The organism is Comamonas sp. 14P8.1.4 (assembly GCF_057799285.1).
This window is the reverse complement of sequence record NZ_JBYOKN010000002.1, coordinates 1-457,275: the sequence shown is the minus strand read 5'-3', so window position 1 is coordinate 457,275 and position 457,275 is coordinate 1. Positions and strand designations below refer to the sequence as shown.

The 457,275-nt window shown below is 60.9% G+C and carries 418 protein-coding genes, 6 tRNA genes, 6 pseudogenes and 2 riboswitches (1 of these 432 only partly in view); of the genes and pseudogenes, 234 read left to right on the top strand and 196 right to left on the bottom strand.

Going from position 1 to position 457,275, the window contains the following annotated elements:
* Positions 1-125: the start of a DNA topoisomerase III gene (locus tag AC27VO_RS06770; RefSeq protein WP_488665946.1), read on the bottom strand. The gene continues 2,797 nt to the left of window position 1, outside the view; 125 of the gene's 2,922 nt are visible here — the first part of the coding sequence; the start codon lies at positions 123-125; its stop codon lies off the left edge, out of view.
* Between the two features lie 150 nt (positions 126-275).
* Here AC27VO_RS06770 and AC27VO_RS06765 point away from each other — a divergent pair, with 150 nt between their 5' ends.
* The 3 genes from AC27VO_RS06765 to AC27VO_RS06755 are packed head-to-tail and all read left to right on the top strand — an operon-like array spanning position 276 to position 2,368.
* On the top strand, positions 276-800 hold the full coding sequence (locus tag AC27VO_RS06765) for an SET domain-containing protein (protein WP_488665945.1): 525 nt from the start codon (positions 276-278) through the stop codon (positions 798-800).
* On the top strand, positions 797-1,657 hold the full coding sequence (locus AC27VO_RS06760; protein ID WP_488665944.1) for a biotin--[acetyl-CoA-carboxylase] ligase: 861 nt from the start codon (positions 797-799) through the stop codon (positions 1,655-1,657). Before AC27VO_RS06765 ends, AC27VO_RS06760 begins: the two co-directional genes overlap by 4 nt.
* Positions 1,658-1,675: 18 nt before the next feature.
* Positions 1,676-2,368, top strand: a complete 693-nt coding sequence (locus AC27VO_RS06755) for an SPOR domain-containing protein (RefSeq protein ID WP_488665943.1) — start codon at positions 1,676-1,678, stop codon at positions 2,366-2,368.
* Positions 2,369-2,468: 100 nt separating this feature from the next.
* Here the strand turns inward: AC27VO_RS06755 and AC27VO_RS06750 are convergent, their stop codons facing one another.
* Positions 2,469-3,440: a Bug family tripartite tricarboxylate transporter substrate binding protein gene (locus AC27VO_RS06750; RefSeq protein WP_488665942.1), complete on the bottom strand. Its 972-nt coding sequence runs from the start codon at positions 3,438-3,440 to the stop codon at positions 2,469-2,471.
* Between the two features lie 151 nt (positions 3,441-3,591).
* Positions 3,592-4,560 carry a tripartite tricarboxylate transporter substrate binding protein BugE gene (locus tag AC27VO_RS06745; protein WP_488665941.1) on the bottom strand — a complete coding sequence of 323 codons (969 nt, stop codon included), beginning with the start codon at positions 4,558-4,560 and terminating at the stop codon, positions 3,592-3,594.
* Between the two features lie 123 nt (positions 4,561-4,683).
* Between AC27VO_RS06745 and AC27VO_RS06740 the strand changes: the two genes are divergently transcribed.
* The gene (locus AC27VO_RS06740) at positions 4,684-5,670 is read left to right on the top strand and encodes a LysR substrate-binding domain-containing protein (RefSeq protein ID WP_488665940.1); all 987 of its coding nucleotides are present in this window, start codon (positions 4,684-4,686) and stop codon (positions 5,668-5,670) included.
* A 27-nt stretch (positions 5,671-5,697) separates the two neighbouring features.
* Here AC27VO_RS06740 and AC27VO_RS06735 read toward each other — a convergent pair whose 3' ends face one another.
* From AC27VO_RS06735 to AC27VO_RS06725, 3 genes are all read right to left on the bottom strand, one after another.
* Positions 5,698-7,173, bottom strand: a complete 1,476-nt coding sequence (locus tag AC27VO_RS06735) for a sensor histidine kinase (protein WP_488665939.1) — start codon at positions 7,171-7,173, stop codon at positions 5,698-5,700.
* A gap of 70 nt (positions 7,174-7,243) precedes the next feature.
* Positions 7,244-7,921, bottom strand: coding sequence for a response regulator (locus AC27VO_RS06730; protein ID WP_488665938.1), 678 nt, complete (start codon positions 7,919-7,921; stop codon positions 7,244-7,246).
* Positions 7,922-8,113: 192 nt separating this feature from the next.
* A complete protein-coding gene (locus tag AC27VO_RS06725) occupies positions 8,114-8,614 on the bottom strand; it encodes a MarR family winged helix-turn-helix transcriptional regulator (protein WP_488665937.1) in 501 nt (166 codons plus the stop codon).
* A 145-nt stretch (positions 8,615-8,759) separates the two neighbouring features.
* Here AC27VO_RS06725 and recA point away from each other — a divergent pair, with 145 nt between their 5' ends.
* The 3 genes from recA (at position 8,760) to AC27VO_RS06710 (ending at position 11,255) form a co-directional block, all read left to right on the top strand.
* Complete coding sequence (recA, locus tag AC27VO_RS06720; protein WP_488665936.1) at positions 8,760-9,878, top strand: recombinase RecA; 1,119 nt, start codon at positions 8,760-8,762, stop codon at positions 9,876-9,878.
* A 77-nt stretch (positions 9,879-9,955) separates the two neighbouring features.
* Positions 9,956-10,408 (top strand): recombination regulator RecX, encoded by a 453-nt coding sequence (gene recX, locus AC27VO_RS06715; protein WP_488665935.1) that lies wholly within the window; start codon positions 9,956-9,958, stop codon positions 10,406-10,408.
* A 100-nt stretch (positions 10,409-10,508) separates the two neighbouring features.
* Positions 10,509-11,255, top strand: a complete 747-nt coding sequence (locus AC27VO_RS06710) for an SDR family NAD(P)-dependent oxidoreductase (protein ID WP_488665934.1) — start codon at positions 10,509-10,511, stop codon at positions 11,253-11,255.
* A 23-nt stretch (positions 11,256-11,278) separates the two neighbouring features.
* Here the strand turns inward: AC27VO_RS06710 and yddG are convergent, their stop codons facing one another.
* Both yddG and argC read right to left on the bottom strand, forming a co-directional pair.
* A complete protein-coding gene (gene yddG / locus AC27VO_RS06705; RefSeq protein WP_488665933.1) occupies positions 11,279-12,202 on the bottom strand; it encodes an aromatic amino acid DMT transporter YddG in 924 nt (307 codons plus the stop codon).
* Between the two features lie 169 nt (positions 12,203-12,371).
* Positions 12,372-13,304: an N-acetyl-gamma-glutamyl-phosphate reductase gene (gene argC, locus AC27VO_RS06700; protein ID WP_488665932.1), complete on the bottom strand. Its 933-nt coding sequence runs from the start codon at positions 13,302-13,304 to the stop codon at positions 12,372-12,374.
* A gap of 334 nt (positions 13,305-13,638) precedes the next feature.
* Here argC and sucC point away from each other — a divergent pair, with 334 nt between their 5' ends.
* From sucC to tfpZ, 5 genes are all read left to right on the top strand, one after another.
* The gene (gene sucC, locus AC27VO_RS06695) at positions 13,639-14,799 is read left to right on the top strand and encodes an ADP-forming succinate--CoA ligase subunit beta (RefSeq protein WP_488665931.1); all 1,161 of its coding nucleotides are present in this window, start codon (positions 13,639-13,641) and stop codon (positions 14,797-14,799) included.
* A gap of 21 nt (positions 14,800-14,820) precedes the next feature.
* Positions 14,821-15,720 carry a succinate--CoA ligase subunit alpha gene (gene sucD / locus AC27VO_RS06690; RefSeq protein WP_488665930.1) on the top strand — a complete coding sequence of 300 codons (900 nt, stop codon included), beginning with the start codon at positions 14,821-14,823 and terminating at the stop codon, positions 15,718-15,720.
* A 211-nt stretch (positions 15,721-15,931) separates the two neighbouring features.
* The gene (locus AC27VO_RS06685) at positions 15,932-16,618 is read left to right on the top strand and encodes a TerC family protein (RefSeq protein ID WP_488665929.1); all 687 of its coding nucleotides are present in this window, start codon (positions 15,932-15,934) and stop codon (positions 16,616-16,618) included.
* 528 nt (positions 16,619-17,146) lie between these two features.
* The gene (locus AC27VO_RS06680) at positions 17,147-17,725 is read left to right on the top strand and encodes a pilin (RefSeq protein ID WP_488665928.1); all 579 of its coding nucleotides are present in this window, start codon (positions 17,147-17,149) and stop codon (positions 17,723-17,725) included.
* A 57-nt stretch (positions 17,726-17,782) separates the two neighbouring features.
* Positions 17,783-18,577 carry a TfpX/TfpZ family type IV pilin accessory protein gene (gene tfpZ, locus AC27VO_RS06675; protein WP_488665927.1) on the top strand — a complete coding sequence of 265 codons (795 nt, stop codon included), beginning with the start codon at positions 17,783-17,785 and terminating at the stop codon, positions 18,575-18,577.
* A gap of 7 nt (positions 18,578-18,584) precedes the next feature.
* Here tfpZ and moaC read toward each other — a convergent pair whose 3' ends face one another.
* Positions 18,585-19,082 (bottom strand): cyclic pyranopterin monophosphate synthase MoaC, encoded by a 498-nt coding sequence (moaC, locus tag AC27VO_RS06670; protein ID WP_488665926.1) that lies wholly within the window; start codon positions 19,080-19,082, stop codon positions 18,585-18,587.
* 144 nt (positions 19,083-19,226) lie between these two features.
* Between moaC and AC27VO_RS06665 the strand changes: the two genes are divergently transcribed.
* Positions 19,227-20,765: a M48 family metalloprotease gene (locus AC27VO_RS06665; protein WP_488665925.1), complete on the top strand. Its 1,539-nt coding sequence runs from the start codon at positions 19,227-19,229 to the stop codon at positions 20,763-20,765.
* On the opposite strand, the gene AC27VO_RS06660 is transcribed toward AC27VO_RS06665, so the two are convergent.
* From AC27VO_RS06660 to AC27VO_RS06650, 3 genes are all read right to left on the bottom strand, one after another.
* Complete coding sequence (locus AC27VO_RS06660) at positions 20,736-21,086, bottom strand: phage holin family protein (protein ID WP_488665997.1); 351 nt, start codon at positions 21,084-21,086, stop codon at positions 20,736-20,738. The genes AC27VO_RS06665 and AC27VO_RS06660 overlap by 30 nt on opposite strands.
* Before the next feature lie 110 nt (positions 21,087-21,196).
* Complete coding sequence (locus AC27VO_RS06655; protein ID WP_488665924.1) at positions 21,197-21,655, bottom strand: hypothetical protein; 459 nt, start codon at positions 21,653-21,655, stop codon at positions 21,197-21,199.
* 150 nt (positions 21,656-21,805) lie between these two features.
* A complete protein-coding gene (locus tag AC27VO_RS06650; protein WP_488665923.1) occupies positions 21,806-22,573 on the bottom strand; it encodes a TerC family protein in 768 nt (255 codons plus the stop codon).
* 391 nt (positions 22,574-22,964) lie between these two features.
* Between AC27VO_RS06650 and AC27VO_RS06645 the strand changes: the two genes are divergently transcribed.
* A complete protein-coding gene (locus tag AC27VO_RS06645) occupies positions 22,965-23,378 on the top strand; it encodes a DUF3717 domain-containing protein (RefSeq protein ID WP_488665922.1) in 414 nt (137 codons plus the stop codon).
* A gap of 88 nt (positions 23,379-23,466) precedes the next feature.
* Here AC27VO_RS06645 and AC27VO_RS06640 read toward each other — a convergent pair whose 3' ends face one another.
* From AC27VO_RS06640 to def, 5 genes are all read right to left on the bottom strand, one after another.
* Positions 23,467-23,808: an AzlD domain-containing protein gene (locus AC27VO_RS06640; protein WP_488665921.1), complete on the bottom strand. Its 342-nt coding sequence runs from the start codon at positions 23,806-23,808 to the stop codon at positions 23,467-23,469.
* Complete coding sequence (locus AC27VO_RS06635; RefSeq protein ID WP_488665920.1) at positions 23,805-24,635, bottom strand: AzlC family ABC transporter permease; 831 nt, start codon at positions 24,633-24,635, stop codon at positions 23,805-23,807. The genes AC27VO_RS06640 and AC27VO_RS06635 overlap by 4 nt, the downstream gene beginning before the upstream one ends.
* A 4-nt stretch (positions 24,636-24,639) precedes the next feature.
* A complete protein-coding gene (gene fmt, locus AC27VO_RS06630; RefSeq protein ID WP_488665919.1) occupies positions 24,640-25,608 on the bottom strand; it encodes a methionyl-tRNA formyltransferase in 969 nt (322 codons plus the stop codon).
* Positions 25,609-25,699: 91 nt separating this feature from the next.
* The gene (locus AC27VO_RS06625) at positions 25,700-26,206 is read right to left on the bottom strand and encodes a hypothetical protein (RefSeq protein WP_488665918.1); all 507 of its coding nucleotides are present in this window, start codon (positions 26,204-26,206) and stop codon (positions 25,700-25,702) included.
* A complete protein-coding gene (gene def / locus AC27VO_RS06620; protein WP_488665917.1) occupies positions 26,206-26,715 on the bottom strand; it encodes a peptide deformylase in 510 nt (169 codons plus the stop codon). Before def ends, AC27VO_RS06625 begins: the two co-directional genes overlap by 1 nt.
* 160 nt (positions 26,716-26,875) lie before the next feature.
* On the opposite strand from def, the gene AC27VO_RS06615 reads away from it, so the two are divergent.
* Positions 26,876-28,060, top strand: a complete 1,185-nt coding sequence (locus tag AC27VO_RS06615) for a LysM peptidoglycan-binding domain-containing protein (protein ID WP_488665916.1) — start codon at positions 26,876-26,878, stop codon at positions 28,058-28,060.
* Between the two features lie 8 nt (positions 28,061-28,068).
* Positions 28,069-29,229 (top strand): DNA-processing protein DprA, encoded by a 1,161-nt coding sequence (gene dprA / locus AC27VO_RS06610; protein ID WP_488665915.1) that lies wholly within the window; start codon positions 28,069-28,071, stop codon positions 29,227-29,229.
* Positions 29,230-29,287: 58 nt separating this feature from the next.
* On the opposite strand, the gene secF is transcribed toward dprA, so the two are convergent.
* From secF to AC27VO_RS06590, 4 genes are all read right to left on the bottom strand, one after another.
* Complete coding sequence (gene secF, locus AC27VO_RS06605) at positions 29,288-30,241, bottom strand: protein translocase subunit SecF (RefSeq protein WP_488665914.1); 954 nt, start codon at positions 30,239-30,241, stop codon at positions 29,288-29,290.
* An 11-nt stretch (positions 30,242-30,252) separates the two neighbouring features.
* Complete coding sequence (gene secD, locus AC27VO_RS06600) at positions 30,253-32,133, bottom strand: protein translocase subunit SecD (RefSeq protein ID WP_488665913.1); 1,881 nt, start codon at positions 32,131-32,133, stop codon at positions 30,253-30,255.
* Between the two features lie 88 nt (positions 32,134-32,221).
* A complete protein-coding gene (gene yajC, locus AC27VO_RS06595; RefSeq protein ID WP_488665912.1) occupies positions 32,222-32,557 on the bottom strand; it encodes a preprotein translocase subunit YajC in 336 nt (111 codons plus the stop codon).
* Positions 32,558-32,835: 278 nt separating this feature from the next.
* Positions 32,836-36,447 (bottom strand): indolepyruvate ferredoxin oxidoreductase family protein, encoded by a 3,612-nt coding sequence (locus tag AC27VO_RS06590; protein ID WP_488665911.1) that lies wholly within the window; start codon positions 36,445-36,447, stop codon positions 32,836-32,838.
* A 157-nt stretch (positions 36,448-36,604) separates the two neighbouring features.
* Between AC27VO_RS06590 and AC27VO_RS06585 the strand changes: the two genes are divergently transcribed.
* Both AC27VO_RS06585 and AC27VO_RS06580 read left to right on the top strand, forming a co-directional pair.
* Complete coding sequence (locus tag AC27VO_RS06585; protein ID WP_488665910.1) at positions 36,605-37,075, top strand: Lrp/AsnC family transcriptional regulator; 471 nt, start codon at positions 36,605-36,607, stop codon at positions 37,073-37,075.
* 73 nt (positions 37,076-37,148) lie between these two features.
* Positions 37,149-38,810, top strand: a complete 1,662-nt coding sequence (locus AC27VO_RS06580) for an MFS transporter (protein WP_488665909.1) — start codon at positions 37,149-37,151, stop codon at positions 38,808-38,810.
* A 173-nt stretch (positions 38,811-38,983) separates the two neighbouring features.
* Here the strand turns inward: AC27VO_RS06580 and mltA are convergent, their stop codons facing one another.
* Positions 38,984-40,189: a murein transglycosylase A gene (mltA, locus tag AC27VO_RS06575; RefSeq protein ID WP_488665908.1), complete on the bottom strand. Its 1,206-nt coding sequence runs from the start codon at positions 40,187-40,189 to the stop codon at positions 38,984-38,986.
* Between mltA and AC27VO_RS06570 the strand changes: the two genes are divergently transcribed.
* Together AC27VO_RS06570 and AC27VO_RS06565 are read left to right on the top strand one after the other, a co-directional pair.
* A complete protein-coding gene (locus AC27VO_RS06570) occupies positions 40,149-40,277 on the top strand; it encodes a hypothetical protein (protein ID WP_488665907.1) in 129 nt (42 codons plus the stop codon). The genes mltA and AC27VO_RS06570 overlap by 41 nt on opposite strands.
* Before the next feature lie 126 nt (positions 40,278-40,403).
* Entirely contained in the window at positions 40,404-41,060 is a 657-nt protein-coding gene (locus AC27VO_RS06565) for a YiaD family glycine zipper/OmpA-like lipoprotein (protein ID WP_488665906.1), read from the top strand.
* Between the two features lie 94 nt (positions 41,061-41,154).
* On the opposite strand, the gene AC27VO_RS06560 is transcribed toward AC27VO_RS06565, so the two are convergent.
* From AC27VO_RS06560 to AC27VO_RS06545, 4 genes are all read right to left on the bottom strand, one after another.
* The gene (locus tag AC27VO_RS06560; protein WP_488665905.1) at positions 41,155-41,793 is read right to left on the bottom strand and encodes a response regulator transcription factor; all 639 of its coding nucleotides are present in this window, start codon (positions 41,791-41,793) and stop codon (positions 41,155-41,157) included.
* Between the two features lie 4 nt (positions 41,794-41,797).
* Entirely contained in the window at positions 41,798-43,750 is a 1,953-nt protein-coding gene (locus AC27VO_RS06555; protein WP_488665904.1) for a two-component system sensor histidine kinase NtrB, read from the bottom strand.
* Between the two features lie 89 nt (positions 43,751-43,839).
* Positions 43,840-44,658 (bottom strand): carbon-nitrogen hydrolase family protein, encoded by an 819-nt coding sequence (locus tag AC27VO_RS06550; RefSeq protein WP_488665903.1) that lies wholly within the window; start codon positions 44,656-44,658, stop codon positions 43,840-43,842.
* Complete coding sequence (locus AC27VO_RS06545) at positions 44,655-48,620, bottom strand: YhdP family protein (RefSeq protein ID WP_488665902.1); 3,966 nt, start codon at positions 48,618-48,620, stop codon at positions 44,655-44,657. Before AC27VO_RS06545 ends, AC27VO_RS06550 begins: the two co-directional genes overlap by 4 nt.
* Positions 48,621-48,729: 109 nt before the next feature.
* Here AC27VO_RS06545 and glnE point away from each other — a divergent pair, with 109 nt between their 5' ends.
* From glnE to AC27VO_RS06520, 5 genes are all read left to right on the top strand, one after another.
* Complete coding sequence (gene glnE / locus AC27VO_RS06540) at positions 48,730-51,480, top strand: bifunctional [glutamate--ammonia ligase]-adenylyl-L-tyrosine phosphorylase/[glutamate--ammonia-ligase] adenylyltransferase (RefSeq protein WP_488665901.1); 2,751 nt, start codon at positions 48,730-48,732, stop codon at positions 51,478-51,480.
* An 84-nt stretch (positions 51,481-51,564) separates the two neighbouring features.
* Entirely contained in the window at positions 51,565-52,764 is a 1,200-nt protein-coding gene (locus tag AC27VO_RS06535; RefSeq protein WP_488665900.1) for an HD-GYP domain-containing protein, read from the top strand.
* Between the two features lie 304 nt (positions 52,765-53,068).
* Positions 53,069-54,448 carry an adenylosuccinate lyase gene (gene purB / locus AC27VO_RS06530; RefSeq protein WP_488665899.1) on the top strand — a complete coding sequence of 460 codons (1,380 nt, stop codon included), beginning with the start codon at positions 53,069-53,071 and terminating at the stop codon, positions 54,446-54,448.
* Between the two features lie 149 nt (positions 54,449-54,597).
* The gene (locus tag AC27VO_RS06525; RefSeq protein WP_488665898.1) at positions 54,598-55,158 is read left to right on the top strand and encodes a YaeQ family protein; all 561 of its coding nucleotides are present in this window, start codon (positions 54,598-54,600) and stop codon (positions 55,156-55,158) included.
* 72 nt (positions 55,159-55,230) lie between these two features.
* Complete coding sequence (locus AC27VO_RS06520; RefSeq protein WP_488665897.1) at positions 55,231-56,424, top strand: phosphoglycerate kinase; 1,194 nt, start codon at positions 55,231-55,233, stop codon at positions 56,422-56,424.
* Between the two features lie 112 nt (positions 56,425-56,536).
* Here AC27VO_RS06520 and AC27VO_RS06515 read toward each other — a convergent pair whose 3' ends face one another.
* Both AC27VO_RS06515 and AC27VO_RS06510 read right to left on the bottom strand, forming a co-directional pair.
* On the bottom strand, positions 56,537-57,130 hold the full coding sequence (locus tag AC27VO_RS06515) for an exopolysaccharide biosynthesis protein (RefSeq protein ID WP_488665896.1): 594 nt from the start codon (positions 57,128-57,130) through the stop codon (positions 56,537-56,539).
* Positions 57,131-57,204: 74 nt separating this feature from the next.
* On the bottom strand, positions 57,205-58,089 hold the full coding sequence (locus tag AC27VO_RS06510) for a DMT family transporter (protein ID WP_488665895.1): 885 nt from the start codon (positions 58,087-58,089) through the stop codon (positions 57,205-57,207).
* A gap of 39 nt (positions 58,090-58,128) precedes the next feature.
* Here AC27VO_RS06510 and pyrF point away from each other — a divergent pair, with 39 nt between their 5' ends.
* From pyrF to AC27VO_RS06490, 4 genes are all read left to right on the top strand, one after another.
* Positions 58,129-58,959, top strand: coding sequence for an orotidine-5'-phosphate decarboxylase (gene pyrF, locus AC27VO_RS06505; protein ID WP_488665894.1), 831 nt, complete (start codon positions 58,129-58,131; stop codon positions 58,957-58,959).
* A 292-nt stretch (positions 58,960-59,251) separates the two neighbouring features.
* Complete coding sequence (locus AC27VO_RS06500; RefSeq protein WP_488665893.1) at positions 59,252-60,925, top strand: long-chain-fatty-acid--CoA ligase; 1,674 nt, start codon at positions 59,252-59,254, stop codon at positions 60,923-60,925.
* Positions 60,926-61,012: 87 nt separating this feature from the next.
* Positions 61,013-61,768 (top strand): 5'-methylthioadenosine/adenosylhomocysteine nucleosidase, encoded by a 756-nt coding sequence (locus AC27VO_RS06495; RefSeq protein ID WP_488665892.1) that lies wholly within the window; start codon positions 61,013-61,015, stop codon positions 61,766-61,768.
* Between the two features lie 198 nt (positions 61,769-61,966).
* A complete protein-coding gene (locus AC27VO_RS06490; protein ID WP_488665891.1) occupies positions 61,967-63,448 on the top strand; it encodes a M20 family metallopeptidase in 1,482 nt (493 codons plus the stop codon).
* Between the two features lie 106 nt (positions 63,449-63,554).
* Here the strand turns inward: AC27VO_RS06490 and AC27VO_RS06485 are convergent, their stop codons facing one another.
* The 3 genes from AC27VO_RS06485 to AC27VO_RS06475 all read right to left on the bottom strand — a co-directional run bounded on the left by AC27VO_RS06485 (position 63,555) and on the right by AC27VO_RS06475 (position 66,857).
* Positions 63,555-64,670, bottom strand: a complete 1,116-nt coding sequence (locus tag AC27VO_RS06485; protein WP_488665890.1) for a diguanylate cyclase — start codon at positions 64,668-64,670, stop codon at positions 63,555-63,557.
* Between the two features lie 257 nt (positions 64,671-64,927).
* The gene (locus AC27VO_RS06480; protein ID WP_488665889.1) at positions 64,928-65,659 is read right to left on the bottom strand and encodes a 16S rRNA (uracil(1498)-N(3))-methyltransferase; all 732 of its coding nucleotides are present in this window, start codon (positions 65,657-65,659) and stop codon (positions 64,928-64,930) included.
* 100 nt (positions 65,660-65,759) lie between these two features.
* Positions 65,760-66,857: an aminoglycoside phosphotransferase family protein gene (locus AC27VO_RS06475; RefSeq protein WP_488665888.1), complete on the bottom strand. Its 1,098-nt coding sequence runs from the start codon at positions 66,855-66,857 to the stop codon at positions 65,760-65,762.
* Between the two features lie 151 nt (positions 66,858-67,008).
* On the opposite strand from AC27VO_RS06475, the gene AC27VO_RS06470 reads away from it, so the two are divergent.
* From AC27VO_RS06470 to rsmA, 3 genes are read left to right on the top strand one after another with little or no spacing between them, the layout of a single operon-like run.
* The gene (locus AC27VO_RS06470; RefSeq protein WP_488665996.1) at positions 67,009-69,375 is read left to right on the top strand and encodes an LPS-assembly protein LptD; all 2,367 of its coding nucleotides are present in this window, start codon (positions 67,009-67,011) and stop codon (positions 69,373-69,375) included.
* Between the two features lie 8 nt (positions 69,376-69,383).
* Positions 69,384-70,787: a peptidylprolyl isomerase gene (locus AC27VO_RS06465; RefSeq protein WP_488665887.1), complete on the top strand. Its 1,404-nt coding sequence runs from the start codon at positions 69,384-69,386 to the stop codon at positions 70,785-70,787.
* A gap of 9 nt (positions 70,788-70,796) precedes the next feature.
* The gene (gene rsmA, locus AC27VO_RS06460; protein WP_488665886.1) at positions 70,797-71,570 is read left to right on the top strand and encodes a 16S rRNA (adenine(1518)-N(6)/adenine(1519)-N(6))-dimethyltransferase RsmA; all 774 of its coding nucleotides are present in this window, start codon (positions 70,797-70,799) and stop codon (positions 71,568-71,570) included.
* 85 nt (positions 71,571-71,655) lie between these two features.
* Here the strand turns inward: rsmA and AC27VO_RS06455 are convergent, their stop codons facing one another.
* From AC27VO_RS06455 to AC27VO_RS06445, 3 genes are all read right to left on the bottom strand, one after another.
* The gene (locus tag AC27VO_RS06455) at positions 71,656-72,081 is read right to left on the bottom strand and encodes a barstar family protein (protein WP_488665995.1); all 426 of its coding nucleotides are present in this window, start codon (positions 72,079-72,081) and stop codon (positions 71,656-71,658) included.
* 125 nt (positions 72,082-72,206) lie between these two features.
* A complete protein-coding gene (locus AC27VO_RS06450) occupies positions 72,207-72,614 on the bottom strand; it encodes a guanyl-specific ribonuclease (RefSeq protein WP_488665885.1) in 408 nt (135 codons plus the stop codon).
* A 138-nt stretch (positions 72,615-72,752) separates the two neighbouring features.
* Complete coding sequence (locus AC27VO_RS06445) at positions 72,753-75,062, bottom strand: NADP-dependent malic enzyme (protein WP_488665884.1); 2,310 nt, start codon at positions 75,060-75,062, stop codon at positions 72,753-72,755.
* 268 nt (positions 75,063-75,330) lie between these two features.
* Between AC27VO_RS06445 and AC27VO_RS06440 the strand changes: the two genes are divergently transcribed.
* Positions 75,331-76,332 (top strand): Bug family tripartite tricarboxylate transporter substrate binding protein, encoded by a 1,002-nt coding sequence (locus AC27VO_RS06440; RefSeq protein WP_488665883.1) that lies wholly within the window; start codon positions 75,331-75,333, stop codon positions 76,330-76,332.
* Between the two features lie 248 nt (positions 76,333-76,580).
* Here the strand turns inward: AC27VO_RS06440 and AC27VO_RS06435 are convergent, their stop codons facing one another.
* A complete protein-coding gene (locus tag AC27VO_RS06435; RefSeq protein ID WP_488665994.1) occupies positions 76,581-76,871 on the bottom strand; it encodes a DUF2061 domain-containing protein in 291 nt (96 codons plus the stop codon).
* A pseudogene (locus AC27VO_RS06430) lies at positions 76,863-77,078 on the bottom strand (DUF2061 domain-containing protein); the annotation flags it as partial. The pseudogene AC27VO_RS06430 and the gene AC27VO_RS06435, both read right to left, overlap by 9 nt.
* 220 nt (positions 77,079-77,298) lie before the next feature.
* Here AC27VO_RS06430 and AC27VO_RS06425 point away from each other — a divergent pair.
* The 4 genes from AC27VO_RS06425 to AC27VO_RS06410 are packed head-to-tail and all read left to right on the top strand — an operon-like array spanning position 77,299 to position 83,177.
* The gene (locus tag AC27VO_RS06425) at positions 77,299-81,027 is read left to right on the top strand and encodes a PAS domain S-box protein (RefSeq protein WP_488665882.1); all 3,729 of its coding nucleotides are present in this window, start codon (positions 77,299-77,301) and stop codon (positions 81,025-81,027) included.
* Positions 81,011-82,039 carry a response regulator gene (locus AC27VO_RS06420; protein WP_488665881.1) on the top strand — a complete coding sequence of 343 codons (1,029 nt, stop codon included), beginning with the start codon at positions 81,011-81,013 and terminating at the stop codon, positions 82,037-82,039. The genes AC27VO_RS06425 and AC27VO_RS06420 overlap by 17 nt, the downstream gene beginning before the upstream one ends.
* Positions 82,040-82,061: 22 nt before the next feature.
* Positions 82,062-82,592 carry a GNAT family N-acetyltransferase gene (locus tag AC27VO_RS06415; RefSeq protein WP_488665880.1) on the top strand — a complete coding sequence of 177 codons (531 nt, stop codon included), beginning with the start codon at positions 82,062-82,064 and terminating at the stop codon, positions 82,590-82,592.
* A 60-nt stretch (positions 82,593-82,652) separates the two neighbouring features.
* A complete protein-coding gene (locus AC27VO_RS06410) occupies positions 82,653-83,177 on the top strand; it encodes an NUDIX hydrolase (protein ID WP_488665879.1) in 525 nt (174 codons plus the stop codon).
* Positions 83,178-83,372: 195 nt separating this feature from the next.
* On the opposite strand, the gene trxA is transcribed toward AC27VO_RS06410, so the two are convergent.
* Positions 83,373-84,329 carry a thioredoxin gene (gene trxA / locus AC27VO_RS06405; RefSeq protein ID WP_488665993.1) on the bottom strand — a complete coding sequence of 319 codons (957 nt, stop codon included), beginning with the start codon at positions 84,327-84,329 and terminating at the stop codon, positions 83,373-83,375.
* Between the two features lie 231 nt (positions 84,330-84,560).
* Here trxA and purE point away from each other — a divergent pair, with 231 nt between their 5' ends.
* Genes purE through AC27VO_RS06390 form a run of 3 tightly spaced genes read left to right on the top strand, consistent with a single transcriptional unit; the run spans position 84,561 to position 87,235 of the window.
* A complete protein-coding gene (gene purE / locus AC27VO_RS06400; protein ID WP_488665878.1) occupies positions 84,561-85,058 on the top strand; it encodes a 5-(carboxyamino)imidazole ribonucleotide mutase in 498 nt (165 codons plus the stop codon).
* On the top strand, positions 85,055-86,227 hold the full coding sequence (locus AC27VO_RS06395; protein ID WP_488665877.1) for a 5-(carboxyamino)imidazole ribonucleotide synthase: 1,173 nt from the start codon (positions 85,055-85,057) through the stop codon (positions 86,225-86,227). The genes purE and AC27VO_RS06395 overlap by 4 nt, the downstream gene beginning before the upstream one ends.
* A 9-nt stretch (positions 86,228-86,236) precedes the next feature.
* Positions 86,237-87,235, top strand: coding sequence for an L-threonylcarbamoyladenylate synthase (locus AC27VO_RS06390; RefSeq protein ID WP_488665876.1), 999 nt, complete (start codon positions 86,237-86,239; stop codon positions 87,233-87,235).
* A 60-nt stretch (positions 87,236-87,295) separates the two neighbouring features.
* Here the strand turns inward: AC27VO_RS06390 and AC27VO_RS06385 are convergent, their stop codons facing one another.
* Together AC27VO_RS06385 and dacB are read right to left on the bottom strand one after the other, a co-directional pair.
* On the bottom strand, positions 87,296-87,625 hold the full coding sequence (locus AC27VO_RS06385; RefSeq protein WP_488665875.1) for a DHCW motif cupin fold protein: 330 nt from the start codon (positions 87,623-87,625) through the stop codon (positions 87,296-87,298).
* A 132-nt stretch (positions 87,626-87,757) separates the two neighbouring features.
* A complete protein-coding gene (gene dacB / locus AC27VO_RS06380) occupies positions 87,758-89,176 on the bottom strand; it encodes a D-alanyl-D-alanine carboxypeptidase/D-alanyl-D-alanine endopeptidase (RefSeq protein WP_488665874.1) in 1,419 nt (472 codons plus the stop codon).
* Between the two features lie 124 nt (positions 89,177-89,300).
* Between dacB and tsaB the strand changes: the two genes are divergently transcribed.
* From tsaB to corA, 4 genes are all read left to right on the top strand, one after another.
* Positions 89,301-89,999: a tRNA (adenosine(37)-N6)-threonylcarbamoyltransferase complex dimerization subunit type 1 TsaB gene (tsaB, locus tag AC27VO_RS06375; RefSeq protein WP_488665873.1), complete on the top strand. Its 699-nt coding sequence runs from the start codon at positions 89,301-89,303 to the stop codon at positions 89,997-89,999.
* Positions 89,996-90,526, top strand: a complete 531-nt coding sequence (rimI, locus tag AC27VO_RS06370) for a ribosomal protein S18-alanine N-acetyltransferase (protein WP_488665872.1) — start codon at positions 89,996-89,998, stop codon at positions 90,524-90,526. The genes tsaB and rimI overlap by 4 nt, the downstream gene beginning before the upstream one ends.
* Positions 90,517-91,317: a uracil-DNA glycosylase family protein gene (locus AC27VO_RS06365; RefSeq protein ID WP_488665871.1), complete on the top strand. Its 801-nt coding sequence runs from the start codon at positions 90,517-90,519 to the stop codon at positions 91,315-91,317. The genes rimI and AC27VO_RS06365 overlap by 10 nt, the downstream gene beginning before the upstream one ends.
* A 214-nt stretch (positions 91,318-91,531) precedes the next feature.
* The gene (gene corA / locus AC27VO_RS06360) at positions 91,532-92,518 is read left to right on the top strand and encodes a magnesium/cobalt transporter CorA (RefSeq protein ID WP_488665870.1); all 987 of its coding nucleotides are present in this window, start codon (positions 91,532-91,534) and stop codon (positions 92,516-92,518) included.
* Positions 92,519-92,626: 108 nt separating this feature from the next.
* Here the strand turns inward: corA and otnI are convergent, their stop codons facing one another.
* The 4 genes from otnI to AC27VO_RS06340 form a co-directional block, all read right to left on the bottom strand.
* Positions 92,627-93,433 carry a 2-oxo-tetronate isomerase gene (gene otnI, locus AC27VO_RS06355; RefSeq protein WP_488665869.1) on the bottom strand — a complete coding sequence of 269 codons (807 nt, stop codon included), beginning with the start codon at positions 93,431-93,433 and terminating at the stop codon, positions 92,627-92,629.
* A gap of 149 nt (positions 93,434-93,582) precedes the next feature.
* On the bottom strand, positions 93,583-94,167 hold the full coding sequence (gene metW / locus AC27VO_RS06350) for a methionine biosynthesis protein MetW (RefSeq protein ID WP_488665868.1): 585 nt from the start codon (positions 94,165-94,167) through the stop codon (positions 93,583-93,585).
* Entirely contained in the window at positions 94,164-95,294 is a 1,131-nt protein-coding gene (metX, locus tag AC27VO_RS06345; RefSeq protein ID WP_488665867.1) for a homoserine O-succinyltransferase MetX, read from the bottom strand. The genes metW and metX overlap by 4 nt, the downstream gene beginning before the upstream one ends.
* 110 nt (positions 95,295-95,404) lie before the next feature.
* Positions 95,405-95,983 carry a TMEM165/GDT1 family protein gene (locus AC27VO_RS06340; RefSeq protein WP_488665866.1) on the bottom strand — a complete coding sequence of 193 codons (579 nt, stop codon included), beginning with the start codon at positions 95,981-95,983 and terminating at the stop codon, positions 95,405-95,407.
* 24 nt (positions 95,984-96,007) lie between these two features.
* Positions 96,008-96,182: riboswitch (yybP-ykoY riboswitch) on the bottom strand.
* Positions 96,183-96,421: 239 nt separating this feature from the next.
* Here AC27VO_RS06340 and rbp (AC27VO_RS06335) point away from each other — a divergent pair.
* Together rbp (AC27VO_RS06335) and rbp (AC27VO_RS06330) are read left to right on the top strand one after the other, a co-directional pair.
* Complete coding sequence (gene rbp, locus AC27VO_RS06335; RefSeq protein WP_286998672.1) at positions 96,422-96,775, top strand: RNA-binding regulator; 354 nt, start codon at positions 96,422-96,424, stop codon at positions 96,773-96,775.
* A 212-nt stretch (positions 96,776-96,987) separates the two neighbouring features.
* The gene (rbp, locus tag AC27VO_RS06330) at positions 96,988-97,398 is read left to right on the top strand and encodes an RNA-binding regulator (protein WP_488665865.1); all 411 of its coding nucleotides are present in this window, start codon (positions 96,988-96,990) and stop codon (positions 97,396-97,398) included.
* Between the two features lie 78 nt (positions 97,399-97,476).
* On the opposite strand, the gene lptC is transcribed toward rbp (AC27VO_RS06330), so the two are convergent.
* From lptC to AC27VO_RS06310, 4 genes are read right to left on the bottom strand one after another with little or no spacing between them, the layout of a single operon-like run.
* Complete coding sequence (lptC, locus tag AC27VO_RS06325; RefSeq protein WP_488665864.1) at positions 97,477-98,082, bottom strand: LPS export ABC transporter periplasmic protein LptC; 606 nt, start codon at positions 98,080-98,082, stop codon at positions 97,477-97,479.
* Positions 98,079-98,639: a KdsC family phosphatase gene (locus tag AC27VO_RS06320; protein ID WP_488665863.1), complete on the bottom strand. Its 561-nt coding sequence runs from the start codon at positions 98,637-98,639 to the stop codon at positions 98,079-98,081. Before AC27VO_RS06320 ends, lptC begins: the two co-directional genes overlap by 4 nt.
* Positions 98,639-99,640, bottom strand: a complete 1,002-nt coding sequence (locus AC27VO_RS06315) for a KpsF/GutQ family sugar-phosphate isomerase (RefSeq protein WP_488665862.1) — start codon at positions 99,638-99,640, stop codon at positions 98,639-98,641. Before AC27VO_RS06315 ends, AC27VO_RS06320 begins: the two co-directional genes overlap by 1 nt.
* Complete coding sequence (locus tag AC27VO_RS06310; protein ID WP_488665861.1) at positions 99,637-99,792, bottom strand: hypothetical protein; 156 nt, start codon at positions 99,790-99,792, stop codon at positions 99,637-99,639. Before AC27VO_RS06310 ends, AC27VO_RS06315 begins: the two co-directional genes overlap by 4 nt.
* Positions 99,793-99,952: 160 nt before the next feature.
* On the opposite strand from AC27VO_RS06310, the gene AC27VO_RS06305 reads away from it, so the two are divergent.
* The 3 genes from AC27VO_RS06305 (at position 99,953) to AC27VO_RS06295 (ending at position 103,795) form a co-directional block, all read left to right on the top strand.
* Positions 99,953-100,510 (top strand): adenine phosphoribosyltransferase, encoded by a 558-nt coding sequence (locus AC27VO_RS06305; protein ID WP_219163345.1) that lies wholly within the window; start codon positions 99,953-99,955, stop codon positions 100,508-100,510.
* Positions 100,511-100,666: 156 nt separating this feature from the next.
* A complete protein-coding gene (locus tag AC27VO_RS06300) occupies positions 100,667-101,740 on the top strand; it encodes an Lnb N-terminal periplasmic domain-containing protein (RefSeq protein WP_488665860.1) in 1,074 nt (357 codons plus the stop codon).
* 198 nt (positions 101,741-101,938) lie between these two features.
* Positions 101,939-103,795, top strand: a complete 1,857-nt coding sequence (locus tag AC27VO_RS06295; RefSeq protein WP_488665859.1) for an esterase/lipase family protein — start codon at positions 101,939-101,941, stop codon at positions 103,793-103,795.
* Positions 103,796-103,890: 95 nt separating this feature from the next.
* Here AC27VO_RS06295 and mnmE read toward each other — a convergent pair whose 3' ends face one another.
* From mnmE to rpmH, 5 genes are all read right to left on the bottom strand, one after another.
* On the bottom strand, positions 103,891-105,318 hold the full coding sequence (mnmE, locus tag AC27VO_RS06290) for a tRNA uridine-5-carboxymethylaminomethyl(34) synthesis GTPase MnmE (protein ID WP_488665858.1): 1,428 nt from the start codon (positions 105,316-105,318) through the stop codon (positions 103,891-103,893).
* Between the two features lie 228 nt (positions 105,319-105,546).
* Entirely contained in the window at positions 105,547-107,271 is a 1,725-nt protein-coding gene (gene yidC, locus AC27VO_RS06285) for a membrane protein insertase YidC (protein WP_488665857.1), read from the bottom strand.
* A complete protein-coding gene (gene yidD / locus AC27VO_RS06280) occupies positions 107,268-107,540 on the bottom strand; it encodes a membrane protein insertion efficiency factor YidD (RefSeq protein ID WP_488665856.1) in 273 nt (90 codons plus the stop codon). The genes yidC and yidD overlap by 4 nt, the downstream gene beginning before the upstream one ends.
* Before the next feature lie 4 nt (positions 107,541-107,544).
* On the bottom strand, positions 107,545-108,069 hold the full coding sequence (locus tag AC27VO_RS06275; protein WP_488665855.1) for a ribonuclease P protein component: 525 nt from the start codon (positions 108,067-108,069) through the stop codon (positions 107,545-107,547).
* Positions 108,070-108,130: 61 nt separating this feature from the next.
* Positions 108,131-108,265 carry a 50S ribosomal protein L34 gene (rpmH, locus tag AC27VO_RS06270; protein WP_042412105.1) on the bottom strand — a complete coding sequence of 45 codons (135 nt, stop codon included), beginning with the start codon at positions 108,263-108,265 and terminating at the stop codon, positions 108,131-108,133.
* A 347-nt stretch (positions 108,266-108,612) separates the two neighbouring features.
* Between rpmH and dnaA the strand changes: the two genes are divergently transcribed.
* The 5 genes from dnaA to AC27VO_RS06245 all read left to right on the top strand — a co-directional run bounded on the left by dnaA (position 108,613) and on the right by AC27VO_RS06245 (position 116,730).
* Entirely contained in the window at positions 108,613-110,019 is a 1,407-nt protein-coding gene (dnaA, locus tag AC27VO_RS06265) for a chromosomal replication initiator protein DnaA (RefSeq protein WP_488665854.1), read from the top strand.
* A 128-nt stretch (positions 110,020-110,147) separates the two neighbouring features.
* Complete coding sequence (gene dnaN, locus AC27VO_RS06260; protein WP_488665853.1) at positions 110,148-111,269, top strand: DNA polymerase III subunit beta; 1,122 nt, start codon at positions 110,148-110,150, stop codon at positions 111,267-111,269.
* Positions 111,270-111,417: 148 nt separating this feature from the next.
* Positions 111,418-113,988, top strand: coding sequence for a DNA topoisomerase (ATP-hydrolyzing) subunit B (gene gyrB / locus AC27VO_RS06255; RefSeq protein WP_488665852.1), 2,571 nt, complete (start codon positions 111,418-111,420; stop codon positions 113,986-113,988).
* Positions 113,989-114,177: 189 nt separating this feature from the next.
* Positions 114,178-115,965, top strand: coding sequence for an allophanate hydrolase (gene atzF, locus AC27VO_RS06250; RefSeq protein WP_488665851.1), 1,788 nt, complete (start codon positions 114,178-114,180; stop codon positions 115,963-115,965).
* A 69-nt stretch (positions 115,966-116,034) separates the two neighbouring features.
* A complete protein-coding gene (locus tag AC27VO_RS06245) occupies positions 116,035-116,730 on the top strand; it encodes a GntR family transcriptional regulator (RefSeq protein WP_488665850.1) in 696 nt (231 codons plus the stop codon).
* 52 nt (positions 116,731-116,782) lie between these two features.
* Here the strand turns inward: AC27VO_RS06245 and AC27VO_RS06240 are convergent, their stop codons facing one another.
* The 4 genes from AC27VO_RS06240 to AC27VO_RS06225 all read right to left on the bottom strand — a co-directional run bounded on the left by AC27VO_RS06240 (position 116,783) and on the right by AC27VO_RS06225 (position 120,280).
* Positions 116,783-117,595 carry an alpha/beta hydrolase gene (locus AC27VO_RS06240; RefSeq protein ID WP_488665849.1) on the bottom strand — a complete coding sequence of 271 codons (813 nt, stop codon included), beginning with the start codon at positions 117,593-117,595 and terminating at the stop codon, positions 116,783-116,785.
* Positions 117,595-118,395 carry an ABC transporter ATP-binding protein gene (locus AC27VO_RS06235; RefSeq protein WP_488665848.1) on the bottom strand — a complete coding sequence of 267 codons (801 nt, stop codon included), beginning with the start codon at positions 118,393-118,395 and terminating at the stop codon, positions 117,595-117,597. Before AC27VO_RS06235 ends, AC27VO_RS06240 begins: the two co-directional genes overlap by 1 nt.
* Positions 118,388-119,275 (bottom strand): ABC transporter permease, encoded by an 888-nt coding sequence (locus AC27VO_RS06230; RefSeq protein WP_488665847.1) that lies wholly within the window; start codon positions 119,273-119,275, stop codon positions 118,388-118,390. The genes AC27VO_RS06235 and AC27VO_RS06230 overlap by 8 nt, the downstream gene beginning before the upstream one ends.
* 63 nt (positions 119,276-119,338) lie before the next feature.
* Positions 119,339-120,280, bottom strand: coding sequence for an ABC transporter substrate-binding protein (locus AC27VO_RS06225; RefSeq protein ID WP_488665846.1), 942 nt, complete (start codon positions 120,278-120,280; stop codon positions 119,339-119,341).
* Positions 120,281-120,612: 332 nt separating this feature from the next.
* Between AC27VO_RS06225 and AC27VO_RS06220 the strand changes: the two genes are divergently transcribed.
* From AC27VO_RS06220 to AC27VO_RS06205, 4 genes are all read left to right on the top strand, one after another.
* On the top strand, positions 120,613-120,930 hold the full coding sequence (locus tag AC27VO_RS06220; RefSeq protein ID WP_488665845.1) for a hypothetical protein: 318 nt from the start codon (positions 120,613-120,615) through the stop codon (positions 120,928-120,930).
* A gap of 174 nt (positions 120,931-121,104) precedes the next feature.
* Positions 121,105-121,884 carry a hypothetical protein gene (locus tag AC27VO_RS06215; protein ID WP_488665844.1) on the top strand — a complete coding sequence of 260 codons (780 nt, stop codon included), beginning with the start codon at positions 121,105-121,107 and terminating at the stop codon, positions 121,882-121,884.
* A 315-nt stretch (positions 121,885-122,199) separates the two neighbouring features.
* Entirely contained in the window at positions 122,200-122,601 is a 402-nt protein-coding gene (locus tag AC27VO_RS06210) for a YkgJ family cysteine cluster protein (protein ID WP_488665843.1), read from the top strand.
* 47 nt (positions 122,602-122,648) lie between these two features.
* A complete protein-coding gene (locus AC27VO_RS06205; RefSeq protein WP_488665842.1) occupies positions 122,649-123,506 on the top strand; it encodes a protein NO VEIN domain-containing protein in 858 nt (285 codons plus the stop codon).
* A gap of 52 nt (positions 123,507-123,558) precedes the next feature.
* On the opposite strand, the gene AC27VO_RS06200 is transcribed toward AC27VO_RS06205, so the two are convergent.
* Together AC27VO_RS06200 and AC27VO_RS06195 are read right to left on the bottom strand one after the other, a co-directional pair.
* Positions 123,559-124,875: a hemolysin family protein gene (locus AC27VO_RS06200; protein WP_488665841.1), complete on the bottom strand. Its 1,317-nt coding sequence runs from the start codon at positions 124,873-124,875 to the stop codon at positions 123,559-123,561.
* Between the two features lie 55 nt (positions 124,876-124,930).
* Complete coding sequence (locus AC27VO_RS06195) at positions 124,931-125,779, bottom strand: undecaprenyl-diphosphate phosphatase (RefSeq protein ID WP_488665840.1); 849 nt, start codon at positions 125,777-125,779, stop codon at positions 124,931-124,933.
* An 867-nt stretch (positions 125,780-126,646) separates the two neighbouring features.
* Here AC27VO_RS06195 and dinG point away from each other — a divergent pair.
* The 4 genes from dinG to AC27VO_RS06175 all read left to right on the top strand — a co-directional run bounded on the left by dinG (position 126,647) and on the right by AC27VO_RS06175 (position 131,807).
* Positions 126,647-128,812, top strand: coding sequence for an ATP-dependent DNA helicase DinG (dinG, locus tag AC27VO_RS06190; protein ID WP_488665839.1), 2,166 nt, complete (start codon positions 126,647-126,649; stop codon positions 128,810-128,812).
* A 121-nt stretch (positions 128,813-128,933) separates the two neighbouring features.
* On the top strand, positions 128,934-129,293 hold the full coding sequence (locus tag AC27VO_RS06185; RefSeq protein ID WP_488665838.1) for a zinc ribbon domain-containing protein YjdM: 360 nt from the start codon (positions 128,934-128,936) through the stop codon (positions 129,291-129,293).
* 250 nt (positions 129,294-129,543) lie between these two features.
* Entirely contained in the window at positions 129,544-130,833 is a 1,290-nt protein-coding gene (locus tag AC27VO_RS06180; RefSeq protein ID WP_488665837.1) for a putative DNA modification/repair radical SAM protein, read from the top strand.
* An 11-nt stretch (positions 130,834-130,844) separates the two neighbouring features.
* On the top strand, positions 130,845-131,807 hold the full coding sequence (locus AC27VO_RS06175; protein WP_488665836.1) for a TIGR03915 family putative DNA repair protein: 963 nt from the start codon (positions 130,845-130,847) through the stop codon (positions 131,805-131,807).
* Positions 131,808-133,279: 1,472 nt separating this feature from the next.
* Here AC27VO_RS06175 and AC27VO_RS06170 read toward each other — a convergent pair.
* Complete coding sequence (locus AC27VO_RS06170; protein ID WP_488665835.1) at positions 133,280-133,825, bottom strand: Spy/CpxP family protein refolding chaperone; 546 nt, start codon at positions 133,823-133,825, stop codon at positions 133,280-133,282.
* Between the two features lie 280 nt (positions 133,826-134,105).
* Between AC27VO_RS06170 and AC27VO_RS06165 the strand changes: the two genes are divergently transcribed.
* Positions 134,106-135,110 carry a recombination-associated protein RdgC gene (locus AC27VO_RS06165; protein WP_488665834.1) on the top strand — a complete coding sequence of 335 codons (1,005 nt, stop codon included), beginning with the start codon at positions 134,106-134,108 and terminating at the stop codon, positions 135,108-135,110.
* A gap of 74 nt (positions 135,111-135,184) precedes the next feature.
* Here AC27VO_RS06165 and AC27VO_RS06160 read toward each other — a convergent pair whose 3' ends face one another.
* From AC27VO_RS06160 to AC27VO_RS06150, 3 genes are all read right to left on the bottom strand, one after another.
* Positions 135,185-136,222, bottom strand: coding sequence for a sensor domain-containing diguanylate cyclase (locus tag AC27VO_RS06160; RefSeq protein ID WP_488665833.1), 1,038 nt, complete (start codon positions 136,220-136,222; stop codon positions 135,185-135,187).
* Positions 136,223-136,556: 334 nt separating this feature from the next.
* On the bottom strand, positions 136,557-137,744 hold the full coding sequence (locus tag AC27VO_RS06155; protein WP_488665832.1) for an acetyl-CoA C-acyltransferase family protein: 1,188 nt from the start codon (positions 137,742-137,744) through the stop codon (positions 136,557-136,559).
* A 180-nt stretch (positions 137,745-137,924) separates the two neighbouring features.
* Positions 137,925-138,119, bottom strand: coding sequence for a heavy-metal-associated domain-containing protein (locus AC27VO_RS06150; protein ID WP_488665831.1), 195 nt, complete (start codon positions 138,117-138,119; stop codon positions 137,925-137,927).
* 284 nt (positions 138,120-138,403) lie between these two features.
* On the opposite strand from AC27VO_RS06150, the gene AC27VO_RS06145 reads away from it, so the two are divergent.
* A complete protein-coding gene (locus AC27VO_RS06145) occupies positions 138,404-140,056 on the top strand; it encodes a methyl-accepting chemotaxis protein (protein WP_488665830.1) in 1,653 nt (550 codons plus the stop codon).
* A gap of 156 nt (positions 140,057-140,212) precedes the next feature.
* Here AC27VO_RS06145 and gstA read toward each other — a convergent pair whose 3' ends face one another.
* A complete protein-coding gene (gene gstA, locus AC27VO_RS06140) occupies positions 140,213-140,824 on the bottom strand; it encodes a glutathione transferase GstA (protein WP_488665829.1) in 612 nt (203 codons plus the stop codon).
* Between the two features lie 268 nt (positions 140,825-141,092).
* Between gstA and mnmG the strand changes: the two genes are divergently transcribed.
* The 5 genes from mnmG to AC27VO_RS06115 all read left to right on the top strand — a co-directional run bounded on the left by mnmG (position 141,093) and on the right by AC27VO_RS06115 (position 146,258).
* Positions 141,093-143,057: a tRNA uridine-5-carboxymethylaminomethyl(34) synthesis enzyme MnmG gene (mnmG, locus tag AC27VO_RS06135; RefSeq protein WP_488665828.1), complete on the top strand. Its 1,965-nt coding sequence runs from the start codon at positions 141,093-141,095 to the stop codon at positions 143,055-143,057.
* Entirely contained in the window at positions 143,054-143,722 is a 669-nt protein-coding gene (rsmG, locus tag AC27VO_RS06130; protein WP_488665827.1) for a 16S rRNA (guanine(527)-N(7))-methyltransferase RsmG, read from the top strand. The genes mnmG and rsmG overlap by 4 nt, the downstream gene beginning before the upstream one ends.
* Positions 143,723-143,950: 228 nt before the next feature.
* Complete coding sequence (locus AC27VO_RS06125) at positions 143,951-144,721, top strand: ParA family protein (protein ID WP_488665826.1); 771 nt, start codon at positions 143,951-143,953, stop codon at positions 144,719-144,721.
* 63 nt (positions 144,722-144,784) lie between these two features.
* Entirely contained in the window at positions 144,785-145,339 is a 555-nt protein-coding gene (locus AC27VO_RS06120) for an RBBP9/YdeN family alpha/beta hydrolase (RefSeq protein WP_488665825.1), read from the top strand.
* A gap of 4 nt (positions 145,340-145,343) precedes the next feature.
* Complete coding sequence (locus tag AC27VO_RS06115; RefSeq protein WP_488665824.1) at positions 145,344-146,258, top strand: ParB/RepB/Spo0J family partition protein; 915 nt, start codon at positions 145,344-145,346, stop codon at positions 146,256-146,258.
* A gap of 62 nt (positions 146,259-146,320) precedes the next feature.
* On the opposite strand, the gene AC27VO_RS06110 is transcribed toward AC27VO_RS06115, so the two are convergent.
* Positions 146,321-147,145 (bottom strand): hypothetical protein, encoded by an 825-nt coding sequence (locus AC27VO_RS06110; RefSeq protein ID WP_488665823.1) that lies wholly within the window; start codon positions 147,143-147,145, stop codon positions 146,321-146,323.
* A 63-nt stretch (positions 147,146-147,208) separates the two neighbouring features.
* Positions 147,209-147,805, bottom strand: a complete 597-nt coding sequence (locus AC27VO_RS06105; protein ID WP_488665992.1) for a tetratricopeptide repeat protein — start codon at positions 147,803-147,805, stop codon at positions 147,209-147,211.
* Between the two features lie 195 nt (positions 147,806-148,000).
* On the opposite strand from AC27VO_RS06105, the gene AC27VO_RS06100 reads away from it, so the two are divergent.
* Positions 148,001-148,867, top strand: coding sequence for a class I SAM-dependent methyltransferase (locus AC27VO_RS06100; RefSeq protein WP_488665822.1), 867 nt, complete (start codon positions 148,001-148,003; stop codon positions 148,865-148,867).
* On the opposite strand, the gene AC27VO_RS06095 is transcribed toward AC27VO_RS06100, so the two are convergent.
* Positions 148,864-149,772: a helix-turn-helix domain-containing protein gene (locus AC27VO_RS06095; protein ID WP_488665821.1), complete on the bottom strand. Its 909-nt coding sequence runs from the start codon at positions 149,770-149,772 to the stop codon at positions 148,864-148,866. The genes AC27VO_RS06100 and AC27VO_RS06095 overlap by 4 nt on opposite strands.
* Positions 149,773-149,845: 73 nt before the next feature.
* Here AC27VO_RS06095 and AC27VO_RS06090 point away from each other — a divergent pair, with 73 nt between their 5' ends.
* Positions 149,846-151,126, top strand: coding sequence for an MFS transporter (locus AC27VO_RS06090; protein WP_488665820.1), 1,281 nt, complete (start codon positions 149,846-149,848; stop codon positions 151,124-151,126).
* Positions 151,127-151,185: 59 nt separating this feature from the next.
* On the opposite strand, the gene AC27VO_RS06085 is transcribed toward AC27VO_RS06090, so the two are convergent.
* On the bottom strand, positions 151,186-152,094 hold the full coding sequence (locus AC27VO_RS06085; RefSeq protein ID WP_488665819.1) for a LysR substrate-binding domain-containing protein: 909 nt from the start codon (positions 152,092-152,094) through the stop codon (positions 151,186-151,188).
* A 195-nt stretch (positions 152,095-152,289) separates the two neighbouring features.
* Here AC27VO_RS06085 and AC27VO_RS06080 point away from each other — a divergent pair, with 195 nt between their 5' ends.
* Both AC27VO_RS06080 and AC27VO_RS06075 read left to right on the top strand, forming a co-directional pair.
* On the top strand, positions 152,290-153,603 hold the full coding sequence (locus AC27VO_RS06080) for a gallate dioxygenase (protein ID WP_488665818.1): 1,314 nt from the start codon (positions 152,290-152,292) through the stop codon (positions 153,601-153,603).
* Between the two features lie 48 nt (positions 153,604-153,651).
* Positions 153,652-154,767: a porin gene (locus AC27VO_RS06075; protein ID WP_488665817.1), complete on the top strand. Its 1,116-nt coding sequence runs from the start codon at positions 153,652-153,654 to the stop codon at positions 154,765-154,767.
* Between the two features lie 170 nt (positions 154,768-154,937).
* Here AC27VO_RS06075 and AC27VO_RS06070 read toward each other — a convergent pair whose 3' ends face one another.
* Both AC27VO_RS06070 and AC27VO_RS06065 read right to left on the bottom strand, forming a co-directional pair.
* Positions 154,938-156,350 (bottom strand): FAD-binding oxidoreductase, encoded by a 1,413-nt coding sequence (locus AC27VO_RS06070; protein ID WP_488665816.1) that lies wholly within the window; start codon positions 156,348-156,350, stop codon positions 154,938-154,940.
* Between the two features lie 111 nt (positions 156,351-156,461).
* Positions 156,462-156,797, bottom strand: a complete 336-nt coding sequence (locus AC27VO_RS06065) for an EF-hand domain-containing protein (protein WP_488665815.1) — start codon at positions 156,795-156,797, stop codon at positions 156,462-156,464.
* Between the two features lie 164 nt (positions 156,798-156,961).
* Between AC27VO_RS06065 and AC27VO_RS06060 the strand changes: the two genes are divergently transcribed.
* Positions 156,962-157,531 carry a cob(I)yrinic acid a,c-diamide adenosyltransferase gene (locus AC27VO_RS06060; RefSeq protein ID WP_488665991.1) on the top strand — a complete coding sequence of 190 codons (570 nt, stop codon included), beginning with the start codon at positions 156,962-156,964 and terminating at the stop codon, positions 157,529-157,531.
* Between the two features lie 192 nt (positions 157,532-157,723).
* On the top strand, positions 157,724-158,623 hold the full coding sequence (locus tag AC27VO_RS06055) for a LysR substrate-binding domain-containing protein (RefSeq protein ID WP_488665814.1): 900 nt from the start codon (positions 157,724-157,726) through the stop codon (positions 158,621-158,623).
* Here AC27VO_RS06055 and AC27VO_RS06050 read toward each other — a convergent pair whose 3' ends face one another.
* Positions 158,624-159,847 (bottom strand): D-amino acid dehydrogenase, encoded by a 1,224-nt coding sequence (locus AC27VO_RS06050; RefSeq protein WP_488665813.1) that lies wholly within the window; start codon positions 159,845-159,847, stop codon positions 158,624-158,626.
* A gap of 291 nt (positions 159,848-160,138) precedes the next feature.
* Between AC27VO_RS06050 and AC27VO_RS06045 the strand changes: the two genes are divergently transcribed.
* Together AC27VO_RS06045 and AC27VO_RS06040 are read left to right on the top strand one after the other, a co-directional pair.
* A complete protein-coding gene (locus AC27VO_RS06045; protein WP_488665812.1) occupies positions 160,139-161,020 on the top strand; it encodes an amino acid ABC transporter substrate-binding protein in 882 nt (293 codons plus the stop codon).
* A gap of 2 nt (positions 161,021-161,022) precedes the next feature.
* Complete coding sequence (locus tag AC27VO_RS06040; protein ID WP_488665811.1) at positions 161,023-161,775, top strand: aspartate/glutamate racemase family protein; 753 nt, start codon at positions 161,023-161,025, stop codon at positions 161,773-161,775.
* Between the two features lie 51 nt (positions 161,776-161,826).
* Here AC27VO_RS06040 and AC27VO_RS06035 read toward each other — a convergent pair whose 3' ends face one another.
* Together AC27VO_RS06035 and AC27VO_RS06030 are read right to left on the bottom strand one after the other, a co-directional pair.
* On the bottom strand, positions 161,827-162,252 hold the full coding sequence (locus AC27VO_RS06035; protein ID WP_488665810.1) for a hotdog fold thioesterase: 426 nt from the start codon (positions 162,250-162,252) through the stop codon (positions 161,827-161,829).
* Between the two features lie 77 nt (positions 162,253-162,329).
* Positions 162,330-162,884 carry an acyloxyacyl hydrolase gene (locus tag AC27VO_RS06030; RefSeq protein ID WP_488665809.1) on the bottom strand — a complete coding sequence of 185 codons (555 nt, stop codon included), beginning with the start codon at positions 162,882-162,884 and terminating at the stop codon, positions 162,330-162,332.
* Positions 162,885-163,066: 182 nt separating this feature from the next.
* Between AC27VO_RS06030 and recQ the strand changes: the two genes are divergently transcribed.
* From recQ to AC27VO_RS06010, 4 genes are all read left to right on the top strand, one after another.
* Entirely contained in the window at positions 163,067-164,932 is a 1,866-nt protein-coding gene (gene recQ, locus AC27VO_RS06025) for a DNA helicase RecQ (RefSeq protein WP_488665808.1), read from the top strand.
* Between the two features lie 97 nt (positions 164,933-165,029).
* Positions 165,030-166,688: an acyl-CoA dehydrogenase family protein gene (locus AC27VO_RS06020; RefSeq protein WP_488665807.1), complete on the top strand. Its 1,659-nt coding sequence runs from the start codon at positions 165,030-165,032 to the stop codon at positions 166,686-166,688.
* A 147-nt stretch (positions 166,689-166,835) separates the two neighbouring features.
* A complete protein-coding gene (locus AC27VO_RS06015; RefSeq protein ID WP_488665806.1) occupies positions 166,836-168,044 on the top strand; it encodes a threonine ammonia-lyase in 1,209 nt (402 codons plus the stop codon).
* A gap of 124 nt (positions 168,045-168,168) precedes the next feature.
* A complete protein-coding gene (locus AC27VO_RS06010) occupies positions 168,169-168,312 on the top strand; it encodes a hypothetical protein (RefSeq protein ID WP_488665805.1) in 144 nt (47 codons plus the stop codon).
* Between the two features lie 142 nt (positions 168,313-168,454).
* Here AC27VO_RS06010 and scpC (AC27VO_RS06005) read toward each other — a convergent pair whose 3' ends face one another.
* The 3 genes from scpC (AC27VO_RS06005) to ubiM all read right to left on the bottom strand — a co-directional run bounded on the left by scpC (AC27VO_RS06005) (position 168,455) and on the right by ubiM (position 173,186).
* Positions 168,455-169,969, bottom strand: a complete 1,515-nt coding sequence (scpC, locus tag AC27VO_RS06005; protein ID WP_488665804.1) for a succinyl-CoA:acetate CoA-transferase ScpC — start codon at positions 169,967-169,969, stop codon at positions 168,455-168,457.
* 390 nt (positions 169,970-170,359) lie between these two features.
* Positions 170,360-171,655 (bottom strand): solute carrier family 23 protein, encoded by a 1,296-nt coding sequence (locus AC27VO_RS06000; RefSeq protein ID WP_488665803.1) that lies wholly within the window; start codon positions 171,653-171,655, stop codon positions 170,360-170,362.
* 244 nt (positions 171,656-171,899) lie between these two features.
* On the bottom strand, positions 171,900-173,186 hold the full coding sequence (gene ubiM / locus AC27VO_RS05995; protein WP_488665802.1) for a 5-demethoxyubiquinol-8 5-hydroxylase UbiM: 1,287 nt from the start codon (positions 173,184-173,186) through the stop codon (positions 171,900-171,902).
* Between the two features lie 231 nt (positions 173,187-173,417).
* On the opposite strand from ubiM, the gene AC27VO_RS05990 reads away from it, so the two are divergent.
* The 4 genes from AC27VO_RS05990 to minE all read left to right on the top strand — a co-directional run bounded on the left by AC27VO_RS05990 (position 173,418) and on the right by minE (position 177,525).
* Positions 173,418-175,499, top strand: a complete 2,082-nt coding sequence (locus AC27VO_RS05990; protein ID WP_488665801.1) for an acetoacetate--CoA ligase — start codon at positions 173,418-173,420, stop codon at positions 175,497-175,499.
* Between the two features lie 120 nt (positions 175,500-175,619).
* On the top strand, positions 175,620-176,378 hold the full coding sequence (gene minC, locus AC27VO_RS05985) for a septum site-determining protein MinC (protein ID WP_488665800.1): 759 nt from the start codon (positions 175,620-175,622) through the stop codon (positions 176,376-176,378).
* 67 nt (positions 176,379-176,445) lie between these two features.
* Entirely contained in the window at positions 176,446-177,258 is an 813-nt protein-coding gene (gene minD, locus AC27VO_RS05980) for a septum site-determining protein MinD (protein ID WP_488665799.1), read from the top strand.
* Positions 177,259-177,264: 6 nt separating this feature from the next.
* Positions 177,265-177,525, top strand: coding sequence for a cell division topological specificity factor MinE (minE, locus tag AC27VO_RS05975; RefSeq protein WP_488665798.1), 261 nt, complete (start codon positions 177,265-177,267; stop codon positions 177,523-177,525).
* A gap of 92 nt (positions 177,526-177,617) precedes the next feature.
* Here minE and AC27VO_RS05970 read toward each other — a convergent pair whose 3' ends face one another.
* Positions 177,618-178,121, bottom strand: coding sequence for a flavin reductase family protein (locus tag AC27VO_RS05970; protein ID WP_488665797.1), 504 nt, complete (start codon positions 178,119-178,121; stop codon positions 177,618-177,620).
* Positions 178,122-178,581: 460 nt separating this feature from the next.
* Between AC27VO_RS05970 and AC27VO_RS05965 the strand changes: the two genes are divergently transcribed.
* Both AC27VO_RS05965 and AC27VO_RS05960 read left to right on the top strand, forming a co-directional pair.
* A complete protein-coding gene (locus tag AC27VO_RS05965) occupies positions 178,582-179,220 on the top strand; it encodes an MBL fold metallo-hydrolase (RefSeq protein ID WP_488665796.1) in 639 nt (212 codons plus the stop codon).
* Positions 179,221-179,402: 182 nt separating this feature from the next.
* Positions 179,403-180,350, top strand: coding sequence for a lactate/malate family dehydrogenase (locus tag AC27VO_RS05960; protein WP_488665795.1), 948 nt, complete (start codon positions 179,403-179,405; stop codon positions 180,348-180,350).
* A gap of 46 nt (positions 180,351-180,396) precedes the next feature.
* On the opposite strand, the gene AC27VO_RS05955 is transcribed toward AC27VO_RS05960, so the two are convergent.
* From AC27VO_RS05955 to AC27VO_RS05945, 3 genes are all read right to left on the bottom strand, one after another.
* Positions 180,397-181,305: a M48 family metallopeptidase gene (locus AC27VO_RS05955; protein WP_488665794.1), complete on the bottom strand. Its 909-nt coding sequence runs from the start codon at positions 181,303-181,305 to the stop codon at positions 180,397-180,399.
* Positions 181,306-181,352: 47 nt separating this feature from the next.
* Complete coding sequence (locus tag AC27VO_RS05950) at positions 181,353-182,252, bottom strand: DMT family transporter (RefSeq protein WP_488665793.1); 900 nt, start codon at positions 182,250-182,252, stop codon at positions 181,353-181,355.
* 82 nt (positions 182,253-182,334) lie between these two features.
* Positions 182,335-183,024 (bottom strand): helix-turn-helix domain-containing protein, encoded by a 690-nt coding sequence (locus AC27VO_RS05945; protein WP_488665792.1) that lies wholly within the window; start codon positions 183,022-183,024, stop codon positions 182,335-182,337.
* Between the two features lie 59 nt (positions 183,025-183,083).
* Here AC27VO_RS05945 and AC27VO_RS05940 point away from each other — a divergent pair, with 59 nt between their 5' ends.
* The 3 genes from AC27VO_RS05940 to AC27VO_RS05930 all read left to right on the top strand — a co-directional run bounded on the left by AC27VO_RS05940 (position 183,084) and on the right by AC27VO_RS05930 (position 186,545).
* Complete coding sequence (locus tag AC27VO_RS05940) at positions 183,084-184,415, top strand: AmpG family muropeptide MFS transporter (protein WP_488665791.1); 1,332 nt, start codon at positions 183,084-183,086, stop codon at positions 184,413-184,415.
* A gap of 157 nt (positions 184,416-184,572) precedes the next feature.
* Positions 184,573-185,301, top strand: a complete 729-nt coding sequence (locus AC27VO_RS05935; protein ID WP_488665790.1) for a response regulator transcription factor — start codon at positions 184,573-184,575, stop codon at positions 185,299-185,301.
* On the top strand, positions 185,301-186,545 hold the full coding sequence (locus tag AC27VO_RS05930) for an ATP-binding protein (RefSeq protein ID WP_488665789.1): 1,245 nt from the start codon (positions 185,301-185,303) through the stop codon (positions 186,543-186,545). The genes AC27VO_RS05935 and AC27VO_RS05930 overlap by 1 nt, the downstream gene beginning before the upstream one ends.
* 98 nt (positions 186,546-186,643) lie before the next feature.
* Here the strand turns inward: AC27VO_RS05930 and AC27VO_RS05925 are convergent, their stop codons facing one another.
* From AC27VO_RS05925 to AC27VO_RS05915, 3 genes are all read right to left on the bottom strand, one after another.
* Positions 186,644-187,069, bottom strand: a complete 426-nt coding sequence (locus AC27VO_RS05925; RefSeq protein WP_488665788.1) for a universal stress protein — start codon at positions 187,067-187,069, stop codon at positions 186,644-186,646.
* Between the two features lie 105 nt (positions 187,070-187,174).
* Positions 187,175-188,029 carry a metallophosphoesterase gene (locus tag AC27VO_RS05920; RefSeq protein ID WP_488665787.1) on the bottom strand — a complete coding sequence of 285 codons (855 nt, stop codon included), beginning with the start codon at positions 188,027-188,029 and terminating at the stop codon, positions 187,175-187,177.
* 48 nt (positions 188,030-188,077) lie between these two features.
* Complete coding sequence (locus AC27VO_RS05915; RefSeq protein WP_488665786.1) at positions 188,078-189,034, bottom strand: LysR family transcriptional regulator; 957 nt, start codon at positions 189,032-189,034, stop codon at positions 188,078-188,080.
* Between the two features lie 145 nt (positions 189,035-189,179).
* On the opposite strand from AC27VO_RS05915, the gene AC27VO_RS05910 reads away from it, so the two are divergent.
* Complete coding sequence (locus tag AC27VO_RS05910) at positions 189,180-189,392, top strand: hypothetical protein (RefSeq protein WP_488665785.1); 213 nt, start codon at positions 189,180-189,182, stop codon at positions 189,390-189,392.
* Between the two features lie 159 nt (positions 189,393-189,551).
* Here the strand turns inward: AC27VO_RS05910 and AC27VO_RS05905 are convergent, their stop codons facing one another.
* Positions 189,552-191,420, bottom strand: a complete 1,869-nt coding sequence (locus tag AC27VO_RS05905) for a phosphoenolpyruvate carboxykinase (GTP) (protein ID WP_488665784.1) — start codon at positions 191,418-191,420, stop codon at positions 189,552-189,554.
* Between the two features lie 300 nt (positions 191,421-191,720).
* On the opposite strand from AC27VO_RS05905, the gene AC27VO_RS05900 reads away from it, so the two are divergent.
* The 4 genes and pseudogenes from AC27VO_RS05900 to AC27VO_RS05885 all read left to right on the top strand — a co-directional run bounded on the left by AC27VO_RS05900 (position 191,721) and on the right by AC27VO_RS05885 (position 195,809).
* Positions 191,721-193,103, top strand: a complete 1,383-nt coding sequence (locus AC27VO_RS05900) for an FAD-binding oxidoreductase (RefSeq protein ID WP_488665783.1) — start codon at positions 191,721-191,723, stop codon at positions 193,101-193,103.
* A gap of 73 nt (positions 193,104-193,176) precedes the next feature.
* A complete protein-coding gene (gene hutG / locus AC27VO_RS05895) occupies positions 193,177-193,983 on the top strand; it encodes an N-formylglutamate deformylase (protein WP_488665782.1) in 807 nt (268 codons plus the stop codon).
* Positions 193,980-194,635, top strand: a pseudogene (gene alkB, locus AC27VO_RS05890) (DNA oxidative demethylase AlkB). The gene hutG and the pseudogene alkB overlap by 4 nt, the downstream one beginning before the upstream one ends.
* A gap of 109 nt (positions 194,636-194,744) precedes the next feature.
* Positions 194,745-195,809: a homocysteine S-methyltransferase family protein gene (locus AC27VO_RS05885; RefSeq protein WP_488665781.1), complete on the top strand. Its 1,065-nt coding sequence runs from the start codon at positions 194,745-194,747 to the stop codon at positions 195,807-195,809.
* Positions 195,810-196,027: 218 nt separating this feature from the next.
* Here AC27VO_RS05885 and AC27VO_RS05880 read toward each other — a convergent pair whose 3' ends face one another.
* The 4 genes from AC27VO_RS05880 to nirK all read right to left on the bottom strand — a co-directional run bounded on the left by AC27VO_RS05880 (position 196,028) and on the right by nirK (position 201,067).
* Positions 196,028-196,450, bottom strand: a complete 423-nt coding sequence (locus AC27VO_RS05880) for a hemerythrin domain-containing protein (protein ID WP_488665780.1) — start codon at positions 196,448-196,450, stop codon at positions 196,028-196,030.
* 59 nt (positions 196,451-196,509) lie between these two features.
* Positions 196,510-198,798, bottom strand: coding sequence for a nitric-oxide reductase large subunit (locus AC27VO_RS05875; RefSeq protein ID WP_488665779.1), 2,289 nt, complete (start codon positions 198,796-198,798; stop codon positions 196,510-196,512).
* A gap of 23 nt (positions 198,799-198,821) precedes the next feature.
* Complete coding sequence (gene ytfE, locus AC27VO_RS05870; protein ID WP_488665778.1) at positions 198,822-199,499, bottom strand: iron-sulfur cluster repair protein YtfE; 678 nt, start codon at positions 199,497-199,499, stop codon at positions 198,822-198,824.
* Positions 199,500-199,624: 125 nt separating this feature from the next.
* Positions 199,625-201,067 carry a copper-containing nitrite reductase gene (gene nirK / locus AC27VO_RS05865; RefSeq protein ID WP_488665777.1) on the bottom strand — a complete coding sequence of 481 codons (1,443 nt, stop codon included), beginning with the start codon at positions 201,065-201,067 and terminating at the stop codon, positions 199,625-199,627.
* A gap of 161 nt (positions 201,068-201,228) precedes the next feature.
* Between nirK and norR the strand changes: the two genes are divergently transcribed.
* On the top strand, positions 201,229-202,782 hold the full coding sequence (gene norR / locus AC27VO_RS05860; protein ID WP_488665776.1) for a nitric oxide reductase transcriptional regulator NorR: 1,554 nt from the start codon (positions 201,229-201,231) through the stop codon (positions 202,780-202,782).
* Positions 202,783-202,831: 49 nt separating this feature from the next.
* Here norR and AC27VO_RS05855 read toward each other — a convergent pair whose 3' ends face one another.
* A complete protein-coding gene (locus AC27VO_RS05855) occupies positions 202,832-203,776 on the bottom strand; it encodes a fumarylacetoacetate hydrolase family protein (RefSeq protein ID WP_488665775.1) in 945 nt (314 codons plus the stop codon).
* 10 nt (positions 203,777-203,786) lie between these two features.
* Between AC27VO_RS05855 and AC27VO_RS05850 the strand changes: the two genes are divergently transcribed.
* Both AC27VO_RS05850 and AC27VO_RS05845 read left to right on the top strand, forming a co-directional pair.
* The gene (locus tag AC27VO_RS05850) at positions 203,787-204,047 is read left to right on the top strand and encodes a hypothetical protein (RefSeq protein ID WP_488665774.1); all 261 of its coding nucleotides are present in this window, start codon (positions 203,787-203,789) and stop codon (positions 204,045-204,047) included.
* A 47-nt stretch (positions 204,048-204,094) separates the two neighbouring features.
* On the top strand, positions 204,095-205,387 hold the full coding sequence (locus AC27VO_RS05845; RefSeq protein ID WP_488665773.1) for a Glu/Leu/Phe/Val family dehydrogenase: 1,293 nt from the start codon (positions 204,095-204,097) through the stop codon (positions 205,385-205,387).
* A 49-nt stretch (positions 205,388-205,436) separates the two neighbouring features.
* On the opposite strand, the gene AC27VO_RS05840 is transcribed toward AC27VO_RS05845, so the two are convergent.
* The 8 genes and pseudogenes from AC27VO_RS05840 to AC27VO_RS05805 form a co-directional block, all read right to left on the bottom strand.
* Positions 205,437-206,297: an HpcH/HpaI aldolase/citrate lyase family protein gene (locus tag AC27VO_RS05840; protein WP_488665772.1), complete on the bottom strand. Its 861-nt coding sequence runs from the start codon at positions 206,295-206,297 to the stop codon at positions 205,437-205,439.
* A gap of 23 nt (positions 206,298-206,320) precedes the next feature.
* Positions 206,321-206,707 (bottom strand): annotated as a pseudogene (locus AC27VO_RS05835) (VOC family protein).
* Between the two features lie 58 nt (positions 206,708-206,765).
* Complete coding sequence (locus AC27VO_RS05830) at positions 206,766-207,764, bottom strand: tripartite tricarboxylate transporter substrate binding protein BugD (RefSeq protein ID WP_488665771.1); 999 nt, start codon at positions 207,762-207,764, stop codon at positions 206,766-206,768.
* A gap of 111 nt (positions 207,765-207,875) precedes the next feature.
* Entirely contained in the window at positions 207,876-209,240 is a 1,365-nt protein-coding gene (locus tag AC27VO_RS05825; RefSeq protein WP_488665770.1) for an MmgE/PrpD family protein, read from the bottom strand.
* Positions 209,241-209,284: 44 nt separating this feature from the next.
* Positions 209,285-210,466, bottom strand: coding sequence for a CaiB/BaiF CoA transferase family protein (locus AC27VO_RS05820; protein ID WP_488665769.1), 1,182 nt, complete (start codon positions 210,464-210,466; stop codon positions 209,285-209,287).
* A gap of 149 nt (positions 210,467-210,615) precedes the next feature.
* A complete protein-coding gene (locus AC27VO_RS05815; RefSeq protein ID WP_488665768.1) occupies positions 210,616-211,782 on the bottom strand; it encodes an acyl-CoA dehydrogenase family protein in 1,167 nt (388 codons plus the stop codon).
* Positions 211,783-211,853: 71 nt separating this feature from the next.
* Positions 211,854-212,750: an HTD2 family dehydratase gene (locus AC27VO_RS05810; protein WP_488665767.1), complete on the bottom strand. Its 897-nt coding sequence runs from the start codon at positions 212,748-212,750 to the stop codon at positions 211,854-211,856.
* Between the two features lie 109 nt (positions 212,751-212,859).
* The gene (locus AC27VO_RS05805) at positions 212,860-213,129 is read right to left on the bottom strand and encodes a hypothetical protein (RefSeq protein ID WP_488666002.1); all 270 of its coding nucleotides are present in this window, start codon (positions 213,127-213,129) and stop codon (positions 212,860-212,862) included.
* On the opposite strand from AC27VO_RS05805, the gene AC27VO_RS05800 reads away from it, so the two are divergent.
* On the top strand, positions 213,029-213,883 hold the full coding sequence (locus AC27VO_RS05800) for a LysR family transcriptional regulator (RefSeq protein WP_488665990.1): 855 nt from the start codon (positions 213,029-213,031) through the stop codon (positions 213,881-213,883). The genes AC27VO_RS05805 and AC27VO_RS05800 overlap by 101 nt on opposite strands.
* A gap of 27 nt (positions 213,884-213,910) precedes the next feature.
* Here AC27VO_RS05800 and AC27VO_RS05795 read toward each other — a convergent pair whose 3' ends face one another.
* Both AC27VO_RS05795 and AC27VO_RS05790 read right to left on the bottom strand, forming a co-directional pair.
* Complete coding sequence (locus AC27VO_RS05795) at positions 213,911-215,284, bottom strand: hypothetical protein (protein ID WP_488665766.1); 1,374 nt, start codon at positions 215,282-215,284, stop codon at positions 213,911-213,913.
* Positions 215,285-215,369: 85 nt separating this feature from the next.
* Positions 215,370-216,296: a LysR family transcriptional regulator gene (locus AC27VO_RS05790; protein WP_488665765.1), complete on the bottom strand. Its 927-nt coding sequence runs from the start codon at positions 216,294-216,296 to the stop codon at positions 215,370-215,372.
* 75 nt (positions 216,297-216,371) lie between these two features.
* On the opposite strand from AC27VO_RS05790, the gene AC27VO_RS05785 reads away from it, so the two are divergent.
* The 5 genes from AC27VO_RS05785 (at position 216,372) to AC27VO_RS05765 (ending at position 222,552) form a co-directional block, all read left to right on the top strand.
* Entirely contained in the window at positions 216,372-216,836 is a 465-nt protein-coding gene (locus AC27VO_RS05785; RefSeq protein WP_488665764.1) for a PACE efflux transporter, read from the top strand.
* 100 nt (positions 216,837-216,936) lie between these two features.
* On the top strand, positions 216,937-217,878 hold the full coding sequence (locus tag AC27VO_RS05780; protein ID WP_488665763.1) for an SdiA-regulated domain-containing protein: 942 nt from the start codon (positions 216,937-216,939) through the stop codon (positions 217,876-217,878).
* Positions 217,879-217,930: 52 nt separating this feature from the next.
* Positions 217,931-218,038, top strand: a riboswitch (S-adenosyl-L-homocysteine riboswitch).
* A gap of 33 nt (positions 218,039-218,071) precedes the next feature.
* Complete coding sequence (metH, locus tag AC27VO_RS05775) at positions 218,072-220,810, top strand: methionine synthase (protein ID WP_488665762.1); 2,739 nt, start codon at positions 218,072-218,074, stop codon at positions 220,808-220,810.
* 135 nt (positions 220,811-220,945) lie between these two features.
* A complete protein-coding gene (locus tag AC27VO_RS05770; protein WP_488665761.1) occupies positions 220,946-221,215 on the top strand; it encodes a helix-turn-helix domain-containing protein in 270 nt (89 codons plus the stop codon).
* A gap of 5 nt (positions 221,216-221,220) precedes the next feature.
* Entirely contained in the window at positions 221,221-222,552 is a 1,332-nt protein-coding gene (locus tag AC27VO_RS05765) for a type II toxin-antitoxin system HipA family toxin (protein WP_488665760.1), read from the top strand.
* Positions 222,553-222,561: 9 nt separating this feature from the next.
* On the opposite strand, the gene AC27VO_RS05760 is transcribed toward AC27VO_RS05765, so the two are convergent.
* The 3 genes from AC27VO_RS05760 to AC27VO_RS05750 form a co-directional block, all read right to left on the bottom strand.
* A complete protein-coding gene (locus tag AC27VO_RS05760) occupies positions 222,562-223,233 on the bottom strand; it encodes a hypothetical protein (RefSeq protein ID WP_488665759.1) in 672 nt (223 codons plus the stop codon).
* Between the two features lie 350 nt (positions 223,234-223,583).
* On the bottom strand, positions 223,584-223,976 hold the full coding sequence (locus tag AC27VO_RS05755) for a hypothetical protein (protein WP_488665758.1): 393 nt from the start codon (positions 223,974-223,976) through the stop codon (positions 223,584-223,586).
* Positions 223,977-224,131: 155 nt separating this feature from the next.
* On the bottom strand, positions 224,132-224,638 hold the full coding sequence (locus tag AC27VO_RS05750) for a copper resistance protein NlpE N-terminal domain-containing protein (RefSeq protein ID WP_488665757.1): 507 nt from the start codon (positions 224,636-224,638) through the stop codon (positions 224,132-224,134).
* A gap of 133 nt (positions 224,639-224,771) precedes the next feature.
* Here AC27VO_RS05750 and AC27VO_RS05745 point away from each other — a divergent pair, with 133 nt between their 5' ends.
* Positions 224,772-225,833 carry an NAD(P)-dependent alcohol dehydrogenase gene (locus AC27VO_RS05745; protein ID WP_488665756.1) on the top strand — a complete coding sequence of 354 codons (1,062 nt, stop codon included), beginning with the start codon at positions 224,772-224,774 and terminating at the stop codon, positions 225,831-225,833.
* A gap of 126 nt (positions 225,834-225,959) precedes the next feature.
* Here AC27VO_RS05745 and AC27VO_RS05740 read toward each other — a convergent pair whose 3' ends face one another.
* On the bottom strand, positions 225,960-228,002 hold the full coding sequence (locus tag AC27VO_RS05740) for an acetate--CoA ligase family protein (RefSeq protein WP_488665755.1): 2,043 nt from the start codon (positions 228,000-228,002) through the stop codon (positions 225,960-225,962).
* A gap of 593 nt (positions 228,003-228,595) precedes the next feature.
* On the opposite strand from AC27VO_RS05740, the gene argE reads away from it, so the two are divergent.
* A complete protein-coding gene (gene argE, locus AC27VO_RS05735) occupies positions 228,596-229,756 on the top strand; it encodes an acetylornithine deacetylase (protein ID WP_488665754.1) in 1,161 nt (386 codons plus the stop codon).
* Positions 229,757-229,805: 49 nt separating this feature from the next.
* Here the strand turns inward: argE and AC27VO_RS05730 are convergent, their stop codons facing one another.
* Positions 229,806-230,723 carry a LysR family transcriptional regulator gene (locus AC27VO_RS05730; protein ID WP_488665753.1) on the bottom strand — a complete coding sequence of 306 codons (918 nt, stop codon included), beginning with the start codon at positions 230,721-230,723 and terminating at the stop codon, positions 229,806-229,808.
* Between the two features lie 77 nt (positions 230,724-230,800).
* Here AC27VO_RS05730 and AC27VO_RS05725 point away from each other — a divergent pair, with 77 nt between their 5' ends.
* Both AC27VO_RS05725 and AC27VO_RS05720 read left to right on the top strand, forming a co-directional pair.
* Complete coding sequence (locus AC27VO_RS05725) at positions 230,801-231,274, top strand: CidA/LrgA family protein (RefSeq protein WP_488665752.1); 474 nt, start codon at positions 230,801-230,803, stop codon at positions 231,272-231,274.
* Between the two features lie 5 nt (positions 231,275-231,279).
* Positions 231,280-231,972 (top strand): LrgB family protein, encoded by a 693-nt coding sequence (locus AC27VO_RS05720; RefSeq protein ID WP_488665751.1) that lies wholly within the window; start codon positions 231,280-231,282, stop codon positions 231,970-231,972.
* Positions 231,973-232,055: 83 nt separating this feature from the next.
* On the opposite strand, the gene scpC (AC27VO_RS05715) is transcribed toward AC27VO_RS05720, so the two are convergent.
* Positions 232,056-233,624, bottom strand: coding sequence for a succinyl-CoA:acetate CoA-transferase ScpC (gene scpC, locus AC27VO_RS05715; protein WP_488665750.1), 1,569 nt, complete (start codon positions 233,622-233,624; stop codon positions 232,056-232,058).
* A gap of 247 nt (positions 233,625-233,871) precedes the next feature.
* Between scpC (AC27VO_RS05715) and AC27VO_RS05710 the strand changes: the two genes are divergently transcribed.
* Complete coding sequence (locus AC27VO_RS05710; protein ID WP_488665749.1) at positions 233,872-234,861, top strand: YihY/virulence factor BrkB family protein; 990 nt, start codon at positions 233,872-233,874, stop codon at positions 234,859-234,861.
* A 61-nt stretch (positions 234,862-234,922) separates the two neighbouring features.
* Here AC27VO_RS05710 and cynS read toward each other — a convergent pair whose 3' ends face one another.
* From cynS to AC27VO_RS05675, 7 genes are all read right to left on the bottom strand, one after another.
* Complete coding sequence (gene cynS / locus AC27VO_RS05705; protein WP_488665748.1) at positions 234,923-235,366, bottom strand: cyanase; 444 nt, start codon at positions 235,364-235,366, stop codon at positions 234,923-234,925.
* Positions 235,367-235,413: 47 nt separating this feature from the next.
* Complete coding sequence (locus AC27VO_RS05700; RefSeq protein ID WP_488665747.1) at positions 235,414-236,283, bottom strand: ABC transporter ATP-binding protein; 870 nt, start codon at positions 236,281-236,283, stop codon at positions 235,414-235,416.
* On the bottom strand, positions 236,273-237,142 hold the full coding sequence (ntrB, locus tag AC27VO_RS05695; protein ID WP_488665746.1) for a nitrate ABC transporter permease: 870 nt from the start codon (positions 237,140-237,142) through the stop codon (positions 236,273-236,275). Before ntrB ends, AC27VO_RS05700 begins: the two co-directional genes overlap by 11 nt.
* Positions 237,143-237,160: 18 nt before the next feature.
* Positions 237,161-238,534: a CmpA/NrtA family ABC transporter substrate-binding protein gene (locus AC27VO_RS05690; protein WP_488665745.1), complete on the bottom strand. Its 1,374-nt coding sequence runs from the start codon at positions 238,532-238,534 to the stop codon at positions 237,161-237,163.
* Between the two features lie 137 nt (positions 238,535-238,671).
* A complete protein-coding gene (locus AC27VO_RS05685) occupies positions 238,672-239,307 on the bottom strand; it encodes a response regulator (RefSeq protein WP_488665744.1) in 636 nt (211 codons plus the stop codon).
* A 5-nt stretch (positions 239,308-239,312) separates the two neighbouring features.
* The gene (locus AC27VO_RS05680) at positions 239,313-240,548 is read right to left on the bottom strand and encodes a PAS domain-containing sensor histidine kinase (protein ID WP_488665743.1); all 1,236 of its coding nucleotides are present in this window, start codon (positions 240,546-240,548) and stop codon (positions 239,313-239,315) included.
* A 183-nt stretch (positions 240,549-240,731) separates the two neighbouring features.
* Entirely contained in the window at positions 240,732-241,064 is a 333-nt protein-coding gene (locus AC27VO_RS05675) for a YqcC family protein (RefSeq protein ID WP_488665742.1), read from the bottom strand.
* 300 nt (positions 241,065-241,364) lie between these two features.
* Between AC27VO_RS05675 and AC27VO_RS05670 the strand changes: the two genes are divergently transcribed.
* Genes AC27VO_RS05670 through AC27VO_RS05650 form a run of 5 tightly spaced genes read left to right on the top strand, consistent with a single transcriptional unit; the run spans position 241,365 to position 245,874 of the window.
* The gene (locus AC27VO_RS05670) at positions 241,365-242,228 is read left to right on the top strand and encodes a branched-chain amino acid ABC transporter permease (RefSeq protein WP_488665741.1); all 864 of its coding nucleotides are present in this window, start codon (positions 241,365-241,367) and stop codon (positions 242,226-242,228) included.
* A gap of 1 nt (position 242,229) precedes the next feature.
* Positions 242,230-243,204 (top strand): branched-chain amino acid ABC transporter permease, encoded by a 975-nt coding sequence (locus AC27VO_RS05665; RefSeq protein ID WP_488665740.1) that lies wholly within the window; start codon positions 242,230-242,232, stop codon positions 243,202-243,204.
* Entirely contained in the window at positions 243,191-243,955 is a 765-nt protein-coding gene (locus AC27VO_RS05660; protein ID WP_488665739.1) for an ABC transporter ATP-binding protein, read from the top strand. Before AC27VO_RS05665 ends, AC27VO_RS05660 begins: the two co-directional genes overlap by 14 nt.
* A complete protein-coding gene (locus AC27VO_RS05655) occupies positions 243,942-244,649 on the top strand; it encodes an ABC transporter ATP-binding protein (protein WP_488665738.1) in 708 nt (235 codons plus the stop codon). The genes AC27VO_RS05660 and AC27VO_RS05655 overlap by 14 nt, the downstream gene beginning before the upstream one ends.
* A 58-nt stretch (positions 244,650-244,707) precedes the next feature.
* A complete protein-coding gene (locus tag AC27VO_RS05650) occupies positions 244,708-245,874 on the top strand; it encodes an ABC transporter substrate-binding protein (RefSeq protein WP_488665737.1) in 1,167 nt (388 codons plus the stop codon).
* A gap of 176 nt (positions 245,875-246,050) precedes the next feature.
* On the opposite strand, the gene AC27VO_RS05645 is transcribed toward AC27VO_RS05650, so the two are convergent.
* The 3 genes from AC27VO_RS05645 to AC27VO_RS05635 form a co-directional block, all read right to left on the bottom strand.
* Positions 246,051-246,824, bottom strand: a complete 774-nt coding sequence (locus AC27VO_RS05645; RefSeq protein WP_488665736.1) for an SDR family oxidoreductase — start codon at positions 246,822-246,824, stop codon at positions 246,051-246,053.
* A 118-nt stretch (positions 246,825-246,942) separates the two neighbouring features.
* Complete coding sequence (locus AC27VO_RS05640; RefSeq protein WP_488665735.1) at positions 246,943-247,749, bottom strand: IclR family transcriptional regulator; 807 nt, start codon at positions 247,747-247,749, stop codon at positions 246,943-246,945.
* 108 nt (positions 247,750-247,857) lie between these two features.
* Complete coding sequence (locus AC27VO_RS05635) at positions 247,858-248,628, bottom strand: ferredoxin--NADP reductase (protein WP_488665734.1); 771 nt, start codon at positions 248,626-248,628, stop codon at positions 247,858-247,860.
* 376 nt (positions 248,629-249,004) lie between these two features.
* Here AC27VO_RS05635 and AC27VO_RS05630 point away from each other — a divergent pair, with 376 nt between their 5' ends.
* From AC27VO_RS05630 to AC27VO_RS05615, 4 genes are all read left to right on the top strand, one after another.
* Positions 249,005-250,210: an ABC transporter substrate-binding protein gene (locus tag AC27VO_RS05630; RefSeq protein WP_488665733.1), complete on the top strand. Its 1,206-nt coding sequence runs from the start codon at positions 249,005-249,007 to the stop codon at positions 250,208-250,210.
* A gap of 93 nt (positions 250,211-250,303) precedes the next feature.
* Positions 250,304-252,208 carry an ABC transporter permease gene (locus AC27VO_RS05625; RefSeq protein ID WP_488665732.1) on the top strand — a complete coding sequence of 635 codons (1,905 nt, stop codon included), beginning with the start codon at positions 250,304-250,306 and terminating at the stop codon, positions 252,206-252,208.
* Positions 252,205-252,972, top strand: coding sequence for an ABC transporter ATP-binding protein (locus AC27VO_RS05620; RefSeq protein WP_488665731.1), 768 nt, complete (start codon positions 252,205-252,207; stop codon positions 252,970-252,972). Before AC27VO_RS05625 ends, AC27VO_RS05620 begins: the two co-directional genes overlap by 4 nt.
* A complete protein-coding gene (locus AC27VO_RS05615; RefSeq protein WP_488665730.1) occupies positions 252,965-253,750 on the top strand; it encodes an ABC transporter ATP-binding protein in 786 nt (261 codons plus the stop codon). Before AC27VO_RS05620 ends, AC27VO_RS05615 begins: the two co-directional genes overlap by 8 nt.
* Before the next feature lie 81 nt (positions 253,751-253,831).
* Here the strand turns inward: AC27VO_RS05615 and AC27VO_RS05610 are convergent, their stop codons facing one another.
* Positions 253,832-254,434, bottom strand: a complete 603-nt coding sequence (locus tag AC27VO_RS05610; RefSeq protein ID WP_488665729.1) for a glutathione S-transferase N-terminal domain-containing protein — start codon at positions 254,432-254,434, stop codon at positions 253,832-253,834.
* Between the two features lie 34 nt (positions 254,435-254,468).
* On the bottom strand, positions 254,469-255,659 hold the full coding sequence (locus tag AC27VO_RS05605) for a YbfB/YjiJ family MFS transporter (RefSeq protein WP_488665728.1): 1,191 nt from the start codon (positions 255,657-255,659) through the stop codon (positions 254,469-254,471).
* 99 nt (positions 255,660-255,758) lie between these two features.
* Here AC27VO_RS05605 and AC27VO_RS05600 point away from each other — a divergent pair, with 99 nt between their 5' ends.
* Positions 255,759-256,655, top strand: a complete 897-nt coding sequence (locus tag AC27VO_RS05600) for a LysR family transcriptional regulator (protein ID WP_488665727.1) — start codon at positions 255,759-255,761, stop codon at positions 256,653-256,655.
* Between the two features lie 17 nt (positions 256,656-256,672).
* Here the strand turns inward: AC27VO_RS05600 and AC27VO_RS05595 are convergent, their stop codons facing one another.
* Entirely contained in the window at positions 256,673-258,211 is a 1,539-nt protein-coding gene (locus AC27VO_RS05595) for a YifB family Mg chelatase-like AAA ATPase (RefSeq protein ID WP_488665726.1), read from the bottom strand.
* 205 nt (positions 258,212-258,416) lie between these two features.
* Here AC27VO_RS05595 and AC27VO_RS05590 point away from each other — a divergent pair, with 205 nt between their 5' ends.
* From AC27VO_RS05590 to AC27VO_RS05565, 6 genes and pseudogenes are all read left to right on the top strand, one after another.
* Positions 258,417-258,755 (top strand): P-II family nitrogen regulator, encoded by a 339-nt coding sequence (locus AC27VO_RS05590; protein WP_488665725.1) that lies wholly within the window; start codon positions 258,417-258,419, stop codon positions 258,753-258,755.
* Between the two features lie 26 nt (positions 258,756-258,781).
* Positions 258,782-260,137, top strand: coding sequence for an ammonium transporter (locus AC27VO_RS05585; RefSeq protein ID WP_488665724.1), 1,356 nt, complete (start codon positions 258,782-258,784; stop codon positions 260,135-260,137).
* A gap of 182 nt (positions 260,138-260,319) precedes the next feature.
* The gene (glcE, locus tag AC27VO_RS05580) at positions 260,320-261,435 is read left to right on the top strand and encodes a glycolate oxidase subunit GlcE (RefSeq protein ID WP_488665723.1); all 1,116 of its coding nucleotides are present in this window, start codon (positions 260,320-260,322) and stop codon (positions 261,433-261,435) included.
* Positions 261,436-261,446: 11 nt separating this feature from the next.
* Positions 261,447-262,216 (top strand): annotated as a pseudogene (locus tag AC27VO_RS05575) (YoaK family protein).
* Between the two features lie 18 nt (positions 262,217-262,234).
* Positions 262,235-263,479, top strand: a complete 1,245-nt coding sequence (gene glcF, locus AC27VO_RS05570) for a glycolate oxidase subunit GlcF (RefSeq protein ID WP_488665722.1) — start codon at positions 262,235-262,237, stop codon at positions 263,477-263,479.
* Between the two features lie 92 nt (positions 263,480-263,571).
* Positions 263,572-264,312: a ProQ/FINO family protein gene (locus AC27VO_RS05565; protein WP_488665721.1), complete on the top strand. Its 741-nt coding sequence runs from the start codon at positions 263,572-263,574 to the stop codon at positions 264,310-264,312.
* Between the two features lie 50 nt (positions 264,313-264,362).
* On the opposite strand, the gene AC27VO_RS05560 is transcribed toward AC27VO_RS05565, so the two are convergent.
* Positions 264,363-264,863, bottom strand: coding sequence for a glutathione peroxidase (locus tag AC27VO_RS05560; protein WP_488665720.1), 501 nt, complete (start codon positions 264,861-264,863; stop codon positions 264,363-264,365).
* A gap of 158 nt (positions 264,864-265,021) precedes the next feature.
* Between AC27VO_RS05560 and AC27VO_RS05555 the strand changes: the two genes are divergently transcribed.
* Positions 265,022-265,258: a hypothetical protein gene (locus tag AC27VO_RS05555; RefSeq protein WP_488665719.1), complete on the top strand. Its 237-nt coding sequence runs from the start codon at positions 265,022-265,024 to the stop codon at positions 265,256-265,258.
* A 127-nt stretch (positions 265,259-265,385) separates the two neighbouring features.
* Here AC27VO_RS05555 and AC27VO_RS05550 read toward each other — a convergent pair whose 3' ends face one another.
* A complete protein-coding gene (locus AC27VO_RS05550; protein WP_488665718.1) occupies positions 265,386-266,267 on the bottom strand; it encodes a DMT family transporter in 882 nt (293 codons plus the stop codon).
* 57 nt (positions 266,268-266,324) lie between these two features.
* The gene (gene lplT / locus AC27VO_RS05545; RefSeq protein WP_488665717.1) at positions 266,325-267,617 is read right to left on the bottom strand and encodes a lysophospholipid transporter LplT; all 1,293 of its coding nucleotides are present in this window, start codon (positions 267,615-267,617) and stop codon (positions 266,325-266,327) included.
* Positions 267,618-267,760: 143 nt separating this feature from the next.
* On the opposite strand from lplT, the gene alr reads away from it, so the two are divergent.
* The 6 genes from alr to AC27VO_RS05515 all read left to right on the top strand — a co-directional run bounded on the left by alr (position 267,761) and on the right by AC27VO_RS05515 (position 273,391).
* On the top strand, positions 267,761-268,876 hold the full coding sequence (gene alr, locus AC27VO_RS05540; protein WP_488665716.1) for an alanine racemase: 1,116 nt from the start codon (positions 267,761-267,763) through the stop codon (positions 268,874-268,876).
* A 157-nt stretch (positions 268,877-269,033) separates the two neighbouring features.
* Entirely contained in the window at positions 269,034-270,419 is a 1,386-nt protein-coding gene (gene radA, locus AC27VO_RS05535; protein WP_488665715.1) for a DNA repair protein RadA, read from the top strand.
* 61 nt (positions 270,420-270,480) lie between these two features.
* Positions 270,481-270,912: a glycerate kinase gene (locus tag AC27VO_RS05530; protein ID WP_488665714.1), complete on the top strand. Its 432-nt coding sequence runs from the start codon at positions 270,481-270,483 to the stop codon at positions 270,910-270,912.
* Positions 270,913-271,022: 110 nt separating this feature from the next.
* Complete coding sequence (locus AC27VO_RS05525; protein WP_488665713.1) at positions 271,023-271,232, top strand: zinc-finger domain-containing protein; 210 nt, start codon at positions 271,023-271,025, stop codon at positions 271,230-271,232.
* 82 nt (positions 271,233-271,314) lie between these two features.
* Positions 271,315-272,103: a glycosyltransferase family 2 protein gene (locus AC27VO_RS05520; RefSeq protein WP_488665712.1), complete on the top strand. Its 789-nt coding sequence runs from the start codon at positions 271,315-271,317 to the stop codon at positions 272,101-272,103.
* Positions 272,104-272,140: 37 nt separating this feature from the next.
* Entirely contained in the window at positions 272,141-273,391 is a 1,251-nt protein-coding gene (locus AC27VO_RS05515) for an O-antigen ligase family protein (RefSeq protein ID WP_488665711.1), read from the top strand.
* 42 nt (positions 273,392-273,433) lie between these two features.
* Here the strand turns inward: AC27VO_RS05515 and AC27VO_RS05510 are convergent, their stop codons facing one another.
* Complete coding sequence (locus AC27VO_RS05510) at positions 273,434-274,246, bottom strand: exodeoxyribonuclease III (RefSeq protein ID WP_488665710.1); 813 nt, start codon at positions 274,244-274,246, stop codon at positions 273,434-273,436.
* Between AC27VO_RS05510 and pyrE the strand changes: the two genes are divergently transcribed.
* Positions 274,245-274,943, top strand: a complete 699-nt coding sequence (gene pyrE / locus AC27VO_RS05505; RefSeq protein WP_488665709.1) for an orotate phosphoribosyltransferase — start codon at positions 274,245-274,247, stop codon at positions 274,941-274,943. The two genes, AC27VO_RS05510 and pyrE, sit on opposite strands and share 2 nt — an antisense overlap.
* A gap of 186 nt (positions 274,944-275,129) precedes the next feature.
* Complete coding sequence (locus AC27VO_RS05500) at positions 275,130-275,630, top strand: DUF4124 domain-containing protein (protein WP_488665708.1); 501 nt, start codon at positions 275,130-275,132, stop codon at positions 275,628-275,630.
* Positions 275,631-275,668: 38 nt separating this feature from the next.
* Here the strand turns inward: AC27VO_RS05500 and AC27VO_RS05495 are convergent, their stop codons facing one another.
* Positions 275,669-275,896: a hypothetical protein gene (locus AC27VO_RS05495; protein WP_488665707.1), complete on the bottom strand. Its 228-nt coding sequence runs from the start codon at positions 275,894-275,896 to the stop codon at positions 275,669-275,671.
* A gap of 642 nt (positions 275,897-276,538) precedes the next feature.
* On the opposite strand from AC27VO_RS05495, the gene AC27VO_RS05490 reads away from it, so the two are divergent.
* Together AC27VO_RS05490 and AC27VO_RS05485 are read left to right on the top strand one after the other, a co-directional pair.
* On the top strand, positions 276,539-277,528 hold the full coding sequence (locus AC27VO_RS05490; RefSeq protein WP_488665706.1) for a GGDEF domain-containing protein: 990 nt from the start codon (positions 276,539-276,541) through the stop codon (positions 277,526-277,528).
* Between the two features lie 400 nt (positions 277,529-277,928).
* Entirely contained in the window at positions 277,929-280,082 is a 2,154-nt protein-coding gene (locus tag AC27VO_RS05485) for a methyl-accepting chemotaxis protein (protein ID WP_488665705.1), read from the top strand.
* Positions 280,083-280,205: 123 nt separating this feature from the next.
* Here AC27VO_RS05485 and AC27VO_RS05480 read toward each other — a convergent pair whose 3' ends face one another.
* The 9 genes from AC27VO_RS05480 to gatC all read right to left on the bottom strand — a co-directional run bounded on the left by AC27VO_RS05480 (position 280,206) and on the right by gatC (position 289,680).
* The gene (locus AC27VO_RS05480) at positions 280,206-280,769 is read right to left on the bottom strand and encodes a GNAT family N-acetyltransferase (RefSeq protein ID WP_488665704.1); all 564 of its coding nucleotides are present in this window, start codon (positions 280,767-280,769) and stop codon (positions 280,206-280,208) included.
* A gap of 205 nt (positions 280,770-280,974) precedes the next feature.
* Positions 280,975-281,934: a hypothetical protein gene (locus tag AC27VO_RS05475; RefSeq protein ID WP_488665703.1), complete on the bottom strand. Its 960-nt coding sequence runs from the start codon at positions 281,932-281,934 to the stop codon at positions 280,975-280,977.
* Positions 281,935-282,142: 208 nt separating this feature from the next.
* Positions 282,143-283,006, bottom strand: a complete 864-nt coding sequence (gene pdxY, locus AC27VO_RS05470; RefSeq protein ID WP_488665702.1) for a pyridoxal kinase PdxY — start codon at positions 283,004-283,006, stop codon at positions 282,143-282,145.
* A 230-nt stretch (positions 283,007-283,236) separates the two neighbouring features.
* Positions 283,237-284,094 (bottom strand): putative phage abortive infection protein, encoded by an 858-nt coding sequence (locus AC27VO_RS05465; RefSeq protein WP_488665701.1) that lies wholly within the window; start codon positions 284,092-284,094, stop codon positions 283,237-283,239.
* 1,044 nt (positions 284,095-285,138) lie between these two features.
* Positions 285,139-285,528 (bottom strand): hypothetical protein, encoded by a 390-nt coding sequence (locus AC27VO_RS05460; protein WP_488665700.1) that lies wholly within the window; start codon positions 285,526-285,528, stop codon positions 285,139-285,141.
* Positions 285,529-285,557: 29 nt separating this feature from the next.
* A complete protein-coding gene (locus AC27VO_RS05455) occupies positions 285,558-285,842 on the bottom strand; it encodes a hypothetical protein (RefSeq protein WP_488665699.1) in 285 nt (94 codons plus the stop codon).
* A 464-nt stretch (positions 285,843-286,306) separates the two neighbouring features.
* Positions 286,307-287,752: an Asp-tRNA(Asn)/Glu-tRNA(Gln) amidotransferase subunit GatB gene (gene gatB / locus AC27VO_RS05450; RefSeq protein ID WP_488665698.1), complete on the bottom strand. Its 1,446-nt coding sequence runs from the start codon at positions 287,750-287,752 to the stop codon at positions 286,307-286,309.
* A 117-nt stretch (positions 287,753-287,869) separates the two neighbouring features.
* Positions 287,870-289,360, bottom strand: a complete 1,491-nt coding sequence (gene gatA / locus AC27VO_RS05445; RefSeq protein WP_488665697.1) for an Asp-tRNA(Asn)/Glu-tRNA(Gln) amidotransferase subunit GatA — start codon at positions 289,358-289,360, stop codon at positions 287,870-287,872.
* A gap of 20 nt (positions 289,361-289,380) precedes the next feature.
* Entirely contained in the window at positions 289,381-289,680 is a 300-nt protein-coding gene (gatC, locus tag AC27VO_RS05440; protein WP_488665696.1) for an Asp-tRNA(Asn)/Glu-tRNA(Gln) amidotransferase subunit GatC, read from the bottom strand.
* A 223-nt stretch (positions 289,681-289,903) separates the two neighbouring features.
* Between gatC and AC27VO_RS05435 the strand changes: the two genes are divergently transcribed.
* The 4 genes from AC27VO_RS05435 (at position 289,904) to mrdA (ending at position 294,721) form a co-directional block, all read left to right on the top strand.
* Complete coding sequence (locus AC27VO_RS05435; protein ID WP_488665695.1) at positions 289,904-290,947, top strand: rod shape-determining protein; 1,044 nt, start codon at positions 289,904-289,906, stop codon at positions 290,945-290,947.
* Between the two features lie 152 nt (positions 290,948-291,099).
* A complete protein-coding gene (gene mreC / locus AC27VO_RS05430) occupies positions 291,100-292,095 on the top strand; it encodes a rod shape-determining protein MreC (protein ID WP_488665694.1) in 996 nt (331 codons plus the stop codon).
* Positions 292,092-292,610 carry a rod shape-determining protein MreD gene (gene mreD, locus AC27VO_RS05425; protein WP_488665693.1) on the top strand — a complete coding sequence of 173 codons (519 nt, stop codon included), beginning with the start codon at positions 292,092-292,094 and terminating at the stop codon, positions 292,608-292,610. Before mreC ends, mreD begins: the two co-directional genes overlap by 4 nt.
* 47 nt (positions 292,611-292,657) lie before the next feature.
* Positions 292,658-294,721, top strand: coding sequence for a penicillin-binding protein 2 (gene mrdA, locus AC27VO_RS05420; protein WP_488665692.1), 2,064 nt, complete (start codon positions 292,658-292,660; stop codon positions 294,719-294,721).
* Between the two features lie 54 nt (positions 294,722-294,775).
* Here mrdA and AC27VO_RS05415 read toward each other — a convergent pair whose 3' ends face one another.
* The 5 genes from AC27VO_RS05415 to AC27VO_RS05395 form a co-directional block, all read right to left on the bottom strand.
* Positions 294,776-295,696: a DMT family transporter gene (locus AC27VO_RS05415; RefSeq protein ID WP_488665691.1), complete on the bottom strand. Its 921-nt coding sequence runs from the start codon at positions 295,694-295,696 to the stop codon at positions 294,776-294,778.
* A 141-nt stretch (positions 295,697-295,837) separates the two neighbouring features.
* Positions 295,838-296,593 carry an amino acid ABC transporter ATP-binding protein gene (locus AC27VO_RS05410; RefSeq protein WP_488665690.1) on the bottom strand — a complete coding sequence of 252 codons (756 nt, stop codon included), beginning with the start codon at positions 296,591-296,593 and terminating at the stop codon, positions 295,838-295,840.
* Entirely contained in the window at positions 296,590-297,372 is a 783-nt protein-coding gene (locus AC27VO_RS05405; RefSeq protein ID WP_488665689.1) for an amino acid ABC transporter permease, read from the bottom strand. The genes AC27VO_RS05410 and AC27VO_RS05405 overlap by 4 nt, the downstream gene beginning before the upstream one ends.
* A 107-nt stretch (positions 297,373-297,479) precedes the next feature.
* Complete coding sequence (locus AC27VO_RS05400) at positions 297,480-298,250, bottom strand: ABC transporter substrate-binding protein (RefSeq protein ID WP_488665688.1); 771 nt, start codon at positions 298,248-298,250, stop codon at positions 297,480-297,482.
* Between the two features lie 264 nt (positions 298,251-298,514).
* Positions 298,515-299,273, bottom strand: coding sequence for a sulfite exporter TauE/SafE family protein (locus tag AC27VO_RS05395; protein WP_488665687.1), 759 nt, complete (start codon positions 299,271-299,273; stop codon positions 298,515-298,517).
* Between the two features lie 341 nt (positions 299,274-299,614).
* Here AC27VO_RS05395 and AC27VO_RS05390 point away from each other — a divergent pair, with 341 nt between their 5' ends.
* Positions 299,615-300,928, top strand: coding sequence for an ammonium transporter (locus AC27VO_RS05390; protein ID WP_488665686.1), 1,314 nt, complete (start codon positions 299,615-299,617; stop codon positions 300,926-300,928).
* 33 nt (positions 300,929-300,961) lie between these two features.
* Positions 300,962-301,285 (top strand): hypothetical protein, encoded by a 324-nt coding sequence (locus AC27VO_RS05385; protein ID WP_488665685.1) that lies wholly within the window; start codon positions 300,962-300,964, stop codon positions 301,283-301,285.
* Between the two features lie 137 nt (positions 301,286-301,422).
* On the opposite strand, the gene AC27VO_RS05380 is transcribed toward AC27VO_RS05385, so the two are convergent.
* Positions 301,423-303,159: a GMC family oxidoreductase gene (locus AC27VO_RS05380; protein ID WP_488665684.1), complete on the bottom strand. Its 1,737-nt coding sequence runs from the start codon at positions 303,157-303,159 to the stop codon at positions 301,423-301,425.
* Between the two features lie 225 nt (positions 303,160-303,384).
* Here AC27VO_RS05380 and AC27VO_RS05375 point away from each other — a divergent pair, with 225 nt between their 5' ends.
* From AC27VO_RS05375 to AC27VO_RS05345, 7 genes are all read left to right on the top strand, one after another.
* Positions 303,385-304,512, top strand: a complete 1,128-nt coding sequence (locus AC27VO_RS05375; RefSeq protein WP_488665683.1) for an MlaE family ABC transporter permease — start codon at positions 303,385-303,387, stop codon at positions 304,510-304,512.
* A 3-nt stretch (positions 304,513-304,515) separates the two neighbouring features.
* Positions 304,516-305,322 carry an ABC transporter ATP-binding protein gene (locus tag AC27VO_RS05370; RefSeq protein WP_488665682.1) on the top strand — a complete coding sequence of 269 codons (807 nt, stop codon included), beginning with the start codon at positions 304,516-304,518 and terminating at the stop codon, positions 305,320-305,322.
* A gap of 2 nt (positions 305,323-305,324) precedes the next feature.
* Entirely contained in the window at positions 305,325-306,302 is a 978-nt protein-coding gene (locus AC27VO_RS05365; protein ID WP_488665681.1) for an MlaD family protein, read from the top strand.
* Between the two features lie 11 nt (positions 306,303-306,313).
* Positions 306,314-306,973, top strand: coding sequence for an ABC-type transport auxiliary lipoprotein family protein (locus AC27VO_RS05360; RefSeq protein WP_488665680.1), 660 nt, complete (start codon positions 306,314-306,316; stop codon positions 306,971-306,973).
* Between the two features lie 172 nt (positions 306,974-307,145).
* A complete protein-coding gene (locus AC27VO_RS05355; protein ID WP_488665679.1) occupies positions 307,146-307,364 on the top strand; it encodes a CsbD family protein in 219 nt (72 codons plus the stop codon).
* A 76-nt stretch (positions 307,365-307,440) separates the two neighbouring features.
* Positions 307,441-308,019, top strand: coding sequence for a hypothetical protein (locus AC27VO_RS05350; RefSeq protein WP_488665678.1), 579 nt, complete (start codon positions 307,441-307,443; stop codon positions 308,017-308,019).
* Between the two features lie 191 nt (positions 308,020-308,210).
* Positions 308,211-308,738, top strand: coding sequence for a hemerythrin domain-containing protein (locus AC27VO_RS05345; protein WP_488665677.1), 528 nt, complete (start codon positions 308,211-308,213; stop codon positions 308,736-308,738).
* Positions 308,739-308,755: 17 nt separating this feature from the next.
* Here AC27VO_RS05345 and AC27VO_RS05340 read toward each other — a convergent pair whose 3' ends face one another.
* On the bottom strand, positions 308,756-309,388 hold the full coding sequence (locus tag AC27VO_RS05340; RefSeq protein ID WP_488665676.1) for a MarC family protein: 633 nt from the start codon (positions 309,386-309,388) through the stop codon (positions 308,756-308,758).
* A gap of 150 nt (positions 309,389-309,538) precedes the next feature.
* On the opposite strand from AC27VO_RS05340, the gene AC27VO_RS05335 reads away from it, so the two are divergent.
* A complete protein-coding gene (locus tag AC27VO_RS05335) occupies positions 309,539-310,231 on the top strand; it encodes a dienelactone hydrolase family protein (RefSeq protein ID WP_488665675.1) in 693 nt (230 codons plus the stop codon).
* A gap of 95 nt (positions 310,232-310,326) precedes the next feature.
* Here AC27VO_RS05335 and AC27VO_RS05330 read toward each other — a convergent pair whose 3' ends face one another.
* Both AC27VO_RS05330 and hemB read right to left on the bottom strand, forming a co-directional pair.
* Positions 310,327-311,439: a magnesium transporter CorA family protein gene (locus tag AC27VO_RS05330; RefSeq protein ID WP_488665674.1), complete on the bottom strand. Its 1,113-nt coding sequence runs from the start codon at positions 311,437-311,439 to the stop codon at positions 310,327-310,329.
* A 119-nt stretch (positions 311,440-311,558) separates the two neighbouring features.
* Positions 311,559-312,569, bottom strand: a complete 1,011-nt coding sequence (gene hemB / locus AC27VO_RS05325; RefSeq protein WP_488665673.1) for a porphobilinogen synthase — start codon at positions 312,567-312,569, stop codon at positions 311,559-311,561.
* Between the two features lie 250 nt (positions 312,570-312,819).
* On the opposite strand from hemB, the gene AC27VO_RS05320 reads away from it, so the two are divergent.
* The 21 genes from AC27VO_RS05320 to AC27VO_RS05220 all read left to right on the top strand — a co-directional run bounded on the left by AC27VO_RS05320 (position 312,820) and on the right by AC27VO_RS05220 (position 327,493).
* Positions 312,820-313,236, top strand: coding sequence for a CopD family protein (locus tag AC27VO_RS05320; RefSeq protein WP_488665672.1), 417 nt, complete (start codon positions 312,820-312,822; stop codon positions 313,234-313,236).
* Positions 313,237-313,269: 33 nt separating this feature from the next.
* A complete protein-coding gene (locus AC27VO_RS05315) occupies positions 313,270-314,367 on the top strand; it encodes a VanZ family protein (protein WP_488665671.1) in 1,098 nt (365 codons plus the stop codon).
* Positions 314,368-314,379: 12 nt separating this feature from the next.
* On the top strand, positions 314,380-314,724 hold the full coding sequence (locus tag AC27VO_RS05310) for a (2Fe-2S) ferredoxin domain-containing protein (protein ID WP_488665670.1): 345 nt from the start codon (positions 314,380-314,382) through the stop codon (positions 314,722-314,724).
* 99 nt (positions 314,725-314,823) lie between these two features.
* Positions 314,824-315,456 (top strand): alpha/beta hydrolase, encoded by a 633-nt coding sequence (locus AC27VO_RS05305; protein ID WP_488665669.1) that lies wholly within the window; start codon positions 314,824-314,826, stop codon positions 315,454-315,456.
* 40 nt (positions 315,457-315,496) lie between these two features.
* Positions 315,497-316,666, top strand: a complete 1,170-nt coding sequence (locus AC27VO_RS05300; RefSeq protein ID WP_488665668.1) for a D-alanyl-D-alanine carboxypeptidase family protein — start codon at positions 315,497-315,499, stop codon at positions 316,664-316,666.
* Positions 316,667-316,826: 160 nt separating this feature from the next.
* Positions 316,827-317,204 carry a 30S ribosomal protein S12 gene (rpsL, locus tag AC27VO_RS05295; RefSeq protein WP_012202325.1) on the top strand — a complete coding sequence of 126 codons (378 nt, stop codon included), beginning with the start codon at positions 316,827-316,829 and terminating at the stop codon, positions 317,202-317,204.
* Positions 317,205-317,368: 164 nt separating this feature from the next.
* Positions 317,369-317,842 carry a 30S ribosomal protein S7 gene (rpsG, locus tag AC27VO_RS05290; protein ID WP_488665667.1) on the top strand — a complete coding sequence of 158 codons (474 nt, stop codon included), beginning with the start codon at positions 317,369-317,371 and terminating at the stop codon, positions 317,840-317,842.
* Between the two features lie 151 nt (positions 317,843-317,993).
* Positions 317,994-320,102, top strand: a complete 2,109-nt coding sequence (gene fusA / locus AC27VO_RS05285; RefSeq protein WP_488665666.1) for an elongation factor G — start codon at positions 317,994-317,996, stop codon at positions 320,100-320,102.
* Positions 320,103-320,276: 174 nt separating this feature from the next.
* On the top strand, positions 320,277-321,467 hold the full coding sequence (gene tuf, locus AC27VO_RS05280; RefSeq protein ID WP_488665629.1) for an elongation factor Tu: 1,191 nt from the start codon (positions 320,277-320,279) through the stop codon (positions 321,465-321,467).
* Positions 321,468-321,492: 25 nt separating this feature from the next.
* A complete protein-coding gene (rpsJ, locus tag AC27VO_RS05275; RefSeq protein ID WP_005796953.1) occupies positions 321,493-321,804 on the top strand; it encodes a 30S ribosomal protein S10 in 312 nt (103 codons plus the stop codon).
* 203 nt (positions 321,805-322,007) lie between these two features.
* On the top strand, positions 322,008-322,682 hold the full coding sequence (gene rplC / locus AC27VO_RS05270) for a 50S ribosomal protein L3 (RefSeq protein WP_488665665.1): 675 nt from the start codon (positions 322,008-322,010) through the stop codon (positions 322,680-322,682).
* Positions 322,682-323,305, top strand: a complete 624-nt coding sequence (rplD, locus tag AC27VO_RS05265) for a 50S ribosomal protein L4 (protein ID WP_488665664.1) — start codon at positions 322,682-322,684, stop codon at positions 323,303-323,305. The genes rplC and rplD overlap by 1 nt, the downstream gene beginning before the upstream one ends.
* The gene (rplW, locus tag AC27VO_RS05260) at positions 323,302-323,616 is read left to right on the top strand and encodes a 50S ribosomal protein L23 (RefSeq protein WP_219163514.1); all 315 of its coding nucleotides are present in this window, start codon (positions 323,302-323,304) and stop codon (positions 323,614-323,616) included. The genes rplD and rplW overlap by 4 nt, the downstream gene beginning before the upstream one ends.
* A 2-nt stretch (positions 323,617-323,618) precedes the next feature.
* The gene (gene rplB / locus AC27VO_RS05255) at positions 323,619-324,443 is read left to right on the top strand and encodes a 50S ribosomal protein L2 (protein ID WP_488665663.1); all 825 of its coding nucleotides are present in this window, start codon (positions 323,619-323,621) and stop codon (positions 324,441-324,443) included.
* 10 nt (positions 324,444-324,453) lie between these two features.
* The gene (gene rpsS / locus AC27VO_RS05250) at positions 324,454-324,729 is read left to right on the top strand and encodes a 30S ribosomal protein S19 (RefSeq protein ID WP_042418928.1); all 276 of its coding nucleotides are present in this window, start codon (positions 324,454-324,456) and stop codon (positions 324,727-324,729) included.
* A gap of 9 nt (positions 324,730-324,738) precedes the next feature.
* Entirely contained in the window at positions 324,739-325,071 is a 333-nt protein-coding gene (rplV, locus tag AC27VO_RS05245; protein ID WP_042418925.1) for a 50S ribosomal protein L22, read from the top strand.
* Between the two features lie 16 nt (positions 325,072-325,087).
* Positions 325,088-325,948, top strand: coding sequence for a 30S ribosomal protein S3 (rpsC, locus tag AC27VO_RS05240; RefSeq protein ID WP_488665662.1), 861 nt, complete (start codon positions 325,088-325,090; stop codon positions 325,946-325,948).
* A 2-nt stretch (positions 325,949-325,950) separates the two neighbouring features.
* Entirely contained in the window at positions 325,951-326,367 is a 417-nt protein-coding gene (rplP, locus tag AC27VO_RS05235; protein ID WP_191722133.1) for a 50S ribosomal protein L16, read from the top strand.
* A gap of 11 nt (positions 326,368-326,378) precedes the next feature.
* Entirely contained in the window at positions 326,379-326,576 is a 198-nt protein-coding gene (gene rpmC, locus AC27VO_RS05230) for a 50S ribosomal protein L29 (protein WP_488665661.1), read from the top strand.
* A gap of 9 nt (positions 326,577-326,585) precedes the next feature.
* A complete protein-coding gene (rpsQ, locus tag AC27VO_RS05225; RefSeq protein ID WP_488665660.1) occupies positions 326,586-326,855 on the top strand; it encodes a 30S ribosomal protein S17 in 270 nt (89 codons plus the stop codon).
* 131 nt (positions 326,856-326,986) lie between these two features.
* A complete protein-coding gene (locus AC27VO_RS05220) occupies positions 326,987-327,493 on the top strand; it encodes a peroxiredoxin (protein WP_488665659.1) in 507 nt (168 codons plus the stop codon).
* Positions 327,494-327,559: 66 nt separating this feature from the next.
* On the opposite strand, the gene AC27VO_RS05215 is transcribed toward AC27VO_RS05220, so the two are convergent.
* Together AC27VO_RS05215 and AC27VO_RS05210 are read right to left on the bottom strand one after the other, a co-directional pair.
* Positions 327,560-328,051 (bottom strand): GNAT family N-acetyltransferase, encoded by a 492-nt coding sequence (locus AC27VO_RS05215; protein WP_488665658.1) that lies wholly within the window; start codon positions 328,049-328,051, stop codon positions 327,560-327,562.
* A gap of 75 nt (positions 328,052-328,126) precedes the next feature.
* Entirely contained in the window at positions 328,127-328,813 is a 687-nt protein-coding gene (locus tag AC27VO_RS05210) for a cytochrome b/b6 domain-containing protein (RefSeq protein WP_488665657.1), read from the bottom strand.
* A 144-nt stretch (positions 328,814-328,957) separates the two neighbouring features.
* Here AC27VO_RS05210 and AC27VO_RS05205 point away from each other — a divergent pair, with 144 nt between their 5' ends.
* Complete coding sequence (locus AC27VO_RS05205; protein WP_488665656.1) at positions 328,958-329,419, top strand: c-type cytochrome; 462 nt, start codon at positions 328,958-328,960, stop codon at positions 329,417-329,419.
* A 150-nt stretch (positions 329,420-329,569) separates the two neighbouring features.
* Here AC27VO_RS05205 and AC27VO_RS05200 read toward each other — a convergent pair whose 3' ends face one another.
* Positions 329,570-330,073, bottom strand: a complete 504-nt coding sequence (locus AC27VO_RS05200) for a TlpA disulfide reductase family protein (RefSeq protein ID WP_488665655.1) — start codon at positions 330,071-330,073, stop codon at positions 329,570-329,572.
* 128 nt (positions 330,074-330,201) lie between these two features.
* On the opposite strand from AC27VO_RS05200, the gene AC27VO_RS05195 reads away from it, so the two are divergent.
* The 4 genes from AC27VO_RS05195 (at position 330,202) to ptsP (ending at position 333,407) form a co-directional block, all read left to right on the top strand.
* Entirely contained in the window at positions 330,202-330,774 is a 573-nt protein-coding gene (locus AC27VO_RS05195; protein WP_488665654.1) for a hypothetical protein, read from the top strand.
* 92 nt (positions 330,775-330,866) lie between these two features.
* Positions 330,867-331,328 carry a PTS sugar transporter subunit IIA gene (locus tag AC27VO_RS05190; protein WP_488665653.1) on the top strand — a complete coding sequence of 154 codons (462 nt, stop codon included), beginning with the start codon at positions 330,867-330,869 and terminating at the stop codon, positions 331,326-331,328.
* Positions 331,297-331,566, top strand: coding sequence for an HPr family phosphocarrier protein (locus AC27VO_RS05185; protein WP_488665652.1), 270 nt, complete (start codon positions 331,297-331,299; stop codon positions 331,564-331,566). Before AC27VO_RS05190 ends, AC27VO_RS05185 begins: the two co-directional genes overlap by 32 nt.
* An 83-nt stretch (positions 331,567-331,649) precedes the next feature.
* The gene (ptsP, locus tag AC27VO_RS05180; RefSeq protein WP_488665651.1) at positions 331,650-333,407 is read left to right on the top strand and encodes a phosphoenolpyruvate--protein phosphotransferase; all 1,758 of its coding nucleotides are present in this window, start codon (positions 331,650-331,652) and stop codon (positions 333,405-333,407) included.
* A 381-nt stretch (positions 333,408-333,788) separates the two neighbouring features.
* Here the strand turns inward: ptsP and lipA are convergent, their stop codons facing one another.
* The 3 genes from lipA to AC27VO_RS05165 all read right to left on the bottom strand — a co-directional run bounded on the left by lipA (position 333,789) and on the right by AC27VO_RS05165 (position 335,789).
* Positions 333,789-334,769: a lipoyl synthase gene (gene lipA, locus AC27VO_RS05175; protein ID WP_488665650.1), complete on the bottom strand. Its 981-nt coding sequence runs from the start codon at positions 334,767-334,769 to the stop codon at positions 333,789-333,791.
* 10 nt (positions 334,770-334,779) lie between these two features.
* The gene (gene lipB / locus AC27VO_RS05170; RefSeq protein ID WP_488665989.1) at positions 334,780-335,421 is read right to left on the bottom strand and encodes a lipoyl(octanoyl) transferase LipB; all 642 of its coding nucleotides are present in this window, start codon (positions 335,419-335,421) and stop codon (positions 334,780-334,782) included.
* Positions 335,422-335,492: 71 nt separating this feature from the next.
* The gene (locus tag AC27VO_RS05165) at positions 335,493-335,789 is read right to left on the bottom strand and encodes a DUF493 family protein (RefSeq protein ID WP_488665649.1); all 297 of its coding nucleotides are present in this window, start codon (positions 335,787-335,789) and stop codon (positions 335,493-335,495) included.
* Positions 335,790-336,069: 280 nt separating this feature from the next.
* On the opposite strand from AC27VO_RS05165, the gene AC27VO_RS05160 reads away from it, so the two are divergent.
* From AC27VO_RS05160 to AC27VO_RS05110, 11 genes are all read left to right on the top strand, one after another.
* A complete protein-coding gene (locus AC27VO_RS05160) occupies positions 336,070-336,546 on the top strand; it encodes an ATP synthase subunit I (RefSeq protein WP_488665648.1) in 477 nt (158 codons plus the stop codon).
* Between the two features lie 21 nt (positions 336,547-336,567).
* Complete coding sequence (atpB, locus tag AC27VO_RS05155) at positions 336,568-337,431, top strand: F0F1 ATP synthase subunit A (protein ID WP_488665647.1); 864 nt, start codon at positions 336,568-336,570, stop codon at positions 337,429-337,431.
* Between the two features lie 46 nt (positions 337,432-337,477).
* Positions 337,478-337,726 (top strand): F0F1 ATP synthase subunit C, encoded by a 249-nt coding sequence (gene atpE / locus AC27VO_RS05150; RefSeq protein WP_011803767.1) that lies wholly within the window; start codon positions 337,478-337,480, stop codon positions 337,724-337,726.
* 35 nt (positions 337,727-337,761) lie between these two features.
* Positions 337,762-338,232, top strand: coding sequence for a F0F1 ATP synthase subunit B (locus AC27VO_RS05145; RefSeq protein ID WP_488665646.1), 471 nt, complete (start codon positions 337,762-337,764; stop codon positions 338,230-338,232).
* A 10-nt stretch (positions 338,233-338,242) separates the two neighbouring features.
* Positions 338,243-338,779 (top strand): F0F1 ATP synthase subunit delta, encoded by a 537-nt coding sequence (locus AC27VO_RS05140; protein WP_488665645.1) that lies wholly within the window; start codon positions 338,243-338,245, stop codon positions 338,777-338,779.
* A gap of 42 nt (positions 338,780-338,821) precedes the next feature.
* Entirely contained in the window at positions 338,822-340,381 is a 1,560-nt protein-coding gene (gene atpA / locus AC27VO_RS05135) for a F0F1 ATP synthase subunit alpha (protein ID WP_488665644.1), read from the top strand.
* Between the two features lie 18 nt (positions 340,382-340,399).
* Positions 340,400-341,269, top strand: a complete 870-nt coding sequence (atpG, locus tag AC27VO_RS05130) for a F0F1 ATP synthase subunit gamma (RefSeq protein ID WP_488665643.1) — start codon at positions 340,400-340,402, stop codon at positions 341,267-341,269.
* A gap of 34 nt (positions 341,270-341,303) precedes the next feature.
* Positions 341,304-342,713, top strand: a complete 1,410-nt coding sequence (atpD, locus tag AC27VO_RS05125) for a F0F1 ATP synthase subunit beta (protein ID WP_488665642.1) — start codon at positions 341,304-341,306, stop codon at positions 342,711-342,713.
* A 75-nt stretch (positions 342,714-342,788) separates the two neighbouring features.
* Complete coding sequence (locus AC27VO_RS05120) at positions 342,789-343,205, top strand: F0F1 ATP synthase subunit epsilon (protein ID WP_488665641.1); 417 nt, start codon at positions 342,789-342,791, stop codon at positions 343,203-343,205.
* Positions 343,206-343,320: 115 nt separating this feature from the next.
* A complete protein-coding gene (locus tag AC27VO_RS05115; protein WP_488665640.1) occupies positions 343,321-343,557 on the top strand; it encodes a cold shock domain-containing protein in 237 nt (78 codons plus the stop codon).
* 171 nt (positions 343,558-343,728) lie between these two features.
* Positions 343,729-344,016, top strand: a complete 288-nt coding sequence (locus AC27VO_RS05110; protein ID WP_488665639.1) for a DUF1294 domain-containing protein — start codon at positions 343,729-343,731, stop codon at positions 344,014-344,016.
* Positions 344,017-344,110: 94 nt separating this feature from the next.
* Here AC27VO_RS05110 and AC27VO_RS05105 read toward each other — a convergent pair whose 3' ends face one another.
* Genes AC27VO_RS05105 through AC27VO_RS05095 form a run of 3 tightly spaced genes read right to left on the bottom strand, consistent with a single transcriptional unit; the run spans position 344,111 to position 346,185 of the window.
* A complete protein-coding gene (locus AC27VO_RS05105; protein WP_488665638.1) occupies positions 344,111-344,653 on the bottom strand; it encodes a TPM domain-containing protein in 543 nt (180 codons plus the stop codon).
* Between the two features lie 3 nt (positions 344,654-344,656).
* Positions 344,657-345,553, bottom strand: coding sequence for a TPM domain-containing protein (locus tag AC27VO_RS05100; protein WP_488665637.1), 897 nt, complete (start codon positions 345,551-345,553; stop codon positions 344,657-344,659).
* Positions 345,554-345,597: 44 nt separating this feature from the next.
* Positions 345,598-346,185 (bottom strand): LemA family protein, encoded by a 588-nt coding sequence (locus tag AC27VO_RS05095; protein WP_488665636.1) that lies wholly within the window; start codon positions 346,183-346,185, stop codon positions 345,598-345,600.
* Positions 346,186-346,334: 149 nt separating this feature from the next.
* On the opposite strand from AC27VO_RS05095, the gene AC27VO_RS05090 reads away from it, so the two are divergent.
* Complete coding sequence (locus AC27VO_RS05090; RefSeq protein ID WP_488665635.1) at positions 346,335-346,868, top strand: DUF2946 family protein; 534 nt, start codon at positions 346,335-346,337, stop codon at positions 346,866-346,868.
* A gap of 92 nt (positions 346,869-346,960) precedes the next feature.
* Here AC27VO_RS05090 and AC27VO_RS05085 read toward each other — a convergent pair whose 3' ends face one another.
* From AC27VO_RS05085 to AC27VO_RS05070, 4 genes are all read right to left on the bottom strand, one after another.
* A complete protein-coding gene (locus AC27VO_RS05085; protein WP_488665634.1) occupies positions 346,961-347,482 on the bottom strand; it encodes a c-type cytochrome in 522 nt (173 codons plus the stop codon).
* A gap of 120 nt (positions 347,483-347,602) precedes the next feature.
* Positions 347,603-349,018 (bottom strand): efflux transporter outer membrane subunit, encoded by a 1,416-nt coding sequence (locus AC27VO_RS05080; RefSeq protein ID WP_488665633.1) that lies wholly within the window; start codon positions 349,016-349,018, stop codon positions 347,603-347,605.
* Positions 349,011-352,166, bottom strand: coding sequence for an efflux RND transporter permease subunit (locus AC27VO_RS05075; RefSeq protein ID WP_488665632.1), 3,156 nt, complete (start codon positions 352,164-352,166; stop codon positions 349,011-349,013). Before AC27VO_RS05075 ends, AC27VO_RS05080 begins: the two co-directional genes overlap by 8 nt.
* 16 nt (positions 352,167-352,182) lie before the next feature.
* The gene (locus AC27VO_RS05070) at positions 352,183-353,445 is read right to left on the bottom strand and encodes an efflux RND transporter periplasmic adaptor subunit (RefSeq protein WP_488665631.1); all 1,263 of its coding nucleotides are present in this window, start codon (positions 353,443-353,445) and stop codon (positions 352,183-352,185) included.
* A gap of 189 nt (positions 353,446-353,634) precedes the next feature.
* On the opposite strand from AC27VO_RS05070, the gene AC27VO_RS05065 reads away from it, so the two are divergent.
* The 33 genes and pseudogenes from AC27VO_RS05065 to AC27VO_RS04905 all read left to right on the top strand — a co-directional run bounded on the left by AC27VO_RS05065 (position 353,635) and on the right by AC27VO_RS04905 (position 392,269).
* Complete coding sequence (locus AC27VO_RS05065; protein WP_488665630.1) at positions 353,635-354,276, top strand: TetR family transcriptional regulator; 642 nt, start codon at positions 353,635-353,637, stop codon at positions 354,274-354,276.
* Between the two features lie 80 nt (positions 354,277-354,356).
* Positions 354,357-354,432: transfer RNA gene (locus AC27VO_RS05060), tRNA-Arg, on the top strand.
* A gap of 68 nt (positions 354,433-354,500) precedes the next feature.
* A tRNA-Tyr gene (locus tag AC27VO_RS05055) sits at positions 354,501-354,586 on the top strand.
* Positions 354,587-354,643: 57 nt separating this feature from the next.
* Positions 354,644-354,717: transfer RNA gene (locus AC27VO_RS05050), tRNA-Gly, on the top strand.
* Positions 354,718-354,748: 31 nt separating this feature from the next.
* Positions 354,749-354,823, top strand: a tRNA-Thr gene (locus AC27VO_RS05045).
* A gap of 75 nt (positions 354,824-354,898) precedes the next feature.
* Positions 354,899-356,089 (top strand): elongation factor Tu, encoded by a 1,191-nt coding sequence (gene tuf, locus AC27VO_RS05040; protein ID WP_488665629.1) that lies wholly within the window; start codon positions 354,899-354,901, stop codon positions 356,087-356,089.
* 13 nt (positions 356,090-356,102) lie between these two features.
* Positions 356,103-356,178: transfer RNA gene (locus AC27VO_RS05035), tRNA-Trp, on the top strand.
* Between the two features lie 88 nt (positions 356,179-356,266).
* On the top strand, positions 356,267-356,650 hold the full coding sequence (gene secE, locus AC27VO_RS05030) for a preprotein translocase subunit SecE (RefSeq protein ID WP_488665628.1): 384 nt from the start codon (positions 356,267-356,269) through the stop codon (positions 356,648-356,650).
* Positions 356,650-357,240: a transcription termination/antitermination protein NusG gene (gene nusG / locus AC27VO_RS05025; protein WP_488665627.1), complete on the top strand. Its 591-nt coding sequence runs from the start codon at positions 356,650-356,652 to the stop codon at positions 357,238-357,240. Before secE ends, nusG begins: the two co-directional genes overlap by 1 nt.
* A gap of 95 nt (positions 357,241-357,335) precedes the next feature.
* Positions 357,336-357,767 carry a 50S ribosomal protein L11 gene (rplK, locus tag AC27VO_RS05020; protein WP_488665626.1) on the top strand — a complete coding sequence of 144 codons (432 nt, stop codon included), beginning with the start codon at positions 357,336-357,338 and terminating at the stop codon, positions 357,765-357,767.
* A 1-nt stretch (position 357,768) separates the two neighbouring features.
* Complete coding sequence (rplA, locus tag AC27VO_RS05015; protein WP_488665625.1) at positions 357,769-358,464, top strand: 50S ribosomal protein L1; 696 nt, start codon at positions 357,769-357,771, stop codon at positions 358,462-358,464.
* 230 nt (positions 358,465-358,694) lie between these two features.
* Positions 358,695-359,219 (top strand): 50S ribosomal protein L10, encoded by a 525-nt coding sequence (gene rplJ, locus AC27VO_RS05010; RefSeq protein WP_488665624.1) that lies wholly within the window; start codon positions 358,695-358,697, stop codon positions 359,217-359,219.
* A 38-nt stretch (positions 359,220-359,257) separates the two neighbouring features.
* On the top strand, positions 359,258-359,635 hold the full coding sequence (gene rplL, locus AC27VO_RS05005; protein WP_488665623.1) for a 50S ribosomal protein L7/L12: 378 nt from the start codon (positions 359,258-359,260) through the stop codon (positions 359,633-359,635).
* A gap of 284 nt (positions 359,636-359,919) precedes the next feature.
* Positions 359,920-364,032 (top strand): DNA-directed RNA polymerase subunit beta, encoded by a 4,113-nt coding sequence (gene rpoB, locus AC27VO_RS05000; protein WP_488665622.1) that lies wholly within the window; start codon positions 359,920-359,922, stop codon positions 364,030-364,032.
* 121 nt (positions 364,033-364,153) lie between these two features.
* Positions 364,154-368,359: a DNA-directed RNA polymerase subunit beta' gene (rpoC, locus tag AC27VO_RS04995; RefSeq protein ID WP_488665621.1), complete on the top strand. Its 4,206-nt coding sequence runs from the start codon at positions 364,154-364,156 to the stop codon at positions 368,357-368,359.
* 92 nt (positions 368,360-368,451) lie between these two features.
* Complete coding sequence (locus AC27VO_RS04990) at positions 368,452-369,042, top strand: LemA family protein (RefSeq protein WP_488665620.1); 591 nt, start codon at positions 368,452-368,454, stop codon at positions 369,040-369,042.
* Positions 369,039-370,424: a 16S rRNA (cytosine(967)-C(5))-methyltransferase RsmB gene (rsmB, locus tag AC27VO_RS04985; RefSeq protein WP_488665619.1), complete on the top strand. Its 1,386-nt coding sequence runs from the start codon at positions 369,039-369,041 to the stop codon at positions 370,422-370,424. The genes AC27VO_RS04990 and rsmB overlap by 4 nt, the downstream gene beginning before the upstream one ends.
* Positions 370,425-370,470: 46 nt before the next feature.
* The gene (locus tag AC27VO_RS04980; protein WP_488665618.1) at positions 370,471-371,079 is read left to right on the top strand and encodes a DUF4390 domain-containing protein; all 609 of its coding nucleotides are present in this window, start codon (positions 370,471-370,473) and stop codon (positions 371,077-371,079) included.
* Entirely contained in the window at positions 371,076-373,379 is a 2,304-nt protein-coding gene (locus AC27VO_RS04975) for a sensor histidine kinase (protein ID WP_488665617.1), read from the top strand. Before AC27VO_RS04980 ends, AC27VO_RS04975 begins: the two co-directional genes overlap by 4 nt.
* A 46-nt stretch (positions 373,380-373,425) precedes the next feature.
* Positions 373,426-374,133 carry a response regulator gene (locus AC27VO_RS04970; RefSeq protein WP_488665616.1) on the top strand — a complete coding sequence of 236 codons (708 nt, stop codon included), beginning with the start codon at positions 373,426-373,428 and terminating at the stop codon, positions 374,131-374,133.
* 104 nt (positions 374,134-374,237) lie between these two features.
* A tRNA-Phe gene (locus AC27VO_RS04965) sits at positions 374,238-374,313 on the top strand.
* A 256-nt stretch (positions 374,314-374,569) separates the two neighbouring features.
* Positions 374,570-374,896, top strand: a complete 327-nt coding sequence (locus AC27VO_RS04960; RefSeq protein WP_488665615.1) for a DUF3649 domain-containing protein — start codon at positions 374,570-374,572, stop codon at positions 374,894-374,896.
* Positions 374,893-376,587, top strand: coding sequence for a PepSY-associated TM helix domain-containing protein (locus AC27VO_RS04955; RefSeq protein WP_488665614.1), 1,695 nt, complete (start codon positions 374,893-374,895; stop codon positions 376,585-376,587). Before AC27VO_RS04960 ends, AC27VO_RS04955 begins: the two co-directional genes overlap by 4 nt.
* A complete protein-coding gene (locus AC27VO_RS04950; RefSeq protein WP_488665613.1) occupies positions 376,584-376,913 on the top strand; it encodes a DUF3325 domain-containing protein in 330 nt (109 codons plus the stop codon). Before AC27VO_RS04955 ends, AC27VO_RS04950 begins: the two co-directional genes overlap by 4 nt.
* Before the next feature lie 203 nt (positions 376,914-377,116).
* The gene (gene recC, locus AC27VO_RS04945) at positions 377,117-380,638 is read left to right on the top strand and encodes an exodeoxyribonuclease V subunit gamma (RefSeq protein WP_488665612.1); all 3,522 of its coding nucleotides are present in this window, start codon (positions 377,117-377,119) and stop codon (positions 380,636-380,638) included.
* Entirely contained in the window at positions 380,635-384,336 is a 3,702-nt protein-coding gene (recB, locus tag AC27VO_RS04940) for an exodeoxyribonuclease V subunit beta (protein ID WP_488665611.1), read from the top strand. The genes recC and recB overlap by 4 nt, the downstream gene beginning before the upstream one ends.
* Positions 384,333-386,423: an exodeoxyribonuclease V subunit alpha gene (gene recD, locus AC27VO_RS04935; protein WP_488665610.1), complete on the top strand. Its 2,091-nt coding sequence runs from the start codon at positions 384,333-384,335 to the stop codon at positions 386,421-386,423. Before recB ends, recD begins: the two co-directional genes overlap by 4 nt.
* Before the next feature lie 106 nt (positions 386,424-386,529).
* On the top strand, positions 386,530-386,925 hold the full coding sequence (locus tag AC27VO_RS04930; protein WP_488665609.1) for a DUF2946 family protein: 396 nt from the start codon (positions 386,530-386,532) through the stop codon (positions 386,923-386,925).
* 66 nt (positions 386,926-386,991) lie between these two features.
* Positions 386,992-387,501: a copper chaperone PCu(A)C gene (locus AC27VO_RS04925; protein WP_488665608.1), complete on the top strand. Its 510-nt coding sequence runs from the start codon at positions 386,992-386,994 to the stop codon at positions 387,499-387,501.
* A 127-nt stretch (positions 387,502-387,628) separates the two neighbouring features.
* Complete coding sequence (locus tag AC27VO_RS04920; RefSeq protein ID WP_488665607.1) at positions 387,629-388,498, top strand: PhaM family polyhydroxyalkanoate granule multifunctional regulatory protein; 870 nt, start codon at positions 387,629-387,631, stop codon at positions 388,496-388,498.
* Positions 388,499-388,559: 61 nt separating this feature from the next.
* Positions 388,560-389,837, top strand: a complete 1,278-nt coding sequence (locus AC27VO_RS04915) for an FIST N-terminal domain-containing protein (protein ID WP_488665606.1) — start codon at positions 388,560-388,562, stop codon at positions 389,835-389,837.
* Positions 389,834-391,144: pseudogene (locus tag AC27VO_RS04910) on the top strand (MFS transporter); the annotation flags it as partial. The gene AC27VO_RS04915 and the pseudogene AC27VO_RS04910, both read left to right, overlap by 4 nt.
* Positions 391,145-391,210: 66 nt before the next feature.
* Positions 391,211-392,269, top strand: coding sequence for a serine endopeptidase (locus AC27VO_RS04905; protein ID WP_488665605.1), 1,059 nt, complete (start codon positions 391,211-391,213; stop codon positions 392,267-392,269).
* An 82-nt stretch (positions 392,270-392,351) separates the two neighbouring features.
* Here AC27VO_RS04905 and AC27VO_RS04900 read toward each other — a convergent pair whose 3' ends face one another.
* The 3 genes from AC27VO_RS04900 to tgt all read right to left on the bottom strand — a co-directional run bounded on the left by AC27VO_RS04900 (position 392,352) and on the right by tgt (position 396,710).
* Positions 392,352-393,788, bottom strand: a complete 1,437-nt coding sequence (locus AC27VO_RS04900; RefSeq protein ID WP_488665604.1) for a GGDEF domain-containing protein — start codon at positions 393,786-393,788, stop codon at positions 392,352-392,354.
* A 118-nt stretch (positions 393,789-393,906) separates the two neighbouring features.
* Positions 393,907-395,343, bottom strand: a complete 1,437-nt coding sequence (locus AC27VO_RS04895; protein WP_488665603.1) for a GGDEF domain-containing protein — start codon at positions 395,341-395,343, stop codon at positions 393,907-393,909.
* Positions 395,344-395,537: 194 nt separating this feature from the next.
* Complete coding sequence (gene tgt, locus AC27VO_RS04890; RefSeq protein ID WP_488665602.1) at positions 395,538-396,710, bottom strand: tRNA guanosine(34) transglycosylase Tgt; 1,173 nt, start codon at positions 396,708-396,710, stop codon at positions 395,538-395,540.
* A gap of 106 nt (positions 396,711-396,816) precedes the next feature.
* Between tgt and AC27VO_RS04885 the strand changes: the two genes are divergently transcribed.
* Positions 396,817-397,287: a universal stress protein gene (locus AC27VO_RS04885; RefSeq protein WP_488665601.1), complete on the top strand. Its 471-nt coding sequence runs from the start codon at positions 396,817-396,819 to the stop codon at positions 397,285-397,287.
* Between the two features lie 18 nt (positions 397,288-397,305).
* Here AC27VO_RS04885 and AC27VO_RS04880 read toward each other — a convergent pair whose 3' ends face one another.
* The 3 genes from AC27VO_RS04880 to AC27VO_RS04870 form a co-directional block, all read right to left on the bottom strand.
* Entirely contained in the window at positions 397,306-397,743 is a 438-nt protein-coding gene (locus tag AC27VO_RS04880) for a hypothetical protein (protein WP_488665600.1), read from the bottom strand.
* Positions 397,744-397,991: 248 nt separating this feature from the next.
* Positions 397,992-399,176 (bottom strand): phospholipase A, encoded by a 1,185-nt coding sequence (locus AC27VO_RS04875; protein WP_488665599.1) that lies wholly within the window; start codon positions 399,174-399,176, stop codon positions 397,992-397,994.
* A 180-nt stretch (positions 399,177-399,356) separates the two neighbouring features.
* A complete protein-coding gene (locus tag AC27VO_RS04870) occupies positions 399,357-401,423 on the bottom strand; it encodes an ATP-dependent helicase (protein WP_488665598.1) in 2,067 nt (688 codons plus the stop codon).
* A gap of 215 nt (positions 401,424-401,638) precedes the next feature.
* Here AC27VO_RS04870 and AC27VO_RS04865 point away from each other — a divergent pair, with 215 nt between their 5' ends.
* The 5 genes from AC27VO_RS04865 (at position 401,639) to AC27VO_RS04845 (ending at position 406,527) form a co-directional block, all read left to right on the top strand.
* Positions 401,639-402,586, top strand: a complete 948-nt coding sequence (locus tag AC27VO_RS04865; RefSeq protein WP_488665597.1) for an AEC family transporter — start codon at positions 401,639-401,641, stop codon at positions 402,584-402,586.
* 68 nt (positions 402,587-402,654) lie between these two features.
* Complete coding sequence (locus tag AC27VO_RS04860) at positions 402,655-404,265, top strand: glycosyltransferase family 39 protein (protein ID WP_488665596.1); 1,611 nt, start codon at positions 402,655-402,657, stop codon at positions 404,263-404,265.
* 5 nt (positions 404,266-404,270) lie between these two features.
* Positions 404,271-405,275, top strand: coding sequence for a glycosyltransferase family 2 protein (locus tag AC27VO_RS04855; RefSeq protein WP_488665595.1), 1,005 nt, complete (start codon positions 404,271-404,273; stop codon positions 405,273-405,275).
* Complete coding sequence (locus AC27VO_RS04850) at positions 405,272-405,691, top strand: GtrA family protein (protein WP_488665594.1); 420 nt, start codon at positions 405,272-405,274, stop codon at positions 405,689-405,691. The genes AC27VO_RS04855 and AC27VO_RS04850 overlap by 4 nt, the downstream gene beginning before the upstream one ends.
* A complete protein-coding gene (locus tag AC27VO_RS04845; RefSeq protein ID WP_488665593.1) occupies positions 405,688-406,527 on the top strand; it encodes a ChbG/HpnK family deacetylase in 840 nt (279 codons plus the stop codon). The genes AC27VO_RS04850 and AC27VO_RS04845 overlap by 4 nt, the downstream gene beginning before the upstream one ends.
* A 58-nt stretch (positions 406,528-406,585) precedes the next feature.
* Here AC27VO_RS04845 and AC27VO_RS04840 read toward each other — a convergent pair whose 3' ends face one another.
* The 5 genes from AC27VO_RS04840 to AC27VO_RS04820 form a co-directional block, all read right to left on the bottom strand.
* The gene (locus AC27VO_RS04840; RefSeq protein ID WP_488665592.1) at positions 406,586-407,707 is read right to left on the bottom strand and encodes a type II asparaginase; all 1,122 of its coding nucleotides are present in this window, start codon (positions 407,705-407,707) and stop codon (positions 406,586-406,588) included.
* A gap of 184 nt (positions 407,708-407,891) precedes the next feature.
* Complete coding sequence (gene priA, locus AC27VO_RS04835) at positions 407,892-410,072, bottom strand: replication restart helicase PriA (protein WP_488665591.1); 2,181 nt, start codon at positions 410,070-410,072, stop codon at positions 407,892-407,894.
* Between the two features lie 416 nt (positions 410,073-410,488).
* On the bottom strand, positions 410,489-411,604 hold the full coding sequence (gene hemE, locus AC27VO_RS04830) for a uroporphyrinogen decarboxylase (RefSeq protein ID WP_488665590.1): 1,116 nt from the start codon (positions 411,602-411,604) through the stop codon (positions 410,489-410,491).
* A 383-nt stretch (positions 411,605-411,987) separates the two neighbouring features.
* The gene (locus AC27VO_RS04825; RefSeq protein WP_488665589.1) at positions 411,988-414,264 is read right to left on the bottom strand and encodes a protein-disulfide reductase DsbD family protein; all 2,277 of its coding nucleotides are present in this window, start codon (positions 414,262-414,264) and stop codon (positions 411,988-411,990) included.
* A 60-nt stretch (positions 414,265-414,324) separates the two neighbouring features.
* Positions 414,325-415,818, bottom strand: coding sequence for an MATE family efflux transporter (locus AC27VO_RS04820; protein WP_488665588.1), 1,494 nt, complete (start codon positions 415,816-415,818; stop codon positions 414,325-414,327).
* 58 nt (positions 415,819-415,876) lie between these two features.
* Between AC27VO_RS04820 and AC27VO_RS04815 the strand changes: the two genes are divergently transcribed.
* Positions 415,877-416,773, top strand: coding sequence for a creatininase family protein (locus tag AC27VO_RS04815; RefSeq protein ID WP_488665587.1), 897 nt, complete (start codon positions 415,877-415,879; stop codon positions 416,771-416,773).
* On the opposite strand, the gene AC27VO_RS04810 is transcribed toward AC27VO_RS04815, so the two are convergent.
* Together AC27VO_RS04810 and AC27VO_RS04805 are read right to left on the bottom strand one after the other, a co-directional pair.
* On the bottom strand, positions 416,755-417,384 hold the full coding sequence (locus tag AC27VO_RS04810; protein WP_488665586.1) for a hypothetical protein: 630 nt from the start codon (positions 417,382-417,384) through the stop codon (positions 416,755-416,757). The genes AC27VO_RS04815 and AC27VO_RS04810 overlap by 19 nt on opposite strands.
* A 134-nt stretch (positions 417,385-417,518) precedes the next feature.
* On the bottom strand, positions 417,519-418,190 hold the full coding sequence (locus AC27VO_RS04805; protein WP_488665585.1) for a histidine phosphatase family protein: 672 nt from the start codon (positions 418,188-418,190) through the stop codon (positions 417,519-417,521).
* A 143-nt stretch (positions 418,191-418,333) separates the two neighbouring features.
* On the opposite strand from AC27VO_RS04805, the gene AC27VO_RS04800 reads away from it, so the two are divergent.
* Both AC27VO_RS04800 and AC27VO_RS04795 read left to right on the top strand, forming a co-directional pair.
* Entirely contained in the window at positions 418,334-420,871 is a 2,538-nt protein-coding gene (locus AC27VO_RS04800; protein ID WP_488665584.1) for a hypothetical protein, read from the top strand.
* A 173-nt stretch (positions 420,872-421,044) separates the two neighbouring features.
* A complete protein-coding gene (locus AC27VO_RS04795; RefSeq protein ID WP_488665583.1) occupies positions 421,045-422,187 on the top strand; it encodes a cytochrome-c peroxidase in 1,143 nt (380 codons plus the stop codon).
* Between the two features lie 90 nt (positions 422,188-422,277).
* Here the strand turns inward: AC27VO_RS04795 and AC27VO_RS04790 are convergent, their stop codons facing one another.
* The 20 genes and pseudogenes from AC27VO_RS04790 to flgB form a co-directional block, all read right to left on the bottom strand.
* Positions 422,278-423,408: a DUF1513 domain-containing protein gene (locus tag AC27VO_RS04790; RefSeq protein WP_488665582.1), complete on the bottom strand. Its 1,131-nt coding sequence runs from the start codon at positions 423,406-423,408 to the stop codon at positions 422,278-422,280.
* A 4-nt stretch (positions 423,409-423,412) separates the two neighbouring features.
* Positions 423,413-424,414, bottom strand: coding sequence for an imelysin family protein (locus AC27VO_RS04785; protein ID WP_488665581.1), 1,002 nt, complete (start codon positions 424,412-424,414; stop codon positions 423,413-423,415).
* Positions 424,414-425,892, bottom strand: coding sequence for a di-heme oxidoreductase family protein (locus tag AC27VO_RS04780; protein WP_488665580.1), 1,479 nt, complete (start codon positions 425,890-425,892; stop codon positions 424,414-424,416). The genes AC27VO_RS04785 and AC27VO_RS04780 overlap by 1 nt, the downstream gene beginning before the upstream one ends.
* Before the next feature lie 92 nt (positions 425,893-425,984).
* A complete protein-coding gene (locus tag AC27VO_RS04775) occupies positions 425,985-427,175 on the bottom strand; it encodes an imelysin family protein (RefSeq protein WP_488665579.1) in 1,191 nt (396 codons plus the stop codon).
* Between the two features lie 238 nt (positions 427,176-427,413).
* A pseudogene (locus tag AC27VO_RS04770) lies at positions 427,414-428,079 on the bottom strand (PhzF family phenazine biosynthesis protein); the annotation flags it as partial.
* Between the two features lie 29 nt (positions 428,080-428,108).
* The gene (locus tag AC27VO_RS04765) at positions 428,109-429,047 is read right to left on the bottom strand and encodes a PhzF family phenazine biosynthesis protein (protein ID WP_488665578.1); all 939 of its coding nucleotides are present in this window, start codon (positions 429,045-429,047) and stop codon (positions 428,109-428,111) included.
* A 103-nt stretch (positions 429,048-429,150) separates the two neighbouring features.
* Entirely contained in the window at positions 429,151-430,335 is a 1,185-nt protein-coding gene (locus tag AC27VO_RS04760) for an aminotransferase-like domain-containing protein (protein WP_488665577.1), read from the bottom strand.
* A 226-nt stretch (positions 430,336-430,561) separates the two neighbouring features.
* The gene (locus AC27VO_RS04755; protein ID WP_488665576.1) at positions 430,562-431,161 is read right to left on the bottom strand and encodes a LysE family translocator; all 600 of its coding nucleotides are present in this window, start codon (positions 431,159-431,161) and stop codon (positions 430,562-430,564) included.
* Between the two features lie 177 nt (positions 431,162-431,338).
* A complete protein-coding gene (locus AC27VO_RS04750) occupies positions 431,339-432,565 on the bottom strand; it encodes an HDOD domain-containing protein (RefSeq protein ID WP_488665575.1) in 1,227 nt (408 codons plus the stop codon).
* Between the two features lie 39 nt (positions 432,566-432,604).
* On the bottom strand, positions 432,605-433,801 hold the full coding sequence (flgL, locus tag AC27VO_RS04745) for a flagellar hook-associated protein FlgL (protein WP_488665574.1): 1,197 nt from the start codon (positions 433,799-433,801) through the stop codon (positions 432,605-432,607).
* A 26-nt stretch (positions 433,802-433,827) separates the two neighbouring features.
* On the bottom strand, positions 433,828-435,846 hold the full coding sequence (gene flgK, locus AC27VO_RS04740) for a flagellar hook-associated protein FlgK (RefSeq protein ID WP_488665573.1): 2,019 nt from the start codon (positions 435,844-435,846) through the stop codon (positions 433,828-433,830).
* Between the two features lie 20 nt (positions 435,847-435,866).
* The gene (flgJ, locus tag AC27VO_RS04735; RefSeq protein WP_488665572.1) at positions 435,867-436,823 is read right to left on the bottom strand and encodes a flagellar assembly peptidoglycan hydrolase FlgJ; all 957 of its coding nucleotides are present in this window, start codon (positions 436,821-436,823) and stop codon (positions 435,867-435,869) included.
* The gene (locus AC27VO_RS04730) at positions 436,820-437,965 is read right to left on the bottom strand and encodes a flagellar basal body P-ring protein FlgI (protein ID WP_488665571.1); all 1,146 of its coding nucleotides are present in this window, start codon (positions 437,963-437,965) and stop codon (positions 436,820-436,822) included. Before AC27VO_RS04730 ends, flgJ begins: the two co-directional genes overlap by 4 nt.
* 21 nt (positions 437,966-437,986) lie before the next feature.
* A complete protein-coding gene (locus AC27VO_RS04725) occupies positions 437,987-438,727 on the bottom strand; it encodes a flagellar basal body L-ring protein FlgH (protein WP_488665570.1) in 741 nt (246 codons plus the stop codon).
* A gap of 121 nt (positions 438,728-438,848) precedes the next feature.
* Positions 438,849-439,631, bottom strand: coding sequence for a flagellar basal-body rod protein FlgG (flgG, locus tag AC27VO_RS04720; protein ID WP_488665569.1), 783 nt, complete (start codon positions 439,629-439,631; stop codon positions 438,849-438,851).
* Between the two features lie 35 nt (positions 439,632-439,666).
* Entirely contained in the window at positions 439,667-440,404 is a 738-nt protein-coding gene (flgF, locus tag AC27VO_RS04715; RefSeq protein WP_488665568.1) for a flagellar basal-body rod protein FlgF, read from the bottom strand.
* Positions 440,405-440,441: 37 nt separating this feature from the next.
* The gene (gene flgE, locus AC27VO_RS04710; protein WP_488665567.1) at positions 440,442-441,731 is read right to left on the bottom strand and encodes a flagellar hook protein FlgE; all 1,290 of its coding nucleotides are present in this window, start codon (positions 441,729-441,731) and stop codon (positions 440,442-440,444) included.
* Between the two features lie 17 nt (positions 441,732-441,748).
* Positions 441,749-442,420 (bottom strand): flagellar hook assembly protein FlgD, encoded by a 672-nt coding sequence (locus AC27VO_RS04705; RefSeq protein WP_488665566.1) that lies wholly within the window; start codon positions 442,418-442,420, stop codon positions 441,749-441,751.
* Between the two features lie 24 nt (positions 442,421-442,444).
* Positions 442,445-442,849, bottom strand: coding sequence for a flagellar basal body rod protein FlgC (flgC, locus tag AC27VO_RS04700; protein ID WP_219163593.1), 405 nt, complete (start codon positions 442,847-442,849; stop codon positions 442,445-442,447).
* A gap of 28 nt (positions 442,850-442,877) precedes the next feature.
* Positions 442,878-443,303, bottom strand: a complete 426-nt coding sequence (gene flgB / locus AC27VO_RS04695; protein ID WP_488665565.1) for a flagellar basal body rod protein FlgB — start codon at positions 443,301-443,303, stop codon at positions 442,878-442,880.
* Between the two features lie 170 nt (positions 443,304-443,473).
* Here flgB and flgA point away from each other — a divergent pair, with 170 nt between their 5' ends.
* From flgA to AC27VO_RS04680, 3 genes are all read left to right on the top strand, one after another.
* Complete coding sequence (gene flgA / locus AC27VO_RS04690) at positions 443,474-444,214, top strand: flagellar basal body P-ring formation chaperone FlgA (protein WP_488665564.1); 741 nt, start codon at positions 443,474-443,476, stop codon at positions 444,212-444,214.
* A gap of 90 nt (positions 444,215-444,304) precedes the next feature.
* Entirely contained in the window at positions 444,305-444,631 is a 327-nt protein-coding gene (gene flgM / locus AC27VO_RS04685) for a flagellar biosynthesis anti-sigma factor FlgM (protein WP_488665563.1), read from the top strand.
* Between the two features lie 107 nt (positions 444,632-444,738).
* Positions 444,739-445,104: a hypothetical protein gene (locus AC27VO_RS04680; protein WP_488665562.1), complete on the top strand. Its 366-nt coding sequence runs from the start codon at positions 444,739-444,741 to the stop codon at positions 445,102-445,104.
* Between the two features lie 147 nt (positions 445,105-445,251).
* On the opposite strand, the gene AC27VO_RS04675 is transcribed toward AC27VO_RS04680, so the two are convergent.
* From AC27VO_RS04675 to AC27VO_RS04630, 10 genes are all read right to left on the bottom strand, one after another.
* The gene (locus AC27VO_RS04675; RefSeq protein ID WP_488665561.1) at positions 445,252-445,968 is read right to left on the bottom strand and encodes an RNA polymerase sigma factor FliA; all 717 of its coding nucleotides are present in this window, start codon (positions 445,966-445,968) and stop codon (positions 445,252-445,254) included.
* 4 nt (positions 445,969-445,972) lie between these two features.
* Positions 445,973-446,758: a hypothetical protein gene (locus AC27VO_RS04670; protein ID WP_488665560.1), complete on the bottom strand. Its 786-nt coding sequence runs from the start codon at positions 446,756-446,758 to the stop codon at positions 445,973-445,975.
* Positions 446,751-448,286, bottom strand: coding sequence for a flagellar biosynthesis GTPase FlhF (gene flhF, locus AC27VO_RS04665; RefSeq protein WP_488665559.1), 1,536 nt, complete (start codon positions 448,284-448,286; stop codon positions 446,751-446,753). Before flhF ends, AC27VO_RS04670 begins: the two co-directional genes overlap by 8 nt.
* The gene (gene flhA / locus AC27VO_RS04660) at positions 448,283-450,400 is read right to left on the bottom strand and encodes a flagellar biosynthesis protein FlhA (protein ID WP_488665558.1); all 2,118 of its coding nucleotides are present in this window, start codon (positions 450,398-450,400) and stop codon (positions 448,283-448,285) included. The genes flhF and flhA overlap by 4 nt, the downstream gene beginning before the upstream one ends.
* Positions 450,401-450,421: 21 nt before the next feature.
* Positions 450,422-451,573, bottom strand: a complete 1,152-nt coding sequence (locus AC27VO_RS04655) for an EscU/YscU/HrcU family type III secretion system export apparatus switch protein (protein ID WP_488665557.1) — start codon at positions 451,571-451,573, stop codon at positions 450,422-450,424.
* Between the two features lie 237 nt (positions 451,574-451,810).
* Positions 451,811-452,581 carry a protein phosphatase CheZ gene (locus tag AC27VO_RS04650; RefSeq protein ID WP_488665556.1) on the bottom strand — a complete coding sequence of 257 codons (771 nt, stop codon included), beginning with the start codon at positions 452,579-452,581 and terminating at the stop codon, positions 451,811-451,813.
* 4 nt (positions 452,582-452,585) lie between these two features.
* Positions 452,586-452,978: a chemotaxis response regulator CheY gene (cheY, locus tag AC27VO_RS04645; RefSeq protein ID WP_488665555.1), complete on the bottom strand. Its 393-nt coding sequence runs from the start codon at positions 452,976-452,978 to the stop codon at positions 452,586-452,588.
* A gap of 78 nt (positions 452,979-453,056) precedes the next feature.
* Positions 453,057-454,034 (bottom strand): flagellar motor protein MotB, encoded by a 978-nt coding sequence (gene motB / locus AC27VO_RS04640; protein ID WP_488665554.1) that lies wholly within the window; start codon positions 454,032-454,034, stop codon positions 453,057-453,059.
* A 3-nt stretch (positions 454,035-454,037) separates the two neighbouring features.
* A complete protein-coding gene (gene motA, locus AC27VO_RS04635; protein ID WP_488665553.1) occupies positions 454,038-454,895 on the bottom strand; it encodes a flagellar motor stator protein MotA in 858 nt (285 codons plus the stop codon).
* A 212-nt stretch (positions 454,896-455,107) separates the two neighbouring features.
* Entirely contained in the window at positions 455,108-456,739 is a 1,632-nt protein-coding gene (locus AC27VO_RS04630; protein WP_488665552.1) for a flagellin N-terminal helical domain-containing protein, read from the bottom strand.
* Between the two features lie 344 nt (positions 456,740-457,083).
* On the opposite strand from AC27VO_RS04630, the gene AC27VO_RS04625 reads away from it, so the two are divergent.
* Positions 457,084-457,275 (top strand): flagellin N-terminal helical domain-containing protein (locus AC27VO_RS04625; RefSeq protein ID WP_488665551.1); only part of this gene is annotated, 192 nt, incomplete at its 3' end.

The window sequence follows — 457,275 nt, the reverse complement described above, 5'->3', positions numbered from 1 at the left end:
ACCACGAACTGCTCGTTCTCGAAATGGTCTTCGTGCTTGTCAAACTTGCCATAGGCGGGCGTAAGGGCGCGCACGATGTCCTGTGCCACCGACGGTTTTTCCGCTATCACCAAGGTCTTTGTCATTGAGTGCTCTCGTCATTTGTAACGGTGATCCAGACATTCCCGGGTCACCGCTTCTACAATTCGTCTTCACGCACGCGTGCGTGCGCATATGTACATGTACGCATGTGCGCGCACGTGCATGTGTGCATATTTAAGTTATCAGAGATTTCAATGCCCAGCATATCCCGCCCTTCTTCCCTTGGAAAACGCATCCAAACGCGTCGCTCCGGTGTACACGGCAAGGGCGTGTTTGCAGTGCAGGACATTGCCGCTGGAGAGACCCTCATCGAGTACACGGGCGAGGTGATCAATTGGGAGGAAGCCCAGCGCCGCCACCCCCACGACCCGAGCCAGCCCAACCACACGTTCTACTTTCACGTGGACAACGATGTGGTGATCGATGCCACCTACCACGGCAATTCGGCACGCTGGATCAACCACAGCTGTGCACCCAACTGCTACACCGATGAGCGTCAGGGCCGCATCTACATCGTGGCACTGCGCAATATCCGCGCCGGTGAAGAACTGAACTACGACTACGGCCTGATGGTGGAAGAGCGCTACACCAAGGCCCTCAAGGCCGAGTACGCCTGCTTTTGCGGCGCTGCGTCGTGCCGCGGCACCATGCTGGCGCCCAAGCGCGGCTGGCGCCCGCCCCTGCCGGAAGACTTTGCCGAAGATGGGAGCTGGTTGTGAACCACCTGCCCACCCGCTGGCCCGCCGAAGACCTGTGGCTGACCATCGCCCCCAAGCTGCCGGGCTTTACCGTGGAGGTGCTGCCCGAGATCGACTCCAGCAACACCGAGCTGATGCGCCGTGCGCGCGCTGGCCGGGCCGAGCCCATCGTGCTGGTGGCCGAGTCGCAAACCGCAGGCCGGGGCCGCCAGGGCCGCGCCTGGCTTAACCAGCCCGGCGACTGCCTGATGTATTCGCTGGGCCTTGTGCTCAACCCGCTGGACTGGTCTGGCCTGTCCCTGGTCGTCGGGCTGAGCATTGCCGAGTCGCTGCAGGCCGCCGCGCCTGCAGGCCAGCCGCAGATTGGCGTGAAATGGCCCAACGACTTGTGGCTGCACGACGGTCGCAAGCTGGGCGGCACTTTGATTGAGACCGCCAACCTACCGCCCCAGACCGATGCTGCCTGTTTTGGGGCCGGAACTGGCACGCCACGCTTTGTCATCATTGGCACCGGCATCAATGTGCGCACGCCCCAAACCAGCGCCAGCGCACTGTCCACGCCCGCGGCCTGCCTGCAGGATGTGGACAGCGCCTGGCGCGCCCCCCAAGCCCTGCAACAGCTGCTGCCGCGCCTGGTGGATGATGTCTTGCTGTTTGCCGAACAGGGCTTTGCGCCATTTCTGACACGTTTTGCCGCACGGGATGTGCTGCGTGGCCAGCAGGTGCACCTCAGCGATGGCAGCAGCGGCACCGCACTGGGCGTACTGGCTGATGGCACCTTGCAGCTGCGCACCGATGCGGGCGTGCTGCGCAGTGTGATCAGCGGTGATGTCAGCGTGCGCCCCAGCCACATGGCTTTGCCGCCTGCGGCGGTTTAACTTCGAGGAATTGCTTTCATGTTGCGTTTTGCATTGCTCGTGCTGCTGATTGCCAATGCGGGCTACCTGGCATGGACCCAGGGATGGATGTCGACCCTGGGTTGGGTGCCTGACGTGCAGTCAGAACCCTACCGCCTCAAGCAGCAGGTACGCCCGGATGTGCTGAGCATCGTGCCGCCTGAAACGGCAGCCCCCCCTGCCACCACGGCTGCCGCCGCGCCCAATGAGCCGCGCGAGGAAATCCTGCCGGAAGAAACCGTCTGCCTGCAAAGCGAAAGCATGGAGGAAGCGCAGTCCAAAAAACTGCAGCGCAGCCTGCAAAACAGCGATCTGCCGCCCGACAGCTGGGCCATGCTGCCCACCCCTGTTGCGGGCCGCTGGATGGTCTATCTGGGCAAGTTCCCCAACGAGATGGCGCTGGAAAAACGCCGCGCCGAGTTGCGCACCCGCAAGATTGGCTTTGATCGTGCGGGCGGCAACCTCGAGCCAGGTCTGTCACTGGGCCGTTTCTCGTCCGAAGAGGCAGCCACGCGCGAGGTCAGCAATATGCTGAACCAGGGCGTGCGCGGCGCACGGGTGGTCCAGGAGCGCGCGCCGCAAACTCTGTATGCCCTGCGCTTGAACCAGGCCACCGTAGCGCAACGCAACATCTTGCAAGGCATGACAGCCGCACTGGAGGGCAAGGCCCTGCGCGTCTGCACGGACAGCTAAGCCCTCACCGCACAGCCACAGACAGTGGCGTGCCACACCCCAAAAAAAAGGGCTGTAGCGATGAACGCTACAGCCCTTTTTGCATGCACATGCTTGTGTCTTATTCGATGCTGATCTGGGCCGCTGCGGCCACCGACTTCATCTTCGTCACTTCGCTGGCAATTTGCTGCGTGAAGGCTTCGCTGCTGGTGCCGGAGACATACAGGCCCTGTGCATCCATGCGCTTTTTCACAGCGGGGTCTTGCAGCGCCTGGGCCACGGCTTTCTGCACACGGGCGACCTGGGCGGCAGACGTGCTCTTGGGCGCCACCAGTCCGAACCAGGAGGGATCATTCAGCTCGGGGTGACCGGCTTCCTTGTAGGTAGGTACATCGGGCAGCACGGGCAGACGCTCGCTCCAGGACACGGCAATCGCGCGCAACTTGCCGGACTGCACATGCGGCAGCGACGAGGCCACCTGATCGAAGTACACAGGCACCTGGCCGCCCAGCACATCGTTGACCGCCGGGCCCGCACCGCGGTAAGGAATGTGCACCATGTCCACGCCGGTGGCCTTGGCAAACTGTGCGCCCCACATGTGGCCGATCGTGCCGTTGCCAGGGGTGGCATAGCTCACCTTGCCAGGGTTGGCCTTCAGGTAGGCCACCAGCTCGGTAAAGTTCTTGGCCGGAATGACGGCGGGGTTGATCACGATGACACCCGGGGCCTTCACCACCTCGCTCACCCCGACGAAGTCTTTCACCGCGTCGTAAGGCAGCTTTTTGTACACCGCCGGGTTCACGCCATGGGTGGACAATGTGGCCACACCAAAGGTGTTGCCATCGGTGGCACGCGCCACTTCGGCCATGCCGATGGAGCCGCCCGCACCGGCCTTGTTTTCAATCACCACTGGCTGGCCCAGCAATTTGCTCAAGGCATCTTGCAGATTGCGCGGCACCATGTCGGTAGCGCCTCCGGGTGGGAAGGGCACCACGATGCGCAATGCCGCGCCCTCTTGTGCAGCTGCACCCAACGGCAAACTGGCTGCCAACGCGACGGCTGACACTGAAGCAAAAAAGAAACGACGCTGCATTCCACTGACCTTTCAAGCAATAAAACCGGCGCACCTGCGCGGTATTTCGGTTTTTGTATGCAAGCAACATGCCAGTTGCACCTGATTTCAGGCCATAAAAAAACCCGCAGGCTTGCGCACTGCGGGTGGTGTGGGCACCAGAGGCCGGAAATCAGTCCACGCTGATCTTGGCTGCCACGGCCACGGTCTTCATCTTGGCCACTTCGCTGGCGATCTGCTTGGTGAAGTCGGCGCTGGAAGTGCCGGACACATACATGCCCTGGCTGTCCATGCGCTTCTTCACCGCGGGGTCCTTCAAGGCATCCGCCACGGCCTTTTGCACGCGGGCCACCATCGCTGCAGGGGTGCTCTTGGGCGCCACCAGACCGAACCACGAAGGATCGTTCAGCTCAGGATGGCCAGCTTCCTTGTAGGTGGGCACATCGGGCAGCACGTCCAGGCGTTCATTCCAGGACACGGCGATCGCGCGCAGCTTGCCGCTCTTGATGTGGGGCAGCGACGATGCCACCTGGTCAAAGTACACGGGCACTTGGCCACCCAGAACGTCGTTGATAGCCGGGCCGGCACCACGGTAAGGAATGTGCAGCATTTCAACGCCGGTGGCATTGATGAACTGGGCACCCCACATGTGGCCAATCGTGCCGTTGCCCGGTGTGGCGTAGCTCACCTTGCCGGGGTTGGCCTTCAGGTAGGCCACCAGTTCGGCAAAATTCTTGGCAGGAATCAGCTTGGGGTTGATCACGATGACGCCAGGCGCCTTCACGATCTCTGTCACGCCCACGAAATCTTCGGTGGCGTTGTAAGGCAACTTGGCGTAGACCGCAGGGTTCACACCGTGGGTCGACAGCGTGGCGATACCAAAGGTCAGGCCATCATTGGCGCGTGCCACTTCGGCCATGCCGATGGAGCCACCTGCACCAGCCTTGTTTTCGATGACCACGGGCTGACCCAGCAATTTGGTCAACACGTCTTGCATGTTACGGGGCACCATATCGGTCGAGCCACCAGCTGGGAAAGGCACGATGATGCGCAGAGGGCGTGTCTCTTGGGCCAGCGCCATACCGGATACAGATACTGCTGCAGCGGCGGCAACAGCGGAGATGAAGTGACGACGTTGCATCGTGGTGCTCCTATGTCGAGAAAGCGGGTTATCTATAAGACCAATGCATAAGGTTAGGGTAAATCCTGCTTGCAACCAAACAAATAGTCCTATTGTTATGATTCCAGTAAGGAATATCGAACAGTGTCTACTAGCTTACTTCCCCTGCGCCGACTCACTCCGCCCGTACATTTGCTGCGTGCCTTCTCCACCGTGGCACGTTTTGGCGGCGTCTCTCGCGCGGCCGAAGCGCTGCACCTGACGCAAAGTGCCGTGAGCAAACAGATCCAGGAGCTGGAGAAATGGGTGGGCGTGGATTTGTTCGAGCGCAGCCGCAAGCGCCTGACCTTGACCCCGGCTGGTGAGCGCTACGAAAAGGCCGTACGCGCGCTGCTGTCCCAGCTGGAATCAGCCACGCTGGAGCTAATCACCAGCACCGATGGTGGCGGTGCCCTGCACCTGTCCAGCCTGCCCACTTTTGGTGCAAGCTGGCTGATTCCGCGCCTGCCGCAGTTCCAGCAGCAGCACCCGCAGGTCACGCTGCATTTTGTGCCCTATGTGCAAAGCTACGACTTCGAAAGCCCCAACCTCGACTGCTCCATCCTGTTTGGCGAAGGCCACTGGCCCGGTGCCCGCGCCCACTACCTCGATGGCCAGGATGTCGCGCTGATTGCACCACCTGCCAGCCTGGGCGGCCCCGCCATTCGCAGCCCAACCGATGTGGCGCAATACACACGCCTGCGCCACATCACCATTCCGCACGCATGGATGACCTGGGCTCAGGCCTGGGATGTGCACACCCTCGACCCGCTGGCGGGCCTGCAGTTCGACCAGTTCCAGACCATCATCCAGGCCGTGATGGCCGGCATGGGCGTGGCCCTGGTGCCGCGTTGCCTGGTGGAGGCGCAGATTGCCCAGGGCATGGTCAGCGAGCCGTTGCCCCAGCACGGGCTGGTCAGCAACCTGGGCTACTGGCTGTGCTACCCCGACTCGCGGGCCAATATTGCGCCGCTGGTGGCCTTTCGCAACTGGCTGCTGCTGCAAGCCCGCCCGCAGCAAGAGCCCACCGCCAGCAGCCTGGCCACGCAGCAAAAAAGCAGGAGCAAGCTGCGCACCAGCAGCAACGAATAGCGCCTCTAATCACTCGGAAGCGAAGACTTAATCAGCGCTACCCGCTTCCAAAGGCATAGCAGACTGCAGCGCACGGAAGCGCACCGTGAACAGCGCGCCCGGCGGATTGCGCTGGGGCTGGGCATCGTCCAGCAGCACCTCGGCGCCGTGCTGGCGCGCAATCTCCTGCACGATGGGCAGGCCCAGGCCCGAGCCATCGGCCTCCGAGCCCAGCACCCGGTAGAAGGGCTGAAAAATCAGCTCGCGCTCTTCCTTGGGCACGCCGGGGCCCGTGTCCTCTACCTGCAGCAGCACCACGTGCGCCAGGGCATCGGGCAAAACACGCACCGTCACCACGGCGGGTTGGTCGGCGCTGGAGGGGCTGTAATTGATCGCATTGCTCAGCAGATTGCGGGCCATCTCCTGCAGCAGCGTGGCATTGCCCTGCAGCCACACACCATCGCTGCCGGGCTCGGCCCCCTCGTAGCCCAGGTCCACATGGCGCTGCAGTGTCAGCGGCAGCAGGTCTTGCACTACCTCAATCACCAGCGCCGCCAGATCGCAGGGCGCGCGCTGCAGGCCCGTGCCCGCGCCTTCGGCACGCGCCAGCGACAGCAGCTGGTTGACGGTGTGCGTGGCGCGCATGCTGGAGCGGCCAATCTGCTCCAGCGAGCGTTTGAGCTCGCCCGTGCTGGTGCCCTCGCGCTGCGCCAGGTCGGCCTGCATGCGCAAGCCCGCCAGCGGGGTTTTGAGCTGGTGCGCCGCATCGGCCAAAAAGCGTTTTTGCGTGGCGATGGAGTCGTTGAGGCGGAGCAGCAAATCGTTGACCGCATCGACCAGCGGCGCCACCTCCTGCGGCACAGCCTTGTGGTTCAGCGGGGACAGATCGTCAGGCTTGCGCGCGCGGATACGCGCCTCCAGCCGGTGCAGCGGCGTGATGCCACGCGCCAGCGCCAGCCACACCAGCAGCACCGACAGCGGCAAGATGACGAACTGCGGCAGCATCACGCCCTTGATGATTTCCGCCGCCAGCACGCTGCGCTTTTCGCGCGTTTCAGCCACCTGCACCAGAACCATGCCGTCTTTGCTGCTGAGCGGCGGGCGCACCCACATGGCCGCCACCCGGATGTCGATGCCGCGCAGCTCATCGTCACGCAGCACCACCTGGCCGGTGCCCAGCTCATCGGGGGGTTGCGCCGCTGGAAACTCGCGCTCGCCCGCCAGAAACGCGCCTTGCGGATCCAGCACCTGAAAGAACACCATGTCGGATTCATCGGCCCGCAGAATTTCCGATGCCGGCAGCGGCAGGTTGAACTGAATGCGCCCGTCCGGCTCCACCATGATCAGCTGCGCCAGCGCGTGCACGTTGTATTCCAGCGCCCGGTCAAACGGCTTGTTGGCCAGTGACTGCGCCACCAGCCAGGTCAGCGCCAGACTGACCGGCCACAGCAGCAGCAGCGGCGTGAGCATCCAGTCCAGAATTTCTCCGAACAAGGAACGCTGTTCACGCTGAAAAATCTTCACGGCGGCGGCCTGAAAAATACAAGTGTTTTTGGCCTCTAGCGCTGATGCAGCAAGCGCTAGCAGCTATGTTTTATTCAGATGCAATCTTTTCCAGGCAATAGCCCAGGCCGCGCACGGTGGCAATGCGGATGGGGCCACGCTCAATCTTTTTGCGCAGGCGGTGGATGTAGACCTCGATGGCGTTGTTGCTCACCTCTTCGCCCCACTCGCACAGGCGCTCCACCAGCTGGTCTTTGCTGACCAGGCGGCCAGCGCGCTGCAGCAGCACCTCCAGCAGGCCCAGCTCACGGGCAGACAGCTCCACCATCTTGCCGTCGATGGTGGCCACGCGCCCGGCCTGGTCGTAGACCAGCGGCCCGTGCTTGATGGAGCTGGTCGTGCCGCCCATGCCCCGGCGCGTGAGCGCACGCACGCGCGCTTCCAGCTCCTGCAGGCTGAAGGGCTTGGCCATGTAGTCGTCAGCGCCAAAATCAAGGCCCTGCACACGTTCATCCACGCTGTCGGCGGCGGTGAGGATCAGCACGGGCAGCGCATCCCCGCGCCCGCGCATGCGCTTGAGCACTTCCAGCCCGTGCATGCGCGGCAGGCCCAGGTCCAGAATCAGCAAATCGAAATGGTGACTGGTCACCAGCGCCGTGTCGGCATCGGTGCCGTTGGCCACATGGTCCACCACCGCCCCCGCGCCGCGCAGGCTGCGCAGCAGGCCGTCGGCCAGTACTTGATCGTCTTCTGCAATGAGGATGCGCATCGCTTGGTCTCCTTGCTGCGCCACGATCTCGGGTCGCGGCTGCAGCGGGCATGCCCCGTCAGGGCCAGTTCACGCCGGGTGCCCGCTCAGAGGCACCATGGCTCAGCCCATTCTAGAAGTCACCCTGCACCGCACCCCACAGTGTTTACGCGGGTGCTGCACTGCAATAAAGCCCGCAGCGCTTGATGCGCATCAAGCCACATCCCCCGCATCGCTGCCATAGGCCTCCAGCCCCATGCGCGTGACCACGGCAATGTCAGCGCCCACGGCCTCGACAAACTCGGCCTCGGCCTGCTGCACCGCCCGCTGAAAAGCCCAGTGCCATTCGCGCCCCGCATCGGTGTACACCACGCGCTTGGCGCGGCGGTCGTGCGGGTCGGCCTCGCGCTGCACCAGGCCCCAGGCCTCGCACTGGTCCACCACATCCAGCATGGCCTGCTTGCTCATGCCCGCACGCTCGGCCAGATCGGTGATGCGGTCCCCCTGCAGCGACAAATGCCGCGTGATGTGGATGTGCGCCGCACCCACCTTGTCGCGCAGCGCTAGGTTGGACAGGGCCAGCGGCGTTTCATCGTCCTGCGCCATCAGGCTGCGCACCCGGGCATCGAACTTGCGCATGGCGTGGCCCAGCAGGCGGCCAAAGTGCGTCTGGCGCCAGGCTTCATCGACGGGAGCAATAGTGGGAATTTGCATAAAAGTCAGTTTAACGAATAGTCAAACAACTTGACTAATAAATTTTCAAAACCCACATACACTACTGTTCAAGCATCCAGCCTGTGGGCAATTACAGGGGATGCACTTGTGAAAGTCATCCCCTTTTTTCTTCAAGGAACACACCATGAACGCCATCGCACGCAACACCGACGCCAACAGCGAAAAAGCCAAGGCACTGGCCGCCGCCCTGGCCCAAATTGAAAAGCAGTTTGGCAAGGGCACCATCATGAAGCTGGGCGAAGGCGAAGCGGTGGAAGACATCCAGGTGGTGTCCACCGGCTCGCTGGGCCTGGACGTGGCACTGGGCGTGGGCGGCCTGCCCCGCGGCCGTGTGATCGAAATCTACGGTCCTGAGTCGTCCGGTAAAACCACGCTGACCCTGCAAGTGGTGGCCGAGATGCAAAAGATCGGCGGCACCTGCGCCTTCATCGACGCGGAACACGCGCTGGACACCTCCTACGCTCAAAAGCTGGGTGTGAACCTCAACGAAGTGCTGATCAGCCAGCCCGACACCGGTGAGCAAGCGCTGGAAATTGTGGACTCGCTGGTGCGCTCCGGTGCGGTGGACTTGATCGTCATCGACTCGGTGGCCGCCTTGGTGCCCAAGGCCGAAATCGAAGGCGAAATGGGTGACCAGTTGCCCGGCCTGCAAGCCCGTTTGATGAGCCAGGCGCTGCGCAAGCTGACTGCCACCATCAAGAAGACCAATTGCACGGTCATCTTCATCAACCAGATCCGCATGAAGATTGGCGTGATGTTCGGCTCGCCCGAAACCACCACCGGCGGTAATGCGCTGAAGTTCTACGCCTCCGTGCGCCTGGACATTCGCCGCACCGGCACCATCAAGAAGGGCGACAACGCCATTGGTAACGAAACCAAGGTCAAGGTCGTCAAGAACAAGGTCTCGCCCCCCTTCAAGGTGGCCGAGTTCGACATTCTGTTCGGCGAAGGCATCAGCCGCGAAGGCGAGATTCTGGACATGGCCGTGGAAGCCAAGCTGCTGGAAAAATCCGGCGCCTGGTATGCCTACAACGGTGAAAAAATCGGCCAAGGCCGTGACAACGCCCGCGAATTCCTGAAAGAAAACGCCGCCCTGGCCGTGGAAATTGAAAACAAGGTGCGTGAGAGCCTGGGCATCAGCCTGATCCCCGTGGCCGAAGGCGAAACCGCTGCCAAGCCCGCCAAGGGCAAAAAGGGTGACAAGGGTGCTGCAGCAGCCGACGAAGACGGTGTGATCGGCTAATTCACCCCGCTCTTTCAATGACCAAATAGGCTGCCAGCGCTGACTGCACAAGCGCTGGCAGCTATTTTTTTTAGACCATGGGTTTTCAGAAAATCTCACTCACCGGCCGCGCCATCAAACTGCTGGGCCAGCGCGAACACTCGCGCCTGGAGCTGGAGCGCAAGCTCGCCCCCCATGTGGAAGAAGGCGAGGATCTGGCCGCTGTGCTGGATGCGCTGGAGGCCAAAAACTTCATCAACCCCGAGCGCGTGGCGCAATCCGTGCTCTACCGGCGCAGCAGCAAGCTGGGCACTTCGCGGGTGTTGCACGAGTTGCGCAGCAAGGGCCTGGATGACGAGGTGGTGCGCGCTGCGGCCGAACAACTCAAAGACAGCGAACACGCGCGCGCCTACGACGTATGGCTGCGCAAATTTGGCGAAGTGGCCGACACCCCCCAGGCGCGCATGAAGCAGATGCGCTTTCTGGCCAGCCGCGGCTTTGGCGGCGATGTGGTGAGCAAGGTGCTGCGCGGGCAAGCACCCGAGGTGTAAGCCCGCCGCCAGCGCACATGGGTGACGGCCTTGCCCACATGCACTGACCATAATCCGGCACCATCCACCACCACGCCGCAGCGGTCGCTGCACGTTAACTATGTCTGTTGTACACCCTGTCGCTTTGGTCACTGGTTCCACATCGGGCATAGGTCAAGCCATTGCACGCAGACTGGCCAGTGAGGGCTATGCCGTCATCGTGCATTCCCGCAGTTCGAGGGCCGCAGGGGCTGCCATGGTGCAGGAGCTGGGCAATGCCACCTATATTCAGGCGGACTTGGCGCTCGACGCGGATCGCGTACGGCTGGTGCAAAAAGCCGTTGCTGTCTGGGGGCGCCTGGATGTACTGGTCAACAACGCCGGTATCAGCCAGATCATTGCCCACGACGATCTGAGCGCCGCCACCCCCGAGGTCTGGCACGCCATGCACGAAGTGAATGTCGTGGCGCCGTTTCGTTTGGTAGCGCTGGCACAGCCTGCCTTGCTGGCTTCGGCCCAGCTGCGCGGCACCCCCAGTTGCGTGGTGAATGTCAGCTCCCACGCGGGTGTCCGGCCCAAGGGGGCATCGATTCCATACGCAGCCAGCAAAGCCGCGCTCAATCACACGACACGTTTGCTGGCGCGCTCACTGGCGCCCCATATCCGCGTGAACGCCGTAGCCCCTGGCCTGGTCGATACCCCGTTGACCGCCAGTTGGACGCAAGCTCAAGCCACATGGCGCAACCAATCACCCATGCAACGTGCCGCCACGCCCGACGACATTGCACAGGCCGTGTCGCTGCTAGCCGCATCAGACTATGTGACCGGTGAAATATTGCTGTGCGACGGTGGCTTGAACCTGACCTAGACCCAGCCCTCAGCGCCAGACGCTCAGTCCCGTGTGGCCCACCAGCACACCAGCGAGCCGCCGGTAATCAGCACCACGCCCTGCCAGAACGGCAGCCCGGGCTGCACCGCCAGCCAAGCGCTGGCCCACAGGGCAGACAGCACCGGCGTGAAGTACGACCCCGCCGCCAGCACGGCCAGATTGCCGCGCTGAATGCCATGCTCCCAGCAGCCATAACCCAAGGCCGTGCACGCACCAATGGCCAGCACTTGCAGCCCCACGCTCAAACTCCATTGCATGGGCGGTGTGGCCACCGCCAGCCATTGCAGCCACAGCAATACGGCGGTGAGCGACAAAAACAGCCCCACCCCATTGAAGCCACCGCCAAACATGCGCGCCAGCACGGAATAGGTTGGCCACATCACGGCGGCGCCAAAGGCCAGCGCGTAGGCCAGCGGGTTGGCCGCCATGTGGGCGGTCAAGCTGTGCCACCACGGGCCTTCCCCGGTCGCTGCGCCCTCACCCACCACCAGCATCAGGCCCCACAGACACAGCGTCACACCGGGCCACAGCCACCAGCGCGCCCGCTGCTGGCGGCAAGCCACGGCCAGCACAATCGTCAGGCAGGGCCAGAGGTAGTTGATCATGCCCAGCTCCAGCGATTGCGGGCGGTCATGCGCCAGGCCGATGGCCACGGACAGGCAGATTTCATAGAGCGCAAACAGCAGGCCGCAGACGATCAAATACACGCGGGAGACCTTGCGCAGCTGCGCGCGCGTGGGCCGCCCTTTGACCAGCAGCACCATGGCCGCGCTGACGGTGTAGAGCATGGCGGCACCACCGAGCGCGCCCAGCGCTTCGGCCACCGAGCGCATCAGTCCGACGGTGCAGCTCCAGCACAGCACGGCCACCAGGCCAATCAGGGTGGCGCGGCGCACCTGCGCTGCATGCATTTGCGAGGAAGTCATGCCATCTCAAAAAAATGAGCTGCTAGCGCTTGCTACACCTGCGCTAGCAACGGTTTTTATTCATATTTTGGCCACCTGTGCGCCGCGCAGCCACCAAAAAAAGCGGCCCGCAGGCCGCTGTGTGTCAGTGCCATGCCCGCCGTGCCGCAGCCCGGGCGAGCGCCAGCGCTTAGAGGCCGAGCATCAGCTGCAGATTCTGCACTGCTGCGCCGCTGGCACCCTTGCCCAGGTTGTCCAGGCGTGCAATCAGCACGGCTTGGCGGTGCTGTTCATTGGCAAACACGCGCAGCTCCAGCTGGTTGGTATTGGCCAGCGTATCGGCAGCCAGCTTGTTGTCGTCGGTCGGGGGCAACACCTTCACCCATTGCACGGGGGTGTTGGTCTTCGCGTAGTGGCTGGCCAGCGCATCGTGCAGATCTTGTGCCTTGGGTGCGCCAGGCAGCAGGTCCAGATGCAGGGGCAGCTGCACCAGCATGCCCTGGGCAAAGTTGCTCACGGCAGGAATGAACACGGGACGGCGGGTCATGCCGGTGTACTGCAGGATTTCCGGGATGTGCTTGTGCGCCAGACCCAGGCCGTAGGCTTCATAGGGCGCGGCCGTGCCGGCTTCGTAGGTTTCAATCATGGGGCGGCCACCGCCGGTGTAGCCCGAGATAGAAGGCAGTGCCACGGGGTAGTCCGCGGGCAGCAGGCCCGCATCGACCAGCGGGCGCAACAGCGCAATCGCGCCGGTGGCGTAGCAACCGGGGTTGGAGACGCGCGTCGCGGTCTTCACCGCATCCAGCTGGCCTGCGCACAGCTCTGGAAAGCCATAGACCCAGCCGGGGGCCACACGGTGCGCGGTGGAAGCGTCGATGATCTTGATGGCGCGACCGGTTTCGGCCGTGATGCCGTCGACCATGGCCGTGGTCTCCTTGGCGGCGTCGTCATGCAGGCACAGGATCACCAGATCCACGCCAGCGATTAGCGCACGCTTGGCCGCCGGGTCTTTGCGCAGCTCTGGCGCAATGCTGACCAGCTCCACACCAGCCATCCCCTGCAAGCGGTCACGGATCTGTAGACCCGTGGTGCCAGCTTCGCCATCAATAAAGACTTTGGACATCTCAACGCTCCCGCGCCCCTCGGCGCATATCTGTATCTGTGCCGCAGCACCATCAAAAAAAACGGATTGTCGCTGCTGCAGCCGAACTGCATGTGAAAAAGTGATTTAGCACCGCACGCCCATGGGTAAACCCGTGGATTTCTCTCTTGTCCGACGCTGCAATCTACGTATTGACTTACGTATAGACATACGTAGATCCCACTGGACAAAGCACTTTTTGGTTGCAATGCAACATGGTACATTCTTTGATTGCCATGTCATACGAGCCCGGCTCCGCATGTTTAGGCAGCAGGAAAACGGGCAATTTCCCCTCCGTTTCAGAGAGACAAGACTCATGAAGATTCATGAATACCAAGGCAAGGAAATCTTGCGTCAATTCGGCGTGCCAGTACCCCGTGGCATTCCGGCATTCACCGTCCAAGAAGCTGTAGAGGCAGCACAAAAGCTTGGCGGCCCAGTTTGGGTGGTGAAGGCGCAGATCCATGCTGGTGGCCGCGGCAAGGGCGGCGGCGTGAAGGTGGCTAAGTCCATCGACGACGTGAAGGCACTGTCCGAGCAAATCCTCGGCATGCAGCTGATTACCCACCAAACTGGCGCGGAAGGCCAGAAGGTGCGTCGCCTGTACATCGAAGACGGCGCCGACATCAAGAACGAGCTGTATGTGTCGCTGGTGACTGACCGCGCGACCCAGAAGGTGGCCCTGATCGCTTCGAGCGAAGGCGGCATGGACATTGAAGAAGTGGCCCATTCCACCCCCGAGAAGATCATCACCGAGATGATTGACCCACAGACTGGCATCACCGAAGCGCAATCGCGCAAGGTGGCTGCTGCCATCGGTCTGGAAGGCAAGTCCATCGACCAAGCCGTAGACATCTTCGCCAAGATCTACAAGTGCTACATGGACACCGACGCGTCGCTAGTGGAAATCAACCCCCTGAACTGCGACTCCAAGGGCGACCTGATGGCCCTGGATGCCAAGTTCAACTTTGATCCCAACGCCCTGTTCCGTCACCCAGAAATCGTGGCTTACCGCGATCTGGACGAAGAAGACGCTGCAGAAATCGAAGCTTCCAAGTTCGATCTGGCCTACATCTCCCTGGACGGCAACATCGGCTGCCTGGTGAACGGCGCTGGCCTGGCCATGGCCACCATGGACACCATCAAGCTGTTCGGCGGCGAGCCTGCCAACTTCCTGGACGTGGGCGGCGGCGCAACGGCCGAGAAGGTCACTGAAGCCTTCAAGATCATGCTCAAGAACCCTGAAGTCAAGGGCATCTTGGTCAACATCTTCGGCGGCATCATGAAGTGCGACACCATCGCCAACGGCGTGGTCACCGCTTGCAAGGCCGTGAACCTGAGCGTGCCACTGGTGGTGCGCATGAAGGGCACCAACGAAGAGCTGGGCAAACAAATTCTCAAGGATTCCGGTCTGCCCATCATCGCTGCCGACACCATGGCTGAAGCTGCGACCAAGATCGTTGCTGCCGTTAAGTAATACGCCCCGGAGATACACAACATGTCGATCTTTATCAACAAAGACACCAAAGTCATCACCCAGGGCATTACTGGTAAGACTGGCCAATTCCACACTGAAAAGTGCCAGGAATACGCAAACGGCAAGAACTGCTTCGTCGCTGGCGTGAACCCCAAGAAGGCCGGCGAGCGCATTTTTGACATCCCAATCTACGGCTCCGTGCGCGATGCCGCCAAAGACACGGGCGCGACCGTGTCCGTGATCTACGTGCCACCAGCAGGCGCAGCTGCCGCCATCTGGGAAGCTGTGGAAGCCGATCTGGACCTGGCCATCTGTATCACCGAAGGCATCCCAGTGCGCGACATGCTGGAAGTGCGCAACAAGATGAAGGCCAAGGAAGCGGCTGGCGGCAAGAAGACCCTGCTGCTGGGCCCCAACTGCCCCGGTCTGATCACGCCTGACGAAATCAAGATCGGCATCATGCCCGGTCACATCCACAAAAAGGGCCGCGTGGGCGTGGTGAGCCGTTCCGGCACACTGACTTACGAAGCCGTGGCACAGCTGACCGAACTGGGCATTGGCCAGTCGTCGGCCGTCGGTATCGGTGGTGACCCCATCAACGGTCTGAAGCACATCGACGTGATGCGTGCTTTCAATGAAGACCCAGACACCGACGCCGTGATCATGATTGGTGAAATCGGTGGTCCGGACGAAGCCGAAGCAGCCATGTGGTGCAAGGCCAATATGAAGAAGCCTATCGTGGGCTTCATCGCTGGTGTGACTGCCCCTCCCGGCAAGCGCATGGGGCACGCTGGCGCGCTGATCTCCGGCGGCGCTGACACAGCCGATGCCAAGCTGGCCATCATGGAAGAGTGCGGTTTCACCATCACCCGCAACCCTTCCGAAATGGGTCGCCTGCTGCAAGGCCTGCTCAAGAAGTAAGCCAGCAACCGCACGCTGACCACCATGCCGCCCCGATGCACGTCGGGGCGGCATTTTTTTCGTGCCCCACCCTCGGTGGTGTGCCACGCTTTTACGCAGAATTACGCACGCTTCACCAAAAACTGCCGCTTACACTGCCCATTCCCCAAAAAAGGAAGCGCCAGCCAGTGCAAACCGGCTGGCGTTTTCCATTCATAACAGTGGAGTAAATATGGAGTTTTTGAACAGTGCCGATTTCTGGATCGGCTTGGTGAAGATCGTCTGGATCAACATCATTCTTTCGGGCGACAACGCCGTCGTCATCGCCCTTGCAGCCCGTTCGCTGCCCCCCGCACAGCAAAAGCAAGCCATCATGTTTGGCTCTGGCGCTGCCGTGGTGCTGCGCATTGTGCTGACCATTGTGGCGGCCAAGCTGCTGGAGCTGTCCTTCCTGCAAGTGGTGGGCGGCTGCCTGCTGCTGTGGATTGGCTACCAGCTGCTGACCGGCGAAGAAGACGGTGAAGGCGAATCCAAGGGCAACGGCTCCATGATGGCAGCCATTCGCACCATTCTGATTGCCGACCTGGTGATGAGCCTGGACAACGTAATCGCCGTCGCCGCTACCGCGCAAGGCAATATGGTGCTGCTGATCTTGGGTCTGGCCATCTCCATCCCGCTGGTGATTTTTGGCTCGACGCTGATGATCAAGCTGATGGAACGCTTCCCCGTCATCATCACCCTGGGCGCAGCCCTGATTGGCTGGGTTGGTGGCGAAACCATCGTCAATGACAACCTGCTGCACGGCTACACCATGGCCCACCCCTGGCTGCACTATGTCGCCGCAGCTGCAGGCGCCGTGCTGGTCGTCGGCCTGGGCAAATGGATGCAAAACCGCCAGCAAGCACCTGCCAAGGTGTAAGCACAACCGCTGCATACAAAAAAAGGACGCCTCAGGCGTCCTTTTTTATTGGTCCATATTTCTTGCGCGGGCCTAGCCTTACTTAAATAGCGACTGCTATGCGCACGCTGTGGGTAAAGGTGGGTAATGGCGCTGCTACAACGCACTCCAACCACGCTCTCCGGGCCCACTATGGCGAAATGCGCACTCGGAACGGGATACTCTTTTCAAGCCGTCACACTCAGCCACCCAGCACTTCAAAAACAGAAGCGGTGAGCTTTGATCGTTCAATAAATTCTTACCGTTTTCCATGCCAAAGACAAGAAACACAAGCGCTTGCCGCTATGAATTTCAAGGCATGCGATCTACTGCATCAATTTGACAAAAACGTCAGCTCAATGACGTTCGTTGCTGCTGCGATGTGACATTCATTGTCATTCAACAAGAAATTCTTTCTTTTCCTTACAAAATCACTGTAGGACAACGCTGGCACGCCGTTTGCTCACCCATGGAGGTACTTTCTTTTTTCTTCACTCCAAGGAGCTTTTCATGAAGCGTACGATGCAAAAGGGTTTCACCCTGATCGAACTGATGATCGTGGTGGCGATTATTGGTATTTTGGCTGCGGTGGCACTGCCTGCTTATCAAGACTACACCGTGCGTGCACGTGTGACTGAAGGGTTAGGTATCGCCCAAGGCGCCAAAGCGATGGTTGCAAGCGATGTCTCAACCGAAGCAGACCTAATTGTCGCAAGTACAACATGGAATGCTCAAGCCGCAAATACTGGTGCCAATAGCAAAATGGTAACTTCTGTTTGCTTCGCAGCTACCAGTGCTCCTGCTACCACTTGCGAGCCAACCGCAGCAGGCGTGAGCGGTGAAGTTGTAATTTCATATAACAACGCAGCCGTCGGTATTGCCGCCGCTGAAAGCACCTTGGTGTTGTCCCCATGGGTACGCGATACTGCAGGTGCTCCTCAAACCTTGGCAGCTGCGTTAGCAGCGGGCGCCACTGGCTCCTTGGACTGGTCTTGCCAATCCGTTACAACCGCTACAGCCACTGCACGAAATATGGTAGGAACAGCAGGCACTTTGCTCGCTCGTTTCGCTCCTGCTGAGTGCCGTTAATTCAGTTACTTAGCTGATCGAAAAAGGATTCCCAATGGAATCCTTTTTCTTTTCCCCTTGTCTCTTACCGTTATGTTCAGTGAGAAAAAACGCCTGTCCTTTGCCTGCAAAGCATTGGGCATTCATTTGGCAGCCAGCTGCGCCGTAGCCTTGGCCGTTGCATGGCTGGTATTCACTGTCTGGGTACCTGCGCCCTACCAAGGGTTGGTGCAAGCACCCCAGCTATTCATCGTGTTATTGCTGGTGGATGTGGTGTGTGGACCCCTATTGACGGCCATACTGGCCAACCCTGCCAAACCCCGCAAAGAGCTGCGACTGGATTTCGCTATGGTGGTACTCATACAGCTGGGTGCTTTGGCCTACGGCTTGCACACGATTGCCAACGCCCGCCCTGTCGCCCTAGTCTTTGAAGTCGATCGCTTCGCCGTAGTGTCTGCCTCGCAGGTCCATACAAAGGAATTAACGCAGGCTACAGCCGAGTTGCAAAAACTCTCATGGAACGGTCCACAATTACTAGGCACCCGTGCACCTCATAGCCCCGATGAAAAGCTACAGAGCATTGAGCTGTCATTGCAAGGCCTAGAGCCCAGCGCCCGACCCAACTGGTGGCAAAGCTACGAACTCAGTAGGCCACAAGTGGTTGCACGTATGCAGCCCTTGCAAGCCTTGCACCAGCGCGCACCTGCCGCACAGCGCACGTTGATAGATGCCGAACTGCACAAAATTCAACGATCCATAGCCCAAACTTTTTATTTGCCCTTGGTCTCCAGCCACCAGCTCGACAGCTGGATCGTCATGCTCGACGCGCAGGCTTACATCGTGGGGCACGTAGCGGTAGACGGATTCCAGTAAGCCTTTATCAAGCGGCCACAAAGCTGCCCGACTTGCCCCCGTGCTTCTCCAGCACTCGCACGCCCTCCATCACCATGCCTTTGTCCACCGCCTTGCACATGTCATAAATGGTCAGAAGGCTGATCTGGACTGCGGTGAGTGCTTCCATTTCTACACCGGTCTTGCCATGCAGCTCCACGGTGGCTTCACAGCGCACGGCGTTGTCTGCGGGTAGCAGTTCAAAATCCACGGCGACACGGGTGAGTGCCAAGGGGTGGCACAGCGGAATCAGGTTGCTGGTTTGCTTGGCTGCCATAATGCCGGCAATGCGTGCCACGCCCAGCACGTCGCCTTTTTTGGCGGAGCCTTTTTGAATAATTTCCAGCGTTTCGGGACGCATCACAATCCGGCCTTCGGCCACGGCCACGCGGTGCGTGGGCGCCTTGCCGCCCACATCCACCATATGGGCTTGGCCGTGGGCGTCAAAGTGGGTCAGGCCGTCATTGGGGGCAAGGGTGTCGCTCATGGTCTTTGCAATATTCGGGGATACAGGGCTGCCGTGTTCAGGCCTTTGCCTTGGCAGGCATGTAAAGCTGGGAACACGGGCGCAATGCAGGCATCATAAGAGGCTGTTGTTGCCTCAGACGGCCTTGTGCCTTTTTGCCTGCCCATGACTTCTGCACTGCTACGCCTTTCGGCCCCTGTTCTTCGCACCAGCGTGCTGGCGCTGGCCTTGGGTGTGCCCATGTGGCACGGGGCGGCTGCGCATGCGCAAATTGCGCTGCCCAGCATGGGCGACGGGGCAGACCTAACCACCAGCGAAGAGCGCCGCCTGGGCGACCGCATCATTCGCTCGCTCTACCGCGATCCCGACTACATCGATGACCCTCAACTGCACGCCTATGTGATGGGTATCTGGCAGCCGCTGGTACAGGCCTCCAAAGCGCGCGGTGATTTGTCGCCAGAGCTGCAAGAGCGTTTTGCCTGGCAGGTGCTGCTGGGGCGCGATAAAAGCATCAACGCATTTGCGCTGCCCGGTGGCTATCTGGGCGTGCACCTGGGGCTGATTGGCGCAGTCTCCAGCAGTGATGAGCTGGCCACGGTGATGGCCCACGAATTGACCCACGTGACGCAGCGCCACATTGCGCGCATGTTTGGCGAAGAGAAAAAGAACCTGCCCTTCATGATCGCGGGCATGGTGCTGGGTGCGCTGGCGGCCAGCAAAAGCCCCGATGCAGCCAATGCGCTGATTGTGGGCGGGCAAGCGGCGGCCATCCAGAACCAGCTGGGGTTTTCACGCAGCATGGAGCGCGAGGCCGACCGTATTGGCTACAGCCTGCTGGCGCCTGCGGGGTTCGCGCCCCAGGGGGCCGTGAGCATGTTTGAGAAGCTGCAGCACGCCAGCCGCCTGAATGACAACGGCAGCTGGCCTTACCTGCGCAGCCACCCCTTGACCACGGAACGCATGGCCGACATGCAAACCCGTGTGCCCCACGGCCAGACCCAGCCCCCTGTCCCTACGATGGAGCACGCCATGATGGCAGGGCGCGCACGGGTGCTGAGCCGCCCGGGCATTGATACGCTGCGCCAATGGACACAGATGCCCGATGCACCAGGTTTTGCACAGCTCAGCGCCAATGATCAGGCAGCCCAGTGGTATGTGGCCACGTTAAGCCAGATGGAGCTAAAGAACCTCAGTGAAGCGCGCAAGATGTGGCAGCAGCTGTCAGCGCATGTGCAGGCACAGGGCAATGCGGCTGCCAAACAGCAGGTGCGCTGGCTGGGTGCAGAGCTGGAGCTGGCAGCCCAGCAGCCACAGGCTGCGCTGCAGTTGCTGGATCACACCGATCTGCGCGGCCCGCAGCCACGGCCTGCGCTGGTGCTGGGCAGCCAAGCGCTGATGGCCACAGGGCAGGCCAGCAAAGTCTCTGACCGCCTGCAGTCGTGGGTGGTCGATCACCCCAACGATGCGACCGCATGGCGGTTGCTGGCCCAGGCCTGGCACGCACAGAACCAGAGTTTGCGTGCCGTGCGCGCAGAGGCAGAAGCCCATGTGGCGCATTACGACTATCCCGCGGCCGTGGATCGCTTCAAAGCCGCGCAAGACTTGGCACGCCGTGGCCAAGGCGACCACATTGAGGCATCCATTGTGGATACGCGCTTACGTGCGGTCGAGGCCTTATTGCGGGAACAGGCGCGCGAGAAGTGATTCGATCGCCATGCCCAGCAGCGAGTAAAGGATGGCACCCCACACGGCGGCCCAAAAACCCGTCACGTGCAAGCCGCCCAGCAGCCCCGAGGCCGCCCACAGCATCAGGCCGTTGATCACGAAAAGGAACAATCCCACCGTGATCAGCGTGACCGGCAGCGTCAGCACAATCAGAAGCGGGCGTACCAGAGTGTTGAGCAGGCTGATGATGATCACCGCCAGCAATGCAGAACCATAGTTTTGCACCTGCACGCCGCTGAACACCGCAGCCACCAGCAAAAGCGCTCCCGCGCTCAGCAACCATTTCAGCAAAAGTTTCATGCACACCAGCATAGCAGGCGGTGCAGCGGCTGTGCGGCAGACCGCGCAGGCCCAAATTTTCGACCATGAAAAAAGGGGCCGAAGCCCCTGGTGTGCAGCGATGGAGAACTTCAGGCCGCCAGCGTCTCGCCCACCAGCACCGTCCACAGCGCACCCACGCTGGCCAGCGTTCCTGCGAGCTTGCGCAGCGGCGACTCGGTCTGGTGCACCACAGCTTCCGATGCCTGCTGCTTGGGGCGGCGCATATCAATCACTTGCGATTGGGCACCGTGCTCGGCTTGCAGGGCTTCCAGGAGCTCCTGCAGGGGGCCGCGCGCCAGTACCGTGGTTACTTGAATGCCTTGCTCACTGAGCACAGGCACACAGTCCTGGAACAAACGCTCTGCCCATTTGTTGCGCCAGTTCTCCCGCGAACGGTTGCTGACGAAGCGACTCACCCGATGGGTGATGCGCGGTGCACAGCCCACCAGCACCCAGCGGGCATTGCGGGCCTGGGGCGTACGCCCCGCCGTTTGCAGCAGCAGCTTGGCGTAATCGGCGTCATCCACGTACACGATGATAGTTTCCACGGCATTTTTCCTCATCAACCAAGAAGGTGAGTGCAACTGGTGCACCCAACTGCAATTAAAAAGCCCTGCTGAGACCCGCCAGGACACACAAAGTTCCTGGGCATTGCCACCCGCAGGGCTTGCAATGGCACTCAAGGTGCCATGACACGGTTAGTGCGCAGCTTCTTCTGGCTTGCTCTTCTTGGAGGCCACCAGCTTACCCAGTGCCAGCACCAGCAGCGCACCACCGACGTGGGCCAGCCAGTAGATAGGCATCGAGGCATTGAAGACCGCCATACCTTGCTCGTCAGCTGCCAGCAACTTGGGCGCCCAAGTCCACTTGTCAGGATTCACGAACAGTGGATCGGTCACCAGCATGCCACCAGCAATCCAACCCAGCAGCATGCCGCCGGCCACAATGATCATGGGGTAGCGTTCCATCAGCTTGATCACCAGCTGCGAGCCCCAAACGATGATCGGGATGGAAATCAGCAGGCCCAGCACGATCAGCAGCATCTGGTGCTCACCGGAGCTTTGGGCCGCACCCGCGATGGCGATCACGTTGTCCACCGACATGACCAAGTCGGCCACGATGATGGTCTTGACGGCCGCCAGCAGCTTGTCGCTGCCCTGGATGTTGTCGTGGCTCTCTTCGTCCGGAGCGATCAGTTTGATACCGATCCACACCAGCAGCAGGGCGCCCACCAGCTTCAGCGCAGGCAGAGCCAGCAGCACCATGGCGAAGGCGATCAAGATCACGCGCAAGACAATGGCACCGGCCGTGCCGTAGATGATGCCCTTGCGACGCTGCTCAGGCGGCAGCTTGCGGCAGGCCAGCGCGATCACAACCGCGTTGTCGCCACCCAGCAAGATGTCGATGATGATGATTTGCCCCAGCGCAATCCAGAACGGGGCATGGGTCAGGAAGTCCAAATCCATAGTAAACCTCAGTTGGAAACCTGCATGCGCGACAAAGCACGCCTGCAGTGGTTACTTACGCATGATCACCCGGGGGAAAGTCTTTTCGTGGGGCAAAGCAAGGCCTTGCTCACTATGGGAGCTTCTTTGGGGACCACGTGTAATCAGTCACCCAAAGGTCTTGCCCGCAAGATCCTGTTGGACCTCACCTGACAAGCCGGAAACCGCAGTTTCGTATTGACGACTTGCCAATCCGCCGGGTTGCAGCTGCAATTGCGCAGACCCAGCGGGGAGCTACTCCCCTTTGAAGCCCGTAGTTTAACCACAAGTTAATGCCTGATGCGCGCTAATGTGCTTACGTTTTTTACGAAATCCATTTTTTACGGGCTCCAGCGCTTAGGCTGACACCGATATGGACTGCATTCACATCACCGACCTCGAAGCTGCCATCAACCACTGGCGCGCCCGCAGCGCGCAGGGGCCGGGCCAGGCACTGGCCGCCCCCGTGAGCGCCCTGGCAGAGGTGTACGCCGCAATGATTGTGCGCCGCAGCACGCAGATTGCACCGCAGGCCCTGCCGGATGCAGCGCTGCAAGCCTGGCTGGCCTGGTATGACACCCAGCCCGACACACCGTGCATCGCCATCTGCTCCACCAGCCAGGGGGACGCGCAGTGCAAGGGCTGCGGGCGCAGTTTTGAAGAGGTGCAGCAGTGGCTGAGCCTGTCACCCTATGCCAAACGCGCGGTCTGGCAGCGCATTACGGTGGAGGGCAAAGCCTTGCGCTTTACCCGCTATGCGGAGCGGGCCGCTGAGCAAAAATCATAAAAAAGTAGCTGCTTGCGCCCGTTATCTCTAGATTTCCTGGTGTTTTATGCCTAAAACCCATAAAAACCAAGCGCTGGCAGCTATATTTTTACCAACCCAGGCCAATGTGCAGCGGCAAGTACACCGCCATGCCCACCACGATGGTGCCCAGAATGCCGCGCTTGAAGAAGAAGTACAGCGTGGCGCACACGGCAGCTGGCAGGCGCGCATCAGCCAAAGAAGTGATCAGTGCGCCCTGGCTCATCAGCAGCTCCGGGGCGATGACGGCGGCCAGCGCTGCCAAGGGGGCGTATTTCAGCCCGCGCTTGAACCACTCCGGCATGGGAACTTCACGCTCAGGGATCATGAAGAAGGCACGGGTCACCACCGTCACCACGGCCAGTCCCAACGTGGTAATCCAGGGCCAGATACCGGAAATTTCAGCACTCATGGCTGCTCCTTGTCATGGGCGCGCTCGGGCAGCGGTAACACCTGGTGCTGCTCGCCCTTGGCCGGATCCGGCGGGCGTATGGCGGGCGCAGGCCGCAGGCGGGCCGCGCGGCGCTCGGCCGCTTCCATCAGCAGACCTGCCGTGATGGCTGCCGCAATCGCCACCAAGATATTCATCTTCAGCGGCAGGGCAAAAGTGGCAATCGCCGCACCACTGGCCATCACGCAGGCCACCCAGGTGGCACTGTCTTTCAACATGGAATACAGCACGCCCAGCAAGGCCAACACGCCGGCAAAGCCCAGGCCCCACTCCAGCGGAATCACATTGGCCAGCAAAATACCGGCAATCGACGAGACCTGCCAGAACACCCAATTGGCCACAGCTGCGCCCCAGAAAAAGGGCAGCTGCTCTGGTTTTTTCTCTGCTGTGGGGTAGCGCTGGGTAAAGGCCACAAAGATGATGTCGCCGCTGAAGTACCCCAGCGTCATGCGGTGGGCCAGGCGCAGGTGGCCAAAGTAAGTGCGCCACATGCTGCTCAAAATCACAAAGCGCAGGTTCACGCAGGTGGCGGTAAACCACACCACCCACAGCGGCGCACCCACCACCATCAGCGGCAAGATGGCCAGCTGCGCACTGCCGGCGTACACGGTGAGCGACATGAAAATGGCCAATGGCACCGACATGCCGGCCTTGACCATGGCCACCCCTGTGACCAGCCCCCAGGCGCCAATGCCCAGCATGGTGGCCAGCACGGCGTGAATGCCCTGGTTGAAGGCCGGATCTTGCGCAATACCTGTGGCACGGCGCTGCAAAGCACGGGCGTTCATGGCATCAGGCCTGTGCAGGGGTAAACAGCTGCGCACCCACTGGCAGCTCAAAGCCACGCAGGAAATCGGCCGCAGCCAAACGCTTGCCGCCGGCGCGCTGCAGCTGGGTCAGGCACAAAGCGCCGCTACCGCATGCCACCACCACGCCCTGCGCATCGGCAGACAACACGGTGCCAGGCTGCGCTGCACCCGCATAGGCCTGCGGCGTGGCTGTCCACAGTTTGATGACTTCTTCACCCAGCTGGGTAGCGCCCCCGGGGAAGGGGTTGAAGGCGCGCAGGCGGCGATCCAGCTCTGCCGCAGACAGGTGCCAGTCCATCCAGCTCTCGGCCTTTTCAATCTTGTGCGCGTAGGTCACACCTTCCGCGGGCTGCGGCGTGCGGGGCAAGCCACCGCAGGCGCTCATCTCCAGCGCTTCCACAATCATGCTGCCACCCAGGTCGGCCAGCTTGTCGTGCAGGCTCGCGGTGGTGTCCGCTGTGGTGATCGGCACGTGCTCCATCAGGCACATGTCGCCGGTATCCAGACCAATGTCCATCTGCATGATGGTCACACCCGTCGTGGCATCTCCGGCCTCAATCGCGCGGTGGATGGGCGCTGCACCGCGCCAGCGGGGCAACAGCGAGGCATGGATGTTCAAACAGCCCTTGGACGGCAGATCCAGCACCCATTGCGGCAGGATCAGCCCATAGGCAGCAACCACCATCACGTCGGCCTTGGCATCCAGCAGGGCCTGGCGGGCAGCGGCGGCATCTTCGGGGTATTTGCCATCCAGGCGCAGGCTCAGGGGCTGCTCCACCCGAATGCCATGCTCCAGCGCACATTGCTTGACGGGCGACGCCTGCAGCTTCATGCCACGGCCTGCCGGGCGATCAGGCTGGGTCAACACCAGCGGCACTTCAAAGCCGGCCTGCAGCAAACGTTCCAAGGCCACGCGTGCAAAGTCGGGCGTGCCTGCAAAAATGATTTTCATGCGTCCATCCAGGGAACACTGCCATTGGCTGGGCAGTTACAGCGTTGACCGTGACACGGGCCTCTCGCTGCGTTGCAAGAGGCGGGTGCCTTCAGCGGTGCGGGTCGTCGTCGTTGCGCGCTTCATCCGTGAACATGATGCGCTGCACGACACCTTGCGGATCAATGAAGACGTGGGCTTGGCGGTCGATGCTATTTTCGCGGATCCGGTAGGTCCAGATATCGCCGTTGAAGTTGCCCACACGCTCCACCAGCGCAGGCTTGGCAAAGTAGTTGAACACGCTGCGGCGATCGTCGACACCCGGCTTCAACGCCTGAAAGTGCGCTTCTTGCAACACCTGCTCGACCCGCAGCAAGCGCTGCTGCGCATCAAACACCATGTGGTAGACCTGTTGCCCCGCAGGCTGGCGGCTGTACACCCAGCGTTCGCTGCCATCGGGCAGCGGCACACGCACCTGCGGCTGGCCCATGTCCTGACCAATTTGTGCGGCAGATGTGCCTGGCTTTTGCCACTCCGGCACCGCGCAAGCGCTGAGTGCGAACACGCACACAGCAGCAGCCCAGAGCCACCCCGAAGGAATCACTGGGCCGCGCAGCATCAGCGTGCCGCCTCTTTTTGCATCTTGACCATCTTGGTCTTGATGCGGTTGCGCTTAAGCGGAGAGAGGTATTCCACGAACACCTTGCCCATCAGGTGGTCCATCTCGTGCTGGATGCACACGGCGAGCAGGCCTTCGGCCTCGACCTCACGAGACTGGCCGTTTTCGTCCAGCGCGCGCACCTTGACCGACGTCGAGCGCTCCACGCCGTCATAAATACCGGGCACAGACAGGCAACCCTCTTCACCCACGCGCTTTTCGTCGCTGGCCCAGGTGATTTCGGGGTTGATCAGGACCAGCTTCTGGTCGTGATCCTGCGACACATCGATGACGATCAAACGCTCATGAAAATCCACTTGCGTCGCCGCCAGGCCAATGCCTTGGGCGTCGTACATGGTCTCGAACATATCCTCAATCTGCTTGCGAATGCGGTCATCCACCTGTTCCACAGGCTTGGCCACCTTGTGCAGGCGAGGGTCGGGAAAGCAAAGAATAGGAAGTAAGGCCATGGCAAATTTTGGGAAATGTGTCGCTATTTTCGCCACTTTCGCTAATTGGCGCAGCGCAAGTTGCTGATACGCATTGCCCAATCAAGGCCTTGGAATCAGAATCAAGCCAGCTTTATCTACACAAAACGGCGCACGAGGCCTGTACCAGAGAGGGAAAAACATGAAGGGAAATGCCACCACTTGTGTCTTAGCCATGAGCGCTGCGCTTTGCGGCAGCATCGGTCTTGCACAAGCACAGTCTTTTCCTGTCACCGAAGGGCAGCGCGCAACTGCCCAGCAAGTGGCCCAACAAGGCGTGCCGCTGTCCGCCTTGAGCCCGCAAGCTCCTGACAGTTACACCGTGCGTCGCGGTGACACGCTGTGGCGCATTGCCGGGCTGTTTCTGCGCCAGCCATGGCGCTGGCCCGAGCTGTGGGGCATGAATCTGCAAGCCATTGCCAACCCCCACCTGATTTACCCAGGCCAGGTACTGTACCTGGAGAAAAACGGCGGTTTTGCACGACTGAGCACCGCACGCAACGGCGACACCCCCAACGTCAAGCTCTCTCCACAAGTGCGCAGCGAAAGCCTGTCCGACCTGGCGCTGCCCACGTTACAGATGCACATCATTGAGGCGTTTCTGAGCGAACCCCTGGTGATTGACGACAACACCTTGGTCAACGCCCCGCGCATCATTGCAGGCGACGACGACCGCATGATGCGTGCGCCTGGCGACCGTGCCTATGTGCGCGGCCCCGCTTCAGCCCCGCTGCTGCGCGAAGCGGCAACGCCGTCCAACTACCGCGTGTTCCGCCAGGCCGTGCCGCTGCACGACCCGATCACCCGCGAACTGCTGGGCTACGAGGCCCAATACCTGGGCCGTGCCGAGCTAGAGCGCGGCGAAACACCGCAAGCGCCTACCGCCGAAGGTGCTGCCCCCTCTCACCTGCCAGCCACCGTCATCATCACCCGGACCAAGGAAGAGCTCATGCCAGGCGACCGTCTGCTGCCTGAGCCGCCACGCCAGTACGTGAACTTTGTTCCCCATGCGCCCCAAAACGCCGTGACAGCCCATGTGGTCTCGCTCTATGGCAGCACGGCCATGCGCTATGGCACCCAGCACCAGATCGTGGCCATCAACCAAGGCAGCCGCGACGGCATGGCGCCTGGCATGGTGCTGTCTTTGATGACCAAGGGCCAGAAGATCGTCGATAAGACCGATCCCCTGCGCCCTACGGTGCAGCTGCCTGACGAGGAAAATGGCCTGGCCATGGTCTTCCGCAGCTTTGACCGCGTGTCCTATGTGCTGATCATGGACATCCAGCGCGGCGTACAAGTGGGCGACCGCCTGAGCAATCCACGCTAATCGCGCGCATGCACACAGCCATACCGCCCTGGGAGCGTGCAGAGCTTGAGGCATGGCTGCGTTTGGCTCTCACCCCCGGGGTGGGCAATGCTGCAGCGCGCCGCTTGCTGGCGCGCTTTGGCTCTGCCACCGCCATTTTTCAAGAATCTGTGGCAGAGCTGCAAGCCTGTGTCAGCCTGGCCCAGGCGTCCCAGCTGCGCCATCCGCCCGAAGGCTTTGCCCAGGCCAGCGAACACACCTGGCAATGGCTGCACCAGGACAACGCCGACTTTGCCCATGCACTCATTACGCTGGGCGACCCGCGCTACCCCGAGAGCCTGCTGCACACCGCCGACCCACCCTTGATGCTGTATGCCGCCGGAGCCGCGCAATGGCTGCAGCGCGCTGCACCCTTGGTGGACTGGCAGCGCAGCCTGGCCATCGTCGGCTCGCGCAATCCCACGCCACAGGGCGCTGACAATGCCCTGCACTTTGCCCAGCACCTGGGCCACCAAGGCTGGTGCGTTGTCTCTGGCATGGCGCTTGGTATTGATGCTGCAGCACACGAAGGCGCCCTAAGTGCAGGCAACACCACGGCCCCACCCACCATTGCCGTTGTGGGCACCGGGGTAGACCGGGTCTATCCGCGCCAGCACAAGCCTCTGGCGCACCGCATTGCCCACCACGGAGTGGTGATCAGCGAATTCCCGCTGGGCACGCCACCGATTGCCAGCAATTTCCCCAAGCGCAACCGCATCATCTCCGGGCTCACGCGCGGCACTTTGGTGGTGGAAGCGGCGCTGGCATCCGGCTCGTTGATTACGGCACGCACAGCCTCCGAGCAGGGGCGCGAGGTGTTTGCCATTCCCGGCTCCATCCACAGCCCGCAGGCCCGGGGTTGCCATGCCCTGATTCGCCAGGGCGCCAAGTTGGTAGAACGGGCGCAGGACATTCTGGAAGAGTTCAGCGATTACACGCCTGCAACTGCCGACAGCACAGCCGCACCAGCCAGCGCAGATGCGCACCCCTTGCTGCAGGCCATGGGCTATGACCCGTTGCACCTGGACACCCTGTCTGACCGCACAGGCTGGAGTGCCGCAGACTTGCAAGCCCAATTGCTGGAACTGGAGCTGGAAGGCTATGTCAGCCGCCTGCCAGGCGGCCTGTACCAGCGCACAGGCCTCGGATAAGGCCCTTTCGCCCATAAAAAAGGCACCTTGCGGTGCCTTTTTTTGATGACAGCGGTCGTTACACCACAGCACCCGAGTTCGGGTCGTTAGGGTCGTTTTCCGTCTTGGTTGAGGCCTTGACCAGATCCTCGCGCTTGACGCCCAGCCACATCACAATGGCGGCGCCCACAAAGATGGACGAGTAAATACCAAACACGATACCAATCGTCAGCGCCAGCGAGAAGTAATGCAGGCTAGGGCCACCGAAGAAGAACATGGCCAGCACCATGGCTTCCGTCGACGCATGGGTAATCACGGTACGGCTCATGGTCGAAGTGATCGCGTGGTTGATCACTTCCTTGGTATCCATCTTGCGCTGCTTGCGGAAGGTTTCACGGATACGGTCAAACACCACCACCGACTCGTTCACCGAGTAGCCCAGCACCGCCAGCACACCGGCCAGCACGGGCAGCGAGAACTCCCACTGGAAGAACGCGAAGAAGCCCAGAATGATCACCACGTCGTGGAAGTTGGCAAACGCCGCCGCCACGCCGAACTTCCACTCAAAGCGGAATGCCAAGTAGATGATGATGCCGGCCATCACCACGGCCAGAGCCAGCAGACCATTGGTCACCAGCTCTTCCCCCACGGAAGGACCGACAAACTCGGTACGGCGCAGGGTCACTTCGGGATCCTGTGCCTTCAGTGCCGTCAGCACCTGCTCGCTTTGCTGTGCCGATGTCACGCCTTGCTGTACCGGCATGCGGATCATCACATCGCGTGCGGTACCGAAGTTCTGCACGGTCACATCGTTGTAACCCTTGTCCTGGATGGTTTTACGCACCTTTTCCAGGTCGGCCGGCTGGCTGTAGGCCACTTCCATGACCGTACCGCCGGTGAACTCCACCGACAGGTGCAAGCCCTTGGTAGTCAGGAAAAACACGGCCAGCACAAAAGTGATGATGGAAATCGCGTTGAGCACCAACGCGTATTTCATGAACGGAATGTCTTTACGGATGCGGAAGAGTTCCATGTCTTCCTCCTTTACTTCGCTTCATCGACGGAGGTACCGTCGGGGCGCCAGATGTGACCGATGGACACGCTCTTGAGCTTCTTTTGACGGCCGTACCAGAGGTTCACCAAACCGCGCGAGAAGAACACGGCCGAGAACATGCTGGTGGCAATACCAATGCAGTGCACCACCGCAAAGCCACGCACTGCGCCAGAGCCGAAGGCCAGCAAGGCCAGACCCACGATCAGCGTCGTCAGGTTCGAGTCCAAAATGGTGGCCCACGCACGGTCGTAACCCGCATGGATGGCCGCTTGCGGCGACAGTCCCGCGCGCAGCTCTTCACGAATACGCTCGTTGATCAGCACGTTGGAGTCAATGGCCACACCAATGGCCAGCGCCATCGCCGCGATACCAGGCAAAGTCAGCGTGGCCTGCAGCATGGACAAAATGGCCATCAGCAGCAACACATTCACGCCCAGCGCCACGGTGGAGAACACACCGAACAGGTGGTAGTAAATGCACATGAAGATGGCAATGACGACGAAGCCCCACACCACCGAGTGAATACCACGGTCGATGTTGTCGGCACCCAAGCTAGGGCCGATGGTGTATTCCTCGATGATTTCCATGGGTGCGGCCAGCGAACCAGCGCGCAGCAGCAGCGAGGTATCGTTGGCTTCCACCGTGCTCATGCGGCCAGAAATCTGCACGCGACCGCCACCAATTTCGGAGCGAATCACCGGCGCAGTCACCACCTCACCCTTGCCCTTTTCGAACAGGATGATGGCCATGCGCTTGTTGATGTTCTCGCGCGTGATGTCCTTGAACACGCGTGCACCCTTGGCGTCCAGTACCAGGTTCACGGTCGGTTCCTGGGTCTGGCTGTCAAAACCAGGCTGGGCATCGGTCAGGTTCTCGCCCGTCAGGATGACCTGCTTCTTGACGATCACGGCGCTACCGTTGCGATCCAGATAGCGTTCCGAGCCAAAGGGCACATTGCCCGAACCCATTTCCGCAGCGCGGCCTTCCGTGGATTCATCCACCAGGCGCAACTCCAGCGTCGCAGTACGGCCCAGGATGTCCTTGGCCTTGGCGGTATCTTGCACGCCAGGCAGCTGCACCACGATGCGATCCAGACCTTGCTGCTGAATCACGGGCTCTGCCACACCCAACTCATTGATACGGTTGTGCAGCGTGGTGATGTTTTGCTTGAGCGCCTGCTCTTGCACCTTGCGCAGCGCTTCAGGCTTGATGGAGGCACGCAAACGGCCGTCGGCACCTTCACCCACCACGGTAGCGACCAGATCCGGGAACTGGTCCGCAATCAGGTTGCGGGCCGCTGTCAGGCTGGCTTCGTCGCGCAGGCGAATTTCGATCGACTGGCCATCGCGGTTGATACCGCCGTGGCGAATGCTCTTGTCGCGCATCATGGAGCGCAGATCACCCGCCAGCGAATCGGCACGCTTGGTCAGCGCGGCCTGCATATCCACTTGCAGCATGAAGTGCACACCACCACGCAAGTCCAAGCCCAGGTACATGGGGTTGGCACCCAGCGACGAAAGCCACTGCGGTGAGCGCGACACCAGGTTCAGCGCCACGATGTAACCAGGGTCAGCAGGGTCGCTGACCAAGGCGCGCTCGATCACGTCCTTGGCTTTGAGCTGCTCGTCGGGCGTATTGAAACGCGCACGCACCGAGCTGCCTTCCAGACTCAGAACGTCGGGTGACAGCGATGCGGACTGCAGCGCACTCTCCACACGGGCGAGCACACCTTCGTCGACCTTGATCGAGGATTTGGCCGAGGACACTTGCACCGCAGGTGCCTCGCCGAAGAAATTGGGCAGGGTGTAAATCACCCCAATGAGTAGCGCGACCACAAGGATCGCGTACTTCCAGACCGGGTATCGGTTCATGATCGCGCTCTATCTCTCACGCTAGAAACAGGGCGCGGCATGCCTACAAAATGCCCACCGGCCCGCTCAACCAGAAGAAAGTCTGGTCTTACTTGACAGTGCCCTTGGGCAGCACTTGCACCACGGCAGAACGCTGGATCTGCACCTTCACGCCTGCGGCGATTTCGACGAACAGGAATTGCTCATCCAAGTCCACCACGCGACCCAGGATGCCACCGGCTGTCGCCACGTCGTCACCCTTGCCCAGCGCTTCCACCATGGCGCGGTGCTCTTTCTGGCGCTTCATCTGGGGACGAATCATCACAAAGTACAACACCACAAACATCAGCACCAGAGGCAGCATGCCGGTCAGGGAGGACATCATGCCGCCTTCAGCAGCAGCGGCGGCAGGAGCGGTTTGGGCAAAAGCAGAAGAAATAAACACGGACGAACTCCACAATGGAATGGGTCAAAAAAGAACAGGCCGAGCGGCCTGCAAGCACTACAGCATAGCCGAGCGCAAGTCAACGAAGCATTGTATGCGTGTGCTTGAACCCAGGCTGCGGCTAAACCCGAGTACCTACCAGTGTTTGCCGCAGTTTTTTTTACGCATAAAATTGGCTTGTAGCGCTTATGCACCAAGCGCTACAAGCTACTTTTTCAGAAGCAACCCTCCATCCAGCCATGAACATCTGCGCAGGCCCTGCGGGGCTGGCGCGTCAATTACGCCTGCTCCGGCAGGCTCTGCCACTGCTGCACCAGGGCCTGCCATTTGCTGCGGGCTGCCTGCACATGGCGCTCTTTGACATGGCCGTAGCCACGAATGTCTTCTGGAATGCGGGCGATCTGCACGGCCAGTGGCAAATTGGCTGCTGACAGCCCCGCCAGCAACATGTCAACGCTGGTGCGGTACTCCGTAATCAGCGCGCGCTCCATCTGGCGCTCTGCCGTTTTGCCAAACGGATCCAGCGCTGTACCGCGCAAGCCCTTGAGCTTGGCCAGCACACCAAACGCGCTGCGAATCCAGGGCTGGTAAGACTTTTTCACCAAGTGGCCCTTGTCGTCCTTGCTGGCCGACAGCGGTGGTGCCAAGTGGTGCACCAGCTTGAAGTCACCCTCAAACATGTCGGTGATCTTGCGGGTGAAGGCCGGGTCGGTGTGCAAGCGCGCCACCTCGTATTCATCCTTGTAGGCCATCAGTTTGAACAGATAGCGCGCTACGGCTTCGCTCAGCTGCGTACCTTGTGCCAAGACACCTTCGGCGGCATGCACCCGGTCCACCACGGACTGGTATTGGGCCGCATAGGCCGCGTTCTGGTAGCCCGTGAGGAACTCCACCCGCTTGGCAACCAGCTCTTGCAGCGAAGGCTTTTTGACGATGCGAATCACCTGCGCCGCCTGGTACAGCGCCTGCACCTCGGCCAGGTTGTGGGCGCAGCGGCGGCCCCATTCAAATGCGGCCTGGTTGTTGGCCACCTGCACGCCATTGAGCTCCATGGCGCGCATCAGCGCTGCATGACTCAGCGGCACCCGGCCCTTTTGCCAGGCGTAGCCCAGCATCAGCGGGTTGGTGTAGATGCTGTCGCCCAGCAGCTGCACGGCCGCCTGCTCGGCATCAAAGCTGCCCACCAGCTCACTGCCCACAGCACTGGCCAGCACCGCTTCACAGCTGCCACCAGGAAACTGCCAGTCTGGGTTGTGCACAAAGGCCGCCGTAGGCGTGCCGTGGGTGTTGAGGGCCACAAAGGTGCGGCCACTTTGCATCACGGCGAGCGAGGCCTTGTTCGCGGCCACGATGGGGTCGCAACCAATCACCAGATCGGCCTTGGCCATGTCCACCTTGGTGGTGTAGATGGCCTCAGGGCGGTTCGCGATCTGGATGTGACTCCAGGTAGCACCACCCTTTTGGGCCAGACCGCCGGCGTCCTGCGTGACCACACCCTTGCCTTCCAGGTGGGCCGCCATGCCCAGCAACGAGCCAATGGTGATCACCCCGGTGCCGCCCACGCCCCCCACCACAATGCCCCAGGCGGTTTCAGCCACAGGCAGCATGGGTTCGGGAATCGCGGGCAGGGCTGACAAATCGCCTTTTTTCTCTTTCTTGGGCTTCTTCAAAGCGCCACCTTCGACAGTGACAAAGCTGGGGCAGAAACCTTTGACGCAGGAATAGTCCTTGTTACAGGTGTTTTGGTTGATGCGACGCTTGCGACCGAAGTCGGTTTCCACCGGCTCCACCGACAGGCAGTTGGATTGCACCGAGCAGTCCCCACAGCCCTCGCATACCAGCTCGTTGATGACCACGGTTTTGTTCGGTGTGGCCATCGTGCCGCGTTTGCGGCGGCGGCGCTTTTCGGTGGCGCAGGTCTGGTCGTAGATGATGGCTGTGCAGCCCTTGATCTCGCGGAACTCGCGCTGGATGCGGTCCAGCTCATCGCGGTGAAACACTTCTATGCCTGGCGGCAGGTCGTTGACCAGCTCGTGGTGCTGGGCGCGCGCAGGGTTGGCATCCAGCGTGTGCGTGCGGCCGTGGTATTTGCTGGGGTCATCGGTCACCACCACCAGCTTGACCACGCCTTCGGCGCGCAGGCTGTGGGCAATCTGCGCCACCGAATGGCCTTCGGGCCGCTCCCCCACGGTCTGCCCGCCCGTCATGGCTACGGCATCGTTGTAGAGCAGCTTGTAGGTGATGTTGGCGCCCGAGGCGATGCTCTGGCGGATGGCCAACAGGCCGCTGTGGAAGTACGTGCCGTCGCCCAGATTGGCAAACACATGGTTTTCGGTGGTGAACGGTGCCTGCCCCACCCAGGTCACGCCCTCACCGCCCATCTGCGTGAAGGTGCTGGTATTGCGGTCCGGCATCCAAGTGGTCATGTAGTGGCAGCCAATCCCGGCCACCGCGCGTGAACCTTCGGGCACACGGGTGCTGGTGTTGTGCGGGCAGCCGCTGCAAAACCACGGCGTGCGGTCGCCTGCACCCACCGGCACCTCGGCCAAGGCGCGCTCGCGAGCGGCAACCACCGCCAGGCGCTGCGCCATGCGCGCTTCAATGTCAGCAGGCACACCCAGCTTTTTCAAGCGTTTGGCGATGGCCTGGGCAATGAGGGCCGGCGTCAGATCGGCCTTGGGGCGCAGCAGCCAGTTTTTACTGGGGTTGGGCATGCTCCATTCACCGCCCGAATCGTCCTCGGACTGCTCATCGAACTTACCCAGCACATTGGGGCGCACGTCAGGCCGCCAGTTGTACAGCTCTTCCTTGAGCTGGTACTCGATGATCTGGCGCTTTTCCTCGACCACCAAAATCTCTTGCAGCCCTTGGGCAAAGTCACGCGTGATCGATGCCTCCAGCGGCCAGACCACATTCACCTTGTGCACGCGGATGCCCAGTTGACGGCAGGTATCGTCGTCCAGCCCCAGGTCGACCAGGGCCTGGCGCATGTCGTTATAGGCCTTACCGCTGGCGATCAGGCCAAAACGGTCGTTGGCACCCTGCACCACGTTGTAGTTGAGCTTGTTGGCCCGCACATAGGCCAGTGCGGCGTACCACTTGTAATCCATCATCCGCGCTTCTTGCTCCAGCGGAATATCGGGCCAGCGGATGTGCAAGCCGCCTGGCGGCATCACAAAGTCCTCGGGCAGCACGATGTTCACGCGGTCTGGGTCCACCGAGATGCTGGCCGACGACTCCACCACCTCCTGGATGGTCTTCATGCCCGACCACAGCCCCGAGAAGCGGCTCATTGCAAACGCGTGCAAGCCCATGTCCAGGATGTCTTGCACATTGCTGGGGAAGAACACCGGCGTGCCACAGGCTTTGAAGATGTGGTCGCTCTGGTGCACCGCCGTGGAGCTTTTACCGATGTGGTCATCCCCCGCCAGCGCAATCACGCCGCCATGCTGGGCAGTGCCCGCCATGTTGGCGTGCTTGAACACGTCCGAGCAGCGGTCCACCCCCGGGCCTTTGCCATACCAGATGCCGAATACACCATCGTATTTTTTGGAGTCTGGGTACAGGTCCAGCTGCTGCGTGCCCCAGACGGCGGTGGCGCCCAGCTCTTCATTCACGCCGGGCTGAAAGACGATGTGGTTGGCTTCCAGGTGCTTTTTGGCGGCCCACAGCGACTGGTCATACGTACCCAGGGGCGAGCCCCGGTAGCCGCTGATGAAGCCGGCGGTGTTCAGCCCGGCTTTGGCATCGCGCTGGCGCTGCAGCATGGGCAGGCGCACCAAGGCCTGGACTCCGCTCATGAAAGCACGGCCATGCTGGAGGTCGTATTTATCGTCCAGCGTCACGCTTTCCAGGGCCTTGCGCACCGCGTCGTTCAGTGGGGCATTCATCGTTGTCTCCTTGTGGGTCGACCATGCGCTGTGCTGGTCGTTTTGTATGTGGGCGATGACCTGAATCCAGTGTAGAAGTGGGCGCGCGATAGGTGATTGCTTTTTTTGCCCACAAATACCAAGATTGAGCAAGATCCTTTCTAAAACAAGGGAAAACGTGAATACTCTGGACAAATTTGACCTCGCCATCCTGGCCCATCTGCAGGCCGATGGCCGCTTGACCAACGCCGATCTGGCGCAGCGGGTGGGCCTGTCTGCCGCGCCCTGCTGGCGGCGTGTGCGTGCGCTGGAGCAAGCGGGCTACATCCGTGGCTACCACGCGGAGATTGACCGCCACAAGATCGGCCTGGGCGTGCTGGGCTTTGTGCGTATTGATGCAGAAATCAGCTCCGGCGCCCGCACCCGAGAGATGGAAGAAGCCATCCGCGCGATTCCCGAGGTGATCTCCTGCCACTACATCAGCGGCAAAGGCATGTTTGAGCTGCAGGTAGTGGCCAAAGACCTGGAAAGCTTTTCCCACTTCACCCGCAACGTGCTGCTGCACCTGCCCAATGTGAAAGACATGCACACCAGCTTTTCGCTGGGGGAAGTGAAGTCCAGCCTGCCGCCGGTCCCCGGCGCACTGTGAGCGTCCACGATGGCACCCACGCCTACAAGTGATGGCCTGCACAAAACCGTTGCTGGCCTGACAATCGGGCGCAATGTCAGACGCACAAGCCTCCCCTACCTCTACGCCTGCTGGCCGCATTCTTGAAGAGCCCGGCACCGCGCCGCCGCCCCAGCCCAGCCCCATGGCATCGACCTGGGCTCCTTTGCGCACCCCCACTTACCGCCTGCTGTGGAGCGTGACGCTAGTCGCCAATATCTGCGTCTGGATGAACGATGTGGCCGCCGCGTGGATGATGACCTCGCTGACCACCTCGCCCGTTCTGGTGGCGCTGGTGCAAACCGCATCCACCCTGCCGGTTTTCTTATTGGGGCTGCCCAGCGGCGCGCTGGCCGACATTCTGGATCGCCGCCGATACTTCATCTTCACGCAGTTCTGGGTGGCCGTGGTGGCCGTGCTGCTGTGCGCCGCGCTGGCGCTGGATGTGATGAGTGCACCGCTGCTGCTGGCCCTGACCTTTGCCAACGGCATTGGCATGGCCATGCGCTGGCCCGTGTTCTCGGCCCTGATTCCGGAAGTCATCAGCAAGCCGCTGCTGCCCTCGGCCATGGCGCTGAACGCGGTGGCCATGAATGCCTCGCGCATCGTCGGCCCGCTGGTCGCGGGTGCCATCATTGCCAGCGCCGGTACGCTGTGGGTGTTTGTGCTGAATGCGCTGATGTCGATCGTGGCCGGTGTCATTTTGCTGCGCTGGCGGCGCGAACAGGCGGCTAACCCGCTGGGGCGTGAGCGCCTGCCCAGCGCCATGCGCGTGGGCCTGCAGTTCATCAAAGAATCCCCACGCATGCGCGCCGTGATTGCGCGCACGGTGGCGTTTTTCTTCATGTCCACCGCCATCATGGCGCTGCTGCCGCTGACGGCCAAGCGCTTTGACGGCATTGGCTTCATCAGCGGCGCTGGGGTGTTCACGGTGTTGCTGGCATCCATGGGGGCGGGCGCCATCATTGGTGCCATGTTTCTGCCGCGCATCCGCCAGGCGCTGGCCGGAGAGCCGCTGGTTCTGAGTGGCACCTGCCTGCAGGCCGCCTCCACCATCGGTGTGGCGCTGGCACCCAATTTGCCGCTGGCCATTGTCTGCATGATGACGGCGGGTCTGTCGCTCATTTCCACCGCCAACACCCTGGGCGTGAAAGCCCAGATGGCCCTGCCCAACTGGGTGCGCGCGCGCGGCATGTCGGCCTACCAGATGTCCATCATGGGCGGCACGGCCTTAGGGGCCGCACTCTGGGGCAAGGTGGCGTCCCTGGCCTCGGTTCCCACCAGCTTGATTGCCGCAGCCATGACCGGCGTGGTGTGCATGCTGATCGTGCAGCGCATCTTCACCGACCGCCAGGTGCTAGAAGACCTCAGCCCCTCCAAAGCCTGGATCCCGCCGCGCCACAGCCAACCCGAAGAAGGGCGCGTGGTGGTGCAGATTGAGTTCATCATCAACCCCGCCAAGGCCAAGCGCTTTCGCACGCTGATGCAGGAAAGCCGCCGCAGCCGCATGCGCCAGGGTGCGCTGCAATGGCGCTTGCTGCACAGCATGGAGCGGCCGGAGCGCTATATCGAGGAAATCGTGGACGAGTCCTGGATCGAGCACCTGCGCCGCTTTGACCGCGTCACGGCCGCCGATGTGGCACTGCGCGAGCGCAAGCTGTCCTTCCATGTGCTGGATGCGCCACCGCGCGTGAGCCGCTACTTTGAAACGGACTGACGCACACCGGTGTACGCTTCTCAAGAAAAAAGGCTGTTTGAGACAGCCTTTTTTTATTGCCATGCCGAATTCAAAAACAAGAGCATTCAGCGCTGGTTAAACAATGACTTCAGATAGAAACCACTGCAGATGCTTTATTTGACGAGCGCAAGTCGCTCTTTTTATGAAAGCATTTATTGCGGAACCGGCAGGCCCTTGGGCCACAGCGCCCACAGGCGCAGCGGCTGCTTGATGCGGCCGGCCAAGTCACCGGCTTCTTTGCCCCAGCCCATGAAGTAGTCGGCACGCACCGCGCCCACAATGGCGCTGCCCGTGTCCTGCGCCATCACCAGGCGCTTGTATTCCACCTCCATGCCCTTGGAGTACAGCCACACCGGCGTGCCATAGGGAATGCTGCCACGGTCCACGGCGATGGAGCGCCCGGGCGTCAGCGGCACCCCTTGCGCGCCCTTGGGGCCAAACTGGGCGTCCAGCCCTTCCAGGGTCTCTTCCTTAAAGAACACATAGCGCGGGTTGCTCCACAGCATCTCCTGCACGCGGCCAGGGTTCACCGCAATCCAGGCGCTGATACCGGGCCAGCTGGCATCGGTGATCAGGCTGCGATCCAGCAGCCAACGCCCCACGCTCTTGTACGGCTGGTCATTCGTGCCCGCATAGGCCAGGCGAATCTGGCGCACGCGGCCATCGGCCTCGGTCACGCGCAAGCGGCCCGAGCCCTGAATGTGCAGCACCAGGGCATCGATCGGGTCGTTCAACCAGGCGATTTCACGCCCCGCCAGGGCGGCCTGGGCTTCCGGCAGCGTATCGATCTGCTGGCGCGTGTACCAGGGCTTGCGCACGCCGAACCCTGCCGGGGTGCTGTAGAGCGGAATGTTGAACTCTGCCGTGCGCACGCGCGAGCCCACCATTTCGGGCTCATAGTACGACGTCAGCATGCCCTGCGATTTGCCATCCAGCGACTCCACGCGATAAGGCTGCAGATTGGACTGCAGCCAGTGGCTTTGCTCTTCGGCGCTGGCAATGCTCATGCGGCGCACGTCGTGGCACAAAGGGGCCAGCGCCGCAGGTGGGCGCTCGCAGCTGCGCAGCCACGCATTCCAGGCTTCGTGCAGAGCATCACTCTGAAAACCGGGCAGCTCGGCCCAGCGCACGGGAAGCCAGCGGCTTTTCACGCGGTAACTGGCAGGGCCCAGCGGAGCCGTGTCCACCACCTCTCCTGTCGGGAAGCTGGTTGCAGGACCATCATGCGAGGAAGCGGGGCCACGCGGGCCAGTGGAGCACGCAGCGAGGGTGCCTACAATCAGCGCCATCGAAACACGGAGCAGGAGAGATACGGTCATGGGGCTGATTTTGCTTGAAGCTTTGCTTGCTTTGGTCATTCTGGTCGCGATTGTCTGGTGGACAATGTTTCAAGGTCGTTCCAAGGGGGAACTCGATCCCCCCGAAGACATCCAAGACAAGGACTGATCTGTGTGCGGCTGCAATTCCTACGGCAGCCATCTGGTGCGACTGATACACCCACGGAAGCAGCTTTTCACAATGGAATGCCTGTCGCGCTACGGTCGTAGCGCACATCACGCGAAGGAAAAAACCATGCGCAAGAACCTCACCATTACCGCCGCTGTGGCCGCCGCCCTGCTGATTTCTGGCTGTGCTGCCACCGACGGCATGTCTACCAACACCAAGCGTACCGCCACTGGCGCTGGCGTAGGTGCTCTGGCAGGTGCTGCCATCGGTGCAGCCACCGGCGGCAAGGCCGGCGTGGGCGCTGTTGCCGGTGCAGCCATTGGCGGCCTGGGCACTTACATCTGGTCGCAAAACCAGGAAAAGCGCAAACAAGAAATGGAAGCGGCCACTCAAGGTACAGGCGTGGGCGTCACGCAGACTGCCGACAATCAGTTGAAGCTGGATATCCCCAGCGACATCTCGTTCGACACCGGCCGCTATGACATCAAGGGCAACTTTGCCCCCATCCTGGATCGTTTCGCCGAAGGTCTGCGCAGCAGCCCCACTGCAGAAGTGCGCATCGTGGGCCACACCGACAGCACGGGCTCGGATGCCATCAACAACCCGCTGTCGCTCAACCGTGCCAACAGCACACGTGACTACCTGATGCACCGTGGCGTCAGCGGCAGCCACATTGCCACCGAAGGTCGCGGTTCCTACCAGCCTATCGCCTCCAACAGCACCGCTGAAGGCCGCGCGAAAAACCGCCGTGTAGAAATTTTTGTGGGCGAACGTTCACAATAAAAAATAGCACCTAGCGCTTGTCCAGCAAGGGCTAGATGGCAAAAAGGCTCTGAAGTTATTCAGAGCCTTTTTTGTGCCTGCTGTATCGCTAGATTTACAGCTGACCGTGGGCGCGCAACACGTTGGCCAATTCCACAGCCGATTTCACCTGCATCTTGTCAAACACGCGGGCGCGGTGCACTTCCACGGTGCGCACGCTGATGTCCAGCTGGTCGGCAATCAGTTTGTTGGGCACCCCTTCGACCACCAGCTTCATGACCCCGCGCTCGCGGTCCGTCAAATCGGCCAAGCGATGCATCAGCGCATGGCGCAGGGCCGTCGCTTCCAGGTAGGCTGTGGATTGCTGCAGTGCCTGCTCAATGCGGTCTACCAACACGTTGTCAGAGAACGGTTTTTCACAGAAATCGAAAGCCCCTTGCTTGACGGTCTGCACCGCCGTAGGCACGTCTGCATGCCCGGTCAAGAAGATGACGGGCACCGTCTCGATCACCCCTTCGCGCTGCTTGAGCAGCTCAAACAAGGCCAGGCCACTCATGCCCGTCATGCGCACATCCAGCAGCAGACACTGGGGATGACGGGGCACTGGCCGCGCATCGATCATCTGCAAAAAGTCTTCTGCACAGCTAAAACTCTCGCTATACAAACGACGCGAACGCAGCAGCCACGCCAAGGCGTCGCGTACATCTGCGTCGTCGTCCACGATATACACCGTGGCGTTAGTCACTGGTTCCATAGGTTCAGCTTAACTTTTCTTGGGTCTCAGCCACAGGCAGGCTGAAGGTAAACACCGTCCCACGTGGGGCATTGGCGCTGTGGCGCAATTCTCCGCCATGTTGTTCCATGACCGTGCGGCACATGCTCAACCCCAGTCCCATGCCTTCATGCTTGGTGGTGAAGAAAGGGGTAAACAGCTGCTCCGCCACTTCGGCGGGAATGCCACTGCCCTGGTCTGCCACCGCGAACACCACACGGCCTGCTGATTCGCTCCAGCGCGCCTGAATGGTGAGCTTGCGCTGACTGGCATCTACGGTTTCCATGGCCTGCATGGCATTGCGAGCCAAGTTCAGCAGCACCTGTTCGATCATAGTGGTATCACACACCACAGGCGGCAAACGCGGCTCAATCTCCACATCCACCATCACGCCCAGCTTGCTGGCCTGCAGGCGCACCAGTGGCATCACGGCATCCAGCAGCTCCTCGGCCGCAATGGCCTCGTGCGTCTGGCTGCGGCGGCGCACAAAGTCACGCACGCTCTTGATCACCTTGCCCGCCCGGTCCGCCTGAAAGGCAATCCGCTGCATCGCTGATTTCAGCTCTTGCAGGCGCTGGCTGAGCGTGGAAGGGCTCAGTTGCGACAGATCGCCATCGCTGTGCAGCATGTTCAGCGAGCCGTTGGCATAGCTGGACATGGCCATCAAAGGCTGCGTCAGCTCATGGCTGAGCAGCGAGGCCATCTCACCCACCGTGGCCAGGCGTGCCGTGGCCTGCAAACGCTCATGCGAAGCACGCGAGAGCTCTTCCATACGACGCTGCTCGGTGATGTCAATAAACGCGCTCATCCACCCCGTTTGCTGACCCTGCGCATTGATCAGCGGTGCCTCAAAAATCAGTACCGGAAAGCGTGTGCCATCTTTGCTCATAAAGACCGACTCATGCCCCTCGCGGGCGGCAGGAATGGCCCCAGACAGGCGCCGCGCCTGACGCCGCACGTATTCCTCTGCCAACTCCGGCGGCCAATACGGAGCAAAACTCTGCCCCAGCAACTCTTCCGCACTGAACCCCACCATGGCGCAAAACGCCGGGTTCACATAGCTGATGCGGCCTTGCAAATCGCGGGCACGCAAGCCGGTGATGAGGGAGTCCTCCATCGCCTTGCGGAAAGCCAGCGCATCACCCAGATCACGCTCAGCCCGCAAACGTCGACGGTTGTCGCGCACCAGCACCACCATCACCGACCCCAGAGCAATCGCCATGCCGGTGACCAGCGCCGTCAGGACGTTGGGAAATACGCTGGGCGCGCGGTGCCAGCTGTCCAGCCGCAGCACCATGGTGTTGCCCGGCAAATCCAGCAACTGCTGCGCTGTAAACACGCGCGAACCGCGCCAGGCCGCGCCCACCAAGGCCAGGCGTGTGCCATCGGGCTCGGTGAAGGACACTTCCTGGCTTTGCGTGAGGTTCTTGCTCAACTGCGTCAGCAAAATGTTCTGCAGCGAATAAGTGCCCACCATGAAGCCCTTGAGCTGACCGTTTTCCACCTGTGGCAAACACACTTCCATCAGCTCTGCGCCCATGGTGTCGCCCAGAATCTGGAAATAACTTGCCGAGTAGGAGGCCGTGTTGGTGCGTTTGGCATTCGTGCACGCAGCCACGGCGTTGCTGAACGATTCTTCGCGGCTGCCCACGTCCCACTCCAGGGCGCGGTAGGGTGTTTCAGCGGCATGCAGCACATGCATCTCGGTGTTGCGCCACTCCACCCGCAGCAGCTCCCGGCGCACCTGCATCATCTCCGCCACGCGCACGCTCCACTGCGTGGGCGTGGCATGCGGTGCACCCACTGCCTGCAAATCCTGCAGATTGCGATTCAGTCCAGCGCGAATTTCCACCACAGCCTGGGCGGCATCACGGTCCAGTTTGTCTTGCACCTGTGAGGCCTCATAGCGACCCGCCAGCCAAACCATGATGATGAGCATGCCCAGCACCAGAATAACCAACAGCGTCCAGAGGGACCAACGGCGCCATGCGCTGTGCCAGCGCTGCCACGGCCAAGGCTGTAGAGGATTTACAAACAACGATGTTCCAAAGCAGGCAAGCGCTGACGCACTTGCTGCAAAAATGCAGCGTCCAGCACTGCATACGTGATACCAGCACCGGCGGCCGTTTGCTCCGCCAGCACTTGCCCCCATGGGTCCACCACCATGCTGTGCCCCCAGGTTTCACGGCCATTCACGTGCTGCCCGCCCTGCGCGGCGGCCAGCATCCAGCATTGGTTTTCCACTGCACGGGTGCGCAGCAGCAATTCCCAATGTGCACGGCCCGTGGTACAGGTGAAGGCGGCGGGGGCCAGCAGAATATGCGCCCCCTGGGCCGCATGCTGACGGTACAGCTCCGGAAAGCGCAAGTCATAGCAGACGCTCAGCCCCAGCTTCCACACCCGGCCGCTGCGGTCGGTCATGTCCGCCACAACCGGTCGGCTGCCGGGCTCAATCACCACGGCTTCGTCGTAATGCTCCTGCTCCGTGGTGAAACGAAAAAGATGGATTTTGTCGTAATACGCCGTGCACTCACCGCGCGGATTAAAGAGCATGGACGTGTTGTGTACCCGCTGCGCGCTGGCCGTCTGTATTGGCACGGTACCGCCGACGAGCCATATGCCATGGGTCTGCGCCCAAGTCGCCATCGCCTGCTGAATGGGGCCCTTGCCCAATGTTTCCGCCCATGCCAGTTTGTCGGTGTCTTTCCAGCCCAGCCCACAGAAATATTCGGGCAGCACCAGCAGCTCGGCCCCTTGCGCACTGGCACGTGCGACCAGCTTTTGTGCACAGGCCAAGTTCTCCGAAACATCAGGGGTGGAAACCATTTGCAAAACAGCAACTTTCATGGCGTGCTCCCTTGCGCTTCCAGCGCTTTTTTGCTGACGGGCTCCACCACCGGATCCGCCCAGGTGCCCTTGATATGGAAGGTGCGTGTGGCGGCTTCCATCAATGGGCCTCGCAAGAACATCTGGGCCAAAAAGCTTCCCAGCCCAATGACCGGGTTGATGGCCGTCGCCGCCAGTGAAGCCGTCATGGCGTTGATCTCTGGCACCACCACCACTTTCAGGTCCTGCGTCTCATCAACCAGGCTGGCCTTGCCCTCCATCAGCACGGCTGCGTTCAAGCCTTTCATCTGCAAGTTGTTGGTACGCGCCATGCCTTTTTCCACGCTGATATCACCACGCACGTAATCAAACGCAAAGCCCTGGCTGAACACATCGCGAAAATCCAGTGCCATCCGCCGTGTCAGCGATTGCAGGCTCAACACGCTCAGCAACTTGCCCATGCCAGGCTCCACTTTCAGGAACTGGCCTTTTTCTACCTGCATGTGCACACCACCATCCATGCTCTGCCAGTGGGGCGTGATCGGTGCGCCCTGCCATGCGATATTGCCACTGAGGCGCCCCAGCCCATCGCGAATGACATCGGGCATACCAAAACGCTCCAGCAGCTTCCCGGAGCTTTCCATTTCCAACAAAAAGCTCAGGTGGGTCGAACGGGGCGCGCCACGTGCTGCAGCCCCCCAATAGCCATTGGCCCGCCAGCGTGCTTCAGACGTAGTCAGATCAAACTGTTCCAGCATCCACTCACGCCCAAACTGCCCCACGCTGTTGCGCGCTTTGAGCTGCAGCTTGCCCAGAGACTTGCCTGCGATTTCCAGACGCTCCACCTCAATATCCAAGGCAGGCAAAGATTCCAACTCCGCGTTGTCGGACCCAGCAGGTTCCTGATTCAGCCGCTGCACCTCCGCCTTTGGCACCGACAGGTGTGTCAAGCGTGCAAAGACGCGCCCGGAAGTATCCGCATCTCCCGCTGGGCGGTATTCGACCGTTCCCGCAAAGTGCTTGGCATTCAAACGGCTGCGCCAGACGCCTTCTGTCTGCGTCAGGTCTGCCTGCACCCCTTCCAGCTCCCGCCCCTGCAGCAGCAAGCGATCCACATTCAACCGGATCTTGTGCGGCAACCACATGGCGGACTGCGGCGATGCCACATTTTTCACCCCGTTGCCTCCGGTTTTCAACACATCCAGCCAAGCATCCACATCCAATGACGGTTGCTGCACGTCGGCAACCACACCATCACCGCCATGTGCCACCGGGGCGGTGCCCACCACAATCTGTCCTCGCAGCACCTTGGAAGGCGCTACCGACACGTCTTGCACATAGTGCACAAATCCGCGCTCGCCCACATCCACCCGCAAATCCTGCTGGTGCTGCTCATTCACAGACTGCAGCACACCCAAACCCAGGCTCTCGTCAGCGGCTTTGCCGAAGGGCGCCGGTAAATTCAGCGCAAGCCCACGCAAGTCTGAGCGTACCCATACCTTCTGCACCCCATGGCTGGCTGCCACCTCCACGGTATACGCAGCCAGCCCGCTGGCACGTGCCGCGATCTGAGCCATCAGGGGGACGTTGCCATCTTTTTGCAATCCCACGGCGGTCGCAGTACCGCGCGCCTGCAGATTCACACCGCGCTCCAGCGAGGGCATCCCGCCTTCCATCTTGAAGCCTCCGCCCAATGTTTGTCCACGCACGTTCTGCAGCTCAAAGCCCTGCTCATGGAACTGCACTGTGCCTTGCAACTGCTGCAACTGCGGCGTTTCCGGATTGAATTGCAAGCCGTTGTTTTGAAAACCTACTCGCCCGCGCACCGTGGTTTTATCCAGGTGATCAATGGGCAAATCCAAGTCAAACGCGATGTGGGCATCGCCCTGTGCCTTGGCAGTGTCCAGTGCATGGCTGGTAAAACCTGACAAGGGCGATTGTTTGACCAGCCCCAATGCGGCATTCAAATCGGTATGCCCCACGGCATTCACTGTGAGATGCGGATGCTTCAGATCAAGGATCTGCGCAGCCACGGAGCCCATACGTAGCTTGGGGAATCCGGCAAATCCCGTGTCGGCCTGCTGAACATGCATGGCCGATCCCTCAAAAACCAAAGTGCCACTCAACCCGGTCAGCGCTGGCCAAGCTTTCTGCCCGGGAGCAGACAATGCGGGGGGGACAAAAGCGTAGACCACGTCCTGGACAGGGGCCTTGATCCAGAAACGACCTGTACCGGGTCGATCAAATGGCATATCGTGCAAATTGCCTCGCACCTCAAACTCTACCTGGCTGCCTCGCCCCTGCTTAACGCTGTCACGCACGTAATGGCGCGCCATTTCTGGCACCTCCAGCGGCAAATAGCGGTGCACTTTCGCACCATCTGCACGCTGCAGCTGCCCTTGCAGCTGCAAATAACCGGGCAAGCGATCCTGAGCCGCCTCCCCCATCTCCCAGAAGCCATGCAACACGCCTTGAGCGTCCGCATTCGCGAACTGCGCTTGCGGCACCTCAACCTTGAGCCGCCCCTGCTGGATGCGCCAGCGCACCTGCGCTTCCAAGGTATCCAGTGCAATGGAGGGCTCCTCAAACACCCCAGGGAAATGCAAGGCCCCGGCCTGCATCGCTAAGCTGGCTTTTCCACCTTGCGCGGTCAGTTCAAACGCTGCGTCCAGCCCTTCAAGCCCAGGGACTCCCACCCCCACGTCAACAGGCTGTGCAGGCAAAGCCAGCTGTGCCACTTGCCCGCTGGCCCGGTAGCTCTGGAGACTCTGCCACGTCAGCTGCAGCTGGCGCAGCGCGCCCTTGGGCGCCCAGCGGATCATTTCCTGGCGAACGCCTGCGGGAATGGGCAGGGACTGTGCCACCTGACCCACCATCGCCAGGTCCGCATAGTCCAGCTCGACATAGGTGCTGGCGGGCGCTGAGGCCGGACCTTCCACCTTCACCGCCCAGTTGCTGGTCGGCCATTGGCTACCGTCCGTGCGCTGGAAGCTGAAGTCCTTGCCACTCACCCCCCAACGCTGCGCCTGCCAGCTTCCTTCAAAGCGCCCCTTCAACTGCTGCACATCCAAATCCGCCACCTGGGCGTCTTGCCACTGCACCTGTGCTTGGGCCAACACCAGATCCGCCGTCACCCCTACAGGTTGGCCATGCTGGATGTCCACCCAGGCACGCGCCCAGCCATTGCCCTGGATAGCTTGCACACCCCATGCCTGTGGCCAAGGTAGCGAGGGCACTTGCTCCAGGTGCACCGAGGCATACCACTGGCCGCTCCAATTCATCCACGGCGCTTTGGAGGAGGGCAGCAAGGGCTGTCGAAACGCGCCCACCAGCTGCATGCGCTCGCGCTCGCCGGCCTCAGGAGTGGCGTCCACCCGCAGCACATGGCTCCAGTGACGATTACGTATCGTCACATCGACATCGCGCCACTGCACGGTTGCCCGCGCACGCTGCTCATCCGTGAAATGCACACGACCTTGCCGAATCACCAGCTCAGGCTGCTCCAGCAACCAGTCCAAGGCCGTACTTTCAGTCGAATCGCCCTGCACCACATCCAGGCCAGCCACTTGCCAGCGTCCATCCGGCAGATGGCGAATATCCAGCTCTGGCGCATCGATATAGAGCTGCTCTAGACCCAGCCGCAACAACGACCGTGCCGACACAGTGGCCGTCACGCTCTGCAGCTTCAGCGCTTCCCGGCCTTGGGGATCCAGCACATGCACGCCAGATAGCAACACCACAGGGAACAGACTGTCGGACTGAGCCGAGATGGCATCGATCCGAACCGGTGCCCCCAAAGCCTGCGTCGCCAAGCGTTCCACTTCAACGCGCCACTCACCAATTCGCGGCACAATGAATCCATGGAGAGTCCCCCAGACCGCTGCCAGCAGTAGCCAGAAAGCCAGCACCAAGCCCAATGACCAGCGGGCAATGTGGGCAAAAATGCGTAACTGGCGCGAGGGATTGAGACTCGGATCGATCATTCGTGGGTTCACAGGTGGCTGGAATTATCACCCGCTTGCTCTGTTCAGGGCATGACACCAAGGGTAACGGCCTCAAGCATCTGTGAACTCGCACCAATCAGTGCCAAGCATGCAGATCGCAGACCATATTCAGACGCCTATTGCGAGCCCAGCGGCCGCTCACTCGCGCTTTTGGCAACGCCTCCATCGCCGTTATGCCGATGTCATGGCAGTGCTGCCGCCAGGCCCACCTGATCGCACCACCATCGCCCACGCTTTGCAGCAACTGCAAACCCAGCATGGTCTGGAGCTGTCCGCGGCGTTGCGCGTGTTGCGCCAACTGGTAATGGAACGCCTGATGGTGCTGGATTGCGCACAAGCCGCTGACTTAGCCACCATCACCCGTGGCGTGACTGCTCTGGCTGAATTGGCGCTGGACCGCGCCTGCACCCATGTGCGCCAGGAATTGGATGCCCGCCACGGAGCCCCCAGCGGCCCTGATGGCGAAGCCGTACCTCTGTGGATCATTGGGATGGGCAAATTTGGCGCTCGCGAGCTCAATGTCTCCAGCGACATTGACCTCATCTACGTGTACGAACAAGAGGGTGAAACACTCGGCCTCGCGGACGGGCGCGGCAAGATCAGCAACCACGAATACTTTGGCAAAGCCGTCAAAGCCATCTACACCCTGATCGGCGATACCACCGAGCACGGCTTTGTGTTTCGCGTGGATCTGGCTTTGCGACCGCACGGCAACTCGGGGCCCGCAGCCATCAGCCTGTCCTCACTCGAGGACTATCTGCAGGTGCATGGCCGCGAGTGGGAGCGCTTTGCCTGGCTCAAAAGCCGCGTCGTCGCCCCCTTCGCGGACGTGCAAGCACCCAATGTACAGGCACTGCGCGCCGTAGTGCTGCCTTTCGTGTTCCGCAAATACCTGGACTACAGCGTCTTTGACTCGTTGCGCACACTGCACCGTCAGATCCGTGAGCATGCGGCGCGCCGCAGCGCGGGCCACCCCGAGCGCGCCAATGACGTGAAACTCTCGCGCGGCGGCATTCGAGAGGTGGAATTCACCGTCCAGCTGCTGCAAGTGGTGCGCGGTGGCCAGTTTCCAGAACTGCGCTGCCGCCCCACCCTGGAGGCGCTGCAACGCCTGGCACGCGCCAACCTCATGCCGCAGGACACGGCCGATCAGCTCGCGCAGGCCTATACCTTTTTGCGCAATGTGGAGCACCGCATCCAGTACCTGGACGATCAGCAAACCCATGTGCTGCCCACACGCGACGACGATCTGGCATGGATTGCCCAGACCATGGGGTGTACTGACATCCGCAGCTTTTTGCTGCAGCTGGATACACACCGCGAGCTGGTGGCCCAGGAATTTGACATTTTGCTGGGCGCCAACCAGGCCGGGCAATGCCAAAGCGGGCTGTGCAACGGTCCGCGCTCGGTCACCGGCGCTGCCAACGCCCCCGATCTGGAAACTTTGATTGAGCAGCTGCCCGCCCAAATGGCCACGCGCATTACCGAGTGGCGCGACAACATCAAAGTGCGCGGCTTGCGCGACGAAGCGCGAGCCCGCTTATTTCGACTGGTACAGCAAACGGCCCAACGTGTGGGCAGCGGCGCTTTGGAAGAAAGTGCCGCCATTCGTTTCATCAACTGGCTGGAGCCTTTGCTGCGGCGCGAAAGCTATTTGGCGCTGCTGCTGGAGCGCCCCTCCGTCCATGAGCGCTTGCTGGATCTTCTGGGGGCCGCCAAGTGGCCCGCACGCTATCTGCAGCAGCACCCCGGCGTGATCGATGAACTGGCCAGCGACCAGCTTTTTACCGAGCGCTTTAACGCCGCTGACTTCGAAAACGAAATGGCGCTGCGGCTAAAAGCCTTGGAAAGCACCGGCGAAGACGACGACGAGAATTTGCTCAATCTGTTGCGCCGTGCCCAGCATGCGGAAACCTTCCGCACCTTGGCCCGCGATGTGGAGGGCGCCATCACTGTCGAGCAGGTGGCCGACGACTTGAGTGCGCTGGCAGACAGTGTCTTGCGCGTCACCGCCCAATGGTGCTGGGCACGCCTGAAACAACGCCACCGTGAAGATCCCCAGTTCGGCATCATTGGCTACGGAAAGCTGGGTGGCAAAGAGCTGGGTTATGGCAGCGATCTGGATATCGTTTTCATCTTTGACGACGACGATGACAACGCGGCCGAGATTTATACCGCCTGGGTGCGCAAGCTGATCAACTGGCTCACCGTCAAAACCGGGGAAGGCGATTTGTACGAAATCGACACCGCCTTGCGCCCCAATGGCAATTCGGGCTTGCTGGTCACCAGCTTCAAGTCCTATGCGGACTACCAGCAGCAACGCGGCAGCAACACGGCATGGACCTGGGAGCACCAGGCCATGACACGGGCGCGCTTTGTGCTGGGTAGCGACGCCCTGCGCCAACGCTTTGATGCCGTGCGCTCTGCCGTCATCACCGCAGAGCGCAATGCGCCGTCGCTCAGGGAAGAAATCGTGAACATGCGGGAGCGAGTGCGCCATGCACACCCGGTACGCAGCGAGCTGTTCGACGTCAAGCACAGCCACGGAGGCATGGTGGACGCGGAGTTTGCCGTGCAATACCTGGTGCTCTCGCAGTCTGGAAAGCACCCAGAGCTGACGGGCAACGTAGGCAATATCGCCTTGCTGCAACGCGCCGAAGCAGCCGGATTGCTGCCAGCGGGCGTGGGGCAGGCAGCCGCAGTGGCCTACCGGGAATTGCGACGCATCCAGCACACATCGCGTCTGGATGAAGGCAATGGTCTGGTCAGCGCCCACCTCATCACCGCCCACCGCGATGCAGTGCTGGCGCTGTGGCAGGCAGTTTTTGCGCAGGAATAACCCCATTTCAAAATTTCCCGGGTCATTCCCGCCGCCAACACGGCCTCAAAATGTAAGAATGTGTTCAACTGCGTTTGAACTCAGATGAACCTCGTTGAACTCAACCTCTCGACCATTCCCTTTGGCCAACCTATCCCTTTCGCGCTGCGCGGCGTAGGCGGAGGCTTGCTGGCCAACAAAGGGCATGTCATCCGCTCTGCAGACGATCTGCGCGTGCTGCTTGCCCGTGGCCAGGTTTTGTATGTTGATACCGACGAGTCGGGGGAAAGCTACCGCGCCTTCTTGTCGCAGATTCAGTCCTTGCTGCTCTCCAACAAGCCCCTGAATCAGATCGCCAACATGACGCTGCAGACCACGGTGGCAGCGGTCAAAGCCCCTACCGACGACGGCCCACCTCCCTGGCGCGAGTGGCAGCTGGGTCTGACTCAGTTGCTGCGCAACCCCGATCCTGCGGACTTTGCCCAGCGTTTTCTGGATTTGTTTTCGGCCCTGAACAACTACCTGCTCAAGAACCCGGACGGGGCTTTGCTGGCGTTGATGCAGATGTCTGCCGAAGAAACCCGCTACTACAGTGCCACGCACTCCATGCTGGCGTCGGTCATCTGCATGACCGTCGCGCGCGAAACCCTGCGCTGGCCCGAGAACCGCGTGCAACCCCTGGGCTGTGCGGCGCTGAGCATGAATATTGGCATGGCCCAGCTGCAAGATGAGCTGGCACAGCAAAGCACTCCGCTTACCCCCCTGCAGGCGCAAGAGGTTGATCAGCACTCGGACGCCTCTGTGAGCATCTTGCGCGCCATGGGTATTGCCGATCCGCTATGGCTGGATGCCGTGCGCACCCACCACCACCGCGCGCCCGGCAAGCTGTCGGAGAAAACGCTGGGCCAGCAAATGGCGCGTTTGATCCAGCGCTCGGACATTTTTGGCGCCCGCATTGCGCCGCGCGTCAACCGCGAGCCCATGTCCGTCACCTCGGCCATGCAGGCCAGCTATTACGACGAGACCAAGTCCATGGATGAGGCTGGCGCAGCGCTGGTCAAGGCGCTGGGCATCTACCCGCCCGGGGCCTGGGTCAAGCTGGCCAGTGAAGAAATTGGCGTGGTGGTGCGCCGCGGTGCCTCCGCGGCCACGCCGCGCGTTGCCGTGCTGCTCAACCGTGCTGGCATGGCTACAGGCGAGCCCATTCCGCGTGACACAGCACAGGCAGCTTGGAAAATTGTCAGCCCTGTCGCACACAAAGAAGTGCGGGTTCGCCTACCGCTGGAGAAATTGCTGGCCCTATGATCATTCGAAACAGCTGCTAACGACTTTCTTGCTAGTTTTTGGGGAACTAACCCCAAACTACAGATTCAGATAGCTCTGTAAGGGTTTGATCCCGGCCAGTTTCAGTGTTGCGAAGCCGACCTTTGTGTTTGTCCGTCTTGGGGTGCATCTCCTCCCTCCCTCTCTTAATTCACTTCAAGACGCTTCGCAGCCTTTTTATTCCCCCCAAGGGCACCGCAAGGTGCCCTTGTTTTTTGCAGCTACCACGTTGCATGTGGATTTTGCGCAGTGCAGCATCCGGCAGGGGCACCTACAATCCCGGGTCATGAGCCTGTCTTCCATCTCCGCCCTTTCTCCGCTTGACGGCCGCTACGCCGCCAAGCTTTCCGCCCTGCGCCCCATCATGAGCGAGCAGGGGTATATGCACCGCCGTGTTCAAGTGGAAATCACTTGGTTCATCGCACTCTCGGACGCCGGCTTTGCCGAATTCGCGCCGCTGAGCGAAGGTGCACGTACTTACTTGCACGGTTTGGTCAGCAACTTCTCCGAAGCTGATGCCGAGGCGATCAAGGAAATTGAGAAGACCACCAACCACGACGTGAAGGCCGTGGAGTACTGGATCAAGGGCAAGTTCGATGGCCGCCCCGAGCTGCAAAAAGCGGCGGAGTTCGTGCACTTTGCCTGCACCAGCGAAGACATCAACAACACCAGCCACGCGCTGCAGATCCGTGTCGGCCGCGACATGGTGGTGCTGCCCGCACTGGACCGCATCGTGCTGAAGCTGCGCGAAATGGCGCACCAGTACGCTGAAGTGCCCATGCTCAGCCGCACCCACGGCCAGACCGCATCCCCCACCACCGTCGGCAAGGAAATTGCCAACGTGCTGGTGCGCCTGCAAAAGGCCGTGGACAACATTGCCAACGTCAAGACGCTGGGCAAGATGAACGGCGCCGTGGGCAACTACAACGCCCACCTGTCGGCCTGGCCTGACTTTGACTGGGAAGCTTTCTCCAAGCAAGTGATCGAGTCGCCCGAACCCCAAGGTCTGGGCCTGACGTTCCAGCCCTACTCGATCCAGATCGAGCCGCACGACTACATGGCCGAGCTGTTCGACGCCGTGGCCCGCGCCAACACCATCCTGGTGGACTTCTCGCGCGACGTCTGGGGCTATGTCTCGCTGGGTTACTTCAAGCAACGCCTGAAGGCCGGTGAAATTGGCTCGTCGACCATGCCGCACAAGGTCAACCCCATCGACTTCGAAAACGCCGAAGGCAATCTGGGCCTGGCCAATGCGATCTTGAAGCACCTGTCCGAGAAGCTACCCGTCAGCCGCTGGCAGCGTGACCTGACCGACTCCACCGTGCTGCGCAACATCGGCGTGGCACTGGGTTACGCCACCCTGGCCTACACCTCGCTGATGACTGGTCTGAACAAGCTGGAGCTGAACGAAGAGCGTCTGGCCGAAGACCTGGACCACGCCTGGGAAGTGCTGGCCGAGCCGATCCAGACCGTGATGCGCCGCTACGGTGTGCAAGGTGCCTACGAGAAGCTCAAGGAAGTGACCCGTGGCAAGACCGTGCACGCCGAAGACCTGCACCGCCTGATCAACGGCCTGGAGATTCCCCAGGCCGACAAGGACCGTCTGCTGGCCATGACCCCTGCGTCGTACATCGGCAAGGCGGCCGAATTGGCCCGCCGCGTGTAAAACGCAAAACCATAGCTGCTAGCGCTTTCCAAACAAGCGCTTCAGCAACAAAGAGCTGCCAATGCGAGGAAATACCTGCTCAGGCAGCTCTTGTTTTTGAACCCTCTTTTTTCAGCCCGCCTGCGGGCACGCTTGCAAAGACACCCGCCATGGCTCTGAAATCCACCGTCTACAAAGTCAATCTGTCGATTGCCGACATTGACCACAACTACTACGCCGACCACAACCTGACCCTGGCGCGCCACCCCAGCGAGACGGACGACCGCATGATGATCCGTCTGGTGGCCCTGGCACTCAACGCCTGGCAGCTGCAGGCGCTGTGCAACGGCGACGGCACCCTGGGCTTTGGCGTGGGCCTGTCCGACCCGGACGATCCAGACGTGCACATCACCGACTACACCGGCCAAAAACGCCTGTGGATCGAAGTCGGCCAGCCCGAAGAAAAACCCATCAACAAGGCCTGCAACAAGTCCGACCACGTGCTGGTCTACCCCTTCAACCACGCCGCCAACGTCTGGTGGAAGGGGCTGGAAGGCAAGGTCAACCGCCAAAGCAAGCTGGAAGTGCTGTACATCGACTCCGACATCGCCCAGCAGCTGGGCAGCCTGGCCGAGCGCAGCATGCAGCTGCAAGCCACCATCCAGGAAGGGCAGCTGACGCTGTCGAGCAACCTGGGCACGGTGTTTGTCGAGCCTGAGCGCTGGAAATAACCCCCGAAAAAGCTGCGCCCTACAATGCGGCCCAGTTTTTCACACTTCTATAAGACTTCAACGGTTGCTGCCATGAACATCATTCGCTTCTCCGACCTGTGCGCCCAAGGCAAAGTCCAGGGCCAGCGCGTTTTTATCCGCGCCGACCTGAACGTACCCCTGAACGATGCTGGCCAGATCACCGAAGACACCCGCGTGCGCGCGTCGGTGCCTGCTATCGAAATGGCTTTGAAGGCCGGTGCTGCCGTGATGGTCACCAGCCACCTGGGCCGCCCCACCGAAGGCGAATTCCAGCCTGCGGACTCGCTGGCCCCCGTCGCCCAGCGCCTGGGTGAACTGCTGGGCCGCGAAGTACCGCTGGTCGCCAACTGGGTGGACGACGTGCAAGTGCCCCCCGGCCAGGTCGTGCTGCTGGAGAACTGCCGCGTGAACGTGGGCGAGAAGAAGAACAAGGAAGAGCTGGCCAAGAAGCTGGCCGCCCTGTGCGACATTTTTGTGCACGATGCCTTTGGCACCGCCCACCGCGCCGAAGGCACGACCTACGGCATCGCCCAGTTTGCACCGATTGCCTGCGCAGGCCCCCTGCTGTCGGCCGAAATTGATGCCATCACCAAGGCCCTGGCCGCCCCTGCGCGCCCTCTGGCGGCCATCGTGGCAGGCTCCAAGGTATCGACCAAGCTGACCATCCTCAAGAGCCTGGCCGACAAGGTCGACCAGCTGATCGTCGGCGGCGGCATTGCCAACACCTTCATGCTGGCTGCTGGTCTGAAGATCGGTAAGAGCCTGGCCGAACCCGACCTGATCGCCGAAGCCAAGGCCGTGATCGACGCCATGGCCGCCCGCGGCGCCGACGTGCCCGTGCCCACCGACGTGGTCTGCGCCAAGGCGTTTGCCCCCGACGCTGTGGCCACCGTGAAGAAGGCCTCCGAGGTGGAAGACGACGACATGATCCTGGACATCGGCCCTGAAACCGCGGCCAAGCTGGCCGAGATGCTGAAGAAGGCCGGCACCATCGTCTGGAACGGTCCCGTGGGCGTGTTTGAGTTTGACCAGTTTGCCAACGGCACCAAGACCATTGCCGCCGCGATTGCCGAATCCAAGGCCTTCAGCATTGCCGGTGGTGGCGACACCCTGGCCGCTATTGCCAAGTACGGCATCGAAGACAAGGTGGGCTATATCTCCACCGGCGGCGGTGCGTTCCTGGAAGTGCTGGAAGGCAAGACCCTGCCCGCGTTCGAGATTTTGCAAAAGCGCGCCAACGGCTGATTCAAAATTTCAGCCTAATTGACCTCTAGCGCTTACAGGTTAAGCGCCAACAGCTATCAAAAAAAAAGCCCGCAGTGCACAACACTGCGGGCTTTTTTGTTCGTCCCGACGTTCAGCCCAGCAGGTAGCTGCCGCCCGTCCACGCCAGATAGCCCAGCACGCTGAAATACGCCACGCTCAGCACCAGACCCACGTAGCCCAGCAGCACAAACAGCCCATCGCGCTGCAGCAGCCCGATGGTGAGCAGCAAAATGCCCACGGCCGGTGCTGTGTTGGAAAACGGAATCGGCCCCAGCGGCGCCATCAGCAGCAGCCCGCCAAAGACCACCGCTGCGCAGTTCAGGCGCAGCATGGTGACCGACGTCAGCCCCATCCAGCGTGGGCGCACCCAGCGATCGATCTTGCCCACAATGCCCACACCCTTGCGCAGCACGGGCACCAGCTTGTGGGCATCCAGCGGCTTGTTCAGAATGCGCTGCGGCAGCCACGGCAACCGGTCCAAAAACAGCGCCGAAGCCAACAACACAATCGCCGCGCCAAACACGGTGGAGACACCGGGAATGGACACCGGAATCAAAAACGGCAAGCTGGACAGTGCGCAGATCAGCAGCATGCCCTGGCGGCCACTGCGCTCCAGCAGCATCTTGAGGGTGATGGTGTCACCGTCTATCTCGTCGATGAGGGTGGTGAGCAGGTGACTGAGCATAGAAAAATCCAGCAATAGTGAGCAACGCAGAGCCCGGTATGAGCGGCACTGCTCCTAAAAGTTGCATGCTTGTGTCAAGCTGCAGGCCGGCTGGGCCACAGCACCGTCGCAATGGCCAGCACCATCAGGCCCACGGCGGTCCAGTCCTGCCAGTGCAGCACCTCACCCAGCCACCAGGCGCCGCTGAGCACGCCCAGTACCGGAATGAACATCACGCTCAGGGTAGAGGCCACCGGGGGCAGGCTGCGTGCCAGCACAAACCACACCACCTGGGCAAAGCCCACCACCAGCAAGCCGTTGAACCAGATGGTGGCCTGCGCCACCGTGTCCGGCATGTGCCACAGGCTGTGCTCGAAGGCGATGGCGGCCACGGACAGCACCAGCGCGGTGACCAGCATCATCCAAAAAGCCATGACCAGCACGGGCAGCGGCATGGCGGCACGGCGCATCATTTGCGTGCCCAGCGCCCAGCACAGGGCGGCGAACAGGATCAGCAATGCGCCAGTGGGGCGGCTGCCCAGTGCGCCAAACTCATGCCACAGCAGCAGCAGCACGCCCAGGAAGGCAGCGGCCACGCCGCTCCATGCCCGGCCACCCAGGCGATCGCGCCAGACCAGGCTGCCGAGCACGGCAGAGAAGATGGGCATGGTGTAGCCCAGAATGGCCGCCCGCCCGCTGGAGACCATGGGGATGGCCACAATCACCAGGCAGTGCCAGATCACCATGTTGAAGAGCGTGAGCTTGCCCAGCATGGGCCACTGAACGCGCGGAACATGCAGCGCCTGGCGCTGCCAGCGCAGCACACACCAGACGACGGCCAGCCCGATCCATATGGCCAGCGCGCGAAAGCTCAGCGGGGGAAAGTGCGTCACCCCCAGCTTCATGATGGGCCAGTTCACCCCCCAAATCAGCGTGAGCAGCACCAGAAGAAGCAGTTGTCGGGGGGTAAATGCGGGCATAAGGCTGTAGATTGTGCCCGCCACCTACAATTGCTGCTCATGACTTTTCTCGACATGCTGCGCGACGCGTCCACGCGCAACAACTCCATGCTTTGCGTGGGACTGGACCCCGAGCCTTCCAAGTTCCCCACTGCCATGCGTGGCGACGCTTCCAAGATCTACGACTTCTGCGCCGCCATTGTCGATGCCACTGCCGATCTGGTGAACAGCTTCAAGCCCCAGATTGCCTACTTTGCCGCGCACCGCGCCGAAGACCAGCTGGAAAAGCTGATGGAACACATGCGCCGCGTCGCGCCCCATGTGCCGGTGATTCTGGATGCCAAGCGCGGCGACATCGGCTCGACCGCCGAGCAGTACGCCAAGGAAGCCTTTGAGCGCTACGGCGCCGATGCCGTGACCCTGTCTCCCTTCATGGGCTTTGACTCGATCACGCCTTACCTGAAGTACGAGGGCAAGGGCGCTTTCCTGCTGTGCCGCACCTCCAACCCCGGCGGCGATGATCTGCAGGCCCAGGTGCTGGCCGATGTGCCCGGACAGCCCCATATGTTTGAACATGTGGCCAAGCTGGCCCAGGGCCCCTGGAACACCAACGGCCAGCTGGGCCTTGTGGTGGGCGCGACCCGCCCCCACGAGATCGAGCGCGTGCGCGCCGTGGCGCCCAGCCTGCCCCTGCTGATTCCCGGTGTCGGTGCCCAGGGCGGTGATGCCGTGGCCACGGTGAAGGCGGCCAAAATAGGCGGCGGCCCCATCATCATCAACTCCTCACGCGCTGTGCTGTACGCATCGCAAGGGGACGACTTTGCCGCGGCAGCCCGCCAGGCGGCGCTGACCACGCGCGATACGCTGAACCAGGCAGCGCTGGCGAACTAAACCGCGCAACCCCCCACTCCAGACCCACACGGCGCAAGCCCTGTGGGTTTTTTCTGGCCTGCGGAACTAGACCCGGATCAAGGCGTGCATCTAAAAACGCACAATCGTTCGTTTTTTTACTCAAAAAGCGTATTTTGAGTCGCTCAACCTAGGGTTTGCACAGGGGCGCTCTGCCGCCCCGCCCACCACAATCCAGCCAAAGGGCACAGACCCTGGGCATGGGGAGGTGTGCCATCTACCGCCATGTCTGTCACTTTCCAGCGTAACAAAGACAATTGAGCGGAGACAAACAATGAGTGAGCGTCCATGGTTGGCGGCCTACCCTGAAGGCGTACCTGCAGACATCGATCCCAGCAGCTATCACTCTCTGGTGGCGCTGATGGAGCAAGCCTTCAAGGCCTATGCCCCACGCTCGGCGTACTCCTATATGGGCAAAGACATCAGCTTTGGGGATGTGGATCAGCAAAGCCAGGCATTTGCTGCTTACTTCCAGTCTTTGGGCATGAAACAAGGTGATCGTGTCGCGATCATGATGCCCAACGTGCCCCAGTACCCCATTGCCGTGGCCGCCATCTTGCGCGCTGGCTTTGTGGTGGTGAACGTCAATCCGCTGTACACCGCACGCGAGCTGGAGCACCAGCTCAAGGACTCTGGCGCCAAGGCCATCGTCATCATTGAGAACTTTGCCCACACGCTGGAGCAATGCATTGCCAACACCCCCGTCGAACACGTGGTGCTGTGCGCCATGGGCGATACGCTGGGCACCCTCAAGGGCTGCCTGGTCAACTACGTGGTGCGCAACGTCAAGAAGATGGTGCCTGCCTACCACTTGCCCAAGGCGGTGCGCTACAAAGACGCGGTGCGCCAAGGCCGCAATGCCACGTTCACCCGCGCAGAAGTCGGCCCCAATGACATCGCTGTGCTGCAATACACCGGTGGCACCACCGGTGTGAGCAAGGGTGCCGTACTGCTGCACCGCAACATCATTGCCAACACCCTGCAGTGCGAAGCCTGGTTCAACCCCGTGCTGAACACCATCCGCAAGCAAGGCGAACAAGTCACCAGCGTGTGTGCGCTGCCGCTGTATCACATCTTCGCCTTCACGGTGAACATGATGCTGGCCATGCACACCGGGGGCAAAAACATCCTGATCCCCAACCCCCGTGACATTGCGGGCACGCTCAAGGAGCTGTCCAAGCACAAGTTCCACAACTTCCCGGCCGTCAATACGCTGTTCAACGGCCTAGCTCACCACCCAGACTTCAACACCGTGGACTGGAGCCACCTGAAAGTCTCCGTCGGTGGCGGCATGGCCGTGCAAGGTGCTGTGGCCAAGCTGTGGCTGGAAAAAACAGGCTGCCCGATTGTGGAAGGCTATGGCCTGTCGGAGACCAGCCCCGTGGTCAGCTGCAACCCCGTCACGGCCAAAGAGTTCACGGGCACGATTGGCATCCCCAATTCGAGCACCTACGTCAAACTGGTGGCTGACAACGGTGAAACGGTGACAGAAATCGGTAAAACCGGCGAAATTGCCGTCAAAGGCCCGCAAGTCATGGCTGGCTACTGGCAACGTCCCGATGAGACCGCCAAGGTCATGACGGCAGACGGCTACTTCCTGACCGGCGACATCGGCACCATGGACGAGCGCAGCTACATCAAGATCGTGGACCGCAAGAAGGACATGGTGCTGGTCAGCGGCTTCAACGTCTACCCGAACGAAGTGGAAGACGTGGTGGCCATGTGCCCCGGCGTGCTGGAGTGCGCGGTGGTGGGCGTGCCCGACGAGAAGACGGGCGAAGCCGTGAAGCTGGTCGTGGTCAAAAAGGACGACAGCCTGACCGAAGAGGTGCTGCGCAAGTTCTGCCGCGAAAACATGACCGGCTACAAGCAGCCGCGCATCATCGAGTTCCGCACCGAACTCCCCAAAACACCCGTGGGGAAAATCCTGCGCCGCGAACTGCGCTGACCCCAGCCCGTACACTGGCGGGCACTGCCTGCACCTGCCAACGGCCCTTCGGGGCCGTTTTTCATGTCTTTTGACGCCTGATCCTTTATGACGCTAGCCATTTTGAGCGCCCTGCCCGAAGAACAGCACGGCCTTGCCCACGCCCTGGAAGATGCACACCAGGTGCAACGCGCCGGGCGACAGTTTGTGCAGGGGCGCTTGCACGGCACCGACGTGGTGCTGGCGCTCAGCGGCATTGGCAAAGTGGCCGCTGCCACGACGACGACCACGCTGATCGAACACTTTAGGGCCCAGCAACTGGTCTTCACCGGCGTGGCTGGTGGCCTGGGCGCCGACGTGCGTGTGGGTGATGTGGTGGTCGCCCAGCAGTTTGTGCAGCACGACATGGATGTGCGTCCCCTGTTCCCGCGCTGGCAGGTGCCCGGCTATGCCCAGCCCAGTTTTGGGTGTGATGCCCACCTGACCGCGCAGCTGTGCCGCGCGGCACAGCACTGCACCCAGATGGCCGCACAGTGGGCCGAGCCTCTGCTGGCGGGCCACCGCCCTGCAGTGCACGCGGGGCTGATCGTCAGCGGTGACCAGTTCATCGTGTCTGCCGCCGTCTCTCAGGCCATCCATGCCGACTTGCAGGCCGCCGGCATGACCGCGCTGGCCGTGGAGATGGAGGGCGCTGCCATCGCCCAGGTGTGTGCCGACTACGGCATCCCTTTTGCCGCAGTGCGCACCATCTCTGACCGGGCCGACGATGCCGCCCACGTGGACTTTCCCGCCTTTGTCCACGCGGTGGCCAGCCGCTATGCCCAGCACATGGTGGAACAGCTGTTGATAGGGCTGCGCGCCTAAACCCACCGGGCAGCGAATCGGGAGCCAATGTCAGCATTGCATTGCTGCATGGCTGTTTCTGCGGACAAAAGGCGGCCTTTTATCGACAGGAGACATATCCCGCCCCGCCCGCTCGGCCTGTGCCGCAGCGGGCTTTTTTGATTGGCGCACAATGCATTGCTATGCGGCCTGTAGCCGCCCTGCTTTCGGAGGTTCGCCATGAACGCACGCATTCCTGCCAACGCCCTCAACACCACCCAGGCGCTGGAGCAAGTCAGCCAGAAGTGGGACAACGACATCGTTGGCCAACTCAAGGACTACATCGCCATTCCCGCCAAATCGCCCATGTTTGCGCCCGACTGGGAGCAGCAAGGCCTGCTGGATACCGTGCTGCGCAATGCGGCCAACTGGGTGGAAGCCCAGAAGGTGGAAGGCCTGAAGCTGGAAATTGTGCGCATGCCTGGCCGCACCCCGGTGCTGTTCTTTGAAGTGGCTGGCACCCAGCCCAACGCCAACAACGCCGACAGCCCTACCGTGCTGATGTATGGCCACCTCGACAAGCAGCCCGAATTTGAAGGCTGGCGCAGCGACCTCGGCCCCTGGACGCCCAAGTACGAAGACGGCAAGCTGTACGGCCGCGGTGGCGCGGACGATGGCTACGCGGTGTACGCCAGCGTGGCCGCCGTGCAGGCGCTGAAAAGCCAGAATGTGATGCACCCGCGCATCGTCGGCATCATTGAAACTGCCGAGGAAAGCGGCTCTGCCGACCTGCTGCCCTATATCGACGCCCTGCGCCCCCGCCTGGGCAAGGTGGAACTGGTGATCTGCCTGGACAGCGGTGCCGGCAACTACGACCAGCTGTGGCTGACCACCAGCCTGCGCGGCATGGCCAGCGGCACGCTGAAGGTGGAAATCCTGACCGAAGGCATTCACTCGGGCGATGCCTCGGGGGTCGTTCCTTCGTCGTTCCGCATCATGCGCCAGGTGCTGGACCGCCTGGAAGACAGCGCCACCGGCCGCATGCTGCCTGCCAGCTTCCACTGCGAAGTGCCCGCTGAACGCCTGGCCCAGGCCAAGGCCACTGCCGCCATCCTGGGTGAGGCAACGTACAAGCGCTTCCCCTGGGCACACCATGACTGCGGCGGCAGCACCCTGGTGGCCCTGCCCACCACCACCGACCCGGTGCAAGCCCTGCTCAAGCGCACCTGGGAGCCCACACTGTCCGTGACCGGGGCTGAAGGCTTTCCGACGCTGCAAAACGCCGGCAATGTGCTGCGCCCCTACACCGCCTTCAAGCTGAGCCTGCGCCTGCCCCCACTGGTGGATGCCGCCACCTGCGTGCAGGAGATGAAACAGCTGCTGGAAGACAACGCGCCCTACCAGGCCAAGGTGACGTGGGAAGGCCTGTCCAGCTCCAGCGGCTGGAATGCGCCAGACATGAGCTCCTGGTTTGAGAACGCCTTGAACCAGGCCAGCCGCGCGCACTTTGGCTCGGATTGCGGCTACATCGGCCAGGGCGGCACGATTCCGCTGATGAACCTGTTGAGCCAGGGCTTCCCCACGGCTCAGATGATGGTCTGCGGCGTGCTTGGCCCCAAGAGCAACGCGCACGGCCCCAACGAGTTCCTGCACGTGCCCTACGCCAAGAAGCTGACCGCAGCGGTGGCCCAGGTGATTGCGGCCATGCCCGTCGCAGCCTGATCGGCCACGCTATCCAAAAAGAAAGCACCTTGCGCAGGTGCTTTCTTTATTTCAGAACGTTTTTGCCTGCAACCCTAGAAATACCAAGCGCGTTCCGCTCACTTTTTTAAAAGAAGTAAGGCCCAGAGGGCTGCCCTTGTACTGCGGCATCCGGCAGGGGCGAAGCCGCCGCCGGTGCCAGCACCGGGCGGGCGCCCCCCACCACCTGGTTGCGGCCCGCGCGTTTGGCGCCGTACAGCGCCTTGTCAGCCCGGTCCAGCGTGAGCTCACAGGCCTCGCCCGCAATATGCTCCGCCAGCCCGATGGATACGGTCATTGCCAGCGCCGGTGGCGCACCGGTGATGACGGCTTTTTCCACCGCCACACGCACACGCTGCAGGGTGAGCAGGGCGCCATCCACATCGGTATCGCTGAGCAGCAACACAAACTCTTCGCCCCCCCAGCGGGCGAGCACGTCCGAGCTGCGAATGTTCTCGCGCACCACGTCAGCAAACGTCTGCAGGGCCAAATCGCCCACCGCGTGGCCGTAGGTGTCGTTGATGCTTTTGAAATGGTCGATATCCATCTGCGCCAGCAGCATGGTGCGCTGGCCGCGCATGCAGCGGCGCTGCTCCAGATGCAGCAGCTCCAGCATGTGGCGGCGGTTGATCAGGCCGGTCAGTGGGTCGCGCGAGGCCAGCTCGCGGTTTTCTTCCAGCGCAATGGCCAGTTCCTGGCGCTGCTTGCGCAAGCGCCCACGCAGCTGGTACAGGCGCAAGCTCAGCAACATGCAGCCCACCAGCATCAGCACCAGCACCAGGGCATAGGCCAGCTCCAAACCCAGCTCGGCGCGTGTATCAAACTCAATGGCAAACAGCACCGCGATAGAGAAGGCACCCAGCGCATACAAAGACACCGCCACGATCTGTTTGGCACGCAGATTGAGGGCCGCAAACAGCATGGTGACGGCCAGCAGTCCCGGCACGATGCCCTTGGCCTCGCCCGCCAGCACATAGGCCACGGCGCTGGAGGTGATGGCCCACAGAATCTGCTGAAACGTCAGCGCCGGATCGCGCCAGGTGAGGCTCCAGCCCAGGCGCACCATGGCCGCCATCACCGCCAGGCCGCCGACGGCAAACACGCACCACAATGCGATGGCTTTCAAAGGGCCGATACCGGCGTAGCCCAGCCATAGCATGATCCCAGCGCTGCCCGACATGAGCAGCACTGCCAACATGGCCATACTGGAGCGAACGCGCAAAACGGGATCGGCGGAAAATAGCCAATCGGTGCTGCGCTGGCAAAAACTAGGCAAGGGAAGTCCTCTGTCTGCGGACGCTGCATTCGGATTCTGTCGTTAGCGCGTCACTTGTAATATTTGGTTACAGCGATTCTGGACAGAGTCTAAAAAACAGTCTTGCGGGTTTGCCCGGGTGAATGTGAACGAGTGTGGATACAGGCGGCTTACACGCGACCGCCCTGCCTAAACGGCGTGTTGTCCTACAAAGTAGACAACACCAGCGCGGCCAGTGGTGCGGTCTCCGCACGCAGCACACGCGGCCCCAGGGTGACAGGCGCAAAACCACTGCTGCGGGCCAGCGCCTCTTCCTGCGCTGTCAACCCGCCTTCGGGCCCAGACAAGAAGAACACCGCCTGCTGGGCAGGCTGGTCGCTCAGCACCTGCGGCAGGGGCTGCGTGCCGTCGGCCAGCGACAGCACCGCACGCAGGCCGTCTGCCGGGGCCTGCTGCACCCACTGCGCGAGGGTAAGCGCTTCATGGATCACCGGTACGCGATTGCGCCCGCACTGCTCGCACGCAGCCACGGCCACGGCCTGCCAGTGCGCACGTTTTTTGTCACCGCGCTCGCCCTTGAGCTTGAGCACGCTGCGCTCAGCCAGCAGGGGGGTGATGCTGGTCACGCCCAGCTCGGCCGCTTTTTCCACCAGCCAGTCCATGCGTTCATTGGCGGTAATGCCCGCCAGCAGGTGCACAGGGCGGGCGTTTTCGCGGTCGACGGCGGCATGGCTGTCCACATGCACCTGCACATCGCTGCGGCCCATGCGCAAGATGGTGGCTTGCCATTCGCCACCGATGCCGTCCTGGCGGCCTTCGAACAAGGTGATGGTGTCGCCCGGCTGCATGCGCAGCACCTGCACATGGCGCGCAGCACCGGGTGGCAGATCGACGTCAATGCCGGCAGCCAGCGGAAGAGGACAGTGGAAACGGGGCATAGCAGCCTCAAAAAAAAGTAGCTGCTAGCGCTTGATAAATCTAAATTTCAAATAGTTTTTTACCTGAAATCAAGCATTGATCTGCGCTAACAGCTATGGTTTACATGCGCCCGTAAGCGTAGCCCACCTGGGCCTGGATGTTTTCGATCTGATCGATCAGGCGCAGCAGCGGCGCCAGCTCGCGGTAGCGGCTGCAGGTGGAGCGCAGGTAATAGATGAAACGCGGCGTATCGGCCAGGTACTTGGGCTTGCCGTCGCGCAGCGTCAGGCGCGCAAAAATGCCGGCCACTTTGAGGTGGCGCTGCAGCCCCATCCACTCGACGGCACGGTAGAACTCACCAAAGTCATCGCCCCAGCCGCTGGCGCTGCGCGCCCCGACCAGGCCAGCTTTCCGGGCTTTTTCCCAGTAACGCACGGTAATGTCGATGACAAAGTCTTCCTCCCAGGTGAGGAAGGCATCGCGCATCAGGCTGGCAATGTCATAAGTGACCGGGCCGTAGACAGCATCCTGAAAGTCCAGAATGGACAGGCCCGCGCCTTCTTGCGCGGGCAGCATCAGGTTGCGCGCCATGAAGTCGCGGTGCACATAGACGCTGGGTGCCGACAGGTTCTGCGCAACGATGGTGTCAAAGGTCTTGGCCAGCACGGCCTGCTGTTTGTCATCCAGCGTCAGCTGGCGATGCTGGACGATGTACCAGTCCGGGAACAGCTGCAGCTCACGGCGCAGCATGGCCTCGTCATACACTGGCAGCACACCTGGCTGGGAGGCCAGTTGCCAGCGCAGCAGCAAATCAGTGGCCTCGCGGTACCAGGGCTCGGCATCGCGCGGCTTTTCAGGGTCCAGCACTTCAATCAGCGTGCGGCTGCCCATGTCGGTCAGCAGCATGAAGCCGTGGGCGGCATCCCAATCCAGCACTTGCGGAACGGGTAAGCCCGCCTGCGCCATCAGGGCCTGCACCTGCACAAAGGGCTGGCAGTTTTCCTTGTCGGGCGGCGCGTCCATGATGATCAGACTGGCGCCACTGTGCGTGTCGACACGCAAGTAACGGCGGAAACTTGCGTCCGCCGACGCCGGGCGTACACTGCCCGGCAGCAACGCATGCTGCTGGGTCAGGCCAAGCAGCCATTGTTCAAACAATGTTTGACGACCGGGGTCGGTCCAAACAACGGTAGATGTGGGGAGGATAGGATCGCTCATGGATAATCCGATTCTACAAATGGCCTGGAACCCCTCCGTGCTTGCCCTCTAATCTCCGCCTTGATTGAATGCGCCTGTGAGCCCACACGCTTTTTCCTTGCCTCAGCAAATTTCCTCGTACCGCCTGCGCCCGCTGGCGGCGTCCTTGGCAATGGCTTGGGCCGCCACAGCGGCTTGGAACGTGCAGGCGCAAGACAAAGAGCACAGCCTGTGGGAGTCGGCACTGCCCGCGCCACACCTCAAATCCAGCAGCCAGCTGGAAGAGACCCTGAGCCCGGCGCTGCGTGACCAACTACCCTCCTACATCAAGGCAGAGCAAATCACCGGTCAAGCGGACATCAACTCGGTTTTGGAAGGCGGCGCCGAACTGCGCCGTGGCGACACCGTGATTCGCGCGGACCGCGTGGAATACACCATTGCCAACGACACCGTCGATGCCCAAGGCAATGTGCACATCAACCGCGGCGGCAACGTCTACCAGGGCACCGCCCTGAAACTGCAAGTGGATGCATTCCAGGGGGACTTCACCGAAGCCACCTACCAGTTTCTGGAAACACAGGGCCACGGCGATGCATCGCGCATCGAGTTCATCGACCGCGACAACACCGTGGTCTACAAAGCCACCTACACCACCTGTTTGCGCGATGACAGCGACAGCTGGGAGCCGGACTGGATGATCCGTGCCAACCGCATCACGTTGGATCGAGTGGAAGACGTTGGTGTGGCCTATGGCGGCGCCTTGGAATTCAAGGGCGTCCCCATTTTGCCCATCCCTGCGATCAGCTTCCCGCTCTCGGACAAGCGCAAATCGGGCCTGCTGCCACCCACGATTGGGATTGACAGTGTCAGTGGCGTTGAATACAGCCAGCCGTACTACTGGAACATCGCACCTAACCGCGATGCCACCATCACGCCTACCCTCATGACCAAACGCGGGGTGAGCTTGGGCACAGAATTCCGTTATCTGGAGCCCACCTACTCCGGAGCCATCGATACGCTGTACATGCCCGATGACAAGCTGCGTGATCGGGATCGCTGGGGCTATAACTGGAAGCATGCTTCTGCCCTTGCATCGCCGCTGGGCAAACTAGATCTGACCTGGAACCTCCAGAGAGTCAGCGACGATAACTATTGGCGCGACTTCAGCAGCATGCCTAGTGCCAGCAGCAGTTTCGGCAATACCAACCACCGTTTGCTCAGTAGTGATGGTCGGCTGTCATGGTCATCCAGGCGTCATCACATTTCGCTGTATGCCCAGAAGTGGCAGGTCTTGCAGGACATCGATGCTCCAATTGCGCCGCCGTTCAATCGCATGCCCCAACTGCAGTGGCGCTACGACACCACCGCATGGGCAGCCCAAGGCTGGGATGTCAACCTCCTGGCTGACACCACGCGCTTTGAAGCCGACAACTGGAATGGCAGCAAGCGCCTGGACAATGGCCAGCGCAGCTACATACTCAGCCAGATCAGCCACCCCTACCTGCTCCCAGGCGGCTTCATCACGCCCAAGGTCCAACTCCACGCCAGCAACTACCAGTTTGACGATGGCGCATACCGCGCACGCGGCCAATCGTTCGCCATTCCGACCTTGAGCCTGGACAGCGGGCTGGTGTATGAACGCGATGCATCCTTGCTGGGACGCAACTATGTGCAGACCCTGGAGCCACGCGCTTTTTATACCTATACGCCTTACCGCGACCAAAGCATGGTGCCGCTGTACGACACCGCACTGGCTGACTTCAATTTCGGCTCCATCTACAGCGAAAACAGCTATACCGGGCGCGACCGCATTGCCGACAACAACATGCTGACCGTGGGCCTCGCGACCCGTTATCTCAAACCCGATGATGGATCAGAAGTAGCACGCCTTGGTGTGGCGCAGCGCCTGCGCTTCAAAGACCAGCGCGTGGGCCTGGGTTATGACACCTTGGGCGAAAAAGGCTGGTCGGACATCCTGGTCGGTGGTGGCATCACCTGGAACCAACGCTGGAGCACCGATGCACTGGTGCAATACAACCGTGACATCCAACGCACCACACGCTCCTCGATCAGTGGACGCTACACACCGGGTCCTTACAAAACCCTTAGCGCAGCCTATCGCTACCAGCGCGAAAACAGCCTGTCTGTGGCCAACTCCGGCAGTGAGCAAGTCGATGTAGGCTGGCAATGGCCCCTCAACGCTGGCAACAAGAACAGCTTTGGCGAAGCCACGGGCGGAGGCCGCTGGTACAGCGTCGGTCGCCTGAACTACAGCATGCAGGACAAAAAACTGGTCGATGCCATCGTGGGCTTTGAATATGACAGCTGCTGCTGGATTGGCCGCGTGGTGATCGAACGCATGCAAAATAGCCGCGTTGAGGCCAATACCCGCCTGCTCTTTCAACTTGAATTTGTGGGCTTCTCTCGCTTGAGCCTGGGTGCAGATCCGCTGCGCAGCCTGCAAGAGTTCGTTCCTGGTTACCGTGCCTTGCGCGATCGCGATGGCACCACACCAAGCCGCTTTAGCAATTACGACTAATGCTTTTTATGCGCCACCTGATTTCCTCACCTCGTCACATCGCTTTTGGGCTGGTTTGTGCCGCAGTTTTTTCGACATGGTCAGTTCACGCACAGGGCATGCGTCCTGCCAATGGTGACAAAACCCTCTCCCGCGCCCTGTCTACATCGAGCCAGCCCGCTGCCGTGGCGCAACCCACGCAAGGACTGCGCTCGGCCGATTACATCGTCGCCGTGGTCAACGCAGATCCGGTGACCAACAACGAGGTGCGCGCCCGGATACAGCGGGTCACGCAGGCCATGCAGGCACAAGGTGCCAAGCAGTTGCCGGCCCCTGAGGAGCTAGCTCGCGAAGTCCTGGAACGCCTGATCGTCGAGAAGGCACAGATCCACACAGCCAAGGAAACCGGCATCAAGGTCGATGACTACGCCGTGGATCAAGCCATTCAGAACCTGGCACAACAAAACGGCCTCAGCCCTGAAGCCATGCGCCGGGAAATGAGCCAGCAAGGGCTGTCGGAAAAGTCTTTCCGCGAAGAAATCCGCAACCAGCTGCTGATGCAACGCCTGCAAAACCGCGAAGTCGATGGCCGCGTCAAGGTCACCGAGCAGGACATTGACCAGTACCAGGCCGATCAACGCCGCAAAAATGGCCAGACCGACATGGCCACCGCCGCCATCAACCTGGGGCACATTCTGATTACCGTGCCCGAGCGCGCCAGCCAGGCAGAAATTGCACAGCGCCAAGCACGCGCCCAGCAAGCACTGGAAGCCGCGCGCACGGAAGGCGACTTTGCCGCCGTGGCCAAACGCTTCTCCGAAGGCGGTCAGGCCGTGCTGGGCATGCGCCCCGCCAATCGCTACCCCGGCTTGTTTATCGAGGCGGTGGCTTCCACCCCCGTCGGCGGCATTGTGGGCCCCATCCGCTCGGCAGCAGGCTTCCACATTCTGAAGGTGATCGACAAGAGCGCCAGCGGTGTGGCCGCCGTTGTCACACAAAACCATGCACGCCACATTCTGCTGCGGACTTCGCCACAATTGGGGGAACGTGAAGCTGCGCAACGCTTGGCAGAACTGCGTCAGCGCATCGAAGGCGGCGCCCATTTTGAAGATCTGGCCCGCCAGTATTCGGAAGATGGCAGCGCCCAAACGGGCGGTGACTTGGGCTGGGCCGGTCCTGGCCGCTATGTGCCCGAGTTTGAGCAAGCCCTCAATGCCCTGGATCCTGGCCAAGTCAGCCAACCCGTGGTTTCACGCTTTGGTGTGCACCTGATTCAACTGGTGGATCGCCGCCAAGCCACATTGACGCCCCGTGAGCAACGCGAAATGCTGCGTGACGTGATCCGCGAAGAAAAGCTGGAGAAGGCCCATGCCAACTGGCTGCAAGAGCTGCGCGGACAAGCCTATGTGGAATACCGCGAACCACCCCAATAATTTCTCCGCGTGAAACATATTCCCCGTAAACGCTTCGGTCAGAACTTCCTGACCGATCACGGCATCATCGATTCCATCGTGGCTGCCATTGACCCCAAGCCCGGCCAGCCCCTCGTGGAAATCGGCCCGGGCCTGATGGCTCTGACTCAGCCCCTGGTGGAACGCACCGGCCGCATCACCGTGATTGAGCTGGACCGTGACCTGGCTGCGCGCCTGCGCACCAAGCCACAGCTGAACGTGATCGAGTCGGACGTGCTCAAGGTGGACTTCACCGCCTTGGCCCAGACGCTGGACGTGCCCAAGCTGCGCGTGGCCGGCAACCTGCCCTACAACATCTCATCGCCGATTCTGTTTCACTTGCTCGAGCACGTGGATGTGGTGCAAGACCAGCACTTCATGCTGCAAAAAGAGGTGATCGACCGCATGGTGGCCGATGCTGGCAACTCCGACTACGGACGCTTGTCCGTCATGCTGCAGTGGCGCTACGCCATGGAGAACGTGCTGTTTGTACCCCCCGAAAGCTTTGACCCACCACCCAAGGTCAACAGCGCCGTGGTGCGCATGGTGCCGCGCGCCAATCCAGCTGCGCTTGACCCCAAGCTGCTCGAGACTTTGGTGCAGGTGGCCTTCAGCCAGCGCCGCAAGATCTTGCGCAACACGCTGGGCAAATGGCTGGATGAAAAAGGCTTCAGCGGTGATTTCGACGTGCAGCGCCGCGCCGAGGAAGTGCCTGTGGCCGAATATGAGGCACTGGCTGCACAACTCTCACAAAACAAGAGCTAACAGCGCTTGCTGGATAAGCGCCAGCACATGATTAGACTCAAAAAAAGCGCCCTCATGAGGGCGCTTTTTTACGGGCATCCGTCGCTTAAAGGAAGGAGTAAAAGCAGCGGAAGGCAATTTTGCGTTCGGCCCAGTAATCGGCAGCATCGCGGAAACAATCCAAAAACTGCTCGCGCATTTCTTTGTCGAACTTGTGGGCCATGGGCAACTGATCGAGCACCAGCACAAAACCTGGCTGCGGCCCCGCCTTGTGCAGAGGATCGGTCAGACAGTCGTACAGGGCATCAAAATTCTTTCCGAAGTGCACCGGAAAGTGAAACTGCACGGCAATCAGATCCAGCGCATCCTGCTTGGACTGCGCATGGGCCAGATTGGCATACAGAAAATGCTGCCCCGTGGCCTCTGCCGCTTGCTGCAAATCCGAAATGCGGAACGCGCGGATCGATTGCACGATGTTGCTACGCACACCTCGCAACAGGTTCTGGGGTTCGGGACAAGACGGTGTGTCCATCTCCGTAATTCTTTCTATAGCTCGTAGTTGCCCACTCAAAGCGGAGGGCGTGGGAGTGATGGAGCGCGTGCTGGTCCACAAGTTCCCGTATGTGGCGCTGCGATTCCAGTCCAGGTCCAGTGCGCTCATGGCGTGATCTTCCGAAAACTGTTGTAGTGGTCGCCGGTGTAATAGCAAGCCACAGGCTGCGTCACAGGCACCCCACCGCACACAATGCGCCGCGCGCCCCGGTCGCGGGACCACGGTGTTTTCACGGTGTATTCGCGGTAGTAACCCCGTTTTTGGGCTGGCAGCAGACGCTCGCGGTTACCAAACACGGTGCCGTCTTTGTCGTAGGGAAACGGGCCGCCCTTCAGAATCAGTCGATATGTGGTGCGTGCTTGCGAGGGCAGTTCGTCCAGAGACACAACATCAGCCTGATCGGCAGACAGCGTCCCTCGCGCCTGCAATGCCCCAGCGGATACCGCCAGCACTGCTCCCACCACCATGGCACCCACCGCCCGAAACGCCGGGCGGATGACCGTATTCCGCATCACGCAACACCTTTCAGAAAGTCTGGCTCAGCCCAGAAATTCGATCCGCAAGTGTGACGCAGCGATTTTCAAATTGCAAGAACAAAGGGCTGATCGCCATCAGCAATCAGCCCTTTTTTGACTCCCTGCAGTGACCGATCAGCGGCCCACGTTGGCGTCGGCCACGGTCAAGGCGGTCATGTTCACAATCCGTCGCACCGTGGTGCTCGGGGTCAGCACATGCACGGGCTGGCTGGCACCCAGCAAAACCGGACCAATGGCAATACCGCCACCGGCTGCCTGCTTGAGCAGGTTGTAGGAGATGTTGGCCGCGTCAATGTTGGGCAACACCAACAGGTTGGCTTCACCGCTCAGGCTGCTGTTGGGCATGAGCTTCATGCGTGCCTCGGCATCCAGCGCCACGTCGCCATGCATTTCGCCATCCACTTCCAGCCACGGGGCTTGAATGCGCAGCAATTCCAGCGTTTGGCGCATTTTGATAGCGCTGGGCTGGTTGCTGGTGCCGAAGTTGGAGTGACTCAACAGCGCGGCACGGGGCTTGATACCAAAGCGCATCATCTCCTCGGCGGCCATCATGGTGATCTCGGCCAACTGCTCAGCCGTGGGGTCGTAGTTGACGTGTGTGTCCACCAGGAACACCTGGCGCTCGGGCAGCATCAGGCCGTTCATACAGGCATAGGTGGTGGCACCGGCCTTTTTGCCGATCACCTGGTCGATGTAGTGCAGGTGAATGGAGGTGTTGTTCCAGGTGCCGCAGATCAGGCCATCCACCTCACCCTTGTGCAGCAGCATGGAGCCAATCAGCGTCAGGCGGCGGCGCATTTCGATCTTGGCGATGGGGGCAGTCACGCCCTTGCGCTCTGTCATGCGGTGGTAGGTCTGCCAGAAGTCGCGGTAACGGGGATCATCTTCCACGTTCACCACGTCATAGTCGCGCCCCTGCTCCAGACGAAGGCCGAACTTTTCAATGCGCTGGGCAATGATGGCTGGGCGACCAATCAGCGTGGGGCGGGCAATGCGCTCGTCGACCACGATCTGGGCGGCACGCAGCACGCGCTCTTCTTCGCCTTCCGCGTAGGCCACGCGCTTCTTCGCGGCCTTTTTGGCAGCGGTGAAGATGGGCTTCATCACGGTGCCAGACGCGTAGACAAACGTTTTCAGGTGCTCGCGGTAAGCATCCATGTCCTGGATCGGGCGCTGTGCCACGCCGCACTTGGCGGCCATATCGGCCACGGCCGGTGCCACGATGAGCATCAGGCGCGGGTCAAACGGCTTGGGGATCAGGTATTCAGGACCAAAGCTCAGTTGCTGGCCCACATAGGCGGCAGCCACTTCTTCCGACTGCTCGGCCTCTGCCAGCGCGGCAATCGCATGCACAGCGGCAATTTCCATCTCGGTGGTGATGGTGGTCGCACCACAGTCCAGCGCACCACGGAAGATGTAGGGGAAGCACAGAACGTTGTTGACCTGGTTCGGGTAGTCCGTGCGGCCCGTGGCGATGATGGCATCGTCACGCACGGCCTTCACGTCTTCCGGCAGGATTTCGGGGTTGGGGTTGGCCAGCGCAAAGATGATGGGCTTGGCGGCCATCTTAGCCACCATGTCTTTTTTCAGCACATTGCCAGCCGACAGGCCCAGGAAGGCGTCGGCGCCTTCGATCACCTGGCTCAGGGTACGCAGATCGGTCTTCTGGGCAAATTGCGCCTTGTCCTCGTCCATCAGCTCGGTACGGCCTTCGTAGACCACGCCCGCAATGTCGGTGACGAAAACGTTTTCACGCTTCAGACCCACTTCCAGCAGCAGGTTCAAGCAGGCCAAAGCGGCGGCACCGGCCCCCGAGGCCACCAGCTTGATCTCGTCAATTTTCTTGCCCGCCACCTTCAGCGCATTGACCATGGCGGCCGCCACCGTGATGGCCGTGCCGTGCTGGTCGTCGTGGAAGACGGGAATGTTCATGCGCTTGCGCAGCTCACGCTCCACAAAGAAGCACTCGGGCGCCTTGATGTCTTCAAGATTGATAGCGCCGAACGTAGGCTCCAAGGCGGCAATCACGTCTACCAGCTTTTGCGGGTCTTTTTCGTTGATTTCGATGTCAAACACATCGACGCCGGCGAACTTCTTGAACAGCACGCCCTTGCCTTCCATGACGGGCTTGGAAGCCAGCGCACCGATGTCACCCAGGCCCAGCACGGCCGTGCCGTTGGAGATCACCGCCACCAGGTTGCCACGGCTGGTGTACTTGAAAGCAGCTGCGGGGTCTTTGACGATTTCTTCGCAGGGTGCGGCCACGCCGGGCGAATAGGCCAAGGCCAGATCGTGCTGGTTGGCCATGGGCTTGGTGGCAGCAATCGCTACCTTGCCGGGCTTGGGAAACTCGTGGTACTCCAGTGCGGACTGGCGCAGCAAAGCACGTTTATCGGGCAAGGCGGGGGTGGTGGTCTCGGACATGTCGTCTCGTCTCCCTGGACGCAAAAAGTTGCAATTGCACACAGCGTATCGAACGTGCAATCTCTGATATTTAGTAATCCATTGTAGGTGGTTGCTATCAAAAACAGCATGTGCTCTGCCACACGCTGGGGTCAAACACCTTCAACCCAGAGCACCTCAATCGTGTTTCGCGAAATTCAGCAAAACGACAGCTTGCATGCACACACCCTGTGTTTTAGCCGCTATGCTTTCTTTCGTTAACCTTACTAACCATTGATTAGGGAATCTAATGAAGCAGTTGGCGAATTCTTCTGTCTCCATTTGGCGTGCCACTTTGGGCGCTGTCACGGTGGCTGCGGCCAGCCTCACGGGCGCTGCCCAGGCCGCCGATGCCTATCCCAGCAAGCCCATCACGCTGGTGATTCCGTTCTCTGCCGGTGGCTCCACCGACATCGTGGGCCGCCTGCTGGCCCAGAAGATGAGCGAGAACATGCACGTTTCCGTGGTGGTGGAAAACAAGCCCGGCGCCAACGGCACCATCGGTGTCGACCGTGTGGCCAAGGCCGCACCCGATGGCTACACCATCGTGCTGGGCGATGTGGGCGGCATGTCCATGGCCCCTGGCCTGTACCCCAAGCTTCCCTACAACCCGCTCAAGGATCTGACGCCTGTGAGCCTGGTGGGCCGCAGCCCGCTGGTGCTGACCGTCGGCCACAACAGCCCGCTCAAATCGCTGGCTGACCTGACCGCTGCCGCCAAGGCCAACCCCGGCAAGCTGAACTACCCTTCGTCCGGCACCGGCGGCCCCAACCACATGGGTGGCGAGCTGTACGCCATGCAGTCCGGCGTGAAGATCACCCACGTGCCCTACAAGGGCAGCGCGCCATCCGTGGTGTCGCTGGTGGCGGGTGAAACCGACTTTGGCTTCCTGACAGCCGTCACCATCAACTCGCAACTGAAGGCGGGCAATGTGCGCGCACTGGCCGTGGCCCACGACACACGTCTGCCCTCCATGCCCGATGTGCCCACGACCACCGAAGCCGGCCTGAAGGGCTTCACGGCCGATGCCTGGTTCATGGCCGCCGTGCCTGCAGGCACGCCACAGCCCATCGTCGACCGTCTGTACCAGGAAATCGCCAAGGCCCTGCCCGACGCCGATGTGAAGGCCAAGCTGGATGCGGGCGGCGTGCTGCCTGCCGGTCTGGACACCAAGCCCTCTGCCGCTTTCCTGCAAAGCGAAGTGGCCAAGTGGCGTGAAGTGATCAAGACCGCCAAGATCACGCTGGACTGAGTACCGCTTCAGGCACAAAGCCCTGGCACCGTAAGGTGGCAGGGCTTTTTTTTATGAGCATGCCGCGCATGCTGTGCGGTTAATTCCAGATGTTTTCACATTGAAAACAAGAAAGCACAAGTGCAAGGCGCTACTTTTTTAACTGTGGCATGGCGCCATGCCTGCCAGGCGCTGCACCAGCCATTGCTCAAATCCACACCATGTTGTTTGGGACATTGCGACTCCTGATAGCAAAGGGCGGTGCACATTCATGCGACATGCTGCAGCGCGCAGTGCTGGGCACAGGCTTGCTGGCGGGTGCAGCCCGAGGCCGAAGCGCAGACCAAGGTGATCGTGCGGGCGGCTTGGCGGGCCTGGGCCTTTTTCTCCCAGGCTTTCTCGTGCAGAAAGAAGAACACCATTTGCACCGTGGGCTCCAGCAGGCTCAGGGTCAGCGCCGCCAGCCAATCGCCCGTCACGGCATAGGCCACACCCACAGCCACGGTCAGGTGCACGCCGTAGTAGCTGGCCGTCTTGACCAGCGTGCGCCAGCGCTGCAGCGATGCGCGCGCCCAGGCCTTGTCGTGCACAAAGTACGCCACGGCTTGCACACTGGGCTCCAGCAGGCTCAGGGTCAGCGCGGCCAGGGCATTGCCTGTCACCGCATACGCCACGCAGGCAGCCACCACCACGTGGATCACGTAGTAGCTGGCGGTTTTGAGCAGCACGGTCTCGTTCTTGCGCAGCAGGTGGTGGATGTTCGACATAACAACGGCCTCAATGGAAAGTTGTTAAATAATAGCTATTAGCAATTAATAATTAAATTTGATAGTTGCTATTGCATTCATCGCCACACCCTATCTGGGCCGTGCCATGAAAGCGGTCAATGCACAAGGTGTGCTGGCATACAAAGTAAGACAAATCCTACAAATTCACACATTTCAGGCAAGATGGCGACCTTCTGCGCTGCTGCCCCTCTTCTTGTGTATGTGGATTCGATTTCTCTCGGATGACCTGGCCTATGTGCCCATGCAATGGGCCTGGATGGATCCACGGCTGGTAGCGGTCTCTATCGCCGTCTCCGTGTGCACGGCCATGCTGGCGCTGCACTGCGCCCACCGCGCCAGCCTGGGCACACACCGCCGGGGTTGGCAGACTGCTGGCACGGTCAGCCTGGGCGGCGGGGTCTGGGGCATGCACTTCATCGGCATGCAGGCGTTCACGCCCTGCGGCTCCGGCAGCTTTGCCGTGCTGCACAGCGCACTCTCCGCCCTGCCCAGCCTGCTTGCTGCAGGTCTGGTGGTGCACACCCTCAGCCACCCGCAGCGCCGCTGGGGTCGCATGCTGCTCAGCGGCCTGGCTCTGGGGCTGGGCGTGGCCACCATGCACTTTTGGGGCATGCGCGCCTCCGAAGCCACGCACTACATGGATTACGCCCCCATCGGCCTGGCGCTGGCCCTGGCGTTGGGCCTGGCACTGGCCGTGCTGGCCATCACGGTTTATGGCCGCCTGCAAGACCTGGGTGCGGGCCCACGCACCACGGTGCTGCTCAGCGGCGCAGTGATGGGGTTGGCTACTGCCTGCATGCACTACATCGCCATGGATGCCATCCACCTGCCCGTGGGGCCCGACCCCATGCGCAGCGTTCGCCTGGAGAGCCCGTGGACACCGCTGACCCTCAGTGCCAGCGCCTGCTTGCTGGTCGGTATGGTGCTGCTGGCACTGAGCATTGGCTGGCGCTGGCGCCAGCTGTTTGCGGAAATCCGCCGCAGCGAAGCGCGCCTGCGCGCCGTGGTCGACACCGCTGTGGACGGCATCATCATGATTGAGGGGGATGGCAGCATCGTGGCCTTCAACCCCGCAGCAGAGCGCTTGCTGGGCTGGCAGGCACACGAGGTAATCGGGCGCAACGTCAACACCTTGATGCCGGCTCCCCACCACCACGCGCATGACGGCTACCTGCAGCGCCACTTGGCCAACGGGCACACCAGCATCATCGGCTCAGGCCGTGAAGTGCAGGCACTGCACAAAGACGGCACGCTGATCGATGTGCGCCTGGCCGTGGGCCCGGTGGCACAGGCCGACAAGCCACTGTTCGTCGGCTTTCTGACCGACATCCGCCAGCGCAATGCCATGGAAACCTCGCTGCGCCACAGCGAAGAGCAGCACCGCACGCTGATCAGCAACATCCCCGGCGTCACCTTCCGCCGCGCCGCCCACGCCCCCTGGCAGCCGCTGTTCTTGAGCACCCCCGTCGAAGCGCTGACCGGCTGGCCCGCCGAAGCCCTGCTGGCCCAGCCCCGGCGCATGGAACAGCTGCTGCCGTCGGCCGACAGCGCCGCCCTGCACCGCGCCGTGGCCGAAGCCCTGGAAGCCGGGGTGGCCTATGCCTGCGAGTACCGCCTGCGCCACCGCGATGGCAGCCTGCGCTGGGTGACGGAAAGCGGCCGCGGCGTCTATGACGCGCAAGGCCATGTGCGCTGGATTGACGGCGTCTTGATGGACCACACCGAGGCCAAGGCCCGCAATGCAGAGTTTGAGGGCACGATCGCTGCCATCAACCGCGCCATCGCCCTCGTGGAATACAGCCTGGACGGCCATGTGCTGCACGCCAACCAGCACTTTTTGCAGATGTTCCACTACCGCTTGTCCGACGTGCAGGGCCAGCACTTTCGCATGTTCTGCCTCGACACCCCCGAGGTACACGCCCAGGACACCGCCATGTGGCAATCGCTGCAGCGCGGTGAGCACGTCAGCCTGGAATGCCAGGCACGCGCCAGCGGCGATCGGCTGCTGTGGGTCAACACCTCGTTCAGCCCCATCCTGGATGCGAATGGCCAGCCCGTGCGCATCACCCAGCTCGTCACCGACATCACGGCCAGCCACACCCTGGCGCAAGCCCTGCTACAGGCCAAGGAAAAAGCCGAGGCCGCAGCGGCCGCGCGCAGCACCTTCCTGGCGAATATGAGCCACGAAATTCGCACCCCCATGAATGCCATCATCGGCTTCTCGGAGGCGCTGCTCGACACCCCGCTGCACCCCATGCAGCAGCGCTATGTGGACACGGTGTACCGCTCGGCGCGCTCCATGCTGCGCCTGCTCAACGACATTCTGGACACCGCCAAGCTCGACAAGGGTGCCGTTAGCCTGGAGGTGGATGATTTCTCCATCGCCGACCTGTGCAATCTGGTCGTCGGGGCACAGCGCATTCAGGCCGAGAAAAAAGGGCTGCAGCTGCTGCTCGACATCCACAGCGAAGTGCCCCACTACCTGCAGGGTGACGCACTGCGGGTGCAGCAAATCGTGGCCAATCTGATGGGCAACGCCGTCAAGTTCACCGAACACGGCCATGTGCGCCTGGAAGTGGGCTATGGCCACGGCACGCTGCACCTGCGCATTCAGGACACGGGCATCGGCATTGCCGCCGACAAGCTGGAGCATATTTTTGCCCCCTTTGCCCAGGCCGACGCCTCCACCACCCGCCGCTTTGGCGGCACAGGGCTGGGCACCACCATTTCACGCCAGCTGGCGCAACTGATGGCCGGAGACATCCGCGTGCGCAGCCAGCCCGGGCAAGGCACAGAGTTTCACGTCACCCTGCCGCTGGCCGCTGGCCAAGCCCCGCGCAATACCGTGCCCTCGGTGGTGACACCCTTGCCTGCGCTGCAGATCTTGGCTGTCGACGACGTGCCGCAAAACCTGGAGCTGCTGCAGGTCGTGATGCAGCGCCACGGTCACCAGGTGCATTTGGCACGCAACGGACTGGAAGCCGTGCAACTGCGCCAAACCCTGGCCCTCGACCTGATCTTGATGGATTTGCAGATGCCGCTGATGGATGGCCTGGAGGCCTCGCGCACCATCCGCGAATGGGAGGCCCAGAACGCTGTCGACCGCATGCCCATCATTGCCCTGTCCGCCAGCGTGCTGGAGCAGGATCGGCGCGCCTGCGATGCCGCGGGCATGGATGGTTTCGCCGCCAAACCGCTGGAGCTCCACAAGCTGATGCTGGAGATGGCGCGCGTGCTGCAGCAACGCAACGCCACCACCGTACCCGCAGCGGATGCCGAGCCCGCCACCCAGCTGCCGATGGATAGCCACGTGGCCGACTGGCACACCGGCCTGCAGCTGTGGGGAGGCCCCGCACCTTTGCGCGCAGCTTGGGCACGCTTCATGGCCGAGCAGCACAACCGCGTGCAAGAGCTGTATGTGCTGACACAACAGTCGGGCGCCACCACGGCCGCCGCCATCGTGCACCGCATGCGCGGCGCGGCGGGCAATCTGGCCTTGCCCCAGTTACATACGCTGCTGGGTGTGCTGGAGACCGCCGCCCGCAACGGTGATTGCAGCAGCTTGCAACAACAGCTGCCTGCCCTGGGCTCTGCCCTGGCGCAGGTGGAAGCCTTGCTGCGCGCCACAGAGCCTGCTGGCGGCACCGCCAGCGCCCCAGCGCCCGCCGTGGCACACGGCTTGCCCGCGCACACGCAAGCACAGCTGCAAGCGGCGCTGCACACCCTGGCAAGCAGTTTGCATGTGGGAGAAATTGACAGCCACGCCATGCAAAGCCTCCACCAATGGCTGCCCACTGCCGCCATCGCACCGCTGCAAGCGGCGCTGGACCTGTTCGACCTGGATCAGGCACTGCAATGCGTGCAGCTGCTGATGACAGACCTGCCCCCTTTAGACACGACAAAGCCGCCCCATGTTGCCCAGCCATGAAGACCACCGGCCACGCCTGCTGCTGGTGGATGACGAGCCCTCCAACCTGCATGTGCTGCGCCAGATACTCGGGCAGGAATACCGCCTGCAATTTGCCACTGATGGCGCCAAAGCCCTGCAACTGGTGGCCCACCAGCCGCCCGATCTGATCCTGCTGGACATCATGATGCCGGCGCTCAGCGGCTATGACGTGTGCCGGCAGCTCAAGGCTGACCCCAAGACGCGGAGTATCCCGGTGATCTTTGTCTCGGCCCTGTCCGAAACCGGCGACGAAGCCCAGGGCTTTGAGGCCGGTGCGGTCGACTACATCCTCAAACCCGTGCGTGCCCCGCTGGTGCGGGCGCGGGTGCGCACACACCTTTCGCTGGTCGACACCCGGGCGCTGCGCCAGTCACGCCTGCACCTTGTGCAGTGCCTGGGCCGCGCGGCGGAATACAAGGACAACGAGACCGGCATGCACGTCATGCGCATGAGCCACTTTGCCCAGGCACTGGCGCTGGCCATTGGCTGCCCCCCCACCTGGGCCGACGACCTGCTACACGCCGCCCCCATGCACGATGTGGGCAAGATCGGCATCCCCGATGCCGTGCTGCTCAAACCCGGCCCCCTGACCGACAGCGAGTGGCAGACCATGCGCCAGCACCCCGCCATTGGTGCGGAGATCATTGGCGAGCACGACAGCGGCATCCTGCAGATGGCGCGCAGCATTGCCCTGACCCACCATGAAAAATGGGATGGGTCCGGCTACCCCAGTGGCCTGCGCGGTGCAGACATTCCGCTGGCAGCCAGGATCGTGGCCCTGGCAGATGTGTTTGATGCACTCACCTCCGTGCGCCCGTACAAGCGCGCCTGGTCGGTCGATGCGGCCTTGCAGCACATCCAGGCACAGTCAGGCCAGCACTTTGACCCGGCGCTGGCGCCCGTTTTCATCGGTCTGCGACCACAGCTCGAAGCTATCCGCCAGCGCTGGACCGACGAAGCGCAAGAGCCCGCGCTGGCCGACAGCCTGTAGCCCGCCCTAGATAATGCAGGCTATGACTGTGTCTGCCCTGCCTTCTCCCTGGATCGTGCGCCCTCTGGAAGTACACGACGTTGACAGCCTGCTGCATGTGCAAACCATCTGCTATGGCGATGGTTTTCTGGAAAGCCGTGACGTGTTCGCCCAGCGCCTGGGCTGTGCGCACCACTGCTCCATCGGCGTGGTGGCAGCAGGCACACACGCGCTGCAGGCCTATCTGGCGGCCTACTGGTCCAACCCAGGAAAGATCACCCCGCTGAACGCCCCTTTTGCCGCCCCATCAAAGGGTGAGCAGGTGCTGTTCCTGCACGACATGTCCGTGCTGCCCGCACTGGCCGGGCAAGGGGTGGCACGCCACCTGCTGCAACACACCCTGCAGCACGCTCGCCAGCGCGGGCTGTACCAGGCCGCACTGGTCTCGGTCCAAGGCTCTCGCGCCTATTGGGAACGTCAAGGTTTTTCTGTATGCCCCGTCATGGATGCACAACAGTCCACCCACCTGAAAACCTATGGTGATGGCGCTCTGTACATGACGATGACGCTCTGATTTCTGATAATCGAGACATTCGCTGACAAACGCCCGCGCCAGCGTCGCGATAATCCCCGCATGCCTAACCGATGGAAACCGAACGTCACGGTCTCAGCCGTGATTGAACGCGATCAGCGCTTTTTGCTGGTGGAAGAAAACACGGCCGACGGCTTGCGCCTGAACACCCCTGCCGGCCACCTCGACCCTGCCGAGACACCGCTGCAGGCCTGTGCCCGCGAAGTGCTGGAGGAGACCGCTTACAGCTTCCAGCCCACGGATCTGGTCGGCATCTATATGAACCGGTTCATCCGCACCCGCACCGGCTCCGACATCACCTATATGCGCTTTGCCTTCACCGGCCAGCTGGGTCAGCACCACGCCCACCGCCTGCTCGACGAAGGCATTGTGCGCGCCGTCTGGCTGACGCTGGAAGAGCTGCAGGCCACCGCCCACCTGCACCGCAGCCCCGTCGTGCTGCAATCGGTGCGCGACTACCTGTCGGGCCAGCGTTTCGATGCCCGCATGATCCAGGCAGACCCCAGCATCTACAGCGTGCCAGAGCCCACCCCCCATACGCAGGACTTGCTGGCCACGCTCCGATAAGCAGAGCTGCCAGCACTGGTAAAACCTGGCGCTGACAGCCCAACACCCTTGATACCCAGGTTTATCAAGCGCAAATCGCTATGGTTTTCAAGCATTGGCTTGCACAACCGGGCATCCAACGGGTGCAAAGGCACACAAAAAAAGGAGCCACCAGGGCTCCTTTTTTATACGGTGCAACCACCGCAACGCAGGCGCTTAATTCAGCGCCATGCTCAGCTTGCGGCGGTAGCTGTTGACCAGCGCAGTCATCTCATCCTGCTCAGCCGTGTTCTTGCCCAGCAGCTCAATGCCGCCAGCGCTCTTGCCGGGGACTGCATCTTGCTTCTTCGGTTTGGCGGGCGTAATCAGTTCCAGAATACCGACCAGCAGCTTGCGGGCGGCCTGGCCGTTCCATTCCTTGTCGCGCATGATGATTTCCAGCAGCTCGTCCATGGCCACGGTCCACTGGCCTTCTGCGGCCAGCACCTGGGACTTGGCAAAGCGGGTGTCGAAGTCGCGCTTGTTCTGGGCGATGAGCGCATCAAACTGCGCCAGTTCCCAGTTGCCGCGCTCATCGTTGTGCACAAACAGCATGCACTGCAGCCACTGGTGCAGCGCTTCAAACTGCATGGGCTTGGGCAGGCGCTTGAGGGGCTCGTGCAGCAGGTCGGCCGCCTGGGCGTAATCGCCCGTGGTGATCAGCAGGCGCACATAGTCAAAGCGCGCATCGTCGTTGGCGGGATCTGCCTGCAGGGCCTCTGCCAGCTTCTGCAGCGCTGCCTGGGTGTCGCCCGACTCCAGCATCTGCTGCGCCTCATCGACTTCGGCCTCGGCTACCAGCTCGCCTTCGGAGGGCAGGTGCTTGTCCAGAAACTGGCGTACCTGGCCTTCGGTTTGCGCCCCCTGGAACCCATCCACCGGGCGCCCGCCGATCATCAGCACGCAGGTTGGCACGCTGCGAATGCCGAACATGCCGGCGATTTGCTGGTTGGCATCCACATCCACCTTGGCCAGCTTGAAGCGGCCCGCGTACTCGGCTTCGAGTTTTTCCAGGGTGGGAATCAGCGTCTTGCAGGGGCCGCACCAGGTGGCCCAGAAGTCCACCAGCACAGGGATGGCCATCGACGAGGCAACCACCTCGGCTTCAAAATTTTCAAGGGTGATATCAATCATGAAATTGTTCTCTGTGCGGCGCGCGCAAGGCGCACCCAGTCCATCGGTGCCCGACAGGCGTACAACACGCATTCTCTAGCAATTCGGCCAGCCTCTTTCCAGATAGGCTTGTCGTGCGCGATTTCAAGGCTGCGGCAGCACAGACGACCCCGCAACCCTCTCTGACTGGGGGATACCCGTAAAATCAGCGCTTCCACTTGGCCGGGCCGCAAGCGCCCTTTGAGAGAGAACATGAACCCCATCCAGATCGGTGTGGTCATGGGTTCCAGCAGCGACTGGGACACCATGCAACACGCAGTTGCCATCCTCCAGCAATTCGGTATCGCCCACGAAGCGCAAGTGGTCTCGGCCCACCGCATGCCGGACGACATGTTCCGCTACGCTGAAGCCGCTGCCAACCGCGGCCTCAAAGCCATCATTGCCGGTGCCGGTGGCGCTGCCCACCTGCCAGGCATGATTGCCGCCAAGACCACCGTGCCCGTGCTGGGCGTGCCTGTGGCCAGCCGCCACCTGCAAGGTGTGGATTCGCTGCACTCCATCGTGCAAATGCCCAAGGGCGTGCCTGTGGCCACTTTCGCCATCGGCGCAGCCGGTGCCGCCAACGCAGCCCTGTTCGCCGTGGCCCTGCTGGCCAATGAAGACCCGGCCCTGCGCGCCAAGCTCGAAGCCTTCCGCGCCGAGCAGACCGCTGCTGCCCGCGCCATGACCTTGCCACCGGTGGCCGCATGAGCGTCAACGACACGCACGTGATCCTGCCCGGCGCCACGCTGGGCGTGCTCGGCGGCGGCCAGCTGGGCCGCATGTTTGCCCATGCCGCACAAGCAATGGGCTACTTCACCGCCGTGCTGGACAAGGATGCGACCAGCCCTGCCGGCCTGGTCAGCCACCACCACATTCGCACCGGTTACGAAGACGCCCAAGGGCTGGCCGAGCTGGCCCAGCTGTGCGCGGCCGTGACCACCGAGTTTGAGAACGTGCCCGCCGGTGCGCTCAACACCCTGGCGCAAAGCCTGCCCGTATCGCCCGCCGGCGCCTCCGTGGCCATTGCCCAGGACCGTGCCGCCGAAAAAGCGCACTTTGTGAAGTGCGGCGTGCCCGTGGCCCCGCATGCCGTGATCGAAACGCCCGAACAACTGGCCGCCGTAGCGGCCGATTTGCTGCCCGGCATTTTGAAAACATCGCGCATGGGCTACGACGGCAAGGGCCAGGTGCGTGTCAAAACCCTGGAAGAACTCGCCAAGGCGTGGGACGAGCTGGGCCGCGTGGCCTGCGTGCTGGAAAAAATGCTGCCGCTGGCGCACGAATGCTCCGTCATCGTGGCACGTGGCCGCAACGGCAGCATCGTCAACCTGCCCGTGCAGCGCAATCTGCACCGCGACGGCATTTTGGCGGTCACCGAGGTTTACGAAGGAAATCCACCTTCAACCCAAGTAGCACAAGCGCTAGCTGCTGCGAAGTCTGTAGCAGAAGGCTTGAACTACGTCGGCGTGCTGTGCGTGGAATTCTTTGTGCTGCAAGACGGCTCACTCGTGGTCAACGAGATCGCACCGCGCCCGCACAACAGCGGCCACTACAGCCAGAACGGCTGCGATGTCTCGCAGTTTGAACTGCAAGTGCGCTGCATGACCGGCCTGCCCCTGGTGCAGCCCCGCCTGCACAGCGCCAGCATCATGCTGAACCTGCTGGGTGACCTGTGGTTCAAGGACAGCGATACCGCCAAGACCCCTGCGTGGGACCAGGTGCTGGCCCTGCCCGGCTGCCACCTGCACCTGTACGGCAAGGTCGATGCCAAGCGCGCCCGCAAGATGGGGCACCTGAACATCACCGCCGCCACGCCCGAAAAGGCGCGTGCAACTGCGCTCAAGGCTGCCGAAATCCTCGGCATTGCAGCGTTTTAAGGAACTGACGTGATTCTGGATGGAACGCTGAACGCCTCGGTACAAGCTGCAGCCGTTGCCCTGCAACAAGGCCAGCTGCTGGGCCTGCCCACCGAGACGGTCTATGGCCTGGCCGCAGACAGCGACAACGACGCGGCCGTGGCTCAGATCTTTACCGCCAAGGGCCGCCCGGCCAACCATCCGCTGATCGTGCACGTGGCAAGCGCCGACGCCATCACCCGCTATGCCAAGGAAGTGCCGGTCTTTGCCCAGCAACTGATCGATGCTTTCTGGCCCGGCCCGCTCACCCTGATCCTGCCGCGCCTGCCCGATGCCGCCAAAGCCTCCACCGGCGGCCAAGACAGCGTGGGCCTGCGCTGCCCCAGCCACCCGGTAGCGCATGCCGTGCTCGTGGCCTGCCAGCAGCTGAATCCGCCCGTGTGGGGTGTCTCGGCGCCCAGTGCCAACAAGTTTGGCCGCGTCAGCCCCACCACGGCAGCGCATGTTGCTACCGAATTTGGTGACGACTTGCTGGTGCTGGACGGCGGTGCCTGCGAAGTGGGCATTGAATCGACCATCGTCGACTGCACGCGCGGCATTCCCGTGCTGCTGCGCCCCGGCGCCATCACACGCGACGATATCGAGCGAGCCTGCGGTCAGCGCCCACTCTCCAAAGAAGAGCTGCCAGCGCATACCCCGCGCGCCTCCGGCACACTTTTGGCCCACTATGCACCGAACGCCAAAGTGCGGCTGATGGATGCCAAGCAGCTGCAATCTGCATTGGATGTACTGGGTGCCGATGGCAAAAACATTGCCGTCTACCACCGCAGCGCGCTCCAAAATGCCTCCAAGGGCGTGCACCTGCGGGCCATGCCCCAGCAAGCCCTGGGCACCGCCCACGAGCTGTTCAGCGCATTGCGTGACTTTGACGAGATCGGCGCGAAGCTGATCTGGATTGAAACCCCACCCGACACCGCCGACTGGGAAGGCGTGCGCGACCGCCTGCAGCGCGCAGCAGCGGCGGGCTAATGCGCCCGTTGCGCTCCCTTGAACTCAGCGCTTGGACCGGCGTGCTTACGCAAGTTGGTATCAATCCACGATAAAAAGCTTGGCGCCACGTGGGGCGCGGGAGCGATGGGCGTCCACGCCATCCGCAACTTGGTAGCTCATGCCCGGCACCAATGTGAAGCTGCGTCCATCCTCCAAGTCGGTGTGCAGCTCCCCCTCCAAGCACAGCAACACATGGCCTTTGCGGCACCAGTGGTCGGAGACATAACCGGGGGTGTACTCCACCATGCGCACGCGAATGCTGCCAAATTGCTGCGTTTGCCAAAAAGCTTGTCCTGCTTGTGCCGAATGCTCGGATCGCGGAATAAGGGACCAATCTGTCGTCCCGAAGGGGATGTGGTGCATATCCATGGCATGGCCTCCATTCAAAAAGCCATGCTCTCCCAAACCTTGACACACACCAAGCAGTGTTTCGGCAAGGGTCCGGGCATCAAATAGGATGCCCGGACCCAGCACAAAAAATGCTGTCAGCCCTTGCGGCCCTCAGTCCTGCGCCACCCAGTCCACCAACGCATCCAGCACCGGGCGGGCATTGCCCGCATTGGCATGGTTGATCAGCGCCACCAGCACATAGCGCTGGCCGCTGTTGCCGTGCACATAACCGGCCAGCGCATTGGTGTCACGCAGTGAACCGGTTTTCAGGTGGGCGTTCGCACTGGCTTTGCTGCGGCGCAGCGTGCCGTCCATCCCGGAAATCGGCATGGAGGCCACAAACTCCGGCATCACCGACGACGACCACGCAGCCTGCAGCATGCGGCCCAGCGCTTGGGCGCTGATGCGGGCATCGCGGCTCAGGCCTGCGCCGTTTTCCACCACCGGCATGTCTGCCGCCGGCCAGCGCAGCTGCCACCACTGCGCCAGCGCGGCGCGCCCGGCCTCAAAGCTGCCAGTGCCCAGGCGTTCTTTGCCCAGCGTCAGCAGCACCTGCTGCGTCATCACGTTGTTGCTGTATTTGTTGATGTCACGCACCACCTCGGCCAGCGCAGGCGACTGGTTCTCCCACGCGGGCTTCAGCCCGGCAGGCACCACGCCATCGCGCACGCTGCCCGTAAGCTGACCGCCCATGCTGCGCCACATGCCTTCCACTGCTTTCAACGCGAAGCTTTGCGGATCTGCCAGCGCCACCGGCCAGTTTTTGTCGCCACAGCTGGCGGGGTAGCGCCCGGCCAGCTGGATGCGCTGCGGGTCTGACCAGTCCGCCTGCAGCTGCGTGCGCCAGTCTCCGCAGGCGGTACCTGCTGGGGCCAGGGGCACGCTCTGCGGGGCCTGCAGATGGCCCATAGGCAATTCATAGTGAATGCGGGCCACCCCGGCAGCGGGGTCCGGCATAAAGCCCAGCACCTGGGTTTTGTAGTTCACCAGCAGCGCATCGGGGCCTGCGTTGTAGGGTTTGAATGGCTCGCCGTCGAACGCCGCAGCATCATGGCCCTGCACCTGGAAGGCCGTGCGGTCGATCACGATGTCACCCACGATGACCTGCACGCCCATGCCCTGCAGGCGACCCAGCATCAGCCACAGGCGCTCGGACACCAGCTTGGGATCGCCCGATCCCTTGATATAGACCGTGCCACGGAATGCGCCGTTGTCCACCACGCCATCCAGGTACACCGGCGTGCGCCACACGTAGGCGGGGCCCAACTGCTCCAGGGCGGCATAGGTGGTGACCAGTTTCATCACCGAGGCCGGGTTCATCGGGCTGACGGGCTGCCAGGTCAGACGCGCGGGTTTGCGGCTTTCCACGGGGGCCACATACAGCGACACCGTTTCACGGGGAATTTGGGCACGCGCCAGCGCCGCTTCGACCGGGGCTGGCAACGATTGCGCCAGCGCTGCACCGGCACCGGCCAGCGCCACGCCAGCCACACTCAGGCGCAGGCTGCGCCACATCAGGGTTGGGGACATAGCCACAAAGTGTAGTGGTGGCCCACGCGGTTTTGGCGGAGCCCCTGCACGCAAGCGGGCCACGCGGTCGATAATTGAGCGCTTTGGCGCGCTCTGCGCCAGGCTTATCCTTGTAGTGCGCACCATGAATTTGCTTGCTTTTGACACCAGCACCGACACCTTGTTTATCGCCATCCAGCGTGGCGACCAGCTGTGGCAACACCAAGCAGCCGGAGGCGCTAACTCGTCAGCCACTCTGATTCCGGCCATCCAGGAAGGCCTGAAGGCGCAGGATTTGCAGCTGGCCGACCTTAAGGCCATCGTGTTTGGCCGTGGTCCTGGCTCGTTCACCGGCTTGCGCACCTCTTGCGCGATTGCCCAGGGCCTGGCCTTTGGCGCCAACTTGCCCCTGCTGCCCATCGACACCTTGCTGGCCGTGGCCGAAGAAGCCCGCCACCTGCACGGCAGCACCGAGGTCATGGCCGTGCTGGATGCGCGCATGTCCGAGGTCTACCACGCAGGCTACCGCTGGCAAGATCAGCGCTGGGCAGCCACCCAGGAGCTGGGCCTGAGCGCCCCAGAGGCGCTGTCGGTGCCTGCGGGCACACCGGTGGTGGGCAATGCCCATGCCGTCTATCCCGACCGCCTGGCCCCTGGCGCCACCCACCTGCCCGCGCTGCCCACCGCCACCGCACTGCTCCGCCTGGCCCCTGCGCTGATTGCCGATGGTCAGCTGATTGGTGCTTCCTACGCGCTGCCGCTGTACATCCGCGATAAGGTGGCCAAAACCACCGCCGAACGCGAAGCCGAACGCCAGGCCGCACCCACACCGCCCCACGCATGATGCACACGGACCACCAGCCGCCAACGGACGCCGCCAGCGCTGCCCCCCTGGAGGCGGCGGTGCCCATGGTTGCGGGCCACCACCTGGTGCCCATGACGCCTGCATTGCTGGACGCCATCTTGCCCATTGAGAATGTGGCTTTCTCCCACCCCTGGACGCCCGGCAACTTTGCCGATGCGCTGCGCAGTGGTTACTTTGCCCAGGTCTTGATGCAAGACGATGTGGTGCTGGGCTACTTCATCGCCATGCAGATCCTCGACGAGGTGCATCTGCTCAACATCACCATCTCCCCCCTGCACCAAAAGCAGGGGCTGGGGCGTGAGCTGCTGGCCAGCCTGGTGCACTGGAGCCGCCACAGCGCCAAAGCCCAATGGCTGTGGCTGGAAGTGCGCGAGAGCAATACCCGTGCACGCCAGCTGTATGAACGCCACGGTTTTACCCAAGTGGGGGCGCGCAAGAAGTACTATCCGGTACACCATGGCGAACGTGAAACCGCCATCTTGATGAGCATGCCCCTATGGCCCTGAACCTCGACCCTCGCCAACGCGCCATGCTGCAGGAAATGGGCATCACACTGTGGTTGCCCCAACCTGTGGCTGTCTCGCCTGCACCCGCTGCTGCGGTGGTGCAGCGCGAAGCCGTGGCTGCGGCCGTCGCAAGCCCTGCCGCCCCCATGGCGGTGGCGCCGGCCACCGTGCACCCAGCACCCACACCAGTGCCTGCACCCATGCCAGCCCCTGTGGCAGCCAGCACACCCGCCGTGGCCGCTCCAGCGGTTGATGCTGAAGCCGCCGCCCCCATCGCTTGGCGCATGGCCCCCGCCGTCCAGGCCTACCCGGCTGCCACCGGCGGCAATGCGGCCGATGCCTGGCTGGTGATCTGGGAGTGTGCCAACCCCACCGCGCCGCTGGAGGGCGACACAGGCAAGCTGCTCAACAACATGCTGCGCGCCTTGCGCCTGCACCACAGCGCACACGTATGGATTGCCGGCATGCAGCGCCCTGGCCACGAGGCCTTGGCCGTGGCGGGTCTGCCTGCGGAATCGGTCACCTGGCAAGCGCTTGACCAAGGCCTGCCTGCCTGTGTGCAACAGACCCACCCTGCACGCATTCTGGTGCTGGGCCTGCACGCAGCGCGTGCGGTGCTGGGCAGCCAAGAGGCCTTGGGCCGCCTGCGCGCGCAGGTCCACCAGGTGCAGCAAATCCCGGCCGTGGTCAGCTATGACCCCGCCTACCTGCTGCGTTCTCCCCACGCCAAACCTGCGGCCTGGGCGGACTTGTGCCGCGCACACGCGCTGCGCCCACCCTCAGCCGCTTGACGCGCCGTGTGCCTGAGGGACGCTGTCCCTGCACACTCCATGCAGGCCCGGCATAATCGCAGGCTTGTCATATTTACGAGATATCACTGTGGAAACCTACCCTAGTTGGTAGCTTCCATCCCCTCTCCCCCAGGTTTTGGGCGGCATGAGAAAGGATTGGAAGCGTGCCCCATCTTTCCCCCGCCAAAGCCACAACAACATTTGGGAGAGCCGTATGCTCAATATTTTTTCGCTGTCCAACGGACGCTTGGTTCAGGAAGAAATCGAATCGCTGGAAGAGTTGACCCGCTTCCAGCCCATCTGGGTCGACCTGGAGTCGCCCACACCCGAAGAAAAACGCTGGGTCAAGCAGCACTACGGCCTGTCCATTCCTGACGATGCGATGGACCTGGACATCGAAGAGTCCGCCCGCTTTTACGAAGAAGACAACGGCGATCTGCACATTCGCAGCGACTTTTTGCTGGACGACGAGGAAGACCCCCGCAGCGTGCGCGTGGCCTACATCCTGAACCAGCACAACACCGAGCTGAAGTCCTGCGGCGTGCTGTTTTCCATCCACGAAGAAGACATTCCGGTCTTCCGCCTGCTGCGCCTGCGCGCGCGCCGTGCGCCGGGCCTGATTGAAGACGCCAAGGATGTGCTGCTCAAGCTGTTCGACGCGGACGCCGAATACTCCGCCGACACGCTGGAAGGCATTTACGACGACCTCAAGCACGTCAGCGCCCGCGTGCTGGACGGCAACGTCACCGACGACCAAGCGCAAGCCGTGCTGGCCGATATTGCGCGCCAGGAAGACTTGAACGGCCGCATCCGCCGCAACATGCTGGACACGCGCCGCGCTGTCAGCTTCATGATGCGCAGCAAAATGCTCAATGCCGAGCAGTTTGAAGAAGCGCGCCAGATCCTGCGCGACATTGAGTCGCTGGACAGCCACACCGCGTTCTTGTTCGACAAGATCAACTTCTTGATGGATGCCACCGTCGGTTTCCTGAACATCAACCAGAACAAGATCATCAAGATCTTCTCGGTGGCCAGCGTGGCCTTGCTGCCGCCCACCTTGATCGCCAGCGTCTACGGCATGAACTTCCGCTTCATGCCCGAGCTGGAGTGGGAGTTTGGCTATGGCTATGTGGTGCTGCTGATGATTGCCAGCGCCGTGGGCCCCATGCTGTACTTCCGCAAACGCGGCTGGCTCAAGTAAGCACCCCCATAAAAAATGAGCGCTAGGCGCTCATTTTTTATGGCTTTCAGACACAAAACAGCCTGAAATCAAGATGGTTCGAGCGCTACACGCTCACTTTTTCAACACTTACACATCCCGCATCCAGCCCAGCCCCTGGCTGGTGCCGCTGCGTGGGCGGTATTCACAGCCCACCCAGCCCGGGTAGTGCAGCGCATCAATCACCTCGAACAGATAGCGGTAATTGAGCTCGCCCACATCCGGCTCATGCCGCTCGGGCACGCCCGCAATCTGGATGTGCCCGACACGCCCGGTTGGCAGGTAGCGGCGCAGCTTGGTGGCCACATCGCCCTCCGCAATTTGGCAGTGGTACAGATCCATCTGCACCTTCAGGTTCGGCGCTGCCACGGTCTGCACCAGGCTGTGCGCCTGGTCCTGGGTTTGCAGGTAGTAGCCAGGCATGTCACGACCGTTGATCGGCTCAATCATGATCTCCACGCCCACATCCGCCGCCGCCTGTGCCGCCCAGCGCAGATTGGACAGCACGCGGCTGCGCAGCGCATAGCGTGCCGCGCCTTCCGGGATCAGGCCGCTCATCACATGGATGCGCGGGCACTGCAGCGCCTGCGCGTAGCGCAGCGCCTCCCACACGCCATTGCGAAAGCTGGCCTCCTCGCCCGGGCGACACAGCGTGCCGCGCATGCCCTGGTCCCAGGCTGCCATCATCTCGGGCAGATCGCGCCCGCCCGGTGGTGCGTTGAACAGCACCTGCTTGAGTCCGTGCTTGTCCAGCACTTCCGCCAGCTCTTGCGCGGGATAGGCGTAAGGAAACAGGTATTCCACCGCGCGGAAACCATCTCTGGCAGCCGCTGCAAAGCGGGCCAAAAACGGCAGTTCGGTGTACATCAGGGAGAGGTTAGCGGCAAAGCGTGGCATGGTTCCCTTATCAAAACTTCACGGCAGCCAGCTGTCACGCCCGTTGGGCCATGAAACGCTGTGAACACCACCCTGCACATCAAAGATATGCGACTTCCGCCCTGCTGCGAAGCCGCAGCACCGGGGCAAGACGGGCCATGTTCACAGTGTTAACCGCGCTCCAGGCAGAAAACCGACGTGCTGGCCCGCAGATTGGGCAAGGTCCGGATAATTTGCCCCTCTTTGAGGCCAAAAGAATCCACCACATTCAAACGGTTCTTGTGGGCCAAAACCTCAAAGTCTTTGAATGTGCCCACGCGGATATTGGGCGTGTCATACCACTGGTAGGGCAGATGGCGCGTCACCGGCATGCGCCCGCGCAGCACCGAGAAACGGTTGGGCCAGTGCGCAAAGTTGGGAAAGCTCACCACGCTCATACGGCCCACACGCGCGGTTTCACGCAACATGGTCTCCGCATTGCGCAAGTGCTGCAGCGTGTTGATCTGCAGCACCATGTCAAAGCTGTTGTCCTCAAAAATCGCCAGGCCTTCGTCCAGGTTCAGCTGCAGCACATTGATGCCGCGCTTCACACAGGCCAGCACGTTGGCGTCGTCAATCTCCACGCCATAGCCGGTACAACCGCGCTCGCGCTGCAGAAAATCCAGAAAGCTGCCGTCACCGCAGCCCAAATCCAGCACACGGGCCCCTTGGGGCACCAGTTGGGCCAATGCTTGCATCGTTGGGGTGGCGCTCATGCTGCGATCTCCTTGGCAATACCTTCAAAGTAGGCGCGCATGGCGCTCAGATAACGGGGGTCGTCCAGCAAGAAGGCGTCGTGCCCGTGGGGTGCATCGATTTCGGCATAACTCACATCCCGGCCGTTTTGCAGCAATGCCTGCACCATCTCGCGGCTGCGACCCGGTGCAAAGCGCCAATCGGTGGTGAAGCTGACCAGAAAAAATTTGGCCAGGCTCTGCGCCAGCGCCGCCTTCAGGCTGCCGCCGTACTGCTTGGCCGGGTCAAAGTAGTCCAGCGCCCGGGTGATCAGCAGGTAGGTGTTGGCATCAAAGTAACCGCTGAACTTATCGCCCTGGTAGCGCAGATAGCTCTCAATCTGGAACTCGATGTCTTGCGTGGTGAACTTGATGTTCGGGCCATCGCGCAGTTCGCGGCCAAACTTCTGGTTCATCACATCGTCACTCAGATAGGTGATGTGACCGATCATGCGGGCAATGCGCAGGCCCCGCTGCGGCACCACGTGGTGGGCATAGAAGTCGCCACCATGAAAATCGGGGTCGGTGACGATGGCGCGGCGAGCCACCTCATTGAACGCAATGTTCTCGGCGTTCAAATTGGGCGCGCTGGCCACCACCACAGCATGGCGCATGCGCTCTGGATATTGCAGCGTCCAGCTCAACGCCTGCATACCGCCCAGGCTACCGCCCAGCACGGCGGCCATCTGCTGAATGCCCAAGCGGTCCAGTAACAACGCCTGGGCATTCACCCAGTCTTCCACCGTCAGCACCGGGAAGGTAGAGCCGTAGATCGCACCCGTATCCGGGTTGGTGTGCATCGGACCGGTCGAGCCAAAGCACGAGCCCAGGTTGTTGACGCCGATGACAAAGAACTTGTTGGTATCCACCGACTTGCCCGGGCCAATCATGTTGTCCCACCAGCCCTCGCTCTTGGGCTGGCCTTCGTACACGCCAGCGACGTGGTGCGAGGCATTGAGCGCATGGCACACCAAGATGGCGTTGGACTTGTCGGCGTTGAGCGTTCCGTAGGTTTCGAACGCAAGGGTGTAGTCACGAATGCTTTTGCCGCTTTGCAGCGGCAAGGCATCCGAAAAGTGCATGGATTGTGGTGTGGCGATGAAGGACATAAAAAAACCCGGCATCGCTAAAAACGAGGCCGGGTTTGAAGATGCCGTTTCGTCTTTAGCAGTATTTGTAAAGCGCCCGCAAGCAGAAGCAAATCAGCGCATGCCAAGGATTATGCCAAACCCGGCACCCCTTTGGCGAACAAGGCTACAACGCCCAGCACCAGGAAGATGACGGCGGATACGACGTGCACCATGCGGATGGGCACTTTCTTGACCAGCTTGTCCCCCAGCCACACCACCGGCGCATTCGCCAGCATCATGCCCAAGGTCGTACCCAGCACCACCCACAGGTAGGCGTTGTATTGCGCGGCCAGCATGACCGTGGCGATCTGCGTCTTGTCGCCCATTTCTGCCAGGAAAAACGCCACCACGGTCGTGCCAAATACGCCCCAGCGGGAATGGCTTTCCATGCCATCGTCATCGAGTTTGTCCGGAATCAACATCCAGATGGCCATGGCAATGAACGACAAGCCCAGGATCCAGCGCATGGCATCGGGGCCAATAAAGGAATTCACCCAGGCACCCACGGCTCCGGCCAAGCCATGGTTGACCACGGTGGCGGCAAAAATGCCCAGAACAATCGGCCAAGGTTTGCGAAAGCGTGCAGCCAGCACGAGGGAGAGCAACTGCGTTTTGTCGCCCATTTCTGCCAGGGCAACAATACCAGTCGAGACGAGGAAGGCTTCCATGTGAGGGATGTAGTTAGAGAGGCTGGCTCAAGCGTGCATTGACTACCACCGCGCCAGCCTTTGGAGCGGTTGCAGTCAATGGTCTTGCCCAGCTCTTTCGAGCCGCATGCACCATAGCGCGTCTGCGCCAAGTCTGTTGATACATGCTTTTGGCGCGTTGCACGCCAAACGGACTACTCCCCAAGGACTCCGCTATTGTAGTCATTTGCAATGACTATCACCCTGATAAAGCCCGGGAAACCCCGCAATCATGTTGTATAGGAGTACAAATTTGACGAAAACCCCATTGTCGGGCTAAGCGCTTGCCTCATAATGATCTCGCTCACGAATGCGATAGCACACATGAGCAAGTGCGTTTGCGTCTCTAAGGTAGGTCACGTCAAGTTGGCTTTCGGTTAGGGCTCCATCGCGTTTCAAGTCTTTTTCTAGGAGTCCACCATGGGCAACAAACTGTACGTAGGCAACCTGCCTTACGCTTTCCGCGACAACGACCTCGAGCAGGCGTTCTCTGAATTCGGCGCCGTTCAAAGCGCTAAGGTCATGATGGAGCGTGACACAGGCCGTTCCAAGGGCTTCGGCTTTGTGGAAATGGGCAGCGATGCTGAAGCACAAGCTGCTATCCAAGGTCTGCACGGCCAAAACTACGGCGGCCGTGATCTGGTCGTGAACGAAGCACGCCCCATGGAGCCACGTCCTCCCCGTAGCGGTGGCTTCGGCGGCGGCAATGGCGGCGGCTTCGGCGGCGGCCGTGGCAATGGCGGCGGCTACGGCGGTGGCCGCGGCGGTTACTAAGCCAAACCTCTAGCGCTTTAGCAGCGCTTTGGTAATAAAAAGGAACCTTCGGGTTCCTTTTTTTATTCCATCGCTTTTTTCTACCAAACGGTTGTCATTTTCTTCAAGCTTCTCCAATAATATTTACGCGGTTTATTAAAAGCCGTTATTCAAGTGTCAATGCGCGGTACGTGATAGCGCACCCCATTGTTTTATTGGTCGAGGAGTCTGTGATGGGTAGTAAGTTGTACGTGGGTAATTTGCCTTATGGCGTGCGCGATCTAGATTTGCAACAGGCATTCGCGCAATTTGGAACGGTCGTCAGCGCCAAAGTCATGATGGAGCGGGACACGGGCCGCTCCAAGGGCTTCGGCTTTGTCGAAATGGGCAGTGACAGTGAGGCCAATGCCGCCATCCAGGGCATGAATGGCCAACCTCTAGGCGGCCGCAGCTTGGTCGTCAATGAAGCTCGACCCATGGAGCCACGGGCACCACGCTCTGACACCTACGGTGCCGGACACGGCTATGCCGGGCGCAACGAAGGCAACTTTCGCAGCCCTTATGGCACTGGCCCGCGCAACCGCTCCAGCACAGGATTTGAATCTGGCAATAATTCCGGCAGCCGTTATCGCAACGAGCAATAAAACGGCTCGAATAAAAAAAGACCCGCAAAGGGTCTTTTTTTATTTCAGATTATTCCTACAGAATATTAAGAATAAATCCTATTTATTTTTTCCAGGATATATCAAACCTTTGACACGACCTTTTAATTCAATCACACGGGACAAATTATCGTAGTTCATTCGATCACCCGTGAATTGATTATCCCCTCGTGTCAAAACAACAGGCAAATGGGATTCCACGCGCTCTTCATTGGTCCAGATGTGCAGAAAATCACCGGCATAGCGCGTCGTTTGTCCAGGCTGCTGCGCCAGCTGACGCTCGACTTTGGCATCGCCGACCAACTGCACCTCTGAAGAGTCAGAGTTGCTGATGCCACGATTGGCAGACGAAATGGTCACCATCCCATCTGGCGCAATGCTGCGTGTACGTACCGCATCCACTTCCATGGTGTCCATTCTGGGTAAATGGCGTGCTTCATCGCCAGTCATGACGCTTTGCAAACGGCCTGCGCCATCAAACTGGTGCACGGAAAATTTTTCCATCACATAGTCTGGCTCGTCCGACACCACCTGCCCGACGTTGCTTTGCAACGGCTTAGGCGCATTGCGCACCAACCACCAGGTACCCATGGCCAGCATGGCCATCAGCAGCACGGGGAGATAGATGGAGACTTGCTCTCCAACCCGTTGCAAAGGTTTTTTCATGGCAGATACACCTCCAACACCCGCCGATACTGGCCACTCGCCAGCAAGAGCAGATCACACAGCTCCCGTACCGCGCCCTGACCACCGTCTGCCTGGGTCACGAAATCAGCAATCGCCAAATTTTCAGCATGTGCGTTGCGCGGTGCGCAAGCCAGCGCACAGCGCTGCATGACCGGCAAGTCTGGCCAATCATCACCCATCATGGCAGCCTGCTCCCAACCCAGCCCCAGGCTATCCAAAATGGACTGGGCGGCAGGCACTTTATCTTCGGTGCCATACACCACATCCTGAACCCCCAGCTGCTGCAGCCGCAAACGCAGTGGTGCGGAGTCTCGCCCAGTCACCACGGCGGGCACAATGCCGGCTTTTTGCAGCAGCTTGATGCCATGCCCATCCAAGGTATTGAAGCGCTTCGTGGTCTCACCCTGCTCTGTAAAGTGCAGGCCGCCATCGGTCAGCACCCCATCCACATCAAAGAAGGCAATGCGAATGGCCTGGGCCTGCAGCAATAGCTCAGGCTCGCAACGCAACGCAGGGGCTATATAGGGCTTGGGCATCAGATCACCTTGGCAACCATCAGGTCACGGATATGCACCATGCCCACCAAACGCGACTGTGCATCCACCACCAGCACCGACGTAATGCCATGGCGCTCCATCAACTGAGCCGCATCCACGGCCAGTGCATCTTCCGAGATGACGCGGGGGTGCGGGTGCATCAAGTCGCCCGCCAGGGCTGTGCGCAACTCGGTGCCATCTTCAATGCGGCGACGCAAATCCCCATCGGTGAAGATGCCCAGCACGTGGTTGTCGGTATCCACGACGGCGCTGGCGCCCATGTTTTTCGCGCTGATCTCGCGCATCAAACGATCAAAACCATCTTCGGCCAGCACACGCGGTACCTCCTCCCCGCTGCGCATGACATCGCGTACATGTGTCAGCAGCTTGCGGCCCAGCGATCCACCGGGGTGAGACAGCGCAAAATCCTCCGCTTTGAAACCGCGGGCATCCAGCAAGGAGGTGGCCAACGCATCCCCCAGAGCCAGTTGCACCGTGGTGCTGGCGGTAGGCGCCAAATTCAAGGGGCAGGCTTCACGTTCCACGCTGGTATCCAGCACCCAATCCGCATGCTTGGCCAAGCTGGAAGTCAGCCCGCCCGTCATGGCTGCAATGCGCACGCCCTGGCGCTTGAGTGCAGGCAACAAGGCGGTCAGCTCATGGCTCTCTCCGCTGTTGGAGATCGCCAGCACCAAATCCTTGCTGGTCACCATACCCAGGTCACCATGACTGGCCTCTGCCGGATGCATGAAGAAAGCAGGTGTTCCGGTCGATGCCAGCGTGGCAGCAATCTTGCGCCCGATGTGCCCGCTCTTCCCCATCCCTGTCACCACGATGCGGCCCGGCGTGCCCAGCATGGCCTGCGCCACCTGCACAAAACGGTCATCCAGCCGCTGCGCCAAGGCCTGCAGCGATTGAATTTCAATGGCTAACGTCTCGCGCGCCATCGCCAGCGCTTGCGAAGCGCCCAAAACCGGCGCAGTGTGCAAAGGGGTATTCATCCAGCAATTTTATCGATGCCTGCAAGACTGCTCCACACAGCACGAACACCTCGGTTGAAATAAAGGGATTGCTGACGTTGCACCTGCTGCACGCTATCCAGCAGCACCGCGTGACTGCCGATACCAACAAGCCCCAGTGCATTGATCCACAAGGTATGCGCACATTCCCTGCGCACTGATTACACTTTTCACCTATTCAGGTCCCAATGGCTCGTGGGCAGTCGCCAACCGCAGCCCACCCTTGTGACCGAACACCACCAACCTGCTGCCAGCCCATAGTCGGCATGGCACCGCCCCCTGAGTCCACCCACCATGCATACCACCAGCGTTAACGACTACCTTCGCCAGCACATTCGCACCGTCTCCGACTGGCCGGCGCCTGGTGTTCAGTTCCGCGACATTACGCCGTTGTTGCAAGACCCCAAGGTCTTTCGCATCCTCATTGATGCCTTCGTCCACCGCTACATGGACCCCGACATGCGCCCAGATGTCGTGGCCGGCCTGGATGCCCGCGGTTTTATCCTCGGCGCGGTGATTGCGTATGAGCTGAATGTCGGCTTTGTCCCTATCCGCAAAAAAGGCAAGCTGCCCTTCACCACCGTGGAGGAAACCTACGAACTGGAATACGGCAGCGCCACGGTGGAGCTGCACACAGACGCCGTCAAACCTGGCGACAAGGTGCTGCTGATTGACGACCTGATTGCCACCGGCGGCACCATGATGGCTGGCAAAAAACTGCTGGAGAAACTGGGGGCCACCGTCATGGAAGGGGCCGCCATTGTGGATCTGCCAGAGCTGGGTGGCTCCAAGCTGCTCCAAGACACCGGCAAGCTGCCCCTGTTTACGCTGGTGGACTTCGAAGGCCACTAAGCAGCGCCCACGCCACAAAAAGCCGGTCACACCGGCTTTTTTCATGTCTGCGGCACATGTAGGTCAGAATGCAACAGATATATACAGACACAGCCTGCACTATCTTGTCACGGCACACTGCGCCTGTCCCACACCATCCCTCCGCCAGCAGCCCCCATGCCAACCTTTCAACGCAATCGACTGATGCCTGTCACTCCTGCATGGCAATCTTGGTGGATGGGCATCGCATGGCTTTTTCTGGTGGCGCTGGTGCTGCTGTGTGCGGCATGGGGAGGCATGGCCCTGTACACCCAGGCCCCTAAAAATCACAACATTGCAGCAGCGCTGACCCTCGTCTGGGGCTTCGCGTGGGTCATTTTGCTGGGCTACGGAGCGCTGCAGCGGCGCATGTTGCCGATCTGGGCTGGTGGCCTGGCCCTGATGCTGGCCATCCTGACTTGGTGGGCCACCATCACGCCGCAAGCAGAGCGTGCCTGGGCCCCCGATGTGGCGCACCTGGTGGAAGTCCAAGGAGACAAGACCCAGCCCGACGTCGTACACCTGCGCAATGTGCGCAACTTCACTTGGCGCAGCGACACCGAATTTACGCCCCGCTGGGAAAGCCGCAGCTTTGACCTGTCACAGCTGGTCAGTGTAGATCTCGCCCTGTCTTACTGGATGGGCCCAGCCATTGCCCACACCTTGGTTTCTTTTGGTTTTGAAGATGGACAGCACCTGGTGTTTTCCATCGAAATCCGCAAGGAAACACACGAGCAGTTCGATCCCCTTGCAGGCTTCTTCAAGCAGTATGAAATGGCCCTGGTTGCTGCCGATGAGCGCGACATCTTGGCGGTGCGAACCAATGTCCGGGACGAGCAGGTGCACTTGTACCGCGTCAAGATGTCCAAGGACAGCATGCGCGATTTGTTCATGGCCTACAGCCGCCAGGCCAGTCAGCTGGCCTTTGCGCCGCGCTTCTACCACACCCTCACAGCCAACTGCACCACTATCGTCTGGCAGCTGGCCCGCCGCATTGGCCAAGAGCTGCCAACCGACTGGCGCTTGCTGGCTTCCGGCTACCTGCCAGAGTACCTGCGTGATGTTGGCGGGCTGTATTCCATGAAGCCCCTGGATTTGCTGCGCGCCCAGGGCAATATCACCGCGCGGGCACAAAGCTGGCAGCCCCCGGAAGATGCGAACGACGCAGCCGCCAGCGCAGACTTCTCCAGCCATATCCGCCAGGGTATGTAGCCACCGCCGCAGAGGACACTGGCGCAAGGCACGCGCCTACCTGCACCATCTGCCGCCATACAGGGCGAATGCGCCGGATGTGCCAGCATTGCCTCTGGCGCCGCCCTACACTCACGGGCTATGACGTCGTTTTCGCTGCCCCGCTGCTTAGTCCCTGCCCTCCTTGCGGCCCTGCTCACCGGTTGTGCGGGCGTTACGGTGCGCACAACCACCCCGGCCCATTACCTGGCAGAGCGCAACAGCGACGTGCTGACCTCCGGTGAACTCAGCCCGGCCACCCAGGAAGCCTTGCGCGTCCTGGACCTGGACCCCAAAAGCTGTCTGGCCGACATGCCGATGTGCCACTACACACTGACTTCAGCGACAGGCCTGTACAACGAACAGCGCATGGCCTCGCTGGCGGAACTGTGGACGCTGCAAGCGCGCAAAGCCCAGCAAGCCCCTTCGCTGCCGGGCACCCGCACCCAGGCCGAGGTCGATGCCTGGCTGGAAGCCGCCCGCCACGCCTGGGCCTATTTCTTCTTCACCGAGCGCAAGCCCAGTGAGCGCGCCTTTGAAGACCGCCAGATTCAGGTGCGCAACTACTACAACCACGCCGTACAGCAAGCGGTCACAGGCCTGTTTGCCCTGCGCCTGCATGACCTGCTGGACACCAGCAACCGCGTGGGCCGCTGGCAGTTCAGCACCGACTTCTCGGGCGTCTGGCTGCCATCCAACAAAAGCATTCCCAGCGAGCTGATTCCGGCCTCTTCGCTGCGTTTTTCTGGCCTGCGCAACCAGTACCGCCGCGATGGCTTTGGCGCCGAGCTGGTGGCCGTGTTCCAAAGCGAGGAAGACCGCTCATCCACCCTGCAAGCCGATGCCAGCCTGGACGGGCCACCGCAGCCGCCCTACCAGGAGTCGCTGTTCCCCGCCGTCACCGTCGTGCTCAGCTTTGGCGGGCGCACCATGCAAGAGGTGCTGTCCACCAAAGAGGTACAGCTGCAGGCTTTTGACCCCTACCGTTTCCGCCAGATTGATCTGGCCAACCAGCATGTGCCGCTGGCCGGCAACTTCTCGTCAGGCTACGGCCTGTGGCTGGCGCGCTCCGGCTTTTCCACACAGGCCTTGCGAACGCTGGTGGGGCTGAACAACGGTATCGTCAAACCCAGCATTTACCTGATGCAGCCGTATGACCCCAACCGGCGCATCATCGTCATGCTGCACGGACTGGCCAGCAGCCCGGAGGCATGGATCAACGTGGCCAACGAAGTGCTGGGTGACGAAACCCTGCGCCGCAACTACCAGGTCTGGCAGGTGTACTACCCGACGAATGCGCCACTCGCCCTGAACAACTACGCCATCCGCCAGGCACTGCAGCGCACGCTGCAGCACTTTGACCCGCAAGGCAGCGCTCGCGCCTCCAAAGACATCACGCTGGTAGGCCACAGCATGGGCGGTGTGCTCTCGCGCCTGATGGTCAGCAACACCCAGGGGCAGATGCTGGCCAGCATCACGGACACCTACGGCGTGCAAGCCGCCGATGCGGGTGCGCTGAGCGACAAACTGCGCCCCTTCATGGAGTTTGAGGCAGTCCCCCAGGTCAGCAGCGCCATCTTTGTCGCGGCCCCGCACCGCGGCACCGACTTCGCCAACAACCGCATTGCCCGCTGGGTGTCCAACCTGATCACGCTGCCGTTTTCCATGGTCGAACAATTTGGCGACATCACCCGCACGCTGGCCCATGCTTCGCCGCGCATTGGCAAACAGTCGCTGCTGCGCATTCCCAACAGCATCGACAACCTCAGCGATGACGATGACTACGTGCGCATGGCCGCCAATCTGCCGATTGATCCGCGCATTCGCTACCACTCCATCATCGGCAACAACACCCCCAACGTGCCGCTGCAAGACAGCAGCGATGGCATCGTGCCCTACCGCAGCGCCCACCTCGACGGTGCGGCATCCGAGCTGATCGTGCCGTTCGGCCACAGCGTGCAGGAGCACCCGCGCGCCATCGTCGAAATTCGGCGCATTCTGCACAACCAGTTGCTGCCGCAGAATCAGAAAAAGTGAGCGCCTAACGCTCCATGCAAAAGGACTTCAAAGCGAAACCACTTTAAAGTCCTTTTTTCATGCACGCCAAACGCTATGTTTATTGAATATTCGCTTTATTTTCCAATACAGAAGCTGGAGAAGATCACGCCCAGCAAATCGTCGGAGGTGAACTCACCCGTGATGCTGTTGAGCGCCGTCTGCGACAGGCGCAGCTCTTCGGCCAAGATGTCCAGCGCCGGGCCGGGCACGTTCAGCTGCAGGTGCGCTTCTTCCAAGTGTGCACCCACGGCCTGCAGCGCCTCTACGTGGCGCGCGCGGGCAATGTACAGGCCTTCGGCGGCCGATTGCCAGCCCGCCACCTGCAGCAGCCGCTGGCGCACCGCATCCAGCCCCGCGCCCGTGCGGGCCGACAGGCTCAAACTGGCTTCACTGCCCTTGCGCCCGACCAACGGTGCCAGCGGCTGCATCTGCACGCCGTCGGCGGCCAGATCGGTCTTGTTCCACAGGTCAATCACGGGAATATTCGGTGCAATGCGCGCGGCCAGTGTCTGCGCAATCTCCAGATCGGCAGCCACGTAGTCCTGCTCAGCCATGCGCGAAAGGTCGTGCAGGAACAGCACGGCATCAGCCGCAGCAATCTCGTCCCAGGCGCGGGCAATGCCAATGCGCTCCACCTCATCGTCGCTGTCGCGCAGGCCAGCGGTGTCAATCACGTGCAGCGGCACGCCGTCGATCTGGATGGTTTGCTGCACCTTGTCGCGCGTGGTGCCTGCGATCGGGGTGACGATGGCCAGCTCCGCCCCCGCCAAGGCGTTGAGCAGCGAGCTTTTACCGGCATTGGGCTGGCCGGCAATCACCACCTTGATGCCTTCGCGCAGCAGCGCGCCCTGCTGGGTGCGGGCCAGCACTTGGCCCAGCTGGTCACGCAGCGCATCCAACTGGCCATAGGCATCGGCTTTTTTCAGGAAGTCGATTTCCTCTTCGGGGAAGTCCAGCGTGGCTTCCACCAGCATGCGCAGGTGCACCAAGGCTTCGCGCAGCTCGCCAATCTCGCGCGAGAAGTCGCCCGACAGCGAGCGGCTGGCGCTGCGCGCTGCGGCTTCGGTGCTGGCGTCGATCAAATCGGCAATCGCCTCGGCCTGGGCCAGGTCGATCTTGTCGTTCATGAACGCGCGCTGGGTGAATTCGCCCGGCTCTGCCAAGCGCAAACCAGGCAGTGTCTGTGTGGCCTGGGCCGCTTCCAGGCAGCGCGCCAGCAGCAGCTGCAGCACCACGGGGCCGCCGTGGGCCTGCAGCTCCAGCACATCTTCGCCGGTGTAGCTGTTGGGGCCCGGAAAGTGGATGGCCAGGCCATGGTCAATCGGCGCACCCTTGGCGTCTTTGAACGGCAGGTAGGTGGCTTCACGCGGCTTCAGGTCCTTGCCCAACAGCTCGCGCACAAAGCCACCAATGGCTTTGCCCGACACGCGGACGATACCCACAGCCCCGCGCCCGGGGGCAGTGGCAATGGCGACGATGGGATCGGTTTGGCGCGCGAGCATGGCTTCACATCCTTGAGAGGGTAGCTGCCCATGATAGCCAAGGGCAACGGCAAGCAGGTTTCAAAAGCAGGAGCACTCAGCGCTGGATTCGCCTAAGGTTTACGCACAAAAACACGAAAAACCTTTGTTTGACCAGCGCTAAGCGCTCTTGTTTTTAAAAACACCAGAGGGGAGAAACATCAAAGGCCGCTTGCGCGGCCCTTGATGGATTCAAGCCATTCGTGTGGCTTACTTCTTCTTGGCTTTCACGTCCGTCACGGCCGCATCGCTCTTCTTCAAGAAGCTAGGCAGGTTGAACTGCGGTGGCACGCCCATGCGGGTGTTGATGACCCACTGCTGTGCAATCGACAAGATGTTGTTGGTCAACCAGTACAGCACCAGGCCAGCAGGGAACATGAAGAACATGACGCTGAAGATCAGGGGCATGAACCACATCATCTTGGCTTGCATCGGATCTGGTGGCACGGGGTTCAGCGCAGTTTGCAGCAGCGAAGAAGCGGTCATCAACAGAGGCAGGATAAAGAAGGGGTCCTTGGCCGACAGGTCAGTGATCCACAGCATGAAAGGTGCGTGACGGATTTCCACCGAGGACAGCAGCACCCAGTACAAGGCGATGAACACGGGGATCTGAATCACGATCGGGAAGCAACCGCCCATGGGGTTGACCTTCTCTTCGCGGTAGATGCGCATCATCTCTTGCTGCATCTGCTGAGGGTTGTCCTTCAGGCGGGCGCGCATTTCCATGATCTTGGGGTTGATGGCCTTCATCTTGGCCATCGAGCTGTAGGCCTTGGCGTTCAACCAGTAGAACAAGATCTTCAGGAACAGCACCAAGCCCACGATGGACCAGCCCCAGTTGCCCAGAATGTTGTGGATGTGGTCCAGCAACCAGTACAGCGGCTTGGCCAGAATGGTCAGCCAGCCATAGTCCTTGACCAGTTCCAGGCCAGGTGCCAGGGCTTCCAGCGTCTTTTCCAGCTGAGGGCCGGCAAACAGGCGCGATTCAATCGCCTTGGTCTCACCGGGCTGCAGCGTGCCCACAGGGGTGATCATGCCGGCAGCGTACAGGTTGTCACCCACCTTGCGGGCGAAGTTGTCGCGCTGGATGCCATCACCCAGCAACCAGGCGCTGGCAAAGTAGTGCTGCACCATGGCCACATAGCCCGCCGAGGCCGACTTCTCGAACTCAGCCTTGTCCTTGTCGATGTTCTTGAACTCGACCTTCTGGTACTTGGCAGTGTCGGTATAGATCGCAGGGCCGGTGAAGGTGGAATAGAAAGCATTGCCACCGTCGACTGCATTGCCATCACGCAGCAATTGCAGGTACAGCTGGGGGCTGACAGCGGCTGCGCCGGTGTTCACCACCTCGTGCTTGACCGCAATGTCGTACGCGCCGCGCTTGAGGGTGAAGGTCTTGACCAGCTTCACGCCATCTTGCTCGGGCGACTCAAAGCGCACTTGCAGCTCGTTCTGGCCGTCCTTGAGCTCACGCTCGCCAGGCAGCACGCTCATCACGGTCTTGTGGTTGGGGAAATTGCCGCCAACCAGACCGGTCTGTGCCATGTACACGCGGTCCGCACTTTCGTCGAACAGCACAAAAGGCTTGGACTTGTCGGCGTCGCTGCCGTACTTCAGCAGCTCGGCGTGCACCAGTGCACCGCCTTGGCCATCCAGCGTCAGGCGCATCACATCGGTGGTGACGGTGATTTTTTCGCGGGCCACAGCAGCCACGGGTGCGGCACCGGGCACGTCGCTAGCCGAAGCAGCAGGCGTTGCCGCCGTCAGGGCGTCTGGCACATCGGCAGGCTTTTCAGCAGCAGCGGTAGCCACTGCCTTGGGCGCCGACGGGAAGAACGTGGCTTGTTTGCCATTGTGGATTTGCCATTGGTCCCACAGCAAAACCATGGAAAAGCCAAATATCACCCACAAAATGGTGCGGCGAATGTCGTTCATGAAGACTTCTTTGGTGAGGAAGAGGAGGTCAAACCGGTAAACAGCTTGGGCGCTTGGTCAGGCACTGGATCATGCCCGCCATCACACCACGGGTGACAGCGTACCAGTCGCCGCAGTGTCAAATACGTGCCCGCCGCGGCACCGTGCTGCTCTAAAGCCTTCAAAGAGTAGGCCGAACAGGTCGGTTCAAAACGGCAAGCCGAGCCCAGCCAAGGGCTCAAAAAAAGACGATAGCCACGCACCAAGGCCATGAGCAGGGCTTTCACCATGGGCTTATCCCGCACCTTCTACAGCCACCGCTGGGGGCTGTACAACCTCGGCTGGCGCCTCAGGTTTCGGGCTCTTGCGCCGCGTGGCATGCGTCAAGAGTTGCAACAGTTCAGCACGCACAGCACGCTTGAGCGGCTCTGACGTGGCACTGATGAACTGTTTGCGGTCAAACCCAGCGCGCAAACGCACCACATACGCTGCGGGCGGCAGGGCCTGCAACTGTGCGTCAAATTCGCTGGCAACGGCATAGATTTGCCGCTTGATGGTGTGGCGCGTCACCGAACGCTTGGCCCAGCGCTTGGGCACCAAGGGGCCCAGCCACACTTGGGGTGCCTGACACCCGGGCACGACAAACAGGGCCTGCGGTGCCTGCTCTGGGAGCGATGCACCGGGCCCTGTTGGCTCAGCGTCCTTGGCCACATCCGCTGCACCCAGCACCAAACGGTGCAGTGCAAAGTGCGGCGTCCGGGAAATGGTTCCCCCGGACATGGTGGCCTGAAATTGGGGGCGCGTTTGCAGCCGTTGCATCACAGCAAGCCCTGGCTAGGCACAGGGGATGGTGTCAGGCAGTCGGCCAAGCGAGCTGACCTTAGACGGCCAGACGCTTACGACCCTTGGCGCGGCGAGCGTTGATGACGGCACGGCCGCCCTTGGTCTTCATGCGCACCAGGAAACCGTGGGTGCGAGCGCGCTTGGTCTTGGAGGGTTGGTATGTACGCTTCATGTTCGTTCCTTGAGAAGGTTCAGTTTTTACTGGCCCATGCACTCCACATGAGTGCACACTGCCCAAATTTCCCCCGCCAAGCATGCCTGCAAAACGCACCCGCCACATGGCCGGTGCCCGCAAATAAAAGCTTCGCGCGGGGCTTATCACCCTGAACACATTCAGGGAAACCCGAAATTATCTCAGTGTTACGCCCCTCTTGCAATGCCCCTGCAAACATGGTCCAAAATACACACCCCGCAAGGCGGTGATGGAAAAGTGTCACAGGTTTGTGGATAACCATTTGAAAAGCTACAATCACAGCCCCGAAACCGTTCCTCCTATCCACAAAAAGCGCTCCCATTGAAATGACAGAGGAACCCACCAACGACGCTGGCCTAGGCCTGTGGCTAGCATGCGTTGAGCAGCTCAGCCAAGACCTGCCAGAGCAACAGTTCAACACTTGGATCAAGCCTTTGACCGCTGTCGTGGCCGAAGACTTCTCCAAAGTCACGGTGTATGTCGCCAACCGTTTCAAGCTCGATTGGATCCGTGCCCAGTACGCAGCCCGCATCTCCGGTCTGCTCGAAGATCTGTACGGCCAACCTGTAGCACTGGAGTTAGCACTCGCTCAGCGCGAAAGTGTGACGCGCACTTATGTTCGCCCCTACCAGGCTGAACGCACCACCCCCGCCGAACCCGCTACCTTGCTGCCCGCAAGCGTCGCTTCCGAAGAGGCTTCAGCACCGGCCTTCCGCAACCGCCTGAACTCTGCGCTGACGTTTGAAACGTTGGTGGAAGGCACGGCCAACCGCATGGCGCGCTCTGCAGCCATGCACGTGGCCGGCTCGCCCGGCCACCTGTACAACCCGCTGTTTATTTATGGCGGTGTGGGTCTGGGTAAGACCCACTTGGTGCATGCCGTGGGCAACCAGTTGCTCAAAGACAAACCGGATGCCAAGGTTCTCTACATCCATGCTGAACAATTTGTTTCAGATGTGGTTAAGGCCTACCAGCGCCGCACCTTTGATGAGTTCAAGGAACGCTACCACTCGCTCGACCTGTTGTTGATCGATGATGTCCAGTTCTTTGCCAACAAAGACCGTACTCAGGAAGAGTTCTTCAACGCGTTTGAAGCCCTGCTGGCTAAAAAGAGCCACATCGTGATGACGTCGGACACCTATCCCAAGGGCCTGACGAATATTCACGAGCGCCTGGTTTCGCGCTTTGACTCCGGCCTCACGGTGGCGATTGAGCCGCCCGAGCTGGAAATGCGCGTGGCGATCTTGATCAACAAGGCCCGCGCCGAGAATGCCGAGATGCCCGAAGAGGTCGCCTTCTTCGTGGCCAAGAACGTGCGCTCCAACGTGCGTGAGCTGGAAGGCGCACTGCGCAAGATTCTTGCTTACTCGCGCTTTAACCAGAAAGAAGTCTCCATCCAGCTGGCGCGTGAAGCGCTGCGCGATCTGCTGTCGATTCAAAACCGCCAGATCAGCGTGGAGAACATCCAGAAAACCGTGGCCGACTACTACAAGATCAAGGTCGCAGACATGTACAGCAAGAAGCGCCCCGCGTCGATTGCCCGTCCGCGCCAGATTGCGATGTATTTGGCCAAGGAGCTGACGCAAAAGAGCCTGCCCGAGATTGGCGAGCTGTTTGGCGGCCGCGACCACACCACGGTGCTGCACGCGGTGCGCAAGATTGCCGCCGAGCGCCAGCAACTGACCGAGCTGAACCAGCAGTTGCATGTGCTGGAGCAAACGCTCAAAGGCTGATGGAATTTACCCTCGTCCAGTCCGGGCCTACCGGGCAAAATGAGGGGGTTTGAGTGGCAAGAGGGGGCGCAACCATGTGCCGCCACTCATTCTTGAAGAGACCCGCATCCTGAAACACAGAGGTTGACATGATCGTCCTGAAAGCCACACAAGACAAAGTTCTCGCGGTCCTGCAATCGGTGTCCGGCATTGTTGAACGCCGCCACACCTTGCCCATTTTGGCGAACGTGCTGATCAAAAAGACCGGCAACGCGCTGCAGTTCACCACCAGCGATCTGGAGATCCAGATCCGCACCACCGCCGAGCTGGGTGGAGACACGGGAGATTTCTCCACCACCATCGGCGCGCGCAAGCTGATCGACATCTTGAAGACCATGCCCGGCGACCAGACCGTGGCACTGGAGTCGCAACAGTCCAAGATGATCCTCAAGGGCGGCAAGAGCCGCTTCACCATGCAGACCCTGCCTGCGGAAGACTTCCCGCTGGTGCAGGAAGCGGCCAACTTTGGCCCCGTGTTCAGCGTGCCGCAAAAAGTGCTCAAGGACTTGATGGGCCAGGTCTCGTTTGCCATGGCCGTGCAGGACATTCGCTACTACCTCAACGGTATTTTGTTCGTCGCTGAAGGCAACACGCTGAGCCTGGTGGCCACAGACGGCCACCGCTTGGCCTTTGCCAGCGCTGAGTTGGATGTGGATGTGGGCGAAAAGCAAGAAGTGATCTTGCCGCGCAAGACCGTGCTGGAGCTGCAGCGCCTGCTGTCCGACGTGGGCGGCGAGAACTCGCCCCGCATCGAGATGCAGTTTGCCAACAACCAGGCCAAGTTCACCTTTGGTGGCATGGAGTTTGTGACCAAGCTGGTCGAGGGCAAGTTCCCCGACTACAACCGCGTCATTCCACGCAACCACCACAACAGCATCACCCTGGGCCGCGCGCCGCTGCTGGCTTCGCTGCAGCGTACCGCCATTATGACCAGCGACAAGTTCAAGGGCGTGCGCCTGACGATCGAGCCCGGCACCCTGCGTGTGGCCTCGAACAACGCTGACCAGGAAGAGGCGATGGACGAACTCGATATCGACTACGGCGGCGACGCCATCGACATCGGCTTCAACGTGACCTACCTGCTGGACGTGCTGTCCAACATGTCGCAAGACATGGTCAAGGTGGATCTGGCCGACAGCAACAGCTCCGCGCTGATCAGCATCCCTGGCAACGACAACTTCAAATACGTTGTCATGCCCATGCGCATTTAAGGTGCGTGCGGACAGGCGTGTTAGCCTGTTCACAACAAAAAAGGAGCGGCTGGCGCTTGTCAGCGCTTCTTTTTAGATCGATTTATTGGTATTTCCTAGGCAATACAAGCGCAAACAGCTCTTGTTATTGCAGCAGCAAGGCAACTTCATGACCGACGAGAACCAGCCAGAAAACCAGACCGCCGCCCCCGTAGACATGGGTTACGGCGAAGGCGCCATCCAGATCCTGGAAGGCCTGGAGGCCGTGCGCAAGCGTCCCGGCATGTACATCGGCGACACGTCCGATGGCACCGGCTTGCACCACCTGGTGTTCGAAGTGGTGGACAACTCCATCGACGAGGCACTGGCAGGCCACTGCGATGACATTCTGGTGACCATCCACGCCGATGGATCGCTGTCCGTGATCGACAACGGCCGTGGCATTCCCACCGGCGTGAAGATGGACGACAAGCACGAGCCCAAGCGCTCGGCCGCTGAAATCGCCCTGACCGAGCTGCACGCGGGCGGCAAGTTCAACCAGAACAGCTACAAGGTCTCGGGCGGTCTGCACGGCGTGGGCGTGTCCTGCGTGAACGCGCTGTCCATCTGGCTCAAGCTGACCGTCAGCCGCGAAGGCCTGCGCCACGAGATCGACTTCTCGCGCGGCTTTGTGCAAAACCGCCTCATCGAGACCGTCAACGGCGTGGAAATCTCGCCCATGCGCGTGCTCGGCGAAAGCGACAAGCGCGGCACCAAGGTGCACTTTCTGCCCGACCAGGAAATCTTCAAGGAAAACTTCGAGTTCCGTTACGAAATCCTGGCCAAGCGCCTGCGCGAACTCTCGTTCCTGAACAACGGTGTGCGCATTCGCCTCAAGGATGAGCGCGACGGCAAGGAAGATGACTTCTCCGGCGCCGGCGGCGTGCAAGGCTTTGTGGGCTTCATCAACGCCAACAAGAAGGTGCTGCACCCCACCGCGTTCTACGCCACCGGCTCGCGCCCTGCCGACACCTACGGCGGCATTCCCGGCACCGAAATCGGTGTGGAAGTGGCCATGCAGTGGAACGATGGCTACAACGAGCAAGTGCTGTGCTTCACCAACAACATTCCCCAGCGTGATGGCGGCACCCACCTGACCGGTCTGCGCGCGGCCATGACCCGCGTGATCGGCAAGTACATCACCGACCACGAACTGGCCAAGAAAGCCAAGGTCGAAGTCTCTGGCGACGACATGCGCGAAGGCCTGTGCGCGGTGCTGAGCGTGAAGGTGCCAGAGCCCAAGTTCTCCAGCCAAACCAAGGACAAGCTGGTCAGCTCGGAAGTGCGTGCGCCTGTCGAAGACATCGTCGCCAAGACGCTGACCGACTACCTGGAAGAGAACCCCAACGACGCCAAGATTCTGTGCGGCAAGATCATCGAAGCCGCCCGCGCCCGTGAAGCGGCCCGCAAGGCCCGTGAAATGACACGCCGCAAGGGTGTGCTGGACGGCATGGGCCTGCCCGGCAAACTGGCCGACTGCCAGGAAAAAGACCCGGCGCTGTGCGAAATCTACATCGTGGAGGGTGACTCCGCCGGTGGCTCTGCCAAGCAGGGCCGCGACCGGAAGTTCCAGGCCATCCTGCCCCTGCGCGGCAAGATCCTGAACGTGGAAAAAGCCCGCTATGAAAAGCTGCTGTCCAGCCAGGAAATCATCACATTGATTACCGCACTGGGCACCGGCATTGGCAAGGTGAGCGCTGATTCGGGCAAAAGCAACTCCGACGACTACAACCCGGACAAGCTGCGCTACCACCGCATCATCATCATGACCGACGCGGACGTGGACGGTGCGCACATCCGCACCCTGCTGCTGACCTTCTTCTACCGCCAGATGCCTGAGCTGGTCGAACGTGGCCACATCTACATTGCCCAGCCTCCACTCTACAAAGTGAAGAACGGCAAGGAAGAGCTGTACCTCAAGGATGGCCCAGCACTCAACAAGTACCTGCTGAAGATTGCGCTGAACCACGCCACCGTCACCACCGGCGGCGCTGCGGCACGCAACATCGAAGGCGAAGAGCTGGCCAAGCTGGCAGACATGCACCTGGCCGCAGAAATGGTCATTGAGCGCCTGTCGCACTTCCTGGATACCGAAGCCCTGCGCGCCATCGCCGATGGTGTGAAGATCAAGCTCGACACGCTGGAAGAAGCCCAAGCCTGCGCGCCCGTGCTGGAAGCCAAGCTGCGCGAACTGACCACCACTGGCGTGCCAGCAGCAGTGACGGCGGAGATCGATCCCCATACCGAAAACCCCATCCTGCGCATTAGCCGCCACCACCACGGCAACATCAAGAGCTCCATCCTCACGCAGGACTTTGTGCGCAGCCAGGACTATGTGGCCCTGGCCGCAGAAGCCGACAGCTTTGCCGGCCTGCTCAGCGAAGGTGCCAAGGTCACCCGTGGCGAAGGCGAAAAGGCCAAGACCGAGCGCGTGGGCGACTTCCGCCAGGCCATGCAATGGCTGATCAGCGAAGCCGAACGCACCACCGGCCGCCAGCGCTACAAAGGCTTGGGTGAAATGAACCCTGAGCAGCTGTGGGAAACCACCATGGACCCCGCAGTGCGCAGCCTGCTGCAAGTGCAAATTGGCGACGCCATCGAAGCCGACCGCGTGTTCACCATGCTGATGGGCGATGAAGTGGAACCCCGCCGCAACTTCATCGAAGACAACGCATTGCGTGCTGGCAATATTGACGTCTAATTTCAAAAATTAGAGCTGTCAGCGCAAGCTGCACAAGGCTTCAAGCCTTTTTTATGGTTTCAATCGTTGGTGCGCCTGGCAGACCACGCCCACCAACTCCGTCAGCACGGCATCACAGTCCGTCCCACGCCTCCATCTGGCACACAACCTGCTTAGAAACAGCATCTTGTATACATCTAGGTATTCATCATGCTGATTGGCACATTCGACGACTGGAAGCGCGCATACAACGATGGGGCCTGCCCCACTCAACTGCTGGAAGCACAGCGCCAGGCTTTGCAGGCCGATGATGTGGCTTGGATCAGCATTGCCAGCGCTGCACAACTGCAAGCCCAGATCACCGCCTTGCAGGCGCTGGAGGCCGCACAGGGCCGTGCACAGCTGCCCTTGTTCGGCATTCCCTTTGCCGTCAAGGACAACATCGATGTGGCGGGCTTCACCACCACGGCGGCCTGCCCGGCTTTTGCCTATCTGGCCCAAGCCGATGCCACGGCTGTAGCGCGCTTGAAAAGTGCCGGCGCGATTGTGCTGGGCAAGACCAATCTGGATCAATTTGCCACTGGTTTGGTGGGCACCCGGTCACCGTATGGGGCGGTCCCCAACACCATCGATCCCACGCGGATTGCGGGGGGCTCCAGCTCGGGGTCGGCCTCGGTGGTCGCGCGCGGGCTGGTGCCGTTTGCGCTGTCGACCGACACTGCGGGCTCAGGCCGCGTGCCCGCAGCGTTCAACCAGATTGTGGGGCTCAAGCCCACGCCCGGTGCAGTGGCCAGCACAGGTTTGGTGCCTGCGTGCCGCACGCTGGACTGCATCGGCGTGCTGGCCCTGAATGTGGCCGACAGCGCGCTGGTCATGAGCCTGATGGAAGGCCCGGACGGCCGCGATAGCTATTGTCAGCCACGCCCCTGGGTGGGCAAGCACCAGCCGCTGTCTGCGCTGCGTGTGGGCATCCCTGCCGCACGCACGCTGTCCGCAGACTACGAAATGGCCTTTACCGATTACGTGGCCCAGCTACGCCCACAGACATCGGCAGTGCACACGCTGGCATTCGACACGTTGTTTGAGGTGGCCAACCTGCTCTACTACGGCCCCTGGGTGGCCGAGCGCGTGGTGGGCGCGCGCAGCATTTACGAGCAGTGCCCCGAAGACTTGCTGCCCGTGATTCGGCAGGTGCTGGATGTGCACCAGCGCTTCAACGCGGCAGACACTTTTGCTGCGCAATACCAGCTACAGGACCTGAAGTGCCAAGCCGAAGCCATCTGGAACGATGTGGATGTGCTGTGCGTGCCCAGCGCCCCACGCCACCCCACGCTGGCCGAAGTGGAGGAAGCGCCGATCGCCGTGAACAGCGAGATGGGCACGTACACCAACTTTGTGAATTTGCTGGGCTGGTCGGCCATCGCCATTCCCGCCGCGCTGTGCCCCAACGGTCTGCCATTTGGCATCACCTTGATTGCCCCTGCTTGGCGTGAACCCGATCTGGTGCGCTGGGCGCAGCAGCTGCAAGCGCAGGCCCAACTGCCCGCTGGCACCACAGGCTTGCACGCCCAGGTAGATGCCGCCCTGCCCACCTGGCATGTGCCTGCACACGGGCCTTTGATTGAAGTGGCGGTGGTGGGCGCGCATTTGCGCGGCATGCCGCTGAACCATGAGTTGCTGGCCTGCGGTGCGCAGTTTCACAGCGCCACGCACACGGCGAAAAACTATCGCCTGTATGCCCTGCAAGGCACAGCACCGCCCAAGCCAGGCCTGGCCAAAGCCGAGAGCGGGTCAGCCATTGCCGTTGAAGTGTGGCACATGCCTGTGGCCAACTTTGGCCGCTTTGTGGCGGGCGTTCCCGCTCCCCTGGGGATAGGCAATGTGGAGTTGGAAGATGGCCGCATGGTCAAGGGCTTCATCTGCGAAGGCATGGCGCTGCAGCAGGCCACCGACATCACGGCATTCGGTGGCTGGCGCGCGTATTGCAAGTCACGCTGATGCCGGTGTTGCAGCGCCCCGTTCCGGGGCGCTGCAACCGTGCACGTTTGCACCACAAGGAGACATGCTGTGCCCACACTCAGCCTCGCCAACGTAGCCTATGAGAAGCTGCGCCAAGCGCTGGACAACTTTCATTACGTGCCCGGAGATCGCTTCAGCGAAAACGAAGTGGGCGCCGAGCTGGGAATGAGCCGCACCCCCGTGCGCGAAGCCCTGGTACGCCTGCAGCGCGAGGGCTATATCTCCGTCATGCCCAAACTGGGGTGGGTGGTCAACCACATTGACTTCACCATGTTTGAGCAGCTGTACGACGTGCGTGCCGTGCTGGAATGTGCAGCGGTGGATTTGCTGGTGACCACACCAGACTTGGCCCAGCGCCTGCATGCACTGACTGCGCTGTGGTGCATCCCCGCACCGCAGCGGCTGTCCGAGATGACCGAAGTATCACGCAACGACGAACGCTTTCACATGGACTTGATTGCCGCCAGCGGCAACCTGGAGATGGCGCGCATTCACCGCGACATTACCGACCGAATTCGCATCGTGCGCCGCCTGGAGTTCACGCGCAACTACCGCATTGATGTGACCTACGAAGAACACAGCCGCATCTTGCAGGCCTTGTTGGATCGCGATGGTTTGCAAGCGAAAGTGCTGCTGCAAAAACACATTCGCACCAGCCGCGATGAGGTGAAAAACATCACGCTGCACACGCTGCAAAGTGCACGCCTCAAAACGCCGCTGAGGCAGAATGTACAAGCGCTATAAGCTACAAAAATGCAGGCACTGGCCTGCATTTTTTGTATGCATAACCCACCGTTTATGCGTGCTGCACCAAGGCGTTCAGCAAGCCCCCTTGCACATCGGCAAGCGACCGCAAGATGCTGAAATGATTCGCCCCTTGCACAGGCAGCAACACGTCATCGCAGCACGCACTGCGGTGTGCTGCAAAGGCCTGGCTCTGGGCCTGCAACTGCGGCAGTTCTGCCGTGCCATAGGCCGTCACCCACGGGGTTGGCACCACGGGCAAACGCAAGGGGCTGAGCTGTGCCACTTCTTGCGTCGTCAGCTGCAGCGCCGCATTCAGGTAGTTGTGCGCAATCGGCCCCATATCGTAGATGCCACTGATGCCCAACCCCACCACTACGCCCGGGGCATCCAGGCACATGGCCGTGAGGTGTCCGCCCGCAGACCAGCCACACAGCAAGATACGGTCTGAGCCGCCATGTTGCTGTGCATGTGCACGCACGGCGGCGATGCCTGCACGCACTTGCTGCACGATCTGGGTGAGCGATGCATCGGGTGCCAATGTGTAGCCAATGAGTGCCGCATTCAGCCCTTTTTGCAACGCACCTTCTGCAACAAAGCGGAAGGTGTTTTTATGCCGCATCTGCCAATAACCGCCATGGATGAACAGCAGCGTGGCCGTGCCTTTATCGCCATGGAAAAAGTCGAAACGCTGGCGCTCCTGGGGGCCACAAACCACATCCAGATCCGCACGAAATTGTTGCACCACAACAGCGCTGCAGGCCTCAAATTCCGCCAGTTGCTGCGCGCTGTCGGCGACAGCGCTGGTGTTGTCGTAGGCCGCCTTGCGGGCGGCCTCATCCAGATGCAGCAGACAGTCCAGCATCAGGCAGCTTTCGCGTGGTGTGCCACGTGGCTGCTGAGCATTTCCGTCAGCTCCTGGCGCACCAGGTTGAACTCGGGTGCCGTGATGCAGCGCGGGCGCTCCAGCGGAATGCGGTAGTCACGCTCCACACGGCCAGGGCCTGCTGTCATGACCACCACACGGTCGGCCATGAGCACGGCTTCTTCCACCGCATGCGTCACAAAGATCACCGTGAGTTTGGTCTTGGCCCAGATGTCCAGCAGCTCTTGCTGCAGCACCTCACGGGTCAGTGCATCCAGCGCGCCAAAGGGTTCATCCATCAGCAGTACTTCGCACTCATTGGCCAAGGCACGCGCAATCGATACCCGCTGCTTCATACCACCCGACAGCTGGTTGGGAAAGTGATCGGCAAACTTGGTCAGCCCCACCATGTTCAGGTAGTGGTCAGAGATCTCCCGAAGCTTGGCGTCTGTACATCCACGCTGCTTGGGTCCAAAGGCAATGTTCTGGCGGACGGTGAGCCAAGGGAACAGCCCGTAGTCCTGGAACACCATGCCGCGATCGGGACCGGGCTCCGTAATCGGCGTGTGGTACATCTTGGCCACGCCGGTCGAGACATTTTCAAAGCCCCCCATGATGCGCAGCAGCGTCGATTTACCGCAGCCAGAGGCCCCAATCAGACAAACGAATTCGCCTTTTTGAATCTGCAGATTCACGTCTTTCAAGGCATGAATCGGGCGGCCATTCAGGTTGAAGACTTTGCTGACATTGGCGATATCCAAAATCGGCGCGGGGGTGCGGTGTGCAAGGATTTCAGACATTGTGTTGCGGACTCCACTTGAGCAAACGGTTATTGAGGACGACCAGCAAGCGGTCGGTGACAAAGCCGGTGAAACCAATCACCACCATCCCGGAGATCACCACATCGGTGCGCGAGAGCATGCGGCCATCCATGATGGCGGCGCCCAGACCTTCGGGCACCCCTGTCATCTCACCCACCACGATCAGGAACCACGCAATACCGTGGCCCAAGCGCAGGCCGTTGAAGATCGATGGCATGGCCGCAGGCAGCACCACCTGGCGAAACATGGAAGTGCCTGTGCAGCCCAGCATGGCAGCGGCTTCAAACAAGCGCGGCTCCACCGACTTCACACCAAATGTGGTGTTGATGACGATGGGGAAGAACGCGCCCAAGAACACCAGGAAGATCGCGGCATTCGGGCCCACGCCAAAGAAGATCATGGACAGCGGCAACCATGCTGTGACCGGCACCGGACGCAGCATTTGCAGCGTAGGGTCCACAAAACGGCGTATGGCGGCGTTTTTTCCGATGACCAGACTCAGAGGGATGCCGACGAGTGCGGCGAGCGCAAAGGCCCCGTAAACACGCGACATGGACTGGATCCAGTGCACCCCCAGCGTTTCGCTGAAGGCATCGTCATAAATGCCGCCAAAAGCGAAGTCCCACAGCATGATGCCCACTTCCTTGGGTGACGGCACCAGCATGGTGCCCGAGGCACGCACGGCAATATCCCAGGCCAGCAGCAGCAACAAGGGCAGCACGGCAGGGACCAACCAGTTGGTCATCCACACCTTGGCAGCACTAGGCTGCGCGGGCAGCAGCAGCGCAGGGGGCGTTGAGACGGCAGGGGCGGCGCTGGCCACAGCACCGGCGGGCGTTTCAAGGGCGGGGGATGGCATGGCAAGCATTCCTAACTCAGGCAAAGGGAAAGCAGGGCGCAGGCAAAGCGCCCTGTAGAAGGGTTACAGCGTGGGGTTCAGGCTGGTCACGATGAACGTGCTGTAGTCGGGCAGCTTGCGGATTTGCTTGCGCTCGAGCATCAGCGAGCCGTAGTACTTGCTGCGGGTGATCCAGTCTTCATCGATCTTCCAGGTCAGCTGTACGTTGTCGGCCGCCAGGTTGGCCACATCCGCTGGCAGACCCAGCTTGGCACCGGCCATCTCCACCAGCTCCTTGCGGTGGGACATGGCGTATTCCGAGGCCTTGCGGTGAATTTCCAGGAACACTTTGGCCAGTTCAGGATTGTTTTTGACGGTGTCTGCATGGGCCGTCATCACCATGTTCACCGAGCCTGTGGGCGTGCTGTAGGGGAACTCCAGCACCTTGCCGACACCGCGGATGGTGCTGATCGAAGGGCCGGGCTCGGCACCGACGAAACCATCGATATCACCGCGCTCCAAAGCACCGGCCATTTCGCTGAAGGACACGCGCACCGACTTCACATCCTTGATCGTCATGCCTTCCGCTTTCAGGCGGTCCAGAAACACGGCTTCTTGCGTAGAGCCTGGCAAGATGCCCACGCGCTTGCCTTTCAGGCCCTTGAAGCTCTCAATACCGCTGTTCTTGCCCACCACCACGGCCATGCCGCCATTGCAGGTCGGGGCGACGATGACCACGGGCTCACCGGCGCCCGCGCCCAGCGTGGCCGCTGCCAGTCCGTAAGTGCCAAAGTCCACCGACTTGGTCACCACGGCGTTCTTGCCGTCGGTGGGGGTCTCAAACGGGATCACTTCAATCTTGTAGCCCGCTGGCGTGAACTTGTCGTAGAAGTAAGGCGTGATACCGTGGATCAGCTTGAGCGTACCCACCTTGATCACCTTGTCTTGCGCCTGTGCAGGCGCAGCCATCGCAACCGACAGAGCGGTAGAGGTCAAAGAAGCAAGCAAGAGGCGACGAGACAGCATGGCAAATCCTTGGAGGTGAGGGCGTTGGTAAATCTTTCGAACACTTGAATACAAGCTGGTACACAAGTGCTTGACGTCTCTCAATGCAAACCCCGTGCCAGCTTTTAGGATGGCGGCATCTTCTTTTTTTCATCCGCGTGTGCGCCATGGCGTCACGCGCTGCACCACTTGTGCGCGCTGTGCACATCCTTTGCACCAGAGTTGCGTGCCACACGCACGCGCTGTGCGTGTGCTCTCCCACATCCATGGCCATACTTGCGCAGATACGCTGTGTGGCACTACGCACCGCGCGACATGGCCGATTTGTTTGACTGTTGCTTCAGGAGTTTTCGATGAGCAAAACCAAGATTTTTTTCATTGCGCTGATCACCGCTTTGCTCGGTTTTGCGGGCGGCTATTTTTTCTATGCCAACACCGTCGCCCGCTATGACGCCACCAGCAGCGTGTGCGTGGCCATGCAAACCGCCGTGAAGAGCAACATGCTGACGACCTTGCAGGTCAGAGAGCTGGGGGTGCTGACAGGCAGCACGCTCAAGCGCAGCTACAGCTCGGTGGCAGACAAGCTCAGCATTCCCCAAGAAGGCGCCAACAACGCGTCGGAAGCGTCGGTGTGCAGCCAGTTCCTGGTGGGCGTGCACCAGTCGCCATAACCTTTTATCCGCCCCATGGCCTTGGCTGACAGGCCATGTCCCAACTGTGATCTATGAAGTGATACCCATGCAGGAATGGGCCCGCGCGGCCCGGCTTGCACCGTCCATCACAGCTTCGTGATCCACATGCGCTCAGCCACTCTTTGCCAGTCTTGGGGCCTTTGTGCCCTCGGTTTGCTGTCCTCCACCGTGTATGCGCAGGATACACCCACCGCACACACCAGCATGCTGCACGGTTTACAGCTGGAGCTGGGGCTGACCGCCTACCAAGAGACTTACCAGGAAACGGCCCCCAGCGGCGCGCGCATCATGCAGGAAAAGGCCCGCATGGTAGGCATCCAGGCCCGCGTAAGCACCCCACTGGCCGCGCAGTGGCAAGCCCGCCTGGGTGGCGAATACGCACGGGGTGACAGCACCTACACGGGATCGACCGCCAGCAGCAGTTACGGCAGCCTGCACTACCGCGGCATTGACCGCGAAAAAATCCAGGCACAAGCTGACATCCTCTACACCCCTGCCGCCTGGAATGGTGCCTTGCTGTCTGCAGGTCTGATGGCGCGCCGGCTGACCGACGATTTGCACCAAATTCCATACGGCTACCAGCGTATCAATACCAGCTACTTTGCAACGCTGGGGGCAGAACACCGCTTCCAGCTATCGAACAGCTGGGCGCTGCAACCCGCGCTGCGCTATCTGCATTTGATCGATGGCAGACAGAAAGCCAGTCTGGATGGGGGCCTGCGCCTCAAGCAAGACAAGGGGCATGGCTGGGATGTATCAGCCACCTTTGCGCAAACCCGCGCCGATGGCACGGGGCTGTGCATTCGCCCGTTCTGGCGCTATTTGAAAATGGGAGCCTCAGACAGCCGCATAGCCCCCAGCGGCAGTGCTGCGTACGTAGAGCCCAAGAACACCACCCGAGAACTCGGCGCCGATCTGAGCTGGGCCTTTTAAGCACGCGCACTTGGGCACAGCTAGCACCAGGCGCCAACGCCGCTACGGCGGCCTGCGTGCACGCTTATCCCAACCACAAGCCTTGGCCGCAAACACAGGCTTTGCAGCCCGCACCTGCCGGGTGGGGCCTACGCTGGTTATATTCACCCGCTACGTGCGGCACCAGCCATGGCGCACAATCATTTTTATGAGCTACTAGCGCTTGATGAATAAGCACTTCATTTGTTTTTATGCATGAAAACAAGGAAAAACAAGCGCAATAAGCTCATATTTTCATAGTATTTCCTGAACGGCAGTGACCGCCCGCGTTTTCCCATGAAGCCCTCCATCCGCATCGTAGACGTGGACCGTCTCGAAACCTGGAGCAAATACAAGCCCGGTATGTGCGACACCTGCGGTGCCAACTGCTGCACCATGCCGCTGGAAGTCCAACTTCCGGATCTGGTGCGCCTGGAGCTGGTCGATCCATTTGAAGCAGACAACATCGATCCCAAGCTGATCGCCAAACGCCTGCTCAAAGCCAAGCTGATCGACCACTACAACCCCAAGCACCACATCTTCACCATGGCCCGCCGCGCCAGCGGTGACTGCAACTTTCTGGATGCCACCACCCGCCGCTGCACGGTCTACGAAAAGCGCCCGGAAACCTGCCGCCTGCACCCCAAGAAAGGCCCCAAACCGGGCTGGTGCGCGTATGGCGACAAGCGCATGCGCTGAGGGCGGCGGCACTTCACACCGGGCATACGGCCTGGCAAGATCGCTGCATGTCTTTGTCAAATACAAACTCGCCCTGGAGCGCCATCGAAACTGCTGCTGCAGTGCAAAGCTACCTAGGTATGTGGGCGCTAGAGCAGGCTGGCCAAAAATACAAAAAAAGCGACTACAGAAAAGCCCTGTTTGAGCAATTGCAAGGCGTGCGCAGCAACGGCTCCATTGAGTTCAAATACTGCAACGTCAGCGCTGTCATGGAATTGCTGCAATACCCCAGCATTCGCGGATACAAGCCTCGCCACAACTTTCAAAAGTCATTGCTACAAGAAGTTGAACATCAGCTTTTAAAAAATGCTGATCTGCATTTCCAGGTGCAAGCTGCCGTGAATTTACCGGCACAAGTCACTGCACACTATGACTTCCACAGCGCCATACAAACTGCCCCCAAAGTCGCCCCCAAAGTCCGTGAAGACATTGCGAAATACGCAGTGCGAAGCCCCGTTCGACGTGACTATCTGGCACAGGAATCACGCAATCAATCTCTAGGTCTGGCGGGTGAAAAATTTGTCGTTGCCTATGAACGTTGGAAGCTTCAGACCCTTGGTTTTCCGGGTCTTGCTGAACGCGTTACGCATGTTGCAGTCACCGAAGGTGACGGCCACGGTTTCGATGTGCGATCTTTTGATGTGCATGGCAATGAGCGTTGGATCGAAGTCAAAACCACCAGCTATGCCAAAGAAACGCCTTTCTTCATCAGCCACAACGAGTTGGAAGTGTCTCAGGCACACACTGACAGGTTCCACCTGTACCGCGTGTTTGAATTTCGTGAGCGGCCCCAATTTTTTATCTTGCCGGGTGACATTCAACAGCACTGCACACTCGATGCCACCAGTTACCGCGCAAGCTTCTGAGAAATAAAAAAAGCAGCCATCAGGCTGCTTTTTTTATGGGGAACGACAAACGTCAGGACTCATCCGGCACTTCCACCACCGGCTCGTCCAGCTTTTTAGCCTGGATCTTGTCGATGATCTTGCCATCCATGTCCACCACCTCAAACTCCCACGATTCCCAGACCACTTTATCGGTCTCCGTCGGTAGTTTGCCGGTCAGCAGCATCAACATGCCGCTGAGGGTCTGGTAGCGGCCCTTTTCCTCTTCAGGTACCGTCTTCAGACCCAGGCAGTCTTTGAGCTCAACGATGGGAATGTGGCCGTCCAGCAGCCAACTGCCGTCGTCACGCTGCACCGCCCAGGCGTCGCTCGGGTCTTCGGGCACAAACTCGCCGGTAATGGCTTCGGTCAGGTCACGCACCGTGACGATGCCCTGCACCTCGCCGTATTCATCAATCACAAATGCGATGGGCGCAGCCGACTGCTTGAAGTTCTCCAGCAGCTCCATGCCGGTGATGGTTTCCGGAATGTAGATGGGCTTTTGAATCAGGTCTTTGGATTCGCTCAGTTCGCGCTTGCCCTTGACGGCATTGGCCAGCCACTGGCGCGAATTGATCACCCCCAGCAGGTTCTCAAAGTTTCCATCAATCACCGGGTAGCGCGCGTGGTCGTGCGACTCGACGATGGCCATGTTCTCTTCAAACGGCAAGCTCACATCCAGGCACACCACATCCGAGCGCGGCACCATCAGCGAGGAGATCTGTCGATCATCCAGGCGGAACAGATTGCGAATCATGTTGTGCTCGTTCAGCTCAATGGCACCCGAGGTGGTGCCTTCGGCCAGCACAGCATGAATTTCATCTTCCGTGACAGAAGACTCGTTGCTGTCCTTGACGCCCAGCATCTTGAGCAATGCCTGGGTGGAAGAGGTCAGCAACAGCACAAAAGGCTTGGTGATCTTGGCCAGCAGATTGATCGGCCGTGCCACCAGTCGCGCAATCGATTCGGGATTGCTCTGGCCCAAGCGCTTAGGCACCAGTTCACCCACCACGATCGAGAAATAGGTGATGACCACCACCACGATGGCCGTAGCCAGCGGGTCGGCCACATTGGTCGCCAGACCCAGCTGTTCCAGCCAGTCAGAAAACGGTGCGGCCAGGGCTGCTTCACCAAAAATACCGTTCAGCACACCGATGGAGGTGATACCGATCTGGATGGTGGACAGAAAGCGCGTGGGATCTTCGCCGAGCTTGAGCGCTGCAGCTGCGGCGGAATCGCCCTCATCAATCAATTTTTGTAGCCTTGCCTTGCGCGCTGTGACCAGCGCAATTTCAGACATGGCAAACACGCCATTGAGAAGAATGAGGGCGATAAGTATAGGAATTTCCATGATGGTGTTGAGCGTCCTTTCACAATCGCTCTAGTAAACAGTAACAGGCTGAAGATTAATGGATAAATCCAAAATACAGGCCCAGCAAGATTGCAACCCCCAGAACAACGCGGTAGATCACAAACAAACCAAAGCCTTTGCTGGAGATAAGGCGCATAAACCAGACGATGACGGCATAGCCCACCAGGAAGGCCACCACGGTCGCTGTCCAGGTCATGCCCCACTGCTCGGTGGTCATGGGCTCACGCTTGAACAGCAGCATGTAAAAGCCCGACATCAACACCGCAGGGATGGCCAGCAGGAAGGAAAAGCGCGCTGCGGCTTCCCGTGTCATACCCAGCAGCAAACCTGCAGTAATCGTGCCACCAGAGCGTGAAACCCCGGGAATCAGCGCCATGGCCTGGGCAAAGCCCAGCAAGATGCCATCTTTCAAGCCCAGATCACCCACCTTGCGGGTTTGGGTGCCGCGCCGTTCGGCCCAGCCCAGCAGCAGGCCAAACACAATCAGCATGACCGCTGTCACCGCCAAGGTGCGGAACGTGGTCTCAATCCAACTGCGCAGCAACAGGCCCAGCACGCAGATCGGGATGGTGCCCAGCACCACCAGCCATGCCAGCTTGGCGTCCTGCGTCAAAGGCTCGCCTGACTTGCGGCTGCCCACCACGGGCAGGCTGGCCCACCAGGCCAGCAGCATGCGCGCCACATCCTTGCGGAAGTAAATCAGTACGGCCAACTCCGTCCCCAGTTGGGTGATGGCGGTAAACGCAGCGCCCGGATCAGCGCCCCCAGGGAGCAAGGGGCCAAGGATGCGCAAGTGTGCGCTGGAAGAAATGGGCAGGAACTCCGTCAAACCCTGGACCAGTCCAAGGATGACTGCATCCAACCAACCAAAAGCTGCGTGCATAGCGTCAGAGGTGAAAAACCGTCAAAAAAGCAGTGGGCCAGTGTAGCGCCCGCCGCCACCGCCACTGTGACAGCAGTGCACGGATTGCGCCCACACGTGTATTACCCAGCGAAATCACAGGCAGCCAGCGCCACCACGGTAGTTTTTGCTTATTTTTTACGCAACACCTGTGATTCGTGCTGATTGAATGATTATTTTTAATACAAGAAAAGTTTTACCACACTAAAAAATAGCAAAAACTCTCATAAAACCCTTCGAATATTCAAAAATCACAACAATCCAGCACACCAACTACGCATCAAATAGCTAAAAAATATCTTTTACTACAAAAATTTCATCCGCCACTGTGCATGCATCTAAACGTAAGTAAAACCTTTTAGCGTTCATATCGGCAACAACACCCTAACCACTTGCACACATGCTGTGGATAACTTCACTTCAAGATCAGTGGATAGTTTGACAAGCCTTGAATCCACCTTTTTTCAACTTTTCCACAGATGCACATCAATCACTTAATTGTGGATATCTAGATATTGTTTGAAAAGATTTTTTCATCAAAAAAGCAAACACATCTCACACACTTTTCCACAAGGTTATAAAGAAGAAGAATGCTGCTGAACGGGATCCATCTTTGCAGTGAACGTATCATCCATCCACAATCTATAATGTGTTTTCCACAAGTCACCCATGCCTTTGCATCTCGCTTGTGTGCAACAAATACAGTGTTGCTTTGTATAAATTTTCATCACGGATGGCCGTCGATTGCACACTTTGGATAAGTAAAAAGATGCATTGACTGTGAATCTTCTGTATTGAAAACAATTTTTCAGCCTCCGCAATCGTTTTTTGCGGCATAGAAATCCCACAATGAGCCAAAAAAAATGGGCCACGGAGGCCCTGGAATCCTTTGATGCCATCGTCGCTTCCATTCCGGGTTTCCGGATTCGCGAAGGACAGCGAAAAATGGCCGCCCAAATCGCGCAGTCGCTGTCGCAGGCCCAGCTCGGCAAAGTCGAAGAGGGCGCTCCTGAGCCCAAAAAATCCATTGCCGTCATCCAGGCCGGGACGGGGGTGGGCAAATCGCTGGCGTATTCCGCTCCCGCCATCGCCATGGCACTGGCCCGGGGCACGCGGGTGCTAATTTCTACGGCCACGGTGGCACTGCAAGAACAGCTGGTGAACAAGGATTTGCCTGCGCTGGCGCAGCAGCTGCCCACGCCCTTCAAATTTGCGCTGGCCAAGGGGCGCGGGCGTTTTGTCTGCAAACTCAAGCTGGAGCGCCTAGCCAGCTCAGGCGAAAACAGCGACGAAGCGGACGATTTGTTCGCCGACGAAGCAGCCGAACAGCGCAAGAAACGCCCGCAAGCCGAAACCGAAGCGCGCATGCAGTTCTACGCATCCATGGCCGATGCACTGGCTGCCGGTGACTGGAATGGCGACCGCGACAGCCTGCCCAACCCTCCGGAATCGGAAGCCTGGAGCCCCGTGGCAGCAGAGGGCAGCTCCTGCACAGGGCGCCACTGCCCGGTGTTCAACGACTGCACGTATTACGAACGGCGCAAAGACATGGTGGCCGCGCAAGTCATTGTCGCCAATCATGATTTACTGCTTTCCAGTCTGGGCGCACGCTTGCTGCCTGACCTGAATGAAAGCCTGCTGGTGCTCGATGAAGCCCACCATCTGCCGCAGACCGCGCTGTCGCAATTTGCCTGCGAGATGGACATGAGTCGCCTGCAGTGGATCGACAAACTGGCCAGCCGTGCGCTGCGCGTGGGCCAGCTCATGGAGGTCGATGAGATTGCCGACATCGCCGGCTACAGCAGCGGCCTGCGCGAGCACCTGACCGAGCTGGCGCGCCTGGTGATGGAGGTGTACGGCGAGCAACTCAAGGGCCAGAAAGACAGCTGGGGCCCGGCCCGTGTGCGCGTGGCACGCGGAGATTTGCCCACGGCCTTGCTTGACCCACTGTCCCAGGTCATGCACCACGCCAGCGGCTTTTTGGACGTGCTGCGCGCCATTGCCAAGGCCCTGAAGGCCGAAATCAAGGACAAGCCCGAGGAAGCCCAGCGCCTGTCCCAGCTGTACGCCCAGGTGGGCACGCTGGCGCCCCGCCTGGAGGCCGTGCACGACACCGCCCAGTTGCTGAGCCAGCAGCCCACCACACGCGAAGACGGCTCGGAAAGCGTGCCCAACGCCAAATGGTTCACGCTGGAAGTGGAGGGCGACTACATCGTCGTCAAAGGCCATGCCAGCCCCATCCTGCCTGGCGCCACGCTGCGCCACCATTTGTGGAGCCAGGTGCGCGGTGCCGTGCTGACCAGCGCCACCCTCACCAGCTGCGGCAGTTTTGACTTCTTCCTGCGCGAAGCCGGTCTGCACGGTGATGCAGCAGTGCAGACGCTGGAAGTGGCCAGCCCCTTTGACTACGCCGCCCAAGGCACCCTAATTGCGCACCAGACCCGCGCCGACCCGCGTGAGGCCGCCGCGTTCACGCAGGAGATGGTCAACCAGCTGATGCACGACATCAGCCGCGTGCAGGCCGGGGCGCTGGTGCTGTTTACCTCGCGCGAACAGATGCGCCAGGCGGTCGATGCCCTGCCCACGGCCATGCGCAGCCAGGTGCTGGTGCAAACCGCCATGCCGCGCGCCATGCTGCTGGCCGAACACCGCAACCGCGTGGAGCAGGGCTTGCCCAGCATCATCTTTGGCATGCAGTCGTTCGGTGAAGGGCTAGATCTGCCCGGAGCGCTGTGCGAATCGCTGTTCATCACCAAGCTGCCATTTGCCCCGCCGGACGACCCCGTGGGCGAGTCGCGTGCCGAATGGCTGCGCACCAGCGGGCGCAACCCCTTCAACGAGCTGGTGGTGCCCGCCACCGCCATTCGTCTGGCGCAATGGGTGGGCCGCGCCATTCGTACTGAGGAAGACCAGGCCCATGTCTACTGCTACGACCGCCGCCTGGTCAACACCAGCTACGGGGCGCAGCTGCTCAAAGGCCTGCCACCGTTCACGCTGGAAAAGCGTGCGGCCTAGGGGCTGCTTTCAAAACAAGAGCTGCCAGCGCCTTTTCTTGCTTGCTTTTCGCCTTTAAAAGCCATAAAAACAAGCAATAACGAGCGCTAGCTGCTCACGAATTCATACCACTTTGAAAGCCATGCCCTTGAACACCAGCACCTTCCCCACCTGCCCCCAGTGTGGCCAAGCCAACACCTACGCAGATGCCCAGCTGTTCATCTGCCCCGACTGCGCGCACGAGTGGTCAGCCACGGCCGAAGCCGCTGACGATGAAGACGGCCCCCGCATCATCAAAGATGCCAATGGCAACCCTCTGGCCGATGGCGACAGCGTGGTCTTGGTCAAGGACTTGAAGGTGAAGGGCTCCTCCACAGTGATCAAAAAGGGCAGCAAGATCAAAGGCATCCGCCTGGTCTATGACAACGGTGACCACGATGTGGACTGCAAGACCGAGCAAGGCCCCTTCATCCTCAAATCGGAATTTTTGAAGAAGGCCTGAGGCCGGGCAGGTAGCGCCACCGGCGGTAGTCATGCCAACCCTTCGGCCGCGCTGACGGGCATGCGGCACGCCCCACAGCAGGGCCACCACAGCGCACGGGTGGATTGAAAACTCATAGCTTTCTGCGCAGACCCGATAAGCGTTAAAAGCCAAAAACACTATCAAAGCCAGCCGCTGCCAGACCATGGCCCGCGCTGGCTTTTTTCCTGGATGCGGGAACTGGTATGCGAGAAAACTGTATATTTATACAGTGGAACTGCAAAACAAACTGGCCATCCTGGCAGATGCGGCCAAATACGACGCCTCCTGTGCCTCCAGCGGCAGCGCCAAGCGCAACGCCGCGGCGGGCGGTATGGGTTCGACCACGGGCAACGGCATCTGCCACAGCTGGACGCCCGACGGGCGCTGCGTCTCGCTGCTCAAAATCCTGCTGACCAACTTCTGCATCTACGACTGCAAGTACTGCATCAACCGCGTCACGTCCAACATTCCCCGTGCCCGTTTTACGGTGCAGGAAGTGGTGGATCTGACCCTGGATTTTTACAAGCGCAACTGCATCGAAGGGCTCTTCCTGTCCAGCGGCATCATCCGCAGCCCCGACTACACCATGGAGCAGCTCGTCGGCGTGGCCCGCAGCCTGCGGCTGGAGCACGGCTTCAAGGGCTATATCCACCTCAAAACCATTCCCGATGCCGACCCGGTACTGCTGGCCCAGGCCGGGCTGTACGCAGACCGGCTGAGCATCAACATCGAGCTGCCCACGGTGCAAGGCCTGCACCAGCTGGCGCCCGAGAAAGACAGCGCCACTATCCACGGTGCCATGGGCGTGCTGCATACGCACATTGCCACGTCCAAGGCCGAACGGCGGGAGGCCAGCAAGACGCAAATCATCTCCTTGCCGCAGTCGCGCCGCACCAAGGCGGCCAAGCCGCCGGCCTATGCACCTGGCGGCCAGAGCACCCAGATGATTGTGGGCGCCGATGCGGCCGACGACGGCGACATCATCCTCACCAGCGCCAAGCTCTACACCGGCTACGGTCTGCGCCGCGTGTACTACTCGGCCTTCAGCCCCATCCCTGACAGCAGCCAGGATCTGCCGCTCATCGCCCCGCCACTGGTGCGGGAGCACCGCCTCTACCAGGCCGACTGGCTGATGCGCTTTTACGGCTTTGAGGCCGAAGAAATCGTGCCCGTGGGTGCGCAGGGCCAGCGCATGCTGTCGCTGGAACACGACCCCAAGCTGGCCTGGGCACTGGCCCACCGTGAGCGTTTTCCCGTGAACCTGAACACGGCCCCGCGCGAGTTGCTGCTGCGCGTGCCGGGGCTGGGTGTGAAGTCGGTCGACAAGCTGCTGGCGGCCCGCCGCTGGCGCATGCTGCACCGCCATGACCTGAACCAGCTCAAAGTGCCGCTGGGCAAAATTTTGCCGTTTGTGGAATGCGTGGGCTGGACGCCGGGGCGCAGCCTGGACGACCCCCTGCTGGCCGCCAAACTGGTGCAACCCATGGCCCCCCAACCGCAGCAAGCCAGCTTGTTCTGAGGTGAATACCGATGGCCTGCCAGACCCTCATCCTGCCCGGCGACGGTTGCGACCTGGCCCACTGGCGCAGTCTGGCCCGCTGGTTGTGGGCACAGCAGATCGCCCCGCAAGACGTGGTCTGGCTGACCGAAGACAGCCAGCGCCAAAGCCCTGACCTGTTTGCCCCGGCCGTGCAGGTCACCCAGCTGGCGGACTTGCCGCAGGCCCCGGTTGCAGCACGCAGCCTGACCGTGCCACGCAGCTGGATGGACCTGGCCGAGAAGGCGTTGCTGCATTGCTCCCCCGAGCGCTTTGGTGTGCTCTACCGCCTGCTCTGGCGCATGCAGTTGGAGCCCGGTGTGCGCCATGACCCGCTGGACCCCGACCGTGTGCAGATGCAGCTGTGGGCCAAGGCCGTGCGCCATGAAGTGCACAAAATGCACGCCTTTGTGCGCTTTCGCCCCGTGGCGCTGGCTGACCACCCGCTGGACGGCAGCGGCCCCCTGTACGTGGCGTGGTTTGAACCCATGCACCACATCGTGCAGGCCGCAGCACCGTTTTTTGTCCAGCGCTTTGCCAATATGCGCTGGACCTTGCTGACCCCGCAGTGCTGCCTGCGCTGGTGGCCACAGGCACCCAGCATTGAGGATCTGGCGGGGCAGGGGGTGAGCGCTGAATATGCCTTCAAGCCCCTCAAAGGCCGGCCAGGCGTTTTAAGTTGGGGCCCCGGTGCCCAGGCCAGCGATGCCCCCGATGCGGACGCTGGAGAGGCGCTGTGGCTCACCTACTACGCCCACATCTTCAATCCGGCCCGCTTGAAGGTGGCTGCCATGCGCAAAGAAATGCCGCGCAGGTACTGGCACAACCTGCCCGAAGCCCAGCTGATTTCGCCCCTCATTCAGGCAGCGCAGGCACGCAGCGCAGCCATGCTGGCCAGTGCACCCAGCACACCACGGCGCAAGCTGCCATCACCACGTGATGGATTTGATAGCTGATACCGCAAGCTGTGCAAAGGCTTGAGGCTAAAAAGACTTGAAAAGTATTTTCCTGGCTTTGAATGACTGGTTTCATCAGCTCTAACAAGCACTTGGCCGTCCATTGAATTTTTTTGAATATTCACCCTGTGCCGCTGCCACCGAGGCCTGCGCGAGGAAGATGGACTTACCCCCATCTGTTGATAACTTCTTGTGGACAAGCTGAGGGCAAAGGATAAGTCGCTTTGCAAAGCTTTTTTCAATACGGCGTGCTGAGGCATGCGTGAGAGCGTGCACACCCTGGGCCATGCACATGTCCGTGGCTTTTTTCATCGATTTCACAAGCCTTTACCTCGAAGCGCAGATCCGAGGCCCGGTTTTCTGTCTTTGCCTTTGACTTGTTCTTTTTCATTTTAAAAAAGAATAGTAGGTAGTAGTAAGGCTTGCGTTCTTATGTGGATAACTTGTCTTTCAGACCACAGATCAAGCACTTGCGCAGCGCCAAATCATGTGGGCCAGGCCCTGTTCCTGCTGTCACGCTGGCAGGGATAACTTTAAAAAAAAATGAAATTCTGTGGATATCTCTGTTTTACACAATGATCTGTCCACAAGTGACTCTGCTCTCTGATGTAACTTTGTTTTATGCAGTTTTACTAAGAAAAATAAGCACTTATTGCTATAAAAAATGATGTGAATAACTGGATTCCAGCTATTTTTCATGACACGCGAATACCTTGTGAACACACAAGCCGCGAACCGAAGCCAAGCCATTTCCTGAAAAACGCGGAACGTTGCAGCAAGTCGTGGCTTTTTTTGCGCGATTTTTCGCGCGGTTGTTATTCTTTATGTTTTCTATTTTTAATTAGTAGTAATAGTAAGCACCGTCCAGTTATGTGGATAAGTTGAAAAGTGTTTTTCAAATCAATGGATTGAAGAACTTCAAACTATGTGGCTGAAGGGGGGGACGAACGGTCACGCGTTTGGGTACAAATAGGGCGTCGGGCAAAGTCATGTGGATAAGCATGGAGTTGCCCTTTTTTTTTACCCAAAGTTATCCACATGCACCTGAGGCCTGGAGCAGGCGGCTTGCCAGACCACAGTCGCTGGCGTAACTGCGTTACAAAAAAGTGAGCAAAAGGCGGATGTAACTCAATTACAGGGTAAACCCTGAGTTACATGCCATGCGTTTTTATTCGCCTAAGTTATTGTTTTTGATGATGAATTTGCATGTAACCACGGTATGAAATACCGGGTTCATGGACATGCCCGCCTGCGAACGGGCGGCTGGTGCCGTGGCCCTGGCAGGTTGATGGGCCAGGGCGCTGAAGGCTGTGGCGCCTTCATGTGCACAGTGCGGGCATGGCGCTTCAGGCCTGTGCACAACGAAAAAATCTTTTCACCGAGGACGCCAAGCCTTCGGCGCTGGCTGGCGCAAAGACGAAAAAAAGCAGGCCGAAGCCTGCTGGAGGGAAAGCGTGTGCCGCTGAGGTGGCTTACGCTGCGGGTGCTGCGTGCACGGGTGGGTGTGCAGCAGGGCCGTGCGGGTGGCCACCTTGGGGGCCTTTGCGCTGGCCGTGGCCGGCGTGGTGTTTGCCGGGGCCGCGGGCTGTCAGCTCGTCAAATGCCTTTTGCTGGCTGGCATTCAGGCTGCTGTAGAAGCTGCGGGTGGCCTGGTCACGCTGTTCCGCCTTGGCGGTATGCTCCTTGCGGCGCTGCTGGGCCAGGTCCAGACGTTCCGGCGTGGTCAGCTTGCGCAGGTCGGGGCGTGCTTCCTTGGTGGCAGGGCGGGGCTCAGGGGTGATGGCTTTCACATACTTGTCCCAGGCCGCTTGCTGGTTGGGCTGAAGCTGCAAAATGGTTTTCAGGCGATCCGTGCGTTCCGCATGGTGACCACGGTGGGCCGCTGGCTGTGCGGGCTGTGCCACGGCCGCCACAGGAGGCTGGGGTTGTGCAGGCTGTGCGTTGGCGTTGATGGCGAATGTGCCGGCCAAGGCAGCAGCGGCGACAGCGGCAGTCAAAGTACGTTGGAAGATGGCCATAACAAGCTCCTTTCAAGCAGTGTTGCGGTAAGAACAGCGTTGTGCTGTGTCCATGGGTTCCAGTGTGGGGCGGCTTTGTAAAGCGCGGCATCCGGCTTTGCTGCTGCTGTGTAAAGTAATACAAAGCTGTGTGCGTTGCTGCACACAATATGGGCGTGTTTTGGGCTTCTAGCGCTTGCTGTACAAGCGCTGATAGCTCATGATTTTTTGGAGGCTGGTGTGCGCGCTTTGGCGCAGTCAGCCGGGTTGGAGTTGGGATGTATACAGAAAAGGTGGCTGCGTGTTCAAGAACATGATCGTGTACCGCATGGCGGCGCAATGGGAGGGCTCGCTGGAGCAGGTGGAAGAGGCGCTGCAAACCACGCCTTTCATGGCCTGTGGGGCCACGCAAGAGAAGTCGTCGGGCTGGGTGCCTCCCCGTGGTGAAGCCAATGGCCTGCTGGCCGAAAGCGTTGGCGGCCAGTGGATTCTGCGTTTCATGAGCGAATCCAAGATGCTGCCCACCAGCGTGCTCAATCGCAAGGTGCATGAAAAGGCCGATGCGATTGAAAAAGAATTTGGCCGCAAGCCCGGCAAAAAGGAAAAGCGCGACCTCAAGGATGAGGCCAAGCTGGACTTGTTGCCCATGGCGTTTACCAAGCAGTCCAGCCTGTGGGTGTGGATTGATCCGCAGGCCAAGTTCCTGGTGCTGGACACGGGTGCACAGGGCAAGGCCGACGAGGTGGTGACGCTGCTGGTGGAAAGCCTCAAGGGCTTTGGCGTGGCGCTGCTAGATACGCAAACCAGCGCCCAGGCCGCCATGGCGCATTGGCTGATCACGCAGGAAGCGCCTGCCGGTTTCAGCATTGACCGCGAGTGCGAGCTGAAGGCGGCAGACGAGTCCAAATCCGTGGTGCGCTATGCCCGCCATGCGCTGGACATCGATGAGGTCAAGCAGCACGTGGAGCACGGCAAGCTGCCCACCAAGCTGGCCATGACCTGGGATGACCGCGTGAGCTTTGTGCTGGCCGACAGCCTGCAGCTCAAGAAGATTGGTTTCACCGATACGGTGATGGACCAGGCAGGTGATGAGGGCGGTTTTGACACCGATGTGGCGATCGCCACGGGTGAGCTGTCCAAACTGATTCCCGACCTGATCGAGGCGCTGGGTGGCGAAGGCCGTACCGAGATTGGCCAGCCCGCACCGGCCGCCGAAACCTTGGCCGTGCGCGTGGCAGGCAAAGGGGCTGTGACAGGCCCCCGCACTGCACCCGAAGACACGCAACCCGAAGAAGCCCCGTTCTAAGGCCCTGAACGGCCACCAGCCGCTGTGCAGCGGCTGGTGAAGGGCAAAGCCAGGGTGAAGGCCTGAAGCGTCAATCAGGCGCGCGCAGCGCGCTGTGGGGCGATGCCCAGAGCGCGGCGGCGCTCTTTGTCGGCGTACATATTGTCGTCGGCGTGCTGCAGCGCCTCATCGACGGTGGAGGCACCCATCACATGCACAAGGCCGATGCTGGAGCCTGGGTAGTGCAGGGTGCCGCCGTTGTCCAGCTCCACATCACACACTGAAGCTTCGCGCAGGCGCTGCTCCAGCGCTTGCAGCGCGATCTGTATCTCTTGCGGATCGGTGGGGCCGGGGGTGACCATGACAAATTCATCCCCACCAATGCGCGCCACCATGTCGCCGGAGCGCAGGGCCTCAGCCAGGCGCTGGGCCAGCTTGCGCAGCAGACGGTCACCGGTGGCGTGGCCATGGACGTCGTTGACGGCCTTGAAACCATCGAGATCAATAAAAGCCACCAGCACGCTGGTTTCGCTGCGCTGCGCGCGCGCCAGCAGGCGCTGCAGCTCGTCGAGCAGGGCGGTGCGGTTGGGCAGCTGGGTGAGTGGGTCGGTCAGCGCCAGGTGGGTCAGCTGGCTGTTGCGCTGTTGCAGCTCTTGCATGAGGCGCTCGCGCTCCACGTGCTGGGCAATCAGTTTGGCAAACAGTTGCAGCACGGGCTCGGTGCTGCTGGGCAGGTTGGCCGAATGGGCGCTGGCTGCGCACAGCGTGCCGTAAATCTGCCCGTCGGACAGGCGCACGGGCGCGCTGACGTAGGTGCGAATGCCCAGCGCACGGGCCGCTTCGGAATCGCCCCAGCATTCCTGCACATTGCTGGTACAGGTGCGGCCTTCGGCCAAGGCGCGCTGGCACAGGGTGTCGTTCCAGGGTACGCTCAGACCTTCGGGAATCTGCATCTGCTGCGTATTGCGCGCATACAGCACGTGCTGCAGATCGTTGGCGAAGTCGATGGTGGTGAGGTAGGTGGATTCCAGCTGCGTGACCTGCTCCAGCATTTCCAGCAACGGCCTGACCAGCTCTTCCTGGCTATTGGCTTGAGACAGAGATTCGGACAGGCGTTGCAGCAGTGGATCCATGGCTGAGATGCAAAGAGTGGCTGGAAATGCACGGGCCATTGAGCCCGTGGTGGCTGGTAAGCGGGCCAAGCATAGACGGCCCCGCAGTGCTCTCAAGTCAGAGATACCACCGTTTTGGTGAAATCTTGTCACTTTTTCAGTGCGGGTGTGAATGGCGGTTGGCGATGGCAACGGCGGTGGTGCGCTGCCGCCACACGGCCGTGCCTGGCTGTTTTAACAAAAAAAGAGCAGCTTGCGCAGATGCAGCAAGGGCTTGCAGCCTGAAAGACTGCAAGCCCTGAGCAGTGCTGACCGTACCCGGTACGCAGACCCGGGCAGTCAGCCGTCGTGCGGTTTAGACGCGCTCAAAAATCGCGGCAATACCCTGGCCACCGCCAATGCACATGGTGACCAGTGCGTAGCGCCCGCCGGTACGGTGCAGCTCATACACCGCCTTGGTGGTGATGATAGCGCCCGTGGCACCCACGGGGTGGCCCAGCGAGATGCCGGAGCCGTTGGGGTTGACCTTGGCAGGGTCCATGCCCAGCGCCTGAATGACAGCACAGGCCTGCGCGGCAAAGGCTTCATTGGCTTCGATCACGTCCATGTCCTGGATCTTCAGGCCGGTGCGGGCCAGCACCTTCTGGGTGGCGGGCACGGGGCCAATGCCCATGTACGCGGGGTCCACGCCGGCGTGTGCGTAGCCCACCAGGCGCGCCAGGGGTTTAACGCCCAGGGCCTGCACGCGGTCACCGGCCACCAGGGTCACGGCGGCGGCGCCGTCGTTGATGCCGGAGGCATTGCCTGCGGTCACACTGCCGCCTTCTTTCTTGAACGCGGGTTTCATGCCGGCCAGGGTTTCGATCGTGGTGCTGCCGCGCACGTGTTCGTCGGTGTCAAACAGCACCGTGCCTTTGCGGCTGGCAATTTCCACGGGCACGATCTGGTCCTTGAAGCGGCCCGCCGCAATGGCGGCGGCGGCGCGGGTCTGGCTGAGCACGGCCAGCTCGTCTTGCATCTGGCGGCTGATTTTGTAGCGCTCGGCCACGTTTTCGGCCGTGATGCCCATGTGCATTTTTTGCCAGGGGTCGTGCAGGATGCCCAGCATGTAGTCGATGCTCTTGGCATCGCCCATGCGGGCGCCCCAGCGCGAGGCCTGGTCGAAGTAGGGGCCACGGCTCATGGATTCGGAGCCGCCGCCAATGGCCACGTCGCAGTCACCCAGGGCAATGGCTTGCGCGGCCGAGACGATGGCCTGCAGGCCGGAGCCGCACAGGCGGTTGACGTTGAAGGCCGGGGTTTCAATCGGGCAGCCTGCATCAATGGCGGCAACGCGCGAGAGGTAGGCATCCTTGGTGTCGGTGGGGATCACATTGCCCATGACCACGTGGCCCACGGCATCAGGGGCAATGCCCGCGCGCTCAATGGCTGCCTTGACGGCGGTGGTGGCCAGCTGGGTGTTGGCAACGTCCTTGAGGCTGCCGCCAAAGGTGCCGATGGCGGTACGGGCCGCGCTGACGATAAAAATCTCACGGGTGCTCATGCGTTGTCTCCAATCGTTGTTGATGCAAAGCTGGCAACGATTGTGCGGTTGCAGCAATCAACTGCCAAGCGTGCTTGCGACAGTGACCACAGGTGCGGTGCTTTCACAACGGGAGAGGGCGCTGAGCGGCCCGCACAGGCGTGGAGCACACCGTGCGGGCGGGAGGGCTGCGTTGCCGCGTCAGGCGACGCTGTAGCCTTCTTCCTGGATGGCCTGGGTCAGTGTTTCGCGTGCAGCCTGGCTTTGCACCACAACTTTGCCGCTGGCACGGTCGATCTGGGTTTGTGCCTGCGCGTCGACGGCCGCAATGGCTTGTTGCACAGCGCGTTCGCAGTGACCACAGGTCATGCCGCTGACTTGAAATACGTGTTCCATAAAGACTCCTTCATTCAGTGGTTCAGCGTAACTGTACCCCTCCACGGTGGTGATGTTTCACGTGGAACGGGTTTTGCACCGTTTACCTGCTCAAGATCCGCCTTTGACAAATGTAAAAGTAGACCTAAGAAGGGGTTTTCTTTAGACACTGCTGTCAGACATGTCTGGCAAACTGCACATATTGTTACGAGCGGTGCATTGTGCATGCTCGGCGTGCACACACTGCCTTGGCAACCTGCCAAGGGTTGCCTGCTGCAAAGCAGCGATAGAGAGGAATTCAGATCATGGATCTGTTTGGACTAATGCGAATGTTCTCCATCAAGGTCCGCATGCTCGGCGCGATTGCCGTGGTGCTGGTTTTGCTGGGTATCTTGGGCGGGGCGGGCATGTTTGGCATGTTTCGCATTTATGACCTGAACCAGAGCTTTTTGAGCGGCCCGTTCCAGCAGGCCAGTTTGATGGCCCAGGTGCAAAAAAGCATGAACCAGGTGCACGCGCTGGAGCAGGACATGATCATCCAGTACGAGCAGACGGAGCAATTGCCCAAGCTGCATGCCAGCTGGCAAGACAGCCTGAAAGCGGTGCGTGCGGCGGGTGAGGCGTTTGTGAAAAGTGCCCCCGAGCAGGACGTGCAGGCGCTGCAAACGCTGGTCAAGCACCTGAACCAGTACGAACAGCTGTTCCAGCCTGTGGCGCGCCAGCTGCTGGCTGGGGGCTACGACAGTGCCACCGTGGCGCAGCGCGTAGGCCGCCGTGCCAGTGCCGAGTTTGTGGAGGCTGAAAAGCAGCTGGAGTCGCTGGAGAAGCTGCTGCAGGCCCAGGCACAGACGGCAGAGGCCAGCGGCAGCCAGGTGGCATCGCAGACGCAGTGGATGTTCATCCTGGCGCTGGTCATCACCGTGGTGGTGGTGGCACCGCTGACGCTGTTGAACATGGTCTCGATCTGCCGTCCGCTGGCCGATGCCAAGCGCCTGGCCGATGCGATTGCCAAGGGCGATCTGACCGAACAGCTGGACGTGGTGGGCAATGACGAAGTGGCGGATCTGCAGCGTGCTTTGCAGACCATGCAAAGCAACCTCAACGGCATGGTGGGCCGCGTGCGTGATGCCAGCGGCAATATTGCGCTGGCCAGCCAGGAAATTGCGCTGGGCAACGGCGATCTGTCGGCCCGCACCGAACAGACCGCCAGCAACCTGCAGCAAACCGTGGCTTCGCTGCTGCAGCTGACCGGCACGGTGCAGCAGACAGCTTCGTCGGCACAAACGGCCAACCAGCTGTCGGCATCGGCCTCGCAAACGGCCTCGCAGGGCGGTGAAGTGGTGGCGCAGGCCGTGGACAGCATGCATGAGATTGCCGCGGCCAGCCGAAAGATCGGCGACATCATTGGCCTGATCGATTCCATCGCCTTCCAGACTAATATCCTGGCGCTGAACGCGGCGGTGGAAGCCGCGCGTGCCGGTGAACAAGGCCGTGGTTTTGCCGTGGTGGCCGGTGAAGTGCGCCTGCTGGCGCGCCGCAGCGCAGAGGCGGCCAGCGAGATCAAGCGCCTGATTCAAAGCAGCGTGATTGCGGTGGACGGTGGCGTGAAGCACGTGGAAACAGCGGGCCAGACCATGCAGGCCGTGGTGGGCAGCATCCAGCGTGTGGGTGACATCATTGGCGAGATTACGGCGGCTGCGAACGAGCAGTCTGGCGGTATTTCGCAGGTGAACCAGGCGGTGGGCGATATCGACCGCATGACGCAGCAGAACGCCGCCCTGGTGGAACAGTCGGCCGCAGCGGCCGACTCGCTCAAGGACCAGGCCGCACGCCTAGCCGAGGTGGTGCAGCAGTTCAAGCTGGAGCAGGGCGCCCACCACGCCCAGCCCATGGCCAGCCTGCCAGGCGTGGCCCAGCGTCCAGCGCTGTCGGCTTCCAAGCCGGCCTTGCTGGGTTAATAAAACAAGAGCAAGTAGCGCTTGCCAATGCACGGTTTTAAGTCATTTTTGTATTGAAATGCAGTGCAGACAAGCGCCAGCAGCTTCACTTTTTGAAAACTGCACGCAAAAAAAGGCTTCCCTCGGGAAGCCTTTTTTGATGGTGGGCGCGGTTGCTCAGCCTTTGAGCAAGCCCTCGGCACGCAGCGCGGCTTGCACCGCAGGGCGGCTGCCCACACGGGCCAGATAGGCCTGCAGCTGGGGCAGATCGCTCAGATCCAGACCCACGAACTTGGACCAGCCGCTGACGGTGAACAGATAGGCATCAGCCACGGTGAACTGGCTGCCCATCAGGTAGTCCTTGCCGGCCAGCTGCTGCTCTACCCATTCAAAGCGGCCACGCAGTGCTTGGCGCACGCTGGGCTTGTAGTCTTCGGGCGTGCCTGGCTTGAAGAGGGGGCCAAAGCTCTTGTGCAGCTCGGTGCCGATGAAGTTCAGCCACTCCAGCACGCGGTAGCGCTCCATGCTGCCCACGGCAGGGATCAGGCCTTTCTGGGGCACTTGGTCTGCCAGGTACTGCACGATCACCGGTCCCTCGCGCAGGGTCTGGCCATCGTCCAGCACCAGGAAGGGCACATAGCCCAGCGGGTTGATGCTGTAGTAATCGGTGCCGTCTTGCAGCTTGTGGGTCTTGGTGCTGGCCAAGATGTATTCGCAAGGCAGACCGGCTTCTTCGGCCACGATGTGGGGCGACAGCGAGCAAGCGCCAGGGCTGAAATAAAGCTTCATGTCTCTAAAACCTTTCCGGGGGTGTGAGGTGAATTCGCCCCGCCATGCTACGCCCAAGTGGGTGCACTGCGCATCGGCAGCAGTGCCCAAGAAGCCGTACCCCAGACGCGGGGGCTGGCTGCGGCAAGACAAGTTGGGCAAAGGGTGGGAAAATTCAGGGTTTGCCTGCACCCGCAAACACATGGAGGCGTGCAGGTGGCATCCACCGCGCACCGGCTCGGTGGCTCAGGGCGGATGGGCATACGCCGCCTGCGATGGAGTAAGAACAATGCTGTACCCCCAAGAATTTGATGTGATCGTCGTTGGCGGCGGTCATGCTGGCACCGAAGCGGCGCTGGCCGCAGCCCGTATGGGCTGCAAAACTTTGCTGTTGTCGCACAACATTGAGACGCTGGGTCAGATGTCGTGCAACCCCTCGATTGGCGGTATTGGCAAGGGGCACCTGGTCAAGGAAGTGGACGCCATGGGCGGTGCCATGGCGCTGGCCACCGACATTGGCGGCATCCAGTTCCGTATTCTGAACAGCTCCAAAGGCCCGGCCGTGCGCGCCACGCGGGCACAGGCTGATCGCATTCTGTATAAGGCAGCCGTCCGTGAGATGTTGGAGAACCAGCCCAATCTGTGGCTGTTCCAGCAGGCGGTGGATGACCTGATGGTGGAGGGTGACCGCGTGGTGGGCGCCGTCACCCAGGTGGGCATTCAATTCAAATCCAAAACCGTAGTGTTGACGGCCGGTACGTTCCTGGACGGCAAGATCCACGTGGGCCTGGACAACTATGCCGCTGGCCGTGCGGGTGACCCACCCGCCGTGACCTTGTCGGCGCGCCTGAAGGAATTGAAGCTGCCCCAGGGCCGTTTGAAGACGGGTACGCCGCCACGCATTGATGGCCGCTCCATCGACTTCAGCCAGTGCACCGAGCAGCCTGGTGACGGCATGCCTGGCGGTATCAACGAAGGCCATGTGCCGGTGTTCAGTTTCCGTGGCAATGCGGCCATGCACCCCCAGCAAATGCCTTGCTGGATCACGCACACCAACGAGCGCACGCACGAGATCATTCGCAGCGGCTTTGACCGCAGCCCCATGTTCACCGGCAAGATCGAGGGCGTGGGCCCACGCTATTGCCCCAGCGTGGAAGACAAGATCAACCGTTTTGCGGACAAAGACAGCCACCAGATTTTCCTGGAGCCCGAAGGTCTGACCACCAACGAGTACTACCCCAACGGGATTTCGACCTCGCTGCCGTTCGACATTCAGTACGCACTGGTGCGTTCCATGAAGGGCCTGGAGAACGCGCACATCCTGCGTCCCGGCTACGCCATTGAGTACGATTACTTTGACCCCCGTGGTCTGAAGTCCAGCTTTGAAACCCGCCAGATTCATGGTCTGTTCTTCGCAGGCCAGATCAACGGCACCACAGGCTATGAAGAGGCTGCGGCACAGGGCATGTTCGCCGGTATCAACGCGGGCCTGCAGGCTCGCGATATGGATGCATGGACACCCCGCCGCGACGAAGCCTACTTGGGCGTGCTGGTGGATGACCTGACCACACAAGGTGTGACCGAGCCTTACCGCATGTTCACCAGCCGCGCCGAGTTCCGTCTGCAACTGCGCGAAGACAATGCCGACATGCGCTTGACCGAAATTGGCCGCAAGCTGGGTGTGGTGGGTGATGCGCAGTGGGAAATGTTCAACCGCAAGCGCGATGCTGTTTCACGTGAAACAGAGCGCCTGAAGGCAACCTGGGTGAATCCACGCAGCTTGCCAGCGGCAGATGCCGAGCGCGTGCTGGGCAAGAACATTGAGCGCGAGTACAACCTGTTCGACCTGTTGCGTCGCCCGGGTGTGGCGTATGACGCGCTGCTGGCCATGAACGAAGGCAAGTACAGCTCCGACATCGTTTCACGTGAAACATTGGGTGCCTTGCACGCTGATGTGGTGGAGCAGGTCGAGATTGCGGCCAAGTACTCGGGCTACATCGATCGCCAAAAAGATGAGGTCGAGCGCGCATCCCACTACGAGACATTGAAGATGCCCGCAGACATGGATTACATGCTGGTCTCTGCCTTGTCGTTTGAAGTGCGCCAGAAGCTGCAAAAGCACCGCCCCGAAACATTGGGCCAGGCCTCGCGCATTTCTGGGGTGACGCCTGCTGCGGTGTCGCTGCTGATGATTCACCTGAAAAAAGGTGGATTCAAGGGTTTCACCGCGGCTGCCAAGGAGTCTGCCGAATGAGTGATTTGCGCCAACAGCTGGAGCAGGGTGTAGCCAAGATTGGCTTGCACCTGAGCGGCGAGCAGTTCGACAAACTCATGGGTTTTCTGGATCTGCTGCAAAAGTGGAACAAGGTCTACAACCTGACTTCGGTGCGAGACCCACAGGAAATGTTGTCGCTGCACATGCTGGACAGCTTGGCCGCCGTGCCTGCACTGCAGCGCCATGTGGCATCGCTGGGCAAGGCAGAAGGCGAGCGCACGGCGCAGCTGGATGTGGGCTCTGGCGGTGGTTTGCCCGGCGTGGTGTTTGCCGTGTGCTGCCCGCAGGTCGATATTCACTGTGTGGATACCGTGGGCAAGAAGGCCGCATTTTTGCAGCAGGTGGCGGTCGCCCTGAAGTTGCCTAACCTCAAAGGTATTCACGCCCGCGTGGAAACCTTGAAGGGCCCTTATGAAATTGTCAGCTGCCGCGCCTTTGCCTCGCTGATTGATTTCACGACATGGTCACGCGCAGCCATTGCCCCTAATGGCATCTGGTTCGCTATGAAGGGCAAGCACCCACAGGATGAAATTGATGCCCTGAGCAAAAACGTTGAAGTGTTTCACGTGGAACCATTGACCGTGCCGGGGCTGGATGCCGAGCGGTGCATTGTGTGGGCAAAACCTGCCGCTGACACACTTTGACATGCGCTGAACGCACGACTCGCATAAACTCGGGCTTTCGTGAACTTCGGTTTTGCGAAAAACAGGTTTCAATGCGAGGGTGGGCAAGCAAAATAATTGGCATGTTTCACGTGCCGCATTGAAAGGCCAACGCCCTTGCGGGTTTGGCCTTTTTCCTTTGTGCTGCAAGCAGTTACAGCACAGGGGCGTTTTCTTCAGCGCGTTGGCGCCTATCAGCAGCAATCACTCATGGCCAAAATTTTCTGTATCGCCAACCAAAAAGGTGGCGTCGGCAAAACAACAACAGCAGTCAATCTGGCGGCGGGGCTGGCCAAAGTGGGGCAGCGGGTGTTACTGGTGGACCTGGATCCGCAGGGCAATGCCACCATGGGTTCGGGCATCGACAAGCGCGCGCTGGAGCTGAGCGTGTACGACGTGTTGCTGGAATCTGCATCGATCAAGGAAGCTGCCGTGCTGTCCGAGAAGTGCGGCTATCACGTGCTGGGCGCCAACCGGGAGCTCAGCGGTGCCGAGATTGAGCTGGTGTCGCTGGAGCGCCGCAACGAGCGCCTGAAGGCTGCCCTGCAGGTGGCCGATGCCGACTTTGACTTTGTGCTGATCGACTGCCCGCCCAGCCTGTCCATGTTGACGCTCAATGGCCTGTGCTCGGCCCATGGCGTGATCGTGCCCATGCAGTGCGAGTACTTTGCGCTGGAAGGGCTGACCGATCTGGTCAACACCATCAAGCAGGTGCATGCCAATATGAACAAGAACCTGCAGATCATCGGTCTGTTGCGCGTGATGTTTGACCCGCGCACCACGCTGCAGCAGCAGGTGAGTGACCAGCTCAAGGCCCACTTTGGCGACAAGGTGTTTGACACCGTCATTCCGCGCAACGTGCGCTTGGCCGAAGCGCCCAGCTACGGCTTGCCCGGGGTGGTGTTTGATGCATCGGCCAAGGGCAGCAAAGCCTTTATCGACTTTGCCAAAGAGATGGTCAAACGCATCGGCAAGATGTGATTTTTACAAGCCAAATTACCTTGAAACGTAGATATAGCAAGCGCTAGCAGCTACCAAAAGAGAATGACTGATGTGCTGAATCCTCCGCGTGTTCTGCTGCTGCCAGGCTGGCAGAACTCCGATGCCGGGCACTGGCAAAGCCACTGGGAAACCGCGTATGGCTACACCCGTGTGCAGCAGCATGACTGGCTGCGTCCGCTGCGCGGCGACTGGTCGATCCAGCTGCAGGAGGCCGTACTCGACAGCGACCGCGACGTGGTGCTGGTGGCACACAGCCTGGGCTGTGTGCTGACGGCTTGGTGGGCCGCACATTCCCCGCTGGCCAAGACCAAGGTCAAGGCTGCGCTGCTGGTCGCGCCAGGTGATCCTGCCCAGGAGAATTTGCGCACAGTGCTGCCCGGCTGGCTGCCTGTGATGCAGCAGCGCCTGCCTTTTCCCAGCACTTTGGTGGGCAGCCAGAACGATCCTTTTTGCACGCTGGAGCGTGCGCAGCAGCTGGCACAGGCCTGGGGTTCCACGTTCGTTGATCTCGGCCCTGCAGGCCATATCAACACCGACAGCGGGCTGGGTGACTGGAACCAAGGTCACGCGCTGCTGCAACAACTGATGAAAGACTGAAGCCATGGTGACGAAGAAACCCAAGGGCCTGGGACGTGGCCTGGAAGCCTTGTTAGGCCCCAAAGTGGAAGAGGCGGCAACTGCTACGACCTCGGATGTGCCCAGCACGCTGCCGGTGACGGAGATGGTGGCGGGCCAGTACCAGCCACGCACGCGCATGGATGAGGGCGCGCTGTATGAGCTGGCCGAGAGCATCAAGGCTCAGGGCATCATGCAGCCGATTCTGGTGCGCAAGCTGGCCCAGGGCGAGCATGCCGGCAAGTACGAAATCATCGCGGGCGAGCGGCGCTTCCGCGCCTCCAAGCTGGCTGGGCTGGACACCGTGCCTGTGCTGGTGCGCGATGTGCCCGACGAAGCCGCCGCCGCGATGGCGCTGATCGAAAACATTCAGCGCGAAGACCTCAACCCGCTGGAAGAGGCGCAAGGCCTGGCGCGTCTGGTCAAAGAGTTCAGCTACACGCACGAGCAGGCTGCGCAGTCTGTGGGGCGTTCGCGCTCGGCGGCCTCCAATCTGCTGCGTCTGCTGAACCTGGCCGAGCCCGTGCAGACCATGCTGATGGCGGGTGATGTAGACATGGGTCATGCCCGTGCGCTGCTGGCGCTGGAGAAGGCCGAACAGATCAATGCGGCCAACCAGATTGCGGCCAAGAAACTGTCGGTGCGTGAGGCCGAAAACCTGGTCAAGAAAATGGCAGAAAACCAGGATGGCACCACCGCAGCCAAGGTCAAGAAAGTGGCCAAATCGCGCGACGTGCAGCGCGTGGAAGAAGATCTGTCGGACCTGCTGATGGCACAGGTCGAAGTGCGTGTGAAAAAGCGCGTGAAGCGCCACGGCAAGCTGCAGGACATGGGCGAGCTGGCGATCCAGTTCGGGTCGCTGGAAGAGCTCAATGGCTTGATCGAAAAGCTGCGCGGCTGAAGCCGCTCTCCCATGAAAAAAGGGCTTCCTCGGAAGCCCTTTTTTGTGACCTGTGCCAGCGTTTACTTGCCGACCTTCAGCTGGCCACCCTTGCCCAGACCGCCCTTGACTTCCTGGGCCTTGTAGTTGCGCAGGGAGACAACCATCTTGTTGTAGGCGTCCATAAAGGCTGCCACGGTGGCCTTGCCTTCTGGGGTGCGCGAGAAGCCACCCAGGCTGCCACCTACGCCGCCACCAAAGGCACCCAGGGCCGCACCGTAGTTGGTGGCGGTGGAGTTGCCCTCGGAGATGGACAGCTGCACACCCGAGCGGATGTCATACATAGTCATGGTGACCACCGACTGCTTGCTCTGCAGGCTGCCAGCCAAACGACCGGCGGTGCTGCCCAGCAGGCCGCCCAAGCCAGCGGCCAGGCCACCCACGGTGTCGTTGTTGATGATGATGGAGGGTTCCAGGTAATAGTCGGCCGCAACGCGCTGGCCCTTTTGCTGCTTGGATCCGGCGCGGAACTCGCCCGAGTTGCGCTGCTTGTCGGTGATGTTGGACAGCTTGCTTTCGGTGCGGTTGTTGCCGATCGAGGTGATCACAAAGCAGTTGGACTGCTGCACGGCCAGACGAATCAGCGGCTCGATGGTGGTGATCTGGGTGGCTGCGCCAAAGCTGGCATACCAGTCCTTGCCACGGCCATCGTCCACCGCAATGGTGCCCAAGGGTGCATCGCAGCGTTCCAGAGACTCGTTGGCATTGACGCTGCTGGAGCCACCGGCTGCACCTGTGGCGGCCGTGCCGGCGTTGCCAGTGGACAGAAGGCCGCCGCCGGGTGTGACGCAGGCGGTCATCATCAAGGCTGTGGCAGCGGAGAGCAGGGTCAAGGACTGTTTAGACATGAATAGAGTTCTTTCTCGTTGAAATACAAAGACCGGTGGCACAACGGGTGAGATTGCGCCTTCTTATGGCAGGTACCAGCTGGAGCCTCTCCAGTGCCAGTAGTAGGGCGCGCCGGAGTACCACCATGCCCCCCAAGATTTGCGGTAGGTTTCCCGCACTTGGTAGGCGGCGTGCTCATTCTGTTTGGCAGCCTGGGCCTGGGGCAGCAGACGTGCGGCTTCTTTGTGGCCACGTCCCGCAGCGCGGGACAGCCAGGATTCAGCTTCGGCTGGGTCGGAGCCCATTTCTTCCACGCCAGCCAGGTACATCTGGCCCAGCGCAAACTGCGCTTCTACAAGGCCTTGGTCACCGGCTTTGCGCATCCATTCGATGGCTTGGTAGCTGTCGTGCGGGACGCCGTCACCACGTAGAAAACGCAGCGCCAGGTCATAGGCAGCCTTGGGGTCTTTGTCACCCAGCTGGGTCAGCGCTTCCAGGCGGCGTTCAGCTTCGGGATCAGAAGGTGTGCCCTGGAATGTGACGGTGTCACGGTGCTGGTCGACACAGCGGTTGCCGGTACAGACGCGTACGGTTTCATCGCGCGACAACTGGCTGGATGGCGATTGTGCGCAAGCGGAGAGCAGGCCCAGCGAGATCGCGATCCATCCTAAATTTTTCATTGGCATATCGTCTCCACCCCATTTTGAATGGCGCCATTCTTGTTGCTTTTTTTAGAATCTGCACACATCGTTTCGTTTTGATACGTTTTAGCAGCTTTTAACTATTTTTTGTTGAAAATCATAGTCAACCTGTTGTGGATGCCACAGGGGGGCGAATAGGTGTGACCTGGGTCATCTTTGGTGCAACATGGCTGCATGTACTTTTTGAACCGTTTGATGTGGCCTCTTCCGGCGTTGCTGGTGTGGGCTGTGGCATGGGCCTGCTATGCGCTGCTGGCGTCTCAATGGCCTTGGTGGGCGGCGGTGGCCAGCGCGTCTGCGCTGAGCCTGCTGGCGAGCCTGGGGGGCACAACATGGTGGCGGCGCGCCATGCTGGCGCTGGGCTTTCCCTTGTCCTGGATGGTGCTGGCAGCCGGGGCTTTGCCCGCGTGGCTGTGGTTGCTGCCTTTGGGCATTTTGCTGATGGTGTACCCGCTCAATGCGTGGCGCGATGCGCCGGTGTTTCCGACCCCCAAGGGTGCGCTGGATGGGTTGTCGGCGCACATCGTGCTGCCGCAGGGCGCTGCCGTGCTGGATGCGGGCTGTGGCGCTGGAGATGGCTTGCAGGCCCTGCACCGTGCGTGGCCCCAGGCCAAGGTGCACGGTGTGGAGTGGAGTTGGCCGCTGCGCTGGCTGAGCGCGGTGCGCTGCCCCTGGGCCACGGTGCGCCGTGGAGATTTGTGGCAGATCCAATGGGGGCCGTTTGAGCTGGTGTACCTGTTTCAGCGCCCCGAAAGCATGAGCCGGGCTGCGGTGAAATCTCTCGGTGAAATGCGCGATGGCACCTGGCTGGTGAGCTTGAATTTCCCCATCCCGGATATCACGCCGACCTGTGTGGCTGAGCTGGAAGATGGCCGGGAGGTGTATGCCTACCAGGCGCCTCTGGCAGAGGTCGACCATGACAGCGTGGAAAGCGACGAGGTGGCCGGCATGCTGCCGCTGCGCCCTCAAGGCATTGTGGTGAATGGCCAGAGTCTGTATCCAGGCCGAGGCCGCCCAGGCGGCAAGCGCCGCGAACGTTAGACCGTTGGGTGCTGGTGCTGCTGGCCCAGGAAGGCCGCAGCCGTCATGCCCACCGTGCGGCGCACGAGCGCGCTGAAGGCACTGGGGGTGTAGCCCAGTTCTGCGGCGATATGGGCAATGGGCAGCTGGCGGGCGGCCAAGGCCACGGCCTTCGCCAGCACCACCTGCTGGCGCCACTGGGTGAAGGTGCAGCCCAGCTCGGTACGAAACAGCCGCGCCACGGTGCGCAGGCTGGCACCGGTGTCCAGTGCCCATTCCTCCAGCGTGTCGTGGCGTGTGGGGTCTTGCAGCACGGCCTCGCACAGGTGTTTGAGGCGTTTGTCCTGGGGCAGCCGCACGCCGAGATGAATCACCGCCGCGCGGCGGATTTCATCGCAGACCAGGGCGCTCAGGTGCCGTTCCCGGGCCTGCTGTTCTGCCGTCAGTGGTGCGGCCAGGTCGCTGCCAATGTCCATCTCCACCACCAGCGCGCGCAGCAGGGCGGATGCCTCCATCACCCGGCACGCTTGCCAGGCTGCATCGTCCATCCAGCGCGCCTGGCTGCCGCCGCCGTGTGTTTCTGGCAGAAAGTACAAGGTGTACAGGCAGGCGGTTTCCACCATGGTTACGGCATGCTGCACACCGGGTGGTACCCACACGGCCCGGTGGGGTGGCACGATGTAGGTGGCATCGGCCAGAGACAGTTTGATGACCCCGCCGGTGGAGATGGCCAACTGCGCCCACGCATGGGTGTGGGGCATGATCAGCGTGTCTTTGTTCAGCTCACGCATTTTGGAGCGCACTGGGCGCTGCGCATGGGGCTGGTAGAGCTGGGGGTCAAGCAGCGGAATCTGCGCCAGTGTGCGTGCGTGGCGGTGGGGATTCGTGTCCGTTGCAGCAGCAGGCAAGGTGGCAGAGGAGGGCATGGCGCAAGAGTTGGCAGTTTTGCGATAGATTTTGGCCGACTATCGCATACCTGCCGAGTCCGGGCTGCCTAAGATGCGCTTCATGAATGCTTCTGTGATTGCTTCTGCAGCTCCCGAGCGCCGTGATGCGCGCACCATTGGTCTGGTGGGCTTGGCCCATGGCTCTTCGCACTTTTTCCACCTGTTGCTGCCGCCGCTGTTTCCGTGGCTGATTGCCGATTTTGGCTACAGCTATGCGCAGCTCGGGGTGATGGTGTCGCTGTTCTTCATCGTCTCTGGTGTGGGGCAGATGCTTTCCGGCTTCATTGTCGACAAGGTGGGTGCGCAGCGCGTGATGTGGGCGGCACTGGGGAGCTTTGTGATCGCCGGTCTGATTGCCAGCGTGGCGCAGAACTACGCCATGCTGCTGGCCGCCTCGTTTTTTGCCGGCCTGGGCAATGCGCCCTTTCACCCGGTGGACTTCACCATCCTGAACAAGCGCGTGACGCCCCAAAACATTGGCCATGCGTTTTCGGTGCACGGCATCTCCGGCAACCTGGGCTGGGCATCGGCGCCGGTGTTCATGGCGGGCATCACCACACTGAGCGGGTCATGGCGTCTGGCGTGTTTGTGCGGTGCGGTGTTTGCGGCGCTGGTGCTGACCATCATGGTGCTCAACCGCCGTTGGCTGGATGACCGTGCGTTCGACGATCAAGGCCAGGCAGCGGGCAAGCATGCCGCCACAGGCGCGGCCAGCCAGAGCGGTACGTTCGATTATTTGAAGCTGCCTGCGGTGTGGCTGTGCTTCTCGTTCTTCTTTTGGAGCACGGTGGGCCTGAGCGCCATTCAGAACTTCTCCAGCGCAGCCCTGCACCAGATTTACAACCTGCCATTGAGCATGACGGCGCTGGTGGTGACCGGCTTCATGCTGTGCGGTGCAGTGGGCATGGTCGGCGGTGGTTTTCTGGCGGCGCGGGTGCAGCGGCTGGAGAAAACCATTGCCATCTTCTTGCTGCTGGCTGCAGCCTGCCTGGCCCTGGTGGCCACAGGCTGGCTGCCGGGCATGGCCGCGCTGGTGGTGGCCTCGGTGGCTGGTTTTGGCCACGGGCTGGCCGGTCCTTCGCGTGACATGCTGATCAAGCGGGCCACACCAGCCGGCAATACCGGTCGCGTGTATGGCACGGTGTATTCCGGGCTGGATCTGGGCTTTTGCGTGGCCGCGCCCATGTTCGGCTGGATGATGGACCACCAGCTGCCCAACGCCGTATTCTTTGGCGCAGCGATTGCGCTGGCGATCAGCGTGGCCTCTGCCGGTGCAGTGGGGGTGGGTGTGCACAAGAAGAAAAAAGAAGCAGACAGCGCACTGGCTGCCTAGTTTTCACTGCACAAGCATTGGTAAATTGAGAGAAGGAGCGCGCTATGCGCTCCTTTTTTTTATGCCGGCTGTGCGGGCTGCAGCGGGTGGGCTGCGCGGTGCAGGTGGTTGATGAGGTGGCGCACCGAGGTGGACACGGCGGTATCCCGCCGCACGATGGCCCCCACGCGCAGCATCAGCCCGGGCTCTTGCACTGGCACGGGCACCACATGCAGCCGTGCCAGCGGGTGCTGTGCAATCTGGCGTGGCAGCAGGCCCACAAAGTCGCTGGTAGCCAGCAGCGTGAGCAGGCCCAGGGTGGAGTTGACCACGGCCCCCACAGGCGGCGCAGGCATGTCCAGCTGCTCAAACAGCAGGCTGGCGTAGCCGGTGTCGGTGCTCATGCTGGTGTACACCCAGCGCTGATCGGCCAGCTGCGCCAGGCTGCGTGCGCGCGCCAGCGGGTGGCCCTGTCGCACCACGGGCACCATCTCTGTGTCGAGTAAGGCCTCGGCCACAAACTCTCCGGCGGGCAGCCCCTCGGGGATGCCTCCGACCACCAGGTCGACCTCACCGTTGCGCAGCCGCTGCAGCTGGTGCACAAACAGCTCTTCATGGATGCGCAGGCGAATGTCCGGAAACTGGCGGTTGAAGGTGCGCAGCGTCTCCGGAATCAGTAGCAGCATGGCCACGGGCACGGCGGCCACCTTGAGCACACCCTGGAACTGACCGCCCAGCTGCTGGATTTTGTCGGTGGCGCTGGCCAGCTCCTGCAGCACCTTGCGACCGTGGGCATAGAGCACGTCGCCCTGTTCGGTGAGCTTGACGCCCTGGGAAGAGCGCAGCAGCAAGGTGGCGGACAGCGAATGCTCCAGCTCGCGGATCAGCTTGCTGAGCGCGGGTTGGGACATGCCCAGGCTACGGGCTGCGCTGCGCAGACTGCCGGTGTCGACAGCCGTCACCAGGGCTTGGAGGGCGTGCAATTTCATGGGCGGAGGGGGATGCAGATGACTAAGGGCTTGACCCGATAACGCCACGTTATCACGCATGTAATCGCGGCATCTATCCATACCGCACAGGTATTTCCAGAATCGCGGCGTGCTGATTTTTGATTTAGCACAAAGGACAAGGGCGGTCCCTGTGCATGACCTTGCAAGAGTTTTTCTTTGTGAAAGCGTGTCGTTATGGCCAGCATCGTGGGCGCTATCGCCTGTTCCCATACCCCCACCATTGGGTTTGCGTTTGACAAGAACCAGCAGGACGACCCGGTATGGGGTCCTGTTTTTGCCGCCTTTGCGCCTGTGCGTGACTGGCTGCAGCAAACGCGCCCCGATGTGGTGCTGACCATCTACAACGACCACATCACCTCGTTTTTCTTTGACCACTACTCCGCATTCGCGCTGGGTGTGGGGCCTGAATATGCGGTGGCCGACGAAGGCGGTGGCGCACGCGCTTTGCCGCCAGTGCCCGGTGACCCGGAGCTGGCGCGCCATATTGCGCAGTCACTGGTCAACGAAGAGTTTGATATGTCCTTCTTCCAGGACAAGGCGCTGGACCATGGCTGTCTTTCTCCGCTGTCCATGGTGTGCGAGCACGGCGAAACATGGCCCATGCGCATCGTGCCTTTGCAAGTGGGCGTGCTGCAGTTTCCCATTCCCAGCGCTGCGCGTTGTTACCGCCTGGGGCAAGCGCTGCGCCGCGCCATTGAAAGCTACCCCAAGGACATCAAGGTGGCCATCTTGGGCACCGGCGGGCTGTCGCACCAGGTGCATGGCGAGCGCGCGGGTTTCAACAACACGGGCTGGGATGCACAGTTTCTGCAACTGATCGAGCAAGACCCCGAGCGCCTGACCCAGCTGACCCATGCCGAATTCGCCAGCCTGGGCGGCCTGGAGGGTGCGGAAGTCATCATGTGGCTGGTGATGCGGGGCTGCCTGTCTGCGCAGGTGCGCAAGGTGCACCAGGCCTACTACCTGCCGTCCATGACAGGCATTGCCGTGGCGGTCTATGAAAACCTGGCCGGCCCCGTCATCGCGGGCGAGCAGCAGCGCCACCTGCAGCGCATGCAACAACAGTTGCAAGGTGCGGAACAACTGCAGGGCACGTATGCGTTTGACTTGGAGCGCAGTGTGAAGGCCTACCGGCTCAACCAGTTCCTGCGTGACATGCGCCTGCCGGACCACCGCGAGGCCTTCTTGCGCGACGAGGAAAGTGCTTTCCTCGCTGCTGGGCTGAACGCCGAGGAGTGCGATCTGCTGCGCCGCCGTGACTGGCGCGGAATGATCCATTACGGCGCCATCTTTTTTGGGCTAGAGAAGCTGGGCGCGGTGCTAAAGGTCTCCAACCTGCATATCTATGCGGCCATGCGCGGAGAAAGCCTGGAGGCTTTTCTTCAGACGCGCAATGCGCCCGTGCTGTATTCCGTGGCTGCAACCGATGCATCGTGCCAAGACTGGGCCGATACAGCGCAAGCCCCTGCGGTGTCGGCAGCGCCCTGAGCGCTGCCATTTCAATGGGTAGTACGACAACAACGAGGAGACAAAAAAATGCCTTATTTGCCACGACTGCGCACGCTGTGCCTGATGGCTGGACTGGGGGCGGTGGCCGCTGCCGCACAGGCCCAGAGCAATGTGACCGTGTACGGCCTGCTGGATGCAGCGGTCGAACGTATCAACCACGTGGGTGTGGACAGCACGTCGCTGACACGCATGCCAGGCCTGAGCGGCTCGGTGCCTTCGCGCCTGGGCTTTCGCGGCACTGAAGATCTGGGCAACGGCCTGAAAGCCGTGTTCACCCTGGAAATGGGGATGGGCGTGGACAGCGGTACGCTCAACCAAGGTGGCCGTGGTTTTGGTCGCCAGGCGTTTGTGGGCCTGAGCGGAGATTGGGGCACGCTGTCGATGGGCCGCCAGTACTCCATGCTGTTTTATTCGCAGCTGGAAGCGGACATCCTGGGCCCTAATCTCTATGGATCGGGCTCGCTGGACAGCTACCTGCCCAATGCCCGCGTGGACAACTCCATCGCCTATCGCGGCAAATGGGGCGGTCTGGAGCTGGGCGGTACCTACAGCTTTGGTCGCGATACGGTCAATGCAGGCCCCAGCCCCTCTGGCACCAATTGCGCCGGCGAAAACGCCGCCGACAGCAAGGCTTGCCGCCAGTGGAGCGTCATGGCCAAGTACAACGCTGCGCAGTGGGGCGTGGCTGCTGCAGTCGATGAAATTCGCGGTGGTGCAGGCGCTTTCGCGGGCCTGAATCGCAGCGATCTGAAAGACCGCCGTACAACTGTCGCCGCTTGGTTCAAGCCCAGCACGAACCTGAAGCTGGGCGCGGGCTTGATCGCGCGTGACAACGATGCCAGCGCTACCCAGGCTCGCAGCAACCTCTGGTATGTGGGCGCGGCCTACAACGTGACACCGGCCTTCACCCTGGATGGCCAGGTGTTCAAGCTGGATTACCGCCGCACCGACAACGCAGCCACCATGTTTGCACTGCGTGGTACCTATGCCTTGTCCAAGCGCACAGCGGCCTACATTACTGCAGGCCATGTGAGCAACGACGGCGTCAACACCACCGCAGTCAGCAATGGTGCTGCCGGTGGCAACCCGGCGGCTGGTGCATCGCAAACAGGCATCGCCATCGGTATGCGCCACAGCTTCTAAAAGCTGGGTGCCAACGCCGGCAGATCGGGGACATTCCTCGGTGGTCGGCGCTGCAAAGCTGCTGAACTGGTGGGCAGCAGTCACACATCAAAAAAGGTCTGCATGGCAGACCTTTTTTTGTGCGTGGAGCACCTGCATTGGCGCAGGCATGCGCGGTAATGCGCGTCGGGTCAGCGCGAGAAAATCTTGCCTGGATTCAGGATGTTCTGCGGGTCCAGCGCCTGTTTGATGGCTGCCATCATGGCGATGGCGCCGTCACCGCATTCCTCGCGCAGAAAGTCCTGCTTGTGGATGCCAATGCCGTGCTCGCCGGTGCAAGTGCCTTCCATGGCAATGGCGCGGCGCACCAGGGCGTGGTTCAGGGCCTCCGCGCGGGTGCGTTCATCGGCGTTGTCGGGGTCGATCAGGTAGCCAAAGTGGAAGTTGCCGTCGCCCACGTGGCCGACCAGGAAGTAGGGAATGTCGCTGGCATTCACTTCATCGATCGACTCCAGCAGGCAGTCAGCCAGGCGGCTGATGGGCACGCAGGTGTCGGTGGTGATGGAGCGGCAGCCGGGACGGCTTTGGATGCCGGCAAAGTAAGCGTTGTGGCGGGCGGTGAACAGGCGCGTGCGTTCTTCAGGGGTGTCGGCCCACTCAAAGTCTTTGGCGCCGAATTCGCCCGCAATGTCTTGCACCATCTCAGCCTGCTCTTTCACGCCGTTGGGTGAGCCGTGGAACTCCATCAGCAGCATCGGTTCTTCGCGCAGCGAGAGGTTGCTGTGCTTGTTGACCATGGCCACGGTGGCGGCATCCACCAGCTCCACGCGGGCAATCGGCACGCCCATTTGGATGGTTTGGATGACGGTGTGCACCGCGTCTGCAATGCTGGGGAAGGAGCAGATGGCAGCGCTCACGGCTTCGGGCAGGGGGTACAGGCGCAGGGTGATCTCGGTGAAGATACCCAGCGTGCCTTCGCTGCCCACCATCAGGCGCGTCAGGTCGTAGCCCGCAGCGCTTTTCTTGGCGCGGTTGCCGGTGCGGATGACTTCGCCGCAGGCGGTCACCACTTCCAGCGCCAGCACGTTCTCGCGCATGGTGCCGTAGCGCACGGCGTTGGTGCCGCTGGCACGGGTGGCGGTCATGCCGCCGATAGAGGCGTCAGCACCGGGGTCGATGGGGAAGAACAGGCCCTGGTCCTTGATGGCGTCGTTCAGCTGTTTGCGCAAAATGCCTGGCTGCACGGTGACCGTCATGTCTTCGGCGTTGATGCGCAGCACCTGGTTCATACGGCTCACGTCCAGGCTGATACCGCCTTGTACGGCCAGTAAGTGGCCTTCCAGGGAGGAACCTGCGCCGTAGGGAATCACTGGCACGCTGTGCTGTGCGGCCAGCTGGATGCAGTCGGCCACATCCTGCGTGCTGTGGGCGTAGACCACGGCAGCAGGTGGCGGTGCTTGGATCGATCCCTCATCGCGGCCATGCTGCTCGCGCACGGCTTGTGCGGTGGAGCACTGTCCACCAAAGCGCTCTTGGAGTGCCTGCATAAATGCGGCAGGAATTTCGCGGGTGTGCAGTGACTGAGGGGGGGTATGTGCATTCATCGAGGGGCTCCGGGAGAGCGCGAAGAATACCATCCGCCCCTGCGGTGCAGGGCCCTGGCGCAGGGGCTGCTGCACTCGCAAAGTGGGCATAGTGGCCCACGTGGAAGCGCCTTATCCGTGGCGTTTGGCGCCCAGCAAAAACTCTTCCAAAGACAGCTGGCCATTGCCGTCGCGGTCCCATTCGTCAAACTGTTCAGCCACGCTGGGCAGGTTCTGTGCTTCTTCGCGGGAGAGCTGTCCATCGCGGTTCACATCGGCACGCATAAAAACTTCAGAAGGCGTCAGTGCCTGTACAGCAGGTGCGGGGGCTGTGGTGGCGGGAGGCTGCGGAGCGGGCTGTGCCGGCGTTTGCGCCATGGCGGCCATGGTGCCGCCCAATGTCAGGCTGGTAAACAGCACCACGCTGCGCAGATCAAAGGCATGAAGGTTGCGAGGGTTGGTTGGCATGGGGGTGCTCCTGGAACGATTCAACATGGTTGGCATTGCACCGAAGCGCGCCGGTGATGTCCATGTTTTTTGCCGGCTGTTTCCTGCACCAACATTCCTGTGCACCATGTAACGCACAATGCCGCCTGGCATGCGTTGGATGCGTGCAGATGAAGGAGCTTCTGATGGGCAACCGCCTCACACAAATCGCGACCCGCACGGGGGATGACGGAACCACTGGCCTGGGTGACAACACCCGCGTTTCCAAAAACAGCGCCCGCCCGCACGCCATGGGCGATGTGGATGAGCTGAACTCACACATTGGCTTGCTGCTGTGTGAAGAACTGCCTGCCGATGTTCGCGCCGTTCTGGTGGATGTGCAGCACCAGCTGTTCAACCTGGGTGGCGAGATTTCCGTGCCCGGCTACGAGATGCTCAAGGACGATGCACTGCTGCGTCTGGATGAAGCCCTGGCGCACTACAACGCGCAGCTGCCACGCCTGCTGGAATTCATCTTGCCCGCAGGTACACGCGCGGCTTCGCAGGCCCACATCTGCCGCACCGTGGCACGCCGCGCTGAGCGCCAGGTGGTGGCGCTGCAGGAGCTGGAAACGTTGCGCGCCGCACCGCGCCAGTACCTCAATCGCCTGTCTGACCTGATGTTTGTGCTGGCCCGCGTGCTCAACCGCGTGAACGGCGGCGATGATGTGTACTGGAAGAGTGAGCGCCTGGCGCAGATGCAAGAGAGCGATTGATTTGCTGTCATGCGTTTAAAAAAAGGAGCAGCTTGCGCTCGTAAATCCTGTATTTCCTACTGAAAAGTATTGAAACACGATGTATTTAAAGCGCTCTTAGCTCCTTTTTTGTTTTTCATACCCTGGGGCGGATCCTGTGTGGATCCATGCAACGCACGGCAATCACCCACTTCGTTCAAGGAACTCTCAGGCATGCGTCTACGCCACATCGAGGTGTTCAACGCCGTCATGCAGACTGGCAGCGTCAGCGCGGCTGCGCGGCTGATCAATGTGACGCAGCCGGCGGTCAGCCGCACGCTGCAGCACGCAGAGCTGCAGCTGGGCTTTGCGCTGTTTGAGCGCGCCCGTGGCCGGCTGACGCCGACCAACGAGGCCATGGCCCTGTTCCCGCACGTGGAAAAACTGTACGAGCAGCTGGACGAGGTGCAACGCCTGGCCACCAGCCTGCGCCACGGCACGGTGACCGATCGCTTGCAGGTGCTGACCGTGTTTGCCCTCAGCCGCGAAGTGTTGCCGCACGCGGTGGCCGGTTTCCGCCGCAAGTACCCGAATGTGCAGGTCACGGTGCAGGCCCTGCATACCCCGCAGGTGGTGTCGGGGCTGCTGCTGCAAGAGGCCGACGTGGGTTTTGTCATCAGCTCGGCGGGGCAGCATGCGCTGGAGCGCGAGTCCCTGGCCGAGGTGGACATGTATTGCATCGTGCCCAAGGGGCTGATGGCGCCTTCCAAAGTCAAAATGGCGGGCATGGCGCTGGAAGATCTGGCCGATCTGCCGGTGGTGGCCCTGGATGCGCGCGATCCGCTGGGCATGCGCATCAACCAGGCCTGCCGCGAACATGGTGTGGGCCTGACCCCGGTGGTGACGGTGCAGACCTACCACGCGGCGCTGTCCATGGCGGAATACGGGCTGGGCGTTGCGATTGTGGATGGCTGCACCGCATCGGCTGCGGACAAGCGCAAGGTGCATGTCGTGCCCTTGCTGCCGCGCATCACCGTCAGCGTGAATGCGCTGCACCTGGCGCAGCGCCCCAGCTCCGTGCTGGCACGCGCCATGACGCAGGAGATGCGCAAGGCGCTGCGCGAGCTGCTGTAACTACGCCGCCTGGCCCATGGCTGCCACCAGCCGCTGGGCAGAGCCAAAGGCCAGCGTCAGCCCCAGTGCGCCATGGCCGGTTTGCAGCCAGAGATTGCGCGGCCCACCGGTCGCACGCCCGGTAATAGGCAGCCCAGTGGGTGTGGCGGGGCGCATGCCGGTCCACGCTTGCAGATCAGCAGGCTGTGCAAATTGCGGCAGCACGGCGCGCGTGGATTGCTGCAGGCTCTCAATGCGTGCGGGTTGCAGCTGGGTGTCGGCGCCCACAATTTCCACCATGCCGGCCACCCGCAGGCGCTCGCCAATGCGCGCAAACACCACTTTGCGGCTGGTGTCCGTCACGCTGACGTGCGGCACCGCAGCCGGTGCGTGGGTGGCATCCAGCGTGATGCTGTAGCCCTTGAGGGGGTAGACCGGAATGCGCACGCCCAGCCGGCGTGCCTGAACAGTGCTTTCCCAGCCGCAGGCGAGCACCACCTGCTCGACCGGGATGCGGCCCTGGTTGGTGTGCAGGGCGGTGATGCCATCGCCTGTGCGCTCCCAGGATTGCACCTCGGTGTTCCAGAGCAGCGTCGCACCGCGCTGCACCAGCAGCTGGCACAGCTGCTCGCACAGTTTGCGGCAGTCCGCCACGCTTTCGCTGGCGGTGTACACCGCCCCTGCGATATGGCTGGCGTAGTCGCGCAGGGCCGGCTCAATCAGCGTGGCTTGTGCGGCATCCACGATGCGCTGTTCTGGCCCTCCCATCTGCGCCTGCAGCGCAACCTGGCGTGCGGCGCCGTCCACACCCGCCTGAGTGGGGTAGAGCACCAGCTTGCCCGGTGTGGCATGGTCGCAGTCCAGGTGTTCTTGTGCCTGCATGGCCTCGAAAGCCTGGCGGCTTTCGGCCGCCAGTTTTAGCAAGGCCAGGGTGCTGGCTGCTGAGGTGTTGGCGTTGCATGCGGCCAGAAACTGCAGGCCCCAGGACCATTGCCGGGGATCGGCTTGCAGGCGAAAGCGCAGGGGAGAGTCTTTGTCGAGCAGCAACTTGGGCAGGATGGCCCAGATGCCGGGATCTGCCAGGGGCTGCACATAGGCGTAGCTCAGCTGTGCACCATTGCCGCCGCTGGCCCCCATGGCCGCTTGCGCGGCACGTTCCACGATGGTCACCTGATGCCCCGCTTGCTGCAGGGTATAGGCCGTTGCCAACCCCACAATGCCTGCCCCTACTACACACACATGCATGTCATTTCTCCTTGCTGCGTTGAATGTAGGTCTGCGCGGGAGGCCCTGCGCATGGCGTTTTGTTCCTAGGGTATGTGCTGATGTTATGGGTGCTGGAGCGGATGGCTTGCGGAAAACCCTGCCCACAAAGGTGCATGCCGCACTGCACGCAGGCAGCACTGCACTGGCTTGGTGAAAACCAGCATGAAAGCATAAATAACAGGCATGGGTTGCGTGGCGATTGGCATCACAGCGGCGCGGCGCTGCTTCCTACACTGGCTTTCACATTTGCAGCCACTTGAGAGGAACCCCATGAAATTTCGCTCCACATTGCTTTGCGCCAGCCTGGGTCTGGCATGCATGGCGGGTGCCCATGCTGATACTTTGGCCAAGGTGGCACAAAGCGGTCAGATCACCATGGCCTACCGTGAGTCTTCCGTGCCTTTCAGCTACTTGGACCAAGGCAAGCCCATCGGTATGGCCGTGGATATTTCCAATGCCGTGGTTGAAGCGGTGAAGAAGGCCGTGGGCAAGAGCGATTTGAAGGTGAGCTGGCAGGCGGTGACTTCGCAAAACCGCATTCCCTTGCTGATGAACGGCACTATCGACATGGAGTGTGGATCCACCACCAACAACACCACGCGTGCCAAGGACGTGGACTTTGCCATCAACCACTTCTACACCGGCACCCGTTTGCTGGTGAAGAAGAGCTCGGGCATCAAGGATTACACCGACCTCAAGGGCAAGACCGTGGCTGTGACGGCGGGAACGACCAACCTGCAGGTGCTGCGCAAGGCGAATGCCGAGCGTCAGTGGGGCATTGAGATGGTCATGCCCAAGGACCATGCCGATGCATTCTTGCTGGTGCAAAACGACCGCGCTGCGGCGTTCGGCATGGATGACATCTTGCTGTTTGGCCTGATCTCCAACTCCAAGACGCCGGCGGACTACGCGGTGGTGGGTGAGTCCTTGCAGGTGGAACCCTATGCCTGCATGGTGCGCAAGGCCGACCCCAAGTTCAAGGCGCTGGTGGATGGAGTGATTGGCGACATGATGAAGTCTGGCCAGTTTTCCAAGTTGTATGACAAGTGGTTCATGCAGCCCATTCCTCCCGTGAATGCAGCACTGGGCTTGCCTATGTCGACGCAGCTCAAACAGAACCTGGCAGATCTGAGCGACAAGCCTGCCTTCTGACCATGAGTTCTGGTGTGTGGGCCCCACCGCAGGCGGTGGGTATTTTGGGCGGAATGGGGCCAGCCGCTGGAGCCGATTTTGTACGCCTGTTTGTGCAGGCCTGTGAGTCCTATCTGCGCGCGCACGGGCAGGAGGTCAAGGACCAGCGCTTTCCTGAGCACTGGCTGGTACAGATGCCCATTCCAGACCGCACCCATGCGCTGCAGACGGATCCACAGGCCGCCAACGGCCCTGCACCGCACATGCTGCAAGGTGTGGGGCGCCTGGCGGCGCTGGGGGTGCGCAGTGTGGCGGTGGCTTGCAATACAGCCCATGTCTGGCATGCGCAGTTGCAGTCCTTGTTTCCACACTTGCGCATCTTGCACATTGCCCAGGAAACGGCGGCCTTCTTGAAAGCGCAGGGTGTGACGCAAGCCCTGGTGCTGGCCACGGCAGGCACTTACCAAACAGGCTTGTACGACGCTGCATTGCGTGCCCAGGGAATTGTTCCTCGGGTGCCGGATGCGCAGGGGGTCGAGCTGCTGATGCGCGGCATCTACGCCGGTGTGAAGGGCGGCGATGTACCGTTGGCAACCGCCTGTTTTGGGGATGTGCTGCAGACGCTGCACCACGCACATGGCCCGCTGCCGGTGATCATGGGGTGCACCGAAATTCCGCTGGCGTTGCCGCAAGCCCCGCAGGCACAAGGGCTGGAGCTGATCGACCCGGCCTGGATACTGGCGCAGGCCCTGGCACGGCAGGCCTATGAGGCATAAAAAAACAAAAAGGCTTCGCATGCGAAGCCTTTTTGTTTGAAAGTACGCAACTCAGGACTGGGGCGCCAGGATGGCCATGGTGATGCGTGACACACAGGTTGGCTTGCCACTGTCGTCCACCATATCGATCTGCCAGACCTGTGTGGTTTTGCCAATGTGTACGGCCTTGGCCGTGCCTGTGACCCAGCCGCTGCGCGCAGAGCGCAGGTGGTTGGCGTTGATGTCCAGCCCCACCGCCAGGTGCCCTTCGGGCGCGGCATGGTAGGCGGCGATAGAGCCCAGGGTCTCGGCCAACACCACGCTGACGCCGCCGTGCAACAAGCCGAAGGGCTGTTTGGTGCGGTGGTCTACGGGCACGCGCCCGACCAGATAGTCGTCACCGATTTCCGTAATTTCAATGCCCAGATGCTCGACAGCTGTATTGGCATTGCGGCCATTGATGGCCTCCAGTTCAGCGGGTTTGCGCCAAATCGACATGGTGGTGTTCTCCAAAGCAACAAGACCGCATCATGCGGCCTGGTTGCAGTCTGCGCTGTTCGCTCGGTGACAGCGCGCTAGAAGGTGTGTGCGTAGCGCAGTTGCACAAAATTGATACCGGGATTGGGGTTGCGAATACCGGCATTCGATGCGTGTTGCACCCGCAGGGTCAGCGCATGTGCTGCGTTGGGGCCAAAGTTCAGTCCGACACCCAGGTGGGTGGCAAAGTTAAAGCGTGTGCCCATGCGCTGCTGGTCGTTGTACAGGCGCTTGCCGGTCACCATCAGCGCTGTACCTGCTTCCAGAAACCAGGGGGCGTTGCCCTGTGCGCCGCGCCAGCGCAGGCTGGGGCCAATGCCCAGCGCGGGTGTGGTGAAGCGGTGGTCTTGCAAATCCCGATTGGACCAGGCACCCAGCCAGGCATCCCAGTGGCCGTGCACCAGGCCGTTGCCCAGCTGCCACGGCCCGGTTTTCCAGGGCATGGTGGTGCCCACGACCAGGGCCTTGCTGCTCTCTTCCCCTTGGCCGGCCTGTACGTACCAAGTTGGCCGGGTATCCAGTGCCTGGGCGTAGGCGCTGCTGGCCGTGGCCCAGGCTGCCAGTGCGGCACAGCCCCATATGCGTGGTGACATAGACGACATCCCCTGTGTTGGTGGGCTGCGTGCAGCCTGTATCAAATTGTTGGTGTGTCGAAAAATTCTGCGCATCCGCTCAAAGCAGAGTTGTCCGCTAGGGGCTTGTTGTGCTGTGAGCCGCCAGCCACTGGCGCAGCGCACAATACGCGGTTTGTTCGCGCCAGATTGAGGAAGCTGCCTTGTCCCCCGCCCAAACCGTTTTGCAAGATGTCTTTGGCTACGAAGCCTTTCGTGGGCCTCAGCAAGCCATCGTGGAACACGTCACGGCCGGTGGGGATGCGCTGGTCTTGATGCCGACAGGCGGTGGCAAAAGCCTGTGCTACCAAATTCCTGCCATCGTGCGCCAGCAGCAAGGCCATGGCGTGGCGATTGTGGTCTCGCCACTGATTGCGTTGATGCACGACCAGGTGGGCGCGCTGCATGAAGCCGGGGTGAAGGCAGCCTTCCTGAACTCCTCGCTGGACTGGCAGCAGGCCCAGGACGTGGAATGGCAGATGCAAAGCGGCCAGCTCACCTTGCTGTATGTGGCCCCCGAGCGCTTGAACACCCCGCGTTTTTTGGGCTTGCTCGATGACTTGCTGGCGCAAGGGCAGCTGGGTTTGTTTGCGATCGATGAAGCGCACTGCGTGAGCCAGTGGGGCCATGACTTCCGCCCTGAATACCGCGCTTTGAGCGTGCTGCACGAACGCTATGCCGGGGTGCCACGCATTGCACTGACAGCCACCGCGGATGACCTCACGCGCGCAGACATCGTGGAGCGCTTGCACCTGGAGCAGGCGCAGCAGTTTGTCAGCAGCTTTGACCGCCCCAACATCCGCTACACCATCGTTGAAAAAAAGGACGTCACCAACCAGTTGGTGCGTTTGATCAAAAATGACCACGAAGGCGATGCCGGGGTGGTGTATTGTCTCTCGCGCCGCCGCGTGGAAGAGCTGGCGCAAACGTTGCAGGACAACGGTATCAATGCCTTGCCCTACCATGCAGGTTTGCCCTCGGAAACCCGCCAGCTGCACCAAAACCGCTTCTTGCGCGAAGACGGCATTGTGATGGTGGCCACCATTGCCTTTGGCATGGGTATTGACAAGCCCGATGTGCGCTTTGTGGCACACGTGGACATGCCGCGCAACATCGAAGGCTACTACCAGGAAACTGGCCGTGCAGGACGCGACGGACTGCCTGCCCACGCTTGGATGGCGTACGGTATCTCGGATGTGCTGAACCAGCGTCGCATGATCGACGAAGGCAATGCCGACGAAGCCTTCAAGGATGCACTGCGTGGCAAGCTGGATGCGCTGTTGACTTTGGCGGAAGCCACCGACTGCCGCCGTGTGCGCCTGCTGCAGTACTTTGGCGAGGCCTCCCAGCCCTGCGGCAACTGCGACAACTGCCTGCACCCACCGGCCATCTGGGACGGTACGGATGCTGCGCGCAAATTGCTGTCCACCATTTATCGCGTGCATGAGATGAGCCAGCTGACCTTTGGTGCCGGCCATATCATGGATGTGCTGCGTGGCAAGATCACGGACAAAGTCACGCAGTATTTGCACGACAAGATTTCCACCTTTGGCATCGGCAAGGAATACAGCGAGCAGCAGCTGCGCGGCGTGATGCGCCAACTGCTGGCGATTGGCGCGCTGGGCTTGCACAAGGTGACCAGTGAGAACAGCGGCCATGTGTTTGACACGCTGACTCTGACTGCGCAATCGCGTGAGGTGTTGCGCGGCGGAGTACAGGTGCTACTGCGTGAATCGGTGGCCGCCAGCCGCGCGCGTGGGGCCAAGCGCAGCACGCCCACCAGCGCGGCCGCCAGCCACTTGGGTCCCGATGCGCAGGTGCGCTTCATCAACCTCAAGGCCTGGCGCTCCGAAGTGGCCAAGGCGCACGATTTGCCTGCCTATGTCATCTTCAACGATGCCACCTTGGTGGGCATTGCCGAACGCAATCCGCAGTCACTAGCCGATTTGCAGGGCATCAGTGGCATCGGCGCGAAAAAACTCGAGGCCTACGGTGCCGAAGTACTGCGTGTGGTGGGTGTGCCCGCATGATGCAGGCGGCCTCTGAGAGGCTGCCGCTAGCGTTGACCCTGTAGCTGCGTGGGGTACCCCCTCCTAGACTGTGGGTGAACAGCCATGGAGGTGTGTGATGGGCCCTTGGGAGACACACGACATTCACAACCAGGTGGATGAGCGAACCGACCTTGACCTGCTGGGTTGCGATTTGGCCTTGCAGGAAGCGTTGAACCGCGCAGGCGCGCAGCGCTGGCTTCCGCAGCTGCAAGCGTATGGGCAGCAACTGGGACAGGCCTGCAGCTGGTTGCTGGCGCAACAAGCGAATGCACAGGGCCCGGTTCTGCAACGTTTTGATGCGCGGGGGCGTTTGTCTGAGGACGTAACGTTTCACCCCGCCTGGCACGCCCTGATGGGCATGTACCGCGCCCAAGGCCTGATCAGCCTGCCGTTTGATAACACACAGCCGGGCCGCTGGAGCGCGTGGGCGGCGGGTTTCTACCTGCACGGGCAGGTGGAGCAGGGCACGTTATGCCCGGCCACCATGACCACGGCCGCCATTCCCTTGTTGCGCAAGGAACCCGCGCTGTGGGCACAGCTGCAAGCGCCCTTGTTCAGCCGCAGCTATGACGCGCAGGATGTGCCCATTGCCGAGAAAACCTCGGTCTGGCTGGGTATGGGCATGACGGAAAAACAAGGCGGCTCGGATGTGCGCGCCAACACCACCATCGCGACAGCGGTGCATGCAGGTGGGCGCGGCGGGGACTACCTGCTGCGCGGGCACAAATGGTTTTTCTCGGCCCCAAGCAGTGATGCGCATTTGGTCGTGGCGCAACTGGCCGATGGCAGTGGGCCGGCCTGCTTTTTCGTGCCGCGCTGGCGGCCCGATGGTACGCGCAACAGCATCCGCATTCAACGCCTGAAAGACAAGCTCGGCAACCGCAGCAATGCCAGCAGCGAGGTGGAGTTTCAGGACGCCTTGGGCGTGCTGATGGGCGAGGTGGGGCGGGGCATTCCCACCATCATCGAAATGGCCAGCATGACGCGGCTGAACTGTGTGATTGGCAGCGCGGCCATGTTGCGCATGGCCACCGTGCAAGCCTTGGCCTATGCGCGCCAGCGTCAGGCATTTGGTCAGGTGCTGGTGAAGCAGCCGTTGATGCGCAGTGTGCTGGCCGATCTGGCGCTGGAAAGCGAAGCTGCGTTGCAGCTGTCCATGCGCCTGGCGCAGGCGTTTGAGCATGCGCACGACCCGCAGCAGCGTGCCTACCAGCGCATTCTGACCCCGGCAGCCAAGTTCTGGGTCTGCAAGCGCGCGGTGGCGCTGACGGCCGAAGCTATGGAGGTGCTGGGCGGCAACGGCTATGTGGAAACCAGCGTGATGGCCCGCCTGTTGCGCGAGGCGCCAGTGAATTCGATCTGGGAAGGCTCGGGCAACATCATGTGCCTGGATGTGCTGCGCGCGCTGGCGCGTGAACCCGAGAGCGCAGCCCTGTTGCTGCAGGACTTGCAGCAGCAGGCGAGGGGTGACGCAGTGCTGCAAAAATCTTTGCAGCACGTGGTGGAATCCCTGCAATGGCCTGCGGCGCAGCAAGAGGCCCGGGCCCGGTATGTGGTGCAGCAGCTGGTGCTGGTGGTACAGGCCTGCCTGTTGCGCAGCCATGCGCCGCAGACGGTGGCAGATGCCTTTGTGCACTCTCGCCTCGGGGCTGGTGCCTGCGGCTGGGTGGTGGGCGTGCTGGATACGCAGTCCATGGCCGTAGATGCCATCTTGCAGCGTGCGCTGCCAGGTTAAAAAAATGGAGCAGCCAGCGCTGATTGAATCTGCGTTTTCACATGGTTTTTCATTGGAAGCAATGAAAAGCAAGCGCTGGCAGCTCCTAAAGTTGAAAAGAACTTTGCAGCCTGGCCGCAAGCAAAGCCTTGTGCAATCCGCCAGAATGTGCAGACCATGCTGAGCTATTCCGATATCCAAGCCGCAGCCACGCGCTTGCGCGATCATGTGCTGCGCACCCCGTGTGTGGCTTCGCAAACCCTCTCGCACATTGTGGGCGCGCAGGTGTTTTTGAAGTTTGAGAACCTGCAGTTCACCGCCTCCTTCAAAGAGCGCGGTGCCTGCAACCGCCTGCAGCTGTTGAGCGCCGATGAAAAGGCGCGCGGCGTGGTCGCCATGAGTGCGGGTAACCACGCTCAGGGCGTGGCCTACCACGCACAGCGCATGGGCGTGCGTGCCGTCATCGTCATGCCGCGCTTCACGCCCGGGGTGAAGGTGGAGCGCACGCGCGGCTTTGGCGCAGAGGTGGTGCTGCACGGCGACACGCTGGAAGCCGCACGTCTGCATGCCTATGAGCTGGCCGCGGCGCAGAACCTGACCTTTGTGCACCCGTTTGACGACGAAGGCGTGGCCGCAGGCCAGGGAACGCTGGCCATGGAAATGCTGGCCGATCAACCCGACCTGGATACCCTGGTGGTAGCCATTGGCGGCGGTGGCCTGATTGCTGGCGTGGCCACAGCGGCCAAGGCTATCAAGCCCGAAATTCGCGTGGTGGGGGTGCAGACCGAGCGCTTTCCTTCCATGCTCAATGCGGTGCAGGGCAGCCATTTTCCCATTGGCGCATCCACCATTGCCGAAGGCATTGCGGTGGCCACAGCGGGCACCCTGACACGCGAGGTGGTGCGTGCGCAGGTGGATGAGCTGTTGCTGGTCGATGAAGGGGATGTCGAGCAGGCCGTGCTGATGCTGCTGGAAATCGAAAAAACCTTGGTGGAAGGTGCGGGTGCTGCCGGTCTGGCGGCGCTGCTGCGCCACAAGGACAAATTCCAGGGCCAGAAAGTGGGCCTGGTGCTGTCCGGCGGCAATATTGACCCGTTGCTGCTGGCCGCCATCATTGAGCGCGGCATGGCCCGTTCTGGGCGCCTGGCGCGCATCCGCGTCAGCGCACGCGATGTGCCCGGTGTACTGGCCAAGATCACCGCTACCGTGGCCGAGGCCGGGGCCAACATCGAAGAGGTGCACCACCAGCGGGCCTTCACCATGCTGGCGGCGCAGAATGTAGAGATTGACCTGGTGCTGCAAACGCGCAATGCCGCGCACATCGAGCAGGTGCTGCAGGCCCTGCGCGAAGCGGGCATGGAAGCCGCCCGTGTCTGACAGCAGGAATCAGGGTTAGCCTGTGGCTGTGGAAGCGGCAGGCTCTCTACAATGAATTTCCCGGCTGCGGTTGCGGCGCAACCCAGTCATTTTTTGAATGCTTTGCTGCGAGGAGGTCTTGTTGATGCACCAATCCCACGATCCTGCTGTCACGCAGCCCCCTGAAGATGCTGTGGAAGCAGTAGTGCCCGTGATTCCGGTGGTGTTGCCGCTGGTCGGCGCCGCCATGATGTTTTTGCTGGCCTTTATCGCTGTCACGATGGCCTAAAGCGCGTGCTGCTCGAAAAGCCTTTTTCCAGTCTTTTCCCGCTGCACAAAAATCAAAAAATTTAAAAAGCCAACTGCAAAGCAGTTGGCTTTTTTTGTGGCTGCCTCCGGCAGCCCGATCAGGGCCAAGGCCCTGATATGGTTTACAGGCGCATATCACCCGTTTCCACAAAGCGCTGGTGCCAGCTCAGCGCCTCGGTCAGGATGTGGGGCGTGTGCTGTGCGCCCTGGCTGCGTGCACGGTCGAAGTAGTCGTGCAGCATGGGGCGGTAGTCGGGGTGGGCGCACTGGTCGATGATGACCTTGGCACGCTGCTTGGGCGACAGGCCGCGCAGGTCCGCCAACCCTTGTTCGGTGACGATGATCTGCGTGTCGTGCTCGGTGTGGTCCACATGCGAGCACATGGGCACGATGCAGCTGATCTTGCCGTCCTTGGCCACGGATGGCGTCACGAAGAACGACAGATAGCCGTTGCGCGCAAAGTCGCCCGAGCCACCGATGCCATTCATCATGCCGGTGCCCATGACGTGGGTGGAGTTGATGTTGCCGTAGATGTCGGCTTCAATCATTGAGTTCATCGCGATGATGCCCAGGCGGCGCACCAGCTCGGGGTGGTTCGAGATTTCCTGCGGACGCAAGATGATGCGCTCGCGGTAGAAGTCGATGTTGTCTTCAAAGTCCTTGCAAGCCTCTTTGCCCAGCGAGATGGATGTGGCCGAGGCCTTGCTCATCTTGCCCGTGCGCAGCAGGCTCAGCATGCCATCTTGCAGCACTTCAGTGAAGCCCAGCAGGTTCTCAAACGGGCTGTGCTGCAAACCGGCCAGCACGGCGTTGGCCACGTTGCCTACACCAGACTGGATGGGCAGCATCTCTTTGGGCAGACGGCCCATCTTCATCTCGTGACCGAGGAAGTCGATGATGGATGCGGCAATCGTGTTGGACTGCGCATCGGGCAGCGCAAACACGTTGTCGCGGTCGCCCTTGTGCGTTTCCACCACGGCGATGACCTTGGAGGGATCTACGCGCAGGTACTGCTCGCCAATGCGGTCGTCGGCATGCGTCATGTTGATGGGCATGCGGCGGGGCGGAATAGCCGTGCCGTAGTAGATGTCGTGCATGCCTTCCATCTTCGCGGGCGGCTTGGTGTTCACTTCCAGAATCACCTTGTCCGCAATTTCCAGCCAGGTCTTGTTGTTGCCCACGGCGGTCGAGGGAATCAGCAAGCCGTCGGCAGTCACGCCCAGTACTTCAACCACGGCAATGTGCATATGGCCCAGGAAACCAAACCATGCGTGCTGCGCCACGTGCGACAGGTGCATGTCGATGAAGTCAATCTCACCGTTGTTGATGGCTTTGCGGGCGGTGGGGTCGGTGTTGAAGGGCAGGCGCTGGCCCAGTGCCTGGGCTTCAGCCATGACGCCATCGCATTCGGCGGCCGTGGACGCGCCCGTCCAGACATTGATCTTGTAGGGCTTGCCCTGGGCATGCTCGCCCTTGGCACGCGCCGCAATGGCCTGGGGCAAGGCCTTGGGGTAGCCAGCGCCGGTGAAGCCGCTCATGCCGACGTTGACACCATGCGGAATCAACGCTGCTGCAGCGTCTGCCGACATGACGAGGTGGTTGAATTGTGGGTAGCGGACGCGGTCTGCCAGGCTCATCGTGGTTTCTCCAACTTTGCAAAAACAAGCCGCCTGCATGGGCGGCTTTTTAGAGGACTGCAGAGATGCGCAGGGGGTGTATATCACCCCAATATAGGGCGTGCCGAGGCATGCTGTTGTGGTGCTGACGGTATCTCTGAGCGGCCCAATCTCCGATGTGGATGGTATCAGTGTTAACCCTTGTTGGCAGCATAGTGCCTGCGCATGCCCGCGTCTCTAATCCATTGTTATTACGGCCCTTCGGGCGAAGCGGGCACTTGCAGCGATTCGGATGAGGCTGCGCCTGGGTTTGCTGCATTGCAGCAAAGAAGCGGCCGGCGCAAAAAAAACCGACCCGCATCCGCGGGTCGGTTCTGTGAAGCGTCTAGGCGCTGCAAGCAGCGCGCCCGCTTAGTGGCTCTTGGCGCGGCTGAGCAGGGCGTACAGGATGATGGCGCCAAACGTGGCACAGCCAATGCCGCCCAGGGCGAACTCACCAAACTTCAGGGTGAACTCGCCCGTACCCAGAATCAGGGTGATGGCGGCTACGATCAGGTTCTTGGTGTCCGAAAAGTCGACCTTGTTGTCTACCCAGATCTTGGCACCGGCAATGGCGATCAGGCCGAACACCACGATGGAGACACCGCCCATGACGGGCAGCGGAATCGCTTGAATCAGCGCGCCAAACTTGGGGCTGAAGCCAAGCAGCACGGCCAGCAAGGCGGCGACCAGGAACACGGCAGTGGAGTAGATGCGGGTAGCAGCCATCACGCCGATGTTTTCGGCATAAGTGGTCACGCCGGTGCCACCGGCAGCGCCGGAGACCATGGTGGCCACGCCGTCACCGATGAACGCGCGGCCCATGTACTGGTCCAAGTTCTTGCCGGTCATGGCGGTCACGGCCTTGATGTGGCCCAGGTTCTCGGCCACCAAGATGATGACCACGGGCACGATCAGCAGCATGGCGTTGGCGCTGAACACGGGGGCGTGCAGGCTGGGCAGACCAAACCATGCAGCATTGGCCACGCCGCTGACATCAAACGGCTTGCCCAGGCCCATGCCGTTGGTCAGCACGGCGTAGATGATGCTGGCCACGATCAGGCCAATCAAAATCAGCAGGCGCTGCATCATGCCGCGGGTGAACACGGCCACCAGGGCCACGGACACAAAGGTCACGGCCTGCATCCAGGCATCAAAGTTGTTGGCCGCCATGTTCTTGACGGGGATGGCCGCCAGGTTTAGGCCAATCACGGCCACCACGGCGCCAGTCACCACGGGGGGCATGAAGCGCTCGATCCAGCTCGTGCCGATGGCTTGCACCAAGAAGCCGATCAAGATGTAGACCAGGCCGCAGGCAATGATGCCGCCCAGCGCCAGACCAATGTTGGCATTGGCGCCGTGGGTGGCCACGTAGCCGGTAGCCACGTTCACCACACCGATGAAGGCAAACGACGAGCCCAGGTAGCTGGGCACTTTGCCGCCGGTGATGATGAAGAAGATCAAGGTGCCGATACCGCTCATCAGCACGGCCAGGTTAGGGTCAAAGCCCATCAGGATGGGGGCGAGCACGGTGGAGCCAAACATGGCGATCACGTGCTGGATGCCCATCAGGCCGGTCTGGCCCCAGGGCAGACGCTCGTCTGGCCCAATCACGCCGCCGTCTTGTAGCGCGGCGGGGGACTTTTCAGTCCAGGAAAACATTCCCATTTGTATTGCTCCGTAAAAATTGCTGGCGCGATGTTAGAGGCTTTCCTCCGGGCGCGACACGGCCACGCAGCGCATACCGGCTGCCATGTCAGGAAAATGGAAGCAGACTGTGTGCCTGCGTGGCGAAGAAGATGCTTTATTTTTAGGAGCGCTTTGCGGCAGTGTCTACTTGCTTTTGAGGCATTAATGCATCAAGAACAAGCAGGGCGGTGCGCCAGCCACTCCTTTTTTTGATAGCCGCTACTCAGCGGCTGTTGCGCGGAAAAAACGGTGGCTTGGGCAGCTGGCTGCTGATCAGTGCCCAGGGGCTGCGCCCTGTGAGCTGGGCCACGATGGCCGCCTTGATGGGCGGAATGCGGCGCGAGGTCTGGATGATGGCCTGGCGCACCAAACGGGGTACGGGGCGCGCATCGGTGAACAGCTTCACCACCGTATTGGTGCCCTGGAAGATGGGCCAGGCATGGCGGTGGTGGCCTTGTGCATACGGCGCCAGCACGCTGGCACGGCCCCAGTCCTGACCGGCGGCGCGCGCGGCCACGATGCAGGCTGTCAGCCGCTCAACCCCTGACAGCCCCAGGTTGAAGCCGTGGGCGGTGACCGGGTGCATGCCAACAGCGGCGTCGCCCAGCAGGGCAAAGCGCTCGCCGCTGAAGCGGTGGGCATAGGTGGCGACCAGCGGGTAAATGTGGCGTTCACCCACGAGCTGCATATCGCCCAGGCGGCTCTGGAAATGGTTTTGCACGTGGCTGGCAAAGTCTTCGGGCGACAGCTGCATGAGTTGCTGCGCATCGGCCGAATCGGTGGTGACCACGGCGGAGCACAGCAGCTCGCCGGTTTCCGGGTCAGGCTGCACGGGCAGGATGGCCAGGGTGCGGTCATAGCCAAAGCACTCGTGGGCCTTGTCTTCGTGCGAGATGGTGTGGCTCAGGCGGCAAACGATGACGCTGCGGCCAAAGTCGGTCATCTGCGTGCCCACGCCCAGCATGCGGCGCACGTTGGAAAAACGGCTGTCCGCGGCAATCACCAGGGGCGCACGCAGGGGCGTTGCATCCACGCGCGCGCCGTTGTCGTCCAGGGTGTAGTGCACTTCGGCGTGGGTGTCACCCGTGGTGACCTGGGTCACGCGGGCGCCGGTGAGGATGGTCACACCTTCGGTGCGGCTGGCCACTTCCCAGGCGGTGCGGCGCAGCGCATGGTTGGGCACGATGCGGCCCAGGTAATCGGTGCCGCTGCCTTCGGAGACGATATCCAGCGTGGAGCGCTGGCCTACCGGGCCGTCGTGCACGATGGCATCACGGATGGAGCCAATTTCGTGGTCTTGCAGGCGCGCCCAGGTGCCCAGGCGCTGCAGGGTCTGCACGCTGGGGTGGGTAAGGGCAATTTCGCGGCCATCCGGTGCGGAGTTGGCCAGTTGGGATTCGTTTTGCAGTTCCAGAACCGTGGCTTGCAAACCCGCGTGGGCCAAGGAGATGGCGAGCGACAGGCCGGCAGGACCTGCGCCCACGATAAGGACATCGGTGTTCATGGACATGGGTGCAATCACTGTGAAAGTGGGCCTATTGTGGCCCGGACTCGGGGTGATCTGTGTCAGTGCGAATGGTGCATTGTGCGTCGGTTTGTGCTGCCGGTGGCTTGCACTGCATCAATGGCACGGTGTGGGTGCGCCTTCTCGCGCGATCCGACCAACGGTCAATAACTTTCGGCTTGTCAATCCGGGGCGCTGGCATGGTCGGGCGCTGGCGGTGCCGATAGGCTGGTGTCCATGTCCCAAGCCACCACGCCCCATACCCGCCGCACACCCATCATTCGCCGCTACCAGAACTGGCTGGCGCAAGAGCGTGGCCTGCAATTTGACAGCTACGACGCGCTGTGGCGCTGGTCGGTGGGGGATCTGAACGCTTTCTGGCAAAGCATCTGGGATTACTTCGACCTACAGTCGCCCACACCGCACAGCGCGGCGCTGGGTCGCAACGTGATGCCCGGCGCGCAGTGGTTTCCTGGCGCGCAGGTCAATTACGCCCAGCAGGTGCTGCGCCATGTGGATGCGGCGCATGCGGCAGGCATGCCCGCCGTGATTGCGGACAACGAGCGGGGCGAGGTGACCGAACTGAGCTGGCCTGAGTTGCGCCGCCAGGTGGCATCGCTGGCTCTGCACCTGCAGGCCCAGGGGGTGCAGCCCGGCGACCGGGTGGCCGCCTATTTGCCCAATGTGCCGCAAACCATCGTGGCTTTCCTGGCTGTGGCCAGCGTGGGGGGCGTGTGGAGCGTGTGTTCGCCCGACATGGGCACGGCGGCCGTGCTGGACCGTTTCAAGCAGATTGAGCCCAAGGTGCTGATCGCCGTGGATGGCGTGCATTACGCAGGCAAGTCCATGGACCGTGGCGAGATCGCCAGCGCCCTGCGTGCCAGCCTGCCCAGCGTGCAGCACATGCTGGTGCTGCGTACACCGTTTGCCACGCAGCAGGTGGCAGACAGTGCCAGCTGGAGCGATGCCGTCGCGCGCGACGATGCGGCTGTCGCCGCGTTTGCGCCGCAATGGCTGCCGTTTGATCACCCGCTGTGGATTGTGTATTCCAGCGGCACAACCGGCCTGCCCAAGCCCATCGTGCACGGCCACGGCGGCATTGTGATTGTGGCGCTGGCCATGAAGGCGCTGCACAACGACGTGGGCTGCAGCTATGACCCGGAAAGCTGGGGCGAGCGCTTTCACTGGTACAGCTCCACGGGCTGGGTGATGTGGAATTCGCAGATCGGCGGCCTGCTCGGCGGCACCACCTGCATGATTTTTGATGGCAGCCCGGGCGGCAGCAAAGACAAGCCCGACTGGGGTGTGCTGTGGCGGTTTGCCGCGCGCCACCAGGTCAGCAGTTTTGGCGCAGGCGCCGCTTTTTATGCTAGTTGCATGAAGGCCGGGGTGGATCTGGTGCAGTGTGGTGATCTCTCCCACATCACGGTGCTGGGCAGCACGGGCTCGCCCTTGTCGCCGGAAGTGCAGGCCTGGGGTACTGAGCAGTTTGCACGCATGGGGACGGCGGATATCTGGTGGAACAACCTGTCTGGGGGCACAGATTTTTGCGGTGCCTTCATCGGCGGCAACCGCGAGCTGGTGCAGCAACCCGGTGAGATGCAGTGCCGCATGCTGGGTGCGGCGGTGGAAGCCTGGAGCGAGCAGGGCACGCCGGTGCAGGACGCCGTGGGTGAGCTGGTGTGCGTGCAGCCCATTCCGTCCATGCCGCTGTATTTCTGGGGCGATCCGGGCAACCAGCGCTATCTGAGTAGCTACTTTGACATGTACCCGGCAGGCCACGGTCGCCAGCCCGGCGGTGGCGATGGCACTGCCGATATGGGCGGCGTGTGGCGGCATGGGGACTGGCTCAAAGTCAGTCCGCAAGGCGGCTGCACGATCTATGGGCGCAGCGATGCCACCATCAACCGCCATGGCCTGCGCATGGGCACCAGTGAAATCTACAGCGCCGTAGAGGCTTTGCCCGAGGTGCTGGACAGCATGGTGGTGGACTTGGAATACCTGGGGCGCGAGAGCTTCATGCCCATGTTTGTGGTGCTGCGCGATGGGGTGCAGCTGGATGCGGCGCTGCAGGCCAAGCTGGCCGGTGCCATTCGCCAGGCGCTGTCGCCGCGCTTTGTGCCCGATGAAATCGTGCAGGTGGCGGAGATTCCGCGTACCCTGACCGGCAAAAAGCAGGAGCTGCCCATCAAAAAAATGCTGCTGGGCCAGCCTTTGGAGAAAGTGGTCAACAAAGACACCATGGCCAACCCCGCCAGCCTGGACTGGTTCGTAGGCTATGCACAGCGCAAGCAAGCGCTAGCCTCTGAAGCCGGTTGAGCAGGCGGGCGATACAAGGTGTTGCGCTCTGCGGCCAGTGCTGTATTGGCAGCTAGGGCTTGCGGGGTACACTTAGCGCGTTTTGAGTTCGCGTCCCCTCTTCTATCCGCACTCCACACCATGGCCGTTGACTCGCAGGGCACAGCCCGCTCCAGCTTTGATCTAAAAAGTGCCCAGCTCCCCGTGATGGCCGTGGCTTTACGGGACACCCAGGTTGCCGTGCTGGCCAGTGATTTGGCACAGCGCTTGGCAGACGACCCTGACTTTTTCGACAACGACCCGGTTCTGATTGACCTGCAGCATGTGCGCGACAGCGCCGATGCCATCGACTTTCCCAAACTCATCAAGGTGCTGAAAAAGCACCGCACCCTGCCTGTGGCGGTGTGCAACGGCTCGCCCGAGCAGATGGCCGCAGCGCACATTGCCGGACTGATGCCAGCGCCCGATGCCCACCCGGTGCGCACCAAAGAGGTGGTGCGTGAGGTGGAAGTGATTCGCGAAGTGCCCGTGGAAGTGGTGCGGGAGATTCCAGCGCCCGCAGCCAACGCCATGATCATTGACAAGCCTTTGCGCTCGGGCCAGCAGGTCTATGCCAAGGGCTGTGACCTGGTGGTGATGGCGGTTGTCAGCTACGGCGCCGAGGTGATTGCCGACGGCAATGTGCACGTCTATGCACCGCTGCGTGGCCGTGCGGTGGCCGGGGCGCGAGGCAATACCGAAGCCCGCATTTTCAGCACCTGCATGGAACCGCAACTGCTGTCGATTGCGGGCAATTACCGGGCACTGGAAACCGACCTGCCCAAAGACATTGCGGGCAAGCCCGCACAAGCACGTTTAGAGGGCGAAAAATTGGTGATTGAGCCATTGCGTTTAGCATGAGCACCAATGGCGTCGCCCTGTGCGAACCTCTTCTGTACAAGATTCTTCTCTAAGGAACCCTGCAAACATGGCCAAAATTGTCGTAGTGACCTCGGGTAAAGGTGGCGTTGGCAAGACCACCACAAGCGCAAGTTTTGCTTCTGGTCTGGCCCTGCGCGGCCACAAGACCGCAGTGATCGACTTTGACGTCGGCCTGCGCAATCTGGATCTGATCATGGGTTGTGAGCGTCGTGTGGTGTATGACCTGATCAATGTGATCCACGGAGAAGCCAACCTCAACCAGGCACTGATCAAGGACAAGCAGTGCGACAACCTGTTCGTGCTGGCCGCATCGCAAACGCGTGACAAAGACGCGCTGACGCAAGAAGGCGTGAAGAAGGTGCTGGACGATCTGGCCGCGATGGACTTTGAGTACATCGTCTGCGACTCGCCCGCCGGTATCGAAAGCGGCGCCTTGCTGGCCATGCACTTTGCCGATGAAGCGCTGGTGGTGACCAACCCTGAAGTCTCTTCGGTGCGCGACTCTGACCGCATTCTGGGCATGCTGGGCTCCAAGACCGACAAGGCCATGAATGGCGGCACGGTCAAAGAGCATCTGCTGATCACCCGCTACAACCCCAATCGTGTGGAAGACGGCCAGATGCTGTCCATCCAGGACATCGAGGACATTCTGCGCATTCCGCTGATCGGTGTGATTCCCGAATCGGAAACCGTGCTGCAGGCCTCCAACCAGGGCGTGCCAGCCGTGCACATGGATGGCTCGGACGTGTCCGAAGCCTACAAGGACGTGATTGCGCGCTTTTTGGGTGAAGAAAAGCCCATGCGCTTTACCGATGCCAGCAAGCCTGGGTTTTTCAAACGCATGTTTGGTGGGAGGTAAGCCAGTATGTCCATCATTTCAATGCTTTTGGGCGAGAAAAAGAAGTCGGCTTCGGTGGCCAAGGAGCGGCTGCAGATCATTCTCGCGCGTGAACGCATCGGTGGCTCGGGCCAGCCGGATTACCTGCCGGCCCTGCAGCGTGAGCTGATGGCGGTGATTTCCAAGTACGTTTCCATCAACCCTGAAGACATCAAGGTGCAGCTGGAGCGCCAGGAAAACCTGGAAGTGCTGGAAGTGAAGATCGAGCTGCCAGACGCAGCGCGTTAAGCCCAGATCAGCGCTTTTCGGTGCTGTTCACCCATAAAAAAACCGCAGTGCCTGCAAGGGCCTGCGGTTTTTTTATGGGGTGTGCGGTGTGCTCAGCGCATCTGGCCGCCGTGGTAGAGCAACGGGCCAGCATGGGCCGCGTGGCTGCAGGCCAGCACTTCGCCCACCATGATGAGGTGGTCGCCTTCTGGGTACTGGCTGCGGGCGCGGCATTCAAATGTGGCCAGCGTGTCGTCCAGCAAGGGCACGCCCTGGGCATTGGCCTGCCAGGTGACGCCGGCAAAGCGGTCAATGCCGCGCTGGGCAAACTGCATGGCCAGGTCTTTGTGGTGGCTGGCCAGCACGTGAATGGCGTAATGCTCGGCCTGCGCAAAAGCCGCGTAGCAGCCGGAAGTGCGCGCAATGCTCCACAACACCAGGGCGGGGGTGAGGGAGACCGAATTGAACGAGCTGACCGTCATGCCCACTGCGCGGCCTTGCGCGTCTGCGGTGGTGACAACAGTCACGCCGGTGGCGAACTGGCCCAGGGCATTGCGGAAGTCTCGCTCGGTAAAAGCTGGCTGGCACACCGGTGCAGCAAGGGTGGAAGTGTTCACAACAGCGCAAATCTAAGTGGAATTGAAATTATGCAAAGCGCCGCGCAGCGATGTGTGGGTGGGGCTAATACAGGCGCGAATGCTATCCGCTATGGGGCGGCATACGGTGCAGCGGCGTGCTCGTCATCAACCGCGGCAGTCACCTTGGATACAGAAGGCAATGAATGCTTTGTTTTTTGTAGCTTGCAGCGCTTGTTATGACTTGGATTTGAAGCTAAATCTTTGTGAAATCACTATTTTGCAAGCGCTGCAAGCTATAAAAAAAGGGTGCCTGCCAGCAGATTCATCGCTTGCGCTGTGTGTGGCGAGGCCCATGGCCGCAGAACAGGGCTTGTCCGGCGCGTGGCCCAAGCAAGTGCGGGCAGCCCTGCGGGGTGCGTTGAGGTCGCTGCAAAGGCTTTTTTCTTGCATGCCACTTCCGCCACAATGCGGGGCATTCACTCGCAGCCCCATTTGTCCCATGCTCCAGTACCACACCGTTCCTGTCACCGCGTTCCAACAAAACTGCTCCCTGGTCTGGTGCGACCAAACCCAGGATGCCGCGGTGATTGACCCCGGCGGTGATCTCGAAGCCATTGCATGGGAGGTGGAGCGCCTGGGCCTGCAGCTCAAAGCCATCTGGCTGACCCATGCCCACATCGACCATGCGGGTGGCGTGGCCGAGCTAGCAGGCCAGCAGCAGCTGGACATCATTGGCCCCCATGAAGGGGACCGTTTCTGGGTGGAAGGCTTGCCGCAGCAAGGCGCGATGTTCGGCTTTCCCCCGGCCGAGGCATTTGAGCCCACCCGCTGGCTGCAGGACGGAGATACCGTGCGCATTGGTTTTGAAACCTTGCACGTGCGCCACACGCCTGGGCATACGCCGGGGCATGTGGTGTTCCATGCGCCGCAGATCGACCGCTGTTTTGTGGGCGATGTGCTGTTTGCCGGCAGCATTGGCCGCACCGATTTCCCCCAGGGCAACCACCAGCAGCTGATCGATTCCATCGTCCAGCGCCTGTGGCCCATGGGCGACCAGACAGTGTTCATTCCGGGCCACGGCCCGGAGAGCAGCTTTGGCCGGGAACGCAAAACCAATCCCTACGTCGCCAATACCTGACGCATCCTTTTCAGCCTGTGCATGTGGGGTGCGAGGGTAAAGGGCAGCACAGGCTGCGCAATCTTGAATTTTTGAAAAAGCCTTTTCAGTTGTTGATGGGTGTCAAGCAACGCTGCAGCGGGTGTTTCGGGTAAACCCTTGATCTTCTAGCATGCCGACTTTGAAGCATGCAAAGGATGGTCATGGGCGCTCGGATTGGAATTATTGGTGCAGGCCAGGTAGGGGCTGCGGCAGGTTATTTGCTCTCGGCCATGCCTGGTATCAGCGACATCGTGCTGGTGGACACCAACCCGGCCCGCGCGGCCGGTGAAGCGGCAGACATTGCCCATGCCGCCGCATTTGGCACCTCTGCGCGGGTGATGGAGGGCAGCTATGTGGACCTGGCCGGGGCCGCGGTGGTGGTCATCACGGCCGGTGCCAGCCTGCAGCCCGGCCAGACGCGGCTGGAGCTGCTGCACCAGAACTTGCACATCATGGACGACATCCTGTCCGAAGTGCTCAAGGCGGCGCCAGATACCGTGCTGCTGTTTGCTACCAACCCGGTGGACGTCATGCCCGCAATTGCCGTTCAGCGCTTTGGCGTGGCGCCGGGCCGCGCCATTGGCACGGGTTGTACGCTGGACTCCATCCGCTTTCGCGATCGCTTGGCGCAGCACCTGGATGTGGCGCCGTCCTCCATCCACGCCTATGTGCTGGGCGAGCATGGCGACTCGTCGGTGCTGCATTGGTCCAACGCCTTGATCGGCGGCATGCCGGTGCTGGAATTTGCGGCCCAGCGCGGCAGACCCATTGATGCCGCGCTGCAGCGGCAAATGGAGAAAGACGTGCGCACCTCGGCCTACCGCATCAAGGCGGGCAAGGGCGTGTCCAACTTTGGCATTGGTGGCTGCATTGCGCGCCTGGTCAAAGCCATTGTGGAAGACGAAAGCAGCATTCACCCGGTCTCGACCTTTATGCCCGATGTGCTGGGGGTGGGCCATACCTGCGTGTCTTTGCCGCATGTGATGGGTCGCCGTGGGGCATCGGCCCCGTTCATGCCGCAACTCGATGAAGCAGAAGTCATAGCGCTTCGCGCAAGCGCATCAACGATTGCAGCCGCTATTGATGAGGGTTTGAAAGCGCTGGGCTGATGCGGGCTGTGCCGTGGGTGCGGCCAGATAAGCCTGCGCCCACGCCTTAGCGTGCGCGGCGCGCGGCCTCGTACAGGCCTTGTACGCTGGGCACGTTGCGCTGCAGCTCTCGAATGCGTTGCGGCCCGCTGGGGTGGGTAGAGAGGAAGGACAAACCATTGGCATTGTTGCCCGTGGCATTGCCCATCTTTTCCCACAGCGCCACGGCAGCGTTCGGGTTGTAGCCTGCACGGGCGGCAATCTCCAGCCCCACCAGATCGGCATCACTTTCATCGTTGCGGCTAAAGCGCAGGCTCAGCAGCTGGCCGCCCAGACGCGCTGCGTAGTTGCCCACATCGCCAAGGCCCAGCAGCTGGGCACCGAGGGAGATGCCCAGGTTGGTGGCGGAGTTCTTGGCCAGCTGCTCGCGCGAATGTTCGCGCAGGGCGTGCGCCATTTCATGGCCCATGACCATGGCGATTTCGTCATCGCTGAGCTGCAGCTTCTGGATGATGCCGGTGAAGAAGGCAATCTTGCCGCCGGGCATGCAAAACGCGTTCACGTCGTCGCTGCGGATCAGGGCCACGGCCCATTGCCAGTTACGGGCGCGCTCGTTCCAGGCGTAGGTGTGCGGAATCAGCGCCCTGGCAATGCGGTGCAGGCGCTGGGATTGCGGGTCGTTGGTGGGCACCAGCATGCCTTTGGCCTGGGCTTGCTGAATCAGCTCGGCGTACTGCTGGCTGGCAGCCTGCTCCAGCTCTTCGGCAGGCACCAGATGGCGCAGGCGCGAGGCCTCGCCCACCTGCACCTGGGCCCAGGTGGGCAGGGCCGTCGCCGCAGCGGCCACGCCGCCCAGTTGCAAGAACGCGCGGCGGGCTTGCCACAGGCTGTGGGCGGCGCCGGCATGGTCATTCCCGCAACCGCAGCGGGCGGTGAGTGTGGCTGTGACAGGGGCGGGGGGCTGGATAGGGCGCATGGGTAACTCCGTCGGCAATGCACCCCAGTGTAGAAGCGCTGGCGGGGCTAGCGCTGTCGGTTTTGTCGCATTTCGCTGTGCACCACCAGCCACAAGCCCAGCAACACCAAGCCCAGGCCGGCAAAGGCCAGCCAGCTGGGGTGTTCGCCCACCACCAGAATGGACAGCACAAAGGCCGTGATGGGCTCAAACTTGCTCAGGGCCACACTGGTAGCGGCTGAGATGGTGCGCAGGCCGATGGAAAACAGCAAATATGCCACCCCGGTGGCCACCACGCCCAGGTACACCACCACCGCCCACCCCTGGGCACTGGTGTGCGGGGTGCCGCCCAGCATGGCCGCCATGGGCACTGAGATCAGTGCGGCGCTGAAAAACACCCAGGCATTCACCCGTGTGACGCCCGACTGCAGGATCAGTGGCTGGCTGATGACGGCGTACGCTCCATAGGCCAGACCTGCCAGCAGGCACAGCAGCAGTCCGGTGGCCGAACCGCTCATGTCAGCGCCTTTGCCCAGCGTCATCACAAACCCGCCGATCACGCCAATGCCCGTGCCCAGCCACCACAGGGCGCTGGGCCAGCGGCGCTGCAGGGCCGCTTGCAGCAGGCCGGCCCACACGGGGCTGGAGCCAATGGCCACGGCCGTCCCCAGGCCCACGCCGGTGTACTGCAGCCCGGCAAAAAAAGCCATGTTGTAGGTCACCATGCACAGGGCGCACAGCAGCACGCGCGTCCAGTTCAACGGGGTGTTGCGGGTGGCGGCGCTGTCGCGCAGCAAGCGACCCAGAATGACGAAAAACGCGGCAGCCATGACCAGACGCAACGCGCCCACCCAGTACGGTGGCATGCCTGCGGGAGCAAAGCTGTGGGCGGTTCCGGTGGTGCCCCAGAGCACCGAGGCAAGCAGCACGAGCACGACGCCGTGCAAAGAAGAAGACGATTGCGGCATACCTGCAATGCTGCCAGCGCAGGCGGCAGCAAATGTCGAGAAACGCGCATTCTGCGGGATGCGGCCGCTGGGCCGCCAGGTTTTAGCGCGCTTGGCGCAGCTGGCGTGCGCTGGTGTTGCGATCACGCCGCAGGGCATAGGCCAGCGCACTGGCGCTGGCGTAACCACAGGCGCAGGCACAGGCCTCCAGGCTGCGCCCACGGGCCAGTTGCTGGGCGGCCGCATCCAGGCGCAGCTGGCGCAGCCATTGCTGGGGCGTGCTGCCCGTCAATTCCTGCCAGCGGGCATGAAAGCGCTGCGGGCTCAGGTGGGCCAGGGCGGCCATGCGCGCAGTTGGCCAGTCGGCATGCAGGGAGCTGGATACGGCGGTGGTGATGGCCTGCACATCCACCCTGCGGCGCGGCAGCAGGGCCGGGGATTGCAGCAGCAGTTGCAGGCGTTCCTGCGGGGCCAACTGGTGGGGCGTGCAGCGTGCGGGGAGCGGCACCTGAAAGCGCCGGACCTTGTCCAGCGCAGCGTGCGGCACACCGCCCACATCCAGCACCAGCATCTGCGCACCGGGTGGTGCCAGGTAGCCGTGCCGGCTGCCAGCGGGAATCAACAGCCCGCAGGCGGTGTCTACAAAGCTGCTGTGCCCATCCACTTCCAGCTCCATCCGGCCGGCCAGCGCATAGAGCAGCTGGGCGTGGGCCTCGTGCACATGGGCGGCGTGTTCGCCGCTGTAGTGGCGAATGCTGCAATCAACGGTAACAGGGGGCGCAGAGCAGGACATGGTGGGCTGCCATGGTAGCGGGGCTGGTGATAATGGGCCATCGCTTTTTGCCCCGCACCATGTCCGACGTTTCCAAACCCGCCACCCCTTCCACCTCGCCCCGCCGCTCCTGGAGCGCGACGCTGAAGGTGTATGCAGAACCGGCCAGTCTGCGCATGCTGGCGCTGGGGTTTTCCGCCGGTCTGCCGCCCTTGCTGCTGCTGGGCACGCTGGGCTTTTGGCTGCGTGAGGCGGGCATTGACCGCAGCACCATTGGCTACCTCAGCTGGGTGGGGCTGGCCTACGCCTTCAAGTGGGTGTGGGCCCCGCTGGTGGACCGCATGCCGCTGCCGCTGCTGACGCGGGCACTGGGGCGGCGGCGCAGCTGGCTGCTGCTGGCGCAGGTGCTGGTGATGGCGGGGCTGCTGGGCATGGCCTGGAACGATCCGGCTGTGGCCATCAACCCCGTGGTCTGGTGCGCGCTGGCCGTCGCCTTTGGCTCGGCCACGCAAGACATTGCGCTGGATGCCTACCGCATCGAGTCGGCAGGCAAAGACCAGCAGGCCGCCTTGTCGGCCACCTACCAGACGGGCTACCGCCTGGCCATGATCTGGGCCGGGGCCGGGGTGCTGTGGATTGCTGCACGTGCGCAGGGCGCAACGGCGGGCTATGTGCACAGCGCATGGCAGGTGGCGTACTGCGTGATGGCCGCCAGCATGCTGCTGGGCGTGGTGACGGTGCTGTGCGCGCGGGAACCGCAGCAGCAGCCCCTGCCGCCCGCCAAAGGCGTGGCCGCGTGGCTGTACAGCGCCTTGGTGGCGCCGTTTGCGGAGTTTCTGTCGCGCTACCGCTGGCAGGCGGTGCTGGTGCTGGCGCTGATTGCGGTCTACCGCATCAGCGATCTGGTGATGGGCATCATGGCCAACCCGTTTTATGTGGACATGGGGTTCAGCAAAGACCAGGTGGCTGCTGTGAGCAAGGCGTTTGGCATTGTCATGACCTTGCTGGGGGCCTTCATTGGCGGTGTCATGTCCATGCGCTGGGGGGTGATGCGCGTGCTGATGCTGGGCGCGGTGCTGTCGGCATCGAGCAACCTGTTGTTTGCCTGGTTGTCCACGCGCGGGGCCGATCTGACGGGGCTGATCTGGGTAGTCAGCGCCGACAACCTGGCGGGCGGCATCGCCTCGACCGCGTTCATCGCCTACCTGTCCAGCCTGACGAATGTGAAGTACTCGGCCACGCAATACGCGCTGTTCAGCTCCATGATGGTGCTGGCGCCCAAGTGGCTGGCGGGCTTTTCCGGGCAGTTTGTGGACGCCTATGGCTATGTGCCATTTTTTGTCGGCACGGCCTGCCTGGGCATTCCGGTGCTGGTGCTGGTGGCGCTGGCTTCCCGCGTGCAGCTGAAATAGCGGTTTCTACAAAAAAAGGAGCTTGCAGCGCTTGTGAATGGGTAATTTCAGATAGTTTTCTATCTAAACCTGTGATTGCACCAGCATTAGCTGCTCCTTTTTTGTCTTTTTACCTGTGCTTTACGCAACAGACAAACAGCTTCTCTACACTGGCCCCATGAGCACACATACCCTGTTGATGATTGAAGACGATGTGCGTCTGGCCGGCATGGTCAGCGACTACCTCGGGCAAAACAGCCTGTCCGTCGTGCATTGCGCCGACGCGACCAGCGGGCTGGCGCAGCTGCAGGGTGGTGGGACGTTGCCGGATCTGCTCATTCTGGATTTGATGCTGCCCGATATGGATGGCCTGGAAGTCTGCCGCCGCCTGCGCGCCATGCCCGGCCCTTCAGCCAAGGTGCCGGTGCTCATGCTCACCGCCAAGGGCGACCCCATGGACCGCGTGATCGGCCTGGAAATTGGTGCCGACGATTACCTGCCCAAACCGTTTGAGCCGCGCGAGCTGCTGGCGCGCATCCGTGCCATCTTGCGCCGCCGCGGGGATGGCGCCGCGCCCGCTGCGGCCCAGCCCGCCGCCAATGTGCTGCGCTTTGGCTCGCTGGAGATTGACCGCGACGCACGCCTGGTCACCGTGGCCGGGCAGGCGGCCGAGCTGACCAGCTACCAGTTCGACCTGCTGGTGGCGCTGGCCGAGCGCGCGGGCCGCGTGCTCACGCGCGACCAGATCATGGAAGCTGTGCGCGGCCGTGAGCTGGAGGCGTTTGACCGCTCCATCGATGTGCACATGGGCCGCATTCGCGCCGCCATCGAGGTGGACGCCAAGGCACCCAAGCGCATCCTGACCGTACGCGGCGTGGGCTACGTCTTCGCCAAGCAGCAGGATTGATGCGCATGTTCAAGGCTTTCTCACAGCGCCTGTACCTGCGCATCTGGCTGGCCGTCGTGGGCGGTGTGGCTGTGCTGACGCTGGTGGTGGGCTGGGCCTGGCAGCAGGCCGAGCTGCACAACGCGCGCAACAATGCCTCGCCCGCTGCGCTGGCGCGCGAAATGGTCATCACCGACAGCCAGGGGCAGGTGCTGGTGCAAGGCCCTTTTGAGCGGCTGCGCCGCACCGAAAGCGATGTGCCGCGCTTTGCCATTCAGGGCGAAGACGGGCAAACCTACTTTCTGGAGATGACGCCGCGCGTGGCAGGCCGCCACCCGGGCAGCCAGGGCGGCAATGACTGGGCCTTCTGGCTGCGTCCGCCCTTTGGTTTTCTGTGGCTGCTGGGCCTGGTGGGCCTGGCTGTGGCCATCGGGGTGTTTCCCATCATTCGCCGCCTGCTCAAGCGCCTGGAGAACCTGCAGCGTGGCGTGCAGCGTTTTGGTGAGGGCGACCTGACCGTGCGCGTGGCCACCCAGGGCCGCGACGAGGTGGCCGATCTGGCGCGCCAGTTCAACGCGGCGGCCAGCCGCATTGAAGAGCTGGTGCAGTCGCACAAATCGCTGCTGGCCAATGCGTCGCACGAGCTGCGCTCGCCGCTGGCCCGCATTCGCATGGGGTTGGAGCTGATGGGCGGCGACGCCTCGGTGTCCAGCGCCAAGGCCGAGATTCAGCGCAACATCACCGAGCTGGACCAACTGGTCGATGAAATCTTGCTGGCCAGCCGTCTGGAGTCACCCGATGCTGATGTCGGCAGCAGTGAAAGCGTGGACCTGATTGGTCTGGCGGCCGAAGAGTGCGCCCGGGTCGATGCCGATCTGGAGGTGCTGGCCACCGAAGGGCTGGAGGTGCCCGCCATTGCCAAGCTGGTGCGCCGGGCCGTGCGCAATCTGCTGGAGAACGCGCGCCGCTACAGCCACGGCAGCATCCGCTTGCTGCTGTCGCGCGAAGGCGATATGGCGGTGATCCGTGTCGAAGACATTGGCCCCGGCGTGCCCAAGGCGCAGCGCGAGCGTATTTTCGAGAAGTTCTACCGTTTGCCCGGGGCCAGCGAACGCTCTGGCGGCGTGGGGCTGGGTCTGGCGCTGGTGCGCAGCATTGCGCTGCGCCATGGCGGCAGCGTCACCTGCGAAGACCGGGTGGATGGCCAGCCAGGCGCCAGCTTTGTGCTGCGCCTGCCAGTGCACGCGCAGGCGCAGGCGCTCTGAACGTATCGGTGAAGCGCGATGGTGCAAGCAAAAAGGGCTGCATCTGCAGCCCTTTTTTTGTGCCTAGTGTGCGATCAGCGGATCAGCGGATCAGCGGATCAGCGGATCAGCATGACCGGCACGGAGCAGTTGGCCAGCACCTGGGTGGAGACCGAGCCCATCACCAGCTTGCCCAGCGAGCCGTGGCCGTGGGTGCCCATGATGATCAGGTCAAACTTGCCGTCTTCGGCCAGCTTGGCAATGGTCTCGCCAGCGGGGCCAATTTCTGCGCGGCAGGTGGGCGTGATGCCACTTTGGCCCAGGAACTTGCTCACAGGCTCCAGCACTTTGGCGGATTCTTCGGCGTAGTACTCATCGACCATGTCCTTGCTCAGCGCCGCACGTGCGCGGGGGGGCAAGGCCGCCTGAACGGTCAGGGCGGTGTAATCGTGGCGGCCGGCCGTGATCAGTTCTTCGTGCGCAGCCAGGTAAGCCAGCATTTTTTTGGTGAAAGGGCTGCCGTCAACAGCGAGCAAGATTTTCATGACACAGATCTCCAGTTGGTGAGCCAGAGCGTACCCACTGGTGCATCGCGCGTCTTGACCTAAGTCATGCTTTTGGGTGGGCGGCTGCCAGTGGCCCCGCTGCCATCATACGGTGATGCAATGTGCCGGTTCAAAGGCTGCCTGCTCGCCTTTGCGGGCATAGCCCAGCGGGTTGGCCACGACGCGGCAGTGCCAAGGGCTGCCATCGGCGTGCTGGCCTTGCGCCTGGTAATCGCTGGGGGCGTGCAGGTGGCCGTGCAGCCAGAGATCGGCGCAGGGCAGCAAATCGTCCAGCGCATTGCAAAAACCAGCGGTACCGGGCACCAGGCCGTAGCGTGGGTCGCGGCTTTGCAGGCTGGGCGCAAAGTGGGTGATGGCCACCGTTTTTCCCGCAAATGGCTGCTGCAAGGTGCTGCGCAGCCATTGCTGGCACACCAGCGCTTGTTCGCGCATGGGGGCGGCCAGAAATGACTGACCGTGGCGGGTGCCGCCGGTTTTTTGCAGGTAAAAATTGGCCGCACGGAAGGATTTGTCACGCAGCCGCAGCAGGCGGCCCATGTCGCCGGCCTGCACCTGCGCGTCCAGTAGGGCGATGGCGTCATAGTCCGTCCACAGCGTGGTGCCGACCAGGCGCACACCGTGCATGACCACGCTCTCGCGCTCCAGCCAGACGATGCCCAGCTGCTCGCACACGCGGCGCAGGCGCGCATGGGCTTCGTCCCAGTCCTGCATGTCGTATTCATGGTTGCCGGGCACAAAGACCACCGGGCAGGGCCAGTGGGCAAACTGGGGCAGTGGCGAAAAGCGCTCCAGCCCAAAGTACTCGCCCTGCAGCAGGCTGCCGTTTTGGTAGGAGCCAATATCGCCCGCCAGCACCAGCACGTCGGCGCCCGGGGCGGGCGTGGGCTGGTAGTGGGGGTGAACTTCCAGGTGAAGGTCAGAGAGCAGTTGCAGTTTCATACGGCGGGGCAGGGGGCGCAGCGGGCGTGGCCAGGCTGCGCGGGCTTGTCATTGGCTGAAGGCTTTGAGGGTGGCACGGTTCAGGGCCTGCAGCAACCATTCATAGGCCGCTCGGTTGGGGCCGCGCTTGTGCCACAGCGCATCCACGTGCACGGTTTGCACCTCCAGCGGCAGCGGGTGCACCTGCAGCAGATGCTGGATACCGGTGATGGGCACAAAGTGGCGCGGCAGCACGGTCACTAGGTCGGACTGGGCCACCACCCGTGCCGCCGTAGCGTACTGGTTCACGGTGAGCACGATGTGGCGCTCGCGGCCCAGGGCCGCCAAGGCTTCGTCGATAAAACCGTAGGCGCGGCCAGAAAAGCTCACCAGCAGGTGCTTGGCAGCGCAGTAGTGCTCCAGCGTCAGCGGCATCCAGGCCAGCGGATGGTCTTTGCGCATCACGGCCACGTATTCCCCGTCGTACAGGCGGCGGTGTTCGTGGGCCACCAGAGTGCCCGACTGGGCGCGGGCTGTCAGGTCGGCCAGCACGGCCGGAAAGTGGCCGACGGCCATGTCGGCGGTTTCGGCGTCCAGCAGGCCACGCGGGTCGCGCGTGGTCAGCGGCACGATGCGGATGGACAGGTTGGGCGCTTCGCGCTCCAACAGAGGCACCAGATTGGGCACCAAGGTGCCGGCGGTGGCATCGGCCATGGCCAGCACCAAGGTGAGGGTGGCGGTGGCCGGGTCGAACTTCTCGGGGGCCAGGTTTTGCTGCAGATTGCCCAGGGCTTCGCGCACGATGGGCCACAGCGTCAGGGCGCGAGGGGTGGGCTGCACGCCGTGGCCCTGGCGCACCAGCAGCTCGTCGCCCAAGGCATCGCGCAGACGCCGCATGGCGTTGCTGACGGCGGGTTGAGTGATTGCCAACTTATCTGCAGCGCGCGTCAAACTGCCCTCTGCCATCACCGTGTCAAACACGCGCAGCAAATTGAGGTCGAGCAGGCGAAAGTCTTGGGGCGTCATCACCCCGTGATTTAAACATCACTGCTGTGAATGAATGAGATTCAAAATATAAATTTGAAAGTTTCTAGGGATAACCCTAGGATTGCGCCTTCACACCGAGTCTCTGCCACAAGCAAAGGCTCGGTGTTTTGCAAAGGCCTGACCCATGACCACCTCGACCGCCACCTATCCCGTCCGTATCGCCCCCAAAGCCTTGTTGCCCTGGCTGCTGTCTGTGACCGCCCAGCAATGGAAGGCATGGCAGGCTGCGCGCCGCGCCGTGCGGGCCGATGAGCTGACCTGGGATATGGCGCTGCAAGATGCGCGCATGATGGCCGACCTGTCGCGCTCCATGTCAGAGACCGCAGGCAAGCGCTGAACCACGCGGCACGCTACGGCGGAATCGCTTTCACACAGCCCGCGACAGTAGTTAGTCAAGCGTTGAATTAAAAAAGGAGCATGCAGCGCATGCTCCTTTTTGTTTTCAGTCGCGCAGGCGCTTGAAAGCATTCAATATCCTGCGCTAGCTGCTCACTTTTTATGCGGCCAGTCGGGCTTCCAGCTGGGCCTTGGTCTCCAGCAGCGCCTGGGGCATGCCCAGCGCCAGCTGGTCAAAGTGCGCGGTGTGCAGCTTCATCTCTTCGGCCCAGGCGGCCTTGTCGATGCCGGTCACGGTGGCGAACTGCTCGGCGCTGAAGTTCAGGCCGCTCCAGTTGATCTCGCCGTAGGTTGGGGCCACGCCAAAGGCTGTGGCCTGGCCTTGGGCCTGACCTTCGATGCGGTCAATCATCCACTTGAGCACGCGCATGTTCTCGCCGTAGCCAGGCCAGACGAACTTGCCTTCGGCATCCTTGCGGAACCAGTTGGTCTTGAAGATCTTGGGCAAGGTACCGCCGGCGGCTTCCACCTTGGCGCCCACATCCAGCCAGTGCTGGAAGTAGTGGCTCATGTTGTAACCCGCAAACGGCAGCATGGCGAAGGGATCGCGGCGCACCACGCCTTGGGCGCCAAACGCGGCGGCGGTGGTCTCCGACCCCATGGTGGCAGCCATGTAGACGCCTTCGGTCCAGTTCAGGGCCTCGGTCACCAGCGGCACGGTGGTGGAGCGGCGGCCACCAAAGATGAAGGCGTCAATCTTCACGCCCTTGGGGTCATCCCAAGCGTCGTCCAGCGCGGGGTTGTGAATGGCAGCCACGGTAAAGCGGGCGTTGGGGTGGGCGGCCTTGGCGCCGGTTTCCTTGGCGATGGCGGGCGACCAATCCTTGCCTTGCCAGTCGATCAGGTGCTCAGGGATAAAGCCCGTGTCTTTTTCCATGCCTTCCCACCACACGTCGCCGTCGTCGGTCAGCGCGACGTTGGTGAAGATCACGTCCTTGTCCAGGCTCTTCATGCAGTTCGGGTTGGTCAGCATGTTGGTGCCGGGGGCCACGCCAAAGTAACCCGCTTCAGGGTTGATAGCGCGCAGGCTGCCGTCGGCCTGGGGCTTGATCCAGGCGATGTCGTCACCAATCGTGGTCACCTTCCAGCCGTCAAAACCTGCGGGGGGCACCAGCATGGAGAAGTTGGTCTTGCCGCAGGCCGAAGGGAAGGCCGCTGCCACGTGGTACTTTTTGCCTTGCGGGTTGGTCACGCCCAGGATCAGCATGTGTTCCGCCAGCCAGCCTTGTGCGCGGCCCATGGTGGACGCAATGCGCAGCGCAAAGCACTTCTTGCCCAGCAGCGCGTTGCCGCCATAGCCCGAGCCGTAGGACCAGATTTCGCGCGTTTCGGGGTAGTGCACGATGTACTTGGTCGTGGGGTTGCACGGCCAGCTGGTGGTGTCCTTCCGTCCTTCTGCCAGTGGCGCACCCACGGTGTGCACGCAGGGCACAAACTCGCCATCGGTGCCGATCACGTCGTACACGGCCTTGCCCATGCGCGTCATGATCTTCATGTTCACGGCCACATAGGCGCTGTCAGACAGCTCAATGCCAATGTGCGCAATGGGCGAGCCCAGCGGACCCATGCTGAAAGGCACCACATACATGGTGCGGCCAGCCATACAGCCGTCAAACAGCGGGTTCAGAATGCCGCGCATCTCGGCAGGGGCCTTCCAGTTGTTGGTCGGGCCGGCGTCTTCCTGCTTTTCGCAGCAGATGAAGGTGCGGTCTTCCACGCGGGCCACGTCCGAAGGGTCGGAGCAGGCCAGGTAGCTGTTGGCGCGCTTGGCGGGGTTGAGCTTTTTGAACGTGCCGGCGTCCACCAGTTGCTGGCACAGGGCGTCGTATTCGGCCTGCGAGCCGTCGCACCAATGCACCTTGGCGGGCTTGCACAAAGCCACCATTTCGCTGACCCAGGCGATCAGCTGGGGGTTCTTCACATAGTCTGGGGCCTGCACTTGCAGAGCCTTGGGCGCGGCTGCGTTCATCGATGTCTCCGGGATAGTTAAAAGCGGTGATGTCAGCCCTCGGTGCAAGGGCTGGCAGCACCGTTTTCAGTGCTTTTCGGCGACCCTTGAAGGGCCTGTTTTTTCAGCAGCAGGCGGCCATTCTAGGGAGCTGACACAAAAAAGCCATCCGTACAGGATGTAAAACTATGCGTTTGATGCATTACTTTATGCAGGTCAATGAAGTGGCTGGATCGCAGCCCATGGGGATGTGGTTCCTCACACGTTGGGCACCGCGTGCAGCCCGCACAATGGCAGGCAGTGAAAGATTTAGGTTTAGCCATGGCTCAAGAAAAATTCCTGGAAGCACTGCTGCACACCCTGGGCAGTGATGTTGTGTTGACCGGCGCTGCGGTCGAAGCGCGCTACCACACCGACTGGAGCGGCACGCCCCCGGTCGCCCCGCTGGCGCTGGTGCGCCCGCGCAGTACCGACGAGGTCAGCGCTGCACTGCGCCTGTGCCATGCCCACCGCGTGCCCGTGGTGCCCCAGGGCGGCTTGACCGGTCTGGCTGGTGGTGCCGTACCGGTGGAAGGCTGCGTGGCCCTCTCGCTGGAGCGCATGAACACCATCGAATCCATCAATGCGCGCTCGGCGGTCATGACCACCCAGGCAGGTGCCACGCTGCAGGCGGTACAGGAAGCGGCGGTCGAGGCTGGCCTGGTCTTCGGCGTGGATCTGGGTGCGCGCGGCAGCTGCCAGATTGGCGGTAATGTGGCCACCAATGCCGGCGGCAACGGTGTGTTGCAGCACGGCATGATGCGCGAGCAGGTGCTGGGCCTGGAAGTGGTGCTGGCCGATGGCACGGTGTTGCCCATGCTGCGCCCCATGATCAAGAACAACACGGGCTACGACCTCAAGCAGTTCTTCATCGGCGCCGAAGGGACGCTGGGTATCATCACCCGCGTGCTGCTGCGCCTGCGCCCACAGCCCCAGGCCAAGGCCACGGCGCTGGTGGCCATGCCCAGCTTTGATGCATCGCTGGCCGTGCTGCAGCGCATGCAGCAGCGCTTTGGCAACAGCGTGGCAGCGTTTGAGCTGATGTGGAACAACTTTGTCCAGGCCTCCGTGCAGTGGCAGCACCTGCAAGCCCCGTTTGCCGACAGCCACCCTTTCCTGGCGCTGATCGATGTGGATGGCAAGGACGAAGCCAGCCTGCGCGAAGCCGTCGAAGAGGCGCTGGGCGAAGCCATGGAAGCCGAGGAGGTGCTGGACGCCGTGATCGCCCAGTCGCAGACCCAGGCCAAAACTCTGTGGAAGCTGCGCGAAGCACCCGCCGAGCTGAACACGAACATGCACCCGCCCATCAACTTTGATGTGAGCCTGCCGCAGTCCGAGATTGGCCGCTTTGCCGAAGCCATTCAGGCCGCTTTCGATGCGCGCTGGCCCGGCCACTTCACGCTGTTTTTTGGCCATGTGGGCGACGGCAATCTGCACGTCTCCACCGATGGCCGTACCGTCAACGGTGCATGCGATGCCGTTGAAGCCGAGCTGTACCGCGTGGTGGGTGCGTTCCAGGGCTCGGTCTCGGCCGAGCACGGCATTGGGCTGCACAAAAAACCTTTCCTGCAGTTAAGCCGTACAGCGCCTGAATTGGCTGCGATGCGCGCTATCAAAGCTGCGCTCGATCCGCTGGGGCTGATGAACCCGGGCAAGGTGCTCTAAGCGCCCACCGACAAAGACGCGCCTTGGCGCGTCTTTTGCTTGCTGGATCTGCATTTTTGATAGCTGCTTACGTATGACACACGCTGATTCCCCGTTTGTTTTCCACCAGGGCACTGCGCCACTGCTGATCTCCATGCCGCATGCAGGCACCCAGGTGCCTCCCGAGATTGCGCAGACGCTGACGGCCGAGGCCCAGCAGGTGCCTGACACCGACTGGCACATGCCCCAGCTGTACGCATTTGCGCAGGCCCTGGGCGCCTCAACGTTGGTGGCCACGCATTCGCGCTATGTGGTGGATCTGAATCGCCCGCCCAATGGCGAGAGCCTCTACCCTGGCCAAAGCGTGACGGGCCTGTGCCCGGTAGATACCTTTGCCGACACCCCGCTGTACGCCGATGGCCGCACGGCCGTGGCCGCTGCCGAGGTGGAGCGCCGCCGCACACAGTACTGGCAGCCCTACCATGACCAGCTGCGTGCCGAGCTGGAGCGCCTGCGCGCGCTGCACGGCAAGGTGGTGCTGTGGGATGCGCACAGCATCCGCTCTGTGCTGCCGCGCTTTTTTGAGGGCAAGCTGCCGGATCTGAACCTGGGCACCGTTGACGGTGCGAGCTGTGACGCCGCGCTGGCCCAGCAGTTGTTGCAGCTGGCGCAGGCGGCGCCTGGGCACACTGCGGTGCTCAACGGCCGCTTCAAGGGCGGCCACATCACCCGTCACTACGGTGAGCCCGCGCGCGGCATTCACGCGGTGCAGCTGGAGATGACGCAGTGCAGCTACATGCAGGAAGCGCTGCCCTTTGCCTACCTGCCTGAACGTGCGCAGCGCATTCAGCCCACGCTGCAGCGCATGCTGCAGGCGACCCTGGACTTTGCCCGCGCATGACCCTGCCGCTGTTCACCACGCCAGCCTTGCCACCCCAACTGCTGGATGCAGGGGCGGTGCTGCTGCGTGGTTGGGCGGCAGAGCGCGATGCTGAATGGGTAGCCGCCGTGCAGCAGGTGACCGCACACGCACCTTTTCGCGTGATGACGCGCCCTGGCGGGGCCGCACTGTCGGTGGCCATGAGCAATTGCGGCGACTGGGGCTGGGTGTCGGATGCGCAGCGCTATAGCTACAGCAGCGCTGATCCTTTAACGGGCAAGCCTTGGCCCGCGATGCCGGTGTGGCTGTTTGAGCAGGCCGCGGCCGCTGCGGCCGCCGCCGGTTACAGCGGCTACGCCCCGGATGCCTGTTTGATCAACCGCTACCAGCCTGGTGCCAAGCTGACGCTGCACTGCGATGAGGATGAGATGGACTGGGGGGCACCGATTGTTTCCATCTCGCTGGGTTTGCCCTGCATCTTCCTATGGGGTGGCTTGGCGCGACAGGACCCGGTGGCGTGCCGCTGACGCATGGCGACGTGTTGGTGTGGGGCGGCGCTACGCGCATGACCTACCACGGAGTCCTGCCCCTCAAAGCCGGTCAGCACCACTTGCTGGGGGCCGAGCGCTGGAACCTGACCTTCCGCATGGCCAAGCGCTACTACGCCGCCTAGGTGGCACGCAGGCAAGCGTGGCTGGCGGCGGTGGCAAACGCCACACACGCAGGCGGGCAACAGCATCCCTGCAGCACGGGGCATGCACAGCTTTCTACAATGACGGCCTATGAGCCTGCCCCACTACACCCGCGCCCAAGAACTGCCCGCCCTGCTGCAACAGCGTATTGCCATCCTGGATGGCGCCATGGGCACCATGATCCAACGCTTCAAGCTGGGTGAAGCCCAGTACCGTGGCGAAGGCTATACCGGCGCGGATGGCGCAGGCGAGCGTTTCACAGACTTTGCGCACGACGTGAAGGGCAACAACGAGTTGCTGTCCATCACCCGCCCTGATGTGATTCGTGACATTCACGAGAAATACCTGGCCGCTGGTGCGGACCTGATCGAGACCAACACCTTCGGTGCGACCACGGTGGCGCAGGAGGACTACCACATGGCCGATCTGGCGCGTGAGATGAATCTCAAGAGCGCCCAGATTGCCCGCGCTGCTTGCGACAAGTACAGCGTGAATGGCCGCAAGTGCTATGTGGCCGGCGCCCTGGGCCCCACGCCCAAGACGGCATCCATCAGCCCCGATGTGAATGACCCGGGTGCGCGCAACGTCACGTTCGAGCAGCTGCGCCAAGCCTACTTCGAGCAGACCGTGGCGCTGATCGAGGGTGGTGCTGACGTGATTTTGGTTGAGACGATTTTCGACACGCTCAACGCCAAGGCCGCGCTGTTCGCGGTGGAAGAAGCGTTTGACGCGACGGGTGAAGTACTGCCCATCATGATCAGCGGCACGGTGACCGATGCCTCGGGCCGTATCTTGAGTGGCCAGACCGTCACGGCCTTCTGGCACAGCGTGCGCCACAGCAATCCGCTGTCCGTAGGTTTGAACTGCGCGCTGGGGGCCACGCTGATGCGCCCTTACATCCAAGAGCTGCACAAGGCTGCGCCCGATACGTTCATCAGCTGCTACCCCAACGCGGGTCTGCCCAACCCCATGAGTGACACCGGGTTTGACGAAACGCCTGACGTGACCAGTCGCCTGGTGCACGAGTTTGCGACGGAAGGCTTGGTCAATATTGTGGGCGGCTGCTGCGGCACCACGCCCGACCACATTGGCGCGATTGCCAAGGCGGTGTCTGCTGATAAGGGCCGCAAGTTGTTCTATCCCGCAGAGGCTTGAAGCCAAATTGGCCTGCAGCGCTTGTGCAGCAAGCGCTGACAGCTCTTATCGCGTGAGCAAAAGAGCGCGCATGACACCACAACGGCAAGGAAATTTCCTTGCTGTTTTGCGTGGTGCGCGAGGACGGGTGGCAATGGACGCCCCACGTAAAAAAGCCCTGCAACGCAGGGCAAGAGGTGCCACTTGAAAATCCATAGCCTGCGCTGCAGGCTGGTGCGTCAGACCAGCTCGGCCTGGGCCTCAATGCGGGGGTAGAACTCGTGGTTCTCGCGCTGCATGCGATCGTGCAGGCGGCGCAGCACGTCGTTGGCTTCGCCGCGGAAACCCTCGGCATCGCCGCGCAGGCGCTGCGCCGTGCTCCAGCGGCGCACAAAACTGTCATAGGCCTGGGACAGCGGTGCCATATCACTCTGGTACTGACGGCCCAGGCGTGCCAGCTCGGGGTCGCTGCCGCGTTGCAGTGCCGGGTACAGCGCCTGGTCTTCCACGGCCAGGTGCAGCTTGACGATGGCGCTCATGGCTATCAGGCCTTGGGCAATCGCTTCGGCGTTGTCGGTCACGCCTGCGTGCGTCAGCGCGCGCAGGGCCGCCACGCGGTGCTGGATGTCGGTGTGCTGGTGTTTGAGTTTGTCGATCTGCATGGTGTTTGCTGCGTGAGGAGGGCGCTTGCGCCCGCTGGGCAGGCGCAAGCGAGGGGGGCTTATTTGCCCAGCGTGACGCCGGTGGGTACGGTGTGGTGCATGGCCGTACTGCTGCCGCCCAGCACACCGCGTACCAGCTGCCAGGCCAGTGCCATGGCGCCGACGATGAACACCACATCACCGAAGGTGCGGACCCAGCGCAGGGTCTGCAGCAGCGGCTGCTGCATAAAGGCTTCGCTGCGTGCCCACCACAGGCCTTCGCTGACGCTGGCGTGGAACTGAATCAGGCCGATCGGTAGCAAGCTGGTGGCAATCATCAGCACCAGTCCGGCGTTGAGGCACCAGAAGCCGGTACGCATCAGGCCTTCGCTGAACACCAGCTGCGGGCGTACATAGCGCAGCACCATCAAGCTAAAGCCCAGGGCCAGGAAGCCATAGACGCCAAACAGGGCTGCATGGGCGTGCAGTGGCGTGGTGTTCAGCCCTTGCACGTAGTAAAGCGAAATGGGCGGGTTGATCATGAAGCCGAACACCCCGGCGCCCAGCATGTTCCAGAAGGCCACAGCCACAAAGCACATCAGCGGCCATTTCACCTGTTGCATCCACGGTGCGCGGTGCTGCAGGCGCCAGTTTTCCCAGGCCTCATGGCCCAGCACGACCAGCGGCACCACCTCGAGGGCACTGAACGAGGCACCCACGGCCATCACCGGGGTGGTGGTGCCCGCAAAGTACAGGTGGTGGAAGGTGCCGGGAATGCCGCCCAGCAGGAATAGCGAGGCCGATGCCAGACTGGCCGTGGTGGCCATGCGGCGCGAGACCAGCCCCATGCTGGAGAACACAAACGCCAGGCCAGTGGTGGCAAACACTTCAAAGAAGCCTTCCACCCACAGGTGCACCACCCACCAGCGCCAGTACTCCATGATGGTCAGGCTGGTGCGCTCACCATAGAACAGCCCTGCACCGTAGAACAGACCGATGGCTGCGCACGAACAGGTCAGCAGGGCCAGCAGGTTTTTGTCTTCGCCGTTGCGGGCCAGCAGAGCAGGTAAGACCCCACGCAGCATCAGCACCAGCCACAGCAGCATGCCCACCCATTTGAGGATTTGCCACAGGCGGCCCAGATCCACAAACTCGTAGCCCTGGTGGCCCAACCAGAAGTTCCATTCCGGCGGCAGGATTTGCGCAATCGCCAGGTAGTTGCCGATGAAGGAGCCCACGCAGACCAAGACCAGGGCCCAGAACAGCACATCCACACCCAGTTTCTGGAACCTGGGGTCCTTGCCGCCGTGAATGACGGGTGCGAGGAACAAGCCCAGTGCCAGAAAGCCCGTCGCAATCCAGAACAGCGCGCTCTGGATGTGCCAGGTGCGGGTGAGTGCGTAAGGGAACCACTGCGAGACATCGATGCCATAAAACTCCTGCCCTTCCACGGTGTAGTGCGCGGTAAATCCGCCCAACAGCACCTGGAAGATGAACAGGCCCGCAACCAGCAGCACATACTTGCCCAGCGCACGCTGCGAGGGGGTGAGGCCAAAGCGGGTGAGCGGGTCTTGTGCGGGGGCTGCGGCTTCGTCGCTCTCCTGGTGGCGCAGGAAAGACCAGCCCCAGACCAGAAAGCCCACGCCAGCCAGCAAGATCACTACGCTGACAATCGACCAGACCACGTTTTCGCTGCTGGGGTGGTTGTCAATCAGCGGCTCATGCGGCCAGTTGTTGGTATAGGTGACGTGGCTGTCGGGGCGCTCGGTGGCGGCAGCCCATGCAGTCCAGAAGAAGAACTTGGTCAGCTGCGCTCGGCGCTCGGCGCTGGGCAGGGTGTTTTCCTTCATCGCAAAGCTGGTGCGGCTGCCGCGCAGCGCGGGTTCGTCGGAGAACAGCTTCTCGTAGTAATCGGCAGTCTGTGCCATGGCCTGGGCGCGGCGTGCACTCACGGTGAGCGTGTTGCTGGCATCGACGCGGTTGTGCCGGTACTCGTCTTTCAGCTCAGCGCGCAGGGCCGCCTGTGGGCCCACGGCAAGGCTGTCATAGGACTGCTGGTGCTGTGCTTGTGCTGTCAGCTCCAGCCAGGCGCTCAGTTCGCGGCGCAGCCAGTCTGCGGTCCAGTCGGGGGCTTGGTAGGCGCCATGGCCCCAGATGGAGCCCAATTGCATGCCGCCGACCGATTGCCAGGCGGTCTGGCCGTCCAGAATGTCTTCTTCGGTGAACAGTTTTTCGCCCTGCGCCGTGACGACGTGGTCAGGAATTGGAGGGGCTGCGCGGTAGATGTCGGCACCCAGATAGCCGAGCAGCGAGAACATCACAATGCACAGGCCAATCAGCGTGAACCAGTGTTTTTTGTAGGGACCCATGGTGTGGCCCTCCCTCAGTAGGTTTACAAGACCTGTGCGGGCGCAAAGCGCTCGAACAGGATGTTGTTTTCGGTGTGGATGTGCTGCATCAGGTCTTCACGGGAGCTACGCAGCCCGGTGTAGAGCGCTCGCCAGGTGGTGCAGGCGCTGCGGGGCGGGGTGATGTCATGGGTCAGCTCGGCCAGGCGGCGCAGCTGGGTGCCGTGATCGTCGTGTTCGCCGCGCATGGCCGCGATGGGCATGCTGGCCATCTCGCCTTGGCCGCGCATGATCATGGGGAACAGCACCAGCTCTTCCTTGCGCATGTGGCTCTCCAGTTCCTGCGCCATGGCTTCCAGGTGGTCTGCCAGCCCGTTGGGGCAGTCCTCGCGCTCGCCATGCACCTGCTCCACGCGGCGTGCCAGGCGAATCAGCTCAGGCAGTTGTTCGCGGTGCACGGCGTGGTAGCGCGTCAGCAGGTGCTGTACCAGCTGCACATCGCTGGCGTCACCCAGTTCCATCTCCGTATCGGTGGTGGCGCGTGCTTCCAGGGTTTGCAATCCTTCAATCAAGGTGGGGACATCGATGTCCAGCCCCTCGATGGCGGTGCGCAGGCTGCGATTGCCGGCACAGCAAAAATCGAGCTGGTAGGTGTTGAATAAAGCGGTGGCTCCAGGGATTCGACGGGCGAGCTGACCCAACGATTGCTCCATGTACGACATGAGAATCTCCGTGTGTGGTTGGTGATGGAGGCAGCCTCCGAAGTGAGGCTGCCTGTGCTGCGTAGCAGAGAGTGATCGCTGCTCAGGTGCGGCCTGAGCAGCGCTTGGCGATGGCCGAGTGCCGCTTACAGGGCGCCAGCCTTGTAGACGCCAGGGGTAGGTTCACCCGTGACTTCCAGCACGCCGACGGCACCTTTGCCGGTACGTGACAGTGCGTGGTCCACCAGCAGGTAGCTGCCGGGGTGGTCGACCTTCAGCTCGACAATCGCTGCCCCGCCAGGGGCCACCAGCGTGGTCTGCACGCTGTGCTTGATGGTGTTGAGGGCGGCTTCGCTGTAGACCTTGTCAAACACTTCGCCAATCACGTGGAAGGACGAGATCTTGTTGGGGCCACCGACGCCGAAATAGATGCGCACGGTTTCTCCCACTTTGGCCTGCATCTTGTGTGTTTTGCTGAGCGCTCCCACAGCCCCGTTGAACACGTAATAGGTGGGCAGCTCATCCGACATTTTTTGCAGGTCCACTTCCTGGTGGAGCTTGGCGCCAATCGGGCGCTGGGTGTACATATCGCCCTGCATCACATAGAACTCGTGGTCCACCTTGGGCAGGCCTTGTTCGGGCTCGACCAGGATCATTCCGTACATGCCGGCTGCAATGTGCTGTGGCACCAGCGGGGTCGCGCAGTGATAGACAAACAAGCCTGCATGCATGGCCTTGAAGGTGATGGTTTTTTCTTGGCCAGGAGCCACTTGGGTGTGTTGACCACCGCCATGGCCACCGGTCACCGCGTGCAGGTCAATGGAGTGAATGGCCTTGCTGTCCTTGGCATTGGCCAGTGTCAGCTCGATGGTGTCGCCCTGGCGTGCGCGCAGCATGGGGCCTGGCACCTGGCGGTTGAAAGTCCAGTAGGTAAAGCTGGTGTCATCGTCCAGCTTGCCCGACAGCTCCACGGTCTCCAGGCGGACTTTGTGGGTCTGCGGTCCGGTGGCGGCGGTCAGTGTCGGTACCTTGTTAGGGTCCGCGGCAATACTGACCGCGGAAGGGTCGGCACTCTTGAGCGGCACGTTCATGGGGGTGTACAAGGCCAGTGCGGCATCGTTGGCGCCGCTGTGTCCGCTTGGTGTGGCTTGCGCATTGCCTGCGACGGAGATCGTGCCGAACATGCCCACCTGGCGGTGGCCGGGAATGGTGCAGTAGTACTGGAAGTCACCGGCCTTGCTGGCCTTGAAACGCACGGTCTGTTTGGCGCTGGCGCTGAATTTGCTGGAAGCCACATTCAGCTCATCAATGCGGAAATCGTGCTCGGCGCCTTCGCCGCTTTGCAGCTCAATTTCCACGGTATCACCCACATTCACGTTCAAGGTGGGATTGGCGACGCCTTGCTCGTTCACGTACACCATCTTGCCGTCCACCACATTGGTGTGCAGCACAAAGCGTTGAACGGATTGCTGGGCCGTTGCGACGCTTTTTTGGGGGGCAGAGGGTGCTGCATGCAGCACCGGGGCCATCCCGCTGAGCGTCAGTGCGCAGATGGCCAGAGAGAGAACTTTCAGTGTGGGTTGTGTCATGGTCATGGCTCCTGTGGTGAATGATGGATTTGCCGCTGACCAGACATACGCACGGAATAGGCCAGAAAAAAACAAAATAAAAACAAGTGTTTATCTAGATCAAGGTCAAAACTACCCGCCATGGTTAGGGTGAGAAATACCCGATAAAGGTGGTTTTCACCATGAATCCTTTGCATGCTTTGCTGTTGACTGACCTGGCCATGGAGCTGCCCATTGCAGTGCGACTGCAGCGCCTGGTGGAGCTGCTGCGCCTGCACTTTGCGTGTGGTGCCGTGGCACTGTTGCATCTGGATCGCGACATGCGCAGCTTGCGGCCCGTGGCCGTCGCAGGTTTGTCCAGCGATGCGTTGGGGCGGCGCTTTCCCGTGGCAGAGCACCCACGCCTGGCCACGCTGATTCAGCGGGGGGGAGAAGTGGTGCGTTTTGCGCACGACAGCAATCTGCCGGACCCTTATGACGGGCTGGTGATTGAGCAAGCGGGGCAGCCACTCGATGTGCATGACTGCATGGGCGTGATGCTGGAGGCAGAAGGGCAATGCTGGGGCGTGCTGACCCTGGATGCGCTGACGGTAGGCACGTTCGCTGGCAATGCTGTGCGTGATCTGGAACAGCTGGTGCTGGTGGTGGAGGCCGCGATTCGCGTCACGCGCCTGGAGACAGCACTGCGCAGTGCACGCCAGGCGGCAGGTGCGGTGGTGGAGGGTGTGGCGGCAGGCGTGGAAGGCGAAATCATCGGGGAAAGCAAACCACTGCAGAACCTGCTGAAAGAGTTGCAGGTGGTGGCGGATACCGAGTTGCCGGTACTGCTGCTGGGCGAGACCGGCGTTGGTAAAGAGCTGTTTGCGCGGCGTTTGCAGCAGATGTCACGGCGCCGGCATCGCCCTCTGGTGCACGTCAATTGCGCCGCTTTGCCAGAGGCTTTGGCGGAGAGTGAATTGTTTGGACACGTGCGCGGTGCATTTTCTGGGGCCATCACCGAGCGTCCAGGGCGTTTTGAAGCTGCAGAAGGTGGTACCTTGTTCTTGGACGAAGTGGGCGAGCTGCCACTGTCCATCCAGGCCAAACTGCTGCGTGCTCTGCAAAACGGCGAGATCCAGCGTCTGGGGGCGGATCGCCCGCGCAAGGTGGATGTACGCATCATCGCGGCCACTAACCGCAACCTGAAAGAGCGGGTGCAAGACGGCAGTTTTCGTGCAGATTTGTACCACCGGCTTTCGGTCTATCCGGTGCAAATTCCACCGTTGCGTGAGCGCGGCAGTGACGTGCTGCTGCTGGCAGGCTTTTTTCTGGAACTCAACCGTGCCCGGCTGGGGTTGCGCAGCCTGCGGCTGTCACCAGCGGCCGAGGATGCATTGCGCACCTACCCCTGGCCGGGCAATGTGCGTGAGTTGGAACACGTCGTCAGTCGAGCGGCGCTCAAGGCGCTGAGCCACGGCGCACAGCGCAGCGAGATCGTCTCTCTGGAAGCTGCGTGGCTGGGCCTGGATGTGCAGCTGTTGCAGTCCAACAGCGCGCCGGCGCTGGCATCCCCAGCGCTGGCACCTGCACAACCACTGCGTGCCGTGGTGGATGCGGCTCAGCGCGAGGCCATTCGCCAGGCCCTGGATGCTTGCCATGGGCAATGGGCGCAGGCGGCGCGGGATTTGCAGGTAGACCCGAGCAATCTGCACAAGCTGGCCAGGCGCCTGGGGCTGAAAGCATCAGCGACCGCATAAAAAAAGCCCCGCTGAAGTGCAGCGGGGCCTTGTATGCAGGGGCGACGGACTAGAACTGCCAGCTCACTTCGCCCAAACCGGGAAAGTGCACGCTGGCCTTGTCGCCGGCTTGCACTTCAGGGCAGCCTGTCCAGGTGCCGGTGGTCACGACGGTGCCTGCGGTGACAGTGCCGTAGTGCTGCGTCACGTGCTGCAGCCAGGCCGAGAGCAGCCAGGTGGGATCTTGCAGGCTGTGTGTGCCTGTGAAGGTCTGGGCGGCGTCGTCGTTGATGCGCAAGGTGCAGATTTGCTGGCTCCAGTCGTGCTGGCGCAGCGGTGCAAAGTCTTTCCAGGGCGCCAGTGCCAGCCCGCCGTGGCACTGGCCGTCAGCCAGCAGCGTCAGCGCAGGTGCTTGTGTGCCTTCACGCCAGCGGCTGTCCACAAACTCAATGGCCACGGCATAAGCATCGACCAGTGCGAGGGCGATCTCGGGTGTCAGCGTTGCCGCCTGTTCGGCGGTCACGTCCTGGCCGATGCGCAGGGCAATTTCGCCTTCGACGCCGCGCAGGCTGAAGACCTGGGCTGGGGGCTGGGCTGTGTTGATGGCGGTGTGCACGCCGGGGTCCGGCAGGGGGGCATGCACCAGTGCGGCGTTGCGGTCAGGGCCGCCCGACTTCCAGTAGCGCGGCACGCTGCCAGCGGGCCACCACTTGCGGGCGATGGCCAAGGCGTTTTGGACGGCGCGGGCATCGGCGGGGCTGCTCAGCATATAGGCCACGTCGGCGCCGCGTGCGGAGCGCTCGCCCAGCTTGCGGCACCACCAGAGCGCATCGGCGATCGAATAAGCATCCTGCGGCAGCTGGGGGGCGATTTGGGGCCAGTCGGGCAGGATGTCCTCCGGATCATCCTTGGCCAGCAGGTTCAAACCCAAAGGGGGCTGGTTGGCAAATGGCGAAGGTTGCGCGTTGGGTGCGCAAAAGCCGGTGGAGCAATCTTTTTCGGAGGAGGTCGACATAGGCGCAATCATGGCAAATCTGAACAGCTTTGCGCTGCGCAGGGGTTTGGATGTGGCGCAAACGTGGCGCGTGCCTTATGCAGAGAGCGGGTTTTGCGTTGCTTGTTGGTTTAAATTCATGCGTAATTTTTGTGTAGTTGATGATGAATTAGCGTTTGATGGCGATTTTTTGCAAGAACTTAATTTGTTATGCGAAAAATTTATAGATTTGCAAGCAAGTGGCCTTGGACAGTTGGCAAGCAGCTGCGTACGCTGGAAAAAGCAGCCCTAGCCATGATCTGGCGATGAACCGGGCTGCACCACTTTTCCGAGGTTGTTATGCCTGAACATTCGATGACACATGCTTTGCCTTCTTACTTGAATCCCGACGATGTCGGGCCTTGGGGCACGTACCTGCAACAGGTGGATCGCGTCACCCCCTATCTGGGCTCGCTGGCCCGCTGGGTGGAGACGCTCAAGCGCCCCAAGCGCATTCTGGTGGTGGATGTGCCGATCGAGATGGACGATGGCTCCATCGCCCACTTTGAGGGCTACCGCGTGCAGCACAACTTGAGCCGTGGGCCGGGCAAGGGCGGTGTGCGTTTTCACCAAGACGTCACGCTGTCGGAGGTGATGGCGCTGTCGGCCTGGATGTCCATCAAGAACGCAGCAGTGAATGTGCCCTACGGCGGTGCCAAGGGCGGTATCCGCGTGGATCCACGCAAGCTTTCGAAAGGAGAGCTGGAGCGATTGACACGCCGCTACACCAGTGAAATCGGTTTGCTGATCGGCCCCACCAAAGACATTCCGGCGCCCGATGTGAACACCAATGGCCAGATCATGTCGTGGATGATGGACACCTACTCCATGAACACAGGCTCCACCGCCACCGGCGTGGTCACGGGCAAGCCTGTGGACCTGGGTGGCTCACTGGGGCGGGTAGAAGCCACAGGCCGTGGCGTGTTCACCGTGGGGGTGGAGGCAGCCAAGCTGATCGGCTTGCCCGTCGAAGGCGCGCGCGTGGCCGTGCAGGGCTTTGGCAATGTGGGCGGCACAGCGGGCAAGCTGTTTGCCGATGCGGGCGCCAAGGTGGTGGCGGTGCAGGATCACACGGGCAGCATCTGCAACCCGCAGGGGCTGGATGTGAATGCACTGCTCGAACATGTGCGCACCCAAGGTGGGGTTGGCGGTTTTGCCGAGGCGCAAAGCATGGCCAATGACGATTTCTGGAGTGTGGATTGCGACATCCTGATTCCTGCTGCCCTGGAAGGCCAGATCAACAAGGACAACGCGCAGCGCATTCAGGCCAAGATGGTGATCGAAGGCGCCAACGGCCCAACCACCCCAGAGGCCGACGACATCCTGCACGACAAAGGCGTGCTGGTGCTGCCGGATGTGATTGCCAATGCCGGTGGCGTGACGGTGAGCTACTTTGAGTGGGTTCAGGATTTCTCCAGCTTTTTCTGGAGCGAAGATGAGATCAATGCCCGCCTGGTGCGCATCATGCAGGAGGCATTTTCCGCAGTCTGGCAGGTCGCGCAGGAGAACAAGGTGACCCTGCGTACGGCGACCTTTATCGTGGCGTGCAAACGCATTCTCCATGCCCGTGAAATGCGTGGCTTGTACCCATGATGCCAGTCCGTTGGATGGCGTAAAAAAAAGCGGTCTGTGACCGCTTTTTTTATGGCCGCTGCTGATCCCAGCGATGGCGCTGCAAGGTGCGCTGCGCCAGATGCAATACGGGTGCATCGACCATTTTTCCGGCGACCACACAGACACCACCTTGTGCATCGGCCATGGCTTGGACCACGGTGCGTGCGTGCGCTACGGCCGCACCGTCGGGGGCAAACACCGTGTGCACCCCGGCAATCTGCGCCGGATGAATACACAGCTTGCCGCCAAAGCCCATGCGCAGTGCACGGCGGGTGTCGCTGTCCAGTCGCACGGCGTTGCGGGTGTCTACCGTCACCCCATCCACGGGAGGGGCCAGGCCCGCACGGCGCGATGCCATGACCACAGCCATGCGCATGGGCAGCAGCTCGCCTTCATCCTCGGCGCATTGCATACCGGCATCCACTTGAAAGTCCAGGTGCCCAAAAGCCAGGCGCTGGACCTGGGGGGCCGTGGCCAAAGTGGCCAGTGCATCAATGCCAGCGACGGATTCCACCAGTGCCACCAGCGCGCAGGCCGGTCCTGCCGCCTGGGCAATCTGTGCAAAGTGGGCGGGGGATTCCGCCTTGGGAACCACGGCGCCGGCCACCCCCTGCGCCACCAAGTGTGCGAGGGCTTGGACATCGGCATCCCACCAGCCGGTGCCCGCTGCGTTGATACGTACCAGCAAACGGGCGCGATCGACCGCTGAAAGCGCAGGCACTGTTGCTTCCAGGGTTTGGCGTGCGGTGTCCTTGTCGGTGGGGCTGACAGCGTCTTCCCAGTCTGCAATCACCACATCGGCAGGGCTGGCCAGGGCTTTGCGCAGGCGCTCAGGCTGGTGCGCAGGAACAAACAAAAACGAGCAGGCATTGCGAAGCAAATCAGACATGGCACCAACATTCGGCAGCAGGCTCAGGCCTGCGGCAGGTATTCAGAAATTTCGACCAGATTGCCATCGGGGTCCCGCACATAGACTGAGCGAATCGGGCCGCATGCACCAGTACGCTGCACCGGGCCACATTCAATCGGCACGCCGCAGGTGTCCAGATGCTGCACCACCTGCGCCAGCGGAACGCTGGCGATCAGGCAGACATCCAATGCACCGGGCGTGGGGTGTTCAGCCTTGGGCTCGAATTCGTGGCCCGCAAGGTGCAGATTGATTTTTTGCGTGCCGAAGACAAAAGCCTTGCGGCCAGCAGCAAACGTTTCCAGACGCATGCCCAGCACGGTGCAATAAAAGTGCTAACAGGCATCCGGGTGGCGGGTGGTGAGCACCCAATGGTCCAGATGATCGATCATGGTGTTAAGCGCTGGCTGGGACCACAGGTAGACCCAGCCAGCGCCCGATGTCAATGGCTTACTCGGCAGTCACGCCGGTTTCTTTGATCACCTTGGCCCAGCGCGTCACCTCGGCAGCCAGGTGCTTGCGCAGGCCTTCGGGGGTGGCTTTTTCAGGGGAGACCAGGTCAGAGCTCAGGTCGGCAATCCGCGCTTTCACGTTCTCATCCTTCAATGCCACGTTCAACGCTTCGTTGATCTTGCTGACCACCTCCTGCGGTGTGCCCTTGGGGGCATACATGCCGTGCCAGACCTTCACGTCAAAGCCTTTGAGGCCTTGCTCATTGAGGGTTGGGATGTTGGGCAGCGATGCCAGGCGTTCGGGCGTCGTCACCCCAAACACTTTGGCGCGCTTGCCGTCCTTGATGACGGGGACGGTCTGGGTGGTCTGGTCACACAGCAAATCCACTTGGCCGCCCATCAGATCGTTCATGGCGGGACCGGCACCCTTGTAAGGCACGGTGGTCAGTGTCACGCCCAGCTGGTGCATGAACAGCATGCCGCACAGCTGCGACACCGCACCGATCCCTGCGTTGGCCAGCGACACCTTTTCCTGGTTCTTTTTGACGTAGTCCTGCAGTTCCTGGAAGTTGTTGGCCGGGAAGTCCTTGCGCGACAGCAGTGTCATCGGTACATCTAGCACTTGACCAATCGGTTCGAAATCTTTGATCGGGTCATACGGCAGCTTCTTGTACAGCGCGGGCGCTGTGGCCATGCCCATGTGGTGGATCAGAATGGTGTAGCCGTCGTTCTTGGACTTGGCTACGCGTGCGGGCGCAATGGTTCCGCCTGCACCCACAGTGTTCTCCACCAGCACCGACTGGCCCAGCACCTGGCCCATGGGAACTGCCAGCAAACGCGCCACTACGTCGGTAGGGCCGCCAGCAGAGTAGGGCACCACCAGGGTCACGGGTTTGTCGGGCCAGCTGGCGGCGATGGCATTGCCCAGGCCCAGGCTCAACAGTGCACAAGCACCAATCAGGGTGCGGCGAGTGGTCTGCAGTGTGGTCTTCTTCATCACGAGTCTCCTTGTCGTTTATCCATGAATTGGGGTGCTTCAACACCCTCTACTGGGTTGCTCCCATTGCGGTGCTGCGCAGGCCCCCGCCCGCACAGCACCAGAACTTGATCAGGGCACCAGGTGCCCCACGCGCTCCCATTGCGCGACCTGCCACAGTTGGGTGATGGCCTGCTGTGCATCGGCAGGCGTTACCTGGCTGCCGTAGGCGGACAAACGCAGTGCTTTGTCTGTAATTTCTTCGCGCGACAGGGTGTTGCCCGGGTCGCCCTTGGGTTCATCCACGCGACCATGCAGCGTGCGGCCATCGGTGGTCTGCACCATGACCTTGCCAATCCAGCGCTGGGGGTAGGCGGCATCCACCTCGGCGTCCAGCACCATCTCCACCTTGTCGCGCAGCGCAATGGTTTCGGGTGCCTGAAAGTGCGTGTCAAATTCGGTCAATCCCGCAAAGCCAAAGCGTGCGGCCAGGGTCAGTACCGTGCCCATGGAGAACTTGCTCTGGTGCACGGTGCTGGGGTGGGTGACGGGGCCCAGCACATCGATGGCGCCCTGGTGCACATGGCAGGTCACGCGGGCCAAATCGGTGGGTTGCAAACCGTGGTGTTGCATCACCTGCAGCAAGGCATCAGCGGCAGGGTGGGTGTGGCGGCACGATGCATGCCACTTGAAACTGGTCTCTGCCGTGGCCCAGCGTGTGCCCAGACCATTCGTCAACTTGGCAGGGTTGGCATCGGTACTCATGCCGGCCGCCAGACCTTGTGGGCCAGTGAAAATGTCTTGTGCGCCGGTGAATCCGTCTTTGGCCAAATAGGCCGCCATCAAGCCTGCCGATGCGGCGTGTGCCGTGTGCAGCTGTTTGCTGTCGGCGGCGGTGCGCAAAAACTCCCACAAGCCTGCGGCCTGTGTACCGGCAGAGCCCAAGGCATGCTGCATTTGTGCAGGGGTCAGCCCCAGCAAATGGCCCACGGCGGCTGCCGCGGCCAGCGTGCCTGCTGTGCCTGTGGTGTGGAAAATTTTGTAGTGGCTGCGGCCCAAAAATTCGCCAACCCGAATGCCCACCTCATAGCCTGCTACGCAAGCGGCCATGAGCTGTTCACCCGATGCACCCATGCTTTGTGCCACGGCCACGGCGGGCGGGAAGACCACAGCGGCAGGGTGAAACACCGAGCCGTTGTGCACATCGTCCTGCTCGGCCACGTGCGAGGCTGCGGCGTTGGCCAAGGCGGCCATCATGGGGGATGTGGTGGTGCTTTGGCCAATGACTTCACAAGGGCCCGATGCAGGGCCTTGCGACAGCGCAAAACGGGTAATGCTTTGCACCGGGCGGGCACTTTGGCCAGCCAACACCGAGCCGAACCAGTCCACCCACAAATCTTCTGCTTTGCGTTGCACAGCCTGTGGCACATCGCTCCACTTCAGCGTGGCGGCGAACTGTGCCAAGGGGTGAATGGATACTTGGTTTTCTTGCTTCATTTTGGCCTCCAAGGCATGCAGCACTTGCGCTGACTGCTCTTTATTTATGCGTTGACGGATGCGATTTGCTCGGGACTCCAACCCAGCTCCGCCAAGATGCTGGCGTTGTGCTGGCCCACCGCAGGAATAGCACCCATGCGGTAGTCAAAGGCGCTGTTGACACCGGGTGGCAGCAACGCGGGGACATCACCCACAGGGGTGCCCACGGTGCGCCAGCGCTGGCGCGCCTGCAGCTGGGGGTGTTCCCACAGATCGGCCATTTCGTTTACGCGGGCGTTGGCAATGCCGGCGAGCTCCAGGCGCTCCACCACTTGCGCAGCCGTCAGCGTTGCAAAGGTTTTCACAATCAATGCCTGCAGTGCTTCGCGGTGGGCATTGCGCTGGGCATTGCGGTCAAAGCGTGCATCGGTCGCAACTTCTGATTGCTGCAGCACGGTGTCGCAAAAGGCTTTCCATTCGCGCTCGTTTTGCAGGCCCAGCATCACGGTCTTGCCATCGCCTGCGACAAACGGCCCGTAGGGGTAGATGCTGGCGTGTGATGCCCCGGTGCGCGGTGGTGGCGGCGCACCGTCGTAGGCGTAGTACATGGGGTAGCCCATCCACTCGCCCATGGCTTCCAGCATGGACACATCAATGTGGCTGCCTTCGCCCGTTTTGGCGCGCAGCAGCAGGGCCGACATGATGTTGGTATAGGCGTACATGCCCGCCGCAATATCGGCCACCGAGATGCCCGATTTGCTCGGTGTCTCTGACGTGCCGGTCACCGACAAAAAGCCTGCCTCGCTTTGGATCAGCAGGTCATACGCTTTCTTGTCGCGGTAGGGGCCATCGGCACCGTAGCCGCTGATATCGCACACGATCAACTTGGGGTTGATGCCCTTGAGCGCTTCATACGACAAACCCATGCGCGCTGCCGCACCGGGTGCGAGGTTTTGCACCAGCACATCCGCAGTTGTCAGCAGCTCCAGCAAAGCGGCTTTGGCTTGCGGCTGCTTCACATCCAGCGCCAGGCTTTCCTTGCTGCGATTGATCCATGTGAAGTGCGAGGATTGACCATGCACACGCTGGTCGTAGCCGCGCGCAAAGTCACCCGTGCCGGGGCGCTCTACCTTGATGACGCGTGCACCCAGATCGGCCAATTGGCGTGTGCAAAACGGCGCGGCGACCGCGTGCTCTAAAGAAATGACGGTGATGCCGTCAAGAGGTCTGATGGATGGCTTTGTCATTGTGTTGATCCATGCGTTTACCAGCGGCACGACCCCACTCGGTGACAGCGAGCAAGGGCCGCCCCGCAGCGAGGCTGTCGTTCCCCTGCCTGCATCGCAGTGCGATGCGAGAGCGGGGGGAAGGCGCGCAGCGACTCAGGGGGTGTTCATCAAAACGAACGGGGCAAGCCCAACAGGTGCTCGGCCACGTAGGAGTAGATCAAGTTGGTCGAAATCGGTGCCACTTGGTACAGACGGGTTTCGCGGAATTTGCGTTCCACGTCGTACTCGCAAGCAAAGCCAAAACCGCCGTGGAACTGCAAGCAGGCATTCGCCGCTTCCCAGCTGGCCTTGGCTGCCAGGTACTTGGCCATATTGGCCTGCGCACCCATGTGTTCGTGCTTGTCGTACAGCTCGCACGCCTTCCAGCGCATCAGGTTGGCGGCTTCTAGCTCGATAAAGGTCTCGGAGATGGGGAATTGCACGCCTTGGTTTTGGCCAATGGGGCGGCCAAACACCTGGCGGTCTTTGACGTATTTGGTCACACGGTCCATAAACCAGTAGCCGTCACCAATACATTCAGCAGCGATCAGCGTGCGCTCAGCATTCAAGCCATCCAAGATGTACTTGAAGCCTTTGCCTTCTTCACCAATCAGGTTCTCAGCGGGGATTTCCAGGTCTTCAAAGAACAGCTCATTGGTCTCGTGGTTGACCATGTTCGGAATGGGGCGCACGGTCATGCCCTTCTTCTCGGCTTCGCGCAGGTCCACCATGAAAATCGACATGCCTTCGCTCTTCTTGGTCACTTCGGCCAACGGCGTGGTGCGTGCCAGCAAGATCATGAAGTCGCTGTGCTGAATGCGGCTGATCCACACCTTCTGACCGTTGATGACGTACTTGTCACCCTTCTTCACGGCACTGGTCTTGATCTTGGTGGTGTCGGTGCCGGTGGTGGGCTCGGTCACGCCCATAGATTGCAGACGCCATTCGCCGGTGGCGATTTTTGGCAGGTACTTTTGCTTTTGTTCGGCAGAGCCGTGGCGCAGCAACGTGCCCATGTTGTACATCTGGCCGTGGCAAGCGCCGGAGTTGCCGCCACAGCGGTTGATCTCTTCCATGATGACCGAGGCTTCGGTCAGACCAAGGCCCGAGCCGCCGTATTCCTGCGGAATCAGCGCCGCCATCCAGCCTGCTTCGGTCAGCGCGTTGACGAACTGTTCGGGGTAGGTGCGTGCCTCATCCACCTTGCGGAAATACTCGTCCGGAAACGCCGCGCACAGGTCGCGAATCGCGTCGCGGATTTCGTGGTGGTTGTTCGATTGAGTCAACTCGATCATCTGTGTCTCTTCAAAGGTTTTTGGCTTCTAGCGCTGATGTAGCAAGCGCTAGCAGCTCTTGTTTTCGATATTTAGGCCAACGTGGCAGTGGCTTGCATGGTCAGCCAGCCTTCGTGGTCTTGGGCCCACAGCTCCATGGTTTTGCCATCGGCCGATGGCTTGCCATGCACGCTGAAGCTGTGCAAATCAAACGTGGGGCGCACGGCCTTGAAGGCAAAGCTTTGCAGCTGTGCGTGGGGCACGCTGCGGCGCACCAAATCGACCAGCAACGTAGCAATCAGCGGGCCGTGCACGATGAGGCCCGGGTAGCCTTCCACCTCGGTCACGTACTTGCGGTCGTAGTGAATGCGGTGGCCGTTGAAGGTCAGCGCGGAGTAACGGAACAGCAGCACGTCATCGGGCGTAATCACGCGGGACCATTGCTGCTGGCCATCTAGCGGTGGCGTTTGTGGGGCAGGCGCAGCCTCACCGGGCTGGGCGGCAGCGCGGTAGACGATGTCGTGCTCTTCCGTCAGGCACAGGCCATCGGCATTGCCAAAGCGGTGCTCCACCTGCACAAACAGCAGCTCGCCCGTGCGGCCCGCTTTGTGTTTGACGGACTGGATGGTGGACACGCGTTCCACGTCTTGGCCCACTTGCAGCGGGTTGGCCGTTTCCCAGCGCAGGCGGCCCCCGGCCCACATGCGGCGCGGCAGGGGAACGGGCGGCAGGAAGCCGCCACGTTGCGGGTGGCCGTCTTCACCAATTTCGCTTTGGCGGGCATGGGGCAAGAAGTACAGCCAGTGCCACAGCGGTGGCACGGTGGTGCCGGGCACAGGGGGGGCATCGTCACGGTCCAGCGTGGCCGACAGCGCGCGCAGTGGGGCTGGGGTGATCAGGTCGGCGGTGGTGTCGCTGCGGCCTTGCCAGGTTTGCAGGTGGGCCAGCTGGCTGGCATCGATCTGTGGGGAGGACGGGGTTTCGCTCATGGCCAAAGTCTTGCTTGAGAGCCGCGCACCCCCGCCGGGATCGGTGCTGGCCTTCGCACGCCACATCGGCGATGGGCGGGGTACAGCCAGCGGCTCTGGTTCCAGAAAGTCAGACATTGCTGACATGTGTTTGCCAGGCATCTTGGGTGGCACACAGGCTTTCTACAATCACAGCTTTTGCAAGCAAGCCTTCGGTTTTCCAAAAGGCTTGGTCTTCTCCGTAGAAACCCGAATCGCTGATGAAGCTCGAATTGAAAGACTTTTTGCTCTTTGTACAGGTGGCCAAAACAGGGAGCCTGACAAAGGCAGCAGAGCAATGTTTCCTGTCTTTGGCGGCCACCAGCGCCCGCGTCAAGGCGATGGAGGAAGAAGCGGGCATGCCTTTGCTGATTCGAGAGGCTCGCGGGGTGCGGTTGACCCCGCCGGGCGAGGCATTTCTGTTCCATGCCCGCGCCATGCTGCAGCAGGCGCAGCAGTTGGAGGCTGATCTACAGGAGTACGGCGCTGGCCTGCGCGGCCATGTGCGGGTGTTCGCCAACACCACGGCGGTGACCGACTTTTTGCCGGACATCCTGGCGGCTTATCTGACCGAGCACCCGCACATCAGCGTGGATCTGCAGGAGCGCTCCAACGCGGTGATTGCTTCGGACATTCGCGAGGGCCGGGCCGACCTCGGCATCATCGCTGGCGAGGTGGATACGCACGGCCTGACCAGCACGCACTTCAGCACCGACCGGCTGGTGCTGGTCACCCCCGCTGCGCCGCGCTGGCAGGGTGTGCAGTCGCTGGGCTTTGCTGAGGTGCTGCACGAGCACTTTGTGGGCATGCACCGCAGCAGCACGCTGCAGAGCTTTCTGGGCAATATTGGCCAGCAGCTGGGTCACACGCTGAAGCTGCGCATTCAGCTGGCCGGTTTTGATGCCATGTGCCGCATGGTGGCAGCGGGCGTGGGCATTGCCGTGGTGCCCGAAAGCGCCGCCCAGCGCAGCCGCAGCATGGCGCATTTGCAGCAGATTGCGTTGACGGACAGCTGGGCCGTGCGCCAGCGCTACATGCTGGTGCGCGAAGGTGCGCCGGTGGCCAGCCATGTGCAGGAGCTGATTCAGGTGGTGCAGCACTACCACCAGAAGTAGTTGCGGCCCGGTGGCGCTACCGGGCCGTCAGAGCTGAGCTGCGCGGTGGGCGCGGTCGACCGACCACTGGTGGTTCATTTCTGCGCAAAACGGCTGGGCACAGATGGCGCGGCCTTGGTATTGGCAGCCTGCACGGTTGCAGAAGTTCTGGTTGTGCTCATTGGCATTGCGGGGCTGCTTCTTGCCGTTTCCATCGGCTTCGTTTTGCATCATCAGCACCCATGGGTCGGTGGCCTTGCTTTGCAGCATGGCCTGCACATCCTGCGGCAGCATGTGGCCGGGCAAGTACACGGAAGCCACTTGCGCGCTTTGCACGGCTTGGGCCAGCGGTTGAAACTCCAGCGCCAAGATGGCACTGGTGCGCATGGCCTGCGCAGCGGCTGCAGCGGGGGAGCCGGGCAGCGCTTGCGGCTGCATGACCAGCCCCATGCTGCTGCTTTCCAGCTGCTGCACACTGCCCGCAAAGGGCAGTTGCAGCATGCCACCCAAACCGCCGCGGGCAAACCCTGTGGCAAACGGCATGGGCGTTGCGGCAAAGCCAATCGGGCTGGCAGGGGCTGGCGTGGCGCCCCCCGCATTGGACAGCGCACTGCCCAGTGCCGCTTGTGCCTGTGCCCACGCCACGGGCACGCGCAAGGTCAGCGTAAAGCTGCGCTCGCCATCGGCGGCCTGCACCGTGCCTTGCTGCACCAACCAGTTTTGCAGCGCGGGCAGCTGCACCTGGGCTTTGTCTGCTGCTGCAGCCATGGCCGCTTGCGGCGTGTTGGCCACCAAGGCCGGTGGCAATGCACCTGCGACAGCAGATTGCCCTGCCATCTGCAGCACAGCGTTGGCCAATGCCGTGGGCCACGCTTGTGCGCTCACCAACTGCTGCGGCACGGGCTGTGCGGCCGTCGCCTGTTGCAGCAAATGGCTTAACAACGTTTGCAGCTGGGGGCTGACACCGGCCGTGGGCCAGTTGGCAGGCACCGCGGTGCTGCCAGACTGGATGTGGTTGACCAAGTTGGCCACCAGCTGGTTAAAGGCTTCCAGCTTCACCACCTGCTGGGCCTGTGGGGAGAGGTTCACGCTGCTGGAGAGTGCTGTCTGCGCGGCCGCCACGATCTGTGCCACGGGCGCGGTGCTGGCGACGGCTTGGGTTGATGCCACGGCAGCCACAGCTGCTGCCGTAGTGGCAGGGGCTGCAGCACGTGCAGCCGAGGGGGCGGCGGGCGCAGGCGTGTTGTGGGCACTGCCCGCCGCGCTGCTGGTGGCTGTGCTGGAGCCGCTGCCTGCACCCGCTGCGGCCGCAGAGGAGGCAAAGTTTTGCCCGTGGCCCGCAGTTGGGGCATCCGGCGTTGGCGTGACGCTCACGGGCAATGACGCGGGCAGTGCGGCAGAAGGTGGAATGGCTTGGCTCACGGGCAGACTGTAGAACAAAACGGCAGGTACGGCCACCGCATAGACTGTGTAGTTTTGATAGCTATCGGCGCTTTATGTGCCTGCCTTAAAGGCTTTTTTCTTGAATGTCTGGGGTGGAGGTGCGTGACTGCAGCTGCTGCACAAAGCACTGGGCAGCCAGGCCCAGGGGGCGTTCTTTGGACCACACCCAGTCGACAAACAACTTGGTCCCATTGCTGATGTTGGCAAAGGGAATGCGCAGCAGCTCGCCGCTTTGGATCTGGGGCTCCACCAGGCTTTGCGGCAGCCAGCCCCAGCACAGGCCCGAGGCAATCAGCGCACGGGCGCCGCCGTGGCTGTCGGCACGCCACAGGTGGTGGGAGAAGACAAAGCGGGCATCGGTCAGCGCCAGATCACGGCTGGCCACCAGCACCTGGCGGGCTGCGGCCAGCTGGGCCATGTCGATGGGGGCGGGCGTACCTGCTGCCCGCTGTGCGCACAGCGGGTGGCGCGGGGACATGACGGCGACCAGCGTTTCATGGCCGTGCTCGCGAAAGTCTTCGCGTGCGTCGATGGCTGGGCGCTCAAACACCAGCGCCAGCTGCGCACGCCCGGCGTGCAGCAGCTTGAGCGCATCGTCCTGCGGGGCGGCCAGCACTTCCAGTACCAGCGACGGGAATTGCGCCACCACGGCACGCAGGTCTTCGGCCCAGTCGCTGGCCAGCAGCTCGGGTGCAATGGCCAGGGTGAGGCGTTTTTCCAGCCCTTCGTGCAGTGCCAGCGCCTGCTGGTTGAGCTGCTGCAACTGCTGCGCCAGCAGGCGCGCCTGCGGCTCCAGCGCCTGGGCTGCAGGGGTGGGGCTGGGTTCACGCCCGCTGCGGTCAAACAGCTTCAGGCCCAGCTCGGATTCCAGCTGGCCGATGGCCATGCTCACAGCAGAGGGCACTTTGCCCAGCCTGCGCGCCGCAGCCGAGAAAGAGCCCGTGTCGAGCACGGCCAGAAACAGTGGAACTTGTTCGGGAGGAAAGGGCATGGTGAGCAACCTATCAGAAAAACTGAAAGAACCTAACTTTCACCGTCAATTTTCTGCACATAAACTTCCGCCCCTATGTCCGTACACACATCCCAGGCCGTGGGCCTGCAGGGCCCCAAGCGCCGCGTCGTTTTCGTGGGCCTTTATGAGCTAATTGCCGTCGCTGTCTCCAGCGCATTGTTCATGGCCACAGGCCAAGAGGCCGGGTCATCCGGCGTGATGGCCGTGGCCGCCTCGACCATCGCCATCTGCTGGAACCTCACGTTCAACTGGCTGTTTGAAAAATGGGAGCTGCGCCAGGCCAAGAAGGGCCGCTCGCTGCTGCGCCGCATCGTTCATGCCGTGGGTTTTGAAGGTGGCATTGCCGCCATGCTGATTCCGCTGATGGCCTGGTGGTTTGGCATTTCGCTGTGGCAAGCCACGGTGATGGAGGCGGGCCTGTTGGTGTTCTTCATGGTCTATACCTTCGTCTTCAACTGGTGTTTTGACCGCATCTTTGGCTTGCCCGCATCGGCGCAAGCGGTGGGTGTGGCGGTTTAAACCCAGCACCTAAAGGGAGATTGATTGGCGACGCAGGCCCACGGCAATCGCGTGCCTGTGTGGCCTTGTGGCCGCTTGTGTGCACCGCACAATCGGCCGCATGAAAAGTGGAAAGTGCCGGTGGGCGGTTGCAGCAGGTATCGCCGTGCTGGGGGGAATGGCGCTGTGGAGCGCATTTTTTTATGGGCCTTCGGCCCTTTTTTATGTGCTCCAGCAGCAATTGCAGCCCGTACCAGCGGCCGAGGGGTCGATGGGGCTGTCGCACTACCGTGCCGTGGTGCGGGCCAAACCGCTGGCAGGCATGCACCGCAACCTGTCGGGCCTCACGTTTGACGCCAGCACGGGAACGTTGTTTGGCATTGCCAATGCGCCTTCGCGCATCGTGCAGCTGACCACCGACGGCGAGGTGCTGCGGGTGATGCCCGTGCACGGCGGCAAGGACACCGAAGGCATTACCCACCTGGGTGGCAGCGATTTCATGGTGGTGGACGAAAAGAAAAACACCCTCTGGCTGATTGAGATTACCCCGCAGACGCAGGAGATTTCGCTCGAAGGTGCCCCCCACCTGGCACTGCAGCTGGACCCCTTGCACAAGAACCTGGGCATTGAGGCACTGTCGTGGAGCGAGCGCAACCAGACCCTGTGGGTGGGTCAGGAAAAGTGGCCCATGCACGTGCTGGAGCTGGCCGGTGCCGCCCCCGCGCAGCAGGCCGAGCTGGGGGCGCAGCACCTGGCCTTGCACCCGGTGCGTGAGTGGGACAGCCATGGCTTTGCCGGGTGGCTGATGCGTGATCTGGCCTCGATGACGCACATGGAAGCCAGCAATCACCTGCTCATGCTGAGCCAGGAATCGGGCGTCGTGGTGGAGTACACCGTAGACGGGGAGCCGCTGAGCATCCTGCCGTTGTGGCGGGGCCTGCAGGGGCTGAAGCAGGCCATTCCCCAGCCAGAGGGGATGACGGTCGACCCGCAGGGCCATCTGTATATCGTCTCTGAGCCCAACCTGTTTTATCGCTTTGAAAAGCAGGTGGAGCCCGAGTAAGAAGACCACCGCCGCGTCAGGCGGAGGCGCACGCACTTAAAATCCCCTGCTTCGCCCCAAGGAGCGCTGCAGCAGGCCGGTTGAATTGCAACCCGCCTGTCAGGCTTGGGGCCACGGCAGGCCATGGCCCGCCGCACGCATGCAACGGCGCTCACCTGTTTTGTATCCCTTATTGTTTCCACAGGTGAGTGCGATGACTGTTGCTGCCCCCGTTTCTATTCCGCCCATGCGTCTGTCGGGCCTGGAGCCCGTTTTTATTGGCGATGACACCTTGTTCGTCAACGTGGGCGAGCGCACCAACGTCACCGGCTCCAAAGCCTTTGCTCGCCTGATCCTGAACGAGCAGTACGAAGAAGCGCTGGCCGTAGCCCGCCAGCAGGTGGAAAACGGCGCGCAGGTGATCGACGTGAACATGGACGAAGCCATGCTGGACAGCAAGGCTGCCATGGTGAAGTTCCTGAACTTGATGGCGTCCGAGCCCGATATCGCCCGTGTGCCGGTGATGGTGGACAGCTCCAAGTGGGACGTGATCGAAGCCGGTCTGCGCTGCCTGCAGGGCAAGGGCATCGTCAACTCGATTTCCATGAAGGAAGGCGTTGACGAGTTCAAAAAGCACGCCAAGCTGGTCAAGCGCTACGGCGCGGCCGCCGTGGTGATGGCGTTTGACGAAAAAGGCCAGGCCGACACCTATGCCCGCAAGACCGAGATCTGCGAGCGCGCCTACCGCATCTTGGTCGATGAAGTCGGTTTTGCACCCGAAGACATCATCTTTGACCCCAACATCTTTGCCGTGGCTACGGGCATTGAAGAGCACAACAACTACGGCGTGGACTTCATCGAAGCCACACGCTGGATCAAGCAGAACCTGCCGGGCGCCAAGGTGTCTGGTGGTGTGTCGAACGTGTCGTTCTCGTTCCGCGGCAATGACCCCGTGCGCGAAGCGATTCACACCGTGTTCCTGTACCACGCGATTGCGGCGGGCATGGACATGGGCATCGTCAACGCCGGCATGGTCGGCGTGTACGACGACCTGGAGCCCACCCTGCGTGAGCGTGTGGAAGACGTGGTGCTGAACCGCCGCCCCGACGCTGCCGAGCGCCTGCTGGAAATTGCCGACCAAGCCAAGGGCAATGCCAAAGACGACAGCAAAAAGCTGGAGTGGCGCGGTACGCCCGAGCACCCCAAGACCGTGGGCGAGCGCCTGTCGCATGCGCTGGTGCACGGCATTACCGATTTCATCACCGAAGACACTGAAGAGGCTTACCAAGGCATTCTGGCCAAGGGTGGCCGCCCGCTGCACGTGATTGAAGGCCCGCTGATGGACGGTATGAACGTGGTCGGTGACCTGTTTGGCGCGGGCAAGATGTTCTTGCCGCAGGTGGTCAAATCTGCCCGCGTGATGAAGCAGGCCGTGGCGCACCTGGTGCCTTACATCGAAGAAGAAAAGTGCCAGCAAGAAGCTGCGGGTCTGGACGTGTCCAGCAAGGGCAAGATCGTCATCGCCACCGTCAAGGGCGATGTGCACGACATTGGCAAGAACATCGTTACCGTGGTTTTGCAGTGCAACAACTTTGAAGTCATCAACATGGGCGTGATGGTGCCCTGCCACGAAGTGCTGGCGAAGGCCAAGGAAGTCGGTGCCGACATTGTGGGCCTGTCTGGCCTGATCACCCCCAGCCTGGAAGAGATGCAGTACGTGGCGGGCGAGATGCAGAAGGACGAATACTTCCGCAGCCGCAACATTCCGCTGCTGATCGGTGGCGCGACCTGCTCGCGCGTGCACACCGCCGTGAAGATTGCGCCTAACTACGAAGGCCCCGTGGTCTACGTGCCGGACGCTTCGCGCTCGGTCAGCGTGGCGCAAAGCCTGCTGGGCGAAGGCAAAGACAACTACCTGCATGAGCTGAGCGCCGATTACGACAAGGTACGCACCCAGCACGCCAACAAGAAGAAAACGCCGCTGTGGGATTTGGCAAAAGCCCGCGCCAATGCAGCGGTGGTCGAGCACGCCCCCGTGGTGCCCCGAGCGCTGGGCCGCCGCGTGTTCCAGAACTTTGATTTGGCCGAAATTGCCGAGTACATCGACTGGGGCCCGTTCTTCCAGACCTGGGACTTGGCCGGCCCTTACCCCGCCATCCTCGATGACGAAATCGTCGGCGAGCAAGCGCGCAACGTCTTGGCCGATGCCAAGGTCATGCTCAAGAAAATCATCGAAGGCCGCTGGTTGCACGCCAATGGTGTGATGGGTCTGTTCCCCGCCAACCGCGTGGGTGATGACATCGTCTTCTACACGGATGAAAGCCGCACCACCGAACTGATGACCTGGTATGGCATGCGCCAGCAAACTGAAAAGCAGGCGGTGGATGGCGTGATGCGCCCCAGCCGCTGCTTGTCAGACTTTGTGGCCGCCAAAGACAGCGGCGTGGCCGATTACGCAGGCCTGTTTGCCGTAACCGCCGGTATTGGCGCAGAGAAGAAAGACAAGGAATTTGAAGCCGCTTTGGACGATTACAGCGGCATCATGTTCAAGGCCCTGGCCGACCGTTTGGCAGAAGCCTTTGCCGAATGCCTGCACGCCCGTGTGCGCAAGGACTTGTGGGGCTACGCGGCCGATGAAAACCTCAGCAATGAGCAGCTCATCAAAGAGCAGTACCAGGGCATTCGCCCCGCGCCCGGCTACCCTGCATGTCCCGACCACACTGCCAAGATTGACCTGTTCAAGGTGCTGCAGGCCGAAGAAATTGGCATGACGCTGACCGAGAGCCTGGCCATGAACCCCGCATCCAGCGTGAGTGGTTTCTACATTGGCAACCCCGAGGCGACTTACTTCAATGTAGGCCAGATTGGGGAAGACCAATTGGCCGATATGGCAGAGCGCCGTGGCATGGGCATTGAGGAACTGCGCCGTTTCTTGGCACCGAACCTTAGTTAAAGGTCTAACTGCGCTTGTGCATCAAGGCCACGCTATGCGTGGCCTTTTTACATTCCTTAGTTTGTATTTTACAAATACAAGGTATAGTTTGTATAAATGAAATACAGCTTTTGGGTTGTATCAGCAGGAGATGTTATGGATGAATTTGTCGTTCGCACATCCGATCAGCTTTCACCACTCCTCAGGGCATTTCGCAAAGAGGCCAAGCTGACGCAAATAGATGTGGCACAGCGAATGGGGGTGACCCAGCAAACCGTGTCTGCGCTGGAGCGCAACGCCGAAGCGGTCAGCGCACAGCGTTTAACGCAGCTGATGAATATTTTGGGTGTGGAAGTCGTGTTACGTAAAAAGGCTAAGTTGAGCAAACAAGAAGACACATCTTCTGACACGGAGCTAGATTGGTAACCGCCATGCGCAAATCCAGCAAAGCTTTAGACCTATGGATGAATGGTTACCAAGTGGGGACTTGGAGCATTGAAACCGGGGTGGATGTGCTGCAGTACGACAGCCAGTGGTTGAAGAACAAACTCGGTCGGCCACTCTCTTTATCTCTACCTTTTACGCCCGGCAATCTGCCCCACAAGGGGGAAGCTGTACGTTTTTACTTTGAGAACTTACTGCCGGATCACCAAGAGGTCAGAGAGCGCGTGGCACGGCGCTACAAGCTCAAAACAGCGGATACCTACGCCTTGTTGCGCGAAGTCGGGCGTGACTGCGTTGGCGCTTTGCAAATTCTGCCTGCAGGAGAAGTGCCTTCACGCGATCAGCGTGTGGTGTTTGAACGGATGAATGCCGCACAAGTGGCGGCGCATATTCGCTCGATTGCGCAAGCGGGCCCTGTCGGTTGGCAGCCTGATGAAGAGGCACCATTTCGTATCTCGATTGCTGGAGCACAAGACAAAACCGCTTTGCTGTACTGGAATGGCCAATGGGGCTTGCCGCAAGGCGCAACGCCCAGCTCTCATATTTTGAAACCAGCGCTGGGCGTGACTGGCGGCCAGCAAATTGATATGAGCGATTCGGTCGAAAACGAATGGCTCTGCGCACAGATTCTTGCGGCCTATGGTTTACCTGTCGCTGACTGTGAAATTCTTACGTTTGAAGATCAAAAGGTGCTGAGTGTGCGGCGCTTTGATCGGCGTGAGTGGCAAGGCGATCAACTCATGCGGCTACCACAAGAGGATATGTGCCAAGCCACTGGCACATCGCCGGCACAAAAGTATGAATCAGACGGTGGGCCGGGAGTGGAAGCCATCATGAAACTACTGGACAGTTCCTTAAAGCGCGAGCTAGATCGCTATCACTTCTTCATGGCACAGCTGCTTTTTTGGATGTTGGCTGCCATTGATGGTCATGCCAAAAACTTCAGTTTGTTCATCAGACCAGAAGGTCGTTATGAAATGACGCCGCTGTATGACGTGATCTCTGTGCATCCTTACATGGGCAAAAAAGCGCACCAACTGCAGCCTAAGCGTGTGAAGCTCGCTATGGCGGTTCGCATGAAGAATCCACACTGGCTGGTGCACACCATTACTCGCCGCCACTGGCTCGAACTGGGGCAGCGGTATGGCATTCAGTCGCCTAAAGGCTATGGCATGGATGAATTGCTGAGCAAGGTGGTCGAACACACGCCGCATGCCATCGCTACCGTGCAAAAAAAGTTGCCAGCACATTTTCCTGAGACAGTATCTGCGCCAATCTTTACTGGCTTGCAGCAGGCTGCGCAGCGTTTGGCTGGGTGAAATACCACATCAAAGCGGTTCCGTGACCACCGGATAACAAGCCTCACCCCATGCCGCTTCCGGATGGGCCATCATGATGTCCACCACCACGGGCACGATCTGGCCCATGAGGTTGTCGCAGTCCACCACCTGCGCGCGGTTGGTTTTGCCATTCCAGGTGGCGCCGCCGTGCATCAGCTGGTTGCGCAGGGTGTAGATGCGCTGAAAGACCAGCGCCAGCAGTTCGGGCGTGTGGCCCTGGGCCAGCAAGATGGCGGCTTTGCGCTTGCCAGCGGCCAGGCGTTCTTGCCAGGTGGCTTCGTCGATCTCGCCGCGCTGAAAGCTCCACAACGATTCAAAGACGTAGGGGTTGTCCAGCAGCACGCGGATGGGGCCGCTGAAGGTGTGCCAGACCAAATGGTCCAGCTGTTTGCCACTGTCCAGCGCGTGCAGCTTGCGCAAGAAGGCGTTGAAGCTGTCTTGTTCGCTCAGGCGCTGGTGCGCAGGGATTTCTTGGGCATACGCGGCGTTGAACGCAATCCACAAAAAGACAAAGCGCGCGTCCGGGTCGTACTCGGGGTCACAGACAGCAGCGCGCTGCAGCCAGCTGAGGGCGCGGTGCACGCGCAGGTTCAGCGCTTGCGGCATGGCATCGCGCGTGGCGCGGTGGCGTTTTTTGAGTTGTGCGTGGATGGCCTGCATGTGTCTCCCCCCAGCTTGTTATGTGTATGGGGGAGCAGCTTAGGCGCAGAGTGGTGCAGTGCGCAATGACTTTGCGCACGGGGGCGCTCAAGGTGTGTGGTGCGCGCTGCAAGGCGTGGTGCCGTCTTTGCAATCCATAGCAGTCAGCCTAGGTGCAGCAAGGGCTAGGTGGCGAAAATGGCCTAAAGCGTACCAAACGCTGTGCAGCGGTGGCGGGCACAGACCAGCGTCGCCCCGCCAGATGACTGGGGCGCGTGCGCAGCTGCTGCCGTGGGTAGGGGGGGCAGAGTGTGTGAAAAAAAAGGAGCTGCCAGCGCTTGTTGCATAAGGGCTAGCAGCTGATTGGGCTGTTAGTTGGACAGGCTCACCGGGCGAATGTCGATGTTGCCGTATTCGTCGTGGCGGCCGGTGGTGGAGACCACGTGCTCTTTGTGCTGGTCTTCGATCACGTAGTAGATGGGGTTCTTCGTGTCTTTGCGCACTGACAGCTGCACGTCATACACGCGCTTGCCGCTGATGATGACGCCCTTGGCCTTGGGCTGGTCCGGCGGGAAGATCAGGCAGGTGTGGCCGGTCAGGTTGCCTTGCGCGCACTGCGAGGTGCCGTAGAGCTTGGCCGGTTGGCCCAGGTACTGAATGTCCACACCGGGGGGGAACATCAAGGTGTCCTCCAGCGGAGATTCGTCAAAACAGCCTGTCAAAGCAAACGTGGCAGCAAGCACCGCCAGGTGTGGAAATCGCATGAACTTCTTCTCTCGGCAAGCGGGGTGGTGGGCCTGTGGGTCAGGATTTCACCCGGTAAGGCGTGGGAAATCACGCCGGAGCCTGAAAGTGTAGCGATTGTTACCAATTGAAAGCTGATGGGGCTCAAGTTTTTTCGCCGGCCTGGGTACAGGGATTAGCTGGCGGGCAGGCTGGTCTTGCGCAGGCGGTACATCTGGCTGGGATTGAGCGCCGCACCGGTGGCGCGTTCGCGCATTTCAATCCAGCCTTCGGAGACAAAGAAGCGGTAGGCAATGGGTTCTTGCGCATTGCGCTGCAGTGCAATCTGGCTGCCTCCGCTGGGCTCAAAGCGGAAAGGGCCGCTGTAGGTGGTGGGTGGCGCTTGGTCCAGATCGCCGCCCATGCGCCGCTCACGCACCACGGCGGTTTTGTTCTCGCGCAGCTGCACGCTGATGGCAATGCCAGGGCAGCCGTTGCAGGGCAGCAGGGCCTGGTAGGTGCCGGCCCAGTCGAGCATGGTCTCCGGGGTGTCGCCCTGCAGGGCAGGCTGCGCCAGCGTGTCAATGCGGGGTGGCGGCACGTTTTCGGTGACGGGGCGGCTGGTGCACGCGGCCAGCAGCAGGGTGCAGGTGGTGAGTGCGGCAAGGGCAGGCAGCTGGAGCAAGGGAGCGCGGTGTGGCATAGGTGGGCGTCTCGATAGCATTTGTCAATCCGTTGACGATGCATGCTAGAGAGCGTGTGTAATGTGCCAAGCGCACAGCGTTGCGAATGCACGTAGGCCATTTCCCACAATCTTTGTTGAAAGACCTGAAGCCATGCCCCAAGCCACCCGCGGCTACGCCGCCACCTCTGCCACCAGCCCGCTGGGTCTGTTTCACTTTGTGCGCCGCGACCCGCGCGACAACGATGTGGTGATCAACATTCTGTACAGCGGTGTGTGCCACTCGGATCTGCACACCGCACGCAATGACTGGGGCGGCACTGTCTACCCCACGGTGCCTGGGCATGAAATTGTGGGCCGCGTGGTGGCGGTGGGCAGTGCCGTCACGCGTTTTCGCGTGGGCGATGCGGTGGGCGTGGGCTGCATGGTGGACAGCTGCCAAAGCTGCGGCGCATGCGCCAAGGGCTGGGAGCAGTACTGCGAACGCGGCATGACGGGCACCTACAACAGCACGGACCGCGTAGACGGCAGTGCCACCCAGGGCGGATATGCCGAACAGGTGGTGGTGCGCCAGGAGTTTGTGCTGAAGCTGCCGGAGAGGCTGAATCTGCAGGCCGTGGCACCGCTGCTGTGCGCCGGCATCACCACCTGGTCACCGCTGCGCCACTGGAAGGTGGGGGCAGGCAGCCGCGTGGCGGTGGTGGGCCTGGGCGGGCTGGGCCATATGGCGCTGAAGCTGGCCAAGGCGCTGGGCGCGCAGGTGACCTTGTTCAGTCGCTCCATCGGCAAGGAAGACGATGCCCGCCGTCTGGGTGCAGACCGCGTGGTCATCAGCACCGACAAGGCGCAGATGAAGGCGGTGCGCGGGCAGTTTGACCTGATCATCGACACCGTGCCCTACGCCCACGATCTGAACCCCTACACCAGCACGCTGGCCACGGGCGGCACGCTGGTGCTGGTGGGCTTTCTGGGCATGCAAGAGCCTGCTGTGAACACCGTGCCGCTGATTCTGGGGCGCAAAGCGGTGGCGGGATCGGTGATCGGCGGGATTGCCGAGACGCAGGAGATGCTGGATTTCTGCGGTCAGCACGGTATTACCGCCGATGTCGAGATGATTGCCATGCAGGACATCAACCAGGCCTATGAACGCATGCTGCACAGCGACGTGAAATACCGCTTTGTGGTGGACATGGACAGCCTGAAATCCGCCGCCTGAAAAGGGCTTTGCAGCGCAGAGCACGGCGACTAGGTGTTGAGCGTCTTTTTGGCCTCTAGCCCAGGCAGTGCAAGCGCTTTCAGCTCCTAAAGCTGAAAAGCACTTTGCACATTCACGCGGGGGCGATCAGTCCTTGGTGCTGGAGGTGGACAGCTGCTGTGCCATCACATCCAGCATGGGCAGGGGCCAGCCCATGGCCCAGCCTGCGGCGGCCACGGCCAGCCATTCGTGCACGGCCCAGTCGCCCATGCGCTGGGGCAGGGGCAGCGTGGTTTCGCTTTCACCGTGCGCGCACACCACGCGGCCATCACGGATAAAGGCCACCCGCCCGTTCACGCGGCGGTGCGACTGCAGCAGCGGGTGCTGTTCATCGGCATCTACCCAGGTGACCTGGCCCAGACAGGTCAGCGCCAGGCTTTCCAGCTGGCCGCAGCCGGTGCCCAGCACCGCCATGCCGCCGGGGCGCACGGTGCGCAGCTGCGCCGCCAGCACGCGTTGCTGCATGCTGGCTTCCAGGCTGGAGGCGTCGGGGCAGATCACGGTCAGATCGCTTTGCGCATAGGCCCAGCCCGATGCGGCAGCACGTGCCATATCCTGCGCAATCACGGCCGCTGTCACGGCGCGGTGCATTAGCACGCGCTGGCCCGCAGAGGGGGACTGGCTGGCAGGCTGCAGCATGGGGTTGCCTTGCAGGTACATCTGCTCGGCGCTGGCCACACCGGTGTAGTAGGACTGTGATTGCAGCCACACCCCCAGGGCCTGCGCCATGCGCTGGCCCGAGGCCTCATCGGCCAGCACACCGGCCAGCGGAATGTGGCCGTCGTCCGGGCGTGGGAACAGGTGCGTGCAGATAGCTTCACCCACGGCGCGTGCCTTGCCGTGCACGGGGTACAGGTGCATGAGCAGGCTGGGGCCGGCGTTCACTTCCACAATCGCGCCACCTTGCTCCAGCAGCGGTTGGCGAATGTCTTGCACCACCATGTCGATGCCGGCAATGTCCAGGCCGATGGTGCGGGCCGCCATGACGGCGTTGCGGGCGATATCGGGGTGCACTTCGTCCGTGCAATCGACGGTCAGGTTGCCTGTGCGCAGCAAGATCACTTGCTGGCCAGCGGCGGGCACGGATTGCGCATCCAGCTGCTGGCGGTGCAGTTCACCGAGCACCTGGGCGTTGCTGGACAGCTCAATGCGCTCCAGCGTGTTGTCGATCAGGCAGCGGCTGTGCTGGTTGATCTGGGTTTCCACCAACTGGGCCACGGTGGCGTGGCCGTCACCGATGACGTTCACGGTTTCGCCGCGCGTGGCTGCCACCACATAGTCGCCCACCACCAGCACGCGGTGCTCGGTGCCGCGGATGCAGCGTTCCACCAGTACCTGCGTGCCTTCGCGGCGGGCCAACTGCCAGGCGGTTTCGACCGAGGCCTGGTCCATCAAATCCAGGCTCACGCCCCGGGCGCGATTGCCGTCCAGCGGCTTGACCACCACGGGCAGGCCCAGACCCTGCGCAATGTGCCAGGCCTGTGCAGGCGAGCTGGCAAAGTCGCCCTGTGGCGTGGGAATGCCGGCGTTGGCCAGCAGGCGCTTGGTCAGCGCTTTGTTGGAGGCGATGTCCTGGGCGATGGCGCCGGTTTTGTCGCTCTCGGCTGTCCAGATGCGCTGCTGCGCCGCGCCCATGCCCAGCTGCACCAGATTGCCTTTGGGGAACAGGCGATAAGCGGGCAGGTGGCGCTGGATGGCGGCATTGGCAATGCAGGCCGTGCTGGGGCCCAGGCATTCTTCATCGATGACGTGGCGAATGCGCCCCAGGGCACCGGCCCATTGCTGGGCACGTTCCACGGCAGACAGGGCCAGCAGCTCCAGCGCTTGCTGCAGCACGCAGCGGCCCAGCGGGGCTTCGCTGGCTTCCAGCACCACGGTGCCACGCCCGTTGATGCCGGGCAGGCATTGGCAAAAGCGGTCGGGCAGGGCCACGGCGGCCAGCAGGCTGTGCAGCAGCTCTTCCAGCTGCGGCCACTGCGCGGCGTCCATGTCCAGCAGCTGTGCTTCTAGCACGGGGTGCGGGCTCCACAGGTTGGTGCCTGTCCAGTGGCGGGTGCGCAGCACATAAGGCTGCTGGCAGTTCAACGCTGTGTCGGTGCAATCAGATTCGGGGGCGGTGAGGACGCGCATACGCGACCCTCCTTGGATTCAAAGGTAGTGGGGACACCCGTACGCCAGACGGACGGCGGCCAGCGGTCATGACGCGCGGCCACGTCCATGCGTGCCATGCATCAAAGGGTGTAGATCAGGTGGAGTGTTGGGTGGGAAAGCGCGTGATAAACGCCGTACCCGCTGGCTTAGGTGCGCAGCCGAAGCAGCGGCCCATCCACGCAGTGCAGCATGTGAATGTTTGTCATGGGTGACTTTCCAAGCCGAGCCCACGTGCGCGGACTGCTGGCCTGTGGTGTTGGGCCTGTAAAAAAACGCGGAGCGATGCTGCTTCACAAGGGCGTTCCCGGCAGGGGCACCTTTGTGGCATGCGGACAGCCATCACTCCATGGGCTGCCAGCGGTCGCCAGAATAGCAGGCTGTCTTCAACTGCGGTAGGGGAGTGCTGCGGAAAGTACGGGTGGCAACTAGGGATTTCTGGCCCGCACGCCTGGGGGCCGTGGTTTGTGCTGCGGGTATTCCCCCTCTGGTAGGCGTATCCGGCGCAGCCAGCGCCGTACACTGCGGGACAGCCTGGGCACCGTGCTGTCCAGGCGCTGAGCAAAGTGCATCCCATGACTACACCGAATACCCACCACTGGCTGCAAACGCTGGTGGCGTTTGACACCACCAGCCGCAATTCCAACCTGCATCTGATTGAGCACGTGCGCGACGCGCTGGCCGCCCAGGGCGTGCGCGTGCAGCTGTTCAAGTCGCCCGATGGCGCGAAATCGAATCTGTTTGCCACCTTGCCCGCCCAGGATGGCGGCACGCAGGGCGGTATTGTGCTGTCCGGCCACACCGATGTGGTGCCCGTGGACGGCCAGCAGTGGGACACCGATCCGTTCGCGCTGACCGCTGTGGGCGATAAGCTCTACGGCCGCGGCACCTGCGACATGAAGGGCTTTATTGCCGCCGGTCTGGCGCTGGTGCCCGAGTTTTTGGCCATGCCGCGCGCCAAGCCGCTGCACTTTGCGCTGTCGTACGACGAAGAAGTGGGCTGCGTGGGGGCACCCATCATGCTGGAGCAACTGAAGCTGCAGGGCCAGCGTTTTGACGGCTGCATTGTGGGCGAGCCCACCAGCATGCAGCCCGTGGTGGCACACAAGGGCATCAATGTGTGGCGCTGCAAGGTGCATGGCAAGGCCGCGCATTCGTCGCTGACGCCCAGCGGCAGCAATGCGATCGAGTACGCCGCGCGCCTGATCTGCCGTATCCGCGATCTGGCCGATGGTTTCAAGGCCCAGGGCCCGTACGACACGTTTTTTGATGTGCCCTACACCAGCATGACGACCAACCAGATCCACGGCGGGATTGCGGTGAACACCATCCCCGAGCTGTGCGAGTTTGCGTACGAATTCCGCAACCTGCCCGGCATTGCCCCCGATGGCATTCAGGCACAGGTGGAAGCCTATGTGCAGCAGGAGCTGCTGCCGCGCATGCGCCAGGAGTTTGCCGAGGCGCGCATTGAGTTTGAATCGCTGGCGGGCGCCCCCTCGTTCGATACAGCGGAAACTGAGGCCATCAGCCAGCTGGCGCAGGCACTGACTGGCGACCGCGAAAAGCGCAAGGTGGCTTACGCCACCGAGGCGGGCCTGTTCCAGCAGGCAGGCATTCCAGCGGTGGTTTGCGGCCCCGGTGCGATTGCGCAGGCCCACAAGGCCAATGAGTACGTCGAAATGGCCCAGCTGCAGCACTGCGAGACCTTTTTGCGTAAGCTGGCGCAGTCGCTGTAACGTTGTAATAGAAATTGGCTGCTAGCGCTTATCCATCAAGCGCTGGCAGCTATGGTTGTGGGAGTGGTGCGGGCGCAGCGCCATGCAGTGGTCGCGGGTAGACCTCGCGCACGCAGTCCAGCCAGGCGCGTGCGGCACGCGACAGATAGCCGGAGCGCCACATCAGCGCCACTTCCCAGTGGGTGTTGGGCTCAACCAGCGGGCGGCTGGCAACGCGCTCGGGGTTGTAGTGTGCAATCACGTGCTCAAACATCACGGCCACGCCCACGTCGGCAGCGACAAGGTGGCCGATGAAGTCCCAGTAGCGCGTCTGCACCGTGACGCGGGGGGTAAAGCCTGCCGCCTCGCACTGTTGCAGCACATATTCGTGCAGCGCAAAGTCGGAGGTGTAGAGCACAAACGGCAGCTCGCGCAGGTCCTGCCAGCGCATCGGCTGGCTGGGGTCCGGCACCCGGTGCACGGGCAGCACCACCCGGGTTTTTTGCAGTGCCACGGTGTAGCGCTCCAGTGCCGGGTCGGGGGCGTTGAACAGGCCCAGTGCCATGTCCAGCTTGCCGTCCTGAATTAGCTGGTACTGGGCGCGTGCACCTTGCTCGTTGACCTGCAGATTCACCCCCGGATAGCGCTGCTGAAACAGTGCAATCACCGGCGCCATGTAGTGGCCGGTGGTGGGCATGATGCCCACGCTCAGCTCCCCGCGTGTGATGTCGTCCACCTCGGCCACCTGCTGGCGCAGCAGCTTGGCTTGCTCCAGCATTTCCAGCCCCCGGTCGTACACCACCTGACCAGCATCGGTCAGTTGCACGCCACGGCCCTCACGCAGCAGCAGCGGGCCGCCCAGTTCGTCTTCCAGCGCCTTGACCATCTTGCTGATGGTGGGTTGGGTCACATGCAACGTCTCGGCCGCACGCGTGAAGCCGTTCTGGCGCACGACCTCAATGAAGTACCGCAGGGCACGCAGGTCCATGTGAATTCCTTTTGGGCATCGTTTTCATGGGAATTATTCATTTTACGAATGCAAGGGTAAACCCTAGACTTGGCACCATGTCAAAGTTTTCGTCCCTGCCTGCGCTACCCACCCCCACCCGCGCCGTGCAGGTGGTCTGGCCGTGGGCCAAGGTGGTGTTGCAAGTGGGCCTGCTCAGTGCCATCTGGGTGGCGATGGACGTGTTGCGCCAGCATTTTGGCTGGAGCATGCCCGCCGGGCTGATTGGCTTTGCCCTATTGGCGGCAGGCCTGTTCAGCGGCGTAGTCAAGGCGCAGTGGCTGCAGGCCGGCACCAACTGGCTGATGGCCGAAATGCTGCTGTTTTTTGTGCCCGCCATGCTGGTGGTGACTGAGTACCCGGATCTGATCCGCCACCAGGGCCTGCGCATTTTGGCGGTGATCGTGGTGAGCACCGCCTGCGTGATGGCGGTGACGGCATTGGCGGTGGACCGGGTCTACCGCCTGGAGCTGTGGCTGGCCCGCCGCAAATCCACGGCTAACGCCCGCCAGGCGCTGGAAAGCCAGGAGTGAGCGCCATGTCGAACGAGATGATCGGCCTGCTGTCGTTGGTGGCCACCGTGGCGTGCTACGCCGTCAACAAGCGCCTGTATGGCCAGTACCAGCATGTGCTGCTGATGCCCATCATCGCCACGCCGCTGGTGCTGATTGCGCTGGTCTTGCTGAGCGAGGTGAGTTTTCCGCAGTACTACGCCCAGACCCATTGGCTGGGCTGGCTGCTGGGCCCCACCACCGTGGCCTTTGCGCTGCCGCTGCACGCGCACCGCGCGCTGCTGAAGAAGCACTGGATGTCGATTTCCACCGGCGTGGTGGCGGCCACCGTGGTGTCGATTGGCACGTCCGTCGCCTTTGCCCAGTGGCTGGGCTTGCCGGAAGATTTGGAAAAAAGCCTGGCCGTGCGTTCCATCACCACACCGTTCGCCATCGAGGCCGAGAAAGTGCTGGGCGGCCCCACCGATCTGGCGGTGCTGTTTGTGCTGCTGACCGGCGTCAGCGCCATGCTGCTGGGCCAGACGGTGCTGCGCTTTTTACCCCGCATTCGCAGCAAGCTGGCCACCGGTGCCAGCTGGGGTGGTGCGGCCCACGGCAGCGGTGTGGCGCGCGCCCGGCAGTACGGTGAGGTGCAGGCTGTGATGGCCTCGCTAGTGATGCTGATTGCCGGTGCGGTGAACGTGCTCGCAGCACCTTTCATCAAGACGCTGCTGTTTTAAAAATGTGAGCTGATTGCGCCCGTGCAGATTGTGCAAGAGGCCAAAAAAAGCAAAAAAAAGCGCTGCCATGGCAGCGCTTTTTTTTACATCGCGCGCAGCACCGGCTGCTGCACAGCGGCATGCATGCTGCCTGTTTTCAGAAAACGGCTGTGCCAGGCATAAGCCTCTTCCAGCAAATGCGGCGTGTGCTTGCCGGAGGCGCCTTGCAATGCGCGCTCCAGGTAGTCGGTCATCTCGGCCTTGTAGTCCGGGTGCACGCATTTGTCGATGATCAGGCGCGCACGCTGCACCGGTGCCAGGCCGCGCAAATCGGTCAGACCTTGTTCGGTGACGATGACCTGCACATCGTGCTCGGTGTGGTCCACATGGGACACCATAGGCACGATGCAGCTGATGTTCCCGCCCTTGGCCATGGATGGTGTCATGAAGATCGACAGATAGGCGTTGCGCGCAAAGTCGCCACTGCCACCGATGCCGTTCATGATGGACGAGCCCATCACGTGCGTGCTGTTGACGTTGCCGTACATATCGGCCTCGATCAGCGCGTTCATCGAGATCAGGCCCATGCGGCGGATCAGCTCAGGGTGGTTGGAGATCTCTTGCGGGCGCAGCACGATGCGCGAGCGGTAGTTCTCGATGTTGGCCAGAAAGCGTTCCATGGCCGCCGGGCTGAGCGCCAGCGAAGTGGTGGAGGCGGTATCGAGCTTGCCCGACTCCAGCATGTCCAGCATGCCGTCCTGCAGCACCTCGGTATAGGCGTTCAGGTGATCGAAGGGGCCGGTGTTCAGGCCCGCCAGCACGGCGTTGGCGATATTGCCCACGCCGGACTGCAGCGGCAGCAGCTCGGGCGGCAGGCGGCCGATCTTCACCTCTTGCTGCAGAAAATCGATGATGTGCTGGGCAATGCGCTGCGAATCGGCATCAGGCGGCGTAAAGCCGGCCAGCTTGTCGCGCTGGGCCGTGGGCACCACGGCAATCACCTTGCTCAGATCGCAGTGCAGATACGGGTCGCCAATACGGTCGAACGGGTGCTCCATGGGGATGGGCTTGCGCTTGGGCGGCACGGCTGCGCCGTAGTAGATGTCGTGCATGCCTTCCAGCTCGGCCGGCTGGGCGCTGTTGACTTCCAGAATGATTTTGTCGGCCTGCTCCAGCCAAGTCTTGTTGTTGCCCACCGAGGTGGAGGGAATCAAGCGCCCGTCAGGCAGGATGCCGGCCACTTCAATCACCGCCACATCGAGGTGACCCAGAAAGCCGAACCACACGTACTGCGCCACATGGGACAGGTGGATGTCCACGTACTGCATGCGCCCGTCGTTGATCTCTTTGCGCACCGTGGGGTCAGACTGGTAGGGCAGGCGGCGCTCAATGCCGTGCACCTTGGCCAGCGCGCCATCCAGCTCGGCCGAGGTGGACGCGCCGGTCCACAGGCTGATGCGGAAGTTGCCGCCCTGGGCGTTCTGCTCCTCAATGCGGCGCGCCAGCGCCTGGGGCACGGCCTTGGGGGCACCGGCGGGGGTGAAGCCGCTCATGCCCAGCGTCATACCGGACTGGATGAGGCTGGCGGCCTGGTCGGCCGTCATGATGCGTTCGCGCAATGCCGGGCACAGCACGCGGTCGGCGGGAGAGGCGGAAGTGAAGGTGGTGTGCATGGTGTTGTCTCCCTGCATTCACTGTCATTCAAGCAGTGATTGTTTGTCTTTTTTCGGGTTTCGCCTTAAGTGGCAACCCGCAGTTAAACACAGCACTCCAGTGCAGACCAGTGTTCTTGACTAGGGTAAACATGGGTGTCGAAGTGCGATCGATCTACGCACAACAGCGGTGCCACCGGGTACAGCGGCACCAGAGAGCGGCCTGCGCTGACACCCTGTGCTGCGCTGAGCACGCCACAATGGCCGCATGGCTTTTGATCGCAACCGCTGGAAACAGCGCGCGGCCTTGCTGCTGCGCCCCTTGCAACCCTTTATCGATGCTGTACAGCTGTGGATGGCGGCCGATGGTCTGCGCATGAGTGCGGCCATGACCTTTTATGGGCTTCTGAGCCTGTCGCCGCTGGTGCTGCTGATCGTGGGACTGCTGGGCTGGTGGATGGATCGCAGCACGGTGGAGAGCACCCTGCTCAGCCAGGTGCAGTCGGTGATGGGTGAGCGCGGCGCCAGCGTGGTGGAAGGGGCGTTGGCCAGCGCCCAGGCACCGGCGCAAGGGCGGGTGGCATCCCTGATCGCTTTTGTGCTGCTGCTGACCGGGGCCACCGGTGTGTTTGTCGAGCTGCAAAACGCCCTCGACAAGCTCTGGCAGTTTGGCAAGCACACGCCACCAGCGGCGCAGGCCGCGTGGTGGAAGCTGGCCACCTTGCGCCTGCGTGGCCTGGCCTATGTGTTGGTGGTGGGCTTTTTGATGCTGGTGACCATGGTGCTGTCCACCGCCATCAAGATGTTCACGCAGCTGGCGGGCAGCTGGCTGCACATGGAACCGCCCGGCCTGGTGATCAGCCTGATCAACGAAAGCGTTTCGTTTGCCGTGATGACGGTCTTGTTTGTGGGCCTGATGCGAATTGGCACGGGCAGCAAGCCACGGCTGCGCTATCTGGTGTTCGGGGCCGTGGTGTCTTCCATGTTGTTCATGCTCAGCAAGCAGGCGCTGGCCTGGTACCTGTCGACGGCCGCCGTGGTGTCTGCGTATGGCGCGGCGGGGTCGCTGGTGGTGGTGCTGATGTGGATTTATGTCACTTCAGCCATCTTGCTGCTGGGGGCCAGCTGCGCACAGGCGCTGGAGATGCAGGCTCACCCTCACCGCCCTGCTAAAAAAAGGCTCAATCTCGCCCAAAACCACACTGCCACCCTACGTAACCCCGAATCAATCAACAGCCAACAATGGCCAGAGATCTAATTTGACTGCCTCAGTAAAAAAGCACCGTCTGTACGGTGCTTTTTTGATGTCGCCCGCGATCCTAATAGGATTTATAGGGCAGGAATTTGCCCGACAGCACCACGTTGACGCGGTCACCATTGGGGTTGGCTTCACGCTGAATGTCCATGCTGAAATCAATCGCGCTCATGATGCCGTCGCCGAACTCTTCGTGGATCAATTCCTTGATGGTGCTGCCGTAGACGCTGACCACTTCATACCAACGATAGATCAGCGGATCCGTGGGCACAGGCGTGGGCAGCGAGCCTTTGTAAGGCACGATTTGCAGCCATTTGGTTTCTTCATCCGTCAGATCAAATATCTTGGCCAGCATAGCGGCTTGCTCAGCGTTGAAGGTCATCTGGCCTAAGCAGCCTGCGGTCACCCACTCCTTACTCAGACCAACTTGCTTGGCTACGTCTTCCCACTTCAGGCCTTTGCTGACCTTGGTGGTGATGATTTTTTCAGTGACGTCATTGCGGTTCATGGTCGATTTCCTTTAACGATCAAAAAGGGTATGGAACAAAAGAGGTGTCAATGGGCCTTGGCGCGGTGCACCAAGAAGTCCACGATGTGGTTGCGCAAGGGGTAGTAGCCTTCCAGATGGTGCAGATCCGCGCGCTTGCGCTCGCGGGGCAGGGGGTTGTCCACCATCTCGGCCACGCCGCCAGCTACATAGCCACTGGCGGTGTCACTGCCATTGCTCATGAGCAAGATGCGGTCAGCCAGCAAGATGGCTTCGTCCACATCGTGGGTGATCATGAAAACGGTTTGCTGGGTTTGGCGTACGATGCCCATTAGTTCGTCTTGGATGGCGCCACGCGTCAGCGCATCCAGTGCCCCAAACGGCTCATCCAACAGCAGCATCTTGGGCTCTATAGAGAACGCACGTGCAATCCCCACACGCTGCTTCATCCCGCCGGATAGCTGCGAAGGTTGCTTGTCGATTGCTGGGCTCAAACCGACCAATTGCACATATTTTTCGACGTGGGTATTGATCTGCGCAGCGCTCCACTGAGGGTGGCGTGATTTCACAGCAAAGGCAATGTTCTGGCGCACGGTGAGCCATGGCATCAGCGCATGGCTCTGAAACACCACCCCACGGTCCAAGCTCGGGCCAGAAATTTCACGCCCTTCCATGAACACGTGGCCAGCGGTGGCGGTGTCCAGTCCAGCGAGCACGTTCAATACGGTGGTTTTGCCGCAACCTGAGTGGCCGATTACGCAGACAAATTCACCGCGCTGGATGTCAAAGTCCACCTGGTCGAACACAGGCTTGGCAGGGTCATAGGCTTTTTGCAGACCTTCGATCTGCAAGAAGGCACGTTCGCTAGCCTGTGCTGCGGCACTGACCTGAGCGGCCGCTTGGGGCAAAGAGGCATTCATACGTTCATCACTCCACATAAGTCACCTTCTTTTGCAAGCTGGCAAATGTCTGATCCAGCAACATGCCCACTACACCAATGGTGAGAATGGCAAACAGTACATTGGTCAGCGACAGGTTGTTCCACTCGTTCCACAAGAAGTAGCCCACGCCGGTGCCGCCCACCAGCATCTCGGCGGCCACAATCACCAGCCAGGCAATGCCCATGGAGATGCGCATGCCCGTAAAGATCGTGGGCGCTGCGGCAGGCAAAATCACTTGAAGCGCTTTGCGCAGCGGGGACACTTCCAAGGTATTGGCTACGTTGAGCCATTCACGCTTGACGCCGGCCACACCAAAGGCGGTGTTGACCAGCATGGGCCAGACCGAGCAAATAAAGATCACAAAAATGCCGCTGGCGGAGGAGTCCTTGATGGTGTAGAGCGCCAAGGGCATCCATGCCAGTGGAGAGATAGGCTTAAGCACTTGAATGAAGGGGTCCAACGCCCTGTACAGCAGCGGTGACATGCCAATCACAAAGCCCAATGGAATGGCGACCAAACAAGCCAAGAAAAAGCCTGCTGCCACGCGCAGCAGCGACCAGCCCAACTGAATGCCAATGCCTTTATCGTTGGGGCCGTTGTCATAGAACGGCTGGGACAGGTGCTGCACCACGGCGGCACCAAATTCACCCGGACTGGGGAATCCTGCTTTGCTGCCCCCTTCACCTTCCGGCGATTTGCCCAACATCTGCATGTACTCAATCTGTTCGGGGTTGAGATTGGCCACAGCGCCCGATGTGCCACCGCCAACCGTCAACCCCGACCACACCGCCAATATGCAAACCAGCAAGGCCAAGGAAATGGCCCAAGCCTGTATGCGCAGAGAAGCTTTTTTCATACCAAACCCTCCACTCGATCAGTTGGTCTTGCGAATCGCAAAGCTTTGAAGGTAGGCCTCAGGCTGTGCCGGATCAAACTCCTTACCCATGATGGTGAACTTGCGCGTTACCCCTTCCGGCACCGGCATGCCCAACGCCTGCATGTGTTTCTTGGCATCGGTGATCAGGAAGATTTGCTGCGCCAATTGCTGGTAGTTCACGTCTTCCTTGAGGTAGCCCCAGCGCTTCATCTGGGTCAAGATCCACACCGCCATGGACTGCCACGGAATGGGGTCAAAGTCTGCGCGGTTGGGCACGTTCTGGATGTTGCCCAGACCATCGGCAAAGCGCCCGGTCAGCACCTGCTTGATAACAATTTCAGGCTGGTTCAAGTAATTGGCGGGGGCAATCGCTTTGGCGATGGCATCACGGTTGGCAGGATCACGCGCCATGGTCGAAGACTTGAGCACGGCGCGGAACAGTGCGGCAAACGTATTCGGGGCCTGCTGGATGAATTTCTCTGAAGCTCCGAAAGCGCAGCACGGGTGTCCTTCCCACAGCTCTTTGGTCAGCAGGTGAATGAAGCCCACTTCTTCAAACACAGCACGCTGGTTGAACGGATCAGGGCCGAGATAGCCGTCAATGTTGCCAGCACGCAGATTGGCCACCATTTCTGGTGGAGGGACTACGCGGATCTGGATATCGGTATCAGGGTTCAAACCGTGCTCCGCCACGTAGTAACGCAGCAGGAAGTTGTGCATGCTGTGCTCAAACGGCACGGCAAACTTCATGCCCTTCCAGTTTTTCGGATCACGGTTGTTCTTGTGTTTGTTGGCCAGCGTAATAGCCTGACCATTGGTGTTCTGGATGGTCGCGACACGCATGGCCGCTTTCGAGGAACCCAGCCCCAGACTCATGGCAATAGGCTGAGGGCTCAGGAAGTGAGAGACATCGTGCTCACCGTGAATCATCTTGTCGCGAATCAGCGCCCAGTTGGCTGTTTTGATAACTTCAGCCTTGAGCCCTTCGGCCTCATAAAAGCCCATGGGGTGGGCCATGATCAATGGCGTGGCGCAGGTAATCGGGATAAAGCCAATCTTGACGTTGGTTTTTTCCAAGGGCCCTTTTTCCTGTGCCATGGCCTGCAAAGCGCCCAACGGCAACACCGAGCCAATCGCTGCGCGCAACGTACCTGCACCGACTGCTTTCAGGAGGTTGCGGCGCACTCCATCGTGCGGGAACAGGGCTTTGACGACCGTGGCCTCAATGCGGTCATTGCTCAGCGCCTCGACGCTGTTGGCCACCGTATCGTGGTCCTCCGGGGCATGGTTTTGGCCGCACGCACAACGCAGTTGCAGGGGGCGATCAGCATCGTATGCGGCAGCGGTCAGGGAACGGGGCAGTTTGAACATGGCACACCTCTTGAAGCAAGCAATGCCCTGCTCTTTGCAACATCCAGACCTGAATGCGTGCCAATCGGTTGTTCTCTCGCAAATCGCTGCACAAACTGCGAACCCTTGTAGTGCCAGCCCTACAAAAGTGCGCTTGGCTATAGCTGCGATGGTTGGTGGAGGGCGTACAGCGTCAGCTCCACATCGTTTTTGGTGCCGGTCTTCTCCAAAATGCGCGTGCGGTAGGTACTGACCGTGTTGCTCGCCAAACTTAACTGAGCGCTGATCTCGGTCACGCTCATCCCCGAAGTCAGCAGCTTGTAGACCTGTTGCTCTCTGTAAGACAGCCCATCGCCCTTGCTGTTGCGGCTCACTGCCATAGCTAGCGCTTGCGCCGTGCCAGGGCTTACGTACAGCCCCCCTGCACCAATCTGGCGCACCGCCTGCACCATGTCATCCGGATCTGCACTTTTGTTGAGATAGCCTTTGGCACCAAGCTGGATGCAGCGCACCGCATATTGCCGATCCGGATAGGTACTGAGCACCAAGGTTGGCAAGTGCGGGTGCGTACGGCGCAATGTGCCCAGCACCGACAAACCGTCTTGGCCGGGCATGGCAATGTCCAGCACCAGCAAGTCGATACGTTGCTGTGGCGCATTCAGGTAGTCCAGCACCGCCTCGCCATCCGCCGCCTCAGCCACCACGCGGATGTCCTGCGTATCTGCAAACACTTGCTTCATGCCTTCGCGCACGATGCGGTGGTCATCGGCCAGCATGATGTTCAATGTTTTCATAGCGCTCAAAGCACCACCTCTGAGGTGGCCGTTTCAGACATTGATAAAGGCACTTGCAAGGTGACACAGGTGCCTTTACCGGGCTGACTAAAGATGCTCAGCTGTCCACCTAACTGCCTTGCCCGTTCGTGCATGCCCATCACGCCATAGGCTTGTGCAGCTTGCCAATGGCGTTGCTCCATCCCTTGGCCGTCGTCACACACTCGCAAATGCAATTGCTGATTGCGGCAATGCAGTTGCACAGTCAGCTCACTCGCCTGCGCATGCCGGGCCACATTGGTCAAAACCTCTTGGAAGATGCGGAAAATGCCCATTGCCACATTGCCCGCAGGCGCTTCGATGTGGCCCACGTCACAGCGCCAGTGGAACTGAAGCTCACTCTTTTCTGCGCACTCCTGAGCCTGCCACTCCAGCGCAGCCCACAAACCTTGGTGGTCCAGAATGCTGGGGCGCAAGTCGGTGATGATGCGGCCCACGTTGTCGACGGCATCTTCAATCAAGCGCCCCATGCTGTGGCACTTGCGCTGCAGCAATGCATGCCAGTCGCTGGCTGGGGCGCTCTGCGTGGCAGCCGCAGAGGCCAAGCGCTTTTCCATCCATTTCACATCAAGTTTGAGCGCTACCAAAAGGCTGCCCAGCTCATCATGCACCTCGCGGGCAATGCGGGTGCGCTCTTCTTCGCGGATGTGTTCGGAGTGCGTGCTCAGCGCTTGTTGCTGGCGCAGCGCTTCATGCAAGGCTTGCGTGCGCTCTTGCACACGGGCCTCCAGCGCTGCATTGGCGGCTTCTAGCGCTTGTGCCGCAGCGCGGCGCTCGGTGATGTCCACAAACGTGACAACAGCGCCCTGAGGTTGCCCCTCACTATTGAGCAGCGGGTAGCTGGTGTACTCCACCGCAAAGCTGGTGCCGTCTTGACGCCAGAACACCTCAGAATCAATGCGGCAGCCTGTACCGTGGCGAAAAGCGCGGTAGATGGGGCAATCAGCATCGGAGTAAGCACAGCCATCGGCATGGCTGTGGTGCGTCAACGCATGCATATTGCGCCCCAAGACGTGCTCGGCAGGCCAGCCAATCATGCGTGCACCCGCAGGGTTGATGAAGGTGCAGTGGCCCTCCGTGTTCACACCAAACACCCCTTCACCCGTGGCTGCCAGCAGTTGGGCATGCAACATGGATTGGGCCGCAGCATCGTCACCACTAGCAGCCCGGACACTGGGAGGAAAAGGCAAGGTCAAAGACATGCACGCAGTGCAAGCAAGCACTGTGCCTTCGCAGCCGGGCAGCGTATGCGCGGACCGGGAATGCTCTTAAAAACAGAGCTTTATGTGCTTGTCAGTATTGAAGCTGGATACTTTTTAACTAGCAACTCAAAGACTGGCGAGCGCAAGCAGCTATTTAAGCCATAGCAGGCTTGCGCTGCACGGTCAGGGCTGGCTCAACGTCTTATCAATATCTGCCAGCACTTGCAGTGCCACGCCATGCGCACCGCCGGGGAAGCGGCCATTCCACTCATGCTCCGCCAAGGGCTGCACGCTGCAGTTGCCGGGCAATGCCCCTTGTGCATCCAGCAAGGCATGCAGGCGCGGCACAAACACCCATTGCAGCCATTGCTCGACCTTCAGGGTGTCATACATAAACGGCATGGTGGAAGCCAGCGCCTCAGGGCTGGGGGGCTGCGTGCCCCATAGCGAAGCGGCGCGCAATTCGGCTTCCAGTTGTTGCAGCTGTTGGCGCAAGAGGGTGGATGTATCGCTCATAGAGGGTGATTTTGCGCTTTCCGGCCAAGCCCTGGTGGGGCACCGTTATTACCCTCATAAGGTTTCCCCGTGGCTGGCGTCAACTGCGTTACAGGCGGGTTGGTGAATTCGTCGGGGTTTGCCCGAAAAGTTCCGCACAGCGGAATTTTCCGCTGGTTATTTGCCTATGCACGTCCTACGCTGAACTGGCAACGGGTCCACAAAGGATCGGTTCCGTACAGACAAGGAGACAGGGATGCATGACAACACCATGGTGTGCCGCGCTGCCATGCGCGGGCGTCAACCGGGCGGGAGGGCGTGATGGACGTTTTTCTGCAGCAAGTGCTCAATGGCCTGACATTGGGCGGTATCTACGGCTTGGTGGCGCTGGGGCTGACTCTGGTCTACGGCATCTTGCATGTGCCTAACTTTGCACACGGCGCGTTCTACATGATTGGCGCGTTCGTAGCTTTCCATGCCATGAACGCCTGGGGTCTGGGCTATTGGCTGGCCATGGTGGTCGCCGCGGGCGTGGTGGCGCTGATGGCGGTGATCAGCGAGCGGCTGGTGTTCAACCCGCTGCGCAACGCCTCGGGCATTCATCCCATGATTGCGGCGATTGGTGTGCTGCTGTTTCTGGAAGCAGCGGCACAAGCCCTCTGGGGGGCAGATTTCCAGCGCATGCAAACGCCCTATACGAGCATTGTGGACCTGGGCGGCATCACCGCCCCTGCCCAGCGGCTGTTGATCATTGCCGCAGCCTTTGCGCTGATGGTGGCGCTGCACCTGTTCCTGACGCGCACGGTGGTGGGCTCCACCATCATTGCCATGGCGCAAAACCGCGATGGCGCTTCCATCGTGGGCATTGATGCCAACCGTGTCGCCATGCTGACCTTCGCCATCTCCGGCGTGCTGGCGGCGGTGGCTGCCACGCTGTATGCACCCATCAACTTGGTCTATCCCGCCATGGGCCATCTGGTGATCACCAAAGCCTTTGTGATCATCATTTTGGGTGGCATGGGCAGCATTCCTGGTGCCATTGTGGGTGGCCTGATCATCGGGTTTGCCGAGAGCTTTGGGGCCTACTACGTGTCTACCGATTACAAGGACATCATCGCTTTCGTGCTGCTGGTGGTGATTCTGTCGATGCGCCCAGAGGGCTTGTTTGCAAAGAGAGGGCGCTGAGATGCAAGGCTTTATCGATAGCAAATTGGCGTGGGGGCTGCTGCTGGCCGCCAGCCTCGCATTTCCCTGGGTGGCGGGCAATGACTACCACCTGACGGTGATGAGCACCGCGTACATCTTCGCGATTGCCACGCTGGGGCTGAATCTGGTGACGGGTTATGCCGGTCAGCTCAATCTTGCGCATGCGGGGTTCATGGCGGTGGGGGCCTATACCGTCGGCATTCTGACCGTGGACCACGGCTGGAGCTTCTGGGCTGCCTTCCCCATGGCAGGCATCATCAGCGCCTTTGTGGGCTACTTTGTCGGCATTGTTTCGCTGCGGCTGAAGGGGCACTTTTTCTCGATCTTCACGCTGTGCGTGGGCTACATCATGTTTTTGGTGATCGAGAAGTGGGAGAGCCTCACGCACGGCACGGTGGGCATCATGGGCATCCCTGCGCCGGAGCCCATCGGCTCGGTGGCGTTTGAGTCACCCCTGGCGCTGTACTACCTGATGCTGTTTTTTCTGGTGGTGGCCGTGTGGGTCATGCGCCGCATCGTCAAGTCGTTGCTGGGGCGCACCTTCATTGCCATTCGCAACAGCGATGAGCTGGCGGAGGCGCTGGGTATCAACCTCATGCGCAACAAGGTGCTGGCCTTCATGTTGAGCGTGTTTTACGCCGGCATGGCGGGTGGGCTGTATGCCGGTTTTGTGCGCTTCATCGGCCCTGATATTGCAGGCACGCACCACACTTTCGACATGATGATTTTCATGATCGTTGGTGGCCTGGGTACGGTGCTTGGACCGTTGCTGGGCGCGATTGGTATGCCGTGGCTGACGCAGTCGCTGCAGTTTCTGCAGGAGTACCGCTTCATCGTGTTCGGCCCCATCTTGGTGGCACTGGTGATCTTCCTGCCGCAAGGCATTGTGGGAAGTTTTTTGGCGTGGCGCGCACGCCGCAATGCCAAGGAGGGCAAGCCGCATGCTCAAGATTGAAAAACTGACGAAAAAGTTTGGCGGGCTGGCAGCGGTGAACGACGTCAGCACCGTGATCGAAACCGGCAAGATCAACGCGATCATCGGTCCCAACGGTGCAGGTAAGACCACGTTCTTCAACTTGATCAGCTCCATGCACAAGCCCACCAGCGGCACCATCACGTTCAATGGGCAGGATGTGACATCGCTGCGCCCGGATCAGGTGGCCAAACTGGGGGTGGCACGCACGTTCCAGTCCACAGCCCTGTTCGACAAAGCCTCGGTGCTGGACAACCTGATCGTCGGCCACCGCCTGCGCACCCATTCCGGCCTGTGGGATGTGCTGCGCGGCTCCAGCCGACTGCGTGAGGAAGAGCGCGTGTGCCGTGAAAAAGCACGCGATGCGCTGGATTTCGTGGGGCTGTCCCAGATTGCCCACCGCCTGGCGGGCGACATCACCCAGGAAGAGCGCAAGCGCGTGGCCTTTGCGCTGGCCCTGGCCACCGACCCCAAGCTGCTGCTGCTCGATGAGCCCGCAGGTGGCGTGAATCCGGAAGAAACCGAGGGCCTGGCGCAGCTGATTCGCAAGTTTGTGCAGCACGGCATGACGGTGGCACTGATCGAGCACAAGATGGGCATGATCATGAGCCTGGCCGACAAGATTCTGGTGCTGAGCTATGGCGAAAAAATCGCCGAAGGCACACCTGAAGAAATTCGCCGAAACCCGGCGGTGATTGATGCGTACCTGGGGAGCGAGCATGCTGAAGTTTGACAACGTATCGCTGAAGTACGGCAGCTTTCTCGCCCTCGACAAGATCAGCTTGCAGGCCGCGCCGGGTGAACTGGTGGTGCTGCTGGGGGCCAACGGTGCGGGCAAAAGCTCGCTGTTCTTGACGGCCAGCGGCATCCATCCGGCAGCGGGTGGCTCCATCACCTGGGAAGGCAAGGAACTGGTGGGTAGCAAGCCCTCGGCCATCGTGCAATCGGGTGTGGTGCAGTGCCCCGAAGGGCGCAAGCTGTTCCCCCAGATGAGTGTGCAGAAAAACCTGGAGCTGGGCGCCTATGTGCACCGCCGTGACACCGGGCCCAGCCAGAAGATTTTGCAAGAGGTGTATACGCTCTTCCCCATCCTGCAGCAGAAGAAGGACGACCCGGCGGGCTCGCTGTCGGGTGGCCAGCAGCAGATGGTGGCCATTGGCCGCGCCATGATGGGGCGGCCCAAGGTGCTGCTGCTTGATGAGCCCTCGCTGGGCCTGGCGCCGCTGGTGATCAAGCAGATGTTTGAGGTGATTCAGCGCATCAACCAAAGTGGCACCACGGTGCTGCTGGCGGAACAGAATGCGTTTGCCGCCTTGAAGATTGCCCACCGCGCCTATGTGATGGAGAGCGGGCGCATTGTGCGCGAAGGCAAGCCCGACGTGCTGCTGGCCGATGACTCCATCCGCAAGGCGTACATCGGGGCATGAGTGATTTCGTGAGTTCTGGTTTCGGCAACGCAATACAACCCATCTGAAGGAGACAAACATGCGTGCAACTGATCGATTGAACCGTCGTCAACTGGGCACTTTGGCGCTGGCGTGCGCGGCGGTGTGGGCCGCTCCTGCGATGGCGCAGGAGGTGGTCAAGATTGGCTATTCCGGGCCGCTGTCTGGCGGCGCGGCGCAGTACGGCAAAAATGCGCTGGACGGCATGCTGCTGGCGGCCGATGAACTCAATGCCGCGAATCTGGATGTGGGCGGCAAAAAGGTGAAGTTCGAAATCGTGCCGCTGGACGACAAGTACAACCCGGCCGAAACTGCCATCAACGCGCAGCGCCTGGTGCAGCAGCACAAGACACCGGCCATTCTGGTGCCGCATTCGGGCGGCATTTTTGCGCTGCAGACCACGAATGAGCGCAACAACTTCATCGTGCTGGCCTACAGCTCGGTGCCGCAGATTACCAACCGCGGCAACAAGCTGACGCTGCGCATTCCGCCCGAGTTCACTACCTACATCGAGCCCTTTTCGAAGTACCTGATGGACAACTACGGCAAGAAGGTGGCGATGGTGGGCGCCGACCATGACTACGGCAAGGCGTGGGCCGCAGCGTTCAAGCCCGGCTGGGAGAAGCTGGGTGGCACCGTGGTGGCCGAAAACCCCATGAGCTACAACCGCGCCACGGACTTCTACAGCGGCGTCAGCAAGGCGCTGGCCGCCAAGCCCGATGTGCTGTTTGTGGGCGGTGCATCCGAGCCCACCGCACTTGTGGTCAAGCAGGCGCGTGAACTGGGCTTCAAGGGTGGCTTTCTGGTGATGGACCAGGCCAAGCTCGACGAAATGGCGCGCGTGGTGGGCGGCATGGAAACGCTGGAAGGCGCGATCGGCGTGCTGCCCGTGTCGGCCGACCCATCACCAGCGAACCAGGCCTTCATCGAGCGCTTTGGCAAAAAGTTTGCGGGCCGCGTGCCGGGCTCGGAAGCCTTGTGGAATTACACCGCTGTGCATGCCACCGTCAAGGCGATGCAGCTGGCGGGCTCTGCCACGGACAGCAAGGCCATCCAGGCCAAGCTGGATGCGGCCTACAAGGGGCTGTCGACGGAAGTGAATCCCGGCGGCGTACTGGGTGTGGATGCCACGGGCGGCACGCTGACCACCGAGCGTGGCGGCGCGGTGAAAAACGGCAAGATCATTGTGGTAAAGACCAGCAAATAAGCCGTTCAACGCCACCCAAAGTGGTGAACAAAAAAAGCGCAGCCTTGGCTGCGCTTTTTTCATGGGCAATTCTTGAAAAAAGAAGCAGTTAGCGCTTGTGAATCATGCACTTCCGCATGTTTTGATGCTGAAGTGAAGCCAATGCAATCGCTGGCTGCTCCTGTTTTTAAAAGGCTTTAGATCAGGCTGGCACCACCGTCGAGCACCAGCGCCTGACCGGTCATGTGGCGCGAAGCATCGGAGGCCAGATAGACCACGGCGCCCTTCAGGTCCTCTTCGCCACCAATGCGGCGCAGCGGTGTACGGGCCATCAACTGGTCACCCAGCTTGTCGATCAGGCCGTTGGCCAGTTTGCTGGGGAAAAAGCCCGGGCAGATCGAATTGACGCGAATGCCGTAGTGCCCCCACTCGGACGCCAGCGTGCGCGCCAGGTGCACGGCGGCCGCCTTGGAGGTGTTGTAGGCCACGGTGTTCATGCCGGGCGGTGTGCCTTTCAGGGCCGCCACTGAAGCGGTGATGATGACGTTGCCCGAGCCTTTGGGAATCATCACGCGGCGTGCCACTTCGCGCGTCAAAAAGAAGGGGGCGGACACGTTCAGGTTCATCACCTTGTTCCATGCTTCATCGGGGTAGTCCTCGGCCTTGGCACCCCAGGTGGCACCGGCGTTGTTCACCAAAATATCGATGGTGCCCAGCTTGGCCAGCACGCCATCGACCAGGCCGGGGATGGCGTCAAACTGCTGCAGATCGTTGGTGAAGGTGTGCACCTCGATGCCGCGCTGCTCGAGGTGGGCTTTGGCCTCAGCCAGCTCATCGGCCTTGCGTGCGGTGATGGCCAGCTTGGCTCCCATCTCCCCCAGCGCCTCGGCCATTTGCAGGCCCAGGCCACGTGAACCGCCAGTGATCAGGGCGGTCTTGCCCGACAGGTCGAACAGTTGTTTGACGCTCATTGCTGTGTCTCCTTGTGCTGTGGAAATGGCGATCCGCCCAGCGGAACGCTCGTACCAAACCATCGTAGGAGTGCGCGCGCCAAAACACTGTCCTGTGCGCTACTTGCGGCGTGCGGGATTACGCTTGGTAGATGGCCTGCTGCAGGCGGCGCACCATGCGCTCCAGCTCGGGCTTGGCGCGCTGCATCAGCGTGTCGGAAGAGATCAGGCGCGCCGGGCCGCCGCAGCTGATGGCCATCAGGGGCAAGCCACGGCCTGGCGAAAAGGCCAGCGCAATGGCGTTCACATGCGGGTGCCAGTCACCAAAGGATGTGGTCAGCCAGGGGTGGGGGCGTTCATGGTGCTGCGGCCACTGCGGCTGCAGCTGTATGGCCGCATCCCACTGGTCGGGGGCATGGGCTTGCAGATAGTCCAGCGCCTGTTGGCGCTCGGCCAGGGGGCAGGCGGCCAGCCAGGCGCGGCCTATGGCGGTGGTGCCCAGCGGCAAGCGCGTGCCAATGTCCAGGTCCGAATCCATGGGCAGTGGGCTGGGGCAGTGCTCGATGTAGACCATGTTGTGCCGATCCCGCGTGGCCAGTGCCACCTCAGTCTGCGTCAGATCGGTGAGCTTTTGCATCAAGGGCCGCGCCAGCTTGCGCACATCCAGACCGGAGAGCATGGCGCTGCCCAGCGCCAGCGTGGCCGTGCCCAGGCGGTATTTGCCCTCCTCGGGTACATGGATCAGATAGCCCAGCGCGGTCAGCGTGTACGTCAGGCGCGAGACCGTGGATTTGGGCAGGCCACAGCGCTTGGCAATGTCCTGGTTGCCCAGCAGTTTTTCGCCGGAGCGAAAGCACGACAGCACATCCAGACCGCGTGCCAGGGCGGTGACGTAGTTGCGGTCCAGGGGCGGTGGCGTTTCGGCAGATACAGAAAATGCAGGCATGCTGCAAATTATGGAAACCCTGAACTTGTCGCGCTACAGGGCTTTCGCTGACAAAAAAGCCGACCGGCACGGTGGCAGCGGTCGGCTTTGCAGGCAGCGGTGAAGGGCTTACTTCTCGACGAAAGCGCGCTCAATCACAAAGTCACCAGGGGTGGTGGTGTTGCCTTCCTTGAACCCGCGGTGCTCCATCATTTCCTTGAGCTGGGCCAGCATGGCGGGGCTGCCGCACAGCATGACGCGGTCGGTCTCAGGGTTCAGCGCGGGCAGGCCAAGGTTCTGAGGGAAGACGTTGTTGTTGATCAGGTCGGTAATGCGGCCCTTGTTGCGGAATTCTTCGCGCGTGACCGTGGGGTAGTAGTGCAACTTGCCCTTGACGATGTCGCCGAGGAATTCATGCTCGGGCAGCTGCTCGAACATCTCCTGGTAGGCCAGTTCTTTGACTTCGCGCACGCCGTGCACCACGACCACGTTGTCAAATTTTTCATAGGTCTCGGGGTCGCGTGCCACGGCCAACCAAGGGGCCAGGCCGGTGCCGGTGCCGATCAGATACAGGTTCTTGCCGGGCAGCAGGTAGTCGATCAGCAGCGTGCCTGTGGGCTTCTTGCCGACGATGACGGTGTCGCCCACCTGAATGTGCTGCAGGCGCGAAGTCAGCGGGCCGTCTTCCACCTTGATTGACAGGAACTCCAGGTGTTCTTCGTAGTTGGGGCTGGCGATGGAGTAGGCGCGCAGCAGGTTCTTGCCGTCGACCTTCAGGCCAATCATGGTGAAGTGGCCGTTGGAGAAGCGCAGCGAAGTGTCACGGGTGGTCGTGAAGGAGAAAAGACGGTCCGTCCAGTGGTGCACGGACAAGACGCGTTCTTCGAGAAAAGCACTCATGATGAAACAAAAGACAGAGGATGCAAAAAAACGGGCACGGCATGCCCGGGCTTCAATAGCCGGGTGGCGAACCCTGAGAAGCTGCGCGATATGCGCAGTGGGTATAGCGGGCCGACTTTTTATACTTCAAACCACTATTGTCCGAGAAATGCCAGTGTGCAGGTGCGCTTGCGGGCTTTGATTTGAGATGGATTAGTAATAAGCACGTGCACCAGGCGTAAAAAGCGACGCGCGGCTTGACATCGATTAACGCTCGCAATTAGCATAAAAGGCATGTGCACGGTGTGGAAGACAGCGGCGCATTTTTTTGAGTACTAAATATGCTCAATTTGAGTATTAGTGAATCGGGTGCCCACCGCACCGAGGAGGAAGACCTATGCAACTGCGCTGGACTGTACCGGCCGTACTGGCCCTGGTGGCTGCCCCTGTCTGGGCAGCGCAAGGTGTGTTGAAGATTGGCGAAGTCAACAGCTACAAGGCCATGCCCGCTTTTCTGGAACCCTACAAAAAAGGCATGGACCTGGCGGTGGCGCAAATCAACGCCAGCGGTGGCTTGCTGGGCAAGCAGGTGGTGCTGGTCACGCGCGATGACAACGGCAACCCCGGCGATGCGATCCGTGCTGCCGAGGAGCTGTATGCACGCGAAAAAATCGATGTGCTGACCGGCAGCTTTTTGTCGCACGTAGGCATGGCATTGACCGATTACGCCGGGCAGAAAAAGCGCTTTTTCCTGGCGTCCGAGACGCTGACCGACAAGGTCGTTTGGGAAAACGGCAACCGCTACACCTACCGCCTGCGTGGCTCCACGTACATGCAGACAGCCATGCTGGTCAAAGAGGCGGTCCAGCTGAAGAAAAAGCGCTGGGCCATCGTCTACCCCAACTACGAATACGGCCAGTCGGCCGTAGCTACCTTCAAGAAGCTGATGAAGGAAGCGCAGCCGGACATCGAATTCGTGGCCGAACAAGCGCCTGCCCTGGGCAAGATCGACGCCGGTTCGGTGGTGCAGGCGCTGGCTGATGCCAAGCCCGATGCCATCTTCAACGTGCTGTTCTCGGTCGATCTGGGCAAGTTCGTGCGTGAGGGCAACACACGTGGCCTGTTCAAGGGCCGCAGCGTGGTGGGTCTGCTCTCGGGCGAGCCGGAATACCTTGATGCGCTGCGCCAGGAAGCGCCGGAAGGCTGGATCGTCACCGGCTACCCCTGGTATGCCATCCAAACCGCGGAGCACGATGCTTTCCTGAAGGCCTACCAGGCCAAGTTCAAGGACTACCCGCGTCTGGGCACCATCGTGGGCTACAACGCCATCCAGTCGCTGGCCGCAGGCATCCAGAAAGCCGGCAGCACCGACACCGAAGCGCTCATCAAGGCCTTCAAGAGCCTGGATGTGGCGACGCCATGGGGCACCATCCACTACCGCCCCCAGGACAACCAATCCACCATGGGTGCCTATGTGGGCAAGACCACCTACAGCAAGGACATGCAGCGCGGCATCATGACCGACTTCTACTACGCCGACGGCAAGGACTACCAGCCCACCGACGCGCAGGTGAAGCTGCTGCGCCCTGCCAGCGCGCAATAATTCGCGCCCCACCTACAGCCACCTGCATGTGCAGCGCGCACATTGGGTGGCTTTTGCATACCTGATTGTTTTTGCGTTGGAGGAGCACCTCAGATGAGTGCATCCGGCCTGTTGGCCCAATTGCTCAATGGACTGGCCAGTGCCTCGTCGCTGTTTCTGGTGTCCGTTGGGCTGTCGTTGATTTTTGGTGTCACACGCACCATCAACTTTGCCCATGGTTCGTTCTTCATGCTGGGCGCCTACCTTGCGTTCTCCAGTGTGGAGACCCTGGCGCCCACCATCGGCTTCTGGCCTGCGCTGCTGCTGGCCCCGCTGGTCTGCAGTGTGCTGGGGGCTTTGACCGAAATCGGCCTGCTGCGCCGTATTTACCGCGCGCCCGAGCTGTTTCAGCTGCTGGCCACATTTGCGCTGGTGCTGGTGCTCAAGGATGCGGCCCTGTGGCTGTGGGGGCCTGAAGAACTGTTTGGCCCGCGCGCAGCGGGGCTGGAGGGCTCTATCGACATTCTGGGGCGCCAGTTTCCAAGCTACGACCTGCTGCTGATTGCCGTCGGCCCTGTGGTGCTGCTGGGTCTGCACCTGCTGCTCACCCGCACGCGTTTTGGCACCTTGGTGCGCGCTGCCACGCAAGACCGGGAAATGGTCGGTGCGCTGGGCGTGAACCAGGCCTGGCTGTTCACGGCGGTGTTTGCCCTGGGCACGCTGCTGGCCGGGCTGGCCGGTGCGCTGCAGCTGCCGCGTGAACCCGCCAGTCTGGAGATGGACATGACCACGATTGGCGCGGCCTTTGTCGTGGTGGTGGTGGGCGGTATGGGCAGTATTCCGGGGGCGTTTGTGGCGGCGTTGCTGATTGCGGAAATCAAGGCCGTGTGCATCTGGCTGGGCGTGCAAGAGGTGGCGGGGGTGAGCATTTCGTTCTCCAAGCTCACGCTGGTGGTGGAGTTTCTGGTGATGGCCGCCGTGCTGGTGTGGCGCCCCTGGGGCCTGATGGGGCGGCCCCAACCCACAGCGCGCCACAGTGGCCAGCCTGAGCAGCCGCTGCACCCTGCAGGCCGCCCCGCCACGCTGGCCTGGGGTGCGCTGGTGCTGGGTTTGCTGGTGCTGCCCCTGCTGGCCGGGGAAGGCAGCTATGCCACCGTGCTGCTGACCGACATGCTGATTGCCGCGCTGTTTGCGGCCAGCTTGCATTGCATCCTCGGCCCCGGTGGCATGCACTCGTTTGGCCATGCGGCCTACTTTGGCCTGGGTGCGTATGGAGCGGCGCTGGCTGTGCGGGCGCTGGATTTGCCCATGGAAGCCGCCCTGCTGTTTGGCCCCTTGGCTGCTGCTGCCGGGGCCTTGCTCTACGGCTGGTTCTGCGTGCGGCTGAGCGGGGTGTATCTGACGATGTTGACCCTGGCATTCGCCCAGATCACCTGGGCCATCGTGTTCCAGTGGGACGGTTTCACCGGCGGCAGCAACGGCCTGACCGGCGTGTGGCCCAGCGACTGGGCATCGTCGGCCGAACACTTTTACTGGCTGGCTCTGGCGCTGTGTGTACTGGGCGTTTATTTGCTGCGCCGCATGCTGTTTTCCCCGCTGGGCTACGCGCTGCGCGCGGCGCGGGATTCGGCACTGCGGGCCGATGCCATTGGCCTTGATGTGCGGCGCATCCAGTGGACGGCGTTTGTCGTGGCCGCAGGTTTTGCGGGCGTGGCCGGGGCGCTGTTTGTGTTCTCCAAGGGCAGCGTGGCGCCCGACAGTCTGGGTGTGACCAAGAGCGTGGATGGCTTGGTCATGGTGCTGCTGGGCGGTATCCAGACGCTGGCAGGGCCGGTGGTCGGCTCGGCGGTCTTCACCTGGCTGCATGACACGGTGGCCCGCAACACCGATTACTGGCGCGCCATGATGGGGGCCGTCATGCTGGTGCTCGTCCTGCTGTTTCCTCAAGGTATTTCGGGGTTTGCGCAGCAACTGCAAGCGCTGATAGCTCCCAAAAACAAAGCACAGGAGGCTGCATGACCGCATTGCTGCAAGTGCAGGGCATCCACAAATCCTTTGGCGGTGTGCAGGCCGTGCGCGATGTGTCGTTCACCCTGCAAGCCGGAGAACTGCTGGCCCTGATTGGCCCCAATGGGGCGGGCAAGAGCACCACCTTCAACATGGTGGGGGGGCAGCTGACACCGGATACGGGTCACGTGCTTTTGAACGGCGCACACATTGCGGGTTTGACCCCGCGCGCCATCTGGCGCCAGGGCGTGGGCCGCACCTTTCAGATTGCACAGACGTTTGCTTCGCTGACCGTGGTGGAGAACGTGCAGATGGCGCTGCTCTCACACGACCGCCGCATCTTTGCCTGGTGGCCGCGTGCGGCGCAACACCGCCGTAGCGATGCCCTGGCGCTGCTGGAACAAGTGGGCATGGCTGCGCAGGCCGATCGCCCGTGCAGCGAGCTGGCTTACGGTGACGTCAAACGCGTGGAGCTGGCCATGGCGCTGGCCCACCAGCCGCAACTGCTGCTGATGGATGAGCCCACCGCCGGTATGGCCCCGGGCGAGCGTGTGGCGCTGATGCAGTTGACCCGCCAGCTGGCCCAAGCGCGTCGCATGGGCGTGCTGTTTACCGAGCACAGCATGGACGTGGTGTTTGGCCAGGCCGACCGCGTGGCGGTGCTGGTGCGCGGGCAGTTGCTGGCCGAAGGCACACCGCAACAAGTGCGCGATGACGCACGCGTGCAGCAGGCTTATTTGGGCACGGGCTTGGTGCTGGAGAAAAACAATGAATGAAGTTGATAGCTACCAGCGCTTGCCAGATATGCCTGAAGTGCCAAAAACACCTGAAGAACCTTTGCTCCATGTGGAAGGCTTGAACGCCTGGTATGGCGCGGCGCACATTCTGCATGGCGTGTCGCTGACCGTGGGGCGCGGCGAAGTGGTGGCGCTGATGGGGCGCAATGGCGCGGGTAAATCCACCACGCTCAAAGCGCTGGCGGGTCTGGTGGAACGGCGCGAAGGAAAAGTTCTTTTCATGGGTGCTGACCTGCGTCGCAAAGCACCCCACCAGATTGCGCAAAAAGGTCTGGGCTATGTGCCGGAAGACCGCCGCATCTTTACCGAGCTGACGGTGCTGGAAAACCTGGAAGTCGGGCGCCAAGCCGCACGCGCATGGCCGGGTGGGCAAGCCCTGCCGCACTGGACGCCTGAAAAGCTTTTTTCGTTATTCCCCAACCTCGGCGAAATGCCGGATCGCCACGGTGGCCAGATGAGTGGGGGTGAGCAGCAAATGCTGACCGTGGCGCGCACGCTGATGGGCCAGCCTTATGTGGTGTTGCTCGACGAACCGTCGGAAGGCGTAGCGCCCATCATCGTCGAGCAGATGGCGCAAACGATTTTGCAGCTCAAGGCGCAGGGCATCGGCATCTTGCTCAGCGAGCAGAACCTGCCCTTTGCCCAGGTTGTGGCCGACCGCGCCTATGTGCTGGAAAAAGGCCAGATCGTGCACCAAGGCCCCATGGCGGATCTGGCAGGCAACGCCGCGGTGCGCCAGCAGTATTTGGGGGTGTGAGCGGTTCAGGCTTCAAAAGCCTGCAAACCCATATTCTGCTTGCGCAGGCTGCTCTTTTTGTTGCGTGAGAGCAGCGCGCTGTCAGGCAAATGCGGTGCTGGCCAGGCTGGTGCGCTGCTCGGTGGGCTGCAACCAGTGGTGCAGGCGGGGATAGACTGCCGGGGCCAGCAGCGCAGGCAGACGAAACCGCACATAGGCCAGCGCCACGGCGGTGGTGATCTGGTCCAGCGTGATCGCCGCTTCCAGCGCAGCGGGTGGTGCGCTTTCCCACTGCGCCAGCACACGGGCCATGGCGGCCAGACGGCGTTGGCCCATCACGCTGGCATCGGCCATGGCGGCGCCATCGTTTTTGCGGGCGATGACGACGTTGAACGCAGCCTCCATCAAGCCATAAGCCACGCTGGTGCGTGCCAGCACGGTGCTGGCTTGTGCAGCAGGCACCAAGGCTGGGCCGCTGCCGATCTGATCCAAATATTGCGCAATCAGCAGCGACTCGGAAATGGCGTGGCCATCGTCCGTAACCAACACGGGAATGCGCGCTTGCGGGTGCTGGGCCAGCAAGGCGGGGTCGTTGTTCCACGGGTCACACCAGACCAGCTCGATTTGCTGGATCAGCCCTTTTTCCATGGCGACCACGCGCGCCAAGCGTGCGAAGGGAGAGGTGGCGTTCAGAAACAGTTGCATGGTGATGCTTTGAAAAAAGAAGAGCTGCTAGCGCTTATGAAGTCTGGGCTACAGGCGTTTTCGACTTGGAGAAAAACACCAGCACTGCGCCCAGCGCCAAAGCGCTGGCGCCCCAGATGAACTGGCTGCGGTAGCTGCCGGTGGTGGCGTAGATCGTGGCCATCAGGTAGCCCGCCAGGGCCTGAAACAGTGCAAATGCCGCAGTGGCGTAGCCCCACATGCGCTTGTGGCGCGCAGGGCCGATCAGCTGCATCAGATAGCCGGAGGTGATGGCCGCCATGCCCGGCGAGAGTGCGCCCACCACAAAGCCGGACAGCGCGTGACTGGCAAACCCGGCGGTGAACAGCGGCAGCGCAATGGCGGTGGCCTTGAGTGCATACGCGCCCGTGGTGGTGCGCCACCAGCCCCAGCGGGTGGCGCACAGGGAAGCGCACAGCGGCCCGGCGACGGCGCCCAGCCCAAAGAATGCCCACTGGGTAGAGGCATAGGCCGCGCCGTGGTGCAGCTCGCGCGCCAGATAGTCCACCCAGAACACCGTGTGTGGCACAAAGCCAAAACCGTCGGTCACATAGGCCAGCAACACCAGCACCACCGGGGCGGTCCACAAGGCACTGGGCAGTGCCAGCGGCACCGCTGACGCGGTGATGGGTATGGGGGCCGGCGCAGGCAGGCGGCGCGAATGGCGCTGCCCCCACCACAAGGCTGCGGCAGACACGGCGGTCAGCCCCCACCACACGGCGCTCAGGCTCAGCTGTGCCAGGGTGGGAACCAGTGTGGCCGAGAGCAGTGCACCCACGCCAATGCCGCAAAACATCAGGGGGCCGAGCGCTGCCCGCCGTGCCAGGGGCGTGGCGGCCATGGCCACCGAGGGGCCCAGCACCATCAGTGCGGCCCCGGCAATGCCGGACAGCAGGCGCCAGCCAAAAAACACCGGCATGGGCTGGGCAAAGCTGCAGCCCGCAAAGCTCAGTACCACCGTCACCCAGCAGGCCACCAGCACGCGCGTGGCGCCCAGCCGCTCGGCCAGCGGTGCGGCGGCCAGCGCACCGATCAGATAGCCCAGCAGATTGGCGGCCCCCAGGTAGGCCACCTGTTCCCCGGTGAACCAGCCAGCCAGCACCATCTGCGGCATCAGCGCCGTGTAGGCAAAGCGGGCCAGCCCCACGCCGCTGAGCGTGGCCAGAAACCCAGTGAGAAACAGCGGAAGCTCAGCGCGACGGATCACAGCACACCCTTGAAGTCTTGGCGGCAGATTAAGGGCTTGCACCCATCATGTCCAGTGATTGAAAATGAAAGCAATCATCTTGTTTTGTGATTGAAGACCATGCAACTCAAATCCCTGCGCATGTTTGAGACCGTGCACCGCACGGGCAGCTTTGGCGCGGCGGCGCAGCAGCTGCACACGGTGCAGTCGAATGTGACGGCGCACATCAAGAAGCTCGAAGATGAGCTGCACGTGCAGTTGCTCGAGCGCAGCAGCACCCCCGTGCGGCTGACCCCGGCGGGCCATACCTTGCTGCCCCATGCACAGCGCCTGCTGGACACCCACGACACCACCTGCGCGCTGTTTGCTGGGGCATTGCCGCCCGCCGGTCGCCTGCGCATTGGCGCGATGGAGAGCACGGCGGCCCTGCGCCTGCCTGCGGTGCTGGCGCAGGTGTACCAGGCGCACCCGCACATCGACCTGGAATTGCGCACCGGGCCTACGGCAGCGCTGCTGCAGGACTTGGGGCAGGGCATGCTGGACTGCGCCCTGGTGGCCGGGCAGCCCCCCCACCCGCGCTGGTGGTCGCGGCCGGTGTTTGCGGAAGAGCTGGTGCTGGTGGGCCCGACGCCCATGACCGCCTTGCCCACCCCGCAGACCTTGCTGCACACCCCGTTCCTCGCTTTCCGGCAGGGCTGCAGCTACCGTCAGCGCATTGAGCTGCTGCTGGCACACGAGGGCATCACCTCGGCGCGGATCATGGAGATGGGCTCGCTCGATGCCATCTTGGGCTGTGTGGCTGCAGGGATGGGGTTCGCGCTGATGCCGCTGGCATTGATTGAAGCCCAGCAAGCGCGTTTTGGCGTGCATTACCTGCGCCTGCCGCAACCGCTGCGCAGCCAGATCGGGTTGGCTGAAACCTGGCTGGTGGCGCCAGAACTTGCGGGATGGTCGCCCCAGCTGCATGCGCTGGTGGCGCTGCTGCAGCCGCATGCAGCCACGCTAACACCCGCTTGAGTGCGCCGTAGGGTGCTCTAGGGTGTGGTGTGCAGCAGGGCCCGGCGGTACTGCATGGCCTCGGCCACGTGGGCCTGGCCTACGCTGGGGCTGCCTGCCAGGTCGGCAATGGTGCGGGCCACGCGCAGGGCGCGGTGGGTGGCACGGCTGCTCCAGCCCAGACGGTCTGCCGCTTTGCGCAGCAGCTGGGCGGCGCTGTCTTCCAGTTGCAGGTGCTGATCCAGCGTCTGGCCTTGCAGCGCCTGGTTGCAGCAGCCCTGGCGCTGCTGCGCCAGGGCACGTGCCTGGCTGACGCGGGCGCGCATTGCGGCGCTGGGCTCGCCGCTGCGGGCACCCAGCAAATCCTCGGCAGGAATGTGCGTGACTTCCACGTGCAGATCGATGCGGTCGAGCAGCGGGCCGCTGATCTTGCTTTGGTAGCGCGCTACCTGATCGGGCGTGCAGCGGCAGCTGCGCTGGGTGCTGCCCCAGAAGCCGCAGGGGCAGGGATTCATTGCGGCAATCAGCTGAAAGCGGGCCGGAAACTCGGTGCTGTGTGCGGCGCGGGCAATCGTGATGCGCCCGGTCTCCAGCGGCTCGCGCAGCGCTTCCAAGGCGCTGCGTGAGAACTCTGGAAACTCATCCAGAAACAAGGTGCCGCAATGGGCATAGGAGATTTCGCCGGGCTTGGGGGGCGAGCCGCCGCCGACCAGGGCTACCGCGCTGGCCGTGTGGTGCGGGCTGGCAGTGCGGCGCAGCCCCCATTCATCTGCTTTGAAGCGGCCGCAGACGCTGGCAATGGCCGCGCTTTCCACGGCTTCCTGTTGGGACATGGGCGGCAGGATGCTGGCAAAGCGCTGGGCCAGCATGGATTTGCCCGAGCCCGGCGGCCCCACCATCAGCACGCCGTGGCCGCCGGCGGCGGCAATTTCCAGCGCGCGTTTGGCGGGCGCCTGGCCCTGTACATCACCCATGTCGGGTAGCACGGCCTGCGTGGCTGGTGGCGGCGCGGGCATGCGGCGCCAGCCGGTGGCCGGTGCGTTGTCGCTGTGCGCACGGGCGGGCAGAAACTGCGCCACCACATCCAGCAAGTGCTGCGCGCCATACACCTCGGACTGCGGGGCGCAGGCAGCTTCGGAGGCGCTGTCCATGGGCAGCACCAGCCGCACGGCCACCTGCTGCATGTGCAGCGCCAGGCTGGTGGCCAGTGCGCCGCGCACCGGGCGCAGCTCTCCAGACAGCGACAGCTCTCCGGCAAATTCCCAGCCTTGCAGCTGGCTGGCATCGATATGACCGCTGGCCGCCAGAATGCCCAGCGCAATGGGCAGATCAAAGCGCCCGGAATCCTTGGGCAGATCGGCCGGTGCCAGGTTGACGGTGATGCGCTTGTTGGTGGGGAACTCCAGCCCGCTGTTGGCGATGGCGCAGCGCACGCGCTCGCGGGCTTCCTTGACTTCCACTTCGGCCAAACCCACCAGCGAGAAACTGGGCAGCCCATTGGCAAGGTGCACCTCCACGGTGACAGACGGCGCTTGCAGCCCGAAAAGGGCCCGGCTTTGCACGCTGGCCAAGCTCATGGCGTGTTTCTCCCTAAAACGGTGCGTAAAAAAGCAGCAATTCCCCCATTTGGGTTGCACCATGTTGGTGCTTGCGCCTGTTTCTCTTCGAAACAATGGTGAACGGGGCTGCTTTGCGCTTCAAGGCCGCTGGTTGGCACGCTCCCTGCTTAAAGGGCTTGTCACAGAACTTTTTACAACTTCCCGCTTCCCGGAGGAACGTCTTATGAAAATGGTGTCAGCCATCATCAAGCCCTTCAAGCTCGACGAGGTGCGCGAAGCGCTCTCGCAGCTTGGCGTTCAGGGCATCACAGTCACCGAGGTCAAGGGTTTTGGTCGCCAGAAGGGCCATACCGAGCTGTACCGTGGCGCTGAATATGTGGTGGATTTCCTGCCCAAGGTGAAGCTGGAAGCGGCCGTCGATGACGCCGTGCTGGAGCAGGTCATTGAAGCCATCGAAGGCGCAGCCCGCACCGGCAAGATCGGTGACGGCAAGATCTTTGTATACAACTTGGAACAAGTGGTGCGCATCCGTACCGGTGAGACCGGCAAGGAAGCCCTGTAACGCAACCCTTTAGGCAAGAGACTGACATGAAAAAATCGCTTCCTGCAATTTCACTGGGTCTGGGCCTGATGGCCGCTGCGACCAGTGCTTTCGCCCAAGAGGCTGCGCCTGCGGCCGCCGCCGTAGTGGAAACCGTGGCTGCTGCCGCTGTCGAGGCCGCACCAGCGCTGAGCGCTGGTGACACCGCCTGGATGCTGACCTCCACCATGCTGGTGATCCTGATGATCATCCCCGGCCTGGCCCTGTTCTACGGAGGTCTGGTGCGCTCCAAAAACATGCTGTCCGTGCTGGCACAGGTGTTTGTGATCTTCTCGCTGATCACGGTGCTGTGGGCCATCTACGGCTTCTCGCTCACCTTCGGTGGCGAAGGCAAGTTCTACGGTGACTTCAGCAAACTGTTCCTGGCTGGCATCACGCCAGACACGCTGTCCAGCGCACTGAGCACCATTCCTGAATACGTGTTCGTGGCCTTCCAGTCCACTTTTGCAGCCATCACCGTGGCGCTGATCGTGGGTGCTTTTGCTGAACGCATGAAGTTCTCGGCCGTGATGATCTTCTCCGTGCTGTGGTTCACCTTCAGCTACATCCCCATGGCCCACATGGTGTGGGGCGGCGGTTTGCTGGCGGAAGACGGCGCGCTGGACTTTGCGGGCGGTACCGTGGTGCACATCAACGCTGCGGTAGCCGGTCTGGTGGGTGCCTACATGGTGGGCAAGCGCATTGGCTTCGGTAAGGAAGCACTGCCTCCACACAGCCTGACACTGACCATGGTTGGCGCATCCCTGCTGTGGGTGGGCTGGTTCGGTTTCAACGCAGGTTCTGCGGGTGCAGCCAACGGTACTGCGGGTCTGGCATTCATCAACACCATCTTGGCAACTGGCGCTGCTGCTGTGGCCTGGATCGTGGCTGAGACCCTGCACAAGGGCAAGGCCTCCATGCTGGGTGCAGCCTCCGGTGCGGTGGCCGGTCTGGTGACGATTACTCCCGCCGCTGGCTTCGTGGGCCCCATGGGTTCCATCGTGATGGGTTTGATCGCTGGCCCTCTGTGCCTGTGGGGTGTGTCTGGCCTCAAGCGCATGCTGAAGGTGGACGACGTGTGCGACGTGTTCGGCGTGCACGGTGTGGGCGGTATCCTGGGTGCGATCCTGACCGGCGTGTTCTGCGCTTCGGGTCTGGGCGGTGTGGAGCCTGAAGGCTTCAACATGGCACACCAAGTGTGGGTGCAGTTCAAGAGCGTGATCGTCACCATCGTGTGGTGCGGCGTGGTTTCCTACATCTGCTTCAAGATCGCAGATATCCTGGTGGGTCTGCGTGTGGCTGAAGATGCTGAGCGCGAAGGTCTGGACATCACCTCGCACGGTGAGTCGGCCTACAACCGCTAAGCATAGGTACAGGCCGTACAGGCGGTCTGTGGAGTGTGCTTGAGCCGCCCCTTGGGGCGGCTTTTTTGTGGGCGCAGCAGGGTGCAACGCGCGGCAGTGTGGCGCTGATTCACGGCGGGCATTCAAAAAATTCACATGGCCGCTGCAGGCAAATTGCCGAGACGCGGCTACGATTTAGCACCATGGATGCCGCCCTTCACCAGACCCTTGAGCGCGTACGCGCTGCCCTTGCTGACTCCTCGCCGCTGCGCATTCGCGGTGGTGGCAGCAAAGACTTTCACGCGCTGCAGTTGCAGGGCGACATTGTGGACACCCGCGCGTTGAGCGGCATCGTCAGCTACGAGCCCAGCGAACTGGTGGTGACTGTGCGTGCGGGCACCCCGCTGGTTGAGCTGGAAGCTGCGCTGGCCGCACAGGGCCAGTGCCTGGCCTTTGAGCCGCCGCACTTTGCGGACCAGGGTGCACAGGCCACGGTGGGCGGTATGGTGGCTGCGGGCCTGAGCGGCCCGGCCCGTGCCAGCGTGGGCGCGGTGCGTGATTTTGTGCTGGGTGCCGAAATCATCAACGGCAAGGCCGAGCTGCTGCGTTTTGGCGGCACCGTGATGAAGAACGTGGCCGGCTATGACGTCTCGCGCCTGATGGCAGGCAGCTGGGGCACGCTGGGCCTGATCACCGAAGTCAGTTTGAAGGTGTTGCCTGTAGCGCCTGGCGAAGCCACGTTGCGCTTTGACGGTATCAGCCAGGCCGATGCCCTGCAGCGCCTGAACGCGTGGGGTGGCCTGCCGCTGCCTCTGAACGCCAGCTGCTGGGTGGACGAGGGCGGTGTGGGCATGCTCTACGTGCGTCTGCGTGGGGCCATCGCTGCGGTGGAGGCAGCGTGCAAGCACATGGGGGGCATGCGGTTGGAGAGCGCGCAAGTCGCGCCGGATTGGGCGGCATGCGGCGAGCAGACACTGCCCTGGTTTACCGCGCGAACGGCGGCAGACTGCCTGTGGCGCCTGTCGTTGCCGCAAACCGCTGCCGCCTTGGTGCTGCCTGCGGGTGTGGCCGCACCGCTGGTGGAGTGGCACGGAGGCCTGCGCTGGGTGCAGGCACCGCGCAGCATGGGGGGCGCGCTGAAAGACTTGGTGCAATCCGTGGGTGGAAGTGCTTCTCTATTCAGAGCTGAAAGCGCTGGTGAAATAAGCGCAGAAGCCATTTTTGACCCGAAACTTGCAGCCATGCAGCGCATCCAGGCGCAGCTCCAACAGGCGTTTGACCCGGCAGGCATCTTCAACCCGGGGCGCGCAAGCGCCTGAGGGGCACGGCCATGCGTAGGTTGCGCCATCTCACCGATGCCCACCGCACAGGTTCGACCAATCGTGCGCTGGGTTATCTGATGGCGTTCAACGCAGGGGCCATCAACGCCGGTGGTTTTTTGGTGCTGAAGCTGTACACCTCGCACATGACGGGTTTCATGTCGATGCTGGCTGACAACCTGGTGCTGGGGCAGACCGCCTGGGTGCTGGCCGCCCTGGGGGCTTTGCTGGCGTTTCTGAGCGGCGCTGCGGTTTCCGCCATCTTGGTCAGCTGGGCGCGGCTTTTGCGCCTGCGCAGCACCTATGCATTGCCGCTGTTGCTGGTGGCGCTGCTGGTGCTGGTGTTTGGTGTGGTGGGCGCGGTGACGGTGCAGTGGACCACCTGGTTTGCCGTACCCATGACGGTGCTGCTGCTGTCGTTCACCATGGGCGTGCAAACGCCACGCTGACCAAGATGTCGCACGCCACCATCCGCACCACGCACATGACCGGGGTGGTGACCGATCTCGGTATTGAACTGGGCAAGATGCTGTTTTGGAACCGTGCCGGGCGTGACGCCGAGCACCAGGTGCACGCTGACCTGTCCCGTGTGCGCTTGTTCGCTGGCCTGCTGGCCATGTTTTTGGTGGGCGGCATCGCCGGAGCTCTGGGCTTTCATCGCTGGGGCTTTGTCTGCGTGGTGCCGCTGGCCTTGCTTTTGATGGCGGTGTCATTGCCGCCGCTGTGGACCGATGCCAGGCATTGGCGCCAACGCTGGCAACCGCCAGCTTCTGACAACTAAAAAAGAGACAAGCACCCCATGCAAACGAATTTAGCCCCCGAGTACCTGGGCACCCTGGCGGGCCAGGAAGCCGAAGCCATTTTGCGCAAATGCGTGCACTGCGGCTTTTGCACGGCCACCTGTCCCACCTACCAGACGCTGGGCGATGAGCTGGACGGCCCGCGTGGGCGCATTTACCTGATCAAGCAGGTGCTCGAAGGGGCTACGCCCACGCGCGCCACGCAGGAGCACCTGGACCGTTGCCTGACATGCCGCAACTGCGAAACCACTTGCCCCAGCGGCGTGCAATACGGCCACCTGGTCGATATTGGCCGCAAGGTGGTGGAAGACAAGGTGCAGCGCCCGCTGGGCGAGCGCTTGCAGCGCTGGGCGCTCAAGGAGGGCGTGACATCCCCGTTGTTTGCCCCTGCCATGAAGCTGGGGCAGAGCGTGCGCAGTCTGCTGCCCGACAGCATCAAGGCCAAGGTACCGCCCAAAACCGCACATGGCGTGTGGCCCAGCCGGGAGCATGCGCGCAAGGTGCTGCTGCACACGGGCTGTGTGCAACCCGCCATGCTGCCCAACATCAACTACGCCACGGCGCGTGTGCTGGATGCGGCAGGCATTCAAACCGTGGTGGTGCAGCGTAGCCAGTGCTGCGGCGCGGTGAAATACCACCTCAACGACCATGAAGGTGGCAAGGCGCAGATGCGCGCCAACATCGATGCCTGGTGGCCTGCGGTGCAAGCCGGCGAGGTCGAGGCGATTGTGAGCAACGCCTCAGGCTGCGGTGCCATGGTCAAGGATTGGGCACACCTGCTGCGCCATGAGCCCGCGTATGCCGAAAAATCCGCACGCATCAGCGCCATCACCCGGGACCTGAGCGAACTGCTGCCCACGCTGCTGCCAGAGCTGGTCGACAAGCTGCAAGGCCAGGTGCAGATTCCGGCGCAGCCCATGGCCTACCACCCACCGTGCACGCTGCAACACGCCCAAAAACTCAAGGGCGTGGTGGAGGCCAATCTGGCCAAGCTGGGTTTTCAGCTGACTACCGCGCGCACCGAGTCACACCTGTGCTGCGGCTCTGCGGGCACCTATTCGGTGTTACAGCCTCAGCTGTCCAAAACCCTGCGGGATAGAAAATTGAAAGCACTGGACGAAGCCGTGGCGCAGCCTGCAGCCATTTTGTCGGCCAATATCGGCTGCATTACGCACCTGCAAAGCGGCACCAGCGTGCCCGTGCGGCACTGGGTGGAGGTGCTAGATGAAGCGCTCCACGCATAAGTTCTGTGCAGGCATAGGACTTGGGCTTCACGCGGAACGCGCAATGCTGGCATCATCGCGGCTTTGATTTTTTCTGCATTGCCTGCAAGCACATGACCGAATCTGTGTCCACCACCGTTGAAAACGCTGCACCTGCCGCAGCCACCCCTGCGCGCGCAGATCGCCGCCCCAACCACCGTGGTGGCCGTGGCCGCGCGGAGTCCAATGCCAAGCCCGCAGCACGCCCTGCGCGTGAATTGCACCCTGTGCTGGTGCAGCTGGCACAGCTGCACCCCGTGCTGTTTGGTGAAACCGTGCTGCCGCTCAAGCGCGGCATCTTCCAAGACCTGCTGGCTGCACACGGTGAGGCGCTGGACAAGGCCGGGCTGAAAGTGGCCCTGTCCATCCACACCCGCTCGACCCGTTACCTGAACGCGGTGGCGTCGGGCGCAGCGCGCCATGATTTGCAGGGCAATGTGGTGGAAGCCATGGCCCCTGAGCATGTGTTCCACGCCCTGGTGGAAGTGTTCAAGCGTAAGAAGCCCCGTGATGGAGAAGACCTGCAGGCCAAGCTGCGCCGCCGCATGGGCACGGCTTTCCTGGAGTCGGGGATGTCCCGCGAAGCCTATCTGGCGGTCGTGCAGGTGCGCGATGAAGCCACCCAGGCACTGCTGGATGCCGCTTTGGCGGAAATCGCCGAACAAGATGCCAAGGCCGAAGCCGTAGAGCGTGCTTACGTGGCCAGCGGATCGGGCGATGTGCGCGCCTTTGCCGACATGTACGGGATGAACGCTCACCTGGTGATGCGCCAGCTGCACCGCGCCAAGCAATTGCAGGCCGCACAGGCGCAATAAGCCACCCCGGGTGGTCGCCAACCAAAAAAGGGGCCTACAGGCCCCTTTTTTTATGCGGCGCTGGCAGGCGCTTGCAAAGCGGCTTCCAGTGCGGGCACCAGGCTTTGCGGCGTGTCTTTGGGGGCAAAGCGCTGCAACACCTGGCCGTCGCGGCCGACCAGGAATTTGGTGAAATTCCACTTGATCATTTCCGTGCCCAGAATCCCCGGTGCCTGCGCCTTGAGCCAGGCAAACAAGGGGTGGGCCTGGCTGCCGTTCACGTCGATCTTGGCCATCATGGGAAAGTCCACCCCGTAATTGCGCAGGCAGAAGCTGGCAATGTCGGCGTTGCTGCCCTTGTCCTGCTGACCGAACTGGTTGCAGGGAAAGCCCACAATCACCAACCCTTGCGCGGCATAGCGCTGGTGCAGCTGCTGCAGCCCTTCGAGCTGCGGCGTAAAGCCACAGGCGCTGGCGGTGTTGACCACCAGTACCACCTGGCCCCGGTAGGCAGTCAGGGGTTGGGTGTGTCCGTCGATGCTGGTGGCGGTGAAGTCGTAGAAGCTGGACATGAAGGCCTCTTGGCAGGGGGAGGGGGAAGTGCCTATCTTGCCACCAGCGCACACCGGGCGGGTGGCTGCCTGTCGCCCCGCGCCGTCTGCCGTGGTTTGAAAGCCGGACGGAAGTGGAGTAGATTTTGCCCATCAGCCACACAGAAATGAGGTGAGAGATGCAGCGAGGCTTACTCCCCAACCTGCTGGAAGACGGAATACCCACGCTGGTGCTGGCGGCCGTGGTGCTGCTGGGCGGCATGGGCTATGGGTTCTACGTGGCCCACCAGCGCCCTGCGACCCCGGTGCCGGAGCTGCAACCCAGCCCCATGGCGCCGGACAACCCAATGCCGCCCACCGGCCTGATGCAGCCCGCAGGCGCCGCGGCGGTGGCTGCCCCTGCAGATGGGGGCTGAGGGCTCAGGCATCAGGCATCAGGCATCAGGCATCAGGCATCTCCCCCCACGGGCCACATACGGTTCCACACACACGGCCCCGCCGCAGCGGGGCTTTTTTGTGCCGGTGTGGCGCACGCGCATGCGCTCAGCGCTTGTGGTTTTGCAGCACGGTGAGCAGCGCACCGCCGATGATGAGCACGCCGCCCATCAGCATGCGCGGTGTCAAGGTGGTGGCGCCCAGCAGCCAGGCAGAGCCACTGGCAAACAGCACTTCCGACAGCATGATCAGCGAGGTGGTGCCGGTTGGCACGCGGGCGGCGCCATATTGCAGCGCCCAGGAGCCAATGGCCACCAGCACGGCCATGCCCAGCGCGCACGCCAGCCACACCGTATCCGGCGCGGGAATGGCCGGGAAGTACCCCTGCGCGTAGCCCACGCAGGCGGTGATCAGGCCCACCACCATGCAGCCGATGAACATGGCCAGCACCCGCGCCATGCTGGGCGTGTGCAAGCTGCGGCGCAGCAGCACATTGCTGCAGGCAAAGCACAGGCCACCGAACAGGGCCAGGCATTCGGGCAGACCGATGCCTGCGCTCAGGCTGCCGATGCTGGCCCCTTGGGGAACGATCACCAGCGCCATGCCGCTGAATGCCAACACCAGGCGCAGCAGACCGGCGCCGGTGGGGCGCTCGCCCAGAAAGCGCCAGGCCAGCAGTACCGTCCAGGCGGGCATCAGATAGAACAGCAAAATCACGCGCACCACATCGCCGGTGGAGGCCGCCGTGTTGAACGACACATTGGTCAGCCCGGACGACAGTGCCAGCAGCCACAGCACGGGGTGCGCCCCCAGTGCCCGCCAGATGCCGCGTGCGCACAGCAGCGTGATCGCGGTCAGCAGGCCGTAAATCAGGCTGGTGGCCCAGGGGGCGACCAGGCCATGGGCATGCATGGTCTGAAACGGCCACCAGGCCAGGCCCCAGACCATGGCGTTGAACAGCAAGGACAGGTAGGGCAGCGCAGAATGCATGGTCAAAAACAGTTCCAGCGCAGGTGGTGCCTGCGCTGGAAGCTATGAATATTGTTTTTAGTGAAGGTGGTCGCTGCGCGCGATGCTGAGCAGGCGCCGCACCTCGCCGCCGTGGTTGCGGCAGTTGTACAGGTACCAGCGGCGGATCAGCCACATGGTGAACGCCACAATCAGGCCAAAGCCGGTGATGGCGCCGTAGGCCGACAGGCCCCACATGGTCGAGAGGCTGTACAGCGCGCCCAGGCCCAGAATGCAGGCCTGCTCATTGAAGTTCTGCACGGCAATGGAGCGGCCCGCGCCCATCAGGTTGTGGCCGCGGTGCTGCAACAAGGCATTCATGGGCACCACCAGGAAGCCACCCAGACCACCCAGCACGATCAGAAAGGGCACAGCCACCCACAGGTTGCTGATGAAGTTCATGCAGATCACCAGCAGGCCCATGGCAATGCCCATGGGAATCACACGGGTGGCGTGCTGCAGGCTCATGCGCATCGATGCCAGCACCGCACCCGCTGCAGTGCCAATGGCCACCACGCCCACCAGTGCGGACGCATCGGTGGTGCCGTAGCCCAGCGCAACGGCAGCCCAGGCCAGCACGATGTAGCGCAGATTGCCCGATACACCCCAGAACAGCGTGGTGGTGGACAGCGAGATTTGTCCCAGCTTGTCGCCCCACAGACGACGGTTGCAGTGCCAGAAGTCGGGCAGCAGGGCCAGGGCGTTGGCAGCCAGGCCCTTGCTGGCATCGGTGCGCAAAGGCACGAGCGGCGCGCTGGTGCGCGGAATGCGCAGATTGAAGCAGGCGGCCAGCGCATACACAAACACCAGCACGCCGATGGCGGCTTCGGCCGCGCTTTCCACGCCCGGAATACCCAGGGCCAGCAGATGCTGGGAAATGGCAGGTCCCACCAATTGGCCACCCAGCAGCACGCCGAGGATGATGGAGGTGATGGTCAGCCCTTCGATCCAGCCGTTGGCCTTGACCAGCTGCGAGGCGGGCAGCAACTCTGTCAGGATGCCGTACTTGGCCGGCGAATAGGCCGCAGCGCCCAGGCCCACCACGGCGTAGGCCAGCAGCGGGTGGTGGCCAAACAGCATCAGCAAGCAGCCCACCACCTTGATGGCGTTGCTGATGAACATGACGCGCCCTTTGGGCAGTGCGTCGGCAAAAGCGCCGACAAACGGCGCAAGCACGACGTAGAACAGCGCAAACATAGGAACCAAAGCGGCGCTTTGCCACTCGGGAGCTCCGCCAGTGCGCAGCAGCTCAACGGCTGCAACGAACAAGGCGTTATCGGCCAGCGAGCTGAAAAACTGCGCTGACATGATGGTGTAGAAACCGCGCTTCATGAAATGCTGACGTGTCCCGGCCCACAGGGGGCAAGCGCACGGTAATGGTTGTCCCAGTGGCAAACGACTGGCGGTTATATCACGCAGACCTTAGCCACAAGTGCCAGAATGGACGATGTTTGTTATCGCCTAATTTGCTTGTCATGCCGCGTCCCATCCTTGCCACCATCCATCCCCAGGCGATTCGCCACAATCTGGAACGTGTCCGACAGGCGGCGCCAGACGCCAAGTTGATGAGCATGGTCAAGGCCAATGCCTATGGCCATGGTTTGGAGAATGCCTTTGCAGGCCTGCGCGCCACCGACGGCTTTGCCGTGCTGGAGGTGGCCGAGGCCCAGCGCCTGCGTGCGCTGGACTGGCGTGGCCCCATTTTGCTGATTGAGGGCGTGTTTGACGCACGCGACCTGGAAATGTGCTCGCGCCTGGGCCTGTGGCACACGGTGCACTGCGACCAGCAGATCGACTGGCTGGCGGCCCACAAAACCCAGGTGCCCCACCGCGTGTTCCTGAAAATGAACAGCGGCATGAACCGCCTGGGCTTCACGCCCGAGCGCTACCGCGCCGCCTACGCACGCCTGAATGCGCTGCCCCAGGTGGAAGAAATCTCCTTCATCACCCACTTCAGCGATGCCGATGGCCCGCGTGGCACCGCCCACCAACAAGCCGTGTTTGCGCAGACCACGGACGATCTGCCTGGTGAGCGCACGCTGTGCAACAGCGCCGCCGCCTTGCTGCAAGGAACGGACGAAAAGCTGCGCGGCGACTGGGTGCGCCCCGGCATCGTGCTGTTTGGCAGTGCGCCGGATTACCCGGCGCACACGGCCCAGGACTGGGACTTGAAGCCCGCCATGACGCTCAGCGCCCAGATCATTGGCACCCAGCACGTGCAGCCCGGCGGCACCGTGGGCTATGGCTCTACCTTCACGGCCACCGAAGCCACGCACGTCGGCGTGGTCAGCTGCGGCTATGCCGACGGCTACCCGCGTGTGTGCGGCACCGGCACGCCGGTATTGGTAAACGGTGTGCGCACACGCCTGCTGGGCCGCGTGAGCATGGACATGCTGTGTGTGGATCTGACCCCCGTGCCCGGTGCTGGCTTTGGCTGCGAAGTGGTGCTGTGGGGCCAGTCGCCCACCAGCGGTGCCGTGTTGTCGATCGACGAAGTGGCTGCCGCTGCAGGCACCACCGGTTACGAGCTGATGTGCGCTGTGGCGCCGCGCGTGCCGGTGGTCAGCGATGAAGCGCCGCTGCGCAAATAGGCTTTTTAAAAAAGAGAGCGCGTTGCGCTGGTCAATGCTGCATACCAGATGGTTTTTTACCTGATGTGCAAGTGGAGTAAGCGCAAGAAGCTCTCTTTTTAGTGAAATTGCCCAGGCAGCGCGGGCCTGCCAAGCCGGCCCCGATATAGTCGCTGCCATGGCCAAAGACAAAACCATCTACACCTGCAATGCCTGTGGCGGCACGACCCCGCGCTGGTTGGGCAAGTGCCCCAACTGCGGTGCTTGGAACAGCCTGATCGAAAGCGTGCCTGAGGCCGCATCCGGCGGAAAAAACCGCCTGAGCGCACCGCAAGGCTATGCGGGCATGGCCAATGCCCAGCCCGTCACCCCCTTGTCGGCCATTGAGGCCCAAGACGTGGCGCGCACGCCCAGCGGCATTGAAGAGCTGGATCGCGTATTGGGCGGCGGGGTGGTCGAAGGCGGGGTGGTGCTGATTGGCGGCGACCCTGGCATTGGCAAATCCACCTTGCTGCTGCAGGCCATGGACGCGTTGCAGCGCGCGGGCTTGCCCACGCTGTATGTGACGGGTGAGGAAAGCGGTGCCCAGGTGGCGCTGCGCTCACGCCGCTTGGGGATTGATGGCAGCCAGGTGAACCTGTTGGCCGAAATTCAGCTCGAAAAAATTCTGGCGACGGTGGAGGCCACGCAGCCCGCCGTGGTGGTGATTGACTCCATCCAGACCATGTATTCCGACCAGCTTACCAGCGCGCCCGGCTCGGTGGCGCAGGTGCGCGAATGCGCTGCGCATTTGACGCGCATGGCCAAAAGCACGGGCGTGACGGTGATTCTGGTGGGCCACGTGACCAAGGAAGGTGCGCTGGCCGGCCCGCGCGTGTTGGAGCACATGGTGGACACGGTGCTGTACTTTGAAGGCGACACGCACAGCCCGCACCGCCTGGTGCGGGCCATCAAAAACCGCTTTGGCGCGGTGAATGAGATTGGCGTGTTCGCCATGACTGAAAAAGGCCTCAAAGGGGTGAGCAACCCCAGCGCCATCTTCCTGAGCCAGCATTCCGAGCCGGTACCCGGCAGCTGCGTGATGGTGACGCTGGAGGGCACGCGTCCGCTGTTGGTGGAAATTCAGGCGCTGGTAGACAGTTCAGGCCCTGCGCCGCGCCGCCTGTCGGTGGGTTTGGACAAAGACCGCCTGGCCATGCTGTTGGCCGTGCTCAACCGGCATGCTGGCGTGGCCTGTGCCGACCAAGACGTATTTGTGAACGCCGTGGGCGGTGTGCGCATCAATGAACCTGCGGCCGACTTGGCGGTGATGCTCTCCATTACCAGCAGCTTGCGTGGCAGGGCCTTGCCCAAAGGCTTTTTCGCGTTCGGCGAGGTGGGCTTGGCCGGTGAGGTGCGCCCCGCACCGCGCGGGCAAGACCGCCTCAAGGAAGCTGCCAAGCTGGGCTTTACCGTGGCTGTGGTGCCCAAAGCCAATGTGCCCAAAAAAGCCATCCCTGGTCTGAAGATTCACGCTGTGGAGCGCGTGGATGAGGCCATGCAGATCGTGCGCGGGCTGGATTAACCCTTGGGCATACGCACTGCCCGCAAGCCATGAAATCCAGCAAGACCCGACAATAAGGCCTATGAATATGCGCAATATTGTGGTTCCTTTGGGTTTGGCGGTCCTGATTTACTTCGCCTTCGATTCACTGGGTTGGAAGGGTTTGGCGGCGGTGGGTGGGGGCATCATGATGTGGCTGCTGCTGCACTTCACCCGCCTGATGACGGTGATGCGCCGTGCCTCGCAACGCCCCATGGGCTATGTGGGCAGCGCCGTGATGCTCAACGCCAAGCTCAAGCCCAAAGTCAATCTGATGCACGTGGTGGCCATGACCCGTTCCTTGGGTGTACGCCTGTCCGAAGAAGGTCAGGATCCGGAGATCTACCGCTGGACAGACGGCAGCGATTCGCACGTGACCTGTGAGTTTGTGCAAGGCCGCTTGATGAAGTGGACGCTGGAGCGCCCCAAGAAAGCTGAACAGAACGTTACGGACAGCAACGCAAGCGCAGCGTGAACCTTTAAAATCGGCGCCAAGCGTGGTGGGCGCAGTGCGTCCGCCCCCGATTTAAAGTTTACGCAGCCTGCATGTACGGGCTGCCTCCACCTGTGAGAGAGACACCCACCATGAGCACTTCTGCCGTCGTCGAACTGGATGCCAAAGACCTGAACCAGCAAGGCGGTGTTTACTGCCCCAGCCCCAAGGCCGATATGAAGCTGTGGAACAGCCACCCCAAGGTGTATATCGATGTGGCCCACCACGGTGAAGGCAAGTGCCCGTATTGCGGGACGGTGTACCAGCTCAAGGCTGGGGAAGTGTTTGCCGGAGGACATTGAGGCGAGAGGACACCGTGAACAGTGCCGCAGGCTATAAAGCCTTGCGGCTTTTTTATGGGCCGGGGTAAATGGGAGTGTAGGTATGGCTGAGAAAGGCCAAAAGCGTGCTACGTTGACGGTGGCGGTGTTGACGCTGAATGAAGAGAAGCGCATTGGTAGATGCTTGCAGAGCGCACGCTTCGCAGATCAATTACTGGTCGTTGACAGCGGCAGCTCCGATGCGACAGTGACTATTGCCCAGGAAATGGGGGCGGAAGTCCACAACTATCCGGATTGGCAAGGCTTTGCCGTGCAGCGCAATCGACTCCTCGCCCATGCCACGGGGGACTACATCTTCTTTTTGGATGCTGATGAAGAAATGTCAGCTGAATTTCAGCAAGAGCTCCAAAACATCATTGCCGGTAATGCAGAAGCAGTGTGGCGTATTAAGTGGCGCATGGTGGCGTTTGGCCGTGAGTTGAAGTATCTGCGCTCCATCTCCCGTGTGGAACGCTTGTTTGTGCGAAAGACCGTGAGTCACTTTATTGGTGTTGTGCATGAAGAAGCACAGGTGGTTGAAGATATGCCAAGGCACACCATCGATGTGCCATTGCTGCACCACTCGCGCAGCACGGTGCACGACAGTCTGCAAAAACTCACGCAATACGCCATGCTGGGAGCCGCTAAAAGGGCTGAGAAGAAAAAAAAGGGCGGTGTGGTACGTGGCCTTATTTCATCGACCAACATGTTTATTAGGGTGTATTTTTTGAATTTTGGATTTCTGTGTGGTGGCGCAGGATTCCTATACAGCACATTCATTGCTCTTGAAGCATTTTTTCGTTATGCCATCTTGGGTTATGACCATGAATTCGCAGTCAACGTGAAGCGCTGATGGTGTCGTATATGTTGTGTTCGGGTAGGTAGTAAGTATGGATTTCTCTCGCATTCAACGTACTGCGTTTAGTTTTTGCGCATGTCTGTTTTTTGCCTTGTCTTTGGCAGTGCCTTCGGGGTATTCGTATGGTGCAGCAGGCATGTCGTTATTGGCTATTGGAGGGGTGGTCGTGTTGCGGCACGAGAAAATTTCGCGGAAAACATGGCTGCTTTTTGGGATCATGCTGGTTATGGGCCTGACGTGGGGCTTTAGCTTTGACACTGTCTTTTCTTTAACGGGCTCTGATTTGTGGCCGCGATACTGGCTTGCGGCCCTGGCATTGGTCATAGGAAGTGTTTGGGGCGTAACACCGCGCGCAGTGCTCTATGGCTTGGCTGTAGGTGCTTTGGGTGCTCTTGGCGTAGCGGCTTACCAATATCTTGCCTTGGGCTGGGTGAAGGCCACGGGGCATACGAATGCAATCCAATTTGGCGGTATTGCGATGTATTTGGGCATGGCTGTTTGGGCAATTTCGCTTTTTTCCAAGCAGCGCGTATGGGTAGTAATCGTCCTGTGGGCTGTTGGCGCTTGTGGGGTGCTGGCCTCCTTGATGTCCGAGACGCGAGGGGCGTGGGTGGTCGCACCTTTAATGATGCTGTGCATGCTGGTGGTTTTGTTCCAGCAAGGCAAGGCTCGGCTGGCTTGCGGTGCACTCATCGCGGCGTTGGTGCTGATGGCTGCGGTGATGATTCCTTACGGCGAAAAAATCGGCGGTAGAGCGCAGCAAGCTTTTGTGCAGCTGGAGCTGTATTTGCAAAATCCGGAGCAAGGTGTGAGAGCTTCAATTGGGCAGAGACTGGAGCAGTGGCGCATTGCACTGCAGATGATTGAGCGCTCACCGCTGACGGGTTGGGGGACGCGGGGGGTCGTGGCGCAGAAGCAAGCGCTGGTGGATCAGGGTGCCGCACATCCATCCATCATGAAGTATGAGCACGCGCATAACGAAATCATCGATATGTTGGTCAAGCGTGGCGCTTTGGGCGGGGCTGCCCTGCTGCTTTTTTATCTGATTCCACTATGCTTGTTTTGGCCTACGCATAAGCGTTTGCGGTTGGTGGCGGAGCCAATGCGACCAACAGCCTTGGGAGTTCGGATGGCCGCTGCGCTTTTGCCTATTGCCTACTTTGGCTTTGGTTGGACGCAAGTATTTTTTGCTCACAACAGTGGCAATATGTTTTATTTATTTTCGATTGTTGTTTTTTGGGGTGCGTTGCAATCTATTGAGCGCAGTTACCAAGCGTCCTAAATCAAAAGCCAGTGCGCGCACTGGCTTTTCTCTGGTTGGAGCTCAAAGTTTCAAGTCATACCCCACCGTTATCGGTGCATGGTCTGAAAACTTCTCGCCTTTGTAGATGGCCTCAGCCTTGGCCAGGGCTGCTATTGCAGGGGTAGCCAAGTGGTAATCCAGTCGCCACCCCACGTTGTTGGCGTAGGCTTGGCCTCGGTTGCTCCACCATGTGTAGCACGCATCGGTGGTGTCAGGCTGCAGGCAGCGGTAGACGTCTTTGACGCCTCCCGTTTCGGTGTCGGCCAGCAACATGTCCATCCAGGCGCGCTCTTCGGGGGTGAAGCCGCTGTTCTTCTGGTTGCCACGCCAGTTTTTCAGGTCTTCCTTGCGATGCGCAATATTGATGTCGCCACACAGCACAAATTCACGTTCCCCCTTCATCTGCATGAGGTGGGCATGCATTTTTGCCAGAAAGCGAAACTTGGCCGCTTGCCGCTCTTCACCCGATGAGCCGCTGGGGAAGTAGCTGCTGATGATGGAGAGCTTGCGGTTGGGCGTATCAAAACGGGCTTCCACATACCGTCCCTCGGCATCAAACTCTTCGGGGTCAAAACCCGCGATCACATCACTGGGCTCGTGGCGGCTGTAGATGCCTACGCCTGAATAGCCTTTTTTCTGCGCAAAATGGAACACACCGCGCATGCCTGCCAGAGTGTCAAATTTGCCTGCAATATCCGCAGCCTGGGCTTTGACTTCTTGCACGCAAATACAATCCGGGCCGGTCGCCGCACTCCATGCCTCCACACCTTTGGATGCGGCAGAGCGGATGCCGTTGAGGTTGAGGCTGGTCAATTTGAAAAGGGAAGAATCCATGTCTATCAGTGGCGCGCAACAGAAACAGAACGATCAATTGGCGCAAGAGTTTGTGCAGTTTGCCGTAGACGCAGGCGTGCTGCGTTTCGGTGAATTCAAGACCAAGGCCGGGCGACTGAGCCCTTATTTCTTTAACGCTGGCTTGTTCGACGACGGTGCCAAGATGGCCCGTTTGGCCGAATTCTATGCAAAAGCTATTGTGGCCAGCGGTATGGAGTTCGATATGGTCTTTGGTCCCGCCTATAAAGGTATTCCGCTGGCGGCCACTGTGGCCGTCGAATTGGCACGTATGGGCAAGAATGTGCCATTTGCCTATAACCGCAAAGAAGCCAAAGATCACGGTGAAGGCGGCACCTTGGTGGGGGCACCACTGCAAGGTCGCGTGCTCATCATCGATGATGTGATGAGTGCAGGGACCGCGGCACGCGAATCCATTGCCCTGATTCAGGCTGCGGGGGCTACGCCACATGCGGTAGCGATTGCACTGGACCGCCAGGAGAAAGCCACAGAGAATGGCAAAGACGTAGATCACAGCGCCGTGCAATATGTGCGCAACCAGCTGGGCCTGCAGGTCTGTGCCATTGCGGCACTGTCTGATCTGCTGGCTTATCTGGGGTCACGAGGGGGCGAGGGCGAGATGGTGCAGCACCACGAGCGTGTGCTGGCTTATCGCCAACGCTATGGAGTGAACGACTAAAACATTCATCACCGTATGCGGTTGGCATTACACCTTGGGTCTTGTATCTTTTGCAGTGTGGCGTTAACCGCTCCGGTGATGGCGCAGCCCGCGTCGAAATCGAATATTTACACCTGTGTCGATGCGTCCGGGCGGCGTATCACGGCAGACCGGCCCATTCCCCAATGCGCGGACAGAGAACAGCGGGTGTTAAGTCCTTCGGGGATTGAACGCAGCCGCTTGGGGCCAGCACTGACGGAAGCGGAGATGGCGCAGCGCTTAGAGCAGCGCCGCAGCGAACAGCTGGTACAGCAACGCTTGCAAGAGCAGCGCCGCCGGGATGCCGCCTTGCTGGCGCGTTACCCTGCCAAAGCGGTGCATGACGCAGCGCGCCGGGATGCACTGGTGCAAACGGAGGAAATGCAAACCTTGGCGCACCAGCGTTTGCAAGAGCTGGACAAAGAGCAGCAGCGCATAGATCAAGAGTTGCAGTTTTACCGGCAAGACCCGAGCAAGATCCCCGCGCGCTTGCGCGCCTCTGTGCAGGATGTCGAAAAAGCCCGCCAAGATCAGCGTGCCTTGTTGGGCGCTCAGGCGGATGAGGCACAGCGCATTCACAAGCGCTTTGATGCCGATTTGCAGCGGCTGCAGCCGCTGTGGAAATCGCAGCGTCCTGCCGAGAGTGCGCCTCAGAGCGCAGAACTTTAAGCGCCCCCCACATCCTCGGCCTAGCGCTGACTTTGCGCTTAAAGCGCTTCCCAGACCGTATCACCCCCAGCGCTGGAGGGCTGCGGCGCAATGCCAAGCAGCGCAGCGTGGCGTCGCAAAACTTGCTCAAACTGCAGCGCATCATGGTTGGTCGGCTCACCTTGGTGGTAGTCCGTGGCGAGCTGCGAAGTCGTAAAGCTCATGACGCCAAACTTTTGTACGGCATGGCGCAGTTTGTCCAGGTTGATGGGGGCGGGGGTTGTCATAGGCAACGATCCTCATAAATGGAGAGACAGCATTGCCCTCAATGTGGCATGGCTTGCGCTGTGGCACAAGAGGTAAGTCACAGAGGGCGATGGCACCCCTGTGCATGTGCGACCCGCATCAGTCTTTTCTTGCGTTTGGGCAGTTGGTCAGAGTGAGACGCCTATGCCGATGCCTTTGTCCGCGTGCATGACACACGCAGGTCTCCAGCCCATTGTGCAATCTCCAAATCAACGTACTTTTGCTTACACGCGGCAGCGCCAAGCACTCGCTACCGGATGGTGCCTGCAGCCGACATGGCGTGAGGGGCGGTGCTGGGAAAGTAGCTCTAACTGCTCGACCGCGTGCGAGCAGTGCGTCTTTGCATGTAGGTCCTGGTAATGATTTTTATTGCGCTGATAGTTGGTTTCTTTGAAGTTAATTGTTAAGACTTGTCTAGATTTTGCAATTTGCGTGTTTGTCTGTCGCATTTTGCGGCGTCTTTGTCATAACCTGATGGCACCCCAAAATTTGGAATACAAGCGGTTGTACGCGCTGTACCCAGTGCACCTGGCTTTTGCATGAACTCGCTAGAAACTCTTTTCCCGTTTGTCAGCGTTCCCCTCCTTTTTGTGCTCTTGGGAGCGGGGTTGCTGGTGGCCTGGATGCTGCGTCGTACCCACCGTGAACTGCTTTGGCAGGCCGCCTGCATGTGGCTGCTGGCCTTTGCCTATGCCATGTCGGCAGAAAGCTGGGTGCACTGGCCTTCGCACATCGTGGTGGCCTGGACGCTGTGGTGCGCTGCATGGGCGGCTGCGCAGGCGATTTCCCTGCGCTATGGCCAATCTGTCAAAGCCTATATCGCCGTGCTCTGCTCGGTCTTGATGCTGTGCATGTCCTGGCTCAGTGCGGTGGCGGAGTGGCCGGCATACACGCATGGCATGCTGGGGGCACTGGCACTGGGGCTGATCTTGGCGCATGTGCTGCCTTCGGTGTGGCGCAGTGCACCACGCCACCGCGCCGATCAGGTGCTGCGCAGCACCTACAGCGTTGTCACCGTGTTGCTGCTGGGTCTGCCGTGGCTGTCTGACCATGCTTTGTCCGCTTGGTTGGGGCTGTGGATGGCATTGGGTTTGAGCGCCTGCATGGCCGTATGTGTGTGGTGCGATACGGCTACCAAACCCCGTACCGCCCAATACCGCGAAGCATCCACCCAGATGCTGAACCGCGCAGGCCTGGATGCTGTGTGCAGCGGTGCACTGGCCGAACATGGCATCACCGTTGTTGTGCTGTGTGAGTTCAAACCCGCCGCGCGTTCGGGCAAGTCTGCGTTCAGCCACAAAGCGGCGCTGCGCGCATTTGCGCAGCTCTTGCAGAACTCGGTGCGCGAAGGTGATTGGCTGGCACGCACTGGCGCAGAAGAATTTGTACTGGCACTGCGCCAGATGGATATGGAGCAAGCGCAGGCCCTCGTGGCACGCCTTCAGCTGGCCATGCCCCGTTCGCCGGGGCTGGAGCGCTACACGGCCAGCTTTGGCATGGCGCAGGTGCAGGAGGCAGATTCCATGGATGTGGCGCTGCACCGTGCCGATGTGGCGCTGTACCAGACCAAAGAAGAAAACGTGCGCAGCGAGCACCTGGCCAGCGCTTTCTAAAGCGGCCTTGCGGCAGGCCGTACGCCTGTCCCTTGATATGGCCTGGGAGGCAGCGATGCAGTCGCTCTCCCTCCCCCAACCTCTGCCTGGAGACGGGCCGAGGTTTTTTTCTTGGGGTGGCAACAAGCCTGCCTTCCAGCCCTTGCAGCGGCGTGCCACGGGAAGCAGAGGACCTCTTAAGTTAGCGTTTGCAACAATTAGTTACTACTTGATTTGCGTCAATCTCTGCAGGCGGTGATGTCGATACGCTCCAGCGCTATTTCCATCAAGCCTTGCGCTTGGTCAGCATGCATGCGCGCAGATGCATGCTGGCGCGTGCTACTTACACGACCACGCCTCCCCCATGCGCGCCCCGCACAAAGAAAGAGCGGCCTTTGCAGGCCGTGCAGGAGAGATCGCTATGCACATCGGACAACGTTTCTGGCGCCGCCAAGGCTTGGGCGCCAAACTGGCCATCACCAATTTTGTCTGGGTAACGTCGATCCTGGCGCTGCTGGTGCTGGGTATTGCATGGGGTGTTAGTCAGTCCTTGCAGCGCAGAATGCATGGGGAAATGCAGCAAGGCGTGCAGATGCTGCTGAATCTGGTCGAGTCGAATGACAAAGACCTGCGCCAGCGCACGCAGTATTTGGCCGACAGCCTGTCCGCCAACCTGCCGGGCACATTCAGCCTCGACACCACAGGGGCCGAGCCGCTGCTCAGCCTCAACGACGAGGTGCTCAACGGCAACAATGCGCGCATTCAGGCCTTTACGCGCACCACGGGGGCGGTGGTCACGCTGTTTGCCGCGCAGGGCAGCGCCGACTTTTTGCGCATTGCCACCACGCTGAAGAACGACAAGGGCGAAACCGCCGTGGGTACGCTGCTGGATCGCGCCCACCCCGCGTATGCCGCCGTTCAGGCTGGGCAAAGCTATATGGGGCTGGCCACGCTGTTTGGCCGCCAGTACATGACGCATTACCGCCCGCTCAAGGATGCCCGTGGCCAAACCGTGGGCATGGCCTTTGTGGGGCAAGATTTTTCTGAGCTGCTCAACAACCTGAAGGCGTCGGTCCGCGCCCTGAAAGTCGGGTCGGGTGGCTACTACTTTGTGCTGCGTGCAGAAGATGGCCCCCAGCGTGGCCAACTGGTGGTGCACCCCGCCCAGGAAGGCGGCAACATCAGTGACGCGCAGGACAGCGATGGTCACTTCTTCATCCGCGAGATGCTCGATCGCAAGCAAGGTGCCATTGCCTACCCCTGGCGCAACCCCGGTGAAAGCTTTTCGCGCAGCAAGCTGGCGGTGTTCGGCCACTATGCGCCGTGGAACTGGGTGGTCGCCTCCAGCGCCTACACCGAAGAGTTTGTGGCCGAAACCCGCAGCCTCATCCTCACATTTGCGGGCATGGGGCTGCTGGCCATGCTGGCGCTGGCAGGCATTTGGATGTGGCTGATCCGCCGCATGATCGTGCGCCCGCTGGCGCAGGCCAGCCAGATGGCGGACGCGATGGCGCAGGGCGATCTGACCGTGCACATCCAGAGCCAGCGTCAGGACGAAATTGGCCACCTGCTGACCGCCATGAACAACACCAACGTAGGCCTGACCCGCGTGGTGCGCGCAGTCAACGAGCAGGCACACAGCGTGGCCATGGCCAGTGCAGAAATCGCCCAGGCCAATATGGATCTGGCCAGCCGCACCGAAAGCGAAGCCAGCGCGCTGGAGCAAACTGCGGCCGCGATGGAAGAGCTGGGCTCCACCGTGGCCCACAACGCCGACCATGCGCAGTCGGCCGATCAGCGCACCCGCGAGGCCCAGCGTGTGGTCACCGAAGGTGGCGATGCGGTGCGCAAAGTGGTGCAGACCATGCAAGGCATTGACGCCAGCAGCAAAAAGATTGCCGACATCATCGGGGTGATTGACGGGATTGCCTTCCAGACCAATATCTTGGCCCTCAACGCTGCCGTTGAAGCGGCGCGTGCTGGTGAGCATGGCCGGGGCTTTGCCGTGGTGGCCGGCGAGGTGCGCGCCCTGGCCGGGCGCAGTGCCGAAGCGGCCAAAGAGATCAAGCAGCTCATCAGCCACAGCGTGCAGGAGATCCATGCCGGCAATCTGCAGGCCGCACATGCGGGCGAGACGATGGAGCAGGCGATTGCCGAGATTCTCAAGGTCACCCAGCTGATCACCGACATCAGCCACGCCAGCGGCGAGCAAAGCAACGGTGTGGCGCAGGTGGCCGAGGCCGTCACCCACATGGACCAGACCACGCAGAAAAACGCGGCGCTGGTGGAGGAAATGGCCGGTGCCACCGAAGGCCTGCGCAAGCAGTCGCAAGAGCTGGTGCACGCTGTGGCCGTCTTCCGGCTGCAGGGCGGCAGTGCCTCTTCGCTGTACACACCACCGGTTGTGCCTGCTGCTGCCGCAGCGCCTGCCACGGCTGCGCAGACCAAGGCCCCCGCACTGGCCCCCAGCCCTGTGGCTAAGTCTGCAGCCAAGCCAGCGCCCGCCGCTGCCCCCGCGGCGCGGCCTGCCAAAGTGCTGGCCACCACGGCCGAGGATGACTGGGAAACCTTTTAAGCACCGCAGCGCCTGAAGGCGCTGGACAGCGCCACCACCCCCAGCCGCTAAGGTCGCTGGGGGTGTTTTTGCATGTTTTGCATCAAAAGTGCCTATAGCGCTTGTGTAGCCAGCGCTTTTAGCTCATGTTTTTGGTGATGACTGGGGCGCCGACTGCGTGCTTGCCGCAGCGGGCAGCGGTTGTGCGTGTGCCTCAAAGTACAGCAGATCAAACCACTGGCGGTGCAGCTGCAGGCTGCAGCGCGAATGCCCAAACTGGTGAAAACCATTTTTCAACAGCACGCGGATGGAGGCCGGATTTTCCGAACGCGCTGTGGCTTCCAGGCGCTGCAGCGCGTGGGTGTGAAAAGCCTTGTGCATCACCAGCTGGACGGCTTGTGAGGCCAGCCCTTGACCGCTGTGTGTGGGGGCAATCCGGTAGCCCAGCGTGGCGCTGTGGAAGTGGGCGTGGCGCACCTGGGTCAGGTTGATGCGGCCCACCAGCTCGCCGCCCACCCAGATCAGGTAGTGAAACGCGTGGCCCGCAGCCTGCTCCAGCAAGGCGGTTTGCAGGGTCTGGTCAAAGCCCTGCGGGGTGTAGAACGTCTCGGGGCGGGCATTGATCCAGCTCTCAAAATACGCGCGGTGCTGGTTCTCAAAGGCCCACAAGGTGGTCGCATCCTGTTCGCGCAGCAAAGTCAGTTCCATGGCAGCCTCCCGCAAGGTGATGGCGCTGATTGTGGTGGCGGGCACCCGTGTTGGGCAAGTGCGATGGGGGCCGGGGTGCGTGTCGGCGGGCGGCACAAGCGCATGCCTGCTCACGCATCCGCGCACAAAAAAAGCGGCTGGCCCGTGCAGGCCAACCGCTGTGTCGTCCCAATCACTGCACGGTGTGCAGCGGTTGGGTGCTGGTTTACAGCGGGTTCTGGTTGTCACCCAGTCGGCGCAGGTGGCGCTCGACGCGGATGCTCATGATCACCAGGACCACCATCACCAGGAAGCTCATGATCACGCTCCACATGGTCAGTTCCAGCGAATCAAAGAAGCGGTCCCACAGGCCTTCGGAGCTGTCTTGGTCATTGGCTGCACGCGAGAAGCTCAGGTCATAGTTGGTCAGCACCATATCCACTAGGCGCGAGACCGTCAGGTTATGCAGCTTGGGGGCCAATGTGGCATCGCTGAGCACCAGTTCGATGGCCTTGGGGGCACCCTTCACGAAAGCAACATACGCCTCTTCGTTATAGATCGCACGGGTTTGCACGGCGCGGTCATACAGCGCGCGGGGCACGTCCACAGGCTCGGTCCAGAACATGGTGTCGCTGCTGCTGCAGCAGGCCGCCTCTGCGGTGGCTTCGGCGGCAGCTTCTGCGCTGTCTTCGCCCGCGCTCAGCAAGCGCTCCATCTTCTCGGCATCGGCTTTTGCTTTGTCGGCCAGCTCCTTGGCAAAGGCTTCAATTTGCGCCTTGGTGGGGGCGGTGTCACCGGCCAGCAGCGGGTTCAGCGGGGCCAGGCCCTGCGACTCGTTGTCTTTCTCGATCTGTTGGTGGTGCTCGGCCTTGGCCGCCACAAAGTTGCGCACCAGCGTGTCTGCCTGCTTGAAGAAGGGGCGCAGCGCGGGATCGCTCAGGCTGTCCTGGAAGGCCACATCGGGCACGCTCAGGCCCATATCGCGCCCGGTTTCTTCCACCACGTATTTCAGATCAGGCTGCACATCACTCCACACCACGCTGCTGCTGGTGTCGTCTTTCTTCTTGCCCACGGTTTTGTCCCAGACATAGGAGGCCATGGCCACCAGGATCAGGACGGCGAACGCCAACAAAACCACGCGCACCAGCTGTACCAGCACTTCTTCCAATTTACGTAACAACGGCATGAGACTCCTTGCGTAGACCGTTTCAGGGGCCACACCCCACGGTGTGGAGCGGGCAACGCGCAGGATTCTAGAAAGGCAAACCGTCTGTCGTACTTATTTACATTTAGCGTGCTGCGGGGTGTTGGGCACCCTCAAACCCAGAAAAAAGCCCCTGGCAATGGACAGGGGCGCAGTGGGTGCACACCCTGGGGGTGTGCGCGGTGGTGGGTTAGCGCACCTGGCGCGCGGCAAAGTGGGCGCGGGGGGCAACATAACTATCTTGGGCCTGCACCAGTTGCAGCTCACGCTGGCCGCTGGCATGGGTGTGCTGCAGCAGCTCAAACATGCTGGCCGTGGTGCGTTCCAGCGCATGCTGGGCCGAGCCGCTTTGGCCAAAGTGCTGGCTGTAATGGGCGGTGAACAGCGCTGCCGTCACGTCGCCCGAGCCATTGGCCTTGAACGGCAAGTGCGGCGTGGCCACCAGCCAGGCACCGGTGGCATCGGCAGCCAGCATCTCTATGGTGCCGGGGGCTGCATCCGGGCGGTGCACACTGGTCACCAGCACGGCGCGTGGGCCCATGGCCATCACCGCATCCACGGCGCGCAGCGTGTCGTCCAGCGTCTTTACCTCCACGCCTGCCAGATAGCCCAGTTCAAACTGGTTGGGGGTGACCAAGTCAGCCTTCGGCACCACGCGCTCGCGCAGCAGCACGGGAATGGCGGGGTTCACAAAGCAACCGGATTTGGCATTGCCCATCACCGGGTCACAGGTGTAGGTGGCGGCTGGGTTCAGCGCTTTGACGCGCGCCACGGTGTCCAAAATGGCATCGGCAATGTCGGCGCCGCCCTGGTAGCCGCTGAGCACCACATCCACCTGCGCCAGCGCACCGCGCTGCTCCATGGCCGCCACGATGGCGCTCACCTCGCTGGCCGGAATGGGCGAGCCGCCCCATTGGCCGTAGCCCGTGTGGTTGGAGAAATTGACGGTGTACACCGGCCACACCTCGTGCCCCAGGCGCTGCAGCGGAAACACTGCCGCCGAGTTGCCAACGTGGCCGTAAGAGACATGGGACTGGATCGAGAGAATATTCATAGCGCAAAGCAGTGGCAGCGCACACAGGCTGCCGGGGCCATCAAATGCAATGCAGCCGATGGTAGCGCTGTGCCCGGTGCGCTGCTGTGCGGGCGCGCAAAAGTGCGCAGGGGCAGTGCGTCAAAACCACCCGGGCGGTGGCAGGTGTTAGGCACATTGCAAGCCAAATTGACCTCTAGCCAAGGTGTAGAAAGCGCTTGCCGCTCTGTTTTTGATGAGCGCTGGGCGCGCTACAGCGGCCCCGGCGGCTGCAGCTGCGGGAAAAACTGCGCATAGCCCGCCATGAACTTCTGCCGCCGGGCGGGGCGCAAGTCCAGCTCCTGCAGCAGCTCGTACTTCTCAATCAGCTGCTTGAACTCCAGGTACGGGCTCTGCGGGTTCTGCGTGGCGGCGTACATCGCAATCGCCTCGAAGGCATCCTGGTTGATGATGGCCTTGAGGATGTTGGCGTAGAACATGCGGTCTTCGTGCGCCGTGTCCGGAAACTTCTGGTCGATGAACCTCAGCATCTCAAACAGGATGGAGATGAAGTGGTCTATCTCGCTGTGGTCCGCCATCAGCTCCCGGCGCGCCGCCTCCAGCGTCTCCTGGCTGCGCGCCTGTGCCATCAGGCGCTGCAAGATGCTGCCCGCGGGCGTATCGCCCTCGGCCTCGTGGTACTCGTTGATCGTCTCGAACGTGCTGTTGTGCAGCTTGAGCAGCGAGAAAAACGTGTTCTCAAACGCATCCAGCCGCTGCGCGGCAATCTGCTCGGTGAACAAGCGCACATTGTTCTCGGCCGCCAGGGTGGACTTTTTCAGCTCCTCCATCGTCGCGTTCAGCTCGCTGCGCTGCAGCCGCAGTGTGAACAGCACCGCCAGGAACGAGAAAAAGCTCAAGATCGGGTTGAGCACACCGCCCAAAAAGTCACCCGACAGGCCCAGCGCTTCTGAGCGGCTCATGCCCTCGCCATGGGGGTTCTCCAGCCAGGTCTGGTAGTTGCTCTCAAAGTCCCAATACGCCTTCAGGTACATCCATGCCGTGCACACCAGCACGCACACGGCGATCAGTTCCATCACATGAAATTTTTGCCATCTTTTTTGCGTCATGGTGGCGGCCTCCTGCTGTGTGGTTGTACGGGGGCGGCAGCGGCGTGGCTATAGGAGACAGGCGTGAGGTCGTGGTTTTAAATGAAATAGGGCGGTGGGGCTGATGCAGCAAGCGCGGGTAGCTACTTCTTTTGAAAACTCTTTTCTGGTTTTGGTGCTGCGTTGTCTTTGATGGCAGAACCGGCTGATCGCGCCGGGGCGAGTTCCTTTCTTTTGCTTCGCCAAAAGAAAGGAACCAAAGAAAAGGCGACCCTGCTGCCCCCGACCCTCCGCGCTGCTACGGGCCACCTCCCGTGCGCGCCCCAGACGGGCCAGCCGCAAACTCGCCTGTGTCCCACAGGCTCAAACAGCGCGTCTGGCTGCTTCCGTCTGGGGCTGTGCGCGGGAGGCGGGGGCAGAAGGGATGAGGGTGTGTTGAGCGCTTGGGGCTTGAGAAAGCTTTTGGGTTGGCGGCTAGGTTTTAAGCCAAATTTGGCGCTAGCGCTTATGTAGCAAGCGCGGGCAGCTACTGCTTTTGAAAAGTTCTTTTCATTTTTGTGCTGCGTTGGGTTTGACGCAGAACCGACTTATCGCGCTGGGCGCGACTAACTTCTTTCGACTCGAGCAAGCCGGTCAGTAAATGGAGTGCGGTAGTAAACGGCTGTCGAAAGATCCAGTTGTGCGTGTGGATGTGATGTGGAAACAGCCACAAGAAATATGAATTAGTGCCGCATTAAAAATTTGTGTGGAAGCACATTCAGTGTGTAAATAAATTTTATTTTTTAGGATTTAATATTTTCAGAAAATTGAAATTGAAAAAAGAAAAATTCTTTGGTTTTTGAAAAGAATTTTTTGTAATTTATTCTTTAAATTGAAATGGTTTTTTATATCTTTCCTTCTCTATTATTTTAAAATCAGTAAAATCTCTTAACCATTTTTCATGAGAATCATCGTTAAATATAATATTTTCATTTGAATTAAATGTGAATTTAGGTGTAGAAATTTTTGTTTTAGCTAAGAAAGAGTGTTTTTCAGAAAGCTGTTCAATATGATTATTTATTATTTTCAATAATTCATTGATAAAAAAAGGAAATCATTTGAGTATAGGTTTGCGGCTTCCATTAGGGTTTTGTACCTGCCATCTGTTCTTCCAGATTTTTCGAGACCATAGATAATAAATTCAGCGGGGATTTCATGGTTGGAGTGGTTTTTAATTTCTAAAAGCATTTCTTCTCTTTTTGAAATCACCTCCGACAAAAGGCGAATCGCATTTTCTCCATGAAGAAAAGCTGAATATCCTTTGGATCCAAGATCTATTTTACTAAAAATAATATTTTTTCCTTCATTAAGCATCGATGCATCAATTACTCCAAAAGACATTAGGTTATTTTTAATTTTTAAAGTTCGTGGCTTTGGGGTAATTTTCCCGTTATTTATAATGAAATTAAATTTCAATTTTCTCTTTGATTCATCTTCAATTATTTTTAATTGAGAAAGAAAATTGTTATATACAGGGGAAAATTATTCTTTTTGAAAGAATATATTTGATTAAAAGAGTGTACAAATATATTAAGTAATATAAATGAAGCGTTTATTTCTTCTTTGCAAGATTCTAATTTGTTTCTTTTGATGGATATTTTTTGTGCAGCATAAGCACCACCAATAGTTCCCGCCGCACTACTGAATAAGGCAAGTAAAACATCTCTGAAAATCGATTCATTGGCACTTATTGGCATTTTTTCTCCTTGGGGGAAATATTTTGTATTCATATAAGTGATATGAGCAAGCAATTTCAATTTTAAAAAATGAATGGACGCCTTCTACCCGTGCCGAGGCGCACAGAGCACAGGGTGGGCAGTTGCACCGCAGGATGCAACTGCTTCGTCATCTGACTGGCCGCAGCTGTTTGAACGAAGCGCTGCAAGCGCGCAGTGAGTTCTGCGGCCCCACCCTGTGATCGAGCACCGCAGGTTGCCCGCTTGGGTTTTGCGCAGCAAAGCCCAAAGGGACACGGGTAGAGGGGTGCACTTCTTTTGCTTACTTTTCTTGTGCAAGCAAGAAAAGTGAGTCGCCGCCGCGCGACAAGCGGCCTCTGTAAGTAAAGACTCAGCTAGAGATAAAAACTAGCCAAATCAGCCCCAAGCCCAATCACACCAAGCGCCAACAGCTATCAAAAACAATAAAAAAGCCTCCCGAAGGAGGCTTGGTATTCGCCAGGCGAAAAAAGGCGGGCTTAAGCCAGCTTGGCCTTCAGCACTTCATTGACCTGGGCCGGGTTGGCCTTGCCCTTAGAGGCTTTCATGACCTGGCCGACCAGGGCGTTGAACGCCTTGTCCTTGCCTGCGCGGTATTGCTCGACGTTGCCGGGGTTGGCGGCAATCACTTCGTCAATGATGGCTTCCAGCGCGCCGGTGTCGTTCATTTGCTTGAGGCCCTTGGCTTCAATCACGGCGTCCACATCGCTGCCTTCACCCGTCCACAGCGCTTCAAACACTTGCTTGGCGGCGTTGTTGGAGATGGTGCCGTCAGAGATGCGGCGGATCAAAGCGGCCAGCTGTTCGCTGGTGACCTTGACGGCGTCCATGCCGATTTCTTCGTTGTTCAGGCGGCGCGAGATTTCGCCCATCACCCAGTTGGAGGCCAGCTTGGGCTGCTCGCAGCCCTTGGCGGTGCGCTCAAAGTACGCGGCCATGTCTTGTGACTGGGTCAGCGTGGTGGCGTCGTACTCGGGCAGCGCGTACTGCTCGACAAAGCGGGCGGCCATGTGGCGGGGCAGCTCGGGCATGTCGCCCTTGACTTGCGCAACCCAGCTGTCGGCCACGACCAGCGGTGGCAGGTCTGGATCGGGGAAGTAGCGGTAGTCGGCCGCGTCTTCTTTGGTGCGCATGGCGCGGGTTTCGCCCGTGTCGGGGTTGAACAGCACGGTGGCTTGCTGGATGCTGTAGCCGTCTTCGATCTGCTCAATCTGCCAGCGGATTTCGTAGTCGATGGCGATTTGCATGTTCTTGAACGAGTTCAAGTTCTTGATCTCGCGGCGGGTGCCCAGCGGCGCGCCGGGCTTGCGCACGGAGACGTTGGCGTCGCAGCGGAACGAGCCTTCTTGCATGTTGCCATCGCAAATGCCGATCCAGGTGACGATCTTGTGCAGCTCTTTGGCGTAGGCCACGGCTTCTTCGGTGCTGCGGATATCGGGTTCGGTCACGATTTCCAGCAGGGGCGTGCCAGCACGGTTCAGGTCAATGCCGGATTCGGTCGGGAACTGGTCGTGCACGGACTTGCCCGCGTCTTCTTCCAAGTGCGCGCGCACCAGGCGCACGGTGTGCTGCTTGTCGCCCACGTAGAAGCTGACTTCACCGCCTTGCACCACGGGAATCTCGAACTGCGAGATTTGGTAGCCCTTGGGCAGGTCAGGGTAGAAGTAGTTCTTGCGCGCAAAAATGCTGCGGGGCGCAATGTGGGAACCGAGGGCCAGTCCCAACTTGATAGCGCATTCCACGGCCTTTTTGTTCATCACGGGCAGCGTGCCGGGCAGGGCCAAGTCCACGGCGCAGGCTTGCGTGTTGGGCTCTGCACCAAAAGCGGTGCTGGCGCGGCTGAAGATCTTCGATTGGGTCGCCAGTTGGGCGTGGGTTTCAAAGCCGATAACGACTTCGTAGCCCTGAATGAGTTTGGCAGTCATGTTCTGTACAAGTCCTTGCTGCAATCAATGCGGTGGCCAGTGCGGGGTGGTAGCCGCCAGAGGTTTGTAGTGTTTTAGGCCTCTGGCGCTGATCCAGCCTACGCTGGCAGCTATGGTTTAGATACCTGCGGGGCGTTGCAGGTGGAAGTCCGTGGCTTGCTGGAAGCGGTGGGCCGCGTTGAGCAACTTGCCTTCGGCAAAGTAGTTGCCAATCAGCTGCAAGCCCACGGGCATGCCACCGGCGCCAAAGCCTGCGGGCAGGCTCAAACCGGGCAAACCAGCCAGCGATGCGGGCAGGGTGAACACGTCGGCCAGGTAGTTGCTGACGGGGTCGGCCTTGCCGCCAATCGCCCACGCGGTGGTGGGCGCAGAGGCACCGGCGATCACGTCGCATTCCTTGAAAGCGGCCTGGAAGTCGTCGGCAATCATGCGGCGAATCTTCTGCGCTTGCAGGTAGTAGGCGTCGTAGTAGCCTTCGGACAGCACATAGGCGCCGATCATGATGCGGCGCTTGACCTCATCGCCAAAGCCTTCGGCGCGGGTCTTTTTGTACATATCGTTCAGATCGGCAAAGTCTTTGGCGCGGTGGCCGAACTTCACACCATCAAAGCGCGACAGGTTGGACGAGGCTTCAGCCGGTGCCAAGATGTAGTACACGGGCACCGACAGCTCGGTGCGGGGCAGGCTGATGGGCACTAGCTTGGCACCCAGCTTTTCGTATTCCTTGAGGGCCGCATCCACGGCGGTGCGCACGTCTGCGCTCAGGCCTTCGCCAAAGAACTCGGCAGGCACGCCAATACGCAGGCCTTCGATGCTGTCGTTGAGCTTCAAGGTGAAGTCTTCGGCAGGCACGTCGATGCTGGTGGAGTCACGGTCCAGATCGGGGCCGCACATCTCGGACAGCAGCAGCGCGCAGTCTTCGGCGCTTTGGCCCATGGGGCCGGCTTGGTCCAGCGACGAAGCGAAGGCAATCATGCCGTAGCGGCTGGCGCGGCCATAGGTGGGCTTGATGCCGGTGATGCCGCAGAACGAGGCGGGCTGGCGAATGGAGCCGCCGGTGTCGGTGCCGGTGACCGCTGGGGCCAAACGGGCGGCCACGGCAGCGGCGGAACCACCCGACGAGCCACCGGGCACGCGCGAGGTGTCCCAGGGGTTGCGCACGGGCTGGGCCGCGTCAAAGCCCACGGGGGCGATGGCCGAGTTTTCGTTGGCGCCGCCCATGGCGAATTCGTCGCAGTTCAGCTTGCCCAGCGTGACCACACCGGCTTCGGCCAGCTTGCGCACCACGGTGGCGTCAAACGGCGACTGGTAGCCTTCCAGCATCTTGCTGGCGGCGGTGGTGGGAAAGTCTTTGGTAACAAAGATGTCTTTGTGCGCAATGGGCACACCCGCCAGACGGCCGCCCTTGCCTTCAGCGATCAGGGCATCGGCCGCTTGGGCTTGTGCCAAAGTGGCTTCTTCATTGATAGCCACAAATGCACGAAGGTTTTGATGCGCTTTGGCACGGGCCAGAAAGTGCTGGGCCGCTTCAACGGCGGAAATTTCTTTGTTCTTCAACTGGGCGGCCAGCGCGGCCACGCCCAGGTTGTGCAGTTCGGTATTGCTCATGTGTGTGCTTTGCCTTGCGCTTATTCGATGACCTTGGGCACGAGGAACAGGCCCTCGCCCTGGGCGGGCGCGTTGTGCATATTGGCTTCGCGCTGGTTGGGCTCCGAGGCGATGTCTTCGCGCAGGCGCAGCACCACGTCCTGGATGGCGGCTACAGGATGTGCCAGGGGCAGGACGCCCGAGGTATCCACAGCTTGCATTTTTTCGACGATGCCAAAAAATCCGTTCAGCTGCGAAAGCATGCGCGCACTTTCTTCTGGGGAGAGTTCGAGCCGCGCCAAGTTGGCGATGCGGTCAATGTCGTTCGAGGTGAGTGCCATAGGTTTTCTTCGGTGCGAAACCGGATGTAAAGCTGTCAGACGGCATGCGCCGCCCTGAGTTATTCACAGGGGATACGGTATTATCTGGTCTTTGCGCAATTACCATCTTTAGATGGTTGGGATTGTGCAGAAAAGCCTAAACTTGACTCCCCCCTGATTCCCGTTGATCTATACCCTGGCGATAGCAGGCCGAAGTGCATGCTGTGCCTGAGAGGAAATTTGAATGTTCGGTGCTTTCCGTCGGTACTTCTCCACCGATTTGGCCATTGACCTGGGTACAGCCAATACCCTGATTTTCGCCCGCGACAAGGGCATTGTTCTGGATGAGCCCTCCGTGGTTGCCATTCGCCATGAGGGTGGCCCCCACGGCAAGAAGGTCATCCAGGCCGTAGGCCGCGAGGCCAAGGCCATGCTGGGCAAGGTGCCTGGCAACATTGAAGCGATTCGCCCCATGAAGGATGGCGTGATTGCGGACTTCGTGATCACCGAACAGATGATCAAGCAGTTCATCAAGATGGTGCACCCCCGCAATGTGATGACGCCCAGCCCGCGCATCATCATCTGCGTGCCCTGTGGTTCCACCCAGGTGGAACGCCGCGCCATCAAGGACGCTGCCGAAGCTGCTGGCGCCACTGCGGTGTACCTGATTGAAGAGCCCATGGCCGCCGGTATCGGCGCAGGCTTGCCTGTGTCGGAAGCCTCGGGCTCCATGGTGGTGGACATCGGTGGTGGTACTACTGAAGTGGGCGTGATCTCGCTGGGCGGCATGGTCTACAAGGGTTCGGTCCGCGTGGGCGGTGACAAGTTCGACGAAGCCATCATCAGCTACATCCGCCGTAACTACGGCATGCTGATCGGTGAGCCCACGGCTGAATTGATCAAGAAGGAAATTGGCTCGGCCTTCCCTGGCTCTGAAGTCAAGGAACTGGAAGTCAAGGGCCGCAATCTGTCCGAAGGCGTGCCCCGCAGCTTCACCATCTCCAGCAACGAAGTGCTGGAAGCATTGACCGAGCCGCTGAACCAGATCGTCTCTGCTGTGAAGAACGCGCTGGAACAAACCCCTCCCGAGCTGGGCGCCGACATTGCCGAGCGCGGCATGATGCTGACCGGTGGCGGCGCGCTGCTGCGTGACCTGGACCGTCTGCTGGCCGAAGAAACCGGTCTGCCCGTGCTGGTGGCCGAAGAGCCGCTGACCTGCGTGGTGCGCGGTTGCGGCATGGCGCTGGACAGCCTGGATCGTCAAGGCAGCATCTTTACCAGCGACTGATGTTGCACCCGGCTTGCCGCGTAGTGCATGGCGCGCAACGTGGCAAGCTATTGGATGGAATGGTTTCCCATGTTCTCTGAGAAAGCTCGCACCCTCAACGTGCCGTGTGTTTGGGCCGTGGGTGGTGCTACGCACACGCCAAGGTGCAGACCATGAGCTTGAGAACCCTGGAGCGCGATGCTCCTTCTTCTTTCAAACACAGCGTGCCTGCCGGCACACGCGTGCTGCTGCTGAGCGTGCTGGCGGTGGTGCTGATGCTGGCCGATGCACGCCTGAAACTGACCGAGCCACTGCGCCAGGCTGTGTCGGTGGTGTTGTTTCCCATGCAATGGGCGGTGATGAAGCCGGTGGAATGGTTGTCCAACGGACAGTCGTATTTTGCCGACTTGACCCACGCGCAGAACGAAGCCGTGGAATCGCGCCGCCAGATGACATCCATGATGCTCAAGGCCCAGGATGCCGAGCGCCTGCACGAAGAAAACCAGCAGCTGCGTGAACTGCTGGAGCTGCGCCCCCGACTGGCCGTGAAGACCGTGGCCGCCGAAGTGATGTATGAAACCCCAGACAGCTATACGCGCCGCGTGGTGCTGGACAAAGGCCAGGTGGCCGGCGTCGAGCCAGGCAGCCCGGTGATGGACGATCTGGGTGTGCTGGGGCAGGTGACGCGCGTGCAGCCGTTCTCGAGCGAAGTGACCCTGCTGTCTGATCGTGACCAGGTCATTCCCGTGATGGTGGCGCGCACCGGTGTGCGCAGCGTGGCCTATGGCGATGCCTCCAATCTGCGCACCGACAGCATCGAGCTGCGTTTCATGTCCAACGACGCGGACGTGAAAGAAGGCGACATGCTGGTGACCAGCGGTGTGGATGGCGTCTATCTGGCAGGCCTGCCTGTGGCCCGCGTGGTGCAGGTGGAGCGTCGTGCCCAGTCACCGTTCATGCGTATTTACTGCGAACCCATGGCGCGCCTGGATGGCGCACGGCATGTGATGGTGTTGACCCCGCTGAACGTGGTGAAGGCCGAACATTCACCCGATGCGCAACCGATTGCGCCGACCGAGGCAGAAACCAAACAGCAGCGTGAAGACCGCTCGGCGCAGCGTCGCTCGCTGGGCAAGCTGCCCTTGCCCGGACCAGGAGGCCAGCCATGATCATGCCGCGTGGTCAGCAACTGCTGATGCCGGTCAGCCCGGCGTTTATTGCCGTGAGTGTGGCGGTGGTGTTTATCCTCAGCCTGCTGCCGCTGGGCGGCTTTGTCTGGATGCCGGACTTGCTGCTGCTGGTGCTGGCTTTCTGGGCCACCCACCACCCCAATCGCATTCCCATGAGCGTGGCATTCCTGCTGGGCTTGTGTGTGGATGTGCAGCAGACGGCCTTGTTGGGTCAGCATGCGCTTACTTACGTTTTGATTGTTTATCTGGCACAGCGCTTTAGCCGCCGCATGATGTGGTTCTCGCCCCTGACGCAGGCGCTGCAGCTGTTGCCCGTATTTGCGATGGCGCACCTGTTGCAGATGCTGATCCGCATGCTGGCGGGCGGCATGTTCCCGGGCTTTTGGATTGCACTGGCCCCGGTGCTGGAGATGGTGCTGTGGCCCCTCGTGAGTGCGATTTTGTTGGCGCCCCAGCGCCGTGCCCCTGATGCAGACAGCAACCGTCCCCTGTAAGGCTGCCATGCACGGCCTGTCCCGTTGGTCCTGCGCAAGGAGCGAGCATGGCTGGCTTTGAAGTGCGCAACGGCGAAGCGGAGCTGTACCGGTTCCGCCTGCGCATCATCGTGGTGGCCCTGATGGTGCTGCTGTTGTTTGGCGTGCTGTTCTACCGGCTGTTTGTGCTGCAGGTGGTGCGCCACGATGCCTTTGCCGAGCGCGCTGAGAGCAACCGCACGGCAGTGGTGCCCATCGTGCCCAACCGGGGGCAGATTCTGGACCGCAACGGCATTGTGCTGGCCACCAATTACTCGGCGTACACGCTGGAGATCACACGCTCCAAGGTCAAAGACCTGGAGGAGACGATCGATGCGCTGTCCGAGCTGGTCGAGATCACGCCGCGCGATCGCCGCAAGTTCAAGCGGCTCATGGAGGATTCCAAGCGCTTTGAATCCATCCCCGTGCGCTCCCGCCTGAGCGATGAGGAAGTGGCGCGCTTTGCGGCCCAGCGCTGGCGTTTTCCCGGCGTCGAGATCAAGGCCCGGTTTTTCCGCAACTACCCGCTGGAAGACGTGGCAGGCCACGTGGTGGGCTATATCGGCCGCATCAACCAGAAAGAGCAAGAGGCGCTGGAAGACAGCGACGACTACGCCAACTACCGGGGCACCGAAGTCATCGGCAAGCTGGGTATTGAACAAAGCTATGAAAAACAGCTGCACGGCCTGACGGGTTGGGAGCAGCTGGAGACCACGGCCGGCGGTTTCGCCGTGCGGCGCCTGAACAGCCGCCCCGCCACGCCGGGCGACACTGTGGTGCTGAGCCTGGATGTGGGCCTGCAAAAGCTGGTGGAAGACCTCTACGGCGAGCGCCGTGGCGCTTTGGTGGCCATGGACCCGCGCAACGGTGAGGTGTTGGCCATGGTGAGCAAGCCTGGCTACGACCTGAATCTGTTTGTGGACGGCATTGACCAGGAAAACTGGGACATGCTCAACAACTCCATCGACCGCCCCCTGCTCAATCGTGCCCTGCGCGGCTCTTACCCGCCTGGCTCGACCTACAAGCCTTTCATAGCGATTGCGGGTCTGGAGTCGGGCAAACGCAAGATCGACACCACCATCCAGGACAGCGGCAGCTGGACGTTTGGCGGCCACACTTTCCGCTCGGGCCACCCCAACGGGCCGACCAATCTGCGCCGCTCCATCATCAAGTCGTCCAATGTGTACTACTACATGCTGGCCAACGACATGGGCGTGGACATGATTCACGACTACCTCTCCCCCATGGGGTTTGGCCGCCAGACTGGCATTGACCTGCTGGGCGAAGCCAAGGGCGTGCTGCCCAGCACGGAGTGGAAGCGCAACACCTACAAGCGTCCCGAACAGAAGAAGTGGTATGCGGGCGAGACGATTTCGCTGGGCATTGGTCAGGGCTACAACCACTTCACCATGCTGCAGATGACGTATGCCGCTTCCATGCTGGCCAACCACGGTGTGCAGCACACACCGCACCTGGGCAAGGGCACGGTGGATGCAGTCACGCGCCAGTTCACACCGTTGTACCGCGACACCGGCAAGGACATGGGCTACAAGAGCGCCCACGTGGAAGCCGTGCGCAGTGCCGTGGCGGCGGTGACGGTGGAAGGCACGTCACGCGGCGTGTTTGCCGGTGCGCCCTACACCTCGGCGGGCAAGACGGGTACGGCCCAGGCCGTGACGGTGGGCCAGAAGGAAAAGTACAACGCCGCCAAGTTGGCAGAGCACCAGCGCGACCACTCGCTGTACCTGGCCTACGCCCCCGCCGAGAACCCCAAAATCGCCCTGGTGCTGATCGTGGAAAACGCGGGCTTCGGTGCCGCAGCGGCGGCGCCTATTGCACGCCGGGTATTTGATTACTGGCTGCTGGACCGCTACCCCAGCGAAGAGGACATGGCCGCCATGCGCAAGGGCCAGGCCAGCCGGCCGATTGGCACACCGCGCAGCGGCCAGGAAATGATGGCCCAGTACGAGCGCATTCCGCTGCCCGGTGTGGGTGAGCCACGGGTGCTGGAGAACTTCAGCGGCGGTGACATGGCCGTGCCGCGCGCCCCCGATGCTGCGCCTGCAGAAGACGAAGAGCAGGACGAAGACTAGGCGCCGCAAGCCGCCAGTGCGGCGCTGCAGCTCACCACGCTGTGCCGCGCTGCATCAGGCGCGGGCCGTGGGGCCATCGTCCTCGGTGGTGAGGATGATTCGGGGCTGGGGTTGCCACTGGCTGAAGATCAGGGCCGCCACAATCAAGGCGGCGCCGCTGATGGCGGTCATGCCCATGCGCTCGTTGATCAGCCACCACGCTGTCAGTGCGGCAAACACGGGCTCCAGACCAAACACAATGGCGCAGCGCATGGCATCCACGCGCTGCTGGCCCCAAGCCTGCAGCACCACCACCATGGCGCTGGCAATCAGGCCCAGATAGACCAGCGCCAACCATGCATCACCCGACAGCGCCATGGCCTGCACATACAGCTGGCGCATGCCTTGTGGCTGCACCAGCAGCATCAGCGTGGTGCACACCCACATGGAACCGGCCAGTGCCGCAGCCATGCGGGTGGCGCGCAGGGGCGCTGCCTGGTTGCGCAGGCCAGCCGCTTCCATGGTGAGGATGTAGACGGCGTAGACCACGGCGCTGCCCAGCGTCAGCGTGTCGCCCCAGTTCCATGGTGCGTCTTCAAAGAACATCAGGCACATGCCGCCCACAGCCATGGCGCAGGCCAGCCAGACCTGCCAGCCCATGCGCCGGCGCAGCGCCAGCCAGGCGATCAGGGGCACGATCAGCACATTCAGCCCGGTCACAAAAGCATTGCGGTTGCTGGTCGTGTGGTGCAGGCCTTCAATCTGCAGCCAGAAGGCCACAAAGTTGAGCACGCCCAGCCCCAGGCCCCAGCGCCATTCGGCCGTGCGCATGCCGCGCCACAGCGGCAGCAGCACCAGGGCGGCCATGCCAAAGCGCAGCCAGATGATCTGCAAGGTGCTCAGATCGGTGGTGAGCTGCTTCATGGCGGGGAAGGTGGTGCCCCAGACCATGGTGACGGTCAGCAGGGCCACAAGGCCCCAACGTTCGGTACGCATGAGAAAACAACAGACGTAAAAATAGGAGCTGCTTGCGCTCGTGTTTTCTGTGGTTCAGCATCAAAACATGCCAAAATCCTTGAAACACAGGCGCTAGTAGCTCCTAGGTTTGATAGCCGCGCAAGGCGGTGAAAACGGGGCTTAGTGTGCCACGCGGCCGATGAAAGCGGCGATGCGCTCGTTGGCTGGATTGGCAAAAAACTCGGTCGGTGGTGCTTCGTGGGCGATGCAGCCCTGGTCAAAGAACATCACGCGGTCGGACACCTCGCGGGCAAAACCCATTTCGTGCGTGACCACAATCATGGTCATGCCGCTTCGGGCCAGCTCGCGCATCACTTCCAGCACTTCCTGCACCATCTCTGGGTCGAGCGCGCTGGTGGGCTCGTCAAACAGCATGACCTGCGGCTCCATCGCCAGCGCGCGGGCAATCGCCACGCGTTGCTGCTGGCCGCCGGACAGCTGCCACGGGTATTTGTGCGCGTGGTCTTGCATGCCCACGCGCTGCAGCAGCTGCATGGCATGGGCGTTGGCGGCGGCGCGCGCCATCTTGTGGATGCGGCGCGGTGCCAGGGTGATGTTGTCCAGCACGCTCATGTGGCCAAACAGGTTGAACTGCTGGAACACCATGCCCACTTCGCAGCGCTGCTTTTGCAGCGTGGCTTCGTGGTCGGTCACGGGCACACCATCGATGGTGATGGTGCCGCCGTCATGCGGCTCCAGACGGTTCAAAGCGCGCAGCAGCGTGGACTTGCCCGAGCCGGAGGCGCCGATGATCACGGTCACCTCGCCCTTGCTGAACGTGGTGGATACGCCCTTGAGCACCTGGTGGCTGCCAAAGCTTTTGGTGACCTGGTCGCAGACGATGTAGGGCGTGCGGGTATTGGCGGCTTGGCTCATGGCTGGCGGCCCTCCACGTCAAAGCGGTACTCGATCGCGGCGGTGACCTGGGTGACCAGCGTGGTCAGCACCAGATAGGTCACGCCCACGGTGATCAGCGTTTCCACCGGCTGGAAGGTGGACGACTGGATGCGGTTGCCGACATTGGTCAGCTCCACCACGCCAATCGCATAGGCCAGGGACGAGTCCTTGAGCAGCGCGACAAAGTTGCTCACCAGCGGGGGCAGCGAAATCTTGAACGCCTGGGGGAACACCACATCCAAAAACACGCGGCTTTTGGGCAGACCCAGCGCGCGGGCGGCTTCAGCCTGGCCACGCGGTACGGCATTCAGGCCGGCGCGCACGGCTTCGGCGTTGTACGCCCCCACGTTGAGCGACAGGGCCACACAGGCGGCGGCAAAGTCCGGCAGGTTCAGCCCCGGCACCAGCACGGGTAGGGCGAAGTACATGAACAGAATCTGCACCAGCAGCGGTGTGCCGCGGATGATCCAGATATAGGCACTGGCCAGGCTGCGCAGCAGCACATTGCGCGAGGTGCGGGCCAGGGCTGCGGCCACGCCCAGCAGCAGACCCACAGCGCCGCTGATCAGCGTGAGGTAGAGCGTGGTGCGGGCGCCTTCGGCAAATTCGGCGGCATGGTCGCCGATGGGCTCGGGCATGAGGGCGAGCAACTCGCCCAGCAAAGACACGACCACCACCATCAGCACCAGTGCGGTGACCAGGGTGGCGTTGCTGCGCTGTGGACGGCTCCAGTGGGAGGGCCAGAGGGCGGTAAGCATAGGAACAATGAGGTTGGTGGCACAAAAAACGCCCTGCCGGTGGGCAGGGCGTTGGCAGCTGTCAGCGCGCCAGCGTGGGCGCAGCCAACGGCTGCCTGTGCACGGGTTTATTCAGGACAGCGAATGTCTTCCTGGAACCACTTCTGCGAAATCTTGGCGTAGCTGCCGTCTTTCAGCGAAGCGGCAAATGCCTGGTTCCACGCATCGGCCAGGGGTTGGTTGTCCTTGGCGACGGCGGCGGCGATCTTTTCCACAAACAGCAGCTCGCCCTGGTGGAACTTGATCTTGGGGTTCTTTTGCAGCATTTCCTTGGCCAGGAAACGCTCGGTCACCCAGGCGTCGGCGCGCTTGGTCATCAGCGCGTTCATGGCCGCTTCGTTGGTGGGGAAGTTCACCACGCGCTTGACGCCGGGCACGTGCTTTTGCACGTAGTCCAGGTAAGTGGTGCCGGTTTGGGCCGACACGGTCTTGCCGGCCAGGTCCTTGCCAGCCTGAATGGCGGCGTCGGTCGAAATCACCTGGGCGCCCGAGCAGTAGTGGGGCGCGGTGAAGTTCACGGCTTTTTCACGCTCGGGCGTGATGCCGTGCGAGGAAATGACCAGATCCCAGCGATCTTGTTTCAGGCCGGTGAGCAGGGCGTCGAAGGAAATGGTTTTCCACTCGAACTTCAGGCCCATTTTCTGGGCCATCAGTTCGGCCAGGTCCACTTCAAAGCCCACCAGCTTCTTGCCTTCAAAGTAGGCAAAAGGAGCGTAGTAGCCTTCGGTGGCCAAGCGGATGGTGCCGTCCTTCTGGATGGCGTCCAAGCTACGGGCGTGGGCACCAGTAGCGGCCAAAACTGCCAGGGTGGCAGCGGCGATCACGGAAATGCGTTTCATGAGAGGTTCCTGAGTCAGTCGCAGGTTCCGGCCCCCGGCTCCAAGCGCTTGGAGCCTCCGCACGCACCACGCGGCGCGGAAACATGGAGGCCACAGCTTGGCCGCAGGGCCAGGGCTGTGCTGCTCGACGAATGGTGCAAGAGCACCAAAATGGAGCAGCCTGAGGGCGAAAACAGGTCTCGATTATAGAAGTCGCCCTTCTTTGTTGCAGAAGGGTGACTGAGCAGCCCCGAGGGCTTCCGGCTTGCAAGGGTGCGCGTGCGCTCAGGCGCCGAAGGCATCCCAGCCTGTTTTGCAGATCAGCAGGCTCACCACCACGATGAAGATGATGCGCACAAAACCCGCCCCGTGGCGCAGCGCCATCCAGGTGCCCAGCATGCTGCCCAGCACATTGGCAATGGCCAAGGGCACGGCAAAGTGCCACCACACATGGCCCTTCATGGCAAACAGCGCGATGGCCGCCAGATTGGTCATGACGTTCATCAGCTTGGCGTTGATGGAGGCGTTCAGAAAGTCATAGCCCAGCAAGCGCACCAGCAGAAAGACAAAGAAGCTGCCCGTGCCGGGGCCGAAAAAGCCGTCGTAAAACCCGATCACTAGGCCGATGGCTGCCGTCAGCCATTGGGTGGTGCGCACGCTGTGGTGGGGGGTGTGCTCGCGGCCCATGTCTTTTTTGGCCAGGGTGTAGAGCAGCACGCCCAGCAAGATGAAGGGCAGCAGCTTGCGCAGAAAGTCGGGGTTGACCAGGGTGACAGCCCAGGCGCCGCTGAATGCGCCGACACCGGCCGCCGCAATGCCCGGCACGATGGTGGCCCAGGTGATCTGAATACGGCGGCTGTACTGCCAGGTGGACATGGCCGTGCCCCAGACCGCGGCGCTTTTGTTGGTGCCAAACAAGGTGGCGGGCGCGGCGTTGGGGAAGGCGGCGAACATGGCGGGCACCAGAATCAGCCCGCCACCGCCCACGATGGCATCCACAAAACCAGCCAGGGCCGAAGCCAGAGAGACAAAGATCCATTCCATAGCTGCGCATTGTGCGCTGGGCGCATGGCAAAAGGCTGTCACCAGCCCAAACAAAAAGCGCCGGGGTACCGGCGCTTTGGAAAGGCATCTCATTGGTGGATGCTTTTTGAATATTGGTCTGGTTGTGGATCGAGTTGTCTCCTCGGGCCCTCCTGGCTGCTGCACCTTGGTGCGCGCTAGAGTGAATGCAATGTAAGTCGTGCCTTGCAATGGTGCATCGGGGATTTCCCGCAAGTGTGTGACTTTCTGTCTGACAGCCCTGTGGCGGGGTGTGCCGTCTGTCGGTGTGGGCACAGCTTGTGCTTGGTGGCCTCTACCAAAAGAAGCCACGGGAGGTCGGCATGGAGATGCGAAACAGGCTGTGCAGATGGGGTGGGGGCGCAGCGGCGTTGTGGGCATTGCCCATGGGTGTGCAGGCGCAGCAGATGGTGGGGTTTGCCGATATTCAGGGTGCAGACACGGCCTGGGTGCTGATGTCTACCGCACTGGTGCTGTTGATGACGCTGCCCGGTGTGGCGCTGTTCTACGCGGGCATGGTGCGGCGCAAGAATGTGTTGAACACCCTGGCGGCGGTGCTGGGCGCGGCCTGCGTGGTGAGTGTGGTGTGGTTCGCCGTGGGCTATTCGCTGGCATTCACGCCGGGCACGGCCTGGATCGGCGGGCTGCAGCGGCTGTGGTTGGAGGGGCTGGATTACCAGCAGGCGGCGCAGCAGCTGTCCGTCAGCCATATCGCGCCGCACATTCCGGAGGCGGCATACGCGCTGTTTCAACTGACGTTCGCCATCATCACGGCGGCGCTGATTGTGGGCGCCTTGGTCGAGCGCATGCGCTTTGGCGCACTGATGCTGTTCATGGCGCTGTGGAGCTTGCTGGTGTATGTTCCGATCGCGCACTGGGTGTGGGAGCCCGGTGGTTGGTTGGCCCGCATGGGGGCGCTGGACTTTGCCGGGGGCGCGGTGGTGCACGTGAACGCCGGGGCGGCCGGGTTGGCTTGTGCCTGCTACCTGGGCAAGCGCACGGGCTATGGGCGCGAGCCGTTTCAGCCCTACAACCTGGGCTGGACCATGCTGGGCGCGTGCCTGCTGTGGGTGGGGTGGTTTGGCTTCAACGGGGGCTCTGCCCTGGCGGCCGATGGCCGCGCGGCCCTGGCCATGGTAGTGACGCACCTGGCGGCCGCTGGCGGTGCCATGGGCTGGGCCGCGGGAGAGTGGTTGTTCCACCGCCGCGTGTCGCTGCTGGGGTTGTGCTCGGGGCTGGTGGCCGGCTTGGTGGCCGTGACACCGGCGGCGGGCTTTGTGGGCCTGGGCGCGGGCCTGGCGATCGGGCTGATGGCCGGGCTGGTCTGCTACTGGGGGGCCACAGGGTTCAAACGCTGGCTGGGCGCCGATGACGCGCTGGATGTATTTGGTGTGCACGGGCTGGGCGGCATTGTGGGCTCCATCCTGACCGGGGTGTTTGTGAACAGCACCATCTCTGGCGCGCAGGGCAATTTGCTGGCGCAAACCGTGGCCGTGCTGGTGGTGGCGGCCTTCAGCTTTGCCGCCACGTGCGCGCTGATGTGGGTGACCGACCGCCTGGTGATCGTGCGGGTCGATCTGCAGGAAGAGCAACAAGGGCTGGATGTGACGCAACACCGTGAGCAGATGGGCCAGTGATGGCCGCTCTGCGCAGCAGCAAGGAGGGACGCAATGGCAAACACTGAACGGGTCGCCGTGGCCGCGCATCTGCATGTGGCCTTGCGGCGCAAGGCCGGGCGCGTGACGGATACGGACTGGATGGCCGTCAACGATGACTACGCGCGCGAAGTGGTGCGGGTGGCACGGGAGCAGGCCCGGGAGACGGGTGACGACAACCTGGCCGAGCTGGCCCAGCGGCTGGAGACGCTGGTGCGCGCGGGCAACACGCAAAAGCCTGCCACCGTGCCGCTGGTGGAGCGCGTGGGCCACAGCCTGCGGGCCAGCAGTGCGCCGCCGCTCGATGAGGGTGAGCGCTACGTCGGCGGTTTGCGCTGAGCGCTGTATTGCTGCTTTATTAAAAAAGAGAGCGGTTGATGCTTGTCAATGCTGCGGTTGGCGGTCAAATCAGCTGGAAGAGTAAGCTTGACCGGCGCTACGCGCTCTCTTTTTGACGGCGTAGCGCCTGATGAGATCTACGCCGTCAGCGAATGCGCGGGTGCCACAGCGCGGCTGGGGGCTGTGATGGCTTCTGCCAGCGGCACCTGGCTGCTGCGCGCCTTGCGGTCAGCGCGGATCCACTGCGCCGCTTTTTCTGCCAGCATCAGCGTCGGGCTGTTGGTGTTGCCACTGGTGATGGTGGGCATGGCCCCGGCGTCCACCACGCGCAGCGCCTGCACACCGCGCACGCGCAGGCGGCTGTCCAGCACGGCCATGGGGTCGTCATCGCGGCCCATTTTGGTGGTGCCCACGGGGTGGAAGATGGTGGTGGCAATGTCACCGGCCAGGCGCACCAGCTCTTCATCGGTTTGGTATTGCTCGCCGGGTTTGAACTCTTGCGGCTGGTAGCGCGCCAGCGCGGGCTGGCTGACGATGTGGCGTGTCACGCGCAGGCTCTCGGCGGCGACCTGGCGGTCGGCCTCGGTGCTCAGGTAGTTGGGGGCAATCGCCGGGGCATCTTCAAAGCTGGTGCTGCGGATGCGCACCGTGCCACGGCTGGTTGGGTTGAGGTTGCAGACGCTGGCAGTGAAGGCGGGGAAGCTGTGCAGCGGCTCGCCAAAGGCATCCAGCGACAGCGGCTGCACGTGGTATTGCAAATTGGGGTGTTCCAGCCCCGGGCGGCTGCGGGTGAACGCGCCCAGCTGCGAGGGCGCCATGCTCATGGGGCCGGAGCGGTGCAGCAGATATTCCCAGCCAATGCGCAGCTTGCCCAGGCTGGTGGCTGCCAGGGTGTTGAGCGTGGGCGCATCGCTGACCTGGTAGACCGAGCGGATCTGCAGGTGGTCTTGCAGATTGGCGCCCACCCCGGGCAGGTCGTGGGCCACAGCAATGCCTTGGCTGTGCAGCAAATCGGCCGGGCCAATGCCCGACAGTTGCAGCAACTGGGGCGAGTTGATGGCACCGGCGCAGACGATCACTTCTTCGGTGGCCGTCACTTGCTCCAGGCCGTCGCCCGACCAGACCTGCACCCCCGTGCAGCGCAGACTGCCGTCGGGCTGCCGCTCGGTGATCAGGCGCGTGGCCTGGGCCATGGTCCACATCTCAAAATTGGGGCGGCCGTAGCAGGTGGGGCGCAGGAATGCCTTGGCCGTGTTCCAGCGCAGCCCGGCTTTCTGATTGACTTCGAAGTAGCCCACGCCCTCGTTGCTGCCCGCGTTGAAGTCCGGGGTGGCGGGAATGCCGGCCTGCTGGGCGGCAGTAGAGAACGCATCCAGAATGTCCCAGCGCAGGCGCTGCTTTTCCACGCGCCACTCGCCCTTGCCGCCGTGCAGCGCGGCAAATGCCGCATCTTCGGGTTGACCGGCATCCAGGCGCCAGTGGTTTTCGTGGCGCTTGAAGGCGGGCAGCACGTTGTCCCAGTTCCAGGCGTCGTCACCCGTCAGCTGCGCCCACTGGTTGTAATCCCGGGCCTGGCCGCGCATGTAAATCATGCCGTTGATGCTGGAGCACCCTCCCAGCGTCTTGCCGCGAGGGTAGCGCAGGCTGCGCCCGTTGAGGCCTGCATCGGCTTCGGTCTGGTAGAGCCAGTCGGTGCGCGGGTTGCCAATGCAGTGCAGATAGCCCACGGGGATGTGGATCCAGTGGTAGTCGTCCTTGCGGCCCGCTTCAAGCAGCAGCACCCGCACATTGCGGTCGGCGCTCAGGCGGTTACAGAGCAAAGCACCTGCGGTTCCGCCCCCAATGATGATGTAGTCGAAAGTGGTGTCGCTCATGAGGTGGCGCAGTCAGAAAGAGGCTGAAATCCCGTCGCCCGAAGTGGGCGCTGGCGCATTCATTGTGGGGAGATGCCACCGTCTGTCGATAGGGAAAGCGTGTAGTCCACGACGGGCGGAGCCACGCGCTGCAGCAAGGTGGCTGACACGGGGGCTGGCGCTCTGCCTTCGGTCATTGGGAAGAAAGCTTGTAAGCTTCAGGCACTTCTGGCTTGATAGGGCGCTATGACAGACACCTCTCCCCGCTTACACCTGACCTCGGATGACGAGGGCGCCTGGGTGCAGCTGCAAGGGCGCTGGGGGGCGGCAGAGCTGGGCCAGCATGCGCACTGGGAGGCCGTGCAAAAAGCGCTCAAGGGCCTGCGCAGCCAACGCACCGTGGGCTGGGATTTGCAGCAGTTGCAGTGGCTGGACCACATTGGTGCGCAGTTGCTGTGGAGCCACTGGCAACACGCCTGGCCTGCTCAGCTGCGTGCCAGCGCCGCACAGCGGGCCATGCTGGCGCGTATTGCGGCTTTGCAGCAGGTACCCATTCCCAAGCCCGCCAAGCTGGGTTGGATGGGGCGTGTGAACCAGCTGGGCCTGCTGGTGCTGCGGGCGCTGGAGCATTTTCAGCACCTGGTGCAGCTGATTGGCCAGCTGGTGCTGGATCTGGGCGATTTGCTGCGCCACCCGCGCAAAGGCTCGTGGCGCGATTTTTCGGGCCATCTCTACAGCATGGGGGCCACGGCCCTGCCCATCACGGCACTGGTGGGTTTTTTGATTGGTGTGGTGCTGGCCTATTTGATGGCACTGCAGCTGCGGCAGTTCGGCGCTGAGGCTTTTATCGTCGATATCTTGGGTATCTCCTTGATCCGCGAGCTGGGGCCGCTGCTGGCCGCCATTTTGGTGGCGGGCCGCTCTGGCTCGGCCATCACGGCGCAGATCGGGGTGATGCGCGTCACCGAAGAGCTGGATGCCATGCAGGTCATGGGCATTCGCCATGGGTTCCGGCTGGTCATGCCGCGTGCCATGGCGCTGGCGCTGGCCATGCCGCTCATCAGCCTGTGGACGACCCTGGCCGCGCTGGGCGGGGGCATGTTGGCGGCCGACATGACGATGGGTATTTCTGCAGCCTACTTCTGGCAGGCCCTGCCCGATGCCGTGCAAGTGGGTAATCTGGTGCTGGCCATGGCCAAGTCGGTGGTGTTTGGGGTGTTCATCGCCCTGATCGGTTGCCACTGGGGTTTGCGCGTGCAACCCAACACCCAGAGTCTGGGGCAGGGCACTACGGCATCGGTGGTCTCGTCCATCACCATGGTCATCATCGTGGATGCCATTTTTGCGATTGCTTTCAAGGATGTGGGGTTCTAAGCCGTGACACTGACTTCCCACGCCACCCCTGCTGAGCCTGTGGTCGAGGTCGACAAGCTCTGGAGCATTTTTGGCGAAGGCGACAAGGCCTTCGCTGTGCACCAGGACCTGGATCTGACGGTGTACCGCGGCGAAATGCTGTCCATCGTGGGCGGCTCCGGCACAGGCAAGACCGTATTGCTGCGCCAGATTCTGGGCCTGCTGCAGCCCGGCAAAGGCCGTGTCACCACGCTAGGAAGACCGGCGGTTGAGCTGTGCCAGGAGGGCGCTGCCGCGCGGGTGGGCATGCTGTTTCAGCACGGTGCACTGTATTCCGCCTTCAACGTGCTGCAGAACATCGGTTTTGCCCTGCGCGAGCAGGGCACATTGCCGGATGCGATGGTGGATGAAGCCGCCATGATCAAGCTGCAGATGGTGGGCCTCAAGCCGGAGCACGCCACGCGCATGCCGGCTGACTTGTCAGGGGGCATGGTCAAGCGCGTGGCGCTGGCGCGCGCGCTCATCATGGATCCGCCCTTGCTGCTACTGGACGAGCCCACCGCAGGGCTGGACCCGACCAGTTCCGACGAGTTCTGCATCTTGCTGAAAGAGCTGCATGCCGAGCTGGGCCTGACCATGATCATGGTTACCCATGATCTGGATACCTTGTTTGCACTCTCCAGCCGCGTGGCCGTGCTGGCCGAGAAAAAAGTCATCGTGACGGGTGCTCCGCGCGAGGTCGCGCAGTTTCAGCACCCCTTTATTGCAACTTTCTTTCAGGGTGAGCGCGGCCGTCGTGCCATGGCGCCCGCCCCGCAGGGAGGAGATTGAGTATGGAAAACAAATCACACGCCATGGCGGCAGGCACGTTTGTGCTGGCGCTGGCCGTGTTGCTGGCGGGCATGGCCCTGTGGCTGACGCGCGACCGCCACGAATACACGGTGTATGAACTGTCTACGGCCGACGCCATCAGTGGGCTGCAAAGCCAGGCCACGGTGCGCTACAAAGGGGTGGCCGTGGGCAAGGTCACGGATATTACCTTTGACGATGTGCAAAAAGGCAATGTGCTGATCCGGATTGCCGTGGACAGCAAGGCCCCCGTCTCCACCACGGGCACCTACGGCATGCTGGGCTACCAGGGGGTGACGGGCATTGCGCACATCCAGCTCGATGATGTGACCGAGACCAGCACCGAACTGCCACACGGCGCCAGCGGTCTGCCGCGCCTGCCGATGAAGTCTTCCCCTCTGAGCGTTCTGGCCGATCAGGGCATGACGATTCTGGGTAAGGTGGACGAGGCCACCAAACGCATCAATCAATTGCTGGGCGATGACAACCAGGCGCGCTTTAGCAGCCTGCTGGGGAACCTGTCGGAGGCCGCAGGCAATGTGAGCGAGGTCACGCGGGCCATGAACACCACCTTGCGCGATCAGGTGGCACCTGCGGTCAAGGAGTTTCCCGCCATGGCGCAGGACGCGCGCAAAGCCATGCAAGCCATGGAGCGGGCAGGCAATGAGGCCGGAGCGTTGGCACATGATGTACGCACGATGACCGAAGCCGTGCAAGGCCCTGGTGGGGCGCTGGATCAAATCACCCAGGGCACGCAGTCCATGGCGCGGGCGGCCGAGCGCTTTGACCGCGCCACGCTGCCCGGTATCAACCAGGCGGCTAGCGATGTCTCTGCAGCGGCACGCCGCCTGGGCAGCGCCGCCTCGGGAATCGGCGACAACCCACAGTCGCTGATCTACGGCAACCGTGGCGCCCCCGGGCCGGGTGAAGCCGGTTTTGTGGCCCCGCAACCCCAACCATGAGAAAGCGCACCATGCAAAGCACGCATACCAAACGAATCCAGTGGCTGCTTGCCGGGGCATTGATGGGGTTGCTGGCCGGTTGTGCCAATTTCCCCAGTCCGCCGCAGTCGATGGCGCGTTATGACCTGGGCGCTGCCCCTGCACTGGCGGCGCCAGGCGTGGGCTTGCAGCCCATTGCGCTGGCGCAAATGCAGGCGCCGCTGCAGATCGAGGGCAACACCGGCATGCACTACCGCCTGGCCTATGCCGATGCCCAGTTGCTGCACACCTACAGCCAAGCACGCTGGGGGCTGCCGCCTGCGCAAATGGTGCTGCAGCGGCTGCGCGAGCACCTGAGTCAGGGCGGGCGCATCGTGCTGTCGGCAGAAGCGGGCGAGATGCCGCCTTCGGTGCAGGGGCGGCAGGTGCCGGTGCTGCGGCTGTCGCTGGAAGAGTTCAGCCACCTCTTCACCAGTGCGCAGGACAGCGCAGGCTGGGTGCGCATTCGTGCCACGCTGGTAGACCCGGCGCCTCAGGGGGATGTGCTGCTGGACCAGCAGGTGTTTGATGTGCGCCAGCCCTCCGCGGCGGCCAGCGCCTCTGGCGGGGTGCAAGCACTGTCGCTGGCGGTTGATGCGGTGGGCGCGCAGATGCAGCAATGGCTGCTGGCGGCGGTGCCTGTGCAGCGCTGAGCCTGTCTTTCAGGCAGGGAAGTCCTGGTCTGACCGTTCATCGCCTGCATCGACTACGCCACAGACAAGCGGTACTTTTTACAGTGGAAGTGCGTGCTGCATTGCGCTTGTTGCTATTTATTGAATAGCGATATACGCGGCAGCGTCACTGAATCCACCGCAAGGAGTCACCATGAACGAAGACCGTATCGCAGGAAACTGGAAACAATTCAAGGGCAAGATGCGCGAGCAATGGGGCAAGTTGACCGACGATGACGTCGATGTGATTGCCGGCAAGCGCGATCAGTTTCTGGGCAAGCTGCAAGAGCGCCAGGGGATTGCCAAAGAGGAAGCCGAGAAACAGCTGACTGACTGGCAAAAGCGCAACCCCGACTTCCGTTGGGACGAGTAAGCCACGGATTGCCCACAGGCATGGGCGCCAGGCCCATGTCTGCTTTGTTGCCATCTCATGCAATGAGGAGTTCCCCATGCCATTGAAAAAACGTTGGGCTGCGCTTGCCGTGGCCGCCTGTTTGAGTACCTCGGCCTTCGCACTGACCCATGAAGAGATCCGTGCGGAGAGCCAGCGGATCGATGCCGCGTATGACGCAGCGAAAACCCAGTGCAAATCGCTGAAGAGCAATGCCAAGGATGTGTGCGAAGCCGAAGCCAATGGCCAGAAAAAAGTGGCTGAGGCGGAGCTGGACGTGCGCAAGGAAGATACCGAGAAACACCGTCACAACCTCGCCAAGGCCAAGGCAGATGCTGCCTACGAGGTGGCTAAGGAGCGGTGTGACGATCTGAAGGGCCACGCCGAAGACGTGTGCGAGAAGGACGCCAAGGCCGAACATGTCAAGGCGCTGGAGGCGGCCAAGGTGGCCGATGCCCGCGCGGACACCAGCAAGCAAGGTACGGCCAAGGCGGCCCATGTGTCCGAGGTGCGCAAGGACGCTGCGAGCCATGTGCGTGAGGCGGAGTACAAAGCGGCCCGCGAACGCTGCAATGCCCTGACGGGTGATGCCAAGGACCAGTGCCACAACGACGCCCAGCGCAAGTTTGCCCAGTAAGGCGACGCCGCCCGTGCGGCGCGCTTTGAACACCTCCAAGCCCCGCATGTCGGGGCTTTTTCGCGTTCACCCGCAAAAAAGCGTAGGTCAAGGCCTTGCGGCGAAATGTGTTTGATGTGCCGCAAATCCCTTGGCAATGTCCACCCTAAGCTCACGCCCTTGTCCCCCACATAGAAGCAAGGAGCTGCACGATGGCGACATTGGAGTGGAGCGCAGACCTGGAGCTGAACGTTCCGGCCATGGATGAAACGCACAAAGAGTTTGTGGAACTGCTGGCGGCTGTGGAGCGTGCGCCGGACGAGGCGTTGGCCCCGCTGTGGCAGTCCCTGATCGCGCATACGGAAGAGCACTTTGGCCAGGAAGACCGCTGGATGGTAGCCACCGGCTTTGCGGTGGGCAACTGCCACGCCACGCAGCACAAAGTGGTGCTGGAGATCATGCGCGAAGGCGGCAAGCGCTGTGAGGAGGGCGAGTACACCATGGTCCGCGGCATGACGCCGGAGCTGGCCTCCTGGTTCAGCTACCACGCACAAACCATGGATGCGGCGCTGGCGCAGCACATGCAAGGCCTGGGTTTTGACCCGGCCACGGGTGCCATGACGCATGCACAGGACTTGCCCGCCACGCCGATCAGCGGTTGCGGCGGCGCCTGCTCCACCCCTGGAGATCACGCGCAGCACGCTGCCGAAGCGGACAAAGTGGCACACGCCGCGCTGTAAGCGCGCCAGCCTGTGCTTTAGCCGGCGAGCACAGGGAAAATCTTCATCAAGCCACCGGCCATCACCTCGACGGCCAGCGCGGCCAGGATCAGGCCCATCAGCCGCGTCATGACATTGATGCCCGTCTTGCCCAGCACGCGGGCAATCGGCTCCGCCATGGAAAAACTGGCCCACACGGCGGCAGCCACCACCACCCCATAGCCCACCAGCGCCAGGTGCTGCCAGAAGGTGGCGGCCTGGTCGGCGTAAATCACCACGGTCGACATGGCGGCTGGCCCGGTCAGCAGGGGAATGGTCAGCGGCACCACGGCAATGCTGTTGCCCATGGCGGCCTTTTCAGCGCCGGCCTCCAGCGTGTCCTCGTGGCGGCGCTCCTCGGCAGGGCGCGCGTTGAGCATGTTCATGGCGCTGATCAGCAGCAGCAAACCGCCGCCCACCTGAAAGCTCTGCAGCGAGATGTTGAAGAAGTCCAGCACCTGCAGGCCAATCAAGGCACAGGCCGCAATCACCACAAAAGCACTGAAGGCCGCCGTGCGGATGGTTTGCGCACGTTGCTGGGTGTTGAAGCCCTCGGTGTAGTGAATGAAGAAAGGCACGATCGCCAGGGGGTTGACGATGGCGACCAGGGTGATCAGCGGTTTTAAATCCATGGGTGCTCGGGCCTGCGGTAAGTTGCTGTGCCAGTGGCGCGCAGATTGCTTAAAGTCAGCGGTGAAATGGACGAAGTCTATAGAGCTGGAGCGTGTGGGCCCGTGGCAGTCAGGGGCCGAACGTCAGAACAACGATCAGGAGAAGCATACATGGGCCAGTTTGTACAACTAATGGCAGAAGATGGCACGCAAATTCCCGCCTGGGTGGCCGAGCCCGACGGTCCGGTGCGTGGGGCCATTGTGGTGGCGCAGGAGATTTTTGGGGTGAATGCCCATATTCGTGCCGTCACCGACCGCCTGGCTGCGCGCGGCTTTCTGGCGATTGCCCCGGCGCTGTTCACGCGCATGGAGTTTGATGTGCAACTGGGCTACGACGCCGAAGGCATGACAGCGGGCAAGCAGCTCAAGGCCGCAGCCGAGGCACTGCCGGGCGAGGGCGTGCTGCAGGACATTCGCGCTGCAGCGCAATGGGCGCAGCAGCACAGCGGCGCCAAAGTGGGCATGGTGGGCTTTTGCTGGGGCGGGCTACTGACCTGGCGCGCTGCCAATCTGGTCGACGAGATTGCGGCCGCCGTGTGCTACTACGGTGGCGGCATGACAGTGCCGCCCGAGATGGCGCGCGCACCGCATGTGCCGGTGATGGCGCATTTCGGCCGGCTCGATGCCCACATCTCGCTGGACAGCGTGCAGGCCTTCAGCGCCGCGCAACCGCAGGTGCAGGTGCATGTGTATGAGGCGGACCACGGCTTCAATTGTGACCAGCGCGGCAGCTACGACCAGCCCAGTGCCATTCAGGCCAAAGACCGCACGCTGGCGTTCTTTGACCAGCACTTGCAGGCTTGATTGAAGAAAAGGAGCGGCTAGCGCTGGTGCACCAAGCACTTCAAGCCAGTTTTGTGCGGAAGTGCAGGGTTAGCAGGCGCTAGCTGCTCTGCTTTTTAATCGTTATCGCCCAGCAAGCTGGCTTTTTCGATGTAGCGGCGGCGCCAGAAAAAGACCAGCAGCACGATGCCAATCGCTGCCATGGCGGCCATGGCCCACCAGAAGCCGTCTTCCTTGTGCACCAGCGGCAGCACGTCAAAGTTCATGCCGAACACAGCGGCAATCAGGTTCAGCGGCAAAAAGATGGCGGTCAGCGTGGTCAGTGTGCGCATGATGTCGTTGGCGCGGTTGCTCTGGGCCGAGAAGTGCATCTGGACGGCGGCCTCGGCGCTTTGTTCCATGCGGTGCACGTGGTGGATCACGCGTTCAATGTGCTCCAGCACGTCGCTGGAGCGCACGCGCAGCAGCTCCAGGGCACGGCGCTCGGCCGGGCTGCTGTGTTCGTCTTCCCACGAAGGCAGGGCGTCCGTCCAGTCTTGCATGGCGGCGCGCTGGTCTTCGCAGATTTCATCGAGCTGGTGCAGCCCCAGGCGTGCCTGCAGCACTTTGCCCCAGTCGTTGAAGCGCGATTTGGGGTTGAGCAGCTGCATCTGCCAGACATCAATCTGCTTGGCCATGTCGCGGCGTAGGCTGAGGTAGCCGTCCACCATCTGGTCGATCTGGCGCAGCATTAGGTCGGCGCTGCTGGGCGGAAAGCGCCCGGTCACGCCGCGTTTTTCGGGGCTCGGCGCCGTGGGGTGCAGCAGGCGCTGAAAGCTCAGCGCGCGCACGGGGCAGTCTGTGGGGTGCACGCTCAGCAGCAAGGTGTCGAACACTGCGTAGCCGACGGGCGCGGTCTCCACCCCCTTGAGGCTGGTTTTGGGGCTGGTGGCGGCGGGCTGGTCCAGGCGGCGAAACAGCAGCACGTCGTAGTCGGACGTGTAGTCGAACGTCGAGGGGATGTGCGCATTTAGCAAGTCCGAGATGTGCAGGTCCACCAAGGGCGTGCCGCACAGCTGCTGCAGCAGCGCTTGTACGGTGGCCAGCTGGTCTTCGAACTCGCTGCGCTCGCACGAGAGCCAGTAAAACTGGCTGCCCGTGGCGGGTGGCAGGGGGGCGGCGTCTGTCGTGGGCCAGGTGCCCAGGTCTTGCACGTGTTTGGTGACAGGCTCAATCAGCAGCAGGCGCATGGCGGCTTAGGTATCAAATAGGCAGAAAGCGCAGGAGTGACAAGCGCTTTCAGCTATCAAATAAAGAAAAAGGCAGCCCGCAGGCTGCCTTGGATGGTGGCAGGCGTACAGCCCGCAGCTTACAGGCCGCGCAGCTTTTTGGCCGCGTCGATGGCGAAGTAAGTCAGGATGCCGTCGGCACCGGCGCGCTTGAAGGCCAGCAGGGCTTCCATCATCACGGCGTCGTGGTCCAGCCAGCCGTTTTGGGCGGCGGCCTTGATCATGGCGTACTCGCCCGACACCTGGTAGGCAAACGTGGGCACCTTGAACTCGTCTTTGACGCGGCGCACGATGTCCAAGTACGGCATGCCGGGCTTGACCATGACCATGTCCGCGCCTTCGGCGATGTCCATGGCCACTTCACGCAGCGCTTCGTCGGAGTTGGCGGGGTCCATCTGGTAGACGTTCTTGTCGGCCTTGCCCAGGGCGCCACGGGTGCCCACGGCATCGCGGAAGGGGCCGTAGAAGCTGCTGGCGTACTTGGCGCTGTAGGCCATGATGCGGGTGTAGATGTGGCCTTGCAGCTCCAGTGCTTCGCGGATGGCGCCAATGCGGCCGTCCATCATGTCGCTGGGGGCCACCATGTCCACACCGGCTTCGGCATGGGTCAGCGCCTGGCCGACAAGCACTTCCACGGTGTCATCGTTCAGGATGTAGCCGGTTTCGTCCAGGATGCCGTCCTGGCCGTGGCTGGTATAGGGGTCCAGTGCCACGTCGGTCATCACGCCCAGCTGGGGGAATTCCTTTTTCAGCGCGCGCACCACGCGGGGGATCAGACCGTCGGGGTTCAAGGCTTCCTTGCCATCGGGCGTCTTCAGGTGCGCGTCAATGGCGGGGAAGAGCGCCAGCACGGGAATCTCCAGCTTGACGCACTCTTCGGCCACGGGCAGCAGCAAATCCAGGCTCAGGCGGTCAACGCCGGGCATGGAGGTGATGGCTTCGCGGCGGTTGCTGCCCTCGTGCACAAACACGGGGTAGATGAAGTCATGGGCTGTCAGGTGGTTTTCACGCACCAGGTTACGGGTGAAGGCGTCACGGCGCAGACGGCGCGGACGGCTTTGCGGGAAAGGGGTAGGGCTAGACAGATGCATGCCCACCATTGTGCGCCTGTCCGTTCATCCTTGTGAGGTGGTGCGCTTGACACAGGTTAAGCCTGTGTGGCAGCAGCCTTGGGGATAGTCCCGGTGTACGCCCCCCAGCGCGATTGCTAGATTTGCCCTCGAAAGCGGCGTACCGCCTTCCCTGCTTCACCTCCCTGAGCAGGCCTCTTAACGGAGGATTTTCGAAGCCCGGCGCTGCCGGGCTTTTTTTTGTCCCAGCCCCGCCCCTTACACTGGGGGTATGTTGTGGGTTAAAGCTTTTCATATCGTCTTCGTGGCCAGCTGGTTTGCGGGTTTGTTTTATCTGCCGCGCATTTTTGTGAACCTGGCCATGGTCACGCCGGGCTCGGTGGCCGAGCGTGAGCGCCTGATCGGCATGGCGCAGCGGCTGCTGCGCTTTACCACCATCTTGGCCGTGCCCGCGCTGGGTCTGGGCCTGTGGTTGTGGCTGGGCTACGGCTTTGCCGGTGGCTGGCTGCACGCCAAGTTGGCCCTGGTGCTGGTGGTGGTGGGCTACCACTACAGCTGCGCGGCCATCTTGCGCCAGTTGGTGGCCAATACCTGTCAGCGCAGCCACCGCTGGTTCCGTTGGTACAACGAGCTGCCGGTGCTGCTGCTGATGGCCATCGTGGTGCTGGTCGTCGTCAAACCTTTCTAACAACTGCCTCGGCCCAAACCATAGGGGGCGCCTGTGTTCAAAACTTCGGCATGGCCGCTGGCCTTGCTGTACACCGCACTGATTGTGTTTGCGAGCCTGTTCCCGTTTGAGGGCTGGCGTGCGCAAGGCATTTCGCCGTGGGTGTTTGTCACAGCGCCGCTGCCCCCGCCGTACTGGACGTGGTTTGACCTGACGATCAATATCGTCGGCTATGCCCCCCTGGGCTTTTTGCTGGCTTTGGGGAGCTTGCGCAGTGGTCTGCATGGCTGGTCGATTCCGCTGGCGGTGCTGTGCGGTTCTGCGCTGTCGCTGGGGATGGAGTTTTTGCAGATCTATCTGCCGCGCCGGGTGCCGTCCAATATGGATTTCGTGCTTAACGCCGCTGGTGTTCTGGTGGGGGCGCTGGTCGCGGCGGCACTGGAGTGGCTGGGCGCGCTGGACCGCTGGAGTTTGTTTCGTGAGCGCTGGTTTGGCGCACAGCCGCACGGCGGACTGGTGCTGATTGGCCTGTGGCCCGTGGCCCTGCTGTTTCCGCAGGCGCTGCCTTTTGGCTTGGGCCAGGTGCTGGAGCGGCTGGACACCACCCTGGATGAGTGGCTGGAAGGCACGCCGTTCATGGACTGGTTGCCGCTGCGCGAAGAATCGGTGGTGCCGCTGTTGCCCAGCGCCGAGGTGCTGTGCGTCATGCTGGGGCTGATGGCACCCTGCCTGCTGGGCTATATGCTGATTGCGCACAAAGGCCGCCGCGCAGTGTTTGCGGCGGTGGCCGTGGTGGCGGGGCTGGCGGCCACGGGGCTGTCTTCCACCATGGCGTACGGCCCCAACCACGCCTGGGAGTGGTTGACCCTGCCTACCGAGGTGGGGGTGATGGCTGCGGTGGCGCTGGCGGCCTGCGCCTTGCCGGTGCCGCGCCGCTGGTGCGCGGTGTTGCTGATTTTGGTGCTGATGTGGCAGCTCAACTGGCTCAACCAGGCACCGCTGAACCCCTACTTTGCCGACACGCTGCAGTCGTGGGAGCAGGGGCGTTTCATGCGTTTTTACGGGCTGGGGCAATGGTTGGGCTGGATCTGGCCCTATGCGGTGCTTGCATATGTGGCGCTGAGCCTGACCCAGCGGCAGGCGGACTCCTAGAATGGCCGGATCATGAGCGACAACACCTCCAGCGGTTACTACAACCGCCATATTTTCTTTTGCCTGAACGAGCGCCCCAACGGCGAAGACTGCTGCGCCCTGCACGGCGCCAAGGCAGGTTTTGACCACTGCAAGCAGGCCGTCAAGGCAGCCGGGCTGGCAGGCAAAGGCCAGGTTCGTGTGAACAAGGCGGGCTGTCTGGACCGCTGCGCCGCAGGCCCGGTGGCCGTGGTCTACCCTGAAGGCACGTGGTACACCTTTGTGGACGAGGCCGACATTGATGAAATCGTCGAATCGCACCTCAAGCATGGCGAAGTGGTGGAGCGTTTGCTCGTGCCGCCGGAACTTGGCCGCTGAAACCGACTCCCACGAGTCATTGAGATTGTTTTTGGCTGCTAGCCCTTGTATATCAAGCGCTAGCAGCTATGAATTAGGTAGTTACACAAGGTATTGCTCTTGAACGCCCAAACCGAACGTTTCACCCTCACCGGCGCAGCAGGCTTGATTGAAGCCCTGCGCGACCGCACCGCTGGCACGCCCCGGGGCGTGGCGGTGATTGCTCACCCCCACCCGCTGTTTGCGGGCACCATGGACAACAAGGTGGTGCAAACCTTGGCGCGTGCCTGTGTGCAGGAGGGCTGGGAGGCCATTCGTTTCAACTTCCGCGGCGTGGGTGCCAGCGAAGGTGTGCACGATGCCGGTCGGGGCGAGGCGCAAGACCTGGTCGACGTGGTGCGCCAGGTCGCGCCCCAGGGCGCGCTGGCGCTGGCTGGGTTTTCGTTTGGTGCCTTCGTCACCACGCACGCCGTGGCCGCGCTGTGGGACGAAGGCCGGGTCGAGAAAGTCGTGCTGGTCGGCACTGCCGCCAGCCGCTTTGAACCCGCCACGTTGCCAGCCGATGCGCATGCGCGCACCCTGGTCGTGCACGGCGAGCAAGACGACACCGTGCCGCTGCAATCCGTGATGGATTGGGCGCGCCCGCAGATACTGCCTGTAACAGTTGTCCCCGATGGAGGTCACTTCTTCCACGGACAATTGCCCTTGCTCAAAGGGCTGGTGGCCCGCCACCTGAGTGCTTCACACCGGTGAAGCACGTTTCCGTTGTCATTCTGATTAACCTGAGTTGTTCATGAAGCCTGTTTTCTCGACCCTGCGTACGCTGGCATTGACCGCGGCCTTGTCACCCCTTTGGGCGAACGCCCAGATCGCCCAGCTGCAACCGCCAGAAATTGCGGCGCACACCTATATGCTGGTGGACGTGACGGCCAACCAAGTGCTGGCCTCCAAGGATGTGGACGCTGCCGTGGAGCCCGCATCGCTGACCAAGCTGATGACCGCCTATCTGGCGTTCGATGCCCTGCGCGCCAAAAAAATCACGCTGGAACAGCGTTTGCCAGTGAGCGAGCAAGCCTGGAAGATGCCCGGCTCGCGCATGTTCATTGACCCCAAGATGCAAGTGCCTGTGGAAGATCTGCTCAAGGGCATGATCGTGCAGTCGGGCAATGACGCCACCATGGCGCTTGCCGAAGGCGTGGGTGGCACCAAGGAAAACTTTGTGCGCCTGATGAACGAGCAGGCCAAGGCGCTGGGCATGACCGGCACCAGCTACAAAAACCCCGAAGGCCTGACCGAACCCGGCCACGTGACCACTGCGCGTGACCTGTCGATTCTGGCCATGCGCCTGATGCGCGACTTCCCCGAGTACACGCACTACTACGCCATCAAGGAATACCGCTACGAAGGCACACCGGCTGCCAATGGCCGCAACCGCAACACCTTGTTGTTCCGTGATCCTTCGGTGGACGGCTTGAAGACCGGTCACACCAATGCCGCAGGCTACTGCCTGGTTTCCACTGCAAATCGCGACATTCCCAATGTGGGGGGGCGTCGACTGCTCTCTATTTTGCTGGGTGCTGCCAGCGACAACGCCCGCGCCAACGAAAGCCAGAAGCTGCTGAACTGGGGCTATACCGCCTATGACGCTGTCAAGCTGTTTGATGCCGGCAAGGCCATGGAAGAGGCGCAAATCTGGAAGGGCTCGCAAGGCACGATCAAGATCGGCCGCGAAGGCGCCACGGTGGTGACCGTGCCAGCAGGCAGCGCAGGCAAGGTGACCACCCAGGTGGTGCGCACCGATCCTTTGATGGCTCCTGTCACCAAGGGCCAGCAAGTGGGCTCCTTGAAGGTGCTGGTGGCGGAGCAAGTGGCTGCAGAGCTGCCCATCTTCGCTTTGGAAAGTGTGGACGAGGGTGGTTTCTTCAGCCGCCTGTGGGACACCATCCGTCTGTGGATTCGCTAAGGCGTAACCACTGCAAACGGCGTGCGCCCCGTAATTCCGGGGTGCCCACCGTTTAATCACATGTGACTTGCCCCGGGTTTGCCAAACTGGTACATTCGAGGGCTTTTCGGAATTTCCGAAGGGTTTCACGTTTTCGTTTTTTACGTTTAGGGACGTATATATGCCAACCATTAATCAACTCGTGCGCCAGGGCCGCACGGTCGAAGTTGTTAAATCCAAGAGCCCTGCTATGGAAAACTGCCCCCAACGCCGTGGCGTGTGCACCCGTGTGTACACCACCACTCCTAAGAAGCCTAACTCGGCTTTGCGTAAGGTGGCTAAGGTGCGTCTGACCAACGGTTTCGAAGTGATTTCGTACATCGGCGGTGAAGGCCACAACCTGCAAGAGCACAGCGTGGTGCTGGTGCGCGGCGGTCGTGTAAAGGACTTGCCAGGTGTGCGTTACCACATCGTCCGCGGTTCTCTGGACCTGCAAGGCGTGAAGGACCGTAAGCAGTCCCGCTCCAAGTACGGTGCTAAGAAGCCTAAGGCTAAGTAAGCCCTGGTTTTGAAGACAAACGGTGTTTGATTCGCCTGACTGGCGCGATCAAACGTAGTGACCCGAAGCGCAAATGTTTTGCGTGGGTCGAGTAAGTGAGAGTCTTTGATGAGCTCTCGCGGTGCCTGAAAAGTCACCAACTGAAGCAAAGATAGAGGTAAAAAATGCCACGTCGTCGCGAAGTCCCCAAACGTGAAATCCTGCCAGATCCTAAGTTTGGCAATGTAGAGCTGTCCAAATTCATGAACGTGATCATGGAAGGCGGCAAGAAGGCTGTTGCAGAACGCATCATTTACGGTGCTCTGGACCTGATCGCCAAGAAGCAACCTGAAAAGGACGCTTTGGAGGTGTTCGTTACAGCCATCAACAACATCAAGCCCATGGTGGAAGTTAAGTCCCGCCGTGTGGGTGGTGCAAACTACCAAGTGCCTGTTGAAGTGCGTCCCGTCCGTCGTTTGGCTCTGTCCATGCGCTGGTTGAAGGAAGCTGCACGCAAGCGTGGTGAGAAGTCGATGGCCCAACGTCTGGCCAACGAAATGATGGAAGCCACCGAAGGCCGTGGCGGCGCCATGAAGAAGCGTGACGAAGTTCACCGCATGGCAGAAGCCAACAAGGCATTCAGCCACTTCCGCTTCTAATCTGCTTGTAGCAGACTGAAACAGACGGGCCGCTCGCAAAATTTGCCGGCGGCCTTGTCTCGATTTCAGGCGCCCCCATATAGAACTGCTGGCCCCGGCGCACAAGGCAGGGTGATCGCAGACTCTCTCCCCGATCAATCAAGGATCAATCATGGCTCGCAAGACCCCCATTAGCCGCTACCGCAATATCGGTATCTCGGCCCACATCGACGCAGGTAAGACCACTACCACTGAACGTATCCTGTTTTATACAGGCGTGACCCACAAGCTGGGCGAAGTGCACGACGGCGCTGCGACCACCGACTGGATGGAACAAGAGCAAGAGCGCGGCATCACCATTACTTCTGCTGCTGTGACCTGCTTCTGGAAGGGTATGGACCTGTCCTACCCCGAGCACCGTTTCAACATCATTGACACCCCCGGCCACGTTGACTTCACGATTGAAGTTGAGCGCTCGATGCGCGTGCTGGACGGCGCTTGCATGGTGTACTGCGCTGTGGGCGGCGTGCAGCCCCAGTCTGAAACCGTGTGGCGTCAGGCTAACAAGTACAAGGTGCCTCGTCTGGCCTTCGTGAACAAGATGGACCGTACCGGCGCCAACTTCTTCAAGGTCTACGAAGGTATGAAGACTCGCCTGAAGGCGAATCCTGTGCCCGTGGTGATTCCAATCGGCGCGGAAGACAACTTCCAAGGCGTGGTTGACCTGCTGAAGATGAAGGCCATCATCTGGGACGAAGCTTCCCAGGGTATGAAGTTTGAATACCAGGACATCCCTGCTGAGTTGGTTGAAACAGCCAACAAGTGGCGTGAGAACCTGGTGGAAGCTGCAGCCGAAGCCAATGAAGACTTCATGAACAAGTACCTGGAAGAAGGTGACTTGTCCGAAGAAGAAATCAAGGCTGGTATCCGTGCACGTACTTTGGCTGTGGAAATTCAGCCAATGCTGTGCGGTACAGCTTTCAAGAACAAGGGTGTGCAGCGTATGCTGGACGCCGTGATCGACTATCTGCCAGCTCCTGTGGATATCGACGACGTTACCGGTACCGACCCCGATGACGAAGAAAAGAAGCTGTCGCGCAAGGCTGACGACGAAGAGAAGTTCTCCGCGCTGGCGTTCAAGCTGATGACCGATCCGTTCGTGGGTCAGCTGACTTTCGTGCGTGTGTACTCCGGCGTGCTGAGCAAGGGCGAAACCGTTCTGAACTCTGTGAAGGGTAAGAAGGAGCGTATCGGCCGTATCGTGCAAATGATGGCGAATGACCGCGTGGAAGTCGAAGAAATTCGTGCCGGCGACATCGCTGCTTGCGTGGGCTTGAAGGACGTGACCACCGGTGAAACCCTGTGTGCTCAAGAAGCGCCTATCGTGCTGGAGCGCATGGTGTTCCCTGAGCCTGTGATTGCACAGGCTGTGGAACCCAAGTCCAAGGCCGACCAGGAGAAGATGGGTATCGCTCTGGGCCGTCTGGCTGCAGAAGATCCATCGTTCCGCGTGCGTACCGACGAAGAATCGGGTCAGACCATCATCGCCGGTATGGGCGAGCTGCACCTGGAAATCATCGTGGACCGCATGAAGCGCGAGTTCAACGTGGAAGCCAACGTTGGTAAGCCACAAGTGGCCTACCGCGAAACTGTGCGCTCGACCGTCAAGGACGTGGACGGCAAGTTTGTTCGCCAGTCCGGTGGTAAGGGACAGTACGGTCACGTGGTGTTCACGCTGGAACCCCAAGAACCTGGTAAGGGCTTCGAGTTCATCGACGCCATCAAGGGTGGTGTGGTGCCTCGTGAATACATCCCTGCGGTTGAAAAGGGTGTGATCGAAGCGCTGACGCAAGGTGTGTTGGCTGGCTACCCCGTGGTCGACGTGAAGGTGACATTGACCTTCGGTTCGTACCACGATGTGGACTCGAACGAAATGGCGTTCAAGATGGCCGCTATCTTCGGTTTCAAGGAAGCTGCGAAGAAGGCCAACCCTGTCATCCTGGAACCCATGATGGCCGTGGAAGTGGAAACACCTGAAGACTACGCCGGTACCGTGATGGGTGACTTGTCATCGCGTCGCGGTATGGTGCAAGGTATGGAAGACATGGTCGGTGGCGGCAAGGCCATCAAGGCTGAAGTGCCACTGTCCGAAATGTTCGGCTACGCCACTTCGCTGCGCTCGCAGACCCAAGGTCGCGCTAGCTACACCATGGAATTCAAGCACTACGCTGAAGCTCCTCGCAACGTGGCTGAAGCCATCGTTGCAGCGCGCTCCAAGTAATTTCAGATCGGTCATAATCGACCGTTTGGTTGCGGCAAGCCCTTGGGCTTGCCGCAGTTGAATTGCCGGTCTGCGATCGCATGCCACTTTGTTCCCTGTGCGAAGTGAATCAGCAATGCGGTGCAGACCTTAAAACCCCACACAGGTTTGCTCTTTTAATTCGGAGAATTTGCAATGGCAAAGGAAAAGTTCGAGCGCACCAAGCCCCACGTGAACGTGGGTACCATTGGCCACGTTGACCACGGTAAGACTACCCTGACAGCTGCTATCGCTACTGTGCTGTCCAAGCACTTCGGCGGCGAAGCTAAGGACTACTCGCAGATCGACAACGCGCCTGAAGAAAAGGCCCGTGGTATTACCATCAATACCTCGCACGTTGAGTACGAAACCGCTTCTCGTCACTACGCTCACGTTGACTGCCCTGGTCACGCTGACTATGTGAAGAACATGATTACCGGTGCTGCTCAGATGGACGGCGCTATCTTGGTTTGCTCCGCTGCTGACGGCCCAATGCCCCAGACTCGCGAGCACATCCTGCTGTCGCGTCAAGTTGGCGTGCCTTACATCATCGTCTTCCTGAACAAGGCTGACATGGTGGACGACGAAGAGCTGCTGGAACTGGTGGAAATGGAAATCCGCGAGTTGCTGGACAAATACGACTTCCCAGGTGACGACACTCCTATCGTGCGTGGCTCTGCTAAGTTGGCTCTGGAAGGCGACCAATCCGCTATCGGCGAACCCGCTATCCTGAAGCTGGCTGAAGCTCTGGACTCCTACATCCCCACACCTGAGCGTGCTGTGGACGGCGCATTCGTGATGCCTGTGGAAGACGTGTTCTCGATCTCCGGTCGTGGTACCGTGGTGACAGGCCGTATCGAGCGCGGCATCATCAAGGTCGGCGAAGAAATCGAAATCGTCGGTATCCGCGACACACAGAAGACCACCTGCACAGGCGTGGAAATGTTCCGCAAGCTGCTGGACCAAGGTCAAGCTGGTGACAACGTGGGTCTGCTGCTGCGCGGCACCAAGCGTGAAGACGTGGAACGCGGCCAAGTGCTGTGCAAGCCCGGCTCCATCAAGCCACACACACAATTCACTTCCGAAGTGTATGTGTTGTCCAAGGACGAAGGCGGCCGCCACACTCCTTTCTTCAACAACTACCGTCCTCAGTTCTACTTCCGTACAACGGACGTGACTGGTTCGATCGAGTTGCCAGAAGGCAAGGAAATGGTGATGCCTGGCGATAACGTGTCGATCACTGTGAAGCTGATCGCTCCTATCGCTATGGAAGAAGGTCTGCGCTTCGCTATCCGCGAAGGTGGCCGTACTGTTGGCGCCGGCGTGGTTGCTAAGATCATTGCCTAATTCTTAGGAAAGCTAGGAATTTACAATGTCTAAGCAAAAAATCCGCATCCGTCTGAAGGCTTTCGATTACAAGTTGATCGACCAGTCTGCAGCCGAAATCGTTGACACCGCCAAGCGTACTGGCGCGATCGTTAAGGGTCCTGTGCCTCTGCCTACACGCATGAAGCGCTTCGACATTCTGCGGTCGCCTCACGTGAACAAGACTTCGCGTGACCAGCTGGAAATCCGCACTCACCAACGTCTGATGGACATTGTCGATCCTACCGACAAGACCGTTGATGCTCTGATGAAGCTGGACCTGCCTGCTGGCGTGGACGTCGAAATCAAACTGCAATAAGAACTTGGTAGGCACCGCTTGCGGTGCCTTGTAAGGTCTTCTTTTAACGCGAACTTGCTTGAAAAAGCAGTTCGCGTTAAAATTTGGAGCTTCGCCAAACTGGCGGAGTTTTATTAACCTTCTTTCGTGCACTTCGAAGTATTTCGGTTGGGTGCAACGCTGGGCCAATTGCAGTTACAGCGGCGAGAGTTTTGGAGAAACAAATGAGTCTGAGCAACTCCCTGGGGTTGCTGGGTCGCAAGGTGGGCATGATGCGTCTGTTCACTGATGATGGGGACGCAGTGCCTGTCACAGTGGTGGATGTTTCTAACAACCGAGTGACTCAGGTTAAAACCCAAGAGAACGATGGCTATGTGGCTTTGCAAGTCACATTCGGTACACGCAAGGCATCTCGCGTGACCAAGCCTGAAGCTGGCCACCTCGCTAAGGCGGGCGTTGAAGCCGGTGAAGTTACACAAGAATTCCGCGTGACAGAAGACACTGCTGCCAAGTATGCAGCTGGTGCCGCTCTGCCCGTGGCTGATCTGTTCAGCGTTGGCCAAAAGGTTGATGTACAAGGTACATCGATCGGTAAGGGCTTCGCCGGCACGATCAAGCGCCACAACTTCGGCGCACAACGCAATTCGCACGGTAACAGCCGTTCGCACCGCGTACCAGGCTCTATCGGTATGGCGCAAGACCCAGGTCGCGTGTTCCCCGGTAAGCGTATGACTGGTCACATGGGCGTTGACACCGTGACTACCCAAAACCTGGACGTGGTTCGTATTGACGAAGCACGCCAATTGCTCTTGATCAAGGGCGCTATCCCCGGAGCCAAGGGCGGTTTCGTGTCGGTGCGTCCTGCTATCAAGGCTAAAGCTTCCAAAGGAGCGAACTAATGCAGCTCGAACTCCTGAATGAACAAGGTCAAGCTGCGTCGACTTTTGACGCTCCTGAAACCGTGTTCGGTCGTGCCTACAACGAAGATCTGATCCACCAGATCGTGACTGCCTACCGTGCAAACGGTCGTCAAGGCACTCGCGCTCAAAAGGATCGCGAACAAGTTCGCCACACCACAGCCAAGCCTTTCAAACAAAAGGGTACAGGCCGTGCACGTGCTGGTATGTCTTCCTCGCCTCTGTGGCGTGGGGGCGGACGTGTGTTCCCTAATCTGCCTGAAGAAAACTTCACGCAGAAGATCAACAAGAAGATGTACCGCGCTGGTATGGCTTCGATCCTGTCTCAGCTGGCCCGCGAAGGTCGTCTGGCAGTGGTGGACTCGCTGACTGTTGATACTCCCAAGACCAAGGTTCTGGCTGACAAGTTCAAGTCCATGAATCTGCAGTCGTCGGTGATGGTGATCGCCGAAGAGATCGACGAAAACCTGTACCTGGCTTCTCGCAACCTGAAGAACGTGTTCGTGGTGGAACCCCGCTACGCTGATCCCGTTTCTCTGGTGCATTACAAGAAAGTGCTCATCACCAAGGGCGCAATCGACAAACTCAAGGAGATGTTCGCATGAGCACACTCAAGTTTGACGAAGGTCGTCTGATGCAAGTGCTGGTCGCCCCCATCGTGTCCGAAAAGGCCACCATGGTTGCTGAGCAGTCCAACGCAGTGACATTCAAGGTACTGCAAAACGCTACCAAGCATGAAATCAAGGCCGCTGTGGAATTGATGTTCAAGGTTGAAGTGGCTGGCGTTTCTGTGGTGAACACCAAGGGCAAGACCAAGCGCTTTGGCAAGACCATCGGCCGTCGCGACAATGTTCGCAAGGCTTATGTGCGTCTGAAGCCCGGTCAAGAGCTGAACCTGTCTGGGGAGGCTGCTTAATCATGGCTGTTATCAAACTCAAACCTACTTCGCCTGGCCGTCGCGGCGCGGTGAAGGTGACTCGTGACCACCTGCACAAGGGTGCCGGTTTCGCTCCTCTGCTGGAAGCGCAATCCGAAAAGGCCGGTCGCAATAATAACGGTCACATCACAACACGCCATAAGGGCGGTGGTCACAAGCACCACTACCGCGTGGTGGACTTCAAGCGCAACAAGGACGGTATCCCCGCCAAGGTTGAGCGCATTGAATACGATCCTAACCGTTCCGCTCACATCGCTCTGGTGTGCTATGCAGACGGCGAGCGTCGCTACATCATTGCTCCTCGCAACCTGGCTGTTGGTGCCACCATCGTGAGCGGCTCCGAAGCCCCTATCCGCGTTGGTAACACCCTGCCTATCCGCAACATCCCCGTGGGTTCGACCATCCACTGTATCGAACTGCAACCTGCAGGCGGCGCTCAAATCGCTCGTTCCGCTGGTGCGTCCGCTACGCTGCTGGCCCGCGAAAGCGTTTACGCCCAAGTGCGTATGCGTTCCGGCGAAGTGCGCAAGATTCACATCGAATGCCGCGCCACCATCGGTGAAGTTGCCAACGAAGAACACAGCCTGCGCCGCTACGGTAAGGCCGGTGTGAAGCGTTGGATGGGTATTCGTCCTACCGTCCGCGGTACTGCAATGAACCCAATCGATCACCCGCACGGTGGTGGTGAAGGTAAGACTGGCGAAGGCCGTCACGCAGTTGACCCATGGGGTAACCTGACGAAGGGCTACCGCACCCGTAACAACAAGCGCACACAAAGCATGATTGTGTCGCGTCGTAAGAAGTAAGGGGTAGCAAATGACTCGTTCTCTCAAAAAGGGTCCGTTTGTTGACCATCACTTGGTTGCTAAGGTTGAAAAGGCCGTAGCTACCAAGGACAAGAAGCCTGTCAAGACTTGGTCGCGTCGCTCCATGGTTCTGCCCGAGTTCATCGGTCTGACCATTGCTGTGCACAACGGCAAGCAGCACGTGCCTGTCTACATCACCGACCAAATGGTAGGTCACAAGTTGGGCGAATTCGCTCTGACTCGTACCTTCAAGGGTCACCCCGCCGACAAGAAGGCCAAGAAGTAAGGAACGACCATGTCTGAAACACGTGCAGTCCTCCGTGGCGTCCGCTTGTCGGTTGACAAGGGTCGCCTCGTCGCGGATCTAATCCGCGGCAAGAAGGTGGATCAAGCTCTGAACATCTTGACTTTCACGCAGAAAAAAGCTGCTGTGATCGTGAAGAAGGTTCTGGAATCCGCTATCGCTAACGCCGAGCACAACGACGGCGCCGATATCGACGAATTGAAGGTCAAGACCATCTACGTTGAACAAGGCACCACGCTCAAGCGCTTCACAGCGCGCGCTAAAGGCCGCGGCAATCGCATCAGCAAGCCTACATGTCACATCTACGTGACAGTCGGTAACTGAGGCCTAAAGGAAGAATATGGGACAGAAAATCCATCCTACCGGCTTCCGCCTTGCTGTAAGCCGTAACTGGGCTAGCCGTTGGTACGCTAGCAACCGTGACTTCGCTGGCATGCTGGCTGAAGACATCAAGGTTCGCGAGTACCTGAAGGCTAAGTTGAAGAACGCTGCTGTGGCACGCGTGCTGATCGAGCGTCCTGCAAAGAACGCCCGTATCACCATCTTCTCGGCCCGTCCTGGTGTTGTGATCGGCAAGAAGGGCGAAGATATCGAGGCCTTGAAGAAGGAACTCGCTACTCGTCTGGGCGTGCCAGTCGCAGTGAACATCGAAGAAGTGCGCAAGCCTGAAATCGATGCCAAGCTGATCGCTGACTCCATCTGCCAGCAGCTGGAAAAGCGCATCATGTTCCGTCGCGCTATGAAGCGTGCGATGCAGAACGCCATGCGTCTGGGTGCCCAAGGCATCAAGATCATGTCGTCCGGTCGTCTGAACGGTATCGAAATCGCCCGTACTGAGTGGTACCGCGAAGGCCGCGTGCCATTGCACACTCTGCGTGCTGACATCGACTACGGCTTCTCTGAAGCCAAGACCACCTACGGCATCATCGGCGTGAAGGTTTGGGTCTACAAGGGTGATACCTTGGGCCGTAACGACCTGCCCGCCGTTGAGACTCCCCGTCCTGAAGACGAGCGTCGTCCACGTGGCCCCCGCCGCGATGGTCGTCGTGACGGTGCAGGCCGTGGTGCCCGCCGCCCCACAGGCGGTAACGCAGCTCCTGTAGACGGCAGCGACAAGCCTGCTGGCGCTGGCGCTGACTCCGTTAAGCGCGTTCGCAAGACTGACGCGCCCGCTACAGCAGCGGACGGTAAAGGAGAATAAACATGCTGCAACCTGCACGCCGTAAGTTCCGTAAGGAACACAAAGGCCGCAATACCGGTATCGCTACCCGTGGCAACGCAGTTGCTTTCGGCGATTTCGGTCTGAAGTCCACCGATCGTGGTCGTCTGACAGCTCGCCAGCTGGAAGCCGCTCGTCGCGCGATTTCTCGTCACGTCAAGCGTGGCGGCCGCATCTGGATTCGTGTGTTCCCCGATAAGCCAATTTCCACTAAGCCTGCTGAAGTGCGTATGGGTAATGGTAAGGGTAACCCCGAGTACTACGTTGCCGAAATCCAGCCCGGCAAGATCATCTACGAAATCGTGGGTGTGTCTGAAGAGTTGGCTCGTGAAGCGTTCCGCTTGGCTGCTGCAAAGCTGCCTCTGCGTACGACCTTCGTTGCCCGTCACATTGGTGAATAAGGAGAGATCACATGACTAAAGCTGCTGAACTCCGCCAAAAAGACGTGGCCGCTGTGGAAGCTGAAGTGAAGTCCTTGCAAAAGGCCCACTTCGGTCTGCGTATGCAAAAGGCCACGCAACAACTTGGTAACACATCGACATTGAAGGCTACTCGCCGCGATATCGCCCGTGCCAAGACCATCCTTGCTGAAAAGCAAGCCGCTAAGTAAGGAGCCGACATGACGGAAGCTAAAACATCCCTCAAGCGCACCTTGATTGGCAAGGTGGTGAGCGACAAGCGCTCTAAGACAGTAACCGTGCTGGTGGAGCGTAGCGTTATGCACCCCATCTACGGCAAGATCGTGGTGAAGTCCTCGAAGTACCACGCTCACGACGAACAAGGTGAATACAAGATGGGTGATACCGTCGAAATCACCGAAAGCCGTCCGCTGTCGAAGACCAAGAACTGGGTTGCAACCCGCTTGGTGCAAAAGGCTGCTCTGGTTTAAGCGTTCAACCGCTTTGACTGCAAAGTCTTAAAAAGCGACCCACAATGTGGGTCGCTTTTTTGTTTTCAGGCCTTGCTCGCAGCATGAGAAGCGAGAGCCCCAAGGCATATTTAAACCATTGGAGGACACACATGATTAAGGTTGGAGATGCACTGCCCGCAGTGAAGTTGATGGAGTACGTGGAAGTCGAAGGCAACGGCTGCAGCATTGGCCCGAACCCTGTCGAGCTGCCCCAAGCCCTGGCTGGCAAGACCATTGGTCTGTTTGCCGTGCCCGGTGCCTTTACACCGACTTGCTCGGTGCAGCACTTGCCTGGCTATATTGCCCAGGCTGATGCTTTCAAGGCCGCAGGTGTGAACGAAATCTGGTGTGTGGCCGTCAATGATGCGTTCGTGATGGGCGCATGGGGCCGTGAGCAAAAGGCGGTAGGCAAGGTGCGCATGATTGCCGACGGCGATGCAGCTTTGGCCAAGGCGCTGGGCCTGACGCTGGATCTGAATGGCAAGGGCCTGGGTCTGCGCAGCAACCGCTATTCCATGCTGATCAAGGACGGCAAGGTTGCGAGCTTGAACGTGGAAGGCCCTGGCAAGTTTGAAGTCTCGGATGCAGCCACTTTGCTGGCACAAGCCAAGGCCTAAAAAGGCTTGGTGCTATAAAAAACGCTGCTTAGGCAGCGTTTTTTTATGGGGCAAGCGGGCAGTGGGTCAGTAGATATCGACCTTGAGGTAGTGGGCCCCGGGGATGGGGTTGTGATAGTAGGGGTCAATGCTTTGAAAGCCCAGGTCTGTATACAAATTGCGGGCTGCTTCCATATCGTCCAGGGTGTCGAGCAGCACGCTGGCGTAGCCGGCCCGGCGCGCGGCATCGAGGGTGGCTTCGGTGAGCTGGCGCCCCAGTCCAAAGCCGCGAAAGACTTTGCGTACGTACAAGCGTTTCATCTCGGCAGCGTTCGGGGTGTCTGCACTGTCCAGGGGGCGCAGTGCGCAGCAGCCTGCCAGTGCCCCATCGACGTGCGCGAGGAGCAACGTGCCGCGTGGCGCGGCATAGTCACCCGGGAGGTGGGCGAGTTCGTGATCGAAATTCTGGAAGGCCAGATCCAGCGTCAGACTGTCCGCGTACTCGCGAAACAGTTGGGCTGCACAAGCCATGTCTTGGGCGGAGGTGGCGATGTCTAAGGCCACACAGGGCTGGTCCACGGTCAAAACGAGTGTGCAAAAGCAAAGAAGAACAAGCTGCCAGTGTAGCGATACAAGGGCAGCAGGGACATAGGGTTAGAACGACGTGGCCCGTGTCCACACCCAGTAGGCCATCACCGCGCAGGCTGCCGCGAAAAAGAATGCGGGCAGCAGTGCACGCCAGCCATCGCGGCTGGCCGGCAGCTCGGCAGGCTGCTGCTCTTTGTCGCCGTGCCACATCGCAGGCACCAGCTTTTCACGGCGCAGCACGCTGTAGTAGGCGATAGCGGCGATGTGCAGGCCAACGATGGCATACACCAGCCATTGGCCCCAGCTTTTGTGCCAGCCCGTGGCCCAGGCAATGGTGTCACCGGAGACAAAACGCACCAGCGAGCCGGCAAACGCGATCTCGTCATCACTGACCAAGCCCGTGCCCACTTGCACGCCCAGAATTAGCAGCATGGCCACGACAGACAGCGCGCCCAGCGGGTTGTGGCCGGCTTTGTCAGCGGGTGTGCCTTGCCCCCGCAGGTAGCGCACCAGGCGCGCCGGGCTGGGCAGGAACGTGGCAAAGCGTGACCAGTGCCCACCCGCCAAGCCCCACAGCACGCGAAACAGCAGCAAGGCCAGCACGGCATGGCCCAGGCGCAGATGCCATTCCATGGCATTGCCTCCCATCTTGGCGGTGACGACCAGGGCCACGATGCAGGCGGCCAGCAGCCAGTGGAAGAGGCGCGTGGGCAAGTCCCAGATGCGCAGTCGGGTGGTGTCAGAGGTGCTCATGGTGTGAATGTACGGACAGGCGGAAATGAGGGCATGTGGCAGCTCACAATCACCGGGGTTTGGGGAACTGCGCGCGCGCAGCGATACTCCCTGTAGAAAGTGTGCGTATTTTTGTCGGTTTCATAGCAAAAAAGGAAGTTCCCCATGCGATTCAAAACCCTCTGTGCCTCGGTGCTGGCTGCGTCTGCAATGTTGGTTGGTGCTACAGCTTTGGCGGATACGCTGAAGTTCGGTAAATCAGAAGATGCCATCAAATACCGCCAGAACGCGCTGTTTGTGATGAGCCAGCACTTTGGCACATTGGGTGCCATGGCCAATGGGCGCGCTGCATTCAACGCGGATCTGGCCAAGCAAAACGGTGAGGTGCTGGCCACGCTGGCGGGTCTGCCCTGGCAAGGTTTTGCGGCTGGCGCCGAAGGCGGCAAGGCCAAGCCTGAGGTGTGGTCGGAAAAAGCCAAGTTTGATGACCATGCCAACCAGTTCATGGCGGAAGCCGGCAAGCTGGCGGCGGCTGCCAAGACCGGTGATCTGGCCCAGCTGAAGGCCGCTTTTGGTCCCGCAGCGCAAACCTGCAAGGCATGCCACGACGCTTTCCGCAATCGTTGATGGACGGCTCTTGATGCCAAGGTTGATGAAGGTCTTGGCATAAAAAAATAGCGGCCAGCGCTGATGTTGTCTGGGTATGCGATGGTTTTGGCATCGAAATCCAGCAACGGCAAGCGCTGGCTGCTATTGTTTTTTTTTGAGAGTGGTTGCTCAGGCTTCGGCCAGCAGCTTCTCGATCAGTTGGTGCAACTCGGCAAAGTTGGGCTGGCCCACATAGGTTTTCACAATCTCGCCGCGTTTGTTGACGATATAGGTGGTGGGCGTCAGTTGCACATCGCCCCAGGCTTTGGCCACGGTGCCGGTGTTGTCCAGGGCCACGTTGAAGGGCAGCTGGCGGGATTGCGCAAAGTTCACCACGTAGCTGGGCGGGTCGTAGCTCATGGCCACGGCCAGGGTGTCAAAACCCTTGTCCTTGTACTTGTTGTGGGTGGCAATAATCTCGGGCATTTCGGCCACACAGGTCACGCAGCTGGTCGCCCAGAAGTTGACCAAGGTCACCTTGCCTTGCAAATCCTGGGTGCTTTTGCTGCTGCCATCGAGCAGCACAAAATGGGACTGGGGTGCGGTTTGCGCGCCTTCGCCCAGATAGACATAGGCGCCCAAGCCTGCGAATGCTGCAAGCGCCACGCCTGCCACGATGTGTTTGATTGCCATAGCTTGCTATTTTGCCAAGTTGCGAAGGACGGCGCAGGGCAATGCCCTGCGTTCCACTACCGTATGGAGTGGCGGAATCCGTAAAAGTTCGCTATCCAGTTTGGTGCAGTGCTGCCGATAATGCAGGTATGAGCAAGATTCAACCCCTGATGCGATGCCTGATGGCCGCTGCGACAGCGCTGGTGTTGAGCGCCTGCGGCAACGCCGAGCCCGAGCTGAAGTGGCAGCACCTGTCGCTGGATGATGCGGGCTTGGAGATGCAGTTTCCGTGCGACCCGCAGTTTGCCCGCACCCCTGTCGATTTTGGAATGGAGCTGGGCAGCGTGCCCGTCAACATGATGGGCTGCGACGCCGTGGATTCCACCTTCGCCATGTCCCACTGGCTGCTGGACGACCCCAAGCTGGCCGATGATGCCTTGGCGTTCTGGGAAGTCGCTGTGCTTTCGCAGTTCCAGGCGGTCGATGGCAAAGATTCCAAAAGCGGTGCAGCTTTTGTGCCGGCTGGCGCCATGGATTTGCCGCGCTCCATCCGCGCGACCGTGGAAGGTGAGGGGCGTGCCGGCTGGACGGTGACCACCCATGGCGTCTGGTTTGCCCGCAAGGAAGGCGACAAGGCGCGCATCTTCCACGCTGTGGTGTATGCGCCCAAGGCCTACCACCAGACGGCCAACACATTCTTCAAAAGCATCATCTTGAAATAGTCGAGGCGGCTTTCTTGGCTGACTGCCATGCAGGCTTATGCCAACGCGCCTACAGGGCGGTCACGCCATAATGGAGTCGAAAAGAAAGCCTCATGAATTCGACTGCCAACCACATTCTGCTGATTGCCCACGCGCCCCTGGCGCATGCCCTGCGGGACTGCGCACAGCACGTGTTTGCGGACTGCGCTGAGCACATCAGTGTGCTGGATGTGCCGCCCAGCGAAAGCCCTGAAGTCACATTGGCCACGGCACAAACGCTGCTGGCACGCAGCGGCGCCGAGCGAACACTGGTGCTCTCCGATGTGTTTGGCGCGACGCCCAGCAATGTGGCGCACCGCCTGGTTGAGGGCACCGCAGCGCGTTTGCTGGTGGGTGTGAATCTGCCCATGCTGCTGCGCGCGATTTGCTATCGCCAAGAGCCGCTGGAGCAGCAGGCTGCGCGTGCACTGGCAGGTGGGCAGCAAGGCATGTTGCAAGTAGGGGGCGGCAGTGCTCCTCAGAACCAAAATAGCCGGAAAGAACATGGTCAAGACAGAGATCACCATCAGCAATAAATTGGGGCTGCATGCCCGCGCTTCGGCCAAATTGACCAAGCTGGCTGGCAGCTTTGCGTGCGATGTGTTCATGAGCAAAGGTGAGCGGCGCATCAATGCCAAAAGCATCATGGGCGTGATGATGTTGGCTGCTGGCGTGGGCTCGGTGGTAGAGCTGGAAACCGATGGCCCCCAGGAGCAAGAAGCGCTGGACGCCTTGGTTGCCCTGATCAACGACAAATTTGGCGAAGGCCAGTAACAGCAGCGGTGCAGCGCATGCGCTGCGCGCAGTGGTGAAGCCCTGCGTGGCGCGGCTTGCGCGCCGTTGAAAAGGATTTCGGCATGACATTTGCCATCCACGGGTTGGCGGTTTCGCGCGGCATTGCCATTGGGCGTGCCGTGGTGGTGGCCTCGAGCCGGGTTGAGGTGCGCCACTACTTCATTGAAGCCGCACAAATTGAGGCAGAAATCACCCGCGCCCGCACCGCCCGCAATGCGGTGGTCGATGAGCTGCAACGGCTGGTGAGCGATTTGCCCGACGATGCCCCGGGCGAGCTGGCAGCGTTGCTGGAAGTGCATCTGATGCTGCTGCAAGACGAAGCGCTGGCCGCTGGGGTGCGGCACTGGATCACCGAACGCCTGTACAACGCCGAGTGGGCGCTGATGACGCAGCTGGAACAAATCTCGCGCCAGTTTGACGAGATGGAAGACCCGTATCTGCGCGAACGCAAGGCCGATCTGGAACAGGTGGCTGAACGCATCCTGCGCTATATGCGCGGTATTGCGGCCAGTCCGATCACCACGCCGCCCGCACCACCGGCTGATGGAGTGCAGCCAGCGCTGGAAGGCATGGCCGATGCACCACTGGTGCTGGTGGCGCAAGACCTGTCGCCCGCCGATATGTTGCAGTTCAAGCGCAGCGTGTTTGCAGGCTTTGTCACCGCGGTCGGGGGCAAGACCAGCCACACGGCAATTGTGGCGCGCAGCATGGACATTCCTGCGGTGGTGGGCGCACGTGCAGCCAGCCAGCTGATTCGCCAGGATGACTGGATCATCATCGATGGCAACGCGGGCATCGTGCTGGTTGACCCATCGCCCATCCTCTTGGAGGAGTACCGATTCCGCCAGCGCCAGGGCGTGCTGGAGCGCGAACGCCTGGCGCGGCTGCGGCACACCCCGTCGGTGACGCTGGATGGGCAGAAGGTGGAGTTGCTGGCCAATATTGAGCAACCCGGCGATGCCGCAGCGGCCGTGCATGCGGGCGCCGTGGGCGTGGGGCTGTTTCGCAGTGAGTTTCTGTTCATGGGGCGCGAGGGCAAGCTGCCCGGCGAAGAGGAGCAGTTCGAGGCCTACAAGGCGGCTGTGGATGGCATGCAAGGCCTGCCAGTGACCATTCGCACCATCGATGTGGGTGCGGACAAGCCCTTGGACAAAGGCAGCAAGGACGCCTCCCTCAACCCGGCGCTAGGTTTGCGGGCCATCCGCTGGAGCCTGGCGGAGCCCGCCATGTTCCGCACCCAACTGCGTGCCATCTTGCGTTCAGCGGCGTTTGGCAGGGTGCATTTGCTGTTTCCCATGGTGTCGCACCAGCACGAGGTGCACAGCATTCTGGCCCAGGTCAAGCTGGCGCAGGCGGAGTTGGATGCGCGCGGCGCCGCTTACGGTGCGGTGCAGCTGGGGGCGATGATTGAAATTCCCGCTGCCGCCATCATGGTGCGCAGTCTGCTGCAGCACTTTGATTTTGTGTCGATCGGCACCAACGATTTGATCCAGTACACGCTGGCGATTGACCGCGCTGATGAAGCGGTGGCGCATTTGTACGACCCGCTGCACCCCGCTGTGCTGGGGCTGGTGGCTCAGGTGATTCAAACCGCCAATGCCATGGGCAAGCAAGTGTGTGTGTGCGGCGAAATGGCCGGCGACACCAGCATGACGCGGCTGTTACTGGGCTTGGGGCTGCGCAGCTTCTCCATGCACCCCGCGCAGATTCTGAGCGTCAAGCAAGAAGTGCTGCGTGCGGATACGCGCAAGCTGCAGCCCTGGGCGCAGACGGTGCTGGCTTCGGACGCACCCGCGCAGCTGCTAGAGGTGGCCAAGTAACCGCTGGTCGGGAATGCCCTTCACTTCGAAGAAACTATTTGCGATTAATTCTCATTCAGTGTTATAGTTCGCAGCACTGAGTCCTGGTGAATTGCTCTGGTGGGGGAACTCCAAGGGACTGCAGTGGTTTTAGTTTCATCGTGGGGCGACAAACAGGCCCGTGAAGCCTGTGCGTCGTTTTTTGCCAGCCAGCGGCACTGCCCGGTTAGCCACGCATTTTTTCTGTGATGAAGCAGTAGTTATTGAAAATAGGAGCGGAATGCGCTGGATGTGCCTGAATTTCAAATAGAAAAGCATCTGAAATTGAGTATTCACGAGCGCTAGCCGCTATAAAAAAAGCAACCCGAGGGTTGCTTTTTTGTTGCCCGAGGCCTTGGGGCCTTACACGCCAGCGGCGTGGGCCTGCTGGTCTGCATGGTAGCTCGATCGCACCATGGCGCCCACGGCGGCGTGGGTGAAGCCCATCTTGCACGCTTCTTCCTCGAACATCTTGAACGTGTCGGGGTGCACGTAGCGGCGCACGGGCAGGTGGCTGTTGGTCGGCGCCAGGTACTGGCCAATCGTCAGCATGTCGATGTTGTGGGCGCGCATATCGCGCATCACCTGCAAGATCTCTTCATCGGTCTCGCCCAGGCCCACCATGATGCCGCTCTTGGTCGGCACGTTGGGGTGCAGTTCCTTGAACTTCTTGAGCAGGTTCAGGCTGAACTGGTAGTCCGATCCGGGGCGCGCTTCCTTGTACAGGCGGGGCGCGGTTTCCAGGTTGTGGTTCATCACATCGGGTGGGGCCGACTTCAGAATTTCCAGTGCGCGATCGTCGCGGCCGCGGAAGTCGGGCACCAGGATTTCAATCTGCGTGGTCGGCGAGAGCTCGCGGATGTTTTTGATGCATTCCACAAAGTGGCCGGAGCCACCATCGCGCAGGTCATCGCGGTCCACACTGGTGATTACCACGTACTTCAGGCGCAGGCGGGCAATGGTTTCGGCCAGCTTGCGCGGCTCTTCCACATCCAGCGGGTCAGGGCGGCCGTGGCCCACATCGCAGAAGGGGCAGCGGCGCGTGCACTTGTCGCCCATGATCATGAAGGTGGCCGTGCCCTTGCCAAAGCATTCACCGATGTTGGGGCAGGAGGCTTCTTCGCAGACGGTGTGCAGCTTTTGCTCGCGCAGGATGTCTTTGATCTCGTAAAAGCGCGTGGTCGGGCTGCCAGCCTTGACGCGGATCCAGTCAGGTTTTTTGAGCGCCGGTGCGTGCTCTACCTTGACCGGAATGCGCGAGAGTTTGGCGGCCGCCTTTTGCTTGGCCAGCGGGTTGTAGTTTTCGGCGGACTGCGCTTCGCGCACGACTTCGTTGCTGCTCATGGTGATGGTCTCAGGGGGCGAGGCGGGTGATCAGCTGGTTGCCAAACACTTGCGCCACCTCGCTCCAGGTTGTCTGGATGCCAATTGTAGAAAGATCAACGGTAGCCATACCGGCATAACCGCATGGGTTGATGCGGTGATAAGGCTCCAGATCCATGTCGACATTCAGCGCGACACCGTGGTAGGTGCAGTGACGGCTCACTTTGATGCCCAGTGCGGCAATCTTGCCCAGGCCCGCAAAGTCAGGCTGGGGGGCGGCGCTGCCTGGGGCGCGCAGCTGTGGGCGCTGGGCCAGCATGGCATGGCTGCGCGGATCATCCAGGCGCACATAAATGCCGGGTGCACCTGCCACGCGGTGGCCTGTGACGCCGTAGTGCGCCAGAGTGCGAATGACGGCCTCCTCCAGGCGGTAGACGTATTCTTTGACGAAGTAGCCCAGGCGCTGCAAATCCAGCAGCGGGTAGGCCACCACTTGCCCGTGGCCGTGGTAGGTCACCTGACCGCCACGGTTGGTGGACACCACGGGGATGGTGCCAGGCAGCAGCACATGCTCGGCTTTGCCGGCAAGGCCCTGCGTGAAGGTGGGGTTGTGTTCGCACAGCCACAGCGCGTCGGCAGTAGACGCATCGCGGTTGGCGGTGAAAGCCTGCATGGCGCTGTTGCAGGCGGCGTAATCCACGCGGCCCAGCACACGCGCATCCAGTGCAGGAAGTTTGATGGCGCTCAAAGAACCACCTTGACCATGGGGTGGCTGGTCAAGGCACGATACAGGTTGTCGAGCTGCTCACGGCTGGTGGCGGTCACGGTGATGGTGACGCCCAGGTACTTTCCGCCACTGCTGGGGCGCAGTTCCACGGTCGATGCATCAAAGAAGGGGTCAAATTCCTTGGCCACCTTGGTGATGCTGTGTACAAAATCCTCAGCGTGCAGGCCCATCACCTTGATGGGAAACAGGCTGGGGTACTCGATCAGGGAATCCTTGCGGGGATCGTTGTTGGCAGATGTATCGGACATGGTCATGATGAGTTGGGAAGCGAAGGGTTTTGCTTGGTCCGCGGGCCATTGTGCGCTATGGTTGCGCCGCTGGTCGTAGGACGGGGCAGGCGCGCGCCTGCAACGGGACGGTTGTGCATTGCAAGCGTGCAAACCCGGGATCTTGTGGGTGTCGAACGACACGCAAGTCAGGGATTGTCCGTGAAAACCCCCGAAGGATGTCGGAGGTCGTCAGTGCAAAACGGGTTTCTACGTATAATCAGAGGCTTTGTAAAAATTCCGGTTTGAGTTTTGGCTCGCTGAACACATGAAACATCAAGCCCCTGAATCGGAATTTGAGGACGAAGAGCCGCAAATCAAGCCCCTGACGCCTGAAGAGGCTGCGGTGTGGCGCAAGCAGCAGCCCAAAATGTCCATGTGGCGCATTCTGGCGCTGCAGGTGCTGATGGGTGCCGCCGTTGCGCTGCTGGCGTGGTGGATGGCAGGTCGTACGGCCGGATGGTCAGCCGCTTATGGTGCGCTGGCCATTGTGGTGCCTGCTGCATTGTTTGCCCGAGGCGTGGCACGCAATAGCGGTAGCGCGGCGAATGCGCCGGGTGCGATCGCAAGGCTTTTTGCCTGGGAATTTGTCAAGTTGGTGCTTTGCATTGCCATGCTGGCTGCAGCGCCCTTCTTGATGCCAAACCTGCACTGGCTGGCGTTGCTGGCAGGGATGGTGGTAACGATGAAAACGTACTGGCTGGTTCTGGCGACAGGACGAGCCAGTGTCCGAAAAACCGATTGATATTGAGAGAAGAGTTCACCGATGGCAGCCGACGCGCACGCTCCAACCGCAAGTGAATACATTGTTCACCACTTGCAGCACCTGCAAAATATCAAGCAGAACTCCATCATCGATTTCTCGGTGGTGAATCTTGACTCCGTGGCTGTCAGCATCATTTGCGGCGTGATCGGCTTGTTCCTGCTGTGGCTGGGTGCCCGCAAGGCAACCTCTGGCGTTCCTGGTCGTTTCCAGGCAGCGGTGGAAATGCTGGTCGAAATGGTGGACAACCAGGCCAAGGCGAACATCCACAACGCGCAATCGCGCAAGTTCATTGCACCTTTGGCGTTGACTGTGTTCGTGTGGATCTTCATCATGAACGCGATGGACATGCTGCCCGTCGATTTGCTGCCTATGCTGTGGCAAACCGCACAGGGTGATTCGCACGCTTACCTGCGTGTCGTGCCTACTGCCGATCTGTCCACTACGCTGGGCCTGTCGACTGCCGTGCTGATCCTGTGCTTCTACTACAGCCTGAAGATCAAGGGCGCTGCGGGTTGGGCCCACGAACTGGTGACTGCACCATTCGGCACTTCTAAGAATCCTGTTTTCGCCCTGATCCTGGGCGTGATCAATCTGCTGATGCAGATCATTGAATATGTTGCCAAGACGGTTTCGCACGGTATGCGACTGTTCGGCAATATGTACGCTGGTGAGTTGGTGTTCTGCCTGATTGCCCTGATGGGTGGTGCGGCTGCCATGTCGCTCTCTGGTGTGTTGCTCCCCGTGGGGCACATCATTGCAGGCACGATTTGGGCAATCTTCCACATTTTGGTGATTACCCTGCAAGCCTTCATTTTCATGATGCTGACGCTGATTTATCTCGGCCAGGCGCATGAAGCCCACTGACCTTTCCCTTTCAACTTCAACTTTCCTTTAATCCCTAGGAGTCATCATGGAAAACATTCTCGGTCTCGTCGCTCTGGCTTGTGGTCTGATCGTTGGTTTGGGCGCTATCGGCGCTTCGATCGGTATCGCACTGATGGGCGGTAAGTTCCTGGAATCCTCGGCTCGCCAGCCTGAGCTGATCAACGAACTGCAAACCAAGATGTTCATCTTGGCTGGTCTGATCGACGCTGCTTTCCTGATCGGTGTTGCTATCGCTCTGCTGTTCGCTTTCGCCAATCCCTTCGTACTGGCCTAAGCTCCGATCAACGCCCTAGAAAGAAAGGTGTTGCCGTGAGTATCAACGCGACCCTGTTCGTTCAGTGCATCGTTTTCCTGATCTTGGTGCTGTTCACGATGAAGTTCGTGTGGCCCCCGATTGCGAAGGCGTTGGACGAGCGAGCCCAGAAAATCGCCGATGGCCTCGCTGCTGCTGACAAGGCTAAAACCGAGCTGAGCGCCGCTAACAAGCGCGTCGAGCAAGAGTTGAGCCAGACACGCAACGAGACAGCATCGCGGCTTGCGGACGCCGATCGCCGCGCCCAGGCCATCGTTGAAGAAGCCAAGGCCCGCGCGACAGAAGAAGGCAACAAGATTGTTGCTGCTGCCCGCGCCGAAGCTGAACAGCAAGCTGTTGCTGCCCGTGAAGCCCTGCGTGAGCAGGTGGCTACATTGGCCGTGAAGGGCGCCGAGCAAATCCTCCGCAAGGAAGTGAATGCTGGCGTTCATGCTGATCTGCTGAACCGCCTGAAGACAGAGCTGTAAGGAAAGCAAAATGGCAGAACTCGCCACCATTGCCCGCCCTTATGCTGAAGCATTGTTCAAGGCCAGCTCCAATGGGGCTGACCTGAACAGCACTGTCGCTTGGGTGGAGGAACTGGCGGCGATTGCCGCTGATCCGCAATTGCGTCAACTGGCCGATAGCCCCAAGGTGACAGCTGAGCAAGTGCTCAATGTCATCACTGGCGTGGCCCGTTCGGCTTTGCCCGATGCCGCTCGCAATTTCCTGCGCGTCATCATCGAAAACGGTCGCCTGGACGCACTGCCTGAAGTGGCTGTGCAGTTCCGCGGCATCGTGAACCGCCTCAATGGCTCGTCCGACGCTATCGTCTACAGCGCATTTCCCGTCGAGGAAGCTGTGCTGAATGACATCAGCGCTGCGCTGCAAAAGCGTTTCGGTCGCAAGCTGAACCTGTCTGTCGAGATCGATGCATCTTTGATCGGCGGTGTTCGCGTAGTGGTGGGCGACGAGGTGCTGGACACCTCCGTGAAGGCTCGTCTGGAACAAATGAAAGCGGCCCTCATCGCGTAAGCGTTGAGGTCTCGGCTAACCAAAAGAAAGAAGGAAAGAGTCATGCAACTCAATCCCGCAGAAATTTCTGAACTGATTAAGAGCCGCATCGAAGGGCTGGAAGCGAACGCCGATATCCGTAACCAAGGCACTGTGGTGTCGGTGACGGACGGTATCGTGCGCGTGCACGGCCTGTCGGATGTGATGGCTGGCGAAATGTTGGAATTCCCCGCTACAGCGGACGGCCAGCCTTCTTACGGCTTGGCTCTGAACCTGGAGCGTGATTCCGTTGGTGCGGTGATTTTGGGTGAATACACCCACATCGCTGAAGGTGACACTGTGAAGTGCACCGGCCGCATCTTGGAAGTTCCCGTGGGCCCCGAACTGGTCGGCCGCGTGGTGAACGCACTGGGCCAGCCTATCGACGGCAAGGGTCCTATCAATGCCAAGATGACGGACGTGATCGAAAAGGTTGCGCCTGGTGTGATCGCACGTCAATCCGTGGATCAACCTCTGCAAACCGGTATCAAGTCCATCGACTCCATGGTTCCCGTGGGCCGTGGTCAACGTGAGTTGATCATTGGTGACCGCCAGACTGGTAAGACCGCTGTTGCGATCGACGCCATCATCAACCAAAAGGGTCAAGGCGTTACCTGTATCTACGTGGCAATTGGTCAGAAGGCTTCTTCTGTCAAGAACGTGGTGCGTGCGCTGGAACAAGCAGGCGCGATGGAATACACCATCGTTGTGGCTGCTACCGCTTCTGAATCTGCTGCAATGCAGTACGTGTCGGCCTACTCAGGCTGCACGATGGGTGAATACTTCCGCGATCGCGGTGAAGACGCCCTGATCGTTTATGACGATCTGTCCAAGCAAGCTGTGGCTTACCGTCAAGTGTCGCTGCTGCTGCGTCGCCCACCAGGACGCGAAGCGTTCCCTGGCGACGTGTTCTATCTCCACTCGCGTCTGCTGGAGCGTGCTGCTCGCGTGAACGCTGATTACGTGGAAGCCTTCACCAAGGGTGAAGTCAAGGGCAAGACCGGTTCCCTGACAGCTCTGCCTATTATCGAAACACAAGCTGGCGACGTGTCCGCTTTCGTTCCTACGAACGTGATTTCGATTACTGACGGCCAGATCTTCCTGGAAACCAACCTGTTCAATGCTGGTATCCGTCCTGCGATCAACGCCGGTATTTCGGTGTCTCGCGTGGGTGGTGCTGCTCAGACCAAGCTGGTCAAGGGCCTGTCCGGCGGTATCCGTACCGACTTGGCACAGTACCGTGAACTGGCTGCGTTCGCGCAGTTCGCTTCCGATCTGGACGAAGCAACCCGCAAGCAGCTGGACCGTGGTGCGCGCGTGACTGAATTGCTCAAGCAAGCTCAGTACAGCCCTCTGTCGACTGCGTTGATGGGCGTTTCGCTGTTTGCCGTGAACAAGGGTTTCATGGACGACATCGAAGTCAAGCAAGTGCTGCCTTTTGAAGCTGGTCTGCACCAGTTCCTGAAGACCAGCCACGGTGCTTTGCTGGATCGCCTGAATGAAAAACGTGCTTTCGACAAGGAAGGCAAGGACGAAGCTGAATTGAGCGCTGCTGTTGCTGCGTTCAAGAAGTCGTTCGCTTAATCCGGACGAGGAGCCATCATGGCAGCAGGCAAGGAAATACGCGGCAAGATCAAATCGGTGGAAAACACCAAGAAGATCACCAAAGCCATGGAAATGGTGGCTGCATCCAAAATGCGCAAGGCGCAAGAGCGGATGCTGGCTGCCCGTCCATACAGCGAAAAAGTCCGCAACATTGCAGCCCATCTTGGCCAAGCCAACCCTGAATATGTGCATCCGTTCATGCAAAAGCATACGGATGCCCAGAAGGCCGGCGTCATCGTGGTGACGACCGACAAGGGGTTGTGCGGCGGCATGAACACCAACGTGTTGCGTGTAGTAACCAACAAGTTGCGTGAACTGCAAGATGCAGGCATTTCTGCAGAGACAGTAGCCGTTGGCAGCAAGGGACTGAGCTTCCTGAACCGTATTGGTGCCAAGGTGGTCTCTCAAGCCACAGCACTGGGCGATAAGCCCCACCTGGACAAGCTCATTGGGCCTGTCAAGGTGCTGTTGGACCAATACGCTGAAGGTAAGTTGAGCGCGGTGTACCTGTGCTACACCAAGTTCATCAACACCATGAAGCAAGAGTCGGTGGTGGAGCAGTTGCTGCCACTGTCGAACGAGCAAATGCAAGCCGAGAAGACGGGTGCATCGTGGGAATACATCTACGAACCTGACGCACAGAGCGTGATCGATGATCTGCTGGTGCGCTACGTAGAGTCCCTCGTTTACCAGGCAGTTGCGGAAAACATGGCGTCCGAGCAATCGGCGCGCATGGTGGCCATGAAGGCCGCGACCGACAACGCGGGCAACGTCATCAGCGAGTTGAAGCTGGTCTACAACAAGACGCGTCAGGCAGCCATTACGACCGAGTTGTCGGAAATCGTGGCCGGCGCTGCCGCTGTGTAAACGGCTTTAACAGACAAACAGATTGGAGCAAAGAATGGCTCAAGTACAAGGCAAGATTGTTCAATGTATCGGCGCCGTGGTTGACGTGGAATTTCCACGTGACCAGATGCCCAAGGTGTACGACGCCCTGAAGCTGGAAGGCACAGCCCTGACTCTGGAAGTTCAGCAGCAGCTGGGCGACGGCATCGTCCGTACCATTGCGCTGGGTTCTTCGGACGGCTTGAAGCGCGGTCTGATGGTGACCAACACTGGTTCCGCCATCACCGTGCCTGTGGGCAAGGCGACCCTGGGTCGTATCATGGACGTGCTGGGTAACCCCATCGACGAACGTGGTCCTGTCGACCAGACACAAACCGCTCAAATTCACCGTAAGGCTCCTGCCTACGACGAACTGGCACCTTCGCAAGAACTGCTGGAAACCGGTATCAAGGTGATCGACTTGATCTCTCCTTTCGCTAAGGGCGGTAAGGTGGGTCTGTTCGGTGGCGCCGGTGTGGGCAAGACCGTGAACATGATGGAACTCATCAACAACATCGCGAAGGGCCACGGCGGTCTGTCGGTGTTTGCTGGTGTGGGTGAGCGTACCCGTGAAGGTAACGACTTCTATCACGAAATGTCGGACGCCGGCGTGGTGAACCAAGAGTCGCTGGGCGACTCCAAGGTGGCCATGGTTTACGGTCAGATGAATGAGCCCCCAGGAAACCGTCTGCGCGTTGCGTTGACTGGCCTGACCATGGCTGAGTCTTTCCGTGACGAAGGCAAGGACGTGCTGTTCTTCGTGGACAACATCTACCGCTACACATTGGCCGGTACCGAAGTGTCCGCGCTGCTGGGCCGTATGCCTTCCGCCGTGGGCTACCAGCCTACACTGGCTGAAGAAATGGGTCGCCTGCAAGAGCGTATTACTTCGACCAAGGTGGGTTCGATCACATCGATTCAGGCCGTTTACGTGCCAGCCGATGACTTGACCGATCCTTCGCCTGCTACAACGTTCGCCCACTTGGATTCGACCGTTGTGTTGTCGCGTGACATCGCTGCGCTGGGTATCTACCCTGCGGTGGATCCTCTGGACTCCACCAGCCGTCAGCTGGACCCTCAAGTGGTTGGCGAAGAGCACTACAAGGTGGCTCGCCAAGTGCAAGGTACGCTTCAGCGCTACAAGGAATTGCGTGACATCATCGCAATTTTGGGTATGGACGAACTGGCTCCCGAAGACAAGCTGACCGTGGCTCGTGCTCGTAAGATCCAGCGTTTCCTGTCGCAGCCTTTCCACGTTGCTGAAGTGTTTACCGGCGCGCCTGGTAAGTACGTGGCTCTGGCCGAAACCATCCGCGGTTTCAAGATGATCGTTGCCGGTGAGTGCGACCATCTGCCCGAGCAGGCTTTCTACATGGTTGGTACCATCGACGAAGCCTTCGAAAAGGCCAAGAAGCTGGCTGCTTAATTGCCGTGAAAACCGAGGTGCAAGCCTCGGTTTTTGAAGCAAACAAGCCCAGTCCCACCTTTTCTAGGAGCAAAGATGAACACCATCCACGTTGATGTGGTCAGCGCCGAAGAATCCCTGTTTTCGGGTGCAGCACGCTTTGTTGCGCTGCCCGGTGAAGCAGGAGAGCTGGGTATTTTGCCCAAGCACACTCCGCTGATCTCTCGCATCAAGCCCGGTTCCGTGCGCATCGAATTGCCCGATGGCAGCGAAGAGTTCATCTTCGTGGCCGGTGGCATTTTGGAAGTGCAACCCAACTGCGTGACCGTGTTGTCCGATACCGCCATCCGTGGCAAGGATTTGGACGAGCAAAAAGCGCAAGTCGCCAAGGCTGCAGCCGAAGAAGCCATGAAAAACGCCAGCAATGACGTTGATCTGGCCAAGGCCCAGTCTGAGCTGGCTGTGCTGGCTGCCCAAATGGCAGCCCTGCGCAAGTACACCGGCAAGCGCTGATCGGTTACCGATAAAAGAAGCCACCTTCGGGTGGCTTTTTTTATGCCTGTTATCAAAACAGAAGCGCATAGCGCCTGCATTGACTGGTTTTTAGATTGTTTAAGAGCTGAAAACCTTGTTTCACCAGCGTAAGCTGCTCATGTTTTTTGGGGCTTTCATGGCATATCTGGGTACTTTGGTGGAATGGAACGATCAGCGGGGCTTTGGTTTCGTTCAGGCGGACGAAGGTGGTGACCGCGTGTTTGTTCACATCAGTGCGTTTCAGCCCAAGCCGTCGCTGCAGTCCCGCCCCCGTGTGGGGCAGCGTTTGCAGTTCACCATCGGGGTGGCGGGTGGCAAAAAACGTGCATAGCAGGTGCTGTGGCGCAATGTAGAGCGCACGGTTGTTTCCAAAACTACGCGAGCGCCCACTCAGTCGCAAAGCGCGAATGCTGGACGCCGCAGTCGCACGCCTTATATGGTGCTGGGCGGTTTTGCATTGCTTTGGCTGCTGTTGGCTGCGCTCTGGGGCACGCAGTCTTGGGTGCTGTCACTGTATGCCGTGCTCAGCCTGCTGACTTTTTTTGCTTATTGGAAAGACAAAGCGGCGGCGCAGGCGGGTCACTGGCGCACTCCGGAATCCACACTGCACGCTTTGGCGCTGTTGGGTGGGTGGCCCGGCGCTTTGATGGCGCAGCAGTGGCTGCGGCATAAAAGCAGCAAAGCGGAATTTCAAGCGGTGTTCTGGCTGACGGTGCTGCTCAATGGTGCAGCATTGGTGTGGCTGCATTCGCCTTGGGGGGTGAATGTGCTGCCACTGCTGCAGCGCTGATGGATGGTGTTGAAAAGACTTTTTCAACAAAATGGCTTGGGCGTGTCCGTTTTTGTTCGGCAACCGCTCGCCACACCGCAGGCGTGAAAAGAACTTAGCGGTCTTTCAGAAAGCGACCTTGCACCACCGGTGCGTCGGGCAACCCGTCGCTTTGTGTGGATGGGTGACCGGTAGTCTGCGGGAAATGTGCCGCCAGCAGCGCTGAAACACCTTGCAGCGCTTGCTCCATGCCTTCGGCGTAGGCGCCGTGCTGAAAAGACTTTTGCATGTCTTGCACCAGCGCATCCCAGTTGGGCTGTGCAATGGCGCGGGCCGCTGCACGGTCGGCAATGATTTCAATGGACTGCTCGGCCAGCAGCAGGTAAATCAGCACGCCATTGTTGTGCTCGGTGTCCCAGGTGCGCAACTTGCCAAACAGGCCCACGGCGCGCTCACGGGCGGTGGCACCGCGCCAGATATAGCTGTAGGGCAGGCCACCTTCCACGCACAGACGAATTTGCCCGGTATGCAGCGCTTCACTGGCGGTGACAGCGCGCTCCAAGCGCAGCAAGACGTCGGCAGGAAAGGCGCTGTGCACACGGCCTTCCGTCCAGCGGTGACGCCACAGGCGCAGCAGTTTTTGCATCAATGTGGCCATGGTCTACCAGCTCCCTGAGGCACCACCGCCCCCAAAACTGCCGCCACCGCCTGAACTAAATCCGCCACCGCCAAATCCTCCGCCACTGCTGCGTCCTCCACCAAATCCGCCCCCCCCAATGGAGGGGCCGCCACCCCCGCCGCCGCCCGCACTATTGGCAAACAGGGTGATCAGCAAGGCGATCACGGCTGCAGCCAAGGCCAGCAACACGCTGGCGGTGAGGATAAAGGCCAAAAAGCCAGCACCGCCGCCGACGATCACAGAGCCCCATTTGCTGCCAAAGATGCGGCGGATGATGGGGCCCACCACCATCACGCCAAAGAACAAAAAGATGGCCAGACCTTCGAAGTCGGTATCGGCAGCTGCAGGGTTGGTGCGGGGTGCAGGTTCTGGCAAATGCTCTCCTGCGATACGTGCCGCCACTTGGTCTAGCGCGGCGAGAATGCCCCCCGCGTAGTCGTTCTGGCGAAAGTGAGGCACCATTTGCTGCTCAATGATGCGAGAAGCAGCCAGATCGGGGATAGCGCCTTCCAGCGCGCGCGCAACTTCCAGCCGCATGCGCCGGTCTTCTTTGGCAATGACGATGAGCAGGCCATCACCCACGTCTTTGCGCCCAATCTTCCAGGTGCTGGCGACGCGGTGGGCAAAGGGCGCGATGTCTTCCGGCGCTGTGCTGGGCACCATCAGTACGACGACCTGAGAGCCTGACTTTTCTTCAATACCGCGCAGCCGTGACTCGATGGCCGTAGCTTGATCGCCCCGCAGCGTGCCCGTCTGGTCCATCAAGCGTGCACTGAGTGCTGGCACCGGCTGCAGCGGCTGCGCAGTGGCACTCATCCACGGCAAAATTGCTGCAACAACCAGAGCTGTTAACGCTCGCCAGATATAGGCAAAAGCCATATTTCTTTCCAAACTAGGAAGGCGCCAGAGAATGGGCGCGTGCTTTATTTACTACCGAAGTCCACGGTGGGTGGGCGTGCAATTTCTGCCTCGTTTTGCACCGTGAAGTTGGGCTTGGCCTTGTAGCCAAACACCATACCCGTCAGGTTGCTGGGAAAGCTGCGTGCCAGCACGTTGTACGCTTGCACCGACTGGATATAGGCATTGCGCGCGACGGTGATGCGGTTTTCCGTGCCTTCTAATGTCACGCGCAAATCGCGGAAGGCCTGGTTGGCTTGCAATTGGGGATACTGTTCGGCCACGACCATCAGGCGCGAGAGCGCACCACCAAGTTCGCCCTGGGCTTGCTGAAACTTTTCAAAAGCGGCGGGGTCGTTGATCAACTCGGGTGTGGCCTGAATGGATGTGGCTTTGGCACGCGCTTCAATCACTTTGGTGAGGGTGTCTTGCTCAAAGTTGGCTTCACCTTTGACGGAGGCAACGATGTTGGGCACCAGATCGGCACGGCGCTGGTATTGGTTGAGCACCTCGCTCCATTTGGACTTGGTGTCTTCATCCAAACGCTGGAAATCGTTGTAGCCGCAGCCAGTCAGTGCAGCAGCCATCAGGACAATGGCAAGCAGACGTTTCATAGCAAGTCCCTTGGTGTGTTGGTATAGCAGTGGGGCATATTCTGAACGCCCCATGCAGCGGTGAGTTGTAGGGCAACTGCGTGCCAAGCATGGCACGTTGCGGTTATCTTTGACAACTGCTTTATGGCAAAGATGGAGGGTGGGCAGGTATGGATGACATCGTGAAACAGGCGTTGGCCAAATGGCCCAATGTGCCGGACTGCTGGGGCTGGCTGGGGCTGGACATGCGCGGCAACTGGTGGTTGCGTGATCCACAGGCACAGGCGCTGGGACCATTTCCAGATAGCAAAGGCTCGCTGCTGGAGCACGAGAAACTATTGGCTTTTATTGGACGCAATTACGAAGCGGATGCGCAAGGGTGCTGGTTTTTTCAAAATGGGCCGCAGCGTGTGTATGTTGAGCTGGAGAGCACACCCATGGTGTGGCGTGTGCACCCTGATGCACGGGTGCTGGCGCATACAGGTGTGCAGGTGCAGCATGTGCAAGCCTGTTTGATGGATGAGGGCGGGCACGTTTACCTGCAGTGCGATGGTGTGCTCGGTGTGGTGCATACGCAGGATGTGCTGGCTGCAGCAGACGCTATTGAGGCCGGGCATTGGCAGGTGGAGGAGGTCTTGCAGCAGGACCTGCCCATACGGTTTGGTTTTGTGCGCAGCCCCGAGCAGGCACAGACAGCGAAGTAAGACCAAGGTGCGCCTCCGCAGGTGCTTGGGTTGAGAGTTGGGGCGTAAAAAAAGGATCCGATCGGATCCTTTTTGGATGGAGCGCAAGTGCTTTACTTGGCCGCTTCGCCTTCTTTGGCTTCTGGCTGAGGTTCTGGGAAGTTGGCGCCACCAGCGTTGGCCATATAGGCAACACCGCGGGCAATTTCTAGGTCGTTGAAGTCGCCGCCACCTTGGGGGGCCATGGCGCCCTTACCCGTCAGGGCCGAGTGCACCAAGGCTTCAAAGCCTTGACCCAGGCGAGGAGCCCAGTCTGCAGCTTCGCCAAACTTGGGCGCGCCAGAAACACCGGTCGCGTGGCAGGCCGCACATTGGCCTTTGAAGACTTCCTCACCGCCGCGCAGTGGGCGGTCGGCATCGCGAATTTCAATGGAGCCCACTTTTTGGAGCCGCTGTGCCTGCGCCAGCTCTTGCATGCCCACGCCAGTACCGGTCTTGGGGGCAGAGCCCACAAAGTTCACCAGACCGATGATCAAGATCACGGGCAGAATGAAAGCAAGTACAACGGTAATCAGCAGTTGCTTGGAGTTCTTGATGGGGCCGGTGTGGCCTTCTTCGTGGTGCTTGTCGCTCATGGCGTCCTCTGGCAATCGTGGGGGCGGGAAAAACCAACAAAAAATTATATAGAGCGGTCTTTTTTTTACCCCCGCCACAGTGGCCGTTTAGCGGTCACTGTGGCGCAGAGTTGACGCACCTCAACGATTGGTAACTTCCTGCTTGCCAAGACTGGCTTCAGACCAGCCACCGCCTAGGGCTTTATACAGATTGATCTGATTGATCAACTGTGCAAGGCGCACTTGGACATCAGCTTGCTCCAGTGCAAACAGTGAGCGCTGTGCATCCAGCAGATCCAGGTAGCTGGCTACACCGTTGCGATAGCGCAGATCGGAGAGCTGAAAGCGTTTGCGTTCCGCCTCGGCCTGTGCCGACTGGGCACGGGCTTGTTCTGCCAAGGTGGTGCGCCCTGCCAGCGCATCCGAGACTTCCTTGAAGCCGGTCTGGATGGACTTTTCGTACTGTGCCACTGCGATTTCACGGCCTGCCTTGGCAGAGGCCAGGTTGGCACTCAAACGACCCGCTGTGAAGATGGGAAGGTTGAGAGTGGGTCCGACATTAAAGCCCCAGGTGCCGGACTTGAACAGGTTGGACAGTTCATTGCTGACGCTGCCGTACTGTGCCGTCAGCGAAATGCTGGGGAAGAACGCAGCGCGCGCCGCACCAATATTGGCATTCGCCGCAATCAGCTGCTGCTCGGCGGCGCGGATGTCAGGGCGACGCACCAGTAGATCGGAGGGAAGGCCTGCAGGGATGTCTGCCATGGGCGCAGCATTGGCCAGTTTGCTGCCGGTGAGGCTGCTCAGAAGCTCTGCCGGAATTTGCTGGCCGACCAGCAAGGCCAAGGCGTTTTCATCCAAGGCGCGCTGGCGCTGTTGCTGTGCAAACGTGGCCAATGCGGCTTCGGTCAGCGACTCTGCTTGGCGGTAGTCCAACTCAGAGGCAAAGCCCGCATCAAAGCGCAGTTTGGCCAGCTTGATGGATTCATTGCGTGTCTCCACGGTACGGCGCGAAATGTCCAGCAGCTCTTCATCGGCCATGAGCGCCAGCCAGCTTTGGGCAACGCTGGTCACCAGCGTGAGTTCATAGGCCTTGCGGCCTTCGTCACTTGCCAGATATTGCGCCAGCGCAGCTTCTTTCAGGCTGTTGATACGGCCGAAGAAATCGATTTCCCAGGCTGACACGGCCAGGCCGACGGTGAAGGTGTTACCCAATTCACCGGTGACCTGGCTGTTACCGCGATTGGCAGAAGCAACGCCACCGACACTGGGGAACAGTGCAGAGCGCTGGATCTGAAACTGGGCGCGTGACTGCTCCAGATTCAGCACCGCAATCCGCATGTCACGGTTGTTGGCCAGTGCCAGGTCAATCAGCTGTTGCAGGCGTGGATCGGTGAAGTAATCGCGCCACGCAATGGCCGTGTTTTCGCCCTGCGCTGCTGCTTGGGAATATGCCGCAGGAACAGGGGGGGCAGGGCGCTCGTAGTTGGGGATCAGCGAGCACCCAGACAGGGCCGCAGCAGCGGCCAGTGCAATCAAAGAAAAATGCTTAGGCATGGTGATCCGCTCCAGCTGTGCCAGCGGAGGCAGTTGTCGTAGTTGGGTTAGTGGGCTTGCCCTTGAACAGAGAGCGCACCACGACGAAGAAGATCGGCACAAAGAACACAGCCAGCATGGTGCCTGTGAACATGCCGCCCAGCACGCCAGTACCAATCGCGCGTTGGCTGGCGGAGCTGGCCCCAGTGGCGATCGCCAGTGGCACCACACCCAAACCGAAGGCCAGCGAGGTCATGATGATGGGGCGGAAGCGCAGATGGGCTGCTTCTAGTGCAGATTCGATGATGCCCTTGCCAGACGCTTGTAAGTCTTTGGCAAATTCGATGATCAAAATTGCATTCTTCGCAGACAAACCAATCACCGTAATCAGACCGACTTGGAAGTACACATCATTGGCGTAGCCGCGCAGCACAGTGGCCAGCAAGACACCAATCACGCCCAGAGGCACAACCAAAATCACGGCCAGCGGAATCGTCCAGCTCTCATACAAAGCAGCTAAGCACAAGAACACCGCCAAAATCGCAAAGCTGTACAAGATCAGGGATTGCGAACCTGCCATCTTTTCTTCATACGACTGCCCGGTCCATTCAAAGCCGAAGCCTTGTGGCAGTTGCGACATGATGCGCTCGACTTCGGCCATGGCATCACCCGTGCTGTAACCAGCAGCAGGTGCGCCAGAAATCTTCATGGCGGGATAGCCGTTGTAGCGGACCGTTTGCTGCGCGCCCTTGACCCAATTGACGGAGGCAAAAGCCGACAGTGGCACTGGCTCGCCGCGGGTATTGCTGGCGTTGATTTTCAGCAAGTCATCGGGTTGCATGCGCGATGGGGCATCAGCTTGAACGACGACACGTTGCAGACGACCTTGGTTGGGGAAGTCGTTGACATACGCAGAGCCCATGGCCGTGGACAGTGCGGAGTTGATGTTGTCAAAACCCACGCCCAAAGCATTGGCCTTGTCGCGATCGATGTCGATGCGCAACTGGGGGGCATCCTCCAAGCCGTCAGGGCGAACCTGCGTCAGGATGGGGCTTTGCATGGCCATCCCCAGGAACATGTTGCGTGCGTTGACCAAGGCATCGTGGCCTTGCCCCGCGCGGTCTTGCAAACGCATATTGAAGCCGGAGGACACGCCCAGCTCAGGGATGGGAGGAGGGCTCAGCGCAAAGATGAACGCATCGCGCACACCCATCATCGCGCCCATGATGCGGCCTGCTACGGCATCCGCATGCTGGCTGGCTGCCTTGCGCTCATCCCAGGGCTTGAGGGTGATAAAAGCAATACCCGCATTTTGGCCTTGGCCAGAGAAGCTAAAGCCGATCACGCCGACCATGCTGCTGACTTCGGGCTGTTTCAGAACAAAGCCCTCCAACTGCTTCATGACTTCAACCGTGCGCTCGGCCGTTGCACCTGCTGGCAGTTGCACGTTGGCGAGCACCGTACCCTGGTCTTCACCTGGGAGGAACGAGGTTGGCAGGCGCGTGTACATGACGGCAACGGCCGCAATGATGGCTGCATAAATGATGAGGTAGCGCGCAGACTTGTTCAGCATGCGTGCAACCAGGCTTTCGTAGCGCTTGGCGCCTTTGGAGAAGGTGCGGTTAAACCACGCAAAAAAGCCTTTGCCCTCCAGGTGGTGACCGGCTTCCACAGGCTTCAGCAGGGTGCCGCACAAAGCAGGGGTGAGCGACAGTGCCATGAAGGCAGAGAAACCGATGGAGGCGACCATCACAGTCGCGAATTGGCGATAGATGTTGCCGGTCGAGCCCGAGAAGAAGGCCAGGGGCACAAACACCGAGATCAGCACCACAGTCACACCAATAATGGCGCCGGAAATCTGACCCATCGCCTTGCGGGTCGCTTCCTTCGGCGGAAGACCTTCCTCGCTCATGATGCGTTCGACGTTTTCCACCACCACAATTGCATCGTCCACCACGATACCAATCACGAGCACCATGCCAAACATGGTTAGCACGTTGATCGAGAAGCCGAGTGCCAGCAAGGTGGCGAAAGTACCCAGTAGAGCCACGGGAACCACGATGGTAGGGATGATGGTGTAGCGCCAGTTTTGCAGGAACAAGAACATCACCAAGAACACCAAGGCCACAGCTTCCAGCAAGGTGTAGGCCACTTTGGTGATAGAGATGCTCACGAAGTTCGAGCTGTCGTAAGGGATGGAATAGCTCATCCCTTCGGGGAAGTATTGGGACAACTCATCCATCTTGGCGCGCACAGCTTGGGCTGCGGCCAAAGCATTGCCAGATGGAGAGAGCTGGACACCAATACCTGCAGCAGGCTGCCCATTCAAACGGGCGGTCGTGGAGTAATTCTGACCACCGATTTCGATACGCGCGACATCTTTCAAACGAACCGCGGCACCCGTGGTGTTGGCTCGCAAAATGATGTTGCCAAACTCTTCCACCGTAGACAGTTGACCACGCACGGTGACAGTCGCGGTAATGCCTTGGCCAGCTACGCCGGGTAAGTCGCCAATAGCGCCTGACGCCACCTGTGCGTTTTGGGCGCGAATGGCGGCAATGACTTCCGCGCTGGACAGCTTGAAACCTTCCAGCTTGGCGGGATCAATCCAAACACGCATGGCTTGTTCAGATCCGAAAAGCTGGACCTGGCCAATGCCTTCAAGACGCTGAATTTCAGGCACCACGTTGCGCGAGGCATAGTCACCGATGCGCACCACGTCCCACTCTGGATTGGAGGAGGACAGCATGGAGAACAGCAGAAAGTTGGATGCCGACTTATCCACTTTGACGCCTTGCTGCGTCACGGCTGCGGGCAAGCGAGGTGTGGCTCGTGACAGACGGTTTTGTACGTCAACTTGTGCCAGCTCAGGGTCGGTACCTTGTTCAAAGCTGATCGTGACAGAGCCTGTACCGTTGGACTGGGCTACCGACTCCATATAGAGCAAGCCCGTGGCGCCGTTCATCTCGCGCTCGATAACGGACAGCACACTGTCTTCCAGTGTTTGTGCGGAAGCGCCCGGATACACCGTGCTGACCACAATAGCGGGTGGTGCAACCGGCGGGTATTGCGCGATAGGGAGTTGGGTGATGCCAACGGCACCGACCACCATGATGAAAAGCGCCAGCACCCACGCGAAGATAGGGCGCTCAATAAAGAATTTAGCCATGTGACAAGGTCCTTAGTTACTTGGCTTCGGAGCCTTGCGCAGCAGCAGGTGTGGCCGCGGCAGTGGCTGGTTTGTCGGTTGCCGTGCCTGCAGGAGACCAAGGGACAGCTTTGACGGGAGTGCCAGGTGGAAGCATCTGTAACTTCTGGAAGCCATCAACCATGACTTGCTCGCCAGCTTCCAGCCCTTCTTGAATGACCCAACGATTGCCGCTGGCCATGCTGACCTTGACTGGGCGCACGCTGACCTTGCCGTCTGCCGAAACAACGCTGACCGTGTCACCTTGTTCAGTCCGAGTCACGGCCTGCTGAGGGACGGTGATGGCATTCGTGGCTTGTGCTTGTTCCATGCGGATGCGCACATACAGGCCTGGCAGCAGCAACCCTTTGGGGTTAGGAATTTCTGCGCGCAGAGTCACTTGGCCTGTATTGGCGTCAACGGCCAAGTCGCTGAACAACAATTTACCTGCGGTGTCGTACACCGAGCCATCGTCGAGAACTACCCGAACTTCTGCGGCTTGCTTGCCGGCAGCTTTGAGCTTGCCTTCATCCATGGCTTTGCGCAGTTTGAAGGCTTCGGTGGCAGATTGTGTGAAGTTGACGTAGACGGGGTTGATCTGCTGGATGACAGCCAGTGGGGTTGCTTCGCCTTGACCCACGAGTGCGCCTTCGGTCACCAAGGCTTGTCCAATCCGCCCAGAAATAGGCGCAGTCACGCTGGCGTATCCCAGATTGATGTCGGCAGTGCGTACGGCTGCTTTGGCTGCCGCGACTTCCGCCTGTGCTTGCTTTTGTGCAGATTCCGCATTGACAAAGTCTTGCTTGCTAATGGCGTTGGCCGCTACCAAAGGACGGAAGCGCTCTAACTGTGTCGTGGTTTGTACCAGCGTGGCTTCAGCACGCGCCAATGTGGCCCTGGCACTTTGGGCGGATGCTTCGTACGGTGCGGCATCGATGCGGAACAAGGCTTGGCCTGCTTTGACGTCAGAGCCTTCTGTAAATAGTCGCTTCTGCAAAATGCCAGCGCTACGAGCACGCACTTGTGCGACGCGAGAAGCCTCAATGCGTCCGGGCAATTCTGTGATGACTCCCACTTCGCCTGGCGTGGCCGTCACAACGCCGACAGGAACCTGAGGCGCGCCACCAGCGGCAGCGCCTTGTGCAGGTGCCGCTTTGTCTTTGCCGCATGCCGTCAGGGCAAGCGCACATGCCAGCGCAATAGGCGCGGGGCTTAAAAGTTGGGCCCATGCATGGGTATGAGCGGAGCGAAAGAGGTTCATGGTTGTCCCTTAAAGGCTTGGTCCTAAAGCTACACGCGCAGCAAGAACGCGGGAGTCAGTCAAAGTACCAGCGTTCATTCAGAAAATGGATATACATACAATGATGAATGTATATGTGGATTTTGATTGTAGTCGCCCTTGCACTCTGGGTGTGCTGGTGCTGGGCGAATGCTGAGGAGGATTTGGGCCATGGTGCGAAGAACAAAGGAAGATGCTGAGGCCACGCGCAATAGGCTGCTGGATGCTGCAGAAGCAGTTTTCCATGCCAAAGGCGTTAATGGTGCTTCGCTGGCAGAGGTGGCACAGGCCGCATCGCTAACCCGTGGTGCGATCTACTGGCACTTCAAAGATAAAGTGGACTTGTTTGACGCCATGATGAAGCGCGCCACATTGCCATTTGAGGCGGCGTGGGACCCTCGCTCGGGGTGCGGAGCCGAGGCATTGGCTTTGCAAAGAATTCTTCAGGTGTACCAGATGGTGTTGAATTCAGTCAGTGCAGATGCATCGACGCGCCGCGTGTTCGACATTGCGCTTTTCAAAGTGGAGTGTGTTGGGGACATGCTGGCAGTGCGTGAGCGGCGCTTGATTGGCATGAAGCGCTTTACTTTGCAAATAGAGGAAGCGCTGCAGGATGCGGCAGATGAAGCGGGTGTGGCGTTGCCTATGTCGGCGGCGAGTGCTGCCAGAGGCCTTCACGCCATCTTTGACGGTGTGCTGCAAGCGTGGCTGCTGGATGATGGCAAGTCGTTCGATCTGAAGGAAGAAGGGCGCGCTGCGGTTTGGGTGTATCTGCGCGGCTTAGGTCTTTGCGTTCCAAAAGAATTTGTTTAAATCTTCCTAAACTGCAGAAATGTGCGGGTTAGAATTGCGGCTGTAGATTTTTTGGTAGTTCGCGTGCAGCGGGCATCGTAGCGGCTGTAGCTCAGTGGATAGAGTATTGGCCTCCGAAGCCAAGGGTCGTGGGTTCGATCCCCGCCAGCCGCACCAGACGATTTGAAGAAATGTTGAAGAATATTTCTGAGAGGAAAAAAGTCTGCTACAATTGAAATCTCTTCGGAGGGGTGCCCGAGTGGCTAAAGGGGGCAGACTGTAAATCTGTTGGCTTACGCCTACACTGGTTCGAATCCAGTCCCCTCCACCACCTTTTAGGTGGGGGAAGAGTTGAGTACTGCACGGCAGTGCGCGCAAACCCAGGTTTGCGGGAGTAGTTCAATGGTAGAACCCTAGCCTTCCAAGCTAATGACGCGGGTTCGATTCCCGTCTCCCGCTCCAAAGATTCATAAGTTTGCTTGCGCGAACTTATGCCCATGTGGCTCAGTGGTAGAGCACTCCCTTGGTAAGGGAGAGGTCGGCAGTTCGATCCTGCCCATGGGCACCAATTTCAATGGTGCTTCTGTATCAGATGGTTGCGCCGATACCTCGTTAGCATTTGGTTTTTTTCGGAGTCGAAAAAATGGCAAAAGAAAAGTTCGAGCGCACCAAGCCCCACGTGAACGTGGGTACCATTGGCCACGTTGACCACGGTAAGACTACCCTGACAGCTGCTATCGCTACTGTGCTGTCCAAGCACTTCGGCGGCGAAGCTAAGGACTACTCGCAGATCGACAACGCGCCTGAAGAAAAGGCCCGTGGTATTACCATCAATACCTCGCACGTTGAGTACGAAACCGCTTCTCGTCACTACGCTCACGTTGACTGCCCTGGTCACGCTGACTATGTGAAGAACATGATTACCGGTGCTGCTCAGATGGACGGCGCTATCTTGGTTTGCTCCGCTGCTGACGGCCCAATGCCCCAGACTCGCGAGCACATCCTGCTGTCGCGTCAAGTTGGCGTGCCTTACATCATCGTCTTCCTGAACAAGGCTGACATGGTGGACGACGAAGAGCTGCTGGAACTGGTGGAAATGGAAATCCGCGAGTTGCTGGACAAATACGACTTCCCAGGTGACGACACTCCTATCGTGCGTGGCTCTGCTAAGTTGGCTCTGGAAGGCGACCAATCCGCTATCGGCGAACCCGCTATCCTGAAGCTGGCTGAAGCTCTGGACTCCTACATCCCCACACCTGAGCGTGCTGTGGACGGCGCATTCGTGATGCCTGTGGAAGACGTGTTCTCGATCTCCGGTCGTGGTACCGTGGTGACAGGCCGTATCGAGCGCGGCATCATCAAGGTCGGCGAAGAAATCGAAATCGTCGGTATCCGCGACACACAGAAGACCACCTGCACAGGCGTGGAAATGTTCCGCAAGCTGCTGGACCAAGGTCAAGCTGGTGACAACGTGGGTCTGCTGCTGCGCGGCACCAAGCGTGAAGACGTGGAACGCGGCCAAGTGCTGTGCAAGCCCGGCTCCATCAAGCCACACACACAATTCACTTCCGAAGTGTATGTGTTGTCCAAGGACGAAGGCGGCCGCCACACTCCTTTCTTCAACAACTACCGTCCTCAGTTCTACTTCCGTACAACGGACGTGACTGGTTCGATCGAGTTGCCAGAAGGCAAGGAAATGGTGATGCCTGGCGATAACGTGTCGATCACTGTGAAGCTGATCGCTCCTATCGCTATGGAAGAAGGTCTGCGCTTCGCTATCCGCGAAGGTGGCCGTACTGTTGGCGCCGGCGTGGTTGCTAAGATCATTGCCTAATTAATTCGGGTTTAGGGGTATAGCTCAATTGGCAGAGCGTCGGTCTCCAAAACCGAAGGTTGTAGGTTCGATTCCTACTGCCCCTGCCACCATGTAGTGGTAACACTAAGCCCGCCAGTAACTGGCGGGCTTAAGTGTCTTGTGCAACAGCATTGTTGCAGTGAGAAAAAGAGAGATATGGCCACGACGCAAGTAGAAACAGTGAGTACCGGTGCTGACAAAGCAAAGTTGGCTGCTGCCTTACTTTTGGTAATCGCCTCGATTGCAGGCTTTTATCTGCTATCGAAGCAAGGCCCTATGGTTCAGTGGGGTGTCTTGGTAGTGGGCTTAATAGCTGCTGCTGCGACCTTCTTGGCATCTGAGCAAGGCAAGCAGCTGCTTGGCTATGGCAAGGATTCCTGGAAAGAAGTTAAAAAGGTAGTGTGGCCAACTCGCAAGGAAACCTTGCAGATGACCCTCTACGTTTTTGCGTTTGTGGTGGTCATGGCTCTGTTTCTGTGGCTGACGGATAAAACGCTTGAGTGGGCTCTTTACGATCTCATTTTGGGCTGGAGAAGCTAATGACTGATGCGATCGAACCTGTGTCGGGTGAGGCCGGTGCGTCTGCTCCTGTGAATCCCGATTTGCGCTGGTACATCGTGCATGCCTATTCGGGTATGGAAAAGGCGGTAGAGCGCAATATTACTGAGCGCATTAATCGCGCTGGTATGCAAGATAAGTTTGGTCGTATCTTGGTTCCCACCGAAGAAGTGGTGGAAATGAAGAGCGGTCAACGCAAGACCACAGAGCGTCGCCTGTTCCCAGGCTATGTCTTTGTTGAAATGGTCATGGAAGACGATACTTGGCACTTGGTCAAGCACACCAGCAAGGTGACTGGCTTTGTGGGTGGTGCAAAGAATCGTCCAGCTCCAATTTCTGAGGCGGAAGTCCAGAAAATTGTGAGCCAGATGCAAGAAGGCTCTGACAAGCCACGCCATAAAATTGAATTCATGGTGGGTGAGCTGGTTCGCGTGAAGGAAGGTCCTTTCACAGACTTCAACGGCAGTGTCGAAGAAGTGAACTATGAAAAGAGCCGCCTGCGTGTGTCAGTGGCCATCTTTGGTCGCTCGACGCCAGTAGAACTCGAGTTTTCTCAAGTCGAAAAAACTTGAAGTACGTTTCTAGTCCCGCGTATTGAAATATTGGGACTTTAATCACGGGGAGCTGTGCTTGGGTGTGCAGCGCTATCACCCGTAAGGAGCTAAAAATGGCGAAAAAAATCGTCGGCTTCATCAAGCTGCAAGTGCCAGCTGGTAAGGCCAATCCATCCCCTCCAATCGGTCCTGCTCTGGGTCAGCGTGGCCTGAACATCATGGAGTTCTGCAAGGCATTCAATGCGCAGACTCAAGGTGTTGAGCCAGGTCTGCCTTTGCCTGTGGTGATCACAGCATTTGCTGACAAGAGCTTCACTTTTGTTATCAAGACTCCTCCAGCGACCGTTCTGATCAAGAAGGCCATCAAGCTGGACAAGGGCTCTTCGAATCCTCTGAAGGCTAAGGTTGGCAAGATTACTCGTGCCCAGCTGGAAGAAATCGCTCAGACCAAGTTGAAGGACATGAATGCTGCTGACGTGGATGCCGCTGTGCGTACACTGGCAGGTTCTGCTCGTTCGATGGGTGTGATCGTGGAGGGTTTGTAAAATGGCCAAGTTGACCAAGAAGCAAAAAGCCCTGCAGGGCAAGGTGGACTCCACCAAGCTGTACACATTCGCTGACGCCGTGGCTTTGGTGAAGGACGCAGCAACCGCCAAGTTCGATGAATCCATCGACGTGGCTGTGCAACTGGGCGTGGACGCTAAGAAGTCTGACCAAGTGGTGCGTGGCGCTGTTGTGCTGCCTCACGGTACTGGTAAGACCACTCGCGTGGCTGTGTTTGCTCAAGGTGCCAAGGCTGAAGAAGCCAAGGCAGCTGGCGCAGATATCGTGGGTATGGACGACTTGGCCGCAATGGTCAAGGCCGGTGACATGCCTTTCGACATCGTGATTGCTGCACCTGATGCCATGCGTATCGTGGGTCAGCTGGGCCAAATCTTGGGCCCACGTGGTCTGATGCCTAACCCCAAGGTGGGTACTGTGACTCCTGACGTTGCTACAGCTGTGAAGAACGCTAAGGCAGGTCAAGTGCAGTTCCGCGTGGACAAGGCCGGTATCATTCACTCGACCATTGGTCGTCGTTCGTTTGATAACGACAAGCTGCAAGCCAATTTGGCAGCTTTGGTTGATGCTCTGAACAAGGCGAAGCCTGCTACCAGCAAGGGTCTGTACCTGCGCAAGGTGGCGGTATCCTCCACCATGGGTGTGGGTGTTCGCGTTGAGACACAATCCATCGCAGCTTAATTGCTAAAATCTTTGGTTCCGCTAGAAATAGCGGCACCGATGTGGTGGGCTAAGCCCTTGCTTGCAAGGGCTTAGGTCATCCAAGACCGCTGGTGTGGCTTGCCACTTAATGTTTCCAGCGCAGATGGCGATCCCGCTGCAGATGGATGAATGTCCTTCTAACAGTTGGTCGCTGCAATAAGAGCGCGTATGCAGGGCTTGCCTTGGATACGCATTTTAAGGAGTAGACCTTGAGTCTGAATCGCAGTGAGAAAGAAGCGGTCATCAATGAAGTGACCAGCCTCGCCGCTAAAGCTCAAACGCTTGTGATCGCGGAATACCGTGGCATCACGGTCGCCGACATGACCAAACTGCGTGCTGATGCTCGCAGCAAGGGTGTGAGCCTGAGCGTGTTGAAGAACACCTTGGCCCGCCGTGCTGTCGCCGGCAGCGCGTTTGAAGTTGTGGCTGACCAGATGACTGGTCCTCTGATCTATGGCTTCTCTGAAGACGCAGTGGCTGCCGCTAAGGTGGTGGCCGACTTCGCGAAGACCAACGACAAGTTGGTGATTCGCGGTGGCGCGTTCGCAGGTAAGAGCCTGGACGTGGACGGTGTGAAGCAACTGGCAAACATTCCTTCCAAGGAAGTTTTGCTGGCACAACTGTGCGGCTTGCTTATGTCCCCAATGTCGCGTACAGCCGTTGTGCTGGGTGCTTTGGCGGCAAAGAAGAGCGAAGGCTCTGCCGAAGTGGCAGCCGAAACAGCCGAAGCCTAAGCGCTCGGCACAACCAACAAATTTGTTAGGAAATCAAAATGGCATTCGATAAAGACGCATTCTTGACCGCCCTGGACAGCATGACTGTTCTGGAACTGAACGACCTGGTGAAGGCAATTGAAGAGAAGTTTGGCGTGAGCGCTGCTGCTATGGCCGCTCCTGCAGCTGGTGGCGCTGCTGCTGGCGCTGCTGCCGCTGAAGAAAAGACCGAATTCAACGTGGTTCTGGCTGAAGCTGGTTCCAACAAGGTTGCTGTGATTAAGGCTGTGCGCGAAATCACTGGCCTGGGTCTGAAGGAAGCCAAGGACATGGTCGACGGCGCTCCTAAGGTTGTGAAGGAAGCAGCTCCTAAGGCTGACGCTGAAGCAGCTGTGAAGAAGCTGACCGAAGCTGGTGCTAAGGCTGAACTGAAGTAATTCAGTCCAATCCTGAGGCTGGAGTGTCTGAAAAGGCACTCCAGCCTTTGGTGCTTGTGGATATGGTTTTTACAGTGCACACCAGAAAGCCTGTTTGCAACAGATTTTCTAGTGTCTTCTGACAACCCGACAGCAGAAGACGCCTTGGTTCGGGCAATGTGCAATGCATTGCCGTCAGCCATGGTTGGTAGTGGCCAACCGCCAAGCCGGCAAAAAAGCGCTCGCTGAATTTGCCGGACAGTGTCGTCGCAGACCCAGGACTCATGTCTTTGCCCGGAGATCTCATGGCCTATTCTTACACCGAACGCAAGCGAATTCGCAAGAGTTTCGGCAGCCGCGACAGCGTGCTCGAAGTGCCTTACCTGCTGCAGATGCAAAAAGATGCCTATACCGCATTCCTGCAAGCAGATCTAGCCCCCAAAAAACGTACGATGGAAGGCCTGCAAGCGGCCTTTGAATCGGCTTTCCCCATCGTCTCCCACAATGGTTTTGTGGAGATGAAGTTTGTTGAATACAACTTGGCCAAGCCTGCATTCGACGTGCGCGAATGCCAGACACGTGGTCTGACGTTCGCGTCGGCCGTGCGTGCCAAGGTTCAACTGATCATCTATGACCGTGAATCCTCGACCAGCCAATCCAAGGTGGTCAAGGAGGTGAAGGAACAAGAGGTCTACATGGGTGAAGTGCCCCTGATGACCGAAAAGGGTTCCTTCATCATCAACGGTACTGAGCGCGTGATCGTGTCTCAGCTGCACCGCTCGCCTGGCGTGTTCTTCGAACACGACAAAGGCAAGACCCACAGTTCGGGCAAGCTGCTGTTCTCGGCGCGCATCATCCCTTACCGTGGTTCGTGGCTGGACTTTGAGTTCGACCCCAAGGATCTGCTGTACTTCCGTGTGGACCGTCGCCGCAAGATGCCGGTGTCGATCCTGCTGAAGGCCATCGGCATGTCGCCAGAACAAATCCTGGCGCACTTCTTTGTGAACGACAACTTCCGCCTGATGGACAGCGGCGCACAAATGGAATTTGTGGCCGACCGTCTGCGTGGCGAAGTGGCACGTTTCGACATTACCGACAAGTCGGGCAAGGTCGTGGTTGCCAAGGACAAGCGCATCACTGCACGCCACACCCGTGAGCTGGAGCAGTCGGGCACCAAGTTTGTCAGCGTCCCAGAAGACTTCCTGATGGGCCGTGTGCTGGCCAAGAACATCATTGACCCTGACACTGGCGAAATCATTGCCAAGGCCAATGAAGAGCTGACAGAAGCTGTGCTGAAGAAGCTGCGCAGCGCTGGCGTGCAAGACATCCAGTGCATCTACACGAACGAACTGGACCAGGGTGCGTACATCTCGCAGACCCTGCGCACCGACGAAACCGTGGACGAGTTCGCTGCACGCGTGGCCATCTACCGCATGATGCGCCCTGGTGAGCCTCCTACCGAGGATGCCGTGCAAGCTCTGTTCCACCGCCTGTTCTACAACGCAGACACGTATGACCTGTCGCGCGTAGGCCGCATGAAGTTCAACGCCCGTGTGGGCCGCGACGGTGCAACTGGCGCGATGGTGCTGTCCAATGAAGACATCTTGGCCGTGGTCAAGCTGTTGGTGGATCTGCGCAATGGCCGTGGCGAAGTGGACGATATCGACCACTTGGGTAACCGCCGTGTGCGTTGCGTGGGCGAACTGGCCGAAAACCAGTACCGCACCGGTCTGGCACGTATTGAAAAGGCCGTGAAGGAACGTTTGGGTCAAGCAGAGCAAGACCCTCTGATGCCTCACGACCTGATCAACTCCAAGCCCATCTCTGCAGCGCTGAAGGAATTCTTCGGTGCATCGCAGCTGTCGCAGTTCATGGACCAGACCAACCCTCTGGCCGAAATCACCCACAAGCGCCGTGTATCGGCCCTTGGCCCAGGTGGTTTGACCCGCGAACGTGCAGGCTTTGAAGTGCGTGACGTGCACGTGACCCACTACGGTCGCGTCTGCCCTATCGAAACGCCTGAAGGTCCAAACATTGGTCTGATCAACTCGCTGGCGCTGTACGCTCGTTTGAACGAGTACGGCTTCATCGAAACGCCTTACCGTCGCGTGGTCGATGGCAAGGTGACCATGGAAATCGACTACCTGTCCGCCATTGAAGAAGGCAAGTACGTGATCGCTCAGGCCAACGCCGAGCTGAACGCGGAAGGCCGTCTGGTGGGTGACCTGGTGTCGGCCCGTGAAAAGGGTGAATCGACCCTGCTGTCGCCTGAGCGCGTGCAGTACATGGACGTGTCGCCTGCACAGATCGTGTCGGTAGCGGCTTCGCTGATTCCGTTCCTGGAGCACGATGATGCGAACCGCGCGTTGATGGGCGCCAACATGTCGCGTCAGGCTGTGCCTGTGCTGCGTCCTGAAAAGCCAATGGTGGGTACCGGTATCGAGCGCGTTGCTGCGGTCGACTCGGGCACCGTGGTGACTTCGCGTCGCGGCGGTATCGTGGACTACGTGGACGCAACCCGCATCGTGATTCGTGTGAACGATGAAGAGGCGGTGGCAGGTGAAGTGGGTGTGGACATCTACAACCTGATCAAGTACCAGCGTTCCAACCAGAACACCAACATCCACCAGCGTCCCGTCGTCAAGCGCGGCGACAAGCTGGCCAAGGGTGACGTGATTGCGGACGGTGCATCGACCGACCTGGGCGAAATCGCCATTGGTCAGAACATGCTGATCGCTTTCATGCCCTGGAACGGTTACAACTTCGAAGACTCGATCTTGATCTCTGAGCGTGTGGTGGCTGAAGACCGCTACACCTCGATCCACATCGAAGAACTCGTGGTGATGGCCCGTGACACCAAGTTGGGTGCGGAAGAAATTACCCGCGACATCCCCAACCTGTCCGAGCACCAACTGAACCGTCTGGACGAGTCCGGCATCATCTATGTGGGCGCTGAAGTTCAACCAGGCGACACATTGGTGGGTAAGGTCACTCCTAAGGGTGAAACCACGCTGACACCTGAAGAGAAGCTGCTGCGCGCCATCTTCGGTGAGAAGGCCTCCGATGTGAAGGACACTTCGCTGCGTGTGGACCAAGGTTCGTCCGGTACCGTGATCGACGTGCAAGTCTTCACCCGTGAAGGCATCCAGCGTGACAAGCGTGCTCAACAAATTATTGATGATGAGTTGAAGCGCTTCCGTCTGGACCTGAACGACCAGCTGCGTATCGTGGAAGCCGACGCGTTCGACCGTATCGAGAAGCTCTTGATCGGCCGCACTGCCAACGGTGGCCCCAACAAGCTGACCAAGGGTGCCAAGCTGGACAAGGCCTACCTGGACGGCGTGGAGAAGTTCCACTGGTTCGACATCCGTCCTGCAGAGGACGAGCTGGCTGCTCAGCTGGAGTCCATCAAGAATTCGCTGGAGCAAACACGCCACGAGTTCGACCTGGCCTTCGAAGAAAAGCGCAAGAAGTTGACGCAAGGCGACGAGTTGCCAGCAGGCGTGTTGAAGATGGTCAAGGTGTACCTGGCTGTCAAGCGTCGTCTGCAGCCTGGTGACAAGATGGCCGGCCGCCACGGTAACAAGGGTGTGGTCTCGCGCATCGTTCCTGTGGAAGACATGCCTTTCATGGCCGACGGCACCACCGCCGACATCGTGCTGAACCCTCTGGGCGTGCCTTCGCGTATGAACATTGGTCAGGTGCTGGAAGTGCACTTGGGCTGGGCCGGTAAGGGTCTGGGCCAGCGCATTGGCGACATGCTGCGCGACGAAGCCGCTGTGGCGGAAGTGCGCTCCTTCCTGGAAGAGGTCTACAACAGCCGTGGCCGCAAGGAAGACTTGTCGCTGCTGAGCGATGACGAAATCCTGCGCATGGCAGACAACCTGAAGACCGGCGTGCCATTCGCAACGCCTGTGTTCGACGGTGCTTCCGAGCAGGAAATCAAGGACATGCTGAAGCTGGCCTACCCTGACGACCTGAAGGCACGCAAGGGCCTGACCGAAACACGTACGCAAGCGTACCTGTTCGACGGCCGTACGGGTGAGCAGTTCGAGCGTCCAACCACCGTGGGCTACATGCACTACCTGAAGCTGCACCACTTAGTTGACGACAAGATGCACGCGCGTTCCACCGGTCCTTACTCGCTGGTCACACAGCAGCCTCTGGGCGGTAAGGCGCAATTCGGTGGTCAGCGTTTCGGTGAAATGGAAGTGTGGGCGCTGGAAGCTTACGGCGCCGCTTACGTTCTGCAAGAAATGCTGACCGTCAAGTCCGATGACGTGGTGGGCCGTACCAAGGTGTACGAATCCATCGTCAAGGGCGAGCACGCCATCGAAGCCGGTATGCCTGAATCGTTCAACGTGCTGGTCAAGGAAATTCGTTCCTTGGGCTTGGACATTGAACTCGAGCGTTCCTAAGGCCTTAAAGAAAGAGAGCGTCTAGCGCTTGTAGATCAATCGCTTGCAAGGGTTTTGATATCGAAACCCTTGCAAAACAAGCGCTAGCAGCTATAAATTTTGTGAAAAGGGAAAGAGTTACATGAAATCGCTACTCGACCTGTTCAAGCAATTCACGCCGGATGAGCATTTCGATGCCATCAAGATCGGCATGGCTTCGCCCGAGAAAATTCGTTCCTGGTCTTTCGGTGAGGTGAAGAAGCCTGAGACCATCAACTACCGTACGTTCAAGCCCGAGCGCGACGGCCTGTTCTGCGCCAAGATCTTTGGTCCTATCAAGGACTACGAATGCTTGTGTGGCAAGTACAAGCGCCTGAAGCACCGCGGTGTGATCTGCGAGAAGTGCGGCGTTGAAGTCACACAGACCAAGGTGCGTCGCGAACGCATGGGTCACATCGACCTGGCTGCACCTTGCGCCCACATCTGGTTCCTGAAGTCGCTGCCTTCGCGTCTGGGCCTGGTGCTGGACATGACACTGCGCGACATCGAACGCGTGCTGTACTTTGAAGCATATGTGGTGACCGACCCCGGCATGACCCCGCTGAAGAAGTTCAGCATCATGTCCGAAGACGACTACGATGCAAAACAGATCGAATTCGGCTACGACGAGTTCACTGCCAAGATGGGCGCAGAAGGTATCAAGGATCTGCTGGAATCCATCGACATCGACAGCGAAATCGAGCGCCTGCGTGGTGACTTGACCGGCTCTGAAGTCAAGGTCAAGAAGAACGCCAAGCGCCTGAAGCTGCTGGAAGCGTTCAAGAAGTCGGGTATCAAGCCCGAGTGGATGGTGCTGGAAGTGCTGCCTGTGCTGCCTCCAGACCTGCGTCCTCTGGTGCCTCTGGACGGTGGCCGTTTCGCGACCTCCGACCTGAACGACCTGTATCGCCGCGTTATCAACCGTAACTCGCGTCTGCGCCGCCTGCTGGAGCTGAAGGCTCCTGAGATCATTGCTCGCAATGAAAAGCGCATGCTGCAAGAAGCGGTGGACTCGCTGCTGGATAACGGCCGTCGCGGTAAGGCGATGACGGGCGCTAACAAGCGTGCTCTGAAGTCCTTGGCCGACATGATCAAGGGTAAGAGCGGTCGCTTCCGTCAGAACTTGCTGGGTAAGCGCGTGGACTACTCCGGTCGTTCCGTGATTACCGTGGGTCCTTACCTCAAGCTGCACCAGTGCGGTCTGCCCAAGCTGATGGCGTTGGAGCTGTTCAAGCCCTTCATCTTTGCCCAGCTGGAACAGCGCGGCATCGCCACAACGATCAAGGCAGCCAAGAAGGAAGTCGAATCCGGTACACCCGTGGTTTGGGACATCTTGGAAGAAGTGATCAAAGAACACCCCATCATGCTCAACCGTGCGCCTACGCTGCACCGTTTGGGTATCCAGGCGTTCGAACCTATTCTGATCGAAGGCAAGGCACTGCAACTGCACCCACTCGTCTGCGCGGCGTTCAACGCTGACTTTGACGGTGACCAGATGGCTGTCCACGTTCCTCTGTCTGTGGAAGCACAGATGGAAGCACGTACTTTGATGCTGGCTTCGAACAACGTGTTGTTCCCTGCTTCTGGCGAGCCTTCCATCGTTCCTTCTCAGGACGTGGTGCTGGGTCTGTATCACGCCACGCGTGACAAGATCAACGGCAAGGGCGAAGGCATGGTGTTCATGGACACCAACGAAGTGCAACGTGCTTTGGATTCTGGCGAAGTGGAAATCCACTCCAAGATCAGCGTGCGTTTGCCTGAGTGGACCAAGGACAAAGAATCCGGCGAATTCGTGAAGACCGTGGGCCTGGTGGAAACCACCGTGGGTCGCGCTTTGCTGTCGGAAATTCTGCCTAAGGGCCTGCCTTTCAGCCACATGAACAAGGCGCTGAAGAAGAAAGAGATCTCCAAGCTGATCAACTCTTCGTTCCGCAAGTGCGGTCTGAAGGCGACCGTGGTGTTTGCTGACAAGTTGCTGCAAAACGGCTTCCGTCTGTCTACACACGCTGGTTTCTCTGTGTCCATCGACGACATGCTGGTGCCTCCACAAAAGGCCGGCATCTTGGCGGGTGCAGAAGCCGAAGTGAAGGAAATCGAACAGCAGTACGTCTCCGGTCTGGTGACCGCTGGCGAGCGTTACAACAAGGTGGTGGACATCTGGGGTAAGGCTGGCGATGACGTGTCCAAGGTGATGATGGACCAGTTGAAGGTTCAAAAGACCATCGACCGTCACGGCAACGAAGTGGACCAAGAGTCGTTCAACGCTATCTACATGATGGCTGACTCCGGCGCCCGTGGTTCCGCTGCTCAGATTCGTCAGTTGGCTGGTATGCGTGGTCTGATGGCCAAGCCAGACGGCTCGATTATCGAGACGCCTATTACCGCGAACTTCCGCGAAGGCCTGAACGTTCTGCAGTACTTCATTTCGACCCACGGTGCCCGTAAGGGTCTGGCCGACACGGCGTTGAAGACAGCGAACTCGGGTTACCTGACACGTCGTCTGGTGGACGTGACGCAAGACTTGGTCGTGACCGAGAAAGACTGCGGCACTTCCAACGGCTACCTGATGCGCGCGATCGTTGAAGGTGGTGAAGTGATCGAATCCCTGCGCGACCGCGTGCTGGGCCGCTCGACCGCTGAAGACGTGCTGCACCCAGAGAACCGTTCCGTGCTGCTGCCTGCTGGCACACTGCTGAATGAAGACCTGATCGAAGAGCTGGAAGCTCAGGGCGTGGACGAAATCAAGGTTCGCACCGCACTGACTTGCGAAACACGCTACGGCCTGTGCGCAACCTGCTACGGTCGTGACCTGGGTCGCGGCGGTATGGTGAACTTGGGCGAAGCAGTCGGCGTGATCGCTGCGCAGTCTATCGGTGAACCAGGTACCCAGCTGACCATGCGTACGTTCCACATTGGTGGTGCGGCGTCGCGTGCAGCCATTGCATCGAGCGTGGAAGCCAAGTCGAACGGTTCGATCAGCTTCAACGCCACCATGCGCTATGTGAGCAACACCAAGGGCGAGCTGGTGGTGATTTCCCGTTCCGGCGAAATCGTGATCAGCGAAAACGGCCGTGAGCGTGAGCGTCACAAGGTGCCTTACGGCGCGATCTTGACCATCAAGCCTGATGAAGCCATCAAGGCCGGCAAGATCTTGGCGAACTGGGACCCATTGACCCGCCCCATCATTACCGAATACGCCGGTCAGGTGAAGTTCGAGAACGTGGAAGAAGGTCTGACGGTTGCCAAGCAGGTGGACGATGTGACCGGTCTGTCGACCCTGGTTGTGATCGACCCCAAGCGCCGCGGTTCTGCCAAGGTGGTGCGTCCTCAGGTCAAGCTGATTGATGCCAACGAGCAAGAAGTCAAGATCCCTGGTACCGATCACTCGGTAACCATCGGCTTCCAAGTCGGCGCGCTGATTCAAGTGCGTGACGGCCAGGAAGTGGGCCCAGGCGAAGTGCTGGCACGTATTCCTGTGGAAGGTCAGAAGACCCGAGACATTACCGGTGGTCTGCCACGTGTTGCTGAGTTGTTCGAAGCACGTACGCCAAAGGACAAGGGTACGCTGGCCGAAATGACCGGTACGGTGTCGTTCGGTAAGGAAACCAAGGGCAAGATCCGCCTGCAGATCACTGATCTGGAAGGCAAGGTCTGGGAAGAACTGGTGCCCAAGGAGCGCAACATTTTGGTCCACGAAGGCCAGGTGGTGAACAAGGGCGAATCCATCGTTGACGGTCCAGCCGATCCTCAAGACATCCTGCGTTTGCTGGGTATCGAAGAGCTGTCGCGCTACATCGTGGACGAAGTGCAGGATGTGTACCGCTTGCAAGGCGTGAAGATCAACGACAAGCACATTGAAGTGATTGTTCGTCAGATGCTGCGTCGCGTGGTGGTGGAGAACACGGGCGAGTCCACTTACATCGCTGGCGAGCAAGTGGAGCGTTCGGAAATCCTGAACACCAACGAAGCACTGCAAGCCCAAGGCAAGATCCCTGCTACGTACTCCAACGTGCTGCTGGGTATTACCAAGGCTTCGCTGTCGACCGATTCGTTCATCTCTGCGGCTTCCTTCCAGGAAACCACCCGCGTGCTGACCGAAGCTGCGATCATGGGCAAGCGCGACGAGTTGCGCGGCCTGAAGGAAAACGTGATCGTGGGTCGTCTGATCCCTGCCGGTACAGGCTTGGCATACCACCAAGCTCGCAAGGCCAAGGATGCCATGGACGACGCCGAGCGCCGCGCCATTGCTGAAGCCGAAGCGGCTGAAATGGCTGGTGAAGTGGATGCTTCCGAAGACAGCGCTGCTTAATCGCCGCGTTGCCTGATCAGGCAAAGCACCGCGCTCCCTACTTGCCTTACGGTGGGTAGGGAGCGTTTTTATTGGGACAAAGGCTGAACAACATGATGTGGATCCTGTCGCTGGAATGGTTGATGCTGGTGCTGCTGGTGTGCTGGGTGATCGGCGCGCTCAAGCGGTTGAAACGGCTGCGCGCAGCCGGTAAACAAGCATTTGCTGGCGTAGAGACCCAGTTTGCCCAGGTGGTGGAGTTGCTGCGCAACTGTGCTCGCGTGCAAGAACTCAAAGAAAAAGTGGCCAGTGTCTCGGTGCAGCATGCGCACCATGCCTTGCTGCCCCAGGCAGATTTGCTGGAGACTGCGCTGGCACAAGCCAAGCAGCAGCCTCTGCGCCCCGAGAGGATTGCCGCGTTGGATAGCGCTTGGCACAGCGCTCAAACGGCGTGGCAGGCGTATGTGCAACGGTCTTCGGGACAGTCGCAGGTACACGATACGCACATCCAGGAGTGGTCACAGCGTTGGGCCCAACTGGTCATGGTGCAAAGCCACAGCACTGCGCAGTTCAATGCTGCCGTGCAAGATTACAACCATGCCATCGCGCAGTTTCCTGCGTGCGTGGTGGCACGATTCAGCGGCTTGCAAGCGGGCCGCCTTTTTCAGAAAGATACTGCATCGCAGATGCAGCCCAGTGCATGACACGCAAGATTTTTGACAACGCGCAAGCCTCTGCGGCTGACGCGTCCGCTCCCATCCCTTTGTGGCAGCAGCTGGCTGCGGTCGCCCAGGGCCTGCAAATGATTGTGGGGGGGCAGTCCGGCACTGCCGCGCTGGCTGCCGTTCCCGGGCGGCTGCGCCCCGGCGTGCAAGCGCTGCTGTTCCAGGTCCTGCGCCAACTGGGTCGTGCGCAGGCGTTGCGCAAACAATTGGCGCCCAAGGCACCACCTGCCAAGGTGGATGCCCTGCTGTGCACGGCACTGGCTCTGGCCTGGGATGTGGAACAAGCGCCGTATGAGCCTTTCACGCTGGTCAATCAAACGGTGGAAGCGGCCAAGCGCGGCGGGCTGGAGCGCCAGTCCGGCTTCATGAACGCGTGTTTGCGCCGTTTTTTGCGCGAGCGCGATGCCTTGGTTGCCGCGACGGACAAAGACACACTGGCGCGTTTTAACCACCCCCAGTGGTGGGTCGACCGTCTGAAAAAAGACCATCCCAAGGATTGGCAGCGCATCTTGGCGGCCAACAATGCTCAGGCTCCGATGAGCTTGCGCGTTAACAAGCAAAAAACCACTCCAGCTCAATACCAGAAAGCGCTGGAGGCTATGGATATTGAATCCACGCTGTTCGGCCAAGATGGGGTGCAGCTGGTACAGGCACAACCCGTGCAGGTGCTGCCAGGGTTTGCCGAGGGCATGGTTTCGGTGCAGGACGGCGCGGCCATGCTGGCGGCGCCGCTGTTGTTGCAAGGCATGGACCTGAGCCTGCCCCTGCAAGTGCTCGATGCCTGCGCCGCGCCCGGGGGGAAAACCGCGCATTTACTGGAATTTGCGGGGGCTGCATCGCCCATGCAGGTGACGGCACTGGAGGTTGATGCGGTACGCAGCGAACGCATTCACGCCACCTTGCAGCGCACCGGCTTGCAAGACCATGCCAAGGTGTTGGTGGCAGATGCTGGCCAACCCCAGCAGTGGTGGCAGCAGGCCAATGGTGGGCAGCAGTTTGATGCCATTTTGCTGGATGCGCCTTGCACCGCTTCGGGGATTGTGCGCCGTCACCCCGATGTGCGCTGGCTGCGCCGGGAAAGCGATGTGGCGCAGCTGGCAGCCATTCAGTCGCAGATTCTGGATGCCTTGTGGCCCCTGCTCAAACAGGGGGGGCGCATGCTGTATTGCACCTGCTCGGTCTTCAAGGCAGAGGGGGATGAGCAGGTTCAAGCGTTTCTTGCACGCAACACCCAGGCGCAGTTATTACCGTCTCCTGGGCATTTAATGCCTGGAATTGCTGTGCAAGCTGGTGCGCTCCCGGACAATGGGGCCGGTGACCACGACGGCTTCTTCTACGCACTGCTGCAAAAAAACGCCTGATTCCCTGACTGCGCAAGGGCGTCAGCGGCGCGCATGGACATTGGCGATGGCGGTCGCACTGAGTGCGGCCACCATGGCCCCGGCCATGGCTGCGGCGCAAGACAGTGGCCGTGCAGCCGCCGACACGGCGTCGACCGCAGACAAGCCTAGCCTGCAACTGCAGCGCGATGGCGATAGCCTGCTGCTGACGGCCAACCTGAATTGGGTGCTGCCCGATCTGGTGCAGGATGCCTTGCTCAAAGGCATTCCTGTGCACTTCATCGCGGAAGCCGACATGTTGCAGGAGCGCTGGTACTGGCGCGATCTGCAGCTGCTCAGTGTCAGCCGCTACATGCGCTTGAGTTACCAGCCTTTGACCCGTCGCTGGCGCCTGTACACCGGCAGCCAGCCATTTGAAGGGCAAGGCCTGGGTGTGGCGCTGTCCAGCTCGTTTGAAACATTGGAAGAGGCCGTCCAGGCCATGCAACGCATTGTGCGCTGGCGTGTGGGCCAGGTGGCAGATCTGCCAGACAGCGGCAGTGCTGTCTTGCAACTGCGCTTTCGCATTGACCTCTCGCACTTTCCCCGTCCTTTGCAAATCGGTGCGCTGGGACGTTCTGACTGGAATCTGCTGATGATGCGCCGCGAAATGGTGGATTTGGGCCAGTGGCAATGAGCGCTCCACGCGGTCTGAAACCGGCGACTCCGCGCAAATCTACCCGCTGGGCACTGGGTGTGGCGGGCGCTGTCATGTGCGCCATCGGCTTGGTGCTGCTGTTTTTGCTGATGCAGGCCACGAACAACCGACAGTTGTATGAGCGGCACTATGCCTGGCTGTTTGGTTTGAATGTGCTGGTGGCGGCTGCCTTGTCGCTGGTGCTGTTGTGGATGGCGGTCCGCCTGGCGCTGCGCTGGCGGCAGCGCAAATTTGGTAGCCGCCTGCTGTTCAAGCTGGCGGCCATTTTTGGCTTGGTGGGGGTGGTCCCTGGCTTGCTGATTTATGTGGTGTCGTACCAGTTTGTGTCGCGTTCGATCGAGAGCTGGTTTGACGTCAAGGTCGAAGGGGCGCTGGGCGCCGGGGTGAATTTGGCGAGTGTCACGCTGGAAACGGTGGCGAATGACATGGCCAACAACACGCGCACCGCCAGCCAGCAGCTGGCCCAAGTACCCGATGCCGCTGCAGGTTTGGTACTGGAGCGCATACGTGAGCAACTGGGCGCAACGGATGTGGTGCTGTGGAACGATGCCGGGGTGGCGGTCGCTAGCGCTGGCAGCTCACTTTTGGAATTGGTGCCTGCGCGCCCCAGTAGTCAGCAACTACGCAGTTTGCGCTCGGGTTTGAGGCCAGCAGCCAGCATTGAAGGGCTGGATGAGGTGGCCGCATCGGCACAGCGCGACAATGTCGATGGTGTGTATGTGAAGACGCTGGTGTTGGTCAGCAACCCGCGGCTGGAGCTGGTGTCCGAGCAGCGTTTTTTACAAGCCTCTATACCGCTGTCGCGCGTGCTGGTGGTGAATGCCCTGGCGGTGCAGGATGCCAATCGCGAATACCAAGAGCGTGCGCTGGCGCGCGAAGGGTTGCAGCGCATGTACATCGGCACGCTGACCCTGAGCCTGTTCCTGGCGGTGTTTGGTGCCGTGTTGCTGGCGGTGTTGCTCGGCAATCAATTAGCGCGGCCACTGCTGGTGTTGGCGCAAGGGGTGCGCGATGTCGCTCGCGGTGACCTGACACCCAAAATGGCCCTGCAGACCCAGGATGAGCTGGGTGGTTTGACGCGCTCTTTTGCCCTGATGACGCAGCAGTTGCTGGATGCGCGCACGGCGGTCGATAAAAGCATGGGTGAGGTCAAGGCGGCGCGCACCAATTTGCAGACCATCTTGGACAATCTCACTGCTGGGGTGCTGGTGCTGGATGACCGCTGGCATGTGCTGTCCATCAATCCCGGTGCAACGCGTATTTTGCGCACGCCCATGGCGGTCTATATTGGCCGCAAGCTCGACGACATTCCCGGCCTGTCAGGGCTGGCAAGCATGGTGGAAGAGCAGTTCAGCATTTTCTTGGGAGAGCAAGGCGCAGATGCTGGTCGAGACCGGTGGCAGCAAGTGCTGGAGCTGTCGCAGGACCATACGGCGAAAGAAGCTGATGGTGAGGTCCTGCAAGGCAAAACGACCTTGGTTGTGCGCGGTGCAGAGCTGCCGCAGGCGCGCCGCTTGATTGTGTTTGACGATATTTCCGAAATCGTTTCGGCCCAACGCTCCAAAGCATGGGCGGAGGTCGCACGGCGCGTGGCGCATGAGATTAAAAATCCGCTGACGCCCATTCAGCTTTCTGCAGAGCGCATGGCGATCAAGCTCACCGACAAACTGGAGCCTGCAGATCAAGCATTGCTGACACGGTCAGTCAAAACCATCGTGGATCAAGTGGCTGCCATGTTGCGTCTGGTGAACGAGTTTCGCGATTATGCACGTTTGCCCGCTGCAGAGCTGCAACCGCTCGATTTAAATGCGCTGATCAGCGATTTGATGCAGCTTTATGGTGAAGAGACTGCGCAAGTCCCGGTGCGCGCCAAGTTGGACCCTCATGCACCCTGGATCGCAGGAGATGCGCAGCAGTTGCGCCAAGTCATTCACAACTTGGTGCAAAACGCGCAAGATGCGACACTCCAGCATTCTGAGTCTTTAGGGATTGCTCCTCCGGCCGTGGAAATTTCTATTCAATGGATAGAAAGTTCCAAACGTGTGAGGCTTAGCATTTGCGATAGTGGCATTGGTTTTGCTCCGCATATCTTGCAACGTGCGTTTGAACCGTACGTGACGACCAAGATAGGGGGGACGGGCTTGGGCCTCGCGGTGGTCAAAAAAATCGCAGACGAGCATGGCGCTCGGATTGATTTGGCGAATCGTATGGATAACGGCATGGTGCAAGGCGCGCAAGTGTCGCTATCATTTGTTCCTGTAAGCACCGAGGCACCGTGAGGGGCGGTGAACCTAAAACCTGTAGTACATAGGCTTTTCGAAACTCATGGCAAACATACTGGTGGTGGATGATGAATTGGGCATTCGAGATCTCTTGTCGGAGATTTTGAATGACGAAGGTCACAGCGTGGAGATGGCGGCCAACGCCACACAGGCGCGTGCGGCCCGCAATAGCGGCACATTTGATTTGGTGCTGTTAGATATCTGGATGCCTGATACCGATGGCGTCTCTTTGCTCAAAGAATGGGCATCGTCAGGTCAGCTGACCATGCCGGTCATCATGATGAGCGGCCATGCCACCATCGACACGGCGGTGGAAGCGACACGCATCGGTGCGCTGTCTTTCCTGGAAAAGCCCATCACCATGCAAAAGCTGCTCAAAGCGGTGGAGCAGGGCTTGGCCAAGAATGCCAGCACACCCGCTGCCAAGCCGAGCGCTGCTGTGGGCACGCCCATGTCTGGTGTGTCACACGCGCCAGACATGGCTGCAGGTGGTTTGGAGGTGGGTATTCGTCCGGTCTCGGGCCTGCGCAGTCCTGCGGACAACATGCCCAGCTCTAACCAAGACTTCGATCTGGACCGTCCTCTGCGCGAAGCCCGAGATGGGTTTGAGAAAGCGTATTTCGAGTTCCATCTGGCACGTGAAGGTGGTTCCATGACACGCGTGGCCGAAAAAACGGGTCTGGAGCGCACGCACCTCTACCGCAAGCTGCGTCAGTTGGGGGTTGACTTGGGGCGCAGTCGTCGCGGTTGAGCCTGCAAAGAAAAACTTGGTTTTTCTTTTGGCGCTTGGAAAATCACATACAATCGCAGCTTCAGTAGAAGTGGCAGATTTTTAGAGAATCTGACGCTGCGACTGGCCCGGTAGCTCAGTTGGTAGAGCAGCGGATTGAAAATCCGCGTGTCGGCGGTTCGATCCCGTCCCAGGCCACCAAATTCAAAACCCCTGTTTCGAAAGAAACAGGGGTTTTTTATTTGGAAGTGTCGGATGCGGCTTCTGTAAAGCACAGGTAAAGCCTGGGGTTGGCTGGGCGCGGTGACTAGGCAAGTTGCAGCGCTTTTCTTAGAATAAGAACAATTATCATTTATAACATTTGGGAGCTCGCAGCCATGCGAACCAAACGGCTATCCAGCACACCCGCAGGCGGTGATGGCTGGTTTTTTTGTGCCCATGCACGGGCAGGTGTGCAATGAACGCGCCACTTGAAACGTCACGCATCTCGGCTTTGGCGCGTTACCGCTGGGCAGTGGCGTCACGCGTGGTGGCGGCGGCACTGGGGGGCTACGGCTTAAGCGCAGCATTTGCGGCCATGTTGGGCTTGGTACTGGTGCGCTGGGTGGGCATGGCCAAGGCCGATGCGGTCACCCTGTCCACCATGCTGTCCTTTGTGGTGTTTATGGTGGCGGCCTTGTGGGTGTTTGCCTGCCGCAGTGCGGGCAGGGCCTGGTGCGGTGTGGCAGTGCCTGCGGTGGCGCTGGCAGTAGGTGTTTGGCTTTTGTACGGAGGCCAAGCATGAGAGTTGATGGCAAACCCGAAGGGCTGCGTCAGTCCATGGCGTGGCTGCATACCTGGAGTGGCCTGCTGCTGGGCTGGCTGCTGTATGCCGTGTTTTTTACGGGCACGTTGAGTTACTTCGTCGATGAAGTGAACGACTGGATGCGGCCAGAGCTGCATGGGTCTGTGCCACAGGCAGATACGGCCAGCCAGGCCTTGGCGGGCATGCACAAGCTGGCACCGAATGCCAGTAGCTGGCAGATCAACCTGCCCACTGCACGCCAGACGGCGGTGGAAGCCACATGGCGCCCAGAGGGCGCGCCACCGGGGCGTGAGGGCATGAAACGGGCGTATCTGGATGCGGCAACGGGCGAGGCGCTGCCCGTGCGTGAAACGCGCGGCGGCAGCTTTCTCTATCGTTTTCACTTTGAGCTGTATGCCATGCCACGCATATGGGGCCGCTGGATTGTGGGCATTGCCACGATGGTGATGTTCATCGCCATCATCAGCGGTGTGATTACGCACAAGAAGATCTTCAAGGACTTCTTTACCTTTCGCCCACGCAAGGGTCAGCGTTCCTGGCTGGATGCGCACAATGCGCTGGCGGTGCTGGCGCTGCCGTTTCACATCGTCATCACCTTCAGTGGCTTGCTGCTGTTGCTGACCATGCTGATGCCCTGGGGCGCGCATGCGGTGTATGAGGGGGAGCCGCAGCGCTTCAACGCGGAGCGCCGAGGCATGCAGATGGCCCCTGCGGCTGCGCAGCAGCAGGCCGGGCAGCGCGGTGAGGCCAGGGCAGAACCCACCGAAGGCCGTGGTGAGCGCGCAGCGCATGCGCACAAAGCCGAAGCGCCCGTGCCTATGGCAGACATCGCGCCGATGCTGGTCGCCGCGCACCAGCAATGGCCGGATGCCGCAGTGGGCAGCATTGTGGTGCAGCGACCCTATACCGCCCGTGCCACGATCGAGCTGCGCGCTGACAGCGCATCGACCTTGCTGGCAGGGCGCGGTGCCAGCCAGCGGATGGTGTTTGATGGCGTGACGGGGGCGTTGAAAGATACGCCGCCGCCGCGCGAACCATCGGCCGTGACGGCGGTGATGAACAGCATGGTCAGCGTGCACCTGGGTCGTTTTGCGGATTCGGCCGTGCGCTGGTTGCTGTTCTTGGCAGGTGTGGTGGGCACTTGCATGGCAGGCACTGGGCTGGTGATGTGGGTGGTCAAACGCCAGCCGGATCGCGGCAAGCTGGGCTACACGCCCAAGGGGCACCGCCTGGTGGAAGTGTTGAACGTGGCGGCGATTGCGGGCTTGTCTGTGGCCGTGGCCAGCTATTTCTGGGCCAACCGCCTGGTGCCGGCCGATATGGCAGGCCGCAGCGGCGTTGAAATTAATGTCTTCTTTGGCGTCTGGCTGCTGTGCTTGCTGCATGCGGCGGTGCGGCCCCACGCCAAGGCGTGGCGTGCACAAATGGCGGTGGCAGCGCTGGCGTTTGGCTTGCTGCCCTTGCTCAATGCCATGACCGGTGGCGCGGGCCTGTGGCAGAGCATGGCGCGCGGCCAGTGGAGCATTGCTGGTTTTGACTGGATGATGCTGGTGCTGGGTGTGCTGCATGCCGCCGTGGTGGTGCAGTTGCACCGACGTAGCAAGCGCGCGGCGGCCCAGCCACCAGCGCCTGCCGCCGTGCATCGCCCTGTGCTGGAGGAGGCCGTATGACCGCGTGGATTGCCTGGTTGCTGGCCTTGCCCGCATTTGCCGCCTTGAGTTTGGCGATGGAGCGGCACCATGAACAAGTGTGTGGCGCCCCCGCGTCAGGTGTCAGTCAATGGGGCTGGCGCGCGGTGGGCGTGGCGCTGTTGCTGGCGTCGCTGGCCGTTTGCTTGCACACATGGGGTACATCGGTGGCCATTGCGGCATGGTTGGGACTTTTGACCCTGGCCGCCTTGCCAGTGGTGCTGGTGATCACCTACGCCGCGCGGCGCTTGCGCTGGGTGGCAGGCCTTAGCCTGCTGCTGGGTGTGTTGGGGTTGCTGATGCTGTAGCAGCGCATTTATTAAAAAATGAGCGGCTAGTGCTTGTCAGTTCTTGATTTCAGAATAAAAAAGTTCTGAAGTGTCGATTTGACCAACGCTAGCCGCTCATTTTTTTGTGCTTGCTGCAGCGTGCATTACGCTAGCGGGTCTCGCGCTGCAGCAGCAGCCTTGGCGACTTCGCACCAGCAATGACATTCTGAGGGAGAGCCTTCTTGGCAAGCTCAATCGCACCGGGCCTGATCGCCCTGCACGGCAACTGCACCGAAACCCTGGCCGACACGCTGATGGCGTGGATGCAGGCGCACCCGCTGGCGCCGCTGGAGCAAGAAATTGTGCTCGTGCAAAGCAACGGCACGGCCGAGTGGTTCAAGATGCGCATGGCCGAGCAATTGGGTATTTGCGCCGCCGCCAAGGTGGAACTACCCGCGCGCTTTATCTGGCGCACCTACCGGCAGATTTTGGGCAAGCAAAACGTACCGCCCTCATCACCATTGGAAAAGGTGCCGCTGACCTGGCGCCTGATGCGCCTGCTGCCCGCTTGCTTGCACGAACCCGCTTTTGCCCCCATTGCCAACTACCTGCGCGCCGATGAGCCGGAGCGCCTGCTGCAACTGGCCGAGCGCCTGGCCGACTTGCTGGACCAGTACCAAATCTACCGCGCAGATTGGTTGCACGCGTGGGAAGAGGGGCGTGATGTGCTGCCCCAGCTGGGCAAGCCCGAGCAGGCTTTGCCGGCCGGGCAGGAATGGCAGCCCCTGCTGTGGCGCGCCATTGTGCAAGACCTGACGGAGACCGAGAAAGCCGCCACCCGCACGGCCTTGCAAGACCTGGTGCTGCGCACCTTGCGTGATGCGCCCCCCGGCAGCATCACCGTGGCGCCGCGCGTGGTGCTGTTTGGCCTCAGTCACGTGCCGCTGGCCATGTTGGGCTTTTTGGATGCGCTGGCACGCCACACGCAGGTGGTGCTGGCCGTGCCCAACCCCTGCCGCTACCACTGGGCCGATGCGATGGAAGGGCGTGATTTGCTGCGCATGCAGCGCCGCCGCCAGCCGTTGAAAAACGGGCGCGATCTGGCGCTGGTGCCACTGGAATCCATGCACGCCCATGCCCACCCGCTGCTGGCAGCATGGGGGCGACAAAGCCGCGATTACGTGCGTTTGCTCGATGAGTTTGACCAGACGCTGGAGACCGTCAATCCCACCATCTGGCCGCGTGTGGATGTGTTTGACGATGCACCTGCCGACGAAGGCACACTGCTGCAGCAAGTGCAGCGCAGCATGCGTGATCTGCTGCCGCTGTCTGAGCACCCGCGTGCCACGCAAGCCGACCACCGCATTGCTGCCAGCGATGGCTCCATCGTCTTTCACAGCGCCCATAGTCTGGTGCGTGAGCTGGAGGTGCTGCACGACCAGCTGCTTACCTTGCTGGCGCAGCCTGCGTCAGCAGACCAAACCCAATTGCAGCCGCGCGATGTGATCGTGATGCTGCCGGACATTCAAAAATCCGCACCGTCGATTCGTGCGGTGTTTGGCCAGTATGGGCGCACCGATCCGCGCTTTATTCCGTTTGACATTGCTGACCTGAGCGCGCGTGCCGCCAGCCCCATGGTGGTGGCGCTGCAATGGCTGCTGCGCTTGCCGCAGCAACGCTGTCGCTTGAGTGAGCTGTGTGATTTGCTGGACGTGCCTGCCGTGGCCGCCCGCTTTGGGCTGGATGCCCCAGATGTGCCGCAACTGACGCAGTGGATGGCTGGTTCCGGCATTCGCTGGGGGCTGAACGATGCGCAGCGCGGCAGCCTGGGCCTAGGCGCTTGCGGTGACCACAACAGCGCATGGTTTGGCCTGCGCCGCATGCTGCTGGGCTACGCCACGGGTGGGCGCAGCATTGACGGTGCCAACGGCCAGCAGCAAACGGCTGCGTGGGGCGAGATTGAACCCTATGATGAAGTCGGCGGGCTGGATGCTGAACTAGCGGGCGTGCTGGCTGCGGTGCTGGAGCGCTTGATGCGCTGGTGGAATGATGCACTGGTCGATGCTGAGCCCGATGTCTGGGCGCAGCGCCTGCGCCAGTTGGCGCAAGACATGTTTGATCCGCAAGACGACGTGGAGCAGGCTTTGCTGGATGGGCTTGAGCAATCGCTGGCCCGCTGGCAAGAGGCCTGTGACCAAGCCAATTACGCGCAGCCCATTCCCTTGGCGGTGGCGCAAGAGGCGTGGCTGCAAGCGCTGGAGCAGCCCTCGCTGGAGCAACGTTTTCGCGCCGGTGGCGTGACCTTTGCCACACCCATGCCCATGCGTGCCATTCCGTTTGATGTGGTGTGCTTGCTGGGCATGAACGATGGCGACTACCCGCGCCGCGCCACGCGCAATGACTTTGACTTGATGCAGCAAGGCAGCCAGTACCGCCCGGGCGACCGCGCACGGCGCGACCATGACCGCCAGCTGATGCTGGAGGCCGTGCTGTCAGCCCGCCGCACGCTCTACATCAGCTGGGCCGGCCATCATGTGCGCGACAACAGCGAGCAGCCACCGTCGGTGCTGGTGTCGCAGCTGCGCGAGTATCTGGCAGCCGGCTGGAAGGGTGAGCAAGACCTGCTGCAAGAGCGTACATGGAGTCACCCGTTGCAGCCCTTTAGCCGCCGTTACTTTGAACCCGATAGCGATGTGCGCACCTACGCCAGCGAATGGCGCGCAGCGCACGTGCAGGGCGATGCATTGCCTGCGGTTGTGCCAGAAGTAGCCGCGTGGGCGCTGGATGCGCAAGCGCCACTGACCGTGGTGGAACTGACGCAGTTTGTGCGCAACCCGGCCAAAGCCTTCTTCCGCCAGCGCTTGAGCGTGTACTTTGAAGAAGACGACAGCGCGGTGCCCGATGATGAAATCTTCCAGCTCGACGGCTTGCAAGCCTATGGCTTGGTGCAGAACCTGCAGCAGCAGTTTGTGGCCGATTGGGAAGGGCAAGTTGGGCAGTCTACGGATGGGGATGTGGCCGCACAGCTGCTGCAACAACGCATTCACAGCCTGCAGCGTGCAGGCCAGTTGCCACTGGCTGGGCTGGGCCAGCGCGAAGCCGTGCAGTTGCAAAACACGGTGTTGCCCAGCTTGCAAGCGTGGCAACTTGCGCGGGCCGACTATCCACAACCCGCAGAGCGCCAACGTTTGCACTTTACCCACGCGGGCGTGGTACTGGAAGACTGGCTGGATCAGTTGTGGCTGCCGCCCAGCGCCGTGCCTGGGGTGCTGCCACTGTGGTTGTTGCTGGATCCCCGTGATGTGCTGGACAGCAAGCTCCAGGTGCGCCGTGATCGATTGCTGCCGGTGTACCTGCGCAGCGTGATGGCTGCGGCATGCGGCGTGGAGGTGCAAGGCATGGTGATCGGGTGTGATGCAAGTTTGCACATCCAGCCGCTGCCAGAGGGCGTGGCCCAGGAGTGCTTGCAAGAGCTGCTGGTCTTGTGGTTGCAGGGCATGCAGCAGCCCCTGCCGCTGCCCTACAAAACAGGCCTAGCCTTGGCCGCACCGATGGGTGATATGCAGGCAGCAGCCACTGCCTATGAAGGTGGTTTTAAACACCGCGGAGAGTGTGAAGACATGAATTGGCAGCGCCTGTTTGCAGACTTTACGGCCTTGGCCGAAGACGGCCAGTTGCCGGGCTTGGCACAGACGGTGTACGTGCCCATGCATGCGTGGTGCGACAGCTGTGTGGAAGTGATTGCGCAAGGAGAGCCAGCATGACTGAACGCCACCGTTTGGATGCGGCCACCTTCCCCCTGCATGGCAGCCGTTTGATTGAGGCCAGCGCCGGCACGGGCAAGACCTGGACGATTGCCGCGCTGTACCTGCGCTTGGTGCTGGGCCATGGCGATGACAACGGTTTTGCCCGACCCTTGATGCCCGATGAAATTCTGGTGATGACCTTCACCCGCGCGGCCACGCGCGAGTTGTCAGACCGCATTCGGGCACGGCTGGTGGAGGCGGTGGCATGTTTTCGTGGCCAGCAGCCTGTGGCTGCGCACGACAGCTTGCTGCGCACGCTGATGGCCGCTTACCCCGAAGGCACGACACGCGAACACGCCGCGTGGCGCTTGGCCATGGCCGCAGAAAGCATGGACGATGCGGCCATCTTCACCATCGATGCATGGTGCCAGCGCATGCTGCGCGAGCATGCGTTTGACAGCGGTAATCTGTTTGAAGAAACGCTGGAAAGCGACGAAAGCCAGCGCCTGCTGGATGCTGTGCACGACTACTGGCGCCAGCAGTGCTATCCCTTGAATGGCACGCAGCTGGAGGTGGTGCTGGGCGTGTGGAAAAACGTGGATGCTTTGCACGCAGACATGCAGGCGCTGAGCCAAGATGCCGTGCCCGCTGCGCATGGCGAAGGCAGCTTGGCACAGTGTGTAGAACAGGCCCAGCAGGGCTACGAAGACACTGTGCAAACATTGGCGCAGGGTTGGGCTGACAAAGCGCTGCGCCTGCAGCATTGGCTGGATGCACAGCTCGATGGCGCGGCCTATCTGTGGGACAAACGCAAGCTGCAGCCTGCGCGTTATACGGGCTGGTTGCGTGACCTGGCCGCATGGGCGCAAAACCCGTTGTACACGCCGCTTAAATTGACCGAAGCAGCGCGCCACCGTTTGAGTTTGGAGGGTATGGCCGAAGCCTGTAAAGGCTCAACCATGGATGTGCTGTTCCCCGACGAGCTGGCACAGTTGCAGCAGTTACTGGTGGATTTACAGGCAGTGCCGCAGCCTGCGATTGCCTTGCGTTTGCATGCTGCTGCGCAGGTGCAGCAGCGCCTGCAATGGCTCAAACGCCAGGCGGGCACCTTTGGTTTTGCGGACATGCTGCAACGGCTGGACGCTGCGCTGGGTGGTGAGAACGCCGCCAATTTGCGCAGCGGCATTCTGGCGCAATACCCGGTGGCGCTGATTGATGAGTTTCAAGACACCTCGCCGCTGCAATACCGCTTGTTTGATCGCATTTACCGCACGGCAGGCAACGACGCGGAGAGCGCATTGCTGCTGATTGGCGACCCCAAGCAATCCATCTACGGCTTTCGTGGTGCAGACATTTACAGCTACCTGCGCGCACGTGCCGCCACCGAAGGGCGCCACTATGTGCTGGATGTGAACTACCGTTCTACCCACGGCGTGGTACAGGCAGTGAACCAGTGGTTCGATCAGGCCGAGCAGCGCGCGGGAGATGGCGCTTTCATGTTCCGCCATTGGCAAGAGGGGCAGATGCGCAACCCCTTGCCGTTTGACCCGGTGCAGGCCAATGGCCGCAAAGAAACCCTGCAAAGCCATGGCACGGCGCTACCTGCTTTGCAGATGTGGTGGCACGACGCGCAAGATGAAGACGGCAACCGTATTGCTGTGAGTGGGGACGATGTGCGCCAGCACATGGCCGCCGCGTGCGCGGAGCAAATCGTGCAGTGGCTGTGCGATGCACAGGTGGGGTTTGCACAAGCCGGCCAGTCTTTGCAGCGCTTGCGCCCACGCGATATGGCCGTGCTGGTACGCACGGGGCGCGAGGCCACGGCGGTGCGCCAGCAGTTGCAGCGCCGCGGTGTGGCCTCGGTGTATCTGTCCGACAAGGAATCGGTGTTTGCCAGCGCGGAGGCGCAAGACCTGCTGCTGTGGCTGCGTGCGGTCGTTGCTCCGTTGGAGGTGCGCGGTGTGCGTGCGGGCTTGGCCACGCGCATGGTGGGATTGAGTTTGGATGAACTGGCCTGGTTGGCCAGCAACGATGAAGCCTTTGATGGCTACAGCGAGCAACTGCGCAAGCTGCACGGCGTGTGGCAGCGCCAGGGCGTGCTGGCCATGCTGCGGCAGACTTTGCATGCCATGCAACTACCTGCACGTTGGCTGGCTGATGTGGGCGGCGAGCGGCGGTTGACAAACTTCTTGCACCTGACCGAACTGCTGCAAAACGCGGCCGCCACGCTGGAGGGCGAGCAGGCGCTGATTCGCTGGCTGGCCACGCAGATTGATGAGCCGGGCAAGGGCGTAGATGAGCAGGTGGTGCGGCTGGAAAGCGATGCTGATCTGGTCAAAATCGTTACCGTGCACAAGAGCAAGGGCTTGGAATACCCGGTGGTGTTTGTGCCGTTTGCGTCGGACTTTCGCAGCTATAGCGATGAATGGGTACGTGTGCCGCAAGACGATGGCAGTCGCCATTTGGAGCTGTCGCCCACTGATGCGCAATTGCAGCAGGCCGATATGGAGCGCCTGCGCGAAGACTTGCGCCTGCTGTATGTGGCGTTGACCCGCCCGCGCCATCTGCTGTGGATGGGGTTGGGGGCGCTGCGCAAGGGCCATAGCAAACAGTGCGTGAACCATGAAAGCGCCAGCGGCTATCTGCTCAACGGCGGTGAAAGCGCTACGGCGACGCAGTGGTGGGATGCACTCCATGCATTGGCCCAATCGTGCCCTGAAATGCAACTGGAGCGCGTACCTGAACAGATCGCTCACAGCATGTGGCGCTCGCAAGAAGTAGAGCGGCCACTGCAGGCTGCATATGCGTATACGGCTAATTTTGATCGTAACTGGGGCATTGCCAGCTTCTCGGCCTTGGTGCGCGGCGCCAGCGGCAAAGCGCAGGTGGTATTGCCGGTGGCGGCCATGCGCCCTGCCGATGATGAACGCGTGGCAGGCGATGGTTTTCCCAGCAAGCCCAGCTTGGTGAAAGCAGCCGCGGATGCCGCCGTGTGGCACCGCTTTAAGCGCGGCGAACTGGTGGGTAATTTCATCCACGACCAGCTCGAATGGTTGGACGGCGAAGACTTCGCCTTGCCTGCCGGCGGGCAAGGCACGCTGGCCCAGCGCTTGGTGCGCCGCTGTGAGCGCGTGGGCCGCAGCGAAGAAGCGCAAGACGTGGTGACGTGGCTGGCGGCCGTGGTGCACCACCCGCTGCCCGTGCTGGACTGCAGCCTAGCGCAGCTGGAGCAGCGCCTGCCCGAAATGGAGTTCTGGCTGCCGCTGGCGCAATTGCCTGCTGACCGCGTGGATGCCTTGTGCCGCGCCCACATCTTGCCCGGACTGGATCGCCCCGCTTTGCCCGCGCAGCGCAGCTTGCATGGCATGTTGATGGGCTTTGCCGATTTGGTGTTTGAGCGCGATGGCCGCTACTGGGTGCTGGATTACAAAACCAACCATTTGGGGATGGAGTCTGCGGCCTATACCGATGCCGCGCTGGCGCAAGCCATGCTGCAGCACCGCTACGACGTGCAGGCCGCGCTGTACATGCTGGCTCTGCACCGTTTGCTGCAAAGCCGCATGGGTGATGGCTATGTGCCAGAAGAGCATTTGGGCGGTGCCATTTACTACTTTTTGCGTGGGCTGGATGGCCCGGCGCAGGCCGTGCACCATGTACCGCCCGTCCTTGACTTGTTGCAGGCCTTGGAAGCTTTGTTGGAAGAGGTGAGCGCATGAGTCGCAAACGTACGCTCGATACCGCCACGTTGGATTTGTTTGCCGAAGCCGTGGCGCTGCAGCCGCAGGCCGCACAGCCGGTGCTGGATTTGCTGCGCCATTGGGCCGATGTGGGCATGCTGCGCCGCTTGGACGTGGCGCTGGCCGCCTGGGTGCTGGAGCAAGATGCACAAGCCACGGCTTGCACCTTGGTGGCCGTGACCATGCTGGCGCAAATGGAAGGGCGCGGCCACAGCTGCTTGCCGCTGGCGCAATTGGTGCGCGAACCTAATGCCGTGTTGGGCTGGGAGGCGCAAGAGCAGCCAGCCTTGCAGGCGTTGTGGGCACAGTTGCCCGTGCATCTGAACGATTGGCTGGCTGCCTTGCAGGCCAGCCCTTTGGTGCGTGTGGCGGGGCAGCACACCGATCAAGGCCAGCCCTTGGTGCTGGCAGCTAGCGACAGTGCGCAGCCCTTGCTGTATCTACGCCGTTATTGGGACCATGAGCGCACGGTGGCCAGCCACATTCTGCAGCGCAGCCAGGCACAGCATGTGGCACTGGATGAAGCCGCCGCGCGGCAGTGGCTGGATCGCCTGTTCCCTCCGGCAGCAGGCAGTGATTGCAACTGGCAAAAAGTGGCCTGTGCGCTGGCGCTGCGTGGGCATTTTTCGGTGATCACGGGCGGCCCCGGTACCGGTAAAACCTATACCGCTGCACGCTTGCTGGCGCTGCTGTTTGCTACGGCGCCCCAGACGGAGCAGTTGCGCGTGGCACTGGCCGCACCCACGGGCAAGGCGGCGGCGCGTTTGAAACAGTCCATTGAAACAGCCTTGCAAGGCTTGCAAGCCAGTGTGGGTGCAGCGCTGGATTTGCCCGCGCTGGTCAGCCGTGTGGGTGCTGCGCGCACGTTGCATTCCTTGCTCGGGGCGCGGCCAGGTACGCGCCACTGGGGTCACCATGCCGGCCGCCCGCTGGATGTGGATGTGCTGATCGTGGACGAGGCCTCCATGGTCAATTTGGAGATGATGTCGGCTCTGCTGGAAGCCCTGTCGTCCACGGCACGGCTGATTTTGCTGGGCGATAAAGACCAGCTGGCCTCGGTGGAAGCGGGGGCGGTGCTGGGCGATCTGTGCCGCGATGCGGCGGCAGGCCGCTATGGCGCAGACACGGTGGATTTTGTGGCGCGTGTGGCGGGCGAGCAGATACCTGCCACGTTCCATGCGCAAGGCACGGCACCCGCTTTGGCGCAGCACACTGTCATGCTGCGCGCCAGCCGTCGTTTTGAAGGGCCGATTGCGGCTTTGGCCACCGCCGTGAATGCCGGTGATGCAGCCGCCAGTGTGCACGTGCTGCGCACTGAGGTGGCCGCGCATGCCGACGACGCCCGCGTGGCCTGGCGAGAAGATGGCCGCTTGCCGGCGGTGCATGCGCTGGCATGGCAAGGCCGGGGCACTGCACCGGGCTATGCGGCTTACGCGCAGGCGCTGCAACAGTGGGGCACCGTCAAAGCCAGTGCGGATTTGGCGGCTGCCCACCCCGTGTGGGTGCGCGCGGTGCTGCAGGCCTTTGACCGTTTCCGCCTGCTGTGCGCCGTGCGCGAAGGCCAGTGGGGTGTGGCAGGGGTGAACCAGGCCGTGGTGGCCACGCTGCGCGCGCAGGGCGTGATTGCGGCAGACAGCGAGTGGTATGCCGGCCGCCCGGTGATGGTGATGCGCAACGACGCCGCCTTGGGCGTGTTCAATGGCGACATTGGCATGGCCTTGCCCAGCGCTGCGCCCGGTCATGGGCTGCGGGTGTATTTTTTGCAGGGCGATGCATTGCATGCCGTCAGCGTGGCGCGTTTGGCGCATGTGGAAACCGCATTTGCCATGACGGTGCACAAAAGCCAGGGCTCGGAGTTTGAACACACGGCGCTGGTGCTGTCGGCGCAAGCGGGCGGCGTGCTGGGGCGGGAGCTGGTCTACACCGGCATTACCCGCGCACGCAGCCATTTCACTTTGATGGCCGAGCGGCCTGGCTTGCTGGCCGCCGCGATTGCCTCGCCGACCAAGCGTGCCAGTGGCTTGCTGCGCTTTCTGGAAGGGGAAGCAGGGACATTAAAGTCCTGAAAAATGAGCTACTGGCGCTGATGTATCAAGCGCTAGAGGCTGATTTCCCTCAAAGTCTTTCCAGCTGCGCTGCACCTGCAGAGAGTGCATGCCTAGAATGCAGGCCATGCACCGACTGCCCATGACCACGCTCTCGCGCCGCGCCATCACTGGCGTGTTGCTGCTGTGGCTGTGCGTGGTCGCTACCAGCGTGTGGGCACCCGTGGCCCGCGCGCAAATGGCTGCACATGGTCTGGAACGTTTGTGCTCGGGCCACGGCGCGGTGCAGTGGGTGCCCAGCCCTGTGGCGCAGGATGCGCACGGCGATGCGGCTGCATTGCACCATCTGATCGATTGCCCGATGTGCTTGCCCGTGCTGGCACCGCCGCCTGGGCTGTATGCCGCTGCTTTACCTGTACTCGCGCAGCATGTGCTGCCCGCGGTGTTGGCGGTGCGGGCGCTGTCACACCACCAGCATTGGCCGCCAGCACGCGGGCCACCACTTTCAACCACGCTTGCTTAGCAAAGTCGCAGCACTGTGCAAATTGCCGTGCTGCGTTGTGATGGTTTTGATTGAAAGAAAAGTGTGATGTCCAAGACAACAACATGGCTGTCGTGTGCGCTGCTCAGCGCTTGTTTTGCTGCCCCTGCGTGGGCACATCCCGATGCGGCCCACGTGCAGGCCGATAACGCCTGGGCACGTGCAAGCGTGCAAGGCCAGCAGGCCACCGGCGCTTTTATGCAGCTGACGGCCAAAGAGCCACTGCGTTTGGTGGGGGTGGAAACCCCAGCGGCGGCGGCCGGTGAAATCCATGAAATGAAGATGGAAGGCGATGTGATGCGCATGCGCCAGATCGATGGCCTCGATTTGCCCCAGGGGCAGATGGTAGAGCTCAAGCCTGGCAGCTATCACATCATGTTCCAGCAGCTCAAAGCGCCTTTGCAAGACGGCAGTGAAGTGCCTGTGTCACTGGTGTTCAAAGACGCCAAAGGGGCGGTGTCGCGCCTGCACCTGCAAGTGCCCGTCAAGCGCATGGCGCCCGCAGCAGGCCACGCCATGCCTGCGGCACCAGGCATGGCGCACGGCCACGGGCATTAAGCACCAAAGCCACAAGTCCGGCGCGCGTGGTGGCGTGCGCAGGCTTGTGCATTAAGCTTGCTGTCAGCAGCCCGGTCATCGCGGTGGCCGGGCTTTTTTTATGGGGTTGAACCGCAGAGGTGCGCATATGGGTGATTCATCGGCTTTTGGCTTCGGTAAATTCATTCCGGGCTTCGATTTTTTGCAAAACCTGGGTAAGGCGGGCAGTCCTGCATCGGGTGTGCCGCCTTTTTCGCACTGGGTGGCGCCCACGGTGAGCGTGGAAGAAATCGAAAAGCGCATTGAAGAACTCAAGGCCGTGCAATTTTGGCTGGAGCAAAACAGCAAGGCACTGACCGCGACGGTGCAGGCGCTGGAGGTGCAGAAGATGACCTTGTCCACCCTCAAGGGCATGAACGTCAACCTGCAGGAGATGGGCAAGGCATTTCCTTTTGCAGCCGCAGGCGCAGCGGCGGCAGAGGCTGGGAATTTTTCGGACTGGCCGATGTCCGGAGGCACAGCCACTGCCCAGCAGCCAAAGGCAGCCAGGGTTGAGCCAGAGGCTGCCGCAGCAAAGCCCGCTGCAAGCGCCAAGCAGACCGAAGCCCTCAAAAGCGATGCCGCGCAGGCAGCCAACGTGGCAACCGCCATGCAATGGTGGGGCGCTTTGACACAGCAGTTTCAGCAAATCGCGCAGCAAGCCATGCAAGACCCGGCACAGCAGCAAGCCATGCTCAAGGCCACCCAGATGTCGACCGATTTCGCCAAAACGGCGGTCAAGACGGCCAGTGATATGGTGCGCCAGGCGGTGGTGCACAACCGCTCTTCCAGTGCTGCGCAGCCCCAACCTGCTGCGGCTGCACCCCAGGCACCGAAAACAGCCAAGCCTGCGGCAAGCAAGCGTGCGCCAGCGGTAAAGAAAGCGGCTTCTGCTGACAAGAAAGTGACCGCGGCGGCAGCAAAGCGCCCCAGTGCTTCTGCGAAAAAATCAACGGCAAGTTCAAGTCGCAAACGTTGACCCAGGCCCAGTCCTCTGGCTGGGTGCCACACATGCCGTGCATGGCTGAAGGAGCTTTCGCTTGAAGCCATTTTTCCCTTGTGCCCATGCCGGGCATCCCGTGTGGCAGCACGCTGTCTCGCAAGTCATTGCACAGCTGCGGGCACAAATCAGCATGCAAAAAGCCGAAACCAGCTTCCGGCTGGGGGTGGCCTATGTGTCCGTCATCTACGCCGAGCATGCGAGCGACATCGTGGCCATGTTGTCGCAGGCCCTGCCTGGTGTGCGGCATTGGGTGGGGTGCGCCGCACACTCTGTACTTGCGGGGGATATGGACTATGGGCAGACCGGTGCGCTGGCGGTCATGCTGCCCGGCATAGCTGCCGAGGATTACGCGGTGTTCTCAGGGCTGGCACCATGGCGTTCCGGTGGCTTGAATGCGCAGTCTGTGCTGGTGCACGGTGATGCGGCTTCGCACAAACTGGCGTTCCACATGCAGGCGCTGCACCAGCAGATGGGAGAGGCGCCAGGCATGGTGGGCGGTGTGTGTGACCTGCAGACGCAGCATGCGCAGTGGTCCTGGGGGGGCAATGCAGTGGGCCATATGCCGCTGAGCATTGGCGGCGCTGGCGTGCAGGTGGGCGGGTTCTCCGGCGTGGCATTTGCGGAGCATGTGGAGTGCTTGTCGGTGGGCATGCAAGGCTGCAAGCCCGTGGGCAGTGCTTATACGGTGACGCAGACCGATGGTGACGTGGTGTTGGCCCTGGATGGACGGCCTGCTTTGGAGGTGTTTTTCAACGGTGTGAATTGGGGGGATGTACTGGCCCAGCAGCATCCCAATGTGGAGGCCGTGTGGCAGAAGGTGCAGCAAAGCCTGCTGGCCATGACCGCGCCGGGTGCGTATGTCAGTGCTACGGGCCTGCCCGCTGACGCGCGGGTGATGCGGGTTGTGGGGATGGACCCCCTGCGCCAGGGCCTGGTACTGGCGGGAATACCTGTGGTGGGGCACACGCTCACGCTGTGCCAGGCCGATGAGCCCGCCATGCGCACCGATATGCGCCGGGCGTGTGCAGAGTTGTGGGAGGCGTTGACAACCTCGGTAGCGCCCATGGGCGCAGAGACCGATGCAGCTGCCCCCAATGGGCGCAGTGTCTGCGGCGCCATTTATATTCGCAGCCAGCATCGCCATGCGATGACCAGAACCCCACGGGTGGATGCCGAGCTGCAGCTGATTCGCCATGCGCTGGGGCCTGTGCCATTGCTGGGCTTTACATCCACCTACGAAATCAATGCGGGCGCACTGCAGCACATGAGTGCTCAGTTGCTCGTCTTTACCCAGCCGCTTCAGGCTTTGACATGAGTGATCACACCCCGCAGTTCGGCTTGCTGCGCCAACAGCGTTTTGGCCCGTTTTTCTGGACCCAGTTTCTGGGGGCCGCCAATGACAATCTGTTCAAGTTTGCGTTGACGGTGCTGGTGACCTATCAGCTGCAAGTGGCGTGGCTGCCGGCTTCCGTCGCAGGCCTGGTGATTGGGGCGCTGTTCATCTTGCCGTTCATGCTGCTGTCTGCCACGGCGGGGCAGTTGGCCGATCGGATGGACAAGGCTGTGCTGATGCGGCGTGTGAAAGATTGCGAAATTGCCATCATGGCCGCGGCATTGCTGGGCTTTGTGATGCAGTGGCCCGCCTTGTTGTTGCTGAGTTTGGTGGGCATGGGCGTGCATTCCACCTTTTTTGGTCCCGCCAAATTTGCGTATCTGCCGCAGGTGCTCAAGCCGGCAGAGCTGACCGGTGGCAACGGCATGGTGCAGATGGGCACCTTTGTGGCCATTTTGCTGGGCAATATGATCGGCGGTGTGCTGATTGCGATACCGGAGCTGGGGCGTGTGCACGTGGGTGTGGTGTGCCTGTGCCTAGCGCTGCTGGGGCGGTGGACGGCGCGCACCATTCCGCATCAAACCACCCCGCTCAACCCGCAGCGCATGAACTGGAACCCCTGGTCTGAGACCATGACCAATCTGCAGCTGGCACGCCGGGATGGCAAGGTTTTTCGGGCGCTGCTGGGTATCAGCTGGATGTGGTTTTTTGGCGCCGTGTTTCTGGCAGAGTTTCCAGTGCTGGCCAAGGACGTCTTGCATGGGGATGAGCAGGTGGCGGCCTTGCTGCTGACGGTGTTTTCTTTGGGGGTGGGCACCGGTGCGCTGTTGTGCGAATCCCTTTCGCGCGGGCGGGTGGAACCGGGCCTGGTGCCACTGGGTGCGGTGGGTATGACGGTGTTTGCCGTGGATCTGTGGTGGACGCTGCAGGGCTTGCCGCCTGCGACACAGACCTTGGGCCTGGTCACCTTCATTCAGGCGCCGGATCGCTGGCGTGTGCTGCTGGATCTATTCGGTTTGTCGCTGGCGGCCGGCGTGTACAGCGTGCCGCTGTATGCGCTGATTCAGCAGCGCAGCCCTGTCACGCACCGGGCGCGCATCATTGCGGCCAACAACATTCTGAATGCGCTGTTCATGGTGGTGTCGGCCGTGCTGGCGGGCTTGCTGCTGGCGGTGGGCTGGAGTGTGCCGCAGCTGTTTTTGAGCATGGGCCTGGCCAATGCCCTGTTTGTGGCGCTGATGTGCTGGCGCGACCCCCAGTATCTGCGTCGCAGTAAAAATTGGTTACTACGTGTGGCGAGACGCATGCACATGTACTCCGCATAATCCGCGCAACGCAGCAAAGGGAGGTTCTTCATGGGTAAGTCATCGCGGTTGTCTGAAACGTGGTTTCGCCGAGGACTGTGGCTGGTGGCCGTGGTGTTCGCCAGCTTCTTGATTGGCCTGGGTTCTTCGGTGGTGGATGACCTGCCACGCGTGGAGCAGCGGCTGGATGTCGATGACTTTGTGGACATGGCCCAAGTGCAACCTTTGCGCACGCAGCAAGAGAGCCTGCATGCCGCACAGCAGCAGGCTATTGAGACGCGGGACCAGGCGCAGCTGCAGTGGCAGCAGGCGCGCAGCGACACGCAAGAGGCACGCGATGGCTTTAACAGCTGGATTGCGACACGCTCGGCCACCCAGCGCAGCGAGCAGGACCCCGAAGTCATGCGCCGCAACCAGACGCTGGAGCAGCTGCGCCAAACCGAGCGCAAGGCCCAGCAGGCGCTGCAAGACCAGGAGCAAGTGCTGCTGAATGCACGCCAGCAATCCGCACGGGTGAGTGCTTCCTTGGATGCGCTGGAGGCCGAAGGCCGCATCGCCATGGTCAAAGCCGAGCGCGCGCAGGAGTTGCGCGTCTTCTTGTACCGCTTGGCAATCACGCTGCCGCTGCTGGTGCTGGCGGGCTGGTTGTTTGTGAAGAAGCGCAAAAGTGCGTGGTGGCCTTTTGTCTGGGGCTTCATCTTCTTCGCGTTGTTTGCCTTCTTTGTCGAACTGGTGCCCTACCTGCCAAGCTATGGCGGTTATGTGCGATCTTTGGTCGGTATTGTGGTCACGGTGCTGGTGGGGCGCTGGGCGATTGTGGCCCTGCAGCGCTACTTGGAGCGTCAGCGTCAGGCCGAGGCACTGCCGGCCCAAGAGCGCCGCACCCAGCTGTCGTACGACAAGGCCTGGGCCCATTTGAGCAAGGGCGTTTGCCCCGGCTGTGAACGTGCGGTAGACCTGAAGGACGGCGTGACCGACTACTGCCCGCACTGCGGCATTGGCCTGTTTGAGAAGTGCCATGCCTGCGATGCGCGCATGAGCAGTTTTTCCAAGTTCTGCTACAGCTGCGGAGCTTTGTCGCGCAGCCCTAACGCAGATGTTGAAAAATAAGAGCAGCTAGTTCCCGTTAAACAATGACTTCAGATGGATTGATCCATCAAATCATTGTTTATTGAGTGCAGGCAGCTATCGTTTAGTGAATAGCGGTCTGCATTGCCGGGCCATACTGGCGCACCTGATTGCGGCCGCTGTTCTTGGCCATGTACAAGGCCATGTCCGCGTTGCCCAGCAGGCGCTCCAGCGTGTCTTCTGCCGACAGGTCGGCAGTGGCATACAGGCCCACGCTCAGGCTCACTTGCAGCGGATCGCCACCAGACAGCACAAAGCGGTGGGCCTGCAGCCGCTTGCACAGCCGTGTGGCAATGCGCAAGGCTTGTTCATGGTCGGTGTGCGGCAAGATGATGGCAAATTCTTCACCGCCGAGCCGGCCCAACAAGTCGGCGGGGCGCAGCGAGGCACTGGCCAGCTGCGCAAATTCTTTCAGCACCACATCCCCCTGCGCGTGCCCAAAGCGGTCATTGATGGTTTTGAAGTGATCAATATCGGCCATCAACACGGCCACGCCGTGGTGTGATTCATGCAAGCGGGACAGCAGCTTGTTGCCGTTTTCCATCAGCGCCTGGCGAGAGAGCAGCCCTGTGAGGAAATCGTGGTTGGCGGCGTGGTGCAACTTGTGCAGGGCTGCTGTACGCAGGCTGTAGGCGCTAGCCACGGCCAGTGGGGCCAGCGACAGCAGGGCCAAACCGGTGCGGTAGGACATGACGTCTTGCACCTCGGACGGCAGGAAGTCCAGCGCGCCCATGGCAATGGTGGCCGTTTTCCACAAGCACAGCATCAGGCTCAAAACGGTGATCGGGAAGACGCCATAGGCCATGGCACACCAGACCATGGCCGGCATGCTGAAGGCAATCGCCCCGGGGCCACCCAGCACCGTGCTCAGCATCTCGCTCAAGATCAGCGCCAGCAGCGGCCCCCAGTATTTCCAGTCCTGAACATCCCCCAGGGGCTGGAAGGCTGGCCTGCGCAAAGGTGCGCTCAAAATGACGGGGGTGATCAGGATGTAGTTGAAAAACTCGCTGGAAAGCCACAGGGCGGTGGCATGCAGCCAGGAAATGTCGAAAAAGACAGCGCTGGGCCAGCTGGCCACCGCAGTGCATGCGGAAGCAGCCACCAGACAGCCCACCAGCAGCAGCAAGACGGAGCGCTGGCGCTGAAAGCGCAAGGTTTCGACAGAGAATTGGCGAAAGACCAGCCAGCCGGCGGCCACGCCGGTGATGTTGGCCAGGTTCAGTGCCAGCGCCATGAGCAGGCTGGAGCCTGTCAGCAGATCGGCTGCCATATAGGCCGCGAAAGCCATCACCCACGTTTCCCAGCGCCGTGCCACAGTCGGTCGGCGCAGCAGCAAGCCAAGAAAAATGGCGTTGGCCGGCCAAAAAACGGCCAGAAATCCAATGGGGCGGCTGAAGATGCCCACCATGCAGGCGGTGAAAACGCAGAGGGTCAGCACCAGCTGCATGCGGCGCACAGGCGGTGCCTGGGAGGGGCTGTGGTAGGTAGAAGATGGATGCATAGCGGTGGTCATCAGAGGTCAATCTCTGATTTTGCATACATCTCGTTGCAAAGCATCAGGTGTTGCGCGGGTGCTGCGGTGGCCTGCAATGCGGCAGCGCTGCCGTGCAGGGTGCAGCTCAGATGGCCGAGGGCGCCATGCTCGGGCCGTACTGCCGCACCTGGTTGCGGCCACTGTTCTTGGCGACATACAAGGCCATATCGGCTTTGGAGAGCAGTTGCTCCATATTGTCTTGGGAACCGATGGCGCTGACCGAGTGCAGGCCAATGCTCAGTGTCACCTGCATATGCCCCTGGTTGGGCAGCGGGAAGGGGTGTTCGCGCAGCCGATCGCACAGCCGCTGACTCACTTGCAGGGCCTGATCGCGGCTGGTGCGTGGCAGCACAATGGCGAACTCTTCGCCCCCCATGCGTCCCATCAAATCGTCAGGCCGCAAGGACTCGCGCGCCAGCACCGCAAACTCCTGCAACACCACATCGCCTTGCGCGTGGCCAAAGCGGTCATTCACGCTTTTGAAGTGGTCAATATCCATCATCAGCATGGCCACGGGCTGGCCTTCTTCTTCCAGGCGCGACAGCAGCTTTTGCCCACGCTCCAGCAACGCGCGGCGGGCCAGCACGCCCGTCAGAAAATCGTGACTGACGGCATGGTGCAGCCGTTGCAGCGCCTGCATGCGCAGTGCATAGGCGCAGGCTACGGCTAGGGGTGCCAGCGACAGCAGGGCCATGCCTGTGCGGTAGGAGACGACTTCAGCAACATGGTCGGGGGTAAAGCTGAAGGCACCCAATGCAATCGCGGCGGTTTTGCCAAAGCACACCAGCAGGTTCAGCAGTGTGGTGGGGAAGACGCCATAGACCATGGCACACCACACCATGGCCGGCATGATGAAGGCGATGGCACCGGGGCCGCCAATGAGCAGGCTGAGTGCTTCGCTGACCAGCAGGGCCACCAGCGGCAATGTGCCTTGCAGCGACCAGTTGCGGGCAGACGGTATCCATGCCGAGAGCTTGGCGGGTGGTGCAGCCATGAAAGCGGGCACGATCAGGATGAAGTTGTAGAACTCCGTGGTCAGCCACAGCGCCGCTGAGCGCCACAGTGGCACATGAAAGGCGATGCTGCCCGGCAATGCCCCGGCCAGGGTGCAGCCTGCGGCGCCCAGCAAGCAGGCGTTGAACAGAACCAACACCGAGCGTTGTCGCTGAAAACGCAGCACTTCGGGCTCTTGCCGGCGCAGATAGAACCAGGCAGCACCGACGCCCACGATGTTGGCGGCATTCAGCGTCAGCGCGATGAAGATGGTGGAGCCGGTGATCAAATCCGCCGCGATGTAAGTCAGCAGGCTGCCCAGCCAGGTCCAGACCGACTGGCCGAGCGCTGGATTGCGAATCAGGATGCCCAGCATGAGGGCGTTGGCGGGCCAGAAAGCGGCCAAGTAGCCAATGGGGCGACTGAAGATGCCCACCATGCACGCCGCAAAAATGCAGGCCATCAAGATGGCTTGGCGTTGCCACAGCGAAAGGCTATGGCTGGGAGAGAGAGCGGCGACTGGTGGCATGGTGCGGATTTCGGGCAGGTAAGCCGTGCTATGACACATTTTTAAACGTTACGTGTTGCAAGTCGTGGCAGACAAATTCGCCAGATCACAAAGAATTGCAAAAACGCGACCGCTCGTCGCTCAGGCCGCCATGCCACCAGCCGCTAGGCGAAAAAAAACCTCCCGAAGGAGGTGGGTCGTGGGCGCGGGGGGCTTTATACGCCGCGGGCGCGGTCGGCCTTGAACTGGGCGCGGAACTGCTCAAACGTGCCGACATCCAGCGCGTTACGTACTTCCTGCATCAGATTCAGGTAGTAGTGCAGGTTGTGGATGGTGGTCAGCATGGGGCCAAGCATTTCACCGCAGCGGTCCAGGTGGTGCAGGTAAGCGCGGCTGAAGCCGTCGCGCCCGCCATCGTCCCAGCTCACACCGCTCTTGCCCGCGCAAGCGTGGCAGGTGCAGGTGGTGTCCAGCGGCTGGTGATCGACCTTGTGGCGCGCATTGCGCAGCTTCAGGTCCCCATAACGGGTGAACACGGTGCCGTTGCGTGCATTGCGGGTGGGCATCACGCAGTCAAACATGTCCACGCCATCGGCTACGCCTTGGACCAGATCTTCGGGGGTGCCTACGCCCATCAGGTAGCGGGGCTTGTTGGTGGGCAGCAGGTGCGGCGTGTGCGCCATGATTTCAAGCATCTCGTCCTTGGGCTCGCCCACGGAGACGCCGCCCACGGCGTAGCCGGGGAAATCCATTTCCACCAGCGCCTGCAGCGACTCTTCGCGCAGGTTGGTGAACATGCCGCCTTGCACAATGCCGAACAGGGCATTGGGGTTCTCCAGACGCTCAAACTCGTCCTTGGAGCGCTTGGCCCAGCGGCGACTCATCTCCATCGACTTACGGGCTTCGGCTTCGGTGGTTTTTTTGCCGTTGGTCTCGTAGGGCGTGCATTCGTCCAGCTGCATCACGATGTCGGAGTTCAGCGTGGTCTGGATCTGCATGCTCACTTCGGGCGACATGAACAGCTTGTCGCCGTTCACGGGGCTTTGGAAGTGCACACCTTCTTCGGTGATTTTGCGCATGGAGCCCAGCGACCAGACCTGGAAGCCGCCCGAGTCGGTCAGGATGGGCTTGTTCCACTTCTCAAAGCCGTGCAGGCCACCAAAGGACTTCATGATGTCCAGGCCAGGGCGCATCCACAGGTGGAAGGTGTTGCCCAGAATGATCTGGGCACCCATCTCTTCCAGGCTGCGCGGCATCACACCCTTGACGGTGCCATAGGTGCCAACGGGCATGAAGATGGGGGTCTGCACCTTACCGTGGTTCAGGGTCAGCGTGCCACGGCGCGCGTGGCTGGTGGGGTCGGTTTTGAGGAGTTCGAACTGCAGCATGATGGCGCGCATTGTCCCAGAAGGCGGCATGCGCTGCCGCAGATGCCTGCGAGCCGGGGTGGTCTATAGTGGAATCTAGGCGTTAGAGAACCACAAGGAGAACACCATGTACACCAACATCATGATTGCGGTTGATGGCTCCAACGAGTCGCTGGAGGCGGTGCGCCAGGCTTTGGCGCTGGTGTCGCGCGGCTTGCGTGCGGAGATTGCACTGGTGAATGTGCAGGAGCCCGCCTCGCTGCTGCAGCTGGCAACCCAGGACTCCGATGCGATTGCCGCCGCAGCCGTGGAGGCCGGAGAGCATCTGATGGCGCAAGGCGCGGCCCTGCTGGATGCCGCTGGCGTGGGCTACTCGATGGAAGTGGTGCTGGGTGAGCCGGGCACCGTGCTGGTCGATATGGCCGAGCAGCTCAACGCCGATATGGTGATGCTCGGGGCCCGGGGCATGGGCGCCATTGAGAGCGCGCTGGTGGGCTCGGTCTCGAAGGCGGTGATCAGCCGTTGCTCGCGGCCCGTATTGATCGTGCGTGAACCCGAGCAGCCTGAGGCGCTGGACGACGAGGGGGATGCCGCCTAAAGCAAGCAGCCAAAAGGCTCAGGCTGCTTGGCGCTGCCAGCTTTTTTGGTGGCTGCGCTGGCTGCTGTAGCTGCTGCGGGCGTTCTTGGCACTGGGGCGCGTGGACAGCTTGCCATGCGGCAGGCTGGACAGGCGCTGCAGCAGGCGGCGGCAGTAGCCCCTGATCCACAGGCACTTGTTGATTTCTTCGACGGGGAAGGGGCCGCTGATGACGATGATGTCTTCTGCCTCTTGCCACAGGCCGGCCGCGCGCAGGCGGCGGCGGGTGTTGGCCGCCCAGGACTGGATGCGGGAGGGCGTGCCGTGCTGGTGCACTTCGCCCGTGTGGTTGTCAAAAGCGATGGCCAGCAGATCTGTTTTGAGCTTGAAGCGGCGTTCACCGGTGACGGCACTGGGCTTGTCGCGCATGTCGTACAGGTAATAGCTGCCGGCTTTGAGCTGGTATTGCAGATTCATGGTCATCCTTGCTGTCGCATTGTCTGCGACATGAGGGGCATCCAAACCAATGAAATGGTGGTGCAGAGCGGGTCAGTTCCTGGGAGTGCAGGGCACTGCCGCAGCGTGAGAATGATTCTGAGGGATGCTGTCAGTGCCCACAAGCGCCAATTGTGGAATAGTGCAAGCAATTGAAAAAACACACAAAAATAGCTTCTGGCGCTTGTCTGGAAAGCGCTAGAAGCTATGGTTTTTGGGGCGATGCAGGCTTAAAAATCCAGCAAGCTCAAACCGACCGAGAGTGAAGTTCGTTTGCGGTTGTAGTCAATGAGGCTTTCTCCATAGCCGCTGAACAGCTGGACGTGCAGGCGCAAATTGCTTTTGCCGCCATTCCAGCCCTGGCCGATGGTGCGCAGCCATTCCATGCGGCCCGATCCATAGCCCTGGCCCAGACTGCCGCGTGCCGTCAGGGCCAGCATGTTTTTCTCGTTGGGCTGCCAGGCGACTTTGACTTCGCCACGGCCCCAATAGTCTTGAATGCCGGGGTTGTCGTCGTCCCCGTTGCTCTCGCCCATGCGCTTCCACAGCTTGGCGTGGACTTGCCAGCGGTTGTTCAGCTCGGCGCCGGTCATCACGTACCAGCGGTTCCAGCTGCGCGAGAGCGGATCGCTTTGCCCATTGGAGTGGTGCACCATGCCCACGCCGCTGTAGCGCCACTGCCAGCCAAACGGCAGCTGGGCGGTGGTGGGGTAGACGTAGAAAATTTCAGGCTCGTGGTCTGTCGTGCGGAAGGGGCGAGACAGCGCGGGGCTGAACACCTGCCAGTACGACTGCTGGGTGTAGCCCACCCAGACGGAGTCTTGCAGGCCCGAGGTGGGCGAAGTCAGCAGGCCCGAAGCCAGCTTGGTGCGCGCCGACAGCTGAACGCGCAGCTCTTCCTTGCGGTAGTCGCGGAAATCGGCCGAGGCTTTGCCCGGGCTGCTGGGTTGCTGGTTGACGCTGTCTGCGGCGGTCACAAACACCGACAGCGGCTTGAAGCCCCGGAAAGTGAACGTGCCGCAGTCCGTGCCGGTTTCCAGCTCGTAAAAGCGCGAGATTTCGCTGTAACGCGGATCACGGCAACCGCCGTTGGTGACCACCAGACCCTGCCCGGTGGCCACGTCGGCTTGCACCATGGGGGCGTTGGCGGCGTGCTGCAGGGTGTCGGCATCCGACTGCTGTGCCGATGCGGCAGGCGAATGCCAAACGGTCGCAGGCGGTGCGACCAGCGGTTGCTGGTGCTGGGCCCAGCTGTCAAAGCAGGCCAGGCGTGCGGCGTTGTCGGTGGTGGCGGCGCATTGGCGCCAGGTATCCCCCGTGACGGCGGCGGGCGGCGTGGCCGACTGGGCCAGCGCACAGGGGGCGATGGCAGCGCTGCCGAGCAGCAAGGCCAGGGAAAGCGGCGAGGTGTGCATGCAATATTCCTTCCTCAGGCGCACAAGGGACGGGGTGAGGCCTGAGGTCTGGCGCAGCATACCGGGCCGTGCCCAGCCCCTGCGTCAGCCAGACACGCAAGCTTTTCAAAAGGTGATGGTTTTTGGCCTCTAGCCCAGGAACAGCAAGCGCTGGTAGCTATGAAGTTCATGGGCCACGGCTTAGATGGACTTGGGTGCCGCCTCGGCCTTGCGCGCCAGTTGCTCGCGCAGCTGGCGCAGCTTCTCGCGCGGGTCTTCGCGGGCGGTGCTGGCGTCCAGGTTCATCTCCTTGATGAAGCGGCTGGGCTGGCACTGCACCATGTCGCGGCCTTTTTTGCGGCGCTTGGTCCAGCTCACGGCCAGCGTGCGCTGGGCGCGGGTGATGCCCACGTACATCAGGCGGCGCTCTTCCTGCAGGCGCTGGGCAATGTCGTCGCTGACCTTTTGCTGCTTGCCGTCGTCATCGTCGAGCTTGAAGGGCAGCATGCCCTCGGTGACGCCCACCAGCATCACGTGCGGCCACTCCAGACCCTTGGACGCGTGCAGCGTGGACAGCACCACCATGTCCTGCTCTTTTTCGCGCTCGCTGATGGTGGACAGCAGGGCAATGTTGCGCGCCACCTCTAGCAGGCTCTTGGTTTCGGTCTGGGTGGTGGTGGCCGCAGCGTCGGCGATCTCGCCACCGGCGCGCTGGCTCATCCAGTCGCAGAACTCCAGCACATTCGTCCAGCGCGCAGCGGCCACGGTTTCGCTGTCTTCGCTGTCGTACAGGTACTGCTCGTAGCCAATTTCCTTGAGCCAGTCGAGCATGAAGGTGCGCGATGCCTCCGCCCCCAGCGTATGGCGGGCGCGGTATTCCAGATCGTTGATGTAGCGGCCAAACTCGAGCAGCCCCTCGTGGGACTTTTTGGGCAGCACCGCCTCCAGCATGTGCGAGAACAGGGCACCGAACATGGACAGCTTGTGCTGGGTGGAAAACTCTCCCAGCTTGCCCAGCGTGGTGTGGCCGATGCCGCGCTTGGGCGTGCCGATGGCGCGCAGAAACGCGGGGTCATCGTCGTTGTTGATCCACAGGCGGAACCAGGCGCACAGGTCCTTGATTTCGGCACGGTCAAAAAAACTGGTGCCGCCCGATACCTTGTACGGGATGTTCATCTTGCGCAGCGCTTTCTCGAACGGCTTGGCCTGGTGGTTGGCGCGGTAGAGGATGGCAAAGTCTTTCCAGGCGGGCTGCGGATTGGTGTTGGCGCGCAGGTGCAGGATGCGCATGGCGGCGCGCTCGGCCTCGTGCTCTTCCGTGTCGCAATCCACAATGCGCACCGGCTCGCCCTCGCCCAGTTCCGAGAACAGGGTTTTGGGAAATAGCTTGGGGTTGGGGCCAATCACATTGTTGGCCGCGCGCAGGATGGCGGATGTCGAGCGGTAGTTCTGCTCCAGCTTGATGAGCTTGAGGTTGGGGTACTCAATCGGCAGCTTCTTCAGATTGTCCAGCGTGGCGCCGCGCCAGCCGTAAATCGACTGGTCATCGTCGCCCACGGCGGTGAAGTGCGCGCGCTCGCCCACCAGCAGTTTCAGCAGTTCGTACTGTGTGGCGTTGGTGTCCTGGTATTCGTCGACCAGCACATGGCCTAGCAGGCGCTGCCATTTCTCGCGCACTTCCACATGCCCCTTGAGCAGGCGCATGGGCATGCCGATCAGGTCGTCAAAGTCCACGCTCTGGTAGGCGGTCAGGCGCTCTTCATAGCGCTGCATGATCAGTGCGATGCTGCGTGCGCTGTCGTCTTCTGCCATGGCCAGCGCCTTGCGGCTGTCCCAGCCGGCGTTTTTCCAGTTGCTGATCGTCCACTGCCACTGGCGTGCAGTGGCCACGTCGGTGGTGCCGCCCGCGCAGTCTTTGAGGATACCGGTCACGTCGTCCGAGTCCAAGATGCTGAAGTTGGGTTTGAGCCCCAGCACATGCCCGTCTTCGCGCACCATGCGCACCCCCAGCGAGTGGAAGGTGCAGATCAGCACATCCTTGGCCTGGCGGCCAATCAGCCCGGAGGCGCGCTCGCGCATTTCGGCGGCGGCCTTGTTGGTGAAGGTGATGGCGGCAATGCGCTTGGGGGCCATGCCGTTTTCAATCAGCTTGCCGATCTTGTGCGTGATCACGCGGGTCTTGCCCGAGCCTGCGCCCGCCAGCACCAGGCAAGGGCCTTCGGTGTAGTGGACAGCTTGGAGTTGGGCGAGATTCAGGCCAGCAGACATGGAAGTGCAAAGAAAAGAACGGAAACAATGAACGCCTGGTGCGCAGCGGGGGCGCTGGCAGGCAGGCGCTGGCCCATCATACGCAACACGGGGCGGCGGTCATGGCGGCGCAGGCCTTGCCCGTGCGGACAGCGAGTTTGCCTGTCGCAACAGTTGTCGCCTGTGCGTAAGCGGTGTAGTGGAAAGTGGCGTCGTCACTGCCACAATCGCGTGCTGTGCTGTCCATTCTTGCCGTCACCTTCCCGTTTTTTGCCCTGGTCCTGTTTGGCTTTGTCGCCACGCGACGGGGCGTGCTGCCTTTGGCGGCCATCCCGGGGCTCAACACTTTTGTGCTGTATTTTGCGCTGCCGTGCATGCTCTACCGCTTTGGCGCGCAAACGCCGATTGCGCAGTTGCTCGACCCGGTGGCGGCAGGGGTGTACCTGCTGTGCGGCGGCCTGCTGGTGGCTGGCACGATCGCGCTGACGCTTCAACGCTGGGGCTGGAACGATGCGGCGTTTGGCGCGCTGGTGGCGGCCTTTCCCAATTCGGGCTTTATGGGCGTGCCGCTGCTGGTGGCCCTGCTGGGTGCCAGCAGCGCTGGCCCTGTGATTTTGACCATGGCGCTGGACATGGTGATCACCACCTCGCTGTGCATTGCGCTGTCGCGCTTGGGGCAAGGCGAAGGTGGCGCGGCGCAGGCGCTGCGCAATGCGCTCAAGGGCATGCTCACCAACCCGATGCCGTGGTCGATCGCGCTGGGTGCGCTGGCATCCGCCTGGGCGGTGACCCTGCCGGGGCCGCTGGATCAAACTGTGGCCATGCTGGCAGGGGCGGCCTCGCCGGTGGCGCTGTTCACGATTGGCGCTGTGCTGGCGCGCTCGCAAATGAATCTGCAGGAGCAGGTGGCACCGCGCCACTATGTGCCGATTGCACTGGCCAAGTTGGTGCTGCACCCGGTGCTGGTCTGGCTGGCGTGCCAGGGGGCGCTGGCGGCGGGCTGGACTCTGTCGCCCAGCACCATCACCACCCTGGTGCTGGTGGCGGCGCTGCCCAGCGCCAGCAATGTGTCACTGCTCACCGAACGTTTTGGGGCCCATGGCGGGCGGGTGGCACGCATTATTTTGGTGAGCACCGCGTTGGCGTTTGTGACGTTTTCAGCGGCAGTACGCCTCGTGGCTTAAGCGTTTTGTTACGCACGACACCGAAAGCCCCATCTTTACAATAGTCCGATCCAAGTTTTGGGATCGACATGTTGACCTTCTCCTCTTCCCAGCCCGTCCCGTCTTCGCTGAGCGGCAGACAGACGGCGCTGCTGATCGCCGTTGCTTGTGCGGTCTGGGCCTGGGTGTCCTATTTTTCGGGCGCCAACCTCGACAGCTACAACGACATGCTGGAAAACTATGCCTGGTCCCAGCCGTTTCTGTGGGGCACGCACAAGCATCCGCCCTTTTTCGCCTGGGTGGTGGGCGTGTGGTTCTCCGTCTTCCCGAATACGGACGGGGCTTACCGCCTGTTGTCGTATGTGAATGTGGCCGTGGGCCTGTGGGGTGTGCTGAGTCTGGGCCGACGCCTGGGGCTGGGCGGCCTGGCTCCTTGGGGCGCTTTGCTGCTGTTGTGGACCTTCCCCTACACCTCGCTGGCGGGCAAGTTCAACGCCAACAGCCAGTTGCTGTCGCTGTGGCCCTGGGCTGCGGCCCTGCTGCTGGCCAGCTGGCAGGAGAAGGGCTGGCGCGGTGCGTGGTTCAGCGCTTGGCTGGGGCTGGTGGCCGCAGCGTGCATGCTCAGCAAATACTACAGCGGCGTATTTCTGGCCGGTTTCCTGGTGCCCGTGGTGCTGCACGCACAAGGCCGCCAGTGGCTGTGCACGCCGCGCCCATATCTGGCGCTACTGGTGTTTGCGCTGGCGCTGTCGCCCCATGTGGCCTGGATGGCCGGGCATGACTGGGCCCCCATCACTTACGCCATGAGCCAGGGCGATGGTGGCGTGGTGTGGCGCTATGTGCTGCGTTTTGCGCTGGCGCCGCTGTTTTACTGGCTGCCCGCATGGCTGGCTGCGTGTGCGGTGTATGCCGTGCTGCACGCACGCATGCAGGGCCAGTCTGGCTGGCGCACGCTGGGGCGCTTCTTGTGGCGCAGCTGGCTGCCCCAAGGCAAGGACGATGTGCTGTTTACCCTGGCGTTGATGCCGTGGCTGCTGACCTTGCTGTGTGGCGTTTTCGGGGTGGCCGAGCTGTCGACACCCTGGGCCATTCCCATCGGCTATGCGTTTGCACTGCTGTGGCTGCGCAATCTGCATGGGCTGAGCCCCGCTGCCACGACACAGGTGCTGGCGCGTTTGCGCAAGGCCTGGTGGCCTGTGGTGCTGGTGGTGGCGTTGCTGGGTGCAGTGGCGGCGGTCGTGAGTGCCAAGAAAAGTGATCGGGGGTACTACCGTCCGACGGAAGTCGCAGCGCAGCAAATTCTGGCGCAGTGGCAGCAACGCCATCCGGGCGAGCGTCTGCAGTGGGTGGGTGGTGCCTGGGCGGAAAACGCCATGGTCTCCTTCTATGCACAGCCCGGCTTGCGCACTGTGCCCGATATGCCCGACAGTTTCCCGGCACAGCTGGCAGGCATGAAGGACTGGCGCAGCCAGCAGGGCATGCTGCTGTGCCCGCTGGGTGCGGTGACCGACAACACCGCGCTGGCAGACAGCGACTGCGTGCAGCAGGCCCAGACGTGGCTGGCCGCGCAAGGCTTGGCAGTGGAGCCCCATGTGCTGTCCACGGCGCGCAGTGGCTGGCGCTTTCCCAAGCCGATGGCCTTCCGTTATGTGGTTTTTGACCTGCCGCCAGCAAGCCCCACGGCAAAGGATGTGCAATGAGCGCGATGAGTGACATGCATGATGAATTTGCACCCGCAGCCCCCTTGGGGGCGCTGCCACGGGCGCCTTTGCGCCTGAGCTGTGTGGTGCCTGCCTATAACGAGCAGGAGAACCTGGAAGGTTTTCTGCGGGCCTTGCTGCCCGTGCTGCAAAGCCTGACGCCTGATTTTGAAATCATCGTCGTCAACGACGGCAGCCGCGATGCCACGCACGATGTGGCCATGCGCTTGGTGGCCGAGATGCCCCTGCGCTACCTGGCACTGTCGCGCAACTACGGCAAGGAAGCCGCGCTGTCCGCCGGGATTGACCATGCCCGTGGCAACGCCGTGCTGCTGATCGATGCCGACTTCCAGCACCCGCTGGAGCTGCTGCCCGAGATGCATGCGCTGTGGCAAAACGGCTATGAGATGGTGTACGGCGTGATTGCCGATCGCGGTGCAGAAAGCGGTGCCAAGCGCCTGGGCACCGACTTGTTCTACGCGCTGATGAACTCCGGCAGCGGTGTCAAAGTGCCGCCCAATGCCGGGGACTTCCGCTGGATGGACCGCAAGGTGGTCGATGCCCTCAAGGCTTTGCCTGAGCGCAACCGCTTCATGAAGGGGTTGTACGCCTGGGTGGGCTTCAAGACGGCGGCCCTGCCGTTTGTGCCGAAGGACCGTGCCGCCGGGGCCTCCAGCTTCAATCTGCGCCGCCTGGGCGCGCTGGCTTTGCTGGGGCTGACCTCGTTCACCACTTTGCCGCTGCGCGTGTGGAGCGTGATTGGTGGCTTGATCGCCTTGCTGGCGATTGCCTACGGCGCGTGGATCACCATCGACACCTTCCTGTTTGGCGTGGATCTGGCGGGCTGGCCCACGCTGGCGGCCGGCATCATGCTGTTTTCGGGCGTGCAGCTCATGTCCATCGGCATTCTGGGGGAGTACATCGGCCGTATCTATGACGAAGTCAAGCGTCGCCCCGCCTATCTGCTGGCGCGCGACGAAGACCGCAGCCCCTGGCGCGATGACGCATGAGTGTGGGTCATAAAGTGCTGCAGCGCTTGCAGGCATTGCCCCAGGCGCTGCAATTTTTGCTGGTGGGCGGCAGCGCGGCGGCCACCCACCTGATCGTGGTGGGCTTGCTGGTGGCGCTGGCCGGCATGGCCCCGCTGCAGGCCAATGTGCTGGGTTTTCTGGTGGCGTTTGTGGTCAGCTACAACGGCCATGCATGGCTGACGTTCTCGGCCACTGCCACGCGCGGCTGGGGTACGGTGGCCCGGTTTTTCGCCGTGGCCTGCCTGTCGTTTGTGGTCAATGAGCTGCTGTATGCCGCAGCGCTGCAATGGCTGCCTTGGCACTATTTTGTGAGCTTGGCTGTCGTGCTGGTCGTGGTGGCCGTGGGCACGTTTGTGCTGAGCAAGTTCTGGGCTTTTAAGAGGCGTTCCGCATGACTGCTGCTGCCGCGCCGCGTGCGCTGATTCTGTGTGCCGATGACTTTGCGCTGCACCCTGCGGTCGATGAGGCCGTGGTGCAACTCACGCTGGCGGGCCGTTTGTCGGCTACCAGCTGCATGACGACCGCGCCCCGCTGGGCACAGGCGGCACCGGTGCTCCAGGCGCTGCGCCCCCGGCTGTCGGTGGGCTTGCACTTCAACCTGACGGAAAGCCACGGCGGCGCTGCCCCAGCCCAGCCGTTGGGCACCGTGATTCGGCAGGCCTACACCGGCACCTGGTCGACCGAGGCCATGCGTGCCATGTGGAGCCAGCAACTCGATGCCTTCGAAGCAGCGCTGGGTACGCCGCCGGACTTTATTGACGGCCACCAGCACGTGCACCAACTGCCGGGCTTTGCGGATGCCATGCTGCATGTGCTGCGCCAGCGTTACACGCCCGCGCAGATGCCGTGGGTGCGTTCCACCGCGCCGCTGGGCACGCTGTGGCGCAGCCCCAAGGCGGCCATCATTGCCTTGCTGGGCGGCTGGCAGACGACGCGCCGCCTGCGCCAGGAGGGCGTGCTCATCAACCAGGGATTTGGCGGGGTGTACGGTTTTGATGCCCCCACGCCTGAGGGCTACGGCGCGCAAATGGCGCAGTGGCTGCCGCAGGTGCAGGCGGGCAGCCTGCTGATGTGCCACCCGGCCACGCAAGAGGTGGTGGGTGATGCGATTGGCGCCCAGCGCCCGGTGGAGTTCAGCTACCTGATGTCGGAGGCCTTTGGCGCATTGCTGCAGGCGCAGCATTGCCAGATTCAGCAAGGGCCGCTCAAGCCGCTGTTGCAGGCGGCCTGATTGGATTCAAAAAACATAGCTTCCAGCGCTTGCTGCATAAGCGCTGGAAGCTTTTTTATCAATATTCCCAGAAAATGCGCTGCAACTCCTTGGTGTCGCGCGTCTTGGTCAGGGCCACGGCGGTCAGCAGGCGGGCTTTCTGCGGATTCAGGTCGTGGGCGACCACCCAGTCGTACTTGTCGTCGGGCTGCTCGGCATTGCGCAGCACAAAGCCTGCGGGAATGCGTGAGCTGCGCACGATGATCGTGCCCTGGCTGCGCAGTTCATTGAGCTTGGGGACGATGCGGTCGGCCACCGAGCCGTTGCCCGTACCCGCATGCACGATGGCCTGGACACCGGCCTTGCCCAGCGCGTCGATGGCGGTGGCTGGCACATTGCCGTAGCCGTACACGATGTCCACCGCGGGCAACTCGTTGATCTGGGTGATATTGAACTCGCTGCCCTTGGTGTGGCGCTTGACCGGGGCACGGAACCAGTAGGTCTTGCCCTCCACCACCATGCCCAGCGGGCCCCACTGGCTGGCGAAAGCATTGGTCTTGATGTTGGTGAGCTTGGCCACATCGCGTGCGGTGTGGATGTCGTCATTCATGCTCACCAGTACGCCTTTGCCTGCCGCGTCTTTGCTGGCGGCGGTGGCCACCGCGCCCAGCAGGTTCAGTGCACCATCGGCCGAAATGGCCGTGCCGGGGCGCATGGAGCCTACCAGCACGATGGGCTTGTCGGTGGGCACCACCAGATTCAGGAAGAAGCCGGTTTCTTCCAGCGTGTCGGTGCCGTGGGTGATGACGATGCCCTGCACGTCAGGGCGCTGGGCCAGCTCGCTCACGCGCTTGGCCAGGGTCACCAGTTCCTTGTTGGTGAAGCTTTCCGAGGCAATCTGGAACACCTGCTCACCGGTCACGGTGGCCAGCTGGTTCAGCTCGGGCAGGCCGGCCAGCAGCTTGTCGACCGGAACCTTGGCGGCGCTGTAGGTGGCGCTGTTCATGGCGCTGGCACCGGCACCGGCAATGGTGCCACCGGTGGCCAGAACCACGACATGGGGTTTGGCAGCCGCAGCGGTGGTGGTGCTGGTGGGGGCCACAGTGCTGGTCGCAGCAGGGCCGGCGGCTTGGCTGGCGCAACCGGCCAGGGCCAGAGACACCGTTATCAGGGACAAACGAAACGCAGGGATCAAACGCATGAGTGCTCCATCAAAGTGCACCCTCAGGATAGGGAGGGTGGCTGCTGCCGACCATGCAACAACCGCGCCCGCTTGGCATCAGGTAGAACCATGAAAGCCGCTGCACATAACGAAAACAGGAGCTGTAAGCGCTTGCTCTATATGGGCTGAAGGCCAATTTCCTGCAGAAGCTGAAAAGCGCTTTTCACAGCGACAGCGGATCCACATCCACCAGCCAGCGCACCAGCCCCTTGTGCTGGGGCTGGCTGCGGACCCAGTGCAACCACGGCTGCCAGGCGTGCAAAAACCTTTGCAGGGCGCGGCGGTCGTGGGTTTCGATCAGCATCTGGGCGCGCTCCACATTGGCCACGCGCTGCACGGTCATGGGGATGGGTGGGTAGAGAAAAATGTCCGACAGGTGCGGCAGCTGGCCCTGGTGGGCCGCGTCGGTGGCGGCGCGCAAAAATGCCTGGGCGGCTTCCTGCGTCTTGGCATCAGCGCGCACCAGGGCCTGGAAGGCATAGGGCGGCATGGCCGCATCCTGGCGCTCGCGCAACTGCTGCTGGGCAAACGCGGGGTAGTCGTGCGCGCGCAGCGCCTGGAAGACGCTGTGCTGCGGGTCCATGCTTTGCACCCACATTTCGGGGCGGCTGCCCTGGTCGCTGATGTACTGGGCATCGCGCCCGGCGCGGCCTGCGGCTTGCATCAGCAGGCAGAACAGACGCTCGGGCGCACGGAAGTCGCTGGAGAACAGCGCCCCATCGGGCTGCACGGCCGCCACCAGGGTGATGCGGCGAAAGTCATGCCCCTTGGCCACCATTTGGGTGCCAACCAGCACATCCACCTCGCCGCTGTGCACCAGCGCCAGCTGTTCTTCCAGAGCGCCTTTGAGTTTGGTGGTGTCGGCGTCGATGCGCGCCACGCGCGCTGGGTTGCCGTCCGGGCGCTGCACATTGCGCAGCAGGCGCTCCAGCTCTTCTTCCAGCTGTTCGGTGCCCTTGCCCAGCGGCAGGATGTCGGGGTTGCCGCATTCCGGGCAGGCGTGGGGCACGCGGCGCGTGTCGCCACAGTGGTGGCAGCGCAGGGTGCGGTCGCCCTTGTGGAAGACCTGGTGGGCGCTGCAGTGCGGGCAGTCGCTTTTCCAGTTGCAGTCGGCGCAAAACAAGACGGGGGCAAAACCCCGGCGGTTGAGCAGAATCAGGCTTTGCTCGCCGCGCTGCACGCGTTCGGTGATGGCGGCCAGCAGCGGCTGGGAGAACACGGTCTTCTTGGGCTGCTGCGTCATGTCGACCATGCGCACGCGCGGCAGTGCGCCCGCGCCGATGCGGCTGGGCATGTGCAGCCGCAGGTAGCGCCCGGGGCCACCACTGCTGGCGGGCTCGCTGGCGTGCCAGCTCTCCAGCGAGGGGGTGGCGCTGCCCAGAATGACTTGTGCCCCGCAGGCATGGCCGCGCCACAGCGCCAGATCACGGGCGGAGTAGCGTGCGCCTTCCTGCTGCTTGTAGCTGGGGTCGTGCTCTTCGTCGACGACGATGACTTTGAGCCCCGGCAGGCTGGCAAACACCGACATGCGCGTGCCCAGCACGATGCGCGCCTGGCCCGTGTGCGCGGCCAGCCAGCTTTTGAGGCGCTGCACATCCGTCATGCCGCTGTGCATGCTGACGACGGCCTGTGCGCCGTACAGGGGGGCAAAGCGGGCTTCAAAGCGCTGCTGCAACTGGGGTGTGAGGTTGATCTCCGGCACCATCACCAACGCCTGGGCCTGCGGGTCGGCATCCAGCGCCTGCTGCACCACGCGCAGATACACCTCGGTCTTGCCGCTGCCGGTGCTGCCGTAAAGCAGAAACGGGCCGGGGTGTTGCTCAATTTGGCTGAAAACGCTTTGCTGCTCTGCGCTCAGTGCTACAGGTTTTTCTGGCGTCAGCGGGGCTGCTACTGAGTTATCTACAGCCTCTTCGGCAGCGAGGGCGGCGGCTTTTTTGGACAGCTTCTTGGGCTTGGGCGGTGCCAGCCGCTTGGCCAGCTGCTCGGCGGTCATGTCGCGCAAGGCGGGTGGCAGGCCGGCCATGGCAATCTCGCCCACGCTGCGCTGGTAGTAGCGGGCGGCAAAGCCCACCAGGCGCTGCCACGGCACGTTGAGCGGTGGCAGATCCGTCATCACCGCGTCAATGGCGCGCAGCTTGGCATGGTCGGGCAGGGGCGCTTCATCGCGTGGCGCCTCCCACACCACCCCCAGCAGATGGCGTGTACCCAGCGGCACACGCACCAGCGTACCCGGGGGCAGCGCGGTGCTGTGGGTGTAGCTCAAAGGGGTGCCAACGCCGCTGTGAACAGGGGTGTGGACGGCCACATGAACTACATGGGGTGTAGGTGCCAGCTCGGGCATGGGCGTCAGATAAGGGACAGGTGCTATGGATTCAAGTTTCTGTGGATAACTTTGTGGGGATTGTCTACCACAGGCCGAGCGGTTGAAAACAGCTCGCATTGACTTTATTTTGATATGACAGGCTTGTCATAAATTTATCTAAATAAAATCAACAACTTGCAACGTGGTTACGTGTTTTTTTGCTATCGCCTTGGTGGCACTGAAAACATGCGCCCGCACGCCCAAAGTTGTGCATAAGTTCAAACTTGGTGCGCTGTCAAGAGCGTGAAAGCAAGGGGGTGATGGGGGTGGCTTGCCGGGTTTTGTTGTTTTTTGGACAGCAATAGTGGCAATTTAACTACATCCACCCTCCCGCAAGCTGTAGGCCAAGGACCACGGCCTGCGGGGTGTGTGAGCGCTAGCCTTGCAGGCGTGCTTTAAGCACCCTGGCGCTGCTGGCGCGAGTAGCTGTGCACGGTCTCCACCAGGGCCGCCACGTGCTCAGGTGGTGTGAACTGGCTGATGCCGTGGCCCAGGTTGAAGATGTGGGTGGGGCCGCTCGTCGTCTTGTCGGTGTGGGGCTTGCCAAAGCTGTCCAGCACGGCGCGCGCGTGGACGGCCACTTGCTCGGGTGGGGCAAACAGCACGTTGGGGTCGATATTGCCCTGCAGCGCTTTGCCGGGGCCGCCTGCCACACCACCCACGATGGAGCGGGCGTGGCCGAGGTTGGCCGTCCAGTCCAGGCCCAGCACTTCGCAGTCGATGTCCTTCATGTCGGGCAGCCAGATGCCGCCGCCCTTGGTGAAGACGATGCGGGGCACATCGGTGCCATCCACGCCGGTGCGCTTGAGCTGGCTGAGCACGCGCTTGGTGTAGGCCAGGCTGAATTGCTGGAACATGCCGTCGGCTAGCACACCGCCCCAGCTGTCAAAAATCATGACTGCCTGCGCGCCCGCGTCGATCTGGGCATTCAGATAAGCGGCCACGCTGTCGGCGTTGACGGCCAAGATCTTGTGCATCAGGTCTGGGCGGCTGTACATCAGGCTTTTGACCAGGCGGTAGTCGTCGCTGCCCTTGCCTTCAACCATGTAGCAGGCCAGCGTCCAGGGGCTGCCGGAAAAACCGATGAGCGGCACGCGGCCGTTCAGCGCCTTGCGGATGCTGGTGACCGCGTCAAACACATAGCGCAGCTTGTCCATGTCGGGCACGGCCAGCTCGGCCACGGCGGCCTCGTCGCGCACCACCTTGGCAAAGCGCGGGCCTTCGCCTTCCGCGAAGGACAGGCCCAGGCCCATTGCGTCAGGCACGGTCAGGATGTCGCTGAACAAGATGGCGGCGTCGAGCGGGAAGCGCTCCAGCGGCTGCAGCGTGACTTCGGTGGCGTACTGGACGTTGGTGGCCAGACCCATGAAGCTGCCAGCCTGGGCGCGCGTGGCTTTGTACTCAGGCAGGTAACGGCCAGCCTGGCGCATCAGCCACAGGGGCGTGTAATCGGTGGCCTGGCGACGGCAGGCGCGCAGGAAGGTGTCGTTCAAAAGGGGGGCAAAAGACATGGGCGCTCACACTGAGAAAGGGCCGATGCCGCAGCAAAGCGCTGCGGCGTAAGGATGGTTCTTGGAAAGCGGGCAGTTTAACGGAAGGCCTTGACTCGCCTCATGCCCACGGACGCATGCGCGGTATTAGCTGCACGTGTCCTGATGCAGCGCAAGCACAGCGCCGTCATATGGCTGTCATCTGCGCGGCCTACCATGCAGGCCGTGGGCTGATGAAGAAATTGGGGTGAAGGCCGGGGTAACCCCTTCATAGCCACCCAACCTTGGCCCACGCCATATTGCGATGACGGTGCAGGCGGCGGACGCCATCTGTGGCCTGCACGGTTGAAGGTCAGGGTTCAGGTGATTTATGCCTGAAACCCTTTGTGCATCTGCGCTAGCAGCTATGTTTTTGACTGGATGGCCTGCAAGGCATCCAGCACTTCTTGCTTGCTGAGCAGCTCGGTCATCACCACCGGGGCCTGGCCTGGGGCCAGCAGCACATACACGGGGACACCGCTGCGCCCCAGCTCGGCCAGCGCCTGGGTAATCGCCGGGTCACGGCGCGTCCAGTCGGCCCGCAGCAGGGCCACGTTCTGCTGGGCCAAGGCAGCCAGCACCCCGGCATCGGCCAGGGTGGTGCGCTTGTTGTACTGGCAGGTCACGCACCAGGCGGCGGTGTAATCCACAAAAACGGGGCGGTTTTGCGCCAGCAGCGCTGCCTGGGCCGGGGCCGACCAGGCTTGCCAACCTGGGGCGGTGTCGGTGCTGGCCACCGGGGCGGGTTCCACCAGATTGCGGCCCATGCCGTGGACCAGCCAGGCGCTCAGTGCCAGCACCAGCACCGTCAGCACCCAGCGCGTGGTGCCGCGCAGCGTCAGGGCCCAGGCCAGTGCGGCCAGACACAGCAGCAGCGCCAGCAAGGTGACGGCGCCATCAATGCACGACTGCTGGCCAATCACCCAGACCAGCCAGACCACGGTGGCAAACATCGGGAAGGCCATGGCACGGCGGAAGGTGTCCATCCAGGCGCCGGGGCGGGGCAGCCAGCGGATCAGCGCGGGCACCCAGCTCACCAGCACATAAGGCAGCGCCATGCCTACGCCAAGCGCTACAAAAATAGAGAGCGCCTGCACCGATGGCATGCCCACGGCAAAGCCCAGCGACGCGCCCATGAACGGCGCGGTGCAGGGCGAGGCAATGGCCACGGCCACCACGCCGGAGAGGAAGGCGTCGGCCAGCGGGTGGCGGGCGTGCAGATTGGCGATGCGGTCGGGCAGCACATGGGTGATTTCAAACACCCCCGCCAGATTCAGTCCAATCAGGGTGAACAGGGCGGCCAGCGTGGCCACCACCAGGGGCGACTGCAGCTGAAAGCCCCAACCCAGCTGTTCCCCCGCTGCGCGCAGGGCCAGCAGCACCGCCCCGAGGGCGGCAAAGCTGAGCACCACGCCCGCGGCATAGGCCAGGCCGTTGTGGCGCTGGGCGCGGGCATCGCTGCCGTGGCGCGCAAAGCCCATCAGCTTGATGGCCAGAACCGGGAAGACGCAGGGCATGAGGTTGAGCAGCAGGCCGCCGATCAAGCCGCCCAGCAGCGCTGCGAGCAGCCCACTGGTGCTGGCGGGGGCATTAGGGGCTGGGGGCGCGCTGTTGGTCTGCTGGTTGGCGGCCAGTGCCGCAGCCAGCGCGGGGGAGACCTGGGCCAGCTCGGCCGCCTTCCAGGGGCCCGAGACCGGCGCGGTCAGGCGCCAGGCCTGGGCAGGCGGAGTGTGGGCCACATCCGCGCCAGCGGTGGGCAGGCCCAGCACAAAGGCCAGCTCAGCCGGTGCCACACCGCGCATGGCGGACAGGGGCAGCTCGGCCGTCCATACCTGGCCTTCCCAGGCCTGGGTCCAGTCTTTGCCCAACACGGCGGCGTGGTGGAAGGTGTCAGCGGCTTCCGGGTAGAAAGCCAGGGTCTGCCCCTGCGCGGCGGCAGGCAGGCCTTGCACGCGCAGGGCTACGCGGTCGCCGTTGGGTAGCGCTGTCACGCTGGCTTGGGCGGACGGCAGCGCGGTGGGCGCCTGCTGATGGGCGGCTTCAAAAGCGCTGGCCCACAGGGTTTCGCGCACATCCACCGGCAGGCGCAGCTGGAACTGGCCTTCCTCCGGGATGCACTCCACACGGCAGACCAGCCAAGCGGCGTGCAGCTGAATAGGGGCGGTGCCATCGGCGCTGGCTTGAAAGTCTGGGAGCACCTGCACGGTGACCGGCAACAGCACCGTGCCTTCATAGCCGTAGTTGAGCATGTCGGCCACGCGGATTTGCTGCGGTGCGGGCCAGGCAATCTCGGCGGCCTGCATGCCGGCGGGCAGCTGCCAGTCCAGTTGCGTGGGCAGGCCAGAGTCGCCCGCGTTCTTCCAATAGGTGTGCCAGTCCGGCTGGTGCTGAATGCGCAGGCCCAACTCCAGCGGCTGCCCTGGGGCCACGCCTTCGGGGGCGTGGGCCACCAGCTGGGCCTGCACGTGGGGGGTGGTCACGGTTTCGGAGACCGTGGCGCTGCCTGCCCCTCCCAGCTTGAGCTGAATTTGCGCCTGTGCAGTGGCGGGCAACCAGGCGCTGCACAGCACCAGCAGGCAAAGCCCGAAGGCCCACAGCGTGGAACGTGGATGGCGAAGAAGGGAGAAGGCAGAAATCGGCATGACAGAGCTTGGATGCAGAAACCGTATTGTGGTTCCTGTGCGCTGTGGCGTGCGGATCTTTCAGGCGTTGTCAGCGGTGGCAGGGGGTGTTTGCGGCGACAAACGTTGACGCAGCGCACACACCGGGGCAGGGGGCTGGCCGGCCACTTCGGCGGGTGTGGCCACGGTTTCTTCGTCGCCGGGCTGGCCCAGCATGTGGGCTTGCCGCCAGTGCCCCCAGCGGTAGTAGGCCAGGCTCAGCAGCATGGCGCAGATGGAGCTGGCGGGAAAACTCCACCAGATGGCATCCACGCCCAGCCAGGGCTGCAGCCACTTGGCCACGGGCACCCGCACGCCCCACAGGGCAATACCCAGAATGACCAGCGGTGCCATGACGGCGCCGGTGGAGCGCACCACGCCCGACAGCACAAAGGTCACGCCAAAGAAGAGGAAAGAGCCCACGGCAATGTGGTTGAGGTGGCGTGCCGCATCCAGTGCCGCGCTGCCCTGCGGCAGAAACAGGCCCAGCACCTGGCGATCCAGCAGCACGATGAGGGCGGTCAGGGCACCGGTCATCAGCACATTGCACAGCACGCCGGCGGTGGCGGTGCCATCCACCCGGCTCCATTGCTTGGCGCCGACGTTTTGCGCGGCCATGGTGGAGCAGGCCGCCCCAATCGCCATGGCGGGCATTTGCACATAGGTCCACAGTTGCAGGGCCGCACTGTAGGCGGATGAGGTCTCCACCCCATAGCTGTTAACCATGGTCATCACCATCAGCATGGCCAGAGAAATCATGACCATCTGTGCGCCCATGGGCAGGCCTTTGAGCACCAGCGCCCGCAGGATGTGGACCTGAGGGATGAAGAAATGCAGCTCATGGCGGCCAATCCACAGCGGGTGCTTGCGCCCATACAGCCACAGCAGCATGGCCACAAAGCTCAGCGCATTGGAGACCAGGGTGGCCAGCGCGGCGCCGGTGATGCCCAGCTGCGGAAAAGGCCCCAGACCAAAGATCAGCACCGGGTTGAGGATGACGTCGAGCACCACCACGATCAGCAAGAAGATGAACGGGGTGCGCGTGTCGCCCGCACCGCGCAAGATGGCGGAGATAAAGGCAAACAGATACAGCAGCGGCATGGCCAGAAAGATCACGCGCAAATAGCTTTCGGCCAGTGGCAGGGCTGCGGCGGGCGTGTCCATCCATTGCAGGATGTGGCGCGACAGCGGGTAGCCGATCACGGCAATGACCAGCGAAACAGCCCCGAAAAACGTAGCGCTAGAGCCAATCACCACACGTGCTTGACGCAGGTTTTTGGCGCCCATGCTTTGTGCCACTAAGATGGTGGCCGCCATCCCCACGCCAAACACCAGACCGATCAGCAAAAACATGATGATGTTGGCGTTGGCCGTGGCAGTCAGCGCGGCCTCGCCCAGGTATTTGCCCACCCAGACGGCGTTGACCGAGCCGTTGAGCGACTGCAGCACATTGCCCGCCAGAATCGGCAGCGAAAAAACCAGCAAGGTGCTGGCAATGGGGCCTTGGGTGAGATCGCGGGTGGGGCTGGATGGCATGGGGGCATTGTGGATGGACTCTTGCCCAAGTCTGCCGGACAGCGCCTAAGATTGCAGCATGTGCCAAACCCCCCATGCCTCTTCTTCTGCAGATCTTGTCGCGCAGCCCCCGCTGCAGGCCTGGCCCTCGCGCCGCTGGGCGCAGGTGACCGCGCGCGACTTCGCCCTGGCGCAGCGCAGCGGGCTGGCGGCGCAGACCGTGGCCGTTTTGCCCGTGGGGGCGGTGGAGCAGCATGGCCCCCACCTGCCGCTGAGTGTGGACACCACGCTGGCCGATGGCATTCTGGATGCCGCGCTGCACCAACTGGCTGCCGAGGTGCCCGTGCTGGCCTTGCCTACACAGTCGATTGGCCTGAGCCTGGAGCACCAGGACTATGCCGGCACCCTGGGCCTGTCGCCCGCCACCTTGCTGGCGGTGTGGACCGAGCTGGGCGCCTGCGTGGCACGCGCTGGGGTGAAGAAGCTGCTGATCTTCAATGCCCACGGCGGCAATGTGAGCAGCATGGACATCGTGGCACGCCAGCTGCGCATGCAGTGTGGCCTGCTGGTCTACCACTGCAGCTGGTTCAATTTGCCGCAGCCAGTGGGCGTGAACGAGGCGTTCAGCGCCCATGAGCACCGTTTTGGTGTGCATGGTGGAGAAACCGAAACTTCCATGATGCTGCACCTGGCCCCGGACTGGGTGCGCATGCAGCACGCCCAAAACTTTGCCAGCTCTTCCGAGGTGCGGGCCCAGCAGTTTCCGATTCTGGGCAACGGCAAAAGTGCCAAGCTGGGCTGGGCCATGCAGGATTACAACCCGCTGGGTGCTGCGGGCAATGCCGCCGCAGCCGATGCGCAGCGCGGCCAAGCTTTGGTTGATGGCGCCGCAGCCAGCCTGACCCAGCTGCTACAAGAAATTCATGCTTTGCCCGCGAATACGGTGGGCGCGCAGCCTCAGCCCTTGGGGGACTGAGCCAGCATTGCCTGGGGCAGCAGGCGCACTGCGCCGAGCTGCCAGTGGTGCAGCACTTCCCGCAAGATCAGCAAGGCAGCAGCCCAGCGGGGTGACTGGGGCAAGTCACCCTGGGGCAGGTGAGGGTGCGTGGCCTGGCGTGCCAGCAGATCAAACTGCGCTTCGACCGCTTCACGACTGAGCACGGGGATGCGCCCGGATTGTTGCCAGGCCGCCTGCACATCGCGTATGCCTAGGGCCTGCTGCCCCACTTCCAGCAAGTAGGGGTCGCGGGTGGCGAACACATTGCTGGCCGGGATCAGGCGCGCCACGGGCATGACAGCATCTTCCACCAGCATGATGCCCTGCTCCAGCTGTGCCTCGCTGGGCATGCCGCGCTGGAAGGTGCGGGTGGCAAGCAAGTCCACGCCCAGTTGCAGGTGATGAAAGACGGGTTGGGGGTGGCCGGTGTCGCCTTCACCAATCAGCAAGCGGCTGCGGTGGTTTCCCACATCGAGCATGGCAATGGCCTGGTGGGGCTGAATAGCATCGCTCAGCAGGGCGCGCAGTGCTGTCATGTCTTGCACAGAGGGCAGCGGTTCCAGGGCATCGTCGGTAAAAGGCATCCACATACAAACTCCCAAGGCATTCCAGCAAGGGTACTGGGCCAGGGTCTACCTTGCCGCAAACGGAGCGGTTTGGCTGTCAGACGGGGCATTGTGGGGCTGCGCATTGCCCCGTCAGTGGTTGATCCAGCAAGGCTGGGTCAGGCAAACGTCACCCAGTCCTGCGTCTGGGCGCTGTCTAAATGGTTGAGCGTGTTGAAAGTTTGCAGCATCAGGCGCTTGGCGCTCATGCTCAGCTCGGTCACGGCGGTGTTGCGGATGCGCATATTCAGCGCAATCGAGACTTCCGCTGGCGCACCCAGCACCAGGCTGGCGGCGGTAGAGATGGGGCCACCGCTGCTGACCACCAGAACATTGCCGCCATGGTGCTGGCGGCGTATTTGCTCCAGCGTATGGCGTATTTCGCCGGAAAAATCTTCCCAACTGGGCATGCCTTCGGGGCTGATGACGCCTGCCATCCACTGCGCCAGAGCATCGCACAACAGACGAAAGTGTGTGCGGTAGGTCTCAGGGGTTTCGACCGGGCCCAGTGGCTCCGGATGCACGCAGCGAATCAGGGCGTGGCTGTCGTATTCATTCAGTCGCGGTAAGGCTTCGGACGGCGGCAAGGGCGTCAGCGTCTGGCGGATACCGTCCAGCGTCTGCACATGGCGCCTGAGTGTGCCGGTGTACACCGCATCAAAGCGCATGCCGCGTTCCTGCCAGTAACGCCCCAGCTGTTGAGCTTGCTGCTCGCCCAGCGGGCTGAGCTGGTCATAGTCATCGGCGCCAAACGAAGCCTGGCCGTGGCGTACGAGGTAGATGGTTCCCATGGGCGGGAATTGTGAAGAGACCTGTCAAGCACGTCTGTCTTGCTTGTGACCTAAAGCAAAAGCACGTGTTTACTTTGTAAAATATGGAATGAGAATAGTTAGCATTGCGCTTCTTTTGAAATTAAGAAAATCAAACTCAAATCATGAGAAATAAAAAATACGTGGGGGGCTCAGTCGTGGCAGTACTTGGGGCTTGCTCACTGTCGGTGGCATATGGTCAAGAGAGCGAAGCCATCGAACAGGTGATGCTGCCAGAGACTCAAGTTGTGGAAGAGGCGTATGAGGAGTCGATAGGTACAACGAGCTACAGTAAAAAAATAATTGATTCGACGCCGAATGTTAATGGAAATATAGGTGGGCTATTAATAAGGAATTCTGGCGTTAATTTTGATAATTCTCAATTAAGTAGTAATTCGCCAGGATCTATATCTCCTGAAAATATATCTATCAATGGTGCAAAATTTTATGATAATAATTTCCTAATAGATGGAGTTTCAACCAAAAGTAATATTTCAGGCGGAGTTATTGGGCTCAGTAATGCGAACGATACTCCTGAAGTAGATAGTTCTCAAGGCTTGGCGATTGACACAAAACTGCTTTGCAACTTAAAGGTCTTAGACAGTAATGTGCCTGCTAGTTATGGGCGATTCATGGGTGGAGTCGTCGAAATGGATGTTTGTGCACCTACCAAAAAATTCGGTGGTGGTTTTTCTATAGAGCATACAAAAGACAAGTGGTTGGAGAAGAAAGGGCGTGATAGTTCGGAATCGACAAGCACTGATAACCATGAGAAGTTTGATAAGTGGATTTATCGAGGAAACTTTGAATCTCGTTTTAGTGAAAACCTGGGGTTGGTTGGTAGCTATTCTAGAAAAACATCAGAAATTCCACTGAGAACTTATTCTCAAGGGTATATGAGTAATGTTGGCGATAACTACAAGGATCTGATTAGTAAATCTGAAAACCTTTATTTAAAAGGATTTTTAAATAATTCTGCTGATGTGCGTGGCGATTTTTCTATTAACTTTTTGCCCAGTACCTATGAAGGGTTCGCTGAGAATATAAAAAATAGTGGTTACCAAAATAAAGCGGGTGGCGGTTATTTGAGTCTTGGACTTTCACATAATGTTTTAAATGCACGTGTCTCACATAGGGTTTCTTATAAAGAGACAGAGTCTTCAAAATTTTCAGATCTGGATGAGCGTAAAACCTGGAGGTTTTCACCTGAAAAAAACTGGGGGAAACTAAGTGTTAACAGTAAAACCGGCGTAACTTTGTGGGCCAACTCCAGTAGTATTGAAGGTGGCGTTGGTGACATCGAGCAAAAAGAGAGTGTATTCAATTACAAAATTAGCGCAGCACTAGATGAATTTAATATTGTTGGTATAAAAAATAGCATTGATTTGGGTTGGGAATTTGAATATGATGATTTTAATTATAAAAGAAATAGTGATTATTATCAGTATCAAACAGCAACGACGGGTGGTCTGAGTCCCAATGCAACTACGTGTAATTTAAGTACGGGTGGCGTTGACTCTGAATATTGTTCTCTCGTCCCTGTTTATAAAGCAGATGGTTCTTTGCAGGCATATGGGCAATACCTGAATAGAAGAGCAAAGTACCGTGCGGGTGAAATAAATTACAAATCAATATATAATTCTTTTTATCTGTCTGATCGAATGGATTTTGGTGCTCTTTCTGTAATATTTGGCGGTCGATGGGATAAATTCTCTACATCGAAAGATATTTCTTTTGCACCACGCTTTTATTCTATTTATAAATTTGAAAATTCTTTGGATTCATCTTTTCATTTTGGGTTAAATAGATATTACAGCCAAAACATGAAGGCATTTGGTATTTATTATAAGAAAAGGTCTCTGCAATCGCCTTTTGAAACTCGAAAAATTACCGGGGGGGTGATTCAGCCTTGGGTTGTTGCGGCTGATAATGTGATGCCAGCTAGGCCTGACGATCTGAAAACACCATTTACAGATGAAGCATCTATTGGTTATAACTTTTCGTTTAAAAACTTCGATTGGAAGTTTAAGTATGTGAAAAGAGATTCAAAGGATGAGGTCGGTTCATATGCAAAAGGTGGAATTTTTTTCTGGGATAATTCTGGATCAAGTAAGTTTAATGTTTTCTCCATTTCCATGGAAAACAAAAAACCATTTATTATTCATAAGACTGAAAATTTCATGTCTATGGTTTTTGATTATTCAAAAAAGAAATCTACCCATAGTAGCTGGAATGACCGAGTATTTAGTGAAGATGGTACCGCTGATAAAGTTTATTATAAAGGTGACTTGATTAATGACTATGAACTTCCTGTGCAAAACTATAATATCCCATGGACGTTGAGGTTTATGACATCAACTGATTTTAAAGATTACGGTTTTAAATTGGATAGTATTATTAGAATTAAAAAAGGCTATGAGAAAGTCGCTAAAATATCTAAATTAAATGGTTTGGATGTTTGGGATGATGTGAAAATGGAAAATACAATTAATTTTGATTTGAAATTTTCTAAAGATTGGAAACTCTCAAAGTTATCTAAAATTTATGCTGAATTAACTTTGGAAAACGTTTTTAATAAATCTAATCAATATGATCATGATGATCAGGGGTACCTTTTGGAAAAAGGACGTCAAGCGACGTTGCGAGTTGGCTACGAGTTTTAAAAAGTGAAAAATTCCCTCGCATGATCTAATGCAGACAATGCAAGATGCGCAGCCCATAAAATGGCTGCGCTTTTTAATTTTAAAGATTGAAAATGAGACTAAGTCTAGCTAGAAAGATTTCGCTTGCATTGCGTATGGCCTGTGCAGCCAGTGCAGCCAGTGCGCTGGTGTGCATGTCTACAGCCATGGCGCAAGCAGTCAAGGTGCAGGCCAATGCCACCACCCAGCTGGCCAAGGAGTCCGCGCCCAACACGGCGGTCGGCCGTCTGCTTCAGCCTGTCAATAACCAGGCTTTCACATGTGGTGCGAAAGAGGGTTGGGACAAGGACTGCCTGCGCAGCCAATACCAAGGGTTGCCCAGCCAGTGGCCTCAGCCGAGCATCGATGCTGGCAAGGCTTGGCGTGAAATGGCTCCCGTGCCAGCAGTGCAGCCGCCCGCCAATGCCAAAGAAGAAGCGCAACGTGCACTGGGGGCCTTGCTGTTCTTTGATCCAGGCTTGTCACGCAAGGGGGAGGTGGCCTGTGCCTCTTGCCACCAGTCCGACAAATCGTTTGGTGATGGTTTGGCGCTCAGCGTGGGTGAAGACAAGATGATGGGCCGCCGCAGGGCGCAGCCTTTGTTTGGTGCACCGTTTGCCGACAAGTTGTTCTGGGATGGCCGTGCCGCTTCGCTGGAAGAGCAGTCCAAGGGCTCGATCCAGAACACGTTTGAGATGAACAACACCCTGGAGGCTGCGCTGGCCCACGTGAATGCACAGCCGCAGTACAAGGCGTTGATGCAAACCGCCTATGGCACGCAGAGCATCAGCGTGGATGGCATGGTGGGTGCGTTGGCCAGCTTTGTACGTACGGTGCGCCCGCCCAAGACGGTGGCAGACCAAGTGATTGCGGGAGACACCCAGGCACTGACCGATCAGCAGCTGCTGGGCCTGCACCTGTTCCGCACCAAGGCACGCTGCATGAACTGCCACAGTGGTCCCATGCTGACGGACAACGAGTTCCACGATATTGGCCTGTCGTTCTACAGCCGCCGCAACCAGGACTTGGGCCGTTTTGAAGCCACACGCGACAAGGACGATCTGGGCAAGTTCAAGACGCCCAGCTTGCGCGGCGTGTTCTACGCCGGGCCGTGGATGCACAACGGCTTGTTCCCGGACATGCATGGGCTGATGCGCCTGTACAACATCGGTATGGGGGTGGTTGCCGGTGATCCGGAAAAAGACCCTTACATCCCGCCCAAGTCGCCGCACATGAAGGCTATCAACCTGAATGCCGAAGAGATCGATGCCTTGGTGGAGTGGCTGCGACTTTTGTAGCTGCTAGCCCTTGCCAGATAAGCGAAAGAGCCAGTTTTCAATGAAAACTGGCTCTTTGTTTTTAGGGAGTTAAAGAAGCGCGGCGTGCGCTTAAATCTGCACCCAGTGGTTGTCCAGCGCCAGCGCGGCGGTGCTGGCCACTGCCTGTGATCCAGGCCATTGCTGCACTTGCTGCGTACCGCCGGACCACAGCGGCGCAGGGCGGGGTTGCAGGGGGTGGATCACGCTGTCGTTGCTGATGCAGTACACGCCGGGCTGGCTGTCCTGGCGCAGGCAGTGGCCCTGTGCTTGAGCTGTGGGGGGGGGCTGCCACCAGGTCAGCAGATCGGCCCGTGGGCAGCTCACCGCAAAGTGGGTGCCGTTGCAGCTGATGTCGCCGCCATAGCCCTGCCACTCGGAGTTCGCAGGCAGCGGTGCAGCATGCAACTGCTGGCCATCAAACAGGGCCAGCACCGGGGCGCGTTGCTTGTCTTCGGCACGGTCGTGCTCGGCCTGCAGGGCAATACCGAGCCAGCGGCGCTCCGGCGCCCACGCCACGGCAGGGCCCCAGGCCAGGTGGCGCAAGCTCAGGCGTGTATCCGTCAGGCGCCATTGGCCCGCGATGGCACCGTCGGCATGCGGATTCAACCGTGCGATGGACGAGTCCATGTGCGTGAGCTTGAGTTTGCGGCGGCCGGTTTCAGGCTGCGTGGGGATGCCACCGTTGGCCACCATCAGGCTGCCGTCGCGGTCCAGCAGCAGCTGGTGCGGGTCCATGCCGCCGGTACGCCACTCGGCAATTTTCTCCAGCGTCTGCGCATGCCGTACGCCGATCAGGCCCTGGCTGTCGGCCAGGTCGGTCTCGGTGGTGTACAGGTGCTGGCCATCCTGGCTGGCAATGACGTGGCCGTTGAAGGCGCGATCAGGTTCAATCCAGTGCCAGTGTTCGCTGCCATCCGGGCGCACGCGCAGCAGCCAGTCACCGGGGCGGCGGCTGGCGAACAGCAGCGTGCCGTCGGACAGCTGGGTCATGCCGTGGGCCCGGGTGGGCACGGCATGGGCATGGACGATGTGCAGCGGTGCGCGCGCGTCAGGCGGCATCTGGACCACGCCGACAAACAACTCGGGCCCTACGGCCCAGGCGGCAGCCAGTTGGGTGGACGCAGCCTGTGCCCTGCTTCGCAGCGGCAGGCAAGCCAGCAGGGCCGCGCCCTGCAGCCATTGGCGGCGGGTTGCAACCATGGGGCTAGTCGCCATCGGCGTCCGAGAAACCGATGGTGACGTCCAGCGCCAGCGCCACATCGTTCTCAACCAAGTGCTTGAGCTGGCTTAGCGCCTTGCTGGCGGGTGCCACGCTGTTCAAGTCAACCTGGTTGATGGCTTGCATTGCGGCATCGGCTTTGTGCGCGGCATCGCGCACTTCGTTGGCCAAACGCTCCCAGCCCAGCACTTCGACCAGGCGGGCAACGCTCACCTGCTCGGGATGCTGGGCATCACCCACAGCCAGGGTGTGCAAGGCGCTCCACTGGGCTTTCCAGCTTTGCAGCGTGCCCTGGCTGGCCGAGCGGGTGACTTGGGCGGGCTTGTCTGCGGTGGCGCTGCGCAAGGGTTTTTCCATGGATTGCCAGCGCAGGCGTTCCAGGCCGCCGATCCACTGGTTGAGGAATTCCCCTGTGCTGTCGAAATCCAGTTGCGTGGATTGGCTGGCGGCTTGGTTGGCCTGGTGCAGTGCCTGCAGCTCCTGGGCCAAGTCGCCCGCGACCAGCGTGGTGTAGTGGCAGGCGGGGGTGTGTGCGGCGGCCACCTGGGTCCACAGCAGATACTCGGCCGTAGGGAAGCCTTTGGCAGGTGCACCAATGGTTTCCATGGCGGCCACATCCTTGGGGGCCTTGCGCAAGGCAGATTTCAGCAGCGCAGGGCGCATGGGCTGAAAGTCAATCATGCGGGCCGTGCGGCGTTCAATCTGGGGGCCCATGGCCAGTGCGGACAGGCGCTCCCACGCCTGGCTGGTCTGGCTGAATTGCGTGCGCACCTGCTCCAGGCTGGCACTGCCTGCGCAGTACTGCTGCAGCTGGCGCTGGAGTTGCTCAGCGGTTGCACTGGCCTGAGCCGACTGAGGCACAAACCACTGGGCGTACAACGCCTGGGCGGCAGCGCCCGACGTCAACGGCGGCGCAGTGGGTGCTGCCTGTGCACTCCAAGCGGTCAGAAGCAGGGCCAAGCCCAGAGAAGAGGTGCGATAACGCATTACAAAGATTCCACAAATTGAACCAGGGCTGCACGGTCTTGCGCAGGCATGTGACGGAATTGTTCCCGCGCTTGTTCCGCTTCGCCACCATGCCACAAGATAGCCTCGGCGACACCGCGGGCACGTCCGTCGTGCAGCAGGCGTTGGTGGTTATTGACCGCCGGAATCAGGCCAATACCCCACAGCGGTGGTGTGCGCCATTGCTGGCCATTGGCGGCGAAGTCCGGGCGGCCATCGGCCAGTGCTTGGCCCATATCGTGCAACAGCAAATCCGTGTAGGGCGTGATCTGTTGCCCAGACAGCGCCTTGCTGCTCAGGCTGGGGAACAGGACCGCACCGGTGGTGTAGCTGGGGCGGTGGCATTGCGCGCATTGCGCCGCGTGGAACAGGGATTCCCCGCGCAGCACTTGCGCATCTTCGGCGTTGCGGCGTGCAGCAGGTGCCAGGGTGGATTGGTAGAAGATGACGTCATTGAGCACGTAGTCTTCAATTTCCACACCGTTTTTGCCCTTGGCATTGCCGTTGGGCGCCGCCAAGCAGTCTTTCTGTGTGGCCGTGCAAGTCTGCTGCGGAAAGCGCTTGGAGGTAATGCCAATGTCTCCGTGGAAAGCGCCGGCTGACTGGTGGGCCAGACTGGCGACATTGGCTTTCCAGCCAAAGCGGCCCAGCATCATGCGCTCGCCGTAGGCATCCCAGACATAGTTGGGCTGCCCTTTGATGGGGCCTGTGGTGGCGGCTTGCGCCTTGGCATTGGCCAGGATGTCGGCTTCGGGAATGGCTTCCAGCAGGCCCAACCCAATGACCTGGGGCGCCACGCGGGGGCTGAACATCACGTCGGCAGACATGGGGCCGTAGCCCAAGTCTGAGAAATGGTAGATGGGCTTTTCGAGCGTGAAGGCCGTGCCATCGGCATAGGTGCCGGGCAGGTTCTCATACGTCAGCGTCAGCGTTCCTTCGCCTTGGACGCGGGTGACACCCATGGTGTTGAACTGGTCGCCATAGACGGGTTCGTGCTTGGGGCCGCCGTGGGCGTCGGCACCTGGCACCGACAGGCGGATCAGCAAGCCGGCAAAAGGCTCGGGTGCCAGCGGATTGTGGAAGTCTGGGGGCTGTGCGCGGCCATCCTGCACGTGACAGCCACCGCAAGAGCGGGCGAGGAAGTGGGGGCCCAGGCCATCACGGGCCGTGGTGGAGGCTGGGGCTTGCACCCAGTTGCGTTTGAAGAAGGAGTTGCCCACCACAAAGCGTGTGCGTTCGGCATCGCTCAAATTGGCAGCAGGCAGGGAAAACGCATTGCGGCCGTTGGAGTAGACCGTGGTCGCACCACCTGGCAGGGCATTGGCCGCAGGGCGTTCAAACAAGGCGCTGGGGGGCTGGGCAGGCGCCGCGGCGGGGGGGCTGGAGGGGGATTGGGCGGTACAGCCCGCAGTGGCCAGGGCCAGGGCCAAGGTCCAGCCGAAAGAGTGCGAGGAGGTCATAAACTTTCAAAGTCCTAACAAATACACCGCTGCCTAATGTGCCCAAATGGGCGGCAGCGGTGTACTGCGCAAGCAACCGAAGTTGCGTGCGATCAGGGTTCGACCAGATTCAGTTGCTCAAAGCCGACGGCTTTGGCTGCATCGACCAAGTCTTTGCTTTGCTGGGTCAAAGAGTCGATGGTGGCCTGAATGCTGGCACGCGCTGCGCTGTCACGGGCACCTTGGATGGCTTGGTCAAACGGTGCAGGAATGCTCTGCGCCGATGCAACGGACTTCACAATTTGCAGCGAAGTTTTTTCAGCCGCTGCCTGGTCGTGGGCCGCGACCCAGTCGCGCAGTCCGGGGCCCTTGAGGGTGCTGCCGTCCATGCGATGGTAGCTACCCAACCAGACGTTCTGGATGCCTTGGGCATTGGTGACCGCATCACGGTGGGTGTTGTCCGAGAAGCAGGAGTGTTCATCTTCCTGGTCACGGCTGGCCATGGCGACTTCCAGACGCTCACCGGCCAGTTCGCCGCGCGACAGCGAGCCCAGGCCCACAAAAATTTTGCGCAGCGATGCTTCACCGCCCTTGTCAAACTTGGCGCGGAAGTTGTTCTTCACGCCAGGCTTCCATTCTTTGGCAACAGATTCCAGGTCTTCCACCAGCAACTCCGTCACGACCTTCAGGTACTGGCGGCGGCGGTCGGCATTGGCCTTTTTGCCGTCGATAAAGTCGGTGAAAGGACGTGCACCAGGGCCGGTTTCGCTCAGATCCTGACCCCATAGCATGAACTCAATGGCGTGCCAGCCGGTGGAAATGTTTTCTTCGCCGTCATGTTCGTTCAACTCAGCCAGACGTTTTTTCGTGATGGCGACCTTGCGGTTGTTGATCAGGCCGGCTTTGTCGTCGCCTTCCACGTAGTCCACATAGGACTCATCCATGGGCCAGGCATTCATCTGACCTTCAGGACCGTCTTCGCTGTCAATCGGGCCGTCATAGAAGCGGAAAGCTTCGGTTTGGCCGTAGAACTCGCGGGCATCCAGCCAGGCCTTGCGTGCGGCATCCTGCGTGGCTTGGTTGGGCTGTGCCAGGAAAGCCTGAACGGCCTTTTGCATACGCTTGGCGGCCGTGATGGTGTCGCTGTAGTTGGCATACACCAAGGTGCTGTAGTGCTGCACCACATCCTGTGCCTTCAGCTGGCTGGCAGTGGCGCTGGCTGCGGCCACGGGCTGGGCGGCAAAAGCTGGCGTAACAGTAAGCGCACCCAGGGCGAGCGTGCTGGCAATCAGGTAGCGGTACATATGCAATGTGTGAGTGAAGGAATGAAGGGGAATATTTTATGGGATTGATAATTGTTTTTATTTGCTTTTGAGCAACACACTCAACCCTGTCATAAAAGCACGGAGCCTTGGACACAGAGCGCGGACTGGCCGCCCACCCAAAGCTGTTGCTGTGCATCATGTGCAAGGTGGACATGGCCTGCTCTGCCCAAGCAGCGGCCCTGCAGTGCGAGATAAGGTGTTTGCAGCACCTGGCGTTCAGGCTGCCGGTGACGGGGTCTTCATCGCCAGACAGGGTGAAGGCGCGCACTTCCAGCTCGGCATGGCCGTGGTGGTGCAGGGCACACAGGCCGATGCCGACATCCCGATCAAACAAGCTGGACAAAGCTTGCAGCGCGCCGACGTTGGTGCGCAGTGACAGCAAGTGGTCCACGGTATCCAGCTGCAGGCACAGCCAAGGGGTGCCGACGTCCAGCATGGCAACCGCATGCATGCGGGATGTATCGATCTGCAAAGCGGCACAGACCACATCGAGTGCATCGGGCACGGCGAGCGTTTGCACGGGAGGTGCGGCAAAAGCCAGGCCTTGGCTGAACGGCTGGATGGGCACCAAGCCCGCCGCGCACTCCTGAACAATGCGCTGTGCATGCTGGGCCTGGCCACCATGGGCCAGCCATGCGTAGCAGGTGCCCAAGGTGGGGTGGCCTGCAAAGTCCATTTCTCCTGCGGGCGAAAAAATGCGGACCTGATAGTCCGCGCCTTGGGCGCGGGCAGCGGGGCTGGGTGGCAAGACAAACGTGGCTTCGGACAGCTGGGTCCAGCGTGTGAACGCCAGCATTTGTGCAGTGTCGAGGCCGCAGCCATCCAGTACGACCGTGACCGGGTTGCCCAAATAGGCCTCTGCGCTGAAAACATCGACCGTCATCATGGGGCGCTGGCGCGCAGCGCTGGGGTTCACAGCGTGACCTCACCTTGTACGCAGGTGATGGTGTGGCCGCCAACCCAAACTTGCTGCTGCGCATCTTGGCTGATAGCTACCCAGCCATCACGCCCCACACAAGCCCCTTGGTTGGCCAGGTAAGGGGTCGACAGGTGGCCTTGCTCCAGCAGCCAGTGGGCCATGCTGCCATTGAGGCTGCCGGTGACCGGGTCTTCAACACCCGTGGTGGAAAACGCGCGCACCTCGAGTTGTGCTTGGGGTTGGGTTGCCGCAGCGCGCAGGCCTGTGGCAAATGCCTCGGCTTCGCGGCAGGCGCGGCCAATCAATGGGGTGGCATCGCTGCCCTGGTAGCGTGCAGCGACGCCCACTTTGTGGCCCAACGCTTGAATACGGGCCAATTGAGGCTCCAGAGACAGTACGGTGTCGGGGCTGTCGAGCAGCAGGCACAGCCAGTGCGGGCCGTTGTCGAGGTAAGCGGCATCCAGCACCTGCTCGGCGCTCACTCCCAATGCTTCGTAAATGTGGTGCAAATTCCCGGGCAGCGGGAGTGCGCGTGTCGCGGGGTTGGCGAAAGCTAGGCCTGCTGCGCTGCGCTGGATGGTGATCAGGCCTTTGTCGCACTCCTGCACGATGCGGTCCTGAGTCTGGGGCTGGCCGCCGTGGGCCAGCCAGGCGTGGCAGGTGCCCAGAGTGGGATGGCCTGCAAAAGGCATTTCTGCGGCGGGCGTGAAAATGCGGACGCGGTAGTCGGCCCCCTGGGCGCGCGCCGCATCGCTGGGTGGGAGCACAAAAGTGGTTTCCGACAGGTTGGTCCAGCGGGCAAAGGCCTGCATCTGTGCCGTATCCAAACCGCGGGCATCCAGCACCACGGCGACCGGATTGCCTTTGTAGGCAACGGCGGTAAAGACGTCCACAGTCATCATGGGGCGGTGAGGGGCGACAGGTGCAGTCATGGCGGCAGAAACAATCAGAAAAAGAAAAAGCGCATAGCTTGCAGGAAGCTATGCGCTCAGCACGATACGCTGCTTGTGACAGCGCCGCTGGTGTGCGGTTGGATTACTTGGCTTGGTGCGCGCGGATCGCGGCGGCCAGGGCTGCAATCCCTTGGTTGATCTGCTCGGGCGAAACCGTCACGTACGACAGGCGCAGCGTGTTGTTTTCTGCTTCACCCGCGTAGAACGGTGCGCCAGGCACGAAGGCCATGCCGCGCTCGACGGCTTCCGCCAGCAGTGCCTGCGCATCCATGGACTGGGGCAAACGCACCCACAGGAACATGCCGCCGACGGGGCGTGTCCAGGTGACGTCCAGGCCTTCCATTTCGCGCTGCAGGGCCACCAGCATCACATCGCGCTGCACTTTGTACATGGCACGGATGGTGGGGATGTGGCTTTCCAGGAACTTGTCCTTCATGACCTCTGCCACCACGCGCTGGTTGAAGCTGGGGCTGTGCAGGTCAGCGGCTTGCTTGGCTTGAGTCAGCTTGCCGTAGACCGACTGGGGCGCCACGATGAAGCCCACACGCAGGCCGGGGGCCAGCACCTTGGAGAACGAACCCATGTAGATCACGCCTTCGGGGTTGCGCGCGGCCAACGGCAGCGGTGGCTCGCCTTCGTACCACAGGTCACCGTAAGGGTTGTCTTCGATCAGGGGGATATCCAGTTCCTTGGCCTTTTCCACCAGCGCTTGGCGGCGTGCCTCGCTCATGGTGCGGCCTGTGGGGTTCTGGAAGTTGGGCAGCACGTAGGCTACGCGGGCCTTGTCTGCGCCCGAACCCACCTTGGCGGCGAAGTCATCGATCAGCATGCCTTCGTCGTCGCTGTTCACGCCAACCGCGACGGGTTCCATCGGTGTGAAAGCCTGCAGCGCGCCCAGGTAGGTGGGCTTTTCCACCAGAATGCGGCTGCCCTTGTCCAGGAAGATCTTGCCGATCAAGTCCAGCGCTTGCTGGCTGCCGGTGGTGATCAGAATCTGTTCAGGGCTGACATCCCAGGGCAGGAAGTCGGCAATGGCCTGACGCAGCGCGGGGAAGCCTTCGGTGGTGGAGTACTGCAGCGCTGCAGCGCCATCGCGCTCCATCACGGTGTTGCAGGCCTTGGTGAAGGCGGAGATGGGGAAGCTGGCAGGTGCGGGCAGGCCGCCAGCCATGCTGATGATGCCTGGGCGGTCAGTCAGCTTCAGGATTTCGCGGATCGCGGAGGAGTTCATCTTGGCTGCACGCGCAGCCAGGGTCCAATTCGTCATAACTACTCAATCTCAATAAGCCGCGCGCGCAGAGTGCGCGTGCCGGCGAAAGCTTGTTGCAAAGAGCATACCGTTGTGCAGCATGGCCCCGCAGCCCCGGAAAATACGGATGGTGGGGCGCGCAGGCAATTGGCGTCAAGCCACGGGTAGGTGGTGATGCCGATGCACCTATTGTGAAGCGAAGTATCAAAGCGTGCAGGCGTCGCTCCGAAAAAAAAAGCGCGATTCAGGCGCGAAGCATCCAAATGGCCGTCAGCACCAGGAGGGCTGCCATACCGCGATTGAAGCAGAGTAAGCGCTTGCCGCAGGCCAGCCACTGGCGTAAAGCCGCGCCAATACAGGCATAAAGCAGATTGCTGGTGAATGCGTAGAACGCCATGACGGGCACCACGATCAGCATGCGGCTGGTGAAGTCGCTCTGGCCTGCCACCCAGCCTGCGACGATGGTCAACGCCAAAAGCCATGCCTTGATGTTGACAAACTGCAGCAGCACGCCCTGGACAAAGCCGACTTGCAGCTGGGAGGCACGTGCTTGCGCCAGCTGGGCGCTGCCCGACAGTTTGAAGGCCAGCCAGAGCAGGTAGCCAATGCCCACGGCTTTGATGCCCCAGCGCAAGGCGGGAATGCCAGTAATCAGGGCGCCAACGCCCAGGGCGCAGAGCACCAGCAGCAGCACCCAGCCCACAGGCACGGCCGTGATGAAGCGCAGGCTGCGGCGCAGGCCGTGGTTGGCAGCGATGGCGGTGGACAGGGTGGTGTTGGGGCCGGGCGAAAAGCTCATGGCTGTCGCCAAAATGAGCAGGGCAGTGAATTCTTGAAAAGGCATGGCAGAGGTGTCAGAAGCGGTCACCACTGTAGGGGGCAAGCACAGCGCATGCCAGCACGTTTGTACCAAGCCGTCGCAGACATAAAAAAACTGAAGCTGGCAGCGCTGGCGCAGCTTCAGTTTTCAGTGGTTTTTACTGTCAAACGCTTATTGGATGAGCGCTTGAGGCTATGGTTTTTACCAGTTGGGGTGCTGGTTGCTCCATTCGCAGACCAGGCGCAGCAGTGTGCGGTTGACGTGCTCCAGAGAGATATCGTGCTCCTCGCACACTTCGCGCACGGTGGCTGCACCGTTTTCGCGCTCCATCGCAAAAGCCAGTTGCAGGCTGGGTGCGTAGGGGCCTTCGCCGCGCACAGCGGCGTCGGGAATGCGCTCCGACAGTGGCAGGCGGGTGAGCGTGGCTTCCAGCGACTCGTCCAGCACATCGTTCAGGCGTGCAAACAGGCCGCACAGGTAGACCTCGCTGCGCAGCTCCTGGCTGACGCCGGCATCCAGCAGGTGCGAAGTCAGTTGCGCACGCATCACGGCGCTCAGGCGGATGGGTTGCAAGTCCTTATCATGGCTGGCATGCACCAGCTGGTTGGCCAGCCACTCTTTGAGCGTGCCGTAGCCCAGCATGACCAGCGAGCGGCGCAGGGAGTTGATCGGGTTGCGGGCGCCCAGGGCGGCCGAATTGGCATACAGCATGAAGCGGTAGGCCAGCAAAGGGTCTTCGCTGAGAATTTCTTCGAAGATGTCCAGCGACTGATCGGCGTCCACGGCCTTCATCAGGCGCTGCACATGTTCGTGCGAAGGGTGCAGCAAACGCGCACCACGCAGGCGGTGCAGCACATCGTCCGTGGGCCAACCCGCAATCGCGCTGGCGCTGTAGTGTTCCAGGCAGCGGCGCACCAGGGCCTGGCTGTGGATCTCTTCATACATCTGGCCTTCCAGCAAGGCCAGGCGCTGCGGCACTGGTTGATCCACGGTGGTGCGCATCAGAATCAGCGCATCCTGGGGCTCCAGGTGCAGCAAGCTGCAAGCGTAGTCATTGGCCTCTGCCGTGGTGGGCAGCTGGTTCATGCCGCCGCGCCACACCAGGCGCACACCGCGCTGCGCGGCCTGCGCGACGCGGGTTTGCAGCTCGGGGTGGTCTGCCATCCACTCCGCACGCACTTCCAGGGCCCAGGCTGGGTTAGGAGTGATGTGCGAGAGCATGGCCTGCAGCAGGGCCACCGATTGCGGTGACAGCAGCAGCCGTGGTGAGGACGGTGCCCACATCTCGGCCAAGATGCGCAGCAAGTGTGCGGTGTCGACAGGCTTGCTGGGGTCGTCGTGCAGAAACAGCTGCACGCCGCCCAGATTGCGTTCGGCATTCCACAGCGGGCGATAGCCCATCACCAAAGCATTCAGAACAAATTCCACGGTGCCAACCTAGGGTGTCAGAGGGGATGAATCATCAGCTTAGCTGATGTAATCAAACAGGGACAGTTTCTGGATCGACGCGTAGGACTGCAGCGCGGCAGAAACCGCGGTTTCCTGCGTCTTGAGCTGCGACAGTGCGGCCACCATATCGATGTCTTCGGCAGCGGAGCGCTGGGCTTCCATCTGCTCATTGCGTGCCAGCAGCGTGGAGCCCATGCGTTCGGCCTGATTCAGCAAGTCACCCGCGACACCACGCACGGTGGAGACGCGGTTGAGCTGGGTGTCGATTTCAGCCAAAGACTTGGCCAGGCCATGGGCCAAAGCGCCGTGGTCGGTGGTGCCATCGGAGTTGCCGTTGCTTTTCACTGCCGCGATGGCGTTGTCCAGCGCTTCGAAAATGGACAAGGTCTCGCTGGGCTTGACCGTGAAGGTGTCACCGGCCTTGGGTTCTCCGGTGATGACCAAATCCATGCCGGCTACCGAGATGGCATCGCCAGATTTGTATGCCGTCCAAGTGGTGCCGCCATCGATGCTGTATTCCACGCCATCTGCACCATCTTGGAACGTGATGTCGATGGGGGTGGTCACTGCTGTAGCAAGTGCGGGGTCTTTGATCGTGCCCACATCGGCCCAAGCGGTGCCGGTATTGGTTGCGCCAATATCCACCGCCAGCACGCCGTTGCCCGTCTTGCCGCTGAAGAACGCTAGCGCACCATCCAAGGAGTTGGTGATGGTGTATTCGCTGCTATTGGGCTGACCGCCGCTAATGCCTTGTGATCCATTGGGGAAAGGCGTTGCGGCCTCTGTGTCCAAGCCGCGGAACAGGGGCAAGCCATTGCTGTCCGTACGATTGGTGTACTTCAGGATCTGGTCGCGCAGACTTTGCAGCTGCTCGACCAAGGTGTCGCGCTGCGTCTGGTTATAGGCACCGTTACCCGCATTGACGATCAGCGAGCGGAACTCTTGCACGGCACTATTGATTTCACCGAGCGTGGATTCGCCGTACTTGATGGTCGCGGTCTGCGCATCCAGCATGCGCTGATCGGTTTCAATGCGTGTCAGGCGCGTGCGCGCACGCTCTGCCTGGGCCGCAGCCACAGGGTCATCGCTGGCGCGAATCACACTTTTGCCAGCTGATGCATGTTCCATCTGGTTGGCCAAATCAGCCTGTTGCTTGCTGATGTTGCTGATGGTGCGGTCGTACATGTGCGCCGTACCAAGGCGGGTAATGCTCATGGGGTGACTCCTGGTGTGTGCGTCAATTAACGGCCGCCAACAGCATTCAGAACGCTGTCAAACAGGGATTGGGCGGTTTGGATGATCTTGGCGGAAGCCTGGTAGGCCTGCTGGTACTGCAGCAAGCGCGCGGCTTCTTCGTCCAGATTCACGCCAGAGACCGAGGTGCGGTCTGCGTTCAGGTTGTTGGCCACGGTTTCAGACAGCTCGGCGGCGTACTGCGCGCTTTGTGTACGTGTGCCAATCACGGCCATGGCGGCGGAGAAACCGTCACTCAGCGTGGTGCCACCATCAAAAATAGTGGCATCGCGTAGCGAAAGAAAGGCCGAGGCGTTGCCTGCGTTGAGCTTGAGGCCATCACCCAGATCCTTGGAATTGCCCACCGAGACGGCGTCACCTTGTTTGGGTGTACCTGTCATGGTGATGCTCCAGCCCAGCACGGTGATGGGGTTGCCGGAGGTGTAGGTGCCTGCAGCAGTCGCTGTATCCCAAGTATTGGTTGCGGCATTCCAGGTTTGGTAGGTCACCTCGTAATGGCCCGCATCATCGATGAATTGGATGGTGGCCGGTGTACCTTCTGCGGGAATCTGGCTCTGAACAGGGATGCCCGCGTTGTCCACGGTGCCCAGGCTGTTCGTGCGCAAGCTGGTGAGTTGCAAAGAGCCGAGATTGCCTGTGGCCATGCTGGCCGTGACGGCATTGGAGACCGCCAAACCTGCGGCGTTGTGCACCAAAGGTTGAATTTCATCCGCCGCTTTGTTGAACGGCTGGAACAGGATGCTCTGGCCTTTCTGTGCAGCGTTGGTGATGGCACCAGGCACGGTGAACTGCAGGCCATCCACAGTTTGGTTGATGTCGCCGGTCACAGGATCCATCGTCAACGCGGTGAGCTGACCATCCGAGAGGCGTACCAGCTGGGCACCACCTGCCCCATCAAACTGGATGCGGTAGTCCGAAGCCACCAGCGCATGGGTGTCAGATACGGCCGCTTCTGCGCGCTGTGCCGCATTGTCTGCGTTGTAACCGGTAATGTTGCTCCAGCCGGTGGTCGTGCCTGTCAGCTTGAACAAATCCGTGCCGTAGTCACCGGACAGGGTCAGGCCCAGCTTGTTTTGGTTGTTCAGCTCCGTACCAATCGACAGTGCCAAACGGCCCAGCAAGTTGCGTCCAGCCACCAGGTCATCGTTGTTGAACTTGAGCAGACCGGCGATTTCGCCACCACCCACCATGGCCGCAGTCAGCTCGACTTTCTCACCATTGGACTGGCTGAAATACAGCGACAGTTTTTGGCTGCCTGGGTATTCCACCGTTTCAGCCACGCTCAGTTGGCCTGTGCTGCTGCCCAACACCAACGCCTGGCTGCCACCCACAAACAAGTTGATAGCGCCGTTGTCGGCATCGACCTGGGTGGTCTGGATGTATTGGTTGATTTCGCGGATCAGTTGATCGCGTGCATCCAGCAGGTCATTGGGCTGGTGGCCAGAGGCCAAAGAGCGCGCAATTTGCGTGTTGAGTGACGCTACCTGACCGGCCAGATTGTTCACCAGCGTCACGTTATTGGTGATTTGCTGGTTGGTGGAGTAGTCCAGCTCTTGCAGCGTGGCCGAAGCCGCGCGAAAACGTGCGGTCAGCTCGCTCATGCGGGTCAGCACCACGCTGCGGGCGGTGCCGTCGGCGGGGGCAGCTTCGACGTCGGCGAAGGCATTCATCATGCTGTTGATCGCTGCGCCCAGGCTGCTGTCGCCGCCCGAGTAAACGTCCTGCATCTGCATCAGCGACTGGTAGCGGATGGCATCGGCAGCGCTGGTGGCATTGGCTGCGTTGGATTGCTTGCCCAGCAGCTCGTTGTAGTTGCGCATGATGGTGGCAACTTGCACACCTTTGCCCACATACCCGGTGCCCAGGTTCTGGCCCACCAGTGCCTTGGTGGCCACGGTTTGGCGCGAATAGCCAGCGGAGTTGACGTTGGCAATGTTGTGACCAGTGGTGGTCAGCGCTTGCTGGTTGGCGATCAGTGCGGAAACGCCGACGTTCATTAAGCTCATGTGCGTATCTTTCTAAAGCTTTAACCTTGGGTGCCTTGTTGGGCAGCACGTGCGCTTTCAATGGCACGAGACAGCTTGCTGGCGTATTGAGGATCGGTGGCATAGCCTGCGTTTTGCAGGGCGGTGGCGTAGGCGTTGGCGCTGCCAGTGCTTTGCACGGCCTTGGCGTAGCGCGGGCTCTCGGTGATCAGGCGCGCGTAGTCGCGGAATGAATCTTCATAGGATTCATAAGCGCGGAATTTGGCTTTGACCTTCTGTGCCACGCCGTCGACGTATTCGGTGGTGGTGATCTCGGCCACCTTGCCCGTCCAGCTGCCGCCGGCCTTGATGCCGAACAGGTTGAACGAGTTGCTGCCGTTGTCACCGCGGATTTCGCTTTTCCCCCAGCCGGTTTCATGGCCGGCTTGGCCCAGCATGTAGCTGGCGGGAATCCCGCTTTCGCGGGCCACGCGTTGGGCCGCGTTGTTGTGGGATTGCACAAAGTTGTCGCGGCCCTTGGGGGACGGGGCATACGCATCCAGAAACGCCGTGCTGCCACCCAGTGGCGAGGTGCCGGACAGCCCGGGGTAGCGGGCGCTGCGGCCTGCAAAGCTGACGGTGGAAGGAATGCTGAAATTGCGCTCCATCCCGCCCAGCGCGGAAGCGGTATTGCCTCCTGCATCGGCAGGATCAATCCCCATGGAGCGGGCAATCTGCGCCGTGATCGCATCGGCCAGGCCGCCAGGCATGCCGGACATGGAAACCGACAGCTGCTGGTCCATCATGGAGTCGGCCAGCTTGGAGCTTTCGTTGTCCAGCAAGCCACTTTTCATGGTGGCTTGGCGCATGCTCTTGATCATCTCGTGCATGAACAACGATTCCAACTGCTTGGCGGCTTCACGGGCTGCCTGCGGATTGTTGGCGTTGGCCTGGTTTTTCAGGCTGTTGAGTGCGTTGACATCGGTGGCCAGCGCATTGCTTGAATGGATCGTGCTCATATCACCTCCAGCTCGGCGTTCAGTGCGCCTGCCGCCTTGATGGCCTGCAAAATGGCCAACAAATCCTGGGGTGTGGCACCCAGCGCATTGAGAGAGCGCACCACATCCGCCAGTTGCGGAGAAGCAGGCACGCGAATGATCTTGCCGGGCTCTTGCTTGACGTTGATATTGGTTTTCTCTGCCACCACGGTCTGCCCTTGTGAGAAGGCGCCAGGCTGGCTGATGACGGGGGTGGAGTCGATGGTGATGGCCAGGTTGCCGTGGGCAATCGCGCAGGGGCCGAGGGTGACGGCCTGGTTCATCACAATCGAGCCAGTGCGGGCATTGATCACGACCTTGGCTGCAGGCTTGTTCACCGGCAGGTTCAGCTCTTCAATATCGGCGATGAAACCCACGCGTGCACCGGGGTGCTGGGGGGCGCGCACTTCGACCGTGCGACCGTCGAGCGCCATGGCCGTGCCAGCGCCGTAGCGGCCATTGATGGCCTTGACGACCTGGTTGGCTGTCTGGAAATCGGTGTCGTTCAGGCCCAGCTTGATGGTGTCGCCATCGTTGATGGGCGTGGGCACTGCTCGTTCAACCTGGGCACCCTGAGGGATACGGCCAGCGCTGAGGTGGTTGATTTGTACTTTGGAGCCGCCCTGCGAGGCACCTGCACCACCGATCACCAGGTTGCCCTGGGCCAGCGCGTAAATCTCGCCATCCGCACCGCGCAGGGGGGCGGTGATCAGCGTGCCGCCTTTGAGCGATTTGGCATTGCCCATCGACGAGACATTGATGTCAATGTGCTGGCCGGGCTGGGCAAAGGCGGGCAACTCGGCAGTCACGATCACGGCCGCAACGTTTTTGAGCTGCAGATTGTTGGTGTTGGCCGTGGCGGGCAGGGTGATGCCCATTTGCTGCAGATAGTTCGACAGCGTCTGGGTGGTGTAGGGCATCTGGGTGGTTTGATCACCCGTGCCATCCAGACCGACGACCAAACCATAGCCTGTTAACTGGTTGGACCGTACGCCCTGAACCGAGGCCACTTCCTTGATACGTAAGGCGTGTGCTGGTGACACCAGCATGCCGCCGCTAAGGGCCAGCAACGCCAGGGCAAGGCGTGCGGTGCGGAATGTGGAGAGCGTGGACAGTACTTTCATACTGCCCAATTCTGGAGAGCTTTAGAAAGGGATAAAGCTCAAAAAGAAGCGGGACAACCAGCCAATTGCCTGCGCTGAATTTTGCTGGCCGCGGCCGCGCGATTCCACGCGTACATTGGCCACTTGGGTCGAGCTGATCACGCTGTTGGGCTGCAGCTGGTAGGGGTCCACCGTGCCGGTAAAACGCAGCACATCCACGTTCTGGTTCACGCCAATTTGTTTTTCGCCGGTGACCACCAAGTGGCCGTTGGGCAACACTTCCACCACGGTGGCCGTGATGGCACCGGTGAAGGTGTTGGCACTGGTGGTGCCGCCGCCGCCTTCAAAGTCGGCATTGCTGCCCACGCCCAGCTTGCCCAGCTTCTGTGCGGTGCCCAGTGCACCGCCGGTCAGCAAAGGCAGGTCGGTGATGCCGGCCGACATTTTGCTGTCGCGGTTGACGGTGGAAGAGGATTGTTGGCTGGCGGTGACTTTTTCAGCGATTTGAATCGTCACCATATCGCCCACCAGGCGCGCGCGGCGGCTTTCGAAGGGCGGGCGATAGCGATTGGCCTGGAACAGGCCGCCCGAGTTTTGCGCCTGCTGCTGGGGCACCGCAATGGCGGTGGCGGGCAGCGGGTGGGTCTGGCTTTGCAAATCCACCGGTGGCGGTTCGTTGAACGCGCAGCCGCTGACGACCAAGCTGGCTGCCCCCCACAGCGCGACGCGTGGAGCGCGCTGAGACAACGCAAAAACTTGGAACAGAGGGCGAGAGGCGGACATAAACGCTCCGAAGAAATGCAAAACAGGAGCGGCTAGCGGTGGTGAATCAAAGGTTTTACAGATATTTCTGTGTGAATCCCTTTGAAATAGACCGCTTGCTGCTCTGATTATTGAAGTTGAATTACAGCTGCGACAGCTTGGCCAGCATCTGGTCGCTGGTGGAGATGGCTTTGGAGTTCATCTCGTAAGCGCGCTGGGTCTGGATCATGTTGACCAGCTCTTCCACCACGTTCACGTTGGAGCCTTCCAAAAAGCCCTGCATCACCGTGCCCAGGTTGTTGGTGCCCGGTGTGCCTGTCTGGGGGGCGCCCGAGGCCGCGCTTTCGCGGTACAGGTTCTCACCGATGGGCTCCAGACCTGGAGGGTTGATGAACGAAGCCGTGTTCAGCTGGCCGATCTGCTGGGGCAGTGCTTGGCCAGGCAGTGTGGCGGAGACCGCACCCGAGCGGCTGATGCTCAGCTTGGTTGCATCCTGGGGCACGGTAATACCGTCCAGCAGGGGGTAGCCGCCGGCAGTTACCAGCTGGCCGTTGGCATCCTTGCTGAAGGTGCCGTCACGGGTATAGGCCGTGGTGCCATCGGGCATCTGGATCTGGAAGAAACCGTCACCGCTGATGGCCACGTCCAGGTCCTTGCCGCTTTCCATGGGCGTGCCCTGGGTGAAGTTGCGCGTAGTGGCCACAGTGCGCACACCCAGGCCCAGGTGCATACCTGTGGGCAGCACGTTTTGTTCATCAGCTTGCGAGCCCACTTGGCGCAGGTTTTGATAGATCAAGTCTTCAAACACCGCGCTTTGGCGCTTGTAGCCAGTGGTGGAGACGTTGGACAAGTTGTGCGAGACCACATCCATCTGGGTCTGCTGGGCAGACATACCAGTCTTGGCAATCCACAGGGAATTCATCATGGTGAAGTTTCCTTCCGTATTTCGTTGCGTTCGGCTTAGCCGTTCATGCTCAGCAGCTGGCTGGCGGTTTTGTCATTGGTTTCGGCCGTGGTCAGCAGCTTCATTTGCTGCTCGAACTGGCGCGAGGCGGCGATCATGCCCACCATGGCTTCCACGGCGTTCACGTTGGAGCCTTCGAGTGCACCGGCCACCATGGTGGCGTTGGCGTCTGCAGGCAAATCGCCCTGGGCGTTGCGGAACAGACCGTCATCACCACGTTTGAGGGGTTGTTCCAGATTCGGGGTGACCATCTTCAGACGGCCGATGTTGATGGGGTCTTGCCCATCCAGCGTAGCCACCACCGTGCCATCGCCGCCGAAACTCACGCGTGCATTCTGGGGAATGTCGACCGGGGCGCCGCCGTCGGTCAACACGGGCAGGCCGGTGGCAGTCACCAGTTGGCCGTCGGCGGTCACTTCCAGTGCGCCGTTGCGGGTGTAGGCCTCCAGGCCATCCATGCCCTGCACGGCAAACCAGGCATTGCCACGGGCCATCAGGTCCGTGCTTTTGCCGGTGGTCATCGCGGGGCCTGCCAGGTCCAGGTGGCCCGATGTGGCATCCAAACCGAAAACGCGCGTGCTGGAGCCTTGGCCTTCCAGGGGGACAGAGCGGAAAGTGCTCAGCTCGGCACGGAAACCCGTGGTCGAGACATTGGCCAAGTTGTTCGACAGCACCGCCTGCCGTTGTGCAGCGGCGTTGGCGCCGGTCATGGTGGTGTAGATGATGCGGTCCATTACGAGCTCCTAATTGCGCGTGTTCGGGGGCGTGCGCTTAGCGCAGGTTCACCAGGGTCGAGAAGATCTGGTCTTGGGTCTTGATGGTCTGGGCATTGGCCTGGTAGGCGCGCTGCGCAGTCATCATGTTGACCAGCTGTGCGGTCAGGTCCACGTTGGACTCTTCCAGCGCACTGCCTTGGATCGTGCCGAAGCTGCCGGAGCCCGCTGCGCCGTAGATGGCAGGGCCTGAGTCTGCGGAAGCCACCCAGTTGTTGTTGCCATCCGGCTGCAGGCCTTGGGTGTTGGTGAACTTGGCCAGGGCCACCTGTGCTTCAGCGCGGGTGATGCCGTTGGAGTAGGTCGCCATCAAAGTGCCGTCCGAACCCACGTTGACCGAGGTCAGCTCGCCCGAGGCGTAGCCGTCTTGCGTCAGGCGTGCCACCGAGAAAGCGCTGCCCAGCTGGGAGACGCCGCTCAGGTCGATGTCGACATCCCAGGGGCCTGGGTTGGGGTTGTTGGGGTTGGTCGTGGTCACCGTGGTGTTCAAGGTGGTGCCAGCGGGTGCGTTGAACTGCGGCACATAACCTGCATCGCCAGGGTTCAGACCCGCAGGGTCAGTGGCGCCGCTGTAAGTTGCAACGTCCTTCAGTTTCCCTGTGGAGTCGAATGTCAGCTGGCCAATCGGCTCGGCGCCTGCATCGAGGCTGTCATACACCGTCCAGGTATTGGCATCGGTCTTTTCGAAATACATGGCCAGAGGCGTTGCCATGCCTTGCTCGTCAAACACTTCCAGCGAGGTGCCGTAGGTGGCGCGTGCGGGGGCCGGCACGGCATTCTGGTCGACGCGTGCGTCCAGGTTGATCGTAGCCTTGACGTTATCGGTTTGCTTGGCGGCAATGGGTGCGCCAGTGGGGAAGACCAAGTTGGTCAGCGCCACGCTGGTGCGCACGCCAGTATCGGGGTCGATGGAATAGCCTTGTACCTTGTCACCGTTCACGGTGACCAGCTCGCCGGCCTTGTTCAGCTGGAACGCGCCGTTGCGGGTGTAGGCAGTGCCGGTGCCGGTTTGCACCACAAAGAAGCCGTCACCGTTGATGGCCATGTCCAGGCCATTGGCGCTGGGCGTGATCACGCCTTGGGTGAATTGCTGCGAAACGGCTGCCACGCTCACACCGATACCGGTGTTGTTGGTGCTGGCTGCGCCCATGGCGCTGGCCACCATTTCGTTGAATTCAGCGCGGCTGTTTTTGAAGCCAACGGTGTTGCTGTTGGCAATGTTGTGGCCGATGACATCCAGGTTTTTGCTGGAAGCGTTCAGGCCGGAAAGTCCGTGGTGAAAACCCATGATTAGCTCCTACGAATTTAAAACACAGCCTTGACGCTGTTGTAGTTAACGCTGCTGCCGTTGCCCAGTTCCAGCATGAGCGAACCATTGCTGATGCTGGTGGCGACCACAGCGCTGGGAGACAGCGTGGTGGCTTTGACAGCGGCGCTGCCATTGGTCGCAGTGACCTTGAAGCGCAGATCCATGCTGTCGCCGGTGTAGTTGCTGCCATCCCAAGTGAAGTAGTTGCGGCCCGCGGCGGCGCTGCCCAGCTCCATGGTGTCCACCAACTGACCCGAAGCCGTGGTGACGGTGACGGTGACGTTGGCGGCCGAGCCTTCCAGGTCAAAGCCTGCAGTGCCGCTGAGCTTGGTGGTGCCGTCATCGTTTTGCGATGCAGACAGGCCCAATTGGTTACCTTCGGACAGCACGGTGTGGCCAATCATGGAAGCGCCTTGCAGCATCTGCATGGAGGCAAACTGACCGGTCACGCTCTCGACGGTGGTGTTGAGCTTCTCAATACCGCTGACGGTACTGATTTGCGCCATTTGGGACGTCAGCTGTGCGTTGTCCATTGGCTGGGTGGGGTCCTGGTTCTGCAACTGCGCGACGAGCAGTGTCAAGAACTGGTCCTGCATGTCAGCGGCCGAAGTGGCGGAGCTGGTGCTGCTGGATGTGGTGGTGCTGGTGTTTGATACGCCGGAGATCATGTGCGTCAACCTTTGAATGATGGCTTATTGGCCCAGTTGCAGCGTTTTCAGCAGCAGCGACTTGGCGGTGTTCATGACTTCCACGTTGTTCTGGTACGAGCGGGAAGCCGAAATCATGTTGACCATCTCATCGACGGCATTCACATTGGAGTGGGTGACGTAGCCCTGTGCATCGGCCAGTGGGTGCTCGGGGTTGTGCACGCGGCGGCCTGGGGTGTTGTCTTCTGTGATGTCCTTGACCTTGACGCCTGCAGAGCCTTCAGGGCCCATGGGAGCGGTCTGGAACACCACCTGGCGAGCCTTGTAAGACTCGCCATCGGGACCGGCGACAGCATCGACGTTGGCCAGATTGGAGGCCACAACGTTCAAACGCTGGGATTGCGCGCTGATGGCACTGCCAGAGACGCTGAAGATGGAGAACATGGACATGGCGATGGTTTCCTTGTGTCAGTGCGGCTTACTGGCCGGTGATGGCGCTGAGCATGGTTTTGGACTGGCCGTTGAGAAAGCGCAGCGTGGCTTCATAGCGCACAGCGTTGTCCACAAAGTTGGCGCGTTCGCGGTCCAGATCCACGGTGTTGTTGTCCAGGCTGGGCTGCGAAGCCAGTGCGTAGCCCAGCGGGCCTTTGCCATCGCTGCCAAATTTTTCAGTGGGCAGCGGCATGTGCTGGGCATGCGTGGTGCTGGCTTCTTGCAAGGCCTTGCGCACCGAGCTGTGGTCGCCTTGGGCGGCCTTGAGCGTCTTGGCAAAGTTGAAGTCGCGCGCCACGTAGCCCGGTGTGTCGGCATTGGCGATGTTGCTGGAGATCACACGCTGGCGCTCTGCGCGCAACAGCAGAGCGTCGCTGTGGAAGTCCAAACCGCCGGTCATTTTGTTGAGCATGTGATTCCTCGCTGAATATGGAAAACGAAAACGGTGACACCCCAGCCCTCAGACTTTGGTGCGTGCAGCGATTATGGAAACGCCGGGTTTTTGCTAAAGCGCGAAGAAAGCGGGGTTGCAGGCGTACTTCGGCGTTTAGCGCCAGCCGCTCTCGCCCTACAGTGCATGCCATGCACCATTCTGTTTTTTCGCTGTCTGCTCTCTCTTCACGCGTCGCGCGCGCTGTCGTGCGTCTGTCTGCGGGCGCGCTGGTGGCAAGCAGTGCTTCTGCAGTCCTGGCGGAGGATTTGTCCGCACTCAGCAGCCAATGGCTGCAGGACGCTTTGGCTCAGAGCGACAAACAAAGCGTGCCGCTGCGCATGGAAGTGGTGGTGGGTAAGCTGGACCCGCGCTTGAACCTGGCGCCCTGCCTGCGTGTGGAGCCCTATCTGCCCAGCGGCAGCAAGTTATGGGGCCGCACCCGCATTGGCATGCGCTGCGTGGAAGGGCAAAAGCCCTGGAATGTGTTCATGCCCGTCACCATCAAGGCTTTCGGGCCTGCGTGGGTGCTGGTCAACAACGTCAGCATGGGCGAGGCGCTCACTTCGGAGCACGCCATGCAAAGCGAGGTGGACTGGGCCGAGTCGCCCCATGCCATCATTGCTTTACCTGACGACTGGATCGGACAAACGGCGGCACGCAATCTGACAGCTGGCATGGCCCTGCGCCAAAGCATGGTCAAAGCCACCGAGATTTTCAAACCCGGTGCGGGCGTGAAAGTGCTGGTAGAAGGGGGTGGGTTTGTGCTTACTTCCTCTGGTAAGGCGCTGGAAGGTGGAGCACCTGGGCAAAATGTACGCGTACGCATGGACAATGGCCGCACGGTGATAGGTACCGTCAATCAGCAAGGCGAAGTCGTTGTTGCACAGTGATACAGACGGTTGAAAGAAAATACTCAAGTTTTCTTTCCATAGGTCGATGGTTAGACTACGGAGCCCTTGAGCGGGGCGATTGGAGCAGAAATGAAGGTCGGACAAAATACCAATATCGAAATGCTGGCAGCCAAGGTGCAGCAAAACGTTGCACAACAAGCCCAGCAAAGCAAAAGCGGCACTGCCAGTGAAGTGGTGCAGCAAACCCGTGCGAATGCCGCAGGGGTGCCTGTGACCGTGTCGAACTCGGTGCGCTCGCTGGATCAGAACACCAAATCGTCTTCGGATGTGGACATGGTCAAGGTCAATGCCATCCGTGAAGCGATTGCCAACGGCACGTTCAAAGTGAACGCCAGCGTAATCGCCGACAAGATGTTGGTGGACGCCGCGGCGTTGCTGGGCGCAGGCCGCGTCTAAACCCTGAAGCGGGCGCTTGTCGCCGGTTGCCGCCTTCTCGACCTTCGGCGGCACCGGACCCAAGCGCCCGAACTCCGTCTCAACCGCTCAAAATCTCTGTCACAGCCATGCAACTCAGCGAAGCTCTGGAACAAATTGACGGCATGATCGATCTGGTCAATGCCCTGGTGCTGGAAAACCAACCCGAATCCACCGAACAGGCCATTCGCCAGCTGCGCGATGGCATGCAGGCTTTTGCCGGCCTGGCGCAGCGCTTCGGTGCGGATCAGTTCAATGCGCAGAATGTGCAGCGCATGCAGGTCATGTCGGAACGCCTGACGCAAATGCGTGGCCACATTGCCAAAGTCTCGGCCATTACGGCCCAGCAGCTGGCCACCTTGATGCCTGAGCAGTCCATCAGCCACACCTACGGCGGCAGCAAGCAGCCGGGTGCAGCGGCTTCGGTGGCGCGCATGTACCACATCAGTGGTTAAGATAATTTAAATTTCATAGCGTATAGCGCTCGTGTTGTCTGTATTTCAGGTGGTTAAGTATCTGAAATGTAGAAGCAACCAGCGCGAGCAGCTATCAAAATAAAAAAAAGCGCCATATTTGGCGCTTTTTGCATGGTGGGGTTGGATTCAGTGGGCGCGCATCTTGGTGCGCAGGCGGGCGATGGCCTGGCTGTGCAGCTGGCACACGCGCGATTCGGTCACTTCCAGCACGGCGGCAATCTCTTTGAGATTCATCTCGTGCTCGTAGTACATGCCCATCACGTATTTTTCGCGCTCGGGCAGATTTTCAATGGCGCTGACCAGGGCGGTGCGCATGCGCTCATCGCGCAGCAGGGCGAAGGGGTCGGCGTCTGAGTCGGCCACAAAGCGGTCCAGAAAGTTGCCGCCGTCGTCGTCGCCGGGGGTGATGTCTTCGAGGTAAACCAGCTGTGTGCCACGCACTTTGGACAGCAGCGACTGGTATTCACCCAGCTCCAGCTCCATGGAGCCCGCAATTTCCGACTCTTTGGGCGCACGCCCCAGCTCTTGCTCGAGCTTGTGGATGGCGCGTTCAATGTCTTTCTGGCCTTTGCGCGAGCTACGGCTCATCCAGTCGTTTTCACGCAGTTCATCGAGCATGGCGCCGCGAATACGCTGGCCGGCAAAGGTCTCAAACTGCACACCTTGGCTGGATTCGTAACGGGACAGGGCATCGGCCAAGCCAATCATGCCGACCTGGATGAGGTCATCCAACTCCACGTTGGGCGGGAGTTTGGCAATCATGTGTTGCGCAATGCGGCGCACCAGCGGGGCATGCTGGCGAATCAGCGCATCGCGGTCCAACTGGCCATGGGCGGTGTACATTGACTCAATGGCTCCACACAGCAGGCGATGAAGAATGAGGGTGGGCTGCACCGGCAGCGACAGCCTCTTGCGGGGCGAACACGGTTTCCGAGTGTACAAGGCATTGTAGGGCCCAGCGCTGCAGCTGACGCGGTTGGAGCGGATCAAACTGCTCGCACAGCGGCTCGTCATGCAAATGGTGCATGGCGCACTGCGACAGCGACTTGAGCAGCGAATCCAGCCCATAACCTGCGGGGCGCATGGCCACCAGGCGGGGCATTTGGCCGCTGGCCATGAACATCTGCTTGAGTGCGCGGTAGCTGCTCACCACGTTACGCGACTGGGCCGGTACCAGCTGGATGGAGGGCTGCGAGCAGCCTTGCATCATGCCGGCCAGCAAGGGGGCAGGTGCCCACAGCACAACCAGAGCATGGTTGCGCACATAGCGGTAGAGCAGATCCAGCGGGCGCTCTCCGGTGATGGAGGCTTTGTGCTGCAGCTGCACCAAACCGCGTGCGGCAGGCAAGGTGGCCACGCTCAGCGGGTTGCTGATTTCGGCCGCCAGCGCGTTGAAGGCGTAGCCCTGGCGGGGCTGCAGCATGTCCTGCAGTCCGGGCGTGGCTTCCGACTCTTGTTCAGAGCCATCGAGCACGACCACCGGGTAGCCTTGCTGCTGCAATTGCGCACAGGCCATCCAGACCGCGGCGGCATCTGCGGGATCGCCGGATGGCACCACAGGCAATACACGCAGCGACGACTGCGCGCCTTGCCAGTGCAGGCCTGTTCCTTGGTGCCATACGCTCTCAAGCATGCAAAGCTCCGTGGGCCAGGCCCGAAGAAGATTCGGTGAAGTAGAAGTCCATGTCCAGCGTCGATGGGTCATACGCCGACTTGGTGTGGGCACGCATCGATGTGGCCACCAGTTCGTTGGCGTTGGCGCGGGAAAAGTCTTCCGGCACGCGCTGGCCGTTGGTGATGCCGCGCAGCACCAGTTGGTGGCGGATCAGTGCATCCAGCGCAGGGGCCAGCTTCACGGCCTCATCCACCTTGGACAAGATCGCTTGCTTGCAGCCTTCACGCTTGAAGGCCGCCAGGGCTTCGTCCAGCGTGTCGCCATGGGCGCCAGCGTTGGCCACCAGCAGGCGTTGGATGCCAGGCAGGTTCAGCACTTCCAGAATGTCTTCCTTGCGGGGGTCGCGCGGTGCCACACCGGTGGTGTCGATGAGTACCATCTTCTTGCCAGCCAGCAGACCCAGCAGGTCTTGCAGCGCGGCTTTGTCATGGGCCAGGTGTGCCACCACACCCAGCATGCGGCCGTAGGCACGCAGTTGTTCGTGGCCACCCACGCGGTAGGTGTCCAGCGTGATCAGGCCGACGCTGTTGGGGCCGTGCTTGGCGGCGCACAGGGCGGCCAGCTTGGCAGCAGTCGTGGTTTTGCCCACGCCGGTGGAGCCCACCAGTGCGAAGACACCACCTTGGTCCCAGATGGGGGCTTCGGCGCTGTCGGTGCGCAGATTGCGCTCCAGCACCTGCACCAGCCACTTCATGGCATCGGCCGTGCCCGCATCCTGGGGCAGGCGTTCCATGATGGTGCGCGACAAGGCCGGCGAGTAACCGGAGCGAATCAGCTTGAGCATCATGTTGCTGTGCAGCGGATTGGCACGGGTCTGGTTCATCCAGGTCAGGGTGTTGAAGCGCTCTTCAATCAGATCCTTGACGGATTGCAGCTCGTTCATCAGCGCAGGTGCGGCCACAGGGGCTGCAGCCGTCGCTTTGCGGGGTTGCTCTGCAGGCAGCTCAACAGCCAGGCCACGCAGGGGGTTGTGTTTGACCACCGATGGTGCGGTGGGCAGCGGGGCGCTGTCACGCACCGCATCCAGGCGGTTCTTGCGAGCAAATGTGGGCATCGCTTCGGGGGCGACTTCACCGGTCATTTCCTCGTTGCGGCGGCGCAGCATGCGTTCGCGCACATAGTCCTGGAAGGACAGGGTGCTCATGGCCAGCTGTTCGGTGTCTTCTGCCACGCTTTGGCGTGGATTGGCTTTCACCGTGGGCTTGGGCATTTGCTGCAGCAGGGCATCCATGCGGATAGGGGCCTTGGGCGTTTGCTTGGGGGCGCGGGTCTCATCGGCCTCACGCGCCTGGATGGCTGCCATCAGACCGGGGCTGGTTTGGCTGCCCTGGTCCAGATTGCCCAGTGCGTCCTCGGCCGTGGCCATGACTTCCACACCAGAAGCGGTGGGGCGGTTGGACAAAATCAATGTGTTTTCACCGAAAACGGCACGCGCCTTGTCCAGGGCCTCACGGGAGGTAGGGGCTATGAAGCGTTGGATGTTCATGCGTTTGCACCTTTAAGAATGGGGCCGATGCGGATCGTGTGGGTCTCGGGGATCTCGCTGTGCGCAAGCACTTGGAGACGCGGGGCTACACGGCGCACCAGGCGTGCGATAGCGTTTCGAATGGCGTCCGGTACCAGCAAGCAAGCGGGCATGCCCAGTTCTTCTTGCTTGTTGGCGACTTCGGCCGCACGTTGTGTGAGCAGGTCTGCCACGCCGGGGTCCAGCGAAGGAGCTTGAGGATTGCCCAGGGCTTGTACCAGCAGGCGTTCCAGTCCGGGCTCGATCGCAATGACGTTGAGTTCACGGGTGGGGCCGTAGATCTGCTGCACGATGGCAGGGGCCAGTGCAATACGTACACGGCGGGCCAGTTCTACGGGGTCTTGGGTCAGCGAGGCGTTTTCGGCCAGTGTCTCGATGATGGTGCGGATATCACGGATGTGCACAGCATCCTCCAGCAGCAGCTGGAGAACTTTCTGGAACGCAGTGATGGACACCATTTTGGGAATAACTTCTTCGATCAACTTGGGCGCGGTTTTGGCCACGTGCTCCACCAGTTGTTGCACCTCATTACGGCTCAACAGCTTGGCAGCATGCATTTGCATCAAGTGTGACAAATGTGTCGCCATGACAGTTTCCGAATCAACGACGGTAAAACCAGCCATTTGTGCCGCTTCCTTTTGGCGCTCGTCGATCCAGTGCGCGGGCAGACCAAAGGCGGGGTCGGTGGTGGGCGTGCCGATCAACGGCGTCGTGATGCCACCGGGATTGATGGCCAGGTACATGCCGGGGAAGGCTTCGCCTTCGCCGACCATCACGCCGCGCAGCGTCAGGCGGTAGGCGCTGGGCTTGAGTTCCAGGTTGTCACGCACGTGCACGGCAGGGGGCAGGAAGCCCACTTCCTGTGCAAATTTGCGGCGCACGCCCTTGATGCGGGTCAGCAGGTCGCCCTGGCGCTTTTTGTCCACTAGTGCAATCAGGCGGTAGCCCAGTTCCAGGCCCAGCAAGTCCACGGGTTGCAGATCGTCCCAGGTGGCTTCGGTATCTTGTTGCGGTGCCGCCAGTGCGCCGGGCATGGGTGCTTCGCCAGTGCCGGCTTTGGCTTGCTGTGTACGCTGGGTGTTGCGGCGGTGAATCAGCCAGGCGCCATAGCCAAACAGCGAACCCATCACCAGGAAAACCGTGTGGGGCATATTGGGGATCAGACCCAGCATGATCAGAATGCCTGCGGTGATAGCCAGCGCGCGGGGCGAAGCCAGCATCTGGTTGGCAATTTGCTTGCCGGTGTCGTTGTCCTTACCCACGCGCGAGATCACCATGGCGGAGGCCACGGAAATCAGCAGACCAGGAATCTGTGCCACTAGCGCATCGCCCACAGCTAGCAGCACGTAGCTGTTGGCGGCGTCGCCAGCGCTCAGGCCGTGCTGTGCCATACCGATGATGAAGCCACCAACGATGGTGATGATCAGAATCAAAATACCGGCCATGGCGTCGCCGCGCACGAACTTGGAGGCACCGTCCATCGAACCGAAGAAGTTGGCTTCTTCGCCCACTTCAGCGCGGCGGCGCTTGGCTTCGGCTTCGTCGATCAGGCCGGCGTTCAAGTCGGCATCTACGGCCATCTGTTTGCCGGGCATGGCGTCCAGGGTAAAGCGGGCCGACACTTCGGCGATACGCTCGGCACCCTTGGTCACCACCACAAAGTTGATCACCACCAAAATCGCAAACACGATCAGACCGACGGCAAAGTTGCCGCCAATCAGAAAGTGGCCAAAGGCCTCGATCACCGCACCCGCAGCGCCGGGGCCGGTGTGGCCTTCCAGCAGCACCACGCGGGTGGAGGCCACGTTCAGCGACAGGCGCATCAAGGTGGTCAGCAGCAGCACCGAAGGAAAAGCCGCAAAGTCCAGCGGCTTGACCATGTAGGCCGCAATCATCATCACCATCAAGGCGGTGGCGATGTTCAGTGTAAAGAAGGTGTCCAGCAACCATGGCGGGATGGGCAGCACCATCAGCGCCAGGATGGCAATCACCAAGATGGGGGCGGCCAAGCTCTGGAGCGCCATGCCGTGCTTGGTGTTCCAGGTTTGCAGGTTTTTCAGGAGTGCAGTGCTCATGGGTGCAGTGCTTTCTAACGCTTAAGGCTTCGCTGCCGCAGCACGCTTGGTGTGCGGGTCAAGTTCAGGGGGCACATGGGGCTGAACCAGCTCACCAGGTGCAAGAGCCTCGCCGCGCATCGCGGCCTTGAGGCGGTATACATAGGCCAAAACCTGGGCCACGGCGGTGTACAGCGTGGAAGGAATGGACTGATCAATCTCGGCGTGTGCATACAGCGCACGGGCCAGCATGGGGGACTCCAGCACGGGAATCTCATAAGCCTTGGCCACTTCACGAATCTTCAACGCCACCAGATCGGCGCCCATGGCCACCACTTGGGGAGCAGCCATGGTTTTTTCGTCGTAGCGCAGTGCGACGGAATAGTGGGTGGGGTTGGTGACCACAAAGTCGGCCTTGGGCACGGCGGAAACGCTGGCGCGCTGGGCAATTTCGCGCTGCTTTTGGCGAATCTTGCCTTTGAGCTCGGGGCTGCCTTCGGACTCTTTGTGTTCTTGCTTGACTTCCTGGTGGCTCATCTTCAGGCGCTGCAGGAACAGCACTTTTTGCAGCGGCACATCGATCATGGCGACGACAAAGACCACCACCAGCAGCATGACCATGCCGCTGACAATCCAGTTGCCGGCTTCGGCCAAGGCGGCAGAGCCGCCCAGCGCGGGAATGTGGGACAAATCCACAATGCCGCTCTTGATGTGGAACCAACCCACAGTGCCCAAAATAATGGTCAGCACCACGTTCTTGACGGCGGTGATGATCTGCTGTTTGGAGAAAACGTTGCCCAGCCCAGAGATGGGGTTGATGCGGCTGAACTGCGGCATGATGGGCTTGGTGCTGTAGACCCAGCCGCCGGACATCAGCGTCAGGATGATGGAGACGGTATTGAGCGCCAGCGCAAAAATCACGCAGCCCATGATGCCCACCAGCGCCATCTCGATCAGGCGCTCCATCATCAGCTGCGGGGCCAGCACCGTCTCAGCGGTGAAGGACATCTGCTTGCTCATGGCAATGCGCAGGTGGTGCATCAGGGTGGGGCCACCCATCATCACCATCAACGAGCCCACACCCAATACCGCCAGGTGGCCGAGATCGCGTGAACGCGATGTCTGCCCGTCCTTGCGGGTTTTCTGCAGCTTCCGTTCGGTTGCTGGTAGGGATTTATCTTGGCTCGATTCCATGACGGCGTGAGGGAAAGGTCTCACGCCATTGTCCGCAAGCGGCCAAATTGCTAAAGCTGGAAAAGCGAGCGACACCGGTCGCTTATTGGGCGCCCACTGCGGTGGGGAGCGCCGGGCAATCTGCTAGCGGTTGTGCAGATGCTTGAAAAAACATAGCTGCCAGCGCTTGATAAATCTAGACTTCCAATAGAAAACTGCTGGAAATCAAGAGCAATCAAGCGCAAGAAGCTATGCTTTTTAAAATCCCAAACTGGCGAGCAAGTCGTCCACCTGGGACTGGGAGGTCACCACGTCCTGGGCGTTGGGGTCCACCACAGGGCCTTGCAGCTGCGGGTGGGCTGCAGGCGCGGCTGCAGCGGGCGGTGCTTCTGCGCCCGTGGTTTCTGCCAGGGCAGCGGCCCACAGGTCATCGGCCTGATCGGCACAGACGCTGGCGCCTGTTGCCATGGCGGCCGCAGCACTGACTTCGCCCTCATCCAGCAAGGTGGCACCGCTGGTCACCTGCGGTGCAGTCTGCAGCAGCAGCTCCACCAACTGGCTTTCCAGGTCGCCGGCCAGACGCACCACCTTGGCAATCACTTGCCCGGTCAGGTCGTGGAAGTCCTGGGCCATCATGATGTCGGTCAACTGGTTGTCCACGATTTCCGTGGATTTTTCCATGTCTTCCAGGTAATTCATGATGTGGCCCTTGGCCACCGCTGCGACAGGGTCCGCAATCATGGACTGGCGCATGTGCTTGGTCTGCGCCACGATGTCGGTTTGCCGGTCTTTGGCGTCATCCACCAAAGACAGCACCTTCTCCGCCGCTTCACCCGTCAGTCGCGCAATATAGGAAAGACGGTTCTGCGCGTCCGGCAACTCTTCGGTAGCGCCACGCAACCGGTCGGCATAGCCCAACTCGCGCAGCGAATTGTGCAGCTGGCGTGTGAGCAAGCCGATTTTGTTGTGGACATTGCTCTGGTCGAAACCGGCGGGCAATGTGTCGCTGTGAGGCGTTGCTTGGTCCATGGGCTTAGCTCAGGCCAACCTTCTTCAAGATCAGGTTGACCTTTTCTTCCAAGGTGGCCTTGGTGAAGGGCTTGACGATATAGCCCGCAGCACCGCCTTGGGCAGCCGCCACGATGTCTTCCTTGCGGGCTTCGGCAGTCACCATCAGCACGGGTAGATGCTTGAGCTTGTCATCGGCCTTGATTTCGGTGAGCAGCTGAAAGCCGTTCATGTTCGGCATGTTGATATCGGTGACCACAAAGTCGAACTTGCTGTTGCGCAGCTTGTGCAGTGCAGCCACACCGTCTTCGGCTTCATCAGCCTCCGTAAAGCCACTTTCCTTCAGCAAATTGCGCACAATACGGCGCATGGTGGAGAAGTCGTCAACGATCAAAAAACGCAGGGCATTGGTAGCCACAGAGGCCCCTTTCGGTCAAATATTCATTCTGAATAAAGCCTGTGCCAAAGCGCAGGCTTCGTCCTTAGTCACAAATTGTCACGGAGTTTCGCGTGTTGGAGTGGGATTCTCCTGCTTTTCCGCTTGCAATTTGTTGTCTTCTTGCGCAGAAGGCGCTGGCTTACCCAGCAAGCGTTCTTCCGCTTCGTGCGTCAGCACGGTAATCGTGATGCGCCGGTTCTGTGCCGCACGGGGGTCATCGGGGTGCAGCAAATCGCTGGCCGCCAGACCCACCACACGCGCCAATTTGTCGTTGGGCATGCCAGAGGCCACCAATTCGCGGCGCGAAGCGTTGGCGCGGTCGGTAGACAATTCCCAGTTGCTGTAGCCCTTCTCGCCGGTGCCGTAGGGCGCCGCGTCGGTGTGGCCAGCCAGACTGATACGGTTTTCCACGCCACCCAGTGCAGCGCCTACTTCCCGCAGGATGTCGCGCATATACGGCTTGACGATGGCACTGCCAATGTCAAACATCGGGCGGTTTTGCTCATCCACAATCTGGATCTGCAAGCCATCCGGCGTCACATCGATGCGGATTTGCGACTTGTACTCGTTCAGCGTGGCGTTGCTCGAGATCATGGCGTCAATCTTGGCGCGCAGCGCTTTGATGCGTTGGGCATCTTGCGCGGCACGTTGCTGACGCATGTTCTTGCGGTGCTGGTCGTTTTCTTCTGATTCGGAGCGTTTGACCTGGCCGTGAATTTTGGCCAGATCGGTGCCGCCGCCAGGGATGATGCTGGAGCTGTTGCCCGAGCCGTCACCGCCGTTCATCGCCACCTTTAAAGGGGAGTTGAAATAAGCGGCAATGCCCTGCAGGTCACCCTTGGAGGTCGAGCCCAGCAGCCACATCAGCAAGAAGAACGCCATCATTGCCGTCATAAAGTCGGCATAGGCAATCTTCCACGCACCACCGTGGTGGCCATGCTCACCCTTCTTGATGCGTTTGATGATGATGGGCTGCAGCTTCTTGTCGTTGGCTGCCCCGGCTTGTGCGCCGCCGGGAGCGTTTGGGGGCGGCATCGCTTACTTCCTCTTGACGTGCTCTTCCAGCTCCAGGAAGCCAGGGCGCTCCGTCGAATACAGCACCTTGCGACCAAACTCAATGGCCGTGGGTGGGTTGTAGCCCTGCATGCTGGCAATCAGCGTGCACTTGATGCATTCAAACTCTTTGCTGCCATCTTGGTGGCGTTGCTCAATCAGGCCAGCCAAAGGCTCGACCAGCGCATACGCCAGCAAAATACCCAGGAACGTACCCACCAGGGCCGAGGCAATCATGCCACCCAGTACCGAGGGAGGCTGGCCCACGGAGCCCATGGTGTTCACCACACCCAGCACCGCAGCCACGATACCGAATGCAGGCAATGCACCGGCCAGGCGTTGCAGGGCCACCACCACGCGGTGGCCTTCCTGGTGATGGGCATCGATCTCGTTGTCCATCAGGGTTTCAATTTCGTGGGAATTCAGGTTGCCCGACACCATCATGCGCAGATAGTCGGTAATGAATTCGACCAAATGGTGATCTGCCTGCAAATCTGGATATTTCTGGAAAATTTCCGAGTTTTCAGGTTCTTCCACATCCATTTCAATCGCCATCAGACCTTCTTTGCGTGCTTTTTGCAGCAAGTCGTACAGCAGGGCGAGCAAGCTCATAAAACGAGCTTTGGTGAATTTAGAGCCTTTGAGCGCAGAGGGGATCGCAGCCATGGTGGCCTTCAGCACTTTAGGCTGGTTGCTCACAATGAACGCGCCAATCGCGGCACCACCAATGGTGGCCATTTCAAAGGGGAGGGCTTTGCCCAGCACGCCCATGTTTCCGCCGTGAAGGGCGTAAACACCGAAGACGCAACCGAAGGCGATGATGTAACCAAAAAGGACAAGCATGTGGAAATTGTGTCAGAACCTAAACAAAGCCAAGCGCAGGAATGGTGCATGAAAAGCCATCTTGTTTATGGCTTTGCAGCTTTAGCGCCCATGGATGGATATAGGTAAAGCTGTAGTACAGCCTCTCCATTGCGTCACGCACGAGCAAAAAAACCACTGGAGGCTTTATCGGCATCCAGTGGTAATTCTGAAGGGGAAAAACGCAGCCTTGCTTAGCCCTGCAGCAATTGCAGAACTTGCTCAGGTTGGGAGTTGGCCTGTGCCACCATGGCCGTACCTGCTTGCTGCAGGATCTGGGTGCGGCTCAGGTTGGCAGTTTCCACGGCAAAGTCGGTGTCCATGATGCGGCCGCGGGCAGCCGACAGGTTCTCGACCTGGATGTCGATATTGTTCACAGCCGTCTCAAAGCGGGTCTGCATGGCACCCAAGGTGGCGCGTGCGGCGTTCACTTGGTCAATGGCGCTGTCAATTTTCTTCAGAGCCACCCAGGCGCCAGCTTGCGTGGTCACATCGATGTCATCCACGCCGCGCTCGTTCAGTTGCTGGTGACGTTCTTTGATGTCAAGACCTGCAACACCCGTCAGGGCTTCCAAGCGCGACACTTCGGCAAGAACTTGTGCATCTGTTGAGGTTGCTGTAATTGCAGAAGGTGTGACGCCTGCAAGAGTTTCCAAGGTTTCCAGATAGCCGCCGGCAGCTCTTGCAGAGGCTGCAGTGCCATCCCAGCCATTCTGTGCTGTCAGGGCGCCGTTGAAGCCAGTAACTGCGGTGCCAAGTGCTGCAATTACGGCATCAGCTGTTGTCTGTGTAGGGCCTGCCAGATATGCGTTATAGGCGGTGCCCAGCGCGCCAGTGGAGAGAGCGGCCTTGCCGCTGGGCTTAGAGGCAATCGCGGCTAAATCGTCAGCAAATTTTTGTGCTTCATCTGCAGTCCATGATGTAGGCGCTGTTGGGGTGGCGAGTGGGCTTACTGTGCCTTCCAGGCCTGTGGTCGCTGCGGTGAAGCCGGAGAATGTGATGTTCTTGGGGACATTGTTCTCATCCACACGCTCGGAAACCAGGGAGATGGTGTATTCCTGTGTGCCCTCTTTGAGGGTCATATAGGCAGTCACGCCAGTGTCAGCGGTCTTGTTATTGATGGCCGTGATGACTTGGCCAATGCGCTCCAGGCTGCTGTTGGCGGGGTCAAGTTCTTCCAGCTTGACAGCGGGCAGGCCATCGACCGTGATCTGCAGGGCGCCTGCAGGGATTTTTTGATCGAAATCGGCAATGGCTGGGCCTGCGTCATCGCTGACATTGAAGCCAATGCTAGTGGTCGAATAGTTGATGTTCGAAATCTGGCTGGCGCGGGTGTCTGCCAATGCGCCCAGCGTCACGTTGTCGCCGGAGTTGGCGCCCACTTGAAATACAGCGCCGGCAAACGAGCCGTCCAGAATCTTCTGGCCGTTGAAGTTGGTTTGCTTGGCCACACGGTCAATTTCAGCAGACATCTGCTTGACTTCGGCCTGCAGCGCCTTGCGGTCGCTGGCGCTGTTGGTGGCATTGGAGGCTTGCACCGCCAGTTCACGCATGCGTTGCAGCATGTCGCCCACTTTGCCCAGTGCGCCTTCAGCGGTCTGCGCGAGCGAGATGCCGTCGTTGGCGTTGCGCGATGCAACGGTCAGGCCCTTCACTTGGGTGTTCATGCGCTCGGCAATGGCCAAGCCCGCAGCGTCGTCCTTGGCGCTGTTCACGCGCAGACCTGAAGACAGGCGTTGCATGGTGGTGTTCAAAGACTGTCCCGACAACGACAGGTTTCGCTGTGCGTTGATGGAGGCGATATTCGTATTGATAGTTGCGGCCATTGCTTCGTTTCCTTCAGAAAAAGCGAGTTGCTTGGATCGCTCACATAGGCCATAGGCATAGATGCGCGTCAGGCAACGCTAGCGATGGGGGTAATTCTTCTATGGCTGCCCATTGCGCACTAAAGGAAATAAAGGTGGAAAAGGGGCTTATCTCGGTGCTTCCATAGGCAGTGGTGCGTGCCGTCTGTCGGTGTTGTGGCGTATGGCATGCCGACTGTCGGCAATTGGCTCAAGAGCCATGGCCTTGCTCCGAAGAAGCAGAAGACGGCGATTCAGCGAAGTGGCATTGGGCGGTAGTGGCCACGCTGCTGAAGCAAACACTTATAGATATTCAGGAGCAAACCATGGCCATGACCATCAACACCAATGTCGCTTCGATCAATGCACAGCGCAATCTGAGCCTGTCGGGCAGCACACTGTCCACCTCGATGCAACGCCTGTCTTCGGGCCTGCGCGTGAACAGCGCCAAGGACGATGCAGCAGGTCTGGCCATTTCGGAGCGCATGAACGCCCAAGCCAAGGGTTTGGCGGTGGCC

Coding starts and splice junctions, on each gene's coding strand:
- AC27VO_RS06765 (WP_488665945.1), top strand. CDS start 276: ATGCCCAGCATATCCCGCCCTTCTTCCCTTGGAAAACGCATCCAAACG.
- AC27VO_RS06755 (WP_488665943.1), top strand. CDS start 1,676: ATGTTGCGTTTTGCATTGCTCGTGCTGCTGATTGCCAATGCGGGCTAC.
- AC27VO_RS06750 (WP_488665942.1), bottom strand. CDS start 3,440: ATGCAGCGTCGTTTCTTTTTTGCTTCAGTGTCAGCCGTCGCGTTGGCA.
- AC27VO_RS06745 (WP_488665941.1), bottom strand. CDS start 4,560: ATGCAACGTCGTCACTTCATCTCCGCTGTTGCCGCCGCTGCAGCAGTA.
- AC27VO_RS06730 (WP_488665938.1), bottom strand. CDS start 7,921: ATGCGCATCCTCATTGCAGAAGACGATCAAGTACTGGCCGACGGCCTG.
- AC27VO_RS06725 (WP_488665937.1), bottom strand. CDS start 8,614: ATGCAAATTCCCACTATTGCTCCCGTCGATGAAGCCTGGCGCCAGACG.
- recA (WP_488665936.1), top strand. CDS start 8,760: ATGAACGCCATCGCACGCAACACCGACGCCAACAGCGAAAAAGCCAAG.
- recX (WP_488665935.1), top strand. CDS start 9,956: ATGGGTTTTCAGAAAATCTCACTCACCGGCCGCGCCATCAAACTGCTG.
- AC27VO_RS06710 (WP_488665934.1), top strand. CDS start 10,509: ATGTCTGTTGTACACCCTGTCGCTTTGGTCACTGGTTCCACATCGGGC.
- yddG (WP_488665933.1), bottom strand. CDS start 12,202: ATGACTTCCTCGCAAATGCATGCAGCGCAGGTGCGCCGCGCCACCCTG.
- argC (WP_488665932.1), bottom strand. CDS start 13,304: ATGTCCAAAGTCTTTATTGATGGCGAAGCTGGCACCACGGGTCTACAG.
- sucC (WP_488665931.1), top strand. CDS start 13,639: ATGAAGATTCATGAATACCAAGGCAAGGAAATCTTGCGTCAATTCGGC.
- sucD (WP_488665930.1), top strand. CDS start 14,821: ATGTCGATCTTTATCAACAAAGACACCAAAGTCATCACCCAGGGCATT.
- AC27VO_RS06685 (WP_488665929.1), top strand. CDS start 15,932: ATGGAGTTTTTGAACAGTGCCGATTTCTGGATCGGCTTGGTGAAGATC.
- AC27VO_RS06680 (WP_488665928.1), top strand. CDS start 17,147: ATGAAGCGTACGATGCAAAAGGGTTTCACCCTGATCGAACTGATGATC.
- moaC (WP_488665926.1), bottom strand. CDS start 19,082: ATGAGCGACACCCTTGCCCCCAATGACGGCCTGACCCACTTTGACGCC.
- AC27VO_RS06665 (WP_488665925.1), top strand. CDS start 19,227: ATGACTTCTGCACTGCTACGCCTTTCGGCCCCTGTTCTTCGCACCAGC.
- AC27VO_RS06660 (WP_488665997.1), bottom strand. CDS start 21,086: ATGAAACTTTTGCTGAAATGGTTGCTGAGCGCGGGAGCGCTTTTGCTG.
- AC27VO_RS06650 (WP_488665923.1), bottom strand. CDS start 22,573: ATGGATTTGGACTTCCTGACCCATGCCCCGTTCTGGATTGCGCTGGGG.
- AC27VO_RS06645 (WP_488665922.1), top strand. CDS start 22,965: ATGGACTGCATTCACATCACCGACCTCGAAGCTGCCATCAACCACTGG.
- AC27VO_RS06640 (WP_488665921.1), bottom strand. CDS start 23,808: ATGAGTGCTGAAATTTCCGGTATCTGGCCCTGGATTACCACGTTGGGA.
- AC27VO_RS06635 (WP_488665920.1), bottom strand. CDS start 24,635: ATGAACGCCCGTGCTTTGCAGCGCCGTGCCACAGGTATTGCGCAAGAT.
- fmt (WP_488665919.1), bottom strand. CDS start 25,608: ATGAAAATCATTTTTGCAGGCACGCCCGACTTTGCACGCGTGGCCTTG.
- AC27VO_RS06625 (WP_488665918.1), bottom strand. CDS start 26,206: ATGCTGCGCGGCCCAGTGATTCCTTCGGGGTGGCTCTGGGCTGCTGCT.
- def (WP_488665917.1), bottom strand. CDS start 26,715: ATGGCCTTACTTCCTATTCTTTGCTTTCCCGACCCTCGCCTGCACAAG.
- AC27VO_RS06615 (WP_488665916.1), top strand. CDS start 26,876: ATGAAGGGAAATGCCACCACTTGTGTCTTAGCCATGAGCGCTGCGCTT.
- dprA (WP_488665915.1), top strand. CDS start 28,069: ATGCACACAGCCATACCGCCCTGGGAGCGTGCAGAGCTTGAGGCATGG.
- secF (WP_488665914.1), bottom strand. CDS start 30,241: ATGGAACTCTTCCGCATCCGTAAAGACATTCCGTTCATGAAATACGCG.
- secD (WP_488665913.1), bottom strand. CDS start 32,133: ATGAACCGATACCCGGTCTGGAAGTACGCGATCCTTGTGGTCGCGCTA.
- AC27VO_RS06590 (WP_488665911.1), bottom strand. CDS start 36,447: ATGAATGCCCCACTGAACGACGCGGTGCGCAAGGCCCTGGAAAGCGTG.
- AC27VO_RS06580 (WP_488665909.1), top strand. CDS start 37,149: ATGTCAGACGCACAAGCCTCCCCTACCTCTACGCCTGCTGGCCGCATT.
- AC27VO_RS06570 (WP_488665907.1), top strand. CDS start 40,149: ATGGGGCTGATTTTGCTTGAAGCTTTGCTTGCTTTGGTCATTCTGGTC.
- mltA (WP_488665908.1), bottom strand. CDS start 40,189: ATGACCAAAGCAAGCAAAGCTTCAAGCAAAATCAGCCCCATGACCGTA.
- AC27VO_RS06565 (WP_488665906.1), top strand. CDS start 40,404: ATGCGCAAGAACCTCACCATTACCGCCGCTGTGGCCGCCGCCCTGCTG.
- AC27VO_RS06560 (WP_488665905.1), bottom strand. CDS start 41,793: ATGGAACCAGTGACTAACGCCACGGTGTATATCGTGGACGACGACGCA.
- AC27VO_RS06555 (WP_488665904.1), bottom strand. CDS start 43,750: ATGCTCATCATCATGGTTTGGCTGGCGGGTCGCTATGAGGCCTCACAG.
- AC27VO_RS06550 (WP_488665903.1), bottom strand. CDS start 44,658: ATGAAAGTTGCTGTTTTGCAAATGGTTTCCACCCCTGATGTTTCGGAG.
- AC27VO_RS06545 (WP_488665902.1), bottom strand. CDS start 48,620: ATGATCGATCCGAGTCTCAATCCCTCGCGCCAGTTACGCATTTTTGCC.
- glnE (WP_488665901.1), top strand. CDS start 48,730: ATGCAGATCGCAGACCATATTCAGACGCCTATTGCGAGCCCAGCGGCC.
- AC27VO_RS06535 (WP_488665900.1), top strand. CDS start 51,565: ATGAACCTCGTTGAACTCAACCTCTCGACCATTCCCTTTGGCCAACCT.
- purB (WP_488665899.1), top strand. CDS start 53,069: ATGAGCCTGTCTTCCATCTCCGCCCTTTCTCCGCTTGACGGCCGCTAC.
- AC27VO_RS06525 (WP_488665898.1), top strand. CDS start 54,598: ATGGCTCTGAAATCCACCGTCTACAAAGTCAATCTGTCGATTGCCGAC.
- AC27VO_RS06520 (WP_488665897.1), top strand. CDS start 55,231: ATGAACATCATTCGCTTCTCCGACCTGTGCGCCCAAGGCAAAGTCCAG.
- AC27VO_RS06515 (WP_488665896.1), bottom strand. CDS start 57,130: ATGCTCAGTCACCTGCTCACCACCCTCATCGACGAGATAGACGGTGAC.
- AC27VO_RS06510 (WP_488665895.1), bottom strand. CDS start 58,089: ATGCCCGCATTTACCCCCCGACAACTGCTTCTTCTGGTGCTGCTCACG.
- pyrF (WP_488665894.1), top strand. CDS start 58,129: ATGACTTTTCTCGACATGCTGCGCGACGCGTCCACGCGCAACAACTCC.
- AC27VO_RS06500 (WP_488665893.1), top strand. CDS start 59,252: ATGAGTGAGCGTCCATGGTTGGCGGCCTACCCTGAAGGCGTACCTGCA.
- AC27VO_RS06495 (WP_488665892.1), top strand. CDS start 61,013: ATGACGCTAGCCATTTTGAGCGCCCTGCCCGAAGAACAGCACGGCCTT.
- AC27VO_RS06490 (WP_488665891.1), top strand. CDS start 61,967: ATGAACGCACGCATTCCTGCCAACGCCCTCAACACCACCCAGGCGCTG.
- AC27VO_RS06485 (WP_488665890.1), bottom strand. CDS start 64,670: ATGGCCATGTTGGCAGTGCTGCTCATGTCGGGCAGCGCTGGGATCATG.
- AC27VO_RS06480 (WP_488665889.1), bottom strand. CDS start 65,659: ATGCCCCGTTTCCACTGTCCTCTTCCGCTGGCTGCCGGCATTGACGTC.
- AC27VO_RS06475 (WP_488665888.1), bottom strand. CDS start 66,857: ATGAGCGATCCTATCCTCCCCACATCTACCGTTGTTTGGACCGACCCC.
- AC27VO_RS06470 (WP_488665996.1), top strand. CDS start 67,009: ATGGCTTGGGCCGCCACAGCGGCTTGGAACGTGCAGGCGCAAGACAAA.
- AC27VO_RS06465 (WP_488665887.1), top strand. CDS start 69,384: ATGCGCCACCTGATTTCCTCACCTCGTCACATCGCTTTTGGGCTGGTT.
- AC27VO_RS06455 (WP_488665995.1), bottom strand. CDS start 72,081: ATGGACACACCGTCTTGTCCCGAACCCCAGAACCTGTTGCGAGGTGTG.
- AC27VO_RS06450 (WP_488665885.1), bottom strand. CDS start 72,614: ATGCGGAATACGGTCATCCGCCCGGCGTTTCGGGCGGTGGGTGCCATG.
- AC27VO_RS06445 (WP_488665884.1), bottom strand. CDS start 75,062: ATGTCCGAGACCACCACCCCCGCCTTGCCCGATAAACGTGCTTTGCTG.
- AC27VO_RS06440 (WP_488665883.1), top strand. CDS start 75,331: ATGAAGCAGTTGGCGAATTCTTCTGTCTCCATTTGGCGTGCCACTTTG.
- AC27VO_RS06425 (WP_488665882.1), top strand. CDS start 77,299: ATGTGGATTCGATTTCTCTCGGATGACCTGGCCTATGTGCCCATGCAA.
- AC27VO_RS06420 (WP_488665881.1), top strand. CDS start 81,011: ATGTTGCCCAGCCATGAAGACCACCGGCCACGCCTGCTGCTGGTGGAT.
- AC27VO_RS06415 (WP_488665880.1), top strand. CDS start 82,062: ATGACTGTGTCTGCCCTGCCTTCTCCCTGGATCGTGCGCCCTCTGGAA.
- AC27VO_RS06410 (WP_488665879.1), top strand. CDS start 82,653: ATGCCTAACCGATGGAAACCGAACGTCACGGTCTCAGCCGTGATTGAA.
- trxA (WP_488665993.1), bottom strand. CDS start 84,329: ATGATTGATATCACCCTTGAAAATTTTGAAGCCGAGGTGGTTGCCTCG.
- purE (WP_488665878.1), top strand. CDS start 84,561: ATGAACCCCATCCAGATCGGTGTGGTCATGGGTTCCAGCAGCGACTGG.
- AC27VO_RS06395 (WP_488665877.1), top strand. CDS start 85,055: ATGAGCGTCAACGACACGCACGTGATCCTGCCCGGCGCCACGCTGGGC.
- AC27VO_RS06385 (WP_488665875.1), bottom strand. CDS start 87,625: ATGGATATGCACCACATCCCCTTCGGGACGACAGATTGGTCCCTTATT.
- dacB (WP_488665874.1), bottom strand. CDS start 89,176: ATGTCCCCAACCCTGATGTGGCGCAGCCTGCGCCTGAGTGTGGCTGGC.
- tsaB (WP_488665873.1), top strand. CDS start 89,301: ATGAATTTGCTTGCTTTTGACACCAGCACCGACACCTTGTTTATCGCC.
- rimI (WP_488665872.1), top strand. CDS start 89,996: ATGATGCACACGGACCACCAGCCGCCAACGGACGCCGCCAGCGCTGCC.
- AC27VO_RS06365 (WP_488665871.1), top strand. CDS start 90,517: ATGGCCCTGAACCTCGACCCTCGCCAACGCGCCATGCTGCAGGAAATG.
- corA (WP_488665870.1), top strand. CDS start 91,532: ATGCTCAATATTTTTTCGCTGTCCAACGGACGCTTGGTTCAGGAAGAA.
- otnI (WP_488665869.1), bottom strand. CDS start 93,433: ATGCCACGCTTTGCCGCTAACCTCTCCCTGATGTACACCGAACTGCCG.
- metW (WP_488665868.1), bottom strand. CDS start 94,167: ATGAGCGCCACCCCAACGATGCAAGCATTGGCCCAACTGGTGCCCCAA.
- metX (WP_488665867.1), bottom strand. CDS start 95,294: ATGTCCTTCATCGCCACACCACAATCCATGCACTTTTCGGATGCCTTG.
- AC27VO_RS06340 (WP_488665866.1), bottom strand. CDS start 95,983: ATGGAAGCCTTCCTCGTCTCGACTGGTATTGTTGCCCTGGCAGAAATG.
- rbp (WP_286998672.1), top strand. CDS start 96,422: ATGGGCAACAAACTGTACGTAGGCAACCTGCCTTACGCTTTCCGCGAC.
- rbp (WP_488665865.1), top strand. CDS start 96,988: ATGGGTAGTAAGTTGTACGTGGGTAATTTGCCTTATGGCGTGCGCGAT.
- lptC (WP_488665864.1), bottom strand. CDS start 98,082: ATGAAAAAACCTTTGCAACGGGTTGGAGAGCAAGTCTCCATCTATCTC.
- AC27VO_RS06320 (WP_488665863.1), bottom strand. CDS start 98,639: ATGCCCAAGCCCTATATAGCCCCTGCGTTGCGTTGCGAGCCTGAGCTA.
- AC27VO_RS06315 (WP_488665862.1), bottom strand. CDS start 99,640: ATGAATACCCCTTTGCACACTGCGCCGGTTTTGGGCGCTTCGCAAGCG.
- AC27VO_RS06305 (WP_219163345.1), top strand. CDS start 99,953: ATGCATACCACCAGCGTTAACGACTACCTTCGCCAGCACATTCGCACC.
- AC27VO_RS06300 (WP_488665860.1), top strand. CDS start 100,667: ATGCCAACCTTTCAACGCAATCGACTGATGCCTGTCACTCCTGCATGG.
- mnmE (WP_488665858.1), bottom strand. CDS start 105,318: ATGCTCGCGCGCCAAACCGATCCCATCGTCGCCATTGCCACTGCCCCC.
- yidC (WP_488665857.1), bottom strand. CDS start 107,271: ATGAACGACATTCGCCGCACCATTTTGTGGGTGATATTTGGCTTTTCC.
- yidD (WP_488665856.1), bottom strand. CDS start 107,540: ATGGTGAAAGCCCTGCTCATGGCCTTGGTGCGTGGCTATCGTCTTTTT.
- AC27VO_RS06275 (WP_488665855.1), bottom strand. CDS start 108,069: ATGCAACGGCTGCAAACGCGCCCCCAATTTCAGGCCACCATGTCCGGG.
- rpmH (WP_042412105.1), bottom strand. CDS start 108,265: ATGAAGCGTACATACCAACCCTCCAAGACCAAGCGCGCTCGCACCCAC.
- dnaA (WP_488665854.1), top strand. CDS start 108,613: ATGACAGAGGAACCCACCAACGACGCTGGCCTAGGCCTGTGGCTAGCA.
- dnaN (WP_488665853.1), top strand. CDS start 110,148: ATGATCGTCCTGAAAGCCACACAAGACAAAGTTCTCGCGGTCCTGCAA.
- gyrB (WP_488665852.1), top strand. CDS start 111,418: ATGACCGACGAGAACCAGCCAGAAAACCAGACCGCCGCCCCCGTAGAC.
- atzF (WP_488665851.1), top strand. CDS start 114,178: ATGCTGATTGGCACATTCGACGACTGGAAGCGCGCATACAACGATGGG.
- AC27VO_RS06240 (WP_488665849.1), bottom strand. CDS start 117,595: ATGCTGGACTGTCTGCTGCATCTGGATGAGGCCGCCCGCAAGGCGGCC.
- AC27VO_RS06235 (WP_488665848.1), bottom strand. CDS start 118,395: ATGTCTGAAATCCTTGCACACCGCACCCCCGCGCCGATTTTGGATATC.
- AC27VO_RS06230 (WP_488665847.1), bottom strand. CDS start 119,275: ATGCCATCCCCCGCCCTTGAAACGCCCGCCGGTGCTGTGGCCAGCGCC.
- AC27VO_RS06225 (WP_488665846.1), bottom strand. CDS start 120,280: ATGCTGTCTCGTCGCCTCTTGCTTGCTTCTTTGACCTCTACCGCTCTG.
- AC27VO_RS06220 (WP_488665845.1), top strand. CDS start 120,613: ATGAGCAAAACCAAGATTTTTTTCATTGCGCTGATCACCGCTTTGCTC.
- AC27VO_RS06210 (WP_488665843.1), top strand. CDS start 122,200: ATGAAGCCCTCCATCCGCATCGTAGACGTGGACCGTCTCGAAACCTGG.
- AC27VO_RS06205 (WP_488665842.1), top strand. CDS start 122,649: ATGTCTTTGTCAAATACAAACTCGCCCTGGAGCGCCATCGAAACTGCT.
- AC27VO_RS06200 (WP_488665841.1), bottom strand. CDS start 124,875: ATGGAAATTCCTATACTTATCGCCCTCATTCTTCTCAATGGCGTGTTT.
- AC27VO_RS06195 (WP_488665840.1), bottom strand. CDS start 125,779: ATGCACGCAGCTTTTGGTTGGTTGGATGCAGTCATCCTTGGACTGGTC.
- dinG (WP_488665839.1), top strand. CDS start 126,647: ATGAGCCAAAAAAAATGGGCCACGGAGGCCCTGGAATCCTTTGATGCC.
- AC27VO_RS06185 (WP_488665838.1), top strand. CDS start 128,934: ATGCCCTTGAACACCAGCACCTTCCCCACCTGCCCCCAGTGTGGCCAA.
- AC27VO_RS06175 (WP_488665836.1), top strand. CDS start 130,845: ATGGCCTGCCAGACCCTCATCCTGCCCGGCGACGGTTGCGACCTGGCC.
- AC27VO_RS06170 (WP_488665835.1), bottom strand. CDS start 133,825: ATGGCCATCTTCCAACGTACTTTGACTGCCGCTGTCGCCGCTGCTGCC.
- AC27VO_RS06160 (WP_488665833.1), bottom strand. CDS start 136,222: ATGGATCCACTGCTGCAACGCCTGTCCGAATCTCTGTCTCAAGCCAAT.
- AC27VO_RS06155 (WP_488665832.1), bottom strand. CDS start 137,744: ATGAGCACCCGTGAGATTTTTATCGTCAGCGCGGCCCGTACCGCCATC.
- AC27VO_RS06150 (WP_488665831.1), bottom strand. CDS start 138,119: ATGGAACACGTATTTCAAGTCAGCGGCATGACCTGTGGTCACTGCGAA.
- AC27VO_RS06145 (WP_488665830.1), top strand. CDS start 138,404: ATGGATCTGTTTGGACTAATGCGAATGTTCTCCATCAAGGTCCGCATG.
- gstA (WP_488665829.1), bottom strand. CDS start 140,824: ATGAAGCTTTATTTCAGCCCTGGCGCTTGCTCGCTGTCGCCCCACATC.
- mnmG (WP_488665828.1), top strand. CDS start 141,093: ATGCTGTACCCCCAAGAATTTGATGTGATCGTCGTTGGCGGCGGTCAT.
- rsmG (WP_488665827.1), top strand. CDS start 143,054: ATGAGTGATTTGCGCCAACAGCTGGAGCAGGGTGTAGCCAAGATTGGC.
- AC27VO_RS06125 (WP_488665826.1), top strand. CDS start 143,951: ATGGCCAAAATTTTCTGTATCGCCAACCAAAAAGGTGGCGTCGGCAAA.
- AC27VO_RS06120 (WP_488665825.1), top strand. CDS start 144,785: ATGACTGATGTGCTGAATCCTCCGCGTGTTCTGCTGCTGCCAGGCTGG.
- AC27VO_RS06115 (WP_488665824.1), top strand. CDS start 145,344: ATGGTGACGAAGAAACCCAAGGGCCTGGGACGTGGCCTGGAAGCCTTG.
- AC27VO_RS06110 (WP_488665823.1), bottom strand. CDS start 147,145: ATGTCTAAACAGTCCTTGACCCTGCTCTCCGCTGCCACAGCCTTGATG.
- AC27VO_RS06105 (WP_488665992.1), bottom strand. CDS start 147,805: ATGAAAAATTTAGGATGGATCGCGATCTCGCTGGGCCTGCTCTCCGCT.
- AC27VO_RS06100 (WP_488665822.1), top strand. CDS start 148,001: ATGTACTTTTTGAACCGTTTGATGTGGCCTCTTCCGGCGTTGCTGGTG.
- AC27VO_RS06095 (WP_488665821.1), bottom strand. CDS start 149,772: ATGCCCTCCTCTGCCACCTTGCCTGCTGCTGCAACGGACACGAATCCC.
- AC27VO_RS06090 (WP_488665820.1), top strand. CDS start 149,846: ATGCGCTTCATGAATGCTTCTGTGATTGCTTCTGCAGCTCCCGAGCGC.
- AC27VO_RS06085 (WP_488665819.1), bottom strand. CDS start 152,094: ATGAAATTGCACGCCCTCCAAGCCCTGGTGACGGCTGTCGACACCGGC.
- AC27VO_RS06080 (WP_488665818.1), top strand. CDS start 152,290: ATGGCCAGCATCGTGGGCGCTATCGCCTGTTCCCATACCCCCACCATT.
- AC27VO_RS06075 (WP_488665817.1), top strand. CDS start 153,652: ATGCCTTATTTGCCACGACTGCGCACGCTGTGCCTGATGGCTGGACTG.
- AC27VO_RS06070 (WP_488665816.1), bottom strand. CDS start 156,350: ATGAATGCACATACCCCCCCTCAGTCACTGCACACCCGCGAAATTCCT.
- AC27VO_RS06065 (WP_488665815.1), bottom strand. CDS start 156,797: ATGCCAACCAACCCTCGCAACCTTCATGCCTTTGATCTGCGCAGCGTG.
- AC27VO_RS06060 (WP_488665991.1), top strand. CDS start 156,962: ATGGGCAACCGCCTCACACAAATCGCGACCCGCACGGGGGATGACGGA.
- AC27VO_RS06055 (WP_488665814.1), top strand. CDS start 157,724: ATGCGTCTACGCCACATCGAGGTGTTCAACGCCGTCATGCAGACTGGC.
- AC27VO_RS06050 (WP_488665813.1), bottom strand. CDS start 159,847: ATGCATGTGTGTGTAGTAGGGGCAGGCATTGTGGGGTTGGCAACGGCC.
- AC27VO_RS06045 (WP_488665812.1), top strand. CDS start 160,139: ATGAAATTTCGCTCCACATTGCTTTGCGCCAGCCTGGGTCTGGCATGC.
- AC27VO_RS06040 (WP_488665811.1), top strand. CDS start 161,023: ATGAGTTCTGGTGTGTGGGCCCCACCGCAGGCGGTGGGTATTTTGGGC.
- AC27VO_RS06035 (WP_488665810.1), bottom strand. CDS start 162,252: ATGTCGATTTGGCGCAAACCCGCTGAACTGGAGGCCATCAATGGCCGC.
- AC27VO_RS06030 (WP_488665809.1), bottom strand. CDS start 162,884: ATGTCACCACGCATATGGGGCTGTGCCGCACTGGCAGCCTGGGCCACG.
- AC27VO_RS06020 (WP_488665807.1), top strand. CDS start 165,030: ATGGGCCCTTGGGAGACACACGACATTCACAACCAGGTGGATGAGCGA.
- AC27VO_RS06010 (WP_488665805.1), top strand. CDS start 168,169: ATGCACCAATCCCACGATCCTGCTGTCACGCAGCCCCCTGAAGATGCT.
- scpC (WP_488665804.1), bottom strand. CDS start 169,969: ATGAGCCTGGCAGACCGCGTCCGCTACCCACAATTCAACCACCTCGTC.
- AC27VO_RS06000 (WP_488665803.1), bottom strand. CDS start 171,655: ATGGGAATGTTTTCCTGGACTGAAAAGTCCCCCGCCGCGCTACAAGAC.
- ubiM (WP_488665802.1), bottom strand. CDS start 173,186: ATGTCCATGAACACCGATGTCCTTATCGTGGGCGCAGGTCCTGCCGGC.
- AC27VO_RS05990 (WP_488665801.1), top strand. CDS start 173,418: ATGTCCCAAGCCACCACGCCCCATACCCGCCGCACACCCATCATTCGC.
- minC (WP_488665800.1), top strand. CDS start 175,620: ATGGCCGTTGACTCGCAGGGCACAGCCCGCTCCAGCTTTGATCTAAAA.
- minD (WP_488665799.1), top strand. CDS start 176,446: ATGGCCAAAATTGTCGTAGTGACCTCGGGTAAAGGTGGCGTTGGCAAG.
- minE (WP_488665798.1), top strand. CDS start 177,265: ATGTCCATCATTTCAATGCTTTTGGGCGAGAAAAAGAAGTCGGCTTCG.
- AC27VO_RS05965 (WP_488665796.1), top strand. CDS start 178,582: ATGCTCCAGTACCACACCGTTCCTGTCACCGCGTTCCAACAAAACTGC.
- AC27VO_RS05960 (WP_488665795.1), top strand. CDS start 179,403: ATGGGCGCTCGGATTGGAATTATTGGTGCAGGCCAGGTAGGGGCTGCG.
- AC27VO_RS05955 (WP_488665794.1), bottom strand. CDS start 181,305: ATGCGCCCTATCCAGCCCCCCGCCCCTGTCACAGCCACACTCACCGCC.
- AC27VO_RS05950 (WP_488665793.1), bottom strand. CDS start 182,252: ATGCCGCAATCGTCTTCTTCTTTGCACGGCGTCGTGCTCGTGCTGCTT.
- AC27VO_RS05945 (WP_488665792.1), bottom strand. CDS start 183,024: ATGTCCTGCTCTGCGCCCCCTGTTACCGTTGATTGCAGCATTCGCCAC.
- AC27VO_RS05940 (WP_488665791.1), top strand. CDS start 183,084: ATGTCCGACGTTTCCAAACCCGCCACCCCTTCCACCTCGCCCCGCCGC.
- AC27VO_RS05935 (WP_488665790.1), top strand. CDS start 184,573: ATGAGCACACATACCCTGTTGATGATTGAAGACGATGTGCGTCTGGCC.
- AC27VO_RS05930 (WP_488665789.1), top strand. CDS start 185,301: ATGCGCATGTTCAAGGCTTTCTCACAGCGCCTGTACCTGCGCATCTGG.
- AC27VO_RS05925 (WP_488665788.1), bottom strand. CDS start 187,069: ATGAAAATCTTGCTCGCTGTTGACGGCAGCCCTTTCACCAAAAAAATG.
- AC27VO_RS05920 (WP_488665787.1), bottom strand. CDS start 188,029: ATGAAACTGCAACTGCTCTCTGACCTTCACCTGGAAGTTCACCCCCAC.
- AC27VO_RS05915 (WP_488665786.1), bottom strand. CDS start 189,034: ATGACGCCCCAAGACTTTCGCCTGCTCGACCTCAATTTGCTGCGCGTG.
- AC27VO_RS05910 (WP_488665785.1), top strand. CDS start 189,180: ATGACCACCTCGACCGCCACCTATCCCGTCCGTATCGCCCCCAAAGCC.
- AC27VO_RS05905 (WP_488665784.1), bottom strand. CDS start 191,420: ATGAACGCAGCCGCGCCCAAGGCTCTGCAAGTGCAGGCCCCAGACTAT.
- AC27VO_RS05900 (WP_488665783.1), top strand. CDS start 191,721: ATGGCTCAAGAAAAATTCCTGGAAGCACTGCTGCACACCCTGGGCAGT.
- hutG (WP_488665782.1), top strand. CDS start 193,177: ATGACACACGCTGATTCCCCGTTTGTTTTCCACCAGGGCACTGCGCCA.
- AC27VO_RS05885 (WP_488665781.1), top strand. CDS start 194,745: ATGAGCCTGCCCCACTACACCCGCGCCCAAGAACTGCCCGCCCTGCTG.
- AC27VO_RS05880 (WP_488665780.1), bottom strand. CDS start 196,450: ATGCAGATCGACAAACTCAAACACCAGCACACCGACATCCAGCACCGC.
- AC27VO_RS05875 (WP_488665779.1), bottom strand. CDS start 198,798: ATGGGTCCCTACAAAAAACACTGGTTCACGCTGATTGGCCTGTGCATT.
- ytfE (WP_488665778.1), bottom strand. CDS start 199,499: ATGTCGTACATGGAGCAATCGTTGGGTCAGCTCGCCCGTCGAATCCCT.
- nirK (WP_488665777.1), bottom strand. CDS start 201,067: ATGACACAACCCACACTGAAAGTTCTCTCTCTGGCCATCTGCGCACTG.
- norR (WP_488665776.1), top strand. CDS start 201,229: ATGAATCCTTTGCATGCTTTGCTGTTGACTGACCTGGCCATGGAGCTG.
- AC27VO_RS05855 (WP_488665775.1), bottom strand. CDS start 203,776: ATGTCGACCTCCTCCGAAAAAGATTGCTCCACCGGCTTTTGCGCACCC.
- AC27VO_RS05850 (WP_488665774.1), top strand. CDS start 203,787: ATGGCAAATCTGAACAGCTTTGCGCTGCGCAGGGGTTTGGATGTGGCG.
- AC27VO_RS05845 (WP_488665773.1), top strand. CDS start 204,095: ATGCCTGAACATTCGATGACACATGCTTTGCCTTCTTACTTGAATCCC.
- AC27VO_RS05840 (WP_488665772.1), bottom strand. CDS start 206,297: ATGTCTGATTTGCTTCGCAATGCCTGCTCGTTTTTGTTTGTTCCTGCG.
- AC27VO_RS05830 (WP_488665771.1), bottom strand. CDS start 207,764: ATGAAGAAGACCACACTGCAGACCACTCGCCGCACCCTGATTGGTGCT.
- AC27VO_RS05825 (WP_488665770.1), bottom strand. CDS start 209,240: ATGAAGCAAGAAAACCAAGTATCCATTCACCCCTTGGCACAGTTCGCC.
- AC27VO_RS05820 (WP_488665769.1), bottom strand. CDS start 210,466: ATGACAAAGCCATCCATCAGACCTCTTGACGGCATCACCGTCATTTCT.
- AC27VO_RS05815 (WP_488665768.1), bottom strand. CDS start 211,782: ATGATCGAGTTGACTCAATCGAACAACCACCACGAAATCCGCGACGCG.
- AC27VO_RS05810 (WP_488665767.1), bottom strand. CDS start 212,750: ATGAGCGAAACCCCGTCCTCCCCACAGATCGATGCCAGCCAGCTGGCC.
- AC27VO_RS05805 (WP_488666002.1), bottom strand. CDS start 213,129: ATGCCCGCTTCTTCCTCCATCGCCTTGACGCGGGCGCTGGTGGCCGCC.
- AC27VO_RS05790 (WP_488665765.1), bottom strand. CDS start 216,296: ATGCCCTTTCCTCCCGAACAAGTTCCACTGTTTCTGGCCGTGCTCGAC.
- AC27VO_RS05785 (WP_488665764.1), top strand. CDS start 216,372: ATGTCCGTACACACATCCCAGGCCGTGGGCCTGCAGGGCCCCAAGCGC.
- AC27VO_RS05780 (WP_488665763.1), top strand. CDS start 216,937: ATGAAAAGTGGAAAGTGCCGGTGGGCGGTTGCAGCAGGTATCGCCGTG.
- metH (WP_488665762.1), top strand. CDS start 218,072: ATGACTGTTGCTGCCCCCGTTTCTATTCCGCCCATGCGTCTGTCGGGC.
- AC27VO_RS05770 (WP_488665761.1), top strand. CDS start 220,946: ATGGATGAATTTGTCGTTCGCACATCCGATCAGCTTTCACCACTCCTC.
- AC27VO_RS05765 (WP_488665760.1), top strand. CDS start 221,221: ATGCGCAAATCCAGCAAAGCTTTAGACCTATGGATGAATGGTTACCAA.
- AC27VO_RS05760 (WP_488665759.1), bottom strand. CDS start 223,233: ATGCAGGCCATCCACGCACAACTCAAAAAACGCCACCGCGCCACGCGC.
- AC27VO_RS05755 (WP_488665758.1), bottom strand. CDS start 223,976: ATGCGATTTCCACACCTGGCGGTGCTTGCTGCCACGTTTGCTTTGACA.
- AC27VO_RS05750 (WP_488665757.1), bottom strand. CDS start 224,638: ATGCCACACCGCGCTCCCTTGCTCCAGCTGCCTGCCCTTGCCGCACTC.
- AC27VO_RS05745 (WP_488665756.1), top strand. CDS start 224,772: ATGCCCCAAGCCACCCGCGGCTACGCCGCCACCTCTGCCACCAGCCCG.
- AC27VO_RS05740 (WP_488665755.1), bottom strand. CDS start 228,002: ATGCGCGTCCTCACCGCCCCCGAATCTGATTGCACCGACACAGCGTTG.
- argE (WP_488665754.1), top strand. CDS start 228,596: ATGACTACACCGAATACCCACCACTGGCTGCAAACGCTGGTGGCGTTT.
- AC27VO_RS05730 (WP_488665753.1), bottom strand. CDS start 230,723: ATGGACCTGCGTGCCCTGCGGTACTTCATTGAGGTCGTGCGCCAGAAC.
- AC27VO_RS05725 (WP_488665752.1), top strand. CDS start 230,801: ATGTCAAAGTTTTCGTCCCTGCCTGCGCTACCCACCCCCACCCGCGCC.
- AC27VO_RS05720 (WP_488665751.1), top strand. CDS start 231,280: ATGTCGAACGAGATGATCGGCCTGCTGTCGTTGGTGGCCACCGTGGCG.
- scpC (WP_488665750.1), bottom strand. CDS start 233,624: ATGCACACCACCTTCACTTCCGCCTCTCCCGCCGACCGCGTGCTGTGC.
- AC27VO_RS05710 (WP_488665749.1), top strand. CDS start 233,872: ATGGCTTTTGATCGCAACCGCTGGAAACAGCGCGCGGCCTTGCTGCTG.
- cynS (WP_488665748.1), bottom strand. CDS start 235,366: ATGAACCGCAATGACGTCACTGAAAAAATCATCACCACCAAGGTCAGC.
- AC27VO_RS05700 (WP_488665747.1), bottom strand. CDS start 236,283: ATGTGGAGTGATGAACGTATGAATGCCTCTTTGCCCCAAGCGGCCGCT.
- ntrB (WP_488665746.1), bottom strand. CDS start 237,142: ATGAAAAAAGCTTCTCTGCGCATACAGGCTTGGGCCATTTCCTTGGCC.
- AC27VO_RS05690 (WP_488665745.1), bottom strand. CDS start 238,534: ATGTTCAAACTGCCCCGTTCCCTGACCGCTGCCGCATACGATGCTGAT.
- AC27VO_RS05685 (WP_488665744.1), bottom strand. CDS start 239,307: ATGAAAACATTGAACATCATGCTGGCCGATGACCACCGCATCGTGCGC.
- AC27VO_RS05680 (WP_488665743.1), bottom strand. CDS start 240,548: ATGTCTTTGACCTTGCCTTTTCCTCCCAGTGTCCGGGCTGCTAGTGGT.
- AC27VO_RS05675 (WP_488665742.1), bottom strand. CDS start 241,064: ATGAGCGATACATCCACCCTCTTGCGCCAACAGCTGCAACAACTGGAA.
- AC27VO_RS05670 (WP_488665741.1), top strand. CDS start 241,365: ATGGACGTTTTTCTGCAGCAAGTGCTCAATGGCCTGACATTGGGCGGT.
- AC27VO_RS05665 (WP_488665740.1), top strand. CDS start 242,230: ATGCAAGGCTTTATCGATAGCAAATTGGCGTGGGGGCTGCTGCTGGCC.
- AC27VO_RS05660 (WP_488665739.1), top strand. CDS start 243,191: ATGCTCAAGATTGAAAAACTGACGAAAAAGTTTGGCGGGCTGGCAGCG.
- AC27VO_RS05655 (WP_488665738.1), top strand. CDS start 243,942: ATGCTGAAGTTTGACAACGTATCGCTGAAGTACGGCAGCTTTCTCGCC.
- AC27VO_RS05650 (WP_488665737.1), top strand. CDS start 244,708: ATGCGTGCAACTGATCGATTGAACCGTCGTCAACTGGGCACTTTGGCG.
- AC27VO_RS05645 (WP_488665736.1), bottom strand. CDS start 246,824: ATGAGCGTCAAACAACTGTTCGACCTGTCGGGCAAGACCGCCCTGATC.
- AC27VO_RS05640 (WP_488665735.1), bottom strand. CDS start 247,749: ATGCCTGCATTTTCTGTATCTGCCGAAACGCCACCGCCCCTGGACCGC.
- AC27VO_RS05635 (WP_488665734.1), bottom strand. CDS start 248,628: ATGAGTGCTTTTCTCGAAGAACGCGTCTTGTCCGTGCACCACTGGACG.
- AC27VO_RS05630 (WP_488665733.1), top strand. CDS start 249,005: ATGCAACTGCGCTGGACTGTACCGGCCGTACTGGCCCTGGTGGCTGCC.
- AC27VO_RS05625 (WP_488665732.1), top strand. CDS start 250,304: ATGAGTGCATCCGGCCTGTTGGCCCAATTGCTCAATGGACTGGCCAGT.
- AC27VO_RS05620 (WP_488665731.1), top strand. CDS start 252,205: ATGACCGCATTGCTGCAAGTGCAGGGCATCCACAAATCCTTTGGCGGT.
- AC27VO_RS05615 (WP_488665730.1), top strand. CDS start 252,965: ATGAATGAAGTTGATAGCTACCAGCGCTTGCCAGATATGCCTGAAGTG.
- AC27VO_RS05610 (WP_488665729.1), bottom strand. CDS start 254,434: ATGCAACTGTTTCTGAACGCCACCTCTCCCTTCGCACGCTTGGCGCGC.
- AC27VO_RS05600 (WP_488665727.1), top strand. CDS start 255,759: ATGCAACTCAAATCCCTGCGCATGTTTGAGACCGTGCACCGCACGGGC.
- AC27VO_RS05595 (WP_488665726.1), bottom strand. CDS start 258,211: ATGAGCTTGGCCAGCGTGCAAAGCCGGGCCCTTTTCGGGCTGCAAGCG.
- AC27VO_RS05590 (WP_488665725.1), top strand. CDS start 258,417: ATGAAAATGGTGTCAGCCATCATCAAGCCCTTCAAGCTCGACGAGGTG.
- AC27VO_RS05585 (WP_488665724.1), top strand. CDS start 258,782: ATGAAAAAATCGCTTCCTGCAATTTCACTGGGTCTGGGCCTGATGGCC.
- glcE (WP_488665723.1), top strand. CDS start 260,320: ATGGATGCCGCCCTTCACCAGACCCTTGAGCGCGTACGCGCTGCCCTT.
- glcF (WP_488665722.1), top strand. CDS start 262,235: ATGCAAACGAATTTAGCCCCCGAGTACCTGGGCACCCTGGCGGGCCAG.
- AC27VO_RS05565 (WP_488665721.1), top strand. CDS start 263,572: ATGACCGAATCTGTGTCCACCACCGTTGAAAACGCTGCACCTGCCGCA.
- AC27VO_RS05560 (WP_488665720.1), bottom strand. CDS start 264,863: ATGTCCAGCTTCTACGACTTCACCGCCACCAGCATCGACGGACACACC.
- AC27VO_RS05555 (WP_488665719.1), top strand. CDS start 265,022: ATGCAGCGAGGCTTACTCCCCAACCTGCTGGAAGACGGAATACCCACG.
- AC27VO_RS05550 (WP_488665718.1), bottom strand. CDS start 266,267: ATGCATTCTGCGCTGCCCTACCTGTCCTTGCTGTTCAACGCCATGGTC.
- lplT (WP_488665717.1), bottom strand. CDS start 267,617: ATGAAGCGCGGTTTCTACACCATCATGTCAGCGCAGTTTTTCAGCTCG.
- alr (WP_488665716.1), top strand. CDS start 267,761: ATGCCGCGTCCCATCCTTGCCACCATCCATCCCCAGGCGATTCGCCAC.
- radA (WP_488665715.1), top strand. CDS start 269,034: ATGGCCAAAGACAAAACCATCTACACCTGCAATGCCTGTGGCGGCACG.
- AC27VO_RS05530 (WP_488665714.1), top strand. CDS start 270,481: ATGAATATGCGCAATATTGTGGTTCCTTTGGGTTTGGCGGTCCTGATT.
- AC27VO_RS05525 (WP_488665713.1), top strand. CDS start 271,023: ATGAGCACTTCTGCCGTCGTCGAACTGGATGCCAAAGACCTGAACCAG.
- AC27VO_RS05520 (WP_488665712.1), top strand. CDS start 271,315: ATGGCTGAGAAAGGCCAAAAGCGTGCTACGTTGACGGTGGCGGTGTTG.
- AC27VO_RS05515 (WP_488665711.1), top strand. CDS start 272,141: ATGGATTTCTCTCGCATTCAACGTACTGCGTTTAGTTTTTGCGCATGT.
- pyrE (WP_488665709.1), top strand. CDS start 274,245: ATGTCTATCAGTGGCGCGCAACAGAAACAGAACGATCAATTGGCGCAA.
- AC27VO_RS05510 (WP_488665710.1), bottom strand. CDS start 274,246: ATGGATTCTTCCCTTTTCAAATTGACCAGCCTCAACCTCAACGGCATC.
- AC27VO_RS05495 (WP_488665707.1), bottom strand. CDS start 275,896: ATGACAACCCCCGCCCCCATCAACCTGGACAAACTGCGCCATGCCGTA.
- AC27VO_RS05490 (WP_488665706.1), top strand. CDS start 276,539: ATGCTGCGTCGTACCCACCGTGAACTGCTTTGGCAGGCCGCCTGCATG.
- AC27VO_RS05485 (WP_488665705.1), top strand. CDS start 277,929: ATGCACATCGGACAACGTTTCTGGCGCCGCCAAGGCTTGGGCGCCAAA.
- AC27VO_RS05480 (WP_488665704.1), bottom strand. CDS start 280,769: ATGGAACTGACTTTGCTGCGCGAACAGGATGCGACCACCTTGTGGGCC.
- AC27VO_RS05475 (WP_488665703.1), bottom strand. CDS start 281,934: ATGCCGTTGTTACGTAAATTGGAAGAAGTGCTGGTACAGCTGGTGCGC.
- pdxY (WP_488665702.1), bottom strand. CDS start 283,006: ATGAATATTCTCTCGATCCAGTCCCATGTCTCTTACGGCCACGTTGGC.
- AC27VO_RS05465 (WP_488665701.1), bottom strand. CDS start 284,094: ATGACGCAAAAAAGATGGCAAAAATTTCATGTGATGGAACTGATCGCC.
- AC27VO_RS05455 (WP_488665699.1), bottom strand. CDS start 285,842: ATGAATACAAAATATTTCCCCCAAGGAGAAAAAATGCCAATAAGTGCC.
- gatB (WP_488665698.1), bottom strand. CDS start 287,752: ATGACTGCCAAACTCATTCAGGGCTACGAAGTCGTTATCGGCTTTGAA.
- gatA (WP_488665697.1), bottom strand. CDS start 289,360: ATGAGCAATACCGAACTGCACAACCTGGGCGTGGCCGCGCTGGCCGCC.
- gatC (WP_488665696.1), bottom strand. CDS start 289,680: ATGGCACTCACCTCGAACGACATTGACCGCATCGCCAACTTGGCGCGG.
- AC27VO_RS05435 (WP_488665695.1), top strand. CDS start 289,904: ATGTTCGGTGCTTTCCGTCGGTACTTCTCCACCGATTTGGCCATTGAC.
- mreC (WP_488665694.1), top strand. CDS start 291,100: ATGAGCTTGAGAACCCTGGAGCGCGATGCTCCTTCTTCTTTCAAACAC.
- mreD (WP_488665693.1), top strand. CDS start 292,092: ATGATCATGCCGCGTGGTCAGCAACTGCTGATGCCGGTCAGCCCGGCG.
- mrdA (WP_488665692.1), top strand. CDS start 292,658: ATGGCTGGCTTTGAAGTGCGCAACGGCGAAGCGGAGCTGTACCGGTTC.
- AC27VO_RS05415 (WP_488665691.1), bottom strand. CDS start 295,696: ATGCGTACCGAACGTTGGGGCCTTGTGGCCCTGCTGACCGTCACCATG.
- AC27VO_RS05410 (WP_488665690.1), bottom strand. CDS start 296,593: ATGAGCCAAGCCGCCAATACCCGCACGCCCTACATCGTCTGCGACCAG.
- AC27VO_RS05405 (WP_488665689.1), bottom strand. CDS start 297,372: ATGCTTACCGCCCTCTGGCCCTCCCACTGGAGCCGTCCACAGCGCAGC.
- AC27VO_RS05400 (WP_488665688.1), bottom strand. CDS start 298,250: ATGAAACGCATTTCCGTGATCGCCGCTGCCACCCTGGCAGTTTTGGCC.
- AC27VO_RS05395 (WP_488665687.1), bottom strand. CDS start 299,273: ATGGAATGGATCTTTGTCTCTCTGGCTTCGGCCCTGGCTGGTTTTGTG.
- AC27VO_RS05390 (WP_488665686.1), top strand. CDS start 299,615: ATGGAGATGCGAAACAGGCTGTGCAGATGGGGTGGGGGCGCAGCGGCG.
- AC27VO_RS05385 (WP_488665685.1), top strand. CDS start 300,962: ATGGCAAACACTGAACGGGTCGCCGTGGCCGCGCATCTGCATGTGGCC.
- AC27VO_RS05380 (WP_488665684.1), bottom strand. CDS start 303,159: ATGAGCGACACCACTTTCGACTACATCATCATTGGGGGCGGAACCGCA.
- AC27VO_RS05375 (WP_488665683.1), top strand. CDS start 303,385: ATGACAGACACCTCTCCCCGCTTACACCTGACCTCGGATGACGAGGGC.
- AC27VO_RS05365 (WP_488665681.1), top strand. CDS start 305,325: ATGGAAAACAAATCACACGCCATGGCGGCAGGCACGTTTGTGCTGGCG.
- AC27VO_RS05360 (WP_488665680.1), top strand. CDS start 306,314: ATGCAAAGCACGCATACCAAACGAATCCAGTGGCTGCTTGCCGGGGCA.
- AC27VO_RS05355 (WP_488665679.1), top strand. CDS start 307,146: ATGAACGAAGACCGTATCGCAGGAAACTGGAAACAATTCAAGGGCAAG.
- AC27VO_RS05350 (WP_488665678.1), top strand. CDS start 307,441: ATGCCATTGAAAAAACGTTGGGCTGCGCTTGCCGTGGCCGCCTGTTTG.
- AC27VO_RS05345 (WP_488665677.1), top strand. CDS start 308,211: ATGGCGACATTGGAGTGGAGCGCAGACCTGGAGCTGAACGTTCCGGCC.
- AC27VO_RS05340 (WP_488665676.1), bottom strand. CDS start 309,388: ATGGATTTAAAACCGCTGATCACCCTGGTCGCCATCGTCAACCCCCTG.
- AC27VO_RS05335 (WP_488665675.1), top strand. CDS start 309,539: ATGGGCCAGTTTGTACAACTAATGGCAGAAGATGGCACGCAAATTCCC.
- AC27VO_RS05330 (WP_488665674.1), bottom strand. CDS start 311,439: ATGCGCCTGCTGCTGATTGAGCCTGTCACCAAACACGTGCAAGACCTG.
- hemB (WP_488665673.1), bottom strand. CDS start 312,569: ATGCATCTGTCTAGCCCTACCCCTTTCCCGCAAAGCCGTCCGCGCCGT.
- AC27VO_RS05320 (WP_488665672.1), top strand. CDS start 312,820: ATGTTGTGGGTTAAAGCTTTTCATATCGTCTTCGTGGCCAGCTGGTTT.
- AC27VO_RS05310 (WP_488665670.1), top strand. CDS start 314,380: ATGAGCGACAACACCTCCAGCGGTTACTACAACCGCCATATTTTCTTT.
- AC27VO_RS05300 (WP_488665668.1), top strand. CDS start 315,497: ATGAAGCCTGTTTTCTCGACCCTGCGTACGCTGGCATTGACCGCGGCC.
- rpsL (WP_012202325.1), top strand. CDS start 316,827: ATGCCAACCATTAATCAACTCGTGCGCCAGGGCCGCACGGTCGAAGTT.
- rpsG (WP_488665667.1), top strand. CDS start 317,369: ATGCCACGTCGTCGCGAAGTCCCCAAACGTGAAATCCTGCCAGATCCT.
- fusA (WP_488665666.1), top strand. CDS start 317,994: ATGGCTCGCAAGACCCCCATTAGCCGCTACCGCAATATCGGTATCTCG.
- tuf (WP_488665629.1), top strand. CDS start 320,277: ATGGCAAAGGAAAAGTTCGAGCGCACCAAGCCCCACGTGAACGTGGGT.
- rpsJ (WP_005796953.1), top strand. CDS start 321,493: ATGTCTAAGCAAAAAATCCGCATCCGTCTGAAGGCTTTCGATTACAAG.
- rplC (WP_488665665.1), top strand. CDS start 322,008: ATGAGTCTGAGCAACTCCCTGGGGTTGCTGGGTCGCAAGGTGGGCATG.
- rplD (WP_488665664.1), top strand. CDS start 322,682: ATGCAGCTCGAACTCCTGAATGAACAAGGTCAAGCTGCGTCGACTTTT.
- rplW (WP_219163514.1), top strand. CDS start 323,302: ATGAGCACACTCAAGTTTGACGAAGGTCGTCTGATGCAAGTGCTGGTC.
- rplB (WP_488665663.1), top strand. CDS start 323,619: ATGGCTGTTATCAAACTCAAACCTACTTCGCCTGGCCGTCGCGGCGCG.
- rpsS (WP_042418928.1), top strand. CDS start 324,454: ATGACTCGTTCTCTCAAAAAGGGTCCGTTTGTTGACCATCACTTGGTT.
- rplV (WP_042418925.1), top strand. CDS start 324,739: ATGTCTGAAACACGTGCAGTCCTCCGTGGCGTCCGCTTGTCGGTTGAC.
- rpsC (WP_488665662.1), top strand. CDS start 325,088: ATGGGACAGAAAATCCATCCTACCGGCTTCCGCCTTGCTGTAAGCCGT.
- rplP (WP_191722133.1), top strand. CDS start 325,951: ATGCTGCAACCTGCACGCCGTAAGTTCCGTAAGGAACACAAAGGCCGC.
- rpmC (WP_488665661.1), top strand. CDS start 326,379: ATGACTAAAGCTGCTGAACTCCGCCAAAAAGACGTGGCCGCTGTGGAA.
- rpsQ (WP_488665660.1), top strand. CDS start 326,586: ATGACGGAAGCTAAAACATCCCTCAAGCGCACCTTGATTGGCAAGGTG.
- AC27VO_RS05220 (WP_488665659.1), top strand. CDS start 326,987: ATGATTAAGGTTGGAGATGCACTGCCCGCAGTGAAGTTGATGGAGTAC.
- AC27VO_RS05210 (WP_488665657.1), bottom strand. CDS start 328,813: ATGAGCACCTCTGACACCACCCGACTGCGCATCTGGGACTTGCCCACG.
- AC27VO_RS05205 (WP_488665656.1), top strand. CDS start 328,958: ATGCGATTCAAAACCCTCTGTGCCTCGGTGCTGGCTGCGTCTGCAATG.
- AC27VO_RS05200 (WP_488665655.1), bottom strand. CDS start 330,073: ATGGCAATCAAACACATCGTGGCAGGCGTGGCGCTTGCAGCATTCGCA.
- AC27VO_RS05195 (WP_488665654.1), top strand. CDS start 330,202: ATGAGCAAGATTCAACCCCTGATGCGATGCCTGATGGCCGCTGCGACA.
- AC27VO_RS05190 (WP_488665653.1), top strand. CDS start 330,867: ATGAATTCGACTGCCAACCACATTCTGCTGATTGCCCACGCGCCCCTG.
- AC27VO_RS05185 (WP_488665652.1), top strand. CDS start 331,297: ATGGTCAAGACAGAGATCACCATCAGCAATAAATTGGGGCTGCATGCC.
- ptsP (WP_488665651.1), top strand. CDS start 331,650: ATGACATTTGCCATCCACGGGTTGGCGGTTTCGCGCGGCATTGCCATT.
- lipA (WP_488665650.1), bottom strand. CDS start 334,769: ATGAGCAGCAACGAAGTCGTGCGCGAAGCGCAGTCCGCCGAAAACTAC.
- lipB (WP_488665989.1), bottom strand. CDS start 335,421: ATGCAGGCTTTCACCGCCAACCGCGATGCGTCTACTGCCGACGCGCTG.
- AC27VO_RS05165 (WP_488665649.1), bottom strand. CDS start 335,789: ATGACCATGTCCGATACATCTGCCAACAACGATCCCCGCAAGGATTCC.
- AC27VO_RS05160 (WP_488665648.1), top strand. CDS start 336,070: ATGAAACATCAAGCCCCTGAATCGGAATTTGAGGACGAAGAGCCGCAA.
- atpB (WP_488665647.1), top strand. CDS start 336,568: ATGGCAGCCGACGCGCACGCTCCAACCGCAAGTGAATACATTGTTCAC.
- atpE (WP_011803767.1), top strand. CDS start 337,478: ATGGAAAACATTCTCGGTCTCGTCGCTCTGGCTTGTGGTCTGATCGTT.
- AC27VO_RS05140 (WP_488665645.1), top strand. CDS start 338,243: ATGGCAGAACTCGCCACCATTGCCCGCCCTTATGCTGAAGCATTGTTC.
- atpA (WP_488665644.1), top strand. CDS start 338,822: ATGCAACTCAATCCCGCAGAAATTTCTGAACTGATTAAGAGCCGCATC.
- atpG (WP_488665643.1), top strand. CDS start 340,400: ATGGCAGCAGGCAAGGAAATACGCGGCAAGATCAAATCGGTGGAAAAC.
- atpD (WP_488665642.1), top strand. CDS start 341,304: ATGGCTCAAGTACAAGGCAAGATTGTTCAATGTATCGGCGCCGTGGTT.
- AC27VO_RS05120 (WP_488665641.1), top strand. CDS start 342,789: ATGAACACCATCCACGTTGATGTGGTCAGCGCCGAAGAATCCCTGTTT.
- AC27VO_RS05105 (WP_488665638.1), bottom strand. CDS start 344,653: ATGGCCACATTGATGCAAAAACTGCTGCGCCTGTGGCGTCACCGCTGG.
- AC27VO_RS05100 (WP_488665637.1), bottom strand. CDS start 345,553: ATGGCTTTTGCCTATATCTGGCGAGCGTTAACAGCTCTGGTTGTTGCA.
- AC27VO_RS05095 (WP_488665636.1), bottom strand. CDS start 346,185: ATGAAACGTCTGCTTGCCATTGTCCTGATGGCTGCTGCACTGACTGGC.
- AC27VO_RS05090 (WP_488665635.1), top strand. CDS start 346,335: ATGGATGACATCGTGAAACAGGCGTTGGCCAAATGGCCCAATGTGCCG.
- AC27VO_RS05085 (WP_488665634.1), bottom strand. CDS start 347,482: ATGAGCGACAAGCACCACGAAGAAGGCCACACCGGCCCCATCAAGAAC.
- AC27VO_RS05080 (WP_488665633.1), bottom strand. CDS start 349,018: ATGCCTAAGCATTTTTCTTTGATTGCACTGGCCGCTGCTGCGGCCCTG.
- AC27VO_RS05075 (WP_488665632.1), bottom strand. CDS start 352,166: ATGGCTAAATTCTTTATTGAGCGCCCTATCTTCGCGTGGGTGCTGGCG.
- AC27VO_RS05070 (WP_488665631.1), bottom strand. CDS start 353,445: ATGAACCTCTTTCGCTCCGCTCATACCCATGCATGGGCCCAACTTTTA.
- AC27VO_RS05065 (WP_488665630.1), top strand. CDS start 353,635: ATGGTGCGAAGAACAAAGGAAGATGCTGAGGCCACGCGCAATAGGCTG.
- tuf (WP_488665629.1), top strand. CDS start 354,899: ATGGCAAAAGAAAAGTTCGAGCGCACCAAGCCCCACGTGAACGTGGGT.
- secE (WP_488665628.1), top strand. CDS start 356,267: ATGGCCACGACGCAAGTAGAAACAGTGAGTACCGGTGCTGACAAAGCA.
- nusG (WP_488665627.1), top strand. CDS start 356,650: ATGACTGATGCGATCGAACCTGTGTCGGGTGAGGCCGGTGCGTCTGCT.
- rplK (WP_488665626.1), top strand. CDS start 357,336: ATGGCGAAAAAAATCGTCGGCTTCATCAAGCTGCAAGTGCCAGCTGGT.
- rplA (WP_488665625.1), top strand. CDS start 357,769: ATGGCCAAGTTGACCAAGAAGCAAAAAGCCCTGCAGGGCAAGGTGGAC.
- rplL (WP_488665623.1), top strand. CDS start 359,258: ATGGCATTCGATAAAGACGCATTCTTGACCGCCCTGGACAGCATGACT.
- rpoB (WP_488665622.1), top strand. CDS start 359,920: ATGGCCTATTCTTACACCGAACGCAAGCGAATTCGCAAGAGTTTCGGC.
- rpoC (WP_488665621.1), top strand. CDS start 364,154: ATGAAATCGCTACTCGACCTGTTCAAGCAATTCACGCCGGATGAGCAT.
- AC27VO_RS04990 (WP_488665620.1), top strand. CDS start 368,452: ATGATGTGGATCCTGTCGCTGGAATGGTTGATGCTGGTGCTGCTGGTG.
- rsmB (WP_488665619.1), top strand. CDS start 369,039: ATGACACGCAAGATTTTTGACAACGCGCAAGCCTCTGCGGCTGACGCG.
- AC27VO_RS04980 (WP_488665618.1), top strand. CDS start 370,471: ATGGCGGTCGCACTGAGTGCGGCCACCATGGCCCCGGCCATGGCTGCG.
- AC27VO_RS04975 (WP_488665617.1), top strand. CDS start 371,076: ATGAGCGCTCCACGCGGTCTGAAACCGGCGACTCCGCGCAAATCTACC.
- AC27VO_RS04970 (WP_488665616.1), top strand. CDS start 373,426: ATGGCAAACATACTGGTGGTGGATGATGAATTGGGCATTCGAGATCTC.
- AC27VO_RS04960 (WP_488665615.1), top strand. CDS start 374,570: ATGAACGCGCCACTTGAAACGTCACGCATCTCGGCTTTGGCGCGTTAC.
- AC27VO_RS04955 (WP_488665614.1), top strand. CDS start 374,893: ATGAGAGTTGATGGCAAACCCGAAGGGCTGCGTCAGTCCATGGCGTGG.
- AC27VO_RS04950 (WP_488665613.1), top strand. CDS start 376,584: ATGACCGCGTGGATTGCCTGGTTGCTGGCCTTGCCCGCATTTGCCGCC.
- recB (WP_488665611.1), top strand. CDS start 380,635: ATGACTGAACGCCACCGTTTGGATGCGGCCACCTTCCCCCTGCATGGC.
- recD (WP_488665610.1), top strand. CDS start 384,333: ATGAGTCGCAAACGTACGCTCGATACCGCCACGTTGGATTTGTTTGCC.
- AC27VO_RS04930 (WP_488665609.1), top strand. CDS start 386,530: ATGCACCGACTGCCCATGACCACGCTCTCGCGCCGCGCCATCACTGGC.
- AC27VO_RS04925 (WP_488665608.1), top strand. CDS start 386,992: ATGTCCAAGACAACAACATGGCTGTCGTGTGCGCTGCTCAGCGCTTGT.
- AC27VO_RS04920 (WP_488665607.1), top strand. CDS start 387,629: ATGGGTGATTCATCGGCTTTTGGCTTCGGTAAATTCATTCCGGGCTTC.
- AC27VO_RS04905 (WP_488665605.1), top strand. CDS start 391,211: ATGGGTAAGTCATCGCGGTTGTCTGAAACGTGGTTTCGCCGAGGACTG.
- AC27VO_RS04900 (WP_488665604.1), bottom strand. CDS start 393,788: ATGCATCCATCTTCTACCTACCACAGCCCCTCCCAGGCACCGCCTGTG.
- AC27VO_RS04895 (WP_488665603.1), bottom strand. CDS start 395,343: ATGCCACCAGTCGCCGCTCTCTCTCCCAGCCATAGCCTTTCGCTGTGG.
- tgt (WP_488665602.1), bottom strand. CDS start 396,710: ATGCTGCAGTTCGAACTCCTCAAAACCGACCCCACCAGCCACGCGCGC.
- AC27VO_RS04885 (WP_488665601.1), top strand. CDS start 396,817: ATGTACACCAACATCATGATTGCGGTTGATGGCTCCAACGAGTCGCTG.
- AC27VO_RS04880 (WP_488665600.1), bottom strand. CDS start 397,743: ATGAATCTGCAATACCAGCTCAAAGCCGGCAGCTATTACCTGTACGAC.
- AC27VO_RS04875 (WP_488665599.1), bottom strand. CDS start 399,176: ATGCACACCTCGCCGCTTTCCCTGGCCTTGCTGCTCGGCAGCGCTGCC.
- AC27VO_RS04870 (WP_488665598.1), bottom strand. CDS start 401,423: ATGTCTGCTGGCCTGAATCTCGCCCAACTCCAAGCTGTCCACTACACC.
- AC27VO_RS04860 (WP_488665596.1), top strand. CDS start 402,655: ATGTTGACCTTCTCCTCTTCCCAGCCCGTCCCGTCTTCGCTGAGCGGC.
- AC27VO_RS04855 (WP_488665595.1), top strand. CDS start 404,271: ATGAGTGACATGCATGATGAATTTGCACCCGCAGCCCCCTTGGGGGCG.
- AC27VO_RS04850 (WP_488665594.1), top strand. CDS start 405,272: ATGAGTGTGGGTCATAAAGTGCTGCAGCGCTTGCAGGCATTGCCCCAG.
- AC27VO_RS04845 (WP_488665593.1), top strand. CDS start 405,688: ATGACTGCTGCTGCCGCGCCGCGTGCGCTGATTCTGTGTGCCGATGAC.
- AC27VO_RS04840 (WP_488665592.1), bottom strand. CDS start 407,707: ATGCGTTTGATCCCTGCGTTTCGTTTGTCCCTGATAACGGTGTCTCTG.
- priA (WP_488665591.1), bottom strand. CDS start 410,072: ATGCCCGAGCTGGCACCTACACCCCATGTAGTTCATGTGGCCGTCCAC.
- hemE (WP_488665590.1), bottom strand. CDS start 411,604: ATGTCTTTTGCCCCCCTTTTGAACGACACCTTCCTGCGCGCCTGCCGT.
- AC27VO_RS04825 (WP_488665589.1), bottom strand. CDS start 414,264: ATGCCGATTTCTGCCTTCTCCCTTCTTCGCCATCCACGTTCCACGCTG.
- AC27VO_RS04820 (WP_488665588.1), bottom strand. CDS start 415,818: ATGCCATCCAGCCCCACCCGCGATCTCACCCAAGGCCCCATTGCCAGC.
- AC27VO_RS04815 (WP_488665587.1), top strand. CDS start 415,877: ATGTGCCAAACCCCCCATGCCTCTTCTTCTGCAGATCTTGTCGCGCAG.
- AC27VO_RS04810 (WP_488665586.1), bottom strand. CDS start 417,384: ATGTGGATGCCTTTTACCGACGATGCCCTGGAACCGCTGCCCTCTGTG.
- AC27VO_RS04805 (WP_488665585.1), bottom strand. CDS start 418,190: ATGGGAACCATCTACCTCGTACGCCACGGCCAGGCTTCGTTTGGCGCC.
- AC27VO_RS04800 (WP_488665584.1), top strand. CDS start 418,334: ATGAGAAATAAAAAATACGTGGGGGGCTCAGTCGTGGCAGTACTTGGG.
- AC27VO_RS04795 (WP_488665583.1), top strand. CDS start 421,045: ATGTCTACAGCCATGGCGCAAGCAGTCAAGGTGCAGGCCAATGCCACC.
- AC27VO_RS04790 (WP_488665582.1), bottom strand. CDS start 423,408: ATGGTTGCAACCCGCCGCCAATGGCTGCAGGGCGCGGCCCTGCTGGCT.
- AC27VO_RS04785 (WP_488665581.1), bottom strand. CDS start 424,414: ATGCGTTATCGCACCTCTTCTCTGGGCTTGGCCCTGCTTCTGACCGCT.
- AC27VO_RS04780 (WP_488665580.1), bottom strand. CDS start 425,892: ATGACCTCCTCGCACTCTTTCGGCTGGACCTTGGCCCTGGCCCTGGCC.
- AC27VO_RS04775 (WP_488665579.1), bottom strand. CDS start 427,175: ATGTACCGCTACCTGATTGCCAGCACGCTCGCCCTGGGTGCGCTTACT.
- AC27VO_RS04765 (WP_488665578.1), bottom strand. CDS start 429,047: ATGACTGCACCTGTCGCCCCTCACCGCCCCATGATGACTGTGGACGTC.
- AC27VO_RS04760 (WP_488665577.1), bottom strand. CDS start 430,335: ATGACGAATTGGACCCTGGCTGCGCGTGCAGCCAAGATGAACTCCTCC.
- AC27VO_RS04755 (WP_488665576.1), bottom strand. CDS start 431,161: ATGCCTTTTCAAGAATTCACTGCCCTGCTCATTTTGGCGACAGCCATG.
- flgL (WP_488665574.1), bottom strand. CDS start 433,801: ATGAGCATTACCCGCCTTGGTACGGCGCACATGTACGACCGCACCATC.
- flgK (WP_488665573.1), bottom strand. CDS start 435,846: ATGAGCTTAATGAACGTCGGCGTTTCCGCACTGATCGCCAACCAGCAA.
- flgJ (WP_488665572.1), bottom strand. CDS start 436,823: ATGAGCACGATCCATTCAAGCAATGCGCTGGCCACCGATGTCAACGCA.
- AC27VO_RS04730 (WP_488665571.1), bottom strand. CDS start 437,965: ATGAAAGTACTGTCCACGCTCTCCACATTCCGCACCGCACGCCTTGCC.
- AC27VO_RS04725 (WP_488665570.1), bottom strand. CDS start 438,727: ATGTCCGCCTCTCGCCCTCTGTTCCAAGTTTTTGCGTTGTCTCAGCGC.
- flgG (WP_488665569.1), bottom strand. CDS start 439,631: ATGATGAATTCCCTGTGGATTGCCAAGACTGGTATGTCTGCCCAGCAG.
- flgF (WP_488665568.1), bottom strand. CDS start 440,404: ATGGACCGCATCATCTACACCACCATGACCGGCGCCAACGCCGCTGCA.
- flgE (WP_488665567.1), bottom strand. CDS start 441,731: ATGGGTTTTCACCACGGACTTTCCGGCCTGAACGCTTCCAGCAAAAAC.
- AC27VO_RS04705 (WP_488665566.1), bottom strand. CDS start 442,420: ATGATCTCCGGCGTATCAAACACCAGCACCACCACATCCAGCAGCACC.
- flgC (WP_219163593.1), bottom strand. CDS start 442,849: ATGTCCATGTTCTCCATCTTCAGCGTCTCTGGCAGTGCCATCAGCGCG.
- flgB (WP_488665565.1), bottom strand. CDS start 443,303: ATGCTCAACAAAATGACCGGCGGTTTGGACTTCCACAGCGACGCTCTG.
- flgA (WP_488665564.1), top strand. CDS start 443,474: ATGCACCATTCTGTTTTTTCGCTGTCTGCTCTCTCTTCACGCGTCGCG.
- flgM (WP_488665563.1), top strand. CDS start 444,305: ATGAAGGTCGGACAAAATACCAATATCGAAATGCTGGCAGCCAAGGTG.
- AC27VO_RS04680 (WP_488665562.1), top strand. CDS start 444,739: ATGCAACTCAGCGAAGCTCTGGAACAAATTGACGGCATGATCGATCTG.
- AC27VO_RS04675 (WP_488665561.1), bottom strand. CDS start 445,968: ATGTACACCGCCCATGGCCAGTTGGACCGCGATGCGCTGATTCGCCAG.
- AC27VO_RS04670 (WP_488665560.1), bottom strand. CDS start 446,758: ATGCTTGAGAGCGTATGGCACCAAGGAACAGGCCTGCACTGGCAAGGC.
- flhF (WP_488665559.1), bottom strand. CDS start 448,286: ATGAACATCCAACGCTTCATAGCCCCTACCTCCCGTGAGGCCCTGGAC.
- flhA (WP_488665558.1), bottom strand. CDS start 450,400: ATGAGCACTGCACTCCTGAAAAACCTGCAAACCTGGAACACCAAGCAC.
- AC27VO_RS04655 (WP_488665557.1), bottom strand. CDS start 451,573: ATGGAATCGAGCCAAGATAAATCCCTACCAGCAACCGAACGGAAGCTG.
- AC27VO_RS04650 (WP_488665556.1), bottom strand. CDS start 452,581: ATGGACCAAGCAACGCCTCACAGCGACACATTGCCCGCCGGTTTCGAC.
- motB (WP_488665554.1), bottom strand. CDS start 454,034: ATGCCGCCCCCAAACGCTCCCGGCGGCGCACAAGCCGGGGCAGCCAAC.
- motA (WP_488665553.1), bottom strand. CDS start 454,895: ATGCTTGTCCTTTTTGGTTACATCATCGCCTTCGGTTGCGTCTTCGGT.
- AC27VO_RS04630 (WP_488665552.1), bottom strand. CDS start 456,739: ATGGCCGCAACTATCAATACGAATATCGCCTCCATCAACGCACAGCGA.